Origin of the sequence: Massilia sp. UYP11, from assembly GCF_050434805.1 — a bacterium.
In the GTDB taxonomy this organism is placed as follows: Bacteria; Pseudomonadota; Gammaproteobacteria; order Burkholderiales; family Burkholderiaceae_D; genus Telluria.
This window is the reverse complement of the sequence record NZ_JBNDJE010000003.1, coordinates 113727-470480: the sequence shown is the minus strand read 5'-3', so window position 1 is coordinate 470480 and position 356754 is coordinate 113727. Positions and strand designations below refer to the sequence as shown.

The 356754-nt window shown below is 66.2% G+C and carries 319 protein-coding genes, 5 tRNA genes and 1 riboswitch (1 of these 325 cut by a window edge); of the genes, 214 read left to right on the top strand and 110 right to left on the bottom strand.

The annotated features are described in order from the left end of the window. The coding region (locus ABIB38_RS08790) for a transposase (protein WP_429203375.1) at window positions 1-237 on the top strand (237 nt) is incomplete at its 5' end. A 219-nt stretch (window positions 238-456) separates the two neighbouring features. On the opposite strand, the gene ABIB38_RS08785 is transcribed toward ABIB38_RS08790, so the two are convergent. Beyond that, on the bottom strand, window positions 457-924 hold the full coding sequence (locus tag ABIB38_RS08785; RefSeq protein ID WP_429203374.1) for a universal stress protein: 468 nt from the start codon (window positions 922-924) through the stop codon (window positions 457-459). A gap of 86 nt (window positions 925-1010) precedes the next feature. Here ABIB38_RS08785 and ABIB38_RS08780 point away from each other — a divergent pair, with 86 nt between their 5' ends. The 21 genes from ABIB38_RS08780 (at window position 1011) to ABIB38_RS08680 (ending at window position 24175) form a co-directional block, all read left to right on the top strand. After that, entirely contained in the window at window positions 1011-1265 is a 255-nt protein-coding gene (locus tag ABIB38_RS08780) for a hypothetical protein (RefSeq protein ID WP_429203373.1), read from the top strand. A gap of 35 nt (window positions 1266-1300) precedes the next feature. Continuing rightward, a complete protein-coding gene (locus ABIB38_RS08775; RefSeq protein ID WP_429203372.1) occupies window positions 1301-2176 on the top strand; it encodes a protein phosphatase CheZ in 876 nt (291 codons plus the stop codon). Continuing rightward, entirely contained in the window at window positions 2176-4092 is a 1917-nt protein-coding gene (locus ABIB38_RS08770) for a chemotaxis protein CheA (RefSeq protein ID WP_429203371.1), read from the top strand. The genes ABIB38_RS08775 and ABIB38_RS08770 overlap by 1 nt, the downstream gene beginning before the upstream one ends. A gap of 263 nt (window positions 4093-4355) precedes the next feature. Further along, a complete protein-coding gene (leuC, locus tag ABIB38_RS08765; RefSeq protein WP_429203370.1) occupies window positions 4356-5756 on the top strand; it encodes a 3-isopropylmalate dehydratase large subunit in 1401 nt (466 codons plus the stop codon). A gap of 43 nt (window positions 5757-5799) precedes the next feature. Continuing rightward, entirely contained in the window at window positions 5800-5922 is a 123-nt protein-coding gene (locus tag ABIB38_RS08760; RefSeq protein ID WP_147937122.1) for an entericidin A/B family lipoprotein, read from the top strand. A gap of 131 nt (window positions 5923-6053) precedes the next feature. Then, window positions 6054-6701, top strand: a complete 648-nt coding sequence (gene leuD, locus ABIB38_RS08755) for a 3-isopropylmalate dehydratase small subunit (RefSeq protein WP_429203369.1) — start codon at window positions 6054-6056, stop codon at window positions 6699-6701. A gap of 14 nt (window positions 6702-6715) precedes the next feature. Beyond that, window positions 6716-7786 carry a 3-isopropylmalate dehydrogenase gene (gene leuB, locus ABIB38_RS08750; RefSeq protein WP_429203368.1) on the top strand — a complete coding sequence of 357 codons (1071 nt, stop codon included), beginning with the start codon at window positions 6716-6718 and terminating at the stop codon, window positions 7784-7786. A gap of 27 nt (window positions 7787-7813) precedes the next feature. Further along, window positions 7814-8941 carry an aspartate-semialdehyde dehydrogenase gene (asd, locus tag ABIB38_RS08745; RefSeq protein ID WP_429203367.1) on the top strand — a complete coding sequence of 376 codons (1128 nt, stop codon included), beginning with the start codon at window positions 7814-7816 and terminating at the stop codon, window positions 8939-8941. A 233-nt stretch (window positions 8942-9174) separates the two neighbouring features. Further along, window positions 9175-12237 (top strand): FimV/HubP family polar landmark protein, encoded by a 3063-nt coding sequence (locus tag ABIB38_RS08740; RefSeq protein WP_429203366.1) that lies wholly within the window; start codon window positions 9175-9177, stop codon window positions 12235-12237. Then, window positions 12234-13034 (top strand): tRNA pseudouridine(38-40) synthase TruA, encoded by an 801-nt coding sequence (truA, locus tag ABIB38_RS08735; RefSeq protein ID WP_429203365.1) that lies wholly within the window; start codon window positions 12234-12236, stop codon window positions 13032-13034. Before ABIB38_RS08740 ends, truA begins: the two co-directional genes overlap by 4 nt. Before the next feature lie 20 nt (window positions 13035-13054). Next, complete coding sequence (locus ABIB38_RS08730; protein WP_429203364.1) at window positions 13055-13765, top strand: phosphoribosylanthranilate isomerase; 711 nt, start codon at window positions 13055-13057, stop codon at window positions 13763-13765. Then, window positions 13731-14987 carry a tryptophan synthase subunit beta gene (trpB, locus tag ABIB38_RS08725; protein WP_429203363.1) on the top strand — a complete coding sequence of 419 codons (1257 nt, stop codon included), beginning with the start codon at window positions 13731-13733 and terminating at the stop codon, window positions 14985-14987. Before ABIB38_RS08730 ends, trpB begins: the two co-directional genes overlap by 35 nt. Before the next feature lie 82 nt (window positions 14988-15069). Continuing rightward, a complete protein-coding gene (gene trpA / locus ABIB38_RS08720) occupies window positions 15070-15870 on the top strand; it encodes a tryptophan synthase subunit alpha (protein ID WP_429203362.1) in 801 nt (266 codons plus the stop codon). Window positions 15871-16148: 278 nt separating this feature from the next. Beyond that, window positions 16149-16421 (top strand): hypothetical protein, encoded by a 273-nt coding sequence (locus ABIB38_RS08715; protein WP_429203361.1) that lies wholly within the window; start codon window positions 16149-16151, stop codon window positions 16419-16421. Between the two features lie 326 nt (window positions 16422-16747). After that, entirely contained in the window at window positions 16748-17620 is an 873-nt protein-coding gene (gene accD / locus ABIB38_RS08710; RefSeq protein WP_429203360.1) for an acetyl-CoA carboxylase, carboxyltransferase subunit beta, read from the top strand. 78 nt (window positions 17621-17698) lie between these two features. Then, window positions 17699-18997, top strand: a complete 1299-nt coding sequence (folC, locus tag ABIB38_RS08705) for a bifunctional tetrahydrofolate synthase/dihydrofolate synthase (RefSeq protein WP_429203359.1) — start codon at window positions 17699-17701, stop codon at window positions 18995-18997. 27 nt (window positions 18998-19024) lie between these two features. After that, window positions 19025-19990, top strand: coding sequence for an SPOR domain-containing protein (locus tag ABIB38_RS08700; protein WP_429203358.1), 966 nt, complete (start codon window positions 19025-19027; stop codon window positions 19988-19990). A 15-nt stretch (window positions 19991-20005) separates the two neighbouring features. Further along, complete coding sequence (locus tag ABIB38_RS08695) at window positions 20006-20494, top strand: CvpA family protein (protein WP_429203357.1); 489 nt, start codon at window positions 20006-20008, stop codon at window positions 20492-20494. A 63-nt stretch (window positions 20495-20557) separates the two neighbouring features. Further along, on the top strand, window positions 20558-22081 hold the full coding sequence (gene purF, locus ABIB38_RS08690) for an amidophosphoribosyltransferase (protein WP_429203356.1): 1524 nt from the start codon (window positions 20558-20560) through the stop codon (window positions 22079-22081). 14 nt (window positions 22082-22095) lie between these two features. After that, window positions 22096-23337: a cystathionine gamma-synthase family protein gene (locus ABIB38_RS08685; protein ID WP_429203355.1), complete on the top strand. Its 1242-nt coding sequence runs from the start codon at window positions 22096-22098 to the stop codon at window positions 23335-23337. A gap of 121 nt (window positions 23338-23458) precedes the next feature. Beyond that, window positions 23459-24175, top strand: a complete 717-nt coding sequence (locus ABIB38_RS08680) for a tetratricopeptide repeat protein (protein WP_429203354.1) — start codon at window positions 23459-23461, stop codon at window positions 24173-24175. Between the two features lie 147 nt (window positions 24176-24322). Here the strand turns inward: ABIB38_RS08680 and lexA are convergent, their stop codons facing one another. Then, entirely contained in the window at window positions 24323-24952 is a 630-nt protein-coding gene (gene lexA, locus ABIB38_RS08675; RefSeq protein ID WP_429203353.1) for a transcriptional repressor LexA, read from the bottom strand. A gap of 323 nt (window positions 24953-25275) precedes the next feature. Between lexA and rpsF the strand changes: the two genes are divergently transcribed. From rpsF to ABIB38_RS08640, 7 genes are all read left to right on the top strand, one after another. Next, on the top strand, window positions 25276-25674 hold the full coding sequence (gene rpsF, locus ABIB38_RS08670; protein ID WP_123070735.1) for a 30S ribosomal protein S6: 399 nt from the start codon (window positions 25276-25278) through the stop codon (window positions 25672-25674). A gap of 41 nt (window positions 25675-25715) precedes the next feature. Continuing rightward, complete coding sequence (gene priB / locus ABIB38_RS08665) at window positions 25716-26006, top strand: primosomal replication protein N (RefSeq protein WP_292031355.1); 291 nt, start codon at window positions 25716-25718, stop codon at window positions 26004-26006. Window positions 26007-26036: 30 nt separating this feature from the next. Continuing rightward, window positions 26037-26327: a 30S ribosomal protein S18 gene (gene rpsR, locus ABIB38_RS08660; protein WP_005666071.1), complete on the top strand. Its 291-nt coding sequence runs from the start codon at window positions 26037-26039 to the stop codon at window positions 26325-26327. Window positions 26328-26365: 38 nt separating this feature from the next. Next, window positions 26366-26818 carry a 50S ribosomal protein L9 gene (rplI, locus tag ABIB38_RS08655; RefSeq protein WP_429203352.1) on the top strand — a complete coding sequence of 151 codons (453 nt, stop codon included), beginning with the start codon at window positions 26366-26368 and terminating at the stop codon, window positions 26816-26818. 109 nt (window positions 26819-26927) lie between these two features. After that, window positions 26928-28325, top strand: a complete 1398-nt coding sequence (locus ABIB38_RS08650) for a replicative DNA helicase (protein ID WP_429203351.1) — start codon at window positions 26928-26930, stop codon at window positions 28323-28325. Window positions 28326-28424: 99 nt separating this feature from the next. Next, on the top strand, window positions 28425-29051 hold the full coding sequence (locus tag ABIB38_RS08645; protein WP_005666076.1) for a DUF47 domain-containing protein: 627 nt from the start codon (window positions 28425-28427) through the stop codon (window positions 29049-29051). A 22-nt stretch (window positions 29052-29073) separates the two neighbouring features. Then, window positions 29074-30084 carry an inorganic phosphate transporter gene (locus ABIB38_RS08640; protein WP_429203350.1) on the top strand — a complete coding sequence of 337 codons (1011 nt, stop codon included), beginning with the start codon at window positions 29074-29076 and terminating at the stop codon, window positions 30082-30084. 232 nt (window positions 30085-30316) lie between these two features. Here the strand turns inward: ABIB38_RS08640 and ABIB38_RS08635 are convergent, their stop codons facing one another. The 7 genes from ABIB38_RS08635 to ABIB38_RS08605 form a co-directional block, all read right to left on the bottom strand. Then, entirely contained in the window at window positions 30317-31201 is an 885-nt protein-coding gene (locus tag ABIB38_RS08635; protein WP_429203349.1) for an MBL fold metallo-hydrolase, read from the bottom strand. Between the two features lie 108 nt (window positions 31202-31309). Further along, entirely contained in the window at window positions 31310-32605 is a 1296-nt protein-coding gene (locus ABIB38_RS08630; protein ID WP_429203348.1) for an RNA polymerase sigma factor, read from the bottom strand. A gap of 21 nt (window positions 32606-32626) precedes the next feature. Continuing rightward, window positions 32627-33031, bottom strand: coding sequence for a YciI family protein (locus ABIB38_RS08625; protein WP_429203347.1), 405 nt, complete (start codon window positions 33029-33031; stop codon window positions 32627-32629). A gap of 111 nt (window positions 33032-33142) precedes the next feature. Then, window positions 33143-33499, bottom strand: coding sequence for a YciI family protein (locus tag ABIB38_RS08620; protein ID WP_429203346.1), 357 nt, complete (start codon window positions 33497-33499; stop codon window positions 33143-33145). Between the two features lie 151 nt (window positions 33500-33650). Next, window positions 33651-35483, bottom strand: coding sequence for a PhoH family protein (locus ABIB38_RS08615; RefSeq protein ID WP_429203345.1), 1833 nt, complete (start codon window positions 35481-35483; stop codon window positions 33651-33653). A 263-nt stretch (window positions 35484-35746) separates the two neighbouring features. After that, on the bottom strand, window positions 35747-36211 hold the full coding sequence (locus tag ABIB38_RS08610; protein WP_429203344.1) for a peroxiredoxin: 465 nt from the start codon (window positions 36209-36211) through the stop codon (window positions 35747-35749). A 190-nt stretch (window positions 36212-36401) separates the two neighbouring features. Further along, window positions 36402-36782, bottom strand: a complete 381-nt coding sequence (locus ABIB38_RS08605; RefSeq protein WP_429203343.1) for an Mth938-like domain-containing protein — start codon at window positions 36780-36782, stop codon at window positions 36402-36404. A 133-nt stretch (window positions 36783-36915) separates the two neighbouring features. Between ABIB38_RS08605 and ABIB38_RS08600 the strand changes: the two genes are divergently transcribed. Together ABIB38_RS08600 and ABIB38_RS08595 are read left to right on the top strand one after the other, a co-directional pair. Continuing rightward, a complete protein-coding gene (locus ABIB38_RS08600; RefSeq protein WP_429203342.1) occupies window positions 36916-38139 on the top strand; it encodes a pyridoxal phosphate-dependent aminotransferase in 1224 nt (407 codons plus the stop codon). A gap of 39 nt (window positions 38140-38178) precedes the next feature. Further along, window positions 38179-39498 (top strand): homoserine dehydrogenase, encoded by a 1320-nt coding sequence (locus ABIB38_RS08595; protein WP_429203341.1) that lies wholly within the window; start codon window positions 38179-38181, stop codon window positions 39496-39498. A gap of 52 nt (window positions 39499-39550) precedes the next feature. On the opposite strand, the gene ABIB38_RS08590 is transcribed toward ABIB38_RS08595, so the two are convergent. Next, window positions 39551-39730 carry a hypothetical protein gene (locus tag ABIB38_RS08590; RefSeq protein ID WP_429203340.1) on the bottom strand — a complete coding sequence of 60 codons (180 nt, stop codon included), beginning with the start codon at window positions 39728-39730 and terminating at the stop codon, window positions 39551-39553. A 266-nt stretch (window positions 39731-39996) separates the two neighbouring features. On the opposite strand from ABIB38_RS08590, the gene ABIB38_RS08585 reads away from it, so the two are divergent. After that, on the top strand, window positions 39997-41886 hold the full coding sequence (locus ABIB38_RS08585) for an MFS transporter (RefSeq protein WP_429203339.1): 1890 nt from the start codon (window positions 39997-39999) through the stop codon (window positions 41884-41886). A 90-nt stretch (window positions 41887-41976) separates the two neighbouring features. Next, window positions 41977-42053 (top strand) — tRNA-Pro (locus ABIB38_RS08580). Window positions 42054-42099: 46 nt separating this feature from the next. On the opposite strand, the gene ABIB38_RS08575 is transcribed toward ABIB38_RS08580, so the two are convergent. Together ABIB38_RS08575 and cadR are read right to left on the bottom strand one after the other, a co-directional pair. Then, a complete protein-coding gene (locus ABIB38_RS08575; RefSeq protein WP_429203338.1) occupies window positions 42100-44934 on the bottom strand; it encodes a hybrid sensor histidine kinase/response regulator in 2835 nt (944 codons plus the stop codon). 455 nt (window positions 44935-45389) lie between these two features. Continuing rightward, on the bottom strand, window positions 45390-45791 hold the full coding sequence (gene cadR / locus ABIB38_RS08570) for a Cd(II)/Pb(II)-responsive transcriptional regulator (protein ID WP_429203337.1): 402 nt from the start codon (window positions 45789-45791) through the stop codon (window positions 45390-45392). Between the two features lie 66 nt (window positions 45792-45857). Between cadR and ABIB38_RS08565 the strand changes: the two genes are divergently transcribed. After that, window positions 45858-46550 (top strand): cation transporter, encoded by a 693-nt coding sequence (locus ABIB38_RS08565; protein WP_429203336.1) that lies wholly within the window; start codon window positions 45858-45860, stop codon window positions 46548-46550. A gap of 40 nt (window positions 46551-46590) precedes the next feature. On the opposite strand, the gene ABIB38_RS08560 is transcribed toward ABIB38_RS08565, so the two are convergent. The 3 genes from ABIB38_RS08560 to ABIB38_RS08550 form a co-directional block, all read right to left on the bottom strand. Continuing rightward, a complete protein-coding gene (locus ABIB38_RS08560) occupies window positions 46591-47190 on the bottom strand; it encodes a D-glycero-alpha-D-manno-heptose-1,7-bisphosphate 7-phosphatase (RefSeq protein ID WP_429203335.1) in 600 nt (199 codons plus the stop codon). A 6-nt stretch (window positions 47191-47196) separates the two neighbouring features. Continuing rightward, window positions 47197-48228 (bottom strand): glycosyltransferase family 2 protein, encoded by a 1032-nt coding sequence (locus ABIB38_RS08555; RefSeq protein ID WP_429203334.1) that lies wholly within the window; start codon window positions 48226-48228, stop codon window positions 47197-47199. Between the two features lie 252 nt (window positions 48229-48480). Further along, the gene (locus ABIB38_RS08550; protein ID WP_429203333.1) at window positions 48481-49383 is read right to left on the bottom strand and encodes a hypothetical protein; all 903 of its coding nucleotides are present in this window, start codon (window positions 49381-49383) and stop codon (window positions 48481-48483) included. A gap of 336 nt (window positions 49384-49719) precedes the next feature. On the opposite strand from ABIB38_RS08550, the gene ABIB38_RS08545 reads away from it, so the two are divergent. From ABIB38_RS08545 to glf, 6 genes are all read left to right on the top strand, one after another. Then, window positions 49720-50037 carry a KGG domain-containing protein gene (locus ABIB38_RS08545; protein ID WP_429203332.1) on the top strand — a complete coding sequence of 106 codons (318 nt, stop codon included), beginning with the start codon at window positions 49720-49722 and terminating at the stop codon, window positions 50035-50037. A 169-nt stretch (window positions 50038-50206) separates the two neighbouring features. Next, window positions 50207-50611 carry a hypothetical protein gene (locus ABIB38_RS08540; protein ID WP_429203331.1) on the top strand — a complete coding sequence of 135 codons (405 nt, stop codon included), beginning with the start codon at window positions 50207-50209 and terminating at the stop codon, window positions 50609-50611. 141 nt (window positions 50612-50752) lie between these two features. Beyond that, a complete protein-coding gene (locus ABIB38_RS08535) occupies window positions 50753-51874 on the top strand; it encodes a M14 family metallopeptidase (RefSeq protein ID WP_429203330.1) in 1122 nt (373 codons plus the stop codon). A 3-nt stretch (window positions 51875-51877) separates the two neighbouring features. After that, entirely contained in the window at window positions 51878-52357 is a 480-nt protein-coding gene (locus tag ABIB38_RS08530) for a CYTH domain-containing protein (protein WP_429203329.1), read from the top strand. After that, complete coding sequence (locus ABIB38_RS08525) at window positions 52354-53556, top strand: serine hydrolase domain-containing protein (protein ID WP_429203328.1); 1203 nt, start codon at window positions 52354-52356, stop codon at window positions 53554-53556. The genes ABIB38_RS08530 and ABIB38_RS08525 overlap by 4 nt, the downstream gene beginning before the upstream one ends. A 205-nt stretch (window positions 53557-53761) precedes the next feature. Continuing rightward, entirely contained in the window at window positions 53762-54916 is a 1155-nt protein-coding gene (gene glf / locus ABIB38_RS08520; RefSeq protein ID WP_429203327.1) for a UDP-galactopyranose mutase, read from the top strand. 4 nt (window positions 54917-54920) lie between these two features. Here glf and ABIB38_RS08515 read toward each other — a convergent pair whose 3' ends face one another. Both ABIB38_RS08515 and ABIB38_RS08510 read right to left on the bottom strand, forming a co-directional pair. Further along, complete coding sequence (locus ABIB38_RS08515) at window positions 54921-55223, bottom strand: SDR family NAD(P)-dependent oxidoreductase (protein ID WP_429203384.1); 303 nt, start codon at window positions 55221-55223, stop codon at window positions 54921-54923. A gap of 222 nt (window positions 55224-55445) precedes the next feature. After that, window positions 55446-56699: a DUF2863 family protein gene (locus ABIB38_RS08510; protein ID WP_429203326.1), complete on the bottom strand. Its 1254-nt coding sequence runs from the start codon at window positions 56697-56699 to the stop codon at window positions 55446-55448. A 415-nt stretch (window positions 56700-57114) separates the two neighbouring features. Here ABIB38_RS08510 and ABIB38_RS08505 point away from each other — a divergent pair, with 415 nt between their 5' ends. From ABIB38_RS08505 to ABIB38_RS08480, 6 genes are all read left to right on the top strand, one after another. Continuing rightward, window positions 57115-57798, top strand: a complete 684-nt coding sequence (locus ABIB38_RS08505) for a Fe2+-dependent dioxygenase (protein WP_429203325.1) — start codon at window positions 57115-57117, stop codon at window positions 57796-57798. Window positions 57799-57956: 158 nt separating this feature from the next. Next, window positions 57957-60614: a type VI secretion system Vgr family protein gene (locus ABIB38_RS08500; protein ID WP_429203324.1), complete on the top strand. Its 2658-nt coding sequence runs from the start codon at window positions 57957-57959 to the stop codon at window positions 60612-60614. Further along, window positions 60611-61429 (top strand): DUF4123 domain-containing protein, encoded by an 819-nt coding sequence (locus ABIB38_RS08495; protein WP_429203323.1) that lies wholly within the window; start codon window positions 60611-60613, stop codon window positions 61427-61429. The genes ABIB38_RS08500 and ABIB38_RS08495 overlap by 4 nt, the downstream gene beginning before the upstream one ends. A 347-nt stretch (window positions 61430-61776) precedes the next feature. Beyond that, window positions 61777-62397, top strand: coding sequence for a DUF3304 domain-containing protein (locus ABIB38_RS08490; protein WP_429203322.1), 621 nt, complete (start codon window positions 61777-61779; stop codon window positions 62395-62397). Next, window positions 62394-63857 carry a T6SS phospholipase effector Tle1-like catalytic domain-containing protein gene (locus ABIB38_RS08485; RefSeq protein ID WP_429203321.1) on the top strand — a complete coding sequence of 488 codons (1464 nt, stop codon included), beginning with the start codon at window positions 62394-62396 and terminating at the stop codon, window positions 63855-63857. The genes ABIB38_RS08490 and ABIB38_RS08485 overlap by 4 nt, the downstream gene beginning before the upstream one ends. Window positions 63858-64102: 245 nt before the next feature. Beyond that, entirely contained in the window at window positions 64103-64360 is a 258-nt protein-coding gene (locus tag ABIB38_RS08480; RefSeq protein WP_429203383.1) for a PAAR domain-containing protein, read from the top strand. 136 nt (window positions 64361-64496) lie between these two features. On the opposite strand, the gene acnA is transcribed toward ABIB38_RS08480, so the two are convergent. The 4 genes from acnA to ABIB38_RS08460 form a co-directional block, all read right to left on the bottom strand. Continuing rightward, window positions 64497-67205: an aconitate hydratase AcnA gene (gene acnA / locus ABIB38_RS08475; RefSeq protein ID WP_429203320.1), complete on the bottom strand. Its 2709-nt coding sequence runs from the start codon at window positions 67203-67205 to the stop codon at window positions 64497-64499. A 240-nt stretch (window positions 67206-67445) separates the two neighbouring features. Beyond that, window positions 67446-67997: a hypothetical protein gene (locus ABIB38_RS08470; protein WP_429203319.1), complete on the bottom strand. Its 552-nt coding sequence runs from the start codon at window positions 67995-67997 to the stop codon at window positions 67446-67448. Between the two features lie 7 nt (window positions 67998-68004). Continuing rightward, window positions 68005-69009 carry an HpcH/HpaI aldolase/citrate lyase family protein gene (locus ABIB38_RS08465; protein WP_429203318.1) on the bottom strand — a complete coding sequence of 335 codons (1005 nt, stop codon included), beginning with the start codon at window positions 69007-69009 and terminating at the stop codon, window positions 68005-68007. Window positions 69010-69094: 85 nt separating this feature from the next. Then, window positions 69095-70084 (bottom strand): malate dehydrogenase, encoded by a 990-nt coding sequence (locus tag ABIB38_RS08460; protein WP_429203317.1) that lies wholly within the window; start codon window positions 70082-70084, stop codon window positions 69095-69097. 319 nt (window positions 70085-70403) lie between these two features. Here ABIB38_RS08460 and ABIB38_RS08455 point away from each other — a divergent pair, with 319 nt between their 5' ends. The 10 genes from ABIB38_RS08455 to gluQRS all read left to right on the top strand — a co-directional run bounded on the left by ABIB38_RS08455 (window position 70404) and on the right by gluQRS (window position 79385). After that, window positions 70404-71168 (top strand): GntR family transcriptional regulator, encoded by a 765-nt coding sequence (locus ABIB38_RS08455; protein WP_429203316.1) that lies wholly within the window; start codon window positions 70404-70406, stop codon window positions 71166-71168. Window positions 71169-71436: 268 nt separating this feature from the next. Further along, complete coding sequence (gene sdhC, locus ABIB38_RS08450) at window positions 71437-71862, top strand: succinate dehydrogenase, cytochrome b556 subunit (RefSeq protein WP_429203315.1); 426 nt, start codon at window positions 71437-71439, stop codon at window positions 71860-71862. A gap of 3 nt (window positions 71863-71865) precedes the next feature. Further along, a complete protein-coding gene (sdhD, locus tag ABIB38_RS08445; RefSeq protein ID WP_429203314.1) occupies window positions 71866-72234 on the top strand; it encodes a succinate dehydrogenase, hydrophobic membrane anchor protein in 369 nt (122 codons plus the stop codon). Between the two features lie 2 nt (window positions 72235-72236). Continuing rightward, window positions 72237-74015, top strand: coding sequence for a succinate dehydrogenase flavoprotein subunit (gene sdhA, locus ABIB38_RS08440; RefSeq protein WP_429203313.1), 1779 nt, complete (start codon window positions 72237-72239; stop codon window positions 74013-74015). Between the two features lie 48 nt (window positions 74016-74063). Then, on the top strand, window positions 74064-74774 hold the full coding sequence (locus ABIB38_RS08435; protein WP_429203312.1) for a succinate dehydrogenase iron-sulfur subunit: 711 nt from the start codon (window positions 74064-74066) through the stop codon (window positions 74772-74774). A gap of 283 nt (window positions 74775-75057) precedes the next feature. Further along, the gene (locus tag ABIB38_RS08430) at window positions 75058-75336 is read left to right on the top strand and encodes a succinate dehydrogenase assembly factor 2 (RefSeq protein WP_429203311.1); all 279 of its coding nucleotides are present in this window, start codon (window positions 75058-75060) and stop codon (window positions 75334-75336) included. A gap of 95 nt (window positions 75337-75431) precedes the next feature. Next, window positions 75432-76733, top strand: coding sequence for a citrate synthase (gene gltA / locus ABIB38_RS08425; RefSeq protein ID WP_429203310.1), 1302 nt, complete (start codon window positions 75432-75434; stop codon window positions 76731-76733). A 656-nt stretch (window positions 76734-77389) separates the two neighbouring features. After that, complete coding sequence (gene rnk, locus ABIB38_RS08420; RefSeq protein ID WP_429203309.1) at window positions 77390-77797, top strand: nucleoside diphosphate kinase regulator; 408 nt, start codon at window positions 77390-77392, stop codon at window positions 77795-77797. A 77-nt stretch (window positions 77798-77874) separates the two neighbouring features. Continuing rightward, the gene (locus ABIB38_RS08415; protein ID WP_429203308.1) at window positions 77875-78369 is read left to right on the top strand and encodes a nuclear transport factor 2 family protein; all 495 of its coding nucleotides are present in this window, start codon (window positions 77875-77877) and stop codon (window positions 78367-78369) included. Between the two features lie 104 nt (window positions 78370-78473). Beyond that, window positions 78474-79385, top strand: a complete 912-nt coding sequence (gluQRS, locus tag ABIB38_RS08410; RefSeq protein WP_429203307.1) for a tRNA glutamyl-Q(34) synthetase GluQRS — start codon at window positions 78474-78476, stop codon at window positions 79383-79385. A gap of 154 nt (window positions 79386-79539) precedes the next feature. Here the strand turns inward: gluQRS and ABIB38_RS08405 are convergent, their stop codons facing one another. Next, window positions 79540-80142 (bottom strand): CHRD domain-containing protein, encoded by a 603-nt coding sequence (locus ABIB38_RS08405; RefSeq protein ID WP_429203306.1) that lies wholly within the window; start codon window positions 80140-80142, stop codon window positions 79540-79542. 166 nt (window positions 80143-80308) lie between these two features. Further along, complete coding sequence (locus ABIB38_RS08400) at window positions 80309-80773, bottom strand: DUF421 domain-containing protein (protein ID WP_429203305.1); 465 nt, start codon at window positions 80771-80773, stop codon at window positions 80309-80311. Between the two features lie 147 nt (window positions 80774-80920). Here ABIB38_RS08400 and ABIB38_RS08395 point away from each other — a divergent pair, with 147 nt between their 5' ends. Next, window positions 80921-81856 (top strand): LysR family transcriptional regulator, encoded by a 936-nt coding sequence (locus ABIB38_RS08395; RefSeq protein WP_429203304.1) that lies wholly within the window; start codon window positions 80921-80923, stop codon window positions 81854-81856. 29 nt (window positions 81857-81885) lie between these two features. On the opposite strand, the gene ABIB38_RS08390 is transcribed toward ABIB38_RS08395, so the two are convergent. The 12 genes from ABIB38_RS08390 to ABIB38_RS08335 form a co-directional block, all read right to left on the bottom strand. After that, a complete protein-coding gene (locus ABIB38_RS08390) occupies window positions 81886-82974 on the bottom strand; it encodes a porin (RefSeq protein WP_429203303.1) in 1089 nt (362 codons plus the stop codon). A 36-nt stretch (window positions 82975-83010) separates the two neighbouring features. Beyond that, window positions 83011-84462: an aldehyde dehydrogenase family protein gene (locus ABIB38_RS08385; RefSeq protein WP_429203302.1), complete on the bottom strand. Its 1452-nt coding sequence runs from the start codon at window positions 84460-84462 to the stop codon at window positions 83011-83013. 17 nt (window positions 84463-84479) lie between these two features. Continuing rightward, window positions 84480-85286: an enoyl-CoA hydratase/isomerase family protein gene (locus tag ABIB38_RS08380; protein ID WP_429203301.1), complete on the bottom strand. Its 807-nt coding sequence runs from the start codon at window positions 85284-85286 to the stop codon at window positions 84480-84482. A gap of 30 nt (window positions 85287-85316) precedes the next feature. Continuing rightward, window positions 85317-85931, bottom strand: a complete 615-nt coding sequence (locus tag ABIB38_RS08375; RefSeq protein WP_429203300.1) for a UbiX family flavin prenyltransferase — start codon at window positions 85929-85931, stop codon at window positions 85317-85319. Further along, window positions 85928-87397, bottom strand: a complete 1470-nt coding sequence (locus ABIB38_RS08370; RefSeq protein ID WP_429203299.1) for a UbiD family decarboxylase — start codon at window positions 87395-87397, stop codon at window positions 85928-85930. The genes ABIB38_RS08375 and ABIB38_RS08370 overlap by 4 nt, the downstream gene beginning before the upstream one ends. After that, window positions 87394-88953 (bottom strand): AMP-binding protein, encoded by a 1560-nt coding sequence (locus ABIB38_RS08365; protein ID WP_429203298.1) that lies wholly within the window; start codon window positions 88951-88953, stop codon window positions 87394-87396. Before ABIB38_RS08365 ends, ABIB38_RS08370 begins: the two co-directional genes overlap by 4 nt. A gap of 38 nt (window positions 88954-88991) precedes the next feature. Next, entirely contained in the window at window positions 88992-89585 is a 594-nt protein-coding gene (locus tag ABIB38_RS08360; protein ID WP_429203297.1) for a (2Fe-2S)-binding protein, read from the bottom strand. After that, window positions 89582-90400 carry an FAD binding domain-containing protein gene (locus ABIB38_RS08355; protein WP_429203296.1) on the bottom strand — a complete coding sequence of 273 codons (819 nt, stop codon included), beginning with the start codon at window positions 90398-90400 and terminating at the stop codon, window positions 89582-89584. The genes ABIB38_RS08360 and ABIB38_RS08355 overlap by 4 nt, the downstream gene beginning before the upstream one ends. Further along, complete coding sequence (locus tag ABIB38_RS08350) at window positions 90397-93420, bottom strand: xanthine dehydrogenase family protein molybdopterin-binding subunit (protein WP_429203295.1); 3024 nt, start codon at window positions 93418-93420, stop codon at window positions 90397-90399. Before ABIB38_RS08350 ends, ABIB38_RS08355 begins: the two co-directional genes overlap by 4 nt. Window positions 93421-93424: 4 nt before the next feature. Then, complete coding sequence (locus tag ABIB38_RS08345) at window positions 93425-94780, bottom strand: MFS transporter (RefSeq protein WP_429203294.1); 1356 nt, start codon at window positions 94778-94780, stop codon at window positions 93425-93427. A gap of 88 nt (window positions 94781-94868) precedes the next feature. Then, the gene (locus ABIB38_RS08340; protein WP_429203293.1) at window positions 94869-96635 is read right to left on the bottom strand and encodes a GMC family oxidoreductase; all 1767 of its coding nucleotides are present in this window, start codon (window positions 96633-96635) and stop codon (window positions 94869-94871) included. A 112-nt stretch (window positions 96636-96747) separates the two neighbouring features. Further along, window positions 96748-97563 (bottom strand): alpha/beta fold hydrolase, encoded by an 816-nt coding sequence (locus ABIB38_RS08335; protein ID WP_429203292.1) that lies wholly within the window; start codon window positions 97561-97563, stop codon window positions 96748-96750. Window positions 97564-98036: 473 nt separating this feature from the next. Here ABIB38_RS08335 and ABIB38_RS08330 point away from each other — a divergent pair, with 473 nt between their 5' ends. Beyond that, window positions 98037-98372 carry a KGG domain-containing protein gene (locus ABIB38_RS08330; RefSeq protein ID WP_429203291.1) on the top strand — a complete coding sequence of 112 codons (336 nt, stop codon included), beginning with the start codon at window positions 98037-98039 and terminating at the stop codon, window positions 98370-98372. A gap of 61 nt (window positions 98373-98433) precedes the next feature. Here the strand turns inward: ABIB38_RS08330 and ABIB38_RS08325 are convergent, their stop codons facing one another. The 5 genes from ABIB38_RS08325 to ABIB38_RS08305 are packed head-to-tail and all read right to left on the bottom strand — an operon-like array spanning window position 98434 to window position 102925. Then, window positions 98434-99777, bottom strand: a complete 1344-nt coding sequence (locus ABIB38_RS08325; RefSeq protein ID WP_429203290.1) for a sulfite reductase subunit alpha — start codon at window positions 99775-99777, stop codon at window positions 98434-98436. Next, the gene (locus tag ABIB38_RS08320) at window positions 99774-100784 is read right to left on the bottom strand and encodes an FAD:protein FMN transferase (protein ID WP_429203289.1); all 1011 of its coding nucleotides are present in this window, start codon (window positions 100782-100784) and stop codon (window positions 99774-99776) included. The genes ABIB38_RS08325 and ABIB38_RS08320 overlap by 4 nt, the downstream gene beginning before the upstream one ends. Before the next feature lie 5 nt (window positions 100785-100789). Continuing rightward, the gene (locus ABIB38_RS08315; RefSeq protein WP_429203288.1) at window positions 100790-101605 is read right to left on the bottom strand and encodes a DUF4198 domain-containing protein; all 816 of its coding nucleotides are present in this window, start codon (window positions 101603-101605) and stop codon (window positions 100790-100792) included. A 29-nt stretch (window positions 101606-101634) separates the two neighbouring features. Next, window positions 101635-102147 (bottom strand): DUF2271 domain-containing protein, encoded by a 513-nt coding sequence (locus ABIB38_RS08310; protein ID WP_429203287.1) that lies wholly within the window; start codon window positions 102145-102147, stop codon window positions 101635-101637. A gap of 40 nt (window positions 102148-102187) precedes the next feature. Next, on the bottom strand, window positions 102188-102925 hold the full coding sequence (locus ABIB38_RS08305) for a PepSY-associated TM helix domain-containing protein (protein WP_429203286.1): 738 nt from the start codon (window positions 102923-102925) through the stop codon (window positions 102188-102190). Window positions 102926-103234: 309 nt separating this feature from the next. Between ABIB38_RS08305 and ABIB38_RS08300 the strand changes: the two genes are divergently transcribed. The 6 genes from ABIB38_RS08300 (at window position 103235) to ABIB38_RS08275 (ending at window position 111321) form a co-directional block, all read left to right on the top strand. Next, the gene (locus tag ABIB38_RS08300) at window positions 103235-106090 is read left to right on the top strand and encodes a 2-oxoglutarate dehydrogenase E1 component (RefSeq protein ID WP_429203285.1); all 2856 of its coding nucleotides are present in this window, start codon (window positions 103235-103237) and stop codon (window positions 106088-106090) included. 83 nt (window positions 106091-106173) lie between these two features. After that, window positions 106174-107442, top strand: coding sequence for a 2-oxoglutarate dehydrogenase complex dihydrolipoyllysine-residue succinyltransferase (odhB, locus tag ABIB38_RS08295; RefSeq protein WP_429203284.1), 1269 nt, complete (start codon window positions 106174-106176; stop codon window positions 107440-107442). A gap of 69 nt (window positions 107443-107511) precedes the next feature. Further along, window positions 107512-107880 carry a PspC domain-containing protein gene (locus ABIB38_RS08290; RefSeq protein WP_429203283.1) on the top strand — a complete coding sequence of 123 codons (369 nt, stop codon included), beginning with the start codon at window positions 107512-107514 and terminating at the stop codon, window positions 107878-107880. Window positions 107881-107895: 15 nt separating this feature from the next. Beyond that, entirely contained in the window at window positions 107896-109332 is a 1437-nt protein-coding gene (gene lpdA / locus ABIB38_RS08285) for a dihydrolipoyl dehydrogenase (protein ID WP_429203282.1), read from the top strand. A gap of 163 nt (window positions 109333-109495) precedes the next feature. After that, window positions 109496-110593, top strand: coding sequence for a cell division protein ZapE (gene zapE / locus ABIB38_RS08280; RefSeq protein WP_429203281.1), 1098 nt, complete (start codon window positions 109496-109498; stop codon window positions 110591-110593). A 14-nt stretch (window positions 110594-110607) separates the two neighbouring features. After that, a complete protein-coding gene (locus tag ABIB38_RS08275; RefSeq protein WP_429203280.1) occupies window positions 110608-111321 on the top strand; it encodes a hypothetical protein in 714 nt (237 codons plus the stop codon). A gap of 171 nt (window positions 111322-111492) precedes the next feature. Here ABIB38_RS08275 and ABIB38_RS08270 read toward each other — a convergent pair whose 3' ends face one another. Next, window positions 111493-112290 (bottom strand): PP2C family protein-serine/threonine phosphatase, encoded by a 798-nt coding sequence (locus ABIB38_RS08270; protein WP_429203279.1) that lies wholly within the window; start codon window positions 112288-112290, stop codon window positions 111493-111495. Between the two features lie 206 nt (window positions 112291-112496). Here ABIB38_RS08270 and ABIB38_RS08265 point away from each other — a divergent pair, with 206 nt between their 5' ends. After that, entirely contained in the window at window positions 112497-112697 is a 201-nt protein-coding gene (locus ABIB38_RS08265) for a YdcH family protein (protein WP_005666222.1), read from the top strand. Window positions 112698-112731: 34 nt separating this feature from the next. Further along, the gene (locus tag ABIB38_RS08260) at window positions 112732-114810 is read left to right on the top strand and encodes an ATP-dependent DNA helicase (protein WP_429203278.1); all 2079 of its coding nucleotides are present in this window, start codon (window positions 112732-112734) and stop codon (window positions 114808-114810) included. 8 nt (window positions 114811-114818) lie between these two features. Here the strand turns inward: ABIB38_RS08260 and ABIB38_RS08255 are convergent, their stop codons facing one another. Next, the gene (locus ABIB38_RS08255; protein ID WP_429203277.1) at window positions 114819-115793 is read right to left on the bottom strand and encodes an NADPH:quinone oxidoreductase family protein; all 975 of its coding nucleotides are present in this window, start codon (window positions 115791-115793) and stop codon (window positions 114819-114821) included. Between the two features lie 176 nt (window positions 115794-115969). Between ABIB38_RS08255 and ABIB38_RS08250 the strand changes: the two genes are divergently transcribed. From ABIB38_RS08250 to ABIB38_RS08210, 9 genes are all read left to right on the top strand, one after another. Next, a complete protein-coding gene (locus tag ABIB38_RS08250) occupies window positions 115970-116578 on the top strand; it encodes a toll/interleukin-1 receptor domain-containing protein (RefSeq protein ID WP_429203276.1) in 609 nt (202 codons plus the stop codon). Window positions 116579-116586: 8 nt separating this feature from the next. Further along, the gene (locus ABIB38_RS08245) at window positions 116587-119073 is read left to right on the top strand and encodes a tetratricopeptide repeat protein (protein ID WP_429203275.1); all 2487 of its coding nucleotides are present in this window, start codon (window positions 116587-116589) and stop codon (window positions 119071-119073) included. A 589-nt stretch (window positions 119074-119662) separates the two neighbouring features. Beyond that, complete coding sequence (gene surE / locus ABIB38_RS08240; protein ID WP_429203274.1) at window positions 119663-120412, top strand: 5'/3'-nucleotidase SurE; 750 nt, start codon at window positions 119663-119665, stop codon at window positions 120410-120412. Continuing rightward, on the top strand, window positions 120409-121275 hold the full coding sequence (locus tag ABIB38_RS08235; protein ID WP_429203273.1) for a protein-L-isoaspartate(D-aspartate) O-methyltransferase: 867 nt from the start codon (window positions 120409-120411) through the stop codon (window positions 121273-121275). Before surE ends, ABIB38_RS08235 begins: the two co-directional genes overlap by 4 nt. Before the next feature lie 36 nt (window positions 121276-121311). Further along, window positions 121312-122187 (top strand): peptidoglycan DD-metalloendopeptidase family protein, encoded by an 876-nt coding sequence (locus ABIB38_RS08230; RefSeq protein WP_429203272.1) that lies wholly within the window; start codon window positions 121312-121314, stop codon window positions 122185-122187. A gap of 7 nt (window positions 122188-122194) precedes the next feature. Further along, window positions 122195-123235 (top strand): RNA polymerase sigma factor RpoS, encoded by a 1041-nt coding sequence (gene rpoS, locus ABIB38_RS08225; protein WP_429203271.1) that lies wholly within the window; start codon window positions 122195-122197, stop codon window positions 123233-123235. A gap of 145 nt (window positions 123236-123380) precedes the next feature. Continuing rightward, entirely contained in the window at window positions 123381-124793 is a 1413-nt protein-coding gene (rlmD, locus tag ABIB38_RS08220; protein ID WP_429203270.1) for a 23S rRNA (uracil(1939)-C(5))-methyltransferase RlmD, read from the top strand. Window positions 124794-124938: 145 nt separating this feature from the next. Beyond that, complete coding sequence (locus ABIB38_RS08215; protein WP_429203269.1) at window positions 124939-126858, top strand: PAS domain-containing protein; 1920 nt, start codon at window positions 124939-124941, stop codon at window positions 126856-126858. Window positions 126859-126892: 34 nt separating this feature from the next. Beyond that, window positions 126893-128485: a PQQ-dependent sugar dehydrogenase gene (locus tag ABIB38_RS08210; RefSeq protein ID WP_429203268.1), complete on the top strand. Its 1593-nt coding sequence runs from the start codon at window positions 126893-126895 to the stop codon at window positions 128483-128485. A gap of 46 nt (window positions 128486-128531) precedes the next feature. Here the strand turns inward: ABIB38_RS08210 and ABIB38_RS08205 are convergent, their stop codons facing one another. Beyond that, a complete protein-coding gene (locus tag ABIB38_RS08205; RefSeq protein WP_429203267.1) occupies window positions 128532-129218 on the bottom strand; it encodes a Bax inhibitor-1/YccA family protein in 687 nt (228 codons plus the stop codon). A gap of 257 nt (window positions 129219-129475) precedes the next feature. On the opposite strand from ABIB38_RS08205, the gene ndk reads away from it, so the two are divergent. From ndk to ABIB38_RS08110, 19 genes are all read left to right on the top strand, one after another. Then, window positions 129476-129901 carry a nucleoside-diphosphate kinase gene (gene ndk, locus ABIB38_RS08200; protein WP_005666240.1) on the top strand — a complete coding sequence of 142 codons (426 nt, stop codon included), beginning with the start codon at window positions 129476-129478 and terminating at the stop codon, window positions 129899-129901. A 124-nt stretch (window positions 129902-130025) separates the two neighbouring features. Then, a complete protein-coding gene (gene rlmN, locus ABIB38_RS08195; RefSeq protein WP_429203266.1) occupies window positions 130026-131195 on the top strand; it encodes a 23S rRNA (adenine(2503)-C(2))-methyltransferase RlmN in 1170 nt (389 codons plus the stop codon). After that, entirely contained in the window at window positions 131195-132016 is an 822-nt protein-coding gene (gene pilW, locus ABIB38_RS08190; protein WP_429203265.1) for a type IV pilus biogenesis/stability protein PilW, read from the top strand. Before rlmN ends, pilW begins: the two co-directional genes overlap by 1 nt. 49 nt (window positions 132017-132065) lie before the next feature. After that, window positions 132066-133154: a helix-turn-helix domain-containing protein gene (locus tag ABIB38_RS08185; protein WP_429203264.1), complete on the top strand. Its 1089-nt coding sequence runs from the start codon at window positions 132066-132068 to the stop codon at window positions 133152-133154. A gap of 21 nt (window positions 133155-133175) precedes the next feature. Further along, the gene (gene ispG / locus ABIB38_RS08180) at window positions 133176-134477 is read left to right on the top strand and encodes a flavodoxin-dependent (E)-4-hydroxy-3-methylbut-2-enyl-diphosphate synthase (RefSeq protein WP_429203263.1); all 1302 of its coding nucleotides are present in this window, start codon (window positions 133176-133178) and stop codon (window positions 134475-134477) included. Window positions 134478-134605: 128 nt separating this feature from the next. Beyond that, on the top strand, window positions 134606-135949 hold the full coding sequence (hisS, locus tag ABIB38_RS08175; RefSeq protein ID WP_429203262.1) for a histidine--tRNA ligase: 1344 nt from the start codon (window positions 134606-134608) through the stop codon (window positions 135947-135949). Between the two features lie 47 nt (window positions 135950-135996). After that, window positions 135997-136677 (top strand): YfgM family protein, encoded by a 681-nt coding sequence (locus ABIB38_RS08170; protein ID WP_429203261.1) that lies wholly within the window; start codon window positions 135997-135999, stop codon window positions 136675-136677. Between the two features lie 84 nt (window positions 136678-136761). Further along, window positions 136762-137916: an outer membrane protein assembly factor BamB gene (gene bamB, locus ABIB38_RS08165; protein ID WP_429203260.1), complete on the top strand. Its 1155-nt coding sequence runs from the start codon at window positions 136762-136764 to the stop codon at window positions 137914-137916. An 8-nt stretch (window positions 137917-137924) separates the two neighbouring features. Further along, window positions 137925-139262, top strand: a complete 1338-nt coding sequence (der, locus tag ABIB38_RS08160) for a ribosome biogenesis GTPase Der (protein WP_429203259.1) — start codon at window positions 137925-137927, stop codon at window positions 139260-139262. Between the two features lie 156 nt (window positions 139263-139418). After that, on the top strand, window positions 139419-139658 hold the full coding sequence (gene hfq / locus ABIB38_RS08155; RefSeq protein WP_005666255.1) for an RNA chaperone Hfq: 240 nt from the start codon (window positions 139419-139421) through the stop codon (window positions 139656-139658). A gap of 32 nt (window positions 139659-139690) precedes the next feature. Next, window positions 139691-140902, top strand: a complete 1212-nt coding sequence (gene hflX, locus ABIB38_RS08150) for a GTPase HflX (RefSeq protein WP_429203382.1) — start codon at window positions 139691-139693, stop codon at window positions 140900-140902. 3 nt (window positions 140903-140905) lie between these two features. Further along, a complete protein-coding gene (hflK, locus tag ABIB38_RS08145; protein ID WP_429203258.1) occupies window positions 140906-142192 on the top strand; it encodes an FtsH protease activity modulator HflK in 1287 nt (428 codons plus the stop codon). Then, complete coding sequence (hflC, locus tag ABIB38_RS08140; RefSeq protein WP_429203257.1) at window positions 142192-143070, top strand: protease modulator HflC; 879 nt, start codon at window positions 142192-142194, stop codon at window positions 143068-143070. Before hflK ends, hflC begins: the two co-directional genes overlap by 1 nt. 253 nt (window positions 143071-143323) lie before the next feature. Next, window positions 143324-144478 (top strand): ATP phosphoribosyltransferase regulatory subunit, encoded by a 1155-nt coding sequence (locus ABIB38_RS08135; protein ID WP_429203256.1) that lies wholly within the window; start codon window positions 143324-143326, stop codon window positions 144476-144478. Between the two features lie 3 nt (window positions 144479-144481). Beyond that, complete coding sequence (locus ABIB38_RS08130) at window positions 144482-145798, top strand: adenylosuccinate synthase (RefSeq protein ID WP_429203255.1); 1317 nt, start codon at window positions 144482-144484, stop codon at window positions 145796-145798. Between the two features lie 23 nt (window positions 145799-145821). Beyond that, window positions 145822-146361, top strand: a complete 540-nt coding sequence (locus tag ABIB38_RS08125; protein ID WP_429203254.1) for a phosphoribosyltransferase — start codon at window positions 145822-145824, stop codon at window positions 146359-146361. Between the two features lie 125 nt (window positions 146362-146486). Then, window positions 146487-147083, top strand: coding sequence for a MarC family protein (locus tag ABIB38_RS08120; protein ID WP_429203253.1), 597 nt, complete (start codon window positions 146487-146489; stop codon window positions 147081-147083). A 106-nt stretch (window positions 147084-147189) separates the two neighbouring features. Further along, entirely contained in the window at window positions 147190-147822 is a 633-nt protein-coding gene (locus ABIB38_RS08115; protein WP_429203252.1) for a PEP-CTERM sorting domain-containing protein, read from the top strand. Window positions 147823-147920: 98 nt separating this feature from the next. Beyond that, entirely contained in the window at window positions 147921-149939 is a 2019-nt protein-coding gene (locus ABIB38_RS08110; RefSeq protein ID WP_429203251.1) for a hybrid sensor histidine kinase/response regulator, read from the top strand. 169 nt (window positions 149940-150108) lie between these two features. On the opposite strand, the gene uvrB is transcribed toward ABIB38_RS08110, so the two are convergent. After that, window positions 150109-152217 (bottom strand): excinuclease ABC subunit UvrB, encoded by a 2109-nt coding sequence (uvrB, locus tag ABIB38_RS08105; protein ID WP_429203250.1) that lies wholly within the window; start codon window positions 152215-152217, stop codon window positions 150109-150111. Window positions 152218-152337: 120 nt separating this feature from the next. Between uvrB and ABIB38_RS08100 the strand changes: the two genes are divergently transcribed. From ABIB38_RS08100 to ABIB38_RS08085, 4 genes are all read left to right on the top strand, one after another. Then, window positions 152338-153549 carry an amino acid aminotransferase gene (locus ABIB38_RS08100; protein ID WP_429203249.1) on the top strand — a complete coding sequence of 404 codons (1212 nt, stop codon included), beginning with the start codon at window positions 152338-152340 and terminating at the stop codon, window positions 153547-153549. Window positions 153550-153662: 113 nt separating this feature from the next. Next, window positions 153663-153738 (top strand) — tRNA-Asn (locus ABIB38_RS08095). An 89-nt stretch (window positions 153739-153827) separates the two neighbouring features. Next, window positions 153828-154586, top strand: coding sequence for an alpha/beta fold hydrolase (locus ABIB38_RS08090; protein WP_429203248.1), 759 nt, complete (start codon window positions 153828-153830; stop codon window positions 154584-154586). Window positions 154587-154652: 66 nt separating this feature from the next. Then, a tRNA-Asn gene (locus ABIB38_RS08085) sits at window positions 154653-154728 on the top strand. Between the two features lie 156 nt (window positions 154729-154884). On the opposite strand, the gene purT is transcribed toward ABIB38_RS08085, so the two are convergent. Continuing rightward, window positions 154885-156099, bottom strand: coding sequence for a formate-dependent phosphoribosylglycinamide formyltransferase (purT, locus tag ABIB38_RS08080; RefSeq protein ID WP_429203247.1), 1215 nt, complete (start codon window positions 156097-156099; stop codon window positions 154885-154887). Window positions 156100-156239: 140 nt separating this feature from the next. Here purT and ABIB38_RS08075 point away from each other — a divergent pair. Further along, window positions 156240-156315, top strand: a tRNA-Asn gene (locus ABIB38_RS08075). A gap of 54 nt (window positions 156316-156369) precedes the next feature. On the opposite strand, the gene ABIB38_RS08070 is transcribed toward ABIB38_RS08075, so the two are convergent. Genes ABIB38_RS08070 through ABIB38_RS08060 form a run of 3 tightly spaced genes read right to left on the bottom strand, consistent with a single transcriptional unit; the run spans window position 156370 to window position 157643 of the window. Next, window positions 156370-156825, bottom strand: a complete 456-nt coding sequence (locus ABIB38_RS08070) for a DUF6691 family protein (protein WP_429203246.1) — start codon at window positions 156823-156825, stop codon at window positions 156370-156372. Next, entirely contained in the window at window positions 156822-157262 is a 441-nt protein-coding gene (locus ABIB38_RS08065) for a YeeE/YedE family protein (protein WP_429203245.1), read from the bottom strand. The genes ABIB38_RS08070 and ABIB38_RS08065 overlap by 4 nt, the downstream gene beginning before the upstream one ends. A 60-nt stretch (window positions 157263-157322) precedes the next feature. Next, window positions 157323-157643 (bottom strand): hypothetical protein, encoded by a 321-nt coding sequence (locus ABIB38_RS08060; RefSeq protein ID WP_429203244.1) that lies wholly within the window; start codon window positions 157641-157643, stop codon window positions 157323-157325. Window positions 157644-157802: 159 nt separating this feature from the next. Between ABIB38_RS08060 and ABIB38_RS08055 the strand changes: the two genes are divergently transcribed. Beyond that, window positions 157803-159452 (top strand): response regulator, encoded by a 1650-nt coding sequence (locus tag ABIB38_RS08055; RefSeq protein WP_429203243.1) that lies wholly within the window; start codon window positions 157803-157805, stop codon window positions 159450-159452. On the opposite strand, the gene ABIB38_RS08050 is transcribed toward ABIB38_RS08055, so the two are convergent. Both ABIB38_RS08050 and ABIB38_RS08045 read right to left on the bottom strand, forming a co-directional pair. After that, window positions 159434-159889, bottom strand: a complete 456-nt coding sequence (locus ABIB38_RS08050) for a response regulator (protein ID WP_429203242.1) — start codon at window positions 159887-159889, stop codon at window positions 159434-159436. The two genes, ABIB38_RS08055 and ABIB38_RS08050, sit on opposite strands and share 19 nt — an antisense overlap. Window positions 159890-159899: 10 nt before the next feature. Continuing rightward, entirely contained in the window at window positions 159900-162143 is a 2244-nt protein-coding gene (locus ABIB38_RS08045; protein WP_429203241.1) for an ATP-binding protein, read from the bottom strand. A 232-nt stretch (window positions 162144-162375) separates the two neighbouring features. Between ABIB38_RS08045 and ABIB38_RS08040 the strand changes: the two genes are divergently transcribed. Beyond that, the gene (locus tag ABIB38_RS08040; RefSeq protein WP_429203240.1) at window positions 162376-164283 is read left to right on the top strand and encodes a PAS domain S-box protein; all 1908 of its coding nucleotides are present in this window, start codon (window positions 162376-162378) and stop codon (window positions 164281-164283) included. Between the two features lie 164 nt (window positions 164284-164447). On the opposite strand, the gene ABIB38_RS08035 is transcribed toward ABIB38_RS08040, so the two are convergent. After that, window positions 164448-165641 (bottom strand): esterase/lipase family protein, encoded by a 1194-nt coding sequence (locus tag ABIB38_RS08035; RefSeq protein ID WP_429203239.1) that lies wholly within the window; start codon window positions 165639-165641, stop codon window positions 164448-164450. A gap of 176 nt (window positions 165642-165817) precedes the next feature. Continuing rightward, entirely contained in the window at window positions 165818-167098 is a 1281-nt protein-coding gene (locus ABIB38_RS08030) for a dienelactone hydrolase family protein (RefSeq protein WP_429203238.1), read from the bottom strand. Window positions 167099-167295: 197 nt separating this feature from the next. Between ABIB38_RS08030 and ABIB38_RS08025 the strand changes: the two genes are divergently transcribed. The 7 genes from ABIB38_RS08025 (at window position 167296) to ABIB38_RS07995 (ending at window position 175369) form a co-directional block, all read left to right on the top strand. Then, entirely contained in the window at window positions 167296-168969 is a 1674-nt protein-coding gene (locus tag ABIB38_RS08025) for an MFS transporter (RefSeq protein ID WP_429203237.1), read from the top strand. A 19-nt stretch (window positions 168970-168988) separates the two neighbouring features. Next, window positions 168989-170059 carry an HlyD family secretion protein gene (locus ABIB38_RS08020; protein ID WP_429203236.1) on the top strand — a complete coding sequence of 357 codons (1071 nt, stop codon included), beginning with the start codon at window positions 168989-168991 and terminating at the stop codon, window positions 170057-170059. Further along, complete coding sequence (locus ABIB38_RS08015) at window positions 170056-171450, top strand: efflux transporter outer membrane subunit (protein WP_429203235.1); 1395 nt, start codon at window positions 170056-170058, stop codon at window positions 171448-171450. The genes ABIB38_RS08020 and ABIB38_RS08015 overlap by 4 nt, the downstream gene beginning before the upstream one ends. Next, window positions 171447-172052: a tRNA-uridine aminocarboxypropyltransferase gene (locus tag ABIB38_RS08010; protein ID WP_429203234.1), complete on the top strand. Its 606-nt coding sequence runs from the start codon at window positions 171447-171449 to the stop codon at window positions 172050-172052. The genes ABIB38_RS08015 and ABIB38_RS08010 overlap by 4 nt, the downstream gene beginning before the upstream one ends. Window positions 172053-172110: 58 nt before the next feature. Then, window positions 172111-173289, top strand: a complete 1179-nt coding sequence (locus ABIB38_RS08005) for a PA0069 family radical SAM protein (protein WP_429203233.1) — start codon at window positions 172111-172113, stop codon at window positions 173287-173289. An 81-nt stretch (window positions 173290-173370) separates the two neighbouring features. After that, window positions 173371-174741: an MFS transporter gene (locus ABIB38_RS08000; RefSeq protein WP_429203232.1), complete on the top strand. Its 1371-nt coding sequence runs from the start codon at window positions 173371-173373 to the stop codon at window positions 174739-174741. A 37-nt stretch (window positions 174742-174778) separates the two neighbouring features. Further along, window positions 174779-175369, top strand: coding sequence for an AAA family ATPase (locus ABIB38_RS07995; protein ID WP_429203231.1), 591 nt, complete (start codon window positions 174779-174781; stop codon window positions 175367-175369). A 1-nt stretch (window position 175370) separates the two neighbouring features. On the opposite strand, the gene ABIB38_RS07990 is transcribed toward ABIB38_RS07995, so the two are convergent. Both ABIB38_RS07990 and ABIB38_RS07985 read right to left on the bottom strand, forming a co-directional pair. Then, window positions 175371-175961: a gamma-glutamylcyclotransferase gene (locus tag ABIB38_RS07990; RefSeq protein WP_429203230.1), complete on the bottom strand. Its 591-nt coding sequence runs from the start codon at window positions 175959-175961 to the stop codon at window positions 175371-175373. A 52-nt stretch (window positions 175962-176013) separates the two neighbouring features. Then, a complete protein-coding gene (locus tag ABIB38_RS07985) occupies window positions 176014-176928 on the bottom strand; it encodes a LysR family transcriptional regulator (protein WP_429203229.1) in 915 nt (304 codons plus the stop codon). A gap of 95 nt (window positions 176929-177023) precedes the next feature. Between ABIB38_RS07985 and ABIB38_RS07980 the strand changes: the two genes are divergently transcribed. The 14 genes from ABIB38_RS07980 to ABIB38_RS07915 all read left to right on the top strand — a co-directional run bounded on the left by ABIB38_RS07980 (window position 177024) and on the right by ABIB38_RS07915 (window position 188563). Then, entirely contained in the window at window positions 177024-178100 is a 1077-nt protein-coding gene (locus ABIB38_RS07980; RefSeq protein ID WP_429203228.1) for a fumarylacetoacetate hydrolase family protein, read from the top strand. After that, entirely contained in the window at window positions 178097-178741 is a 645-nt protein-coding gene (gene maiA / locus ABIB38_RS07975) for a maleylacetoacetate isomerase (RefSeq protein ID WP_429203227.1), read from the top strand. Before ABIB38_RS07980 ends, maiA begins: the two co-directional genes overlap by 4 nt. Before the next feature lie 187 nt (window positions 178742-178928). Further along, entirely contained in the window at window positions 178929-179699 is a 771-nt protein-coding gene (locus ABIB38_RS07970) for a uracil-DNA glycosylase (RefSeq protein WP_429203226.1), read from the top strand. 199 nt (window positions 179700-179898) lie between these two features. After that, window positions 179899-180375, top strand: coding sequence for a Fe-S cluster assembly transcriptional regulator IscR (iscR, locus tag ABIB38_RS07965; RefSeq protein ID WP_109347015.1), 477 nt, complete (start codon window positions 179899-179901; stop codon window positions 180373-180375). Between the two features lie 19 nt (window positions 180376-180394). Beyond that, entirely contained in the window at window positions 180395-181651 is a 1257-nt protein-coding gene (locus tag ABIB38_RS07960) for an IscS subfamily cysteine desulfurase (RefSeq protein WP_429203225.1), read from the top strand. Window positions 181652-181673: 22 nt separating this feature from the next. Beyond that, window positions 181674-182066, top strand: a complete 393-nt coding sequence (gene iscU, locus ABIB38_RS07955) for a Fe-S cluster assembly scaffold IscU (RefSeq protein WP_005666324.1) — start codon at window positions 181674-181676, stop codon at window positions 182064-182066. An 85-nt stretch (window positions 182067-182151) separates the two neighbouring features. Further along, window positions 182152-182475 (top strand): iron-sulfur cluster assembly protein IscA, encoded by a 324-nt coding sequence (gene iscA, locus ABIB38_RS07950; RefSeq protein ID WP_005666326.1) that lies wholly within the window; start codon window positions 182152-182154, stop codon window positions 182473-182475. A 4-nt stretch (window positions 182476-182479) separates the two neighbouring features. Beyond that, window positions 182480-182995 carry a Fe-S protein assembly co-chaperone HscB gene (gene hscB, locus ABIB38_RS07945; protein ID WP_429203224.1) on the top strand — a complete coding sequence of 172 codons (516 nt, stop codon included), beginning with the start codon at window positions 182480-182482 and terminating at the stop codon, window positions 182993-182995. Window positions 182996-183073: 78 nt separating this feature from the next. Beyond that, window positions 183074-184963 carry a Fe-S protein assembly chaperone HscA gene (gene hscA / locus ABIB38_RS07940; RefSeq protein ID WP_429203223.1) on the top strand — a complete coding sequence of 630 codons (1890 nt, stop codon included), beginning with the start codon at window positions 183074-183076 and terminating at the stop codon, window positions 184961-184963. 108 nt (window positions 184964-185071) lie between these two features. After that, complete coding sequence (gene fdx, locus ABIB38_RS07935; RefSeq protein WP_429203222.1) at window positions 185072-185413, top strand: ISC system 2Fe-2S type ferredoxin; 342 nt, start codon at window positions 185072-185074, stop codon at window positions 185411-185413. Between the two features lie 7 nt (window positions 185414-185420). Continuing rightward, on the top strand, window positions 185421-186305 hold the full coding sequence (locus tag ABIB38_RS07930) for a class I SAM-dependent methyltransferase (RefSeq protein ID WP_429203221.1): 885 nt from the start codon (window positions 185421-185423) through the stop codon (window positions 186303-186305). Between the two features lie 7 nt (window positions 186306-186312). Then, window positions 186313-187347 (top strand): low-specificity L-threonine aldolase, encoded by a 1035-nt coding sequence (gene ltaE, locus ABIB38_RS07925; RefSeq protein ID WP_429203220.1) that lies wholly within the window; start codon window positions 186313-186315, stop codon window positions 187345-187347. Continuing rightward, entirely contained in the window at window positions 187344-188045 is a 702-nt protein-coding gene (locus ABIB38_RS07920) for an RNA pseudouridine synthase (protein WP_429203219.1), read from the top strand. The genes ltaE and ABIB38_RS07920 overlap by 4 nt, the downstream gene beginning before the upstream one ends. An 11-nt stretch (window positions 188046-188056) precedes the next feature. Continuing rightward, window positions 188057-188563, top strand: a complete 507-nt coding sequence (locus ABIB38_RS07915; RefSeq protein ID WP_429203218.1) for a hypothetical protein — start codon at window positions 188057-188059, stop codon at window positions 188561-188563. 64 nt (window positions 188564-188627) lie between these two features. Here the strand turns inward: ABIB38_RS07915 and ABIB38_RS07910 are convergent, their stop codons facing one another. The 4 genes from ABIB38_RS07910 to ABIB38_RS07895 are packed head-to-tail and all read right to left on the bottom strand — an operon-like array spanning window position 188628 to window position 191023. Then, window positions 188628-189194 (bottom strand): RDD family protein, encoded by a 567-nt coding sequence (locus tag ABIB38_RS07910; protein ID WP_429203217.1) that lies wholly within the window; start codon window positions 189192-189194, stop codon window positions 188628-188630. After that, on the bottom strand, window positions 189181-190041 hold the full coding sequence (locus tag ABIB38_RS07905) for a DUF3106 domain-containing protein (protein ID WP_429203216.1): 861 nt from the start codon (window positions 190039-190041) through the stop codon (window positions 189181-189183). Before ABIB38_RS07905 ends, ABIB38_RS07910 begins: the two co-directional genes overlap by 14 nt. Continuing rightward, window positions 190038-190454 (bottom strand): DUF3619 family protein, encoded by a 417-nt coding sequence (locus ABIB38_RS07900; protein WP_429203215.1) that lies wholly within the window; start codon window positions 190452-190454, stop codon window positions 190038-190040. The genes ABIB38_RS07905 and ABIB38_RS07900 overlap by 4 nt, the downstream gene beginning before the upstream one ends. Continuing rightward, a complete protein-coding gene (locus tag ABIB38_RS07895) occupies window positions 190451-191023 on the bottom strand; it encodes an RNA polymerase sigma factor (RefSeq protein WP_429203214.1) in 573 nt (190 codons plus the stop codon). Before ABIB38_RS07895 ends, ABIB38_RS07900 begins: the two co-directional genes overlap by 4 nt. Before the next feature lie 655 nt (window positions 191024-191678). Here ABIB38_RS07895 and ABIB38_RS07890 point away from each other — a divergent pair. The 6 genes from ABIB38_RS07890 to ABIB38_RS07865 all read left to right on the top strand — a co-directional run bounded on the left by ABIB38_RS07890 (window position 191679) and on the right by ABIB38_RS07865 (window position 198044). Continuing rightward, window positions 191679-193406: an acetolactate synthase 3 catalytic subunit gene (locus tag ABIB38_RS07890; RefSeq protein WP_429203213.1), complete on the top strand. Its 1728-nt coding sequence runs from the start codon at window positions 191679-191681 to the stop codon at window positions 193404-193406. Beyond that, window positions 193406-193897 (top strand): acetolactate synthase small subunit, encoded by a 492-nt coding sequence (ilvN, locus tag ABIB38_RS07885; RefSeq protein ID WP_005666354.1) that lies wholly within the window; start codon window positions 193406-193408, stop codon window positions 193895-193897. The genes ABIB38_RS07890 and ilvN overlap by 1 nt, the downstream gene beginning before the upstream one ends. Window positions 193898-193997: 100 nt before the next feature. Further along, complete coding sequence (gene ilvC / locus ABIB38_RS07880; RefSeq protein ID WP_429203212.1) at window positions 193998-195014, top strand: ketol-acid reductoisomerase; 1017 nt, start codon at window positions 193998-194000, stop codon at window positions 195012-195014. A gap of 323 nt (window positions 195015-195337) precedes the next feature. Continuing rightward, window positions 195338-196108 carry an SIMPL domain-containing protein gene (locus ABIB38_RS07875; protein WP_429203211.1) on the top strand — a complete coding sequence of 257 codons (771 nt, stop codon included), beginning with the start codon at window positions 195338-195340 and terminating at the stop codon, window positions 196106-196108. A gap of 152 nt (window positions 196109-196260) precedes the next feature. Continuing rightward, window positions 196261-197127, top strand: coding sequence for a CDP-diacylglycerol--serine O-phosphatidyltransferase (gene pssA, locus ABIB38_RS07870; RefSeq protein ID WP_429203210.1), 867 nt, complete (start codon window positions 196261-196263; stop codon window positions 197125-197127). Continuing rightward, window positions 197127-198044 (top strand): alpha/beta hydrolase, encoded by a 918-nt coding sequence (locus ABIB38_RS07865; RefSeq protein WP_429203209.1) that lies wholly within the window; start codon window positions 197127-197129, stop codon window positions 198042-198044. Before pssA ends, ABIB38_RS07865 begins: the two co-directional genes overlap by 1 nt. Before the next feature lie 3 nt (window positions 198045-198047). Here ABIB38_RS07865 and ABIB38_RS07860 read toward each other — a convergent pair whose 3' ends face one another. After that, a complete protein-coding gene (locus tag ABIB38_RS07860) occupies window positions 198048-198533 on the bottom strand; it encodes a hypothetical protein (RefSeq protein ID WP_429203381.1) in 486 nt (161 codons plus the stop codon). Window positions 198534-198624: 91 nt separating this feature from the next. Continuing rightward, window positions 198625-199119, bottom strand: a complete 495-nt coding sequence (locus ABIB38_RS07855) for a hypothetical protein (RefSeq protein WP_429203208.1) — start codon at window positions 199117-199119, stop codon at window positions 198625-198627. Between the two features lie 187 nt (window positions 199120-199306). On the opposite strand from ABIB38_RS07855, the gene rpsO reads away from it, so the two are divergent. The 13 genes from rpsO to ABIB38_RS07790 all read left to right on the top strand — a co-directional run bounded on the left by rpsO (window position 199307) and on the right by ABIB38_RS07790 (window position 216619). Further along, the gene (rpsO, locus tag ABIB38_RS07850) at window positions 199307-199576 is read left to right on the top strand and encodes a 30S ribosomal protein S15 (protein WP_429203207.1); all 270 of its coding nucleotides are present in this window, start codon (window positions 199307-199309) and stop codon (window positions 199574-199576) included. 176 nt (window positions 199577-199752) lie between these two features. Further along, a complete protein-coding gene (pnp, locus tag ABIB38_RS07845) occupies window positions 199753-201855 on the top strand; it encodes a polyribonucleotide nucleotidyltransferase (protein WP_429203206.1) in 2103 nt (700 codons plus the stop codon). Window positions 201856-202271: 416 nt separating this feature from the next. Continuing rightward, on the top strand, window positions 202272-204044 hold the full coding sequence (locus tag ABIB38_RS07840) for an ABC transporter ATP-binding protein/permease (RefSeq protein WP_429203205.1): 1773 nt from the start codon (window positions 202272-202274) through the stop codon (window positions 204042-204044). 315 nt (window positions 204045-204359) lie between these two features. Beyond that, window positions 204360-204701, top strand: coding sequence for a DUF2946 family protein (locus ABIB38_RS07835; RefSeq protein ID WP_429203204.1), 342 nt, complete (start codon window positions 204360-204362; stop codon window positions 204699-204701). Between the two features lie 79 nt (window positions 204702-204780). After that, window positions 204781-206046 carry a TolC family protein gene (locus ABIB38_RS07830; protein WP_429203203.1) on the top strand — a complete coding sequence of 422 codons (1266 nt, stop codon included), beginning with the start codon at window positions 204781-204783 and terminating at the stop codon, window positions 206044-206046. Then, window positions 206043-207242 carry an efflux RND transporter periplasmic adaptor subunit gene (locus ABIB38_RS07825; RefSeq protein WP_429203202.1) on the top strand — a complete coding sequence of 400 codons (1200 nt, stop codon included), beginning with the start codon at window positions 206043-206045 and terminating at the stop codon, window positions 207240-207242. The genes ABIB38_RS07830 and ABIB38_RS07825 overlap by 4 nt, the downstream gene beginning before the upstream one ends. Before the next feature lie 46 nt (window positions 207243-207288). After that, entirely contained in the window at window positions 207289-210474 is a 3186-nt protein-coding gene (locus ABIB38_RS07820; protein WP_429203380.1) for an efflux RND transporter permease subunit, read from the top strand. A 139-nt stretch (window positions 210475-210613) separates the two neighbouring features. Beyond that, on the top strand, window positions 210614-211477 hold the full coding sequence (locus ABIB38_RS07815) for an STAS domain-containing protein (RefSeq protein ID WP_429203201.1): 864 nt from the start codon (window positions 210614-210616) through the stop codon (window positions 211475-211477). Window positions 211478-211487: 10 nt separating this feature from the next. Next, the gene (locus ABIB38_RS07810) at window positions 211488-211844 is read left to right on the top strand and encodes an STAS domain-containing protein (protein ID WP_005666383.1); all 357 of its coding nucleotides are present in this window, start codon (window positions 211488-211490) and stop codon (window positions 211842-211844) included. Next, window positions 211844-212311 (top strand): anti-sigma regulatory factor, encoded by a 468-nt coding sequence (locus ABIB38_RS07805; protein ID WP_429203200.1) that lies wholly within the window; start codon window positions 211844-211846, stop codon window positions 212309-212311. Before ABIB38_RS07810 ends, ABIB38_RS07805 begins: the two co-directional genes overlap by 1 nt. Beyond that, window positions 212299-213327, top strand: a complete 1029-nt coding sequence (locus ABIB38_RS07800; protein WP_429203199.1) for an ATP-binding SpoIIE family protein phosphatase — start codon at window positions 212299-212301, stop codon at window positions 213325-213327. The genes ABIB38_RS07805 and ABIB38_RS07800 overlap by 13 nt, the downstream gene beginning before the upstream one ends. Next, on the top strand, window positions 213324-214703 hold the full coding sequence (locus tag ABIB38_RS07795; protein ID WP_429203198.1) for an ATP-binding protein: 1380 nt from the start codon (window positions 213324-213326) through the stop codon (window positions 214701-214703). The genes ABIB38_RS07800 and ABIB38_RS07795 overlap by 4 nt, the downstream gene beginning before the upstream one ends. Further along, on the top strand, window positions 214700-216619 hold the full coding sequence (locus ABIB38_RS07790; RefSeq protein WP_429203197.1) for a hybrid sensor histidine kinase/response regulator: 1920 nt from the start codon (window positions 214700-214702) through the stop codon (window positions 216617-216619). Before ABIB38_RS07795 ends, ABIB38_RS07790 begins: the two co-directional genes overlap by 4 nt. Before the next feature lie 10 nt (window positions 216620-216629). On the opposite strand, the gene modC is transcribed toward ABIB38_RS07790, so the two are convergent. Genes modC through modA form a run of 3 tightly spaced genes read right to left on the bottom strand, consistent with a single transcriptional unit; the run spans window position 216630 to window position 219129 of the window. Next, window positions 216630-217703 (bottom strand): molybdenum ABC transporter ATP-binding protein, encoded by a 1074-nt coding sequence (gene modC / locus ABIB38_RS07785; RefSeq protein WP_429203196.1) that lies wholly within the window; start codon window positions 217701-217703, stop codon window positions 216630-216632. Then, window positions 217700-218383, bottom strand: coding sequence for a molybdate ABC transporter permease subunit (gene modB / locus ABIB38_RS07780; protein WP_429203195.1), 684 nt, complete (start codon window positions 218381-218383; stop codon window positions 217700-217702). The genes modC and modB overlap by 4 nt, the downstream gene beginning before the upstream one ends. 2 nt (window positions 218384-218385) lie before the next feature. Beyond that, on the bottom strand, window positions 218386-219129 hold the full coding sequence (gene modA / locus ABIB38_RS07775) for a molybdate ABC transporter substrate-binding protein (protein WP_429203194.1): 744 nt from the start codon (window positions 219127-219129) through the stop codon (window positions 218386-218388). Between the two features lie 143 nt (window positions 219130-219272). On the opposite strand from modA, the gene ABIB38_RS07770 reads away from it, so the two are divergent. Continuing rightward, window positions 219273-220085 carry a TOBE domain-containing protein gene (locus ABIB38_RS07770; RefSeq protein ID WP_429203193.1) on the top strand — a complete coding sequence of 271 codons (813 nt, stop codon included), beginning with the start codon at window positions 219273-219275 and terminating at the stop codon, window positions 220083-220085. 5 nt (window positions 220086-220090) lie between these two features. Here ABIB38_RS07770 and ABIB38_RS07765 read toward each other — a convergent pair whose 3' ends face one another. The 3 genes from ABIB38_RS07765 to ABIB38_RS07755 form a co-directional block, all read right to left on the bottom strand. Next, entirely contained in the window at window positions 220091-220381 is a 291-nt protein-coding gene (locus tag ABIB38_RS07765) for a PAAR domain-containing protein (protein ID WP_429203192.1), read from the bottom strand. Between the two features lie 144 nt (window positions 220382-220525). Continuing rightward, entirely contained in the window at window positions 220526-221935 is a 1410-nt protein-coding gene (locus ABIB38_RS07760) for a M16 family metallopeptidase (RefSeq protein ID WP_429203191.1), read from the bottom strand. A 10-nt stretch (window positions 221936-221945) separates the two neighbouring features. Next, window positions 221946-223337, bottom strand: coding sequence for a M16 family metallopeptidase (locus tag ABIB38_RS07755; RefSeq protein WP_429203190.1), 1392 nt, complete (start codon window positions 223335-223337; stop codon window positions 221946-221948). A 314-nt stretch (window positions 223338-223651) separates the two neighbouring features. Here ABIB38_RS07755 and ABIB38_RS07750 point away from each other — a divergent pair, with 314 nt between their 5' ends. Together ABIB38_RS07750 and ABIB38_RS07745 are read left to right on the top strand one after the other, a co-directional pair. After that, window positions 223652-224440 (top strand): GIN domain-containing protein, encoded by a 789-nt coding sequence (locus ABIB38_RS07750; RefSeq protein WP_429203189.1) that lies wholly within the window; start codon window positions 223652-223654, stop codon window positions 224438-224440. 106 nt (window positions 224441-224546) lie between these two features. Next, window positions 224547-225170, top strand: coding sequence for a tetratricopeptide repeat protein (locus tag ABIB38_RS07745; RefSeq protein ID WP_429203188.1), 624 nt, complete (start codon window positions 224547-224549; stop codon window positions 225168-225170). A gap of 47 nt (window positions 225171-225217) precedes the next feature. On the opposite strand, the gene ABIB38_RS07740 is transcribed toward ABIB38_RS07745, so the two are convergent. Beyond that, window positions 225218-226534 (bottom strand): SGNH/GDSL hydrolase family protein, encoded by a 1317-nt coding sequence (locus ABIB38_RS07740; protein ID WP_429203187.1) that lies wholly within the window; start codon window positions 226532-226534, stop codon window positions 225218-225220. A gap of 261 nt (window positions 226535-226795) precedes the next feature. Between ABIB38_RS07740 and ABIB38_RS07735 the strand changes: the two genes are divergently transcribed. The 27 genes from ABIB38_RS07735 to ABIB38_RS07605 all read left to right on the top strand — a co-directional run bounded on the left by ABIB38_RS07735 (window position 226796) and on the right by ABIB38_RS07605 (window position 251034). Then, window positions 226796-227293, top strand: a complete 498-nt coding sequence (locus ABIB38_RS07735; protein WP_429203186.1) for a hypothetical protein — start codon at window positions 226796-226798, stop codon at window positions 227291-227293. Window positions 227294-227365: 72 nt separating this feature from the next. Then, window positions 227366-228325 carry an MYG1 family protein gene (locus ABIB38_RS07730; RefSeq protein ID WP_429203185.1) on the top strand — a complete coding sequence of 320 codons (960 nt, stop codon included), beginning with the start codon at window positions 227366-227368 and terminating at the stop codon, window positions 228323-228325. A 91-nt stretch (window positions 228326-228416) separates the two neighbouring features. Beyond that, window positions 228417-229403, top strand: coding sequence for an NAD(P)H-quinone oxidoreductase (locus ABIB38_RS07725; RefSeq protein WP_429203184.1), 987 nt, complete (start codon window positions 228417-228419; stop codon window positions 229401-229403). 159 nt (window positions 229404-229562) lie between these two features. Continuing rightward, entirely contained in the window at window positions 229563-230321 is a 759-nt protein-coding gene (gene tpiA / locus ABIB38_RS07720) for a triose-phosphate isomerase (RefSeq protein WP_429203183.1), read from the top strand. 89 nt (window positions 230322-230410) lie between these two features. Next, window positions 230411-230875: a preprotein translocase subunit SecG gene (secG, locus tag ABIB38_RS07715; protein WP_429203182.1), complete on the top strand. Its 465-nt coding sequence runs from the start codon at window positions 230411-230413 to the stop codon at window positions 230873-230875. Window positions 230876-231177: 302 nt separating this feature from the next. Further along, window positions 231178-231262, top strand: a tRNA-Leu gene (locus ABIB38_RS07710). Window positions 231263-231431: 169 nt separating this feature from the next. Beyond that, window positions 231432-231791 (top strand): NADH-quinone oxidoreductase subunit A, encoded by a 360-nt coding sequence (locus tag ABIB38_RS07705; protein WP_429203181.1) that lies wholly within the window; start codon window positions 231432-231434, stop codon window positions 231789-231791. Window positions 231792-231794: 3 nt separating this feature from the next. After that, on the top strand, window positions 231795-232271 hold the full coding sequence (locus ABIB38_RS07700) for a NuoB/complex I 20 kDa subunit family protein (protein WP_005666428.1): 477 nt from the start codon (window positions 231795-231797) through the stop codon (window positions 232269-232271). Window positions 232272-232288: 17 nt separating this feature from the next. Continuing rightward, window positions 232289-232882: an NADH-quinone oxidoreductase subunit C gene (locus ABIB38_RS07695; RefSeq protein WP_429203180.1), complete on the top strand. Its 594-nt coding sequence runs from the start codon at window positions 232289-232291 to the stop codon at window positions 232880-232882. After that, a complete protein-coding gene (locus ABIB38_RS07690) occupies window positions 232882-234135 on the top strand; it encodes an NADH-quinone oxidoreductase subunit D (protein ID WP_429203179.1) in 1254 nt (417 codons plus the stop codon). Before ABIB38_RS07695 ends, ABIB38_RS07690 begins: the two co-directional genes overlap by 1 nt. A 37-nt stretch (window positions 234136-234172) precedes the next feature. Further along, window positions 234173-234649, top strand: coding sequence for an NADH-quinone oxidoreductase subunit NuoE (gene nuoE / locus ABIB38_RS07685; RefSeq protein WP_429203177.1), 477 nt, complete (start codon window positions 234173-234175; stop codon window positions 234647-234649). After that, window positions 234646-235941 carry an NADH-quinone oxidoreductase subunit NuoF gene (gene nuoF / locus ABIB38_RS07680; protein WP_429203175.1) on the top strand — a complete coding sequence of 432 codons (1296 nt, stop codon included), beginning with the start codon at window positions 234646-234648 and terminating at the stop codon, window positions 235939-235941. Before nuoE ends, nuoF begins: the two co-directional genes overlap by 4 nt. A gap of 21 nt (window positions 235942-235962) precedes the next feature. Continuing rightward, entirely contained in the window at window positions 235963-238305 is a 2343-nt protein-coding gene (gene nuoG / locus ABIB38_RS07675) for an NADH-quinone oxidoreductase subunit NuoG (protein ID WP_429203173.1), read from the top strand. Next, the gene (gene nuoH, locus ABIB38_RS07670) at window positions 238305-239396 is read left to right on the top strand and encodes an NADH-quinone oxidoreductase subunit NuoH (protein WP_429203171.1); all 1092 of its coding nucleotides are present in this window, start codon (window positions 238305-238307) and stop codon (window positions 239394-239396) included. Before nuoG ends, nuoH begins: the two co-directional genes overlap by 1 nt. 10 nt (window positions 239397-239406) lie before the next feature. Beyond that, entirely contained in the window at window positions 239407-239895 is a 489-nt protein-coding gene (gene nuoI / locus ABIB38_RS07665; RefSeq protein WP_429203169.1) for an NADH-quinone oxidoreductase subunit NuoI, read from the top strand. Window positions 239896-239918: 23 nt separating this feature from the next. Then, window positions 239919-240608 (top strand): NADH-quinone oxidoreductase subunit J, encoded by a 690-nt coding sequence (locus tag ABIB38_RS07660; protein ID WP_429203167.1) that lies wholly within the window; start codon window positions 239919-239921, stop codon window positions 240606-240608. Beyond that, entirely contained in the window at window positions 240605-240913 is a 309-nt protein-coding gene (gene nuoK / locus ABIB38_RS07655) for an NADH-quinone oxidoreductase subunit NuoK (protein WP_306397331.1), read from the top strand. Before ABIB38_RS07660 ends, nuoK begins: the two co-directional genes overlap by 4 nt. 39 nt (window positions 240914-240952) lie before the next feature. After that, a complete protein-coding gene (gene nuoL, locus ABIB38_RS07650; protein WP_429203165.1) occupies window positions 240953-243073 on the top strand; it encodes an NADH-quinone oxidoreductase subunit L in 2121 nt (706 codons plus the stop codon). A gap of 22 nt (window positions 243074-243095) precedes the next feature. Further along, complete coding sequence (locus tag ABIB38_RS07645) at window positions 243096-244598, top strand: NADH-quinone oxidoreductase subunit M (protein ID WP_429203163.1); 1503 nt, start codon at window positions 243096-243098, stop codon at window positions 244596-244598. A 6-nt stretch (window positions 244599-244604) separates the two neighbouring features. Then, window positions 244605-246119: an NADH-quinone oxidoreductase subunit NuoN gene (gene nuoN, locus ABIB38_RS07640; protein WP_429203161.1), complete on the top strand. Its 1515-nt coding sequence runs from the start codon at window positions 244605-244607 to the stop codon at window positions 246117-246119. A gap of 3 nt (window positions 246120-246122) precedes the next feature. Next, window positions 246123-246446: a DUF2818 family protein gene (locus ABIB38_RS07635; protein ID WP_429203159.1), complete on the top strand. Its 324-nt coding sequence runs from the start codon at window positions 246123-246125 to the stop codon at window positions 246444-246446. A 191-nt stretch (window positions 246447-246637) separates the two neighbouring features. Continuing rightward, a complete protein-coding gene (locus ABIB38_RS07630) occupies window positions 246638-247204 on the top strand; it encodes an NUDIX domain-containing protein (RefSeq protein ID WP_429203158.1) in 567 nt (188 codons plus the stop codon). A gap of 5 nt (window positions 247205-247209) precedes the next feature. Next, entirely contained in the window at window positions 247210-247935 is a 726-nt protein-coding gene (locus tag ABIB38_RS07625; RefSeq protein WP_429203156.1) for a hypothetical protein, read from the top strand. Beyond that, on the top strand, window positions 247932-248678 hold the full coding sequence (gene ispD / locus ABIB38_RS07620) for a 2-C-methyl-D-erythritol 4-phosphate cytidylyltransferase (protein ID WP_429203154.1): 747 nt from the start codon (window positions 247932-247934) through the stop codon (window positions 248676-248678). The genes ABIB38_RS07625 and ispD overlap by 4 nt, the downstream gene beginning before the upstream one ends. Before the next feature lie 19 nt (window positions 248679-248697). Further along, a complete protein-coding gene (ispF, locus tag ABIB38_RS07615) occupies window positions 248698-249213 on the top strand; it encodes a 2-C-methyl-D-erythritol 2,4-cyclodiphosphate synthase (protein WP_429203152.1) in 516 nt (171 codons plus the stop codon). A 208-nt stretch (window positions 249214-249421) separates the two neighbouring features. Continuing rightward, window positions 249422-250723 (top strand): MFS transporter, encoded by a 1302-nt coding sequence (locus ABIB38_RS07610; protein WP_429203150.1) that lies wholly within the window; start codon window positions 249422-249424, stop codon window positions 250721-250723. A gap of 2 nt (window positions 250724-250725) precedes the next feature. After that, entirely contained in the window at window positions 250726-251034 is a 309-nt protein-coding gene (locus ABIB38_RS07605; protein WP_429203148.1) for a hypothetical protein, read from the top strand. A gap of 40 nt (window positions 251035-251074) precedes the next feature. Here ABIB38_RS07605 and ABIB38_RS07600 read toward each other — a convergent pair whose 3' ends face one another. Further along, window positions 251075-251260 carry a hypothetical protein gene (locus ABIB38_RS07600; RefSeq protein ID WP_429203146.1) on the bottom strand — a complete coding sequence of 62 codons (186 nt, stop codon included), beginning with the start codon at window positions 251258-251260 and terminating at the stop codon, window positions 251075-251077. 6 nt (window positions 251261-251266) lie between these two features. Beyond that, window positions 251267-251626: an NADH-quinone oxidoreductase subunit A gene (locus ABIB38_RS07595; protein ID WP_208277760.1), complete on the bottom strand. Its 360-nt coding sequence runs from the start codon at window positions 251624-251626 to the stop codon at window positions 251267-251269. A gap of 300 nt (window positions 251627-251926) precedes the next feature. On the opposite strand from ABIB38_RS07595, the gene ABIB38_RS07590 reads away from it, so the two are divergent. Next, window positions 251927-252481 carry an NADPH-dependent FMN reductase gene (locus tag ABIB38_RS07590; RefSeq protein ID WP_429203144.1) on the top strand — a complete coding sequence of 185 codons (555 nt, stop codon included), beginning with the start codon at window positions 251927-251929 and terminating at the stop codon, window positions 252479-252481. Window positions 252482-252520: 39 nt separating this feature from the next. Continuing rightward, window positions 252521-253420, top strand: a complete 900-nt coding sequence (locus ABIB38_RS07585; protein WP_429203142.1) for an ion transporter — start codon at window positions 252521-252523, stop codon at window positions 253418-253420. A 50-nt stretch (window positions 253421-253470) separates the two neighbouring features. Here ABIB38_RS07585 and ABIB38_RS07580 read toward each other — a convergent pair whose 3' ends face one another. Continuing rightward, on the bottom strand, window positions 253471-254325 hold the full coding sequence (locus tag ABIB38_RS07580; RefSeq protein ID WP_429203140.1) for a hypothetical protein: 855 nt from the start codon (window positions 254323-254325) through the stop codon (window positions 253471-253473). Window positions 254326-254526: 201 nt separating this feature from the next. Between ABIB38_RS07580 and ABIB38_RS07575 the strand changes: the two genes are divergently transcribed. Continuing rightward, window positions 254527-255126 carry a phasin family protein gene (locus ABIB38_RS07575; protein ID WP_429203138.1) on the top strand — a complete coding sequence of 200 codons (600 nt, stop codon included), beginning with the start codon at window positions 254527-254529 and terminating at the stop codon, window positions 255124-255126. Window positions 255127-255136: 10 nt separating this feature from the next. On the opposite strand, the gene ABIB38_RS07570 is transcribed toward ABIB38_RS07575, so the two are convergent. The 3 genes from ABIB38_RS07570 to ABIB38_RS07560 form a co-directional block, all read right to left on the bottom strand. Continuing rightward, complete coding sequence (locus ABIB38_RS07570; RefSeq protein WP_429203137.1) at window positions 255137-256357, bottom strand: acyltransferase family protein; 1221 nt, start codon at window positions 256355-256357, stop codon at window positions 255137-255139. A 79-nt stretch (window positions 256358-256436) separates the two neighbouring features. Continuing rightward, window positions 256437-256904, bottom strand: a complete 468-nt coding sequence (locus ABIB38_RS07565; protein ID WP_429203135.1) for a LytR/AlgR family response regulator transcription factor — start codon at window positions 256902-256904, stop codon at window positions 256437-256439. 43 nt (window positions 256905-256947) lie between these two features. Continuing rightward, on the bottom strand, window positions 256948-257223 hold the full coding sequence (locus tag ABIB38_RS07560; protein ID WP_429203133.1) for a hypothetical protein: 276 nt from the start codon (window positions 257221-257223) through the stop codon (window positions 256948-256950). Between the two features lie 129 nt (window positions 257224-257352). Between ABIB38_RS07560 and ABIB38_RS07555 the strand changes: the two genes are divergently transcribed. Then, the gene (locus ABIB38_RS07555) at window positions 257353-259803 is read left to right on the top strand and encodes an ATP-binding protein (protein ID WP_429203131.1); all 2451 of its coding nucleotides are present in this window, start codon (window positions 257353-257355) and stop codon (window positions 259801-259803) included. Between the two features lie 48 nt (window positions 259804-259851). Here ABIB38_RS07555 and ABIB38_RS07550 read toward each other — a convergent pair whose 3' ends face one another. The 3 genes from ABIB38_RS07550 to ribA all read right to left on the bottom strand — a co-directional run bounded on the left by ABIB38_RS07550 (window position 259852) and on the right by ribA (window position 263122). Next, window positions 259852-260874: an FHA domain-containing protein gene (locus ABIB38_RS07550; RefSeq protein ID WP_429203129.1), complete on the bottom strand. Its 1023-nt coding sequence runs from the start codon at window positions 260872-260874 to the stop codon at window positions 259852-259854. After that, entirely contained in the window at window positions 260871-262334 is a 1464-nt protein-coding gene (locus tag ABIB38_RS07545; protein ID WP_429203128.1) for a trypsin-like peptidase domain-containing protein, read from the bottom strand. The genes ABIB38_RS07550 and ABIB38_RS07545 overlap by 4 nt, the downstream gene beginning before the upstream one ends. Before the next feature lie 62 nt (window positions 262335-262396). Next, on the bottom strand, window positions 262397-263122 hold the full coding sequence (gene ribA, locus ABIB38_RS07540; RefSeq protein ID WP_429203126.1) for a GTP cyclohydrolase II: 726 nt from the start codon (window positions 263120-263122) through the stop codon (window positions 262397-262399). Between the two features lie 239 nt (window positions 263123-263361). Here ribA and ABIB38_RS07535 point away from each other — a divergent pair, with 239 nt between their 5' ends. After that, the gene (locus ABIB38_RS07535; protein WP_429203124.1) at window positions 263362-265644 is read left to right on the top strand and encodes an ATP-binding protein; all 2283 of its coding nucleotides are present in this window, start codon (window positions 263362-263364) and stop codon (window positions 265642-265644) included. A gap of 17 nt (window positions 265645-265661) precedes the next feature. Here the strand turns inward: ABIB38_RS07535 and ABIB38_RS07530 are convergent, their stop codons facing one another. The 3 genes from ABIB38_RS07530 to ABIB38_RS07520 form a co-directional block, all read right to left on the bottom strand. Continuing rightward, a complete protein-coding gene (locus tag ABIB38_RS07530) occupies window positions 265662-266969 on the bottom strand; it encodes a hypothetical protein (protein WP_429203122.1) in 1308 nt (435 codons plus the stop codon). 41 nt (window positions 266970-267010) lie between these two features. Next, window positions 267011-267409 carry a response regulator transcription factor gene (locus ABIB38_RS07525; RefSeq protein ID WP_429203121.1) on the bottom strand — a complete coding sequence of 133 codons (399 nt, stop codon included), beginning with the start codon at window positions 267407-267409 and terminating at the stop codon, window positions 267011-267013. Window positions 267410-267638: 229 nt separating this feature from the next. Further along, window positions 267639-267860 (bottom strand): DUF3820 family protein, encoded by a 222-nt coding sequence (locus ABIB38_RS07520; RefSeq protein ID WP_429203119.1) that lies wholly within the window; start codon window positions 267858-267860, stop codon window positions 267639-267641. A 61-nt stretch (window positions 267861-267921) separates the two neighbouring features. Here ABIB38_RS07520 and ABIB38_RS07515 point away from each other — a divergent pair, with 61 nt between their 5' ends. Further along, a complete protein-coding gene (locus ABIB38_RS07515; RefSeq protein ID WP_429203117.1) occupies window positions 267922-268341 on the top strand; it encodes a DUF1810 domain-containing protein in 420 nt (139 codons plus the stop codon). 19 nt (window positions 268342-268360) lie between these two features. Here the strand turns inward: ABIB38_RS07515 and ABIB38_RS07510 are convergent, their stop codons facing one another. Together ABIB38_RS07510 and ABIB38_RS07505 are read right to left on the bottom strand one after the other, a co-directional pair. Further along, window positions 268361-268786 (bottom strand): DUF7684 family protein, encoded by a 426-nt coding sequence (locus ABIB38_RS07510; protein WP_429203115.1) that lies wholly within the window; start codon window positions 268784-268786, stop codon window positions 268361-268363. A gap of 150 nt (window positions 268787-268936) precedes the next feature. Continuing rightward, window positions 268937-270865 carry a hybrid sensor histidine kinase/response regulator gene (locus ABIB38_RS07505; protein ID WP_429203114.1) on the bottom strand — a complete coding sequence of 643 codons (1929 nt, stop codon included), beginning with the start codon at window positions 270863-270865 and terminating at the stop codon, window positions 268937-268939. 390 nt (window positions 270866-271255) lie between these two features. Here ABIB38_RS07505 and ABIB38_RS07500 point away from each other — a divergent pair, with 390 nt between their 5' ends. From ABIB38_RS07500 to ABIB38_RS07455, 10 genes are all read left to right on the top strand, one after another. Then, a complete protein-coding gene (locus tag ABIB38_RS07500; RefSeq protein WP_429203112.1) occupies window positions 271256-272737 on the top strand; it encodes an NYN domain-containing protein in 1482 nt (493 codons plus the stop codon). A gap of 114 nt (window positions 272738-272851) precedes the next feature. Beyond that, on the top strand, window positions 272852-273283 hold the full coding sequence (locus ABIB38_RS07495) for a hypothetical protein (RefSeq protein ID WP_429203110.1): 432 nt from the start codon (window positions 272852-272854) through the stop codon (window positions 273281-273283). Between the two features lie 103 nt (window positions 273284-273386). After that, window positions 273387-274859 carry a sodium:solute symporter gene (locus tag ABIB38_RS07490; protein ID WP_429203108.1) on the top strand — a complete coding sequence of 491 codons (1473 nt, stop codon included), beginning with the start codon at window positions 273387-273389 and terminating at the stop codon, window positions 274857-274859. Between the two features lie 34 nt (window positions 274860-274893). After that, window positions 274894-276750, top strand: a complete 1857-nt coding sequence (gene sppA, locus ABIB38_RS07485) for a signal peptide peptidase SppA (RefSeq protein WP_429203106.1) — start codon at window positions 274894-274896, stop codon at window positions 276748-276750. A gap of 373 nt (window positions 276751-277123) precedes the next feature. Then, the gene (locus tag ABIB38_RS07480) at window positions 277124-278437 is read left to right on the top strand and encodes an efflux RND transporter periplasmic adaptor subunit (RefSeq protein WP_429203104.1); all 1314 of its coding nucleotides are present in this window, start codon (window positions 277124-277126) and stop codon (window positions 278435-278437) included. Between the two features lie 148 nt (window positions 278438-278585). Further along, window positions 278586-281681 carry an efflux RND transporter permease subunit gene (locus ABIB38_RS07475; RefSeq protein WP_429203102.1) on the top strand — a complete coding sequence of 1032 codons (3096 nt, stop codon included), beginning with the start codon at window positions 278586-278588 and terminating at the stop codon, window positions 281679-281681. Next, a complete protein-coding gene (locus tag ABIB38_RS07470) occupies window positions 281678-284947 on the top strand; it encodes an efflux RND transporter permease subunit (RefSeq protein WP_429203100.1) in 3270 nt (1089 codons plus the stop codon). Before ABIB38_RS07475 ends, ABIB38_RS07470 begins: the two co-directional genes overlap by 4 nt. Continuing rightward, window positions 284944-286395 (top strand): efflux transporter outer membrane subunit, encoded by a 1452-nt coding sequence (locus tag ABIB38_RS07465; protein ID WP_429203099.1) that lies wholly within the window; start codon window positions 284944-284946, stop codon window positions 286393-286395. Before ABIB38_RS07470 ends, ABIB38_RS07465 begins: the two co-directional genes overlap by 4 nt. Window positions 286396-286456: 61 nt before the next feature. Further along, window positions 286457-287422 carry an HDOD domain-containing protein gene (locus ABIB38_RS07460; protein WP_429203097.1) on the top strand — a complete coding sequence of 322 codons (966 nt, stop codon included), beginning with the start codon at window positions 286457-286459 and terminating at the stop codon, window positions 287420-287422. A gap of 40 nt (window positions 287423-287462) precedes the next feature. Further along, window positions 287463-288260, top strand: a complete 798-nt coding sequence (locus tag ABIB38_RS07455; protein ID WP_429203096.1) for an EcsC family protein — start codon at window positions 287463-287465, stop codon at window positions 288258-288260. A 104-nt stretch (window positions 288261-288364) separates the two neighbouring features. Here ABIB38_RS07455 and ABIB38_RS07450 read toward each other — a convergent pair whose 3' ends face one another. Beyond that, on the bottom strand, window positions 288365-289663 hold the full coding sequence (locus ABIB38_RS07450; RefSeq protein ID WP_429203094.1) for a diguanylate cyclase: 1299 nt from the start codon (window positions 289661-289663) through the stop codon (window positions 288365-288367). A gap of 158 nt (window positions 289664-289821) precedes the next feature. Between ABIB38_RS07450 and ABIB38_RS07445 the strand changes: the two genes are divergently transcribed. The 5 genes from ABIB38_RS07445 (at window position 289822) to ABIB38_RS07425 (ending at window position 295405) form a co-directional block, all read left to right on the top strand. Further along, window positions 289822-291960, top strand: a complete 2139-nt coding sequence (locus ABIB38_RS07445) for a S46 family peptidase (RefSeq protein ID WP_429203092.1) — start codon at window positions 289822-289824, stop codon at window positions 291958-291960. A 127-nt stretch (window positions 291961-292087) separates the two neighbouring features. Further along, a complete protein-coding gene (gene pnuC / locus ABIB38_RS07440) occupies window positions 292088-292690 on the top strand; it encodes a nicotinamide riboside transporter PnuC (RefSeq protein WP_429203090.1) in 603 nt (200 codons plus the stop codon). Beyond that, complete coding sequence (locus ABIB38_RS07435) at window positions 292687-293205, top strand: AAA family ATPase (protein WP_429203088.1); 519 nt, start codon at window positions 292687-292689, stop codon at window positions 293203-293205. The genes pnuC and ABIB38_RS07435 overlap by 4 nt, the downstream gene beginning before the upstream one ends. Window positions 293206-293458: 253 nt before the next feature. Continuing rightward, window positions 293459-294403: an HDOD domain-containing protein gene (locus ABIB38_RS07430; protein ID WP_429203086.1), complete on the top strand. Its 945-nt coding sequence runs from the start codon at window positions 293459-293461 to the stop codon at window positions 294401-294403. A 309-nt stretch (window positions 294404-294712) separates the two neighbouring features. Beyond that, window positions 294713-295405 (top strand): hypothetical protein, encoded by a 693-nt coding sequence (locus tag ABIB38_RS07425; protein WP_429203084.1) that lies wholly within the window; start codon window positions 294713-294715, stop codon window positions 295403-295405. A gap of 56 nt (window positions 295406-295461) precedes the next feature. Here the strand turns inward: ABIB38_RS07425 and ABIB38_RS07420 are convergent, their stop codons facing one another. Next, entirely contained in the window at window positions 295462-297603 is a 2142-nt protein-coding gene (locus ABIB38_RS07420) for a TonB-dependent siderophore receptor (protein WP_429203082.1), read from the bottom strand. A gap of 80 nt (window positions 297604-297683) precedes the next feature. Beyond that, window positions 297684-297781: riboswitch (TPP riboswitch) on the bottom strand. Window positions 297782-297838: 57 nt separating this feature from the next. After that, the gene (locus ABIB38_RS07415) at window positions 297839-298744 is read right to left on the bottom strand and encodes a DUF535 family protein (protein ID WP_429203080.1); all 906 of its coding nucleotides are present in this window, start codon (window positions 298742-298744) and stop codon (window positions 297839-297841) included. Window positions 298745-299051: 307 nt separating this feature from the next. Between ABIB38_RS07415 and ABIB38_RS07410 the strand changes: the two genes are divergently transcribed. Then, window positions 299052-299759, top strand: a complete 708-nt coding sequence (locus ABIB38_RS07410) for a glutathione S-transferase (protein WP_429203079.1) — start codon at window positions 299052-299054, stop codon at window positions 299757-299759. A gap of 60 nt (window positions 299760-299819) precedes the next feature. Here the strand turns inward: ABIB38_RS07410 and ABIB38_RS07405 are convergent, their stop codons facing one another. Next, window positions 299820-301025, bottom strand: a complete 1206-nt coding sequence (locus ABIB38_RS07405; protein ID WP_429203077.1) for an MFS transporter — start codon at window positions 301023-301025, stop codon at window positions 299820-299822. A gap of 112 nt (window positions 301026-301137) precedes the next feature. Here ABIB38_RS07405 and ABIB38_RS07400 point away from each other — a divergent pair, with 112 nt between their 5' ends. Further along, complete coding sequence (locus ABIB38_RS07400) at window positions 301138-302034, top strand: LysR family transcriptional regulator (protein WP_429203076.1); 897 nt, start codon at window positions 301138-301140, stop codon at window positions 302032-302034. 56 nt (window positions 302035-302090) lie between these two features. On the opposite strand, the gene ABIB38_RS07395 is transcribed toward ABIB38_RS07400, so the two are convergent. After that, window positions 302091-302738 (bottom strand): hypothetical protein, encoded by a 648-nt coding sequence (locus tag ABIB38_RS07395; protein WP_429203074.1) that lies wholly within the window; start codon window positions 302736-302738, stop codon window positions 302091-302093. Between the two features lie 112 nt (window positions 302739-302850). After that, window positions 302851-305358, bottom strand: a complete 2508-nt coding sequence (locus ABIB38_RS07390) for a TonB-dependent receptor plug domain-containing protein (protein WP_429203072.1) — start codon at window positions 305356-305358, stop codon at window positions 302851-302853. A 256-nt stretch (window positions 305359-305614) separates the two neighbouring features. Between ABIB38_RS07390 and ABIB38_RS07385 the strand changes: the two genes are divergently transcribed. Further along, entirely contained in the window at window positions 305615-306505 is an 891-nt protein-coding gene (locus tag ABIB38_RS07385) for an alpha/beta fold hydrolase (RefSeq protein ID WP_429203070.1), read from the top strand. A 165-nt stretch (window positions 306506-306670) separates the two neighbouring features. Here ABIB38_RS07385 and ABIB38_RS07380 read toward each other — a convergent pair whose 3' ends face one another. Beyond that, a complete protein-coding gene (locus ABIB38_RS07380) occupies window positions 306671-308053 on the bottom strand; it encodes an ATP-binding protein (protein WP_429203069.1) in 1383 nt (460 codons plus the stop codon). Beyond that, entirely contained in the window at window positions 308046-308696 is a 651-nt protein-coding gene (locus ABIB38_RS07375; protein ID WP_429203067.1) for a response regulator transcription factor, read from the bottom strand. The genes ABIB38_RS07380 and ABIB38_RS07375 overlap by 8 nt, the downstream gene beginning before the upstream one ends. A 161-nt stretch (window positions 308697-308857) precedes the next feature. Between ABIB38_RS07375 and ABIB38_RS07370 the strand changes: the two genes are divergently transcribed. The 6 genes from ABIB38_RS07370 to ABIB38_RS07345 all read left to right on the top strand — a co-directional run bounded on the left by ABIB38_RS07370 (window position 308858) and on the right by ABIB38_RS07345 (window position 319344). Continuing rightward, window positions 308858-311740 (top strand): TonB-dependent receptor, encoded by a 2883-nt coding sequence (locus ABIB38_RS07370; RefSeq protein ID WP_429203066.1) that lies wholly within the window; start codon window positions 308858-308860, stop codon window positions 311738-311740. A gap of 17 nt (window positions 311741-311757) precedes the next feature. After that, window positions 311758-313137, top strand: a complete 1380-nt coding sequence (locus ABIB38_RS07365; RefSeq protein WP_429203065.1) for an alpha-amylase family glycosyl hydrolase — start codon at window positions 311758-311760, stop codon at window positions 313135-313137. A gap of 12 nt (window positions 313138-313149) precedes the next feature. Continuing rightward, window positions 313150-315207, top strand: coding sequence for a glycoside hydrolase family 97 protein (locus ABIB38_RS07360; RefSeq protein ID WP_429203063.1), 2058 nt, complete (start codon window positions 313150-313152; stop codon window positions 315205-315207). Between the two features lie 322 nt (window positions 315208-315529). Beyond that, entirely contained in the window at window positions 315530-316684 is a 1155-nt protein-coding gene (locus tag ABIB38_RS07355; RefSeq protein WP_429203379.1) for an MFS transporter, read from the top strand. Window positions 316685-317122: 438 nt separating this feature from the next. Continuing rightward, window positions 317123-317905 carry an N-acyl amino acid synthase FeeM domain-containing protein gene (locus tag ABIB38_RS07350; protein ID WP_429203061.1) on the top strand — a complete coding sequence of 261 codons (783 nt, stop codon included), beginning with the start codon at window positions 317123-317125 and terminating at the stop codon, window positions 317903-317905. Window positions 317906-318477: 572 nt separating this feature from the next. Then, window positions 318478-319344: a MipA/OmpV family protein gene (locus ABIB38_RS07345; RefSeq protein ID WP_429203059.1), complete on the top strand. Its 867-nt coding sequence runs from the start codon at window positions 318478-318480 to the stop codon at window positions 319342-319344. 276 nt (window positions 319345-319620) lie between these two features. On the opposite strand, the gene ABIB38_RS07340 is transcribed toward ABIB38_RS07345, so the two are convergent. From ABIB38_RS07340 to ABIB38_RS07325, 4 genes are read right to left on the bottom strand one after another with little or no spacing between them, the layout of a single operon-like run. After that, entirely contained in the window at window positions 319621-320727 is a 1107-nt protein-coding gene (locus tag ABIB38_RS07340) for a hypothetical protein (protein WP_429203057.1), read from the bottom strand. A gap of 4 nt (window positions 320728-320731) precedes the next feature. Further along, window positions 320732-321541, bottom strand: coding sequence for a transporter (locus tag ABIB38_RS07335; protein ID WP_429203055.1), 810 nt, complete (start codon window positions 321539-321541; stop codon window positions 320732-320734). A 4-nt stretch (window positions 321542-321545) separates the two neighbouring features. Next, on the bottom strand, window positions 321546-322025 hold the full coding sequence (locus ABIB38_RS07330; protein WP_429203053.1) for a hypothetical protein: 480 nt from the start codon (window positions 322023-322025) through the stop codon (window positions 321546-321548). Between the two features lie 14 nt (window positions 322026-322039). Beyond that, window positions 322040-322891, bottom strand: coding sequence for a DUF2092 domain-containing protein (locus tag ABIB38_RS07325; RefSeq protein WP_429203052.1), 852 nt, complete (start codon window positions 322889-322891; stop codon window positions 322040-322042). 256 nt (window positions 322892-323147) lie between these two features. On the opposite strand from ABIB38_RS07325, the gene ABIB38_RS07320 reads away from it, so the two are divergent. Continuing rightward, on the top strand, window positions 323148-326087 hold the full coding sequence (locus ABIB38_RS07320; RefSeq protein WP_429203050.1) for a putative bifunctional diguanylate cyclase/phosphodiesterase: 2940 nt from the start codon (window positions 323148-323150) through the stop codon (window positions 326085-326087). Window positions 326088-326113: 26 nt separating this feature from the next. Here ABIB38_RS07320 and ABIB38_RS07315 read toward each other — a convergent pair whose 3' ends face one another. Beyond that, a complete protein-coding gene (locus tag ABIB38_RS07315) occupies window positions 326114-326509 on the bottom strand; it encodes a DUF4124 domain-containing protein (RefSeq protein WP_429203048.1) in 396 nt (131 codons plus the stop codon). Window positions 326510-326643: 134 nt separating this feature from the next. Here ABIB38_RS07315 and ABIB38_RS07310 point away from each other — a divergent pair, with 134 nt between their 5' ends. From ABIB38_RS07310 to ABIB38_RS07295, 4 genes are all read left to right on the top strand, one after another. After that, complete coding sequence (locus ABIB38_RS07310; RefSeq protein ID WP_429203046.1) at window positions 326644-327285, top strand: helix-turn-helix transcriptional regulator; 642 nt, start codon at window positions 326644-326646, stop codon at window positions 327283-327285. A gap of 34 nt (window positions 327286-327319) precedes the next feature. After that, the gene (locus ABIB38_RS07305) at window positions 327320-328312 is read left to right on the top strand and encodes a 2-hydroxyacid dehydrogenase (protein ID WP_429203044.1); all 993 of its coding nucleotides are present in this window, start codon (window positions 327320-327322) and stop codon (window positions 328310-328312) included. Between the two features lie 65 nt (window positions 328313-328377). Then, complete coding sequence (locus ABIB38_RS07300) at window positions 328378-328926, top strand: hypothetical protein (RefSeq protein ID WP_429203043.1); 549 nt, start codon at window positions 328378-328380, stop codon at window positions 328924-328926. A gap of 74 nt (window positions 328927-329000) precedes the next feature. Next, window positions 329001-329969: a threo-3-hydroxy-L-aspartate ammonia-lyase gene (locus ABIB38_RS07295; RefSeq protein ID WP_429203041.1), complete on the top strand. Its 969-nt coding sequence runs from the start codon at window positions 329001-329003 to the stop codon at window positions 329967-329969. 143 nt (window positions 329970-330112) lie between these two features. Here the strand turns inward: ABIB38_RS07295 and ABIB38_RS07290 are convergent, their stop codons facing one another. Together ABIB38_RS07290 and ompR are read right to left on the bottom strand one after the other, a co-directional pair. Beyond that, window positions 330113-331486 (bottom strand): ATP-binding protein, encoded by a 1374-nt coding sequence (locus ABIB38_RS07290; RefSeq protein WP_429203039.1) that lies wholly within the window; start codon window positions 331484-331486, stop codon window positions 330113-330115. Continuing rightward, complete coding sequence (gene ompR / locus ABIB38_RS07285) at window positions 331486-332253, bottom strand: two-component system response regulator OmpR (protein ID WP_429203037.1); 768 nt, start codon at window positions 332251-332253, stop codon at window positions 331486-331488. Before ompR ends, ABIB38_RS07290 begins: the two co-directional genes overlap by 1 nt. Window positions 332254-332453: 200 nt before the next feature. Between ompR and ABIB38_RS07280 the strand changes: the two genes are divergently transcribed. The 3 genes from ABIB38_RS07280 (at window position 332454) to ABIB38_RS07270 (ending at window position 335653) form a co-directional block, all read left to right on the top strand. Then, window positions 332454-332831 carry a hypothetical protein gene (locus tag ABIB38_RS07280; protein ID WP_429203036.1) on the top strand — a complete coding sequence of 126 codons (378 nt, stop codon included), beginning with the start codon at window positions 332454-332456 and terminating at the stop codon, window positions 332829-332831. Between the two features lie 206 nt (window positions 332832-333037). After that, window positions 333038-335020 carry a flagellar assembly protein A gene (locus ABIB38_RS07275; protein WP_429203034.1) on the top strand — a complete coding sequence of 661 codons (1983 nt, stop codon included), beginning with the start codon at window positions 333038-333040 and terminating at the stop codon, window positions 335018-335020. Window positions 335021-335143: 123 nt separating this feature from the next. Continuing rightward, window positions 335144-335653, top strand: coding sequence for a chemotaxis protein CheW (locus ABIB38_RS07270; protein WP_429203032.1), 510 nt, complete (start codon window positions 335144-335146; stop codon window positions 335651-335653). A gap of 2 nt (window positions 335654-335655) precedes the next feature. Here the strand turns inward: ABIB38_RS07270 and ABIB38_RS07265 are convergent, their stop codons facing one another. The 7 genes from ABIB38_RS07265 to dapC form a co-directional block, all read right to left on the bottom strand. After that, window positions 335656-337659, bottom strand: coding sequence for an ATP-binding cassette domain-containing protein (locus ABIB38_RS07265; RefSeq protein ID WP_429203030.1), 2004 nt, complete (start codon window positions 337657-337659; stop codon window positions 335656-335658). Between the two features lie 209 nt (window positions 337660-337868). Then, a complete protein-coding gene (prmB, locus tag ABIB38_RS07260; protein ID WP_429203029.1) occupies window positions 337869-338762 on the bottom strand; it encodes a 50S ribosomal protein L3 N(5)-glutamine methyltransferase in 894 nt (297 codons plus the stop codon). Between the two features lie 31 nt (window positions 338763-338793). Then, the gene (dapE, locus tag ABIB38_RS07255; RefSeq protein ID WP_429203028.1) at window positions 338794-339930 is read right to left on the bottom strand and encodes a succinyl-diaminopimelate desuccinylase; all 1137 of its coding nucleotides are present in this window, start codon (window positions 339928-339930) and stop codon (window positions 338794-338796) included. Next, window positions 339927-340286, bottom strand: a complete 360-nt coding sequence (locus tag ABIB38_RS07250; RefSeq protein WP_429203026.1) for an ArsC family reductase — start codon at window positions 340284-340286, stop codon at window positions 339927-339929. The genes dapE and ABIB38_RS07250 overlap by 4 nt, the downstream gene beginning before the upstream one ends. A gap of 140 nt (window positions 340287-340426) precedes the next feature. Beyond that, the gene (locus tag ABIB38_RS07245; protein ID WP_429203025.1) at window positions 340427-341566 is read right to left on the bottom strand and encodes a PilT/PilU family type 4a pilus ATPase; all 1140 of its coding nucleotides are present in this window, start codon (window positions 341564-341566) and stop codon (window positions 340427-340429) included. Between the two features lie 139 nt (window positions 341567-341705). Next, window positions 341706-342530, bottom strand: a complete 825-nt coding sequence (gene dapD, locus ABIB38_RS07240; RefSeq protein ID WP_429203023.1) for a 2,3,4,5-tetrahydropyridine-2,6-dicarboxylate N-succinyltransferase — start codon at window positions 342528-342530, stop codon at window positions 341706-341708. Window positions 342531-342574: 44 nt separating this feature from the next. Beyond that, window positions 342575-343789, bottom strand: coding sequence for a succinyldiaminopimelate transaminase (dapC, locus tag ABIB38_RS07235; protein ID WP_429203021.1), 1215 nt, complete (start codon window positions 343787-343789; stop codon window positions 342575-342577). A gap of 182 nt (window positions 343790-343971) precedes the next feature. Between dapC and ABIB38_RS07230 the strand changes: the two genes are divergently transcribed. Further along, window positions 343972-344721, top strand: a complete 750-nt coding sequence (locus ABIB38_RS07230; RefSeq protein ID WP_429203019.1) for a YoaK family protein — start codon at window positions 343972-343974, stop codon at window positions 344719-344721. Between the two features lie 137 nt (window positions 344722-344858). On the opposite strand, the gene ABIB38_RS07225 is transcribed toward ABIB38_RS07230, so the two are convergent. Further along, entirely contained in the window at window positions 344859-345896 is a 1038-nt protein-coding gene (locus ABIB38_RS07225) for an AraC family transcriptional regulator ligand-binding domain-containing protein (RefSeq protein WP_429203018.1), read from the bottom strand. Between the two features lie 124 nt (window positions 345897-346020). Between ABIB38_RS07225 and ABIB38_RS07220 the strand changes: the two genes are divergently transcribed. Together ABIB38_RS07220 and ABIB38_RS07215 are read left to right on the top strand one after the other, a co-directional pair. Further along, a complete protein-coding gene (locus ABIB38_RS07220; RefSeq protein WP_429203016.1) occupies window positions 346021-346185 on the top strand; it encodes a hypothetical protein in 165 nt (54 codons plus the stop codon). Continuing rightward, complete coding sequence (locus ABIB38_RS07215; protein ID WP_429203015.1) at window positions 346182-347771, top strand: glycerol-3-phosphate dehydrogenase/oxidase; 1590 nt, start codon at window positions 346182-346184, stop codon at window positions 347769-347771. Before ABIB38_RS07220 ends, ABIB38_RS07215 begins: the two co-directional genes overlap by 4 nt. Window positions 347772-347828: 57 nt before the next feature. On the opposite strand, the gene ABIB38_RS07210 is transcribed toward ABIB38_RS07215, so the two are convergent. The 4 genes from ABIB38_RS07210 to ABIB38_RS07195 all read right to left on the bottom strand — a co-directional run bounded on the left by ABIB38_RS07210 (window position 347829) and on the right by ABIB38_RS07195 (window position 352207). Further along, window positions 347829-349187 carry a diguanylate cyclase gene (locus ABIB38_RS07210; RefSeq protein WP_429203013.1) on the bottom strand — a complete coding sequence of 453 codons (1359 nt, stop codon included), beginning with the start codon at window positions 349185-349187 and terminating at the stop codon, window positions 347829-347831. A 203-nt stretch (window positions 349188-349390) separates the two neighbouring features. Next, entirely contained in the window at window positions 349391-350584 is a 1194-nt protein-coding gene (locus ABIB38_RS07205; protein ID WP_429203011.1) for a PLP-dependent aminotransferase family protein, read from the bottom strand. 164 nt (window positions 350585-350748) lie between these two features. After that, a complete protein-coding gene (locus tag ABIB38_RS07200) occupies window positions 350749-351210 on the bottom strand; it encodes a RidA family protein (RefSeq protein WP_429203009.1) in 462 nt (153 codons plus the stop codon). 76 nt (window positions 351211-351286) lie between these two features. Beyond that, a complete protein-coding gene (locus tag ABIB38_RS07195) occupies window positions 351287-352207 on the bottom strand; it encodes a DMT family transporter (RefSeq protein WP_429203008.1) in 921 nt (306 codons plus the stop codon). Window positions 352208-352319: 112 nt separating this feature from the next. On the opposite strand from ABIB38_RS07195, the gene ABIB38_RS07190 reads away from it, so the two are divergent. Beyond that, entirely contained in the window at window positions 352320-353741 is a 1422-nt protein-coding gene (locus ABIB38_RS07190) for a PLP-dependent aminotransferase family protein (protein WP_429203007.1), read from the top strand. A gap of 12 nt (window positions 353742-353753) precedes the next feature. On the opposite strand, the gene ABIB38_RS07185 is transcribed toward ABIB38_RS07190, so the two are convergent. Further along, window positions 353754-354245 (bottom strand): VOC family protein, encoded by a 492-nt coding sequence (locus tag ABIB38_RS07185; RefSeq protein WP_429203005.1) that lies wholly within the window; start codon window positions 354243-354245, stop codon window positions 353754-353756. A 204-nt stretch (window positions 354246-354449) separates the two neighbouring features. Between ABIB38_RS07185 and htpG the strand changes: the two genes are divergently transcribed. Continuing rightward, on the top strand, window positions 354450-356369 hold the full coding sequence (gene htpG, locus ABIB38_RS07180; protein WP_429203003.1) for a molecular chaperone HtpG: 1920 nt from the start codon (window positions 354450-354452) through the stop codon (window positions 356367-356369). A 242-nt stretch (window positions 356370-356611) separates the two neighbouring features. Here htpG and yddG read toward each other — a convergent pair whose 3' ends face one another. After that, a protein-coding gene (gene yddG, locus ABIB38_RS07175; protein WP_429203001.1) for an aromatic amino acid DMT transporter YddG crosses the window boundary here: on the bottom strand, window positions 356612-356754 show its 3' end. The gene runs 757 nt beyond the window's last position; only the last 143 of its 900 coding nucleotides appear in the window; its start codon lies off the right edge, out of view; the stop codon is at window positions 356612-356614.

Genomic DNA, 356754 nt, shown 5'->3' with positions numbered 1-356754 from the left:
CAGCGGCGCGGGCATGCGACCAAAGGCATTTCCGAGACGCAGAAGCGGCGCAACCGCGCGATCGCCACGCCGCGCGCCCGCGTCGAGCATGTGTTCGGGGCCTTGGCCCAGATGGGCGGCAAACTGGTGCGCTGTCTGGGGATCGTGCGCACCACGTTCGTCTTGCAGCTGAAGGCGGCCAGTTACAACCTCAAGCGTCTCGTCTTTTTGAAGGAACGCGGCCTGGCGCCGTTTTAAACAGCAGTTCGGCAGCCTGCGGCTGCCAAACCTGCCAGGCCCAACGTGCCTGGCGCTTTGAAAATCACGCTACTGAGCGATGCTGGAGCGCGGACTCACGTTTCGCCTGGCTCTGCTCACGCCGAGAGCGGGTTATTCGAGGTGGCCTTAAGCGGTTTCTTACCCTGGATCAGAAAAAAACTATCGCGATTGTCAATACGAGCAGGCGGGGCGCCAGCATCAGGACGCCGCCGGCTCGGCGATCAGGCGGTGCACCAGCACCGGCTTGGTCGTGTGCGACAACACCTTGTTGGTGACGCTGCCCAGCAGCAGCTGGTTCCAGCCGCTACGACCGTGGGAGCCCATGAAGATCAGGTCGCAGCCTTCCTGCTCGGCGACGTCGACAATCTTGAGCGCCGCCGAATCGGAAAACGCCGTCATGCACTGGCATCGGAGGTTTGCGCTGGCACAGGAGCGCGTGATCTTGCTCATGTATTCCTCGCCCATGCGCCGCATCTGGGCGATGTATTCCTCTTCGCTGGGGTACGAGGGCGGGATGATCTCGACGTACACGGGATACTGGTACTCGGGGGCGACGAACAGGGCCAGCACCTCGGCGCCCATCTGTTGCGCGAATTTCACGCCGGCGCAGGCGGTGTGCTGTGATACGGCCGACCCGTCGGTGGTGATCAGGATCTTGCGGTACATGATGTTTCCTCCTCCTTGGCCACGCACATTCTGACAACTCAGTGCAGGATGGCGATTTCTGAGACGCAACAGTTGAGGTCTATCAAATGAACCAACACTGCTGCGCTGCGACGGGAAAACCGACCTACGATTACAAAATACAACACCCTGCATGTGAAAAGCATCTGGAACGCGACATTTTCATTGTCGCGGAATTAAGTTTCTCTGTCCATTTTGTTGCATTACCTTCTCTGAGATTTACCTACGGCAACCACACTGCTACACTCGCTTCCATTACTCCACCGGACTTTTTACGGCTTTACCGGCCGGTGGATGCAGCAGAACCCGAATTGCAGAGCTGATTGCACATTTAATACATTATGGAGAAGCAGGGATTATGACCGACGCCGCTGACGATTTCGACGCACTTTTCGAGGAAGTGGCGGCGCAGCGCACCAGCGCACCGCCTGCTCCCTCCGCCGCGGCCGAGCCGGCCCCGGCCGCGGCCGGCCACGACGAGGACGACCTGGAGTCCTTGTTCGACCAGGTGTCCGCCAACGCCGCCCCGGCGGTGGCTGCCGTGGCCGTCACTGCCGCCGTCGCGACCGTGGCGCCTGCCGCTGGCGCGCCGGCCACCGGCACGCATGCCGAGGATGGCCAGGAAAGCGGCATGTTCGAACGCCTGGGCGGCATCGTCCGCCTGCTGCACGATTCGCTGCGCGAGCTGGGCTACGACAAGGCGCTGACCGAGGCCTCGTCGCAGATCGTCGACGCCCAGGACCGCCTGGAATACGTGGCCTCCCTGACGGAGCAGGCCGCCAACAAGGTGCTCAACACCCTGGACGAAGGCATGCCGGCGCAGGACCAGCTGCAAAAGCAAGCCAAGGACATGGAAACCCGCTGGGCCGACCTGTTCGAAGGCAAGCTGAGCCTGGACGAATTCAAGGCCCTGGCGGGCGACTCGCGCCAGTTCGCGGCGCTCGTCAACGAAGCGACCGAAGCCGAGCGCGCGCGTCTGCTCGAGATCATGATGGCCCAGGATTTCCAGGACATCACCGGCCAGCTGATCAAGCGGGTGGTCAAGATCACGCAGACCGTCGAGAGCGAACTGGCACAGTTGCTGCGCGATAACGCGCCTCCGGACATCAAGGAAAAGCTGGCCAAGAAGGAGCAGCCTGCGGTTCCCGCGTCGCTGATGCAAGGCCCGTCGGTGCCCGACGCGGCGCTGAACCAGGATAGTGTTGACGATCTTCTTGCCGATCTGGGATTCTAATGGACGATATGCTGAAGGATTTCGTCGTCGAGGCGATGGATCTGGCGGTAAATGTAGAAGAGCACCTGCTGCGCCTCGAACGCGACCCCGACAACAAGGAAACGCTGAACGCGGTGTTCCGGTCGTTCCACACGATCAAGGGCGGCGCCGGTTTCATGGGCCTGCCCGCGCTGGTGGCGGCCTGCCACCTGACCGAGAACCTGTTCGATGCGCTGCGCACCGGCGCCGCGCCGGTGACGCCGCTCGCGATCGAGGCCGCGCTGCAGGCGTCGGGCTTCGTGGCCGACCAGCTGGGTGACCTGAACAACGGCACGCCGCCCGAAGGCCTGGCGCAGATGCCGGGCGACCTCGAGCGCATCCTGATGGACGCGATCGAAGGCAAGGACAGCGCCCCGGCGGCTGCCGCGCCCGCAGCCGCACCTGCACCTGCGCCGGCGGCTGCATCGGCGCCGGTCGCCGCTGTGGCGCCTGCGGTCGCCCCTGCGGTTGGCGCGGGAGCCGCGCCTGCCGCCGGCGAGGACGGCCTGGACTGGAGCGGCATGTACAACGCCGTGGTTCCGACCGCGCACGCGATCGCCGCAACGGCTGCCGCTCCTGCCGCTCATGAGGCAGCGACGGCGGCCGCGGCCGCGGTCGTTGCCGCCGCGCCGGTTGCCGCCGCTGCCCCTGCCGGAAAGAACTGGGACGGCGTCGAGCGCCGCACCGACGGCAAGGCCGCCGCCCCCGCGCCGGCCAAGGACGAAAGCATCCGTATCGATGCGGTCAAGCTCGACGCGCTGCTCGAAGTGGCGGGCGAGTCGGTGCAGGCCGCCAACCAGGCCGCGGTGCTGCTCGAACGGCTGCAGCAGTTCAAGTTCGAGGGCCAGGCCGCGGTGCTGATCGCGACCCTCACCGAGACCCTGGAGCGCGCCTCGCGCTACTCGGCCGAACTGCAGCGCGCGACGCTCGCGACCCGCATGCAGCCGGTGGGACGCCTGTTCCAGAAATTCCCGCGCCTGGTGCGCGAGCTGGCGAAAGACCTCGGCAAGGACGTCGAGCTGACCATCGAAGGCGCCGAGACCGAAGTCGACCGCGTGGTGGTGGACAGCCTGTACGATCCGCTGGTGCACATGCTGCGTAACGCACTGGACCACGGTGTCGAGTCGCCCGACGAACGCGTCGCCAACGGCAAGCCGGCCAAGGCCTTCATCCTGCTCAAAGCCTGGCAGGAAGCCAACAGCGTCATGATCGTGCTGCAGGACGACGGCAAGGGCATGGACCCGATCAAGCTGCGCAAGAAGGCGGTCGACAAGGGCCTGATCGGCGAAAACGGCGCCCAGAGCGACGAAGACGCTTACCAGCTCGTGTTCCTGCCGGGCTTCTCGACCAAGGAAGTGGCTTCCTCGGTGTCGGGCCGCGGCGTGGGCATGGACGTGGTCAAGACCGCGGTCGAGAAGAACCGCGGCGCCATCCGGATTGAAAGCCAATTGGGCAAGGGCACGCGCTTCGCGATCCGCCTGCCGATCGAGCTGTCGATCGTGCCGACCATGCTGGTGTCGACCTCGGGCGCGCAGCTGGCGCTGCCGATGGCCGTCGTCGAGCGCGTGGTCGAGCTGCCGGACGATTTCGCCTGCGTCGGCGGCGCCCCGGTGCTGAAGGACCAGGGCCGCCCGCTGCCGGTGCGTTCGCTGGCGCTGGCGCTGGGCTACGAGGCCGCTTCCGAAAAGGTCGGCATCGTCATCAACGCGCCGCAGCCGTACATCCTGGCGATGGAAGCGGTGGACGGCACGGCCGACCTGGTGATCAAGCCGATGACCGCGCTGTCGGTCGAGGGCATCACCGGCACCGCGCGCTCGGCCGAGGGCGAACTGGTGCTGGTGGTCGGCCTGTCGTTCCTGATGGATGGCTGCCGCAGCAGCGTCAGGCTGGCAGCCTGACGTATAGGGTAGGCCGCCAACCCACTGTCCGCCGCATGCGCCAAAAGCGCAGAGAAAAGCCTGTGTCACCGACGCAGGCTTTTTTTATTTGCATATAGCAAAATCCTTGCAAATATTATTTGCCACGTGATATGGTCGTTGGCATAAACGTGCGCTGCGCCGGCTTGGTGCGGCACTGCACAACTATGGCATAATCGAAAGCCGTCCCGCCTGTCGCACGATGGCGGGGGCGCGCCTCACTTCACCGCAACACTGGATCGACCATGCAAAAAACGCTCTACGACAAACTCTGGGATTCCCATGTCGTGCGTGCCGACGCCGATGGCACCACCGTCCTTTACATCGACCGCCACCTGGTGCACGAAGTCACCAGCCCGCAAGCCTTCGACGGCCTGCGCGAGGCGGGCCGTGGACTATGGCGCGTGTCCGCGAACCTGGCCGTGGCCGACCACAACGTGCCGACCACCGACCGCGCGCAAGGCATCGCCGACCCGACCTCGCGCCTGCAGGTCGAGACGCTCGACGCCAACACCAAGGCCTTTGGCCTGACCTATTTCAACATGAACGACAAGCGCCAGGGCATCGTGCACGTGATCGGGCCGGAGCAGGGCGCGACCCTGCCGGGCATGACCGTCGTCTGCGGCGATTCGCACACCTCGACCCACGGCGCCTTCGGCTGCCTGGCGCACGGCATCGGCACGTCGGAAGTCGAGCACGTGCTGGCCACGCAAACCCTGCTGGCCAAGAAATCGAAATCGATGCTGGTCAAGGTCGAGGGTGAACTCAATCCCGGCGTGACCGCCAAGGACATCGTGCTGGCGGTGATCGGCAAGATCGGCACCGCCGGCGGCACCGGCTACGCCATCGAATTCGGCGGCAGCGCCATTCGCGCGCTGTCGATGGAAGGCCGCATGACGGTCTGCAACATGGCGATCGAGGCGGGCGCGCGCGCCGGCATGGTGGCGGTCGACGACACCACGATCGCCTATGTCAAGGATCGTCCGTTCTCGCCCAAGGGCGAGCAGTGGGAGCAGGCCGTCGCCTACTGGCGCACGCTGCACACGGACGACGGCGCGGTGTTCGACACCGTGGTCGAACTCGACGCGAAAGACATCCAGCCGCAAGTGACCTGGGGCACCTCGCCCGAGATGGTCACCGAGATCGGCGGGCGCGTGCCCGATCCCCGCAACGAGCCCGATCCGGTGCGCCGCGGCGCCATCGAAAAGGCGCTGGCCTACATGGACCTGGCGCCCAATACCCCGATCGGCGAGATCGCGATCGACAAGGTGTTCATCGGCTCGTGCACCAATTCGCGCATCGAAGACCTGCGCGCCGCCGCCGAGGTCGTGCGCGGCCGGCATCGCGCGGCGAACGTGAAGCTGGCCATGGTGGTGCCGGGTTCGGGCCTGGTCAAGGAACAGGCCGAGCGCGAAGGGCTGGACCGCATCTTCGTCGACGCCGGCTTCGAATGGCGCGAACCGGGCTGCTCGATGTGCCTGGCGATGAACGCCGATCGCCTGGAGCCGGGCGAGCGCTGCGCCTCGACCTCGAACCGCAACTTCGAAGGCCGCCAGGGCCAGGGCGGACGCACCCACCTGGTGTCGCCGGCGATGGCGGCGGCGGCGGGCATCGCCGGCCGCTTTGTCGACGTCCGCGCGCTCTGATGCGTGACAGCTGTTGAACTCGTTTTACCGTCACAGGAAGATCATGAAAAAAGCACTCGCTCTGTCCCTCATCACTGTCTTGCTGGCCGGCTGCAACACCATCTCGGGCATCGGCCGCGATGTCTCGAAGGTGGGTCAGGTCGTTACCAGCGCCGGCGGTAGGTAAGAAAACTTGGATCCCCGCCTGCGCGGGGACGACGGGATCCCCGCCTGCGCGGGGATGACGATACTTGGGTCCCCGCCTGCGCGGGGATGACGTTGATTGTGCCCCGCGTGTGCGGGGACGAAGGAAGTTTGATGGATAAATTCACCGTACACCAGGGCCTGGTGGCGCCGCTCGACCGCGCCAATGTCGATACCGACGCCATCATCCCCAAGCAGTTCCTGAAATCGATCCGCCGCACCGGCTTCGGTCAGAACCTGTTCGACGAGTGGCGCTACCTGGACCACGGCGAGCCGGGCCAGGATTGCAGCATCCGTCCGCTCAATCCGGACTTCGTGCTGAACCAGCCGCGCTACGCCGGCGCTTCGATCCTGATGGCGCGCAAGAACTTCGGCTGCGGCTCCTCGCGCGAGCACGCGCCATGGGCGCTGCAGCAGTATGGTTTCCGCGCCGTGGTCGCGCCGAGCTTCGCCGACATCTTCTTCAACAACTGCTTCAAGATCGGCCTGCTGCCGATCACGCTCTCCGAAGAAGAAGTCGACACGCTGTTCCAGGCGGTCGAGGCCAACCCCGGCTACCAGCTCGTGATCGATCTGGAGCGGCAGCGCGTCGGCACCGCGGATGGCAGTCTGTCGTTCGCGTTTCCGATCGACGACTTCCGCAAGTACTGCCTGCTCAACGGCCTGGACGACATCGGGCTGACCCTGCGCCATGCGGACGACATCCGCGCCTTCGAGCAACGCCACGTCGCGGCCCAGCCGTGGCTGACCAACACCATCTGATAGAAAGCAGCTGAATGAAGATCGCGATCCTGCCGGGTGACGGCATCGGCCCGGAGATCACCGCGCAAGCAGTGAAGGTATTGAACGCCCTCGGCGAATCGTTCGAGATGGAAAGTGCGGAAGTCGGCGGCGCCGGCTATGCGGCCCATGGCCATCCGCTGCCGGAATCCACCCTGGCGCTGGCGAAGCAGGCCGACGCGGTGCTGTTCGGCGCCGTCGGCGACTACCAATACGACACGCTCGAGCGCGCGCTGCGTCCGGAGCAGGCCATCCTTGGCCTGCGCCGCGAGTTGAACCTGTTCGCCAACCTGCGTCCGGCGATCCTGTATCCGGAACTGGCCGGCGCCTCGACCCTGAAGCCCGAGGTCGTCTCGGGCCTGGACATCCTGATCATCCGCGAACTGACGGGCGACATCTATTTCGGCAAGCCGCGCGGCGTGCGCGAATGCCCGGACGGCCCGTTCAAGGGCCAGCGCGAAGGCTTCGACACCATGCGCTACGCCGAAGGCGAGATCCGCCGCATCGCCCACGTCGCCTTCCAGGCGGCGAGGAAGCGTGACAAGCGCGTGACCAGCGTCGACAAGGCCAACGTGCTGGAAACCTTCCAGTTCTGGCGCGACATCGTCACCGACGTGCACAAGGAATACCAGGACGTCGCGCTCGAGCACATGTATGTCGATAACGCGGCGATGCAGCTCGTTCGCGCGCCGAAGAAGTTCGACGTGATCGTTACTGGTAATATGTTCGGCGATATCCTGTCGGACGCCGCCGCGATGCTCACCGGTTCGATCGGCATGTTGCCGTCGGCCTCGCTCGACGCCAATAACAAGGGCCTGTACGAACCGTCGCACGGTTCGGCCCCCGACATCGCGGGGCAGGGCGTGGCCAATCCATTGGCGACGATCCTGTCCGCCGCGATGATGCTGCGCTTCTCGCTCGGCCTGATCGAGCAGGCGGACCGCATCGAGACGGCCGTCAAGCGCGTGCTGGCCCAGGGGCTGCGCACGCCGGATATTTTCGAAGCAGGGACCACGAAAGTGGGCACCGAAGAAATGGGCAACGCGGTGGTCGCGGCGCTCGCATAAGGTTTTTTAAAACTCCAAGGGAAGATGATGAAATTAGTAGGTCTGGTAGGTTGGCGCGGCATGGTCGGCTCGGTCCTCATGCAGCGCATGCAGGAAGAAGGCGATTTCGACCACATCGAGCCGGTGTTCTTCACCACCTCGAATCCGGGCGGCGCCGCGCCGAAGATGGCGAAGAACGAAACCACGCTCAAGAGCGCTACCGACATTAACGAACTGTCGAAATGCGAGATCATCATCTCCTGCCAGGGCGGCGACTACACGAGCGAAGTGTTCCCGCAACTGCGCGCGGCCGGCTGGAACGGCTACTGGATCGACGCCGCGTCGACCCTGCGCATGAACGATGACGCAGTCATCGTGCTCGACCCGGTCAACCGCTCGGTGATCGACGCCGCGCTGGCGAAAGGCGTGAAAAACTACATCGGCGGCAACTGCACCGTGTCGTGCATGCTGATCGGCCTGGGCGGCCTGTTCGAGCAGGGCCTGGTCGAGTGGATGACCTCCATGACCTACCAGGCGGCGTCGGGCGGCGGCGCCCAGCACATGCGCGAACTGCTGACCCAGTTCGGCACGATCAACAATTCGGTGAAGTCGCTGCTCGACGATCCGGCGTCGGCCATCCTCGAGATCGACCGCACCGTGCTCGCGACCCAGCATGGCTTGTCAAGCGACGAGACGAAGCAGTTCGGCGTACCGCTGGCCGGCAACCTGATTCCGTGGATCGACAAGGACCTGGGCAACGGCCAGTCGAAAGAGGAGTGGAAGGCCGGCGCCGAGACCAACAAGATCCTGGGTCGCGGCGCGGGCTTCGACAGCAAGGCGATTCCGGTCGACGGCCTGTGCGTGCGCATCGGCGCCATGCGCTGCCACTCGCAGGCGCTGACCATCAAGCTGACCAAGGACGTGCCGCTGGACGAGGTCAACGACATCATCGCCAGGCATAACCAGTGGGTGAAGGTGGTGCCGAACACCCGCGAAGCATCGATGCGCGACCTGTCGCCGGCAGCGGTGACGGGCGGCCTGGGCATCCCGGTCGGCCGCCTGCGCAAGATGTCGATGGGCGGCGATTACCTGTCGGCCTTCACGGTCGGCGACCAGCTGCTGTGGGGCGCCGCCGAACCGCTGCGCGGCATGCTGCGCATCGTGCTCGAGCGCTGATCCCCCTCTGCCTCCACTCGTTGCCTTGAAGGCAACTTGCATGCAACCCGCATATCGAATGCCCCGTCTACGGGGCATTCTGTTTGAAGAAGGCGCATACTCCGGCCATCCGCGTGCGTCGAGACCTTGCGTGCTCCAGAGCATGATGTTATGTTGAGACTCCGGGAAACCGCCTTTCCCTCGGCCAACTCATTTCGCTGCTAACTATGCACTCTTCGCACCAATCTCCGCTCGTGGCAACCGCGCTGAAATCGATCACCGTGGCCGTGGCCAGTGCAGTGTTCCTGACTTCCGCCGCCACTGCGGCCGGGCTGGGGAAATTGACGGTGCTGTCGGCGCTTGGCCAGCCGCTGCGCGCCGAGATCGAGCTGACGGCCGGCGCCGGCGAAGACCCGGCGAGCATGGCGGTCAAGCTGGCCTCGCCAGACGCCTTCCGCGCCGCGAACATCGAATTCAACCCGGCCCTGCTGTCGCTGCGCTTCGCGGTCGAAGAGCGGGGTGGACGCCAGGTGATCCGGGTCAGCTCGACCCAGCCGCTCAACGAGCCGTTCGTCGACATGCTGCTGGAGCTGACCTGGAATAACGGCCGCCTGGTGCGCGAATACACCTTCCTGCTCGACCCGGTCGAGCTGCGCGCGACCCAGCCGGCCCAGGTGGCGGCGGCGCCGCAAAGGCAATCGGCCGCGGCATCCCCGCCGGCCGCCGCTCCGGTCGCCATGCCCGCTCCGGAAAAGGCCGAGCAGGCGCGCCTTGCCGCCGCCCGTCGCGGCGCCGAACGCCAGGCGCGCGAAGCGCAGGCGCGCGCGGTGCAGGACAACTATCGCGTGCGCCGCGGCGATACGCTCGGCGGCATCGCGCTCGACCTCAAGCCGGCCGACGTCTCGCTCGACATGATGCTGGTCGCGCTGTACCGCGCCAATCCCGACGCCTTCATCGGCAACAATATGAACCGCCTGAAGTCGGGCCAGATCCTGAGCATTCCGGATGCCGATTCGGTGCGCGGCGGCTCCGGTCCGGGCGAGGCGCGCGGCGTGGTCGTGGCCCATGCGGCCGATTTCGACGCCTACCGCAACAAGCTGGCCGGCCAGGTGGCCGGCAGCGCGCCGAGCGCCACGCCGCAGGGCGGCCAGAGCGCCAGCGGCCGCGTCACCGCCCGCGTCGAGCAGCAGCCGACCGCCGTCAGCGAAGCGCAGGACAAACTGCAGCTGTCCAAGGCCACGCCCGGCGCGGCCGGCGCGCCGGCCGACGGCACCGCCAGCGTCGAGGATACGGTGGCCAAGGAGCGTGAACTGGCGCAGGCCGAGGCGCGCGTGAAGGAACTCGAACGCAACGTCAACGAACTCGAAAACCTGATGACGGTGCCGAGCCGCGCCGGCGCCGAGGCCGAGCAGGCAGCCGCCGCCGGCGCGGCCGCCGCCACGGCCGCGGCCGCGCAGCCGGCGGCCAAGCCCGCGCCGCGCCCGCGTCCGGCCAAGCCGGCCGCGCCGCCGGAAAAAAGCTTCGTCGACACCATCCTGGACAATATGCTCTATATCGGCGCCGGCGCGCTGGTGCTGCTGCTCGCGGCGCTCGGCCTCGCCCAGCGCCGCAAGCGCAACGCGCAAGCGGTCAAGCCCCTGCCTGCCGAACCGTCGGTGCTGGGCGTGCCCGGCGCCAGCGCCCAGTCGCTGTTCGCCGAAAGCGGCGGCCAGAGCGTGGACACCAACAACAGCGTGTTCAACTCCAGCTTCGCGCCGTCGGCCAGCCAGCTCGACACCAACGAGGTCGATCCGGTCGCCGAGGCCGACGTCTATATCGCCTACGGCCGCGACGCCCAGGCCGAGGAAATCCTGAAGGAAGCGCTGCGCGTCCATCCGGAACGCCATCCGGTGCGCCTCAAGCTGCTCGAGATCTACGCCACGCGCAAGGACCTGCGCGCCTTCGAAGCCCAGGCCCGCGAGCTGCATGCCTTCACCGGCGGCCAGGGCGACGAATGGGCCCAGGCCGCGGTGCTGGGCCTGGCGCTTGACCCGACCAATCCGTTGTATGCGAATGCAGCGCCGGCGTCGACCCCGGCGCCGTCGCCGCAGGAACGCGACCAGCAGGCGATCCTGTCGCAGCAGTTCGAGGACGCCTTCCGCGGCGGCCCGTCGATGGGCGCGGGCGCTGCTGCCGGCCTTGCCGCCGGCGCTGCCGCCGGTGCTGCCACAGTCGCCCTGGCCAAGGACGACGAGGACCGCACGGCCGCGCCGCAGACCGCGCAGCAGGCCGAATCTGCGGCCGACCAGCGCAGCGAAACCCGCAACGACGACAACGCGCTCGACTTCGACCTCGGCGGCCTGACGTTCGAGCCGGTGACGAATGCCGACGCGGCGCCGCCAACGGCCGGCCGTCCGGACCCGGATGCGACCGCCGTACCGGACCTGGAATTCGACATGGCGCCGTTCGCGCCACCGGCCGGCGCGCCGGCTGCAGAGCAGGCCAGGGTTGCATCAAACGCCACCGATCTCGATTTCGACATGGACTTCGACGCCCCGGCGACCGCCCGGCCGGCGGCTGCCACGGCCACGGTCGACGATGACGACGATTTCACGCTCGACCTGTCGCCGCAGCCGCAAGTGCAGGCGACCCCGGTCGACATGGCGGGCCTGGCCAGGGACTTCGAGGGCTTGCCGTCGCTGCCGGGCAGCACAGCGCAGCCGAGCGTGGCGCAGGCCGATCCGCTGCACGACCTCGACGCCATGGATTTTTCCGCGCCCACCATACCGGTGACGCCGGCCGCGCCAGGCCTGGATGAGGCGCCCGCGCGGGGAGCGCCGGCCAGCGTATCGGACGATCCGCTGTTCGACCTCGACACGATGGACTTCGGCGCGCCGGGCGACGCGCCCCCTGCGGGCGGCGCCGAACCGAAGGACTTCGGTGCGCGCGTGGACGATCCGTTCGACGCCTTCGACTTGCCCGAGATCCCGGCCCCGGTGCCGGCGCCGCAGGAAGTGTCGGCGCGCGACGCCTTCGAGCCGGCTTCGGCGCCGGTCGACGACAGGGCCGCGCCGTCGTTCGACCTGGCCGACTTCGACCTCGACCTGCCATCCGAGCCGGCCACGGCACAGCCGCTGGATGTGGCCGGTGCGGGCGCCGAGGCGCCGGGCCAGATGTCGGCCGAGCACATGGAGATGGAAACCAAGCTCGACCTCGCCACCGCCTACCAGGAGATCGGCGACAAGGAAGGCGCACGCGAGTTGCTGGACGAAGTCATCAAGGGCGGCAATCCCGAGCAGGTCGGCAAGGCCAGCGCGATGAGGGAAATGCTGGCGTGACCCGTATCGCTTTGGGTGTCCAGTACATCGGCACCGGTTGGAACGGCTACCAGAAACAGCCGGAACGAAACACCGTCCAGGACCGTCTCGAGATCGCGCTGGAGAAGTTCGCCTGCGTCGCGCTTTCCACGACCTGCGCCGGCCGCACCGACGCCGGCGTGCACGCCATCGAGCAGGTCGTTCATTTCGATACCGACCTGGATCGCCCGGTCCAGTCCTGGGTGCGCGGCGTGAATGCCTTCCTGCCCGAGTCGATCGTGGTGCGCTGGGCCGCCGTCGTGGAGCCCGACGACGAGGGACAGGATTTCCACGCCCGCTTCTCGGCCCGCTCGCGCACCTATCACTACGTGCTCTACAACCATCCGAATCCGTCGGCGCTGCTGGCCAAGCGGGCAGGGTGGGTGTTCCGTCCGATCGACGTCGAGCGCATGCGCGAAGGCGCGCGGCACCTGATCGGCACCCATGATTTCTCGAGCTTTCGCGCCAGCGGCTGCCAGGCGAATACGCCGGTGAAGGACATGCACGAGGTGAGCATCGCGCGCCATGGCGACATCATCGTGTTCACCCTGCGCGCCAGCGCCTTCCTGCACCATATGGTGCGCAACATCGTCGGCTCGCTGATCTATGTCGGCACCGGGCGCCAGGAGCCGGCGTGGATCGGCGAGGTGCTGGCCGCCCGTTCGCGCGACGTCGCCGCGCCGACTTTCATGCCGGACGGTCTGTATTTCGCCAGGATCGAGTACGATCCGAAGTGGAAGCTGCCGCAGGAGGTCAGCGCGCCCCTGCCGTGGCTGTGATCGATTTTCCAGGAACATCCATGCGACGCACCCGTATCAAGATCTGTGGCATCACCCGCGAGCAAGACCTGCGCGCGGCGGTCGCGCACGGCGCCGACGCGCTCGGTTTCGTCTTCTATCCGAAGAGTCCGCGCTACGTCACGCCGGCGCGCGCGGCCGAGCTGTGCGCGATCCTGCCGCCGTTCGTGAGCGCCGTGGCGCTGTTCGTCAATCCAACCCTGGACGAGGTGCGCGCGGTGGCAAGCACGATGCCGCTGGGCCTGATCCAGTTCCATGGCGACGAAACGCCAGAGGAATGCGCCGCGATCGCGGCGGTGGTAGAGCGGCCGTTCGTGCGCGCCTATCGCATCAAGCCTGACACGCCGCCCGCGGCTTTGCTAGAATGTGAATCTGCATACCGCGCCGCCAGTCCGTGGTTCTCGGGCCTCCTGCTCGACACCTGGGTGGACGCCTACGGCGGCGCAGGAAAGGTCTTCGATTGGTCTCTAATTCCAAAAGAGCTCGCGCCTCGGGTCGTTTTGAGTGGTGGGTTGAGCGTACACAACGTCCTTGAGGCGACCGAACGTGTTCGTCCCTTCGCCGTCGACATCAGCAGTGGTGTCGAGGAAGCGAAGGGGATCAAGGATGCCTGCAAGATCGCCGCCTTTGTCGCGGCGGTGCGGGCGGCCGATACCACCATCGAAAGCGAGTCGCACCATGACCACGAAAGACACCATCAACGCCCAGCTTAAAGCTGCGCCCCTGTTCAAGACCCCGGATTACGCCCTGCCCGACGCGGTCGGGCACTTCGGCCCGTATGGCGGCAGCTTCGTCGCCGAAACCCTGTCGCACGCGCTGGCAGAGCTGAACGGGGCCTATGCGAAGTACGCACAGGATCCCGAATTTCTGGAGGAATTCCGCTACGAGCTGGCCCACTTCGTCGGCCGTCCGTCGCCGGTGTACCATGCGCGGCGCTGGTCCGAGATGGCCGGCGGCGCCCAGGTCTATTTCAAGCGCGAAGACTTGAACCACACCGGCGCGCACAAGATCAACAACGTGATCGGCCAGGCCCTGCTGGCGCGGCGCATGGGCAAGCAGCGCATCATCGCCGAGACCGGCGCCGGCCAGCACGGCGTGGCCACCGCCACCATCTGCGCCCGCTTCGGGCTGGAGTGCGTGGTGTACATGGGCCTCGAAGACGTCAAGCGCCAGGCGCAGAACGTGTACCGCATGAAGCTCCTGGGCGCGACCGTGGTGCCGGTGGAATCGGGCTCGAAGACCCTGAAGGACGCGCTCAACGAGGCGATGCGCGATTGGGTCACGAATATCGAAAACACCTTCTACATCATCGGCACGGTGGCGGGCCCGCACCCGTATCCGATGATGGTGCGCGACTTCCAGTCGGTGATCGGCGAGGAGTGCCGCCTGCAGATGCCGGCGATGGCGGGGCGCCAGCCGGACTACGTGGTCGCCTGCATCGGCGGCGGCTCGAACGCGATGGGCATTTTTTACCCGTACATCGGCGAGCCGGGCGTGCAGCTGGTCGGCGTCGAGGCGGCGGGCGAGGGACTCGGTTCGGGCAAGCATGCCGCGTCGCTGACGGCCGGCCTGCCGGGTGTGTTGCACGGCAACCGCACGTATCTGCTGCAGGACGAGAACGGGCAGATCATCGAGACGCATTCGGTGTCGGCGGGCCTGGATTATCCGGGCGTCGGCCCGGAGCACGCCTGGCTGAAGGACTCGGCGCGCGCGCAATATGTGTCGATCACCGATGAAGAGGCGCTGCAGACTTTCCATGACTGCTGCCGCATCGAGGGGATCATTCCGGCGCTGGAGTCGTCGCATGCGATCGCCCATGGCCTGAAGCTGGCGGCGACCCTGCCGAAGGACAAGATCATCCTGGTCAACCTGTCGGGTCGCGGCGACAAGGACATGCACACGGTGGCGCAGCGGATGGGGCTGGATTTCGGCTGAAATCCGGGCGTAGTCCAACCCTGTCCGGCTCCGGTCGCCCTGGCGGCCGGGGCGTCGCACCAATCATTTCAAGGAAAACAGCATGTCCCGCATCGAACCCACTTTCACCGCGCTCAAGGCGCAGAACAAGACCGGCCTGGTGACCTTCATCACCGCCGGCGACCCCGGCCCCGACCTGACCGTCCCGCTGATGCACGCCCTGGTGGCGGGCGGCGCCGACGTGCTGGAACTGGGCGTGCCGTTCTCGGACCCGATGGCCGAAGGCCCGGTGATCCAGCGCGCCTGCGAGCGCGCGCTCAAGTTCAATATCGGCCTGAAGGACGTGTTCGCGTTCGTGCGTGAATTCCGCCAGACCAATGACAGCACGCCGGTTGTCCTGATGGGCTACGCCAACCCGATCGAGCGCATCGGCCAGTCCGAATTCATCCGCTGCGCCAGGGAGGCGGGCGCCGACGGCGCCATCGTCGTTGACTACCCGCCGGAAGAATGCGCCGATTTCGCCGCCGCCATGCGCGACAACGGCCTCGACCTGATCTTCCTGCTCGCGCCGACCTCGACCACCGAGCGCGTGAAGCAGGTGGCCCAACACGGCGGCGGCTTCAGCTATTACGTCTCGCTCAAGGGCGTGACGGGTTCCGGCGCGATCGACACCGACGACGTGGCGCGCCGCGTGGGCGCCATCCGCGAACACGTGAAACTGCCGATCGGCGTCGGCTTCGGCATCCGCGACGGCGCGACCGCCAGGGCAGTGGCGCAGGTAGCCGACGCGGTCGTGATCGGCAGCCGCATCATCCAGGAAATCGAAGCGCACCCGGCAAGCGAAGCCGTCGAAGCCGTCCGCAGCTTCACGTCAGGCATCCGCACCGCCCTCGACGCGCGCTAAGCCGTCAATTAGGGTCAGAGTAGAATTATTGAGCAATTTCTTAGCGAGATATTGTCATTTAATTCGACACTGACCCTTATTGAGCTTACCCGGCAGACATTACCCAACAATGAGGGTCAGAGTCGAATTGTTTGACAACTTTTCGCTCGCCTTCGCATCCACCTTCCCCTGACCTCATATTCATTGTCATCGCGCAAAGGCAGGTTTGCTTCTGCGCTAGTCTCCAGAAAATTGCCTCAAGTAAATTGTGAGTTCAATTTCAAATTCGGGAGGACTCAATGAAGGTTCGCATCAAACACGTCGGCGTCGCCCAGTGCGCCAAGATGATTGCCGGTATTTATTTCGTGATTTCGCTGCCTATCGTTGCGTTGATCCTTCTGGTGGCGATGAGCACGGGAAAGGCCAGCATCGGCATCGGCGGCTTGATCCTGCTTCCTTTCGTATACGCGCTCTTCAGTTACCTCGGCGGACTGTTAGCCGCGTGGATCTATAACCTCGTGGCCGACCGGATTGGCGGTTTCGAATACACGACCGCGGAAATCACGTCCTGAGCCGGCGGCGAATACCTTGCTCTAGAAATATTGGCCAATAATTCGACTCTGACCCTCATTGTTGGGCTATTGCTTGCCATATCAATGTGCGTGACTCTGTCCCTAATATGAACGAAAAGAGTTTGTATTAGAAAAAGAAGGGCGGGGCTCGGTGTCGAGTTATTGGCCAACTCAAAAAGTTGTCAAACAATTCGACTCCGACCCTACTTTGCGGGCGGCGAAGTGGTGATGTCAAACAGGCAATTGGCAGCCAGCTACGATTCGACAAGCCGGGCTTGAGCGGCTACACTACCGCCACTTGAAAGATTTGCCGCAAAGGAGAGAACATGAGTTGGTTGGAAAAGCTGCTGCCCCCTCGGATCCAGCGCTCCGATGCCGCTAACCGCAAGACGATGCCGGAAGGCCTCTGGGTCAAGTGTCCGTCGTGCGAGTCGGTGCTGTACCGTTCGGACATCGAGTCCAATCTGCACGTGTGCCCGAAGTGCGACCATCATATGCGCATCCGCGCCCGCGACCGCCTCGACGCCTTGCTCGATGAGGGCGGCCGCTACGATATCGGCCAGGAGACTCTGCCGGTCGATACGCTGAAGTTCAAGGACAGCAAGAAGTATCCGGATCGCCTGAAGTCGGCCATGGACGCCACCGGCGAAACCGATGCGCTGATCGTGCAGGGCGGTTCCATCATGAGCCTGCCGGTCGTCGTCGCCGCGTTCGAATTCGAATTCATGGGCGGCTCGATGGGTTCGGTCGTCGGCGAGCGTTTCGTGCGTGGCGCGCAAGTGGCGCTCGAGCAGAAAGTACCGTTCATCTGCATCACCGCCACCGGCGGCGCCCGCATGCAGGAAGGCCTGCTGTCGCTGATGCAGATGGCCAAGACCACCGCCATGCTGACCAAGCTGTCCGAAAAGAAGCTGCCGTTCATTAGCGTACTGACCGACCCGACCATGGGCGGCGTCTCGGCCTCGTTCGCCTTCATGGGCGACGTCGTGATCGCCGAACCGAAAGCCCTGATCGGCTTCGCCGGCCCGCGCGTGATCGAGAACACCGTGCGCGAGAAATTGCCAGAAGGCTTCCAGCGCGCCGAGTTCCTGGTCACCAAGGGCGCCGTCGACATGATCGTCGACCGCCGCAAGATGCGCGAAGAAATCGCGCGTCTGCTGGCCCTGCTGCAAAACCAGGCGACCGAAGTCCTGGCCTGATAGACACAAGGGCGACTTCGGTCGCCCTTTCAGCTTGCGCGCCCACGCCGGGCAGCCGAGCAGATCGATTGTATTCACATGTCCCCACTTCCCACCACCTTGCCCGCCTGGCTGGCGCTGCTCGAGTCGCGCCATGCCGAAACCCATATCGACATGGGCCTGGACCGCGTGCGCGCCGTCAAGGAGCGCTTGCAACTGGCCTTCGATTGCCCGGTGATCATGGTCGCCGGCACCAATGGCAAGGGCTCTACCTGCGCGATGCTCGAATCGGTGCTGCTGCAGTCCGGCTACCGCGTCGGCCTCTACATCAAGCCGCACTTTCTCGACTTCAACGAGCGCGCCCGCATCAATGGCGAGATGGCGTCCGATGAAGCGCTCGTCGATGCCTTCAACGCGGTCGAGGCCGCCCGCGCCGGCACCGACCTGACGTATTTCGAATTCACCACCCTGGCTATCGCCCACCTGATCTCCCGGAGCGGCGTCGACGTCGCCATCCTCGAAGTCGGCCTGGGCGGACGCCTGGACGCGGTCAACGTCATCGACGCCGACGTGTCGATCGTCACCAGCATCGACATCGACCATACGTCCTACCTGGGCGATACGCGCGAAAAAATCGGCTTCGAGAAGGCCGGCATTTTCCGCCCGGGCAAGCCGGCGATCTGCAGCGACCCGGTGCCGCCGCAATCGCTGATCGAGCATGCCGAGAACATCGGCGCCGACCTGTGGCTGCTCGGCCGCGACTTCAACTACCAGGGCGACCAGCTGCAGTGGAGCTATGGCGGGCGCAGCCAGCGCCGCAACTCGCTGGCCTATCCGGCCCTGCGTGGCGCCAACCAGCTGCTCAACGCCTCGGCCGCGCTGGCCGCGCTCGAGGCGTTGCGCATGCAACTGCCGTGCGGCGCCCAGGAAACCCGCGCGGGCCTGGCCCTGGTCGAACTGCCGGGCCGGTTCCAGGTGCTGCCCGGCCGTCCGACCCAGGTGCTGGACGTCGCCCACAATCCCCATGCCGCCGCCACCCTGGCCCAGAACCTGGGCAATATGGGCTTCCACCGCTTCACGTATGCCGTGTTCGGCATCATGGAAGACAAGGACATCGACGCCGTCATCGCGCCGATGGCCGGCGTGGTCGATCACTGGTGCGTGACCGGACTCGATTCGCCGCGCTCGGCGCAGCCCGAAGCGCTGGCCGCGAAGCTGGGCGCGCTGCGGCCGGCCGGCGCCAGGGACGACGATTTTTCTGTGAGTAATTTCGCAACGCCGGCCGAGGCCTATGCGAATGCGCTGAGCCGGGCAGGGGAGAATGATAGAATTGTGGTCTTTGGCTCTTTCTACACCGTTGCAGGCGTCATGGCGGCCCGTAAATCGAGTCTTCACTGACCTTCTTCACCCTATTACCTGAACCACATGGGCTTGTTCTCGTTCGGCAATAAAAACAAGCAAGAAACTGTCCGGGACAGTGGGCACTTCGTCAAGGACGACGACGCCGCTTATAGCGAGCGCGCCCGTTCCAAGCGCGCCAGCTCGGCGGGCGAGCCGGGCCGCCGCACCAGCCGCGGCGATCCGATCCTGCCCGAGAAGAAGCGCGCCCGGCGCCGCCTCGTCGGCGCCATCGCCCTGGTACTGGCGGCCGTCGTCGCGCTGCCGATGCTGCTCGATTCCGAACCCAAGCCGCTCGCCACCGACATCGCCATCCACATTCCGGACAAGGACAAGGCGGCCCCGCTGCCGGTGCCGTCCGAGCAGGTGGCGCCGTCGGCCAGCGTCGACAGCGACGAAGAGATCATCGAGCCAGGCGCGGCGGCGCCGGCCAGCGGCCCTGCGGCCGACGCTTCCGCAACCGCCGCACCGGTAACGGCCCCGGCGGCCCCGGCGGCCAGCGAACCGCCGCCGATGCGCATGCTGGAGCCGGCCGCGCCGCCGACACCGGCGCCGATGCCCGAGCCGGTGAGGCCAAAGGCCGAATCGAAGCCCGAACCGAAGCCCGAACCCAGGTCGGCGCCGACACCCGAGAAGAAACCCGAGCCAGTGAAAAAACCGGCCGAGACGCATCCGAAGGCCGAGCAGGTCGCCAAGCCCGCGCCGAAGGACGACGCCGCGCGCGCCATGGCCATCCTCGAAGGCAAGGCGGCCGAGCCGCAGAAGGCGCAAGGCCCGGCGCCGCGCTTCGTGGTGCAGGTCGCGGCCCTGGCCAGCCAGGAAAAGGTCACCGAATTGCAGGAGCGCCTGCGCGGCGCCGGCATCGCATCGTTCACCCAGAAGTCGGGCGAGCTGATCCGGGTGCGGATCGGTCCGTTCAGCAAGGAAGAAGCCGAGAAAGTGCGCGCCAGGCTGGGCGGCATTGGCCTGTCCGGCACCATGGTACCGCTCTGACCCTGACCGAACAGCGTGACGATTTTTGATTATCTGGTGCTGTTCGTGCTGATCGCCTCGGTGGTCATCAGCACCCTGCGCGGCCTGGTCAAGGAAATCCTGTCGCTGCTGGGCTGGATCGTCGCCTTCGTGGTGGCCAATGCCTACGGCGCGCAGCTCGCGCCCTTGCTGCCGGAAGTGATTCCCGGCGCCACGGCGCGCCTGATCGTGGCCTTCATCGCGCTGTTCCTGGGCGTGCGTATCCTGATGGGCCTGCTGTCGCTGGCGATCGGGGCTCTGGTGGAAGCCACCGGCCTCTCGCTGGCGGACCGCGGCCTTGGCGGCTTGTTCGGATTGGCGCGCGGCATTGTAATCGTGCTGGCCGGCGTCATATTGTGTGGGATGACGGACATTCCAAAGCAGGCGTTCTGGCAACAGGCGCTGTTGTCGCCGATCGCCGAGACCGGCGCCCGTACCGTCGAGCCCTTCCTGCCCGCTGCCATGGCGCAGCACGTGAATTTTTGACCAGCATTCCTCAGTCGTAGAAATTTTTCTGTAATCAAGCACTCAAGCTTTTAGGAGCACACCATGTGTGGCATCGTCGGCGTCGTCTCTCACTCTCCCGTCAACCAGTTGCTGTATGACGCACTGCTGCTGCTGCAGCACCGCGGCCAGGATGCGGCGGGCATTGCGACCAATCACAGCAGCATGTTCTCGATGTTCAAGGCCAATGGCCTGGTCCGGGACGTGTTCCGCACCCGCAATATGCGTTCGCTGCAGGGCAACACGGGCATCGGCCACTGCCGCTACCCGACCGCCGGCTCGTCGAGCGAGGAAGAAGCGCAGCCGTTCTACGTCAATGCGCCGTTCGGCATCACGCTGGCCCACAACGGCAACCTGACCAACCAGGTCCAGCTCAAGGACGAGCTGTACCGCAACGACCGCCGCCACATCAACACCGATTCCGACTCCGAGGTGCTGCTCAATGTGCTGGCCCACGAAATCCAGGAAGCGGCCGACGGCTTCTCGCTCGACGCCGACGCCGTGTTCAAGGCGGTCGCCGCCGTGCACCGCCGCGTGCGCGGCGCCTACGCCGTGGTGTCGCAGATCGCCGGCCACGGCATGCTCGCTTTCCGCGATCCGTTCGGCATCCGCCCGTTGTGCCTGGGCGTGAACGAGACCGAGCAGGGCGTCGAGTACCTGGTGGCCAGCGAATCGGTCGCGCTGGAAGGCCTGGGCTTTCGCTTCGTGCGCGACATCGCGCCGGGCGAAGCGATCTTCATCGATGAAAACAACCAGCTGCACGAGCGCCAGTGCGCCGAGAATCCGTCGCTCAACCCGTGCGCCTTCGAATTCGTCTACCTGGCCCGTCCGGATTCCGTGATCGACGGCGCCTCGGTGTACGCCACCCGCCTGCGCATGGGCGAGTACCTGGCCGACAAGGTCGGGCGCGAGATCCCGGTCGACGAGATCGACGTCGTGATGCCGATTCCCGATTCCTCGCGCCCGGCCGCGATCCAGCTGGCGTTGAAACTCGGCGTGGAATACCGCGAAGGCTTCATCAAGAACCGCTACATCGGCCGCACCTTCATCATGCCGGGGCAAGGGATGCGCAAGAAGTCGGTGCGCCAGAAACTGAACGCCATCAGCTCCGAGTTCAAGGACAAGAACGTGCTGCTGGTCGACGACTCGATCGTGCGCGGCACCACCAGCCGCGAAATCGTGCAGATGGCGCGCGAAGCGGGCGCGCGCAAGGTGTTCTTCGCCTCGGCCGCGCCGCCGGTGCTGTACCCGAACGTGTACGGCATCGACATGCCGACCCGCGACGAGCTGATCGCCCACGGCCGCACGGTCGAGGAAGTGTGCCGCGAGATCACGGCCGACCGCTTGGTGTACCAGGACGTCGATGCGCTCAAGCGCGCGATCTCGGATGTCAATCCCGAGCTGAAGAATTTCGAGGCATCGTGCTTCGATGGCGTCTATGTCACCGGTGACGTGACCCCCGAGTACCTGGACCGCCAGGAATCGGCGCGCCACAATCCGACGTCGAAGGATGCCGAGGACAAGGTGCGCACCCTGCTCAACCTGAACCCGCCGGTGGCGGCCGAATAAGGCCAGGAAAAACCATGTCGGACAAGCCAAGCTACGGTTTCACCACCACTATATTGCACAACGATCGCCGCAAGACGATCGAGCAGGGTTCGCTGCACAAGCCGGTGCACACCTCGGTCGCCTTCGGCTATGCCGACGCACGCCAGCTGGCATCGGTGTTCCAGGGCAAGGAGCCGGGCTTTCGCTACGGCCGCCAGGGCAACCCGACGGTGTCGGCGCTGGAAGACAAGATCAGCAAGATGGAAGACGGCGTCGCCACACTGTGCTTCGGCACCGGGATGGCGGCGATCGGCGCGCTGTTCCAGGCGCTGCTCAAGGCCGGCGACCACATCGTGTCGTCGAGTTTTCTGTTCGGTAATACCAACAGCCTGTGGCAGACGGTGGCGGGCCAGGGCGTCGACGTTGCCTTCGTCGACGCCACCGACGTGGCCCAGGTGGAAGCGGCGCTGACGCCGGATACCCGCATGGTGTTCGTCGAGACCATCGCCAATCCGCGCACGCAAGTGGCGGACCTGGCCCGCATCGGCGAACTGTGCCGCGCGCGCGGCATCCTGTACGTGGTCGACAACACGATGACCACGCCCTGGCTGTTCCGTCCCAAGGACGTGCATGCGGGCCTGGTGGTCAATTCGTTGACCAAGTCGATCGGCGGCCATGGCATCGCACTGGGCGGCGCGCTGACCGACACGGGCCTGTTCGACTGGGCCGCGTACCCGAACATCGCCCCGAACTTCAGGAAGCAGACGGCAAGTGCGCAGGGTATGGCCCAGCTGCGCGCCAAGGCGCTGCGCGACTTCGGCGCCGCGCTGGGGCCGGAAGCGGCGCACCACATCGCGGTCGGCGCCGAAACGCTGGCCCTGCGCATGGAGCGTACCTGTGCCAACGCGCTGGCCCTGGCGACGATGCTGGAAGCCGACGAGCGCGTCGCCGCCGTCTATTATCCGGGCCTGGCCTCGCATCCGCAGCACGCGATCGTCGCGTCGCTGTTCCGCTCGGGCGGCTCGTTGCTGAGCTTCGAGCTGAAACCAGACATCGACCCGTTCGATGTCCTGAACCGCCTCGAATTGGCGATCCCGGCCTCGAACCTGGGCGACAACCGCACCCTGGTGATTCCGGTCGCGCACACGATCTTCTTTGAAATGGGCCCCGAGCGGCGCGCCAGCATGGGCATCGCCGAAGGCTTGATCCGGGTGTCGGTGGGCATCGAAGACACCGCCGACCTGGTCGGCGACTTCCGCCAGGCGCTGGACGCGTAAAGCCGGGTAAAACTGTCTTGATGCGGCCGGCAACTTGCCGGCCTTGTCACATTCGCGATTGAGCCCAGCCGTAAAACACGGCTATCATGGACCTTTACCAGCCCAGCCTGACGGTATGCCCATGAAACGATTCCTGTCCTGCCTGTCCCTCGCGGTGTTGTGCGCAACCGGCGGCGGCGCCTACGCCGGCGAGCTCGAGGACGCCAACGCCCTGTTCGAGAAAAAAGACTATGCGGGCGCGCTCAAGCTGTACACCAGGCTGGCCAATGCCGGCAATTCACAGGCCCAGCAGCAGCTGGGCCAGATGTACTGGTATGGCGAAGCCGGCGCGGTCGACGAAGCCAGGGCGAAGGAGTGGTTCGAGAAGTCGGCCGCCAAGGGCAACAAGATCGCCGCCGACTCGCTCGTGATCATGCAGCAGCGCGCCCTTCGTCGCGCCGAGATCGATTACTGGATCAAGGGTTACGATGGCGCCGACCTGCAGTCGGGCGAGTACCGCTGCCCGGCGCCGCGCATTCCGGCGGTGTCGAAGATCAACGAAGAGATCGAGCGCGTGAACAAGGCCGTGACCGGCTGGCAGGATTGCTACAACAAGATGGTGACCAACCTGAACGCGCAGTCGCCGCTGACCCGCCGCATCCCGCCCGACGTCGCCAAACTGATGAACAAGCAGGAAACCGAGGCCGCGACCGCCTACCTGGAGGGGGTGCGCCAGAACATCGCCGAGGGAGCGAAAGTCAATTCGAAGATGGTACTGGCCGATTTCGCCGCATGGCGCCGCGCGACCGAAGCGTTCGTGGACCAGCACAATGCGGTGATCAACAAGGCCAAGCAGTAGAGACCGCCCATAAACGTCGTTCCCGCGAAGGCGGGAACCCAAGTCCTCAGCGCCGCCACGATGGATGGACGTGGCCGGCAGCGCATGCGAACCGAGGTTCCCACCTGCGCGGGAACGACGCGCTCACGGAGATGATGTGTATCGAGATCAGTTCCAGCTGCGCATCAACCCCACCGCCAGCCCCTCGAGCGCGAACTCTTCGTCGGGCCTGACTTGGATCACCTTGAAGTCGGGGTTCTCGGGCAACAGTTCGACCAGGTCGCCCGTCTTGCGGTAGCGTTTGACGGTGACTTCCTCGCCCAGGCGGGCGACGACGATCTGGCCGTTCTTGGCGCTGTCGATTTTCTTGACCGCCAGGAAGTCGCCATCCATGATGCCGGCGTCGCGCATCGACCAGCCTTTCACCTTGAGCAGAAAGTCGGGCCGCGCCGCGAACATCGCGGTGTCGACGTTATAGGTCGCTTCGACGTGTTCTTGCGCCAGGATCGGATTGCCGGCGGCGACGCGGCCGACCAGCGGCAGCGACATCAGCGACGGCGGCGGCATGGGAATCTGCTGGGCGCTGGCGCCGACGAGGCGGATGCCGCGCGAGGTGCCCGGCGAAATCTCGATCGCGCCCTTGCGCGCCAGCGCTTGCAGGTGTTCTTCGGCCGCATTGGCCGAGCGAAAGCCCAGTTCGGCCGCGATTTCGGCGCGGGTCGGAGGGAAGCCCGTGTTCTCGATCGCTTCCTTGATCAGGTTCAGGATCTGTTCTTGCCTTGCAGTGAGCTTGAGCATAACTGTGTAATGGTTGCCGTGTGTAAATGCCGTGGTTGGATGCGATGTTGCAGCAACGGGTTGTAGCAGTAGACTGTATTTTTGTACAGTATTCCGTCATACGCAAGGGATATACACGAAAAAGCGCAAAAAAAGCGCGCTCATCGTAAAAAGTACGGATTTTGCAAGCGTAAATGTCGAGTGAGCCTGGCGCCGGCTTAAAGCGCTTGACGGCCATGTTCCCAATTTGCCCATTTCACGCTATACTAGCTGGCTGTTCCCTTCCCACACTCGTCTTGACGCCGAGGTGGGCATTTATGTAAAACGTCCTCAAGGAGTAATGCATGCGTCATTATGAAATCGTTTTTATCGTCCATCCGGACCAGAGCGAGCAAGTCCCGGCGATGATCGAGCGTTACAAGACCACGGTGACCAGCCGCGGCGGTAACATCCATCGCGTGGAAGACTGGGGCCGCCGTCAGATGGCTTACCAGATCCAGAAGCTGCCAAAAGCCCACTACATCTGCCTGAACATCGAGTGCGACAACGAGACCCTGGTCGAGCTGGAAACCGCATTCAAGTTCAATGATGCCGTTCTGCGTCATCTGACCGTCAAGATGAAGAAAGCAGAAACCGCACCGTCGCCGATGATGAAATCGGTGCAGCGCGAAGACGCAGCCAAGAGCCACCGTGCAGAAGCCGCTGCTCCTGCAGCTGCTGCTCCAGCCGCTGCCGCTGCTTAAGATTTTTTCCAGGAATTCGTAACAAGCAGTAGTAGAACCGGGTGAATCAGCTCCAGCTCGTGGCGACCATCGCCGAGCGTGATGTCCTGCGCTACACCCCGGCCGGTGTGCCGATCGTTTCAGCCGTCCTGATGCACAGTTCGCATCAACGAGAGGCAGGGATCGATCGCCTGGTCGAGTTCGAAGTCCCCGCGTTTGCCGCGGGCGAGATTTCGGGCAGGTTTGGCAGCGCCGAGCTCGGCGCCAGCTACCGCTTCGATGGCTTCCTCGCACGGAAAAATCGCAACAGCAAAGCCCTGGTGTTTCACATCATTGATTTCAGTGCCGCCTAGTTCGGCAATTTAGATATACAGGAGCCTCAAATGGCATTCGGTAAAAAGTTCGACAAAAACAAAGCTAAAGAAAAACTCAAGCGCAAGCAGCAGAACCCGCTGTTCAAGCGCAAGAAGTTCTGCCGCTTCACCGCCGCTGGCGTTGAGCAGGTTGACTACAAAGACGTCGACACCCTGAAGGACTTCGTCCAGGAAAACGGCAAGATCATGCCAGCACGTCTGACCGGCACCAAGGCGCACTACCAGCGTCAGGTCGACACCGCCATCAAGCGCGCCCGTTACCTGGCGCTGCTGCCGTACACCGACCTGCACCACGGTTAATCGTCGGTCACGACAGTCAGATATCCTGGAGATAAAACATGCAAGTTATTCTGTTGGAAAAAGTTATCAACGTCGGCAACCTGGGCGACGTCGTCAAAGTCAAGGATGGTTACGCACGTAACTTCCTGATCCCGCAAAAGATGGCCCGCCGCGCTACCGCTGGCGCCGTCGCCGAGTTCGAAGCCAAGCGCGCCGAACTGGAAAAAGCAGCCGCCGAGAAACTGGCAGCCGCCCAAACCCAGGGCGACAAGCTGAGCGGCCTGACCGTCACCATCGGCCAGAAGGCCGGCGTCGACGGCCGTCTGTTCGGTTCGGTCACCAACGCGGACATCGCCGAGGCGCTGACCAAGCAGGGCTTCCCGGTCGAAAAAGCTGCCGTTCGCATGCCGACCGGCCCGCTGAAGACCACCGGCGAATTCCCGGTTGCAGTCGCCCTGCACACCGACGTCGTGTCGGAAATCATCATCGCTGTCGTAGGCGAAGCTGCCTGAGCGAATGCTGGATTGACGTAAAAGCAGTGCACGAAAAAGCCGGGATCTCCCGGCTTTTTTGCTTCTGAAACTCACCAATTATGACAGCCGTGTGACAGGAGAAGGTATAATGCCGCCCATGAACGCAGCACCCTCAGACCCGCAGATCGAAGCCCTGCGCATCCCCCCGCATTCCATCGAAGCAGAGCAATCCGTCATCGGCGGGCTGCTGCGCGATAACGCCGCCTGGGACCGCATCGCCGACTTCATGCATGCGGAAGACTTCTACCGTTACGATCACCGCATCATTTTCGAACAGATGGTCCGCCTGATCAACGCCGGCAAGCCGGCCGACGTGATCACGGTCTATGAAGCCTGCAACCAGCTCGGCAAGGCCGAGGAAGTGGGGGGCTTGCAATACCTGAACGCGATGGCGCAGAACACGCCGTCGGCCGCCAATATCCGCCGCTACGCCGAGATCGTGCGCGACCGCGGCATCCTGCGCCAGCTGATCACCGTCGCCGACGAGATTTCCGGCAATGCCTTCAATCCGCAGGGCAAGGAAGTCAAGCAGATGCTGGACGAGGCGGAGTCAAAAATCTTCGCCATCGCCGAACAGGGCGCCAGGGGCGCCCAGGGCTGGCTCGCGGTGCAGCCGCTGCTGACCCAGGTGGTCGAGCGCATCGACGAACTGTACTCGCGCGAGAACCAGGGCGAGATCACGGGCGTGCCGACCGGATTCATCGACCTCGACCGGATGACCTCCGGCCTGCAGCCGGGCGACCTGGTCATCGTCGCCGGCCGTCCGTCGATGGGCAAGACCGCATTCTCGGTGAACATCGGCGAGAACGTCGCGATCGAGGCCGGCCTGCCGGTCGCCGTGTTCTCGATGGAGATGGGCGGCACCCAGCTGGCCATGCGTATGCTCGGCTCGGTCGGGCAGCTCGACCAGCACCGCCTGCGTACCGGCCGCCTGCACGACGAGGACTGGCCGCGCCTGACGCACGCCATCCAGAAGATGAACGACGCCCAGCTGTACATCGACGAAACGCCCGCGTTGAACCCGATCGAGATGCGCGCGCGGGCCCGCCGCCTGGCGCGCCAGTGCGGCAAGCTCGGCCTGATTATCGTCGACTACCTGCAGTTGATGCAGGGTTCGAAGGCGGGCGACAACCGCGCCTCCGAGATCTCGGAGATCTCGCGCTCGCTCAAGGGCCTGGCCAAAGAGCTGCAGTGCCCCGTGATCGCGCTGTCGCAGCTGAACCGCTCGCTGGAACAACGTCCCAACAAGCGTCCCGTGATGTCCGACCTGCGCGAATCCGGCGCTATCGAGCAGGATGCGGACGTGATCATCTTCCTGTACCGCGACGAAGTCTACAACCCGGATTCGCCGGACAAGGGCACCGCCGAGATCATCATCGGCAAGCAGCGTAATGGCCCGATCGGAGCGATTCGCCTGACCTGGATTGGCCAATACACCAAGTTTGGCAATTACAGCGGCAACCTGTCGGTCTACCAGGGCGACTAAGATTCTACGCCGCATACCGCGGCCGGCGTCACGCCGCATACCAAGCCGTCGCTTTTCCCGGAGCGTCGGCAAATACCGAGAGAAAAACGGAGAAAAATAATGTTTGGACGCTTTTTGCCTAAAGAAGGCAATTTCTTTGAACTGTTCAACCAGCACGCGGCCTTGTGCGTGAAGGGTGCCCATGAAATGGTCGGCCTGATGACCAATTTCGACGATCTGGAAACCCGCACCCATGCGGTCGAAACGATCGAAAAGCAGGCCGACAAGATCACCTACGCCACGGTCGACCTGCTGCACAAGACCTTCATTACTCCCCTTGATCGCGACGACATCCACAAGCTGATCACGCGCATGGACGACATCCTGGACATGATGGAAGACGCGGCCCAGACCGTGTCGCTGTACGACCTGCACGCGGTCACGCCGGAAGCGAAACGCCTGGCCGAGCTGTGCCTGTCGTGCTGCCTGAAGGTGCAGGAAGCGGTGTCGATGCTGCACGATATGGACAACGCGCCGAAGATCGTCGCCATCTGCGAAGAGATCGACCGCTTCGAGTCGGACGCCGACCACGTGATGCGCGCCGCCATGTCCAAGCTGTTCCGCGACGAGCCGGACGTGCGCAACCTGATCAAGATGAAGGCGATCTACGAGATCCTGGAAACCGTGACCGACCGCTGCGAAGACGTGGCCAACATCATCGAAGGCATCATCGTCGAGAACGCGTAAGCGTCGTTCGAGCGGAACAACCATGGATACTCTCAACATCAGCATTTACGTGCTGGGCGGGCTGGTGGTGCTGGCACTCGTCTTCGACTTCATGAACGGCTTCCACGATTCGGCGAACTCGATCGCCACCGTCGTGTCGACCGGCGTCCTGAAGCCGCAGCATGCCGTCGCGATGGCCGCCTTCTTCAACTTCATCGCGATCTTCGTGGTCAACATGAAGGTGGCGCAGACCATCGGCAAGGGCACCATCGACCCGCACATCGTCGATCACTACGTGATCTTCGGCGCCCTGGTCGGCGCCATCACCTGGAACCTGATCACCTGGTACTACGGCATCCCGTCCTCGTCCTCGCACGCCCTGATCGGCGGCCTGGTCGGCGCCGCGGTGGCCAAGGCCGGCACCGGCTCGCTCATTTCCGGCGGCCTGCTCAAGACCGTCGCCTTCATCGTGGTCGCGCCGCTGCTGGGCTTTGCGCTCGGATCGATCATCATGCTGATCGTGGCCTGGGTGTTCGTCAAGGCGACGCCGCGCAAGGTCGACGGCCTGTTCCGGAAGCTCCAGCTGGTCTCGGCCGCGGCCTATTCGCTGGGCCACGGCGGCAACGATGCGCAGAAAACCATGGGCATCATCTGGATGCTGCTGATCGCCGCCGGCTACGTCAGCGCCAGCGACGCCCATCCGCCGGCCTGGGTCATCATCTCGTGCTACGCCGCGATCGCCTTCGGCACGCTGTTCGGCGGCTGGCGCATCGTCAAGACCATGGGCCAGAAGATCACCAAGCTCAAACCGGTGGGCGGCTTCTGCGCCGAGACCGGCGGCGCGATGACGCTCCTGATGTCGAGCGCCTTCGGCATCCCGGTGTCGACCACCCACACCATCACCGGCGCAATCGTCGGCGTGGGCGCCGCGCAGAAGGCCTCGGCCGTGCGCTGGGGCGTGGCCGGCAACATCGTGTGGGCGTGGGTCTTCACCATTCCGGCGTCGGCGTTCATCGCCGCGGTGGCGTGGTGGATCGGCACCCACATCATGTGATGGACGCGTTGAGCGCATGATGCGAAGCGGAGCCGGTGGCGCTAATACCGTCAAGTTAAGCTGCTGAGCTAGCCGTCAAATACGTCGTCCCCGCGCAGGCGGGGACCCAAGTTCTGCAAACGTCGTCGAAACGCTTGCAAGATTGGGTCCCCACCTTCGTGGGGAGTCGTTACTGCCAGTGGCAGTAACGACGTTTTTACGCTAACTCAAGAAGACTTTCGCCTTGCGCGGTCTACCCGAGATCGACTTCCAGCCCCTCGTAGGCCAGGAACACCTGCAAGCCATCGAGCCGCCCCGCGTAGCGCGCCATCACCTCGGCAAACACCGCTTCGAGTTCGTCGTCCCCGCGCGTCGGCTCGTGGTGCGTGCAGTACAGCGCGCGCGCGCCCACCCGCAGCGCCATCTCGAGCGCGCCGTCGAAGGTGCCGTGGCCCCAGCCCCGCCGGGACGGGTATTCCTCGCGCGTATAGGAGCAGTCGACGATCAGGGCGTCCACGCCACGCATGACGGCGTCCATGCTGCGTTCGCGCTCGCGCAGGTGTTCCTCGCAGGCGGCGTGTGCGCCGCTGCCGTCCGGGTGCGGGCAGGGCTCATGGTCGCCGGTGAAGAACAGCGACTTGCCGTTGCAGTCGATGCGGTAGCCTAGGTTGAGCACCGGATGGTTCATCGCCACGTTCGACACCACGGCGTCTTCCAGCGCGATCGGGGTCCCGATCCCGAGCGTGCGGTAGTCGAGGGTGGCGCCCATCTGCGCTTCGCCCACCGGAAAATAGCTGTTCTGCAGCTGGACGTTCATCACGTGCTCGATGCCGTGGCCCGTGGTTTCGTCGTGGGCGCCGTGCAGGCGCACCCGGTTGCCCTTGACGAACAGGGGCGTGAAGAAGGGCAGGCCGTGGATGTGGTCCCAGTGGCTGTGGGTGATGAAGATATTGGCGGCCACCGGCCCTTGCTGGGCCAGGTGCTGGGCCAGCGGAAACAGCCCGGTGCCGCCATCCAGGATCAGTAGGGCGCCGGCGTCGGTGCGCACTTCGATGCAGGTGGTATTGCCGCCGTAGCGCGCGGTGCGCGGGCCCGGCGACGGGATCGATCCACGCACTCCCCAGAACCGGAACTTCATTGCAAGCCTCCCGTCACGATCGCTCAGTTTTATTCTATACAGCCGAGATCATAACGGTATGTATCCTTCCGGCATAGGCGTGAATGAACGCACAGTCTTTGCGCCGGCTCAGGCATCGGCTGCGTCGCGCATGCGCCGCAGCAGCAGTTCGCGCTCGCTGGCGTTGGCGGTGAGCGCGGCCGCGCGCGCGAATTCGGCGCGCGCCTCCGGCCGGCGGCCGAGCTTGAACAGCAGGTCGCCGCGCACGCTCGGCAGCCAGTGATAGCCGTCCAGCCGGCCGTCCGCCAGCAGCCGGTCGGCCAGCGCCAGGCCGGCCGCGAGGCCGTCGGCCATGCCCACCGCCACCGCGCGGTTCAGTTCGACGACGGGCGAGGGCTGGACCACGGCCAGTTCGTCGTACAGATCGGCGATGCGGCGCCAGTCGGTCAGGTCAACGCGGTGGGCGCGCGCGTGGCAGGCGGCGATCTCGGCCTGCAGCACGTAGGGGCCGCGTGGCACCGCGATGCGCGCGGCGCGCGCGAGGGCGGCCAGGCCGCGCCGGACCAGCACGCCATCCCAGCGTGCGCGGTCCTGGTCGAGCAGCAGCACCGGGCGCCTGGCCGAATCAAGGCGCGCCGCCATGCGCGACGCCTGCAGCTCCATCAGCGCCACCAGGCCGTGCACCTCGGGTTCGTTCGGCGCCAGCTCGGCCAGGATGCGGCCCAGGCGCAGCGCCTCGTCGACCAGGGCCGGGCGCATCCAGTCGGCGCCGGCGGTGGCGGCATAGCCTTCGTTGAAGATCAGGTAGACCGCCTCCAGCACGGCGCCGAGGCGCTCGCCCAGTTCGGCGGGCGGCGGCAGCGCGAACGCCACCTTCGCTTCGCCCAGGGTGCGCTTGGCGCGCACGATGCGCTGGGCGATGGTGCTCTCGGGAACCAGGAAGGCGCGCGCGATCTCGGCGGTGGCCAGGCCGCCCAGCAGCTTGAGCGTCAGCGCCAGGCGCGCGTCGAGCGACAGCACCGGGTGGCAGGCGGCGAACATCAGGCGCAGCAGGTCGTCCTTGACCACGCTGCTGCGCCTGGCGTCGAGGTCGTCCACGAAATCCGGCACCGTCAGCTCCTCCCGGGCTCCGAGGTCGAGGCCGATCCGTTCCAGCTTCTGGCGCAGGCTGCGGTCGCGTCGCAGCAGGTCGACGGCGCCGTTGCGCGCCGTCGTGAGCAGCCAGGCGCCGGGACGGTCGGGGATGCCGTCGCGTGGCCAGCGTTCCAGCGCCGCCACCAGGGCGTCCTGGGCCAGCTCCTCGGCCAGCCCGACGTCGCGCACGATGCGCGCGACGCTGGCGACGATGCGGCCGGATTCGATCCGCCACACCGCCGCGATGGTGTCCTCGACCTTGCCTGTCATTCGCGCGTCATTGCCCTTCATCGGTCCTGAGCGGCTTTCCTCTCACGCTTGTTGTGCACGCATGCGTTCGATGGTCTCGCTCGGCGCGAAGTCGTCCAGTTCGAACAGCTGGCGCACCTCGATCTCGGCTTCCAGGCCCGGGCCGCGTGGGTTGGGGAAGCGGCGCGTCCATTCGAGCGCCTCCTCGCGCGAACGGACCTGGATCAGGGTATAGCCGGCGATCAGCTCGCGGGTTTCGGTAAACGGGCCGTCGACGACGCGCCGCTCGCCGCCTTCGTAGCGGATGCGCCAGCCCTGGCTGCTCGGCTTGAGCCCATTGCCGTCGAGGAGGACGCCGGCGCGCGCCAGCTCCTGGTGGTAGTCGTTCATTTCGGCAAGCAGCGGCTCTTGCGGCATCTCTCCGGCTTCGGACGCGGCGCTGGCCTTGACGATGATCATGAATCGCATGGTGTTCTCCTGTGGTGGTGAGCGGCCCGCGGCAGCGGGCCTTGCATGGTCCACGACGAACGGCGCTTACCGTTTTCGACACCCCCGGCAAAAAAATATCGACGCCGTCGTCTAGCGCATGAAGCAGGGCGCCAGCGCGCGTACCTCGACCATGGCCCATTCGGCGGCCGGGCACTCGGCGGCCAGCCGCACCGCCTCGTCGCGCGAGTCGACGTCGACCATGAAGAAGCCGCCCACCATTTCCTTGGCCTCGGCGAACGGGCCGTCGACGATGCGCGCCTTGCCGGCCGGGCCGCTCACCCGCACCGCGCTGTCGAGCGACGCCAGTGACTCGGCCGCCAGCAGCAGGCCGCGCGCCTTCAGGTCGTCGCCCCAGCGCAGCATGCGCTCGTAGGCGGCGCGTCCTTCGGCTTCGCTGCGGGTCGCGCGCTGGCCGATGGGCTCGTGGATGAGCAGCATGTGGGGCATGGGGTCTCCTGTGGGCGAGGTGGGTCCGGACGCGTGGACGGCGCAGCCGTTCCTCCTATGGTAGCGCTGTTTGCGATTCAGGCAAAAAAAACGCCCGCCGGTGAGGGCGGGCGTTGGGGGCACTGCCGCCTCGTGCAGGCGGCGCGCGCCGTTACAGCACGTCGCTGGCGTGGTCGGCCAGGCGCGAGCGTTCGCCGCGCGCCAGGGTCACGTGGCCGCCGTGGTTCCAGCCCTTGAAGCGGTCGACCACATAGGTCAGGCCGCTCGAACCCTCGGTGAGGTATGGCGTGTCGATCTGCGCGATATTGCCCAGGCACAGGATCTTGGTGCCGGGACCGGCGCGCGTGACCAGGGTCTTCATCTGCTTCGGCGTCAGGTTCTGCGCCTCGTCGATGATGAGGAACTTGTTCACGAAGGTGCGACCGCGCATGAAGTTGAGCGACTTGATCTTGATGCGCGAGCGGATCAGGTCTTGCGTGGCGGCGCGGCCCCAGTCGCCGGCGTCGCCGTCCGACTTCATCAGCACCTCCAGGTTGTCGTCGAAGGCGCCCATCCATGGCGACATCTTTTCTTCCTCGGTGCCCGGCAGGAAGCCGATGTCCTCGCCCACCGGCACCGTGACGCGGGTGACGATGATCTCGTTGTAGAGCTTGGTCTCCAGCACCTGCGCCAGGCCGGCCGCCAGCGCCAGCAGGGTTTTACCCGTACCGGCCTGGCCCAGCAGGGTGACGAAGTCGACCTCGGGGTTCATCAACAGATTGAGGGCGAAGTTCTGCTCGCGGTTGCGCGCCGTGATGCCCCACACGTTGTTCTTGTTGTGGCTGTAATCGCGCAGGGTCTGCAGCACGGCGGTCTTGCCGTTGATCGACTTGACCTGCGCGTACAGTGGCGACTGGCCATCCTTCGGCTCGAGGAACACGAACTGGTTTACCAGCAGGGTCGGGATCACGGGGCCGGTGACGCGGTAATAGGTCGCCGAGCTGCCGTTCTTGTTCTCTTGCCAGGATTCGACGTCCTTGCCGTGCTTGTCCCAGAAATCGTCCGGCAGCTGGACGATGCCCGAGTACAGCAAATCCGTGTCTTCCAGCACGTGGTCGTTGAAGTAATCCTCGGCCGGCAGGCCGATGGCGCGCGCCTTGATGCGCATGTTGATGTCTTTCGACACCAGCACGATGGCGCGGCCCGCCATCTGCTCTTCGAGCGCGCGCACGACGCCCAGGATCTGGTTGTCGGCCTTGCCAGCCGGCAGACCCTCGGGCAGGGCGGCGCTGTTCAGCCGGGTCTGGAACAGGAGGCGCCCCTTGGCATCCTTGTTGCCCAGCTTGGACAGCGCAATGCCGGACTCGATGGCGTCATCGTCGACGTTGGCGATCAGGGCGTCGAGCGTGCGTGAAACCTGGCGCGCGTTGCGCGCGACCTCGGACATGCCCTTCTTGTGGTTGTCCAGTTCCTCGAGCGTCATCATCGGCAGATAGACGTCGTGCTCTTCGAAGCGGAACAGTGAGGACGGATCGTGCATCAGCACATTGGTGTCGAGCACGAACACCTTGGTGGCGCCGGAGCGGTCGGCCTTGCGGCTGGTGGACGACTTGATGGTGACTTCGACCGGCTTGTGCTTGGCCGGATGCGGTTGATCGGCGTCGGTCTCGCGCAGCTTGGCTTGCACAGGAGCGGCTTCAGGCCAGTTCTGCTTGCCTTGCTTGCCGCTCTTGCGGGCCGGTTGCCCCGCCTCGGCGGCCACGGCTGGCACGGCTGCGACGGGTTTGGCCGCCGCGGGCGCTTGCGCCGCGGCGAGGGTGTCTTGTGCCTTGCGGCGTGCGCGCGATTTCGGCGTCGGCACGGCCTGGCCGCTGATCAGGTCCTCGACGTCGTCATTGGCCTGGGCCGAGACGGGACGTACCGGCGATTTGCCGGGTTCGGCCTTGGGGTAATCTTTTGCCAGCAGCATGGTCGCTGGCTGGGTAGGCATCTTTGGCAGTGGCATCAGGTTCTCAATCTAAAAAAAGTCTGGATGGCCGTGCGCGCGCGGGCCACGTGGCGCGCTGCCGCACGGAGTCGATGCTACTAACGGGAGTGGCGGGTGCGCCGCCGGATAGACTGCGAAGGAAAATGTCTGCAGTAAGGCCGAGCCTGGAAATGCTCCGGCCCGGCGGGAAACCAGATTGGAAGGATGTGGATGAATTACGGGTTGACTCAAAATAAAGGATAGCGATCCAGCAGGTTGAACGAACTGGAGCCATCCGTAATTCAGGGCTGGCTCTTCAAAAATTCCAGCACTTCGGTGACGTGATCATTGACTTTCACGCCACGCCATTCTTTCACCAATCGGCCTTGAGCGTCAATGACAAACGTACTGCGCTCGATTCCACGCACTTGTTTGCCATACATGTTTTTCATCTTCATGACATTGAATTGCGTGCAGACGGTTTCGTCCGGATCGGAGATCAGTTCGAAGGGCAGGCCCAGCTTGGCCTTGAAATTCTCGTGCGAGCGCAGCGAATCGCGGCTCAGGCCATAGATCTCGGCGCCCAGCGCCTGGTACTCGGGCCAGGCTTCGCGAAAGGCGATGCTCTCGGTCGTGCAGCCCGGCGTATTGTCTTTGGGGTAGAAGTACAGCACGGTGTACCTGGCGGGACGGCCAAGCAGCTCGAAGGTCTGGCCACCGGTCATCGGGGCGGAAAATGGTGCGATGGTTGCTTGGCTCTCGGCCACGGGCTTCTCCTGGGCAGTGACAGCGCACTGCGCTGCAAATATTTACCTCCCGGCGCATGGTGGCGGGGAGCGGCACTGCATGATAATCCGGCCATGCCACCTGCCGCTAGTGTCCGGCTGGACAGAATCGCACTATTTATGTGCTTGATGAAACGTTTCTGCCGACGATCCCGTCGATTCGGGCCGTGGTTCAGGCGCCGGCGTCGATGATCAGGGCCAGCGTGACCTTGCGGCCTTCGCCCATCAGCACGTTATAGGTGCGGCAGGCGGCCTGGCTGTCCATGCTTTCGACGCCGACGTGCATGGCCGACAGGCTGGCCACCAGGCGCGGGTGCACGAAGCGCTGGCGCTCGCCGGTGCCGAGGATGACGACGTCCGGCGCGTCCTTCGCGATCTCCTCGAAGTGGGCGGCGGTCAGGTCGTCGAAGCGGGTCACGTTCCACGGCCGCGGCGGGATCTCCGGGAGCACCGTCAGGCTGTAATTGAAACGCTCGGCATTGATTTCCACGCCCGAGGCGTCATAGCCGGTCACGGTCTGGTATTGTTGAGTGTTGTCGGAATGAAGCTTCATGGCGTTTGCTGGATCGGGTGTGCTAACAAGGGCCCATTGTAACCGGATCGGCAAGGTTGCTTAAACGGGGCGCTTTCGGCAGAATGGTATTTTTTCGCACTGCAACAGAGCACGCTTACACCCAGAGGAAATTTTGAGACCGATCGCCAAATCGAACAAGCTCGACGACGTCTGCTACGAAATCCGCGGACCGGCCCTGGAGAAGGCGCGCCAGATGGAAGAAGACGGCCAGAAGATCATCAAGCTCAACATCGGCAACCTCGCCGTGTTCGGCTTCGATGCGCCGGACGAGATCGTCAGCGACATGATCCGCAATATGCACGGCGCCGCCGGCTATACCGACTCCAAGGGCATGTTCGCGCCGCGCAAGGCCGTCATGCATTACACGCAAGAGAAAAACATCGTCGGCGTGGGCATAGACGACATCTACCTGGGCAATGGCGCCTCGGAGCTGATCGTGATGTCGATGCAGGGCCTCCTGAACAACGGCGACGAAGTGCTGGTGCCGGCGCCCGACTACCCGCTGTGGACCGCGGCCGTGAGCCTGGCCGGCGGCGCGCCGGTGCACTACGTGTGCGACGAACAGTCCGACTGGCTGCCCGACATCGAGGACATGCGGCGGAAAATCACGCCGAACACGCGCGCGATCGTCGTCATCAACCCGAACAACCCGACCGGCGCCCTGTATCCACGCGAAGTGCTGCTCGACATCATCGAGCTGGCGCGCCAGCACCAGTTGATCGTCTACGCCGACGAGATCTACGACAAGACCCTGTACGATGGCGCGGAGCACGTCTCGATCGCCTCGCTGGCCGACGACGTGCTGTTCGTGACCCTCAACGGCCTGTCGAAGAACTACCGTTCCTGCGGCTACCGCGCCGGCTGGATGGTGGTCTCGGGCGAGAAGCGCCATGCGAAGGGCTATATCGAAGGCCTGAACATCCTGGCCTCGATGCGCCTGTGCGCCAATGCGCCGGGCCAGTTCGCCATCCAGACCGCGCTCGGCGGGCACCAGAGCATCAAAGACCTGGTGGGGCCGGGCGGGCGCCTCCTGAAACAGCGCGACCTCGCGCATAAATTGCTTACCGAAATACCGGGTGTGTCCTGCGTCAAGCCAAAAGCCGCGCTCTACATGTTCCCGCGCCTCGATCCGAAGATGTATCCGATCACGGACGACCAGCAGTTCATCTGCGAACTGCTGTCCGAGGAAAAAGTGCTGCTGGTGCAAGGCACCGGCTTCAACTGGATTGCCCCGGACCATTTCCGGCTGGTGTTCCTGCCCAATTCCGACGACCTGACCGACGCTTGCGGACGCATTGCGCGCTTCCTCGACGGTTACCGACGACGCCACGCCTGAACCGGACCGGCGTCCTGACCATCAAGAGAAACAGATTTTATGAAACCGATTCAAGTTGGCCTCCTGGGCATCGGCACCGTGGGTGCCGGTACCTTCAACGTCCTTCAACGCAACCAGGAAGACATCCGCCGCCGCGCCGGACGCGGCATCGAGATTGCGATGATTGCGGCGCGCAACATCGAACGCGCGCGCGAAGTGACCGGCGGTGCGGTCGAGATCGTGGCCGACCCGTTTGCGGTGGTCAACCATCCGGACATCGACATCGTCGTCGAGCTGATCGGCGGCTACGAGTTGCCACGCGAACTGGTACTGCAAGCAATCGCCAACGGCAAGCACGTCGTCACTGCCAACAAGGCGCTGCTGGCGCTGCACGGCAACGAGATCTTCGCCGCGGCCCAGGAGAAGGGCGTGATGGTGGCCTTCGAGGCCGCCGTGGCCGGCGGCGTGCCGATCATCAAGGCCCTGCGCGAAGGCCTGACCGCCAACCGCATCGAATCGGTGGCCGGCATCATCAACGGCACCACCAACTTCATCCTGAGCGAGATGCGCGAGAAGGGCCTGGATTTTGCGACCGTGCTCAAGCAGGCGCAGGAACTGGGCTATGCCGAGGCCGACCCGACCTTCGACATCGAGGGCGTGGACGCGGCCCATAAATTGACCATCATGTCGGCGATCGCTTTCGGCATTCCGGTGCAGTTCGACAAGGCCTATGTGGAAGGCATCAGCCAGCTGCAGGCGGCCGACATCCGCTACGCCGAACAGCTCGGCTACCGCATCAAGCTGCTGGGCATCACGCGCCGCACCCACACCGAGTCGGGCGAGGGCGTCGAGCTGCGTGTGCACCCGACCCTGATCCCGGCCGCGCGCCTGATCGCCAACGTCGAAGGCGCGATGAACGCGGTGCTGGTGCAGGCCGATGCGGTCGGCGCCACGCTGTACTACGGCAAGGGCGCCGGTTCGGAACCGACGGCGTCGGCCGTGATCGCCGACCTGGTCGACGTGACCCGCCTGCTGACCGCCGATCCGTACAGCCGCGTTCCGCACCTGGCGTTCCAGCCGAACCAGATGACCGACGTCGCCATCATGCCGATGTCCGAGATCACCAGCAGCTATTACCTGCGCGTGCACGTGCAGGACAAGCTGGGCGTGATGGCCGACCTGACCCGCATCCTGGCCGACGCCGGCATCTCGATCGACGCCGTGCTGCAGAAGGAGCCGGGCGACCAGACCGACATCGACATCATCATGCTCACGCACCAGACGCGCGAAAAGAGCATCGACGCGGCGATCGCCAAGATCGAAGGCTTGCCGGCAGTGATCGGCAAGGTGACGCGGATTCGCCTGGAAGCGCTGGCCTGAGGGAGACGCCGCCGAAACCGCCGTTGCCCATGCCAGGGCAACGGCGGTTTTTTCATGGCGGCGGCATGCTCTCGTGCGCCAGCAAGGACGCTGGATACGGCTCGAAACGGCGCGGTAATTCCTCGTCATCGTCGAGGAGGGCGGTGGTGAGGAGCAGCAGGTCCTGCTCGATATGCTCGAACAGCGCATTGGCGACGCTGGCGTAGCTGATGTGGAAGTTGGCGGAAGTCATCCGCGGATTCTACCCTCGCTGCAGTGCACCAATGTGCCAGATCAAGCCTGATTTGACCGGCTTCAAGCATCCGCCGCACGCCCGGACGGTGACGGCCAGCACGCTTGCCGTGCCGGGAAGTCCATGCGCGCGCAAGCACGTCGTACTGTAGAGCAATACTTACGGGTTTGGATGCGAATACGCAATCATGAATGTGAGAAACAGCGTTTGTCCGGTTGTGCCTTGCGTTGTACATTACGCACTCCATCACAGCCGAGCGTTCCAGCATGAGCCAACCGAATCAGTTTTCCCTGCTGACCCAGCGCCGTTTCGGCCCGTTCTTCTGGACCCAGTTCCTGGGCGCCTTCAACGACAATCTGTTCAAGACGGCGCTGCTGGTCGTCATGACCTATGACGCGATCAACTGGACCACGCTCGATCCCTCGCTGCTCAACAACCTGATCCCGGGGCTGTTCATCCTGCCCTACGTGGTGTTCTCGGCCACCGCGGGCCAGATCGCCGACAAGTTCGACAAGGCCAGGCTGGCGCGCATCGTCAAGGTCGCCGAGATCGCGATCATGCTGGTGGCCGGCATCGGCTGGATGACGCACACGCTGTGGCTCCTGATCGCGGCGGTGGTCGGCATGGGCATGCATTCGACGCTGTTCGGGCCGGTCAAGTACGCGTATCTGCCGCAGAACCTGAAGCCCGACGAGCTGGTCGGCGGCAACGGCGTGGTCGAGATGGGGACCTTCGTCGGCATCCTGCTGGGCGAAGTGGCGGGCGCGATCCTGGTCGGCTACAAGCCGAACGGCATCATGCTGGTGGCCGGTGCAACCTTGCTCTTTGCCGTGCTGGGCCTGGCCGCCGCCTGGCGCATCCCGCCGTCGCCGCCGCCGGTGCCCGAGCTGCGCATCAGCCGTAACTTCATTGCCGAATCGTGGCGGAACCTGGCGTACTCGCGCCAGAACCGCACGGTGTTCCTGTCGATGCTCGGCAATTCCTGGTTCTGGTTCTATGGCGCCTTGCTGCTGGCACAGTTCCCGGTGTTTTCGAAAGACTATCTGATGGGCGACCACAGCGTGTTCGTGCTGTTGTTGACCGTGTTCTCGCTCGGCATCGGTCTCGGCTCGCTGCTGTGCGAGCGCCTGTCGGGCCACAAGGTCGAGATCGGCCTGGTGCCGTTCGGGTCGATCGGCCTGTCGGTATTCGGCATCGACCTGTATTTCGCCAGCGAAGCCTTTGTCGCCAGCACGACGCTGGTGGACTGGACCGGCCTGCTGAACCAGCCCGGCGCCTGGCGCATCCTGGCCGACCTGGTGATGATCGGCGTGTTCGGCGGCTTCTTCATCGTGCCGCTGTTCGCCCTGATCCAGACCCGCTGCGACCAGAAGCACGTGTCGCGCACGATTGCCGGCATGAATATCCTGAACGCGATCTTCATGGTGGCGTCCGCCGGCGTGGCCATCCTGCTGCTGGGGCAGGGCTTCAGCATCCCGGAACTGTTCCTGACCACGGCGCTGCTCAATGCGGTGGTGGCGGTGTACATCTTCTCGCTGGTGCCGGAATTCCTGATGCGCTTTCTGGCCTGGCTGCTGATCCACACCGTGTACCGGGTGCGCACCATCGACACGGCGCGCATCCCGACCGAAGGCCCGGCGGTGCTGGTGTGCAACCACGTCAGCTATGTGGACGCGATCGTGATCAATGCCGCCAGCCCGCGTCCGATACGTTTCGTGATGGACCATCGCATCTTCAAGACGCCGTTCTTGCGCTGGATCTTCCGCGCCGTGAATGCGATCCCGATCGCGCCGGCCAAGGAAGATCCGTGGACGATGGAAAAGGCCTTCGTCGACATCGCCCATGCGTTGCATCACGGCGAACTGGTGTGCATCTTCCCGGAAGGACGCCTGACCTCGACCGGCGAGATGAACGAGTTCCGCAGCGGCATCGCGAGAGTCGTGGAGCACAGCAAGGTGCCGGTGATCCCGATGGCGCTGCGCGGCCTGTGGGGCAGCTGGTTTACGCGCGACAGGAGCAATCTGTTCGAGCGCAGGATTGCGCGCGGCATGCGCTCGCAGCTGGCGCTGGCCGTCGGCCAGCCGGTGGCGCCGGAGCAGGCGACGCCGGAGTACCTGCAGCAGCAGGTGATGGCGCTGCGCGGGGACTGGAAATAGGGCCTGCCGCCCCGGAGTTGGCGACGATCTCGCACTGTATGGCAAAAACGCAAGATTTTTTCGCTGGCTCTGATATAATTATCGACTAGTCGGGGCGTAGCGCAGCCTGGTAGCGTACGTGCATGGGGTGCACGGGGTCGGAGGTTCGAATCCTCTCGCCCCGACCAACAGAACCAGTGAAAAAAGCCAGCTCTCGAGCTGGCTTTTTTCACATCAAGGCGGCGATCCCTGCGATGCCGGACCCTGCTCGTCCAGCATATCGAGCAACTGGCCGACGTCCACCGGCTTGACCAGGTGCCTGGTGAACCCGGCCCGTTTCGACGCCGCCATGTCTTGCGGCTGGCCGTAGCCGCTCAGGGCGATCATGGCCGCGCCGGCCACCAGCGGCGCCGCGCGCAATGCCCCTACCAGCTGGTAGCCATCCATATCCGGCAAGCCGATATCCAGCAGGCAGACGTCGAAGCCGTCCTGCTGCACCCGTCGCAGCGCCGCCATCGACGAATCCTCGACCTGCACCGTGTGCCCCACCGCCGACAGCACGATGCCCAGCGATTCGGCGGCGTCGCGGTTGTCGTCGACGATCATGATGCGCAGCGTCGAATGCGCAGCCAGCGTTGCGTCGTCCTCGCGCCGCCGTGCGTCGTCATCAGCGCCATCGGCGCCGAGCGGCAGGACCACACTGAAACAGCTGCCGCGCCCCGGCCCGTCGCTGTGCGCCTGTACCTGCCCGCCATGCAGGTCGACCATGCTGCGCACCAGCGCCAGGCCAAGCCCGAGCCCGCCCTGGGCGCGGTCGGGCGTGCGCTTGGCCTGCGTGAACAACTCGAATACGTCGGGCAGGAGCGTCGCATCGATGCCGATGCCATTGTCCTTCACGCTCAGCTTGACCTGTCCCGCGTCCGGCACGGCGTCGGCGGACACCGTGATTTCGCCGGCTTCCGGCGTGTACTTGGCCGCATTGTTGATCAGGTTCGCCATCACCTGCACCAGCCGCTTGCGATCGCCAATGACGGTGACGTTGGCCGCGCCGAGGCGGGTCGACAGGGTGTGGCCCTTCTTTTCGATCAGTGGGCGCGCCTGTTCGATGGCGCTCTGGATCACCGACTTGAGGTCGACCTGTTCGCGCTCCAGCTCGACCAGCCCGCGCGTCACGCGCGAGACGTCGAGCAGGTCGTCCACCAGCTCGACCATGTGCCGCACCTGGCGGTTGATGACGTCGCTGGCGTGGGCGATGCGCTTCGGGTCGACGCCGGACAGCCTGAGCATCTGGGCCGCGGTGCTGATCGGCGCCAGCGGGTTGCGCAGTTCGTGCGCCAGCATGGCCAGGAACTCGTCCTTGCGCGCGTTTGCCGCCTTCAGTTCTTCGGCGGCCAGCTTCTGGTCGTGGATGTCGGTGACCGTGCCCATCCAGCGGGTGATGCGGCCGGCCTCGTCGCGCACCGGCAGCGCGCGGTTCAGCACCCAGCGGTACTCGCCGCTGTGGTGGCGCAGCCGGTGTTCGAGCTCGAACAGGGCCCCGCTCGCCCGGCTCCCGGCCCACAGCGCCTGCAGCGTCGGCAGGTCGTCGGGGTGGATGACGGTGACCCAGTGGGTGCCGAGCAGCTCGGTGCTGGACAGGCCCGTGAAGTCGGCCCAGCCCCGGTTCGAATAATCGTTCTCGCCGTCGGCCCGGCACGACCACACCATCTGCGGCATCGCGTCGGTAATGGTGCGGAATTTTTCTTCGCTTTCGCGCAGCGCGCGCTGCGTGTCGACCTGGGCCGTGAGGTCCATCGAGGCCGCCACCGCGCCGGCGATGGCGCCATCTTCCGCGCGGATCGCGGTGGCGCGGGTGAGCAGCGTGCGGCGCTCGTCCGGGCGGCCGAAGGGGGCGATCTCGACGACGTCGGCCTCGACCTGCTCGCCTCGCAGCGCGCGCGCCAGCGCCCATTCGTCCGACCGTATCGGCCTGCCGTGGCGCTCCGAGTCGTCAGCCCACCAGCCGCGCCACACGGCGTATTGATCCTGGCTGGTGGGCATCGGATGTTCTCCCCACAGCTGGCGGTTCATGTGGTTGACGGACGACAGCGCGCCGTTCGCATCGGCGTAGACGATGCCGACCGGCGCCGAGCTGAGCAGCGCATCGAGGCGACGACGGTCGGCCTCGGCCTGGCTGGCCGCGGCGCGCGCCGCCGTTTCGCTGGCCTGCAGCGCGCGCTCGGCGTTCTTCTGGTCGGTAATGTCGGTAAACAGCAGGGCCACGCGGCGCTCGACCGGATGGGCGATCGGGCTGGCGTAGACGGTGAACCAGCGGCCCATCGCCTGCGAGAATTCCTCGAAACGCCGCGCCACGCCGGTGCGCGCGATCTCGTCGTAGGTGGCGATCCAGCGCTGTTCCAGGTCCGGCACCAGCTGGCGCGCGGTCTTGCCCACGCTGTCGGCGAGGCCGGTATGGCGGGCGAAGGCGCGGTTGGCTTCCAGGATGACGTAATCGACCGCACAACCCTGTTCATCGTAGACCAGGTCGATCAGGCAGAACGCATCGTCCATGGTCTCGATCAGCGCGTGGTTCGTCTGCTCCAGGCGCTGCCGCAGCAGGTGGTCTTCGGTTACGTCGTTGCAGATCACCAGCACCCCGTGGATGCCGGCCTCGTCCTCGATCGGGCTGTAGCCGTAGGTCCACCACACGTCTTCGCGACGGCCGTTGCGGGTCAGCGGGACCAGGCGGTCCTCGTACCAGGCGCTGGTGCCGTCGCGCATGACGCGCTCGATGTCCGGTCCGATCAGGTCCCAGGCTTCTTCCCAGCACGGGCGGCCGGGCTGGCCGAGAGCGGCCGGATGGCGCTCCGGGCCCATGGTCTGGCGGTAGCCGTCATTGTAGAACTGGATCAGGTCGTCGCCCCACCAGATGAACATCGGGTGATTGCTCGACAGCAGTACCCGCAGCACCGTCTTCAGGGTCGAAGGCCAGCCGTCGGGCGGGCCGAGCGGGTTGTCGTCCCAATCGTAGGCGCGCATGAGGGCGCCCATCTCGCCGCCGCCGGCCAGGAAGCTGAAACTGGAGTTCAAGGTGTTTGAAGTAAAAGGTGGAGAGCCGTAAACGCTACGGGCGATTGTTCTGTCGGCAATTGTAACGTGTGCAGCGCGGGTTCTTGATCACGACGCCGTCGGGCATGCCGACCAGCGGCCAGTCGTGCTCCTGGCGCCAGTGCTCGCGCACCAGCTGGGCGGTCTCCGGTTCGGCACTGGCGCAGGCGCAGTCGAACCCGGCGCAGCCGCGACAGCGGCGGGATCCCGGCGTCGCGTTGTCATCAAGTTGACACCATCGGTTGCTAAGATTGCTCCCGTGTCTCTCCGCGTGATCCCTCAACGGATACTGCGTTGTTCCGTCGGCCTTGCGGTCGGCGGATTTTTTTTTGCGCCTCCCGGCGGGCATGGCGCCGTGATCCACGGCGTGCTGATCGGAGAGCGGGTATGCGGCGACGGCCAGGCGACGCCCGACGATCCGGGAATGCAGGCGACGTTCAGGCGTGGACGGTCAGCTCGCGCAGGATGGCGCACTGGCCGGCGGGCCGGGTCGAATCGCAGCGCTCGCGCAGGCTCGACAGTTCGGCGCGCAGCTTGCTCAGCTCCAGGATCTGGCGGTCGATCTCGGACAGCTGGTGGTCGACCAGCGCGTTGACGCCGCTGCAGGAGCGGTGCGGCTGGTCCTGGTAGCCGAGCAGGGTTTCCACCTCGCCCAGCGACATGTCCAGCGATCGGCAGCGGCGGATGAAATGCAGCCGCTCGGCGTGGCTGGCGTCGTACATCCGGTAATTCGCCTGCGACCTGACCGGCGGCGGCAGCAATCCCTTTTGCTCGTAGAAACGGATTGTCTCGGACTGGCAGCCCGTCAGTTTCGCCAACTCACCAATGCGCATCAGCATGATCTTCCCTTGACCTTGTAGTTACTACAGGGATTCTAATGGTTTATCGTCATTGGAGGTGCGCTCATGTCCGCTTGCTGTTCCGGTTCCTGCAGTCCGTCCACGCCGCCGCCCGACGGGCGTTACCGCAGGGTGCTGTGGGCGGCGCTGTTCATCAACTTCGTCATGTTCGGCGTGGAGCTGGTCAGCAGCCTGGCTGCCGGATCGGTGTCGCTGCTGGCCGACTCGGTCGACTTTCTTGGCGACGCCGCCAATTATGGGGTGTCGCTGTTCGTGCTGGGCATGGCCGTGGTGTGGCGTTCGCGCGCGGCCTATGCCAAGGGCGTCGTGATGGGCGTCTTCGGCGTGCTGGTGCTGGCGCGGTCGCTGTGGCTCGGCCTCGACGGCCACCTGCCGCATGCCCCCACCATGGGGGCGGTCGGCCTGCTGGCGCTGGCCGCCAATGGCGCGGTAGCGGCCATGCTGTACGCGTTTCGCAACGGCGACGCCAATATGCGCTCGGTGTGGCTGTGCACGCGCAACGACATGATCGGCAACCTGGCCGTGATGCTGGCCGCGCTGGGCGTGTTCGGCGCCCGCGCCGCATGGCCGGACATCGTGGTGGCGAGCATCTTGGCGTGCCTTGGTTTGTCGGCGGCGCGCCAAGTGATACGGCAGGCGCGCGCCGAGTTGCGGACGCAGGCGCCGGCAAGCTTGCCCTCGGCCACGCCCACGCCCACGGCCACTCCTGCGCCGGTCGTCGAGATCCGGCGGCGCTGAGCGGCGGGTATCCCGCCGTTTCGCACATACTTCAAGAACGTCATCCCTGCGGTTGCGAGCCCGCCTGCGGCCGCAGGTCTTCGCGCTCGCCATGCCGGGCGATCAGCCTGGCCGCGCTGACCAGGTCTGGCGCGATGCGCGTGGGCAGGCGGCGTGGTCCCAGGCGCCATTCTGTCTCGTTGCCGTTGTCGATCAACAGGGTGCGGCAGCCGGCGCGGTTGCCGGCCTCGACGTCATGCAGGATGTCGCCGATCATCCAGGAGGCGCGCAGGTCGATGGCGTGTTCGTGCGCCGCGCGCAGCAGCATGCCGGGCGAGGGCTTGCGGCAGGCGCAGGCGAAGGCATAGTCGCTGACGGTGCCGAGTGGGTGGTGCGGGCAATAGTAAAAGCCTGCGAGGGTGAGCTGTTCGCGAAACAGCAGGTCGCCCAGGCGGTCGGAGACCGGGCCCATTGCCTCTTCGGTGAAACAGCCGTGCGCGATGCCCGGCTGGTTGCAGACCACGAACAGGCGATAGTCGAGCTCGGCCAGCATGCGCAGCGCCGCGCCGGCCCCGCTCACCAGGCGGATGCGGCGCGGCTCGGCATTGAATGGGATGTCGTCGACCAGCGTGCCGTCCTGGTCAAGAAAGATGGCTTTCATGCGCGCTCAGGCGAAGCGCACGCGGTAGCGCACCGCGCCGGCCAGGCGCCAGAACACGGACAGTGGCGGCAGCAGGATCGAGGTGATCGCCATCTCGGCCACGTGCGAGGCGCTGTGGGCGGTGCCCTTCAGGCGGCGCAGGAACAGGCGCACCGTGAGCGCCAGCCAGGCCAGGGTGGCGGCCAGGGCCAGCCAGCGCACGCCCAGCGCCCAGCAGGGCAGGGCCAGCAGCAAGGCGGCGACGATCGCGTAGTGGTCCCAGCACGGATGCGCTTCGATGCGTTCGCGGTAGAGCGTCGGATGCTTCTTGTACAGCAGCGCGTCGAACACGGCATGGCGGATCTGCAGCAGGCTCGCACCCCAGGGCGCCGGACGTACCGGGTGCACGGCCAGCGCCTGCGGCGCGCGCACGATGCGGATGCCCTGTTCGAGCAGGCGGAAGTGCAGGTCGGCGTCGCTGCCGCGCTGGACGCTGAAGCGCTCGTCGAAGCCGTCGAGCCGTTCGAGCACCGGCTTGCGGACGAAGCAGTTGGCGCTGGTGAAATCGGCAAGCTCGTGCGCATGCGCGCTGCGCTGGCGGTCGGTGGGGCGGGCCGGCACCGGGGTCTCGATGCGGCCGCAGACGACGTCGGCGCCGCCGTCGAAGGCGGCGAGCCCCTGGGCCAGCCAGTCGGGGCTGGGCACGGCGTCGTCGCTGGTGAAGGCGATGACGTCGGCGCGCGCCGCGCGCCAGCCGCGGTTGCGCGCGGCGCCGGGCCCGCGCGGCCCGGTATTGGCGACATACGCCAGCCGCGGCCCGCGCTCGAGCGTGCGGGTGCGCCAGCCGGCCACCAGGTGCAGCGTATTGTGGTTGGGTTCGTCGTCCACGACGATGACCTCGACGCTGCGCGGATCGACGCTCTGGCGCATCAGGGCGTCCAGGCTGCGGTCGAGCAGGTCCATGCGGCCGCAGGCCGGCAGCACGACGGAAACCGTGGGGATGGCGGCGGGCGTGGCGTTGGGCGTGGCGGGATTGTGGGCATCGTCCGTAGCAGGCATGGGATGTCTCCGCTGGTCTCGCGCCACGGCATGATCGTGGCGATGTCGAGCGGTTCGATTGCCATGCGTATGAAGCGGTTCCTGCGGTCCGGTACGGCTTGGAGATGGATCAAGCACGAAGGCGGAAATACACCTTCGGGCGCCCATGCGTCCAGATCACACCGGATCCGTGGCAATCCGGACGCTGGTTGAACGCGTGGACGGCCAGGCCGTCCACACAACGCCAGGGCTGTGGTGCGGGATGACGCTTCGTCAGCCGCGCGAGAAACCGGTGTCGTCGTCCATCTTGCGGTCGCCCGCCAGCTTGTTGGCTCCGCCCGGGCTGCGCGGGTAGCCGCCGGCAGCGTCGTTCGACTCGTGCACCGGGTTCGGATCGGCATGCATGCTGCCGCCCACCTGGTAGCCTTCGCCCTCGGTGCGCAGGCCGGAGTTGCCCGGGCTGCGCGGCAGGCCGCCGGCCACATCGTTCGACTGGTGGACGTCGTGGCTGCCCGTGTCGCGGCCCGCGCTGCTGCCGGGGTTGCTGCCCGCGTCGCGCGCCGCAGCGGCGTCGACTTCTCGCTGGATCCGGCTGGCGCTGGCGTCCTGGGTGTCGGCGCGATTATCAGAGGCGCCCTGGCGGTTGCCGTAGATGTCGCCGTGCTGCACGCCCGGCACGCCGGCCTCGGTGCCGATCGGCTCCGGCGCCGCGGTGCCCGGCACGCGGCCGTCGCGACCCGGTTCGGCGCCGTGCAGCTGCGGGTGCGCCGGATCCTGCGGATTGAGCGTGTCTCCGGTCTGGGTCTTGCCCTGGCGGTTCAGAGCGTCGCCGGTCACCGAGACGCCGGTATCGCGCTGGCGGTTGCCGACCGGCTGCTCGAGCTTGCCCCAGGCGTCGGAGTGCATGCCCATCTGGCGCTCGTGGCTGTCGGTCACGCCCTGGGTGGTGCCGCTGCCGCCTGACTGCTGGCCCTGCATCGAGCCGCCCTGCGCCCGGCTGCCGCCCGACTCGTCGATCGCGGAATTGCCTTGCTGACGGCTGGCCGCGTTGGGGTAGGTATGGTCCAGCGGACCATCGCGGGTGATGCCCTTGGCGCCGGGGACGCCTTTTTCATTGGCGCCATAGTCGGCCTGGTTGCCGGGGAGCGTGTGCTTGTCTTGCTTGTCGGTAGTCATGACGGTCTCCTGTACTGATAGACAGGCAGGTCGGATTCCTGCCGCAGACCGCCATGATGCGCGCCGCGCGCGCCGTACAGAATAGGAAGAGGTAGGGGGACGGTGTAGGACTGATCCTGACGAGTTTGTTGATTACTGGAAGTTATTTTTCGCACATGCATTATTTGTCGCGCGATGTCCTACAAAGTCATCTGAAATCCTCCTATAGCCGCATCGGAGATGCCTGCCTAAGATGGGCTTCGACTCATCGTTCGCCGGCGCCGGTCCGGCGGCGACGGGTCTCAAGCCTGCCGCAGGACGCGGCGGTTTCCATAGTGTATAAGGGAGAGCGTGATCATGGCCTCAAGTAATCAAGGTAACAAGCAATCTGGCAATCAGGGCAGCAGCCAGAGCAGCGGCACCCGCAATCGCGGCTTCGCCTCGATGGATCCGGCGCGTCAGCGCGAAATCGCCAGCCAGGGCGGCAAGGCCGCCCATGCCAAGGGCACCGCCCACGAATTCACGTCGGAAGAGGCACGCCGCGCCGGCAGCCTGAGCCACGGTAATCGCCAGTCGGCCAGCGCCGGCGCCGGCACGGCATCGCGCACCTCGACCAAGAGCGGCAACCGCCAGAGCACCCAGGGCGGCAACCGCAGCGGCGGCTCGAAAGAATAAGCTGGCAACCGAATATGCCTGCCGCCGGTCGGAGGCCGGCGCGGGAAATGCGACGGGAAGCTGGGGGCTTCCCGTTTTGCTTTTGTTTTGCCTGTAATACACACAAAACGCGAATGGGATAAGGTAGAATCGCTGCGCCTTTTTCAACCTTCCCCCAAGGATCAACGTCGTGAAACCAGCGGTCATCCGTCAAGTCAAGAGCCTGTCCATGTCCTGCGACCGGGTCGGCAACCTGTTGCTCACCAAGTTCTCCACCCAGGGCGCGAGCGACGTGGGCGTCCACGTCCCGGCTTCGATCGTGTTCTGGCTGCTCAGGCACTTGCCGGTCAACCGCGATCCGCAGCTGAAACCGCCGCCTGCCGGTCCCGGCATCACCCAGGCCGACTGGGACAGTCCCCACGTGCCGCGCGCGCAATACGTGAACTGCAAGGAACTGCCGGGCGCGATCCGCATGACCTTCGTGCTCGACCGCAAGCCCGACCTGACCGTCGTCCTCGACCGCGGCAACGTCGAACTGATGCGCCAGATCATGGACATGTACGCGAAGGACCTGATCGACCTCGACGCGCAGTAAAACACGCGCTCGCGGCCCGGCCCGGCATCAGCGGTCGGCATGGCCGATCCGGTATCATGGCCGGGCCAACGTCGGGCTGGCGCCCGATGCTTCCGATATTCGCACACCGTCCACCGCGACGGGCCATGAAAGGATCCCACGATGCCCATCAAGATCAGCACGATGTTCGACTCCGGCGCGATCGACGTCGTCCGCGCCGACAACGCCGGACAGATCGACCTGAACCTGCGCAAGGATTCGCACGCCGATATCCACCAGTGGTTCCACTTCCGCCTGCAGGGCGCGCGCGGCCAGGCGGTCACGATGCGCTTCCTGAACGCCGGCCAGGCCACCTATCCGAAGGGCTTCGAGGGCTACCAGGCAGTCGCGAGCTACGATACCGAGAACTGGTTCCGCGTCCCCACCAGCTTCGACGGCCAGGTGATGACCATCAACCACACCCCGGAACTGGACAGCGTCTACTACGCCTATTTCGAGCCCTACACCTGGGAACGCCACCTGCGCTTGCTGGGCGAAGTGGCCGAGAGCCCGATCGCGCGCGTGATCGATATCGGCAGCACGGTCGACGGCCGCGACATGAACCTGGTGGTGATCGGCAATCCGCAGGCAGAGAAAAAGATCTGGGTCATCGCCCGCCAGCACCCGGGTGAATCGATGGCCGAATGGTTCGTCGAAGGCATGATGGATGCGCTGCTCGACAACGCCAATCCGGTGGCGAGGAAGCTCTTGCAGCGCGCCGTGTTCTACATCGTGCCGAACATGAACCCGGACGGCTCGGTGCGCGGCAACTTGCGCACCAATGCCGCCGGCGCCAACCTGAACCGCGAGTGGATGAACCCGTCGCTCGAGCGCAGCCCGGAAGTAGTTTGCGTCAAGCAGAAGATCGAGGAAGTCGGCGTCGACATGTTCTTCGACATCCATGGCGACGAAGCGCTGCCCTATAACTTCGTGGCCGGCTGCGAGATGCTCGACAACTTCACCGCCGAGCGCGCGCTGGAGCAGAGCGCCTTCATCGACCGCTACATCGCCTGCAGCCCGGACTTCCAGAAGGAATACGGCTACGCCGCCAGCAAGTACAACGACGAGCTGCTGACGCTGGCCTCCAAATACGTCGGCCACCACTACAAATGCCTGTCGTTGACGCTCGAGATGCCGTTCAAGGACAACGCCAACCTGCCCGACCCGCACGTCGGCTGGAACGGCGCGCGCAGCGCCGGCCTGGGCGCGGCGATGCTGCAGCCGATCCTGCAGGCGCTGGGCTGATCCATGGGCCTCGAGATCGAGCGCAAGTTCCTGGTCGCGGGCGACGCCTGGCGCCAGCTCGGCACGCCCGTCCTGGTGCGCCAGGGTTACCTGAATTCGGACCCGGCGCGCACCGTGCGGGCGCGCATCTACGGCGACCAGGGCTTCCTCACGATCAAGAGCAAGAGCGAAGGCGCCGCGCGCGGCGAGTGGGAATACCCGATCCCGCTGGGCGAAGCCGCCGAACTGCTCGACCGCCTGTGCGAGCGGCCGCTGGTGGAAAAATACCGGCGCCGCATCGCGCACGCGGGCTTTACCTGGGAGGTCGATGAATTCCTGGGTGATAACGCGGGCTTGATCGTGGCCGAGATCGAGTTGCCGGCCGAAGACGCCGTTTTTGACAAGCCGGACTGGGTCGGCCAGGAAGTCACCGGCGACAAGCGCTATTACAACTCCAACCTGATCCGTTCCCCGTATTCCACCTGGACCGATACCGACCGATGACCATCGTTACCCACCGCCGCCGCAGCCTGCTCGCACTTTCCTTCACCACCGCGCTGGGCCTGGCGCTGCCGGCCGCCGGCGCGCCCGGCGCCGGCGATGCGGCGTCGCATGCGGCCTCGCCTGTGGCCTCGCCTTTGGCCTATTTCCCACCGGCCGGCGAATGGGCCCGCAAGGACCCGGCCCAGCTGGGCATGGACCCGGCGGCCCTGGCCGCGGCCGTCCGGTTCGCGCAATCGCGCGAGACCGAGCGTCCGCTCGACCTGTCCGACCAGGAAGCCATCTTCGGCACCCGCCTGGGCTCGATGCCGACCCGGCGCGCCCAGACCAACGGCGTCGTGATCTACAAGGGCTATGTGGTGGCCGAGTTCGGCGACACGCGCTTCGTCGATCCGACCTATTCGGTGGCCAAGAGCATGCTGGCGACCGTCGCCGGCGTCGCGGTGCGCGACGGCCGCATCCAGGTCGAGGACCCGGTGGCGAAGACGGTGAACGACGGCGGCTACGCCGCGCCGCACAACGCGCAAGTGACCTGGAAGCAGCACCTGCAGCAGGAATCCGAGTGGGAAGGCGAGCTGTGGGGCAAGCACAGCGATTTCATCGGCAAGCAAGCCTTCGGCAAGGGCGAGAAGAAGCCGCGCGCGATCAAGGCGCCGGGCAGCTTCTATGAGTACAACGACACGCGCGTGAACCGCTTCGCCCTGTCGCTGCTGCGCGTGTTCGGCCAATCGGTGCCGGACGTGTTCCAGCAGCAAGTCATGGATCCGATCGGCGCGTCGCCGACCTGGAAATGGGTTCCCTACCATAACAGTTATGTGGAAGTGAACGGCAAGCAATTGCCGTCGGTAAGCGGCGGCACGCGCTGGGGCGGCGGCATGTGGATCGACAGCTGGGACATGGCGCGCTTCGGCTACCTGTGGCTCCACCAGGGCAACTGGGGCGGCAGGCAGATCCTCCCCACTTCTTACGTGAAGCAAGCGCTCACGCCGAGCGCCCATGGTCCGGACTATGGCTACCTGTGGTGGCTCAATACCAAGGGCAAGAACCTGCCAGGCATGCCGGCCACCGCCTTCGCGGCGCTGGGAGCGGGCAGCAATGACATCGTCGTGTCGCCCGAGCATGATCTGGTGATCGTATGGCGCTGGCATGCCGGCAACGCGGCCGAGTTCGCCACCCGTGTCATCGCCGCTATCCGTCAATAAAACGTCCACTATCCGCAACGCGGGCCGCGCCAATTGTGCGGGGCAAAACGGGGTTTGAGTGATATATTTTTATCATTAATCCCACCCGCGATGCGGTGTTGTGTGTCCTCTGGTTAAATCCGACAATCTGTTCTTGCAGTCAACCCGGTCGGGTCGAGGTCAGGCATACGCTCCGGCATTGCCAACACCACCAGGACACACAAGAATGAACAAGAATATCGCCATCGTCGGCGCTGGATTCTCCGGGGCCGTGATCGCAAACCAGCTGGCGCAGGCCGGCTATACCGTCGACGTGTTCGAATCGCGTCCCCACATCGCCGGCAACTGCTATTCCGAACGCGACGCCGAGACCGGCGTCATGGTCCACGTCTACGGCCCTCACATCTTCCACACCGATAACGAGCGCGCCTGGGAATTCGTCAACCGCTACGCCGAGTTCAAGCCTTACGTCAACCGCGTCAAGGCCATCACCGGCGGCAAGGTGTTCACCCTGCCGATCAACCTGTTGACCATCAACCAGTTCTTCAACAAGACCATGGGGCCGGCCGAGGCGCAGGAATTCCTGCAGAGCCTGGGCGACAAGTCGATCGAGAACCCGACCACCTTCGAAGAGCAGGCGCTGCGCTTCGTTGGCCGCGAGCTGTACGAAGCCTTCTTCAAGACCTATACGATCAAGCAGTGGGGCCTGCACCCGAGCGAGCTGCCGGCCAGCATCCTCAAGCGCCTGCCGGTGCGTTTCAATTACGACGACAATTACTTCAACCACAAATACCAGGGCATGCCGGCCGACGGCTACACGGCGCTGGTGCAGAACATCATCGACGTGCCGGGCGTGACCGTGCACCTGAGCACGGCCTTCGATCCGGCGGACAAAGGCAATTACGCCCACGTGTTCTACAGCGGCCCGATCGACGCCTGGTTCAAGCACGAGGAGGGCCGCCTGCCTTACCGCACGCTCGACTTCGACACCTTCCGCGCCGACGGCGACTACCAGGGCAATGCCGTCATCAATTACTGCGACGACGACAAGAAATACACCCGTATCACCGAGCACAAGCACTTCTCGCCGTGGGAAAAGCACGAAAAGACCATTTGCTACGCCGAGTACAGTCGCCAGTGCGAAGAGAAGGACGTGCCGTACTACCCGATCCGCCAGACGCGCGAGAAGGCGCAGCTGGAGCTGTACGTGAACAAGGCGAAAAACGAAGAGAACGTCACCTTCGTCGGCCGCCTGGGCACGTACCGCTACCTGGACATGGACGTCACCATCCACGAAGCGCTGCTCACTGCCGACAAGTTCCTCGACAGCGCCAGGAACGGCGAACGCATGCCGGCCTTCACCATCGATCCGATGGCATAACGGCTCAGGCCGCGCTCATGCGGCAGCCGCCGTCGATCCACAGGTCGGCGCCGAACCCGGTCTTTTCCGGGTTCATGTCCGTGTTGGCCGGCCCCGGCAGCACATCATTGATCATGTTCCCGCGCGGCCCCGGTTCGCGCGCCAGTCCCCGGGTCAGGCCGCCCGGCGCCGGCTTGCTCATCGCATACACCGACCCGTCCACCATCGGCATGTGCAGCGCATTGGTGCTGCTGATGTCGACGTTGCGTCCGTCTTCCTTCATGTGCGTCAGCACCGCCTTCGCCGTCGGCGGCGTGCCGCCGACCAGGAGTGGAAACTAACCTGTCCGAAGTCGTTTGATTGTCAACCAACGGCATACAATCGCTGGATCGCCACCGTCAAGACAGCGCCATCATCGCGGCGCGCTGGTGAAAGTCTTGCCGGGCTGGTGCGTGAAGGGGCTGGCGCGGCGTTTCATCACGCCGGCGCTTGTTGCAAGAGGGGCAGGGAGAGAGGTGACGCTCCCGCCGCGGCGGGAGCGTGAGCGAGGTCAGTGGAAGTGCTCGGTGCCGGCTGGCGCGTCTTCCGGCATTTCCGCATGCACCAGTTCGCCGGTCGGGTCGGCGAACAGCGGCGCGCCGCAGTCGTCGCAGTACTCGGCCACGTAGCGTTCGTTGATGCGCTTGATGTGGGCGATGCCGGCGTCGTTGAGGTGGGCCGCGATCTCGTTGATCGGAGACAGCGCCGTGGCGGTGACCGCCAGCGGGCCTTCCATCGGCGTGCCGTTCTCGTCTTCCTGGCCGTACAGCGGCCAGACGATGCCATACACCACGTCGGCGCTCTGGCGCATGGTGAACGAGACGCGGTACTCGTCGATCTGGATGTCCGGCGACTCTTCGCCGAAGCCGGCGATCACGGCGCGCAGGTCGGACGCTTCCACGCCCAGAATATTGGTCAGGTAGTGCACGGCGGCGCGGATCGAGATCGGGCGGATCAGCTTGTCGGCCTCGCGGCAGGCGACGTAATAGGCTTCCGGCAGCAGCAGTTCGATGCCGCAGCCCGGCAGCAGGCGTGCGATATTTGCGGTGGCCTGGGCGCGCCACTGCTCCAGGCTGCGATTGCGCTCTTCGGCGAAGCGCAGGTGGTGCTGGGGCTCTTGCCAGCGGAACAGAGGCTCGCCGGCCGGGGCGACGATCGCGATCAAGAGGTAGCGGGTGTCGGCCAGGAAGGGCGCGGTGTCGTCCAGGTGCTGGGCCGGCTTGATGGTGCTGCCCTTGTGGGCGGCGGTGGCCAGCTTTTGCGTCAGCGCCGCGGTTTCGGCGTGGGTGCGCGGCAGCTGGTCGAGCGAGTACAGGGTGGGCGCGATCGCCATCCTGGTGCCTTCGGCCAGCAGATGGGCCGAGAAGTGGGCGCCCAGGGTCGACAGCATGTCGTTCGGGATGGCGCCGGTGGCGATCGAGAAGCGGGTCCAGGCCAGGATCGGCGCCGCGACCAGCAGCGCCTGCCAGGTGACGTCGCCGCCATCGGCCTGCTCGACCATGGTGGCCGATTCGCTGACCGCCTCGACGGTATCCATCAGCACGTCGTAGGAAGCCAGGTCGTCCTTGAACAGGGCGTTCAGGGCAGCGTCGATGCTGTCCTGATGATTGGTCTTGAGCAGCTTTTGCAGGCAGGTGTCGAGTTGGCGTTCCCACGCCCGCTCTTCGGCACGGCTGGCGGCTTGCATGAGGGCTTGCGAGAGGCTGACGAGGCGCTGGCTTTCTGCGGAAAGTTTTGGAGTTGAATCTTTGGAAGGACGACGCATGGCGCTGGTGGGTCTCTTGTCAGTGAATGTTTCGAAAGTCCTGGGGGTGATGATAAACCCATATCCCCGGTATTGTAGTTGATTCGGCCACAGGTCATGAACAATGGGTGTGCCGGGGCGCGATGGCCTGCAGATGAAAAAAGGGCATGCGATCGCTTGCACATTGCACCAACACGATAGATAATGAGAATAATTCTCATTCAATAATGTTTGGGAAGAGCGATTGGTGTGTTCGAGCTGTATCTGGTTTGTGTATATACCTTGTGTATTTAGCTTGTGTTGCAGTAGCCGCCGGCGACCGGGAAAGCGCTGGCGGATGTGTCACGGAGTACCACCCCCGCCGGGCAACCGGATTCAGCCCTCCTGACGCCGTCAGGAGGGATTTTTTTGTTGGCTCGCTAAGAAGACGAACGACATGATGCTGCATATTCCCGGCGTGCTGACGCCGGACCAGGTGGCCGATATCCGCGCCCGCATGGCGGGCGCGCCGGAATGGCTAGATGGCCGCGAGAGCGTCGGCCCGCAAGGCGCGAAGGTCAAGCGCAACCGCCAACTGGGCGAGGGCACGCCGCTGGCCGCCGAGCTGGGCCAGATCGTGAGCGCGGCCCTGATGGCGAACCCGCTGTTCTTTTCCAGCGTACTGCCGCTGCGGGTGCTGGCGCCGTACTTCAACGCCTACGGCGGCGGCGAGCATTACGGGCTTCACGTGGACGGCGCCATCCGCGCCCAGCGCGGCGGCGGGGCGCCGGTGCGGGCCGACGTCTCGACCACCGTGTTCCTGAGCGAGCCGGACGAATACGAAGGCGGCGAGCTCGAAGTGGTCGACCTGTACGGCGCGCACGAGGTCAAGCTGGCGGCGGGCGACGCGATCGTGTATTCGTCGGGCAGCGTGCACCAGGTGCGGCCGGTGACGCGCGGCGAACGGGTGGCTTCTTTTCTTTGGACCCAGAGCATGGTGCGCGACGACGGCAAGCGCGGCATGCTGTTCGATCTCGACACCCAGATCCAGAAGCTGCGCGCGCAGCATGGGGAGTCGGAGATCACGGTGGGGTTGACGGCGCATTATCACAATCTGCTGAGGATGTGGGCCGAGGTGTGATGCCTGCAGGGAGGACCTTCGCCGCGCGTTAACGAGACATCGGTAAGCTCTTCCATGCAGCAGCGTCGAGAAATTTGCCCATTCTCAAGGATGCGCACTCAGGAGTTGCCAGAATCCATGCTTGTTCCGGTGAGAAATAACTGGAGGATAGCGTGGGCATGGCTCCTGACCTCAGCAGTCCCCTGCAGTCTGGAAGCGACCTGACTGCTGATAATCGTCCAATCAGGCTGAGGATATCCGGCCAGGACAAACCGGGCAGCGACATGCTGCTCCCCCAATCGATTCATGGTACTGAAACCGTATGCGGTGGCTTCAAGTACCAGATCGATTGTGTGGCGACCTCGTGCCGTCTTCCACTGAAGGATTTTATCGGCCGGCCGGCAACCCTGGAGTTCGTCACTGACCGGGGACGGCTGAGGCAAGTCAGTGGTGTCATCGCCCAAGCCAACTCGGGTGAATCCGATGGGGCGATCTCCAGCTATCGCATCATCCTTTGCGATGTGATGACGATCATGGAGCAGCGTATCAATACGCGTGTCTTCCGGTGCTTGAGCTGGCCCGAAATCGTGGTCGTCGTGCTGAAGGAATGGCTTCAGATATACGGTGCGCAGGCTGGAGCCTTCGACTACGAGTTTGCAGATGGATTTCGTCTTGAAAACTATCCCGGACGTGAGCAGACAATCCAGTTCAACGAATCCGATGCTGTATTCGTGCGGCGGCTTCTCGGCCGTTCCGGCATTGCATGGTTCTTCCGACCCGGCAGCAGTCGCGTCTTGCAACAGAACGGTCAGGCGAGCGAGTGGGCGGCAGCGCACACGCTGGTGCTGTTCGACGCCCATAGCAGTCTTGCCCGGAATGATGCCGGCGTAGTCCGTTATCACCGCGATGATGCCACCGAAGAGCGCGATTCCGTCACGCGTTGGGGAGCCGTGCGCAAGTTCCAGGCGGGTAGTGCGAGTGTATTCAGCTGGGACTACAAACAACCGGGAAACGCTCCGGCGATGGTAACCGAGGTGCCCGGCAAGATCGATCAAGGCGCTTCAGGCAACCGGTTGGCCGGCGCGGTGCAGGAATACATCGTCGAATCTCCGCATGCCGCAACGGACGGCGACCAGCTGTACCGTCTGGGACTATTGCGCATGCAGCGTAAAGAACTCGATTCGAAGTGCTTTATCGGAGAGGGAACCGTGCGCGATTTTCGCGTAGGGGAATACTTCACGATCATGAATCATCCCGAGATCGATGGCCATCCCGTGGCCGAACGCGATTTCGTCATCACGGCGCTCGACGTCAGGGCGCGAAACAACCTGCCGAGAAGCCTGGAAGAACGGGTGCAGCGGCTGTTCGCGTGCAATGGCTGGGATAGTCGACAAGGCGGGCCTGCCGCGGGCGAGAACGCCAATCCTTTCCAGATGCGATTCGAAGCCGTGCGGCGTGCCATTCCGATTGTCCCGGCATTCGATCCACGGACCGATCTGCGCGACCCCGGTCTTCAGATCGCGCTCGTGGTCGGAGCGCAGAACGAGGTCGTTCATTGCGACGAGTATGGTCGCGTCAAGATCCGGTTTCCGGCAACGCGTCCGGCCGATCATCAGCACGCCGGGGGCGCCGGCGCGTCGGCGACCGACACGGATTCAGCCTGGGTGAGGGTGGCAAACCACTGGGCTGGTACAGGAGATTCACATTGCGGCAATCTGACTCTGCCGAGAGTCGGGACCGAGGTGCTGGTCGCGTTCATCGGCGGCGACCCGGACAAGCCGATCATCATCTCTCAACTTTACAACGCACATGCCTTGCCACCGCCGTTGAGCAAGAACGCGAACCTGCCTGCCACGCGGTATTTGTCCGGCATACGCAGTCAGGAAATTCAGGGATGGCGCGCCAATCAACTCCGATTCGACGACACGCCTCATGAAATCAGCGCGCAGCTGGCCAGCGACGATGGCGCTTCACAGCTCAATCTGGGTTGGCTGACGCATCCAAGGGGCGAGCGCCGTCAGCCCCGTGGCGAAGGCGCGGAGCTGCGCAGCGACCATGCCGTGGCGATCCGCGGCGGTAAGGGTGTGCTGATCACTGCGGATGGCAAGACCAGGGCCGAAGGCAATCAACTGGATCGGGCCGAACTGACCGGACTTGCCGACGGACTGCGCGACATCGCGGACCAACTGGCAAAGCTTGCCGAAACCCATGCCAAGGATCCGGACAACGGACCTCTGCTGACCCAGCTGGTGGACAAGCTCAGGCATCTGGATCATGGGACCAATGCCGTCGAGGGCAGTGCTGGCGGCGCACCCATCGTCGCCGTCAGCGGACCGGCCGGGATCGTCATGGCGAGCGCGGAAAGCCTGGCGCTGGGCGCCGAAAAGAATATCGACCTGATCACGGCTGCGGATACGCATCTGGCGGCCGGCGGGCGGACGTCGGTACGCGCGACCAATGGACTCAGCGCTTTCACGAACGACGGTGGCATCAAGCATGTTGCGGCGCGGGGCGATATCCGCACCGAGGCGCACGACGGCGCCATTCATCAGATTGCCAAGAAAGTCATGGAGCTGATCAGCACCACGGATTGGATCGAAATCAAGGCGAGAAAGGGCGTTCGCATCTATGGCGGTGGCAGTGAATTGAAGATCAGTGCCGAAGGCATTGTCGGCAACACGACTGGGAACAGCCACATGTATGCCGCCGACCATCAGACCTTTGCGAAGAAGGCGTCTGAGGTGCAATTTCCTGACGAGCTGCCGCATCACGACATTTGCATTCCCTGCATGCTGGCGGCGGCGCGTGCGCATAGTCCATTGGTGGAGGCGGAATGAGCGGCGGCAACGGAGAACTGTCTGTGTATCTCTTGATCGATAACGGCCTGTTGCACGACCTTTCGGCTGGTTATGCGCATGCCGATGCAAAGAGTCGCCCGATCTGGCTGGCACCGGTTTACGCGCAACGCGCATTGGAGGTTAGTCCGCTCCTGATCGACGTCGAGGCGGCTTATGAAGCCGGTGACATCGAGAAAGTCATGGGCTATGTGAGCGCGTGTAAGCCGGCATTACACACGTCGATTATCGAAAGCGAATTGAAACTTGGAGAGCTCGTCCACCATTTGCGCCACTTTATTTTCATTGTCGATCCGAACGGTAAACAGTTCACGCTCAGATATGCTGATTGTGCGGTCCTAGCAACGCTCTCATCTGTACTGACGCCGGCTCAATGGGGGGCAATGAGAGGGCCTATAGCGCGTTGGGCAGTACACGATAGATCAGGATCGATCATCCATTTGCCGTTGATCGAATCAGATGCTCGTGCACCGACGCCCTTTTGCCTGGATTGGGAACAGTTGGCAATGCTCGACGAGGCCAGCGAACCCGACCACCTTATTGCAAAAGCGAAAATGATGCGTCACGGGGCCAATTTTCCTGGCAATACCGTGGAACAGCATGCTTGGGCACGAGGCGCTCTTGAGGTATGGCGAGCCGCTGGCAACTCTAATCCACTGTTCCTGACATTTTTGACTGAGGCAGTGTTAACAACACAGGGGGGTATTCTAAATAGGAGTGAGGTTCGCGAGTGTCTTGCATTAAGTAATATTGATATATTTTCTGCTCGATTGAAGGAACTCGTGGCGCGAATGTAGGGACAGTTGAACTGCTCTTGGTTACTCCAAGTTCGATTTCTCATTCCTTATTGCTCTTAGGGTGAGGTGTCTGACAGACGAAGAGCTCGCTGAGCATCAGCGTGAAATCGACCGTGATAGAAAGAAATACGGAGATTGGCGATGATGCGTGACGATTTTCGCATTTTTCCGAATAAAATTTCTCCGGTATCAGAATGCCAATCAACTTAAACATCTTTGGGAATAGTTAAGCTAAATATTTCCACGAACGGCTTAGTAAAATCGTGTGCGAAAGACAAGTTTGTCTCGAGGAATAAATCTTAGTGGTAGACGCATTCCCTGCTCTCATGTAAAGGCTCCAGGAATCTATGAAACTAATCAAAAAATTCTATTCATGGCGGAGGCTGGGAATTTCACTGGTGGCGGCGGGAATATTCGTCTCGCTCGGCTTAAGGATGTTAGAGCAAGACGTGAAAGAAGAACGCTTTCCTGCTGACGTCGTAGGCGTTCATCATCTTGGCGCAGATCATGTCGTCAATAATTTCTATATCAACAAAAGTATCAGTGATAACGTTGGAGAAGGCGGTGGGGGCGGTAGTAGAAGATGTTGTGTGAATTTACCAAGGCAACCGAGTTCAAATCTATCAGCAGACGTGCGTTGGGAGGTGAGTCGAATTATTAGGCACGCTGATCCAACTGCCCCGGAAACTGTAGAGCTTGAGGGAATATATCAAGCACAGGTGCCGGTTGAGTCATACGTAGAGCCGGGAGATTTTTATGTTCATTTTTTTTCTAATGGGCGCGTGCGAATTGTGGTGAGCAGATATACATCCAGTGGCGAACTCCATCCAATTCAGGCTGATGATGCCTTGGCGGAAAATGTGGCGACACCAGGACGTCCTATTAAGGCTATTTTTAGCAAAGGGGAATTGGATGAATTAGAGCGGAAAATTTACAATGATAGAAAGTTACATGGGGACTGGAGATGAAAAATACAAAAGAATCGAAATTTACAGTTCTTCCAGTTAAAGCCTCGCCAGCTTCGCAAATTAAGAGGGTCCTTCCGGAGAGCGAGTGTAACGTAAAAAAATGCGAAAATAGAATAAATGTGGGAATATTTTTTGATGGAACTAACAACAACCTCGATGAAGACTCTCCTTCGCGCTCCCATACAAATATTGCAAGATTATATGGCGCCTATTATTCAAATGAAAAACTCGGTTCTCATCGAATCTATGTTCCGGGGGTCGGTACGAAGTTTTCTGATATTGGAGAGAATGAGAGAAGCTCTTTGGGCGCTGGTTGTGCATTTGGCTGTGAAGGGCGGGTGATCTTCGGTTTATTAGAGATATTGAACTTTCTTCACCGGCAGTGCTATTCTGAAAACCTTTTTGATAAAAGTGCTGTTCTTGCCCTGTGTCGTAATGGTTCATATGTGAATCTTAAAATTGATAAGGAGAATTTGGCGAAGCTCGGTGAAGACAGTGGCTTGTTGGAGCCGGAGATGGGAGATGGGAATAGGCGGGATTTTTTGACGCGACAATGTAAGCTCTTGAAGGAAAAACTCAAGACTGGAAAGCCTCGTATTGTAGAATGCTTCATCGATGTTTTTGGATTCTCCAGAGGTGCAGCGGAAGCACGAGTGTTCTGTAGCTGGTTGAATGAATTGCTTGTTGGCGAATGCCTCGCTGGGGTGCCGTTGCGTTTCCGGTTTGTTGGAATTGTCGATACTGTTGCATCGGCGGGATTTTGGTCTGGCGTAATTGCGTTTGCAACCAAATCAACTGGGGGGCACGGCGCTTGGGCTAGTGCTGAAGCTCTGCGCTTACCATCTTCCGTTAAAAACTGTGTGCACATGGTGGCAATGCACGAGCTTCGACGAAACTTCCCTCTCGATCTCATTGGCATTGATGGAAAAGTGCAGCAGGGCTGGCTCCAATTTGCTTATCCGGGTTCGCATAGTGACGTCGGTGGCGGATATCGGCCAGGGGAACTCGGTATTGCGGTAGGGGACGATTCACAAAAACTGTCACAGATACCTTTGAATCATATGCTGGAATGTGCTGTGGCAGCTGGCGCTCCGATCACTAAATCACGTCCTGCCGACGGAGAATATGATCCATTTGCTATTCACCCCGATCTTGCCAAGGCTTACGAAGAGTTTATTGACCAAGCTACGTTGAACCCGCGGCCAGTTTACGAATGGCTTCAACCTTATCTAAATTGGCGTTGGCAAATTCGTGACCGCTTTCACACAACTAGCCAAGTCGTTCGCGCAGGCGAGATGGATAGGAGGGTGTTGCTCAGCCATAATAAGACATTGGTCGATGATGCTAATATAATGGGGCGAATGAATAAACATAGGAGTTTCGGTCAGATGGCACAGGCGGCGATGAAAACCATCATCATGTCTCGAAAAATACGATTTGTCGAGATTGAGATCGCTTGAGCCGGAGGCTCGATCTATACTTGAGATTGCTCAGAAGTCCAAGCCGACGCCTACTTCTTTCGCCAGATTATTTGAACACTACGTGCATGATTCGCTCGCTGGATTTAATTCGCCTATACTGGAAAGCCCTGGTTATTGGCGCTACCGAAGAGTCTACCTCGGTACCGATGATCACGCTGTTGCGGCGGTCCATCATGTGGATACTGGGACCAGCGCCGTCTGACGATCTAAGGGAAAAAGATACCATGAAGGATCAAAACGGACGCGGCGTTATCCGCCTCGGAGATAAAACCAGCCATGGCGGAGAGGTTATATCGGCAGCCGGAGATTTCACAGTGCTCAGCAAGCGAATCGCCGTCGAAGGGGATACTACTTATTGCCCCAAATGCGAAGGCCAATTCCCGATCCAGCCCAGCGGAAGCACCCGCAAGCATCACGGCAAACAGGTCGCATATGACCAGGATCTCACCGCGTGTGGCGCCAAGCTCATCTCTTCAATATGACTCCCACTGCCATCTGGTGACACTCTCGAAAATGTCTGGCAGGACAGGATCATGCAAACACAAAAGGGCTGGAACCCTCCCGGATTCCAGCCCTTTTCGCTTGAAGCGGCAGCCCGCCTGAGCGGGCTTACCCGATTTAGGCAGCCAGCAACTGACGCAGCACGAACGGCAGAATACCGCCATGCTTGTAGTAGTCGACTTCGATCGGGGTGTCGATACGCAGCAGCACTTTGACTTCCTGCGATTCGCCGTTTTCGCGGTGGATCACCAGGGTTGCCAGTTGTTGCGGCTTGATCTCGCCTTCCAGGCCCTTCAGGTCGTAGGTTTCCTTGCCGGTGATGCCCAGCGATTCGACGCTGTCGTTGCCGATGAACTGCAGCGGCAGCACGCCCATGCCGACCAGGTTCGAGCGGTGGATGCGCTCGTACGAACGCACGACCACGGCCTTCACGCCCAGCAGCTGGGTGCCCTTGGCGGCCCAGTCGCGCGACGAGCCGGTGCCGTACTCTTCGCCGCCGAAGATCATGGTCGGGGTGCCCGCGGACACGTACTGCATTGCCGCGTCGTAGATCGACATCTGTTCGCCCGACGGCTGATGGATGGTGATGCCGCCTTCGACTGCGCTGCCATCGGCCTTCGGCGGGATCATCTTGTTCTTGATGCGCACGTTGGCGAAGGTGCCGCGCATCATGATCTCGTGGTTGCCGCGGCGCGAGCCGTAGGAGTTGAAGTCCGCCTTCAACACGTTGTGTTCCTTCAGCCACTTGCCTGCAGGGCCGTCTTCCTTGATCGAACCGGCCGGCGAGATGTGGTCGGTGGTGATCGAGTCGCCGAACACGCCCAGCGCGCGTGCGCCGGTGATGCCGGTGGCGGCCGCTTTCGGGGTCATCTCGAAGTCGGCGAAGAATGGCGGTTCGGCGATGTAGGTCGATTCAGGCCAGTTGTACACCTGGCCTTCGGTCGACGACACGCGTTCCCACAGCGCGCCAGGGTTGCCCTTGACGTCGGCGTAGTTCTTCTTGAAGACTTCCGAGTTCATCGCGAAGCGCATCAGTTCGCCGATCTCTTGCGAGGTCGGCCAGATGTCGCCCAGGTAGACGTCGACGCCGTTGGTGTCCTTGCCCACCGGCTCGGTCATCAGGTCCTTCGTCATGTTGCCGGCGATCGCGTAGGCGACGACCAGCGGTGGCGAGGCCAGGAAGTTCGAACGGATGTTCGGGTGAATACGTGCTTCGAAGTTGCGGTTGCCCGACAGGACGGCGGCGGCGATGATGTCGTTCTGGGTGATCGCGGCGTTCAGTTCCGGGGTCAGGTCACCGGCATTGCCGATGCAGGTCGTGCAGCCGTAGGCGGTCACGCCGAAGCCCAGCTTGTCCAGGTAAGGCAACAGGCCAGCGGCGGTCAGGTACTCGGTGACCACGCGCGATCCCGGCGCCAGCGACGACTTGATGTGCGGCGCCACGGTCAGGCCGCGCTCGACGGCTTTCTTGGCCAGGAGGCCCGCGGCCAGCAGCACGCTCGGGTTCGAGGTGTTGGTGCACGAGGTGATGGCGGCGATCAGGATGTCGCCGTTCTTCACGCGCACGCCGTTGGTGGTCTCGTAAACCTTGTGCAGGTCGTCCGGGTTCTTGTTGAAGCCGTTCTGGGTGGTCGGCTTGCTGAACAGGTCGGTGAACGTATTCTTGACGTGGCCCAGTTCGATACGGTCTTGCGGACGCTTCGGACCAGCCAGCGACGGGGTCACGGTCGACAGATCCAGTTCCACCACGCGGGTGTAGTCGATCTCGCCTTCCTGTGGAATGCCGAACATGCCCTGGGCCTTGTAGTAGCCTTCGAAGGCCGCCAGTTCTTCTTCGGTGCGGCCGGTGCCGCGGAAGTAGTCGACGGTGGCTTCGTCCACCGGGAAGAAGCCCATGGTCGCGCCGTATTCGGGCGCCATGTTGCCGATGGTGGCGCGGTCGGTGGTCGACAGCGAACGGGTGCCTTCGCCGAAGAACTCGACGAACTTGCCCACGACCTTTTCCTTGCGCAGCAGTTCGGTGATGGTCAGCACCAGGTCGGTCGCGGTGCAGCCTTCGCGCAGCTTGCCCTTCAGGTTGACGCCGATGACGTCCGGGGTCAGGAAGTAGACCGGCTGGCCCAGCATGCCGGCTTCGGCTTCGATGCCGCCCACGCCCCAGCCGACCACGCCGACGCCGTTGATCATGGTGGTGTGCGAGTCGGTGCCGACCAGGGTGTCGGGATAGTACATGTCACCCTGCTTCATGACGCCGCGCGCCAGGTATTCCAGGTTGACCTGGTGGACGATGCCGAAGCCCGGTGGCACCACGCCGAAGGTGTCGAACGCTTGCATGCCCCACTTCATGAACTGGTAGCGCTCGTTGTTGCGCTGGAATTCCAGTTTCATGTTCAGGTCGAGCGCGTTCGGCTCGCGGAAGTGGTCGATGGTGACCGAGTGGTCGACCACCAGGTCGACCGGCACCAGCGGCTCGATCTTCTTCGCGTCAAGGCCCATCTTGGCGGCGACGTTGCGCATCGCGGCCAGGTCGGCCAGCAGCGGCACGCCGGTGAAATCCTGCAACACGACGCGGGCCACGACGAATGGGATCTCGTCGGTACGCTCTGCGGTCGCGCCCCAGTTGGCGACTTGCTTGACGTGCTCTTCGGTGACCTTCTTGCCGTCGCAGTTGCGCAGGACGGACTCGAGGACGATACGGATCGACACCGGCAGGCGCGACAGGTTCACACCGAGGTTTTCCGCCAGCGCCGGCAGCGAATGGAGCTGGCCGCTCTGGCCTGCGCCGATCGGGAATTCCTTCAGTGTGTTCAGAGTGTTGCGAGACATAATCTCTCCTTCAGTGGGAATATTGTTATTTCAACAGCAGCGTTCACGGAAATAACGGACAGATAACTTCGGGCGACAGAACAGCGCGGCGTTCCGGGAAAATCCGCGCCGCATCTTCAGGGCACCTCGAAAAACCTGCTGCGCGTTGCATTTTCGGTCTGCGATGCTCACCGTACGCCCGTACGGTTGCGCTTCTCGACCGAAACTGCTGCCGCTCGCGACAGTTTTTCGAGGCGCCCTTCAAGTCTTGCTCGCTTCCGGTTCCGCGGTCGCCACGATCGCGGACTGTTCGGCGTTCTTGCATTCATTGGCCAACTGGCGGTTGAGCTTCGAGTCGAGCAGCATGCCCTTGGACGGGATGCCGATCCAGATCAGGCCATAGTGCGGATTCTCGAAGCGCAGCGCGCCGGTGGTGGTGCCGATGCGGGCCAGGCGGTGCAGGCGCTGCTTCCAGCGCAGCGCGATATGGCTGTCGTCGGCTTCGTTGGTATAGATCGTGATCTTGTTGCCGAGTTCGCAAGCGTATTCGGTCACCTTGGTATCGGTGATGTCCGGCTCGTCGACCTCGAGCGGGTTGGCAGCTGCGGCAGCCGCTGCCGCAGCCGCCGCGGCCGCTGCTGCGGCCTGCGCTTTCTTCGATGGTTTCTTCTTGGCTTGCGCCTTCAGGACTTTTTCCGCTTTCGGATGCGGTTCCTTGGCGGCGGCGCCTGCGGCAGTGGCCGGCGCGCACATGCCGGCGGCCGCGAGCGCGACAGCGCAGGCGGCGGCGAATTTGGGGAAGAGGGTGGCCATGGTCGGGTTATTCGCTGTCGGGGAGGTGGACGATTGCCGCAGCGGCTTCCGGCAGCGCGAGGCCCGCCAGTTTGGCACGCTGCAACACCGACCAATAATATCGGTAGCTCGCACGGTCGTGCAAGCGGCCATGCTGGGCAATCGGTCCCCAATCCGCCGCCATGGCTTCGCTCAAGACATTCGTCGCTTCATTGACCTCGGACAGGCGCGGGGTGAACGCCTTCAGGATCGGCTTGATCTGGTCCGGATGGATGCTCCACATCCGGGTAAAGCCGAATTCGGCGCCGGCGCGCTGGGCGTCGTTGGCGACCGTCGGGCTGTCCTTGATGTCGGTCGTGACGTTGTGCGACGCCACCTTGCCGTGGGCGTGGCAGGCCGCCACCATCTCGAGCTTGGCGCGCACCACCAGCGGGTGGGTGAACTGGCCCGGGGTGCGCATCGCGCTGGCCGGGATCGCGCCGTAGTGGCTTGAGACGAAATCCATGATGCCGAACGACAGGCACTCGACCTGAGGCAGGGCGGCGATGTCGTAGGCCTCGCGCAGCGCGCCGTGGGTCTCGATCAATACGTGCACCGGCAGGTTGGTCGGTCCGGCGCTCCGGCGGCCGGCGGCCTGGGCGTGCTGGTTGATCAGGTCGATCGCGCGGGCGACTTCGATCGCGCTTTCCACCTTGGGCAGCACCACATACGCCAGGCGTTGCGCCGCGCCGCCGACGATGAACTCGACGTCCTTCGCAAAATGGGGGCTGGCCGGGTCGTGCAGGCGCGCGCCGATGCGGTCGAAACGGTTGTCGTCGCTGTTGACCATCTGCGCCACCAGGATGGCGTGCTCCAGTTCGCTGCCGGCAGCGGCGCCGTCCTCGCAGTCGAAGGTGATGTCGAACAGGGGGCCAAGCTCTTGTTGCAGGGCCATCGATTTACGCATCAGCTTCTCGGAGCCGGCGTAGTGGTCGCAGGCGGGGAGAAGGAGCGGCTGGCGTTTGCCCTGGAATAAAACCTCGGAAGGGTGCATATCTCTCACAACATAAAAACGGCCGTGCCGCTTGAACGGCACGGCGCGGTTGGCGCACGGCGACTGCCGCGCGCCAGGTTCAGGCTCAGCCCAGCAGGTGAGCGACGCCGGCTTTTTCTTCTTCCAGCTCTTTCAGGGTCAGGTTGATGCGCTCTTGCGAGAAGGCATCGATATCCAGGCCCTGGACGATGGTGTACTCGCCGTTCTCGGTCGTGACCGGGAAGCCGAACATGGTGCCTTCCGGGATGCCGTAGGAACCATCCGAAGGAATACCCATGGTGGTCCACTTGCCGTTAGTGCCCAGCACCCAGTCACGCACGTGGTCGATGGCGGCGTTGGCGGCCGACGCTGCCGACGACAGGCCGCGCGCTTCGATGATGGCGGCGCCGCGCTTGCCGACGGTCGGCAGGAAGGTGTTGGCGTTCCATTCCTGGTCGTTGATCAGGTCCTTGATCGACTCGCCGCCGGCGGTGGCGAAGCGGTAGTCGGCGTACATGGTCGGCGAGTGGTTGCCCCACACGATCATCTTCTCGATGTCCTTGACGGCCTTGCCGGTCTTGGCCGCCACTTGCGACAGGGCGCGGTTGTGGTCCAGGCGCAGCATGGCGGTGAAGTTCTTGGCCGGCAGGTTCGGGGCCGATTTCATCGCGATGTAGGCGTTGGTGTTGGCCGGGTTGCCGACCACCAGCACTTTCACGTTGCGCGAAGCGACGGCGTCCAGGGCCTTGCCCTGCACGGTGAAGATCTGGGCGTTGGCTTCGAGCAGGTCCTTGCGCTCCATGCCCGGGCCGCGCGGGCGGGCGCCGACCAGCAGGGCGACGTCGGCGTCCTTGAACGCGGTCATCGGGTCGGCGTGGGCGGTCATGCCTTCGAGCAGCGGGAACGCGCAGTCGTCGATTTCCATCATCACGCCCTTGAGCGCCTTCTGTGCCTTCTCGTTGTCGATCTCGAGCAGCTGAAGGATGACCGGCTGGTCCTTGCCCAGCATGTCGCCGCTGGCGATGCGGAACAGCAGGGAATAGCCGATCTGGCCGGCCGCGCCGGTGACGGCGACGCGCATTGGGGTTTTAGCCATGATGAATCTCCAAAGTGGGAATGAATACGGTTTGCGCCGAGGTCGACGCCGAGCATACGCCTGTTTGGCTACAAGTTGCTTCACCGCGGTTTGATGAAGCTGCAATGATACCAAAAGCGCACTTCAAGCCTTCAAGGTCGAAAGTCGGGTGTCGCGCGCGTACAATGATGTCAAGAGTGGCGCCGACTCCCGGTCGGCCATGAGTGTATTCCTCTGCCGTTTGGTCTGTCAATTCAATATCATATGTCTTATATAAGACACATATCTAAAGACCTCTAATACTGGACGGTCATGCACTTTTGTGGTGAAATCGCGGTCTATGAATTCCGCCCCGTCCAATCCGGCCGTTGATCCTGTCAGCAGTGGCTCGCCGTCGTTCCGGCCCCTCTATCAGCAGATCAAGGCGCTGATCACCCAGAGCCTGCAGGCCGGTGAATGGAAGCCTGGCGAACTCATGCCGAGCGAAGTCGAGCTGGCGGCCCGTTTCAAGGTCAGCCAGGGCACCGTGCGCAAGGCAATCGACGAACTGGCTGCCGAGAACCTCGTGCTGCGGCGCCAGGGCAAGGGCACGTTCGTTGCCAGCCACGCCGAAGAGCGCGCCCATTTCCGCTTCCTGCGACTGATGCCGGACGAAGGCGTCCCCCATCATCCCGAGAACCGTTTCCTTGAAGTCAAGCGTACTCGTGCGCCGGCCGAGGTCGCGCGCCTGCTCGAGCTCAAGTCGGGCGACGCCGTGGTCTACATCAAGCGCGTGCAATCGTTCGACGGCCAGCCGACCATCCTGGAAGAGCTGTGGCTGCCGGGTCAGCTGTTCAAGGGCCTGAGCGCGGAGCGGCTGCAGGAATACAAGGGGCCGATGTACGGCCTGTTCGAGACGGAATTCGGCACGCGCATGATCCGCGCGACCGAGAAGATCCGGGCGGTGTCGGCCGACGCGGCCACGGCCGAGCACCTGAAGGTGGCGCCCGGCACGCCGCTGCTGTGCGGCGAGCGGGTGTCGTTCACCTACGGTGACAAGGCCGTCGAGCTGCGCCGCGAACTGTACTCGACCGCAAGCCACCATTATTTGAACGAATTGTCGTGAGGAGAATAAAGCAGAAAACGGTCAGGTAGAAATTCTCTGTTTTCTGTCTTTTCGAATAATTCGGAAAATAGCCGGATGGGATAGGCCCCCTCTGCGGCGATTGCGCGAATGCGATTAAAATATATTGGTTTTGGGTACGCGACGGACATGACCCGGTTCGCCGCCCGCTGTCCCGCTGGCCTGGTCCCAGTTTCCCGGACCAGGCCGTGAAATCGGCAAGAATGCAGGGTTCATACAAAAATTTGTCTTAAATGGGAGGTGTACCATCATGTCGGAAGCCGTGAGAGAAGCAAGCAAGAAAGGGCGGCCGGTGTATCGCAACGTCGGAATCGGCGATATCACGACGAAATATCGCATGCCGCCATCGGCGATCGTGTCGATCCTGCACCGCGTCAGCGGCGCCGGGTTGTTCCTGATGCTGCCATTCCTGCTGTATTTGTTCCAGCAGAGCCTGCTGTCGGAATCGTCGTTCGGCTATTTCGCCGGCATCGTGTCGCTGCCGCTCGTCAAGATCATCCTGCTCGGCCTGTCGTGGGCTTACCTGCACCATTTCGTCGCCGGCATCCGCCACCTGTTCATGGACAATCACTTTGCCCTGGACAAGGACGCTGCCCAATCGACCGCGCGCTGGGTGCTGATCATCAGCCTGCTGCTGACCGCGCTGGTCGGCATGAAACTGTTCGGAGTGTTTTAAATCATGGCAACCAAGAATAATATCGGCCCACGCCGCATGGTCGTCGGCGCCCACTACGGCTTCCGCGACTGGCTGGCGCAGCGCGTCACCGCCATCGTCATGGCGATCTACACGGTCGTCCTGCTGGTCTCCTTCCTGACCGGCCAGAATTTTACTTATGAAGGCTGGGCCGGCCTGTTCTCGAAACAGTGGTTCAAGCTGTTCTCGCTGGTGACCTTCCTGGCGCTGTACTACCACGCCTGGGTCGGCATCCGTGACATCTGGATGGACTACGTCAAGAACGCAGGCCTGCGCCTGCTGCTCCAGCTCGCGACGATCTTCTGGCTGATCGCCTGCGCCGCCTGGACCGTGCAAATTCTGTGGAGTGTGTAATCGTGGCAGCAATCAAAACCGCAATTCCTACCCGTCGCTTTGACGCGGTCATCGTTGGCGCCGGCGGTTCCGGCATGCGCGCATCGCTGCAACTGGCCGAAGCCGGCCTGAACGTCGCGGTCCTGTCGAAGGTCTTCCCGACCCGTTCGCACACCGTTGCGGCGCAGGGCGGCATCGGCGCCTCGCTGGGCAATATGAGCGAGGACGACTGGTACTGGCACATGTTCGACACCGTGAAAGGTGGCGACTACCTGGGCGACCAGGATGCGATCGAATTCATGTGCCGCGAAGCCCCAAAGGTCGTCTACGAGCTCGAGCATTTCGGCATGCCGTTCGACCGCAACCCGGACGGCACCATCTACCAGCGCCCGTTCGGCGGCCACACCGCGAACTTCGGCGAGAAGCCGGTCCAGCGCGCCTGCGCCGCGGCCGACCGCACCGGCCACGCGCTGCTGCACACGCTGTACCAGCGTAATGTCCGCGCCCGCACCCACTTCTTCGTCGAGTGGATGGCCCTGGACCTGATCCGCGACGCCGACGGCGACGTGGTCGGCGTGATGGCCCTGGAAATGGAAACCGGCGACGTGATGATCCTGGAAGCGAAGACCACCATCTTCGCCACCGGCGGCGCAGGCCGCATCTTCGCCGCATCGACCAACGCGTTCATCAACACCGGCGACGGCATGGGCATGGCGGCGCGCGCCGGCCTGCCGCTGCAAGACATGGAGTTCTGGCAGTTCCACCCGACCGGCGTCTCGGGCGCCGGCGTCCTGATCACCGAGGGCGTGCGCGGCGAGGGCGGTATCCTGATCAACTCGAACGGCGAACGCTTCATGGAGCGCTATGCGCCGACCCTGAAGGACCTGGCGCCGCGCGACTTCGTGTCGCGTTCGATGGACCAGGAGATCAAGGAAGGCCGCGGCTGCGGTCCCAATAAAGACCACGTGCTGCTCGACCTGCGCCACATCGGCAAGGACACCATCGAGAAGCGCCTGCCTTCGATCCTGGAAATCGGCCACAAGTTCGCCAACGTCGACGCGACCAAGGAACCGATTCCGGTCGTCCCGACCATCCACTACCAGATGGGCGGCATCCCGACCAATATCCACGGCCAGGTGGTCGCGCCCGACGGCACCGGCGGACAGAAGATCGTCAACGGCCTGTACGCGATCGGCGAATGCGCCTGCGTGTCGGTGCACGGCGCGAACCGCCTGGGCACCAACTCGCTGCTCGACCTGGTGGTGTTCGGCCGCGCGGCCGGCAACCACGTGGTGGCCTCGAACCTGAAGCAGAAGTCGAACAAGCCGATGCCAGCGGACGCGGCCGACTTCGCCCTGGCGCGCCTGAACAAGCTTGAATCCTCGGTCGGTGGCGAAAAAGTGCAGCACGTCGCCAACGACATCCGCGCCACCATGCAGAAATACTGCGGCGTGTTCCGTACCCAGGAACTGCTGGAGACGGGCGTCAAGGAAATCATGAAGCTCGACGAGCGCCGCAAGCACGTGTCGTTCCAGGACAAGTCGAAGGTGTTCAACACCGCCCGCGTGGAAGCGCTGGAACTCGACAACCTGATCGAGACCGCCAAGGCGACCATCGTGTCGGCGGCGGCGCGTCCGGAATCGCGCGGCGCCCACGCCCACAGCGACTACCCGAACCGCGACGACGAGAACTGGATGAAGCACACGCTGTTCTTCTCGGAAGGCAATCGCCTCGAGTACAAGCCCGTGGTGCAAAAACCGCTGACCGTCGACACCTTCAAGCCGAAGGCCCGTACTTTCTAATATTTTCCATGGCCGGAACCGACGTTCCGGCCCAGAACAGGTAATGAAATGGCACGCACCGTCCAACTGAAAATCTACCGCTACGATCCGGACAAGGATTCGAAGCCATACATGCAAGACGTGACCGTCGAGCTGAAAGACACCGACAAGATGCTGCTGGATGCCCTGCAGCGCATCAAGTCGGACGTCGACGACTCGCTGGCCCTGCGCCGCTCGTGCCGCGAAGGCGTGTGCGGTTCGGACGCGATGAACATCAACGGCAAGAACGGCCTGGCCTGCACCACCAACCTGAACGAGTTGACCCAGCCGATCGTGCTGCGTCCGCTGCCGGGCTTGCCGGTGGTGCGCGACCTGATCGTCGACATGACCAACTTCTTCAAGCAGTACCACTCGGTCAAGCCGTACCTGATCAACGACTCGATCAAGCCCGAGAAAGAGCGCCTGCAGTCGCCCGAAGAGCGCGAAGAGCTCGACGGCCTGTACGAGTGCATCCTGTGCGCCTGCTGCTCGACCTCGTGCCCGTCGTTCTGGTGGAACCCGGACAAGTTCGTCGGCCCGGCCGGCCTGCTGCAGGCCTACCGCTTCATCGCCGACTCGCGCGACGAAGCGACCAACGAGCGCCTGGACAACCTGGAAGACCCGTACCGCCTGTTCCGCTGCCACTCGATCATGAACTGTACGGATGTGTGCCCGAAAGGCCTGAATCCGAACAAGGCGATCGGCAAGATCAAGGAACTGCTGGTTCGTCGCGCCATTTGATGGTCGCGTAGCGCATGCGGCGGCCGGCATGGCGCCGCATGCGGTGTGCAGACGTGCGTATAACGGCGTGGTGTTTCGAGCGCCGGTTGAACGCGTCGGCGGGGGACCCGCCAACCCTACGATCGGTATATTGCCGTAGGGTTGGCGGCTCTGCCGCCGACGCGTTCAGCGAACGTGTGCATACTCGTGTCGGCCCAACCATGCCGAAGCAATACAGTAAAAGTACCGTACTGCCGAATCGCGGCAGCCGGGGTATGATGTCGAACCAACAACGGACTCTAGTGTGAAACCTAGTGCAAATGCGCATCAAGCCGATCCCGCCAACCGTGCCCGCCTGCGTTGGCGCGCACGCCGGGGATTGCTCGAGAACGATCTGATTCTCACGCGCTTCCTGGACGCGCACGAAGAAGAACTGACCGACGAAGAGGTCGATGCGCTGACCCGTCTGCTCGATCTGGCGGACAACCCGTTGATGGACCTGCTGCTGGGACGCTCCGAGCCTTCCGGCGAGGTCGACCTGCCGCATGTGCGTGCCTTGCTGGCGCGGTTGCGGCAAGCGTAAGCGAAATTGGGCATCCGGTCTGCCTCGCGGGCTGGTCGCGGCGCCCTCCGGTTTCGTTTTATTTTGTAGACCCACTCCCACAAGAAGGAAGTGCCATGAACATCTCTGATACCAAAGCCACCCTGTCGTTCTCGGACGGCAGCCCGTCGGTCGACATGCCGATCTACAAGGGCACCATCGGCCCGGACGTCATCGACATCCGCAAGCTGTACGGCCAGACCGGCAAGTTCACCTACGATCCTGGCTTCATGTCGACCGCCGCTTGCAACTCGAGCATCACCTACATCGACGGTGACAAGGGCGAGCTGCTGTACCGCGGCTACCCGATCGAGCAACTGGCCGTCAACTGCGACTTCCTGGAGACCTGCTACCTGCTGCTGAACGGCGAACTGCCGAACGCCGAGCAGAAAGAGAAGTTCAACGACACCGTGACCAAGCACACGATGATCCACGAGCAGATGCAATTCTTCTTCCGTGGCTTCCGTCGCGACGCGCATCCGATGTCGGTGCTGGTCGGCACCGTCGGCGCGCTGGCGTCGTTCTACCACGACTCGCTGGACATCAACGACGCCAAGCAGCGCGAAATCTCGGCGATCCGCCTGATCGCCAAGCTGCCGACCCTGGTCGCGATGGCCTACAAATACAATGTCGGCCAGCCGTTCATGTATCCGCGCAACGACCTGTCGTACAGCGCCAACTTCATGTACATGATGTTCGGCAATCCGTGCGAAGAGTACAAGGTCAACGACGTGCTGGTGCGCGCGCTGGACCGCATCCTGATCCTGCACGCGGACCACGAGCAGAATGCGTCGACCTCGACCGTCCGCCTGGCCGGTTCGTCGGGCGCCAACCCGTTCGCCTGTATCGCCGCCGGCATCGCCTGCCTGTGGGGCCCGGCGCACGGCGGCGCGAACGAAGCCGCGCTGAACATGCTGAAGGAAATCGGCACCGTCGACAACATCCCTGCCTTCATCGAGAAGGTCAAGGACAAGAACTCGGGCGTGAAGCTGATGGGCTTCGGTCACCGCGTGTACAAGAACTTCGACCCACGCGCCAAGCTGATGCGCGAAACCTGCCACGAAGTGCTCAACGAGCTCGGCCTGCAGGACGACCCGCTGTTCAAGCTGGCAATGGAACTGGAAAAGATCGCCCTGAACGACGAATACTTCGTGTCGCGCAAGCTGTACCCGAACGTCGACTTCTACTCGGGCATCGTGCAGTCGGCCCTGGGTATCCCGGTCTCGCTGTTCACCGGCATCTTCGCCATGGCCCGCACCATCGGCTGGATCGCCCAGTGGAACGAAATGATCGCCGATCCGGAGCAGAAGATCGGCCGTCCACGTCAGCTGTTCATCGGTTCGCCGGTGCGCGACGTGCCGAGCATCGACAAGCGTTAATCACAACGCGGTGTCATCGGAAAGCGGGCCTTGGCCCGCTTTTTTTTTTATGGTGCTGTCCTGTTTAGCTGTGGATGAGCATTGATCTACTGAGCTGATGCGCGGTCCAATTCCGGTCGTCATCGATCGGGAGCGTACGATGAAAGCGCCGCAGTTTGCGCAACTGTTCGCCCAGCTGCCAAAGCTGAACCAGCCACAGCGCTGGCAGGTGCTCGCCGCTCTCGTCAGCAAGGCAGCTGCCAGCAAGTAAGCAAGTAAGCAAGTAAGCAAGTAAGCAAGTAAGTAAGTAAGTAAGTAAGTAAGTAAGTAAGTAAGTAAGTAAGTAAGCGTTGAGGCCAGCCGCCGGTTGACTGGAAAACAAAGCGCGCTATACTGGGCTAATCGTCTCAGCCGACCGCCATGAATCCATTCCGCCTGCCACCGTTTGACGCCGCATCGCCCCTGGGCGATGGTGGCGTTCGCGTGCGCGTGGCAGCGCGCCGAGCGGCGCATCTTTCCAGCCTCGACCTCGCCCGGCTTTCCCTGGCTCGGTGAGGAACCACGGCAGGCCAGCGCCTGTCCATCCTCCCGGGCCGCCTCCATCTACTGCATCGCCGCATCGATCATGCGGCGCCGTCATCAATCTTGACCTTATCCGGTCATTTTGTGGAGAACACATGAAACCATCCATCGTCGTATCCTGGCTCGACCTCGAGCGTCTCGAACGCATCCTCGACCGTCTCCCCGCCGCGCAAGCCACTGCGCGCGACGCCCTGCTGGACGAACTCGGGCGTGCTGAAATGGTCGAGCCGTGGGAGATGCCGCCCGACGTCGTCACCATGAATTCGCGCGTGCGTTTTCGCTTCGCCGGCTCGGACGAAGACGTGACCATGACCCTGAGCTATCCGAAGGACATGAAGGACAGCGGCGAGCAGCTGTCCGTGCTGACCCCGGTCGGCACGGCCCTGCTGGGCCTGCGCATCGGCGCCAGCATCACCTGGCAGCGCCCGGGCGGCGGCACCTTCGAAGCCACCGTGCTCGACATCGACTACCAGCCGGAGCGGGCGGGCGAGCTGCACCGGTAGCAGGCGTGGGCGTGGTGTTGCTTACACATTTGCATGTGTACAATAACCGCGCTCACACTCCATCGAAGGGATCTTTCGTGAAACGCTTCCTGACCGCCTGCTTCCTGTGCCTGGGTTTGATCGGCGCCGCCAATGCTGCCAATGCCGCCACCGATGCCGAGCTGACGAAGCAGGTCAATGCCTTCGTCGACGAGTGGCATGACGACGCCGCCAACACGCGGATGGCCTATTTCGACAAGATCGCCAAGGACGGCGTCTACATCGGCACCGACCGCAGCGAGCTGTGGACCCGCGACGAATTCAAGGCCTGGTCGAAGAAGTATTTCGACGCCAGGTCGGCCTGGACGTTCAAGGCCACCCGTCGCCACGTCTATGCGTCCGCCGACAAGTCGCTGATCTGGTTCGACGAATTGCTCGACACCAGGAACATGGGCCATGCGATGGCAAGCGGCGTGATCCGCAAGACGGCGAAGGGTTTCGAGATCGTTCACTATCAACTCTCGCTGGCGGTGCCGAACGAGGTGATCGACCAGGTCACCGGCATCATCGCCGGGCACGAAAAGAAGAAGTAGGGTGGACGCGTCTACCGTCCGCACGTCCAGGTGCACGCAGGATTTGAACGCGTGGACGGTGAGCCGTCCACCCGACGCAATTTACCTAGATTGAGCGACGCCACTTGAAACTTCCGTATATCGGCCGCTTCGCCCCATCGCCCTCCGGTCCGCTGCACGCCGGCTCGCTGGTGGCGGCGCTGGCCAGCTACCTCGACGCGCGCTGGCACGGGGGCGCCTGGCTGGTGCGCATCGAAGACATCGACGAGGGCCGCAGCGTGCCTGGCGCGGCCGAGGGCATGCTGGCGCTGCTCGATGCGCTCGGCATGCATGCCGACGGCGAAGTCGTCTGGCAGAGCCGGCGCAAGCGCCTGTACCAGGCCGCCGCGGAGCGCATCGCGCAAGACACCTATCCCTGCGGCTGCAACCGGCGCGAGATTGCCGATTCGCGCCTGGGCTTCGCGCCCGACGGCGCGGCGATCTATGCCGGCACCTGCCGCCACGGGCTGGGCCCGGGCCGCGCCATGCGCAGCCTGCGCGTGCGCGTGCCCGAGGCCGGCCATGATGAAATCACCTTCATCGACCGGTTCGCGGGCAAGGTCACGCAGCACCTGGCGCTCGACTCGGGCGACTTTCTGCTCAAGCGCGCCGACGGGTTCTGGGCCTATCAGCTGGCGGTGGTGGTGGACGATGCGGAGCAGGGCGTCACCGACGTCGTGCGCGGCGCCGACCTGCTCGACTCGACGCCGCGCCAGATCTACCTGCAGCGCCTGCTTGGCGTGCCGACGCCGCGCTACCTGCACGTGCCGGTGGTGCGCAATGAAAACGGTGAAAAGTTGTCGAAACAGACCGGTGCGCTGGCGGTGACGGCGGGGGACGAGCCCGCGGCCGTCGCCGCACTGCTGGATGCGGCGCGCTTTCTCGATCTGGATCTTGCGTTCGGGTTGGCGCCGCCGCGCTCGCGCGACGAGTTCTGGCAGGCCGCGATCCCGGCCTGGGGCCGCCTGCTGGCGCGCCGCGCAGGCGCCGGGCCCTAAGTACTCACCCATAAATAAATCTGTTTTTGGCTGCCAGAACCGGCGCGTTGCTGCGTTGGCTCGTGCTTGCAGTGCTCGCACTGCGGCGCAGTCGCCGCCTTGCACCGCATCCGGTTCTGTTTGCCAAAATTCACATTTATTTCCGGCTGAGTACTTAGATCGCCCGCCGTGGCTGCGGCATGACGCGGCGCCGCGCCAGCAGCGTCAGCACGCCCAGTCCCATCCCCATCATCGCCCAGGTGCCCGGTTCCGGAATCGGCGCCGCGACCGCGAAGCCGCGGATTTCGCCGTCCGGATAAGCGGTGCTGTGGATGTTGAGGTAAGCCTGGTCGCCGTTGAACGCATTGATGAGCGCCCCGCTTGCCAGCTGCGGCGTGCCGCCGTTGGCCGCGAGGAAGTCCGGATCGTAGACGGCCGGGTTGCCCAGGTCGAAGGCGGCGGAATAGGAACCGGCCGTCACGTCCAGCGGGAAGTCCGTGAGGGGGATGGCGACCGGCGCCACGCCGCGGAAGGCATCCACCGTGCAGCAATGGATGTGGGCGCTGATGGTCGGCGCGGACAGGTCGCGGAACGGCACCTCGGCGCGCAGGATGAGGTCGTCGATCTCGAAGCTTGATACGCTCGACCCGGGCGAGCCGTTGGGTATCTCTTCGGCGGGGCCGCTGGCAACCGCGCGGTAATAAACCGGCGCGGCCTGGCTGGTGGCGGCGACCAAGGTCGACGCGGCCAGCGCTAACACGGTGAGGACTCGTTTCATGGTAGACCTCCTGATCAGGAAAGAAACCAATCGCGCCGCCGAATTGGCAGCGGTGCCCAAAAAATTAGCACAGGAGGCGTGGCCCGCCCACACCGTACGGGTAGTAAAAGGCTGTTGAGAAATCTCGGCCGTTCAGGCAAGCGCGCTGCGGCAAGTTACGGCCAGGCTATTCTGGATTGCGCAGAACGCTGATCCGCCCGTCCGCTTCGAGAAAGGCGCATTTCATCCTGGGCCGGGGGCAGTCGGCTTCGCGCAGCGCTTCCTCGACATCGCTCTCGGAAAGACGGCAGCGCTTCATGACTTTTTCGAAGAACACGCCGTCGCGGCCAATCAGCACCGGGCTTCCTTCGATGAGTTCCTCGAGTTTCTTGTTGCGCGACGTGAGGAAGGCGAACAGCACGGTCAGCGCGACGAGGGTCGCGGCGATGATGAGGCCGCCGAGCAGCGATTCGTCGCCGCCGGTCATCGAGTTCGACACCGCTTCCGACAGCAGCATCACCACCAGCAGGTCGAACGGCGTGAACTGGCCGACGGTGCGGCGGCCCGACAGGCGCATCATGACCAGCAATGCGCAATACACGATGGCGCCGCGCGCAATGAATTCCCACCAAGGAAGATCGAGATCGAGCATGAGCCCTCCGCAGGCATGAGTCTGTTCAGTCAATTCTAATCACTTTGTTAACAATTCACCGTTCAAGCGTGCGTGTGCTTCCAGTCAGCAGTTCTCCCTCAGGTATGATGTTCCTTTCAGTCAGCTCCAGCGCGCACTGTTTCGTCCATGGACTTCCGTCAGATTCATTATTTCATTTCCCTGTACGAAGAAGGCACGGTCACCCGCGCGGCGCACCGTCTTCATATCGTGCAGCCGGCGTTGAGCATGCAGATCGGCCGGCTCGAAGAGCATCTCGGCCAGAAGCTGTTCGAGCGCACCAAGAACGGCATGGTGCCGACCGACGCGGCGCGCCAGATGTACCGGCTGTTTTTGCCGATCATGCGCGACTTCTCGAACGCCGAGGCGCAGATGCTGAGCAGCGAAGGAGACATCCGCGGGCATGTCAATATCGGCCTGATCGCTTCCATCACGCAGGGCGTGCTGGTCGACACGCTCGGCGCGTTTTCACGCCAGTATCCCGGGGTCGACGTGTCGGTCAGCGACGGCTACACCAGCGTACTGGCGGACCGGGTCGCGGAAGGGCGACTCGACGCGGCCATCGTCAACAAGCCGCGTCGTCTGCTTGCGCTCGACGTCGAACACATCATCGATGAAGAAATGGTGCTGATCGTCGGTCAGCGGTTCGAGGGCAGCCTGTCGCCTTGCCTGACGCTGCGCGAGATGGCGGGGAGCGGGCTCGATCTGGTGCTGCCGACCCGCGGCCACGGCTTGCGCGCCAATATCGACAGCTTTTTCGAGAGCGAGAACATCGAGCTGGCGCCCAAGTTCGAGATCGATTCGCTGGTCGCGACGATCAAGCTGGTGGAACAGACCCGGATGGCGAGCATCGTGCCGCGCGTGGCGGTGCACCGGCAGCTCTACGACGGCAGCCTGCGCGCCCACAGCATCGTCTCGCCGCGCCTGGTGCGGCGCGTGGTGAGCGTGTCCAATCCCCGGCGGCCGCTCAGTCCGGCCACCAGGCTGTTCATTTCGATGCTGGCGGCGAACCTGCGTTTGCGCGCGCCTGGCGCCGGCGCGGACACGCCCGACACCGGGGCCTAGGCCAGCCCCGGCGCCGGGAAGCGCCTGGCTCAGAAGTGGTGGCGCAGGCCCATCATGACGCCGGTCTGCGCCATGCCGACCCCGACCGTGCCGCCGGCATCCAGGGCCACCGCCGACGCGCCGTCGTTGTCCATGTGGCCCAACGAGGCGTAGACGTGGCTGCGCTTGGACAGGGAATACGTCAGCCGCGCCACCAGCATCGACACGTCGGACGGCGAGTCCTTGAGGTCGCGCCTGGCCCACTGGGCGTCGAGCGTGAACGGTCCCATCGGATGGCTCGCACCGACGTACCACAGGTTCGACAGCGACTGGCCGGTGGCGGCGTCGGTGTCACGGTGGATGACGCCGGCGCCGAGGCGGGTGGTTCCCAGCATCAGGTAGCCATTCAGGGTGGTGCGCACATCGCTACGCGCGCTGCTGGTCAGGCCGAAGGCGGCGCCGCTGTTGCCATGCAATTTGTCGTAAGAGCCGATCACGCCCCACTGTTTGGTGTCCCAGCCCAGCAGGGCCGTGTACTGGCGGCAGGCCTTGGCGTCGCCCGCCACTTCTCCGGCGCAGTTGGTGGCGGCCGGCCCGCCGGCGCTGGAGGCGTCGCGGCCGAAACTCCAGGTGGCGCCCGCCACCAGGTTGCCGAAATTGCCCATGTAACCGATCGCGTTGTCGGAGCGCGCGTTCGGCAGGTAGCCGTCGATGCTGCTGATGGCAAACAGGTTCGGCCCCATCACGTCGGTCTTGATGGTCGCGATGTACGTCATATTGACCTGGCGCCCGACCGTCAGCGTGCCCCAGTCGCTTTTCAGGCCGACGTGGGCGGCGCGGCCGAACAGGCGGTTGCCCTGGCCGAGCGCGCCGGTGTCCATGGCCAGGCCGCTTTCCAGCACGAAGAAGGCTTGCAGGCCGCCACCCAAGTCTTCGGTGGCGCGAAAGCCGATGCGCGACGGGAAGGAGCCGGTCAGCGACGGCACCTTGGTGATCGAGTCGCCCTCGGCGTCGGCATTGGTGGTGTGGACGACGCCGCTGTCGACGATGCCGTAGATCTGGACCGCGGATTGCGCGCTGGCGCTGGACGCGGCGATGCTGCAGGCGAGCGCGAGCGCGCCTCTGGTGAGGTGGTGCATGGTGTCTCCAGTTGTTGTAGTTTTATGGTGCGGTGTTCAGAGCAGGCCCGCGTCCCGGAAGATGTGCTTGGTTTCCAGGAAGTCCGCCAGTCCTTCATAGCCATGCAGGCGGCCGATGCCGCTGCGCCGGTATCCTCCGGTTTCGGCTTCCGCGAACAGGCGGTTGTGGTCGTTGATCCAGACCGTGCCGTTGCGCAGGGCGCGCGCCAGGCGCATGCCGCGGTCGCCGTCGCCGGTCCAGACGCTGGCCGACAGGCCGAATACGGTGTCGTTGGCGCGCGCCACCGCCTGCTTTTCGTCCTCGAAGCGTTCCAGCACCACGAACGGTCCGAAGATCTCCTCCTGCGTGAAGAACGCCGAGGCGTCGGCATGCGCCACCAGCGTGGGCGTCATGAAGTGCCCGCCGGCAGGCATGCCGTCGGGCCGGCCGCCGCGCAGCACGACTTCGTCGCACAGGTCCAGCGCGCGCGCCACGTCGGCCGACACGCGCAGGTGGGCGTCGGCGTCGATCAGCGGTCCCATGCCGGCGCCCGGCGTCGTTCCCGGCGCGACCACGATCGCCGCCAGCGCGTCCCTGAGCGCGTCCTTCATGGCGTCGTAGCAGGCGGCGTGCACCAGCACGCGGCGGGCCGCGGTGCACTGCTGGCCCGAGATGATCGTCGCCGCGGTCGCCAGCCGGCGCGCGACCGCCCCGACGTCGGCGTCGGGGAACACCAGGCAGCTCGACTTGCCGCCGAGCTCGAGCGACAGCTTCTTCATGGTCGGCGCGGCCGCGGCCATGATGCGCTGGCCGGTCAGGTTCGAGCCGGTGAAGCTCAGCACGTCCACGTCGGCCGAGGTGGTCAGTTCCTGGGCGGCCTCGCTGCCCTGTTCCAGCACCAGGTTCAGCACGCCGCGCGGCAGCAGCTCGACCGCAGCCAGTTCGTGCAGGACGGCGGCGCTGATCTGCGCGGTCTGGTGCGCGGGCTTGACCACGACCGTGCAGCCCGCCGCCAGCGCCGGCGCCAGCGACCGGATCAGCAGCACGATCGGCGCGTTCCACGGGATGATCAGGGCGGCCACGCCGGCCGCTTCGCGCAGCGTCGCCGAATAGGCGCCCGGCTCGACTTCCATGAAATGGCCGGGAATGTGGCGCGCAAGACCCGCGTAATAACGGATCTCCGAGATGGCCGCCGCCATTTCGCCGCGCGCCTGGGGCAGCACCTTGCCGTTCTCCAGGGTCAGCAGGGACGCAAGTCCAGTGCACCGCTCCAGGCGGTCGGCCCATTGCAGCAGCACCATCTGGCGCTGGCGCGCATCGTGGGCCCAGTGCGATTCGTCGAAGGCCCGGCGCGCGCTGGCGATGGCGCGCCGGGCGTCGTCCTTTGTACTCGCGGCGAAGCGGCCGATGACGGCGCCGCTGGCCGGATCGTGGCTGGCGCCGGTGGCGCCGCCAGCCGCGTCCTGCCACTCGCCGTCGATGTAGTTCCGTGCGTGCAGATCGCTCATGTAGGCGCTCTCCCCGCTCAAGTGCCGTTGAACACCGGAGGACGCTTGGCGTGGAATGCCTCGACGCCCTCGCGGAAGTCGTTCGACGAACGCAGGCGGCTGTAGCAGTGGCCCTCCAGCTCGATGGCGATCGACAGCGGCGAATCCTCGGTATCGTTCAGCAGCTTCTTGGCGGTGCGCTGGGCGATCGGCGAGAACGCGCGCAGTTCGTCGACCAGGCGGTCGGTGGCCGCTTCCAGTTCGGCGTCGGGCACGCATTCGGTGGCCACGCCCCAGTCGTAGGCCTGCTGGCCAGGGATGCGGCGCGAACGCATCACGATGTCCTTGGTGCGGGTGATGCCGACCATCTTCTGCAGGCGCGCCGAACCGCCCGAGCCCGGGATCTGGCCCAGCTTCTGTTCCGGCAGCGCGTAGAAGGTGGTGTCGGTGACCAGGCGGAAGTCGCAGGCCAGCGAGATCTCGAAGCCGACGCCGAAGCAGAAGCCGCGATTGGCGGCGATCACCGGCTTGCTGCAGCGGGTCGGGGCGGCGACGTTCCAGGCCAGCTTCGACACGTGCTCGGGGCTCGCCTCCAGGAAGCCGCGGATGTCGCCGCCGCTCGAGAAATGCTGGCCGTCGGCGCGCAGCACGATCACGCGCACGCGCTCGTCTTCGTCGAGCGACTCGAACACCAGGCGCAACTGCTCGCGCTGGGTCATCGAGATGATGTTGAACGGGCCGTTCGACAGGATGATGTCGGCGCGCTGGCGCCCGGCGTCGATCTCGACCCGGAAGCCTTCGAGATTTGCCAGCAGGCTATGGGCGGGGTGGTTCAGTTGGGTCATGTGGTTCTCCTGGTGTTATCGGTTGTATGGTTAGAATCTGTCCGTGCGCGCAGCGCCGTCGGCGCCGGCCCTGGCCATGCCTTCCCAGCGCTTCACGAGGCCCTGGTGCGGCAGGTCGAACAGGTCGAGCAGGCGCCCGACGGTGTGGTCGACCAGCTCGTCGAGCGAGTCTGGCCGGGTGTAAAAGGCGGGCACCGGCGGGAACACGATCCCGCCCATTTCGGTCACCGCCGTCATGTTGCGCAGGTGCGCGAGATTGAGCGGCGTCTCGCGCGCCACCAGCACCAGCTTGCGGCGCTCCTTGAGCACCACGTCCGCGGCGCGCGTGACGAGGTTGTCGGCCAGCCCGTGGGCGATGCCCGCCAGCGTCTTCATCGAACACGGCGCCACGACCATGCCGGCCGAGCGGAACGAGCCGCTGGCGATGGTGGCGCCGATGTCCTTCACGTTGTGCACCACGTCGGCCAGCGCCTCGATGTCGGCGCGCCGCAGGTCGAGCTCCTGCTGCGCGGTCATCACGCCGGACGCCGACATCACCAGGTGGGTCTCGGCGACGCCGGAGGCGCGCAGGTGCTGCAGCAGGCGCACGCCGTACACCGCGCCGCTGGCGCCGGTGATCGCGACGATCAGGCGCGGTCGGTTCATGCGCGCACCGCCGCGTCGCTCCAGTTGATCGTGGCGCCGCGTACTATTTCCTGGTCGAGATCGATCTCGCGCTCGCCGGGAATGGCGACCTTGGTGAAGACGTGGCCGTGGTAGGCCACCGGCTTGGTCGCGTCCAGCCCCATCTTGGCGCTGATTCCCTGCAGGTGCGGCGGCGCGACCTCGCCGTCGTGCATCTGGCCGATCGTGGTCGAGGGATCGAGCGCCGAACCCTGGGCACCGGCGATGACGATCAGGTCGCGGTCGGCCTGGAAGCGCGTGGCCACCGCCCATTCGACCTGCTGCGGGTCGTGCACGTCGACGTCATCGTCGACGATCGTGACCTGCTTGATGTCGTAGTGGGCGCCGAAGGCGCCGAGGATCACGTTGCGCGGCTCGCCTTCGCGCAGCTTGCGGAACTTGACGAACAGGTGGTAACGGCCGACGCCGCCGACCGACAGGTGCACGTCCAGCACGTTCGGGAAGCTGCGTTGCAGGTGCGCCAGCATGGTCGCCTCGCGCGGGATCGAGCCGAGCAGCAGGTGCTCCATCTCGGCCGGCACGATGGTGTGGAAGATCGGCTGGCGGCGATGGGTCACCGCGGCGACCGCGATCACTTCGCGGTTCTCGCGTGCGCTGTAGTATTTCGGGAATTCGCCGAACGGGCCTTCGGGCTCGCGCACTTTCGGCAGCAGCTTGCCCTCGATGACGATTTCGGCGCTGGCCGGCACGCGGATCTCGCTGGTGCGGCACTTGACCACCGGCAGCGGCGCGCCGTGCAGGGCGCCGGCGATCTCCAGTTCGTCGAAATCGATCGGCGTGATGGCCTGCGAGGCGAGCAGGGTGAGCGGATCGGCGCCGATCACCACCGCCACATCCAGCGCCTGGCCCTGGTCCTCGGCCGCCTTGTAGAACGCCAGCAGATGGCGCGGCAGCATCAGGATCGCCATGCGGTCGGGACCGTGCACCTGGATGCGGTTGATCGATACGTTCTGCACGCCGGTGACGGGATTGCGGGCGATGACCAGGCCGGCGGTGATGTAGGGGCCGTTGTCATGTTCGCTGTGCGTCGGGATCGGCAGCAGCGCATGCAGGTCGCCGGCCGTTGGGCCGCCGAAGTCGTGCACCACCTGCTGGCAAGGCGCGGCGGCGGCATCGACCTCGCGCCACGGCAGCGGATTGTCGACGGCGCGGCGGAATGCGCCGAGCAGGTCCGCCTGCTCGACGCCCATGGCCTCGGCGATCCAGGCGCGGCGCGCCACGAAGCCGGACACGACGGGCAGGTCATGGCCGTCGGGGCGTGGGAAGAAGGCAGCCTGCTTGCCGTCGAGGCGCTTGGCGATCGCCGCCAGCGTGTGCCTGAGCGGCACGCCTTCGCGGATCACGGCCAGGCGGCCGGTCGCTTCGAGGTGGGCCAGCCAGTGGCGCAGGTCGCGCGCCTTGTGGTTCGGGAGCTCGGTGTTGTTCATGGCTTGGTGTCTCCAGGTTCGGTGGCGGCCGGCGCCGCCACGACGTCGTACTCGCCCGCCACCAGCTTGCGGCGCAGGATCTTGCCGACCGGCGACTTCGGAATCTCGCGCACGAACACGTATTCGCGCGGGCGCTTGAAGTTGAGCAGGTCGGAATTGCGGCAGTATTCGTTGAGCGCTTCGGCGCTGACGGCGCCGTGCAGCTTGACGAAGGCCACCACCTTCTGGCCCCAGCGCTCGTCGCGCAGGCCCGCCACGGCGACTTCGTCGACCGACGGATGCAGCGACAGCACCGACTCGATGTCGACCGGCGAGATGTTCTCGCCGCCGCTGATGATCATGTCGTCCATGCGGCCGGTGACGAACAGGTCGCCGTCGGCGTCGATGTAGCCCGTGTCGCCGGTGAAGTACCAGCCGGCGCGGATCGACTTGGCGTCGGCGTCGGGGCGGTTCCAGTAGCCCTCGAAGGATTCGTCGCCCTCGAGGTCGCAGATGATCTGGCCCTCTTCGCCCGGCGCCGCCAGGGTGTCCGGTCCCTCGGCGGTGAGCGGCACCACGCGCAGGCGCGTGTTGATGCCGGCGCGTCCGGCGCTGCCGGCCTTGCGCGTGGCGTCCTGGTCGATCGCGAAGGTGTAGACCTCGGACGAGCCGTAGTGGTTGACGAACAGCTCGGGCTTGAAGGTCTCGGTCAGGCGCTTGAGCAGCCCGTCCGGCATCGGCGCGCCGGCGAAGCCCAGCTTGGTCACCGACGAGATGTCGGCGCCGTTCTTTTCGCGCCAGGCCAGCATGTCGTGGTACAGCGTCGGCACCAGGTACAGGTTGGTGACGCGTTCCTGCTCGATTGACTGGAATGCGGCGGCGCAGTCGAATTTGGGAACGCACACGAAGCGGCCGTCGATCAGCGCCATCGCCAGCAGCGAGCGCACGCCCATCGTGTGATAGAGCGGCATGACGCCGAGCGTGCATTCGCCGCGCCGGTACAGGTTCTGCGCCACGTGGCCGAGCGCGGCGGCGCGTTCGGCGCGGTGACGGCGCGGCACACCCTTGGGCTTGCCGGTCGTGCCCGAGGTGTACAGCATCAGCGAGATGTCGTCGCTGCGGGCCTGCAGGATCGGCGCCGCGGGCGCCTGCGCCAGCAGGTCGTCGTAGGCGAGGGTGCCGCCGTCTACGCCGCCGACGGCGATGCGCGGCAGCGCGCTGGCGGACAGGCTCGCCAACACCGCCGGCGCGCTCACTGCTTCGAACGCGACCGCCTTGGCGCCCGAGTCGACCGCGCAGTACTCGACTTCGTCGGGCTTGGCGCGCCAGTTGAGCGGCGTGGCGATCACGCCCAGGAACTGGCAGGCCCAGTGCAGCGTCGCCATTTCGATGCGGTTCTGCAGCACCAGCAGCAGATGGTCGCCGCGCCGCAGGCCGAGCGCCGACAGGCCGTTGGCGACCCGTTGTATCCGTTCATGCCATTCGGCATAGGTGAGGCGCTGCTCGCCGTCGACGACAGCCAGCGCATGCGGGCTGCGTTCGACGCTTTGCAGGAATGTGCGTCCAAGATCGAGCACGGTGTTCTCCTTGTCGTTGTTGTGATGTGGGGGCGGCGTCAGGCGTCGACCAGGCGCGCCTGCTCGGCTGCGCCGATGCCGGCGTGGCCGGGGCCGTCGGGGTGGGCGCCGGGGGCGCGCGGCTTGCCAAGCCGGTCGGCGGCGGTTTCCAGCACCGCGCGCACGATGTTGGTGTAGCCGGTGCAGCGGCACAGGTGGCCCGACAGCATCGCGCGCACCTCGTCTTCGCTCGGATCGGGATTGCGGCGCAGGTAGTCGCTGCACGACATCATGATGCCGGCGGTGCAGAAGCCGCACTGCAGCGCGTGATTGCGGCGAAACGCTTCCTGGAGGTCGGACAGGCCGTCTTCGCCCGCGGCCTTGCGCGCGCGGTCCAGGCCCTCCACCGTGTCGATGCTGCAGCCTTCGGCCTGCACCGCCAGCGTCATGCACGAACGTCCGGCGACGCCGTCGATGGTGACCGTGCAGGCCCCGCAGACGCCGTGCTCGCAGCCGACGTGGGTGCCGGTGGCGCCCAGTTCCTGGCGCAGGAAGTCCGACAGCAGGGTGCGCGGTTCGCAAATGCCGCTGCGCTGCTGGCCGTTGAGCACCAGCGCGATGCGCACGACGTCGTTCTTGCGGTAGGTCTTCATGTGGAGGCTCTCCGGATCGCGGTGGCGCCGAGGTGGCGCACCAGTTGACGCCTGAACTTGGCCGAGGCGTGATGATCGTCCTTCGCCTCCAGTTCCCAGGCGAAGTCATTGATGGCGTGGTCGAGGTCGGCGCCGGACAGGCGCGGCCAGGTCTTCATGCGCGGGCGGTCCGATACGCCGCCGACCGCCAGCCGGATGCCGTCTTGGCCGACCACGGCCGCCACCGCGCATACGGCGAAGTCGCCGTGGCGGCTGGAAAATTCCTCGAATGCGTAGCGCTCGCCCGCACGCGCGAGCGGGTAGCGCGCTTCCTCGACCAGTTCGTCGGGTTGGCGCGCCGTCATCAGCATGCCCTGGAAGAAATCGGCGGCGGCGACGACGCGCCGCCCGCGCCGGCTGCGCAGCGCGACCTCGCCCTGCAGGGCCAAGAGCGCCAGCGGCAGCTCGGCGCTCGGATCGGCATGGGCGATCGAGCCGCACACGGTGCCGCGGTTGCGGATCTGGAAGTGCGAGATGTGCGGAAACGCCTGCGCCAGCAGCGGCACCTCGGCGGCCAGTTGCGCGCGCCACTCAACGGCGCCCTGGGTCGCGGCGGCGCCGATCGCGAGATGGGTGTCGCCGGCGCGCACGTAGTTCAGGTCGGGGACCCGCGAAATGTCGATCAGCACGCTGGGCTGGGCCAGGCGCAGGTTCAGCACCGCCATCAGCGACTGGCCGCCGGCGAGGATGCGGGCGTCGTCGCCGGCCTCGGCCAGCAGCGTCACCGCCTCGTCGGCGCTGTCGGGGCGCGCGTAGTCGAATGCTTGTGGTTTCATCGTTGTACTCCAATCAGGGCCAGCAGACGGCGCCACAGGCCGCGCTCCTGGCCGGCGCCGGCCTGCGGCAGTGCGCCCTGGCCGCCGGCTTCGCGGCCGAGCTGCTCGAACAGCTGGCCCAGGACGATCTTGGCCGCGCCTTCGAGCATGCGGCTGCCCACCGCCGCGACCTTGCCGGACACTTCGGCCGAATAGTCGTAGCGCAGCAGGGTGCCGCCATCGGCCGGTTCGAGCGTCACCAGGCCGCTGCCGCTGGCGCTGCCGACCGCCGACAGGCCGGAGCCGGCCAGGCGCAGGCTGCGCGGAGGATCGAGTTCGGACAGCGCCACTTCGGCCGCGTAGCGTGCCTTGATCATGCCCACGCCGACGCTGACGTCGGCGCGGTAGCGGTGTTCGCCGGCCGGTTCCAGCGCATTGCAGCCGGGGATGACCTTGGCCAGCGCGACCGGGTCGAGCAGGACCCGGAACACGGCCTCCGGCGGCGCCGCCAGCACGACTTCGCCGCGCGCGGACAGCGCCTTGCCGCCCTTGCCGGCGGTGGCCGGCGCGGGCGCCGGCATCGCCTGGCGCAGGGCCGCGGAGGGCGGCGGTTCGTCGGCGCCGATCAGCGCCATGACTTTCGACGGCGTCAGCGGGAGCACGATGTCGGCCACGCCGAGCGCATCGGCGACCGCGTTGCCGATGCAGGGCGGCGTGCTCATGTTGTTGCCTTCGCCGAGGCCCTTCGCGCCCAGCGGCGTGAACGGCGACGGCGTCTCGATGTGGATGATCTGCGGCTCGGGCACCTCGCAGGTGGTTGGCACCAGGTAGTCGGCGAAGGTGCCGGACTGGAAGCTGCCGTCTTCGCCATAGCGGAATTCTTCCATCAGCGCCGCGCCCAGGCCCTGGGCGAACGCGCCGCGGATCTGGCCGTCGGCCAGCGCCGGATTCAGGATCTTGCCGGCGTCGTGGGTGGTGACGTACTTGTCGATCGTGACGCGGCCGGTGTTACGGTCGATCTCGACCCCACACACGTCGAAGGCGAAACCATAGGCGGCCGAGGTGTTGACGCGGTCGTCGTCGTCGGGCGCGCCCAGTTGCGGCGCGCTCCAGAACGCGGTTTCGCGCAGGCCCAGTCCGACGCCCTCCGGCAGCAGCGCCGGCGCCCAGTGCGGGTTGGCGGCCATGCGCGGGAACGGCAGCGCGCGCGCCGGGTCGTCCTTGGCGTGCACGAGGCCGCCGGCGAACACGACATTGGCGGCGTCGACCCCCAGCTGCGGCGCGGCGATGGCGGCCAGCTTGTCGCGGATCTGCATGGCCGCCAGGTGCACGGTGCCGGCCACCGCGCCGGCGAAGCGGCTCGAATAATTGCCGGCGGCGACCGACCAGGCATCTTTCTGGGTGTCGAATTCGACGTTCACCGCCACCTGGTCGGGATCCACGCCCAGCACGTCGGCCACCACCTGGGCGCAGACCGTGCGGTGGCCCTGGCCGGCGGGCGCCGACGCGATCGTGACATTGATGCCGCCCAGCGGATCGATGGCGACGGTGGCCGAGGCGATCGCGCCGTTCTTCGGTCCTGCCTTGGCGCGCGCTTCCTTGGGCAGCGCGTTGGTGATGTAGCCCATGTTCGAGATCGACGGCTCGATGATGGCAGCGAAGCCGATGCCATACAGCCGGCCCTCGGCGCGCGCGCGGTCGCGCTTCGCGTACAGCTCGGCCAGGCCGCCTTCGCTGGCGACCAGTTCCAGCGCCCGCTGGTAGTTGCCCGAGTCGATCAGGGCGCCGGCCGCGGCCGGATAGGGGAAGGCGTCGGCCGGAATGAAGTTGCGGCGGTACAGGTCGACGGGGTCGATGCCCAGCTCGACCGAGATGCGCTGCATCAGGCGTTCCAGCGCGAAGTACACCTGCGGGCCGCCGAAGCCGCGCACCAGCCCGGCGGGAGTCTTGTTGGTCAGCACCACGCGGTTGCGCACCGCCAGGTTCGGGATCGCATAGGCGCCGGTCAGGCAACCGTGCATGCGGTAGAAGGTGGCAGGTTCCGGCGCCCGCAGGTAGCCGCCGACGTCGTCGAGCTGGTCGTAGTCAAGCGCCGTGATGCGCCCATCCGCCTCGACCGCGGCGCGGATGGTGGACTGGCGGCTGGTGGCCGAGGTCAGGCCGCCGAGGTGCTCGAGGCGGTCTTCGACCCATTTCACCGGCGCCCCGGCCTTGCGCGATGCCAGGCACATCAGCACCGCGTACTGGAACACCGCCTGCTTGACGCCGAAGCTGCCGCCCGAATCGCGGAAGGTGCGGTGGCGCAGCTTGTGGCCCGGCACCCGCAGCGCCAGCGCCATCACCGTGTGCAGCGAGAACGGTCCCATGAAGTTCGAGGCGACGTCGTAGCCTTCCTCGGCCGACAGGTAGTCGGCCACCACCACCGCGCACTCGATCGGGGTGCACGAGTTGCGCGGGTAGCGCACGCTCAGTTCGACCGTGTGCGCGGCCCGGGCGAACGCCCCTTCCGGGTCCCCGTAGCGAAAGCTGCGGTCGCTCGCGATATTGGTGCCGACGCCGTCGTGCAGCACCGGCGCCTCTGGCGCGATGGCGGCATCGATCGAGGTGACCGGCTCGAGCCGGGTGTAGTCGACCACCAGCAGGTCGGCCGCATCCTCGGCCAGGTAGCGTGTGTCGGCCACAATCACCGCCACCGGTTCGCCGGCATAGCGCACCCGTTCGCGTGCCAGCGCCCACATTTCCATCGACGCCTTGACGCCGACGACGAACGGCTTCGACCAGGCGGCCAGGTCATCCCCGGTCAGCACCGCCCGCACGCCGGGGGCTTGAGCCGCCCGCGTGCTGTCGATGCCGTTGATCAGGGCATGGGCATGCGGCGCCCGGACGATCGCCGCGTGCAGCGTGCCGGGCTTGACGCCGACGTCGTCGCCGAACTGGCCGCGGCCGGTCAGCAGCGACGCGTCTTCGATACGTTGCAGGGAACGCCCGATGAAGGGCGCCGGCGGCTGCCGCTCGGCGGATCGAGCGTTTGTGTTTTCCATTCTGTCAGGCTCCAGGCGCGGCAGGTTCGTCGAGCTTGCCGATGGTTTCGGGAATGACCAGGGCGCCGATCAGGAAGATCACGCTGATGCCCGCCAGGAACAGGGCCAGCGACATCGGCACGTCGGACGGCATGGGCGAGGCCAGCGACACGAAGGTCGGCAGCACGCCGCCGATGGCGAAGCCGATGTTCCATGACAGGCCGGTGCCGGTGGCGCGGATCTCGGTCGGGAAGCGTTCGTTCAGGAAGATCAGGAGCGGCGCATAGCCCATGCTGCCGAGCATGCTGAACACGATGACGTAGATGGCCAGCGTGAAGGTATCGGTCACGCCGGGCATCAGGAGCGCGATGGCGGGCAACATGATCAGGCGCGCCACGCCGACCCAGACGAAGGTCTTCTTGCGGCCGATGAACGTACTGAGGTGGCCGGTAGCGATCGACGCGACGATGACGCCGACGCTGGCCAGCATCAGGATGAAACCGGCGGTCTCGGAAGGCGTGCCGTTCACCACTTTCAGGAAGGTCGGCAGGAAGCCCGAGGTCAGGTAGTAACCGGCGCCGCCGCCCAGGGTCAGCAGCAGGTTGACCAGCAGGATGTTACGGTATTTGCCGGTGAACAGGGTGCGGACCGGGTTGGCGGTCGGTGCTGCGGTGGCCTTGCGGAGCGCCTTTTCCGCCTGCAGCTTCTTGAACATCGGCGACTCTTCGAGCTTGCCGAAGATGGTGATGCCGAGCACCGCGCTGATGATGCCGGTGAAGAACATCCAGCGCCAGCCCCATTCGTCGAACTGTTCGCCCGGGAAGATGGCGGACAGCACCCAGAAGGTGAACGACGCGAACAGGGCGCCCAGGCCGGCGCCGCCGCCGCCGATCAGGCCCGAGACCGCGCCGCGCCAGCGCGGCGACACCGATTCGGTGCCGATGGTGTGGGTCGATGCGACCACGCCGCCCACGAACACGCCCTGGATCAGGCGCAGGAGGATGAACAGCACCGGCGCCATGACGCCGATGCTGGCCACCGTCGGCAGCAGGCCGAAGGCGGCGGTGGACACGCCGACGCCGACCATCGAGGCGATCATGGCGGCCTTGCGGCCCTTGCGGTCGGCGTAGGAACCGAACAGCGCCGAGCCGAGCGGGCGCATCAGCAGGGTGACGCCGAACGAGGCGTACACCGCCGCCAGCGACAGCATCGCGTGCTCGGACGGGAAGAACAGGCGGCCGATGATCGGCGCCACGTACAGCAGGATGAACAGGTCGTACAGGTCGAGCGACCAGCCGACGCACGAGGCCACGACGGCCCTGAACGTGTTGCGGTCGTTCTCCTTTGCGGTTGTTACAGTATCGGGTGTTGCCAGCGCCATGGTTGTCTCCTGTGGAATGATTATGGTCCCGGCGCCTCGGGGCGCCGTGGTGGTGGTCTCGACTGCGTGTGTGCCGCCTGGTGCGGCCTCAGGAATCGTCGGCCAGGGCCGGTTCGCGCAGCACGCTGCCGCGGTGGCCCCGTGCGCGAATGGCGTCGGCGATTTTCTCGGCCATCATGATCGTGGGAATATTGGTGTTCGCCGAAGGCAGGCTCGGCATCAGCGAAGCATCGACGACGCGCAGGCCCGCCACGTCGTGCACGCGGCCTTCGGCGTCGGTCACCGCGCCCGGGTCGCCGGCGCTGCCCATGCGGCAGGTGCCGCTGGCATGCCAGACGCCGAAGACGGCCTTGCGGATGAACGCATGCAGCGCCGCGTCGTCGGCCAGGAGCGCGCTCATGCGCTGGCCGCCGGTCACGAAACGTTCGATGATCCAGCGCCGCAGCGGCGCCGGGGTGTCGAGCCCCAGTCCCAGCGCCCGCGTCAACAGCGCGTTGCCCGGCGTCACGCGGCTCAGTGCCTTGACGCGCGGCGAGAAGGAGGCCGGGAAGAAGTCGCCGGCATGGCGGTGCAGGTCGCTGTGCATGACCACCGCGGCCAGCTTGCGCACCCCGATCGCCATGCGCAGCAGATCGCGTTCGTCGTTCAGCAGGTTGAGGTCGACCTCGGGGTGCGCGAGCGGATCGGGCGAGGCGAGCCGCACTTCGCCGCGCGAGTAGGGCCGGTTACACCACAGGAAGAACAGGCCGAGGCGGTTGCCCAGCGCGTGCCAGGCGGCGCGCGTCGAGCTCGACATATACATGTCGGACGCGTCGCAGCCGGCCAGTTGCGACGAGAAGCGCGCCGCCGTCATGCTGGCGCGGCGGCGCGACAGCGGCATCCGGAATTCGGGCGCCAGGAAATGGCAGAAGGTCAGCGAAGGATGGTCTTGCAGGTTGCGGCCGACGCCGGGGCGGTCGGCCACGACCGGGATGCCCAGGCGCCCGAGGGCGGCGGCGTCGCCGATGCCGGCATGCAGCAGCAGGGCCGGCGATTGCAGGGCCCCGGCGCACAGGATCACCTCGCGGGCGTCGAAACGCAGGGAATGGCCGGCGCCGTCGCGCGCCTGCACGCCGGTTGCGGTGCGCCCCGCCATGATGACGCGCTCCACCCTCAGTCCGGCATGGATGCGCAGATTCGGCCGTGCGCGCGTCGCCGCGTCGAGGTAGCCCGCGGCGCTCGATACGCGGCGGTCGTCGATGTTCGAGAAGGCCGCCGGAAACAGGCCGTCGCCAAAGTCGGCGTTCTGGTCGTCCATGTAGGCCAGGCCGTTGGCTTCCATGCCGCCGGCGAACGCGTGGCAGAAGCGCGGCCAGTCGGCGCGGGCGATGCGGCGGATCGGGATCGGACCGCGGTCGCCGTGCAGCGGCGCGCCGCCGAAATCGAGATCGCGTTCGAGCTTGCGGAAATACGGCAGCACTTCGTTCCAGCCCCAGCCCGCGGCGCCCTGGCCGACCCAGCCGTCGTAGTCGCGCGGCAGGCCGCGGTTGGCCGCCTGCACGTTGATGCTGGAACCGCCGCCCATCACGCGGCCCTGTTCATAGGTCTTCAGCGGAGAGGTCGGGGTGGCGCGCGCCTTGAGTTCCGGCCAGATGAAGCGGTCGCCGCAGAACAGCGGCATCGGATAGCTGTCGAGGATTTCGGCCGGCTCGCGGCCTGGCGGGGTGTCGGATCCGGCCTCGATCAGGGCGACCCGCACGGCGGGGTTGTCGGACAGGCGGTTGGCCAGAACGCAGCCGGCGGAGCCGCCGCCGACGATCAGGTAATCATAGTGTTCCTGCACATTGCTCACACATGTCTCCTTGCTGTGCAGCATCGCCGGTTTCCGTCGTGCCGCTACTTGTATGCAATGAGATTAACGTGGTTTCTTCATCTGCTCTAATAATGTTTAATGATCCGTGTTATCACTCCTTATGATATTTCGCTGTTCAGATTTTCCCATCCCGCCCCATGGCGGAAATGAACTGGCCGCCAGCGGCGATGACCTCGGCGCTGCACTCGCGCTGCGGCGAATGCCCGCAGCCGGGCAAGACCAGCAGTCGGGCATGCGGGACCAGGCGCGCGATCGCGTGCAGCTGGTCGAGCGTGCCGTAGGGGTCGTCCTCGCCCTGGATCGCCAGCAGCGGGGCCGTGATCGCCGCCACGTCGGCGCGGATGTCCCAGTCGCGGAAGGCAGGATCGAGCCAGATGTCGTTCCACCCGCGAAACGCCGCGTCGACGTCGTCATGGTAGGGCGCCAGCCGCGCCCGCAGCGCACCGTCGCGGTAGGCCTCGCGCGCCGCCGCGATCGCCGCCAGTGCGCATTCCTCGACGTACAGATGGGGCGCGGCGACGATCAGCCCGCTCAGCTCGGCACTGTGGCGTGACGCGTACAGCAGGGCGATCGAGGCGCCGTCGCTGTGGCCGAAGAGCCAGGGTTGCACGATGCCCAGCCGCGCGAGCAGCGCGGGCAGGACTTCATGCGCCTGCTGGTGCATGTAGTCGGGCGTCAGTGCGGCAGTGCGCGCACTCGAGCGGCCGTAGCCGAAGCGCGAGAACACGAGTCCGCGCAGCCCCTGTGCGCGGCAGAATTCATCGGGAAAGTCTCTCCAGTGCGAAACGGATCCGAGCCCTTCGTGCAGGAACACGACGGTCGGGCCCGCCGACGCCGGGGCGCCGACCCACTGCGCCTCGAGCTGGATGCCCTGGCCGCGCCAGGGGAGGTCGATGAAGAAGGGTTGAGTGTATGGGACGGGCTTTGTCATGGTGCGCATGCTACCGCAAGCACGAGGCCGCCTGCCACTGCTGCGCCAGGCGCCGGTCAGTCGTCGAGGCGGTAGCTGCGCAACTGAAACACCATCCTGCCGTCTTCCCGTTCGCACGCTGAAGCGACGCGCCTGCGGCAGCCTACCGAGTTGGCGCCTGGCTGAATGCCACCGTCACGGCGACGAAAAGACGGTGGCCGATGTCGCTGTTCATATTGCGCCAAAGATATATAGATGTCTCAAGCTAGCTTGTTTCTTCCCAATAACTGCCATATTGATAATTATCATTCTAAAAACTGGCAAATACATATCGAATTTTTCTTCCGGAATGCCAGTCCACACGTATCCACCAATGCGGCGAATTCCTACAGGATGACTGCCGGTTTTTGGTGTTCAGCGCGCTTTCAGGTGGCTACGATGGAGTCCTTCGCGTCAGCACCGCTGACATTGTTCACGATGAAAAGGAGTCAATCATGGCAAACAATTCGCGTAACAACAACCCGCAGGGCAATAACCAACACTCGCAGCAAGGCAATAGCCAGAGCGGCAACCAAGGCAACCAGAGCAACCAAGGCAACCAGGGAAGCGGCAAGCAAGGTTTCGCCTCGATGGATCCAGAGCGCCAGCGTGAAATCGCCAGCGAAGGCGGCCGCGCTTCGCATGGTTCGGGCAACCAGCAGAGCAATCTGAACCAGGGCAGCCAGCAAAGCGGGCGCAACCAGGGCAGCCAGCAGAAGGGCGTCCAGGGCGGCACGCCGGAACAGCACGCCGAAGCGGGGCGTCAAAGCCACAAGAACGACAAACGCTGACGCTGCTCAGCACAGCAAGGTCGATCGATTCCGCCGGCAGCGCCGGCGGTTCTCTTTTTTCCTAGTACACGTCGCGCCGGTAGCGTCCGTCGGCGATCAAGGCCTCGACCCGTTCGGGGCCGAGCGCCGACACCAGCGCATCGTGCACGCCGCCGGCCATGCCTTGCAGGCTGCCGCACACATAGATGGCTGCGCCATCCACGACCCAGCGGCGGAGTTCTTCCTGGTGCCCATCCAGCAGGTGCTGCACGTAGCGCGCCTTGTTCTCGTCACGCGAAAACGCCAGGTCGAGCCGCGTCAGCATCCCATCGGCGCGCCAGGCTTCCAGCTCCTCGCGGCACAGGAAATCGTGGGCCGCATTGCGCTCGCCGAACAGGAGCCAGTTGCGATCGATTCCGGCGTCGATGCGCGCCTTGAGCAGCGAACGCAATCCTGCCAGGCCGCTGCCGTTGCCGATCGCAATCAGGGGCCGCCCGGCATTGCTTCCCAGCCGGAAGCGCGCGTGGGCGCGCACGCGCAGGCGGATCGTGTCGCCCGGGGTCGCGCCCACGCACAGCCAGCCGGAGGCCGCGCCCGGTGCGCCGTCCGCGCGCGTCTGCAAACGCACCAGCAGGTCGAGCCGGCCTTCGCAGGGCGCCGAAGCGATCGAATACTCGCGCGGATGGCCCGGGTCGAGCGGCGCGCTGACCTGGGCCAGGTCGCCCGCTTCCCAGGCGGGTAGCAGGCCGGCGCGCGGCGCGAGGGCGATGCGGTACAGCGGCGCGCCGGCGCTGCCCGGGTTCAGGTGGATGCGGCTGGCGATGCGCCACTCGCCATAGGCGGGCGCATCCCAGTCCGGCACATCGCTGGTGCCGGCCAGGCGGCTCAGCTGATGCTGCCAGGCCGCCAGCGCCTCGGGCGCGCCGCGGTCGACGTCGATCCGGTCGAACAGCGGCGTGGCGCCGCGCCCGCGCAGCCAGGCGTCCAGTGCGCGGCCGAAGCCGCAGTAATTGGCATACGTCGCGTCGCCCAGCGCCAGCACGCCATAGTGCAGCCGCGAGAGGTCGGGCGCCTGGCCCATCGTGTGGCCGGCGAAGCGCGCGGCGGTATCCGGCGCATCGCCTTCGCCATAGGTGCTGCAGACGAACAGCACGCGCGAGGCGGCGGCCAGCTGCGCGCCGTCCACGCGCGACATGCAGGCGGCGCGCGCGTCAAGGCCGCCCAGCGCCAGGGTGGCGGCGGTGCGTTCGGCCAGGAATTCGGCGCTGCCGGTCTGGCTGGCGTGGACCACGAGCCAGTCGGGCGCGCCGCCGCCGGACCGGGTGCGCGCCAGGCGGCTGCGCCAGATGCCGAGGCACATGGCAAGATAGACCGCGGACAGCGCGAGCGCGCCGCCCCAGCGCAGCGGGTCGATCGTCAACATCATTGCAATAGAGCGCGCCAGGCGCTGGACGCGGTGTCGACCAGGCCGCCAGGCGCGCGCGCCAGGAAGCGCGCCGCGATGGCGCGCGCCTCGGCGAAGGCCAGGCCTTCGTCGGGACCCAGCACGGTCAGCGCAGTGGACAGCGCATCGGCCGCCATGCAGGTCGGCGCCAGCACCGTCACCGAGGCCAGGCCGTTATCCACGGGATAGCCGCTGCGCGGATCGAGGGTGTGCGCGGCGCGCCGGGCGCCATGTCGATAGTAGCGGCGGTAGTCGCCCGAGGTGGCGATCGCCAGGCCATGCAGCGCCACCACGGCCTGGGTGGCGGATCCCCCGGCATCCGGCACCGCCTCGATTTCCACCCACCACGGTTCGCCATTGGCCTTGACGCCGGCGCCGCGCAGCTCGCCGCCGGCCTCGACCACGTAGTGGCGCACGCTGCGCTGCTCGAGGCAGCGCGCCATGCAGTCGACCGCATAGCCCTTGGCGACGGAAGAAAAATCGAGGAGGGCGCCGCCCGGCTGCAGCAGGCGGCGCGTGGCGCGGTCGAGCAGCGGTTGACGGGCGCCGCGCTGCGCCAGCACGGCGCCGATCGCGGCCGCGTCCGGCGCATGAAAGCCGGCCTGGTCGTACCGCCGGGTGGCGCCGAACCCCCACAGGTTCACCAGTTGCCCGCCGGCCGGATCGTAGGCGCCGCCGCTGTCGTCGTGAACCCGCAGCGCGTAGTCGGCGACGTCGAAGCATTGCGGCGGCAGCGCATGCCAGCTGCCGGCCGGGGCATGGTTGTAGCGCGACAGGAGGGAGTCGGGCTCCCAGTGGCTCATCTGCGCGACGATCTCGTCCAGTTCGCGCCGCAGGGCAAGCGTCAGGGCGGCGCCGTCGGCGCCGGGCGGCAGCATCAGCCGCGCCGACCAGCCGGTGCCCATCGCCGTGCCCGAAGTCGTGTACAAGGTGCTGCCGCCGGGCGGCAGCGCCATGTCGACCTGCAGCGGAACGAGAACGTCGCGCATCGGGCTTATTGCGGCAGGACTTCGAGGGTGGCCGCGTAGCTGTAGCGCCTGGCGCCCGGCTGCGGCTTGCTGTCGCCGAACGGGAAGCCGGCGCTGAGCCAGTACATGTTCGCCGCCGGCACCGTGAACGACGCTTCGCCGTTGGCGTCGGTGTTCAAGCGCTGCTCGCCCGAGGCGCCACGGTACTTGACGGTGCCCTGCACGATGCTGAACGGCAGGTTGGCGACCGGCTTGCCGTCGAGGTGAAAGCGCACGCGGATCGGCTCGCCGACGCGCAGGTCGGACGGATTGGTCAGCGGGATCATTTCCAGGCCTTCGCCGACCGGCTTCAGGGCAGTCTCGCTGAGCTTGTTGGCCGAGACGAAGGTCTCGTTGCGCGAGTGGACGGCGGTGGTCTGCACGTCGGTGGCGCCGGCGGGGATCGCGACCGCCGGGCTGCCGGCGACGCCGCGGAAGCGCTTGGTCTCGCCGTTCAGCTTGTAGCTGCCCGTCAGGTTGTTGTTGACGATGGCCAGGCGATAGGTGCCGTCCTTCGGCAGGCGCAGGTCGAGCGTGCTGCGGTATTTGCCAACCACGGCGCCTTCGGCCCTGGCCTGCACGCCGTCCGGATCGGTGACCATCAGGTTGTCCAGGCGCAGCGGGTGGTGGTTGAACTCGAACACCTCGTTCGAGATCGCGGCATCGATCGTGACCCAGGCTTCCTTCGAATCGACCATGGCGGTATTCGGCAGGATCCAGGCGCGGTGGGCCTGGGCCGTCATCGAGGCGCCGGCGAGCATCAGGCCGACGATGGCGGCTCGGTAAAGTTTGTTCTGCAGCATGTGGTTCTCCTGATTGTGTGTATTGGTCGTTACTGGATCTGGAGCGAGACGGCGCCCAGTTCTTCCTTGCCGGCCGCGTTCGCCGCCAGCTTGCCCTTGCCGGCCCAGGTGAACGGCACCTTGACCACTTCGCGTCCGCCCGCCTCGCGCGCCGCTTCGACCACCAGCTTGTAGTCGCCGGCCGGCAGCTTGTCGATGCCGTGCCTGGCGCCGTTGAACTTCATGGTGTGGGCGCCGGGCGCGCGGGTGGCGCCGCTGACGCCGTCGATCGGCAGGGTGGCGTCGCGGCCCGCCTTGCGCCACCAGGTGCGCAAGTCCTTGACCCATTTCTCGCCGCCCTTGTCCTTCATCTTGACGTCGTACAGCACGGCCAGGTTGGAAGCGATGCTCTGGTCGGCATGCTCGATCCAGATCGCGACGTAGGGCTTGTGGTACTCGGCCACGTTCAGCTGCGGCAGTTCGAACTTGACCGACAGGTCGGCGCCCATGGCCGAGCCCGACGCGAGCGGGAGGGCAAGGGCGAGCGAATAAGACAGTTTCATTCTTGGTCTTCTCTCAGGTTGATGGGGCGGTGGGCAAAACTCAGTGAACGAACAGGAGGGCCAGCACGATCGGCAGCACGACGCCGAAACCGACCACCGGCCAGGTCGACGGCCGCTTGGCCGCGTGGTACTTCAGGATCAGGAAACCGGTGATGCAGAACACCACGCAGGCCACGGCGAAGAGGTCGATGAACCAGCTCCAGGCCGCGCCCGTGTTGCGCCCCTTGTGCATGTCGTTGAGCCAGGAGATCCAGCCGCGGTCGGTCCGCTCGAATTCGGCGCTGCCGTCGACGGCGATGCGCAGCCAGGCGTCGCCGCCGGGGCGGGGCAGGGCGACGTAGGCGTCTTCCTCGCTCCATTCGGCGCGCTTGCCGCGCACGTCGACCGGGAAGGCGCCATTGGTCCAGTCCGCGATCTCGCTCGGCAGCGGCACTTCGGCGTCGACGTGGTCTTCCGCATAGGCCTGCAACTGGGCCCGCAGCGGCTCGGGGAGGGTCGCCTTCAGGCGCGTGACCACGGGCCTGGCCTCGACCAGGGTGGCGTTGTTCAGGGTCAGGCCGGTAAAGCTGAACAGCAGCATGGCCATCAGGCAGATGGCCGAACTGATCCAGTGCCACTGATGCAGCTGCTTGAGCCACATGGCGCGGCCGGCGCCGGGCAAGCCGCTGCCGGCCGCGGGGCTGGCAGGCGTCACGAATGCGGCGGTGGCGGCAGGCGCGGGCGCGGCCTCGGGGGCAGGCCCGGGTTGATGGTCGAGGGGAGGCGCGGATGAAGACATCAGCAAATGATAACGATTATCATTTACACGGTCAACCCGGCAGTGAAATAGTTGCTGAAATCACCACGCCGGAACATACATTTTGAAATAAATAATTTCTTGGGCCAGAATCTGCCTCGGCCGAGATCATGCGTTACAATAATATGCGCAAATTGGCAGGATTTTGCACAAGTATTTTGGTACCGAACAGTCCTTCCCCCACAACTTGATGTCTTGAAGTGCAATCCGCTAACCGGTCAGGCCGTGTCGCGGAAGGTTTTAAACAACCCGCCCAAACCTCGCGAAGCGCGAAAAGAAAGGTGAGCAAGAATGATGCAACAATCTAACGCCAACTCCTACCTGTTCGGCGGCAATGCCCCGTACGTGGAAGAGTTGTACGAGGCCTATCTGGACAACCCGACCTCGGTGCCCGAAAACTGGCGCGCCTATTTCGACCAGATGCAGCACGTGCCGGCAGTCGACGGCTCGAACCGCCCCGATGTGGTGCACTCCTCGGTGGTGGCCTCGTTCGCGGAACGCGCCAAGCAGGGCCCGATCCGTACCGTCGTCGCTTCGGCCGACTCAGAACTGGGCCGCAAGCGCGTCGCCGTCACCCAGATCACCGCCGCCTACCGCTACCTCGGCTCGCGCTGGGCCAACCTGGATCCGCTGCAGCGCCAGGAACGTCCACCCCTGCCGGAACTCGACCCCGCCTTCTACGGCTTCACCGAAGCCGACCTCGACACCGTCTTCAATATCAGCAACACGTATTTTGGCCAGGAAACCGCGCCGCTGCGCGATATCCTGAACATGCTGCGCGATACGTACACCCGTTCGATCGGCGCCGAGTTCATGTACATCAGCGACCCGACCGAAAAGCGCTGGCTGCAAGAGCGCCTGGAATCGATCCGCTCGACCCCGACCTTCAGCGCCGAGAAGAAGAAGCACATCCTCGAGCGCCTGACCGCGGCCGAAGGCCTGGAACGCTACCTGCACACCAAGTACGTCGGCGCCAAGCGCTTCTCGCTGGAAGGCGGCGAGTCGTTCATAGCCTCGATCGACGAAGTGATCCAGCGCGCCGGTGAAAAAGGCATCCAGGAAATCGTGATCGGCATGGCCCACCGCGGCCGCCTGAACGTCCTGGTCAATACCTTGGGCAAGAGCCCGGCCGACCTGTTCGAAGAATTCGAAGGCAAGCACGCCGACGACCTGCCGGCCGGCGACGTGAAGTACCACCAGGGCTTCTCGAGCGACATCTCGACCCCGGGCGGTCCGGTCCACCTGTCACTTGCTTTTAACCCATCTCACCTCGAGATCGTCAACCCGGTCGTCGAAGGCTCGGTCAAGGCGCGCATGATGCGTCGCGGCGACAAGAAGGGCAAGGAAGTGCTGCCGATCCTGGTGCACGGCGACGCCGCGTTCGCCGGCCAGGGCGTGGTCATGGAAACCCTGAACCTGGCGCAGACCCGCGGCTACGGCACCGGCGGCACCGTCCACATCGTCATCAACAACCAGATCGGCTTCACCACCTCGGATCCGCGCGACGCGCGTTCGACCCTGTACTGCTCGGACGTCGTCAAGATGATCGAGGCGCCGGTGCTGCACGTGAACGCGGACGATCCTGAAGCCGTGGTGCTGGCCAGTCAGATCGCCCTCGACTACCGCGCCGAGTTCGGCAAGGACGTCGTGGTCGACATCATCTGCTACCGCAAGCTGGGCCACAACGAGCAGGACACGCCGGCGCTGACCCAGCCGCTGATGTACAAGAAGATCGCCAAGCACCCGGGCACCCGCAAGCTGTACGCCGAGAAGCTGGCCGCGCAGGGCACGATCGAAGCCGATGGCGGCGACAAGCTGGTCGCGGCCTACCGCGACGCCATGGACGCCGGCAAGCACACGGTCGATCCGGTGCTGACCAACTTCAAGGGCAAGTACGCCGTCGACTGGGCGCCGTTCCTGAACAAGAAGTGGACCGACGCCGCCGACACCGCCGTGCCGGTCACCGAACTGAAGCGCCTGGCCGAACGCATCACCAAGGTGCCTGAAGGGTTCAAGCCACATTCGCTGGTCGAAAAAGTGCTGGCCGACCGTGCCGCCATGGGCCGCGGCGAGGTCAACCTCGACTGGGGCATGGGCGAGCACCTGGCCTTCGCCTCGCTGCTGGCCTCGGGCTACGCGATCCGCCTGTCGGGCCAGGACGCCGGCCGCGGCACCTTCGTGCACCGCCACGCCGTGCTGCACGACCAGAACCGCGAGCGCTGGGACCAGGGCATCTACCTGCCGCTGGCCAATGTCTCCGACAACCAGGCCGACTTCACCGTGATCGACTCGGTGCTGTCCGAAGAAGCGGTGCTGGGCTTCGAATACGGCTTCTCGACCGCCGAACCGAACACCCTGACCATCTGGGAAGCCCAGTTCGGCGACTTCGTCAACGGCGCGCAAGTCGTCATCGACCAGTTCATCGCCTCGGGCGAAGTGAAGTGGGGCCGCGCCTCGGGTCTGGTCATGATGCTGCCGCACGGCTACGAAGGCCAGGGTCCGGAGCACTCGTCGGCCCGTATCGAGCGCTTCCTGCAGCTGTGCGCCGACAACAATATGCAAGTGGTGCAGCCGACCACGGCGGCCCAGATCTTCCACCTGCTGCGCCGCCAGATGGTGCGCCAGTTCAGGAAGCCGTTGGTGATCTTCACGCCGAAGTCGCTGCTGCGTAACAAGGATGCCGGTTCGCCGCTGACCGACCTGACCAAGGGCGGTTTCCAGACCGTCATCGGCGAATGCGACGACAAGGTCGATGCAGGCAAGGTCAAGCGCGTGGTCGTGTGCTCGGGCAAGGTCTATTTCGACCTGGTCAATGCACGCAAGACGCGCAACAGCGCCGACACCGCGATCATCCGTATCGAGCAGATGTACCCGTTCCCGCACAAGTCGTTCGCCGCCGAACTGAAGAAGTTCCCGAACGCGACCGAAGTGGTCTGGGCGCAGGACGAGCCGCAGAACCAGGGGCCATGGTTCCAGATCCAGCACAACATCTTCGAAGGCATGGAAGATGGCCAGCGCCTGGCCTACGCCGGTCGCGCCGCGTCGGCTTCGCCGGCGGTGGGGTATGCGGACAAGCACATCGCCCAGCAAAAGGAACTGCTCGAAACCGCGTTCTCGAAGCTCAAGGGTTTCATTCTGACGAAGTAATCTCGTCAGATAGGGTAAAACCACGACCCCCACGTTCCGTGCGTGGGGGTACTTGCAAAGAATAATTACTGGAGTTTTAGAAAATGGCACAAATCGAAGTCAAGGTACCTGTTCTGTCGGAATCCGTTGCTGAAGCAACCCTGCTGTCGTGGCACAAGAAAGTCGGCGAATCCGTCTCGCGCGACGAAAACATGATCGACATCGAGACCGACAAGGTGGTCCTGGAACTGCCGGCGCCGAGCGCCGGCGTGATCGTGCAGCTGCTCAAAGCCGACGGCGATACCGTCGTCGCTGGCGAAGTCATCGCGGTCATCGATACCGAAGCATCGGCCCAGACCAGCCCGATCTCGGTCAAGGCCATTCCATCGGCGGCGCCGAACGCATCGATCTCGGCCGCACCAGCGGCGAGCGCGCCGGCGGCTGACCAGTCGAAAGCGGGTGTGGCCATGCCGGCCGCCGCCAAGATCCTGGCCGACAACAACATGAGCGCGTCGAACGTCGAAGGCTCGGGCCGCGATGGCCGCGTGACCAAGGGCGACGCCCTGGCTGCTGTCGCCGGCAAGCCGGCCGCCGCACCTGCCGCCGCACCTGCCGCCGCGCCAAAAGCAGCCCTGCAGCAAGTCGCCGCTCCGGCGCCAGCCAGCCTGGGCGACCGTCCGGAAGAGCGCGTGCCGATGAGCCGCCTGCGCGCCCGTATCGCCGAGCGCCTGCTGCAGTCGCAATCGACCAACGCCATCCTGACCACCTTCAACGAAGTGAACATGGCGCCGGTCATGGACCTGCGTAACAAGTACAAGGACAAGTTCGAGAAAGAGCACGGCGTCAAGCTGGGCTTCATGTCCTTCTTCGTCAAGGCCGCCGTTGCCGCGCTGAAGAAGTACCCGATCCTGAACGCCTCGGTCGACGGCAACGACATCATCTACCACGGCTACTTCGACATCGGCATCGCCGTCGGTTCGCCACGCGGCCTGGTGGTGCCGATCCTGCGCAACGCCGACCAGATGTCGATCGCCGAGATCGAGAAGAAGATCGGTGAGTTCGGCCAGAAAGCCAAGGACGGCAAGCTGACCCTGGACGACCTGTCGGGCGGTACCTTCTCGATCTCGAACGGCGGCGTGTTCGGCTCGATGCTGTCGACCCCGATCATCAACCCGCCGCAGTCGGCGATCCTGGGCGTGCACGCGACCAAGGACCGCGCCGTCGTCGAGAACGGCCAGATCGTCATCCGTCCGATGAACTACCTGGCAATGTCGTACGACCACCGCATCATCGACGGCCGCGAAGCCGTGCTGGGCCTGGTCGCGATGAAGGACGCGCTGGAAGATCCGGCCCGCCTGCTGCTGGACCTGTAATCCACCCCGTGCCGGCGCCGCGTCGGTGATCGAACCGCGGCGCCGGCTTGCTGTTTGCCGGAGAACGCCATGCTGTCAGACGAAATCAAGCGGCTGCACGAGCTGCACCAGGCCGGCGCGCTGTCGGATGCCGAATTCGAGCAGGCCAAGGCGCGCATCCTGTCGGGTGCGTCGACCGTGAGTCTCACTAAAGAGCCGACCTTCAGGGAGCCGCCGGCCAGCGAGCGGATTTCGTTCGACCGGCACCGCGACGACCTGCTGAGCGGCCTGCGCCGCTCGCGGATCGACCGCTGGCTGGGCGGCGTGTGCGGCGGCCTGGCGCGCACCTACGGTCTCGAATCGTGGGTCTGGCGCCTGATCTTCGTGCTGTTCGTCCTGACGTTCGGCTTCGGCATCCTGATCTACCTGCTGTTGTGGGTATTCGTTCCGGAAGAATAAAGAGGAATCAAAGTAATGAGCGATAAACAATTTGACGTCGTCGTGATCGGCGGCGGTCCTGGCGGCTACATCGCCGCCATCCGCGCGGCCCAGCTGGGCTTCAAGACCGCCTGCATCGACGAGTGGAGCACCGCCGCCGGCAAGCCTGCCCCGGGCGGCACCTGCACCAACGTCGGCTGCATCCCGTCCAAGGCGCTGCTGCAATCGTCGGAACACTTCGAGCACGCCGGCCACGCCTTCGCCGACCACGGCATCAAGGTCTCGGGCCTGGAGCTCGACCTGGGCACCATGCTCAAGCGCAAGGACACCATCGTCAAGCAGAACAACGACGGCATCCTGTTCCTGTTCAAGAAGAACAAGGTCACCTTCTTCCACGGCCGCGGCGCGTTCGCCGGCAAGGCGGAGGGCGATGCGGGCTACACCATCAACGTCAGCGGCCCGACCACCGACACCATCACGGCGAAAAACGTGGTCGTCGCGACCGGTTCGAACGCACGCCAGCTGCCGGGCGCGGAATTCGACGAGAAACTGATCCTGTCGAACACCGGCGCCCTGGCGATCGACGCCGTGCCGGGCAAGCTCGGCGTGATCGGCGCCGGCGTCATCGGCCTGGAAATGGGCAGCGTGTGGCGCCGTGTCGGCGCCGACGTCACGGTGCTGGAAGGCCTGCCGACTTTCCTGGGCGCGGTCGACGAGCAGATCGCCAAGGAAGCGCACAAGCTGTTTACCAAGCAGGGCCTGAAGATCAACCTGGGCTGCAAGATCGGTGCGATCACCAAGGGCGCCAACGACGTCACCGTGGAATACGCGGATGCGACCGGCGCTTCCTCGACGGCCACTTTCGACCGCCTGATCATCTCGATCGGCCGCGTGCCGAACACCAATGGTCTCGGCATCGAGACCGTGGGCCTGCAGTTGGATGAGCGCGGCTTCGTGGTGGTCGACGACGAATGCCGCACCAGCCTGCCGGGCGTGTGGGCGGTGGGCGATGTCGTGCGCGGCCCGATGCTGGCGCACAAGGCCGAAGAAGAAGGCGTGGCGGTTGCCGAGCGCATCGCTGGCCAGCACGGCCACGTCAATTTCAACACGATTCCCTGGGTGATCTACACCTCGCCGGAAATCGCATGGGTCGGCAAGACCGAGCAGCAGCTGAAGGCCGAAGGCGTGCAGTACAAGGCCGGCACCTTCCCGTTCATGGCCAACGGCCGTGCGCGCGCGCTGGGCGACACCTCGGGCATGGTCAAGTTCCTGGCCGACGCCACGACCGATGAAATCCTGGGCGTGCACATCGTCGGCCCGATGGCCTCCGAGCTGATTTCGGAAGCCGTGGTCGCGATGGAGTTCAAGGCGTCGTCGGAAGACATCGCCCGCATCTGCCACGCGCACCCGTCGCTGTCGGAAGCGACCAAGGAAGCCGCGCTGGCGGTGGACAAGCGTTCGCTGAACTTCTAATAAAGCGAAATCGGCTGGCGCTCCGGCGCCGGCAAATCGTAGGGTGGACGGCTCCGCCGTCCACGCGTTCAACCCGCGCGGGCATGGTCACCATCGTGGCGCCACGCCGTTCGTTGAACGCGTGGACGGGGGACCCGTCCACCCTACTTTTGGCAACTCCCATATGAACGTCCAAGAGTATTACCAGCACGCGCTGAACGAGCGCGGCTTCAAGTCCGACCCGGCGCAGCAGATGGCGGTCGACCGCCTGCAACAGGCGTACGACGACTGGGTCCATTACAAGGCCCAGCGGTCGTCCGCTTTCAAGCGCCTGATCAACCGTCCCGACGTGCCCAGGGGCGTGTACATGTGGGGCGGGGTAGGGCGCGGCAAATCCTTCCTGATGGATTCGTTCTACCTGGTGGTGCCGGTGGTGCGCAAGACGCGCCTGCACTTCCACGAGTTCATGCGCGCCGTGCATGGCCAGCTCGATGAGCTCAAGGGCGTGGCCGATCCGCTCGACGAAGTGGCCAAGCGCATCGCCAGGAAATACCGCCTGATCTGCTTCGACGAGTTCCACGTGTCGGACATCGCCGACGCGATGATCCTGTACAACCTGCTCAAGGCCCTGTTCGACAACGGCGTGAGCTTCGTGATGACTTCGAACTACGAACCGTCGACCCTGTATCCGGACGGACTGCACCGCGACCGCATGCTGCCTACCATCGCGCTATTGCAGGAGAAACTGGATGTGCTGAACGTCGATGCCGGCAATGACTACCGCAAGCGCGCTTTGGCCCAGGTGGAGGCCTATTACATGCCGCTCGATGCGGCGTCCGACAAGGCGCTGCGCGACGCCTACGCCAGGGTGGCCGATACCGCCGACGAGTCGCCGGTGGTCTATATCGAAAAGCGCGAGATCCGCGCGCTGCGCCGCGCCGGCGGCGTGATCTGGTTCGACTTCGCCACCCTGTGCGGCGGCCCGCGCTCGCAGAACGACTACCTGGAACTGGCCAGCCAGTTCCATACCGTGATCCTGTCCGGCATCCCGGCGATGTCGGCCGCCCAGTCGTCCGAGGCGCGCCGTTTCACCTGGCTGATCGACGTGTTCTACGACCACAAGGTCAAGCTGATCATGTCGGCCGCGGTCGAACCGGAAGAGCTCTACACCAAGGGCCAGCTGGCGAACGAATTCCACCGCACCGTATCGCGTATCATCGAGATGCAGTCGCGCGAGTACCTGCTCGCCGAACGGCGCGGCGCGGCCGACGCCATTGCATGATCGAAAGGAACACCATGAGAAGACAACCGATGCTGCGCGCCGCCGCAGTGGCTGCATTGACCCTGTTGCTGGCGGCTTGCGCGGGCCCCGAGCTGGCGCTGCAGGAGGCGCCGCCGGCGCCCACGACGTCGCCCGAACAGGCCGAACAGCGCCTGGCCACGGTCGCCTCGGAACGCGCCGCGATCGAGGCCCGCTTTGCCGAGCGCGAGGTGGTTTGCTACGAGAAATTCTTCGTCAATCGCTGCCTGGACGAAGCGCGCGAAGTGCGGCGCGCGGCCCTGGCGACGCAGCGTGCGATCGAGATCGAGGCCTCGCACTACCTGCGCCGCCTGAAGGTCGAGGAGCGCGACAGGGCGATCGCCGAAGCCGATGCCGCCTATGCGCAAGAAGAAGCCAGGCTGGCCGCCGAGCCGCCGCCGGTGAAGAAACCGGCCGCCGCCGCGCCGCCGGCGAAAAAACCGGCCGCCGCCGCGCCGCCGCGCGCCAGGTCGGGCGACTCGCGCGTGGTGCGCGGCCAGCAGCGGGCCCAGGAAAGCACGGCGAACGCCGAGCAGGAAGCCGCCGAGCGCGCGGCCAATGTCGCGGCCTATGAAGAGCGTCGCCGCAAATCGCAAGAACGCCAGAAGGAAGTGGCGCGCCGCGTGGCCGAACGCGAAGCCAAGGCGGCCGAGCGCGCGGCCGACGAAGCCAGGCGCGCCAACGGCAACCAGCCGGCGCCGACGAACTAGCCCTTAGCTTAAGTACGTCGTTCCCGCGCAGGCGGGAACCTCATTCGCATGCGCGGCCACAAGGTCGAACGTAGCCGTCGTGCGAGCAGGCTTGGATTCCCGCCTGCGCGGGAATGACGTGCCTGGGCAGCAGGGAGGGGGAACTCGCGCCTGTTCAGGTCGGTTCGTTGTTCACGCCGACGGCGATCTTGGCCCTGCGAACGACCCGTCCTGCGCCGGCTTGACCAGTTTCACGATGGCCATGGTGCAATTGCCGCCCTTGCCTTGCGAGCGCTCGGTGGCCTTGTTGATGAGCATTTCGGAGGCCTGGCGCGGCGTCGTCCTGGCGGTCACGGCCGCCAGCTCGGCGTCGGTGAAGAAATGCCACAGGCCGTCCGAGCACAGCAAGAAGCTGTCGCCCGCCGCCAGCCCGCTATGGCTGCCGGTCGTGACGAAGGGCTCCTTGCGGCTGTTACCCAATACGTTGAGCAGGAGCTTGGAACGGCGGTGGTTGCGCGCCGCTTCCGGCGGCAGGCGGTCGCTGGCGACCAGGTGCTCGACGTAGGCGGTGTCGCCCGTGCGCACCACGCACTTGCCGTGCTCGAAGCGGTACAGGCGCGAATCGCCCACATGGGCCCAGACCGCCTCGCCGTGCGGGCTGATCACCAGGCCGACGAAGCTGGCGTGGATCTCGGTCTGCGTGGCCACGGCGTTCATCTTGATCACCGTGTGGGTCTCGCTGATCATCTCGTGCAGCAGTCGGGCCAGGCGCTCGATGCCGGGACCGTCGCCGGGTTTGAATTCGTCGAAGACCTGGCGCGCCGTGTGCAGCACCTGGTCGGCCCCGGCCGGGCTGGCGACCCCGTCCGACAGCACCGCGAGCACGTAGCCGGGCGCGCGGGCGCCGGTGAACAGGGCGGCGCGGTCGCTCTGCTGGGGGCGGTTCCCGATATGTTGCGCGGTGCCCGCTTCGATCTTGTAAGAAGTCATAAATCCGTGTTTTCCAGGACGCTAACGCCAATCTTTGTTGGCGGCAACCTCCGCCTCGATTAAACTATGCACTGAGAAGCCATCTGCTTGCAAGTTTATCTCGTAGCAACAACATGGCAAGCCCCGGCGCGCCGCGCCCGGCCGGCGCTGCCCGCCATTTTTTTCCCGCAACCGCATTTTTCACTGAACTGTTTGGAACAGTAAACATGACCGACGTCCAGGACATCCAGCGCCGTATTATCGAACTCGATGTGGAACACCGCGACCTCGACGCCGTGATCTCCCTGTTGACGGCGGACGGTCATGCCGACCAGTTACAACTGCGCCGCCTCAAGAAGCGTAAACTGCAGCTCAAAGATCATATTACGCTGCTGAAGATGCAGCTGGTACCCGATATCCCCGCCTGATGCATTGCCTTCAGGCACAACAGACCCACGTATTTTGACCGACCACCTACCCGAATCTCCCGTTGGCTCCGGCCTCGCCGCCGCGCCGACCGGGGCCGACGCTGCCGACGTCGTCGCAGCGTCGGCAACCCAGGCGCCCGCAGGCAAGTATGACGCCGACGTCGATCGCCTGTTCGGTGCGGGCGGCCCGCTCGCGCCCGCCGTCGGCACCTTCAAGCCGCGCCAGTCGCAGACCGAAATGGCCAAGGCCGTGGCCCAGGCCATCGCCGACCAGCAAGTGCTCATGGCCGAGGCCGGCACAGGCACGGGCAAGACCTTCGCCTACCTGGTGCCGGCGCTGCTGTGGGGCGGCAAGACCATCGTCTCGACCGGCACCAAGAACTTGCAAGATCAATTGTTCCTGCGCGATATCCCGACCGTGCGCGCCGCCCTGCGCGCGCCGGTCTCGGTCGCCCTGCTCAAGGGCCGCTCGAACTACGTCTGCCATTTCCACCTCGAGCGCACCCTGCAGAACGGGCGCCTGACCTCGCGCGACGACGTCGGTCACCTGCGCGAGATCTCGCGCTTCATCAAGATGACGAGCTCGGGCGACAAGGCCGAGCTGGCCAAGGTGCCCGAGACCGCCACCGTGTGGAACCTGGTCACGTCGACCCGCGACACCTGCATGGGCGCCGAGTGCCAGTACTACCAGGATTGCTTCGTGATGAAGGCGCGCCGGGAAGCGCAGCAGGCCGACGTGGTGGTGGTCAACCACCACCTGTTCTTCGCCGACGTGGCGCTGAAGGATACCGGCGTGGCCGAGCTGCTGCCGTCGGCCAATACCATCATCTTCGACGAGGCGCACCAGTTGCCCGACGTCGCGACCCTGTTCTTCGGCCAGTCGATCTCGACCTCGCAAGTGCTGGAACTGTGCCGCGACGTGCTGGCCGAGGGCCTGGCCCATGCGCGCGGCGGCCCGGACTGGGCCAAGGTGGTGACCGTGGTCGAGAAGGCGGCGCGCGACCTGCGCCTGTCGTTTGGCGACGGCAACCTGCGCCTGTCGCTGCCGCAGATCATGCCAAGTTCGCAGTTCTTCCCGGCGCTGGAAAAACTGAAGGAAGAAATCGCCGGCATGATCACGGTGCTGGAAGAAAACGCCGCGCGCGCCGAGACGATCGAAGCCTGCCGCCTGCGCGCGCACGAGCTGGCCGCCGCCTTCGAGGCGTGGAAGCCCGACCACAAGGCGCCGGCCAACGAGCAGGCGGTGCTGTGGGCCGAGGCTTTCTCGTCCTCGCTGCAACTGCACAAGACGCCGCTGTCGATCGCGCCGATCTTCGCCAGCCAGCGCGAGGGCACGCCGCGCAGCTGGATCTTCACCTCGGCCACGCTGGCGGTGAAGAACGACTTCAAGCACTTTTCCGACCAGCTGGGACTGACGGGCGAGCCGGCCAAGACCTGGCCCAGCCCGTTCGATTACCAGAACCAGGGCATCCTGTACGTGCCGACCGGCTTGCCGGAGCCGCAAGCGGCCGTGTACACCGACGCCGTGGTCGATGCCGCCTTGCCGGTGATCGAGGCGGCCGGCGGCCGCACCTTCTTCCTGTGCACGACGATTCGCGCCGTCAACAAGGTGGCCGAGCGCCTGCGCGTTGAATTCGCCGAGCGCGGCTGGGATTTCCCGTTGCTCGTGCAGGGCGAGCGTGGCCGTACCGAGCTGCTCGATTCCTTCCGCAATGCCGGCAACGCGGTGCTGGTCGGCAGCCAGAGTTTCTGGGAAGGCGTCGACGTGCGCGGCGAGGCGCTGTCGCTGGTGATCATCGACAAGCTGCCGTTCGCGCCGCCCGACGATCCGGTGCTGGCCGCGCGCATCGAGGTGATGGAAAAGCAGGGCATGAATGGCTTCATGCACCACCAGCTGCCCGAGGCGATCATCACCCTCAAGCAGGGCGCCGGGCGCCTGATCCGCGACGTCGACGACCGCGGCGTGCTGATGATCTGCGATCCGCGCATCATCACCAAGCCCTATGGCCGCCGCATCTGGCAGAGCCTGCCGTCGTTCAAGCGCACCCGGGTGCAGGAAGAAGTCATCCAGTTCTTCCGCCCGCTCGAACAGGCGGACGAGAGCGCGGCCTGAGCGGCGCGTCAGGGCACGATCACGACCTTGCCGATGACCTTGCGCGCCGCCATGTCGTTCAATGCCTGCGCGGTGTCGGCCAGCCGATAGCGCCGCGAGACCAGTGGTTTCAGGGTTCCTGCGGCGATCCAGCCGGTGATGCGCCGCATCGCCGCCAGGTGCGCGTCCCGTTCCTTGCGCGTGAAGTCGCCCCAGAACACGCCCACCACCGACGCCCCCTTCAACAGCATCAGGTTCCACGGCAGGCGCGGGATCTCGCCGGCCGCGAAGCCCACCACCAGGTGGCGCCCGCGCCAGGCGATCGAGCGCAGCGCCGGTTCGCTGTACTTGCCGCCCACCGGGTCGAAGACGACGTCCGGGCCGTGGCCATCGGTGGCGGCGCGGATCGCTTCGCGCAAGTCCCCTGCCTCGTAATCGATCAGCACGTCGGCCCCGTGCGCCTTGCACGCCGCCAGTTTCTCGTCGCTGGACGCGGCCGCGATCACGCGCGCGCCGAGGGCCTTGCCGATCTCGATCGCGGCCAGGCCGACGCCGCCGGCAGCGCCCAGCACCAGCATGGTCTCGCCGGCCTGCAAGGCGCCGCGGTCGGCGACCGCATGGTACGCGGTGCCGTAGGTGAGCGTGATCGCGGCCGCGACCTCGAAGTCCATATCGTCCGGCATGGGGAGGAAGGCGCTGCCTGGCGCCACGGCCTGCTCGGCGAACGCGCCGGTGCGGGTGAAGCCGATCACGCGCTGGCCGGGAACGAGGTCGCGCACGCCGGCGCCGACGGCGCGCACCACGCCCGCGAACTCGTTGCCCGGCGTGAAGGGAAGGGGAGGACGCACCTGGTACTTGCCCTGGACCGTCAGCACGTCGGGGAAGTTGACGCCGGCCGCCTTCACGTCCACCACGACGTCGTCGGGACCGGCGACCGGCGCCGGCAGGTCCTCGAGCACCAGGCTGTCTGGCGGTCCCCAAGCGGTGCAGCGTACGGCTTTCATTGCTTCCTCACAGTCTATTAGCGGAGTTATTGGCGGGGCGAATTATGCCCTAAGAAAGAGAGCGAATCTTCGTCCGCAAGGCCTGTGTCCGCTTGTCCGTCCGCAAAGCCGGCAGGGGACCGCGCGCTAGAGTCTTGAGATGCGGGCGCCGCGCGCGCCAGGACCAGAGGACAAGCATGGCAATCCGTTACGGTTGTTTCTTCAGTTACGCCCACGGCCGACACGCGCTGATGCAGCGCTTCAAGTCGGCCCTGGCCGACGCCCTGCGCTGCTATCTCGAACCTTACTTCGACAACGAAAACGAACTGTTTATCGATACCGAGCAGCTGGGCGGCGGCGACGACCTCGACCGCAAGATCGCACGCGCGATGTGCGAAAGCGTCTGCATGATCCTCATCTACACGCCCAAGTACGAGGCCCACGCCTACACGCGGCGCGAGTACGAGGCCATGCGCCTGATCGAGGCCGAGCGCGCCAGGTGGTATGCGCTGCCGAGCCGCCTGATCATCCCGGTCGTCATGACGCGCCACCCCGAATCGCTGCCGCCCCAGATCAGCGACGCGCGCTTCTACGTCGATTTCTCGCACTACACGATGGCCACGCCCGACCTGATGTCGAATCCAGACTTCTTGCCAGACATTGACAAGATGGTCAAGCGGATCGCAGCCCACTACGCATGTCAAAAAAAGCATGTGCCGCTCGACCACGACTGCAACCAATTCGTGCTTCCCGCTGTCCCACCCGAATGGCGCGATGTTCCAGAACTTACGTTTCCAAAAGAATGAGGAGCCATATGGACCAACAAGGTATCTCGCTCCAGCCGCTGGCCATGCCGGGCGCGGTGACGAGCTTCTATGCCTACGAGGGCGGCGCGGCGCGCAATGCCGTGCTGGCGGCGCTGGCGCTGCAGCTGGCGGGTGGGGACGCCGAGGCGCCGGTGCTGGTGATCGACTGGGATCTCGAGGCGCCGGCGCTGCACCGCCACTTCGCGGCGCCGGCCGATGAACCGTTTGCCGGCCCGCCTGTCGCCCTGCATGGCGCCGGGCCGGCGCCCGCCCACCCGGCGGCGCCTCCGGTCGCGCATGCCGCCGGCGACGACGCGGACGACCCGGCCCGGCCCGGGCTGCTCGAGTTCTTCGAGGCCTGCCGCGCGCGGCTGCGCAACACCGCCGGCCGCGGCGAGGAGCTGGCCGACCGCGTGATCGACGGCGTCGGCTGGCAGGCCTATCTCGAACGCGCCGACGGGCGCCGCCCGCTGTACCTGCTGCGCGCCGGACGCTTCGACGACAGCTATGCCGAACGCGCGGGCCGGCTCGATTACGCAGCCCTGTTCGACGCCTGTCCCGCGCTGTTCCGCCGCTTCGCGGCGCGCCTGGCGCAGCATTTCGGCCACGTGCTGGTCGCCACCGCGGCCGGGCGCTCGGCCGCCGTCAGCGTGTGCTCGACCCTGGTGCCCGACCGCCTGGTGGGCCTGTTCACGCCGGCGCCGGGCAGCATCGAAGGCATCGAAGGCGTGCTGCGGCGTGCAATCGATTACCGCTGCACCCATGAAGAAGAACAGCGTCCGCTGCTGCTCTATCCGCTGGCCTGCTCGGCCGACGGCGCGCGCAGCGATCCGCACGCACGCTGGCGACGCGGCGATGCGCGCCAGGGCCCGGGTTACCAGCCGCGCTTCGAGGCGTTGCTGCGCGCCAGCTATGGCTGGTCGCGCGTCAATCTCGACAGCTGGTTCGACGAGACCCAGCTGGCGCTGGCCGACGCCTTGTCCACCGCCGGCCCGGCCGGCGACCGCCGGGCGCTGGCGCGCCATGCCGCGCTGCTCGCCGAGTGGCTGGCGCCGGGGCGCTTCCCCTGGCAGTCGCTGGCCGAAGTGCGCCTGCGCGCCGCGGTCGCACAGGCGCGCCGTCAGGCCAGTGGCGACGAGATCGGCTCGCCGTCGCTGGCCGAACACCTCGGCCGCCTGGGCGAGCTGTGCCGCCGCGAGCGGCGCCGCGACGAGGCCCGCGCCTGTCTCGAAGAAAGCCTGGCCCTGCGCGAGCGCCTGCTCGGCGACGACCATGCGGCCACGCGCCAGGGCCGCGCCGCGCTGGCCGCGCTCCTGCTCGACGGCGGCGCGTTGCCAGAGGCGCGCCGCCACTACGACCTGCTGGTCCAGTCCTGCGCGCGCAAGGCCGGCCTTGAAGCGCCCGAGACGCTGGCGGCGCGCTCGCAGCTGGCGCGGGTGCTGGCCGCGCTGGGCGAGGGCGAGCGGGCGCTGGCGCTGCACGAGCAGGTGGTCTCCACCAGCGAACGCGCGCTCGGCGCCGAACACCCGTGCACGCTCGACTGCCTCGAAGACCTGGCGCACAGTCTGGTGCAGCAGCGCGAATTCGGACGCGCCCGGATCGTGGTCGAGCGGGTGCTCGACGCGCGTCGCCGGCGCCAGGGCAGCGAGCATGCCGACACCCTGCGCTGCGGCCAGCGGCTGGCGCTGCTGCTGGGCGAGACGGGCGAACTGGGCAACGCGCGCCGCATGCTCGAATCGGTGTTGCGGGCCTACGAGCGGCACGATGGCCTGGACGCCGCCGGCACGCTGTCGGCGCGCGAGGCGCTGGCCGAGATCCTGGCTGCCCAGGGCGACCTGGCGGCGGTACGCAGCATCCAGGAATCGCTGGCGCGCACCCGCGAGCGGCACCTGGGGGCTGGCCATCCTGAAACGCTCAATATGCAGCTGCGGCTGGCCTCGACCCTGGGCCAGCAGGGCGAGGCCGAAGCCGCGCGCCGCCTGCGCGAACAGGTGGCCGAGCTGCGCCAGCACCTGCGTGAAGTCGAAGGCGCGCCGCCCGATGCCGCGCCGGCGCAGGCAGGGCAAATGCGGGCACAGGCCGGGGCATCCGGCGCCAGCCTGTCGCCGGACTACGTGGCGCACGGCATGCCATCGTCGTCGACTGCGGCGAACGGCATTGCGGCGCACGGCCATCATGAATTGCCGGCATCGCGCGAGCACGCCGAAACCAGTCAGGCGGCCGACAACCTGGGCCACAAGCTCACCGAGCTGCAGAACCTGATCGACAGCCGCAGTCCCGAAGAAGCCAGGGCGCTGGCCGACAGCCTGCGCACCTCGGTGCTCAAGCCCAGCGCCTCCCATCCGCTGCGTCGGCGCGGCGCCGCCATGATCAAGCAGGTCTATCTGCAAGAGGGCGACAAGGACGCGCTGCTGTCCTTCACCCAGGACGAAGTGTCGCTGCTCGAAGGCGCCTTGATCGAGGCGGCGCGCGACAATCCGATGACGATGCGCTGAAAGCGCGGCGCGCTCTGCGCCGGCATTGACGCCCGGCGCCGCTCCGGGCGAGTGCTTGCACCGGCGCCCGTTCGCACGCGCCGGCTCGTCGGCCGCCGGATCGCCGGCACGCCGGCCCGCTCAACCGCAGACCGCCAGCCCACCGGGCCGCCGGCCCGCTCACCCGCAGACCGCCAGCCCACCGGGCCGCCGGCCCGCTCACCCGCAGACCGCCAGCCCACCGGGCCGCCGGGCCGCGCCTCGCCGCCTTGCCGGCCTGCGCGCCCGAGGCCGTCGCCCCCGGCCTGCCGGCAGGCAACCGCCATCGACTCCCGACGCCAGCTCGTCGCCGCCCGTCGACTGCACATCGACCTGCGCCGACATGTCATTGCCAGCGCGCGTCACGCCCCCCAATTAACGGCGCGACAAGCCACTTGCCAGGATGGCATCGCAGGAATGTCGCCGAGCTTGCCAGCCTTTCCAGTAAACTGTCGCATGGCTGCTGCACTGTTATAAGATGGTCCATTGACCGTCCCGGATCGTGAAATCCTGGCGTGAAATTCTCATGTCGGGTATCGATACGGGCGTTGCTTCAGGTAAAATCTCCGCCATGCGAATCTTGATCAGCAACGATGACGGTTATCTGGCGCCCGGGCTGGCCGCGCTGGCGGACGCGCTCGCGCCGATCGCCGACATCGTCGTCGTCGCCCCCGACAGCAATCGCTCCGGCGCGTCGAATTCGCTGACCCTGGACCGGCCGTTGTCGGTCTACAAATCGGCCAACGGCTACTATTTCACCAATGGCACGCCGACCGACTGCGTGCACATCGCCCTGACCGGCATGTCCGATGCGCCGCCCGATCTGGTGGTTTCTGGTATCAATAATGGCCAGAATATGGGCGACGACACCCTGTATTCCGGCACTGTCGCCGCCGCCACTGAAGCCTTCCTGTTCGGTCTGCCGGCAATCGCCTTCTCGCAGGTGCACGGCGGCTGGGCCCATGTCGATTCGGCCGCCCGGGTGGCGCGCGACATCGTCGAGCGTTTCGCCGCCGGTGGCTTCGACATGCTGCCCAAGCCCTTCCTGCTGAACGTGAACATCCCGAACCTGCCGTACGAGGACATCGGCCCGCTGACGCCGACCCGCCTCGGACGCCGCCACCAGGCCGAACCCGTGATCCGTGCGCAGGATCCGCGCGGCCGCGAGATCTTCTGGATCGGCGCGCCCGGCGCCTGCCGCGACGCGGGCGAGGGCACCGACTTCCACGCGACCGCGCAGGGCCGCGTGTCGATCACGCCGCTGCAGATCGACCTGACCCACAAGACCCAGTTGGCCCTGCTGGCGGGAGGGCTGGCATGAAGGATGCGCGACCGAACTTTCCGCTGCCGCTGTCCTCGGTGACGAGCGGCGCGCGCAAGCCCGGCACGCCGGCGCCGGTGCAGACGCCGCAGACCGCCACCCGCAACGCCACCACCTATACCGGCGCCAGGACGCCGCCGTCCCCAGGCCCGGCGCCGCGCACGCCCGGCTATGTGCAGGTGGCCGGCAGCGCGCCGGCTGCCCGGCGTTCCGACCTGGAGGCCACCGAAGCGGTGCGGCGCGCGATGGTGGGCCGAATCGCGCGCCAGGGCGTGGCCGATCCGCAGGTCCTGAGGGCGATGGAAACCGTGCCGCGCCACCTGTTCATCGAACCGGCCATGTCGGGCCAGGCCTACGTCGACGCCTCGCTGCCGATCGGCCACAACCAGACGATTTCCCAGCCCTATATCGTGGCCCGCATGATAGAAGCAATGCGCGAAGCGATGCCTCCCGGCGCCATGCTGGGAAAAGTGCTGGAGATCGGCACCGGCTGCGGCTACCAGGCCGCGGTCCTGTCGTTCGTCGCAAAAGATGTGTATTCGATCGAGCGCATCAGGCCCTTGCACGAGCTCGCGAAGACCAACCTGCGGCCGCTGCGGATATCGAACCTGCGTTTGCAGTATGGGGATGGTATGCTAGGCTTGCCACAGGTCGCGCCTTTCGATGGCATTATCCTCGCCGCCGCCGGCCTCGAGGTGCCGCGGGCCTTGCTCGAGCAGCTGGCCATCGGCGCGCATCTCGTGGCGCCGGTCGGCGCCCAGGTCCAGCACCTGCACCGTATCACCCGCACCGGCAAATCCGAGTGGACCAGCGAAATGCTGGAAGCGTGCCACTTCGTGCCGCTGCGCCCAGGCACCATCTGAAACCCCGTTGTACGCCGTAAATACAAAAGAATGCCAATGACACAAGCACCGCGTTTAGCCCTCCTGACGATCTTCATCGGCCTCATGGCCGGTTGTTCCACCACTACCCGCCAGGCGCCGGTCGTCGAGCGCCCCGTCAGCGCCGCGCCAAGCCGGCCAGCTCCCGCACGCGTGGAAGAAGCGCCGAAACAGGACGAGCGCGGCATGTACACCGTGCGCAAGGGCGACACCCTGCTGCGCATTGCGCTCGACTTCGGCCAGAATTACCGCGACCTGGTGACCTGGAACCACCTGGCCAATCCGGACGACATCAAGGTTGGCCAGGTATTGCGCGTGACCCAGCCGGAAGGCGAGCGCACCGCGAATGTGCAGACCCAGCCGGTGCCGATGCCGCCGTCGGCCAGCGTGCCGCGCAAGACCGAGCCGCGCGCCGACAAGACCCCCTACAGCGAAGGCAAGGTGGCTGCCGCCACGCCGCCGGCCACCACCGCTCCGGCCGCGCCGCCGGCGCCTGCGAGCTCGGCCCCGGCCACCAGCGACGAAGCGCGCCTGAGCTGGATGTGGCCCTCGGAAGGCCGCGTCATCGCCACCTTCGACGATGGCCGCAACAAGGGAATCGACATCGCCGGCAAGCTGGGCCAACCAGTGGTCGCCGCCGGTTCGGGCAAGGTAATGTATGCTGGCAGTGGCATCCGCGGTTATGGTAATCTCGTCATCGTCAAGCACAGCAACAGCCTGTTGTCCGCGTATGCCCACAACCGCAAGATCGTGGTCAAGGAGGGTGACAACGTGAGCCGTGGCCAGATGATCGCCGAGATGGGCGACTCCGATGCCGATGCGGTCAAGTTGCATTTCGAGATTCGCCAGCAGGGCAAGCCGGTCGACCCGACGAGGTTCTTGCCCGTTCGTTAGGAACGGTATGACGCACCCGCCGCACTCGCTGGACCAGGAGGATACGGACGAGTTTCCGGATGAGCCGGAAAGCGAGCGCGCGCATGCTGACGACGAGACCGACCGGGTCGGGCGCATCGACGGCGCGGCCGGCGTGGCGGGCGAGGAAGCGCTCGCGTGCCACGCCAGCACCGAGACGGTCGACGAGTTGCGCAAGGTCTTGCAGGCCGAGCTCGCGACCGACACTACCCAGCACTACCTGAACCAGATCGGCGCCAGGCCGCTCCTCACGCCCGGCGAGGAAGTCCACTTCGCCACCCTGGCGAAGTCCGGCGACTTCGGCGCGCGCCAGAAGATGATCGAGCATAACCTGCGCCTGGTCGTCTCGATCGCCAAGCACTACATCAACCGCGGCGTGGTCCTGCTCGACCTGATCGAGGAGGGCAATATCGGCCTGATGCGCGCCATCGACAAGTTCGAGCCCGAGCGCGGCTTTCGTTTCTCGACCTATGCCACCTGGTGGATCCGCCAGAGCATCGAGCGCGCCATCATGAACCAGGCCCGCACCGTGCGCCTGCCGGTGCACATGGTGCGCGAGCTCAACGGCGTGCTGCGCGCCAAATACCACCTCGAGGCCCAGAAGCACGACGGCAAGGAAGCCTCGAGCGAGGACATCGCCAGCCTGGTCGGCCGCCCGGTCGAGGAAGTGCAAGACATCCTGACCCTGTCCGAGCACGCGACCTCGCTCGATGCGCCGCTCGACAACGATCCGCAATCGAGCCTGATGGACATGCTGCCCGACGACGGCGAAGGCAGTCCCGACGCCCACGCTGAGCAGCAGGAGGTGGCGCTGCTGGTGCGCGACTGGCTGACCCGGCTGCCGGACAAGCAGCGCCTGGTCGTCACCCGCCGTTTCGGCCTCGACAACGACGATCCGGCGACGCTGGAAACCCTGGCCGAAGAGATGGGCGTGACGCGCGAGCGGGTGCGCCAGATCCAGCAGGAAGCGCTGGTCAAGCTCAAGCGCGCGATGGCGGCGCGCGGCGTGGTGCGCGATTCCCTGCTGTGACGGCAAAGCCGTCCGGTAGCGCCCACCCCGATTCCTTGTTATCATGCCCGCCGGGCCGTTTCGGCCATTTTCTTTTTGCGCGGCCGGCCATGCGCGCCCCGCCGGCCGGGGCCTGAGCCAGCCTTCACTCCACTTTCTCATCACCATGCAAGAAATCTTCATCGACATCAAATCCCTCGACATGGACGGGCGCGGCGTTGGCCACCTCGAGAACGAGGACGGCTCGCCAGGCAAGGTGGTCTTCGTCGAAGGCGCGCTGCCGGGCGAACGCGTCAGCTTCGAGACGCTGCGCAAGAAGAAGAACTGGGAATCGGGCCGCATGGTCACCCTGCAGCGCGCCTCGTCGATGCGGGTCGAGCCGAAGTGCCGGCATTTCGGCTACTGCGGCGGCTGCTCGATGCAGCACCTGGAGCCGGCTGCGCAGGTGGCGATGAAGGGGCGCGTGCTGGAAGACAACCTGTGGCACCTCGGCAGGGTAAAGGCCGAGATGATCATGCGCCCGATGTACGGCCCGACCTGGGACTACCGCTACCGCGCGCGCCTGTCGGTGCGCCACGTGCCGAAGAAGGGCGGCATCCTGGTCGGCTTCCATGAGCGCGCCTCGTCCTATGTCGCCGACATCACCACCTGCGAGATCCTGCCGGACCACGTCGCACGCCTGCTGGTGCCGCTGCGCGAGCTGATCGGCGCCCTGTCGATCTACAGCCAGGTGCCGCAGATCGAGGTGGCGATCGGAGAAGAGACGACGGTGCTGGTGCTGCGCATCATGGCGCCGCTCAGCGCCGCCGACGAGACCCTGCTGAAAGCCTTCGCCGACGGGTGGGAAATCCAGTGGTGGCTGCAGCCGAAGGGCCCGGACACGGCCTATCCGTTCTACCCGTTGGGCAAGGAACTGGTTTACACGCTGCCCGAGTTCGGCATCCGCATGCCGTTCAAGCCGACCGACTTCACCCAGGTGAACCACCACATCAACCGCGTGCTGGTGTCGAAGGCGCTGCGCCTGCTGGACGTGCAGAAGGACGACCGCGTGGCCGACCTGTTCTGCGGCCTGGGCAACTTCACGCTGCCGCTGGCAACCCAGGCGCGCGAGGTGGTCGGCATCGAGGGCAGCACGGCGCTCACCACGCGCGCGCTGGAGAACGCCAGGGCAAACGGCCTGGCCGGGAAGACCGCGTTCTCCACCCGTAACCTGTTCGAAGTCACCAAAGCCGACCTGGTGGCGCTGGGCCGTTTCGAGCGCATGCTGATCGATCCGCCGCGCGACGGCGCCATGGCCCTGGCGCAGGCGCTGGCCGAACTGCGCGAGACCCACGAACACCTGATGCCGCAGCGCATCGTCTACGTCTCGTGCAGCCCGTCGACCCTGGCGCGCGACGCCGGCATCCTGGTGCACAAGGCGGGCTATGTGATGACGAAGGCGGGGGTGGTGAACATGTTCCCCCACACCTCGCACGTCGAATCGATCGGCGTGTTCGAGCTGGGCGACAAGCCGGCGCGCCCCGCCGATGGCGCGGCCTATGTGCCGGCCGACGTGCCCGCGACGCCGGACCTCGCCTGAGGGCCGCGAGCGGCGGGATCATGCCGCCGGCCCGGTTCTGCCGGGCCGGCGGTTTGACGTTTTGGCCAGCAGCTGCTACGGATGAGCGACACCGTACAGACCAGCCTATCCATCTCGGTTTTACTGTAGGGAAACAGAGGTGCGTATGGACATGACCAAACACGGCGATCACGACGGGCGTCAAGGCGCGCGTTTCTGGCGGTTTTCCCAGGAGTTGCTGGTCGTCGTCGCGCGCGATGGGACGATCGAAGCGGTCAATCCGGCATGGCTCCGGCTGCTGGGCTATGCCGACGACGAGATCGTCGGCCGCAAGTTCATCGAGTTCACTCATCCGGCCGACCTGGACGCGACGCTGGCCGTGTTCGCGGGCGTGCTTGAGCGCCCCCTGGTGACGCCCCATGAATACCGCTTGCGCCACAAGGACGGCTCATGGCGCTGGTTCGGCTGGACCGGCGCCTTCCAGGAGGGCAGGGTGGTTGCCGCCGGGCGCGACCAGACGCACGGGCGCCGGCGCGAGACAGCCTTGCAGGACGCCGAGGACTTTACCCGCCTTGCCCTGCGCTCGGTAGGCGGCGTCGGCATCTGGACCGCCGACCTGCAGGCGCGCACCTGCACCTGCGATGCCGCGATCGCCGACCTGTATGGCGTGGAGCCGGTGCGCGCCGCCGGCGGCGTGCCGGTCGAGGAACTCATGGCCAACGTCCATCCGGACGATCGTCCGGGACTGATGGCCGAGATCGCGGGCAGCCTCACCTCGGGCAAGGACGCGAACTTCGAATACCGCCTGCTGCATCCCGACGGCGCCGTGCGCTGGGTGCATTCGCGCTGGCGCACCTATCTCGACGAGCACGGGCAGCCGCTGCGCCGCACCGGCATCGGGATCGAGACGACGGCCCAGCGCAACCTGGAAGAGCAGCTGCGCCAGGCTCAAAAAATGGAGGCCGTGGGGCAGCTCACCGGCGGCCTGGCCCACGACTTCAACAACCTGCTGGCGGGGATCACCGGCGCGCTCGACCTGATGCAGATCCGGATGCGCCAGGGGCGTTTCAGCGATTTCGAGCGCTACGTCGCGGTGGCGCAGGGCGCCGCTCGCCGCGCCGCCGCGCTCACGCACCGCCTGCTGGCCTTCTCGCGGCGCCAGACGCTGGCGCCGACGCCGATTGACGTTAATGCGCTGGTGTCCGGCATGGAAGAACTCATCCGGCGCACCATCGGGCCCCAGATCACGCTCGAGGTGGTCGGCGCGGTCGGACTGTGGCCGACCCTGGTCGATGCCGGCCAGCTCGAGAACGCCTTGCTGAACCTGTGCATCAACGCGCGCGACGCCATGCCCGACGGCGGCCGCATCACGATCGAGACCGCCAACAAATGGCTCGATTACTCGGCTTCCAGGACGCATGACATCCCGGAAGGCCAGTACCTGTCGCTGTGCGTGACCGATATCGGCACCGGCATGACGCCGGAGATCGTGGCCAAGGTGTTCGAACCGTTCTTCACCACCAAGCCGATGGGCGAGGGCACCGGTCTGGGCCTGTCGATGATCCATGGTTTCGCGCGCCAGTCGGGCGGCCAGGTGCGCATTTATTCCGAGCTGGGGAAGGGCACCACGGTGTGCATCTACCTGCCGCGCTATTATGGCGAACTCAAGCCGGAAGACATCGGCCTGCCGCCGGCGCCGCAAGCGCCGGCCGGCCAGGGCGAGACGGTGCTGGTGGTCGACGACGAGCCGTCGGTGCGCATGCTCGTGACCGAGGTGCTGGAAGACCTGGGCTACGTGGCGCTGGAGGCGGCCGACAGCGTGGCCGGACTCAAGCTGCTGCAGTCGGATGCGCGCATCGACCTGCTGGTGACCGACGTCGGCCTGCCCGGCGGCATGAACGGGCGCCAGATGGCCGAAGCCGGCATCGAGCGCAGGCCAGGGCTGAAGGTATTGTTCATCACCGGCTACGCCGAGAACAGCCTGATCGGCAACGGCCACCTGATGCCGGGGATGCAGGTGCTGACCAAGCCGTTCGCGCTGGACGCGCTGGCGGTGCGGATCAAGGAACTGGTCGCGGTGCGATGACGCGTCCGGCCCGCGCAACATCGGAAGGAATCGAATGAAACACCTCACCCGGCACCTCGCCGCCTGGCTTGCCGCCGCGGTGGCCACGGCGGCCGTCGCCAGCGTCGTGCAGACGCAGATCAATCTCGGCGAACTCACCGCGCTCGGTGCGCCGGTCGGCCTGGCGGAGCGGCTGCGGGCCACCCTGGGCGACCTGGCCGGCTTTGGCGCGGTCATGACCGGCATCGCGCTGGTCGCGCTGTTGCCGGCGTTCGGCGCCGGGCACCTGCTGGCGCAACGCGCGCCGTCACCCTGGCGCAGCGCCATCTTCGCGCTGGCGGCGGTCGTGGCCCTGTGGGTGGCGTTCTGGCTGATGCTGCACGTGATTCCCATGCCGGCCATCGCCGCGACCCGCGGCGCCGCCGACCATGCGCTGATGGCCGCGACGGGGTTCGTCGGCGGCCTGCTGTATGCCCGCATGAGCGCGCCGGCGCGCGGCCCCGGCAAGCGGCGGCGCCACGCGGCGCTGGCGGCCATGCTGGCGCTGGTGCCGGCCTTGCTGTTCCTCGTGACGTCGCCCGGCGCGGCCGGGCGGCTCGATGCGGTCGATCCGGCCAGCTACCGCGTCGCGACGGTCGCGCGGGGACTCGAGCGGCCATGGTCGCTGGCCTTCCTGCCGGACGGTCGCCTGCTGGTCACCGAGATGGGCGGGCGCCTGCTTGCCATCGGCGCCGATGGCGGTTCGACGCCGATCGCGACGGACGGCCTGCCGCCGGTGTTCCAGCGTGGCCGCACCATCGGCCTGATGGACGTCGCCATCGATCCCGACTTCGAACGCAACGGCTTGCTGTACCTGACGATGGGCCACGGCGGGGAGGGCGCCAACGGCACGCGCCTGGTGCGCGCCAGGCTGGCGGGCGAGCGGCTCGCGGACGTCCGGGTGCTGTTCAGCTCCACGCCGAAGCCGCGCGCCGGCAACAACGGCGGCCGCATCGCCTTCCTGCCGGACGGCACGCTGGCGCTGACGGTCGGCGACGGCAACTGGCGCCGCGAAGAGGCGCAAAACCCGGCCAATCACCTGGGCACGGTCGTCAGGCTCGACCGCGAAGGCAGGGCGCCGGCCGACAATCCTTTCGTCAACCGCCCCGGCGCCGCGCCCGAGATCTACAGCCTCGGTCATCGCAATGCGCAGGGCATCGCCGTCGATCCGGCCAATGGCGACCTGCTGCTCACCGAACACGGCGCCCGTGGCGGCGACGAGATCAACCGGATCGCGGCAGGCAAGAACTACGGCTGGCCGCTGGTCACGGCCGGCATCGACTATCCGTTCGGGCGCGTCACGCCGTTTCGCCGCCTGGCGGGCTTCGAAGCGCCGCTGCTGGAATGGACGCCGTCGATCGCGCCGGCGGGCCTGGCGGTCTACCGGGGCGACCAGTTCCCCGGGTGGCGCGGCGACCTCCTGGTGCCGGCGCTGAAGGCGCGCGCGGTTTACCGTGTCGTGCGCGATGGGGGCAGGATCGTCGGCCAGCAGACGCTGTTGGCGGAACTGAACCAGCGCATGCGCGACGTCAAGGTCGGCCCTGACGGCGCGATCTACGTCCTGACCGATGGTCTGGATGCCAGCCTGCTGCGTGTGACGCGCCCATGAAAAAACCGGCCCGCGGGCCGGTTTCTTGTCGAGAGACAGCGATCGGTCAGTCGTCGCCGCCCACGATGCCCAGCAGGCGCAGCAGGCTGGTGAAGATGTTGAATACGCTCAGGTAGATCGACAGGGTGGCGGTGACGTAGTTGGTCTCGCCGCCGTTGACGATGCGCTGCACGTCATACAGGATGAAGGCCGAGAAGATGCCGATCGCCAGGACCGAGATCACGATCGACATCACCGACATCTGCAGGAAGATGTTGGCGACGACGGCCAGCAGCAGGACGACGACGCCGGCCATCAGCCAGCTGCCCATGCCCGAGAAATCGCGCTTGGTGGTGGTGGCGATGCTGGCCATCACGGCGAACACGGCGGCGGTGCCGCCGAAGGCGGTCATGATCAGGCTGGCGCCGTTCGAGTAATTGAGCGTGTGGGTCAGCAGCGGCGCCAGCATCAGGCCCATGAAGAAGGTGAAGCCGAGCAGCAGGGCGACGCCCAGGCTGGAATCCTTGTTCTTCTGGATGGCCCACATGAAGCCGAAAGCGATCGCGAGGAAGATCACGAAGCCCATGATGCCGGTGAAGGCGATGCCCAGGGACATGCCGGCAACCGCGCCGAGCACGGTAGGAATCATCGACAGCGCCAGCAGCCAATACGTGTTGCGTAACACTTTGTTACGCGTGGCCTGACCACCCTTGCTCAGGTCGATGGTACTTTGCTGTTGGGTACTAGGGTACATATAGTGCCTCCGGTTTAGATAAATGGTACGTGCGAGTGCTACGCAAGGTACGTCACGTTGATCCTAACTCATTTTTCTTAACTGAAGATGAAGAACAGATCACATTGGACGGACTTTTGCCGCCACTGTAACACCATGCTTGCCACTACCGCAATATCGGAGATCCGGGGCAGGTATGGTAAAATTGAAGGTTGATTGAGTCTCAAAGTTCACGCGAATTTCTCAGTTCATAACCTTTCACTTATTGGAGTTTTCTCATGGCAATCGAACGCACCCTGTCCATCATCAAGCCGGACGCAGTTGCAAAAAACGTGATCGGCAAGATCTATAGCCGTTTCGAAGAAGCCGGCCTGAAGATCGTGGCTGCCCGCATGGTGCAACTGTCGCGCGCTGAAGCCGAAGGCTTCTACGCAGTGCACGCCGCGCGTCCGTTCTTCAAGGACCTGGTCGACTTCATGATCTCGGGGCCGGTGATGATCCAGGTGCTGGAAGGCGAAGGCGCGATCCTGAAAAACCGCGACCTGATGGGCGCTACCGATCCGAAGAAAGCCGACGCCGGCACCATCCGCGCCGACTTCGCCGACTCGATCGACGCCAATGCCGTCCACGGTTCGGACGCTGCCGAAACCGCGGCTGTGGAAATCGCTTACTACTTCCCGGCGCTGAACGTCTACTCGCGTTAATTAGTAAGGGGGAGCGCAGTCCGGGCGTTCCCCGGTGTACTTCCCCGGACTAATTTAAATGAGTAACCCGCTTGCCCGCAGCCCAGGGCTGGCGCAAGCGGGTTCAGGAATATAGGATTACATCATGACTACTCTCACCAATTTGCTGGACTTTGATCCCGCGCAACTCGTCGCCTACTGCGCCGACTTGGGTGAGAAACCGTTCCGCGCCAAGCAGTTGCAACGCTGGATCCACCAGTTCGGAGCAAGCGACTTCGACAGCATGACCGACCTGGCCAAGTCGCTGCGCGAAAAGCTCAGGTCGCGCGCCGAAGTGCGTGCGCCGGCCATCGTGAGCGACAAGACGGCCAGCGACGGCACCCGCAAATGGCTGGTCGACGTCGGCAACGGCAACGCGGTCGAGACCGTGTTCATTCCGGAAGAAAACCGCGGCACGCTGTGCATCTCCACGCAAGCCGGCTGCGCCGTCAACTGCCGTTTCTGCTCGACCGGCAAGCAGGGCTTCAACCGCAACCTGACGGTCGCCGAGATCATCGGCCAGCTGTGGATGGCCGAGTTCGAGCTGCGCCGCACCAAGGGCATCGAGCCGGGTCCGAAAGGCGAGCGCCAGATCACCAACGTGGTGATGATGGGCATGGGCGAGCCGCTGCTGAACTACGAGCCGACCGTCACCGCGCTCAAGATGATGCTCGACGATAACGCCTACGGCCTGTCGCGCCGCCGCGTGACCCTGTCGACCTCGGGCGTGGTGCCGAATATCGACAAGCTGTCGCAGGACGTGCCGGTCGCCATGGCCGTGTCGCTGCACGCCTCGAACGATGCGCTGCGCGACATCCTGGTGCCCCTCAATAAAAAATACCCGCTGCGCGAGCTGATGGCCGCCTGCAAGCGTTATCTCGAATTCGCGCCGCGCGACTTCATCACCTTCGAGTACTGCATGCTCGACGGCTTCAACGACAGCGACGAGCATGCGCGCGAATTGATCGCGCTGGTGAACGATCCGGTGGTCGGCGTGAACTGCAAGTTCAACCTGATCCCGTTCAATCCCTTCCCCGAGTCGGGCCTGACCCGCTCCAAGAACCCGCGCATCAAGGCCTTCGCCGAAGTCCTGATGAACGCCGGCATCGTGACCACCGTGCGCAAGACGCGCGGCGACGACATCGACGCCGCCTGCGGCCAGCTGGCGGGCGAGGTCAAGGACCGCACCCGGGTGGCCGAGCGCATGGAAAAGATGGCCGAGTACCAGAAGAAATTCGGCGCCGACTTCGGCCGCATCGTGGAGATCCCGACCTGATGAAATTCGCCGCCGCCTGGCTCGCATCCGCATCGATCCTGTCCCTCGTTGTGCTGGCCGGCTGCGCCGGCACGGGGCCGGGCGGCGCGGCGACGACGCGCGGCGGCGAACTCAGGACCGCCTCGGACCAGACCGCGCTGGAAAAGCGCGCCTCGATCCGGGTGCAGCTGGCGGTCGGCTACTACCAGGAGGGCAAGCACGAGATCGCCCTCGACGAAGTCAAGCAGGCGCTGGCGGCCGATCCGAACTACGCCGACGCCTATGGCCTGCGGGCCCTGATCTATACGTCGATGGGGCAGTTCCCGCTGGCCGACGAGAACCATCGCCACGCGCTGCGCCTCGAACCGGGCAATCCCGAGTTCGCGAACAACTACGGCACCTTCCTGTGCCAGTCGGTGAACCGGCCGCTCGAGGCGCTGCGGTATTTCGATGCCGCCCTCAAGAATCCCGCCTACCAGACGCCGCTCTCCGCGCTGATCAATGCGGGCGCGTGCAGCATCAAGAACCGGAATCTCGACGCGGCCGAGCGCTACCTGCTCGAGGCCCTGCGCTTGAGCCCGGCGCTGCCGGCCGTGAATGCCGGCCTGGCGCGGGTGTACTACGAGCGGCGCGACATGCAGCGCGCCGGTTTTTTCGTGAATCGCCTGATCGAGACGGCCAGCATCGAGGCACTGCCGGCCGACGCGCTCTGGCTCGCGCTGCGCGTACAGCGCCATCTGGGCGACCGGACCCATGAAGCGACGCTCGCGGCCCAGCTGCGCCGGCGCTTCCCCGGTTCGCCCGAATACGCGGCATTCGAGCGCGGCGCTTTCGACGAGTAGGCACGAAGACAAGCTCAACTAGAAGCTCACACGGACAAGGACGAGGACAATGAACGAGCAAGCAGATCAGCCGGCTACGCCGGGCAACCAGCCCGGCATCCCTGGCAAGACCCTGCAATCCCAGCGCGAAGCGATGGGCTGGAGTGTGGAACAGGTGGCGGACCAGCTGAAGCTGGCGCCGCGCCAGGTAGTGGCGCTGGAAGCGGGCGATTACGCCGCGCTGCCGAGCCCGGCCGTGACACGCGGCTTCGTGCGGGTCTATGCCAAGCTGCTCAAGATCGACGCCGCGCCGCTGGTATCGATGATCGAGTTGAACATGCCGCCGGAAGCCCAGGCAGGCGCTCCCGTCAACACCAGCGCCGTGCGCCGCGAACAGCGGCCGGCCACGTTTTCCCAGACCCGTTTCCCGATCGCCGGCCGCCGCAACCGCCTGCCGCTGGGCTGGATCGTGGCCGCCGTGGTGGCGGCCGGCGCCGCCGTCGCGGCCTGGCAGTTCGACCTGATTCCAAGCCTGCAGCGCGATGGCGCGACGGGTGACCCCATGGTGCTGGACAACCCGGCCGCCGGCGTCGTTGCCCCGGGCGCGACCGCGCCGGGCGCGGCGCCCGCGCCTGACGCCCACCCGGGCCTGCTCAATCCATCGGTGCCGTTGATCTCGGTGCCGGCGCCGGCCGGCGAAGGTGCGCCGCCGGCGGCAGCGCCCGGTTCCACGCCGGCCACTCCAGGGGGCGCCCCGGCGGGCACCCCGGCGGCCGCCCCGACCGCCCCGGCGCCGGCCGTGCAGCCGCCGGCCAGCGCGCCGGTGGGAACGCCGAGCGCCGCGGCGCCGGGCGCGACGCTGGCCCCGGGCGTCTCGACCGCCGCCGCAGCGGTCACCGCCGTGGCGCCCGCCGCCGGCGCCAACACCCTGGTGCTGAACGTGCGCGAGGATTCCTGGATCGAAGTGCGCCCGAGCGCCGGCGGCCGTCCCCTGATCTCGCGCCTGGTCAAGGGCGGCAGCACCGAGTCGGTCGAGCTGACCGGTCCGGCGACCCTGGTGGTCGGCGCCCCCGGCGGCGTCAGCGCGACCCTGCGCGGCGCCGAGGTCGCGCTGCCGCAGCAGTCGGGTCGGACCATTGCGCGCGTGGCGCTGAAATAAGTTGAAGCTGGAATACATCACATGAACTCGTTGAACGAAGACCGCACCTCTCAGCCTGCGCCGGCCGCAGCAATACCATCCGGCCCGCTTGCGCGCCGCGCCAGCCGCAAGGTCCTGGTGGCCAATGGCGAGCGCAAGGTCTGGGTGGGCGGCGACGCCCCGGTGGTGGTGCAGTCGATGACCAACACCGACACCGCCGACGCGATCGGCACCGCGATCCAGGTCAAGGAACTGGCGCGCGCCGGTTCCGAGATCGTGCGCATCACGGTCGATACGCCGGCTGCGGCGGCGGCCGTGCCGGCGATCCGCGAACAGCTCGACCGCATGGAAGTCGACGTGCCGCTGGTGGGCGACTTCCACTACAACGGCCACCTGCTGCTGCGCGACTATCCGGAATGCGCGCGGGCGCTGTCGAAATACCGGATCAATCCGGGCAATGTGGGGCAGGGCGCCAAGCGCGACACCCAGTTCGCCCAGATGATCGAGATCGCCGCCAAATATGACAAGCCGGTCCGCATCGGCGTCAACTGGGGTAGTCTCGACCAGTCGCTGCTGGCGCGCATCATGGACGAGAACGCCACGCGCGCCAATCCATGGAGCGCCCAGGCGGTGATGTACGAAGCCCTGATCACGTCGGCGATCGAGAACGCCGTGCGCGCCGAGGAAGTCGGCCTGGCGCGCGACAAGATCATCCTGTCCTGTAAAGTCTCGGGCGTGCAGGACCTGATCGCGGTTTACCGCGAACTGGCGCGCCGCTGCGACTATCCGCTGCACCTGGGCCTGACCGAGGCCGGGATGGGCAGCAAGGGCATCGTCGCCTCGACCGCGGCGCTGTCGGTGCTGCTGCAGGAAGGCATCGGCGACACCATCCGCATTTCGCTGACGCCGGAGCCGGGCGGCGACCGCACGCGGGAAGTCGTGGTCGGCCAGGAGATCCTGCAGACGATGGGCCTGCGCAAGTTCACCCCGATGGTGATCGCCTGCCCGGGTTGCGGCCGTACGACCTCGACCGTGTTCCAGGAGCTGGCCGACAACATCCAGAGCTTCTTGCGCGAGCAGATGCCGGAATGGAAGCAAACCTATCCGGGCGTGGAGGCGATGAACGTGGCCGTGATGGGCTGCATCGTCAACGGTCCGGGCGAATCGAAGCACGCGAACATCGGCATCAGCCTGCCGGGCACCGGCGAATCGCCGGCCGCGCCGGTATTCGTCGATGGCCAGAAATTCGCGACCCTGCGCGGCGAGCGCATCGTCGATGAGTTCAAGACCATCGTGCTCGATTATGTGAAGAAGAACTACAGCCGCGACGCGGTAACGCAATAAAATACGGCCACCGGCCCCGCTCGTCGTTCCCGCGAAGGCGGGAACCCAGTTTGCTTGCTGTACCACTGCACTGAGCAACTTGGGTTCCCGCCGTCGCGGGAACGACGGTGATTTGAGAGCTAACACTTATGTCCAAACCAGAAAAAATCGTCGCCATCAAAGGCATGAACGACATCCTGCCGCAAGATGCGCCGCTGTGGGAGCTGTTCGAGAACACCACCGAAACGATCCTGAAGAGCTACGGCTACCAGAAGATCGTGACGCCGATCGTCGAGCAGACCGGCCTGTTCGCGCGCGCCATCGGCGCCGTCACCGACATCGTCGAAAAGGAGATGTACTCCTTCGAGGATGCGATGAACGGCGACCAGTTGACCCTGCGTCCGGAAGGCACGGCCAGCGTCGTGCGCGCCGTGCTCGAGCACAACCTGGTCTACGACGGCCCGCGCCGCCTGTGGTACAAGGGCCCGATGTTCCGCCACGAGCGTCCGCAGCGCGGCCGCTATCGCCAGTTCTTCCAGTTTGGCGCCGAGGCGATCGGCTTCTCGGGCCCGGACATCGACGCCGAGATGATCATGATGTCGCGCCGCCTGTGGGATGACCTGGGCCTGCAGAACGTGCGTCTCGAGCTGAACTCGATCGGCAATGCCGAGGAGCGCAACCGCCACCGCGCCGACCTGATCGCCTACCTGGAACAGCATCAGGACCTCCTCGACGCCGAGGCCAAGCGCCGCCTGCACAGCAATCCGCTGCGCATCCTGGACACCAAGAACCCGGCGATGCAAGAGATGGTCAACGCCGCGCCGCGCCTGCTGGACTACCTGGGCGAAGAGTCGCTGGCCCACTTCAACGGCGTCAAGGCGCTCCTGGACAAGAACGCGGTGCAGTACACCGTCAACCCGCGCCTGGTGCGCGGCCTGGATTACTACAACCGCACCGTGTTCGAGTGGGTCACCGACGAGCTGGGCGCCCAGGGCACGATCTGCGCGGGCGGGCGCTACGATCCGCTGATCGAGACCTTCGGCGGCAAGCCGACCCCGGCGGTCGGGTTCGCGATGGGCATGGAACGCATCATCGAGCTGATGAAAGGGCTGGGCGAGCCGCATGAGCCGAACGTGTGCGACGTCTACATGGTCCACCAGGGAGAAGAGGCGCAGCTGCAGTCCTTCATCCTGGCCGAGCGGATTCGGGATGCCGGCCTGGATGTTGTGTTACATTGCGCAACGCCAACGGGTGCGGGCAGTTTCAAGAGCCAGATGAAGAAGGCCGACGGCAGCGGCGCCGCCTTTGCCGTCATCATCGGCCAGGACGAGATTGCGAACAATGCCGCGCAAGTGAAGACCATGCGCGGCGAAGTGGGCGAGCAGCAGCAGGCCGCCGTGCCGTTCGAGGAAGTGGTCGACTACCTGGTCGACCAGATCACCGGTGGCCACGACCACGATCACGACCACGATCACGTGCATTACCATCCGTAACCGGCGTCCGGCGCCGCCAATAAACCACTCACCACAAGAACACGCACATGGCATACGATCACCAGGAACAGGAACAGCTTGATTCCTTCAAGGCGTTCTGGTCGCAGTACGGCAACATCATCATCTGGGTCCTGATTCTCGCGCTCGGCTCCTTCGCCGCCTGGAATTACTGGCAGACGCACCAACGCAACAAGTCGGTCGAGGCGTCGGCGCTGTACGACGAGCTGCAGACGTCGCTGCTGGCGAACGACAATGCCAAGGTGCAGCGCGTGGCGAACGACATCCGCGCCAGGTACGAAGCGTCGGCCTACGCCCCGATGGCGGCCCTGGCCGCGGCCAAGACCGCCTTCGAGGCGAACGACCTCAAGACCGCCAAGGCGCAGCTGCAGTGGGCGGCCGAGCACGGCAACGACGAATACAAATCGATCGCCAACCTGCGCCTGGCCGGCGTGCTGCTGGACGAAAAGGCATTCGACGAAGCGCTGAAGGTATTGAACGGCACCTTCCTGCCGCAGTTCACCGCGGCAGTGAACGACCGCAAGGGCGACGTGCTGGTCGCGCAGAACAAGCTGAACGAGGCGCGCGCGGCCTATGTCGCGGCGATCGCCGCCATGGATCCGAATGCGCCGGGGCGTCAGCTGGTGCAGATCAAGCTGGAAGCGATCGGCGGCACCGTACCAGGCGACAAGAAAACGGAAGCAGCTGCCGAGCAAAAGGCAGCCGCGTAAACCTCCCCCATGAGAGGGCCCGCGCATGCCTGACGGCGGCGCGGGCCTTGCGTCCTCTATAGTCCAGGAACAAGGTAGAACAAAATGCGTATTTGCAGCAAGCTTGTTGGTGTCGGCGTACTGGCCCTGATGACGGGTTGCTCGACCCTCAATTCGCTCAATCCATTCGCGTCGGAAAAGAAGGGCGACCAGCCGGCCAAGCTGGTCGAACTCAAAGGCAGCATGGCCGTGCGTACCGCATGGAAACTTGATATCGGCAAGGCGCGCGGCTACACCTTCTCGCCTGCGCTGACCGGCAACACGGTGGTCGTGGCCGGCGCCGACGGCGCGATCGCGCGCGTCGAAGCCGAGAGCGGCAAGCAACTGTGGCGCATCAAGGCCGATACCGAACTCTCGGCCGGGGTCGGCACGGACGGCAACCTGATCGTGGTCGGCGCCGACAAGGGCCAGCTGCTGGCCTTCGACATGGATGGCAAGGCGCTGTGGAAGACCCAGCTGTCGAGCGAGATCCTGTCGGCGCCGGTGGTGTCGCAGGGCATCGTGGTAGCGCGCTCGATCGACAACCGCATCGTCGGCATCGACGCTGCCAACGGCAACAAGAAGTGGACCGTGCAAAAGGTCGCGCCGCCGCTCACCCTGCGCACTGCGCCGGGCCTGATCGTGGCCGGCAGCGACGTCATCGTGGCCCAGCCGGGCGGCAAGCTGTCGTCGTTGATCCTGGCCACCGGCGCGCCGCGCTGGGACGTCGAGGTGGGCGTCGCACGCGGCGCCACCGAACTGGAGCGCGTGACCGACATCGGCGGCGCCCCGGTGCTGTTCGAGAACGATGTGTGCGCTGTGTCCTACCAGGGCCGCGTCGGCTGCTTCGACCTGGTCACCGGTTCGGCCAAGTGGACCCGCGACCTGTCCTCCAGCGTCGGCGTCGCCGTCGATCAGCTGTACGTGTTCGCGCCGGACGACAAGGGCGCCGTGCATGCCTTCACCCGCGACACCGGTTCTTCGAGCTGGAAGAACGACAAGCTGGCCTTCCGCAACCTGTCGACCCCGCTGTCGTATGGCCGCGCCGTCGCGGTCGGCGACTTCGAGGGCTTCGTGCACTTCCTGTCGCGCGAGGACGGCTCTTTCCTGGCGCGCGCAGCGACCGACGGCAGCCCGATCATGGGCACGCCGCTGGTGGCCGGCACGAACCTGATTTTTCAAACACAAAATGGAACTGTGACCGCCATCGCGGTCGAATAGACTACAACATGAAGCCGGTAATCGCACTCGTAGGTCGTCCCAACGTCGGGAAATCGACCTTATTTAACCGCCTGACCCGTTCGCGTGACGCGCTGGTGGCCGACCTCCCTGGCCTGACACGCGACCGCCACTATGGCGAAGGCCGGATTGGCGAACGGCCTTTCCTGGTCATCGACACGGGCGGTTTCGAGCCGGTCGCCAAAGAAGGCATCATGCATGAAATGGCGCTGCAGACGCGCCAGGCCGTGGCCGAGGCCGACGTGGTCGTGTTCATCGTGGACGGCCGCCAGGGCCTGACCCCGCACGACAAGACCATCACCGACTTCCTGCGCAAGAGCAACCGCAAGGTCATGCTCGTGGTGAACAAGTCGGAAGGCATGAAGTACACCTCGGTCACCGCCGACTTCTATGAACTCGGCATGGGCGACCCCTACGTCATCTCCGCCGCCCATGGCGACGGCGTGCACGACCTGGTCAACGAAGCGCTCGACATGGCCTTCGAAGGCCGTCCGGAAGAGCCTGAAGAGCTCGAGCCGGCCGACCACGGCTTCAAGATCGCCATCGTCGGCCGTCCCAACGTCGGTAAGTCCACGTTGATCAACACCCTGGTCGGCGAGCAGCGCGTGATCGCCTTCGACATGCCGGGCACCACCCGCGACTCGATCGAAGTGCCGTTCGAACGCGACGGCAAGCGCTTCACGCTGATCGATACCGCCGGTATCCGCCGCCGCGGCAAGATCTTCGAAGCGATCGAGAAGTTCTCGGTGGTCAAGACCATGCAGTCGATCTCGGACGCCAATGTCGTGATCCTGCTGCTCGACGCCCAGCAGGATATTTCGGAGCAGGATGCGCACATCGCCGGCTTCATCCTGGAGTCGGGCAGGGCGCTGGTCGTGGCCGTGAATAAATGGGATGGCCTGCAGACGCAAGAGCGCGAAGAGGTCAAGATCGACCTCGACCGCAAGCTGGACTTCCTCAGTTTCGCCAAGACCCACTTCGTGTCGGCGCTGCGCGGCACCGGTGTGTCGCAGCTGATGAAGTCGGTCGAAGCGGCGTATGCCGCCGCCACCGCCAACCTGTCGACGCCGCGCCTGACGCGCGCGCTGCAAGAGGCGGTCGAGAAGCAAGAGCCGAAGCGTAAGGGTACGTCGCGTCCGAAAATGCGCTATGCCCACCAGGGCGGCCAGAACCCACCGATCATCGTCATCCACGGCAATGCCCTCGACGGCATTACCGAGCCGTACAAGCGTTATCTGGAGAAGCATTTCCGTGAGACGTTCAGCCTGGTCGGCACCCCGCTGCGGATCGAGCTGCGCAGCGGGAAAAACCCGTTTGCCAAGGATTGAATTGTCAGATTCGAGACAGTAGCAGTACGACAAAAACCCGCAAAACAGGTTACAGTAGGCTTAGGCTGCATTCGCTCAGGCGGAATATGGCTCTAGCTACTTGAAATCCGGCACATCGCCTCAAACTTTTAACTACAACAACATTACGGAGCTGTTATGAGCAACAAAGGGCAACTGTTACAAGACCCATTCCTCAACGCCTTGCGCAAGGAACACGTCCCTGTCTCGATCTACCTCGTCAACGGTATCAAACTCCAGGGCCACATCGAATCCTTCGACCAATACGTCGTTTTGCTTCGTAATACCGTGACCCAGATGGTCTATAAGCATGCCATTTCCACCGTCGTGCCGGCACGTGCCGTCAACCTTAACCTCGACTCCAACGAAGCCGAGTGAGGCCGATGGCTGACGCCCCCGGCACTCCCACCTTGCGCGCAGCGCTGGTCGGCATCGACTTCGGGACTGGCGACTTCAATGCCAGTCTCGAAGAACTGTCGCTGCTTGCGCGCTCCGCCGGCGCCGAACCGATCACCACGATCACGGCGAAGCGCAGCAGCCCGGACCCCGCGCATTTCGTCGGCAGCGGCAAGGCCGACGAAATCGCCCTCGACGCCAAGGCCCTTGGCGCCGAGATCGTCATCTTCAACCACGCTCTCTCTCCTGCCCAGCAGCGTAACCTGGAACGCCGTCTCCAGCTGCGCGTGATCGACCGCACCAGCCTGATCCTCGACATCTTCGCCCAGCGCGCCAAGAGCCACGAGGGTAAACTCCAGGTCGAGCTGGCCCAGCTGCAGCACCTGGCCACGCGCCTGATCCGCGGCTGGACCCACCTGGAACGTCAAAAGGGCGGTATCGGCCTGCGCGGTCCGGGTGAGACCCAGCTCGAGACCGACCGCCGGCTGATCGGCGAGCGCGTCAAGATGCTGCGCGCGCGGCTGGCCAAGCTGCGCAAGCAGCACGAGACCCAGCGCCGCCAGCGCGGCCGCAACAAGACGTTTTCTGTGTCGCTCGTCGGTTATACCAATGCCGGCAAGTCGACCCTGTTCAATACGCTGACCAAGGCCGGCGTGTACGTCGCGAACCAGCTGTTCGCGACCCTCGACACCACCAGCCGTCGCATGTACCTGAACGACGAGGTCGGCAGCGTCGTGATCTCGGACACCGTCGGTTTCGTGCGCGAACTGCCGCACCAGCTGGTGGCCGCGTTCCGCGCCACGCTCGAAGAAACCATCCATGCCGACCTCTTGCTGCACGTGGTCGACAGCGCGTCCCCGACGCGGATGGAGCAGGTCGAACAGGTCAATGAAGTCTTGCGCGAGATTGGCGCAGATCATGTTCCGCAAATTTTGGTGTGGAACAAGATCGATGCCGCCGGGCTGGAACCTGGGGTCGAGCGTGATGAGTATGATAAGATCAACCGGGTTTTCATCAGCGCCCACAGCGGCGCCGGCCTGGATCTGCTGCGTTCGGCAATTGCCGAGGCGGCCGCATCCGCGCCGGGTCGGGGCGGGTATGACAACCCAGAAAACGAAGAGCACGACGAAGCCTCCGGGCTCGCCGAGGATGACGCGTCGGTGGACGCGCACCCCGGCGGTCTTGCCGATAATATGCCAACTTCCACCCATGTCAGGCCCAACTAGCCTATGCTTGTTTCTCTACTAAAAAGATTCGGCGTCAAATTGTCGCTGAACGACCCACGCTGGGGACGCAACCCCGAAGACGACCGCAAGGCCCAGGATGGTCGCCGTCCCGGTGACGGTCCTCCCGACCTCGACCAGATGTGGCGCGACTTCAATGCGCGCCTGAACCGCATGTTCGGCGGCCGCGGCAACAACAACGGCGGCGGCGACAATGGCGGCCCGCGCGGCGAAATGCGCGGCGCCGGCATCGGCGCCGGCGTGATCGCCGTCATCGTCGGCTTCATCTGGCTCGCCAGCGGCGCCTTCATCGTGCAAGAGGGCCAGGTCGGCGTTGTGACCACCTTCGGCAAATACAGCCACTCGACCACGCCGGGCTTCAACTGGCGCTGGCCGTATCCGTTCCAGGCCCACGAGACCGTCAACACCTCGCAGATCCGCACTGCCGAGATCGGGTACCGGGCGAACGTGCGCAACAAGCAGCCGCAAGAATCGCTGATGCTGACCGATGACGAAAACATCATCGACATCCAGTTCGCGGTGCAGTACACGCTGAAGGATCCGGTCGCCTGGCTGTTCAACAACCGCGACCAGGACGACAGCGTGCGCCAGATCGCCGAGACGGCGATCCGCGAAGTGGTCGGCCGCAACAAGATGGACTTCGTCCTGTACGAAGGCCGCGAGAAGGTCGCCGCCGACGTGCATTCGATGATGCAGTCGATCGCCGACCGCTATGCGCTGGGCGCCCTGATCACCAACGTCACGATGCAGGGCGTGCAGCCGCCGGAACAGGTGCAGAGCGCCTTCGACGACGCCGTGCGCGCCGGCCAGGACCGCGCCCGCGCCCGCAATGAAGGTGAAGCGTACGCCAACCAGATCATTCCGCAGGCGCGCGGCCAGGCCTTCCGCCTGCAGCAGGACGCCGAAGCCTACCGCTCGATGGTGGTCGAGAATGCGACCGGTAACGCGTCGCGCTTCGACCAGGTGGTGGCCGCCTATGCGCGCGCTCCGGCCGTGACCCGCGACCGCATGTACATCGACACCATGCAGCAGATCTTCACCAGCACCACCAAGGTGTTGGTCGACTCGCGCGCCAACAACAACATGCTGTACCTGCCGCTCGACAAGCTGATGCAGCAGCAGGCGGCCAACGATGCCCAGGTCGGCAGCAAATCCGGTCCGGTGCAGTTGCAGCCGAACGGCCAGCCGGCCGAAGTGACCCAGGCCATGGAAGCGGTGCGCCAGCGAGACGAGCGCACCCGTGATACCTCACGCGACAGGGAGACCCGCTGATGAACCGCCTCGTAACTATTTTCGTCGCGGGCTTCATCGCACTGATGCTGCTGTCGTCCACGATCTTCGTCGTCGACCAGCGCCGCTTCGCGATCGTGTTCGCGCTCGGCCAGGTCAAGGAAGTGATCTCCCAGCCGGGCCTGCACTTCAAGCTGCCGCCGCCGTTCCAGAACGTGATCTACCTGGACAAGCGCATCCTCACGCTGGACACGCCCGACGCCGACCGTTTCATCACGGCCGAGAAGAAGAACATCCTGGTCGATGCCTTCATGAAATGGCGCATCGAGGATCCGCGCCTGTACTACGTCAGCTTCGGTGGTGACGAAAGCCGTGCGCGCGACCGCATGTCGCAGATCATCAAGGCGGCGCTGAACGACGAGATCACCAAGCGCACCGTGCGCGAAGTGATTTCCGGCGAGCGCGCCGCGGTGATGGCGGCGGTGCAGGCCAAGGTCGTGGCCGAGGCAAAAGAGATCGGCGTCGGCATCGTCGACGTGCGCCTCAAGCGCGTGGATTACATCGAGCAGATCAACAACTCGGTGTACGAACGCATGCGCGCCGAGCGCGTTCGCGTCGCCAACGAGCTGCGCTCGACCGGCGCCGCCGAGTCCGAGCAGATCCGCGCAGACGCCGACCGCCAGCGCACCGTGATCATCGCCGAAGCCTTCCGCGACGCAGAGAAGGTCAAGGGCGACGGCGACGCGAAAGCCTCGGCCATCTACGCCGAAGCGTTCGGCAAGAACCCGGAATTCGCCCGCTACTACCGTTCGCTCGAAGCCTACCGCGCCAGCTTCAAGGACCGCAGCGATGTGCTGGTGGTGGACCCGAGCTCGGAGTTCTTCAAGTACTTCAAGCAGCCGGCGGCGACGGGTCGTTAAACCGCGTAGCCAGCCACTGCCCAGGACGGGCTCCCGCCACACGGGAGCCCGTTTTTCATGGGATGCGCCAACATGTATAGGCATCCCGGGCGTGGCAGATTGTCAACCCGAGAAGCTGTCGAACCAGCATTGCCTGCCTCACCTGCGCTGTTTTCGGGTAAAATCACCGATTCGGCGTTCGCGCCATGCGCTGGCACGCCCGTCGTTGCCCTTGCCGGTCGCAGCTAATTATCCCAACTCCCATCTGTTGCCCATGCCGAACTGGCTATTGCCTGAGAATATTGCCGATGTCTTGCCGTCCGAAGCGCGCAAGATCGAAGAGCTGCGCCGCCTGATGCTCGATAACTTCCGGCTCTACGGCTACGAACTGGTCATGCCGCCGCTGCTCGAATACACCGAGTCGCTGCTGGCAGGCGCCGGTGAAGATACCGACCTCAAGACCTTCAAGGTGGTCGACCCGCTGTCGGGCCGTCTGCTCGGCCTGCGCGCCGACATGACCACGCAGGTGGCGCGCATCGACGCGCACCTGCTGAACCGCGAATCGATCACCCGCCTGTGCTACGCCGGCAGCGTCCTGCATACCCGTCCGTCCGGCCTGCACGCGACCCGCGAGCCGGTGCAGATCGGCGCCGAGATCTATGGCCATGCCGGCCTGGAAGCCGACGCCGAGATCCAGGAACTGGCCCTCGGCTCGCTGGCCCTGGCGGGCTTCACCAACGTGCGCCTGGACCTGGCCCACGTCGGCGTGCTGCGCGCCCTGCTGGCCGAAGACCCGCTCGCCAAACGCGACGAGGCCCAGATCCATTGCCTGCTGCGCGCCAAGGATGCGCCGGGCCTGGACGAGATCTCGCTGAACTATTCCCCGCAGACCCGCCAGGCGCTGCTGGCGCTGCCGCACCTGTACGGCGACGTCGAGGTGCTGGCCAGGGCGCGCGAACAGCTGCCGGCGCTGCCCGGCATCGCGCGCGCGCTGGCCGAACTGGCGGCGCTGGCGGCCGGCGGCATCGGGCGCGCCGACGTGGCGATCGACCTGGCCGACCTGCGCGGCTACCAGTACGAAAGCGGCGCCATGTTCGCGCTGTACGTGCTGGGCCTGCCCAACGCGGTCGCCAGGGGTGGGCGCTACGATCACGTGGGCGAGGCCTTCGGACGCGCGCGTCCGGCGACCGGCTTCTCGCTCGACCTGCGCGAACTGGCCCGGCTGCTGCCGCTGGCCGAGCGCAAGCATTCCATCCGCGCGCCATGGGGCAATGCACCCGAGCTGAAGGAAAAAATCGCTGACCTGCGCAAGGCAGGCGAAGTCGTGATCCAGAGCATGCCTGGTCACGACAATATTCAGGACGAGTTCGAGTGCGACCGCGTGCTCGTCCTCGAAAACGGAAATTGGATTCTCAAAAACTTAGGTTAAGTGATGTCAAATACTAACGTGGCAAAGAACGTCGTTGTCATCGGCACCCAGTGGGGCGATGAAGGCAAAGGGAAGATCGTCGATTGGCTCACCGACCACGCCGCTGGCGTGGTGCGTTTCCAGGGCGGCCATAATGCTGGTCACACCCTGGTGATCAAGGGCCAGAAGACCGCGCTGCAGCTGATCCCGTCGGGCATCATGCGCGAAGGCGTGGCCTGCTACATCGGCAACGGCGTCGTGGTCTCGGTGCCGGACGTGATGCGCGAGATCGACAAGCTGCAGGCCGCCGGCATCGAAGTGGTATCGCGCCTGAAGATCTCCGAGGCGTGCCCGATCATCCTGCCTTACCACGTCGCCATCGACAAGGCGCGCGAAGCCAAGCGCGGCGACAACAAGATCGGCACCACCTGCAAGGGTATCGGCCCGGCGTACGAAGATAAAGTGGCGCGCCGCGCGATCCGTATCGCCGACCTGCTCAACGCCGAGCGCTTCGCCGAGAAGCTCAAGGAAAACCTGGACTACCACAACCATGTGCTGGTCAACTACCTGGGCGGCGAGGCGATCGACTTCCAGACCACCTACGACGATGCGATGGCCCTCGTGCCGCGCCTGCGTCCGATGGTGGCCGACGTGTCGTCGCTGCTGTACGCGGCCCACAAGCAGGGCGGCAAGCTGCTGTTCGAAGGCGCGCAGGGTTCGCTGCTCGACGTCGACCACGGCACCTATCCGTTCGTCACCTCGTCGAACTGCGTGGCCGGCAATGCCGCCGCCGGCGCCGGCGTCGGCCCGAACATGCTGCACTACATCCTGGGCATCACCAAGGCCTACACCACCCGCGTGGGTTCGGGCCCGTTCCCGGCCGAACTGCCGACCGACGCCGGCGTGGGCGAGCACCTGTCGCGCATCGGCCATGAATTCGGCACCGTGACCGGCCGCGCCCGCCGCTGCGGCTGGTTCGACGCCGCGCTGCTGCGCCGCTCGGTCCAGATCAACGGCGTGTCGGGCATGTGCCTGACCAAGCTCGACGTGCTGGACGGCATCGAGTCGCTGAAGCTGTGCACCGGCTACAAGCTCGACGGCCGCGACATCGACATCTTCCCGGTCGGCGCCGAAGATGCCGCCCGCTGCGAGCCGGTGTACGAAGAGATGCCGGGCTGGCGCGACTCCACCGTCGGCGCCAAGTCGATGGACGAGCTGCCGGCCAATGCCCGCGCCTACATCAAGCGCATCGAAGAACTGGTGGGCGTGCCGATCGACATGGTGTCGACCGGCCCGGACCGCGAAGAAACGATCGTCCTGCGTCACCCGTTTGCCGCATAACTAAAAACAATCTGGAGTAGAAGATGAATACCCCCGTATCGACCGACAAGGACCTGTGGGTCTCCTGGGATGAATACCACCGCCTGATCGAGCGCCTGGCGCTGCAGGTCTATGAATCGGGCTGGAAGTTCGACCAGGTGCTGTGCCTGGCGCGCGGCGGCGTGCGTCCTGGCGACGTGTTCTCGCGTATCTTCGACGTGCCGCTGGCGATCCTGTCGACCAGCTCGTACCGCGAAGAAGCCGGCACCAAGCAGGGCGACCTGGACATCTCGAAGTACATGACCATGACCAAGGGCCCGCTGTCCGGCCGCGTGCTGCTGGTCGACGACCTGGCCGATTCGGGCGTCACCCTGCGCAAAGTCAGCCAGCACCTGACCGAGAACTACAAGGACGTCACCGAAGTGAAGTCGGCGGTCATCTGGGTCAAGGGCACCTCGTCGATCCGTCCCGATTACTACCTGGACGACCTGCCGCACAATCCGTGGATCCACCAGCCGTTCGAAGAGTACGACGGCCTGCGCCCGCACCAGCTGGCGGCCTGGCTGAAGAAGTTCGAGAAGTAATTCGACCGGCACCATCGGCGCGAGACAGGGGAGGGCGAAAGCCTTTCCCTGTTTTTTTTATGGGCGTTGCCTGAACTGATAATATTGCGTCACTCCAACTTTTGGCATCCCAACAATAACAAGCCATGACCCAGAGCTTCTTCCAGACCTTCATCCTGCTCATCCTCGTGACCGATCCCTTCGGTAACGTTCCGCTATTCGCCGCCGCCCTGAAAGACACGCCGATCGAGCGCCGCAACAAGATCGTGATCCGCGAATGCGGCATCGCCTTCCTGCTGCTGCTGGTGTTCATGTTCTTCGGCAAGCACTTCCTCGAAGCGCTGCACCTGTCCCCCGTCGCGCTGCGCATCGGCGGCGCCGTCATCCTGCTGATGATCGCAATCCGCATGATCTTCCCGCACCCCGACGGCGTGCTGGGCAAGAGCGAAGGCGGCGAGCCCTTCATCGTGCCGCTGGCGATTCCCGCGCTGGCCGGCCCGTCGGCGCTGGCCACCGTGCTGTTGTTCTCGTCCACCGGCTTCACCGACACGATGGTGCATGTCGCCGCGCTGGCGGCCGTGGGCGTGGTCTGGCTGATGGTGTTCCTGAGCGCCGAGAAGCTGCAGCAGAAACTCGGTCCGCAGGTCATGACCGCCTTCGAGCGCCTGATGGGCCTGATCCTGACGGCGATGTCGATCGAAATGCTGCTGGGTGGTATCCGGGAGTTCGTGCAGACCCTGTGAGCGGGCGGCGGGCGGCAGGAGATACGCCGTCGCATTGACTCCCGTCAGATCGTCTTCGCGGCAATCAATCATCGTTTACTTCCGGATGTGCTCAGAGGGGGTCTCGATGAAATCCGTAATGCGTCTTGTTGCAGCAGTCCTGCTTGCAGCGGCAGTCGCCCTGCCGGCCAGCGCCAATATTGTCCGCGACGGCAGTTTTGAACTCGGCGATGGCGCGTGGGAACTGACCGAAGGCTGGTTTCTGGGAGACGCCGGCCGCGGCGCGCACAGTGGCGTGAACTCGCTCAGCACCGGCTGCCTGGGCCCCGGGTTCTCCTGCTTCGCCACCCAGGTCCTGCCGACGACGACCGGCCAGCGCTACGATCTGAGCTTCTGGCTGTATGCGGACGGCGTGATCGGCCCGGATGGCTTTCCGATATTTCAGTTCGATAATGGAGTCAGGGTAATGTTCGGGGACGCGCTGGCGACCGCCATCTACAACTTCCCGACCACGAACACGTCCACCGATATCCTGACGGGCGGCCCGTCCACGCAGGTCATCGTCCGCAACCTGCTGGCGACATCGACATCGACCATCCTGCAATTATCCGGCTACCACGATCCTTCGGGGATCTTCTTCGACGACGTCTCGGTCGAGCTGGCGGTCAGCCAGATCCCGGAGCCCGGAACCTTGTCGCTGGTCGGCATGGCGCTCGGCTGCCTTGGCCTGTGCAGGTGGCGGCGCGCACGCGCGACCTAGGCGGCAGGAAGTCGCGTTCCGGGCATCCGTGCGGGAGTCGTCGCCCAAATCTGGCACACTGTCGTGTACGCAGATTGTGCGCGACTCCCGGACCTTGAATGAAACAGGAACCAGCGACACCCTCCGAATGGCTGCCTTTCCTCAGCGGCGGCGGCATGATGGGCGCGATGATGCGCGCCCACGACTGGAGCGCGTCGTCCCTCGGGGCGCCACGCGAATGGCCGCAGGCGCTGCGCACGACGGTCGGCCTGATGCTCAACTCGAAGTTCCCCATGTTCGTCGCCTGGGGCGGCGAGCTCGGCTTCCTGTACAACGACTCCTACATGTCGATCTTGGGCGACAAGCACCCGGCCGCGCTCGGCGCGCGCTTCCATGATATCTGGGCCGAGATCTGGCATGACATCCATCCGCTGATCGTGCGCGCGCTCAAGGGCGAGGCCAGTTACATGGACCGCCTGCCGCTGCGCATGCGCCGCCATGGCTACGACGAAGATACCTGGTTCCGCTTTTCCTACTCTCCGGTGCGCGACGAGGACGGCACCGTCGCCGGCATGTTCTGCGCCTGCGTCGAGATGACCGGCGAGGTGCTGGCGCAGCGCTACCGCGAGGAAGAGAACCAGCGCCTGGTGACCCTGTTCGAGCAGGCGCCCGGCATCATCGCCGTGCTGCGCGGCCCGGACCACGTGTTCGAACTCACCAATCGTTCCTACCTGCAACTGGTCGGCCACCGCGCGCTGGTCGGCAAGGCCGCGCGCGACGCGCTGCCCGAGGTGCAGGGGCAGGGCTTCTTCGAGCTGCTCGACCACGTGTACCAGACCGGCCAGCCGTTCGTGGGCCACGCGGTGCCGCTGCGCGTGCAGCGTGACCCCAATGCGCCGCTGGAGGAGCGCTTCATCGACTTCGTCTACCAGCCGATCCGCGACCAGCACGGCAAAGTCTCGGGCATTTTCGTGGAAGGCAGCGACGTCACGGCGCGCAAGCGCATCGAGGACGAGCTGCGCGCCGCCAACCGCCAGAAGGACCAGTTCCTGGCGATGCTGGCGCACGAGCTGCGCAACCCGCTGGCGCCGATCGCGACGGCCGCCCAGCTGCTGCAGCGCGGCCAGCTGGACGCGCCCGGCATCCAGCGCGCCAGCGACATCATCGCGCGCCAGGCCCAGCACATGACGTCGCTGGTCAACGACCTGCTCGACGTCTCGCGCGTCACGCGCGGCCTGGTTACGATCACCAGGGAAGCGCTGGAGATGCGCGACATCGTGCTCGAGGCGGTGGAGCAGGTGCGTCCGCTGATCGATGCGCGGCGCCACGAACTGCGGTGCGAGATCGCAACGACCCCCTTGCGCGTGGAGGGCGACCGCACCCGCCTGATCCAGGTGGTGTCGAACATCCTGAACAATGCCGCCAAGTACACGGCGCCGGGCGGATGCCTGGTGCTCAGCGCGCGCGCCGAGTCGGACTCTGTGCGGGTAGCGGTGCGCGACAACGGACAGGGCATCGATCCGCCGATCCTGCCCTACATTTTCGATCTGTTCATCCAGGCCGAACGCACGCCCGACCGCTCGCAGGGCGGCCTCGGGCTCGGCCTGGCGCTGGTCAAGAGCCTGGCCATGCTGCATGGCGGACGGGTGGAGGCGCACAGCGCAGGCCTGGGCAAGGGCAGCGAGTTTGCGGTCTATCTGCCGTGCCTGGCCGAGGCGCCGGACGCGGGCCCACCGCCCCTCGACGTGCAGTCGCGCGGCGCGCGCGGGCTGAGGGTGCTGGTGGTCGACGATAACGTCGACGCGGCCCAGATGCTGGCGACGCTGCTCGAAATGAATGGATATGAGGTCGACATCGCCTACGATGGCCGGGACGCGCTGGCGAGCGCGGTGCAGGCGCCGCCGGACGTGGCCCTGCTCGACATCGGGCTGCCCGACATCGACGGCCATGAGCTGGCGCGCCGGTTGCGCGCGATGCCCGAGACCACCCAGGCGATGCTGGTGGCGCTGACGGGCTATGGGCAGGCGGAAGACCGGCAACTGGCGCACAACGCCGGATTCGATCATCACATGGTCAAGCCGGCGGACCTGGCGAAATTGCTGGAGTTGCTGGCGGGAGTGGCGACGCACAACGCCTGAGCCGAGCCGGGCGTTGCCTTGGTTGATAGCGCCAGCACGTCGTTCCCGCGAAGGCGGGAACCCAAGTGTGCGTGCGTCAACACAGCGTTCAAATATATCGGCAACAGGACGAACTTGGGTTCCCGCCTGCGCGGGAACGACGCGCGCATGCTGCGCACTGGTGGGCGAGTTATTTGCCCAGCATCGACACCACGTTATCCGCCCCCGGCGCCCCGAACGCCTGCTGCTTGAGCACGTGCAGTTGGTCGCGCACCTGCGCCGCCTTCTCGAACTCGAGGTTCTTGGCATGGTCGACCATGAGCTTTTCGAGGCGCTTGATCTCCTTGCTGATCTGCTTCTCGCTCATCGACTCGACCTTGGCCGTCGCCGCATCCTCGTGCGCGCCCTCGACCATGGCCTTCTGCGCGGCGCTGCTGTACACGCCGTCGATCATTTCCTTGATCTTCTTCTGCACACCCTTCGGCGTGATGCCGTTGGCCTCGTTGAAGGCGATCTGCTTGGCGCGGCGGCGCTCGGTCTCGTCGATCGCGCGCCGCATCGAATCGGTGATCTGGTCGCAGTACAGGATCGCCACGCCGTTGAGGTTACGCGCGGCGCGGCCGATGGTCTGGATCAGCGAACGTTCGGAACGCAGGAAGCCCTCCTTGTCGGCGTCGAGCACCGCCACCAGCGACACCTCGGGCAAGTCCAGGCCCTCGCGCAGCAGGTTGATCCCGACCAGCACGTCGAAGGTGCCCAGGCGCAGGTCGCGCAGGATTTCGACCCGCTCGACCGTGTCGATGTCGCTGTGCAGGTAGCGCACCTTGATGCCGTGGTCGCCCAGGTACTCGGTGAGCTGCTCGGCCATGCGCTTGGTCAGCGTGGTCACCAGCACGCGCTCGTTCTTGGCGATGCGGTCGCTGATCTCGCTCATCAGGTCGTCGACCTGCGACAGGGCGGGGCGCACGATGATCTGCGGGTCGACCAGGCCGGTGGGGCGCACTACCTGCTCGACCACGTTGTCGGCCTTGCCCTGCTCGTAGTCGGCCGGTGTGGCCGACACAAAAATCGTCTGGCGCGCCTTGCTCTCGAATTCCTGGAATTTCAGCGGCCGGTTGTCCAGCGCCGACGGCAGGCGGAAGCCATAGTCGACCAGGTTCGTCTTGCGCGAACGGTCGCCGCTGTACATCGCGTTGAGCTGGCCGACCATCACGTGCGACTCGTCCATGAACATCAGCGCGTCTTTCGGCAGGTAGTCGATCAGGGTCGGCGGCGGTTCGCCCGGCATCGCGCCGGACAAGTGGCGCGAGTAGTTCTCGATGCCCTTGGTAAAGCCGATCTCGGCCATCATCTCGAGGTCGAAACGAGTGCGCTGTTCGAGGCGCTGTTCCTCGATCAGCTTGTTCTCCTTGCGGAAGTAGTCGAGGCGGTCGCGCAGTTCCGCCTTGATCGACTCGACCGCGCGCAGCACGGTGGAACGCGGGGTAACGTAGTGCGAGCCCGGATACACGGTAAAGCGCGGGATCTTCTGGCGCACTCGGCCCGTCAGCGGGTCGAACAGCTGGAGCGACTCGATCTCATCGTCGAACATCTCGACGCGGATCGCCAGTTCGGCATGCTCGGCCGGGAAGATGTCGATGGTGTCGCCGCGCACGCGGAACGAGCCGCGCGGGAAATCCATCTCGTTGCGGGTGTACTGCATCTGGATCAGGCGCGCGATGATGTCGCGCTGCGCCACCTTGTCCTTGTGGCGCAGGGTCAGGATCATCTTGTGGTATTCGTTCGGATTACCGATACCGTAGATCGCCGACACGGTGGCCACGATGACCACGTCGCGCCGTTCCATCAGCGACTTGGTGCACGACAGGCGCATCTGCTCGATGTGCTCGTTGATCGACGAGTCCTTTTCGATGAACAGGTCGCGCTGCGGCACATAGGCTTCGGGCTGGTAGTAATCGTAGTACGAGACGAAATACTCGACCGCGTTCTGCGGGAAGAATTCGCGAAACTCCGAATACAGCTGCGCCGCCAGCGTCTTGTTCGGTGCGAACACGATCGCCGGCCGGCCGGCGCGCGCGATCACGTTGGCCATCGTGTAGGTCTTGCCGGAGCCGGTCACGCCAAGCAGCGTCTGGTACGACAGCCCGTCGTTGATGCCTTCGATCAGGCCCTCGATCGCGGTCGGCTGGTCGCCGGCCGGCGGGAAGGGCTGGTGCAGCTTGAACGGCGAATCCGGAAAAGTGAGCACGGTGGAGTCGGTCGTCGATTCCGGAGAAGTTGCGATGGATAAATCAGCCATACTTACAGACCTTTGTTAGAATGAGAATCCGCTCGCGGCCTTGCAACACAAGGGGCCGCTGTCTATACAATTGCTAACCCCGCCGCTGTCAACCCAGCCGACACAAACGAGTTTATCACGATGACTTCCACTGCTTCTGCCAGCCTTTTTGGCGCCATTGAGATGGCCCCGCGCGACCCTATCCTGGGCATCACCGAAGCCTTCAATGCCGACACCAATCCCGCCAAGATCAATCTTGGCGTCGGTGTCTATTATGACGATAACGGCAAGGTGCCACTGTTGGAGTGCGTACAGAAAGCGGAAGCGAAACTGATGGCGCAGCCTGCGCCGCGCACCTACCTGCCGATCGAGGGCCTGGCGGCGTACGACAAGGCCGTGCAAGAACTGGTATTTGGTGCCGACAGCGCGGTTATTCAAGAGAAGCGTGCGATCACCGTGCAGGCCCTGGGCGGCACCGGCGCGCTCAAGATCGGCGCCGACTTCCTCAAGCGCTTCCTGCCGCACGCCGACGTCTACATCAGCGACCCGAGCTGGGAGAACCACCGCGCGCTGTTCGAAAGCGCGGGCTTCACCGTGCACAACTACGCCTACTACGACCCGAGCACCCGCGGCGTGAACTTCGACGGCATGCTGGCCGCGCTCAAGGCCATGCCTGCCGGCTCGATCGTGGTGCTGCACGCCTGCTGCCACAACCCGACCGGCGCCGACCTGTCGCAAGCGCAGTGGGACGAAGTGATCGCCGCCGTGCAGGCTGGCGGCCTGGTGCCGTTCCTGGACATGGCTTACCAGGGCTTCGCCAACGGCATCGACGAAGATGGCGCCGTCGTGCGCCGCTTCGCCGACACCGGCATGCCGCTCCTGGTGTCGAACTCGTTCTCGAAGTCGTTCTCGCTGTATGGCGAGCGCGTCGGCGCGCTGTCGATCGTCGCCACCAGCGGTGAAGAAGCAGCGCGCGTGCTGTCGCAACTGAAGCGCGTGGTGCGCACCAACTACTCGAACCCGCCGACCCATGGCGGCAAGGTCGTCGCGACCGTCCTGTCGACCCCCGAGTTGCGCAAGCTGTGGGAAGAAGAACTGGCCGGCATGCGCGTGCGCATCCGCGAAATGCGCGGCGCCATGGTCGAGAAGCTCAAGGCCAAGGCGCCGGAGCACGACTTCGAATTCGTGCGCCGGCAGGTCGGCATGTTCTCGTATTCGGGCCTGACCAAGGAGCAAGTGGGCAAGCTGCGCGAGCAATCGATCTACGCCGTGGACACCGGCCGCATCTGCGTCGCCGCGCTGAACTCGACCAATATCGATCGCGTCGTTGACGCGGTTGCCAAAGTTCTCTAAAATCCCGGCTCTCCGCAACTGCCACGGCAGGTGGGGAGAGCAGCAGGAGTGGCGGTTGCGGTCTGGGCAAATTTGACAGAAACGTTTCAGCAGCCATATAATGCAGCATCAATTCCCTGATAGCTCAGTTGGTAGAGCGACGGACTGTTAATCCGCAGGTCCCTGGTTCGAGTCCAGGTCGGGGAGCCAGAATACTGAAAAGGCCGCGTCGTGAGATGCGGCCTTTTTGCTTTGCGGCGCGCGGGGTGAGCGCCATTCGATCGTCACAGGAGATTCGCGTGAAGCAACTGCCGAAAAGCCATGCCACCCTGATCGAGGGGCAGATGTTCCGCTTGATGAAGTCGGGGCGCGGCAAGCCGTCGATCGTGCTGATCAATGGCGCGGGCGGCCCGCTCGACGGCTGGTACAAGCTGTATCCCGAGATCGAGCAATTGGGCACGGTGTTCGCCTACGATCGGCCCGGCGTGGGCGGCAGTCCCAAGCCGCGCGAGGCGCAGTATGGCGAGACCGTGGTGGCCCAGCTGCGCCTGCTGCTGCAGGCGGCCGGCGTCGAGCCGCCGTTCGTGCTGGTCGGCCACTCCTTCGGCGGCTTGCATGCGAACCTGTTCGCGCGCGCCTTCGCCGACGAAGTGGTCGGCGTGTTGTTCCTGGAAGCCACCGCGCCGGACGATGTCACGACGCTCAAGGGATTCCAGTCGCCGCTGCAGCGCGGCTTCATCAAGCTGCTCGACCGGATGTCGCCGCGCGATCAATTCGACGAGATCAGGCACGAATTCGAGACCGTGAAGGACATCCAGGAAGCGCCGGCGTTTCCGCCGGTGCCGGTGACGGTGTTGTCGGGCACCAAGCGCCTGCCGCGCTGGATGGTGCCGGCCGCCCTGGTGCGCGCGCGTGAGCGCTCCCAGCTGGCGCTGGCTGCCTTGTCGCCGCTGGGCGAGCGCATCGAGGCGCGGCGCAGCGCCCACTTCCCGCAGCTGACCGAGCCGGAGCTGGTGCTGGACGCCTTGAAGCGGCTGGTCGCGCGCGCGACCGCCTAGTTTCACGTGTTTTCGTCGTGTGGGCACTTGCGAAATCGAAAACAGCAGGTATAATGCGGCCTCCTTTCCCTGATAGCTCAGTTGGTAGAGCGACGGACTGTTAATCCGCAGGTCCCTGGTTCGAGTCCAGGTCGGGGAGCCAGAACACGAGAAGGGCCGCATGCGAATGCGGCCCTTTTTGCATGGAGCTTGCGCGGCAGGCGCGAAGCGCCATCTCGCCCTCTTCCCGTCAGCGCCTCCACGAACAGGCTGAAATTCGAGATCAACCTGTTCGGCGCGATGAGTTCGGTGCTGTCGTTCAGCGCTTGCCGGACACCGGCTTGACCTTCGATGCCGCGTCCAGCGCACGCCGGCGCGCGGTGTCGACGTCGTCGGCGGTGGCCAGCGCCACGCCCATGCGGCGGCGCGCGAACGATTCCGGCTTGCCGAACAGGCGCAGGTCGGCGCCCGGCACGCGCAGCGCCTCGGCCACGCCCTCGAAGGCGATGCCGGCTTCGTCCAGCTGGCCATAGATCACGCTCGATGCGCCTGGCGCGCGCAATGCCGTGTTCACCGGCAGGCCGAGGATGGCCTTGGCGTGCAGCTCGAATTCGCTCTGCACCTGGCTCGCCATCGTCACCATGCCGGTGTCGTGCGGGCGCGGGCTCACTTCCGAGAACCACACCATGTCGCCCTTGACGAACAGCTCGACGCCAAACACGCCCAGGCCGCCCAGGTTGGCGGTGACCTTGGCCGCGATGTCGCGCGCGCGCTCGAGCGCCAGCGGCTGCATCGGATGCGGTTGCCACGATTCGACGTAGTCTCCCTGCACCTGCTTGTGCCCGATCGCCTCGCAGAAGTTCGTTTCGATCTTGCCGTCGGCGCCCAGCGAACGCACGGTCAGCAGGGTGATCTCGTAGTCGAAATCGATGAACCCTTCGGCGATCACGCGGCCGGCGTCGACCCGGCCGCCCGCGGCGGCGTAGTCCCACGCATCCTGCACGTCGGCGGCCGAATCGAGCTTCGACTGGCCCTTGCCGGACGACGACATCACCGGCTTGACCACGCAGGGAAAGCCGACCGCTTCGCACGCTTCCTGGAGCTGCGCCAGGCTGCTGGCGAAACGGTAGGGCGAGGTCGCCAGGCCCAGCTCCTCTGCTGCCAGGCGGCGGATGCCTTCGCGGTTCATGGTCAGCTGGGCCGCGCGCGCGGTCGGGATGCAGGTGATGCGGCCCGCGGCCTCGAGTTCGGCCAGCTTGTCGGTGGCGATCGCCTCGATCTCGGGCACCACCAGGTCGGGCCGTTCGCGCTCGATCAGCGCCTGCAGCGCGGCGCCGTCGGTCATGTCGATCACGTGCGCGCGGTGCGCCACCTGGTGGCCGGGCGCGTTCGGGTAGCGGTCGACGGCGATCACTTCGACGCCCAGGCGTTGCAGGGCGATGATCACTTCCTTGCCGAGCTCGCCGGAGCCGAGCAGCATGACTTTGGTTGCGGACGGGGAGAGCGGGGTGCCGAGGGGGCGGGGAGTGGTCATGGTTGGTCCAGGTAAAGTAGCAGGCCGCGCGCGGCAAAGCCGAAACTATAGCAAAGCACGCGGCGCCGGATCGGGCGGCGGCCCGATTCGCAAGTTGCACTGGTCAAACTGCAAACGCCCGGCTATAATATTGCCTCAATTCCCTGATAGCTCAGTTGGTAGAGCGACGGACTGTTAATCCGCAGGTCCCTGGTTCGAGTCCAGGTCGGGGAGCCAGAACAAGAGAAGGGCCGCATGCGAGTGCGGCCCTTTTTGCTTTTGGCAGCGCCCTCACGCCGCCGCGCGCGGCGTCTCCTGCCGTTTTGCGCGCCGTTGCAGTCGCCGTTGCAATAACTCGTGGATCGCCATCCCCGCCACCATCGCCAGGAAGAACAGCAGCGGCTTGACGCCGCCCACCAGGACCGACGCCACCGCCGGCCCGGGACAATACCCCGCCAGTCCCCAGCCGGCGCCGAACGCCAGGCTGCCCATCAGCAGCCGGCGGTCGATACGGGTCGCTGCCGGCAACTGCAGCGGCTCGCCGAGCAGGGAGCGGCGCCGGCGCCGCGCGAGCGCGTAGGCCGGCATGGCGGCCAGCAGCGCGCCGCCCATCACGATGCCGAGCGACGGATCCCAGGCGCCGGCCAGGTCGAGAAAGGCCAGCACCTTGGCCGGATCGGTCATTCCAGACAGGATCAGCCCGGTCCCGAACAGCAGGCCGGCCCACAGGGCGAACAGGATCTTCATGGGGCGCTCCCGAACACATGGCGCAGCAGGTAGACGACGGCGAAGCCGGCGCCCATGAAGGCAACGGTCGCCGCCAGCGAGCGCGTTGATCCGCGCGCGATGCCGCACACGCCGTGTCCGCTGGTGCAGCCGCCGCCGTAGCGGGTGCCGATGCCGACCAGCAGGCCGGACGCGATCAGGGCCGGCCAGCCCGCATCGACCTCCACCGGCGGCAACGTCGCCGCCAGCGTGTAGAGCAGGGGAGCGCAGGCCAGTCCGGCGAGAAACGCCAGGCGCCAGCCGGTCTCGCCGGGCGCCGGCCGCAGCAAGCCGCCCAGGATGCCGCTGACGCCGGCGATGCGCCCGTTGAACAGCAGCAGGCCGCCTGCCGCCAGACCGACCAGCAGCCCGCCGGCCAGCGCCGACCACGGCGTAAAAGCGACCCAGTCGATGTCCATCGCATCCCCCGATCCACATTGGACCGCGGATGCGCGCAGAAGTTATCGTTGGCCTATCGCTCAGCGGCTCTTTTTCTTGTTGGACGGGTAAGTGCGGGTGTAGAACTCCGGCGGCTTTTTCGCCACCCAGGCGATAAAACTTGCGATATCTTCATGTCGGCGCAGCGCTTCCCAGGTATGGTAAGTTTGCAGTAGCTCGCGTTCGGTAAATGCCGAGTGAATCTTGCGATGGCAAATCTTGTGGATCGCAAACTGTTCCTTGCCCTTGAATGTCTTCGGGATCAAGTGGTGGCGGTCGATATTGACGGTTCCCAGGATGCGTTCGCACAGCGGACAGAGGTTGGCAACCACGGTTTGCTCCGGTTGTTTTTGCTTGCTCAATCGGATATGGTGCGTAATCATGGGGTGCACAAGACTTGTCCCGCTGTTTTCAATTCGGAACTGGCGTCAATTTCCACTTGTTAAATGATATTGAGGTAAAATTAACCTTACACGTTTGCAATAACGTTTTACCATCATTCCTGAAAGCGACGCCGTTGCATGATCGAAGACGACTCCACCCGCTGCTCCGTGCTGTTGATCGATGATGAATCGTTTGCGCAGGACATCATCGCCCATGGCCTGAAGGGTTGTGCCGGTCACCAGTTGATGTACGAATCCAGCCCCGAGCGCGCCGTGGAGGTGGCCCGGCAGATCGACGCGACCGTGGTGCTGGTCGACCTGCGCATGCCCGGCGGCCTCGACGGCTTCTCGGTGATCGCCCGGCTGCGCGCCCATCCCGACACCGAAGACCTCCCGGTCATCCTGCTCTCGTCCGAGGACGATCCCGACATCAAGGCCAAGGCCTTCGCCATCGGCGCCAGCGACTACATGGTCAAGTGGCCTGATCCGCGCGAGCTGGTGGCGCGCGTGCGCCACCACAGCAGCGCCTGCATCGCGCGGCGCGAGCGCGACCAGGCGTTCGCCTCGCTGCGCCGCAGCCAGGAAGAGCTGGCCGCCAGCCAGTCGGCGCTGCAGCAGGCGCAGAAGATGGAAGCGATCGGCCAGCTCACCGGCGGCGTCGCCCACGATTTCAATAACGTGCTGCAGATCATCGGCGGCAACCTGCAACTGCTCAAGCTGGTCGGCAACCTGAACGAAGCGGCGCAGGCGCGGGTCGAGATGGCGTTGTCGGGCGTGGAGCGCGGCGCCAAGCTGGCCGCGCACCTGCTCGCCTTCGCGCGCCGCCAGCCGCTGCAATCGGTGGTGATCGATCCCGGCCACCTGCTGCGCGAGATGGACGATATGGCGCGCCGCGTGCTCGGCGCCAGCACCCTGGTGCGCACCGAGATCGCGCCTGGCCTCGGCAGCACCATGATCGACCCGAACCAGCTCAATAATGTGCTGCTGAACCTGGTCATCAATGCGCGCGACGCCATGCCCGATGGCGGCACGCTCACCATCCGCGGGGCCAACATCGGCGGCGACGACGAATTGCCGCCCGAAGTGCCGCACAACGATTACGTGATGCTCGAGATCGCCGATACCGGCAAGGGCATGCCGCCCGATGTGCTGCGGCGCGCCTTCGAGCCGTTCTTCACCACCAAGCCGACCGGTCAGGGAACCGGGCTGGGTCTGTCGATGGCGTATGGTTTCGTGAAACAGTCGGGCGGCGAGATCGTGCTGCACAGCGAACCGGGCAAGGGCAGCAGCGTGCGCATCTACCTGCCGCGCAGCCGTTCGGCGCCGGCGGCGAGCGAGGAGCCGTCGCCGCACCTGCCGCTGGCCGGCGGCCTGGAGACCATTCTCGTGGTCGAGGACGAACCGAACGTGCGCTCGTCGACCTGCGGCATCCTGTCCGCGCTGGGCTACGAGGTGCTGGAAGCGGCCAATGCGGCCGAGGCGGCCCGGATCATCGAGACCGGCCGCCATATCGACCTGGTGTTTACCGACGTGATCATGCCGGGACCGGTCAGCAGCCTGCAGCTGGGCGAGATCGTGCACCGCCATCTGCCGGAGTGCCAGGTGCTGTACACCTCGGGCTATGCCGAGGGCGTGCTGGCGCATGAGGGCAAGCTGGACTCGTCGGTCCACCTGCTGCAAAAACCCTACCACCCGGACGCGCTCAGCGCGCGCATCCGTCACCTGCTGCGGCGCGCCAGGCGCGCCGTGAACCGGCCGTCAGCGCCGACTCACTTCGGCTTGATGTAGCGGCGCGAGCCTGGCGGCGGTTCGTTGAGCACCGCCCAGAAGATGCCGAGGTCGCCGATCGCGCGCACGAACTCGTTGAATTCCACCGGCTTGACGACGTAGGCGTTCACGCCCAGCTGGTAGCTGCGCACCACGTCCTGTTCTTCCTTGGACGAGGTCAGCATCACCACCGGCACCGCCTTCAGTGCCTCGGTCTGCCGGATTTCCTTGAGTACTTCGAGTCCGTCGACCTTGGGCAGCTTGAGGTCGAGCAGGATCACGGCCGGGCTGCCGAGCTGGCGCTGGGCGAACTCGCCGCGGCGCTTCAGGTAGTCGAGCGCTTCCGCGCCGTCGCGCACGACCACGACTTCGTTGGCGAGCTGGCTCTTCGACAGTGCGATGAGCGTCAGCTCCAGATCATGGGGATTGTCTTCCACCAGGAGGATAGGCTTGAGCATGAATATCGCCTTAGTTGGATGCGTATTTTTTTGGAAGGCTGAAGGAGAACGTTGCCCCTTCGCCGGGTGTTGAATTGGCCCAGGCATGGCCATTGTGGCGCTCGACGATGCGCCTGACATTGGCCAGGCCGATGCCGGTGCCCTGGAAGTCTTCCATGCGGTGCAGGCGCTGGAATACGCCGAACAGCTTGTGCACGTAGTCCATATTGAAGCCGGCGCCGTTGTCGGCCACGTGGAATACGTGGTCGTCGCCGGCGTCCTCGCACCAGACCCGGATCACGGCCTGTTCGCGCTCGCCGGTGAACTTGACCGCGTTCGACAGCAGGTTGAACATCGCCAGGTGCAGGAAGCCGGGATCGGCGAACACCACCGGCAGGCGATCGATGTGCCAGTCGACCTTGCGCTGCCCGATGTCGATGTCCAGCTTGTCGATGCAGCCCGAGACCAGTTCGGTCATGTCGACGTGGGTCGGGCGCAGGGCCGCGCGGCCCATCTGCGAGAACGACAGCAAGTCATCGACGAGCTTGCCAGCCAGGCGGGCCGACTGTTTGATATTCGTCAAAAAACGCTCGCGCATGGCGGCGTCCTCGCTGCCGGCCGATTCGATCAACAGGTCGGAGAAACCGACGATATGGCGCAGCGGCGCACGCAGGTCGTGCGAGACCGAATACGAAAACGCCTCGAGTTCCTTGTTGGCGCGGCCCAGTTCCTCGGCCAGTTCGGCCATCTGCTCGGCGCGCTCGAGCGCGATGCCCAGCAGCGCGCTGCGAAATTCGATCGCCAGCTCGATCTCGGCCGCGTGCCAGGGCAGGCTGTAGCCGTGGATGGTCTCGCGCCAGGCTGCGAAGCTCTGGCGCGGCGAGAGCCGGGGGAGGGCGGGCGTCGACGCCTGCTTTTCATAGGGGTTGCCGGCCCATTCGACGGTCTGCACCAGCTCCGGGCGGAACCACAGCAGATAGTGCTGGTGGATGCGCGAGATCGGCAGCGCCAGCAGGCCGCTGGCAACGCGCGTCAGTTCGCTGGCCGGCGCATACGCTTCGGCCAGATGGTTGGTATGGAACAGCTCGGTGTGGCCGTGCACGGCGAGCCAGGTGGACAGCGCGCGGATCGCCTGCTCGTCCGGCGTCTCGCCATACGTCAGGATGCGGTCGTCCACCACGATCGCCACGCCGCCGGCGCGTGCGAAGCGCAGCAATTCGGGGAACACGCCGCTCAGGTTGTCGATGAAGTCGGCGCCCTTGGTGAGGTGGCCCAGCACCTCGACCATGATGCGGCGCACGTCGAGGCGGAACTGCAGTTCGGCGCCGTCTTCGCGCGTTTCGATGCACAGTGCGAGCAGTTGGCCCAATTGCTCGCAGGCGGTGCGCTTTTCGACCGGCACCGGGCAGGGGGTGGCGTTATGGCAGGAGATCAGGCCCCACAGCTTGCCCTTGACGATCAGCGACACCGACATCGACGCCAGCGTGCCCATGTTGCGCATGTATTGCAGGTGCACCGGCGAGACGCTGCGCAATGCGGCGAACGACAAGTCGTTGCGGGCGCCGGTGACTGGGTTGTCGCCCGGAACCAGTGGCGCCGGGTCGTAGTCCGCATTCTGGATCAGGCGGATCGGCGACAGGGCATACAGCTCGCGCGCCTGGGCCGGGATGTCGCTGGCCGGGAACGACTGATTCATGTACGAATCGTAGTCGGCCGCCTTCGACTCGGCCACCACGCGGCCATGACCGCTGGCATCGAACTGGTAGACCATCACGCGGCCATAGCCGGTCATCAGGCGTACGTGGCGTGCGGCCAGGTCGGACAGGGCGGGAATCGAGGCGTGATCGTTGACCTTGGCGAGGAAGTCGCTGATCAGGGGATACAGGTGGCGGAAGTCGGCCGGATGGGCGCGCTCGACGGCTTCGAATTCGGCGATCACCACGCCGTCCCACAGGTGGCCCAGCACATCGAAATGATTACCGTTCGGAAGGGTCACCGTGCCGAGATAGGTCGGGCGCTGACCGAGGGTGTCGCTGCCCAGCTCGAGCGCCACGCGTGCGCTGGCGTCCGGTCCGATCACGTCGGCCAGCGGTTTGCCGATCGCGTGCTGGACGTCGACGCCCGTGAAGCTGGCAAGGTTGGCGCTGGCCTGATGCACGTCGAGCGCTGGCGACAGGGTCAGCATGAAGCCATGCGGCTGGATACTGCCGGGCGTGCGAATTGCTTCCTTGTCGCAGCCGATCAGGTCGAGTTGGTCAGGGAGGGCTTGGGTCATGAGGCTGTAAAGGAACAAGCGAAAGACATACCCTATTGTATCGCGAAAGTCATAGCGGTTTTGATACTGAGCCGTTATTTCCCATAGGCAAAAGGATGGGTTGTCATCGCAGGTGCGGCCCATGGAACCCCGGTATCCCTGCGCCCGCACATGGTCGAATCGTGTATTGCCGTAGATCAGATGTATCATAGGCTACTTTTTCGGCTCAGCAGACAGGAAGCCGCACGGCCCCATGGACACTTCACGACCCGTCAAGCAACCGCTGACCGACGAGCAGCGCTTTCAATACCTGATTACCGGCATCAGCGATTACGCGATCTACATGCTCGATCCGCAGGGATACGTCAACAGCTGGAATGCCGGCGCCCAGCGCTTCAAGGGCTATCTCGAGCACGAGATCCTGCAGCAGCATTTCTCCCGTTTCTACACTCCCGAGGACCGCACCGCCGACCTGCCGGCGCAGGCGCTGGCCCACGCCCTGGCCCACGGCCGCTACGGATCCGAAGGCTGGCGTGTGCGCAAGGACGGCGGCCGCTTCTGGGCCCACGTGGTGATCGATCCGATCCGCGACAACCAGGGCGCACTGATCGGCTATGCCAAGATCACGCGCGACGTCACCGAGAAGAAGCAGGCCGAAGACCTGCTGCGCGAGAGCGAGCAGCGCTTCCGCCTGCTGGTGCAGGGCGTGACCGACTATGCGATCTACATGCTCACGCCGGAGGGCGTGGTGTCGAACTGGAACCTGGGCGCCGAGCGCATCAAGGGCTACAGCCACGACGACATCGTCGGCCACCACTTCTCGCTGTTCTACACCGACGAAGACCGCCTGCGCGGCCTGCCGGCGCGCGCGCTGGCGACAGCCGGCGACGTCGGCCGCTACGAGGCCGAAGGCTGGCGCGTGCGCAAGGACGGCACCCGGTTCTGGGCCAACGTCGTGATCGACGCCATCCGTGGCGACGACGCGCGCCTGCTGGGCTATGCCAAGATCACGCGCGACCTGACCGAGAAGAAGGCGGCGGCCGAGGCGCTCGACAAGGCCCAGGCGGCGCTGTTCCAGGCCCAGAAGATGGAGTCGATCGGCCAGCTCACCGGCGGCATCGCGCACGACTTCAACAACCTGCTGTCGGTGATCTCGAGCGGCCTCGAGCTGCTGGGCATGCAGCGCAGCCCGGGCGACGACGCCAAGACCCTCGACAGCATGCGGCGCGCGATCGACCGCGGCGCCACGCTCACCCAGCAATTGCTGGCCTTCGCGCGCCAGCAGCCGCTGGAACCCGAGACGCGCAACGTCAACCGCATCCTCAGCGGCTTCGAATCGGTGCTGCGCCGCGCCGCCAATTCGTCGATCGACTTCGTGCTCGAGCTCGATCCCGGGGCGCCGAACGTCGTGATCGACGCCGCGCGGCTGGAGTCGGCGGTGCTGAACCTGGTGGTCAATGCGCGCGACGCGATGCCGGGCGGCGGGCGCATCGTGGTCGAAACGGCGGGCCTGGCGCTGGCCGAGGGCGAACACGCGGTGCTGGCGGCCGGCCCCTGGCTGCGCCTGAGCGTGACCGATAACGGCACCGGCATGGCGCCGGAGACCATCGCGCGCGCGTTCGAACCCTTCTTCACCACCAAGGAGCTCGGCAAGGGCACGGGCCTGGGCCTGTCGCAGGTGTACGGCTTCATCAAGCAGTCGGGCGGCGAGGTGACCATCGAGAGCACGCTGGGCAAGGGCACCAGCATCATCATCTGGCTGCCGGCCGTGACCGCGAACGCGCACGACCTGGCCGAGATCGAGACCGAGACCGTGCTGATCGTCGAGGACGAGCCCGATCTGCTGGACGTCGCGTCCTCGCTGTTCCAGAGCATGGGCTACGACGTGATGACCGCCGCCAGCGGCAACGACGCCCTGACCCTGCTGGCCAGCCGCGACGTCGACATCCTGTTTACCGACGTGGTGATGCCGAACGGTATGAACGGCATCGAGCTGGCCGCCTACACGCGCAGCCACTACCCGAACGTGAAGGTGATGCTGGCCTCGGGCTATCCGCAGCCGGCATTGAAGCTCGACCGCTCGCGGCTGGGGGAGTTCGCCTTCGTCAGCAAGCCGTACCGGCTGTCGGATCTGGCCAGGAGCCTGCGCCGCACGCATTGAGACCCTGACGAAGGGGCCTCGTCGCCGTGCGGTGCGAATGGACGCGCGCTCGGCGCAAGCCTGGCGGCGAGGCCGACAGCACGCCTGTAAGTACGGCCTGTAAGCGTGCCTTTCAGCACGCCTGAAAGCGGCCGCTCCGCCGGCGAGGCGCCTCGCCGGCGGCGTCACAGCGCAAAGATGATGTCGCTGATCTGCTCATAGAGCTTGTCGGCCGACGGTCCCTGGTTGGGCCAGTTCAGGATGTCGAAGTGGTCGTAGCCCTTGTAGTTGCCCAGGAAATTCCATGTTCCGCGCACGGCCGTGCCGTCGTAGTCGCGCGCCGGGTGGCCATTGGGTGCGCGCATGCTGATCGTGTTGACCACGCCGTCGTTCGAGAACCAGTCGCTGTCGATGCGCACCCGGTTGGGCAGGTCGACGGTGTAGCTGCCCATGCCGCGCTGCGCCACCGACGGCACGATCCATTCGCCGGCGAAGGATTTGAAATAGGGGATCATGTCGGCGCGCGCATACTGGAACAGCGTGGTCTGGACCGGGGCGACGATGCGATCGGTGCCGTTGCAGCACCAGGCGCCGCCCTCGGTGGCCACCGTGCCGACCGAAAAATAATAGATGTGCGGGGAGGTGCGCGCCCACAGGTTGAATTCGCGCGCGCCGTCCGGCGCCAGTTCCCAGCCCGCCACCCGGTGCCCGAGCACGTCGCGCAGCGGCAGGCGCAGGCCCGGCAGGATGTTGAAGACGGCATCGGTCAGGGTGGTGCCGTTGTGCGGCGCCGAGATCGTGGCCGCGCTGCGGATCCAGCCGACCTTGCCGCCCTTGAACAGTTCGCCGTCGCCTTCGTCCTGGGGCGAGCCGTGTTCCAGCAGTTCGATCAGCGCCCGGATCGTGGTGCCGCCCTGGCTGTGCCCGATCAGGTGGATCGGGTGGTCCTGGTCCCAGGCCGGATACAGGGCCAGCGGATAGTCTTGCGGGTTATTGCGCGGATCGGCGGCCCAACATTTGCCGGGCGGCTTTTGTACCTGGCCCGGCAAGCCGTGGTCGCGCACATGGGCCTTGCCATAATCGACGCAGCCACCCTTGATCTGGGCATACAGGTCGGCCGCGCGGTCCCAGTTGGACGAGATCGGGCCGACCGCGGCGGCGAACACGGCGTGCGGACCGCGGTAGATCTGCATCTGCGAGGCGATGTCGCCGTAGCCGCCCCAGTAGTTGAACCCGCTGTGCTGGAATTCCTCGGGCCCGAAGCCGAGGAAACCGTGGACGAGGATGACGGGATAGTTGTTCGCGGCGCTACAGGCGGGAGCGGCGAACATGCCCAGTGCGGCCAGCAGGGCGGCGCAGGCGCGAGCGAATCGAACCATCTGGCTTCTCCGATAAAAAGCGTCAAGCACATTGTCGGAGGTAGGACGACGGTCGGGTTTGCGCTGTGTCGACCGGTGGCAAGGGAATTAAACTTCACGCATGGAAACATGCGCATGCCGCTTGACAACGCCGTGTCAGATTCCTGCATGCATCATCTCATGGATGACGCACCCGATCAGCGCGCCGTGGTGCTGCCGACCGACGTGGTCGGGTCCGATCCGGCCGTCGCCGCCGGGGTGGCGCCCGGCAGCGGCGTGGCCGATGCGGTGGCCGCCGCCTTCTCGACCTGTTCCAGACGCCCGTCGGTCCACACCACGTAGTCGTCGACCGAGTACAGGCGGCACGGATGCTTGCTCTTGGCCGAGCAGGTGGCCAGCGCGCGGCCTTCCGGGTCTTCTCCTTCCTCGGCCCAGGTCCAGCCGCCGCTTGGCGACACGGCGAAGGCGCGCGGCGTCATCTTGGTCAGGTATTCGCGGTAGGCGCGGCGCCCGTGCTCGGACAGGAAGGGCACGGCGTCGACGTCGTCGACCCCGGCGTAATCGGTGCGCGGCTGGCTCGGCAGAGGCGCAACGTCGACCACGACCGCGGTCGGCATGCCGATCTCCTGCAGGAAGCGTTCGGTGTCGGCCAGCCATACTTTCTCGCCGTCGCGGCTGGCCAGCATGCCGTGGGCATCGCGCTTGAACGCCGGGAATTCCACCAGGCGGCCGCGGCCGCCTGCCTGGACGTAGGAGGCGTGCATGCGTCCGGCCAGTTCCGGCCCGAACAGCGAGTCGTTCTGGCCATACATCCACAGGCTCGGCAACCTGGATTTGGCGCCGTATTCGGCGAACGCCGACACCAGCTGCGAGCGCCAGGCGCAGCGGTCGCTGTCGTCGCGCAGGCCGCCGGCGAAGTTGATCAGGCCACGCACGCCCGGCACCGCTTCGGTGCCGAGGGCGATCGTGGCCAGGCCGCCATACGACTGGCCGGCCACCACCATGCGCTCGCCATCGACCCAGGGCTGGCGGCGCGCGTAATCGAGGGTCGCGCGGATGTCTTCGGCTTGCGTATAGCCGTTGGCCGTCATGTTGCAGCCATGGTCGCGGTAGCGGCCGCCCGACTTCGAGAAGCCCTGGCGCATCGGCACCATCACCGCATAGCCGCGCTTGACGAAGGCGCTGGCCATGTAATAGAAGCGGTCACGCGGCTGCAGGCTGGGGCGGCCGGAATCCTTGCCATGGTTGATGACGATCAGCGGAAAGGGACCGGGGCCGCTCGGCTGGAACACGGTGGTCTCGAGCGTGACCCCGCCGTCGCCGGCGGGCACCTGGACGACGTGCTCGTTCATGCGGTGATCGAGCTGGTTGGTGGCAGCCGCGGCGGGCAGTTCCTGCAGGTGGGCCAGCGCCGGCAGCATGGCCAGCGCGGCAATCGACGCGGAGATCAGGGTACGGACAGACGGTGTTCTCGACATGGATGACTCTGGCAATGCTGCCATACGGAACAATTTCCGTACGGAATAAACCCGAGTCTAGGACGAGTAAATCTTGAGAGCAATATCCGGTTGACCAGTTCTGCAGCTAAATTTTTGCGTGTGGTGAAACTGACATCCGACGTGCTTTTTTCCAAAGGAGTATCATCGCGCCCTGTGAGTAGCTTGGGAAATTACGCATGAGCAAGTATGCGCCGCGCGAGTGGGCGCCGGACGAACGGCCGATGATGCCCGGCTCGCCGTCCACGCCGGCCCATCCGACCCCGCTGCGCCTGGCCTACCTGTTCGTTGGCGTCCTGATCACCATTACCGGCGGCCTCGGCAACGCGCTGGTCACCGTCAACCTGGTTCACCTGCAGGGCGTGCTGGGCGCCTATTCCACCGAAACCACCTGGTTGCCGGCCGCCTACGTGATGGCCAATGCCTCGATGAACCTGCTGCTGGTGAAATTCCGGCAACAGTTCGGCCTGCGCCTGTTCACCGAGATCTTTTTGGTGCTGTATGCGCTGGTGACCTTCGCCCACCTGTTCGTGGGCGACCTGACCTCGGCGATCGCGGTGCGCGCCGCCCACGGCATGCTGGCGGCGGCGGTGTCGCCGCTCGGCCTGTATTACATCCTGCAAGGTTTCAAGAAGGAATGGCGCCTGCGCGGGGTGGCGCTGGCAATGGGCGCGGCCCAGCTGGCGCTGCCGCTGGCCTACATCTTTTCCAACGACCTGCTGCAGATCGCCGAATGGCGCGGCCTCTACCTGTTCGAGCTGGGCCTGGCCCTGGTGTCGCTCGGCGCCGTGCTGCTGCTCAAGCTGCCGCCGGGCGACTACATCAAGGCCTTCCGGCCGGCCGACTTCGTCACCTTCGCCCTGTTCGCGCCGGGCATGGCGCTGCTGTGCGCGGCGATCAGCTTCGGCCGGGTGGAGTGGTGGTTCGAGCGCGCCTGGATCGGCATGGCGCTGGCCGGCGCGATCGTGCTGCTGGCGGGGGCGCTATGCCTTGAGCACAACCGCGCCAATCCGCTGTTGAACCTGCGCTGGCTGGCCAGCGGCAATATCGTGCGCCTGGCGCTGTCGATGCTGCTGGTGCGCATCGTGCTGTCGGAGCAGAGCGTGGGCGCGGTCGGCTTCCTGCGCGCGGTGGGCCTGGACAACGACCAGATGCAGACCCTGTACGCGATCGTGCTGGCCGCCACGGTGGCCGGGATCGTGGTGTCGGCGCTGACGATCGACGTCAAGCACCTGGTGGCGCCGCAGGTGATCGCCCTGTTGTGCATGGCGCTGGGCGCCTGGATCGACGCCCATGCCAGCAACCAGACCCGGCCCGAACAGATGTACCTGAGCCAGAGCCTGCTCGCCTTTGGCGGCGTGCTGTTCCTCGGCCCCCTGGTGGTGTCGCTGCTCGGGGCGGTGATTCCCAATCCGCAGAACCTGATCAGCTTCTCGGTGCTGTTCGGCCTCACGCAGAACCTGGGCAGCCTGCTCGGTTCGAGCCTGGTGGGCACGTTCCAGGTGATCCGCGAAAAATACCATTCCTCGCTGATCGTCGAAGGCCTGTCCAGCCTGGATCCGCTGGTGGCGGGTCGCATCGGGTCGGGCGCCGCCGCGGCCGGGCGCCTGCTGGCCGATCCGCTTGCCGCGACGCGCCAGAGCCTGCAATCGCTGTCGGCGACCGCCACGCGCGAAGCCAATATCCTTGCCTACAACGACGTGTTCCTGGTGCTGGCCGCCCTGGCCGCCGCGAGCGCGGCCTGGATCTTCCTGCATGCCGTGTGGCTGCATTGCTTCCGGGCCCCGAACGCCGTGCCGGCCCCCGCGCCCAAGCCGGGCGCCCCACCATCACCCGACCCCGTGACCGACTGACATGCCAGAACCATCGACCATGCCGCATCCCCCCGTTTCCCGACCACGCCGCATCCTGCTGAGCGCACTCGCGTTCGGCGCCATCGCCATCGCCGGCGTGCTGATCGTGCTGTACGCGTGGAACCTGCCGCCGTTTCGCAGCACCCTGCAGAGCACCGAGAACGCGCTGGTGCGCGGCCAGGTGACGATCATCAGTCCGCAGCTGAGCGGCTACGTGGTCGAGGTGCGGGTGCAGGATTTCCAGCATGTGAAGAAGGGTGAACTGCTGATGCGCATCGACGAACGCATACCGACTCAGCGCCTGGCGCAGGCGCGCGCCGAGCTGGCCAACCGCCAGGCGGCGCTCGCCAATTTCGCCCAGAGCCAGTCGAGCGCGCGCGCCACGATCGCGCAGAACCAGGCGCTGCTGGCGTCGAACGAGGCCCAGGCGCGGCGCGCCCGGGCCGACCTGCGCCGCGTCGAGGAGCTGGCGGCCGACGGTTCGCTGTCGGCGCGCGAACTCGACGCCGCGCGCGCGACGCAGGCGCAGGCCAGCGCCAGCCGCGACCAGTCGCGCGCCGCGATCGAGATCGCGCGCCAGAACCTGCGCTCGGTCGACGTCAACCGCGCCGCGCTTGAGGCGGCGGTCGCCGGCGCCGAAGCGGCGGTGAAGCTGGCCGAGATCGACCTGGCCAATACGCACATCACGGCGCCGCGCGACGGCCAGCTGGGCCAGGTGACGGTGCGCCAGGGCGCTTATGTCAACGCCGGCGCGCAGCTGACGGCGCTGGTGCCCGACACGATGTGGATCATCGCCAACATGAAGGAAACGCAGATGGCCAACGTGGCCGTCGGCCAGACGGTGACCTTCAGCGTCGACGCCCTGGGCAACGCGCGGCTGCGCGGTCACGTCGAACGCATCTCGCCGGCGACCGGCTCGGAGTTCTCGGTGATTGCGCCGGACAACGCCACCGGCAACTTCGTCAAGATCGCGCAGCGGATTCCGGTGCGGATCAGCATCGATCCGAACCAGCCGCTGGCCGCGCGCCTGCGGCCGGGCATGTCGGTGGTGACCACGATCGATACGGCGCCAAGCGGGGCCGCGCGGTGAGGCGGCGCGCATTCGTCCTGGCGGCGCTGCCGCTGCTGCTGTCGGCCTGCGCGATGGCGCCGCAGCCGGCCCCGGAACCTTCGCTGACGGTTCCGCCGGGCTGGCGCACGGCCAGCGCGGGAGAGGGTGCGGGAGAGGGCGCCGCGATCGACCGTGACTGGTGGCGCGCGTTCGGCGACCCTGTGCTGGATGAGCTGGTGCGGCGTGCACTCGCCCATAACGACGACCTCAAGATCGCCCGGTCGCGTTTGCAGGAATACCGGGCGCGCATCCGCGTGGCCGACAGCGCGCGGCTGCCGGCATTGAACCTGGCGCTGGGGCCGACGCGTGCGCGCACCATTGGACCGTTCGGCGAACCGGTCGAGACCACCTCGGTCGTGGGCGCCGTGCAGGCCAGCTACGAGCCGGACCTGTTCGGCCGCATCGCAGGCAGCGTCACGGCGGCGCGCTTCGAGTCGCTGGCGCAGGAAGCGGCTGGGCAAGCCGCGGCGCTGGCGGTGGTGGCCAATACCGCGTCCGGCTACCTGAACCTGCTGGGCCTGGACGCCCAGCTGGCGCTGGCGCGCGCAACGCTCGAATCCCGCAAGCGCTCGTTCGAGCTGGCGCGCCATCAGTTCGAGGTCGGCTACAGCTCGCGCCTGGAGATGTCGCAGGCCGAGGCCGAGCTGCACGCGACCGCCGCCACCGTGCCCGCGCTGGAGCGCCAGATCGCGCTGCAGGAGCAGGCGTTGAACCTGCTGCTCGGCGCCAGTCCCGGCCCGCTCGCGCGCGGCGCCGACCTCATGGCGTTGCGCGAGCCGCGCCCGGCGCCGGGGCTGCCGTCGGCGCTGCTGCGTCGGCGTCCCGATATCGCCCAGGCCGAGCGCCTGCTGGCGGCGAGCGACGCAGGCCTGGCGGTGGCGCGCGACGCGCTGCTGCCGTCGATCCGCCTGACGGCGTCGCTGGGTGCGCAGGGACACAGCCTGTCGCAGCTGCTGCGCTCGCCGACCGCGTTGTGGAGCATCGGCGGCAGCGTGCTGGCGCCGCTGTTCGACGCGGGCCGGCTGCGCGCGCAGGCCGAAATCGCGGGCACGGTGCGCGACCGCGCCGTCTACGCGTATGAATCGGTGGTGCGCACGGCGTTCGCCGAGACCGACAATGCGCTGGCCTCGATCGACGGCCTGCAACGCCAACTGGCCGAGGCCGAGGCGAGGAGGGTGGCGGCCAACGAGGTGCTGCGGGTGGCGCGCAACCGCTATCGCAACGGTTACGCTTCGTATCTCGAAGAACTCGACGCCCAGCGCACGACCTTCGATGCCGACCTGAACGCGCTGCAGCTGCGCACCGGCCTGCTGGCGGCGCACGTCGACCTGTACCGCGCGCTGGGCGGTGGATGGACGCCGGCGCCATGAGTGCGCCGCTCGTCAAGCGTCCGGTCTGCGCCACCTGCCTGCGCGCGCAGCCGGCCTGCATCTGCCGCTGGATCGCGCCGGTCGCGCCCCAGGCCGCGCTGCTGGTGCTGCTGCATCCGCTCGAAGCGGGCAACGCCAAGAACAGCGGGCGGCTGCTGCACCTGAGCGTGGCCGCCAGCAAGCTGGTAGTGGGCGAAACGTTCGATGCGGACCTGCTGGACGGCCTGCTGCACGCCGGCGGCCGCACGCCGGTGCTGCTGTATCCGCAGACGCCGGACGACCCGACCCTGCCGTCGCCGCCGCCGCTGCCTTCGCTGCCGGCATCGATGCTGCGCCTGGTCGTGCTCGACGCCACCTGGCGCAAGAGCCGCAAGATGCTGTACCTGAACCCGGCGCTCCAGGCGTTGCCGCGGCTGGCGCTGAGCGAGGTGGCGCCGTCGAACTACCGCATCCGCAAGGCGCATGCCCCGCACCAGCTGTCGAGCCTGGAAGCAGCGGCGCAGGCGCTGGGCCAGCTCGAAGGCGACGGCGGGCGCTACCGGGCGCTGCTGGACGCCTTCGACGGGTTTGTTTCACAACAGGCATCGTACGTGCGCGCTTGAATTCGGCACGCGGCAGGCGTAATATACTGTACAAACATACAGTATCGGAGCGCCAGCCATGGGCACCATCGATTTTCCTCTCCAGCGCGAACCTGTCGACGACGGGCACCTCTCCCTTGCGCCATCGCCGCCGCTGGCGCGCAAGGGGCGCGGTGCAGTATCGAACCTGGAAGGCCGCTACGAGGTCAACGGCCGCGAGCGTTTCGACGACGGCTGGGCAGTCGACGATGACGCCGCGCCGGCGTTCAAGACCGTGGTGACCGACGAGATCGCCAAGAGCATCCTGTCGCGCAATACTTCACCGGACATCCCGTTCAGCGTCTCCCTGAATCCCTATCGCGGCTGCGAGCACGGTTGCATCTATTGCTTCGCGCGGCCGACGCACAGCTACCTTGGTTTGTCGCCGGGACTCGATTTTGAAAGCCGCCTGTTCGCCAAGGTCAACGCGGCCGAACTGCTGCGGCGCGAGCTGGCGAAACCCGGCTACGTGCCCGAACACATCGCGATCGGGGTCAACACCGACGCCTATCAACCGTGCGAACGCGAGCGCAAGCTGACACGCGCGGTGCTTGAAGTGCTGGCCGAATGCCGCCATCCGGCCGGTCTCATCACCAAGTCGTCGCTGATCGAGCGCGACATCGACATCCTGGCGCCGATGGCCGCGCAAGGCCTGGCGTGCGCGGCCGTCACGCTGACCACGCTCGACGCCGGGATCTCGCGCACGCTGGAGCCGCGCGCGGCGGCGCCGATGCGGCGGCTACGCACCATTCGTACGCTGACCGAGGCCGGGATTCCGGTGAGCGTCAGCGTGGCGCCGATCATTCCCTTCGTGACCGAGCCCGAGATCGAACGCATCCTGGAGGCGGCGCGCGACGCCGGCGCGATCGGCGCGCACTACACGGTGCTGCGCCTGCCGCACGAGGTCAATCCCTTGTTCCACGAGTGGTTGCAGGCGCACTTCCCGGACCGGGCGCAGCGGGTGATGAACCGCATCCGCGAGATGCGCGGCGGAAAGGACTATGACAGCGATTTCGCGACCCGCATGAAGGGCGCGGGCGTGTGGGCCGACCTGATCCGGCAGCGCTTCGAGAAGGCATCCGGGCGTCTGGGTTTTTCGGATCTGCGTGGGCGCTTCGGACGGCTCGACCGGTCGCAGTTCAGGCGGCCACTGGTGGTGCCGGCGCCACCGAAACAGAAGCGGGATGCGAAAGGAGCGGGGCAGCTGGATTTGTTTTAGGCTCCGAGATGGGCGGTGGTCTGGAGCGCGCAGTTGCGGTCTCCGGCGTACAATGCCGTCTGTTGCTTATTTCTACATCCTATGGCCACCTCAGTTCCCGCAGCGCAGGGCGGACATCCCGCGAATCCCACCGGGCAGGGCGCCGCCGCAGCGTCGGTAGAGCAGGGCCTGCAGGCCGCCGGCGTCGGCCGCTTCCAGTACCGCATCTTCACGATCTTCGGCCTGGTCTGGCTGGCCGACGCCATGCAGGTGCTGTCGATCGGCTTTTCCGCGCCCTCGATCGCCCGGACCTTCGGCTTGAGCATGCCGCAGGCGCTGCAGACGGGGACGCTGTTCTTCGTCGGCATGCTGATCGGCGCTTTCGTCTTCGGCCGGCTGGCGGACCGGATCGGCCGCCGCCCGGTCCTCCTGATCGCGGTGCTGATCGACGCCTGCTTCGGCGTCGCGTCCGCCTTCGCGCCCGACTTCACCTGGCTCCTGGTCCTGCGCTTCCTGACCGGCATCGGGGTCGGCGCGACCCTGCCGGTCGACTACACGATGATGGCCGAGTTCCTGCCCAGCGACCGCCGTGGCCGCTGGCTGGTGCTGCTGGAGTCGTTCTGGGCGCTGGGGACGATTTGCCTCGCGGTGCTGGCGTTGTGGGCGGTGCAGTGGGGCGACGACGCCTGGCGCGTCATCTTCTTCGTCACCGGCTTGCCGGCCCTGGTCGGGGTGGTCCTGCGCTTTTATATCCCCGAGTCGCCCATGTACCTGCACCGCAGCGGCAAGTTCGAGGAGGCGCGCGCGGTGCTGGCGCGGGTGGCCAGGACCAATGGCCGCGCGGTCGAGATCCCGCCGCTGCAGCCCGAGCCCAGGCAGAAGACCACCTTGCTCTCGCTGTTCAAGGACGGCCTGCGCCGCCGCAGTGTCGCGCTGCTGCTCGCGTGGGCGCTGGTCTCGATCGCCTATTACGGCGTATTCGTCTACCTGCCGATCAAGCTGAGCGCCGAAGGCTTCGGCTTCATGCGTGGGCAGGAATTTTTGATCGTGCTGGCGCTGGTCCAGCTGCCGGGTTTCGCGCTGGCCGCCTACGGCGTCGAGCGCTGGGGCCGCAAGCCGACGCTGGTCGGCTTCCTGCTGCTGAGCAGTATCGGCTGCCTGGGCTACAGTCTTGGCAGCGCGACCGCACTGGTGGTCGGATCGACGCTCCTGATGAGCTTTGCGCTGCTGGGCACCTGGGGCGCCCTGTATGCGTTCACGCCCGAGGTCTACCCGACCCGTCTGCGCGCCAGCGGCATGGGCATGGCCGGCGCCGTCGCCCGCTTCGGCGGCCTGTTCGCGCCGGCGATCGTGGCGCCGGTGATGGCCACGCACTTCACGCTGGCGCTGGTGATGCTGTCGAGCTTTCTGCTGGTAGGAGCATTCGCCATCCTGTGCGTCGATACCGAATCGCGCCGGCAGGCGCTGGATTGAACGAAGGACTCAAGATGAGGAAACGGAAGTGACACGGATGGGCGCATGGCAGCAGCAGGTCGACATGGTCGTGTTCGTCGGGGCGGAATCGACCGGGAAGTCGACCCTGGCCCAGCACCTGGCGCAGCGGCAGGGCGCCGGCTTCGTGCCCGAGATCGGCCGCTTCATCTGGGAAGAGAAGCAGGGCGACTTGAGCGCCGGCGACTACGTCGAGATCGCCGAGCGCCACCGCGATGCCGAGGATGCCGCCATCAGGCAGGAAGCCGGTCCCTGCGTGTTCGTCGATACCAACGCCTTGACCACGCTGCTGCTGGGCCTGTGCTTCGGCCAGGTCACCGAGCCGGTTCCGCCCGCGCTGCTGCGCTACGCCGACGATTGCCGCACCCGCTACCTGCACCATTTCGTCTGCGCCGACGACATCCCGTACGAAGAAGAACCCGGCGTGCGCGAAAATGCCGCCTGGCGCACCCATGTCCAGCGCCTGGTGCTGGAAGACCTGAACCGGCGCGGCATCGATTACACGGTATTGACGGGCACGCTGGAAGCGCGCGCCGCGAAGGTGATGGACGTCCTGTCCCGGATCGAACAGGACCGGGACAGGACACGCGCCGCTGCCGCAGCTGCATAAGCTACGCGCGCCGCTGCTGTGGTTGCATCACCCCGAGATCGGCCAGGTGCCGTTCGAGCGCGAACACGTGCGGGTCGGGCTTGCCGAGTTCGCGCAAGGCTTGCGCCAGTCCCAGCAGGTATTCGCTGTTCGGCCCACTCGGGCCGCGCGCCGTGGCGATCTGGCGCGCGATGTCCAGTTCATCGGCCGGCCCGAGATAAGCGTGGTTCTCGTGCGTGGCGATGTACACAATCCCCTCGTCGCTGCTGCCGTCGTCGAAATGCATCTCGGTCGCCAGCCTCAGGTAGCCGTTCTTTTCGCGGTGATCCAGGTGCGCGAATTCTTCCGGCGTCACCAGGTAGGCCATGCCATGGCACAGCGCGCCGGCATCCGGCACCAGGGTAACGACGCGCCCCGGCGCCGTTGCGGTGCCGCGGTGGTCGTGCGAGCCTTGCCAGAAACGCCGCGACCAGCCGCCGATATGGGCCGGGCGCCGGTCGAGGTACGGAAAATCGGCCTTGAAGATCAGTGAACCGTAACCGAACAGCCACACGCTCTGGTGGCCGTCGAACTTGTTCATTCGCTGGTTGATCGCGATCGTATCGTGGGACATCGTGAGGTCGGGGCAAAGACAGATGCCTTTCATTGTAGCGCGGCGTGCAGCGTCAGCGTTGCGACCCTCGTACATATCCGAACAGGAAATCGATATAACTCTCGGCCGCCGGCGACAGCGAGCGGCCGGGGCGGGTGTAGACAAGGAAACGCCGCGTCAGCACCGGTTCGTCCAGCAGCCGCAGCACCAGGCCGTGCAGCTTCACCAGCGGTTCGGCATACGGCAGGCAGACCGTGATACCGAGCCCGGCGCTGACCATCGCCAGCGCCGTGGTCATGAAAGTCACCTCGTAGGCCGGCCTGATGGGCGTCTCGCGCAGCGAGGCATGCCGCAGCGCCGCGCCGATATCGTCCAGCAGCCGCTCCGTAAACTGGCCCTGCAGCGAAATGAAGGGGTGGTGCGCCACGTCGTGCCAGGTCAGGCGCGGCAGCGAGGCCAGCGGATGATTCTCCGGAAACACCAGCGCGAACGGCATCTCGAACAGCTCGCGCGCTTCCAGCGGCGGCGCCGGCACGCGCTCGGGGCCGATGCCGACGTCCGCCTCGCCCGACAGGACACGCGCGATCACGCCCTCCACCTCGGTGTCGGCCAGGCGCACCTCGATCGCCGGATGTTGCGCCCGATAGGCCGCAATCACCTGCGGCAGCAGGGTGCATGACAGCAGTTGCGGCGCCGCGACACGCACCAGCCCCTTCTTGAGCTGCGTGTGATCGGCGACGTTAGCCAGCGCACTGTCCAGGTCATCGATCATCTGGCTAAATAAGGGGAACAGCTCGCGCCCGATGTCGGTCAACCCGATGCGGCGCGTGCTGCGGTCGACCACGCGCGCGCCCAGGGTCTGTTCGAGCTCCTTGATCAGCCCGGACAGCGCCGACTGCGTCACGTGGAGCGCCTGCGCCGCCAGCGTGAAATTGCCGGTCTTGGCCAGGGCGACGAAGGCGCGCATCTGGCGCAGGGTTGGATTCATAAGATAACCTGATAAATCGGGTTGAAAATACTGTTTGTATGATAGTGGGTTTTTGATTTGTAATGGTGGCGACTCAAATATCGAAGGAAACGTCCATGAAGCTCGCCACCCTCAAATCCGGCGGCCGCGACGGCGCCCTGGTCGTCGTCAGCCGCGACCTGGTCACCTGCCAGGCCGTGCCCGACATCGCGCGCACCATGCAGGCCGCGCTGGACGACTGGGACGCCGTCGCGCCGCGCCTGCAGCAGGTCTACCAGCAGCTCAACGACGGCAACGCCGACGACGCCGAATCGTTCATCGAGCAGGAATGCCATTCACCGCTGCCGCGCGCCTACCAGTGGGCCGACGGCTCGGCCTACCTCAACCACGTCGAACTGGTGCGCAAGGCGCGCAACGCCGACGTGCCGGCCTCGTTCTATACCGATCCGCTGATGTACCAGGGCGGCGGCGATTCCTTCGTCGGGCCCTGCGATCCGATCGCGGCCCTGCAAGAAGACTGGGGCATCGACTTCGAGGCCGAGGTGGCGGTGGTCACGGGCGACGTGCCGATGGGCGCCAGCGTGGAGCGCGCCGCGAGCGCGATCCGCCTGGTCATGCTGGTCAACGACGTCTCGCTGCGCAATCTGATTCCGAACGAACTGGCCAAGGGCTTCGGCTTCTACCAGTCCAAGCCGGCCAGCGCCTTCTCGCCGGTCGCCGTCACGCCGGACGAGCTGGGCGACGCCTGGCGGGACAGCAAGCTGCACCTGCCGCTGCTGGTGACGCTCAACGGCGCCGCCTTCGGCCGTCCAAACGCCGGCGAAGACATGACCTTCAGCTTCGCCCAGCTGATCGCGCACGCGGCCGCCACCCGCGAGCTGTGCGCCGGCAGCATCATCGGCTCGGGCACGGTGTCGAACAAGCAGGGCAGCCTGCACGGTTCGAGCGTCGAGAACGGCGGCGTCGGCTACTGCTGCCTGGCCGAGGTGCGCATGTACGAGACCATCGAAGAGGGCAAGCCGAAGACGCCGTTCATGCGCTTCGGCGACACGGTGCGCATCGACATGCTCGACGCCGATGGCGCCAGCATCTTCGGCGCCATCGACCAGGAAGTGCTGCGCTACCAGGAAAAGCGCCAAGAGACACAGCGGCAACAAAGACAACAACAGAGACAGCAAATGAGGCAGCCATGAAGCTCTACACCTATTTTCGCAGCTCGGCCGCGTACCGGGTGCGCATTGCGCTCAACCTGAAGGGCTTGCCCTACGATGCGGTGCCGGTGCACCTGCTGAAGGACGGCGGCGAGCAGATGCAGGAAGCGTACCGCCAGATCAACCCGAGCGCGCTGGTGCCATCGTTCCAGGACGACCGCATCACGCTCAGCCAGTCGATGGCGATCATCGAATACCTGGAGGAGATCCATCCCGAGCCGCCGCTGCTGCCGAAGGACGCGCCGGGCCGCGGACGCGTGCGCGAGCTGGCCCAGATCATCGGCTGCGACATCCATCCCCTCAACAACCTGCGCGTACTGAAATACCTGGTCAGGCACCTGGGCCTGTCGAGCGAGGCCAAGACCGAGTGGTACCGCCACTGGATCATCGAAGGCTTCCAGTCGCTCGAGGCGCACCTGGCGCGCGATCCCGGCGCCGGACCGTTCTGCCATGGCGACCATCCAACGATCGCCGACTGCTACCTGGTGCCGCAGGTATTCAATGCGCAGCGCTTCGACATCGACGTGTCGGCCTATCCGAACATCGACCGCATCAATTCGCTGTGCATCGAGCTGCCGGCGTTCCGGGCCGCGCATCCGTCGCACCAGCCCGATACCGAGTAAGTCCCGAGGACGACCGCCTGCACGCGGTCCGCTCTCCGCTCCCGCATCATCCCCGCGCACCGCGCCGTGGCTCGCCCACGGCGCCGCCCGCCATGCGGCGCGCCCGTCGGCCGCGCTGCTGCGAAGGCAGCGCATGCGGCCAGCCGGGCGGGCTACAATCGCGCCTCTTTGCCTTGTCCATTCAGCCATGACCACGACCGCGATTCCCGCCCCGATCCTGCAAGCACTCGACCTGGCCGACGCCTCCTGGCGCCCCGTTCTCGAAGCCGGCCTCGCGGCCGTCGCCCGCGCCAATCCCGGCTACCTGCCGGCGCTCGCCATCGACGACTACCTGCCCACCGGACAGCGCCTGTTCGCCGCCTTCGCCCAGCCGCTGGACAAGGTCCGCTACGTGCTGGTCGGCGAAGGCCCTTACCCGCGCGCCGCGAGCGCGACCGGCGTCTGTTTCATGGACGGGGCGGTCGGGGACCTGTGGTGCGAGACCGGCCTGTCGAAACCGGTCAACCGCGCGACGTCGCTGCGCAACTTCATGAAGATGCTGCTGGTGGCGAGCGGCCGCTTGCAGCTCGACGCGACCGGCGGCGCGGCGCTGGCGCCGATCGCGCTGGCGGCCAGGGGCGACGGCTCGATCCAGACCCTGGCCGAGTTGCAGGACAACCTCACCTCTCACGGCTTCCTGCTGCTCAATGCGGCGCTGGTGTTTCGCAAGCACGTCGCGCCGGCGGTCGATGCGCGCGCCTGGCTGCCGTTCCTGCAAACGGTGCTGGCGGCGCTGGCCGAGCGGGCTGAACCGCCCACCCTGGTTCTATGGGGCAAGATTGCCGAACAACTGAAAAAGCTGCCGGAGACCGCCGCCTTCCCGCAGGAGGTGGCCGAGCACCCGTACAACCTGAGCTTCATCGGGCATGCGGGGATGCAGCGTTTGTTCGGCCCGATGGAACTGTTGCGCAAGCGCTGAGGACTGCCGCGCCGGCATTTGGCCGCAAGGCGTAGGAGGAGGGGCGTTTTTGGGGGCCGCCAAGACAAGACGTTCGCGATTTGCTATACTTGACTAAATCGTTCAACTAATCTGTTGTTGACCCGGGTCACCTAGGGAAATCGTGGTGCAGGGCGAGATAGTTGAACAAGAGGAATATCTTAACATTAACGGGGTTGTAATGCGTCTGACCACCAAAGGCCGTTTTGCTGTCACCGCGATGATCGATCTTGCCATGCGTCAAGGCAATGGTCCGGTCACGCTGTCAGGCATCAGCCAGCGCCAGGCCATTTCGCTGTCTTACCTGGAGCAGCTGTTCGGCAAGCTGCGCCGCCACGAGATCGTCGAATCGATCCGCGGCCCGGGTGGCGGCTACAGCCTGGCCCGTCCGGCGGGCAAGGTGACGGTGGCTGACATCATCATCGCCGTCGACGAACCGCTGGATGCGACCCAGTGCGGTGGCAAAGAAAATTGCCATGGCGCCCATACCGATGGTGCGCGCTGCATGACCCACGAACTGTGGACCACGCTGAACGAAAAAATGGTCGACTACCTCGATTCGGTGTCGCTGCAAGACCTGGTCGACCAGCAGCGCCAAAAAGAACAGAACGTCGTGCACGTGCACCGCGGCGCCCCGGCCGCCGTCGGAACAAACTGAAGCTTACTGGAGTGAATTGATGAACGCGCCTTTGGACAAGAAAACCGAGCAGAGCTTCGCGACTGCGCCCCATTTCCCGATCTACCTGGACTACTCGGCCACCACGCCGGTCGATCCACGCGTCGCGGATGCCATGATCCCGTTCCTGCGCGAGCAGTTCGGCAATCCGGCCTCGCGCAGCCACGCCTATGGCTGGAGCGCAGAAGCCGCGGTCGAGGAAGCGCGCCAGAACGTCGCGTCGATGGTCGGCGCCGATCCGCGCGAGATCATCTGGACCTCGGGAGCGACCGAGAGCAACAACCTGGCGCTCAAGGGCGCGGCCCAGTTCTACAAGACGAAGGGCAAGCACATCATCACGGTCAAGACCGAGCACAAATCGGTGCTCGACACCGTGCGCGAACTCGAGCGCGTGGGCTTCGAAGCCACCTACCTCGAGCCGCAGGACAACGGCCTGATCACCGTCGAACAACTGCAGGCGGCCCTGCGTCCCGACACCATCCTGGTCTCGGTCATGCTGGTCAATAACGAGATCGGCGTGGTCCAGCCGATCGAAGAGCTGGCCACGCTGTGCCGCTCGAAAGGCATCATCTTCCACTGCGACGCCGCGCAAGCCGTCGGCAAGGTCCATATCGACCTCGAAAAGTCGAAGGTCGACCTGATGACCTTCACCGCGCACAAGGTGTATGGCCCGAAAGGCGTCGGCGCCCTGTACGTGCGCCGCAAGCCGCGCGTGCGCCTCGAGGCGCAGATGCACGGCGGCGGCCACGAGCGCGGCCTGCGTTCGGGCACCCTGCCGACCCACCAGCTGGTGGGCATGGGCGAAGCCTTCCGCATCGCGAAAGAAGAGATGGAGAGCGAACTGGTGAAGGTGCGCGCACTGCGCGACCGCCTGGCCAAGGGCCTGATGGAGATCGAAGAGGTCTACATCAACGGCGACATGGACCACCGCGTGCCGCACAACCTGAACGTCTCGTTCAACTATGTCGAAGGCGAGTCGCTGATCATGGCGGTCAAGGACATCGCCGTGTCGTCCGGTTCGGCCTGCACCTCGGCCAGCCTGGAACCGTCGTACGTGCTGCGCGCCCTGGGCCGCAGCGACGAACTGGCGCACAGCTCGATCCGCTTCACCATCGGCCGCTTCACGACCGAGGAAGAGATCGACTTCGCCGTCAACCTGCTCAAGGCAAAGGTTGGCAAACTGCGCGAACTGTCGCCGCTGTGGGACATGTTCAAAGAGGGGATCGATTTGAATTCGATCCAATGGGCAGCCCACTAAATCAAGATTAAGGAGCACTACCATGGCATATTCGGACAAAGTACTGGACCACTACGAAAACCCGCGCAACGTCGGCGCCTTCGACAAGGGCGACGATGCAGTCGGCACCGGCATGGTCGGCGCGCCGGCCTGCGGCGACGTCATGAAACTGCAGATCAAGGTCAACGACCAGGGCCTGATCGAAGACGCGAAGTTCAAGACCTATGGCTGCGGTTCGGCCATCGCATCGAGCTCGCTGATCACCGAATGGGTGAAGGGCAAGAGCCTCGACGAGGCGCTGGCGATCAAGAACACCCAGATCGCCGAAGAACTGGCCCTGCCGCCGGTCAAGATTCACTGCTCGATCCTGGCCGAAGACGCGATCAAGGCCGCCGTCGCCGACTACAAGGCGAAGCACGAGAAGGCAGCAGCGTAATGAATGTCGGGTGGACGGCTTTGCCGTCCGCCCTACGCATTACAGCAGCGCAAGCATTTTTAGTAGAACAGAGCTGGAGAAGCACATGGCAATCACCCTGACCGAAAAAGCCGCGAAGCACGTCAACCGTTACCTCGAACGCCGGGGCAAGGGCATCGGCTTGCGCTTCGGTGTGCGCACCACCGGCTGCTCCGGCCTGGCCTACAAGCTCGAGTACGTCGACGAGAGCGCCGCCGAAGACGCGGTGTTCGAGTCGCACGGCGTGAAGGTCTTCGTCGACCCGAAAAGCCTGGCGTACATCGACGGCACCGAACTCGATTTCGCCCGCGAAGGGCTCAACGAAGGCTTCCGCTTCAACAACCCGAACGTCAAGGACAACTGCGGCTGCGGCGAAAGCTTCCGTATCTAAGCCGATGCAGAACCACTTCGACCTGTTCCAGCTGCCGGCCCGTTTCGAGGTCGACCAGGCCGCCCTGGACGCCGCCTACCGCGAAGTCCAGGGCCGCGTGCACCCGGACCGCTTCGTCAACGCCACCGACGCCGAAAAGCGCGTGGCGATGCAGTGGGCGACCCGCGCCAACGAAGCCTATCAAACGCTGCGCAACCCGCAAAAGCGCGCGCAGTACTTGTGCGAGCTGAACGGCGTCGACCTGCAGACCGAGTCGAATACGGCCATGCCCCCGGCCTTCCTGATGCAGCAGATGGAGTGGCGCGAGGAGCTCGAGGACGCGCGCGCGGCCAAGGACGCCATCGCGCTCGACCGGCTGGAGGCGCAACTGCGCGCCGAGCGCAAGAACATGCTCGCCGCCGTTGCAGACCAGCTGGCCACGGGCGACTTCACTGGCGCCGCGCAAGGCGTGCGCGGCCTGATGTTCCTCGATAAATTCGGCGACGAAGTGCAGTACGCCTTCGAGGCGATCGACGCCTGATCCGCTGCGGATCGATTGTCGAACGGTCCGCCGGGCCGTTCGACCCCCGCGCAGAAAAACAATATTGGTATCACGACTATGGCACTCCTCCAAATCGCCGAACCCGGCATGTCCACCGCCCCGCACCAGCACCGCCTGGCGGTGGGCATCGACCTGGGCACCACCAACTCGCTCGTCGCCACCGTCCGTAGCGGCAGCCCCGAAGTGCTGAGCGACGAGGAGGGCCGTTCGCTGCTGCCGTCGATCGTGCGCTACCTGGCGAACGGTCACGCCAACATCGGCCACAAGGCGCGCGTGCACCAGACGACGGACCCGAAGAACACCATCGTCTCGGTCAAGCGCTTCATGGGCCGCAGCCTCAAGGACATCGCCCACGCCGAGAACCTGCCCTACGACTTCGTCGACGGCGAGGGCATGGTCCAGCTGAACACGGTCGCTGGCGTGAAAAGCCCGGTCGAGGTGTCGGCCCAGATCCTGGCCACCCTGCGCCAGCGCGCCGAGGATTCGCTGGGCGACGACCTGGTCGGCGCCGTGATCACCGTGCCGGCGTATTTCGACGACGCCCAGCGCCAGGCCACCAAGGACGCGGCCCAGCTGGCCGGCCTGAACGTGCTGCGCCTGCTGTCGGAACCGACCGCCGCCGCCATCGCCTATGGTCTCGACCATGGCAAGGAAGGCGTCTATGCGGTCTACGACCTGGGCGGCGGCACCTTCGACATCTCGATCCTCAAGCTGTCGAAGGGCGTGTTCGAGGTGCTGTCGACCGGGGGCGATTCGGCCCTGGGCGGCGACGATTTCGACCACCGGCTGTTTTGCTGGATCACCGAGCAGGCCAAGCTGGCGCCGCTGTCCGACGTCGACACCGCGACCCTGATGGTCAAGGCGCGCCAGGCCAAGGAACTGCTGTCGACCAACGAGGAAACGACGGTCGAGGCGATCCTGAAGTCGGGCGAGATCGTGCAGGTCACGATCACCGCCGCGGTGTTCTCCGAGATCACCAGCCACCTGGTCGGCAAGACCATGAACGCGATCCGCAAGGCGATGCGCGACGCCAAGGTGAGCGTCGAGGACGTCGACGGCGTCGTGATGGTCGGCGGCGCGACGCGCATGCCGCACGTGCGCCGCGCGGTGTCGGAATTCTTCCAGACCATCCCGCACGCCAACATCGACCCGGACCGCGTGGTGGCGCTGGGCGCCGCGATCCAGGCCGACCAACTGGCCGGCAACCGCGCCGAGGGTGACGACTGGCTGCTGCTGGACGTGACCCCGCTGTCGCTGGGCATCGAGACGATGGGCGGCCTGGTCGAGAAGATCATCCCGCGCAATTCGACGATCCCCGTCGCGCGCGCCCAGGAATTCACGACCTTCAAGGACGGCCAGACCGCGCTGGCGGTGCACGTGGTGCAGGGCGAGCGCGAGCTGGTGTCGGACTGCCGTTCGCTGGCGCGCTTCGAGCTGCGCGGCATTCCGCCGATGGCGGCCGGCGCTGCGCGCATCCGCGTCACCTATCAGGTCGACGCCGACGGCCTGCTGTCGGTGGCGGCGCGCGAAATGCGTTCGGGCGTGGAAGCGTCGATCACGGTCAAGCCATCCTATGGCCTGGCTGATGACGACGTGGCGCGCATGCTGCAGGAATCGTACAGCTCGGCCTCCAGCGACATGCAGATGCGCGCGCTGCGCGAAGAACAGGTCGAGGCCGAACGCATCCTGCTGGCGACGCAGTCGGCGCTGGACCAGGATGCCGAACTGCTGGCGCCGCAAGAGCAGGCCGTGGTCAATCAGCAGCTGCAGGCGGTGCGCGACGCGCTCGCGGCGTCGAACGACGCGTCAAGCGCGGCGGGCCCGCGCCAGGACGCGCTGCACGCCGCAGTGCAGGCGCTGGCCAGGGACACCGAGGAATTCGCCGCGCGCCGCATGGACAAGAGCGTGCGCAAGGCGCTGGCGGGCAAGTCGCTGGACGAGGTCTGAACCACCGCGCCGCCATGGTGACCCGTGCCCAATGAACGACAGGGCGGCTGGCGCGGAATAGAATAAACAGCAACGCACCACACACAACATACAAACCGAGGTAACCAAGTGCCACAAATCGTCATCCTTCCCCACCCGGTGTTCTGCCCCGACGGCGCCGTGCTCGAAGCGCCAAGCGGCAAGTCGGTCTGCGACGTCCTGCTCGAGAACGACATCGAGATCGAGCACGCCTGCGACCGCGTCTGCGCCTGCACCACCTGCCACGTGATCGTGCGCGAAGGCTTCGAATCGCTGAACGAGCAGGAAGAGAAGGAAGAAGACATGCTCGACAAGGCCTGGGGCCTGGAGCCGAATTCGCGCCTGTCGTGCCAGGCAATCGTCGCCGACGAAGACCTGGTGGTCGAGATCCCGAAGTACACGATCAACCACGCCGCCGAAAAGAACCACTGAGCCGTCCATGAAGCGTCTTGAGCCAGCCAGGAAAGTCCCGGCACCACAGGAACTGCCGCCGGAGGTGCGTCCCGGCCAGTCGATCGAGCTGCTCAAGGAGCTGCACATCCTGACCCGCGACGGCAAGTTGAACCAGGACAGCCGCCGCAAGCTCAAGCAGGTCTACCATCTATATAACTTCATCGAGCCGCTGCTGCGCGAGGTGAAGGAAGAAAAAGGCAGCGTCTCGCTGGTCGACCACGGCGCCGGCAAGTCCTACCTCGGCTTCATCCTGTACGACCTGTTCGTCAAGGGGCAGGAGCAGGGCTCGCATATCTATGGCATCGAGACCCGCGCCGAGCTGGTCGGAAAATCCACCGAACTGGCCGCGCGCCTGGGCTTTGCCGGCATGTCGTTCCTGCCGCTGTCGGTCGCCGAGTCGACCACCTCGGGCGAGCTGCCCGAAACGATCGACGTCGTCACCGCGCTGCACGCCTGCAACACCGCCACCGACGACGCCATCGACTTCGCCCTCAAGAAGAAGGCCAGGCACATGGTGCTGGTGCCGTGTTGCCAGGCCGAAGTCGCGTCCGTGCTGCGCAAGAACAAGGGCAAGGATCTGGGGCGCAGCGCGCTCACCGAGATCTGGCGCCATCCGATCCATACCCGCGAGTTCGGCAGCCAGGTGACCAACGTCCTGCGCTGCCTGCAGCTCGAGGCCCACGGCTACCAGGTCACGGTCACCGAACTGGTGGGTTGGGAACACTCGATGAAGAACGAGCTGATCGTCGCCACCTATAAAAACCTGCCGCGCCGCCGGCCGGCCGAGCGCCTGGACGAGGTGCTGGGCGAGCTCGGGCTGAGCGAAATGAGAGAGCGTTTCTACGCGCCGCAACCCGCCACGACGGAGTGAGCAGAACATGAGCATGAGCATCGAGCGCTGGATCGACCTGCGCAGCGACACCGTGACCCAGCCGAGCGCCGCGATGCGCGCCACCATGGTGGCGGCCCCGGTCGGCGACGACGTCTACGGCGACGACCCCACCGTCAAGCGCCTGCAGGACTATGCGGCCGAGCTGTTCGGCTTCGAGGCCGGCATGTTCGCCCCCAGCGGCACCCAGACCAACCTGATCGCCTTGATGACCCACTGCGGCCGCGGCGACGAATACCTGGTCGGCCAGGAAGCGCACACCTACAAGTACGAAGGCGGGGGCGCCGCGGTGCTGGGCAGCATCCAGCCGCAACCGATCGCGAACCAGCCGGACGGCAGTATCGCGTTGGCCGACATCGCGGCCTACATCAAGCCGCACGACATGCACTTCGCGCGCACCCGGCTGCTGACGCTGGAGAACACCATCGGCGGCCGCGTGCTGAGCCAGGAATACGTCGCGGCCGCGACCGCGCTCGCGCGCGACAAAGGCCTGGCGACCCACCTCGACGGCGCGCGCATCTGCAACGCCGCCGTCAAGCAGGCCATCAGCCTGGCCGACGCGGTAAAAGGGTTCGATACCGTCTCGGTGTGCCTGTCCAAGGGCCTCGGCGCGCCGGTCGGCTCGGTGCTGCTGGGACCGAAGTCCTTCATCGAGCAGGGCCAGCGCTGGCGCAAGATGCTGGGCGGCGGCATGCGCCAGGCCGGCGTGATCGCCGCCGCGGCCCACTATGCGCTGGAGAACAACGTCGCGCTGCTCGCCAACGACCACGACAACGCGGCCGAGCTGGCGCAAGGCCTGGCGCGGATCGAACAGCTCAGCGTCGGCACGCCGCAGACGAATATCTTCTGGATGGAGGTGCCGGCCGGCGCCTGCGCGCCGCTGCGCCAGGCCTTGACGCGCGCCGGCATCCGCGCCACGGTCGGCCCGACCATGCGCCTGGTGACCCATCTCGACATCTCGCACGCCGACGTCAAGCGCACGATCGACGTGTTCACCGCGTTTTTCTCTGATTGGCACGCATGATCGCACCACCGAACACCGACGACGGCATCCGCCTCGCGAAACGCGTCGCTGAAGTGGCGGGGTGCTCGCGCGCCGACGCCGAACGCTATATTGCCGGCGGCTGGGTCAGCGTCGATGGCGTGGTGGCCGAAGATCCCGCCACCCGCGTCACGGCCGCGCAACAGGTCGTGATGCTGCCCGGCGCCACCCCGGTCGAGCCGGAACCGGTCACCATCCTGTTGCACAAGCCGGCCGGCGTCGAGCTCGAGGCGGCGCTGGCCGCCATCGGGCCCGATACGCAAGTGCTGGACCATGGCTTCGGCAAGCCTTTCCTGCGCCGCCACCTGGCCAAGCTGGCGCCGGCGACGCCGCTCGAGACGATGGCTTCGGGCCTGGTCGTGTTCAGCCAGGACTGGCGCGTGATGCGCAAACTGGTCGACGACGCGCCGCGCAACGAGGCCGAATACGTGGCCGAGGTGGACGGGCAGATCGCCGAGGGCGGCCTGGACAAGCTGGGCCGCATGTTCCGCGCCAGCTGGCAAAGCGAGGCGCGCCTGCGCATCGCCGGCAAGAACATCCAGCGCGGCCAGATAGCGCGCCTGTGCGCCGACGTCGGCCTGGAGGTCACCGCGCTGCGCCGGCTGCGCATCGGCCGCATTTCCATGGGCAGCCTGCCGCCGGGCGGCTGGCGCTACCTGCGCGACGTCGAGCGCTTCTGATCTTTACCGCCATGCCAAGTTCGTTCCGCCTGGTCTCGGCCAGCGTCCTGTTCTTCCTGTTGCTGGGGCCCGTGATCCCGGTGATCGAATTTACCCTGGCCACCCTGTTCACCAAGGGCCGCATCGAGGTCATGCCGTCGTTCTACCTGGCGGCGCTGCTGTTCGGCGCCCTGATCGCGGGCGCGCTTGGCCTGGCGCATGGCATGCTGGTGGCGCTGGCCGTCAAGCTGGAACCGCTGCGCCGGCGCCTGCACACCACGCCGCGCCGCGTGCTGCTGGGCTCGGGCGCGGCGCTGCTGTGCGCTCTGGCGATGTCCGCGCTCACGCTCTACATCGCGCGCCATTCCTACGGCGACCTGCTGGGCGGCATGGATCCGAACAACCCCGATCCATGGAAGATCATCCGCGCCTATATGGTGATCGAGCTGTTCATCCTGCCGGCGCTGGCCTGCGGCATCCTGTTCCAGCTGCTGCCCTGGTCGGGCAAGCTGATGCAGCGCGCCGTCGAGCGGGCCTGACGGTCGCGGTGCCGCTGCTGCTGCGCCGCTGCGGCCGAGCGCCGCGCAGCCAGCTCGCGCTATCCTAGCGCTTCGTCTTGGTCTTCGCCTTCGGCATCTGGGCCAGGCGGGTGCCGGCCAGGCGGTCGTGCAGGAACTGGCGGTCCTTGTCGAGGAAGGCGGTGAGCGCCCACAGCACGATGCCGACCGCCAGCGCGATGGCGATCTCGCCCTTGGCGTGCAGCCCGAACGTGGCGCACACCAGTAGCGCCGGCGCGAACCAGCCCCAGGCCGCAAGATAGCGCACGATGGCCGTGCGCCATGGCAAGCGTGGGTGTCCGGCCCGGAACACCTTGATGCGCCAGGTCTTCATGGCCAGCGTGTGGCCGCTGTCGCGCCAGCACCAGGTGAAGTACAGGCCCGTCACCAGGAACAGCCAGAGCTTGAGCCCATGCTGGAACAGCGCTTCCTGGCGGTTGCCGGTGAGGAGAATGTAGACCAGCACCGCCAGCATCTCGACGGCGAACAGCAAAAAGAATTCATAGATCATCACCGTCACGCGGCGCTTGACGGTCGGCGTCGGGAAGGACTGCGCGCGCGCCGGATCGGCCGCGCCCGCGCCCGGATCGGCGGTCGGCTCAGTTGCCTGCATTGGCGGCCTGCGCGGGTGCCTGCTGGCCGCCCGGAGTGGCGATCGCGCCGGCGTCGGCGCCAGGGGCGCTGGCCGCCGGACCCGGCGTCACGGGGGAGGCAGGGGTGGAAGCGGGGGCGGAAGCAGGGGGGGAGGCAGGGCCGGGGCCGGCGCTGCCGGGCGGCGCCGGCTGCACGCTGGCGGTCGCGGACGGCACCACGGTATCCGTGCCGATCAGGATGCATTCGGCGCCGCGGCGGGTGGTGTTCGGCGGGCAGGGCGTCGGGGTGACCAGCATCGGCGCTTCGGGCAGCGCCACCGGGATGCTCTTGTGGCGCGCCGCCGCCGGGCTGTTCGCCAGCTTGCGTTTCTGGTCTGGCGACAGCTGCTTGTAGTTTTCCCAGTTGGCCACCTTGTCGCCCTGGGCCAGGCGGCTGGCCCTGCTGTAGTTCTCGCGCGCCAGTTCGCGCTGCGCGGGGGTGAGCTTCATCCACTGGCGCATGCGTTCGTGCACGCGCTGCTGTTCGGACGCGGACATCGACGCGAAGCGGGCCGACATCTGGATCCACTTGCGCTTGCGCGGTCCTTCCATCTGGTTCCATTCGGGTTCCAGCGGCGCCAGCGCCACTTGCTGGGCGCTGCTCAGATCGCTCCACAGGGGCTTGTCGAAGGCTTTGGGCAAGACACGTTTGCCGTCGACCGCATCGGCCACCGAGGGCAGGACGGATGGGGCGTCGAAACGGTCGACGATGACCCAGGCGATGACACCCGCCACCAGGACCCCGGCCACCGTTTTCAGGACGGGGAACCGTGATTTCGCGGCGCCCGGCTTCGATGCGCGAGGCTGTGAAGCGTCGTTCTTCGTCATTGCCGGCGCTGCTGCGACTCCAGATAGGCGCTGAAGCCCGGGTCGAGGTACGCGTTGAGCGGCAGTTCATCGGACAACACGGCCGCGTCGATGTCGGCCAGCTCGGCGATCTGCTGCTGCCGTTCGTGCTGGTAGACGCCGCCCATGCCGATCACCAGCGCCAGGATCGGCACGGCCACCGCCAGGCGCGACATGGCCTGGCCCGTCACCACATTGCCGAAACCGGCCAGCATCTGGCGCCAGCCGGAAGGGGCGGGCTTGAAATACTCGACCGGCGCGTCCGCCTTCTTGCGCGCGAGCGCGGCAGCCCGCGCCGCAGCCAGCCGGTCCGTGGTCGATGCCGGCAAGGTGTCGAGCTGTTCGTTCAGTGCATGGCGAATTTTGTACGCCAGGTTGATGTCGTCGGTATTCATAATGTGATTCCCTTGGCCTTGAGCGCTGCGGCGAGGGCGTGGGTGGCGCGGGAACAATGCGTCTTGACGCTGCCTTCGGAGCATCCCATTGCTTCGGCCGTTTCGGCCACGTCCATATCCTGCCAGTAACGCATGAGGAAGGCTTCCCGTTGACGCGTTGGGAGCTTTTGTACTTCTTCTTCGATCAAACGCAAGGTTTGCTCACGCTCAAGCTGGTCCGCACTCGACTCCGCGGCGGCCGATCCTGCTTCGGCCTCGTACGAGGCAAGTATATCAAAGTCGTCATCGTCATCTCCCTCGCGGCGGCTGAAGCCCGAAAACAGGCTGACCCAGGTGTTGCGCACTTTTTCGCGGCGGAAGTAATCGAGGATGGTGGTCTGCAGGATGCGCTGGAACAGCATCGGCAATTCGGCGGCCGGCTTGTCGCCATACTTTTCGGCCAGCTTGATCATGGCGTCCTGGACGATGTCGAGCGCCGACTCGTCCTTGCGCACCGCATACACCGCCTGCTTGAATGCACGCCGTTCGACATTCGCAAGGAAGTCGTTGAGTTCTTTATCTGTGGCCATGCGGGTTCAAGGAAGCGCTCGTCTTGCTCGTGCTTTAGGGAAAACTTTCGCATCCTAGCAAAAAACGCCCTGGCCTGCACCGACATCGCACAGCGGGAAGAAGCGGCAATGTCATTTGCATCATGTTCAACATTTGCATGACGTTGTGGACCGGGGCGCTGGAACGCGTCACCGCGCGGTGCCGGTGCCTGCAGCGCTGAATGCGCGGGCGGGATACCCGGCCGTGTTACGCAAAATCCACGCACAATTTGCCTTTCCGGCCAAATTAGTCGCACCATTTTCGTCCACGAGGCGATTTTTATCTTTCCTCCTTGACCAAAATGGTGCGGCGCGGTAAGGTGTGCCTCACGCTTTGCATCCCCAAGGCATGACGTCATCCGGAATCGGCACACAAGGCCCAGTCCGGTTATGACACGCTTTCATTTGTAGGCAGTTTGCTCCGACCCGCGCCACAAGCGCGAGAGATGCGTAAGACCGCTACAGACACTCACGCTCAACGAGTTGCGCCCAGCGCCGGTGCGTAAGGACCCTACGGTGTCCGAAACATCGACGTGCACGCAGAAAGTAGTCAAGCTTGAGGGTTGTCGCGCAGAGACGCATATCGACAGGAACGGGCATCCGATCAATCTCCCATTGGGTTTTGAAAGGAATGTACATGAGTAACGATTCAGCAGTCCCGATCACGGGCGCTGAGATAGTGGTCCGTTGTCTGGCAGAAGAGGGCGTCAAGCACGTCTTCGGTTACCCGGGCGGCGCGGTCCTCTATATCTACGACGCCATCTTCAACCAGGATAAATTCCAGCACGTCCTCGTTCGCCACGAACAGGCCGCGGTGCACGCCGCCGACGCCTATTCGCGCAGCTCGAACACCGTGGGCGTGGCCCTGGTCACTTCCGGCCCCGGCGTCACCAATGCCGTCACCGGGCTGTCCACCGCCTATATGGATTCGATCCCGATGGTCGTGATCTCGGGCCAGGTGCCCAGCCACGCGATCGGCCAGGACGCCTTCCAGGAATGCGACACCGTCGGCATCACGCGTCCGGTGGTCAAGCACAACTTCCTGGTCAAGGACGTGCGCGAGCTGGCCTCGACCATCAAGAAAGCCTTCTTCATCGCCCGCACCGGCCGTCCCGGCCCCGTGCTGGTCGATATCCCGAAGGACATCACGATCAACAAATGCGTGTACGAGTACCCGCGCGAGATCGAGATGCGCTCGTACCGTCCGGTCGACAAGGGCCATGCCGGCCAGATCCGCAAGGCGGTCCAGCTGCTGCAGAACGCCGAGCGCCCGATGATCTATGCCGGCGGCGGCGTGATCCTGGCCAATGCCTCGAACGAGCTGAACCGCATGGTCGAGAAGCTCGGTTTCCCGGTCACCAATACGCTGATGGGCCTGGGCGCTTCGCGCTCGACCGATCCGCACTTCGTCGGCATGCCGGGCATGCACGGCACCTATGAAGCGAACATGGCGATGCAGCACTGCGACGTCCTGATCGCCATCGGCGCCCGCTTCGACGACCGCGTGATCGGCAATCCCAAGCACTTCGCTTCCAGCCCGCGCAAGATCATCCACATCGACATCGACCCGTCGTCGATCTCGAAACGGGTGCGGGTCGACATTCCGATCGTCGGCAACGTCAAGGACGTGCTGGTCGAACTGCTGTCGCAACTCGATGCCGGCAACGTCCAGCCGAACGGCAATGCGCTGCAGGGCTGGTGGAAGCAGATCGCCGAATGGCGCGGCCGCGACTGCCTCAAGTATCCGACGTCCGACGTCGTGATCAAGCCGCAAGCCGTCATCGAGCAGCTGTACAAGGTGACCGATGGCGACGCCTTCATCACCTCCGACGTGGGCCAGCACCAGATGTGGGCCGCGCAATACTATCCGTTCGACAAGCCGCGGCGCTGGATCAATTCCGGCGGCCTGGGCACGATGGGCGTCGGCCTGCCGTTCGCGATGGGCGTGCAGATGGCCAATCCGGATGCGACGGTGGCCTGCGTCACCGGCGAAGGCTCGATCCAGATGTGCATCCAGGAGCTTGCCACCTGCAAGCAATACCACCTGACGCCGAAGATCATCCTGCTCAACAACCGCTTCCTGGGCATGGTGCGCCAGTGGCAGCAGATCGACTACGGTTCGCGCTATTCCGAGTCGTACATGGATTCGCTGCCCGATTTCGAGAAGCTGGCCGAGGCCTATGGCCACGTGGGCATGCGCATCGAAAAACCGGGCGACGTCGAGGGTTCGCTGCGCGAAGCGTTCGCCATGAAGGACCGCCTGGTCTTCATGAACTTCATCACCGACCAGAACGAGAACGTCTGGCCGATGGTCAAGGCGGGCAAGGGCCTGAACGAAATGCTGCTCGGCTCGGAGGACCTGTGATGCGACACATTATCTCTGTCCTCCTGGAGAACGAAGCCGGCGCGCTGTCGCGCGTGGTCGGCCTGTTCTCGGCGCGTGGCTACAACATCGAGACCCTGACCGTGGCCCCGACCGAAGACGCGACGCTGTCGCGCATGACGATCGTCACCTCGGGTTCGGACGACATCATCGAGCAGATCACCAAGCACCTGAACCGCCTGATCGAGGTGGTGAAGGTGGTCGACCTGACCGAGGGCCAGCACATCGAGCGCGAGCTCATGCTGATCAAGGTGCGCGCGGTCGGCAAGGAGCGCGAAGAGATGAAGCGCACCGCCGACATCTTCCGCGGCCGCATCATCGATGTCACCGAAAAGACCTACACGATCGAGCTCACCGGCGCCAAGTCGAAGCTGGACGCCTTCATCGACTCGATCGACCGGGCATCCATCCTCGAGACGGTGCGCACCGGAGGCTCGGGCATCGGGCGCGGCGAACGCATCCTGAAAGTCTGAAGAAACGCGCTGAACGAATCACGGACGTAGCGTCGGCGGCTTTGCCGCCGGCGCGTAACGCCCGCATACCCCACATCATTACGAATACAGGACACCCAAAATGAAAGTTTTCTACGATAAAGACTGCGACCTCTCCCTCATCAAAGGCAAGAACGTCGCCATCATCGGCTACGGCTCGCAAGGCCATGCCCACGCCCAGAATCTGTCTGAATCGGGCGTCAACGTCACCGTCGGCCTGCGCCGCGGCGGCGCGTCGTGGGGCAAGGTCGAGCAGGCCGGCCTGAAGGTCGCCGAAGTCGACGAGGCGGTCAAAGCCGCCGACGTCATCATGATCCTGCTGCCGGACGAAAACATCGCCGAGGTCTACAACAACAACGTCGCACCGAACGCCAAGCAGGGCGCCGTGCTGGCCTTCGCCCACGGTTTCAACGTGCACTACGGCCAGGTCGTGCCGCGCGCCGACCTCGACGTGATCATGATCGCGCCGAAGGCCCCGGGCCACACCGTGCGCGGCACCTACGCGCAAGGTGGCGGCGTGCCGCACCTGATCGCCGTCTACCAGGACAAATCGGGCGCGGCGCGCGACATCGCGCTGTCGTATGCCATGGCCAATGGCGGCGGCCGCGCCGGCATCATCGAGACCAACTTCCGTGAAGAAACCGAGACCGACCTGTTCGGCGAGCAGGCCGTGCTGTGCGGCGGCGCCGTCGAGCTGATCAAGGCGGGCTTCGAAACCCTGACCGAAGCCGGCTACGCGCCCGAAATGGCCTATTTCGAGTGCCTGCACGAGCTCAAGCTGATCGTCGACCTGATCTACGAAGGCGGCATCGCCAACATGAACTACTCGATCTCGAACAACGCGGAATACGGCGAGTACGTGACCGGCCCGCGCATCGTGACCGAAGACACCAAGAACGCCATGCGTCAGTGCCTGAAGGACATCCAGACCGGCGAATACGCCAAGAGCTTCATCCTGGAAAACAAGGCCGGCGCCCCGACCCTGATCTCGCGCCGCCGCCTGACGGCCGAGCACCAGATCGAAGAAGTCGGCGCCAAGCTGCGCGGCATGATGCCGTGGATCGCCAAGAACAAGCTGGTGGATCAGTCGAAGAACTAAGGTTTGTGGAACGGCGGCGCAGCGATTGCGCCACCGCTCCAGCCGACCGTCGCACGTCGTCCCCGCGCAGGCGGGGACCCAAGTTTGCTCGCGCAGCCACATCCATCGAACGATGTGGCCTGCGTGTGACTTGGGTCCCCGCCTGTGCGGGGACGACGTCGTTTGAGGGGGAGGGCGCGGGATTGCCGGACGGCGGCCGTGACGAGTCGACCTCCAAAGCTACTCATTTGCAACTGTCCATTACAAAAGCACGATGGAATCCCGCCGATTGGTATCGTATAAGTGCTGTCAGACATCTGTCGCAACTTATAGGAGAACAATAAATGGCCGTTTCTAAATCCCTCGTCGTCGCCGCCCTGGTCCTGGCTTTCAGCGCCGCCCAGGCGCAAAACCTGCCGGCGCCGGCCACCAGCGGCACCATGGTCGTGGTTCCCGCCTTCGGCGAAGTCAAGCACGCCAACGACCAGGCCACCGTCGTGTTCGCCGTCGAAGAGCACGACAAGGACAAGAACGCCGCCGCCGACCGTGTCAACCGCAAGATGAAAGAGGGCACCGAGATCGTGCGCCGCGCCGATCCGCATGCCGAACTCAAGACCCAGGGCTATTACACCTACCCGGTCTATCCGGAAGTGCCGCCGCAGCCGGTCGGCCGCGCCACGCAGCAGCCGGTCAAGCCGGTGCCGATCGCCTGGCGCGTCGGCCAGTACCTGGAAGTCAAGACCACCAACCTGGCGGCGCTGCCGAAAACCGCCGCCGCCGCCCAGAAGGTTCTGCAGATCAATGGCGTCAATTTCGGCCTGAGCCCTGAACTCGAGAAACGCCTGGACGACCAGCGCATCGCCGCGACCTACCGGAACCTGAACGAGCGCATCGTCTCGATCGCCAGGGCCATGGGCCGCCAGCCGACCGACGCCGTGCTCGATACGGTCGACTTCGAGGGCTCGGGCAATTACGCGGGCGATGCCGCGGCGCCGCGGGCCATGATGATGCGCAGCGCCAAGCGCGAGATGGCCGACGCGATGGCGGAACCGAGCTTCGAACCGGGCGAAACCACGCTGCAGATGCGCGTCGTGGGCAAGGTCAAGTTCAAGTAAGTGCTGCCTGCATAGGGTCCGAAAAACGGCCGTGTTCAAGTAAGCGCCAGGCAATCGCCAGTCGGGTTAGCGTAGGGTTTCGCTAACACGTGTCCCCACCTCTATAATGTGGGGGAACTGTCGCTCGGCGACTACCTTGAATACGATTCCTTATGCCAACCTTTCCACGAAGAAGAACACCAGGGACAACGCCAAAAGGGCCACGATTCTCCCGCCTGAAAAAGCGTTTCGGCCGCCGCGCCGAAGACCGCCAGGTCGGCGAACGCGGGCGCGGCATCTACCTGCTGCCCAACGCCTTCACCACCGCGGCCCTGTTCTGTGGCTTCTACGCCATCGTCATGGCGATGAACCAGCGTTTCGAGCATGCCTGCTGGGCCGTGTTCATCGCCATGATCCTCGACGGCCTGGACGGCCGGATCGCCCGTCTGACCAATACCCAGTCCGAGTTCGGCGCGCAGTACGACAGCCTGGCCGACATGGTCTCGTTCGGCGCCGCGCCGGCGCTGGTGATCTATGAATGGTCGCTGCGCGGGCTGGGCAAGCTGGGCTGGATCGCGGCCTTCATCTATTGCGCCTGCGCGGCGCTGCGCCTGGCGCGCTTCAATACCAATAGCGAGGTGGTGGACAAACGCTTCTTCCAGGGCTTGCCGAGCCCGGCCGCCGCGGCGCTGGTGATCGGCTTCATCATGATGATGACCGACCCCGACATCAGCGTCAGCGCGCGCAAGGTGGATTGGGTGTCGTGGGGCATCGCCGTGTTCGCCGGCCTGACCATGGTGTCGAACGTGCCGTTCTACAGCTTCAAGGACATCAACTTCAAGAAGTCGGTGCCGTTCATCGCGGTGTTCCTGATCGCGCTGGTGCTGGCGCTGCTGGCGATCGATCCGCCCAAGGTGCTGTGGCCGATCTTCGTGCTGTATGGGCTGTCGGGCTATGCCGTGTATGTCTGGCGCAAGGCGAAGGGCAAGCCGGTCAGCATCATTCCGCTCGACGACGAGCCGGACGACGTGCGTCGCTGATGCCGGTGCGTAGCCGTTTGCGGTCGACAAAGACACCCGGCGTCGCCGCGGTGGCGCTGGCCGTCCTGGTCGTGGGCGGCGCCCTGAGCGCCTGTTCGCCGCTCACCCTGGTCAACGCGGTGTCACCGGGTGGAACGGCGCGTTCGGTCGCGACGGCCGCGTTCGGTCCCGACCCGCGCCACGTGCTGTCCATCTACCGGCCCGCGTCGGGCGCACGCAACGCGCCGGTGATCGTCTTCTTCTACGGCGGCAATTGGGTCAGTGGGGAGCGCGATGATTATGCGTTCGTCGGCCGTTCGCTGGCCAAGCGCGGCTTCGTGGTGGTGATTCCCGACTATCGCCTGTATCCGCAGGCAAGCTATCCGGGCTTCCTGCATGATGGCGCGCGCGCCGTCGTCTGGACCGAACGCCGGATCGCGGCCTATGGCGGCGATCCGAAACGCCTGTTCGTCATGGGGCATAGCGCGGGCGCCTACAACGCGGCGATGCTGGCGCTCGATCCACGCTGGCTGCGCGAACAGGGTAGTACCCCCGGCATCCTGCGCGGCTGGATCGGCATGGCGGGCCCGTATAATTTCTTGCCCGTCGAGAATGAGACCACCCGTCCGGTGTTCCACTATCCCGATACGCCGCGCGACTCGCAGCCGGTCGAGCACGTCAGGGTCGCGGCGCCCCCGGCGCTGCTGATCGCCGCTCGCAACGACACGACGGTGAACCCGGAGCGCAATACCGGCGTGCTTGCGACCGGCATGCGCAGCGCCGGCGTTCCCGTGCGCGAGGAATACTACGATAACGTCAACCACGCCACCCTGGTCGCCACGCTCTCGTCCACGCTGCGCCGCCTGGCGCCGAGCCTGGACGCGATCGAGGATTTCGTGCGCAGCGACGGCGGTCGCCGCACCGCTCCGGCAAGGTAACGCTTAGAAACCGAAGCGGTCGCGCGGTTCGTACATCGGGTCGGGCGCATTCATCATCTGGCGCACGATGCCTTGCCGGTCGAAGTGGACGTGCATGAGCGAATTCCAGACGCCGGCTTCCTTGTAGCGATAAGACCAGACTTCATAATCCTTCATGGCGACCTGCGATCGCTCGGCGGGACGGCCGATGGTGCGTAGCACCTGGTCCTTGGTCGCGCCATCAATTTTAATCGTGGCAAATTTCTCGCCCGTAAGCACCTGCTCGTATGAGTGCAGGCGGCCATCCGGGCCGAGGCGCGCCATCCAGGTAAATTGCCCCATCGGGCCGGTGGCATACTCGAGAATGCGAGACGCGCCGTCGGCATACACCGCGGTTGGCGTCCCCAGCTTGGCCTGGACCACATCCTGCGTGTCGCCGGGGTTCGGCGGCGTGCGCATGGCGCAGGCCGTCAGCAGCATGGCGGCAATGGGTAGCGTTAATTTGATCATCGTGTTCATCTCGTCGCGGCGTTCACGGCAAGGCGCTGCACCCGTCCGGTCGGCCGCACTGGGTCTGGCGCCGGGGGCGGGCGCCTTATTGTTACCAGATGCCGCGATCCTGCGGGTTATACATGGGATCCGACGCATTCATCATCTGGCGCACCACGCCTTGCCCGTCGAAGTGGACGTGCATCAATGAGTTCCACACGCCGCCTTCCTTGTAGCGATACGACCATACCTCATAGTCGCGCATGGCGACGCGCGAGACCTCAGCCGGATGGCCGAAGGTGCGCAGCACGTCGTCCTTGGTCGCCTGGTCAATCTTAACGGTGGCAAACTTCTCGCTTGTCAGTACCTGCTCGTACGAGGTCAGGCGGCCATCCGGGCCCAGGTGCGCCATCCAGGTATACTGGCCCATCGGGCCGGTGGCGTATTCGAGGGTGCGCGCCGCGCCGTCGGTGTACACCGCGGTGGGCGTGCCCATCTTGGCCTCTACCACGTCCAGCGGGTCGCCGGGATCCGGCGCCGTGCGCAGCGCGCAACCGGCCACCAGCAGGGCGGTGGCCAGTGTTGTAAGTTTGTTCATCTTGTTCATGGTTGATCACCTGGGTCGAGCGCGCCAGCGGGGTGGCGGCCTGTCCAATCGCGCAAGAAGGATAGCAAACACTGGTTCGAGCCGGCGTTTTGCACTATACTGGCGGGTCTGTCCAATCCGGACAGCTATTTGATAAATCACGGTGCCTGGGGTTCCGACTCTTGCACCGCATGTGAAAGGTAACATCATGTCGGTTGAAAACATCAACAAAGCCGCAATCATCGCGGACAACGCACGTGGCCAGAACGATACCGGTTCGCCGGAAGTCCAGGTCGCACTGCTGACCGCACGCATCAACGAACTGAACGGCCACTTCAAGGCGCACCAGAAGGATCACCACTCGCGTCGTGGCCTGATCATGATGGTCAACCGCCGCAAGAGCCTGCTGTCTTACCTGAAGAACAAGGACCTGAATCGTTATCGCGACCTGATCGCCAAGCTGGGCCTGCGTAAGTAATCGCAAGTTCTTGCTTCAGACGGTTTAGTCAAACATGCCTGCGCCAGTTGTCTGACGCGGGCATGTTTCGTTTTGGCCGTCTTGTTGTTTGTTGCAAGGCCACTTCTCGGTGGCCCGTGGTGAGAGGTGAACGACAGCTCCTGAAAATCTGTCGGTAAAATGAAAGGGATTACCCAATGTTTAATAAAGTTACGAAAACCTTCCAGTACGGTCAACACACGGTCACCCTGGAGACGGGTGAAATCGCGCGCCAGGCCAGCGGCGCCGTCGTGGTGTCGGTCGAAGATACCGTCATCCTTGCCACGGTGGTGGCCAAGAAAGACGCCAAGCCGGGCCAGGATTTCTTCCCGCTGACCGTCGACTACATGGAGAAAACGTACGCTGCGGGTAAGATCCCTGGCGGTTTCTTCAAGCGTGAAGGCCGTCCTTCCGAAAAAGAAACGCTGACCTCGCGCCTGATCGACCGTCCGATCCGCCCGCTGTTCCCGGAAGGCTACCTGAACGAAGTCCAGGTGATCATCCACGTGCTGTCGGTCAATCCTGAAATCGATCCGGACATCCCGGCGATGATCGGCGCCTCGGCCGCCCTGTGCATCGCCGGCATCCCGTTCGCCGGTCCGATCGGCGCCGCGCGCGTCGGCTACGCGAACGGCCAGTACATCCTGAACCCGACCACCACCGAGCTGAAGACCTCGCAGATGGACCTGGTCGTGGCCGGCACCGAATCCGCCGTCCTGATGGTGGAATCGGAAGCCAAGCAACTGTCCGAAGAAGTCATGCTCGGCGCGGTCGTGTTCGGCCACGAGCAGATGAAGGCCGTGATCGACGCGATCCACGACCTGGTCGCCGAAGGCGGCAAGCCGGAAGTCGAATGGGCGCCGGCGCCAAAGAATGAAGCGCTGATCGCCCGCGTTGCCGAACTGGCCGGAGCCAAGGTCCGCGACGCCTACCAGACCCGCGAAAAATCGGCCCGCCAGCAGAAGCTCAAGTCGCTGTCGTCGGAAGTGATGGCCGAGCTGTCGGCACAAGGCATCGCGGCTGACGCTGGCGAAGTCGGCAATATCCTGTTCGACATGGAAGCCAAGGTCGTGCGTTCGCAGATCCTGGACGGCGAGCCACGCATCGACGGCCGCGACACCCGCACCGTGCGTCCGATCGCGATCCGCTCGAGCGTCCTGCCGCGCACCCACGGCTCGGCCCTGTTCACCCGCGGCGAAACCCAGGCACTGGTGGTCGCCACCCTCGGCACCGCGCGCGACAGCCAGAAGATCGACGCGCTGATGGGCGAGTACACCGACGACTTCATGATGCACTACAACATGCCTCCGTTCGCCACCGGCGAAACCGGTCGCGTGGGCACCCCGAAGCGCCGCGAAGTCGGCCACGGCCGTCTGGCCAAGCGCGCGCTGGTCGCCGCACTGCCCAACCCGGAAGACTTCAGCTACTCGGTGCGCCTGGTCTCGGAAATCACCGAGTCGAACGGTTCGTCGTCGATGGCCTCGGTCTGCGGCGGCTGCCTGGCGCTGATGGACGCCGGCGTGCCGATGAAGGCGCACGTGGCCGGCATCGCCATGGGCCTGATCAAGGAAGGCGGCAAGTTCGCGGTCCTGACCGACATCCTGGGTGACGAAGACCACCTGGGCGACATGGACTTCAAGGTGGCCGGCACCCCGGCGGGCATCACCGCGCTGCAGATGGACATCAAGATCCAGGGCATCACCAAGGAGATCATGCAGGTGGCGCTGGCGCAAGCCAAGGAAGCCCGCCACCACATCCTGGGCGAGATGCAGAAGGCCATGCCGTCCGTGAAGACCGAACTGTCGGACTTCGCGCCGCGCCTGATCACCATCCGCATCAACCCGGAAAAGATCCGTGACGTGATCGGCAAGGGCGGCGCCGTCATCCGCGCGCTGACCGAAGAAACCGGCACCCAGATCGACATCACCGACGAAGGCATCGTGACCATCGCCTCGGTCGACGCCGCCGCCGGCCAGGAAGCCAAGCGCCGCATCGAAGAGCTGACCGCATCGGTCGAAGTGGGCAAGACCTACGACGGCACCGTGCTGAAACTCCTGGACTTCGGCGCGATCGTGCAAGTCATGCCGGGCAAGGATGGCCTGCTGCACATCTCGCAGATCGCCAACGAGCGCGTCAACGCCGTCGCCGACTACCTGAAGGAAGGCCAGCAAGTGCGCGTCAAGGTTCTCGAGACCGACGAGCGCGGTCGCCTGAAGCTGTCGATGAAGGCGGCCGATCCGGTCGAAGTCGCGGCGCAGTAAACGCGGCGCAGCAATAGCGCTGCAAGCAAGTGAGCGGTTCGCCGCTCGATGAAAAAACCGCCAGAGCGTGAGCCTGGCGGTTTTTTCCGTTCGGCGCTCCCGGATTTCGCTCGCTGATCGTTTGCGGCAGATTCCTGCAATGTATGTTTTCGCACGGAACGGTTCGATTCGCGGTTTTATGCTGGGTCCGTGGTTTGGATACATACAAGCCACGGGACCGCAGACAGCGGCGTCGCGGCAGTAAAGGCGCCGCTGTCAGAAGGATGATAGCAAGACCAGTCACGTCCTGCGGCCGGATGCGACCGGGCATGGGTACCACACGAATCATGACGACCCCTACGCAGACGTCGAACGATGGAATCACTGGCGACATTCCAGGGTCGATAAAAAAGCGACGCAGCGGCGCGACCTTGTCGATGGCTGCATGGAAGCAGTTTGTCAGCGTTGCCAAACCTTACTGGCTGGGCGCCGAGAAGGGCCGGGCGTGGCTGCTGCTCACGCTCCTGATCGTGCTGATGCTGGTCGAGACCAAGCTCGCGGTCATGCTCAATGACCAGGCCGGGGAAATGACCTCGGCGCTGGCCGGCCAGGACAGCGCGCGGTTCTGGACCTCGGTGCAGGCCTGCCTGGTCATCCTGGCGTTCGCCGTGCCGATCTATGCCTTCTACTACTACATGCGCGACCTGTTCGCGAACCAGTGGCGGCGCTGGCTCACCCGGCGCTTCCTCGACGGCTACCTGAACGGCCGCAAATACTACGAGCTCGGATCGAATCGCGAGATCGACAACCCGGACCAGCGCATCAGCGAGGATGTGAACACGTTTACCGGACGCTCCATCCACTTCATGCTGGTGTTCCTGGGCTCGCTGATGCAGCTGGTCGCCTTCAGCGCCGTGCTGTGGTCGATTTCGCAGGTGCTGGTGGGCGTGCTGGTCGCCTACGCATTGGTGGGTACGGTGGTGGCGCTGTACGTGTTCGGCAACCCGCTGATCCACCTGAATTTCTGGCAGCTGCGGCGCGAAGCCGATTTCCGGTTCAGCCTGATACGCGTGCGCGAAAACGCCGAATCGATCGCCTTCTATGGCGGCGAGGCGCAGGAGCGCGCACGCATCGACAACAAGTTCAACAAGGTCATCCATAACTTCTCGCGCCTGATCAAGAAGCAGCGTGCGCTCAACCTGTTCCAGCGCACCTTCAGCCAGCTGACCCTGGTGCTGCCGTTCGCCATCCTTGCCGACGCGGTGCTGTCGGGCCAGCTGGAGGTGGGACGCGCGGTCCAGGCCGCCGGCGCCTTCACCGCGGTTCTGGCGGCGGTCGGCGTCATCGTCGACAACTTCGAGAGCCTGAGCCGCTTCGTCGCCGGCATCGGGCGCCTGCAGACACTGTCGAACCAGGTGCTGGCCGACCCGTCGTCCGCGGGCGAGCCCGCATGTGATCCAGCGTCGCGCGTGCAACGCAGGCCGTGCTCGCATCTCAGGATCGAGTCGCTGACGCTGTGCCCGCCGCAGTCGGAACGAGTCTTGATCAAGGACCTGACGCTGGCCCTGCAACCGGGCGACGCCCTGCTGATCACGGGCGACAGCGGCTGCGGGAAAAGTTCTCTGCTGCGCGCGATCGCCGGCCTGTGGCACAAGGGCAGCGGCGTGATACACCATCCTCCGCGCGGGGAATGCTTCTTTTTGCCGCAGCAGCCCTATATGCAGCCGGGCAGCCTGCGCAGCCAGCTCATCTATCCCAGCGACCGTACCGATCTGAGCGACGAGCAGCTGCTCGCCATCCTCGACCAGGTGCATCTGCCTTACCTGGCCGGCCGCGTCGGCGGGCTCGACGCCGTGCTGGATTGGGAAAAACTGCTGTCGATCGGCGAGCAGCAGCGGCTGGCGTTCGGGCGCGTGCTGGTGCATGCGCCGCGCATCGTCATCCTCGACGAAGCCACCAGCGCCCTCGACAGCGCCAATGAGTCGTCGTTGTACAAGCGCCTGCGCGACAAGGGCGTGACGCTGGTGAGCATCGCCCACCGCGCCGGCGTGCTGCGCCACCATACCCATGTGTTGTGGTTGACGGGCGACGGCGGGTGGGAACTGCATGACGCCAGCGATTACCGGTTCGATGCGATGGCGCCGCGGCCCGGCGGCGGCGTGGACCTGCAGGCAGGATCGCGGCCGCGCGAGGCGGCGTTGGCAGGCTAGCGTCGGCCGCGCGCCTCGTTCCGGTGTCGCAGGTTGTCAAATCCGCACCGCAGGCAATCTGCTTTTGCGCAAGCCGCCCTTGCTGGAGGACTGGTGCCAGCCATCGCCTCGTGCCGGCGGCGCCGCGCGCCTTCATCAAGGTGCTGCAAAAGGTGTACGCTGCGGCGCGAGTTCCGGATCGAATTCCTTACGCGTCGTACGGGAATCGCAGCGAACGCCACGAATGTGCTTGACCCTGTAGCGGCTACAGAGTATTTAATAGCTGTAGCAAAAAATTGGCCGACCGGCCCTGCGCTACCCGACCACCCTGACGCGATGCGACGCCTGATCCTGATCTTCCTGCTGCTCATGATGCCGCTCCAGGCCGCCTGGGCCGCCGGCGCGCCGTATTGCAGTCATGACGAACAGACCATGCATCCGGGTCACCACGTCCACAAGCATCCGCCTTCAAGCAGCCAGGACCAGGACGATGGCGCTCCCGACGCGCATTGCGACGACTGCGACGCCTGCCACCACCTGTCGGCCAGCGCCGTCCTGTCCGCGCAACCGAATCTCCCATTGCCCAAGGGCGCCCCGCATCTGCGCGGCGAATTGCGGCGCTATGCCTCCCACGTCGCCGACCTGATCCCGCCGCCAGACCGGCTGCTGCGCAGCTAAGGCGGCGGGGACCCGCATCACGCCGCAAGCGCGGCGCATCGCATGCCCCGCCGGACATCCACCCGTTCGGAGCATCTTCATGAAACATCGTTTGACACCGCCGCTGGCGGCGTTCGCGCTCGCCTGCGCGTGCGGGTTTGCCAGCGCCTCGGCCGCGGCATGGGCGCAACCGTCGGCGCCATTGACCCTGGAAGCGGCCATCGACCTGGCGCTGCGCGCCAATCCCACCCTGCGCGCGGCCGGCAGCGAAGTGGCGGCGCAACAGGGGGCGCTGACCCAGGCCGGGGCGCGGCCCAATCCCGAGCTCGAGCTGCTGCGCGAAGGCGCGGGCGGCGAGGGGGGCCGCGACGGCACCACCACCGCCACCCTGAACATTCCCATCGAACTGGGCGGCAAGCGCGCCGCACGGGTCGAGGCGGCGCGCCAGGAAGGCAGGCTCGCCGCCATCGCGCTGGATGCGGAACGCGCCAGGGTGCGCGCCGATGCCGCCGCCGCCTTCCACGACGTCGTCGCGGCGCAGGTGCGTGAACGCATGGCCCGCGAACTGGTGGCGCTCGCCGGCCGCGCGCTGGCCGCCGCCGACAAGCGGGTCGAGGCCGGGTCCCTGCCTCCGGTCGAAGCGACCCGCGCCCGCGTGGCCCAGGGCGGCGCCCGGATCGAGGCGCTGCAGGCGGGGCGCGAGCTGGAAGGCGCGCGCATCCGCCTGGCCGCCCTGTGGGCCGGCGACGCGCGCCGGCTGAGCATCAATGCGGCGCAGGCCGCGGCGCTGCCCCCGGCGCCGCCGCTGGACCAGCTCCTGGCGCAACTCGACGAAGCGCCGGCGATGCGCCATGCGCGCACCCAGGTGGACCAGCGCGAGGCGCTGGCCCGGCTCGAGCGCGCGCGCCGTACGCCCGACGTCAACCTGATCGTCGGCGCCCAGCGCGAAGGGCCGGACGCCCGCAACCGTGCGGTGGTGGGCCTGTCGGTGCCGCTGCCGCTGTTTAACCGCAACGACGGCGCCGTGCTCGATGCGCTGCGCCGGGTCGACAAGGCGCGCGACCAGCAGGACGCCGAACGCGCCCGCCTGCGCGCCGAACTGGCCCAGGCGCACGCGCGGCTCACGGCGGCGCTGGCGGAATGCGCGCTGATCTCGACCGAGATATTGCCCGGCGCCGAAGACGCGCAGCGGGCGGCCAGCCGCGGCTTCGAGCTGGGCAAGTTCGCACTGATCGACGTGCTCGACGCCCAGCGCATGCTGGCCCAGTCGAGGAACCAATACCTGAACGCCGTGCTCGACGCTCATCGCGCGGCGGCCGATATCGTACGGCTGCTGGGACACGCAGCCGTCCAGGAGAATCCATGAACAAGCAGCAAAGCAAGGTCATCGCCATCATGCTGGCGGTCGCCGTCTTCCTCGCCGCCATCGTGCTGGTGCGCGACCGCGCCCCGGGCGGTGCGGAAGGACACGCTCATCGCGCGCAAGGGGAGCAACGGGAGCATGCGGACGAGCACGGCGAAAAGGAGCACGCGCAGGACGGCGTGATCCGCTTCACCGACCGCCAGGTCGGCGTGGCCGGCATCACGGTCGCCACCGCCGGCCCGGTCCACCTGGACACCTTCATCCGCATGCCGGGCCAGATCGCGCTCAATGAAGACCGCACCGCCCACGTGACGCCGCGCGCCGCCGGGGCGGTCAGTGAAGTCAATGCCACCCTTGGCGAAAAGGTGCGCAAGGACCAGGTCCTGGCCAGCGTCGCGAGCGCCGAAGTCGCGGCCCAGCGCGGCGCGCTGGCGGCGGCCGAACGCCGGCTGGACTACGCGCGCACGGTGCATGCGGCCGAGAAGACGCTGTGGGAAGAGCAGATCTCGGCGCGCCAGGACTTGCTGCGCGCCGAACACGGGTTGAACGAGGCGCAGATCGCCGTCCAGAGCGCACGCCAGCAGTTGCAGGCGCTCGGCGCACGCGATGCCGGTTCGTCCAATCTGCTGCGCATCCGGGCGCCGTTCGACGGCGTCATCGTCGAAAAGCACATCACGATGGGCGAAGTCGTCGGCGCCGGGACCCGCGTGTTCACCCTGACCGACCTGTCGACCGTGTGGGCCGACGTGGTGGTGCCGGCGCGCGACCTGGACATCGTCCGGGTCGGCACCGATGCCGTCATTCGCTCGATCGCCTCGAACACGACGGCGCCGGGCAAGGTGTCCTACGTCAGCTCGCTGGTGGGCGAGGAATCGCGCTCGGCCAAGGCGAGGGTGGTGCTCGACAATCCGGGCGCGGCCTGGCGCCCGGGGCTGGCGGTGAACATCGACATCGTCACCGGTTCGAGCGACGTGCCGGTGGCGGTGGCGGTCGAGGCGATCCAGACGGCCCACGGGCGGCAAGTCGTCTACAAGCGGGTCAAGGAAGGTTTTGTCGCGCAGCCGGTCGCCACCGGCCGCTCCGACGGGCGCTTCGTCGAGATCACGGCTGGCCTGCGCGCGGGCGAAGCCTATGCCGGCGCCGGCAGCTTCGCGGTCAAGGCGGAGCAGGGCAAGGGGCAGGGCAGCCATGAACATTGAGACCTCGACCAAACCGTTGACCACATCGTCGTCCAAACCGTCGACCCTGTTCGACCGCCTGATCGCCACCGCCATCGCGCGCCGCTGGCTGGTGATGCTGGCCGTGCTGGCGATGGCCGCCGTCGGCGTCTACAACTATGGCCGCCTGCCGATCGACGCGGTGCCGGACGTGACCAACGTCCAGGTGCAGATCAACACCGCGGCGCCGGGCTATTCTCCGCTTGAAATCGAGCAGCGCATCACCTATCCGGTCGAGGCGGTGCTGTCGGGCCTGCCGCACCTGGAGCAGTTCCGCTCTCTGTCGCGCTACGGCCTGTCGCAGGTGACGGTGGTGTTCGAGGAAGGCACCGACATCCACTTCGCGCGCCAGCTGGTCAGCCAGCGCCTGCAGGACGCGCGCGCGGCGCTGCCCGCCGGCGTGATCCCGACCCTGGGCCCGATCGCCACCGGCCTGTCCGAGGTCTACCAGTGGACGGTGGAGACGGAACCGGGCGCGAAGAAGCTTGACGGCACGCCCTACACGCCGACCGACCTGCGCGAAATCCAGGACTGGATCATCAAGCCGCAGCTGCGCACCGTGCCGGGCGTCACCGAGATCAACTCGATCGGCGGCTTCGACAAGGAATATCTGGTGGCCCCGAACACGGCCACGCTGTCGTCGTATGGCCTGCAATTGCTCGATGTCGTCCTTGCGCTGGAGCGCAACAACAGCAACGTCGGCGCCGGCTACATCGAACGCGCAGGCGAGCAGTACCTGGTGCGCGCGCCGGGCCAGGCCGCGTCGATCGACGACATCGGCAATATCGTCGTCTCCAGCATTCGCGGCATCCCGGTGCGCGTGCGCGACGTGGCCGAGGTGACGATCGGGCAGGAGTTGCGCACCGGCGCCGCCACCGAGAACGGGGTCGAGGTGGTGCTCGGCACCGTGGTGATGCTGATTGGCGAGAACAGCCGCGCGGTGTCGAAAGCGGTCGACGCGCGCATGCTGGAGATCAACCGCAGCCTGCCACGGGGCGTCAAGGCCGTCACGGTCTACGACCGCACCGTGCTGGTCGAGCGAGCCATCGCCACGGTGCGCAAGAACCTGATCGAAGGCGCGATCCTGGTGGTGGCGGTGCTGTTCTTCTTCCTCGGGAATTTGCGCGCGGCGCTGCTCACCGCCATGGTGATCCCCTTGTCGATGCTGTTCACCTTCAGCGGCATGGTGGCAAACCATGTCAGCGCCAACCTGCTCAGCCTGGGAGCGCTGGACTTCGGCATCATCGTCGACGGCGCCGTGGTGATCGTCGAGAATTGCGTGCGGCGCCTGGCCGCCGCCCAGCATCGGCTGGGGCGGATCCTCACGCGCGAGGAGCGCTTTGCAGAGGTGTTCGAGGCCGCGCGCGAGGCGCGCCGGCCGCTCGTCTACGGCCAGCTGATCATCATGATCGTCTACCTGCCGATCTTCGCCCTGACCGGCATCGAGGGCAAGATGTTCCACCCGATGGCCTTCACCGTCGTGTTCGCGCTGCTGGGCGCGATGATCCTGTCGGTGACCTTCGTGCCGGCCGCTGTGGCGCTGTTCATCGGCCGCTCGGTCGAGGAAAAGGAAAGCCGGGTGATGGGCGCGGCGCGGCGCTGGTACGCGCCGGCGCTCGACTACGCGCTGGCCAACCGCGCCGTGATGCTGGTGCTCGCGGCGCTGGTGATCGCGCTCGCCGCCCTGATGGCCACGCGCCTGGGCGTCGAGTTCGCGCCGAATCTCGACGAGGGCGACATGGCGGTGCTGACGATGCGCGTGCCCGGCACGAGCCTGTCGCAGTCGGTCAAGATGCAGCAGCAGATCGAGACCACCTTGATGCGCGAGTTCCCCGAGATCGCGCGCGTGTTCGCCCGCATCGGCACGGCCGAGATCGCGTCCGACCCGATGCCGCCCAGCGTGGCCGACAGCTACATCATCTTCAAGCCCCAGAAGGAGTGGCCGCGCAGTGATTCCGGCCGCCGCCGTTCGCGCGCCGAGGTGGAAAGCGCGATTCGCGCCACGCTCGAGGGCCTGCCCGGCAACCAGTATGAATTCAGCCAGCCGATCCAGCTGCGCGTGAACGAACTGATCTCGGGCGTGCGCAGCGACGTCGCCGTGAAGCTGTTCGGCGACGACCTGGACGTGCTTGGCGCCACCGCCAGCGAGATCGCCGCCGTCGTGCGGCGGGTGCCGGGCGCCAGCGAAGTGCAGGTGGAGCAGACCAGCGGCCTGCCCATGCTGCAGATCCGGGTCGACCGCGAGCGTGCCGCGCGCATGGGGCTGAACATCGGCGACGTGCAGGAAATGATCGCCACCGCCACCGCCGGCCGCGCCGCCGGCACCCTGTTCGAGGGCGACCGCCGCTTCGATATCGTGGTGCGCCTGCCGGACCCGGTGCGCGGCGACATCGACGCGCTGCGCCGGCTGCCGGTGGCGCTGCCGGGCGGCGGGGAGGGCACGCGCAGCTTCATCGCCCTGGGCGAGATCGCCAGCTTCGAGGTGGCGCCCGGCCCCAACCAGCTCAGTCGCGAGCAGGGCAAGCGCCGGGTGGTGGTCAGCGCCAACGTGCGCGGGCGCGACATCGGTTCCTTCGTCGCCGAGGCGCGCGCGCGCATCGACGAGGAGGTGCGCATCGCGCCCGGCTACTGGATCGCCTGGGGCGGCCAGTTCGAGCACCTGGCCAGGGCGGCCGAGCGCCTGCGCCTGATCGTGCCGGCCTCGCTGCTGCTGGTCTTCGTCCTGCTCTACCTGGTCTTCGACAACGTGCGCGACGGCTTGCTGGTGTTCACCGGGATCCCGTTCGCCCTGGCCGGCGGCGTGGCCGCCCTGTGGCTGCGCGGCATTCCGCTGTCGATGTCGGCGGCGGTCGGCTTCATCGCCCTGTCCGGTGTGGCGGTGCTCAATGGCCTGGTCCTGATTTCGTTCATCCGCAGCCTGCGCCAGGATGGCATGGCGCTGTCGGACGCGGTGCGCCAGGGCGCGCTGGCGCGCCTGCGGCCGGTCTTGATGACGGCGCTGGTCGCCTCGCTCGGCTTCGTGCCGATGGCGCTGGCGGTCGGCACCGGGGCCGAAGTCCAGCGGCCGCTGGCCACGGTGGTGATCGGCGGGGTGTTGTCGTCGACCTTCCTGACGCTGCTTTTGTTGCCGGTTTTGTATGAATGGACGCATCGGGATCGACCCGCGCGCGCCTCCCGGCCGTCTTTACGTGCGCTTTTTTCGATGAGACAGTGAAAATATCCAACAGACAACCGTGCGCCACATATTGCCCTATATGAAAATGGTATAGTTGGATGTTTAACAGAAATCTGACCGCGCCGGCGACAGCTTGCCGCCCGGCGCGGCGCCAATAACCATTCAAGGGATAAGCCAGATGAGCATGAAGGATTACGCGGATCGTATCAGCCAGACAATCCTGGACCAGGAGGCCGCCATCGCCGCCGAATGGCTCGCCCAGCTCGAGGCGCTGAACCTGCGCAGCAACGCCGCGGCGCGTGAACAACTGCGCTCGCACTGCAACCAGTTCCTGAAAGCCTTCGGCGCCGCCACCCGGGCCGGTGAACTCGACAACGTCGAGCACCGTTCGTGGGATGAAGTGCGCGACCTGCTGGGTGAAATCTCGTCGAGCCGCGCCAGGTCGGGCTCGACCCCGAGCGAGACCGCCACCTTCGTGTTCTCGCTCAAGCAGCCGCTGTTCGCGCGGCTGCGCGACAGCTTTGCCGGCGACGCCGAAGGCCTCGCCGTGGCGTCGTGGACCATCACGACCCTGCTCGACAAGATGGGCCTGTACACCATCGAGGTGTTCCAGAAGACCAAGGACCAGATCATCGTGCGCCAGCAGCAGGAACTGCTCGAGCTGTCCACGCCGGTGGTCAAGCTGTGGAACGGCATCCTGGCGCTGCCGCTGATCGGCACCCTGGACTCGGCGCGCACCCAGGTGGTGATGGAGAACATCCTGCAGAAGATCGTCGACACCGGCGCCATGATCGCCATCATCGACATCACCGGCGTGCCGACCGTCGACACCCTGGTGGCGCAGCACCTGATGAAGACCATCGCGGCCGCGCGCCTGATGGGCGCCGACTGCATCATCAGCGGCATCCGGCCACAGATCGCGCAGACCATCGTGCACCTGGGGGTGAACCTGGAAGACGTGATCACCAAGGCCACCCTGGCCGACGCCTTCCTGGTCGCGCTCGAGCGCACCGGCGCCTCGATCACCATCAAGCAGGCCTGAGGCGAGGCATATGGAACGCATCCCGATCCTGCGCATGGGCGACCTGCTCCTGGTGACGATCCAGGTCGACATGCATGACCGTCTCGCCATGCAGCTGCAGGACGACCTGACCGAGCGCATCGTGAGCGACGGCGCCAAGGGCGTCCTGATCGACATCTCGGCGCTCGACCTGGTGGACTCCTTCATCGGCCGCATGATCAGCAATACCGCCGCCATGGCGCGCGTGCTCGACGCCCGCACCGTGGTGGTGGGCATGCAGCCGGCGGTGGCGATCACCCTGGTCGAGCTGGGCCTGACCCTGCATGGCGTGAAGACCGCGCTGAACGTCGAGAAGGGCATGGCCCTGCTCGGAAAGAGTTACAGATAATGGTCGACGCGCTTACCGATGCCGTCCTGTTCGAGACGCATCTGCTCGACCATCACCGCCAGCACCGCAGCGGCCGGGTGACGCTGCCGCTACGTTCGGACGAGGACGTCGTGGGCCTGCGCAAGCAGGTGCGCGAGCGCGCCGTGGCGCTCGCGCTGTCGCTGGTCGACCAGACCAAGCTGGTGACGGCCGCCAGCGAACTGGCGCGCAACACGATCAAGTACGGCGGCGGCGGCGAAGTCCATCTCGACGCGCTCGACGACGGCCTGCGCAAGGGCATTGGCCTGCTGTTCGTCGATGCCGGGCAAGGCATTCCCGATATCGACAGCGCCCTGCGCGATGGTTTCACCACCGGCGGCGGGCTGGGCCTGGGCCTGGGCGGCTCCAAGCGCCTGGTCGACGAGTTCGACATCGACAGCCGTGCAAAGGAGGGCACCGCGGTGCTGATCATCAAATGGAAGCGCTGATCAGTTCACAGTCTGCGCAGTACGTGTTCGCCGTTTCCCATGCCAGCGACGTCGCCGCCGTGCGCCGCGCCGGCCAGAAACTGGCCGAGTCGCTGGGCTTTACCGAGACCCGCGCCGGCCAGCTGGCCCTGATCATCACCGAGGCGGCCACCAATATCCTCAAGCACGCCGGCGAAGGCCAGATCCACATCGTCCCGGCGCAGTCCCCTGGCGGCATCGGCGTCGACGTGCTGGCGCTCGACCGGGGCCCGGGCATCGCCGACCTGGCCGGCAGCCTGGTCGACGGCGTGTCGACCGCCGGCACCGCCGGCACCGGACTGGGCGCGCTGCGCCGCCTGTCGGACGAGTTCGACGTGTATTCGACCGCAGGCGACGGGGCCGCCTTCTTCATGCGCCTGTGGCGCGACGTGCCGGGGCCCGGTCCGTGCGGGGTCGAGGTGGGCGCCCTGTGGAGTCCGATCAATGGCGAGGAAGTCTGCGGCGACGGCTGGGCGGTCGCCTGCGCCGGCGGCGGCGCGACCGTGCTCGCGGCCGACGGCCTGGGCCACGGCCCGGAGGCGGCGCGCGCGGCGAACGCGGCGATCCGGGCGCTGGAGGAGCGCGGTCCGGTCGCGGCGGGCGAGATGGTGCATGCGGCGCACGAGGCCTTGCGCCCCACGCGCGGAGCGGCGCTGGCGGTCGCGCGCATCGATTTCGCGGTCGACGAGCTGCGCTTCGCCGGCGTCGGCAATATCGGCGCGGTCGCGATCGACGGGACGCGCCGCGCGCTGGTGTCGCACAACGGCATCGTGGGCCACAACATGCGCAAGGTGCAGGAGTTCACGGTGCCGTTCGGCCCCGGCGCGCTGTGCATCCTGCATTCGGACGGCATCGAGACCCGCTGGGACCTGGACAAGTACCCGGGCCTGCAGGGCCGCAGCCCGGCCCTGGTCGCGGCGGTCCTGATGCGCGACCACATCCGTGGCCGCGACGACGCCATGGTGCTGGTGGTGCGCCGCCTGGCGGGGGCGGCATGAGCACCGCCCGGCGCATCCTGAGCATCGGCCTGGACAGCGACCAGGACGTGGTGCTGGTGCGCCAGCGCGCGCGCCAGATCTCGGCGCTGCTGGGCTTTTCGCAGCAGGACCAGGTGCGCATCGGCACCGCCGTGTCGGAAGTGGCGCGCGGCGCATGCCACCAGGGCCCGGGCGGACGCGCGCTGTTCCAGCTGCGCGAGAACGAGGGCCGCCAGCACTTCGAGGTGCTGGTCAGCGGCGCCGGCGCGCGCGCCGGCGACCCCGAGACCGAATCGCTGCGCGAGCTGGCGATCGTCACCGCGCACCGCCTGGTGGACGCCTGCGAGGTCGATCCGGGCGAGGCCGGCGCCTCCACCGTCACGGTGCGCAAGGCGCTGCCGCGCCATGAGCACGTCACTTCCGCCAGGCTGGCCGAGATCGGCGCGCGCCTGGCCGACAGCCCGGTGTCGAACCCGGCGCACGAGCTGCAGCTGCAGAACCAGGAATTGCTGGCCACCCTGGCCGAGCTGCGCGAACGCCAGGACGACCTGCTGTCGCTGACGCGCGAGCTCGAAGACACCAACCGCGGCATCGTGGCGCTGTACGCCGAGATCGAGGACAAGGCCGAGCGCCTGCGCCTCGCCGACGAGATGAAGTCGCGCTTCCTGTCCAACACCAGCCACGAATTGAGGACGCCCCTGTCGTCGATCCGCGCGCTGGCCCAGCTGCTGCTGGACCGCATGGACGGCGACCTGACCGACGAGCAGGAACGGCAGGTGACGTTCATCGCCAAGGCCGCCAGCGACCTGTCGGAACTGGTCAACGACCTGCTCGACCTGGCCAAGATCGAGGCCGGGCGGGTCGAGACCCACGTCGAGCCGGTGGTGGTCGAGAACCTGTTCCGCGCGCTCAAGGGCATGCTGCGCCCGCTGGTGGACGAGGCGCGGGTGGAACTGATCTTCGAGCCGTCCGGCATCGGGAAGCCCTTTTGTTCGGACGAAGGAAAGATCTCGCAGATCCTGCGCAACTTCATCTCCAACGCCCTGAAATTCACCGAGCAGGGCTCGGTGCTGGTGTTCGCCGCGCACGACACGGAAGCCGATACCATCGCCTTCGCGGTGGCCGACACCGGGATCGGCATCAGTTCCGACAACCTGCAGCTGATCTTCGAGGAGTTCAGCCAGATCGAGCACCCCTTGCAGCGCCGCAGCAAGGGCACCGGACTCGGCCTGCCGCTGTGCCGCAAGCTGGCCGAACTGCTCGGCGGCCGGGTCGACGTATCGAGCACGGTGGGCGTGGGCTCGACGTTTACACTGACGCTGCCGCGCACGCCGACAAACACTTCGCCAAACACATGGCCGCATGCGACCATTGATCCTGCTGGAACCGCATCATGAATAGTCATCCGACCCAGATTCTCAACGTCGACGACAACGACGGTGCCCGCTACGCCAAGACCCGCATCCTGCAGAGCGCCGGCTTCGACGTCATCGAGGCCGCCAACGGCACCGATGCGCTCGAGATGGTCAGGCGCCACCTGCCGGCGCTGGTGCTGCTCGACGTCAAGCTTCCAGACATCAACGGCATCGAGGTCTGCCGCCGCATCAAGGCCGAATCGGACAGCAGCAGCGTGCTCGTGTTGCAGACCTCGGCCGCGCTGACCGGCCGCGCCGACAAGATCCGCGGCCTGGAGGGCGGCGCCGACAACTACCTGGCGGCCCCGATCGAGGCCGACGAACTGATCGCCAACGTCAATGCGCTGCTGCGCATGCGCCGCATCCAGGTCGACCTGCGCGACAGCGAAGAACGCTTTCGCCAGCTGACCGACAATATCGACGACGTGTTCTGGATGTTCTCGGTGCCGGGCCGCCGGCTGGTCTACGTCAGCCCGGCCTACACCACGGTCTGGGGCCGCGACGCCGAATCGCTCGGCCAGGAACCGGCCGGCTGGCTCGACGCCGTGCACCTCGACGACCGCGCGCGCGTGGCGCAGCGCTGGGAACGCGTGCCCCAGGAGCCGCATTACGACGAAGAGTTCCGCATCCACGGCGCCGACGGCCAGGTGCGCTGGGTGCGCGACCGCCTGTTCCCGGTGCGTGGCGCGCGTGGAGAGGTGTACCGGGTGGCGCGCGTGACCAGCGACATCACGGCGCGCAGGGAGATGGAGGCGCTGCTGCGCACCGCCGACAGCAACAAGAACCAGTTCCTGGCCACGCTGGCGCACGAGTTGCGCAATCCCCTGAGCCCGATCCGCAACGCGGCGGCCCTGCTGGGCGCCAGCGGGGAGGGCGCGGCCGAGCGCCAGGCGCGCGCGCGCGAGGTGATCACGCGCCAGGTCGACCACCTGGCCCACCTGGTGGACGACTTGCTGGACGTGGCGCGCATCTCCGAAGGCAAGATCGTGCTGCGCAACGAAGAAGTCGACCTGAAGGGCGTGATCGCGCAGGCGATCGAGACCGCGGCGCCGCTGATCGCCGCCTGCGCGCACCGCCTGGACGTGCGCCAGCCGCTGGAAGACCTGTGGGTGACGGGCGACCCGGTGCGCCTGGCCCAGTCGGTCGGCAACCTGCTGCACAACGCGGCCAAGTTCACGCCGGCCGGCGGCGCGATCACGCTGGGAGTGGAAGTGAGCGGCGAGCTTGCGCATGACGGCGGCCAGCGGCGCGTGCGCATCTCGGTGCGCGACAACGGGATCGGCATCGATGCCGACAATCTGCCGCACATCTTCGGCATGTTCGCCCAGGCCGCGGTGCCGCCGGACCGCGCGCCGGAAGGGCTGGGCATCGGCCTGTCGCTGGTGTCGCACCTGGCCGAGCTGCATGGCGGCCGGCTGGAAGCGGCCAGCTCCGGCATCGGCCAGGGCAGCATCTTCACGATCGAACTGCCGCTGCTGCGCGCGGGGTCCGGCGCGCCCGCGGCCGCGCAGCAGGAAGCCGCGGACGCCAACGAATCCGGCGGCATGCGCGTGCTGCTGGTGGACGACAACGTCGACGCCATGGAGATGATGGGCTTTTTGCTGGCCGAGATGGGCTACCAGCCGGTGACCACGGCCGACGCCAGCGAGATCGAGGCGCTGGCGCTGCGCCACAAGCCGCAGGTGATCGTGCTCGACATCGGCCTGCCGGGCGTGGACGGCTACCAGGTCGCGCGCCGCATCAAGGGTAATCCAGACCTGGCGCACGTGCGCCTGGTGGCGCACACCGGCTACGGCTCGCCCGAGGACCGGCGCCGCGCGCAAGAGGCGGGTTTCGACGCGCACCTGGTCAAGCCGGCCGAGTTGTCGGACCTGGAGGCGGCGCTGCGGGGCGGATGATCCGCCACGCTCACGCCAGCAGCGCCACCGCCTTCACCTGCGCCCAGAGCGCGCACCCCGGTTCGATCGCCAACTCGCGCCGCGAGCGCTCGGTGATGCGCGCCAGCAGCGCGGTCTCCCCGATCTTCAAACGCACCAGCACCTGGCCCGGCGCCGCCGCCGGACCCACCGCATCGACGACGGCCGGCAGGATGTTGGCGATGCTGCTGCCGCGCGCTCGCTCGAGCGCCAGGCTGACGTCGCGCGCATGGATGCGGCAGCGCACGCGGCTCTTGACGCCGTCGCGCAGACCGACCAGCAGCACGCCGCCGGGAAAGGCCAGGTGCGACAGGCCGTCGGCGTCGCGCCCGGCGAGCACGGTCTCGATCATCACGCCGGCGTCGTCCTCGAAGTTCGCCGCCAGGTCGAGCCGCGCCAGCGTGTCGGCCAGCGGACCGCCGGCCAGCACGCGTCCCTGTTCCAGCACCACCAGGTAGTCGGCCAGGCGCGCCACCTCGTCGGCCGCGTGGCTGACGTAGACCACCGGCAGCGCCAGCTCGTCGTGCAGGCGCTCGAGATAGGGGAGGATTTCCTGCTTGCGCTTCATGTCGAGCGCCGCCAGCGGCTCGTCCATCAGCAGCAGGCGCGGCGCCGCGAGCAGCGTGCGCGCGATCGCGACGCGCTGGCGTTCGCCGCCCGACAGGGTGCCTGGGCGCTGCGCCAGCAGGTGCGCGATGCCGAGCAGTTCGGTCACGGGCCCGATCTCGAAGCGGCGCGCGCCCGGCGGCAGGCGCTTGAGGCCGAACTCCAGGTTGGCGCGCACGTCGAGATGGTCGAACAGGCTCGCCTCCTGGAACACGTAGCCGATGCCGCGCCGGTAGGTCGGCACGTACACGCCGCGCGCATCGTCCTGCCAGGTTTCGCCGCCCACGGCGACGACGGCGCCCGGTGCGCGCTCCAGCCCGGCGAGGATGCGCAGCAGCGTGGTCTTGCCCGACCCGGAATGGCCGAACAGGGCGCTCACGCCGTGGCCGGGCAGGTCGAGGTCGGCGTCGAGGGCGAATGCGCCGCGGTCGAGTCGTACCTTGATGCGTATGCCGCTCATCGCCGCGTCCCCCTGGCCGATTGCGGATACAGCGTGTACAGCACCAGCAGCACCACGAACGAGAACACCAGCATGCCGCCGGCCAGCCAGTGGGCCTGCGCGTATTCCATCGCTTCCACGTGGTCGTAGATCTGGGTCGAGACCACGCGCGTCTTGTCGGGGATGTTCCCGCCGATCATGAGCACCACGCCGAACTCGCCGATGGTGTGGGCGAAGCCGAGGATGGCGCCGGTCACGAAGCCGGGCCGGGCCAGCGGCACCACCACCGACCAGAACGTGTCCCATGGACTGGCGCGCAGGGTGGCCGCCACTTCCAGCGGCCGCGTGCCGACCGCCTCGAAGGCGTTCTGCAGCGGCTGCACCACGAAGGGCAGCGAATAGAAGACCGAGCCGATCACCAGGCCGCTGAAGGTGAAGGACAGCGTGCCCAGGCCCAGCGCCGTGGTCAGGCGGCCGAGCGGGCCGTCGGGGCCCATCGCCAGCAGCAGGTAAAAGCCGATCACGGTCGGCGGCAGCACCAGCGGCAGGGCCACCACCGCCCCGACCGCGTGGCGCAGCCTCGAATGCGTGCGCGCCAGCCACCAGGCCAGCGGCGTGCCCAATACCAGCAGCAGCAGGGTGACGACGGTGGCCAGCCTGAGGGTCAGCCAGATCGCGGAAAAGTCGGACGAATCGAGCATCGTCAGGCTTCGTAGCCGAAGCTGCGGATCAGCGCTTTGGCCTTGTCGGTGCGCAGGTAGTGCAGCAGCGCCCGGGCCGCCGGGTTGCGCTCGCCCTTGGCCAGCAGCGCCGCGTCCTGGCGGATCGGGGCGTGCATATTGGCCGGGACGATCCAGCCCGAACCCGCCGTGAACTTGCCGTCGCGCCAGACCTGAGCCTGGGCCACGAAGCCCAGTTCGGCGTTGCCGGTGCTGGTGAACTGCCAGGCCTGGGCGATGTTCTCGCCCTGGACGATGCGCGGCCGCACGGCCTCGACCAGGCCGAGCTTTTGCAGGGTGGCGATGGCGGCGGCGCCATACGGCGCGGTTTTCGGGTTGGCGATCGCCAGGTGGCGGTAGCTGGCGGTGTTCAGGACCTTGCCCCCGGCGTCGACGACGCCGTCCCTGGCCGACCACAGCACCAGGCGGCCGACCGCATAGGTGAAGCGGCTGCCGGCCACGACGTGACCTTCGGTTTCCAGTCTGGCCGGGGTGGCGTCGTCGGCCGCCAGCAGCACCTCGAACGGCGCCCCGTTGCGGATCTGGGCGTAGAACTTGCCGGTGGCGCCGCTGGCGAGCACGGCCTTGTGGCCGGTGTCGCGCTGGAATTGCTCGGCCAGCTTTTCCATCGGGCCGGCGAAGTTGGCGGCGACCGCGACCTGGACCTCGCCGGCATGCGCCGTCCCCATGGTGGTCAATATGGCGAGCAGGCTGGCCAGGCGTATCATCGGTTTTTCTCCGGATCGGGATGGGAACATCGTGGTAGCCTGCCGGTCGGATGGATGAGCAAGCGCTGTATACTCAAGTATATAGCGAAAAGCAGCCGGCGAGAATCGCAGGTGGGCATGGATCAGCATGGGATGAGCACGGGATGAGCACAGAAGACAAGCGCATCGCCCTCGATGGCAGGGTCTGGATGACGGTCGGCGGCGAGAACCTCGGCGGCGGCAACCGGATCGAACTGCTGGCGGCGATCGGGCGGCTCGGTTCCATCACCGGCGCCGCCAAGGCGGTCGGCCTGAGCTACAAGGCCGCCTGGGATGCGATCGACACGATGAACAATCTCGCGGGCGAGGCGCTGGTCGAGCGCGTCGCCGGCGGCAAGGGCGGCGGCGGCACGCGGCTCACGGCGCGCGGCCAGCAGCTGGTGGACAACTTCAGGACGATCGAACGGGTGCACGATGATTTTCTCGAACGACTCAACCGCCAGGCCGGCGACGTGGCCGACGATCTGGCGCTTTTCGCGAGGTTCAGGATGAGGACCAGCGCGCGCAACCAGTTCTTCGGCACCGTGACCCGGGTGACGCCGGGCGCGGTGAACGACGAAGTCGAGCTCGCGATCGCCGGCGGGCAGGCGATCGTCGCCATCGTCACGCGCGAGAGTTCGGAAAGCCTCGGACTTGCGCCGGGGCGGCAGGCCTTTGCGCTGATCAAATCGTCGTCGGTGATCGTGATGACGGATGACGATGGCGCGCGGCTGTCGGCCCGCAATCGGCTGACGGGCCAGGTCTCGCGCCTGATGCGCGGCGCGGTCAATGCCGAGGTGGTGATCGCGCTGGCGGGCGGGGGCAGCGTGGCCGCCACGATCACCAACGACAGCGTGGACGCGCTGGGACTGGCCGAAGGCGCGGCGGCGACCGCGCTGTTCAAGGCCTCGAGCGTGATCCTGGGCGTGCCGGCCTAGCCGGCCTAACCGATCGTCTGCCCGGACAGATGCTGGACCGCGACGAGCCGCGGCGGCGGATCGCAGCGGCACAGGCACAGGTCGCCATCGAGCGCATACTGGCGGCCGTCGTGGCGCGCCGGCAGCCGCGGACCGTCCAGGCCGATGGTGCCGGTCGACCCGCAGGCGGGGCAGGACACCTGGTCGCCTTCGAGCGCGACCTTCACGCCGTCGAGCGCGAGCAGCGAACTGGCTGTGGTCACCGTGCCGCCGGCGGTCGTCGATGCGCCCAGCGTGATGTAGTAGCGCGTTGCCATGGCGGCCTCCCATCGATCGCAAAACCACAGGATAGGCAGGCCGCCGCCGCCGGGCCTTGAGCGGCCATAAGCCGATTCGTCCCCTAGTCATGAAAAAGCCCCGCCAATCCGGGCGGGGCTGGGTGACGGCAAGGCGGCGCCGGCTTACTTGTCGGTCACGGTAAACGCGCCATACGGCTTGAGCTGTTCCTCGAGCTTCGATGGATCGCCGACCACCACGATCGACTGGTTCGCGGGCGCGAAATACTTGCGCGCCACGGTGCGCACCTGCTCCGGCGTGACCTTCTGGATCTTCGGCACGTATTCGCCCAAGAATTCCGGCGGCAGGCCGACCAGCCAGTTGGCGGCCAGGGTATTGGCGACCGAACGCTGCAGTTGGTTGCTGAGCAGGTAGCCGCCCGCGACGTAGCGCTTGTTCATGTCCATTTCGCTGGCCGGCACCAGCTCCGCGCCCAGGCGCTTGTATTCCTTGAAGTATTCTTCGAGCGAAGCGCCGGTGACTTCGTTGCGCACGTCGGCGCCGCCCACCATCATGCCGCCCGCGCGGCTCATGCGCGCGCCGGCCGAGGCGCCATAGGTATAGCCTTTTTCCTCGCGCAGATTGGTGTTGATGCGGCTCGAAAAACCGCCGCCCAGGATGGTGCTGGTCAGGCGCAGCGGGATCTGGTCCGCCGCGCTGGCCGCGATGCCGGGGCTGCCCAGGCGCAAGGTCGACTGCACGCTGCCGTCGCGCTTGAGCAGGATGCGCGCCGGCTTCACGCCGGTGGCGGCGGGCGGGGTGTCGGGCAGGGCCGCGCCGCTCGCCTTCCAGTCGCCGAAGGCGGCCCTGGCAAGCTTCATGGCCTCAGCCTCGGTGATGCGGCCGGTGACCACCAGCAAGGCGCGGTCGGGACGGAAGCGTTTCGCGTGCTCGGCGCGCAGCATCGCGGCGCTGACGGCGTCGATCGACTCGACCGTCGGGTCGGTGCGGCCATACGGGTGCTCGCCATACACGGCCTTCTTGATCGCGCGCTCGGCGCGAAACGCCGGCTGGGTCTCGGACACGCGCAGCGACTGCAGCGCATTGGCCTTGGCCAGCGCCACTTCGTTCTCGGGGAAGGAAGGCTGGCGCACGATCTCGGCCATCAGGTTCAGCATGCCGCTCGCCTGCGAGGCCAGGGCGTTGCCCGAGACGATGATGCCGTCGGCGGCCGGGCTGGCCGCCACTTCGCCGCCCATGCCCTGGGCCGCTTCGGCGATCGCGCGCGAATCGCGCTTGGCTGTTCCTTCATTGAGCATGCCGGCCAGCATGGCGGCAAAGCCGCTCTGGTTCGGCGCGTCGGCCGCGAAGCCGGCGCCGCGCAGCGCCAGCACGTAGTCCACGCGCGGCAGGCCCTGGCGCGGCACGACCCACACGGTCAGGCCGTTGGGCAGGGTCTGCCTGGCGATCTTCGGCGCCGGGATCGATTTCTCCTGGCCATAGGCGGGCATGCCGGACGGCGCCTTGGCCTCGGCGGCGTAAGCGCCTGGTCCGAATGCGAACGAGATGGCAAGTGCGAGCATCAGTTTTTTCATGACGCGCTCCTTATTGGGTGTTGGCGGGGGCCGACGCAGTCTTGGCCGCTTCGATCATGGCGGCCGGCTTGCGGTCGATGACGGTGCGGTTGGTCGGCACCAGATAGGTCCTGGCCGCGCGCTGGATGTCGCCCGAGGTCACGCCCTCGATCCAGCCCGGGATCTTGTTGACCACGTTGGCGTCGCCCCACAGGGTCTGCAGCTTGGCCAGGGTGTCGGCGCGGTTCACGAAGCTCTCCAGCTTGTTGTTCCAGTCGGCCAGCATGCGCGTCTTGACGCGCTTCAAGGTCGCGTCGTCGACGCCGTCCTTCGCGATCTTCGCGATCTCTTCGTCCATCGCCTTGAGCACGGCGTCGGCGCTGCTGTCCGGCTTGTACAGTGCGAACACGGTCATCAGGGTCGGGCCGTTGTATTCCCACGGGCTGGTCAGGCCGAACATGGTGTCGACGTTGAGGGCGATCTCGCGGCCCTTCACCAGGCCCTGGTAGAACAGCGAGGCGTCGCCGCCGCCCAGCAGCTCGGCCAGCACCGCGATCGGCGCCTGGTCGCGGCTGCCGCGTTCCGGCGCCTTCCAGGCCGCCGCGATGGCCGGCACCTGGGCCAGCGCGTCACTTTGCTCCAGCCGTTTTTCGGCGGTGTTGAGAGGCTCCGAGAAGTCGGTGCCCTTCGGTACCGGGCGCGCCGCAATTGCGCCGAAGTATTTCTCGGCCAGCGCGAAGCCCTGCTGCGGCGTGATGTCGCCGGCGATCGCCAGCACCGCGTTGTTCGGGCCGTAGTAGTCGCGGTGGAAGGCGCGCACGTCGTCCAGGCTGGCGTTTTCCAGGTCTTCGAAGCTGCCGTAGCCGTCGTGGTTGTTCTCCCATTTCTGGAACGCGTGCTGGCTGATGTCGATCCACATGAAACCGCCGTAGGGCTGGTTCTTGACGTTGACGCGGATCTCTTCCTTGACGACGTCCTGCTGGTTCTTCAGGGTGGCCGGATTGAAGTCCAGGGTCTTCATGCGGTCCGCTTCCAGCCACAGGATCGGCTCCAGGCTCGATGCCGGCGCGGTCTCGATGTAGTTGGTGAAGTCGGGACGGGTCGAGCCGTTGTTCCAGCCGCCGCCGGCGGTGATGGTGGTGTCGAACACGCCCTTCGGCGCGTTCGGCGTGCCCTGGAACATCAGGTGTTCGAACAGGTGGGCGAAGCCGGTGCGGTTCCGGGGCTCGAGGCGCATGCCGACGTGGTAGACGACCGAGACGCCGACGGTCGGCGAGCTGCGGTCTTCCGACACGATGACGGTCAGTCCGTTGTCGAGTTTCTTGGTGTTGACCGGCAGGCTCCACTGGTCGCTCGGGGCGGCGAACGCCGATATCGACAGGGTGAGCCCGGCCAGCAGGACAGGTAATTGGCGCATGCGCATGGGAACCTCATGAAGAATGGTGGGGCGATTTGCCAGCGCCATCCCCCGGCGGGAGCGACTCCCGCCGGCCGGGAAGGGGCGGCCATCGGCGGCCTATCTTAGCGCAATGGCATGTTGATAAGTATTCTTTTTATTGTTCCAGCGCATGCCATGCCGATGTCATGCAGACGGCATCCATCGCCGGCGTGTGCATTTCGGGTGGCGATTCATGCAGTTCGTCGCATGGGGCCGCGACCGGCCCGGCTTTCGGGATATAGTTGCAACATGACAAGTACCGGCGCGATGCCGGCGCAAGAATTTATTGGAGAGAATGGATGAACCACCTGACCAAGCTGGGCGCCGCCATCGCCGTGCCGTTCGCCTTGTTCTGGGCGGCGCCCGGCGTCGCCGGGGGCGCGCCGGAGACGAGCACCGAGACCCGCCAGATCGATGCGCGCGTGGTGCGTGTCAAGCTTGAAGGAGTGGGTGACCTCAAGATCCGCCAGGGGGCGACGCCGGCCCTGGTGCTCACCGGCGACGCGCGCCTGCTGTCGCGGACCACGACGTCGCAGAATGGGGACACCCTGAACATCGAGACCGAAGGCCGCAATGCGGGCTTGCGCTTCGGCCGTTCGTCCGGCCTGCAGGCCGAACTGGTGCTGCCGAACCTGCAGGCGGTGTCGTCCGAAAGCATCGGTTCCACCACCGTGAGCGGGTTCGCCGGGGAAACGCTGGACATCAACCTCGATGGCGCCGGCTCGATGTATGTATCATCGTCGGACTACCGCACCATCACGGCCAGCCTGGGCGGGGTCGGCAATCTCAAGATCCAGGGCGTGAACAGCGAGCACGTCGACCTGAGCCTGGGCGGGGCCGGCTACGTGACCCTGAGCGGACGCAGCAAGCACATCAGTGCCGAGCTCGGCGGACTGGGCGGACTCGACGCCCGGGACTGCACGGCCGACTCGGTCACGCTGGACTTGTCGGGCCTGGGCAACGCCACCGTCAACGTGCAAAAGAGCGCCAATCTCGCGCTGTCGGGCATGGGATCGGTGACGGTGTTCGGCAAGCCGGCCAATCGCAAGGTCGCCCTCGACGGCCTGGGCAAGGTCAACTGGAAATGACAGGCGCGCCTTCCATGGTCCTGGCAGCGCCACACACATGGCCACCTCGGTGGGATTCGCGGCAATTGCTCAAATTCCGGAACGATCCAGATTCTGTGCACGAGACATGAAAAAAATACTCCTTGTGACGCTGCTTGCCATCGGGCTGCAATTCGGTCCGCAGACGAGCGCCCGGGCCGGCTTTGCCGAGGGCGCGAGCGCCTACAACGCCCGCAACTATGCGCTGGCATTGAAAGAAATCAGTCCGCTGGCCCGGGCCGGCAATCCCGACGCCCAGCACCTGCTGGGCCTGATGTACTACATGGGCCGCGGCGTCACGCGCGACTACAAGCAGGCCTTCGCCTGGCACCTGAAGGCGGCCGAGCAGGGCAAGGCCGATGCCCAGTACGTGGTCGGCGCCATGTATTACACCGGCAATGCGGTGCCGCAGGACCAGAAACATGCCGTCGGCTGGTTCCGCAGGGCGGCCGAGCAGGGCAACCCCGACGCCCAGCACGCGCTCGGGCTGATGTACCGCTATAGCGTGGCGGGCGTGCCGCAGGATGCGGTGCTGGCCTATATGCTGTACAACCTGGCCGCGGCCGGCGGCCACCGCAACGCCATCGAACAGCGCGCCGCGATCGCCAAGAAAATGACGCAGGAACAGGTTGAAGAAGCGCAGGCCCTGTCGCGCACCTGGAAGGTGGGCAAGGCCCTGCCGGCGGCGTCGAAGACCGGCGCCAATCCGTAGCAGTCCACGGAATTTCAGCGGATATTCAGCGGATATTCAGCGGATATTCAGCGGATCGCCGGCAGCGCCAGCGGCATCGCCTCGCCCAGCGCCGCGTAGCCGCGGTCGTTCGGATGCAGGTGGTCGCCGCTGTCATACGCCGGCAACAGCCGGCTCGGGCGCACCGGATCGCGCAGCACGCGGTCGGCGTCGAACACCGCATCGAACTCGCCGCTGGTGCGGATCCAGGCGTTTACCGCCTGGCGCAGCGTTTCCTTCTCGGTCGCGTACAGCGCCGCGCCTTCGAACGGCGCCAGCGTGGCGCCGATCACCGCGATGCGCGCGGCGCGGGCGCGGGCGATCAGCTGGCGATAGCCGGCCACCATGTCGTCCAGCGTGACCGGATTGGCCGCCGAACTGTTGCCGATATCCTCGATTCCAATCATTAACACCAACTGGCGCACGCCGCTCGTGGCCAGCACGTCGCGCTCGAAGCGCGCCAGGGCGCTCTGTCCAGCCAGCGGGTTGGCCGGGTCGTTGCCGAGCAGGCGGTTGCCGCCGATGCCGCGGTTGATCACGCCGGGACGCGCACCGGCGTCGCGCCCGGCCTGCAGGCGCCGCGCCAGCACGTCGGTCCAGCGCCGGTTGGCGTCACCCGTGCTGCGCGCGCCGTCGACGAGGGCGTCGCCCAGCACGACGACGGCGCCTTTCATGCCGTCCACTTCCAGCGCCGTCAGGAACGGCCAGGCCGCGATCGTGCGCTGGACCGGCAGGCTGGCGCTGGCGGCATGGTCGCCGGCGGGCGAGACATAGCCGGTCTGGCGCGCCTGGGCGTGCAGGGTGGCCGCCTGCACGGCGCCCGGCAGGTACAGGCTGACCGCCACCTGCGCCAGCGGCGGCAGGTTCAGTTCGACCGGGTCGGACAGCGCCGGCGCGCCGGCCGGGATCGTCACGCCGGCGCGCCCGCCGAAGGTCAGGGCGCGGTCGGTGCCCGGCGCCACGTCCGACCCCTGCGCGCGCAGGCCGATGCGCGCCGCGCCGATCCGCAGCGGCGTCGCGCCCAGCTCGTTCGACAGGCGGATGCGCACGCGGTTGCCGCCCACGCTCGACTGGACGATCAGGCGCAGGGTCTGGTTGTTGAAGGCATACGGGCTGGCGTCCGGGGGCGGCGCGGCCGGCGCCGCGCCCCAGCTCGCGGTCCAGTGACTGGCGGTGTCCCATGACTGGGCCACGGCCGGCGGGCCGGCCAGCGTGATGGCGGCGGCCAGCATGGCGCTGGCCAGCAGCAGGCGGCGCCGGGCCGGCGTCAGAGTGCGTGGTGAAAAATAAAACTGCGGCAACAACCGGCGCGCGGCCGCGATCAGGAAGGACAGGAAACGGTTCATGTGCTGCTCCATCGGACGCCCATGCAATAAGCATGAGTTCGTAATGACAATCTAGCAGCGATATGGATGTGAAAAAGATGGCAAGCCGCGGGATCGTTGCGCGATATCGAAGGGCATTTTGATTGCGATTCCAACAAGAAAATTATAGTCCTCTAAAGTTGGCGCTAAGCGATCTGGCGAACTGAGCAGAACGCCGATGCGGTCCAGCATGATGCTCGAACCACCGACGAGGAGATGACGATGGCGGATGTTGAATTGACGATGACGACCCAGGTGCCGGTCTCGACGCAGGAGGCCTGGGCCTGGTCGACCTCGCTCGAGAGCGTGCGCGCCGAGATGCGGCCCTTGCTGAAGCTCGTTTTTCCGAAAGGGATGACGGATATCGGCGCCAACACGATGCTCGGCACGTCGCTGGGCCGGTGTCAGTTCTTGCTGTTCGGCTTGTTTCCGGTCGATATGTCGAAGTTGACGTTTACCGAGATCGTGCCGGGCCACCGCTTCGTCGAGCAGTCGCAACTGCTCTCGATGCACGCCTGGCGGCATGAGCGCGTGATCACGCCGGCCGCCGACGGCCGCGGCGCCCTGATTACCGATCGCCTGGCGTTCGCGCCCCGTTTCGCCACGCCGGTGGTGCGCGCCATGGTCAAGCTGCTGTTCGCGCACCGTCACAAGATGCTGGCGCGCGCGCTCGGCGCATCCAGCCAGGAAATTGCCCAAAACAGAGATGGCAGAGCGCGCCGGGACAGGTCCGCGTGGTAGGCTTCGGCTTCGACTCACGCGCGCGCGCCTGTCAATACCATGACAATGGCGCGGCGACCATTTGGAGCATGTATGTTGATTGCCACTCACGGCGGCAAATTCCACGCGGATGATGCGTGGGCGGTCGCCGTCCTGAAGGTGCTGTTCCCCGCGGCGGACATCATTCGAACGCGCGAACAGGCCAGGATCGATGCCGCCGACTTCGCGATCGACGTCGGCGGGGTCTGGGACCCGGCCACCGGCCGCTTCGACCACCACCAGAAGGAATTCGACGCCACCCGCGTGTCCGGCGTGCCGTATGCCAGCGCCGGCCTGGTCTGGCGCGAGTATGGCGCGCGCTGCGTCGTTGCCCTGGCAGAGCGCCAGACCGGCGAGCGGCTGGCGGACGACACGGCCCAGCAGATCGCCTACGCCATCGACGCCGACATCGTGCAATATCTCGACCTGTCGGACGTCGGCGTGGCCAAGAGTGCGCCGGGCAGCTATGGCTTGTCGGCAGTGGTGTCCGGCTTCAATCCAGGCTGGCTCGACGAGCAGCGCCTGGGCTATGGCGAGGCGGTGGACGCCTACCGCATGGGCCAGTTCATGCGCGTCGTCGAGTTCCTGACCGACATCATGGGCAATGCCGTGCGCTACCGCGTCGGCGCGATGCTGGCCGTGACCCAGGTGCGCCAGGCCGACGTGCTCGAAGACGGCAAGCTGTTGTTCCTGAAGAACGCCGCGCTGCCCTGGAGCAGTGTGGTGCGCAAGGAAATGCCGAAGGTCCTGTTCGTCATCAGCCACAGCCTGACCGAGGGGCGCTACATGCTGCACACGGTGTCGGTCGACACCGAGAGCTTCGACGCCAGAGCCGACCTGCCGGAAGCCTGGGCCGGGCTGCGCGAAGCCGAGCTGGCGGCCGTTACCGGGGTCGAGGACGCCGTGTTCTGCCACACCGGCCGCTTCATCGCCGCCGCCCGGAGCTATGCCGGCGTGCTCAGCATGGCGCGCCAGGCGCTGGCGGCGGTAGGGTCGGCGCAGGTCGGCGGCTGAGCCGCCGACCCCAGGGAGCGCGCACAGCGGCGCGCAAGCTGACGCCGAGTCCCGTACAATTACGGTTTTGCTAACACGGGAGCAATCAACCATGCGCGCCATCGAGATCACCCAGCCCGGCAAGCCGGAAGTCCTGCAACTGTGCGAGCGTCCGACGCCGGCCTTGATGCCCGGCGAAGTGCTCATCAAGGTCCACGCCGCCGGCATCAACCGGCCCGACGTGCTGCAGCGCCTGGGTAAATACCCGGTGCCGCCCGGCGCCTCCGATCTGCCGGGCCTGGAAGTGGCGGGCGAGATCGTCGACGGCGACCTGGACGGCAGCGATTTCCGGAAAGGCGACCTGGTGTGCGCACTGGTGCAGGGCGGCGGCTATGCCGAATACTGCGCCGCGCCGCTGGCGCAGTGCCTGCCGGTGCCGCAAGGCCTGAGCGCGCTCGAAGCGGCCACCTTGCCCGAAACGTATTTCACGGTGTGGAGCAATGTGTTCGACCGCGCCCGCTTGGCCGAGGGCGAGAGCCTGCTGGTGCAGGGTGGCAGCTCGGGCATCGGCGTCACCGCGATCCAGCTGGCCAGGGCGCTGGGCCACCGCGTGTTCGCCACCGCCGGCAGCGCGGAAAAATGCCGCGCCGTCGAGGCGCTCGGCGCCGAACGCGGCATCAATTACCGCGACGAGGATTTCGTCGCCGTGGTCAAGGAACTCACGAACGGTAAAGGTGTCGACGTTATCCTGGACATGGTCGCGGGCAGCTACGTGGCGCGCGAGATCGATTGCCTGGCCGACGACGGCCGCCTGGTGGTGATCGCGCTGCTGGGCGGCGCGCGTGCCGACCTCGACATGGGGCAGGTGCTGCGGCGCCGCCTGACCGTCACCGGCTCTACCCTGCGTCCGCGGCCGGTGGCGTTCAAGGCCGCGATCGCGCGCCAGCTGCGCGAGCATGCCTGGCCGCTGTTCGCCCAGGGCAAGATCAAGCCCGTGATCCACCAGGTCTTCCCCCTGGAGCAGGCGGCGCAGGCGCATGCCCTGATGGAGTCGAGCACGCACGTCGGCAAGATCGTGCTGCAGGTGCAGCCGGGCTGAGACAGCGGGATAAAGGGTGCGCCGGCGGGGCCAGGACGGCCTTGCGGCGCGTAGTAGCGGCGGTTTCCAGGCAAAAATCAGCGAGCCGGGCAGCTGAGCCTTTGTTTGACCGCCATATGATCGACCGCTAGAATAGCGGGTTATTTGACATGGGGTAGTATGCGTCCCAAACTCGTCGTAGGTAACTGGAAGATGAACGGCAGCCGTGCAGCCAATGCAGAGCTGCTGCAAGGCATTCTCGCTGGATTGGACGATGCAGGCGCCGCGAGCGCCGTGTGCGTTCCCGCTCCCTATCTGTTCCAGTGTGAACAACTTCTCGCAGGCAGTGCGATGGCCTGGGGCGCGCAAGACGTCGCGACCGAGCCGTGCGGCGCCTTCACCGGCGAAGTCTGTTCGTCGATGCTGCAGGATTTCGGCTGCCGCTACGTGATCGTCGGCCACTCCGAGCGCCGCGCCTACCATGGCGAATCGAATGCGCTGGTGGCGCGCAAGGCCAAGGCGGCGCTGGATGCCGGCCTGACCCCGATCGTGTGCGTCGGCGAAACGCTGGCCGAGCGCGAGGCGCTCGCCACGCAGGAAGTGGTCGGCGCCCAGCTCGATGCGGTGCTGGAACTGGTGGGTGCCGATGCCGTGCCGAAGCTGGTGCTGGCCTACGAGCCGGTGTGGGCGATCGGCACCGGCAAGACGGCGACGCCGGCGATGGCCCAGGAGGTGCACGCCTTCTTGCGCGACAAGCTGCGCAACTGCAACGCCGAGGCCGCTGAAAGCGTACAAATCCTTTACGGCGGCAGCATGAAGCCGGAAAATGCTGGCGATCTGATGGCGCAGCCGGATATCGATGGCGGGTTGATCGGTGGAGCGGCGTTGAAGTCGAGTGATTTTCTCGGGATTATCGGGGCGGCCAAGCGGTCTGTATAAGATTCGGTCTTGAAGCGTTACGAATTTTCGAATCTTTTGAAAATATAAGAAATTTAAAAACGTTGTTTTAAACTTGGAATGGAATTGCAATGATCTGGTTCAACTTGATTATCGTCGTGCAGGTTATTTCGGCCCTGGCCATTATTGGCCTGGTGCTGATGCAGCACGGTAAGGGCGCCGACATGGGCGCCGCCTTTGGTTCGGGCTCGTCGGGCAGCCTGTTCGGCGCCTCGGGGTCGTCGAACTTCCTGTCGAAGTCCACCGCCGTGGCGGCCGCCATCTTCTTCGGCTCGACCCTGGCCCTGGCCTATATCGGCAACAGCGGCGGCGGCGAGAGCGGCGGCGGCGTCATGGGCCGTGTGACCGTGCCGTCGAGCCAGGCGCCAGCGTCCGGCATCCCGGGCGGCGCGCCAGCCCAGACCGCACCGGCCGACGTGCCGACACTGCCGGGCAGCAATGCCGCGCCGGCCACGACCGTTCCGGCCACCCCGGCCCCGGCTGCTGCCCCGACCGAGGTCCCGGCAGCCCCGGCGCCGGCAGCCCCGGCGCAGTAAGCGTCACCCGGCGCGGCTAACGCGCCACAATAACAACATGCAAGCGCGCCGTTTTATCGGCGCGTTTGTGTTTTTAGGCGTAGAATATTGCGGCGCGTGAATGAACTTGCGAGATCTGCTGGTTAGTGTGGCTAGGACATTGATCGCGCACCTGCAGGAAGAATGTCGTCAGGCTTGGGTAAGTAATTGCCGGGGCATCGAATAAACGGCGACGTGATTCAAAAAAATTGCAAATATCCTTGTGATTGCGCAATTTGAGCATTGATAAGTAATGCTAAGGCAGGGTAAAATACTGGTCTCCAGCCGACGTGGTGAAATTGGTAGACACGCTATCTTGAGGGGGTAGTGGCGCAAGCTGTGCGAGTTCGAGTCTCGCCGTCGGCACCAAAATTTAGAAAGAGAGCCAGCAAGGGCGCACGAGTTTCCTCATGCCTGAGCTGGCTTTTTTACGAGGATCGTCGTCCGGTCCTGGTGGCAGGCTTTAAGCCAGGTTCGCACGATTCGGTGCTGCATCCCCGCAGCATGTCTTTAACCGATCGTTCAGGAAGCTTCAGCTGTGAACCTCGAAAGTTATCTCCCCGTTCTTCTCTTTATCCTGGTTGGCATCGGCGTCGGTGTCGCCCCTCAGGTGCTCGGCCGCCTGCTGGGGCCCCACAAGCCGGACGATGCCAAGCTGTCCCCGTATGAGTGCGGCTTCGAAGCCTTCGAAGACGCGCGCATGAAGTTCGACGTCCGGTACTACCTGGTCGCGATCTTGTTCATTTTGTTTGATCTGGAAACGGCATTCTTCTTCCCATGGGGCGTCTCGATGCGCGAGCTGGGTTGGACCGGTTTCATCACGATGATGGTGTTCATCGCCGAGTTCGTGGTCGGTTTCTGGTACATCTGGAAGAAAGGTGCCCTTGATTGGGAATAAGCCATGGCAATTGAAGGCGTATTAAACGAAGGTTTCATCACCACCACAGCCGACAAGCTGATCAACTGGGCGCGCACCGGGTCGATGTTCCCGATGACGTTCGGTCTGGCCTGCTGCGCGGTCGAGATGATGCATGTGGGCGCGGCCCGTTACGACATGGACCGCTTCGGTATCGTGTTTCGTCCATCGCCGCGTCAGTCCGACGTGATGATCGTCGCCGGCACCCTGTGCAACAAGATGGCGCCGGCGCTGCGCAAGGTCTACGACCAGATGGCCGAGCCGCGCTGGGTGATCTCGATGGGGTCCTGTGCCAACGGCGGCGGCTACTACCACTACTCGTACTCGGTGGTGCGCGGCTGCGATCGCATCGTTCCGGTCGATGTGTACGTGCCGGGCTGCCCGCCGACTGCCGAAGCGCTGCTCTACGGCATCATGCAGCTCCAGAACAAGATCAAGCGCACCAATACCATCGCGCGCTAAAAACGGACGGCGTACCCATGACGACAAAACTCGAGACCCTTGAACTCGCCCTGAAAAATGCATTGGGGGAGGGCGCCGCCATTTCCGCGGCGCTGGGCGAAGTGACGGTGGTGGTCAAGGCATCTGATTACATCAGGACCATGACCACCCTGCGCGACGACCCCACCCTGGCATTCGAACAGATGATCGACCTGTGCGGCGTCGACTATTCGACCTATGGCGAAGGCAGCTACGAAGGTCCACGCTTCGCGGTGGTCGTGCACCTGCTTTCCCTGGCGAAGAACTGGCGCGTCCGCGTGCGCGTGTTCTGCCCGGACGACGACATGCCGCTGGTCGAATCGATCACCCCGATCTGGCGCGCCGCCAACTGGTTCGAGCGCGAAGCGTTCGACATGTTCGGCATCCTGTTCGACGGCCACGGCGACCTGCGCCGCATCCTGACCGACTACGGCTTCATCGGCCACCCGTTCCGCAAGGACTTCCCGATCTCGGGCTACGTCGAAATGCGCTACGACCCGGAACAGAAACGCGTGATCTACCAACCCGTCACGATCGAGCCGCGCGAGAACATCCCGCGCGTGATTCGCGAAGAGACCTACGGGACGAAATAATGGCTGAGCTTAAGAACTACACCCTGAACTTTGGTCCGCAACACCCGGCAGCGCACGGCGTGCTGCGCCTGGTGCTGGAGCTGGACGGCGAAGTGATCCAGCGCGCCGACCCGCACATCGGCCTGCTGCACCGTGGAACCGAGAAGCTGGCGGAAACCCGCACCTATCTCCAGTCGGTTCCCTATATGGACCGTCTCGACTACGTGTCGATGATGTGCAACGAACACGGCTACGTGCTGGCGATCGAAAAGCTGCTCGGCATCGAAGCGCCGATCCGCGCCCAGTACATCCGCACCATGTTCGACGAGATCACCCGCATCCTGAACCACCTGATGTGGCTGGGCGCGCACGCACTGGACATCGGCGCCATGGGCCCGTTCCTGTACTGCTTCCGCGACCGCGAAGACCTGTTCGACGTCTACGAGGCGGTGTCGGGCGCGCGCATGCACGCGGCCTACTACCGTCCGGGCGGCGTGTACCGCGACCTGCCGGACACCATGCCGCAGCACAAGCAGTCGCCGATCCGCAGCGCCAAGGCGATCGCCGAACTCAACGAGCACCGCCAGGGCTCGGTCATCGACTTCCTCGACGCCTTCACCAAGCGCTTCGACGGCTATGTCGACGAGTACGAGACCCTGCTGACCGATAACCGCATCTGGAAGCAGCGTACCGTCGGCATCGGCGTGGTCAGCCCGGAAGACGCGAAGGCGATGGGCTTCACCGGCGCCATGCTGCGCGGCTCGGGCATCGCCTGGGACCTGCGCAAGCACCAGCCGTATGCCGCCTACGACAAGGTCGAGTTCGACATCCCGGTCGGCACCAACGGCGATTCCTACGACCGCTACCTGGTGCGGGTGGAAGAGCTGCGCCAGTCGAACCGCATCATCAAGCAGTGCCTGGCCTGGCTGCGCGCCAACCCGGGTCCGGTGATGATCGACAACAACAAGATCGCGCCGCCGAGCCGGATGGACATGAAGTCCAATATGGAATCGCTGATCCACCATTTCAAGCTGTTCACCGAAGGCTTCCACGTCCCCGCGGGCGAGGCCTATGCCGCGATCGAGCACCCGAAGGGCGAGTTCGGCATCTATATCGTCTCCGACGGCGCCAACAAGCCATACCGCCTGAAAATCCGCACGCCGGACTATGTCCACCTGCAGAGCCTCGACGAGATGGCACGCGGCCACATGATCGCTGACGCGGTGGCCATCATCGGTACCCAGGACATCGTGTTCGGCAGTATCGACAGGTAAGGCTCACGTTCGATAAGAAAAGGGCAGAGAGAAGACTATGTTATCCGCGCAGTGCTATCAAAAAATCGATCGCGAGCTGGCCAAGTACCCAGCCGATCAACGCCAGTCGGCCGTGATGGCTTCGCTGGCCCACGCCCAGGTCGAACTGGGCTGGCTGTCGCCTGAAACCATGCAAGAGATTGCCGACTACATCGGCATGCCGGCCATCGCCGTGCAGGAAGTGGCGACTTTCTACAATATGTTCAACATCAAGCCGGTCGGCAAGCACAAGATCACCGTGTGCACCAACCTGCCATGCGCGCTGTCGGGCGGCGAACGTGCCGGCCAGCGCATCAAGGACGCGCTCGGCATCGACTACCGCGACACCACCGCCGACGGCAAATTCACGCTGCTGGAAGGCGAGTGCATGGGCGCCTGCGGCGACGCACCGGTCATGCTGGTGAACAACCACCGCATGTGTTCGTTCATGAGCGACGCCAAGATCGACGCCCTGCTTGAGGAACTGAACAAATGACCAGCCTGCACGACCGTCACATCAAACCGCTGATCCTCGCCAACCTGAACGGTGAGAACTGGCACCTGGCCGACTACGTCAATCGTGGCGGCTATTCGGCGCTGCGCCGCATCATCGAAGAAAAGATCACGCCGGAACAGATCATCGCCGACATGAAGGCCTCGGGCCTGCGCGGCCGCGGCGGCGCCGGTTTCCCGACCGGCCTCAAGTGGAGCTTCATGCCGCGCCAGTTCCCGGGCCAGAAATACCTCGTCTGCAATACCGACGAAGGCGAGCCGGGCACGTTCAAGGACCGCGACATCATCCGCTACAACCCGCATGCGCTGATCGAAGGCATGGCCATCGGCGCCTACGCGATGGGCATCACGGTGGGCTACAACTACATCCACGGCGAGATCTTCCAGGACTACCTGCGCTTCGAGGAAGCGCTGGAAGAAGCGCGCGCGGCGGGCTTCCTGGGCAATAACATCATGGGCAGCGAGTTCAGCTTCCAGCTGCACGCGCACCACGGCTACGGCGCCTACATCTGCGGCGAAGAAACGGCGCTGCTCGAGTCGCTCGAAGGCAAGAAGGGCCAGCCGCGCTTCAAGCCGCCATTCCCGGCCTCGTTCGGCCTGTATGGCAAGCCGACCACCATCAACAATACCGAAACGTTCGCGGCCGTCCCGTTCATCCTGAACATCGGCGCCGAGAACTACATGGCGCTGGGCAAACCGAACAACGGCGGCACCAAGATCTTCTCGATCTCGGGCGACGTCGAGCGTCCGGGCAACTACGAAGTCCCGCTGGGCACGCCGTTCGCGACCCTGATGGAACTGGCCGGCGGCATGCGCGGCGGCAAGAAGATCAAGGCCGTCATTCCCGGCGGATCGTCGGCCCCGGTGGTCCCGGGCGACATCATGATGCAGACCGACCTCGACTACGATTCGATCGCCAAGGCCGGTTCGATGCTAGGTTCGGGCGCCGTCATCGTCATGGACGAGACCCGCTGCATGGTCAAGTCGCTGCTGCGCCTGTCGTACTTCTACTATGAGGAATCGTGCGGCCAGTGCACCCCGTGCCGCGAAGGCACCGGCTGGATGTACCGCATGGTCCACCGCATCGAGCACGGCCAGGGCCGTCCGGACGACATGGACCTGCTGAACAATATCGCCGACAACATCAAGGGCCGCACCATCTGCGCGCTCGGCGATGCGGCAGCGATGCCGGTCCAGGCGATGATCAAGCACTTCCGCCAGGAATTTGAATATCACATCGAGCACAAGCATTGCCTCGTGCCCGCATACCTTTAAACCAGGTCAGGTAACGATCAAATGGTTGAAATCGAATTAGACGGCAAGAAAGTCGAAGTCCCGCCAGGTTCCATGGTGATGGACGCCGCAAACAAACTCGGCACCTATATCCCGCACTTCTGCTATCACAAGAAATTGTCGATCGCCGCGAACTGCCGCATGTGCCTGGTCGAAGTGGAAAAGGCGCCCAAGCCCTTGCCCGCCTGCGCCACGCCGGTCTCGCCGGGCATGGTCGTGCGCAGCCACAGCGACAAGGCGGTGCAGGCGCAGAAGTCGGTGATGGAATTCCTGCTCATTAACCACCCGCTGGATTGCCCGATCTGCGACCAGGGCGGCGAATGCCAGCTGCAGGATCTGGCCGTCGGCTACGGCAAGAGCGGCTCGCGCTACCAGGAAGAAAAGCGCGTGGTGGCCCCGAAAGAGGCCGGCCCCCTGATCTCGATGGAAGAGATGTCGCGCTGCATCCAGTGCACCCGTTGCGTGCGCTTCGGCCAGGAAGTGGCCGGCGTCATGGAATTCGGCATGCTGGGCAGGGGCGAGCACTCCGAGATCACGACGTTTGTCGGCAAGACCGTCGACTCGGAAGTCTCGGGCAACATGATCGACCTGTGCCCGGTCGGCGCGCTGACCAGCAAGCCGTTCCGCTACTCGGCACGCCCATGGGAACTGCAGCGCCGCAAGTCGGTGTCGCCGCACGATTCGCTGGGCGCCAACCTGATCGTCCAGGTCAAGGGCGGCAAGGTCATGCGCGTGCTGCCGCTCGAGAACGAAGCGGTCAACGAGTGCTGGCTGTCCGACAAGGAGCGCTTCTCGTACGAGGCGCTGGACAATGCCGACCGCCTGACGAAGCCGATGATCAAGCAGGACAACCAGTGGATCGAGACCGAATGGTCGACCGCCCTGGAATACATCGCCCACGGCCTGCGCAATATCCGCCACGAGCACGGCGCCGACAGCCTCGCGGCCGTCGCCACCGCCCACTCGACCGTGGAAGAACTGTACCTGCTGAACAAGGCGTTCCGCGGCTTCGGTTCGGAGAACGTCGACTTCCGCCTGCGCCAGAGCGACTTCGCGCTCGACGGCCAGGTGGCCCCGTGGCTCGGCATGCCGATCGCCGACATCAGCAAGCTCAAGCGTGCATTGGTCATCGGCTCGTTCCTGCGCAAGGATCACCCGCTGGTGGCGACCCGCCTGCGCGCCGCCACCAAGTCGGGCCTGCGCCTGTCGCTGGTGGCCGGCAGCGACGACGAGCTCCTGATGAAGACCGCCCACAAGCTGATCGCCGCGCCGAGCGACTGGCTGGTCGCGCTGTCGGAAATCATGGTCGCCATCGCCGCCGACAAGAACATCGCCGTCCCGGCCGGCTTCGAGCACGTCGAAGCGTCGAGCATCGCGAAAGCCATCGCCGCCTCGCTGGTCGTCGTCGGCGACGTCGAGGTGCCGGGCGCCATCCTGCTCGGCAACGCCGCCGCGCAACACCCGCAAGCATCGAAAATCCACGCGTGCGCCCAGTGGATCGCCGAGCAGACCGGCTGCAGCTTCGGCTACCTGGTCGACGCCGCCAACGCGGTCGGCGGCCACCTGGTCGGCGCGGTCTCGGGCAAGCGGGAGTCGCTGTTCGCCACGCCGAAAAAAGCCTACGTGCTGCTCAACGCCGAACCGGAACTGGATGCGGCCAACCCGCAGCAAGCCGTCGCCGCGCTCAAGCAGGCCGAGATGGTGGTGGCGATGTCGGCCTTCAAGCACGGCATGGATTATGCCGACGTGCTGCTGCCGATCGCGCCGTTCTCGGAAACCTCGGGCACGTTCGTCAATTGCGAAGGTCGTGCACAGAGCTTCAACGGCACCGTGCGCCCGCTGGGCGACGCGCGTCCGGCCTGGAAAGTGCTGCGCGTGCTGGGCAACCTGCTGGGCCTGCAAGGTTTCGACTACGAGACCTCGGAAGCAATCCGCGACGAAGCGCTCGGCAAGGGCAACGTCGACCTGTCGAGCAAGCTCAACAACGTGGCGAGCCTGGCCCCGAGCGCCGGTGCGTACGCGCCGGCCGGCCAGCTCGAGCGCCTGACCGACGTGCCGGTGTACTTCACCGACGCGCTGGCGCGCCGTTCCGAGCCGCTGCAGCGCACCGCCGACGCCAACGCGCCGCTGGTGACCCTGTCGAAAGCGGTCGCCGAATCGATCGGCGTCAAGGCCGGCGACCAGGTCAAGGTCACGCAAGGAGCAGGCTCGGCCGTACTGGTCGCCAACGTCGACAAGAGCCTGCCGTCGAACGCGGTGCGCGTCGCCGCCGGCCACCCGGCGGTCGCCGGCCTGGGCGCCATGTTCGGTTCCATCCACGTTGAAAAAGCAGGGGAGGGCAAGTAATGGCAACGCCCGGTTACATCGATTCATTCAACGCCGGCGGCGCCGACCTGCTCGGCCCGGTCTGGCCGCTGGTCTGGACCATCATCAAGATCATGGCCGTCGTCGCGCCGCTGATGATCGCGATCGCCTACGCCACCCTGTGGGAACGTAAATTCATCGGCTGGATCCAGATCCGCATCGGCCCGAACCGCGTCGGTCCCGGCGGCCTGCTGCAGCCGATGGCCGACGGCCTGAAGCTCCTGATCAAGGAGATCGTGATTCCGGCCAAGGCGAACCGCAACCTGTTCGTCATCGGCCCGATCATGACCATCATGCCGGCGCTGGCCGCCTGGTCGGTGGTGCCGTTCGGCCCGCAGTTCGCGCTGGCCGACGTCAACGCCGGCGTGCTGCTGCTGCTGGCGATCACCTCGGTCGAAGTCTACGGCATCATCATCGCCGGCTGGGCCTCGAACTCGAAGTACTCGTTCATGGGCGCGATGCGCGCCTCGGCCCAGATGATCTCGTACGAAATCCCGATGGGCTTCGTGCTGGTGGTCGTGCTGATGGTGTCGGGCACCCTGAACCTGTCGGGCATCGTCGCCGGCCAGCAGGTGGGCATGTTCGCCGACATGGGGCTGAACTTCCTGTCGTGGAACTGGCTGCCGCTGTTCCCGCTGTTCATCATCTACCTGGTGTCGGGCCTGGCCGAGTGCGGTCGTCACCCGTTCGACGTGATCGAAGGCGAATCCGAGATCGTGGCCGGCCACATGGTCGAGTACTCGGGCATGTCGTACGCCATGTTCATGCTGGCCGAGTACGGCAACATGATCCTGATCGGCACTCTGGCTTCGCTGTTCTTCATGGGCGGCTGGTCGGCGCCGTTCGCCTTCCTCGAAGTGGGCGGCACCCTGGGCGGCTTCATCGGCTTCTTCTGGCTGTTCCTGAAGGCTTTCCTGTTCGTGACCTTCTTCATCTGGGTCCGCGGCACCTTCCCGCGCTACCGCTATGACCAGATCATGCGCCTGGGCTGGAAAGTGTTCATCCCGCTGACCCTGATCTGGCTGGTCGTCGTCGCCGTCTGGATGCAGACGCCGTGGAATATTTGGAAGTAAGGAACACACAATGTCCAGAATGAAAGAAATCCTCGGCAGCCTCATGCTGACCGAGTTGATCAAGGGCCTTGCCCTGACCGGGAAATATGCGCTGTCGCGCAAGATCACGGTCCAGTACCCGGAAGAAAAGACCCCCATGTCGAACCGCTTCCGCGGCCTGCACGCGTTGCGTCGCTACCCCAACGGGGAAGAGCGCTGCATCGCCTGCAAGCTGTGCGAAGCGGTGTGCCCGGCCATGGCCATCACGATCGAGTCGGCGCAGCGCGATGACGGCACCCGCCGCACCACGCGCTACGACATCGACCTGACCAAGTGCATCTTCTGCGGCTTCTGCGAAGAATCGTGCCCGGTCGACTCGATCGTGGAAACCAGCATCTTCGAGTATCACGGCGAAAAACGCGGCGATCTCTACTACACCAAAGAGATGCTGCTCGCCGTGGGCGACCGCTACGAGGCCGACATTGCCGCCGCCCGCGAGGCGGACGCGAAGTACCGCTAATCACAAAGGGTCCTGGGTAAGTCATGACATTTACAACTGTTCTGTTCTACGTGTTCGCGGCCATCATGGTGCTGGCCAGCCTGCGCGTCATCACCGCCAAGAATCCGGTCCACGCCGCGCTGTTCCTGGTGCTGGCCTTCTTCAACGCGGCCGGCATCTGGCTGCTGCTGAAAGCCGAATTCCTCGCCATCGTGCTGGTGCTGGTCTATGTGGGCGCCGTCATGGTGCTGTTCCTCTTCGTCGTCATGATGCTCGACATTAATATCGACCGCATGCGCGAAGGCTTCTGGGGCTACCTGCCGGTGGCGGCCGGCGTCGGCGGCCTGATCGTGCTCGAGATGGGCGTCGTCCTGTGGCACGGCTACGGCAACTTCCAGCAAAGCCCCGAAGCCGCCGCATTGAACATCGGCGGCACCAAGGAACTCGGCCTGCAGATCTATACCCGCTACATCTACGGCTTCGAGATCGCCGCCGTGGTGCTGCTGGTGGCGATCATCGCCGCCGTCGCCCTGACCCTGCGCCGCCGCAAGGACACCAAAGCCATCGACCCGGGCCTCGCGGTTCGCGTCAAGCGTAACGACCGCCTCAAGATCGTCAAGGTCGAGACGGTCAACCAGCGCGCCATCGACGCAGCGAACGTCGAAAAGGCCGCTGCTGCGGCGGCGGCAGCCGCGCCAGCAGCGACGCCTACCGATTCCAAGGAGCCAAAATGACGTTGACGCTCGCACACTACCTGATCCTGGGCGCGATCCTGTTCGCGATCTCGGTGGTCGGCATCTTCCTGAACCGGAAGAACATCATCATCCTGCTGATGGCCATCGAACTGATGCTGCTGGCGGTGAACCTGAACTTCATCGCGTTTTCCCATTACCTGGGCGACGCGGCGGGGCAGATCTTCGTGTTCTTCATCCTGACCGTCGCTGCCGCCGAATCCGCAATCGGCCTGGCAATCCTGGTGGTCCTGTTCCGTAACCTGGACACGATCAACGTGGAAGACCTCGATCGCCTCAAGGGCTGACGGTCTCGGCTAGATAAACAAAAACGAAAAGGTTCAACAATGGCGGGGCAAATTTCAACCTCACTCTTACTGGCGGTGCCTCTGGCGCCGTTGGCGGGCTCGGCGATCGCCGGTCTGCTCGGTACCAAGTTCCTGGGCAATGTGGTCGGTCGCAAGGTGTCGCATACGGCGACCATCCTGGGCGTGCTGATCGCGCTGGTCATCTCGGTGCAAACCCTGATGGCCACGCTCGACGGCTTCAAGCTGAATGAAGATATCTACACCTGGATGACGGTCGGCACGCTCAAGCTGGCGGTCGGCTTCCAGATCGACACCCTGACCGCGATGATGATGTGCGTCGTGACCTCGGTGTCGCTGATGGTCCACATCTACACGATCGGCTACATGGCGGAAGACGACGGCTACAACCGCTTCTTCTCGTACATCTCGCTGTTCACGTTCGCGATGCTGATGCTGGTCATGTCCAACAACTTCCTGCAGCTGTTCTTCGGCTGGGAAGCGGTGGGCCTGGTGTCGTACCTCCTGATCGGCTTCTGGTACACCCGCCCGACCGCGATCTTCGCCAACATGAAGGCCTTCCTGGTCAACCGCGTGGGCGACTTCGGCTTCATCCTCGGCATCGGCCTGCTGCTGGCCGCGTCGGGTTCGATGAACTACGCCGAAGTGTTCGCCAAGGCCGACGAGCTGGCCCTGATGACCGTGCCAGGCACCGACTGGCCACTGCTGACCGCGGCCTGCATCTGCCTGTTCATCGGCGCGATGGGCAAGTCGGCGCAGTTCCCGCTGCACGTGTGGCTGCCCGATTCGATGGAAGGCCCGACCCCGATCTCGGCGCTGATCCACGCCGCGACGATGGTTACCGCCGGCATCTTCATGGTGTCGCGCATGTCGCCGCTGTTCGAACTGTCGGATGGCGCGCTGTCGTTCATCATCGTCATCGGTTCGATCACCGCGCTGTTCATGGGCTTTTTGGGCATCATCCAGAACGACATCAAGCGCGTGGTCGCTTACTCGACCCTGTCGCAGCTCGGTTACATGACCGTCGCACTGGGCGTGTCGGCCTACTCGGTCGCCGCCTTCCACCTGATGACCCACGCGTTCTTCAAGGCGCTGCTGTTCCTGGGCGCCGGTTCGGTCATCATCGGCATGCACCACGACCAGGACATGCGCAACATGGGCGGCCTGCGCAAGTACATGCCGATCACCTGGATCACGTCGCTGATCGGTTCGCTGGCCCTGATCGGTACCCCATTGTTCTCGGGCTTCTACTCGAAGGATTCGATCATCGAGGCGGTGCACGCAAGTAACCTGCCGGGTTCGGGCTTCGCCAACTTCGCGGTGCTGGCCGGCGTGTTCGTCACGGCGTTCTACTCGTTCCGTATGTATTTCCTGGTGTTCCATGGCGAAGAGCGTTTCGGCAAGGCACATGCGCATGATCATCATGACGATCACGCGCACCACAAGACCGCGGCCGCCGGCCACGGTCACGACGATCCCCTCGCACTGCACGAATCGGACGCGCACCACGAAGAGGAAGCGCATGACGACCACGGCCACCATGGCCTGGCCCCGGGCCAGAAGCCGCACGAGTCGCCCTGGGTGGTAACCCTGCCGCTGATCCTGCTGGCGATCCCGTCGGTGATCGTCGGCTACCTGGCCATCGGTCCTATGTTGCACGGTGATTTCTTCGACGGCGTGATCACGGTCAATCCTGCGCACCCTGCGATGGCGGAACTGAACGCGATGTTCCATGGCGCCGGCGCGATGGCCCTGCACGGCCTGCAGACCGCACCGTTCTGGCTGGCGCTGGCAGGCGTCGTTGCCGCCTACTACTGCTATATGGTCAATCCGCGCGTGCCGGCCTGGTTCTACGCCAAGTTCAAGCCGCTGCACACCCTGCTGGACAACAAGTACTACATGGATGCGTTCAACCAGAAGTTCTTCGCTGGCGGCGCACTCGGCGTGGGCAAGGGCCTGTGGAATATCGGCGACCGCGGCCTGATCGACGGCCTGGTCGTCAATGGCAGCGCCAAGGTGGTGGGTTGGTTCTCGACCGTCACCAAGCGCGCGCAGACCGGTTACATCTATCACTATGCGTTCGTGATGATCGTCGGCGTGCTGGCGGCGATGCTGTACTTCTTCCCGTTCTGGCGCGGTTAATCACAGGCAGAGATAAAGAAAAATGATGCAGTCAACAATTTCTACGTTTCCACCGTATCTGAGCCTGGCGATCTGGCTCCCGATCCTGTTCGGCGTGCTGGTGCTGGCCGTGGGCCGCGACAAGAACGCCGGCATGGTGCGCTTGCTGTCGCTGGCCGGCGCCGTCGTCAGCCTGCTGCCGACGATCCCGCTGATCGCCAACTTCGACAACACCACGGTCGGCATGCAGTTCTATGAACAGGCGGCCTGGATCGAGCGCTTCAGCATCTTCTACCGCCTCGGCGTGGACGGCCTGTCGCTGTGGTTCGTGCCGCTGACCGCCTTCATCACCATCATCGTGGTGCTGGCGGCGTGGCAGGTGATCGAGGAGCGCGTCGCCCAGTACATGGGCTCGTTCCTGATCCTGTCGGGCCTGATGATCGGCGTGTTCGTCGCGCTGGACGGCCTGCTGTTCTACTTCTTCTTCGAAGCCACCCTGATCCCGATGTTCATCATCATCGGCGTGTTCGGCGGCCCGAACCGGGTGTACGCGGCCTTTAAATTCTTCCTGTACACCTTCTTGGGTTCGCTGCTGACCCTGGTCGCGATCGTCTACCTGTACAACAAGTCGGGTTCGTTCGACATCCTGGTCTGGCACGACCTGCCGCTGACGATGAAGGAACAGATCCTGATCTTCATCGCCTTCTTCATGGCCTTCGCCGTGAAAGTGCCGATGTGGCCGGTGCACACCTGGCTGCCGGACGCCCACGTCGAAGCGCCGACCGGCGGCTCGGTCGTGCTGGCCGCGATCATGCTCAAGCTGGGCGCCTACGGTTTCCTGCGCTTCTCGCTGCCGATCACCCCGGACGCGAGCCAGTACCTGGCCCCGGTCGTGATCGGACTGTCGCTGGTCGCCGTGATCTACATCGGCCTGGTGGCCCTGGTCCAGAAGGACATGAAGAAACTGGTCGCCTATTCGTCGATCGCGCACATGGGCTTCGTGACCCTGGGCTTCTTCATGTTCAACGACCTGGGCGTGCAGGGCGGCCTGATGCAGGCGATCTCGCACGGCTTCGTGTCGGGCGCGATGTTCCTGTGCATCGGCGTGCTGTACGACCGCATGCACTCGCGTGAAATCGCCGACTACGGCGGCGTGGTCAACACCATGCCGAAGTTCGCCGCCTTCGTCGTGCTGTTCTCGATGGCCAATGCCGGCCTGCCGGCGACCTCGGGCTTCATCGGCGAGTTCATGGTGATCCTGGGCGCGGTCGAATTCAACTTCTGGACCGGTGTCGCATCGGGTACCGCCCTGATCCTGGGCGCGGCCTACTCGCTGTGGATGGTCAAGCGCGTCGTGTTCGGGCCAGTGGCCAACAAGAACGTTGCCGCGCTGACCGACCTGAACGGCCGCGAGTTCGCCATCCTGTCGGTGCTGGCGATCGCCACCCTGGCGATGGGCCTGTACCCGGCGCCGATCGCCGAGACCCTGCAAGTGTCGGTCACCGACCTGCTTCAGCACGTCGCAGTCAGCAAAGTGCCTCAATAAAACGCCATGAATGAAATGAACTCGACCCTGTTATCGGCCGCCGACACCAATCTGGCGCCGGTGTATGCCGAAATCTTCCTCTTGATCGCGACCTCGGCGATCCTGCTGATCGATCTGTTCCTGAAGGAAGGCAAGCGCAACCTGACCTATGGCCTGTCGCTGCTGGCGATCGGCGGCTGCGCGATCTTTTCCTTCATCGACTTCAACACCGGCACGACCGTGTACACGTTCAGCGGCATGTACGTGTCGGATCCGATGTCGAACCTGCTCAAGCTGTTCACCTACCTGGCCACGGCCATGACCATCGTCTACTCGCGCCAGTACGCGGGCGACCGCGGCATGATGTCGGGCAACCTGGGCGGCGAGTTCTACACGCTCGCGCTGTTCTCGATGATGGGCCAGATGATCATGATCTCGGGTAACAGCATGCTGTCGATCTACCTGGGTCTCGAGCTGATGTCGCTGTCGCTGTACGCCCTCGTTGCGCTGCGCCGCGACCACGCGATCTCGACCGAGGCAGCGATGAAGTACTTCATCCTGGGCGCCCTGGCGTCGGGCTTCCTGCTGTACGGCATCTCGATGATCTATGGCGCGACCGGTTCGCTCGACATCACCACCATCGCCCAGGTGACCGCCGCCGAGGGTGCGAACCGCACCATCCTGGTGTTCGGCCTGGTGTTCGTGGTGGCGGGCCTCGCGTTCAAGCTGGGCGTGGTGCCGTTCCACATGTGGGTGCCGGACGTGGTGCAGGGCGCGCCGACCGCCGTGACCCTGTTGCTGGGCGGCGCGCCGAAGATCGCCACCTTCGCCATCGTGATCCGCCTGCTGGCCGAGGCGCTGCCGTCGATGGCCTTCGACTGGCAGCAGATGCTGCTGGTGGTCGCCGTGCTGTCGCTGGCCTTCGGCAACGTCACCGCGATCGCGCAGACCAATATCAAACGCATGCTGGCGTATTCCACAATCGCGCAGATGGGCTTCGTGGTGCTGGCCCTGGTGGTCGGCAACGTCGACGGCGACACCACCAATGCCGCCTCCGCCTACAGCGCCGCGATGTACTACACCATCATCTACGTGCTGACCACGGTGGGCACGTTCGGCCTGATCATGATGCTGGCGCGCGTCGGCCATGAGGCCGAACTGATCAGCGACTTCAAGGGACTCGGCAAGCGCAGCCCATGGTTCGCGGTCGTCGCCACGATCCTGATGTTCTCGCTGGCCGGCGTGCCGCCGATGGTGGGCTTCATTGCCAAGTATGCCGTGATCCAGGCCGTCGCCCAGGCCGGCATGGTGTGGCTGGCCGTCGTGGCCGTGATGTTCTCGCTGATCGGCGCGTTCTACTACCTGCGCATCGTCAAGACCATCTGGTTCGACGAGGCGGAGGACACGAACGTCATCGCGACCCCGACGGACATGCGCGTCATCATGTCGCTCAACGGCGTCGCCATCTTCGTGCTGGGCATGCTCCCGAGCGGCCTGCTGGCGGTCTGCTACAGCGCCATGCAGGCGACCCTGGCCAATTAAGCCATGGACAGCTCGCTGGCCGCATCGCTGGTGATTGCCCTCGCGCTGGCGGGGGCCAATCTGCCGTTCGTCAACGAGCGCCTGTTCGCTCTGGTGCCGGTCCCCGGCAAGGCGGTGGTGGGGGAGCCGCGCAACAAGGCCCTCGCGCTGCGCCTGCTCGAACTGGTGGTGCTGTACTTCGTGGTCGGGCTGGTCGCGCGGCTGCTCGAATCGCGCATCGGTTCGGTCTTCGCGCAGACCTGGGAGTTCTACGCGGTCACCGGCTGCATGTTCCTGGTGCTGGCGTTTCCGGGCTTCGTGATGCGGTACCTGCGCAAGCGGCGTTAAGCCAATAAAGTTAGAGCAAGCACGTCGTTCCCGCGCAGGCGGGAACCAAAGTTTCTCAGCGTATCGATGACGCATGCGAACTTGGGTTCCCGCCTCCGCGGGAACGACGTTTTTGGAGCCAACGAAAATGCCATGCGCCGGCTCCGCCGCCGACGCGTTTGGCTTATGATATTTCTACCTGCGTAACGAGAATGGAGCCCACAGTGTCGGAACTCAAAGAAACCCGCATCGACGGCGGCGTCGTCTACGATGGCCATTTCCTGAAGGTCGAGAAAGACCGCATCCGCCTGCCAGATGGTACGGAAAGCCAGCGCGAATTCTTCCGCCATCCGGGCGCGGTCGTGATCCTGCCGCTGCTGCCCGACGGCCGCGTGCTGCTCGAGCGCCAGTTCCGCTATCCGAACGCGCAAGTGTTCATCGAGTTCCCTGCCGGGAAGATCGACCCGGGCGAAGACCACCTGGAATGCGCCAGGCGCGAACTCAGGGAAGAGACCGGATACACGGCCGAGCGCTGGCGCTTCGTCTGCACCATCCATAACGCGATCGCCTATTCCGACGAGCACCTCGAGATCTTCCTGGCCGAAGGCCTGAGCGCCGGCGAGCAGCAGCTCGACGCCGGCGAGTTCCTGGAACTCTTCAGCGTCACCGTGCCCGAGCTGCTCGACATGGTGCGCAAGGGCGAGATCACCGACGTCAAGACCATCATCGGCGCCTTCTGGCTCGAGAAGATCCTGGCCGGCGACTGGACGCCTGCCTGACCATCATGCGGCCGCGTCGGAGCCTGGTTGCGCCGGCGACCGCGCTGGCGGCGGCCCTTGCAATCGTCGTGGCCGCCCCGGCCGCGGCCCAGGCCCGCACCCCGTTCCAGGCGTCGTGCGAGGACACCATCGGCGAGACGATTTCGGTGCTGTCCAGCCGCAGCGACGGCTACCGCATCGACAACACGCGCTCGTACTTCGACCTGACGCGCCTGAAGGGCAGCGTGCGCCGCGGTTCCTGGGTGCTGGGACTGACGCATACCGAGGCGCGGGTCAGCATCAAGGTCGGCGGGCGCATGCTGACGGACCGGGCCAGCGGCTATGAATGCGTGGCGCCGCGCATTGACGTCAACCTGTATTACGCGCCGATCGTGATCTATGTCAGCCGCGAATTCCCGCCGGGATCGTGTTCTTACCGGGAAGTGCTGGCCCATGAGATGCGCCACCTGCAGACCTACCAGGCGTTCCTGCCGCAGGCCGAAGCCATCGTGCGCGCGCGCCTGGCGGCGCGCTTCGCCGGCACGCCGTTGTATGCGCCCATCGGCCAGGCAAGATCCCTGCTCCAGCGCGAAGTGGACCGCAGCTGGATGCCCTACATTAAACGTGAGATGGAAAAGGTCGAAGTCTTGCAGGCAGCCATTGATACGCCGCAGGAATACGCCCGCCTGGGCAAGGTTTGCGCAGGTGAGGTACAGTCTTTGCTTAGACAGGCACCACGAAGCAGTTCATGACCACCGAACAAGCAAACGAGACGAATACGGCAGCGCCGCAGCATGTCGCCCTCATTCCGGCGGCCGGCGTCGGCGCCCGCATGGCGGCCGGCAGCCCCAAGCAATACCTGGCCATCGGCGCCAAGCCCATGCTGCGCCACACGGTCGACGCGTTTCTATCCAGCCCGCTGATCGCCCACACCTACGTAGTGGTCAGCGCCGACGACCCCTTCATCGACGGCGTGCTGCCCGACGCGGGGGAGCCGGCGGGCCGCGTCACCGTGCTGCGCTGCGGCGGCGCCACGCGCATGGAATCGATCCGCAACGGCCTCTATGCGCTGTCCGGCGCGCTCGGCGCGCAAGACCGCGTGCTGGTCCACGACGCCGCGCGGCCCGGACTGAACGCCGCGCTGATCGAGCGCCTGATCGTCGAAACCGGCGACCACGCGGCCGGCGGCCTGCTGGCGCTACCGGTGGTCGATACCGTCAAGCGCGGGGACGCGGCGAGCGGGGGCAGCGTCGCCACCGTTGCGCGCGACGGGCTGTGGCTGGCCCAGACCCCGCAGATGTTTTCCTACGCGCTGCTATGCCGCGCACTCGATGCGGCACTCGATCCGGCCGCGATCACCGACGACGCCAGCGCGGTCGAGGCGCTGGGCCTGGCCCCGAGACTGGTCGAAGGCCATCCGCGCAACCTGAAAGTCACGCTGCCATCCGACATCCGCATCGCCGAGATGTACCTGGCGCTCGATTCCACCATTTGAACGACACGAATTCCACATCATGGCACTCGCATCCTATAATCCCCATCCTCCGTTTCGCATCGGCACCGGCTACGACAACCACGCGCTGGTCGAAGGTCGCAAGCTGATCGTCGGCGGCGTCACCATTCCGCACCGCCTGGGTCTCCAGGGCCATTCCGACGCCGACGTGCTGCTGCATGCGATCATCGATTCGCTGCTCGGCGCGGCCGCGCTGGGCGACATCGGCAAGCATTTCCCGGACACCGACCCCATGTTCGCCGGCGCCGATTCGCGCACCCTGCTGCGCGAAGTCGCGCACCGGGTGCTGAACTCGGGCTACACCATCGGCAATATCGACGCCACCATCATCGCCCAGCAGCCGAAGATGGCGCCGCATATCCCGCTGATGGTCTCGCGCATCGCCGAGGACCTTGGGGTGTCGCCGCAGCAGGTGAACATCAAGGCCAAGACCAACGAGAAGCTCGGCTACCTGGGCCGCGAGGAAGGCATGGCGGCGCAATCGACCGCGCTGCTGATCCGCGCCGCAACGGACTGACGGGCACATCGAAAAACCTGCTGCGCGTTGCATTTTCGGTCGGCGATGCTCGCTGTACTCTAGTACAGCTGCGCTTCTCGACCTGCGCGGCCCAACCTGCGCGGCCCGACCTGCGCGGCCCGACCGAAACTGCTGCCGCTCGCGACGGTTTTTCGAGGTGCCCTGACGGGCTTCGGCAAAGGTCGAAAAGGCAATCTATAATTGCCGGATGACCGACGCCACCCCGACACTATCCGCGCGCGCGGCCTGGACCCTGATCCTGGTCGCCAGCGCCGTCATGATGATCACGATGGGCGCGCGGCTGACCAGCGGCCTGTTCCTGTCGCCGCTGAACACGGCGACCGGGCTCGGCGTGGCCAGCATCAGCTTCGTGATGGCGGTGGCCCAGCTGATGTGGGGCGCGGCCCAGCCGGTCTTCGGCGCCGTCGCCGACAAATACGGGCCGGGCAGGGTGATCGCCCTCGGCGGCCTGATGCTGGCGGTGGGCACCGCCGCCACGCCCTTCGTCGATTCGCAGTGGGCGCTGCTGCTCACGATGGGCTTTCTGTCGGCGGCCGGCGCCGGCGCCGGCAGTTTCTCGATCCTGATCGGCGCCACCGCCCAGCGCCTGCCCGTCGAGCGGCGCGCCTTTGCCTCGGGGTTCATTAACGCCGGCGGCTCGTTCGGCCAGTTCGTGTTCGCGCCGCTGATGGGCGCCATCATCGCCGGCGCCGGCTGGATCTGGGCCATGCTCACCATGGCCGCCGCCACCTTGCTGACCATTCCGCTGGCCTGGCCGCTGCGCGGCAGGAAAGCCGCCGCCGCTTCTGCCACCGTGCCTGCCGCCGCTTCTGCCACCGCTCCGGCTGCCGCTCCTGCCACCGCCCCAAGCGCCGCCGCGCCCGCTCCAGCCGCGATCTCGCTCGGCCAGCAGCTGGGCCAGGCCATGCGCGACCGCAGCTATATCTGCCTGCACCTGGGATTTTTCACCTGCGGCTTCCACATCGCCTTCCTGGTCACCCACCTGCCGGGCGAGGTCGCGCTGTGCGGCCTGCCGACCAGCGTCTCGGCCACCGCGCTGGCGCTGATCGGCCTGTTCAACATCGCCGGCAGCCTGGGCGCCGGGATGCTGGCCTCGCGCTACCGCATGAAGTCGCTGCTGTTCTGGATCTATGCCAGCCGCGCCGTGCTGGTCGGCGTGTACCTGCTGGCGCCGAAGACCGAATGGACTTTCTACCTGTTCGCGGCCGCGCTCGGCGCCACCTGGCTGGCCACCGTGCCGCCGACCGCCGGCCTGGTCGGCAAGCTGTTCGGCGTGCGCTACCTGGCCACGCTGTTCGGCATGACCCTGCTGTCGCACCAGATCGGCGGCTTCCTCGGCGCCTGGCTGGGCGGCCTGGCCGTGGTGCACACGGGCGACTACAGCTGGATGTGGTATGCCGACATGGTGCTGGCGCTGGCGGCGGCCCTGGTGAACCTGCCGATCCGCGAAGCGGCCGTGGTGCGTGCGCCAGGTCTGGCGGGAGCCTAGGGGTGGCGCGCGACGCCTGGGCTTACCGCGAGGTGGCGGTCGAATCGGCGTTCGATGCGCGCACCGGCAAGCCGCGCATCCGGCCGGTGTCGGGACAAGCCTTTGCGAGCGATATGCGGGTGCAGTGTTCGCGCAGCCTGCTCGATACGGCGCGCTATCCGGTGGGCACGCGCTTCCTGCTGTCGGTGCGGATCACCGACCGCCAGGGCGGCGCGCCGTTTCTGTATGCGTGGCATGGCGACCCGGTGGTCGTCATGAGCAAGGCGAAGGTAACGCGCTTCTTGCAGATGTACCGGCGCTTGCGCCTGTAGGGTGGACGAAAAAAAGGCCGCTGGTCGCGGCCCTGGATAGTCAGTCGACGCCGGGAGGAGGGACGCCGGCCCCGGCGGCCAGCACGAACAGGCTCAGGGAGATCCCGGCGCCGGCGATGGTCGCCAGCAGCGCCGCCGTGCGCGGCTTGGCGTTCTTGTGCGAGCGCCAGGCGGCATCGAGCAGGCCGATGCCGATCACCAGGTTCACGAACAGCATGGCGTCCATTGCGAATCAGTCCCAGTCCAGCGCGCCCTTTTTCCACTCGTAGGCCAGGCCGATCGTCAACAGGCCCAGGAACACCATCATGGCCCAGAATCCGGTCGAGCCGATGTCGGTGACGACCACTGCCCACGGCACCAGGAAGGCCACTTCGAGATCGAACAGGATGAACAGGATCGCGACCAGGTAGAACCGCACGTCGAACTGCATGCGCGCGTCGCCGAAGGCCTCGAAACCGCACTCGTAGGGGGACAGCTTCTGTTCATCGGGGCGATGCGGGCCCAGGACACGGCCCAGCACCTGGGGCGCGACACCGACCAGGATGCCGATGATGATGAACATGAGGACGGGGAAGTATTCTTCGAGGTTCATGGTTCTGCTGCGCGGTCAGGCGCGTGGGTTGATAAAGTCGGTGGTGCGGTGGTCCTGGAACGTCGCGCCGCGCTGGTCCGGCATCGGATGCGGCGCAGACGGGCGAAGTTGGGCCCGATTCTAACTGGATATGAACCTGTTGCCAACCGTGCATTTGCGCGCCGTTGCAATGCAGTTGCGGCGCTGACGCGGGTCGCTTACGAGGGTATTGACAGGTATTTTCCTTCCCCGACGCACCCGGCGGGCGAAAGCCGCTATCATCGGGGGTTGGCAAAACGACCTCACCCACCAAGGAATACCATGGCCTCGAAAAAGATCGCCGTCCTCGTCGGCAGCCTGCGCAAGGACTCGTACACCCGCCGCGTCGCCCATAGCCTGATCGCGCTGGCGCCGGAAGGACTGGAGCTCGCGATCGTCGAACTGCGCGACCTGCCGCTGTATAACGAGGACGACGAGACCGATCCGCCCCCAGGCGCGTTCGCGGCCTTTCGCGCCGCCATCCGCGAGGCCGACGGTATCCTGTTCTGCACCCCGGAATACAACCGCTCGGTGCCGGGTGCGCTGAAGAACGCGATCGACGTCGGCTCGCGCCCCTACGGCAAGGCGGCGTTCGCCGACAAGCCGTGCGCCATCGTCAGCGTCTCGCCGGGCGCGCTGGGCGGCTTCGGCGCCAACCACCACCTGCGCCAGATGCTGCCGTTCCTGAACATGCCGGCCATGCCGGCGCCGGAAGCCTATGTCGGCGGCGTCGCCGCCAAGTACGAAGAGGACCGGCTGGTCGACGAATCGTCGCGCGCGTTCTTCGGGAAATTCATGGCCGCCTTCGGCGCCTGGGTGGAGCAGCATGCCAGATAAGGGCCTGCGTTCGCGGGCGCCGGCGGAGCCACGCTGCCGATGATCCGCGCGACCGACAGCAGGATCCTGCCGACGCCGCCGCGCGACCTGCCCACGCTGCTGGGCCGCCCGCCGGACGGCTGGCGCGCGCGCATGTTCGACGTCATCTTCGGCACCGACACGCCGGCCGGCCGCCGCTTCGACATCGTGCTGGTGATCCTGATCCTGCTCAGCATCCTGGTCGTGATCCTCGACAGCGTGCCGTCCATCTACAGCCAGTACTCCGGCATCACCTCGGTGCTCGAATGGGGCTTCACCCTGCTGTTTACGATCGAATACATCGCGCGCCTGGTGTGCGTGCAGCGCCCGGTGCGCTATGCGCGCAGCTTCTACGGGATCATCGACCTGGTGTCGGTGCTGCCGACCTACCTGTCGCTGCTGCTGCCCGGCAGCCAGGTGTTCCTGGACGTGCGCATCCTGCGCCTGCTGCGCGTGTTCCGCATCTTCAAGCTGACCTTGTACATCGAGGAATACACCCGCCTGGGCGAAGCCCTGGTCTCCAGCCGGCGCAAGATCATGGTGTTCCTGTCGGTGGTGCTGATGCTGATCCTGATCCTCGGCACCGTGATGTACGTGGTCGAGGGACCGGAAAACGGCTTCACCAGCATCCCGATGTCGATGTACTGGGCCACGGTGACCATCACCACCGTCGGCTACGGCGACATCGTGCCGCACACGCCGGTGGGCAAGGCGATCGCCTCGTTCATGGTGCTGCTGGGCTGGGGCATCCTGGCGGTGCCCACGGGAATCGTCTCGGCCGAGATGACGTCGCAAAAGATGTCGCGCCACGCCCCGCGCGGCGCGCCGCGCGAATGCGGCGCCTGCGGCAGTGGCGACCATGACCCGCGCGCCCACTTCTGCAAGGACTGCGGCGCGCCGCTGGCGCCGGCCAGGGAATAGGGCGCGGCGCACGCCGCGCACCACGATGGCAGGCAGCGCACCGCGACCGGTCAGGCCATGGCCGCGTGCCGCGTGAACCGCGAAGGTGCATGCACTGGCCTATTCACTGGCCCACTCACTTGGCCATCCACTTGCCCATCCACTTGCCCACTGAGCGGCGCACGCGGCGGCGCCGGGCGCGCCAGCGTGACCGGCGGCGGCATGGCGGCATCGCGCTCGAGCCAGTAATTGAACTGGCCGAAGCTGGGCAGCGCGCCGGCGTCGACGTCCTGGAAGAAGTCCTCCAGCATCTGGCGGTAGGCGGCGCGGCGCGAAAAGCCGTCGTGGCTGGCCGCATAGCGCGCGGCGGCGGCGTGGAAGATCGCGCGCATCCGCTCGTCGGCATTGGTGCCAGTGCCCGCGCCCTTGCGCGGACGTCCGCGCTTGATGCCGGCGGTGACGGCGCGGGTGCGCCCCGGCGCGCCCGAATTGCCGTAGTCCGGCAGCAGGGCGTCGGGCGTCTGGCCGCGCTCCCAGTAACGGCGCAGGTAGCGCAGGATGCTCGATTTCGACATGCCGTGGGCGGCGGCGTAGCCGGCCATCAGCGTGGTGCGCTGGCGCGGATCGACCAGCGCCTGGCGGTCGGCATGCAGGGCGCGCACGGCCGACCAGGCCTTGGCCTGCAGGTTCAGGTAGCCCTGCGGCACCGGTTCGCGCGGCGGCGGCGCGGCGAACGGATCGACCAGCAGGCGCCGCGCCTGGCCGGACGTCAGCGCTTCTTCCAGCGCCGCCACCCGCACCGGCTCGGGCATGACCGCATGGCCGCCCAGTTGATAAGTCCAGGCCAGCGCCTGGTCGATCCACAGCACGCGGACGGTGCGCCCGGGCGTGCCTGCGAATTCGACTACATCGTTCGGTCCAATCATCTCTCTACCTCCCATAAAGCCTCGGAATCCAGGGTGCTTTCTGACATGCAAGGATCGGGCCAGCCCGGATGCGCGTGAGCCTGCACGTTTGGTGCACCTCAACCGTGCGGGTGTGGGAGCGCTTTAGTCTTCGTTGTTCGTGCCCAGGCACGCCACGTATTCATTTCACGTTCGATTCCATTTATTCAAAGAGAGGCCTGCATGTATCCGTTTCCCCAATCCGTGACTCCGGCCGTGCGCACCCATATGGACGCCCAGACCGCCTTCGTCAACGACATGTCCAAATCCCTGTTCCGTTCTTTCCAGCAGATGTGTGAGCTCAACATCCAGCTGGCCCAGAGCATGCTCGAGGAAACCACGCTGGCCAGCCGGCACGTGTTGAGCGTCGACCGCCAATCCGAACTGCTGGATGCGGCGTCGGCGCGGGCCCAGCCGGCGACCGAGAAGCTGCGCGCCTACCAGCAGCACGTCTCGCGCCTGGCCACCGACGCCCAGGTCGAGCTGGCGCGCGTGACCGAGCAGCACGTGCAGAACACCACCCGCACCGCACGCGCCGTGGTCGACGAAGTGGCGCGCACCTCGGCCGAGGAAGCCGAGCGCGGCATCCGTGGCCAGCAGGAGGCGCTGCGCACCATGGCCGACCCGTTCACGCGCGCCGATGGTGCGATGCACGCGCGCGGCGATGGCGCGGCGCAGCCGGCCCAGTCGCTGCAGCAGGCCGGCGAGCAGGTGGCCCAGCAGGTGGGCCAGCAGGTGGCCCAGGCCAGCCAGCAGGTGCGTCAAGCTGGCGCGACGCACTAGGCCGGCAGGTTCAGTGCGGCCACGGCGCCGCGCGTGGCGCCGTGGCCGCGGTGCTCACCGCGCCCGCCTGCGGCGCCAGGCCGAACAGCGGGCGCATCGGGCGCAGCCGGCGCACGGCTTCGTACAGCGCGAAGCTGCCGGTCGCGGTCAAGACCATCAGCAGCAGGGCTTCGATGCCGGGCGCCAGGTTCAACGGCTTGAAGGCATGCGCCATCATGACAATCAAGGTCTGGTGAGCAATATAGACCGGGAACACCGCATCGGTGAGGTAGCGGCGCGCCGGTCCGTCGCGGTCCAGGTGGCGGCGCGCGAAACCGCAGGCCGCGACGATGGCGCTCCAGGCGCACAGCGCGTACACGCAGCGCATGATCGGCGCCCAGGTCGCCATCATCTGCGCGCTGTGCGCATGGTGGGGCGCGGCGTACCATGCCACGAGCGCGGCCCAGCCGGCCAGCGCGCTGCCAAGCGCGATCCAGCGCACGCTCTCCATGCGGTCCCACACCGGACGGCTGCGCGCCACCACGGCGCCCAGCAGGAACAGCGGCAGGTAGGTGGCGTGGTTGAACCAGTCGTCGACCAGGGCGTGGGTGGTCGGGAAGCGGTCGGCCAGCAGGATGCGCACCGCGGCCAAGAACAGCGCCGGCAGCGCCAGCAGCTTCCAGCCGCCCAGGGCGGCGGCGCCGCGCGCGGCCAGCGCCTCGATGCGGGCATGGCCGAGCAAGGCCGCGCAGGCGGCCAGCACCAGCGTGTAGACCCACAGGTAGGCAACGAACCACAGGTGGTTCCAGGTCGGCAGGATCAGGCAGCCGTCCTGGCAGAAGCCGCCATAGCCGGACACATACAGCCGCATGAAGGCCATGAAGCCGTCGGCATAGCCGAGTTTCTCGACCACTTCCAGCCACGGCTGCGGCGGCACGACGACCAGCATGCCGAACAGCAGCGGCAGCAGCAGGCGCAGGCTGCGGCGGCGCACGAAGGCGCCAGGCGCCATCTTGCGCAGCAAGAAATGCGAGGCCGCGCCGGCCACGAAGAACAGCAGGCTCAGGCGCCACGGCGAGGACAGCAGCATGAACGGTTCCGGGCCGCTGCCGGCGTGCGGACTCTTCACGTGCCAGCCCCAGCTCACGTAAACCATCCCCACGTGATAGGCGATCAGCACGAAGAAGGCCAGGATGCGGACCCAGTCGAGGAAATACAGGCGTTGATTGCCGGTGGAAGTGTGTGGCTGCATGGCGCGCTCTGGTGATGACGGAGACGCCAGCATCGCGCGCACCAGGGCAGGCGGCCAGCGCCAGGGGGCGAACCGGGGCTTACGTGGGGCGAGCCGGCGCCAGGCGTGCGAGCAGGGAGGGACGGTACTGGCGGCTGCACGGCACCCGCGCGCCGCTGCGCAGCACCAGTTCGCAATCACCCTTGTCGAGCGGCTCGATGCGCACGATGGCCGACAGGCGCACCGCCGCGCGCCGGTGGCAGCGCGCGAAGGCGGTTTCCAGCTGGCCGAGCAGGGCGCCCAGGCTCTGGCGCAGCAGCGGGGCGCCGGCGGACGTGTGCAGCGCCACGTAGTTGTCGGCCGTCTCGAGCCACTCGATGTCGGCCACCTGCACCACGCGCGTCGCGCCGCGTTCGCTTACCAGGAGCTGGCGCGGCGGACCGGGCGCCGCCGCCGCCCCCTGCACGGGCGCGGCCAGGCGCGCGCGCAGCCGTTCGAGCGCCCGGTGCAGGCGGGCTTGGTCGGTCGGTCCAGGGTGGGTGCTCGTAGCGGGCGCCGGCCAGCGCATAGACGCCGTGGCGGAGCGCGAACACCATGGGCGTGAAGCCCAATCAGTACAGCGGCAGCCAGCGCAGCTGCCGGCCGAACCAGCGCCGGGGCGTGGCGACCAGCGCATCGTCGCCGCTGCTCAAGCGCCGCTGGAACAGGAACAGGAGCGTGGCCACCAGCGCGGACGAGGTCTCCCACAGCACCGGTTGCCAAGGGGCCGCGCCGCCGTCGCGCCGGTAGTCTTCGAGCGCGACCAAGACCATCAAGGTCCAGAACAGGATCCAGGCGATGCCGGCGACGGCGAGGCTGCGGTCTGCGCGCGCTGAAGAGAAGGGCACGGAAGTCGTTCCATCTGAGAAAGACCCGATCATCGTGCATCGGCCTGCGATTGTCAAAATGGCGCCATGGCGGAGGTGACAATTGGTGAGCATTGCCGTCCCTGCAAGCTCATCGTGCGACAATGCGGCATGAACACTCCTGGTCACCACAGCGACGATTCCGATCACCGGCAGCCGATGCGGAGCCTGCTTGCCGCCCACGACTGGTCGTCCTCCCCCATGGGAGCGCCGGACGGCTGGCCGGTGGAATTGCGGGTGGCGCTCGACCTGATGCTCGATGCGCCCCATCCGACCATGGTGTGCTGGAGCGGGCGCTACCTGATGCTGTACAACGACGCCTTCGCGACGCTGCTCGGCCCGGCCCATCCTGGCGCGCTCGGCAGGCCACTGAACGAGGTCATGCCCGCCATGTGGCCCGAGGTAAAACCGCTGGCCGACGCCGCGATGGCGGGGCGGCCCGGCCACGTCGAGCACCTGTGCGTGACGCTGCCGCCGGGAGACGAGCCATGCCAGCGCTGGTTCAGCGCGTCCTATGTGCCCTTGCGCGGCCTGCATGGCGCGGTCGGGGGCTTCGTCCATACCGCGTTCGAGACCACCGACCGCGTGCTCGAGGCGCGCCGCGCCGACCTGGCGCGGCGGGCGAGCGATGCGCGCCTGTCGGCCCTGTTCGACAGCCTGCCGGTCGGGGTTGGCGTCACCGACATCAACGGCATGATCGTGCTCGCGAACGACGCCATGGCGCGCTACCTGCCGACGGGCCTCATGCCGTCCCGCGATGAACAGGGCTCCGCGCGCTGGACGATATTCGGTGACGATGGCGTGCCGGTGGCGCGCGACGATTTCCCCGGCGCCCGCGCCCTGCGCGGCGAGCGTGTCGTGCCGGGCATGGAGGCGCTGTACCGCGAGGGCGAGGACCGGCGCGAGGTCTGGACCCACGTCAGTTCGGTGCCGATCCGCGATGCCGACGGACAGGTCACCGGCCAGGTCTCGGTGGTGACCGACATCGACCGCGTCAAGCGCACCGAGGCGGCCTTGCGCGAGTCCGAAGAAAAATACCGCAAGCTGTTCGAAGAGGTCGACGAGGCCTTCTGCATCCTGGAAGTGAAGTTCGACGCCGGCGGCGCGCCGTGCGACCTGGTGTTCCTCGAAGTGAACCCGATGTTCACGATCCAGAGCGGGATTGCCGATGCCAGGGGGCGCTCGGTGCACGAGCTGGCGCCGGGCCTCGAATCGGTCTGGCTGGAGCGCTACGGCGCGGTGGCGCGCACCGGCGAATCGATCATGTTCGAGGAATATTCGCCCAAGCTCGAACGCTGGTTCGAGGTCAATGCCTCGCGTATCGGCGCGCCCGAGGCGTGCCAGGTGGCGCTGGTGTTTCGCGATACGAGCGAACGCAAGCGCATCGAGGAAGACATGCGACGCCTGGCGCGCGAGGCCTCGGAGGCGAGCCGGCGCAAGAGCGAGTTCCTGGCGGTGCTGGCGCACGAGTTGCGCAACCCGATGGCGACCATCCGCACCGGCCTCGAGATCATGCGCCTGCGCGCCGACAGCCCGGACACCATGGCGCGCGTGCGCGAGATGCTCGAACGCCAGACCCACCAGCTGTCGCACCTGGTCGACGACCTGCTCGACGTCGCCCGCGTCAGCAGCGGCAAGATCGAGATCCGCAAGCAGCTGGTCGACCTCAACCTGGTGGTGACGAGCGCGGTGGAGACCAGCACGGCGGTCATCCAGGGCGCGCGCCACCGGCTCGACGTCAGGCTCTGGCATGAGCCGCTGTTGCTGGACATCGACCCGACCCGCGTCGCCCAGGTGGTGAGCAATCTCCTGACCAATGCCGCCAAGTACACCCCGCCCGGCGGCGACATCCGCCTCGACGTGAGCCGGGCAGCGCGCCAGGGCGCGGGCACGGGGGCGGGTGAGGCGGTGATTGCGGTGAGCGACAGCGGCGTCGGCATCCTGCCGGAACACCAGGAAGCGATCTTCGAGATGTTCAGCCAGGTCGGCAACCATGGCGGCCTGGCCCAGGGCGGGCTGGGCATCGGCCTGTCGCTGGTGCGCCAGCTGGTGGCGCTGCACGGCGGCGGCGTCGAGGTGCACAGCGCCGGCGCCGGCCAGGGCAGCGTCTTCACCGTGCGCCTGCCGCTCGCGCGGCCCGACGCCGGGCAGGGCGACGCGGCGCAGGCGCCGCGGCAGGAGCAGCGCGCGCTCCCGCGCCGGAGCTTGCGCATCCTGGTGGTGGACGACAATACCGATGCCGCCGAAAGCCTGTCGCTGCTGCTGCAGATAAACGCCCACGAGATCCGCGTCGCGACCAACGGCCGCGACGCACTGGCGCTGGTCTCCGACTTCACGCCCGACATCGCTTTCCTCGACATCGGCATGCCGGGCATGACCGGCTACGAGCTCGCGGCGCGGCTGCGCGCCATGCCGGCGCTGGCGCGTACGGTCATCGTCGCCGTGACCGGCTGGGGCGCGGAAGAAGACCAGCGGCGCGCGCGCGAGGCCGGTTTCGACCACCACTTCACCAAACCGATCGCGGCCGAGACGGTGAGCCGCCTGCTGGGCGGGCTCGGCTAGCGCGCCCGGTTGCGCCCGGTTGCAGCGCAGTCGCGGCGCAGTTGCCCCTCAGTTGCCCCCACCGCGCTCGGCGTCGATCTCCTTCTTCATCGCCCCGACCTGGTCGATGTAATCGGCCACCGGCACGTCCGGGCTGGCGCGCAGCTCGGGCGGCAGCAGCACCGGCATGTACAGCTCGTCGGCGGTGCGGCCGTGGCGCTGCATGTTCCCGGCCAGGATCAGGCTCGACGCCAGCACCGCCAGCGCGGCGCAGACCGGGCGCAGGCGGCGCCGGTACTGCGGCGTCACGGTGGCGAGGTGGAAGTAGACCGCCACCGCCGCCGTCGCCACCGCCGCGTGCGAGGCATAGGCGGTCAGCCATTCGAGCGACCAGGCATAGGCCACGACGCTGGCCAGCAGGCGCACGCCCACCAGCGCCGCCAGCGCGCAGCCATAGATGAACAGGTGGCGCCCGAGGCGCGCGCGGCGGCCGAACAGGCGGTTGCCGAAGGCCCACAGGCCGGCCCACGCCAGGCCGGCGCCGCCGGCCGCGGCCGGGAACAGGGCATAGCGCTCCAGGTCGTTGCTGGCGTCGGTCAGCCAGGCCACCAGCAGCGCCGCCAGCACGGCCAGCACGATGCCGGCGCCGCCCGGCAGCATGCCTTCCCAGCCGTGCATGGTGCGGTCGACCAGCTCCGGCGCGACCCGGTGCGCGGCGCCGCGGATGCGCAGCGACGTATGGCCCATGCGCACCACGGTGTCGCCGTCGATCGCCAGTTCGTCCTTGATGCGCCGGCTCTTGTGCACGATGCCGTTGCGGCTGCCGAGGTCGCGCAGCCGCAGGCGCCCGTCCGGCCCGGCCTCGACCACGGCGTGGTGGGCGGCCGCATAATCGTCGTCGACGATGAAGTCGTTGTCATAGGCGCGGCCCATGCGGATCGGCAGCGCCGCCACGCGATGGCGGTGCAGCACCTCGCCGTTGCGGGCCAGCGTCTCGATGCTCCATGGGCCGCGCAGCGGATCAAAGCCCGCCGGCGCGCTCGCCGGCGTGCTCGCCGCCGTGTCCAATGGCTGGCTGGCGTGCTCGCTCATCGCCGTCCACTGCGCCCGAAGGCGCCCAGGTAGGCGCGCGTGACGCGCAGGCCGTTTTCGTAGGAGACGCCGGACACGTCCAGGCGGCTTTGCAGGCTCGATTGCGAGGCGTCCGTGCTGGCGGTGAGCAGGGTGAAGTTGTACAGGCCCTCGAACTTGCGGTAGGCGCGCACGCAGGTCACGGCGCGCATCGGCAGGCTGCGGGTATGCACGAAGCGCTCGGTGCAGAACGGCTTGGTCAGGCGCGGGTCGCCCGTGCTGCCCAGGTTGTTGACCTGGAAGGTGTCGCTGGCCAGCGCCGCGAAGCGCATCGGATCCATGGTGCCGCTGCGGATGTACTGGTGGGTCATGGCCACGTTGCCGGTCTGCTGCACGTCCGACACGAACACCGCCGACTGCATCACGCAGCTCATCGAGTCGGTGCTGTAGACCGCGCCGCGGGCATTCGAACGTCCCCAGCAGCGCACCTCGCCCGATTCGCGCACCGGCACCAGGTACTGGCCCATGCCCTTGAGCGTGAGGGGTTCCTCGAGCAGCTTGTCGACCATATTGCCCTGGTGCGCCAGCAGCTGTTTGCCGATCAGCGGATTGAAGTCGGCCGGCGGAGCGGCCTGCTCGGCCACCTTGCGCAGCAGCTCCTGCGCATGCCTGACCGGCACCAGGAAACTGACCGATTCGCCGTCGCGCCGGCGCGAGACGTTGATGCCGGCTACCGTGCCGCTGGCGGTCACGCTCGGCCCGCCGCTCATGCCCGAGTTGATCGGGCCGGAAAAGATCAGGCGGTCGTAGAAGCTGCGCGTGAGCACGCCGTTATAGGCCCCTTCCGAGATCGCAAAGCCCAGGTCGAGCGGATTGCCGAGCGAGTACAGGCGCTGGCCCTGGCGCAGCCGCACCGGCTGTTCGGGCACCTTGAAGAAGCCGCTGCCGTTGCGGTTGATGCGCACCACGGCCAGGTCGTGCAGCACGTCGACCGCCATTAGCTCGACCGGGCCGGTATTGCCGTCGGTATCGATGTATTCGGCCGTATAGATGGCGGGGTCGAGCGCCATCTGCGACACCACGTGGTAATTGGTCAGCGCCAGGTTGCTGGTGCCCACCAGGAAGCCCGAGCCGACCGTCGACTGGGTGCGGCCGTTCTTGAGCAGCATGCGGATCTGCAGCAGGTCGCCGCGCGCCGAGTCGTACAGGTCCTGGGCCGCCAGCGAAGGTTCGGGCAGGGCGTCCTGGGCCTCGGTCTCGCCGGGCAACGGCGCGTTCGGGGTGGCTGCGGGCGCGGTGTCGACCGGCATCTGGGGCACGCCGGCGGCTGCCCCGGCCCCGGCCGTGTTCTGGGTCGCGCGCGGCGCGGGTTGCGCCAGATTCTGCGGCGAGGGCTGGGCAGCGGCCGGCGGCGACGTCGCCTCGAGGGCGGCGCCGATGGCGATGCAGGTCAGCAGAGATGCGAGGACAGCTCGTTTCATGCAATAGTTTGATGGCAGTATGAGTTGCTATCTTGCCACCGGATCAACGAGCGTTGCGCGCGTTAGCGCACGTTCGGGGGCAATGAGGAGGGCGAAGCCGACGCCGACGGCGCTGCGTCGGCCGGTTCGACCAGGGCCTGTTCTCCCTGCTCGACGGCGGTCAGCGGCGCCATCATGTGGCCCAGCTTGGCCTGCTTGGTGTTCAGGTAGCTGTTGTTGTAGACATTGCGGTTCACCAGCAGCGGCACGCGCTCGGCGACCGCGACGCCGATGCGGTTCAGGGCGTCGATCTTGCGCGGGTTGTTGGTCATCAGGCGCACCGACTTGATGCCGAACTGCGCGAGCATCGGACGGCACAGCTCGTAGTTGCGGGCATCGGCATGAAAGCCCAGCTGCAGGTTGGCCTCGACCGTGTCGGCGCCGGCTTCCTGCAGGCGGTAGGCGCGGATCTTGTTGACCAGGCCGATCCCGCGGCCCTCTTGACGCAGGTACAGCAGGATGCCGCGTCCTTCCTCGGCGATGCGCTGCAGCGCGCCCTCCAGCTGGGCGCCGCAGTCGCACCGCTGCGAGAACATCACGTCGCCGGTGAGGCATTCGGAGTGCACCCGCGCCAGCACTGGCTCGCCGGTCGACAGGTCGCCCAGGGCCATCGCCAGGTGTTCCTTGCCGGTGGCCGGCTCGACCCAGGCGTGCAGCGTGAACTGGGCCCACGGCGTCGGCAGCGCGCACGAAGTGGCATAGTCCAGCAGGGAAGGCGGCGCGGAAAGGGCAGGGGCGGTGGCTTGCATGACGGTGTTTCCAATCGATATCGATGTTCTTACAGCGGTGAAGTTTACCGGAAATCGGGCATGGCCGTGCGGAATCACCCGCATTTCGCCGGTCCCGCGCGGCGGCTGTGCCAGGCGGCGCGAGCGCCCGGCGAACGGTCGGGTTCGGCAAATGACCAGGTTGCGTATTGCCGTGTGTATTGCCGAGTATTAATGTCACCGTGGTACGCTCCGTCTCCACGACCGTTCTAGAGGCCTCCATGCCGCATTCCCGCCCTTTCCTGCATCGCTTGAGCCCGCGCGGTCTCGGGGCCTGGCTCGCGCTCGCATTCTCGGTGCTGACCGTGGTCCTGACCCTGCTGCTGGTCGAAGTGGTCGAGCGCGCCGCCACCGACCAGGTCAAGAGCAGCATCGGCAACGGGCTGGGCGAGATGGCGATGCAGACCGCCGACAAGCTCGATCGCGGCATGTACGAGCGCTATCGCGAGGTGCGGCTGATGGCGCGCCGCGGCGAGCTGGTGGGGCCGTCGGCGACGCGCGCCGAGCGCCGCCGCATCCTGAGCGACATGCAGTCGACCTACGGTTATTACGAATGGATCGGCATGGCTGGCCTGGACGGCACGGTGCTGGCCGAGGCGCGCGGCCTGCTGGAAGGGAACAACGTGGCCGAGCGGCCGTGGTTCATCAATGCCCTCAAGGGCACCTACGTCGGCGACGTGCACGAGGCGGTGCTGCTGGCCAAGCTGCTGCCGGTGCAAAAGGGCGAGCCGCGCCGCTTCGTGGACGTGGCCTTTCCCTGGATGGACGCGAACGGCAAGCCGGCCGGGGTGCTGGGCACCCACCTGTCGTGGGAATGGGCGCGCGACGTCGAGCGCTCGATCATCGCGCCGGTGGAGACGCGCCACCAGGTACAGGCCCTGATCGTCAGCGCCGAAGGCGTGGTGCTGCTGGGTCCCGACGGTTTGCAGGACACCACGGTCAACCTGTCCAGCCTGGACCACGCGCGCAAGAAGCGCACCGGCTACGTGGCCGAGCGCTGGCCCGACGGACGCGACTACCTGGTCGGCTACGCCGCCACGCACCCGGTGGGCGATTATCCGGGCCTCGGCTGGCACGTGCTGGTGCGCCAGGAACTCGAGGACGCCTACCGCCCGGTGCGCGAGCTGCGCGCGCGCACGCTGTGGAGCGGCGCCGTGCTGGCGCTGCTGTTCTCGCTGGCCGGCCTGCTGCTGGCGCGCCGCATCACGCGGCCCCTGCAGGCCCTGGCGGCGTCGGCCGACCGCCTGCGCCGCGGCGACAGCCAGGAGCTGGTGCCGGCGCAGCGCGGCTATACCGAGGTGCGCCAGCTGTCGGGCGCGCTCAATGCGCTGGTGACGGCGCTGGTGCACCGGCGCGCCGAGCTGCAGGTGCTGAACGACACCCTCGAGCTAAGGGTCGAGCAGCGCACCCTGGAACTGGAACGCGCGCTGGCCTCGGTGCGCGCCAGCGAGCAGCGCATCGCCGCCATCGTCGGGGCGGCGCAGGACGCCTTCATGGCGGTCGACCAGCGCGGCATGATCCTCGACTGGAATCCGGCCGCCGAACGCATGTTCGGCTGGAGCCGCCACGAGGCGGTAGGCTGGCCGCTGGCCGAGATGATCCTGCCCGAGCGCTACCGCGCCAGCATCGCCAAGGCGCTGCGCGGCTTTCATCAGGGTGGTGAGTTTTCGTATGGCCGGCGCCTGGAGCGGATCGTGGTCAACCGCCAGGGCACGGAATTCATGGTCGAGACCACGGTGGCGCTCGCGGGCGAGGGCGAGGACGCCTTCTTCAGTATCTTCCTGCACGACATTTCCGAGCGCAAGAAGATCGACCGCATGAAGAGCGAATTCGTGTCCACCGTCTCGCACGAACTGCGCACGCCGCTCACGTCGATCCACGCCTCGCTCTCGCTGCTCGACACCGGCATGGCCGGCGCATTGCCGCCGGACGTGGCCGAGCTGATCCACATCGCCAACCAGAGTTGCGATCGCCTGATGCGGATGGTAAACGACGTGCTCGACATCCAGAAGATCGAGGCGGGCCAGATGGAATACCGGCGCAGCGTGCAGCCGCTGGCGCCGGTAGTGCGGCACGCGACCGAGGCGATGCAGGGCCAGGCGCGCCAGGCCGGCGTCGCGCTGCGTCTCGACCTGGCGCCGGGCGCCGAAGCGGTGCGGGCCGCGATCGACCACGACCGCGTGGTGCAGGTGCTGAGCAACCTGCTGTCGAACGCGATCAAGTTCACGCCGTCCGGCAAGGCGGTGACGGTGGGCCTGGCGCAGCGGCCGGGTTGGGCGCGCCTGAGCGTGACCGACGAGGGCCCGGGCATCCCGCCCGCATTCGAGGGCCGCATGTTCGAGCGCTTCGCCCAGGCCGATGCCCACGACACGCGCCAGCGCGGCGGCACCGGGCTGGGGCTGAGCATCAGCAAGGCGATCGTCGAGGAGCACGGCGGCACGATCGGTTTCGAGACCCGGGCCGGGATGGGAACGCGGTTTACGGTGGAGCTGCCGCTGGGGTAACCGGCTCCACGGTAGTTCTAGCGCAGCGCGTGCACCGCCATTCCGCCAAAGCTCTTCCACGCGCCGAAGCCGCTTTCCAGCTGCGGCAGCAGGCGCATCAGCGCGGGCTTGTCGAAGTGGAAGGTGGTGTCCGAGCCGGCGATGCCGCGCCGGTCGGCCAGCGCATACGCCTGCGCCTCATCCTGCGCCGCGGGCACCTTCAGCAGCATCAGCACCTTCTGCCCGTCCAGGTCGAACATCAGGAGGTCGCCCTTGGCGTCCGGCCCCAGGCGCCGGTAGTGGCGTTCCACGCCGGCGCCGGCCGGTCCGGCCTCGAGCGCGATGCGCACCCGCTTGCCGTGCCTGACGCCCCAGTCCAGGAAGGGCGCCGCATGGCGCCGTATCTCATCGGGGTCGGTGCGGTAGTTGCGCACCGTCAGCACGTCGACATGGCGCGCCAGGCCGCGCAGCAGCGCGTCCTCCTGGCTCCAGGCGGCCGGCGCCACGACCTCGAGCCGCATCTTGCCGGCGGCCTCGCGCAGCGCGGCGAGCAGGTCGAGGTAATGGCCGTCGCGCGCCGCCTTCGGCAGCTTGTCGGGATCGAGCAGCTGGGGCTGGACGTCGAACTGGACCCCCTTCAGGCTTTCCCCGGCGCCCGCCCGCGCGTTGTAGGCGGCATAGGCGCGCATGCGGCCGACGGCGTCGGCGCGCGCGGTCGGCAGGATCAGGTCGGGCCCGTCCTCGAAGGCGGTCAGCGCGATGCCGCGGCCGTGCGCCTGGCGCACGAAGGCCGCCAGCGCCTGCGGCTCGGCGACCTCGCCGGCGCGCACCGGCACATTGATGAACAACTCTCCCATGCCTTGGCCGGCGGCCCAGTCGAGCATGGCGTCGGCGCGTTCGCGCCAGGCGTTCGGGCTCCAGGCCCAGGCGGCGCGCGGCGCGCGCCGGCGCACCTCGGCGGCGTCGAGCGGTTGTCGGGTGGACAGGCCCGGCTGCGGCGCGGGCGGCGGCGGCTGTGCGCCCAGCGTGTGGCCGGTGACGGTGAATTCCTTGCCCCGTTGTTCGCCGTGCAGCAGGATCGTGTCGCCCGGCGCCGCGTCCGGCGGCAGGAAGTGCAGGGCCTGGACGCCGCTGGCGGCCACCTTGAGCGGCACGGCGCGGCAGCCGGGATCGGGCTTGCCCGGCGCCTCGGTGACGATGGCGCGCATGCGCGCGCCCCTGGCGGTGGTGTAGTCCTCGGTCACGGCGCCGGGCGAGGCGAGCGGGGTGCCGGGGCACAGCAGCAAGGTGGCGGCCTGGGCCGGCAAGGACAGCAGGAGCGGGAGCAGGAAAATGGAGCGCGACATGCCCCGAGTGTAAGCGAGCCGGGCGATTCGTAGCGCCCGGTTCAGGCGGCCGGCAGCAGCAGGCGCCGCACGCGCGCCAGCAGTTCGTTGGGCTGGAACGGCTTGCCGACGAAGTCGTTGGCGCCGGCGTCGAGCGCGCGCACGGTGTCGCGCTCGGTGTTCTTGGCGGTCAGCATGAGGATCGGCACCGCCGCCCAATCGGCGCGCGCACGGGCCAGGACGACGATCTCGTAGCCGTCGAGATGGGGCAGCATCACGTCCATCAGCACCAGGTCGGGGATCTCGGGACTGGCGGCGACGTACTCGCTCGCGGCGCGGCCGTCTGCCAGGTGCAGGACGCGGTAGCCCTGGCGTTCGAGCATGAAGCGCAATACCTGGGCGATGTGGTCGTCATCCTCGACCACCAGCACCAGGGGTGCGGGAACGTGTTCGTTGAGCATGGTGAATTCTTCGTTGAATATTCGATTATACCGATGCCTGCGCGGATATTGGCGTGGTTGTTGCTAAGAACCTATCCCGGTAGGTGAGGGTCGTTCCTGCCGCGCCTGGCAAGCGTGCGCTGCGTTGCTCGTCGTTGCATGGCTCGCCATGCGGCCTCCTCGCGCCTTGCTCACACTCGCCATGCATCGACATGAACTTCCCCTCACCTACCGGGATAGGTTCTAAGTATCACCTGGCCGATGGCCGACGCAGCGGATCGAGCAGGCCGCGCAAATCATTGTGGTCGAGTTCATACATCAGGGCCAGCAACTGGCCCAGCTCGCCGCGTGGGAAGCCTTCGCGCGCGAACCAGCCCAGGTAGTGGCCGGGCAGGTCGGCCAGCTTGCGGCCTTTATATTTCCCGTACGGCATTTCGCGGACGAGGAGGAGGGAGAGGTGTTCAGCGTTCATCGTGCGGCACTTTAGCAAACAACGATGGCGTTGTAGCATTTCGGTGACAAGGGGAGGAAACATGATGGATGACTTCAACCTGGCGCGCTTCGTCGAGGCGCAGGAGCCAATCTACGCCGGCGTGCTGGCTGAATTGCGGGCCGGGCACAAGCGCAGCCACTGGATGTGGTTTGTCTTTCCGCAGTTCAAGGGGTTGGGCAGCAGCGAAATGGCGCGGCGGTATGCCATCGGCTCCGAGGACGAGGCGGCCGCCTACCTGGCCCATCCGGTCCTGGGGCAGCGCCTGCGCGAATGCGCGGGCATCGTCGCCGCGCTCGACGGGCCGTCGGCGCACGAGATCTTCGGCCACCCGGACGAGCTGAAATTCCGCTCGTCGATGACCCTGTTCGCCGAGGTGGCGCCGGACGAGGCCGTGTTCCAGGCCTGTATCGACAAGTATTTCGACGGCGAGGCCGACCCGGAAACGCTCGCGCGACTGTAAGGTGCTGAAAAACGCCGGTTCAGGCGTCGGCGAACTGCGCCAGCAATTCGTCCGGCCGGCCGCGCATGGCCACGTGCAGGATCACCGCGGTGGAAAAGCGCAGCGCCGGATGGCTGGCGCGGTGGCGGGCGAACCAGAACGCTTCGTCCAGGTCGTCATCCTCGTGCGCCGTCGTCAGCACTGCCTGTTCCGGCGCGACGTCTTCGTAGTCGAACGCTTCCAAGGCGGCATCCTCGACTGCCTCGTTCCAGCTCGCGCACTCCTTGCCCCAGGCCAGCATGTAGCGGCAGCCGGAATCGACCAGCCAGCGCGCGACGTCCCAGCGCCACATTTCGTCGCTGTCGTCGTCGATCACGACCACGGCCATGAACGGGGCCAGGTGCTTCAGGTCGGGCAGGGCGTCGTGGGGACGCAGTTGCAGGTAATGGGCTTTGTGTGCTTGCATGATGTCGATGCCGGAAAAAGGTTGGCGGCATTATCGCCGCCCGGCGCCGATCGTGCCAGCCGTCCGCGGTGCCAGCGTTTCGCGCGGGATCTGGCGCGCTTCGTGCAGGGCGCCGCGTTGCGCGGGGTTGCGCCGGGTTGCGCCGCGCCGCTAGGCCGCCGTGTCGCAGCGCTCGTCGAGCACCGCATACAGACGCCCGGTGTCGATCGGCTTGACCAGGTGGTGGTCGAAGCCGGCGCCGAGAATCTGGTCGCGGTCGCGCGCCTGGCCGTAGCCGGTGACCGCGACCAGCATCGCGCCCCTCGTTTCCGGCAGCCCGCGCAGGCGGCGCGCGAGTTCCAGCCCGTCGATCCCGGGCAGGCCGATGTCGAGCAGGCAGGCGTGGGGCCTGAAACCGCGCGCGCACTCCAGCGCCCGCAAGGCGTCGTGCTCCACCGCGACCCGATGGCCGCCCGACTCCAGCAGCATCGACAGGGTGACGGCCGCATCGACGTTGTCGTCCACGATCATCACGCGCAGCGATCCAGACTGTGCGGCGCCGCGCAATTCTTCTCGTGGCGGGGCGGCGTCGACCCGGCGTTCCAGCAGCGGCAGGCACACCGTGAACCGGCTGCCGAGGCCCGGGCCGGCGCTGTCGCAGGCGACCTCGCCGCCATGCAGTTCGACCAGGTTCTTCACCAGCGCCAGGCCCAGCCCCAGGCCGCCCGAGGCGCGGTCGGATGAGCGTTCGGCCTGGGCGAACAGCTCGAAGGCGCGCGCCGCCAGCTCGGGCGCCATGCCGATGCCGTTGTCGCGCACGTCGATGCACAGGCGCCGTTCGGCATCGATGTTCGATGCGACCTCGAGACGCCCGGCTTCCGGCGTGTACTTGGCGGCGTTGTCCAGCAGGTTGGCGACCACCTGCACCAGGCGCTTGCGGTCGCCGGCAATCTGCGTGTCCGGCGGCGGCAGGTTCAGCGTCAGGTCGTGGCGGCGGGCCTGGATCAGCGGCATGACCTGTTCCACCGCCTCGTGCAGCATGGCGCCGACGTCGAGCGGCGCGGTGTCCAGCTCGACGAGGCCGCGCGTGACGCGCGAAACGTCCAGCAAGTCTTCGATCAGCGCCGTCATGTGACCGACCTGGCGCCCGATGATCTGGCTGGTGCGCTTGACGATCGCCTCGTCCAGCTTCATGCGCTGCAGCAGCTCGGCCGCGGCGCCGATCGGCGCCAGGGGATTGCGCAACTCGTGCGCCAGCATGGCCAGGAATTCATCCTTGCGGCGGTCGGCCTCGCGCAGCTTTTCTTCCGCCGCCTTGCGCTCGGTGATGTCGCTGGCGGTCCCGATCCATTCGTAGACCGCGCCGGCGGCGTCGAACATCGGCACCGCGCGCGACAGGGTCCAGCCGCTGCTGCCGTCGGCGCGCCGCACCCGGTGCTCGAGCTCGAAGACCGAGCCGTCGCGGATGGCGCGCGCGACCGCCTGGTGCACGCGCTCCTGGTCCTCGGGCGGGATGTATTCCTCCAGCCAGAAGCGGTTTGGGTCGTCCGTGTCCTTCAGGAAGCCGCGGCCTTCGAGATGGCGCAGCTGGGTCCAGTCCGGGTTCATGCGATAGATGACTTCGGCCGTCGCATTGGTCAGCGCGCGGAAGCGCTTCTCGCTTTCGCGCACGGCGGCCTCCGAGCGCAACTGGGCGGTGACGTCGTTGTTGCTGTGCGAGATGCAGACCAGCTCCCCGCCGGGACCGAAGATCGGCGTGCTGGTCGCGGTCCAGAAGCGTTCCTCGAACATCGTCTGGCCATTGGGCAGCACCACGGGAATCGGATAGCGCACCGCCGGCAGGGTGTCGGGCAGGCCGGTCGCGCGCACCTTGGCGAGCGAGGCGCGCAGGTCCGCTTCGCCGGTGTCTTCGGGATCGTCGGGGTTGCCGGGGAAGGCCTTGAACAGGCTGGTCCCGACCAGTTCCTCGCGGGTGCGCGACGATGCCTTCAGGAACGCATCGTTGACCGCAAGGATGATCGCATCAGGCGTGGGCGACAGCAGGTAGTGCCCGAAGGGCGAGCTGTTGAAGGCTGACTCGAACAAGGTGGCAGGAAGCATCGTCGAAGACCGGTCGCAGGAGACGAAATTATAGGGCAGAAGTGGGCATGTTGAACGGACGATTGAACCGGTCGCAATCCTCGTATGCATGGTCGTGTTTACGTCGGCACGGCATTGTTGCGGATAGCCGCAGATGGTTTCCCCACGCTGGTGGGGATCTTCTTTTATGGGGTTGAGTTTCACAGACATCGAGGAGCTCGCGTATCGGTGCGACTTGCTGTCCCTGGCGTCGAGCACAGCCGGCCGCAGCGATCAGCCTCATTCCTCCATATGCTGGTGCGGCCGGAGCCCGGAACCCGGGACACCGCGGCAAACAAGACAACGGCAAAACGCTCGCGTTGCGTATAATCGCCGGTAGCCTGTCCACTCATTACCAGAAAACAACAACTCATGGCCTCATCTTCCGACAACATCAGCATGGCGGTGTTCTGCGACTTCGAAAACGTCGCATTGGGCGTGCGCGACGCCAACTACGAAAAATTCGACATCAAGCCGGTGCTGGAGCGCCTGCTGCTCAAGGGCAGCATCGTGGTCAAGAAGTCGTACTGCGACTGGGATCGCTACAAAGCCTTCAAGGCGGGCATGCACGAGGCGAACTTCGAGCTGATCGAGATCCCGCACGTGCGCCAGTCGGGCAAGAATTCGGCCGACATCCGCCTGGTCGTCGACGCCCTCGACCTGTGCTACACCAAGTCGCACGTCAATACCTTCGTCATCATCAGCGGCGACTCCGACTTTTCGCCGCTGGTCTCCAAGCTGCGCGAGAACGCCAAGCAGGTGATCGGCGTCGGCGTCAAGCAGTCGACCTCCGACCTCCTGGTGGCCAACTGCGACGAATTCATCTTCTACGACGACCTGGTGCGCGAAAAGAACCGCGCCACCGCCAAGCGCAAGGAAGAGCAGGAGGCGCGCAAGGGGCAGCCGGGACGGCGCTCGGGCGCCGCGGCGGGCGCCGGCGACGACAAGCGCAAGGAAGAACTCGAGGCGCGCAAGGTGCAGGCGCTGGACATGGTGGTCGAGACCTTCGACGCCCTGGTGCTCGAGCGCGGCGACACCGGCAAGATCTGGGCTTCGCTGCTGAAAGACACCCTCAAGCGCCGCCGTCCGGACTTCTCCGAGACCTATTACGGCTTCCGTACCTTCGGCAACCTGCTCGAAGAAGCGCAGACCCGCGGGCTGTTCGAGTTCGGCCGCGACGAAAAGTCGGGCACCTACGTCTATCGCAGCGCGAATGCGCCGGTGCTCGTGCCGGTTGCCGAGTTCGCGGTGCAGGATGACGTCGAGGTCCCGGACGCCGCAGGCCAGGACGGGATCGAGGCAGCCGCCCCGGTCGAGACCGCGCCGGAAGAAGGCGTCAAGCCGGACACCCGCCGCGGCCGCGGTCGTGGCGGACGCAAGGCGGGCGCGCGCGGCGAATCGGCCTCCACCTCGGCGCCGATCCCGGCCTGGCTGGAACCGGTCCCGATGGAGAGCGACGCCACGGCCGCGGCCGATCTCGAGGCCATCGAGCAGCCGGCATCGCAGCCGACGCTGGTCGTGACCGAGGCCCCGGCGCTTGAAGCAGGCGAGGAAGCGCCGGCCCCGGCCAAGGAACGCCGCCGTGCGCCGCGCAAGCCGTCGGCCAAGAAGCTGGCCGAACAGGCCGCGCTGGAAGCCGCCCGGGCCGAGTCCGAGACGCCGGCCGAACCGGAGTTCGATGCCGTCGCGGCCATGGCCGACGATGCCAGCGAGGCCGGGGCCGAGGCCAAGCCGGAGCGCAAGAAGGGCGCGCGCCCGGCCCACAAGGCTCCGGCCCCCAAGGCGCCGGCCCGCAAGGCGGCGCCGCGCAGCCGTCGCCCGGCCAAGCCGAAAGCCGGCACTGACAACGGCTGACCGTTGGCGACGCGCGGCGCGGCGCGTGCGCCACGCCGCCATCGGCGATGCCATAATGGCATGGCCTGCCCGAGCCCGGGCAGGCCTCATCCGCCCGGGTCGAAGGAGCTCGCCATGCGCATAGTTGCCAGCCTGTTGCTGTTGTCCCTGTCGGTCGCCTGCGCGCCAGCGCTGGCGCAGAAGGGGCCGGCCGCCGACCATCCGATCCTCGGCATCTGGCGCCTCGCGGTGCCCGACACCAACTGCCTCGAGACCTACCGCTTCCGCGCCGACGGCACCACGCTGGTCACCAGCGCCGCCGAGATTTCCGAGAGCGTCTACACGATCCCGAACCAGCCCGATCGCGACGGCTTCTATCGCCTGACCGACCGCGTCACCAAGGACAACGGCAAGCCCGATTGCTCCGGCAACGTCATGAAGCCGGGCGCCAGCGTCACCCATTTCGTGCGCTTCCATCCGTCCGGCAAGCTGTTCCTGCTGTGCGCCGACGCCTCGGGCGAGGCCTGCATCGGCCCCTTCACGCGGGTGCGCGGCGAAGAAATCTGAGCGCTTTTTCGCGCAGGCGCCAGGGGCAGGGCGCGGCGCCGGCCCTTGGGCCGGGCTGGAACACGGTGTATATTGCTGAGCGAAACGTCAACCTCGGCACGCCATGTCCCCGCTACTCCTCTTCTGCATCCTCATCGCTTATTTCGCACTGCTGCTCGGCGTCGCCTGGGCCACCTCGAGAGGCGCCAACAACGACAGCTTCTTCATCGGCAACAAGAGCAGCAACTGGATGCTGGTTGCCTTCGGCATGGTCGGCACCACCCTGTCCGGCGTGACCTTTGTCAGCGTGCCGGGCGCGGTCGGTGTCGACGGCTTCGGCTATGCCCAGATCGTGATCGGCTACGTGATCGGCTACCTCGCCGTGACCTATGTGCTGCTGCCGCTGTACTACCGCCTGCAGCTGACCTCGATCTACCACTACCTCGACGTGCGTCTGGGCCGGCGCGCCTACCAGAGTGGCGCCGGCTTCTTCATCATCTCGCGCCTGCTGGGCGCCACCGCGCGTCTTTACCTGGTGGTAAACATCCTGCAAGCCATCATCCTCGACAGCCTGGGCGTGCCGTTCTGGCTCAGCACCCTGGTCGTGCTGGGCATGATCCTGCTGTACACCTACCAGGGCGGCGTGAAGACCATCGTCTGGACCGACACCCTGCAGACCAGCTGCATGCTGTTCGGCCTGTTCGCCTGCGTCTGGATCCTGCTGGGCGAATTGAACATGTCGATTCCCGAAAGCCTGAACCAGATGCAGGCGCAGGGTCTGGCCACCATCTTCACGCATGACATCGACAGCCCCAATTTCTGGCTCAAGCAGATCGTCGCCGGCGCCCTGATCACGATCACCATGACCGGCATGGACCAGGAAATGATGCAGAAGACCATCTCGGTCAAGACCCTGAAGGATTCGCAAAAGAACATGCTGGCCCTGACCGCGGTGCTGGTCGTGGTGCTGCTGTCCTTCGTGTTCCTGGGCGGCCTGCTGTACCTGTATGCGCCCATCGCCGGCGTGACGGCCGTCGGGGACAAGATCTTCCCGGCGGTGGTGATGGGCCATCTGCCGGCGGCCCTGCAGATCATCTTCCTGATCGCGCTGATCTCGGCCCTGTTCCCCAGCGCCGACGGGGCGATCACGGCGCTGACCTCGTCGACCTGCATCGACCTGCTCGGCATCAAGCGCCGCACCGACCTGACCCAGGCCCAGGCCGAAAGCCTGCGCCGCCGCGTGCACCTGGGCTTCGCCTTCCTGTTCCTGCTGCTGGTGCTGGGCTTCAAGGCGGCCGACAACCCGAACATGATCGGCGTGATCCTCAAGCTGGCGGCGTATACCTACGGTCCCTTGCTCGGCCTGTTTGCCTTCGGCATGCTGACCGCGCGCATGCCGAACGACCGCCTTGTACCGCTCGTGACGATCGGCGCGCCGGTCCTGTGCGCGATCCTTGAGTACAATCAGGCCTATCTGCTCGGCGCCTACCGCCTCGGGCTGGAATTACTCTTGATTAACGGCATACTGGTGTTTGCCGGCTTGTATGCGATTTCGCGCCGCCAACCCGGCCTTGCCGGGGCCGGGCAGGTCGCCTGATCGCTTCGTTTCATTGACTTTGACTGGAGTTCCGATGGCCTTCAAGCCCCTGAGCGCCTTGCGGCGCGGGTTCGTGTTTCTGTGGACCGCGCTCGACGTGACCCGCCGCACTTTCTTCAACCTGTTGTTCTTGCTGATCCTCATCCTGGTCATCGCGACGTTCTTCGGCGGCGGCGTCAAGCCGCTGTCGAGCAAGACCGCGCTGGTAGTCGAGGTCAAGGGCGACCTGGTGGAACAGTACGAAACCACCTTGCGCGACACGTTGCTCGACAACGTGGGCGGCGACAGCAAGCGCACCGTGCGCCTGCGCGACGTGACCCAGGTGCTGGACAATGCCGCGCGCGACCCCGACATCACGAGCGTGGTGCTGCTGCTGGACGAAATGAACGGCGGCGGCATGGCCATGCTGCGCGAGTTCGGCGCCGCGGTCGAGCGCGTCAAGAAGGCCGGCAAGACGGTCGTGGCCTGGAGCGGCCAGTACGACCAGAAGCGCTACCTGGTCGCCTCGCACGCCAGCGAGGTCTACGTGCACCCGATGGGCATGGTGCTGATCGAGGGCTTCGGCGGGCGCCGCAACTACTATCGCGACGCGCTCGACAAGGTCGGCGTGACGGTCAACCTGGTCAAGGTCGGCACCTACAAGAGCGCGGCCGAGCCCTATATCGCCAACGGCCCGTCGGACGCCGCGCGCGAGGCCGACGCCTTCCTGTACAACGCGATGTGGTCGGGCTACACGGGCCTCGTCGAAAAGAACCGCAAGCTGCCCGACGGATCGCTGGCCAGCATGATCGACACGCTGCCCGAGCGCATGGAAGCGGCCGGCGGCAGCGCCGCCAGGGTCGCCCTGCAGGCCAGGCTGGTCGACGGCCTCAAGACGCGCGACGAGTTGCGCGCGCTGATGATCAAGCGCGGCGTCTACGAAAAAGACATCAAGTCGTTCCGCCAGATCGGCATGCACGAATACCTGGCGCGCCATCCGCAAAAAGCCTTCGGCGACGCGGTCGGCGTGATCGTTGCCTCCGGCACCATCACCGACGGCGCGGGCGGCCCCGGCGTGGTGGGCGGGCGCGCCACGGCCAACCTGATCCGCCAGGCGCGCGAGGACGATTCGATCAAGGCCCTGGTGCTGCGCGTCGATTCGCCCGGCGGCAGCGCCTATGGCTCCGAACTCATCCGGCGCGAGCTTGAACTGACGCGCGCCGCCGGCAAGCCGGTGGTGGTGTCGATGGGCAGCGTGGCGGCGTCGGGCGGCTACTGGATCTCGATGGCGTCCGACGAGGTCATCGCCGACCCGGCCACCATCACCGGCTCGATCGGCGTGTTCGCGCTGCTGCCGACCGCCCACAAGGTGGCCGACAAGCTGGGCGTGCGCACCGACGGCGTGACCACCACCTGGCTGGCGGACGCCTACAATCCGCTGCGCCCGCTCGATCCGCGCTTCGAGAAGCTGGTCCAGCAAAGCATCAACCACGTGTATGCCGACTTCACCAGCAAGGCGGCGGCGGCGCGCAAGACCACCCAGGCGAAAATCGACGAGGTGGGGCAGGGCCGCGTCTGGACCGGCGCCCAGGCCAAGGAGCGCGGCCTGGTCGACCGCCTGGGCAGCTACAACGACGCCCTGGCCTCGGCCGCCGGCCGCGCCAAGCTGGACCCGGACTACCGCGTGGTCTATGTGGAGCGTCCGGTCACGCGGGTGGAGCGCTTCCTGCAAATGGCCGGCGCCTCGGCGGCGCAGGCGCTGACGATCCAGGTCAAGCTGGGCCTGGTCGAACAGGCGATTCCGGCCGGGCCGGTCGGCCAGGTGGCGCAAGACATGGCCTTTTTGTCCGAACTGACGCAGGAACGCAAGCCGTTCGCGGCGGTGGCCCACTGCTTCTGCGGCGGTTGGTGACCACTGACGGCGTTTCATGCCGGCAGTTTGTAACTGATTAATACAATGTTTCAACGGGCGCGAGCGACGGTTCGCGCCCGTTTTTCGTTTACTTCGGCTAAATAGCGCCGAACTGTGTAAATCGGCGTTAAGGCGACTTTGACAACGTTGATTCCACGGCATCTCAATGTACGTTACGAAACATTGTGAGTGAAACGGCCATGCTAAAGTCAGCGTGACACGTATTGTGCAGTAAGAACCTATCCCGGTAGGTGAAGGTCGGGCCGAGAGCGCGTTGATCACGCTCTCCATGCATCGGCATGAACTTCCTTCCACCTGCCGGGATAGGTTCTTGGCACGGCTTTGCGCACATCCATATCGAACAAGGACAAGCATGGACCAGCATCTCCCGCCCCATTCAATCACCGACCGTCCCGCCCGCACCCGGCGTTCCCGCCTCATCGGCGGCGTGATCGCCGTGCTGTCGATGGTGGCGCTGGGTGGCCTGGCCTGGTGGCTCACCCACCAGCCGGCGGGCGGGCCGGGTGGCCCGGGGATGGCGGCCGGCGGTCCTGGCGGCGGGCCCGGCGGGGGACGGGGCCGTCCGGCCACCACGGTCGGCGTCGCCACCGCCCAGCAGGCCGATCTGCCGGTAACCCTGGACGCGCTCGGCACCGTGGTCGCGGCCGCGACCGCCACCGTGCGTCCGCAGGTGTCGGGCGTGGTCCAGAAAATCCATTTCGCCGAAGGCCAGCTGGTCAAGCAGGGCCAGGTGCTGGCGACGATCGATCCGCGCCCGTTCCAGATGGCCCTGCTGCAGGCGCGCGGCCAGCGCCAGCGCGACGAAGCCCAGCTGGAAAGCGCGCGCCTGATGCTGTCGCGGTACCGCACGCTGCTCGAGCAGGATTCGATCGCGCGCCAGGAGGTCGATACCCAGGCCGCGCTGGTCAAGCAACTCGAAGGCACGGTGATGACCGACAAGGCGGCCGAAGGCACGGCCCAGCTGAACCTGGATTATGCGACGGTGCGCGCGCCGATCAGCGGCCGGGTCGGCCTGCGCACGGTGGACGTGGGCAACCTGGTCGGCAGCGGCGATGCGAACGGCATCGCCGTCATTACCCAGCTGTCGCCGATCGACGTTGAATTCGCCGTACCGCAAGACCAGCTGCCGATGCTGCAGGGCCGCATCGCGCAGGACGCCAGGCTGCCGGCCACCGCGCTGGACCGCACCCGCACCGAGGCGCTGGCCAGCGGCAGCTTCATCGCGCTCGACAACCAGGTCGACACCCAGACCGGCACCGTGCGCGCCAAGGCCCGCTTCGCCAACGGCGACAACAAGCTGTTCCCCAGCCAGTTCGTCAACCTGCGCCTGACCGTCGATACCCTGCGCGACGCGGTGGTGGTGCCGGTGACGGCGCTGCGCCACGGCGCCAACGGCGACTTCGTCTACGTGCTCGACCCGCAAGCGCGCACCGTGGCGCTGCGCACCGTCACGCGCGGCCAGGCGAGCGTGGACAAGGTGCAGATCGCCAGCGGCCTGAAGGTGGGCGAGCAGGTGATCACCGAAGGCGCCGACCGCCTGCGCGATGGCGCCAGCGTGGTGTTGCCGGGCGATCGTCCGGCCGGCGCGCGTGGCCAGGGGCAGGGGCAGGGGCGTGGCCAAGGGCGCCCGGCTGAGGGCCGCCCGGCACAAGGGGCGCAGCAATGATGGTGGCTCCGGCGACCCGCGCCCCCAGCCCGTCGTTCCCGCGCAGGCGGGAACCTGAGTTTGCCGGCGTCGACGCTGCGCACGCGGTACTTGGGTTCCCGCCTGCGCGGGAACGACGTGGCGGCGGTGCTGGCATTCCGGGGCAGGCATGAGCCCCTCCACTCCCTTCATCCACCGCCCGGTCGCCACCGCCTTGCTGATGCTGGCGATCGTGCTCTCGGGCCTGGTCGGCTACCGCTTCCTGCCGCTGTCGGCGCTGCCGCAGGTGGATTTTCCGACCATCCAGGTGCAGACCCTGTACCCGGGCGCCAGTCCCGAGGTCATGGCGCGCACCGTCACCGCGCCGCTGGAGCGCCAGTTCGGCCAGATGGCCGGCCTGACCCGCATGAGTTCCACCAGCGCCGCCGGGGTCTCGATCGTCACCCTGCAGTTCGCGCTGGGCGAGACGCTCGACGTGGCCGAGCAGGAAGTGCAGGCCGCGATCAACGCCGGCGGCTCGCTGCTGCCGACCGACCTGCCGGCGCCGCCGGTCTACGCCAAGGTCAACCCGGCCGACGCGCCGGTGCTGACCCTGGCCATCACCTCCGACACCCTGCCGCTGACCGAGGTGCAGAACCTGGTGAACACGCGCCTGGCGCTCAAGATCAGCCAGGTCTCAGGCGTGGGCCAGGTCTCGCTGTCGGGCGGCCAGCGGCCGGCGGTGCGGATCCAGGCCGACACCGAGGCGCTCGCGTCCTACGGCCTGGGGCTGGACACGCTGCGCACCGCGATCAGCGCCGCCAACGCCAACAGCGCCAAGGGCAGCTTCGACGGCCCGACACGCTCGTATGCGATCAACGCCAACGACCAGCTGGTCACCGTCCCCGACTATGAAAACCTGATCGTCGCCTACCGCAACGGCGCCCCCGTGAAACTGACGGAGGTGGCCAACGTGGTCGACAGCGCCGAGAACGTGCGCCTGGGCGCCTGGGCCAACATGAAGCCGGCGATCATCCTCAACGTGCAGCGCCAGCCCGGCGCCAACGTGATCGCCACCGTGGACGCGATCAAGGCGCGCCTGCCCGAGCTGCAGGCCGGCCTGCCGACGGCGCTGCGCATGGACGTGCTGAGCGACCGCACCACCGGCATCCGCGCCTCGGTCAAGCACGTGCAGATCGAGCTGCTGCTGGCCGTGGCGCTGGTGGTGCTGGTGATCTTCGCTTTTCTCCACAGCCTGCGCGCGACCATCATCGCCAGTCTCGCCGTGCCGATCTCGCTGATCGGCAGCTTCGGCGTGATGTACCTGCTCGGCTACAGCCTCAACAACCTGTCGCTGATGGCGCTGACGATCGCCACCGGCTTCGTGGTCGACGATGCGATCGTCATGATCGAGAACATCGCGCGCTACATCGAAAAAGGCGAAAAGCCGATGGCCGCCGCGATCAAGGGCGCCACCCAGATCGGCTTCACCATCATCTCGCTGACCGTGTCCCTGATCGCGGTGCTGATCCCGCTGCTGTTCATGGGCGACGTGGTCGGCCGCCTGTTCCGCGAATTCGCCGTGACGCTGGCGATCACGATCCTGATCTCGGGCGTGGTTTCCTTGACCCTGGTGCCGATGATGTCGGCGCGCTGGCTGCGCAGCCATGAAGAAGAAAAGCCGGGCCGGTTCGCCGTCAGGTTCCAGGCGTTCTTTGATCGCGTCATCGCCCGCTACGACGTGATGCTGGGCTGGGTGCTCGCGCGCCAGGGACTGACCCTGCTGGTGGCCGTGGGCACCCTGGTCCTGACCGCCCTGATGTGGACGGTCATCCCGAAAGGCCTGTTCCCGACCCAGGACACCGGCCAGCTGCAGGCCCGGGTGCAGGCGCGCCAGTCGATCTCGTACACCGAGATGGCCAGGCTCCAGCAGGAAGCGGTGCGCCAGATCATGCTCGATGCCGAGGTCGCCTCGGTGGCGTCCTACGTGGGCGTCGACGCCGCCAACAACACCATGCTGCACACCGGGACCATGCTGATCAACCTGAAGGCCGACCGCGGCGACCCGCTCGAGACCATGCAGCGCCTGCGCCAGCGCGTGGCCAATGTGGCGGGCCTGCAGCTGTTCCTGCAGCCGACCCAGGACCTGACCATCGACGCCGAGAGCGGCCCGACCCAGTACCGGCTGTCGATCGAGGGCGCCGACGAGGCCACCGTCAACGAGTGGGCGCGCCGGCTGACGCAACGAATCGGCAGCCTGCCCGAGCTGCGCACGGCGATCACCGACGCCGGCGCGGCAGGCGCCGCCGCCTTCATCGACATCGACCGCGACACCGCCGCGCGCCTGTCGATCACGGCCGCCTCGATCGACGACGCGCTGTACAGCGCCTTCGGCCAGCGCATCGTCTCCACCATCTTCACCGAGACCAACCAGTACCGTGTGATCCTGGAAGCGCAGCAGGACGAGGCGATGTCGATCGCCGCGCTCGGCCGCCTGCAGCTGCGCACCGGTTCCGGCCAGCCGACGCCGCTGTCGGCGATCGCCACCATCAGCGAGCGCCAGGCGCCGCTGCAGGTGATCCACGTGGCCCAGTATCCGGCGGCGACGGTCGGCTTCGACACCGCGTCCGGCACCTCGCTGGGCCAGGCCGTGAGCGCGATCCGCGCCGCCGCCGAGGAGATCGGCATGCCGGCCTCGGTCAGCATGACCTTCCTCGGCGCCTCCGGCGCCTACGAGGCTTCGCTGTCGAACCAGCTGTGGCTGATCCTGGCCGCCGTCGTCTGCGTCTACATCGTGCTGGGCGTGCTCTACGAGAGCTACATCCACCCGCTGACGATCCTGTCGACCCTGCCGTCGGCCGGCGTCGGCGCGCTGCTGGCGCTGTGGGTCAGCGGCCAGGGCCTGGGCGTGATCGGCATCATCGGCATCATCCTCCTGATCGGCATCGTCAAGAAGAATGCGATCATGATGATCGACTTCGCGATCGAGGCCGAGCGCGAGGAGGGCAAGTCGCCGCTCGTGGCCATCAGGCAGGCCGCGCTGTTGCGCTTCCGCCCGATCCTGATGACGACCCTGGCGGCGCTGTTCGCGGCCATCCCGCTGATGCTGGGCACCGGCGAAGGCGCCGAGCTGCGCCGGCCGCTGGGCCTGGCCATCTTCGGCGGCCTGATCCTCAGCCAGCTGCTGACGCTGTTTACCACGCCGGTGATCTACCTGGCCTTCGACCGCACGGCGCGGCGCTGGACCGGCAGGGCGCCCCACAAGACTGAAGGGGCGGGCGCATGAATCTGTCGCGCCCTTTCGTGGAGCGCCCGATCGCCACGGTCCTCTTGACCCTGGGCCTGGCGCTGGCCGGCATCGCCGCCTATTTCGTGCTGCCGGTGGCGCCGCTGCCCCAGGTGGACTATCCGACCGTGTCGGTCTCGGCCTCGCTGCCGGGCGCCAGTCCGGAAACCATGGCCTCGAGCGTGGCCACGCCGCTGGAGCGGCGCCTGGGCGTGATCGCCGGCGTCAACGAGATGACCTCGAGCAGCAGCACCGGTTCGACCCGCATCAGCCTGCAGTTCGAACTGAACCGCCAGATCGACGCCGCCGCGCGCGAGGTGCAGGCGGCGATCAGCGCCTCGCGCGCCGACCTGCCGGCGACCCTGCGCAGCAACCCGACCTACCGGAAAGCCAATCCTTCGGACGCGCCGGTGATCATCCTGGCCCTGACCTCGAAGACCAAATCCCCGGCCCAGATCTATGAATCGGTGTCGAACCTGGTCCAGCAGCGCCTGGCGCAGGTGAAAGGCGTGGGCGAAGTGGAAATCGGCGGCGGCTCGCTGCCGGCGGTGCGGGTCGAGCTGGTGCCGTATGCGATGAACCGCTATGGCGTCTCGAGCGAGGACGTGCGCGCCGCGATCCAGGCCAGCAATCCGAACCGTCCCAAGGGCGAAATCGAGGGCAACGGCAACCGCCTGCAGATCTACTCGCAGCCGGCCGGCGGCGACGGCCGCAGCGCCAGCGACTACCAGGACCTGGTGGTGGCCTGGCGCGACGGCGCCGCGGTGCGCCTGTCGGACGTGGCCACTGTGTTCGACGGCCCCGAGAACGTGTACACGCTGGGCCTGTTCAACGGCCAGCCGGCGGTGATCGTGCTGGTCACGCGTCAGCCCGAAGCCAACGTGATCGAGACCGTGGACGGCATCCGCGACCTGCTGCCTTCGCTGCAGGCCCAGCTGCCGGGCGACATCAGCCTGGCGGTGGCCTCGGACCGCACCAACTCGATCCGCGCCTCGCTGCACGAGATCGAGTTCACGCTGGTGCTGTCGATCGTGCTGGTGGTGGCGGTGGTCAGCGTGTTCCTGCGCTCCTTGCGCGCCACCGTGGTGCCGGCGGTGGCCACCGTGGTGTCCCTGCTGGGCACCTTCGGCGTGATGTACGCGCTCGGCTTCTCGCTCAACAACCTGTCGCTGATGGCCCTGACGGTGGCCGCCGGCTTCGTGGTCGACGACGCCATCGTGGTGCTGGAAAATACCGCGCGCCATATCGAGAACGGCATGGACCGCATGCAGGCCGCGCTGCTGGGCGCGCGCGAGGTCGGCTTCACCGTGCTGTCGATCTCGCTGTCGCTGGTGGCGGTGTTCATTCCGCTGCTGTTCATGGGCGGGCAGGTGGGACGGCTGTTCCGCGAATTCGCGGTGACGCTCTCGGCGGCGGTGCTGATCTCGCTGGTGATCTCGCTGACCACGACGCCGATGATGTGCGCCTGGCTGCTGCGCAAGGAGGATCCGGACAAGCGGCCGGGCCGGCTGGCGCGCTGGTCTGAACGTGGCTTCGCGCGCGTCCTGCGCGTCTACGAGCATGCGCTCGACTGGGCGCTGGACAGTAAACTCCTGGTGATGATCATCCTGCTGTTTACGGTGGCGCTGAACGTCTACCTGTTCTCCAGCGCCCCGAAGGGTTTCTTCCCGCAGCAGGACTCGGGCCAGATGAATGGCGGCATCCGCGCCGACCAGAGCATCTCGTCGCAGGCCATGCAGAAGAAGATCTACCAGCTGGTGGAGATCATCCGCAAGGATCCGGCGGTCGAGACGGTGGTCGCCTTCACCGGCGGCGGACGCGCCGGCGGCGGTTTCATGTTCGTCAACCTGAAACCGGTGCGCGAGCGCGACGTCGCGGCCCAGGCCGTGATCGCGCGCCTGCGCCCGCAGATGGCCAAGGTCACCGGCATCACGATCTTCCTCAATCCCGTGCAGGACCTGCGCATGGGCGGGCGCTCCAGCAACTCGACTTACCAGTACACGCTCAAGAGCGACAATGCCGAAGACCTCAAGGCATGGGCGACGCGCCTGGCCGAGTCCATGAAGGCGCAGCCGGCGCTGGTCGACGTCGACACCGACCAGGCCGAGAACGGCGTCGAGACCTACGTCACCATCGATAAGGAATCGGCGGCGCGCCTGGGCATCACCACGCGCGACGTCACCAATGCCCTGTACAACGCCTTCGGGCAGCGCCAGGTGGCGAACATCTACGATGAGCTGAACCAGTACCACGTGGTGATGGGCGTGGCCCAGAAATACGCGCAGTCGCCCGAGGCGCTGAAGGACGTCTACGTGCCGGCGCGGCCGACCGGCGGGGCCGCGAGCGCGGTGGCCACCGGTACCGGCACGCCCGCCGCCGCGGGCGCCGCCGGCGCGGCGGCCTCGGCGACCGGCTACCTGACCGCGGCGCGCGACCCGTCCGGCGGGCAGGCCCTGGCCAGCGCCGCCGCCACCATGGTGCCGCTGTCGGCGATCGCGCGCTTTGCCGAAAGCGCCACGCCGACCTCCGTCAGCCACCAGGACGGCGAACTGGCGACCACGGTCTCGTACAACCTGAACCCGGGATTCACCCTGGCCGACGGCGAGGCCGCGGTGCGCCAGGCGGAAGCCGACATCGGCATGCCGAGCAATGTGCGCGGCAGCTTCCAGGGCACGGCCGCCGCCGCCCAGGCATCGAGCCAGGAACAGCCGCTCCTGATCCTGGCCGCGATCGTCGTCATCTATATCGTGCTGGGCATCCTCTACGAAAGCCTGGTGCACCCGGTGACGGTGCTCTCGACCCTGCCGTCGGCCGGCGTCGGCGCGGTGCTGGCGCTGCTGCTGTTCAAGATGGAGTTCTCGATCATCGCCCTGATCGGGGTATTCCTGCTGATCGGCATCGTCAAGAAGAACGCGATCCTGATCATCGATTTCGCGCTCGAAGCGGAGCGCGCGCGCGGCCTTTCCGCCACCGAGGCGGTGCGCGAGGCCTGCATGCTGCGCTTCCGCCCGATCCTGATGACGACCCTGGCCGCGGCCCTGGGCGCGCTGCCGCTGGCGATCGGCTTCGGCGAAGGCTCGGAGCTGCGCCGCCCGCTGGGCATCGCCATCATCGGCGGCCTGGTCGCGAGCCAGCTCCTGACCCTGCTCACCACGCCGGTGGTCTACGTCCTGCTCGACAAGCTGCGCACGCGCAAACCCGATGAACACAACCTGACCCGTCACCCCCATGAAGCCGAGGGCGGCCCGTCCCTGGCCAAACCATGACCACTATGCGACAACAGCTTCCATTCCGTTTTTCCCTGCTCGCCCTCGCCCTTGCTGCGGCCTTGGCCGGCTGCGCCGTCGGCCCCGCCCATGAACGGCCCAGCCCGCTTGTCGCCGACGCGGCGCTGCCGGGCGCCTACAAGGAGGCCGAAGGCTGGGTTCCGGCGGCGCCTGCCGATGCGCTCGAGCGCGGCCCCTGGTGGACCCTGTTCGAGGACCCCGAGCTCGATCGCCTGGCGCAGCAGGTGCAGGCCGCGAACCAGAACGTGGCGGTGGCGCTCGCCAATTACGACCAGGCGCGCGCGCTGGTGGCGCAGCAGCGCGCCTCGCTGTTCCCGGTGGTGTCGCTGGGAGCCGGCGCCGACCGCATCGGCGGGGGCGACGACAGCGTCAACCGCGGCGCGAACAGTTCCTATCGCCTGCAGATCGGCGCCAGCTGGGAGCCGGACGTGTTCGGCCGCCTGAGGAGCGCCGTGACCGGCGCCGAGGCCAGTGCCCAAGCCACCGCCGCCGACCTGGCCAGCGCCGTCCTCGCGGCCCAGGGCGAGCTGGCGATCAACTATTTTTCGCTGCGCCAGACCGACGCCCAGCGCGAAATGCTGGCCTCGACCATCGAAGGGTACGAGCGCGTGTTGCAAATCACCTCGAACCGGTTCGAGGCGGGCATCGCGGCGCGCTCCGACGTGCTGCAGGCCCAGACCCAGCTCGCCAATGCGCGCAGCGAGGCGCTCGGGCTGCAGAACCAGCGCGCCCAGCTCGAGCACGCGATCGCGGTGCTGGTCGGCCGGACCCCGTCGAGCTTTTCCTTGCCGCCGGCGCCCTGGCATGTGTCGGTGCCGGACGTGCCGGTCGGCGTGCCCTCGACCCTGCTGCAGCGCCGTCCCGACATCGCCGCCGCCGAACGCGACGTGGCGGCGGCCAATGCCGACATCGGCGTCGCGCGCTCGGCCTACTTCCCGAACTTTGGCCTGTCCGCTTCCTATGGCAACACCAGCAACCGCGTGGGCGACCTGTTCTCGGCGTCCGCCGCGGCCTGGTCGTTCGGCCTGTCGGCGGCCCAGACCATCTTCAATGCCGGCGCCACCCGCGCCAGCGTCGCAGGCGCCGAGGCGCGCCACCGGGCGACCGTGGCGCGCTACCGCCAGGTGGTCCTGGACGCCTTCGGCGCCGTCGAGAACGGCCTGGCCGCCACCCGCGTGCTGGAACAGCAGCAGCAGCTGCGGGCCGAGGCGGCCGAGGCGGCCGGGCTGGTCGAAGAGCAGATCCTGAACCGCTACAAGGCGGGGCAGGTGGGCTATACCGAGGTGGTGCAGGCCCAGGTGACGGCGCTGTCCGCGCGCCGCTCGCTGGTGCAGGTGCAGGCCGACCGTCAGACGGCGGCGGTGTCGCTGATCCAGGCGCTGGGCGGCGGCTGGCAGGAACAAACGCTGGCCGACGCCGCGCGGTAAGAGGTGCAAGGGATGCGTGAGGCATTACAATGCTGCGATTATCGATAGTCAGGCACTCGCCATGAAAAACTGGATCAATCGCATGTTGAGCGGCGCCGACAGGGCGCCCGACCCCGCCGACGCCGCCGTGCGGGCGGACGAGATGGAGGATGACTATGGCGTCCAGGTCGACGCCGCCTATTACCGCTGGCTGACCGTGTCCGGCGGATTCCAGGCGGGAGCGGAGGTCGAGGAGCACATCCTCGACCTGGTGCGCACCCTGGCGGCCGACCCGCTGGCCGCCAGCGGCCTGGTGCCGCGCGTGCCCGAGCTGATCCCGAAGCTGCTGCGCGACCTGGCCGGCGACGAGGTCTCGACCGGAGACCTGGCGCGCCAGGTCGAGCAGGACCTGGTGCTGGTGGCCGAGGTGATCCGCGAGGCCAACAGCGCCTACTATCGGCCGCTGCAGGCGGTGAAGTCGCTCGACGCCGCCCTGATGATGATCGGCCAGAACGGCCTGCGCATGCTGCTGGCCCGGATCGCCTTCCGGCCCCTGATCAGGATGGCCGACCAGGGCTTCGCACGCCATGCGGCGCCGCAGGTATGGAACCAGTCGGAGAAATGCGCGCTGGCCGCGAGCCTGATGGCGCCGGGCCTGGGCGCCGGCGTGTTCGAAGCCTACCTGGCCGGGCTGATGCAGAACCTGGGGCTGGTGGTGGCCTTCCGCCTGGCCGAGCGGGCGGTCGAGAGCGGCAAGATCCCCGGCTCCAGCGACTTCGGCCGGCGCCTGTTCGACGTCAGCCGCGGCCTGTCGTCGACCATCGCCGCCCACTGGGAGTTCCCGTCCGAGGTGGTGGAAGGGATCGCCGGCGTCGGCCGCCCGGACGCCTCGCCGCTGGCGCGCACGCTCGAGCGCGGCGACCGGATCGCCAAGCTGCGGATACTGCTCGACGCCCATGTGGTGCCTGACGACGACGTGCTCGTCACCGAAGGACTCGATAGTTTCGAGCGCCGTTGCCTGGGCAAGCTGACCGATTTGCCGGGCTGAGACGCTGCATCGCATCGCCTTTTTTCGAGAGGAGACTGCCATGAACATGAACGCCGAACACCTGGCCGAGCTGCACGAGGCCAAGCGCCTGCTGGAGAACCCCGGCTTGGCCGCGCGCATCAGCAACCTGGTCGGCTCGCCGATCGAATCAGCCATCGGGCGCCTGCCGGCGGCGTGGCAAAAGCGGGTGGGCGGGGCCACCGAGCATGCGCTGCAGTACGCGATGACGGGCGCGCTGTCGACGCTGCCCGAAGACGGCACGCGTATCGCGTATCCGCGCCTGCACAAGCTCGCGGCCGGCGTGTCGGGTGGCGTGGGCGGTGTCTTCGGCCTGCCGGGACTCCTGGTCGACCTGCCGCTGTCCACCGTCATCATGCTGCGCTCGATCGCCGAGATCGCGCGCGCCAATGGCGAACGCCCGCAGGACGTCGAGACCCGGCTGGAATGCCTGCGCGTGCTGGCCATGGGCGGACCGGGCGGCGCTGACGACGCCGCCGAGTCGGGCTACTTCACGGTGCGCATCGCGCTGGCGCGGGCGGTGAGCGAAGCCGCCCAGGCGCTGGCGACCAGGTCGGTCAATGCCGCCACCACGCCGGCCCTGCTGCGCCTGATCGCCGCGGTGGCGGCGCGCTTCCAGGTGCAGGTGACGCAAAAGGCGGCCGCGATGCTGGTGCCGGCCCTGGGCGCCGTGGGCGGCGCGACCATCAACCTGCTGTTCGTCGACCATTTCCAGAACATGAGCCGCGGGCATTTCGTGGTGCGGCGGCTGGAGCGCCTGTATGGCGAGGAGGATGTGCGCCGGCAGTACGAGGCGATCGAGCTCGCGGTTCTTGCGTAGGGTCGGCGGCTATGCCGCCGACGCGGCGATTGTTTGCGGCGCCGATTTCGCGCCGAATGATCTGGCGGCCAACCATCACCGCGTCGGCGGCGAAGCCGCCGACCCTACGGACAAATCCTGTTACGGCCGGCCTCCTTGGCGGTGTATAACATCGCATCGGCCCGCAGGAACAGCGCGTTTTCGCTGCGGTATTCGGGAAACGCGGCCAGGCCGCCGCTGAACGAGAAGCGCCGCGCCTCGCCCGGCGCGACCTCGAAATCGATCGCGCAAAAGGCCTGGCGCTGCGCGTCGAGCCGGCGCCGGGCCGCGTCGAGCGTGCAGTTCCAGAAGACGACCACGAATTCCTCGCCGCCGAAGCGCGCCAGCAGGTCGCGCTCGCCCATGTGCGGCGCCAGGCACAGGCACAGGCGCTTGATGACGATATCGCCGAAGTGGTGGCCCCAGGTGTCGTTGACGGTCTTGAACTTGTCGATGTCGATCACGCCGAACGCGAGCGGCTTGTCCTCGAGCGTGGCCTGCCGGATCAGCTCTTGCGTCTTGCGCTGCAGGCCCACCTTGTTCAGGAGGCCCGTGGCGCGGTCATTGCCGATCAGGTCCTTGCTGACGCGGATCCGGGCGGCGCGGTTGGCCAGCTGGGCCTCGACCAGGCCGGCGGTGGCCTGCAGGACGGTGTCGAAGCCGTCGCCGAGCGCGCGGCGCGCCAGAACGTCGTCGGGGCGGCGCTGGAGCAGCACGATCTCGCGCACCGGATCGGCCGCGATGTTCTTCTTCATGACCCGCGCCAGCGCGTCCAGGCGCCGGTATTCGTCATCGGGAATCACGACCAGGTCGGGCTGCAGCGCATTGACGCGCAGGTGCAGCGTGGTCGCGTCCGGGTGGTGGACCACGTCGACCCGCTGCGCGAGCAGCGCCGCCGCGTCCAGGCCGCCGGGCGCGCCGAGGTAAACCAGCGACACCGGGTCGCCGCGCTTGGCGCGGACGAACAGGTTGAACAGCCGGTCGACCAGGACGTCGTTGGCGATCGGCTTTTCGGCATACGCCAGGCAGTTGCTGTCCACCAGGCGCTGCTGGAGCAGGAAGCGGCTGCCCTGGCGGCCCGATTGCAGATAGACGTACGCGTGCTGGCGCGGCAGCCGTTCGAGCAGCTCGCCCAGCATCAGGGTCTTGCGGCCGTCGTGCAGGTCGGCCTGCATATTGTGCAGGGCGTCCAGGTCGATCACGAACAGGCTGGCGCCGTGGTCGGCCGCGACGGCGGCGGTGAATTCGGCCACTTCGCTGAAAAAACGGATGTCAAAATCATATTTATGCGCGTGCAGCAGCAGTTCGGCGCGGTTGTCCTTGATGAAGAAGCTATGGGAGAGGAAGAGGACCTGGTGCCGGTACAACGGAGCCTCGGTGCGCATGTCTGCCTGCCTTGTTTCTGCGTGATGGGACATCTTGCCACGCCAATTTGACGCGATATTGACGCCGCAGGAACGGCCGTCAATACCCGAGAAAATCACACGGCCATGACCCACGGGGCTATACTCGCGCATTGCTTTTTTCATGTCGAGGACTTGTCTTGTTCAAATCGATCGTCCTGCCCGTCGCCCTCCTGGGCGCGGCGAGCGCCGCCTTCGCCGACGAAGGCCAGTGGCAACCGCACCAGCTGCCGCAGCTGAAATCCGAACTGAAACGCATCGGCATCGCCATGCCGGCCGAGAAGCTGGCCGACCTGGGCAAGCATCCGATGAGCGCGATCGTCTCGCTGGGCGGGTGCTCGGCGTCCTTCGTGTCGCCCGAGGGCCTGGTGGTGACCAACCATCACTGCGCCTATGGCGCCATCCAGCGCAACGCCACGCCCGAGAAGAACTACATCGTCGACGGCTTCCTGGCCAGGACCCGCGCCGACGAACTGCCGGGAGGCCCGAACACGCTGGTGTACGTCACCGAGAAGGTCGAGAACGTGACCGGGCGCGTGCTCCAGGGCCTCACGCCGGCCATGTCGGGCCGCGAGCGCCACGCGCTGGTCCAGTCGCGCATCAAGGCCCTGGTGGCCGAATGCGAACTTGACAAGTCGACGCGCTGTTCGGTGCCGGCCTTTCACCGCGGCCTGGAGTACTACCGCATCAAGCAGCTGATGATCCGCGACGTGCGCCTGGTGTACGCGCCGTCCGACCGCATCGGCAATTATGGTGGCGACATCGACAACTACGAGTGGCCGCGCCACGTCGGCGACTACGCCTTCTACCGCGCCTACGTCGGCAAGGACGGCCGTCCGGCCGATCCGTCGCCCGACAACGTGCCCTACAAGTCGAAGGACTTCCTGGTGGTGTCCGCCGAAGGGCTGGAGAACGGCGATCCGATCCTGCTGGCCGGATATCCCGGCCGCACCAGCCGCTACAAGCTGCCGAGCGAGATCCGTTTCGCGCGCGACGTCGACCTGCCGGCCAAGGCCGCGAGCATCAGCGCCGACCTGGCGGTGATCGCCGCCGCGACCCAGGGCAATCCGGCCTGGGGCGTGGCGTATGCGAGCGTCGACAAGGGCCTGAACAACGTGCTCAAGAAGACCAGGGGCCTGCTCGACGGTTTTGCGCGCAAGGACATCGCCGCCATCAAGGACGTGCAGGACGCCGGGTTCCGCGCCTGGCAGAAGGCGCATGCGGACGGCAACGCCGGCCTGCTGTCCGAACTGGACGCGGTGATCGCCCAGGACATGGCGCTGCAGCGCCAGGAAGCCGCCTGGCTCGAAGCGACCCACAGCGACCTGCTCAAGAGCGCGCGCACCCTGTACCGCCTGGCGCTGGAACGCGGCAAGCCCGACGCCGAGCGCGAAAGCGGCTACCAGGAACGCGACCTCGGTTTCATCAAGGCGCGCCTGACCCGCCTGGAGCAGTCGTTCGTGCCGGGCGTGGACCAGGCGCGCTACGCCGCCGCCCTGGCGCGCTATGCCCGCATCGACGCCGAGGTACGCCCGCAAGGCCTGGACGCGCTGCTGCCGGCGCCGGATGCGCTGCCTGGTATGTATAAGGCCAGCGCGCTGTCGGATACCGCCACGCGCCTGGCCTGGATCGGCAAGGACGTCGACGCCTTCCGCCAGTCGAGCGATCCGTTCATCGCGCTCGCGGTGCGCCTGCACGACGCCGGCATGGCGCTGGAAGAGCGCCGCAACGAGATCGACGGCAACCTCGAACGCGTGATCCCGCGCTACATGGCGGCCGTGATCGCATGGAAGAAATCGCAGGGCAAACCGGTCTACCCGGACGCCAACTCGACCCTGCGCGTGACCTACGGCACGGTGTCGCCTTTCTCGCCGCGCGACGGCCTGGTCAAGGGACCGTTCACCACGCTCGAAGGCATCCTGGAGAAGGAGACCGGCAAGGATCCGTTCATCGTGCCGGCCGCGCTCAAGGAAGCGGTTCAGGCCAGGCGCTACGGCGTGTTCAAGGACCCGGCGCTGGGCACGGTGCCGGTCAACTTCCTGTCGAGCGCCGACACCACCGGTGGCAACTCGGGGTCGGCCGTGATGAACGGGAAGGGCGAACTGGTTGGTCTGAACTTCGATTCGACCTATGAATCGATCACCAAGGACTGGTACTTCGACACCGCCATCACGCGCGCGATCCACGTCGACATCCGCTACATGCTGTGGGTGATGAAGGAAGTCGACCATGCCGACAACCTGCTCAAGGAAATGACGATCAAGTATCCGAAGAAGTGATTTCGGCCACAATCATCTGCACGTCGTCCCCGCGGAGGCGGGGACCCAATTTTGCAAGCGTTGCGACTGCGCCTGGAGCACTTGGGTCCCCGCCTGCGCGGGGACGACGGTTGTTCTGTCGACAAGAATGAACGAACCCCTTATCCTCGCCGGCCTCACGACTTCGCCCCTGGAGCTGATCTCGTTCCTGCTGGCCGCCACCACCGTGGTGCTCAACATCTTCCAGAAGCACTGGGCCTGGCTGTTCTCGATCGCCTCCTCCGCGACCTATGCGGTGGTGTTCTACGAGGCCCGCCTGTACGGCGACATGGGGTTGCAGTTCGTGTTCATCGCGGCCTCGGTCTGGGGCTGGTACCAGTGGCTGCATGGCGCCGCAGGGGCGGTTGCGGCGCCGCTGCGCCCGGCCTTCCTGAGACCGAACGGGCGCGCCTGGTCGCTGGCCGCCTGGCTGGCCGGCTTCGTGCTGCTGTCGACCTTCCTCGACAACTTCACCGACACCGACGTGCCGCACGCCGACGGCTTCCTGACCGCCGGCAGCCTGGTCGGCCAGCTGCTGCTGGCGAAGAAGAAGGTCGAGAACTGGCATGTGTGGATCGCGGTCGATATCCTGTACGTGGGCCTCTACCTGTATAAGGGCCTGGTGCTGACCGCCGTGCTGTATGGCGTGTTCGTGCTGCTGGCGATCGCCGGCCTGCGCACCTGGCAGGCAGCGGCGCGCGAACAATCATGAACGCGGTGCAGCGGGTCGCCATCCTCGGCGCCGAGTCGTCCGGCAAGTCGACCTTGTCCGAAGCCCTGGCGCGCCATTACGGCACGCTGTGGGTGCCCGAATACCTGCGCGAGTTCGTCGACACCCTGGGAAGGGTGCCGTACGAAGAAGACCAGTACCGCATCGCGCTGACCCAGCGCGCGCACGAGGACGCGGCGGCGGCGGCGGCAAGCCGCCTGCTGTTTTGCGACACCACGCCCCTGATGACGGCGCTGTACAGCCGTGTGTACTGGGGCAGGGTGGATGCGCAGCTGGCGCGGCTCGATGCGCGCCACGACTACGCCTGGACCTTCGTCACCGCGCCCGACACCCCGTGGGAGCCGGACGGCCTGCAGCGCGAATCGGAAGCCGTGCGCCAGATGGTGCACCGGATGCTGGTCGAGACGCTGGCCGCACGCGGCATCGCCTACACCTTGCTGGCGGGCGCTCTGCCGCACCGGATGCGGCAGGTCCAAGGGCTGCTCGGCCGGCCTTGACGGCCAGCCCTGGAACGCAGACGCTTGTCGGCATCGGTTTTTGAACGATAAAAGTTATCATTTTTATGACGTTGTTTAACTGTTTGACAGCGATTGCTTGATCTGGCGCACAGGAGTTGTCGCGAACGGGTTTCCGATGTCACAACAGACAATAATTCTTTGCCGCATGATGATTATTTATTTCTAGAAGGCATTACAATCATCGGATTCGAATGTACGGCGGGGCGCTATGAAAAACTGGATAGGACGCTTGTTGGGCGGTTCAGAAAAAGAGACACCAGCCGCGCCGAGCGTCGGCGCGACGGCGACGATCGAACACGACGAGGACATGGCGAACGACGTCGACGGCACTTATTATCGCTGGCTCAGCGCTTCGAGCGGCTTTAACGCCAGGCCCGACCAGGAAGCGCAGATCCTGGAAGAAGTGCGTTTGCTGGCGAACGATCCGGTCTGCGCGTCCGGCCTGGTGCCGCGCATCCCCGAGCTGGTGTCGCAGCTGCTCACCGCGCTGTCCGACGAAAACATCTCGACCACCGCGCTGTCGGCCCAGGTCGGGCGCGACCTGGTGCTGGTGGCCGAAGTGATCCGCGAAGCCAACAGCGCCTACTATCGGCCGATGACGCCGATCGAGACCCTGGAAGGCGCGGTGACGATGCTCGGCCTGAACGGCTTGCGCATGCTGCTGGCGCGCATCGCGTTCCGTCCGCTGGTGCGGGTCAAGGTGCAGGGCGTGGCGCGCCAGGTGGCGCCGAATGTGTGGAAGCATTCCGAACGCTGCGCATTCGCCGCCAGCGTGATGGCGCCGGGCCTGGCGGCCGGCGTGTTCGAATCCTACCTGGCCGGCCTGATGCAGAACCTGGGCCTGCAGGTCGCGTTCCAGGTGGCCGACCGCATCTGCGAAGGCAGGGTGCCCGGCTCCAGCGAATTCGGCGTCGAACTGTTCGCGGTCAGCCGCCGGCTGTCGTCGGTGATCGCCAACCACTGGGACTTCCCGTCCGAGGTGGTGGAAGCGATCGAGCAGGCCGGTGAGCCGGATGGTTCGCACCTGGCGCAGGCGCTGGCCCAGGGCGACCGCATCGCCAAGCTGCGGCTGCTGCTCGACGCCGAGGTGATCGAGGAGGATGACGTTCTCATTACCCGCGGCTTGAATGGATTCCAGCGGCGGTGCCTGGGCAAGCTGGTGGATTTGTCGGACTGAGTGAAGCGCCGGCATCTGCAGTGCCGCCGTGCTTGAAGTTCAGCCTCCGGTCAGTCGGCTCGGCTTGGCCCTGTCTGGCAAACACGACAGGGCGTTCGCGTCTCGATGCGAGGACCGATCTTTTTTTGTGCGCATTTCGTCCTGCATCAAACTTTCTCCATGTCGGATTCAGCCTGCATCGACAATGGTGAGGGTCATCTATACCATTCCTGTCGACATATCCATCAAGTAACGTTCGCTTGGGCACAGCTATGGCGGATGCATCAGCGCGACTTCTGTTTCGTCCGCTTGCACAATCATGGAGGGGGAATGGTCAAGAAACTCTTCGCGGCAGCTGGCTCGGCGGTGGCATTCGGTAACGCGGCGGATTCGGTCGGCCTCCATGGCCCGTATGCGGAGCCGCACGTCAACTTCATGTACAACCTGCTGTTTTGTGACGATCTGGCGCTGTTCAAGAATGAGGATGGATCGGGGGATGGTGGGGCGCTGGCGTTATCTGTTGCTGAGACTATGGACGAGGCAACCCTTTTGGACATTGCCCGCGACGACGGGAACGAGGGCAGGATACGAGCGATCGCTTACCACCGCTTGCGCATGATGGGCGCAGTAATTCCTCAAAAAGAGCTGCTGGGAGTCATCGTCGAGGTTCCTCTCGCCGAGGGACTGGATGTGCTGGCAGCGTTCAGCGAAGGAGGTGTGCGTTACCTGAATCAATCGGGGAAGGTGCTTGTCATCGAAGGTGGGGGCACGCCCATTGCACTGCGGGCCAGGGAATTGATTTCTGTTGCACGTCCCGTCATCGACAAAATTGGCCCATGGGAAGAGCAGCGTCTGCCCCCACCGACATCAGGAAACATCCGTATTACCTTCCTGGTCTCGGACGGGCTTTACTTCGGTGAAGGCCCCGCGTCGTCCTTGCAGAACGATGACATGGCCGGCCCTGTGCTGTCGAAGGCCGTGCAGCTACTTCAGGAAGCCATCGCGCTGGGTTCCGGCAATTAGCGAGCATGTCCTCGCGCCTATCGTTTGGGCGCGAGGACATCGCAGTCATCCCAGGATCAGAAATCGATCTGCGCCGACAACCTGAACGTGCGCGGCGCCCCCGCCAGCAGGTAGCCGCCCAGCGATTGCGTTACATCACGCCAATAGAACTTGTCGAAGGCATTGTCCACCCGCGCGCGGATGACCGTGTTCAGTCCACCCGCGCGCAGCAGGTAGGACGCCCCGAAGCCCGCCACGTGGTATCCCGGCACCTTTACCCGATTGGCCGGATCGAACACCTTGTTGCCCGAATACTGCCACTGCGCGTCGAGCTTCAGCCCGGCCACCTGCGGCACCGCGTATTCGATCCAGGCGGTGGTGCGCAGTTCCGGCACGTTGGTCACGCGCTTGCCTTCGGTGGCGGCGTCGCCCGTGTCCTTCTGGTCGGTGTCGAGCGCCATCAGCGACAGGCTGTAGTTCAGGTCCTGGGTGGCGCGGCCCATCGCCGACAGTTCGACGCCGCGGTGGGTCTGCTCGCCGGCGCGCACGAAGGTGTTGGCGGCGTTCGTGTATTCCAGCCCCTGGCGAATCTCGAACAGGGCCCCCGACAGCGCCAGCTGCTCGTTGACGTTGCGCTTGACGCCGAACTCCAGCTGCTTCGAGCGGCTCGGCGGCAGGGCGGTGTTCTGGTTGGTGGTTTCCATCGGCGCGATGCCGCCATACTGCAGGCCATGGCTGATCGAGCCGTAGACGCGCCAGTCGCGCGCCGGCGCATACACCAGCGCCACGTTCGGCAGCGCGAACGAATCCTTCGCGCGCACCCAGCCGGCCTCGATTTCTTCCAGTGCGTCGAGCTTGAGCTTCACGTAGCGCACGCCGGCGTGCAAGGTGAGCTGGGGCGACAAGGTCATCACGTCCTGCACGAACAGCGAGCGCTCTTCGGTGCTGCGGCGTTCCATGACCGGGCCGGTCACGCGGTCGCCGGCGACCGGCGGCACCGTGGTCGGGTTCCAGATGTTGCTGGAGCCGACGTAGTCGTAGACGTATTCGCCGAAGCTGTCGCGGCGTTCGGCATACGAGCCGCCCACGGTCAGGGCGTGGCGCACCGCGCCGGTGTCGAAGCGGCCCTGCAGCATCGCCTGCAGGCCCCACGGCGTCTTGCGCTCGCCCGTGCTCTGGTAGTCGTACACGTCGTAGTCGCCGTTCGAGCAGTAACCCGGATAGTAGCCGTCGCCCTCGTTGCTGCAGCCGTAGGGGAAGGCCGTGAAGTCGTCGCGCTTGAACCAGTGCTTGTTGGCGCTGACGGTGGCGCGCCAATCGTCGCTGAGGCGGTACTCGAAGCGCAGGCCGAGATTGCTGCTGTCGGTGTCGACCGGCCTGGTCCACGGCTGGTCGTTGAGCAGGATCTTGGGCGACACGCCGGTCGGCAGGACTTCGCCGCGGATCAGCTGGTAGCCGGGCGCCGTGATCTGCGCCTTGTGCTGGTGGTCGAGGTCGATCTGGAGCAGCGCGTCCGGCGTGACCTGCCAGTCGAACGCCGCGGACGCGAACTGGCGCTCGCCGTCGGCGCCGCGCACGTACGATTTCAGGTCTTCGGCAGCGGCGTTGATGCGGTAGCCGAAGCGGCGGTCCGCGAAGCGGCCGCCCAGGTCGACCGCGCCATACACGGTGCCGCGCTCGCGCACCTCCACCGTGGCCTGGCGCAGCGGCGCGTTGGTCGGGCGCTTGGTGACGAAGTTGATCATCCCGCCCGGCGCCGCGACGCCGGCCTGCAGGCCGGCCAGGCCGCGCAGGACCTCGATCCGTTCCTTGTTCTCGAGGGGGATCTGGGTGTCGCCAGAGATCGCGATCATGTCCTTGCGGTAGCTGGTGGCGTTGTCGAGCGTGAAGCCGCGGATCGAGAACTGCTCGGCATAGCCGACCGCATTGTAGGCGTCGCCGATCGAGGCGTCGTAGCGCGCGGCGTCGGTGGCGCTGCGGATCGACAGGTCCTGCATCTGGGCCTGGCTGATCGAGGTGATCGAGGCCGGGGAGTCGAGCAGCGGCGCGTCGGTGAAGCCGCCGACGCTGGCGCGGTCGAAGGCGATCCACTTGCTGCCGGTGACGACGACGGACGATACGGCTGGCTGGGCGGTCTCTTGCGCGAAGGCCTGGGACGACAGGGAAAACGCCTGCACGATGGCGCAGGCGAGAATGGTGTGCTTCGAGGTGAATGTCATGGTGTGCTCGTTTTCGCGCGCCACGCGGCGCGCCGCTTTGTTCAAAGCCGGAGCCAACGTGGGGGAAGGGCAAACGAGGGGAGTGCTGCTTTGCGCTTTCCTTCGCTGGCATTATCCAGATCAGGTACGAAGGGTGTGTCTCACCCGGAACAGCGTTCCAGGACCCCTAGCGAGTCGCGAGTGTATCACGGCGCCGGGCCGCCGTGGCGAATCTGTCAAGACGGAATGGCGCCGCTCAGGCTTTCGCGGTCGACGGCGCCTCGGCCGCCGCGGGCCGGGTGGCGGCCGGCGTCACCATATGGCGCAGCAGCGCGACGCGGGCCGCGTCGCCGATGGCGCGCCAGTGTTCGCGCCGTTGCGCCGCGCGCTTGCGGTGCTTCGATGGCATGTCCTGCAGCGGCTTGAGGTAGAACGGCAGCGGCACCACGAAGCTGCGTGCGTCCAGCTCGGCGCCGCCCAGGATGCGCCAGAAGCCGTCGTAGGCGTTCTCGAAGGCCTTGTCCTGCGCCGCCTCATAGGCCACGTGCGCGCTGGCGCGCACCGCGACCACCCGGTCGAAGCCGAGGGCCTGCGCCGCGCCCTGCAGGGCGGCAAAGCAGAAGAAGCTCGGAGAATTGTTCGGGAATACGCGCTCGAAGGCGTCGAATGCGCCCCCGGCATCGCGCCACAGGCCGGCGTTGCGGGTGACGAAGGGAACGATCGGCAGGTCGACGCCCACCACCGCGCCCTCGACCCAGGTCCAGGACAGGCGGTGCAGCACCGTGCCGTCGACGACCAGGGACAGCGTCAGCTCGCCTTGCGGATCGATGCGCGGCGCATGTTCGAGCCGCATGATGAAGTTGCCTTCGCTACCCTCTTGCCCGCCCCGGTGCTGCCACAGGACCAGGCCGCCATGGGTTGCAGCTTGCCGGTAGGCGCTGTCGAAGGTCGCTTCTTCGAAGCGGTAGTGGGCCAGCACGCAGCGCATGCGCTCGCGCACTTTCATGCCGCGGGCCAGGTAGTCGCGGCCGCTCACCTTGCGGAACAGGTCGTTGTCGGGCGCGGTACCGAGGGGGCGCACCAGCTTGAGACGGGACAGGGACTGGTGCTCGCGCCAGTAGCGCAGGGCATGCCAGCGTTGGGTAAGTCGAGCGAAGATCATCGAGCGCTCCATTCGGCGTAAAGGGGCTTGGTCGTGCCGGGCCGCGCGCGCTGCGGGCAATGCTCGGCAAGAACAACAAATAATTCTGTTTTGTAATTATGTGCCGAATTGCCAACTCGTGCCCGGACGAAGTGCAAACAGCGCTTGGGAACCAAGGCGGGCGTGATCAGTCATGGGGGCTCTCTCTGGACGGTTTGACTATTGGTTATTTTTAGGCGTGCACGACAAGACTACCATGTTTGCTGCGCGCCGCACTTCGTCATTCATCATCGATAATGCCGGAACCAACCAGCAAGGGAGGAAGCAGATGGCGTATGAACTGTTTTATTGGCCGAACATCCAGGGACGCGGAGAATTCGTCCGCCTGGCGCTGGAAGAGGCGGGTGCCGACTACGTCGACGTGGCGCGCCGCGAGGGCGGCGTCGACCTGTTGATGGCGGCGCTCGACGTCGAGGAGTATCCGGCCTTCGCGCCGCCCTTCCTGAAGGCGGGCGAGCTGGTCATCGGCCAGGTGGCCAACATCCTGCTCTACCTGGGCGAGCAGCACGGCCTGGCGCCGCGCACCGATCCGGGCCGCCTGTGGGTGCACCAGCTGCAGCTGACCATCGCCGACCTGGTGACCGAGGTGCACGACACCCATCACCCGATCGCGTCGGCGCTGTACTACGAAGACCAGAAACCCGAGGCGCTGCGCCGTTCGGCCGACTTCGTCGAGTCGCGCATTCCCAAGTTCATGGCCTATTTCGCGCGCCTCTTGTCCAACCCCGAGCCGCGCGACTACCTCACGGGCGAGAAGGCGACGTATGCCGACCTGTCGCTGTTCCAGGTGATCGAAGGCCTGCGCTATGCCTTCCCGAACGCGATGAAGAAGATCGAGCAGGAGCATCCGGTGCTCACTGGCCTACGCAACCGGGTGGCCGCGCGGCCGAACATCGCCGCCTACCTCGCGTCCGAACGGCGCATCCCGTTCAACCAGGAAGGCATCTTCCGCCGCTATCCCGAACTGGACCGGTAAGCCGGACCGGTAAGCCGCCACGGGCCGGCGCGAAATCCGGGCTGACCCGGCTCGCCATCGTCAATGGGTGGTGGCGGCGCCGCGCACGGCCGCCCCGGCCGGCATGCCGTCGCGCCGGTCGAGCCAGCCGGCCAGGGTGGTGAGCAGCAGCGCGCCGACGACGACCAGGGCGCCGATCCACGGCGTGGCCATCAGGCCGAGGTGGGCGACGATCAGGCCGCCGCCCCAGGCGCCCAGGGCGATGCCGACGTTGAAGGCGGCGATGTTCAGCCCCGAGGCGACGTCCACCGCCTGCGGCGCGTCACGCTCGGCGCGCTGCACCACATACACCTGCAGGCCGGGCACGTTGCCGAAGGCCACCGCGCCCCAGGCCAGCACCGTGATCAGCACGAGCGGTTTGCTCGGCGCGGTGAAGGCGAGCGCCAGCAGCACCACGGCCAGCAGGGCGAACACGATCTGCAGCGCCGGCACCGGCCCGTGGCGGTCGGCCAGCCTGCCGCCCCAGATGTTCCCGGCCGCGACCGAGACGCCATATACCAGCATCACCAGGCTGACGGTCGACGCCGCGAAGCCCGAGACTTCCTGCAGCACCGGTGCCAGGTAGGTGAAGGCGATGAAGCTGCCGCCGTAGCCGAGCGTGGTCATGGCGTAGACCAGCAGCAGGCGTGGTTTCCTGAGCACCGCGAGCTGGGTCAGGAGGCTCGCCGGTTTGCTGCCGGCGATATCCGACGGCACCAGGATGGCGCTGCCGACCACGGCGATCACGCCCAGCAGCGACACGGCGAGGAAGGTGGCCTGCCAGCCGAAGTGCTGCCCGATGAACGTCCCGAGCGGCACGCCGGTGACCAGGGCCACGGTCAGGCCGGTGAACATCAGCGCGATGGCGCTGGCGGCCTTTTCCTTCGGCACCAGGCTGGTGGCGATGGTCGAGCCGATCGAGAAGAACACGCCGTGCGCCAGACCCGTGAGCACGCGCGCGGCCATCAGCGCTTCGTAGTTCGGCGCCATCCAGGCCACCAGGTTACCGAGCGTGAACAGGACCATGAGGCCGAGCAGCAGGTGCTTGCGCGGCACCCTCCCGGTGAGGGCGGTGAGCACCGGCGCGCCGATGGCGACGCCCAGCGCGTACAGGCTGACCAGGAGGCCGGCCGAGGGCACCGATACGCCCAGGCTGGCGGCGATGGTGGGAATCAGGCCGACGATCACGAATTCGGTCGTCCCGATGGCGAAGGCGCTCAAGGTAAGCGCCCAGAGTGCGAGTGGCATGCGATTCTCCTTGTTGTTGCATGGCGGGGTTGTTCAGGGCATGCAGTGTGCCGTGCGCGCAGGCAAGAAAAAATAGCCCGCTGTACAATGGAATTTTGACCTGGAGTCAATAATGATCGATGTGGATGCATTGATTGTATTTGTCGCAGTCATAGATTCGGGCTCGTTCTCGGCTGCCGCCGGGCGCCTGGGGCAGACTCCGTCCGGGGTCTCGCGCACCATATCGCGGCTCGAGGATGGCCTGGGCATGACGCTGATGCGCCGTACGACGCGGCGCCTGCAATTGACCGACGAAGGCGCCTGGCTGCTCGAACGGGCGCGCGCCATCCTGCACGACCTGGCCAATACCGAGGCCGAGGCGCAGGCGCGCCGCTCGCAGCCAGCGGGGCTGGTGCGGGTCAATGCCTCGACGCCGGCCCTCGACCATCTGCTGGCGCCCCTGCTGCCCGACTTCCTGGAGGCGTATCCGCTGGTCCAGCTGGAACTGACCAGCGGCGAAACCTACGTCGACCTGATCGAAGAGCGGGCCGACCTGGCGATCCGCATCGGCGCGCTGCCCGATTCGACGCTCAATGCGCGGCGCCTGGGCACCGGCAGGCTGCGCGTGGTGGCGGCGCCGCGCTATATCGATAAATACGGCGTGCCGCGCGCACCAGGCGAGCTGGCGTTGCACCGCACCGTGGGCTTCACGGCGCCGGCCTCGCTCAATACCTGGCCGCTGCTGCATGCCGGCGGCGAGGGCTGGACCGTCACGCCGCAGGTGCTGGCGTCAAACGGCGAGACGGTGCGCCACCTGGTCCTGAACGGGGCGGGCATCGGTTCGATGGGAGAATTCCTGGTGCGCGCCGACATCGCGGCGGGCCGGCTGGTGCCGGTGCTGGAAGAGCACACCCTGCCGTGGACCCAGCCCGTGTGGGCCGTGTTCTACAAGCATGGCGCGCTGGCGCCGCGGGTGGCGGCGCTGGTGGATTTCCTCGCCCGCAGGCTGGGCGAGGTGCTGGAGCGTTAGAAGTCGAACTGTGCCGAAAACAGTGCCTGTGAACGGCGGAATTTGACTGGTTCGGATCAGCAGATGAGCGTTACTGATTTCTGTGCGCTATCGGTTGTAATAAATTTTTGTATCAACAGTCGCAACAGTGCCTGATCGAACTCCGTCTGCGACAGTGCCGGAGTCGCGCGCGCTGAGCGAGCGTTGTTGACTTCATGGAGCAGGGTCGTTTCGGCGACGGTCTTGCTATCGCTGTGCGACGTGATGTGTTTGTGAATCAGTACGATTTCGGCATCTACGCCCGTCACCTTATGCTTCCATTGTCCCTCCAGGGCGGCTATGCCCAGAAGGAGCGATGCCACCGCGACCGCCAGCGTCGCTGGATCGTCGCTTAGCTTGATTTCTGCTATCGGCAGTATCGCCTGCATGAGCGCTACTGGACTGAAGTTCACCGCCCATGGATCGAAAGTGCCGCCGCCGTTGCCGGTAACAAGCATTTCCGAATATTGTCCGCTCGACAGCGTGGCGATCATGGATTCGGAGAGACCGGCGTGGACACTCGTGATCACGGGGTTTATGAGTGAGCCGATCATGGCCTGCTGTACCAGCGACCTGGCCTGCTCGTCTTCGAGTCCCAGATTGGTCGCCACTACCATCGCTGCGAGCCTGACTACCTCGCCATTCTTCTGGCGCGCCGCTTGTGTGATTTCTGTTTTGGACGGCATGGGTCTCTGTCTCCTGTTGATCTGGATGTCATTCGATAGGTTGCCCGAGCAGTTCCCGACTACCCGGGCAACCCTTGCCTCAACGCCGGAAGCCTTTCGGCACGCGTTGGATTCAGAACGCGTAGGTCGCGCGCCCGTAGATATACCGTCCCGAGCGGCCGAACGGCGCGTAGGTCGAGAACGGCGTATTGCCCGTGGTGTTGAGCGTCGGCGGCAGCGTTTCCGGGTACTGGTCGAAGACGTTGTCCGCGCCCAGGGCCAGGGTCAGCTTCGGCGTGACGGCGAAGCGTCCCTCCAGGTCGACCACGGTCTTGGCGCCAAGCTCGAAGTCGAAGGCCGGCGTGGTGCCCGGCGACAGCACTTCGCCATAGCGCGTGGCGCGCAGCGTCGCGCCCCACGGGCCGAGCTTCCAGTTGACGTTGGCGCTGATCTTGTTCTTCGGCTGGCCCTTTTCGAGCGAGAGCACGTTGACGCGGTCGAACAGCACCGGGGCAGGGCTCAGGCTCGAGAGCTGTTCGGTCACCGGCACCCTGGTCACCTCGGTGTCGGTGTAGTTGCCGGCCAGGGTGAAGTCGAAGCGGCCCGCCGCGCCGGCGTTGTGCGCCCAGTTGATCACCACGTCCACGCCCTTGGTCGTGGTGTCGACGCCATTGATGAAGAAGCGCCCGCCGCCCACGCCGATGAAGCCCTGGCTGGCGATGTAGTTGCGCACATTGGCCTGCGTGAGATTCTCGGACAGGATGATGCGGTCGTCGATGTCGATGCGGTAGGCGTCGACCGTCACGCTCACGGCGCCCAGGCGCAGCACCGCGCCGAGCGAGGCGTTCACCGATTCCTCGGCGTCGAGCGGCTTGGCGCCGAGGGCCACGGCCACCGGATCGGACGGCTTGAAGGTCGTGATCTCGTAAGGGATGCCGTTGATGAAGTTGGTCGAGGTGGCGGTGAAGTGCTGCTGCTGCGGCGACGGCGCGCGGAAGCCGTTCTGGATCGCGCCGCGCAGCGCGAACGATTTGGTGAAGTCGTAGCGCAGCGCCAGCTTGCCGGCCACGCTGTTGCCGAAGTCGGAATATTTTTCGGCGCGCACCGCGGCCGAGGCAAGGAGTTCAGGCGTAATGTTCGCTTCGAGATCGATGAAGGCGCCGACCGCGTTGCGATGGGCGTCGACCTCGTTGGCCGGACGGAAGCCCGGGAACACCTGGGCGCCCGGCGCGGCCGGCGTCCCGTTGGGCAGCACTTCGCCGCCATAGCTCCACGACTGCTCTTCGCCGGCGAACAGCTCATAGCCTTCGCGGCGCGCCTCGACGCCCACCGCCACGTTCAGCGGCGACGACAGCGAGGCCAGTTCGATGCTGCGCACGCCGGTCAGGTTGAACACGGCCTGGTCGTACGCATAACCGCCGGCGTAGAACTCGGTCTTGCTGGTGGGTCCCAGCGAGCGGTTCAGGGTGTTCTCGATCGTGTACTCCATCTTGTTCTTGCCGTAGCCGAGCGAGGCGTCCATGTCCCACTGGCCCGCTTGCCAGGTCACGCCGCCGGTCATCGAGAAGTCCTTGACGGTGGGCGAGATCAGCGGCAGGAAGCCGTCCGGATAGATCGACAGGATGTTGCGGGCGTCCTGCGGCGGGCGGAAGTAGCCGGACGAGGTGGCGTCGCGGTCCTGGTAGCTGGCCCAGCCATAGACCTTGACGCCGCCGCCCAGGTTGTTGCCGGCGTTGGCGAACAGCGTGGTCTGCTCGAGGTCCGGTTCGCCGGTCCAGGCGTTGAAGCGGTTGATCGTGTTTTCGCGCGGATCGAAGGCGCCGCTCGTACCACCCAAGCGCGGGTATTGCTGGCGCATGTCGTAGCCGCCACGCTCGGTGCGGCTCTGGTCGCGGTACTCGGCGGCCACGGTCAGGAAGCCGGATTCGCCCAGGGCCAGGCCCTTCCACAGGCTGACGGTGGCGGTCTGGCCGTCGGTGCGCTTGCGCGAATCCGGGCCGCTCCAGGTGCCCCCAACGGGCGCGACATCGTTCCACAGGTCGTATTCGGACTTGCGCGCGCCATAGGTGACGCTCGCTTCGCCGCCATCGCGGTCGGTGCGCAGGCGCATGTTGACCACGCCCGAGATCGCGTCCGAGCCATATTGCGCCGCGGCGCCGTCGCGCAGCACCTCGACCGATTTCACGATCGCGGTCGGGATCGTGTTGAGGTCGACCGCCGCCGAACCACGGCCGATCGAACCGTTCACGTTGACCAGCGACGAGGCGTGGCGGCGCTTGGAATTGATCAGCACCAGGGTCTGGTCGGGCGCCATGCCGCGCAGGGTGGCGGGACGGATGGTGTCGGTGCCGTCGGTCAGCGATGGCCGCGGAAAGTTCAGCGAGGGCAGGGCCATCGACAGCGCCTGGTTCATCTCGGTGCTGCCTGCGTTCTTGAGCGTCTCGGACGAGATGATGTCGACCGGCGCGGCGGTGTCGAGCGCGGTGCGGTTGGCAACCCGGGTGCCGGTGACCACCACCGTGGCGGCATTGCTGGCCGTGGTGTCGACCTGCGGCGCGGCTTCCTGCGCGTGTGCGAAGCCTGCGCACAGCGTGGCGATGGCAAGGGCTAGTGCTGTCTTTTCCGTCTTGGCTCTCTGCATGGTGCTGAATCCTTTTCTTGTCGTACGGCGGCGTTTCTTCGAATTGAAGGGACAATGAGGTCTTGCCTCCAGTTCATACTGCGCAGCACCATTCACGATGTCAATTCGTTAAATGATATCAATGCGTCTTTACAACAGTTATCGAACTGTCAGGTGTGTGTCAGAAAACCCTGCTTGCATGAGGCGGCGTCGTCGGCCGCGGGGCCGATCGCGGCCGTGATAAAGTGAAGCTTCACGAGCACGCGAAAGACACGCCTTGACATCGCTATTCCCGGATTTCCGTTCCCTGCAAGTCGCCGTGGCGCCGTCGGTCGCCATCAACGCCATCACCGGCGGCTCCGGCCCGCCGCTGCTGCTGCTGCACGGCCACCCGCAAACCCACGCCATCTGGCACAAGGTCGCGCCGGCCCTCGCCGAGCGCTTCACGGTGGTGGCCTGCGACCTGCGCGGCTATGGCGACTCGGGCAAGCCGCAGGGCGACGCCGACCACGCCAACTACAGCAAGCGCACGATGGCGCTCGATGCGCTGGCCGTCATGCGCGTCCTCGGCTTCGACACCTTCAAGGTGCTGGCCCACGACCGCGGCGCGCGCGTGGCGCATCGGCTGGCGCTGGACCATCCACAGGCAGTCGAGCGGATGGCGTTGCTCGACATCGCGCCGACCCTGGCGATGTACGAGCAGACCTCGGAAGCGTTCGCGCGCGCCTACTGGCACTGGTTCTTCCTGATCCAGCCGGCGCCCATGCCCGAGCGCCTGATCGAGGCCGACCCGGGGGCTTATGTGCGTGACGTGATGGGCAAGCGCAGCGCGGGCCTGGCGCCGTTCGATCCGCGCGCGCTGAGCGAATACCAGCGCTGCCTGGCGCTGCCGGGCGCGGCGCACGGGATCTGCGAGGATTACCGGGCCGCCGCCACGATCGACCTGGAACACGACCGGTTTGATCGCAAGGAAGGGCGAAAGCTCCGGATGCCGCTGCTGGCGCTGTGGGGCGAGCAGGGCGTGGTGGGGCGCTGCTTCGATCCGTTGAGCGAATGGAAGCTGGCGGCCGACGACGTGCAGGGCGGGGCGCTGCCCTGCGGGCACTACATCGCCGAGGAAGCGCCCGAGCTGCTGCTGGCGCGCGTGCTGCCGTTTCTGGCGGCCTGACGACTGGCATCCGCAGCCCGCACGGTTGAAACGTCGTTCCCGCGCAGGCGGGAACCCAAGGCCGCCAGCGCAGTCGATATATCAGATGTTGGTGGCAACGCATGAAACTGGGGTTCCCGCCTGCGCGGGAACGACGTGCGACAGGCGCGCGCCGGATCAGGTGATTCAGACCGCGGCGCCCGCGAACTCGATGGTCGCCGTCAACCCACGGCCGCCTTCGCCGTCCGACAGCACGATGATGCCGCCATTGCGCGCGGCGCCGCGTTCGGCGATCGCCAGTCCCAGGCCGCTGCCCGACTGTTCCTGTCCCGGCACCCGGTAGAAGCGTTCGAACACCTTGTCGCGCAGCTCCGGCGCGACGCCCGGTCCCTGGTCGCCGATCGCCAGGCGGTAGATGTGGCCGATGCGCACGAGCCGCACCGCGATGCGGCTGTCCTGCGGCGAATACTTGATCGCGTTGCTGATCAGGTTATCGACGGCGGAGGCCATGCTTTCCAGGTGCAGCGGCACGCTGCCGTCGGCATCGGCGTGGAACTCGATCTCGATGTTGCGCTGCACCGCCAGGTGCGCCGCCGCCGCCACCCGGTCGCGCACGAACTCGGCGACGTCCGTTTGCGGGCAGGGGTGGTCGACCTGCGGCTCGGCGCGCGCCCGTTCGAGGGCCAGCAGCTGGTGCACGGTGTGGGTGGCGCGCGCCACGCCGCTTCGCAGCCCGGCCGCCGGTTCGGCGCAGCGCTCGGCCATCTCGCTGCCGGCGCGGCTGAGCAGCACGTGGGCGTTGATCTGGATCGCCGCCAGCGGCGTCTTGAGCTCGTGCGCCGCATCGGTCAGGAACTCGTGCTCGTGCTCGATGCGCTGGGACAGGCGCGCCATCAGCCCGTTGATCGCGTCGACCAGCGGCGACAGTTCGCGGTAGGTGGAATCCGGCACGGGCGTCAGGTCGCCGTCCGAACGCTGGGCGATGCTGGAGGCGATCGAGCGCAGCGGACGCAGGCCGATGCCGACGATCAGCCAGGCGGGAATCAGGAGCAGCGGCAGGCTGAAGATGGTCGAGGACAGCAGGAATCCCACGCCGCCGATCGAAAACATCCACTCGTCGTCGACTTCGTGGCTGCGCTCGACCACGATGTCCTGGAGCGTGTCGCGGGCCTCCCAGCGTACCCAGGAATAGGCGTCGCGGGTGGCGACTTCGGGCAGCCGGTCGGGCCACTGCGGCGCCGAGTTGTAGATCAGGCGGCCCTGCAGCCAGACGCGCACCCGCACGTGCGAGTGGTAATCAAGTTCCTGGAACATGCGCACGCGGTTCGCTTCGATCTCCGCCAGCACCGGCAGCATGCGCGCCACGTCCGGGCCGATGTCAGACAGGTGGGCCTGGATATTGGCGGTATGCGCCTTGTTCTCGCTGAAGGTGCGGCTGCGCTGGGTGGCCTTGGCCTCGAGGAACACCCACACCAGTCCGATGATGGCCACGACGATGATCACGCCCGTGAAGCTGAACATCAGGCGCTGGAACAGCGACGACGGCCGGTTCGCCAGCCTGCTAAGCATCCTGCTGCACCATGTAGCCGACGCCGCGCACGGTGCGGATCACGCCTTCGCCGATCTTCTTGCGCAGGTTGAAGATGTGCACGTCCAGGGTCTGGCTTTGTCCATCGCCGGCGGGCAGCGCGCGCCGTTCCAGCTCCACCCGCGTCAAGACCCGGTTGGCCTGCTTCATGAGCGTCAAGAGCAGCGCGAACTCGGTCTTCGACAGCGTCACCGGCTGGCCGCCGCGCGTGACCGCCATGCGGTTCTCGTCCAGCACGATGTCGCCCGCCGTCCACAGGTTTTCTTCGAGCGTGCCGTGGCTGCGGCGCACCAGCGCGCGCAGGCGCACCAGGAGCTCGGGAATCTCGAACGGCTTGATCAGGTAGTCGTCCGCGCCCAGGTCGAAGCCCTTCAGGCGGTCTTGCAGGCTGTCGCGCGCGCTGATGATCAAGACCGGCAGGCGCACGCCGTCGGCGCGCAGCTGGCGCAGCAGGTCGTTGCCGTCGCCGTCGGGCAGGCCGAGGTCGAGAACCACCGCGTCGAAGGCTTCGCCCCGGATGCGCGCCCCGGCGTCGGCCGCGAGGCGCAGCCAGACCGCCGTGTGGCCCTCGTCCTGGAACACCGACAACAGCGCCTGGCCGATGGCCAGATCGTCTTCGATCATGAGAATTTTCATGGCCCGAGTTTACCAGCGCGGCGAACCGGCGGGGCGCCGCCGAATCTTCAGATTCGCTTCAGCGCATGCGTTGACCCCGCCCGCGCGATGTCGGACCATCGCATCCAACCAGCAACAAGCTGGAAATAACGACAAAACAGGAGACAAGCATGACGACACGTCGGAATGGCGCGCGGCGCCAGGGCTTACAGTTGCAACTGCGGTTGCATCCGCAATTGCACCCCATTGCAGGCGCCTGCGCGCTCTTGTTGATGGCGGCCCCGCTGCAGGCGCAGGAAGCCGGCGCCCAGGACCCTGTTGACGCCAATCGTCCCGCGGCCACGGTCACGGGGGAAGCCCCGATCGCCACCGTCAACGTGTCCGGCATCCGGCGCGGCATCGAGGCGGCCATCGAGATCAAGCGCAACGCGACGTCCATCGTCGAAGCCGTCTCCGCCGAAGACATCGGCAAGCTCCCCGACACCACCGTCGCCCAGTCGATCTCGCGCCTGTCGGGCGTGACCACCCAGCGCAGCAAGATCAACGGCAAGGCGACCGAAGTCAGCGTGCGCGGCATGTCGCCGACCTTCAACGGCTCCCTGCTCAACGGCCGCGAGCAGGCCTCCACCAGCGATGCGCGCAGCCCCGAATTCGACCTGTTCCCGTCCGAGCTGACCGGCAGCGTGCTGGTCTATAAAACGCCGGACGCGAGCCTGATCGGCCAGGGCCTGGCCTCGACCATCGACCTGCGCACCCTGCGCCCGCTCGATTTCGGCAAGCGCATGTTCGCCGCCAATGCGCGCAAGGAGCGCATCGGCTTCGGTTCCGGTTCCGACCTCGGCTCGGGCCACCGCAAGACGCTGACCTACGTCGACCAGTACTTCGGCCGCAAGCTGGGCCTGTCGGTCGGCCTGACCTCGTTCAAGCAGGACAACGGCGGCGAACTCAAATTCGACAGCTGGGGCGCCAACACCGCCGACATCGACTATAACGGCCAGACCGTCAGGGCGATCAACGGCTTCATGGCCGAGACCTCGCGCCGCAAGGCCGAGCGCGACGGCGCCTCGGTCACCCTGCAGTTCAGGCCCAACGACAAGTTCCGCTCCACCTTCGACGCGTTCTACTCGCGCGGCGAAGAGGCGACCAAGAAGACCGGCCTCGAAGGCGCGATCGTCGGCGGCACCGGCATCTACGATCCGGACGCGGTGCTGACCAACGCCACCATCGAGAACGGCATCGTCAGCGCCGGCACGTTCAGTAATTACAAGGGCGACGTGCGCAACCACCTGTTCTCGAACAAGGACCGCCTGCTGTCGCTCGGCGTGAATAACGAGCTCAAGGTGGGCGAATGGCGCATCGTGAACGACCTGTCGTACTCGAAGGGCACCAAGCGCATCAGCAATTTCGAGACCCTGGCCGGCCAGCCGGGCAACACGCCCGAGAGCCAGCTCGGTTCGATCAGCTACAGCGGCTTCAACGGCAACAACTTCGCCGACGTGCGTTACAGCCCGAGCCTGAACTACGCCGACCGCAGCGTGGCCCTGCTGACCGACGTCGCCGGCTGGGGCGGCGGCCCGCTGTCGCCGCAGGCCGGCTACCTGGCGCTGCCGACCATCGACGACAAGGTGCAGGCGGTGCGCTTGTCGGCCGAACGCGACACCGACTGGGGCCCGCTGGCCGCGCTGCGCGTCGGCGTCAATTACACCAAGCGCGACAAGTCGCGCCTGGGCGAGGAGGGGCGGCTGTCGGTGCGCGGCGGCGACGGCTACGCCGCTATCCAGATGCCGGGCAGCGGCCTTGATGTCGCCGGCCCGACCGGCATCCCGGTCGCGGCGTTCGACCCGACCGGCAGCCTGGGCACGCTGTATGAACTGAACCGCTGGGTCGACGCCACCGTGCTGGCGCGCGACTGGACGGTGGGCGAGAAGGTCACCACCGCCTACCTGATGGGCGAACTCGACGGCACCCTGATGTCGCTGCCGTACAGCGGCAATATCGGCGTGCAGGTGGTCGATACCCGCCAGCGCGCCAGCGGCAACCAGGTTGACCTCGCCAACTGCACCGGCATCACCACGGACACCTGCCCGGCGGTCGTCAAGACCGGCGGCGTCGACTACACGAAGGTCTTGCCCAGCCTGAACCTGACCTTCGACCTGGGCAACGACCAACTGCTGCGCCTGGGCGCCGGCAAGCAGGTCTCGCGCGCCAACCTGGACAACCTCAAGGCCAGCATGAACTTCGGCCTGCAGAGCGCCACCGCCGATGACCCGGCGCTGACCGGCTTCGCCGGCAACCCGGAACTCAAACCCTATGAGGCGCGTGCGCTCGACCTGTCGTACGAAAAATACTTCGGCAAGAAGGGTTACGTCAGCGCCGCGCTGTTCTACAAGAAGCTCGACAACTACGTGATCAATGCGCCGCAGATGTTCGACTTCGCCCAGTACACCAGTCCGACCACGCCGCTGCCGGCCACCGGCCAGTACGCCGGCTCGACGGTCGGCTTCCTGACCATGCCGCAGAACGGGGAGGGCGGCATCATGCGCGGCATCGAGCTGTCGGCCAACCTGCCGTTCGGCCTGGTCGTGAACGCGCTGGATGGCTTCGGCGTGCAGGTGAACCATTCGCACACCGATTCCTCGGTGCGCCTGCCGACCAGCGCTTTCGTCACCGGCAGCAATGCGCCGGTGTTCAACGGCGCGGTGTCCGAGATCGGGCTGCCGGGCCTGTCGCGCAACGTGACCAGCCTGCGCCTGTACTACGAGAAGCACGGCCTGCAGGTGTCGCTGGCGGCTTACCGTCGCTCGAGCTTCATCGGCCAGATCCTCGACTACCGCAGCGAATCGCAGTTCACCTTCATCAAGGGCGAGACGATCGCCGACGCCCAGGTGTCCTACGATTTCCAGGGCGGGATGCTCCAGGGCTGGTCGGTGTTCCTGCAAGGGCATAACCTGACCAACGAACCGTTCCGCGAGTACACCAGCGATCCGACGGTGTACACCAACACCGTCACCTTCGGCCGCACCTACTCGGCGGGTCTCAACTACAAGTTCTGACCATGACCGGACTGCCCATGAAGCCAATCCTCGCCCATGCCATTGCGGCGCTGTCGCTGCTGGCCGCCGCGCCGGCGGCGCTGGCGGCGCCCGCTACCGATCCTTACCGGCCGCGCGAGTACGTGCAGTTCCAGCACGCCGACTGGACCAGGAATGCCACCATCTACCAGATCAACACGCGCCAGTTCACGCCGGAAGGCACGCTCAAGGCCGCGACGGACCAGTTGCCGCGCCTGAAGGAGCTGGGCGTCGGCATCCTGTGGCTGATGCCAATCCACCCGATCGGCGAAGTCAAGCGCAAGGGTTCGCTGGGCAGCCCCTACGCGGTGCGCGATTTTCGCGCCGTCAATCCCGAGCTGGGCACCATGGCCGACCTGCGCGCTTTCGTGGCGCGCGCCCACGCGCTGGGCCTGCGCGTGATCATCGACTGGGTCGGCAACCACACCTCGTGGGACAACGTGCTGATGGCGCAGCACCCCGACTGGTACGCCAAGGGGCCGGATGGCAAGCCGCAGCCGACGCCCTGGTTCAACTGGGACGACATCATCGACCTCGACTACGGCAAGCCCGGGCTGCGCCGCTACATGCTCGAGGCCATGAAGTTCTGGCTGACCGAGGCCGGCATCGACGGCTATCGCGTGGACGCCGCCGGCCTGGTGCCGCAGGACTTCTGGGACCACGCCAGCCGCGAGCTGCGCGCCATCAAACCGGTGTTCATGCTGGCCGAGTGGGAGAGCCGCGACATGCACCGCGACGCCTTCGACGCCAGCTATGCCTGGACCTGGTGGGAGGCGCTGCACGACATCGCGCGCGGCCGCTCGGACGCCACCCGCCTGCACGTCTATTACGCCTGGAACGCCAAGTTCTATCCGCGCCAGGCCTACCGCATGCTGTACACGACGAACCACGACAAGAACGCCTGGGACGGCACCGAGTTCGAGGCCTTCGGCCCGGCGGTCGACGCGGCGATCGTGTTCAGTTTTGTCAGCGAAGGCATCCCGCTGGTCTACAACGGCCAGGAGGCGGGCAACACCAGGCGCCTGGCCTTCTTCGAGCGCGACCCGATCGCGTGGAACGCCTCGCCCTACACGGCGTTCTACAAGAAGCTGATCGCGCTCAAGAAACAGAACACGGCGCTGTGGAACGGCGAATACGGCGCGCGGATGGTGCAGGTGCCGAACGGCGCGCCGGCGCAGGTGTTGAGCTTCGTGCGCGCCAACGACAAGGACAAGGTGTTCGTCGCCCTGAACCTGTCGGACAAGCCGGTCAGGGCGAGCTTCGACAAGACGCTGCATCACGGTTCGTACCGCGACTTCGCCACCGGCGCCAGGGTCGAGGTGGGCGGATCGACCAATTTTGAGATGGCACCGTGGAGCTACCGGGTGCTGGTGAAGTAAACAAGGAGAGATATGGTTTCCAGATTCATGAACGTCGGCCTGGCCGCGCATTGCTGCGTGGTGCTGGGCATGGTGGTGAGTAGCAGCGCCTTCGCGGCCGAAGCCATGAGCGCGAGCGTCGAGTCGCCGGGCAAGGTGCTGAACGTGTCGGTGCAGGTCGCGCCGGACGGGCGCCTGTCGTACCAGGTCGAACGCCGTGGCCAGCCGGTGATCGCGCCGTCGCGCCTGGGCTTCGTGCTGGGCAGCGACAAGCCGCTGGACGCGGGCTTCAAGATCGAGCGCCAGGTGGTCACCGACCATGACGGCACCTGGGAGCAGCCCTGGGGCGAGCGCCGCACGGTGCGCAACCACTACCGCCAGATGCGGGTCGACGTCAAGAAGAACGACGGGCGCCGCCTGGCGATCGTGTTCCGCGTGTACGACGACGGCCTGGGCTTTCGCTACGAGTTCCCCAAGCTGCCGAACAACCGCGCCACGCACATCGCCGACGAGCTGACCGAATTCGTGGTCGCGCAGCCGGCCACCGCCTGGTGGCAGCAGGCGGGTGAAGTCTGGGCGCTGGAATACCCGATCCAGAAGTCGCGGCTGGCAGAGGTGGGCATGGCCAACACCCCGATGACGGTGCGCATGGAGAACGGCACCCACATCGCCTTCCACGAGGCGGCCCTGGTCGACTATGCCTCGATGTGGCTGCGCCGGGTCGAGGGCCAGCGCCTGCGCGCGCACCTGACCCCGTCCGCCACCGGCAACCCGGTGGTGCGCACCGGCGCCTTCACCACGCCATGGCGCACGATGCAGATCGCCGACGACGCGGCGGGCCTGTACATGTCCGACCTGGTGCTGAACCTGAACGAACCGAACAAGCTGGGCGACGTCTCGTGGGTCAAGCCGTCGAAGTACGTCGGCGTGTGGTGGGACATGCACCTGGAAACCAAATCGTGGGCATCGGGTCCGAAACACGGCGCCACCACCGAATACACCAAGCGCTACATCGACTTCGCGGCCAAGCACGGTTTTCGCGGCGTGCTGGTCGAGGGCTGGAACCCGGGCTGGGACAGCGACTGGGCCGGCAACGGCCTGGACATGGACTTCACGAAGGCGCATCCGAGCTTCGACATCGCCGCCGTGACCGACTACGGCCGCAAGAAGGGCGTGCACCTGATCGGCCACCACGAAACCGGCGGCAATATCGCGCACTACGAGAAGCAGATGGACGCGGCCTTCAAGCTGTATGCGAAACACGGCGTGGACAGCATCAAGACCGGCTACGTGACCGATGGCGGCGCTGCCCAGTTCATGGGCAGGAACGGCAAGGTTCATTTCGGCTACACGGATTCGCAGGAGGGCGTGCGCCACTACCAGAAGGTGGTCGAGGAGGCGGCGCGCTACAAGATCGCGATCAATACCCATGAACCGGTGAAGGACACCGGCCTGCGCCGCACATATCCGAACTGGATCTCGCGCGAAGGCGCGCGCGGCGTCGAGTACAACGCCTGGGGCAATCCGGTCAACAGTGTCGAGCACGAGGCCAACCTGGTGTTCACCCGCATGCTGAGCGGCCCGCTCGACTACACGCCGGGCATCCTGAGCCTGGAAGGCAAGGACAAGCGGCCGTTCAACTCGACCCAGGCCAAGCAGCTCGCCAACTTCGTGGTGATCTATTCGCCGGTGGTGATGGCGGCCGACCTGATCGAGCACTACGAGCGCTATCCGGGCCCGTTCCAGTTCATCAAGGACGTCCCGGCCGACTGGGAAGACACCCGCGTGCCGCATGGCGCGGTGGGCGAATACGTGACCATCGTGCGCAAGGACCGCGCGTCGAGTGACTGGTACGTCGGCTCGGTGACCGATGGCAGCCGCCGCACGCTCGACCTGAAGCTGGACTTCCTGGACGCGGGCAAGACCTACGTGGCCGAGATCTACCGCGACGGCGACAACGCCGACTATCGCGACGACCAGCGCCGCTTCGACATCGCGATCGAGAAGCGCAACGTGACCAGCCTTGATACCATCCGGATGGTGCTGGCGCCGGGCGGCGGACAGGCGATCCGCCTTGTGCCGGTGAAGTAAGAAAGCGTTGTTCTTTCGTTAGCTCAAACCCGTCGTTCCCGCGGAGGCGGGAACCCAAGGCATTCGCATTGCCACAATCGCGTGAAGTATGCGATACGCACGCACACTTGGGTTCCCGCCTTCGCGGGAACGACGTGCAAACGATAGCGGGGAAGGCGACGATACGGGTGTTCCAGGAAGGCACCACGTCGCACGCAAATGCCGAATTTGGCATATGCTGTTGGATTGTCCATACCGCGTTGGCGCAATCCGAGTCCGTCGTCCCATGTCCATTCCACAGTCTTCGTCTTCCCCGGTCACGCCCGCCGCCTCCGGCGCCGTGATGCAAATCCTGTTCTCGGTTGCCTTCGTCCACCTGCTCAACGACTGCGTGCAGGCCGTGCTGCCCTCGATCTACCCGCTGCTCAAGCAGGAATTCGACCTGACCTTCACCCAGGTCGGCCTGATCACATTGACGTTCCAGTGCACCGCCTCGCTGCTGCAGCCCTGGATCGGCCTGTACACCGACCGGCGCCCGATTCCCTTCCTGCTGCCGGCCGGGATGTGCGTGACCTTGCTCGGCGTCGGCCTGCTGGCGTGGGCCGACAGCTATCCCATGCTGCTGCTGGCGGCGGCGCTGATCGGCGTCGGCTCCTCGACCTTCCACCCCGAGGCTTCGCGCGTGGCGCGCCTGGCCTCGGGCGGGCGCTTCGGCTTCGCCCAGTCGCTGTTCCAGGTCGGCGGCAACGCCGGCTCGGCGCTCGGCCCGCTGCTGGCGGCGGCCGTCGTGGTCGGGCGCGGCCAGGCCGAGATCGCCTGGTTCATGCTGCTGGTGCTGGTCGCGGTGGCGGTGCTGGTCGGCGTGAGCCGCTGGTACAGCAACCACCTGATGAACATGATCAGGAAGGCCGCGCAGCACGCCGGACCAAAGCTGCCGCGCAAGAAGGTGATCCAGGCCCTGGTGGTGCTGGCGCTGCTGGTGTTCTCCAAGTACATCTACATGGCCAGCCTGCAGACCTACTACACCTTCTTCCTGATCGAGAAATTCCAGCTGCCGGTCGGCACCGCCCAGCTGTACCTGTTCCTGTTCCTGGCCTCGGTGGCCGCAGGCACCTTCGCCGGCGGCCCGGTCGGCGACAAGATCGGGCGCAAGCGCGTGATCTGGTTCTCGATCCTGGGCGCGGCGCCGTTCACCATCGCGCTGCCGTACGCAGACCTGTTCTGGACCGGCGTGCTGTCGGTCGTGATCGGGCTGGTGATGTCGTCGGCCTTCTCGGCCATCGTGGTCTACGCCCAGGAACTGGTGCCGGGCAAGGTCGGCCTGATCTCGGGCATCTTCTTCGGCCTGATGTTCGGCATCAGCGGCGTGGGCGCGGCGGCCATGGGCCACATCGCCGACATCCACGGCATCGATCAGGTGTACCGGATCGCATCTTTCCTGCCACTCCTGGGCATCATGGCGGCGCTGCTGCCGAAGATCGACGGAGCGCGCCGCTAGCGCCGCGCGCATTCGCCACTGGGTCTTCCATGGACCCGAACCGCGTCGGGCGCATTGCCGCCATTCGATGACGACCGCCAGGGCGGCAATCCGGCCGGCGCCTGGATCGGCGCGGCCGTGCCGGATGCCGCCGACATCGCCACGCGCGCGCTAGCGAAGACGCGGGCGCGCGTTCGCGTCTCACCGCCAGGATCGGCGTCGAAAAGGGCGGCCCGGCCCGTATCGCAGGCATGGCGAGATTGATGTAAAGCAATAAGTTCCGGCTTTTCCTGGTTTTGTTTGGCCAAAACCAATAACTTTGACACAAAACCATGGCTGTACTTCCCTTTAAATAGAGGGCAAAAAGCACGCCTGCTCGATGGTTCGATACTTTGTGATCTGATTGATAATTTGATTAAGGACAAACCGATTTCAAACTATTAACTCAGGAGTACCGCCATGGAGCTGTTCCCAGCAGCCGTGTTCAACCCCCCGAAGGCGCCAGGCGTGCGTACTGCGCGCGCACCCATCGCTGGAGGCGCAACCGAGCGCTTGCCGTTCACTGTCCGCCGGGTGGAAACCGAAGCGGATCTCCTCAAGGCCGTGCGCATCCGCCACGCCGCCTATGCCCGCCATGTCCCGGATTTCGCCCGCAGCCTGGCGCAGCCCGAGGCGGCCGACTACGAAGCCGACACCATCGTCCTGCTGGCCGAATCGAAACTGGACGGCACGCCCATCGGCAGCACCCGCATCCGTACCAATCTCTACCGCCCGCTGGGCGTGGAAGAGTCGATCGTCCTGCCCGACTGGCTGCAGGGCAAGCGCCTGGTCGAGGCGACCCGCCTTGGCATCGACGAAGGCCGGGTCGGCCGCATGGTCAAGATTGCACTGATCAAGGCCTGCTTCATGTATTGCGAAGACAACGGTATTGATTATTCGGTGGCGACAGGCCGTCCACCCGTGGACAAGCAGTACGATCAGCTGATGTTCGTCGATGTGTTTCCTGAATTGGGTCTGGTGCCGCTGCGTCACGTGGGCAATATCCCGCACCGCATCATGGCGTTCGAGATCGCGACCTTCCAGCAGCGCTGGGCCGAGGCGCGCCATCCGATGCTGAACTTTTTCTTCAACACGCACCATCCGGACATCGACATCGGTCCGGCCGTGCCGTCATCGCCGGCGTTGCCGCAACGTCCCCTGCCGCCGGCCACCCGGCCGCGCGTCGAACTGGCGTTCGCCTGAAGTTCGCCTGATGGTCGTCTGATCGCCAGCCGGCCGGCGCGCATGCCTGGACCCCGGGTCCGGGCCTGGGCCCGAACGTGGACCATGACAAACGTAATGGGCGCAGCGCTGGTCGCGGTTTGGGTGTTTGATGATACGTAAGCTGGTAACCCGCTCGCTCCCAACGTGCGATCCATGTTGCGAAAACGTGGCGCAGCCGATGAAGACGTGAACGTGGGACGACAATCTTGCCTGCTGCACGATGGCTGGAGACACTGCTCGCTCGCGCCTCCAGGGCGCCGGCGGCGATGGTCGGTTTCGCGCGCGTCGGGCGCAGGCGCCGGCGCGTCCAATCCCTTCATGCCAGGCTGGTCACGGTCATCGGCACGTTCCAGCCGCGGGCGGTAGTGGACCTTGGTCGTAGTGCCGCCGCCGCCGACGCGCGGGCCGGGCCCGATGCACGACGTTCTTGACGAGGTATGGCACAAAACGCGGCGCGCACTGTCTACACACCTAGCAGCAGTGCGAAGCGCACCGGCCAATGGCGCCGGAGCGGCCCCGATGTTCCAACCCCTAGCTCCGAGAGGTCAGTCATGAAGACGTTCACGCACAGCCCCCGCAGCCAATGCAGCCCCCGCAGCCTTGCCCTTGCGGCGGCGTTGCTCTGTTCACCGCTCGCCGCCGCCCAGGACGTGCTCCCGGTCGAGTTGCTCGAAGAACGCAACGTGGTGGGCCTCGGGGTGTTCGCGGTGCCCGACTATTACGGCTCGTCCGATTACCAGGGCGCCGTTGCGCCGGTATTGCACTACAACTTCGGTGCCGACCGCTACGTGCGGGTGATCGGGCCCGAGATCCAGGCCAACCTGCTGCCGCGCAAGGACTGGCGCGCCGGTCCGGTGCTGCGCTGGCGCATGCGGCGCGACGACGATGCCGACGACGAGATCGTCTCGCGCATGCTCCCGGTCGCCACGGCCACCGAAGTGGGCGCCTTCGTCGCCTACCACATGCCGCTGACGCAAGGCCAGCCGATGCACAAGCTGGTGTTCAGCGCCGACGTGGTCGGCAACACCAATAATGTGTACGACGGCGCCAGCGGCAACCTGCGCGTCAACTACGTCCATCCCTTCCCGCAGCCTGTCGGCGGCATGCAGCTGGTCGGAAGCATCGGCTTCGGCCTGTTCTTTGCCAGTAGTGACTTCAACCGCAAGTATTTCGGCATCCAGGGCGACGATCTGCGCCTGTTTCCGGAGCGTGGCGGCGTGCCCTACGATCCCGACCCGTCGGTCACCTCGATCAAGATTCCCTTCAGCATCACGACCCAGCTGAATCCGGAATGGCTGATGACGGTCGGCGGGCGTTATGAGCGGCTGCTGGACGACGCCAAGGACAGTCCGCTGGTGGAGGACCGCGGGGATGCGGACCAGTGGACGATCGGGGTCGCGTTCTCCTACCTGTTCTGAGAACGGCGCGCCGGCCGACGCTACTGGCGCTCCCCGATCTCTTGCCGCATCTGGTTCCAGCCGGCGTCGAACCGGCCCCGGTAGCGGTCGGCCCGTTCGGGCGCGACGTGGTGCGGGGCAGGGCAGGCCGCTCGGCGGCGGCCCGCGTCGTGGATGGTTCGCTCATGGTGTCGCTGTTGTGGTCGCGGTCGGCATGGACGGGAAAGCGGCGCCGCGGGCCTGTTCCAGGGGCAATGTAGCAAGCGCGGGCGCACAGTGGGACCATGGACCATGGTCTCAGGGGCTGGCCGCCAGCGGCAAGACCAGGTTCAGCGTCGCATAGCCTGGCAGCAGGACGGCGAGCGAGAGGCGGTCGAAGCGGTGCGCCAGCCGCTCGCGCCCCAGCGTGTCGACCAGCCACAGCGCGATCACCGACTGCGCCAGCACGAGGAAGATGGTCGCCATGCCGGCCAGGTTGATCATGTCCGACAGCGCGATGCGGTTGGTGGGCGGCAGCAGCGGCATGATGGCGGCGACGTTGCTGACGCTGGCGAAGAAGGCGCCGACCGGCAAGCCGAAGCGGGCATCGACCTCGGAAGGCCTGATGTAAAGGGCGAGCAGGGCGATGGCGACCGAGGCGAACAGGGCCTGGAACAGCTTCAGGTAGACGCCGTAGCCGTTCGGCGCCGCCAGCATCGCATAGACGAAGCGCGAGCGCGCCACGCGTTCGCCGTCGGAGCGGTGGATCTGCTGGCGCACCATGGGCATGGCAGTAACCAGCCTCACGTTGGGCGGCATCGCGTCCGGCGCGACGTGGCTGTCGCGCGCATCGGCCACGTAGCGCAGCGTAGCGGACGCATGGGCGACGTCCTCGATCTCGACCAGCAGCGCCTCGTCGCCCAGCGGAAAGCGGGCGCCGTCGAACATCTTGGACATGCGCGCCGCCACCCGGTATTCCTGGTAGCGCCGGCCGGCGCGGATGTCGTCGGCGGTCTGCTCGCGCGCCAGCACGTCGCCGTTGACGATCCTGAAGCCTTTTCCCGGGTCGATGGCCGCGCCGGCCGGCGTGCGGAACCAGAGCGTGAATTCACCGGTCCAGCCGGCTTCGTGCGGCGTGACGGCGCCGACCCGGCGCACGCCGATTCCAACCTCCACCTCCACCGCTGCCGCGCCCCTGTCCGGGGGCGCGGCGGCACCGCGCGCGGCCTCGGCGTGCGCCGGCGGCGCATGGAGGTCGGCCAGTCCCGCCTGCCTGGCCTGCTCGGTGTCGGCGCGGTAGCCGCGCAGCAGGCTGGCCCCGCCCAGCGTGCCGGCCGCGTACAGCAGCAGGATGAACACCGCCCAGGCGGCCAGCCAGCGGGTAGCGCGCGCGTCCTGCCCGGGAGCTTCCTGGTTCGCGCTCATCGCCCTACCTGGCGAACAGGAAGGTCACGCTCAGGCGCACGCCCCAGTCGCGCGGCCCGCCGCTCGGGCTGTCGGCCCAGTAGCGCAGGCCGCCGCCGATCGACACCGGCTGGCGGCCGAACCTGAGCAGCTTGCTGACGGTCAGGTTGACCGGCGCCGACCACTGCTCCAGTTTCCAGTCGTAGCTGGATTCGGTGTTGACGCCGAAGGTCCAGGCATTCCTGGTGGTATAGCTGAGGAAGGGCTGGAGAAAGGTGGCGCTGACGTTCGGCCGGTCGTCATGTCCGGCGAACGACCAGATGTGGTTCGCCAGCGCGCCATAGGTCCACGGCCCGTGCTGCCGCAGCACGACCCCGGTCGGACCGACACCCCACTGGCGTGCGCTGAGCGCGCTCTCGCTACCGGTGGGCAGCAGGAACGCCGGCCCGGCGCCCCAGATGATGCCGTTGGCGCCGGGGCGCGAAGGCGAGATGAAAAAACTCTGGGTGACGTCGCCGATGCCGTGCTGGTTGCCGGCGCCGGGCGCCAGATCGTGCTGGCTGACCAGCGGCACGATGGTGCGGCTGATCAGGGTCCAGTCGGGGTCGAGCGTGACCGGCACCACGGGTTGCAGGTTCATGGTGAACCGGCGGCCGTCGCGCGTGGGGCCGTAGCGGCGGTCGTCGTTGGCCTGCAGCGGCACGCTGATCATCGCGGCCACCGGGTTGGCCAGCTTCTTGGCCAGGTCCTCGGCCTCTTGCGCCTGGGCGGGCGGGCCGGCGCACCAGGCCAGTCCGAGCGCCGCCGCGCAGGCGTTACGGCGGCCGGGCTGCATGGCGTCAGCCCGGCGGCTCGACCACGACATAGGTCATGCTGGTGCCCGCGTACTGCGGCTGGTACCAGGTGCTGCCGCATTGCTGGTAGGTGGCGCCGGCGCGCACCACGGTCACGCAAGAGGGCGGGATCGAATACGCCACCGAGCCGATCGCCGCCGCCGTCACCGCCGCCGCCCCGGCCACCGCGAGCGCCGCGCCGGGGCGGTAGTAATCATGGTCGACATCCACGTTGATATTGCGGTTGACGTTGACGTTGCGGTTGACGCCGGCGTAGCCGTTGACCGAGGTGCGGCTGACCCGGCTGGAGGCGTGGTAACTCCCGCTGTAGGCGCCGCGATGCGCGTGGACGCTCCCGCTGCGGCTGACCGCGGCCCCGCCGACGCGTCCCGCGCCGCGCTGGGCGGCGGCCTCGTAGGCGACGACGACGACGGCCAGCGCGAGCAGCACACCGATGACGCGCCGATGTCCTGGAGTGAGCGGCATGGGTTCTCCCCCGTTCATTTGATGGACGCGACCTTGCCGTCGGCCGTCTGCAAAGCGATCTTCAGCGCGCCCGGCGGCGGTCGGAAGACGAAGGTGGCGTCGGTGAAGCGTGGCGCGATGTTCCAGCGCAGCCACGACGTGTGGGTCGGCGCGCCCGGCTGCCCGCTGGCCGTGATCGCCAGCTTCAGGGGCAGCGGCGTCTTGCCGGTCTGGATCCAGACCTGCCAGTCCACGCCTTCCTGGCGAAAGGCGTAGTGGTCGGCCTTCAGGCTGCCGACCGTTGCCGGACCGATGTAGTGCGCCGCCCGGATGTCCGACACCGGCGCCTGTTCCGTCCCCCAATAGAACAGGTCGGCCAGCGGCAGTTCGATGCCGTATTTCTTGCCGAGCGTGTCGACGGTCTCGCGCAGGGTCGGCGGGGCGGGGACGGTCGCGTAGTAGTTGATGCGCTGGCCGTAGATGGTCAGCGTCTTGCCGTCATAGAAGAGCTGGCGCTGCTTGCGGTCGCTGGCCATGTCCACCCGCAGGCGGTCGGGGCGGCGCACCTTGAGGTTCGCGGTGCTGTCGAACTGCAGCTTCATGCCGTCGTCCATCACGGTCTCGGTCGTGGCGCGCCCGACGACTTCGAACGCGGACAGGGTGCGCAGATAGGCGCCCATGGCGCCGAGGGCGGACATCGCATCGGGGTCGATCGCCGGCTGCGCCGCCTGATCGGCCTGGTCGGCCTGGTCGGACTTGGCCGGCGCGGGGGACTGCGCGGCAGGTTGCGCGGGAGGCTGCGCCGGGGAGGCGCCTTGCGGCGCCGCCAGGCAGGCCAGCGGCATCCAGGCCGCGGCGCACAGGAGTCGGATCGGAACGGCCCGCATCTGCTTTCCTTTCGTCGGCGAACGCGATTTTGCCGGGAAGCCCGCAGCGCCGTGCCGGCGGCCACCCTGCGCCCAGTGGGCCACCGGCAGGCCGAACGCGCAATCGGACCTAAGCCGTATTTCGGTGACAAACCGTTGTGAAATCGCCCTGGCAGAAGTAACAATTGCATGACGGCACTAGCGTTAAGCGGTATCCTTGCGCTTTCATGCCCCGCCGCTCGTCGCTTCGGGTCACCAGTGACACACAAGATCGTCCATGCCCAACGACCAACGTCAGCCCCGTGCAACGTGGCCGGCCGCGCTCCACGCCGCTGTCGAGCTGATACTGAAGATATTTGCCTACTATCTGATTCCGGTCGGGATCGGCATCGTCTCGCTGATCGCCCTCGTCTTCTGGCATGACGAATACCGCACCAGCGGCGACGTGCCGCTGGCGATGCACGTCACGGTCGACCGGGCCGCGGCCCTGGCGCCAGGCGATGCGCTGGCCCTGGCGCGCGCCACGTCGCTGGTCAATGGCCACGATACCCACCTGTCCGAAGCGCCGGTCTGGTTCGCCTTCGAGCCGATGCCGCGCGCCGGCGAGCAGGTGATCGAATTCCCGTCGCGCCACGCGCTCGACATCGCCTGCTGGGATGCGGCCACCCTGAACCCGCTCGGCGCCGCCACCCGCAGCACCGCCCACGGCGTGCTGCAGGCCGACAAGGCCGGTTTCACGATGCGCCTGGAGCCGCTGCCGCGCCAGCTGCTGTGCCGCGCCGGTTTCTCGGGCCCGGCACGGCTGTCGGTGCTGCAATGGCCGACCGAGCAGTTCGACTTGTCGGTCAAGCAATATCATCGCAAATCGGGCCTGCTCGACGGCGGCATGATCGTGCTGGCCCTGTTCATCCTCATCACGGCCCTGATCAACCGCCAGCCGGTCTACGTGCTGTTCGCCGGCTGGCTGATCCTGAACCTGCGCGTGGGCGCGCTGTCGGCCGGCTGGGACATCCAGTGGCTGGGCCAGACCGTGCCTTCCGAATGGCTGCTGCGTAGCCGCGCGGTGACGATCACCCTGTACGGCATCGCCACGCTGACCCTGTACCAGGCGCTGCTCAAGGAGCACCTGGCCGAGATGCGCTACCTGTTGCCGATGCGCGTCATGCAATGGTTGTGCATGCCGATGCTGGCCGCGGCCATGCTGCTGCCGTATGGCATGTATTTGCCGCTGCTGTGGGGCATCCTGGTGTGCTGCTTCTCCTTGATGACGATCGGCCTGTTCAAGATCATCGTGGAGTCGCGCACGCGGGTCGCGGCCTGGTTCGCGGCTTCGTTCGCGGTCACTTTCCTGGCCTCGCTGGCCGAGGTCTTGTCGGCCGCGCTCGGCATGCGCGAGCTGCTGGGCGTCATCAACAGCGTCACCGCCGCGCTCGCATCGAGCCTGCTGGCGGCGCTGGCCGTGGCCGAGCAGATGCGCATGGAGACCGAGAAACGCCAGGAAGCGCAGGAAGAGCTCGAGCACGCCTACCAGGCGATGCCGGTCGGCCTGTTCACGCTCGACATGCACGGCCGCTTTTTGAGCGTCAATCCGGCCCTGCAGAAGATGCTGGGCATGACCGGCTTCACGCCCGGCCGCACCGCCTGGCGCCAGTTCTTCACCGAAGCCAGCTGGGCCAGTCTGCACGAGCAGGTGCATGCCAGGTCCGAGGCCGAGATGGAATTGGCCAGCCGCGACGGCCACCAGCGTTTCCTGGTCAGCGCCACCCTGGCGCGCTCGCGCATCGAGGGCGTGCTGCAGGACACGACCGAAAAACACAAGGCTACCGAGCAGCTGCGCTTCATGGCCAATAACGATCCGCTGACCAAGGTCTATAACCGGCGCGGGATCGAGCGCGAATTTTCAGGCGCCGCCGCCAGCCTGGCGCTCGGCCGGCCGATGGCGCTGGCCTATGTCGACCTCGACCGCTTCAAGCTGATCAACGACCTGTTCGGCCATGCGGCGGGCGACGAAGTGCTCAAGCAGGTATGCGAGCGGATGGGCACGATGCTGGCCGGCGGCCAGCAGATCGGCCGCGTGGGCGGCGACGAATTCGTGATCGTCATGCCCGAGACGGCGATCCCGCTGGCCTCGATCATCTGCCGCGGCATCGTCGACCGCCTCGGCAATACCCCGTACCGGGTGGGCGACAAGGCCTTCCACGTGCGCGCCTCGGTCGGCCTGATCGAGGTGGTGCCGGGCATGCCGATGAAGGATGCGGTATCGACCTCCGACCGCGCCTGCCGCGAAGCCAAGACCGGCCTGGGCGACGGCCTGGTGGTCTATGAACGCGGCGCCGACGCCTTCCGCCAGCGCGCGGCCGAACTGGACCTGGTCGAGCGCCTGTCCCGCCCGGACGCGACCGACAGCCTGCTGCTCGAGATGCAGCCGATCATGTCGCTGCGCGCGCCGCATGAATCGATGAACTTCGAGGTCTTGCTGCGCATGCGCGAGCCGGATGGGCGCGTGGTGCCGGCCGGCCCCGTGATCGCCGCCGCCGAGAAGAGCGGCCGCGCCAGCATGATCGACCGCTGGGTGCTGAACACCACCCTGGCCTGGATCGCCGAGCACACCGACGACCTGGTCAATACCCGTTTCGTGTGCATGAACCTGTCGGGGGCGTCGCTCAACGACGAGCGCTTCGTGCAGGACACCTTCGACATCCTGGGCCGCTACGTGCACGTGGCCAGTCGCCTGTGCCTGGAAATCACCGAGAGCGTGGCGCTGCACGACCTGGACAACACGCGCCGCTTCATCGACCAGGTGCGCAGCTTCGGCGTGAAGGTGGCGCTGGACGACTTCGGCGCCGGCTACACCTCGTTCTCGTACCTCAAGGAACTGCCGGCCGACGTGTTGAAAATCGACGGCAATTTCATCGTCAACATCAACGCCCACCCGGCCAACGTGGCGATCGTCGAGGCCATCGTCAGCCTTGCCGTGAACCTGGGCATGAAGACGATCGCGGAATGGGCCGAAGACGCGGCCACCGTGCAGACGCTGCACGAGATCGGCGTCGACTACGTGCAGGGCTATGTGGTGGCGCGCTCGATGCCGCCCGAGCGCTTGCTGGAGGGACGCTCGAGCGCCGGCTTCATCAAGGATGAGGAATTGCTGGCGCTGCTGCGCGAGCTGGAGAATCCCCCGTCGCCGCACCTGGCCAGCGTGAGCCGGCTGCACTGAGCCGGCTGCACCGAGCGGCTGCTGACTCAATCGAGGCCGGCCAGGGTTTCCCTGCTGCCCACGTCGCTCATCAGGAACTGCGCGCGCGCCGCTTTCAGCGTGGCGACGTCGCTGGCCAGCGGCGCGGCCTTGACCCGCGCCATCGGAACGGCGCGGCGCTGCAGTTCGCGTGCCGGCGGCAGCACGTCTTCGCGCGCGGCCAGCGGATAGGGTTCAATGCGCGCTGGCATGCGGGTCATGCCCTCGTTGGACGGCATGCTGGCCATGCGCACGGTGGCCGAGCCCGCTTCGCAGGGACGGTCGGTAAAGGTCACGCGGCCGGCGTCGTCGATGCACTTGACGATGACGGACTCGGAAAAGGCGCTCGGCGCCGCCATCGTGGCGGCTGCCAGCAGGCAGAATTGGGTCAACTGACGCTTCATGGTCGGCTCCTGGACGGCTCCGTATTAGGGATTTCATTGTCTTCCTTGCATCATTACGCTTCTGTTCGCCAGTTCACGTGGGCGTGTAGGCCTGCGCGCCGTCCGTTTTTACAGAACCACCAGTCTTGGATAAAATGTCCAGCATGACGAAGACATTGCCAAGCCGGGACGCGTCGGCGTTGATCGAGCAGGTCCGGCATATCGCCGAGGGCCTGGCCCAGACCTTCGCGCCATTCTGCGAGGTGGTGGTGCACGATCTGCGCGACCCTGGCCATGCGGTGCTGGCGATCCACAACAACCTGTCGGCGCGCGCCGCCGGCGACCCGGCCACCGAGCTGGGCCTGGCGCGCATCGCCGACAGTGCCTACCCGCAAGTCGTCGCCAATTACCCGAACCAGTTCCCGGATGGCCGCCCGGCCAAGAGCACCTCGATCGGCATCAAGGATGCCGACGGCAACTACGTCGCGGCGCTGTGCCTGAACGTCGACCTGACCCTGTTCCGTTCGATGCAGGGCATCCTCGAACGCTTCAACGCGGTGGGCGAGGCGCCGCTGGGCGAGTCGCTCGATCCGGCCAACGCCGACGCCATCCGGCGCCGCATCGACGCCTACGCGGCGCGGCTGGCGTCCTCGCCGCAGCTGCTCAAGACGCGCGAACGACGCGCGCTGATGCGCGAACTGAAGGAGGGCGGCTTTCTCGAAGTGCGGCGCGCGATGGAAGTGGCGGCGTCCCACCTTGGCATTTCGCGGGCGACGGCGTACAACGACATCAAATAGAATGGTGCGGTACCGTTGATCAGGGGAGCACGTCTTGAAAACAGCCGTGTACAGCGCCCGCCGCTACGACAAGACCATGCTGGCCCAGGCCAACGCCGTTGCCGGCCATGAACTGCGCTTCCTCGAAGACCGCCTGACCCGTGAGACGGCGGTCCTGGCCAAGGGTTGCCCGGCGGTCTGCGTCTTCGTCAACGATACGGTCGACGCCGAGGTGCTGGGCATCCTGGCGCGGCAGGGCACGCGCCTGGTGGCGACGCGCTCGACCGGCTACAACCACGTCGACGCGCACGCCGCGCGCGCACTGGGCATTGCCGTGGTACGGGTCACCGATTATTCTCCCCACTCGGTCGCCGAATTCGCGGTCGGGCTGTTGCTGGCCGTCAACCGCAAGATCGCGCGCGCCAGCGTGCGCACGCGCGAAGGCAACTTCGATCTCGACGGCCTGATGGGGGTCGATTTGCACGGCAAGACGGTCGGTGTGATCGGCACCGGCAAGATCGGCTCCATCTTCGCCCGCATCATGGCCGGCTTCGGCTGCACCCTGGTGGCTTACGACCCCTGTCCCAATCCGGCCTTCGAGGCGCTGGGCGGGCGCTATATCGGCGTCGACGAGCTGCTGGCCTGCAGCGACGTGGTGTCGCTGCACTGTCCGCTGCTGGAAGCAACCCATCACATCGTGGATGCGGCGGCGCTGGCGCGGGTCAAGCGCGGCTGCCTACTGGTCAATACCGGCCGCGGCGGCCTGGTCGACACCGAGGCGGCGGTGCAGGCGCTCAAGACCGGCCAGCTGGGCGGCCTGGCGATCGACGTCTACGAACAGGAAGCAAGCCTGTTCTTCCAGGACCTGTCGTCGACCATCATCACCGACGACGTGATCCAGCGCCTGGTGTCGTTTCCGAACGTGATCGTGACCGGCCACCAGGCCTTTTTCACGGTGGAGGCGATCGGGCAGATCATGCGCACGACCATCGACAGCATCAGCGCCTGCGAAGCGGGCGAGGAACTGGTCAACCGGATTCCGGATTGATGCGCGGTGCATGACTTCGCCGCGATGGTGGACAGGCGGCGGGGCGTTGCGCTAGGGTGCAAGGCATGCAGAGCCTCGACACGACCAACACCAGATACATCACCGCGTTCCATCTCGAACAGGTCTGCTTCGAACGCATCTTCGATGCGCCGGGCCGCACCGGCTATTTCAGTTTCGAGGCGGCGGGCAAGCGCCAGTACGGCGTCATGCTGCCCGACGGCGAGGTGCCGCGCGAAGGGGCGCACTATGCGGTCGTGCTCGCCGAGAAGGACAACTGGCAGGCCATCATGGCCTGGCGCGACCTGTCCACGCCGCATGTGTACATCCGGGAAACCGCCTGGCAGGTCGTGAGGAATTATGCGTGGCTCGGTTATGTCGGGATGCCGGCGGTGCTCGGCGTTACGTTGGTCGCCTTCGGTGGATGGGCGGCGCTGGCGGTGCTGGCGCTGATGCTGTGGGGCGGGGCGGCCTACCTGCGTCACGTCATCCGGCGCAATCGCCGGATCGAACAGGCCTTGCTCGACGTGCCCCCGCAAGCGCCGCCGGGCATGCGCTGCGACCACACGGTCTCCTGGCGCACGCGCGTCATCAAAGCCCTGGCTACAGTCTTCTGAGGTGCATCGACAGTTTGACGACTATTCCAGGATTGGATAATATTTCCAATTCAATTGTCACCGAGGACATCGTCATGCTCCCGCTCCAGCTCCCCACCTACGAAGACGTCGCCCAGGCCGCCGAGCGCATCCTGGGCGTCGCCCACCGCACGCCGGTGCTGACTTCGCGCACCGTCAACGAGGAATTCGGCGCCGAGGTGTTCTTCAAGTGCGAGAACATGCAGCGCATGGGCGCCTTCAAGTTCCGCGGCGGCTATAACGCGCTGGCGAAGTTCAGCCCTGAACAGCGCCGCGCCGGCGTCGTCGCTTTCTCGTCCGGAAACCATGCGCAGGCGATCGCGCTGTCGGCGCAGATCCTGGGCATGCCGGCCACGATCGTGATGCCGCAGGACGCGCCGGCCGCCAAGGTGGCCGCCACGCGCGGCTACGGTGCCACCGTGGTGACCTATGACCGCTATACCGAAGACCGCGAACAGATCGGCCGCGCGCTGGCCGACAAGTACGGGCTGACCCTGATTCCGCCCTACGACCACGCCGACGTGATCGCGGGCCAGGGCACGGCGGCCAAGGAGCTGTTCGAGGAAGTGGGGCCCCTGGATGCGTTCTTCGTGTGCCTGGGCGGCGGCGGCCTGCTGTCCGGTTCGGCGCTGGCCACGCGCGCGCTGTCGCCGGGCTGCATGCTGTACGGCGTCGAGCCGGAAGCCGGCAACGACGGCCAGCAATCGCTGCGCACGGGCGAGATCGTCCACATCGACACGCCGCGCACGATCGCCGACGGCGCCCAGACCCAGCACCTGGGCCAGCTGACCTTCCCGATCATCCGGCGCGACGTGAACGACATCCTCACCGTGAGCGACGAGAAACTGGTGGCCTGCATGCGCTTCTTCGCCGAACGCATGAAGATCGTGGTGGAGCCGACCGGCTGCCTCGGATTCGCGGCGGCGCGCGCGATGAAAGAGCAGCTGAAAGGGAAGAAGGTCGGCGTGTTGATCGGTGGCGGGAATATCGATCTGGGGCGGTTTGCGAGCCTGATCGGAGAGTGACTGCTGACCGGATACATAGGGTGCACGGCTCTGCCGTCCACGCGTTCAGTCGGCGGTAGCGCAGCTGGCAAAGCGGCGCTGCATCTGCTGGTTGGGCGCGTGGACGGCGTGGCCGTCCACCCTACGATAGGGTAGCCGGTCGATCACGCCGCCAGCGGCAACGCCACCTGCAGCAGGAAACCGCCGCCTTCGCGGTTGCGCACTTCCAGCCCCGCGTTGTGCCGGGTCAGCACCCGTTCCACGATCGCCAAGCCGAGCCCGGCGCCATTGGCCTGGCCGCGCGCGCTGTCCAGGCGCGTGAAGGGTTTCATCAGCTGCGCGATCTGGTCGGCCGGCACGCCCACGCCATGGTCGCCGATCTCGATCACTGCGCGCCGGCCTTGGCCCGTGGCCTTCACGCGCAGCACGATGTCGATGTCGGTGCACGAGGTGCCCGGCGTGTTGCCGTAGCGGCGCGCGTTCTCGATGATGTTGTTGATCACGCGCCGCAGGTCGGTCGCGTTGCCCATCACGTGCACGCCCGGCATCAGGTCGGTCTTCACGCGCAGGTCGGCGATGCGGGCCGCTTCGCGGCCGACGTCGGACAGCATCTCGGACAGGTTCACCGGCACAAAGGTGGCCGCCTCGGTCGGCTTGGCGTAGTCCAGGAACTGGCCGATGATCGCGTCCATCTGGGCGATGTCCGACTGCATGCCTTCGCGCGCCTCAAGCGACAGGTTGGCCATCTCGACTTCGAGCCCCATGCGCGCCAGCGGCGTGCGCAGGTCGTGCGAGATGCCGGCCAGGATCACGGCGCGGTCCTTCTCCACCTGCGCCAGGTCTTCCACCATCTGGTTGAAGCTGCGGTTGGCCTCGATGATCTCTTGCGAACCCTTCTCGGGCAGGCGCGCGGGGCGCTCGCCCTTGGCGATGGCGCGCGCGGCGGCCGTCAGGCGCGCCAGCGGGCGGTTCACCAGGCTCGAGATCAGCGCCGCGCCGACCACCGACAGCAGGCCCACCACCACCGCCCAGCCGAGCCACTGTTCGCGCGTCAGGCCGGTCAGGCGCTCGCGCTCGAGCATCAGCCAGTATTTGTCGTCCTCGATGTTGAAGCTGATGTAAAAGCCCGGCACGCCGTTCACGCCGCTCGAGAAGCGCGTGTCGGCCCCCAGGCGCTCGCGCACCATGGCCGCGATCTGGGGCATCAGGGGATTGTGCGGCGGCGGGTCGACCACGTCCGTGTCTTCGAGCGTGAAGATGCGGATGCCTTCGTTCGACACCAGTTCGAGCAGCAGCTCGCGCCGCAGGTCGGGCGCCGAGTGGGTCAGCGCGGCCTTGGTGATGGTCACTACCGACACCACCAGCTCGGCTGTCTGCTGCACCTGCTTGTCGCGCTGGAATACGCTGATCATGCCGATCCAGGCCAGCATCGAGGCCGCGGTGAGCACCGACATCAGGAAGAAGGTGCGCCAGAACAGGCCGCTCTTGAACCAGGCGAAGCGCAGGGCGCGCCGCGCCCGGGCGATCGGGGTGAACACTAGCGCGGCTGGCCTTCAGGGATGAACACGTAGCCCAGGCCCCACACGGTCTGGATGTACAGCGGGCTCGATGGATCGGGCTCGATCAGCTTGCGCAGGCGCGAGATCTGGACGTCGAGCGAGCGGTCGAACACTTCGTATTCGCGGCCGCGCGCGAGCTCCATCAGCTTCTCGCGCGACAGCGGCTGGCGCGCATGGCGCGCGAACACTTTCAGCACCGAGAATTCGCCGGTGGTCAGCGGCACCGTCTCGCCATTCTTCTTGAGCGTGCGCGTGCCCAGGTCGAGCACGAAGTCGCCGAACTCGAAAGTCTGCGGGGTTTCGGACGGCGCGCCCGGGATCTCGTCCGGGCCCTTGCGGCGCAGCACGGCGCCGATGCGCGCCACCAGTTCGCGCGGGTTGAACGGCTTGGGCAGGTAGTCGTCGGCGCCCATTTCGAGGCCGACGATGCGGTCGACGTCCTCGCCCTTGGCGGTCAGCATGATGATCGGGGTCTGGTCGCCGGCGCCGCGCAGGCGGCGGCAGATCGACAGGCCATCTTCGCCGGGCAGCATCAGGTCGAGCACCAGCAGGTCGTAACGCTCGCGCAGCCACAATTTGTTCATCGCCGGCGCGCTTTCGGCAGTCACGACCTGAAAGCCCTGTTCGGTCAGGTAGCGGCGCAGCAGGTCGCGCAGGCGGACGTCGTCGTCCACGACCATGATCTTGGCGGAGTGGCCCGACGGCGCGCCTGTGCCCGCATGATTATTCGAAGTCGTTGAAGTCATAAAACTGTCCAGAATTGTCAGATGAATGTCGCTATGGTAACTTCTTATGGCTGAGGCGGAAGCACGCCTTAGCACAGCCATTACAATGTGTTACAAACTTTACCCAATAAGTCTTACTCCGCTTTCGGTATGCACCTACACTGGCCCCAAGTGATCAACACAGCTTATCCGTTTATCAGGCATCGCGGAAGAGGAACACCATGAACAACGCGCACAACTACAAACCAGCAGGATTCGGCGCCAACGGCGGCCGGCTCGCCCGGCTTGCGCGGCTCGGTGTGATCGCCTGCGTGCTGGCAGGCGCCGGGACCGGCGCCCTGGCGCAGAACCAGGAGCGCGATCCGCGCCGCGACGAAGCGGCGATGCGCGAACGGTATCAAATGCAGGCGCAGCAGGAGCAACGCTTCGACCCGCGCGCCTACGAGATGCGCGACCAGGATCGCCGCGCCATGGAGGTGCAGTCCGACGCGGCCCGCGAAGAACGTCGCCGCGGGCGGATGTCGGCGGACGAGCGGCGCGACCTGCGTCGCCAGATCAGGGAAGGGGCGGAGCTGTATCCCAACGCCCGCCGCCGCTAAGCGGCCTGCAATATCACACGACGGCGCCAGCGGCGCCGTTGTCGTTTCTGGAATTTGACTTTTCATGACCTCTTGCCGGCGTAGCGGCTGCGACTTTGCGGGATTTTTCCGTCAGCGCCTTCTGCCGCGACCGTGGCGGCATCGTCACGATGATTCTTTCCTAGAAATGTAGTTGCCATCCGTTTATTTAGATTGCGCAACATGCTATGTTTACGACCACTTTACTGTTGGCAGGCTACCTGTCGCCAACATTCTTCGCCAAGTGGAGCGTGAACGTGTCCGATCTTGCCGCACTACCCGATGCCGTGTCCGTCGCGCCCACCGCCGTCCGCTTCGCTTCCACCGGGCTGGAACATTGCATCGTCAGGCGCGACGATGGCGTCTATGCCGACCCTGAAGTGCTCGGCACCACGCTGGTGGCGGCGGTCGACGGCATCCTGCGCTCCAACCATTATCTGGCCGGCCTCGATTACCCGGTGCTGATCAAGGCCTTGTATGGCCATGGGCCGGACCTGCCGCGCGATGCGGCGGGACGGGCCGTGGTGCGCATCGCCGCCGACATCCTGCCGTTCACGCCGCAGCGCCAGGCCCTGTACCGCTCGGTCAAGATCGCCGACGGCCAGGCCGAATACTATTTCGAGCCCGTGTTCGAGCGCGACGGGGACGGAGAAGAGCGCCAGACCCGGCTCGACGTCGACGAGTTCGTCGCCGACATGTGGGTGAAGGGCATCTGCTTCGGCGCCGAGGTCGAGGCCATCCGCGGCCACATCGAGAACGGCGTGGCCGGCCGCTACGTGGTGGCGCGCCGCCTCGAGCCGCTGCCTGGCATCGATGCCCGCGTGGAGGAAGTCACGAACGACCTGCATCGCAGCAACGCCCCGCGCCAGCTCGCCAACGGCAAGCTCGACCTGATGAGCTTCCAGAACCGTTTCCCGCAGGTGGCGGCCGGCACCCGGCTGCTGCGCAAGGTGCCGCCTGCCAGCGGCAGAGCGGGCTTCGACCTGAACGGCATCCCGATCGCGCCGGAGGCGCCCAGGGACCTCGACCTGGCCGCCTACGCGGGCGACGGCACGGCGGTCGAGCTGGCGCCGGAAGGCGAGTTCCTGGTCGCGCGCCAGGACGGCTTCCTGAGCGTCGACCCCAAGAGCAGCCGCATCGCCATCGCCGACAAGATCGTCAGTCGCGACGGCGTCAGCGCCCGGACCACGGGCAACCTGCAGTTGGCGGGCGACTACGAGGAATTCGGTGAAGTGCAGGAGCAGCGCATCATCGAGGCCGAGAGCATCACCGTGCACGCCGACGTATATGGCCATCTGGTCGCGCGCGGCGGCGCCATCGTCCTGCGCCGCAACCTGGTGGGCGGCAGCGCGCGCAACCTCGATGGCGGCGTGCGGGTGCTGGGCGTCGCGTCCCAGGCGACGATCCAGGCGACCAAGGGCGAGGTGTGGCTCGAGCGCGCCGAGAACTGCGTGATCTCGGGAGCGCGCATCCGGATCGAGACCGCGATCAACTGCGAGATCATCGGCGACGAGGTCGACGTGGCGCACGCCGAGGGCAGCGCCATCGCCGGGCGGCGCGTGACGATCGGCCGCGCGGCGCCGTGGAAGCAGGAAGAGATGCTGGCCTGGCTGCTGCGCCCGGACTGCGCGCACATCGAGGCGGCGCTGGCGCAGGTGCGTGAACGGATGGACCAGTTCGACCAGCTGGCCGCGCAGCGCCGCGGCGCGATGGAAACCCTCACCGGCGAACCCGGGATGCGCAAATACCTGATGATCGCGCCGCGCCTGCGCAAGGGCGAACTGGTGCTCACGCCGGAACAGGAACCGCAGTTCCGGCGCCTGGCGGCCAGCGTGGCGCCGGCGCTCAAGGAACTGGGCCGGCTGGCGCAAGAAGCGAAGACGCTCGACGGCGAGCGCCAGGCGGGCATGGCGCTCATGAGCCGGATCGAGGCCCAGCGTGTCGAGCGGGTCGGGGCGGCCGGGGTGGCGATCGGGATGCTGGCGGGCGAGGTGCAGGTGCTGGCGCTGCCCTATGAACCGGATTTCGGCTGCGTCTGGGACATGACGGCGCGCGACGTCAAGCTGCGCCTGCGCGACACCAAGGGCGCGCAAGTGCTGTACGCGGGCAGCGAGGGCGCCTGGTCGTGGGACACGTCCATGGCCGCGACAGAGGCACAGGCGCCGTCCTGAGTTTGTCCCGCGGCGCGGGGGCGGCCGGGGCTGGCGTTGACTACAGTCAACATAGGCGCCTGGAGCGCGGCATACGATGGTGATCGCACCCATAAAGGAACCGCCATGGTCACCTCGTCCAGCATGCTTCGCGTTTCAATCCCGCGCGCTTCCGACTCCCGTCAGCCGGCGCCGCGCAGCAGCGCCTCACGGGAATTCCTGAGCTTCATGCTCGACGGGCAGGAATACGGGCTCGATTGCGCGCACGTGCAGGAGCTCAAGCTGCTGGGGTCCCTCGAGCGCTTTGCCACCGACGGCGAAATCATCGGCGGCGTGGCGCTCTCGCATGGGGTGATCATGCCGGTGGTCGACATGCGCGCAGGCGGCGCGCAGGCCGCGGCGATGGGGCCAGGCCGGCCGGCGTCGGATACCGACGTGATCATCCTGCGCCTGTCGAGCGGGATCGTCGGCATGGTGGTGGAGAGCGTGACCGGCATCGTGCACGTGCGCCCGGAGGCGGTGCAACCCCTGCCGGGCGGGCCGGGCGCGGGCTACCTGATCGGCATGGCCCGCATCGATGGGCGCAAGGTGGTGTTGATCGACATCGACCGGCTGATGTCGCTGTCGCCGAGGCGGCCGCTGAGGGCCGCCTGACATCACACCGTCAATGCTTCCAGCTGCTCCTGGATTTCCAGCCACTCCGCTTCGAGCGCTTCCAGGTCGCGCGCGGCGAAGGCCTGGTCGGCCACCAGCGTCTTGAGGCGATCCTTGTTCGCTGCTTCGTAGATCGCCGGGTCGAGCAACTCGGCGTCGATCGCCGCCTTCTTCGCACTGAGCTTGGTCATCTGCTCGTCGATGCGCTTGACCCGGTTTTCCAGGGGTTTGCGCTGGGCCGCCATGCGCTGGCGATCTTCGGCTTCGAGGCGTTTCTGTTCCTTGCGCTCGGCCGGTGAGACGGTTGGGCTTGGCGCCGGCGCGCTGGCCTTCGCGGCCGGCTGGGCCGCCTTGGCCGCGGCCTGGCCGGGCAGGGCGTCGCCACCCTTGCCGAGCTTGGTCTTGAACAGCCAGTCCTTGTAGTCGTCCAGGTCGCCGTCGAAAGGCTGCAGGCGGCCGTCGGCCACGATGATGAACTGGTCGGTGGTGGCGCGCAGCAGGTGGCGGTCGTGCGAGACCACGACCAGCGTGCCCTCGAACTGGGCCAGCGCCATCGTCAGCGCCTCGCGCGTTTCCAGGTCCAGGTGGTTGGTCGGTTCATCGAGCAGCAGCAGGTTCGGGCGCTGCCACACGATCAGCGCGAGCGCCAGGCGCGCCTTCTCGCCGCCCGAGAACGGCTTGATCGGGCTGGTCACCATCTCGCCGGGGAAGTTGAAGCTGCCGAGGAAGTTGCGCAGCTCCTGCTCGCGCACGGTCGGGGCGATCTTCGCCAGGTGCCACAGGGGCGACTCATCGTGGCGCAGCATCTCGACCTGGTGCTGGGCGAAGTAGCCGATCGACAGGCCCTTGCCGATCGTCGCTTCCCCGGCCAGCGGCGCGAGTTCTCCCGCCACGGTCTTGATCAGGGTCGACTTGCCGGCGCCGTTCACGCCCAGGAGGCCAATGCGCTGGCCGATCGTGAGCGAGAAATCGATGTGGTTGACGATGGTCTTCGCGCCGATCTTGTCGCCATGCTCGTCGAGCAGCGGATAGCCGGCGTCCACGCCGTCGAGTACCAGCAGCGGATTCGGCGCGGCCAGCGGCTCGCGGAATTCGAACGAGAATTCGGCGGCGGCGCGCAGCGGCGCCAGTTCTTCCATCCGCGACAGCGCCTTGATCCGGCTCTGCGCCTGGCGCGCCTTGGTGGCCTGCGCCTTGAAGCGGTTGATGAAGGATTCGAGGTGGGCGCGCTGGCGATTCTGCTTTTCGATGGCCGACGCCTGCAGCACCATCTGGGCGGCGCGCTGGCGTTCGAAGCTCGAGTAGTTGCCGCCGTAGCGTTTCAGCTTGCGCTCGTCGATGTGCACGATCACGTTCACGATCTCGTCGAGGAAGTCGCGGTCGTGCGAGATGATGATCAGGGTGCCGGGATAACGCTTGAGCCAGTCCTCGAGCCAGATGATCGCGTCCAGGTCCAGGTGGTTGGTCGGTTCATCGAGCAGCAGCAGGTCGGAAGGGCACATCAGCGCCTGCGCCAGGTTCAGGCGCATGCGCCAGCCGCCCGAGAAGCTGGCCACCGGCTGGTTCATCTGCGCCAGCGAGAAGCCCAGGCCCAGCAGCAGCTGTTCGCCGCGCGACTGCACGGTGTAGGCGTCGGCGTCGGCCAGCATCCCGTGCAGCTCGCCCAGGCGCATGCCGTGGGCGTCGGCATCGGGATGCGCTTCCAGTTCTTCGAGTTCGGCCTGGAGTTTGCGCAGGCCGACGTCGCCGTCGATCGCGTAGTCGAGCGCGGCGCGCTCGAGCGGCGGGGTCTCTTGCGCCACATAGGCCATGCGCCACCTGGCGGGGAAGTCGATCTGACCCTGGTCCGGATGCAGTTCGTTGCGCAGCAGGCCGAACAGGCTCGATTTGCCGGCGCCGTTGGCGCCGATCAGGCCGATCTTGTCGCCCGGGTTGAGGGTCAGGTCGGCGCCCTCGAGCAGCGGCTTGGTGCCGCGCATCAGGCTGACGTTCTGGATACGGATCATGGGAGTCTGTCTACTTAGTCGAACGGTTCGAACGGGTGTTGCTTCGTTGTTGGCTCATGCACGTCGTCCCCGCGCAGGCGGGGACCCAAGTTTTCGTGAACTGCCATTACATCAAACGTAGCGGCAACGCATGCTTACTTGGGTCCCCGCCTCCGCGGGGACGACGTTTCGGCGCCGGCGCGATCATCAGCGCTGGCGAATCACGTATTTTACTGCGCGGTCTGCAGCTGCTCGGCGGTCAGCAGGAACACCGCATCGTCGCCGATGCTGGTGGTCAGCCAGGTCAGGCCCAGGTGGCCGAAGGCGGATTCGGCATATTCGCGCTCGTTGCCGATCTCGATCACCAGGATGCCGTCCGGGGTCAGGCGCTCGGCGGCGCCGGCGATGATCTTGCGTACCAGGTCCATGCCGTCTTCGCCGCCGGCCAGCGCGATCTGCGGCTCGTTCAGGTATTCCGGCGGCAGGGTGCGCATCGATTCCGCATTCACGTACGGCGGATTGGTGATGATCAGGTCGTACTTCTTGAACGGCACGTTCTCGTACAGGTCGGACTCGATCGGGTTCACGCGGCCTTCCAGCTTGTATTCGCGGATGTTGTGCTCGGCCACGGCCAGCGCATCCTTCGAGATGTCGACCGCATCGACGACGGCGTTCTCGAAGACGTCGGCCGCCATGATCGCCAGGCAGCCGCTGCCGGTGCACAGTTCGAGCACGTTCTCGACGCCATCCGGGTCGGTCAGCCATGGGCTGAACCGCTGCGGGATCAGCTCGGCGATGAAGGAGCGCGGCACCAGCACGCGCTCGTCGACGTAGAAGCGGTATTCGCCCAGCCAGGCCTCCTTGGTGATGTAGGCGGCCGGGACGCGCTCGGTGACGCGGCGCTCGATCACGGCCAGCACCTGCAGCACCTCGTCGGGCAGCAGCTTCGCGTCGAGGAAGGGCTCGAGGCGGTCCAGCGGCAGTTTCAGGGTGTGCAGGACCAGGTAGGCGGCTTCGTCGAAAGCCTCGGCGCTGCCGTGGCCGAAGAACAGCTTCGCGCCGTTGAAGCGGGTGACGGCGTAGCGCAGCAGGTCGCGTGGCGTACTGAAGGTGGTGTTGGTCATGGCCTTGTTCTCGTTTGGTTCAGTGCCCCGATCAGGCAGCCAGCAGGCGTTGCAGCGTGCGGCGGTAGATATTCTTCAGGGGATCGATGTAGCGCAGCTCGACGTGTTCATCGATCTTGTGGATGCTGGCGTTCGGTGGCCCGAATTCTATCACCTGGGGGCAGATGCGGGCGATGAAGCGGCCGTCCGAGGTCCCGCCGGTGGTCGATAGTTCGGCCCGCACGCCCAGCTCGTCCTGGATGGCGTCGCAGACCGCGTCCGACAGCGTGCCTTTCTCGGTCAGGAAGGGCTGGCCCGACAGCGTCCAGTCCAGATCGTAATCCAGGCCATGGCGGTCGAGGATGGCGTGCAGGCGCACTTGCAGTCCCTCGGCGGTGCTGGCGGTCGAGAAGCGGAAATTGAAGTCGATGCTCAAGCTGCCCGGGATCACGTTGGTGGCGCCGGTGCCGGCCGCGATGTTCGAAATCTGCCAGCTGGTCGGCGCATAGTACGCGTTGCCTTCGTCCCAGACTTCGGCCGTCAATTCGGCCAGCGCCGGCGCGGCCTGGTGGATCGGGTTGCGCGCCAGCTGCGGATAGGCGATGTGGCCCTGCACCCCCTTGACGACCAGGTGGCCCGACAGCGAACCGCGGCGGCCGTTCTTGATCGTGTCGCCCAGCACGTGGTTCGAGGTCGGCTCGCCGACCAGGCAGTAGTCGAGCGTCTCGCCGCGCTCTTCCAGCAGGTCGACCACGAGCGCGGTGCCGTCGATGGCCGGGCCTTCCTCGTCGCTGGTGATCAGGAAGGCGATCGAGCCCCGGTGGTCGGGGTGATCCGCGATGAACTCCTCGCAGGCGACCACCATGGCCGCGATCGAGGTTTTCATGTCGGAGGCGCCGCGCCCATACAGCTTGCCGTCGCGCTGGGTCGGCACGAAGGGTTCCGACTCCCAGTGGTGCAGCGGGCCGGCCGGGACCACGTCGGTATGACCGGCGAACACGAACAGGGGCGCTTCACGGCCTTTGCGGGCCCACAGGTTGGTCACGCCGTTCGACTCGATGGTCTCGCAGCGAAAGCCCAGCGGCGCCAGCAGCGCGGTCAAGCGTTGCTGGCAACCCTTGTCGTGCGGCGTGATCGAGTCGAGCGCGATCAGCTCTTCGGCCAGCAGCAGGGTGCGCGAAGGCTTCACCTGGCGCCCTCGAACTTGCTGGCGTACTGGTCGGCGGAAAAGCCAACCGAGGCCGGGCCGACGCCCTGGAGCACCGGGCGCTTGATGACGGATGGATTTTCCAGCATCAGCGCGATGGCGCTGTCGGCGTCATTGATTTGCGCCTTGCGCTCATCAGGCAGGTTGCGCCAGGTCATGCCCTTGCGGTTGACCAGCGTCTCCCAGTCGAGGTCCTTCAGCCAGCCCTGCACCAGCTCGCGGCTCAGGCCCTGTTTCTTGAAGTCATGGAAGGTGAAGTCATGGCCGTTCTCGAGCAGCCAGGTGCGGGCCTTCTTGACGGTGTCGCAGTTGGGAATTCCGTAGAGAGTCGTAGTCATGGGCAATCTTGGCCGCCGGGCGGCGTGGTCGTTCGAAAGGCGTGAGGATAGTGTATGCGCGCGGCGGCGCACAAGGTGCTGCGGCCGATTGTACACAGATGAGGCGCATGGGCGCGCCGTGCGGTGCGCCGGGCGCCGGATCAGGAATCGAGCGTGAACTCGGTGAACGAGGCGCCCTGCGGAGCCGCCGGCTTCTCCTGCTCCTGCTGGACCTGGCTGTCCGGCCCATTGTTGAGCAGCCAGAGCAGGTTGGTGGCCGAATCGGCATTGGCCAGCGCCTCCTCCTGGGTCACCAGGCCGTCCTTGACCAGCTTGAACAGCGCCCCCTCGAACGATTGCGAGCCGGGCGACAGGCTCTTGTCCATCGCTTCCTTGATCTGGCCGATCTCGCCTTTTTCGATCAGGTCGGCGATGTAGCGGGTATTGAGCATCACTTCGACCGCCGCCTGGCGCGCGCCGCCGGCGGCCGATTTCACCAGCCGCTGCGAGACGATGGCCCTGACGCTCGAGGCCAGGTCTTGCAGCAGGGCGCCGCGGTTTTCCATCGGGTAGAAGCTGATGATGCGGTTCAGCGCGTTGTAGCTGTTGTTGGCGTGCAGGGTGGCCAGCACCAGGTGGCCGGACTGGGCGTACGCCAGCGCCGCGGCCATCGTCTCGCGGTCGCGGATCTCGCCGATCAGGATGCAGTCGGGCGCCTGGCGCATCGAGTTCTTCAGGGCGATGCCGAAGCTGCTCGCGTCGCTGCCGATCTCGCGCTGGTTGACGATCGATTTCTTGTTCTTGAACAGGTATTCGATCGGGTCCTCGAGCGTGAGGATATGGCCGGTGCGCTGTTCGTTGCGGTGGTCGAGCATGGCGGCGATGGTGGTCGACTTGCCGGAGCCGGTGGCGCCGACCACCAGCAGCAGGCCGCGCTTTTCCATGATCAGCTCGGACAGCACCGGCGGCAGGCCGAGCCCGCCAAGCGGCGGGATGTCGGCCGGCACGAAGCGCAGCACGGCCGAGATCGAGCCGCGCTGGCGGAAGGCCGACAGGCGAAAGCGCCCCAGGTTGGGGACCGATACGCCCATGTTCAGTTCGTTGTCGCGTTCGAGCTCCTGCAGCTGTTCCGGCGTGGCGATTTCGGACAGCAGCGACAGGATGTTCTCGGGTTCGAGGCGATGCTGGTTGATGGGGATGAGGGCGCCGTTGATCTTGATGTGCACCGGGGAGTTCACGGCGAAGAACATGTCGGAGGCGCTCTTCTCTTTCATCAGCTGGAACAGGCGGTCCATGGCCATCGCATCGTCTCCGTACGTCAGGGTGTTTCAGGGCCGGTTGGACGCGTCGGCGGGGAACTCGCCAACCCTACGGTGATCGATGCAGGGTTGGCGGCTCCGCCGCCGACGCGTCCAGCCAGGTCACGCGCAACCGTGCAGCTTACACGCCTCGCAGCAGCTCGTTGATGCCGGTCTTCGAACGCGTCTGCGCATCCACGCGCTTGACGATCACCGCGCAGTACAGGCTGTACTTGCCGTCGGCGGACGGCAGGCTGCCCGACACCACGACCGAACCCGACGGCACGCGGCCGTAGGTCACTTCGCCGGTTTCGCGGTTGTAGATCTTGGTCGACTGGCCGATGTACACGCCCATCGAGATCACCGAGTTCCCTTCGACGATCACGCCTTCGACGATTTCCGAACGGGCGCCGATGAAGCAGTTGTCTTCGATGATGGTCGGGTTGGCCTGCATCGGTTCCAGCACGCCGCCGATGCCGACGCCGCCCGACAGGTGGACGTTCTTGCCGATCTGGGCGCACGAGCCGACGGTGGCCCAGGTGTCGACCATCGTGCCTTCGTCGACGTAGGCGCCGATGTTGACGTAGGACGGCATCAGGACCACGTTCTTGCCGATGAAGCTGCCGCGGCGGGCGACGGCCGGCGGCACCACCCGGAAGCCCCCGCGCGCGAAGTCTTCCGGCGTGTAGTCGGCGAACTTGGTCGGCACCTTGTCGTAGAACTGGATGTCGCCGCTCGTAACCGGCACGTTGTTCTCGAGACGGAACGACAGGAGCACGGCCTTCTTGATCCACTGGTTCACGACCCACGTGCCGGTGTCTTTTTGCGCCACGCGCAGGCTGCCGTCATCGAGGCCGGCAAGGACGTGGGCGACGGCGTCGCGCACCTCAGGGCTGGCGCTGTTCGGGCTGATGTCTGCGCGCTGTTCCCAGGCGGCGTCGATGATGGTTTGCAGTTGTTGGGTCATGATGCTGGTCTTGGTTGAAATGAAAACAAAAATTCGTGGGGCCGTTATTTCAGGCCCTGGCAGAACTGAACGATGCGGTTGGCCGCCTCCAGTACCTCGTCGACGCCGGCCACCAGGGCCATGCGGATACGGCCCTCGCCCGGATTCTCGCCGTGCGCTTCGCGCGCCAGGTAGCTGCCCGGGAGGACCGTCACATTATAGTCGGCGTACAGGCGGCGTGCGAACTCGACGTCCGACAGGCCCGTCCGGCGCACATCGGCCCACAGGTAGAAGCCGGCGTCGGGCATCTCGACGTCCATCACGTCCTTGAGCAGCGGGGTGATGAGGGCGAACTTTTCCTTGTACAGCGCGCGGTTCTCAATCACGTGCTGCTCGTCGTTCCAGGCCGCGATCGAGGCCGCCTGCACCGGCGGCGACATCGCGCCGCCGCAATAGGTACGGTAGAGCAGGAATTTCTTCATCGCGGCCGGATCGCCGGCGACGAAGCCGGAGCGCATGCCGGGCACGTTCGAGCGCTTCGACAGGCTCGAGAACACGATCAGGTTGCGGTACGGACGCTCGCCCCCACTGCGACCCAGCTGGTGCGCCGCTTCCAGCGCGCCCAGCGGCGGCGCCGAGCCGGTATAGATCTCGGAATAGCACTCGTCGGCCGCGATCAGGAAGCCCCAGCGGTCGGACAGCGCGAACAGCTGGCGCCAGTCGTCCAGCGACAGGGTGGCGCCGGTCGGGTTGCCGGGCGAGCAGACGTAGAGCAGCTGCACGCGCGGCCACACGTCCTGCGGCACGCTGCCGTAATCCGGCGCGAAGTTGCGCGCGGGGTCCGAATTGACGAAGTACGGCGTGGCGCCGGCCAGGTAGGCCGCGCCTTCGTAGATCTGGTAGAACGGGTTCGGGCACATCGCCAGCGCATCCGGCTTCGAGGCGTCGATGATGCACTGGGCGATCGCGAACAGCGCTTCGCGCGAGCCGTTCACCGGCAGCACCATGGTGGCCGGGTCCAGCGCCGGGATGCCGTAACGGCGTTCCAGCCAGCCGGCGATGGCCGCGCGCAGGGGCTCGCCGCCCACCGTGCTGGGATAGTTGGCCAGGCCCGCCACCGAATGCGTCAGCGCTCGTTCGATGAAGGCCGGCGTCGGATGCTTCGGTTCGCCGATGCCCAGGCTGATCGCGGAACAGGCCGGGTTCGGGCTGACGCCGGCAAACAGCTGGCGCAGTTTTTCGAACGGGTAGGGGTGGAGCTTGTCGAGATGGGGATTCACGGCAGTCTTGGGCGATGCGCTTTTCGATAATTTTTCATTATAGCCCCATGAGTCGACCTGCGTCCCAGTGCGCGGCAAGTGATTTGCGGTAACATTAGCTGTACAGCGACATTGGCCGCAGATATTCGCTGCAGACATTGGCCGCAGACCGACCAGCGATCTCACTTGGAAAGCCACCCGCCGTGCCGATCAGTTACGCGCGCAGCCTGACAGGACATGAACGCACCCCCGGCGCCAACCGGCACCTGGGCGTGGCGCTGGCGTTCGTCGCCGGCGCCATCAACGCCGGCGGCTTCCTGGCGGTGCGCGAATACACGTCGCACATGACCGGCATCGTCTCCAGCGCGGCCGACCACCTGGTGCTGGGCGACACCCGCCTGGTGCTGGCCGCGCTCGGCGCGCTGCTCAGCTTCCTGCTCGGCGCGGCCTGCACCGCGATCCTCGTCAACTATATCCGGCGCCGCGGCCTGCACAGCGGCTTCGCGCTGCCCCTGCTGCTCGAGGCCGTGCTTCTGCTGGTATTCGGCATCCTGGGCGCCCGCCTGGCCGCGATCGACGCCTTCTTCGTGCCGCTGACCGTGATGCTGCTGTGCTTCATGATGGGACTGCAGAACGCGGTCATCACCAAGGTCTCGCATGCCGAGATCCGCACCACCCACATGACCGGCATCGTGACCGACATCGGCATCGAGCTGGGCAAGATGGCCTACTGGAACGCCGACGGCCCGCTGCGCCAGCCGAAAGTCACGGCCAACCTCGCGCGCCTGTTGCTGATGCTGTCGCTGCTGGGCGCGTTCTGCCTGGGCGGGGTGGCGGGGGCGCTGGGCTTCCAGCACCTGGGCTACCTGTCCACGGTGCCACTGGCCGCGTTTCTATGCCTGCTGGCGATCGTGCCGGTGGTCGACGACGCGGTGCGCATCCTGGGACGATAGGACGAAGCGTAACGTCCGACCCGGCCGACGACGTCATATTGCGCTTGTTCGAAAGCGCACTGTCCCGTCATGGCCCTGTTCCGGTCCGGTGCGCACGCCGCGATTTCCCTCGGCGCGCCAGCGGCGTCGCCCGGGACTCAGGCAGCCTGTTCGCGCCATGCTCCCGGATTCACGCCGCTCCATTCGCGAAACGCGTGCGTGAACGCGCTCTGCTCGCGAAAGCCGAGCAGGAAGGCGATGTCGACCAGGCCCAGTTCGCGCCGGCGCAGGTAATCCCGGGCCAGGCCGTAGCGCACCGCGTCGAGCACCTGCTGGAAGCTCGATCCGGCGCCGGCCAGCTTGCGCTGCAGGGTGCGCGGCGAGAGCCCCAGTTCGGCCGCCACCGGCGCCAGCCGCGCCTCGCCGCCGGCCAGGCGCGGCAGCAGCGCGGCCCGGACCCGGACCACGATGGGTTCTTCCCGGGTGGCGCGCTGTTCGAGCAGCCGTTCGGCGTGCTGCTGCAGGAGCGGGTACAGGCTGGTGTCGGCGTTCGGCACCGGCATCGCCAGCAGGGCGGCATCAACGGCGGCGCAGTTCAGCGGCGCGGCGAACTCGGGAGCGATGCCCAGCACGCGCAGGTATTCGGCGTCGCCGTGGCCCGGGTCGGCATGCCTGAGGCGCAGCGCCAGCGGCATCAGGGGACGTCCCGCCAGCCAGCTGCCGAACACGCGGATGCCCGCGTACACGCTTTCCACCAGGTGCCGGGTGGCGTCGGGATAGTGGCTGACCCATTCGTAGTGCGCGTGCGCGCCGCCCTGCGTCACGCGGCTGCGGCCCAGGTCGTGGGCCAGGGATTCGTAGCGCTGGCTCAGCTCCAGAGCATGACCGAAGCTGCTGGAGGCCAGCAGCAGCAGGCCGTAGGCCCGGTAGGTGGCCGGACGCGCCTTTTCGCCCACGTGCAGGCCGAAGAACGGATCGTTCGCCAGGCGCGCGCCGGCTTCGAGCAAGCCGATGTAGCGTCGTGCGGGCAGGCTCTCGGGCAGCGGCTCCAGCGCGCCAGGCGCCAGGCCGGCGGCCTCGGCCAACGCAGGCAGGGTCAGCCCGCGCTCGAGCGCGGTTTCCAGCAGGGGCTGCAGGTAGGAACCGGTCACGCGCGCGCCGTCCGTCAATGGCGTGATAGAACAAGTCTGTGTCATGAAAGCGCAATACGGTTGGCGGGTGCAACTTTAATGTGCTACCCGAGGCGATGCCAGAACTGAAACGCGAAGCGAGCCCTTGGCTGGTAAAAATTGCAACTCGCAGTATAACGGAAAGTCATTCATGCGGCGTTGGAACGGTTGGGGCATCGAGTCGATCACGGTACGGCTGCCAGGGCAGGCCCGCGCCTTGTCCGGCGCACCGCTGTGCCGGGGGACGGCGCCGCAGGATGCGGCCTGCGGACACGCGTGGGTCGGCCTGCAGCCGGGCCAGCTGGTGACGCCATGAATCGGGCCGACACCTTTCCGCCGGGGCGCGACTGGGACCTCCTGGTGATCGGCGGCGGCATCACCGGCGCCGGCATCCTGCTCGAAGCCGCGCGGCGCGGCCTCAAGACCCTGCTGGTCGAGCAGAAGGACTTCGCCTGGGGCACCTCGAGCCGCTCGTCGAAGCTGGTGCACGGCGGCCTGCGCTACCTCGCTTCCGGCAACCTGCGCCTGACGCGCGACGCCGCGCGCGAGCGCGAGTCGCTGCTGCGTGCGGCGCCCGGCCTGGTCGAGCCGCAGGGCTTCGCCTTCGCCGACCATGGCGCCGACGTCAAGCGGCGGCTCGGCTTTCTCGCCATGCTGCGCTGGTACGACATGCTGGCCGGGCGGCGCGAGCCGCACCGCGAACGCCCGGAATCGCCCAGCGTGCCGGCGCCGACCACGGGCGCGGCGATCGGCGCCGCCCCGCTGGCCGGCGCCATCCGCTACACCGACGCCAAGACCGACGACGCGCGCCTGGTGCTGCGCGTGATCGACGAGGCGCGCGCCCACGGCGCGGTTGCCTGCAACTACGTGACCGTGCAGGCGCTGGTGCGCGACGGCGGCAAGGTGCACGGGGCCATGCTGCGCGACGAACGCAGCAAGGCCGAGACGGCGGTGCGCGCCCGGGTGGTCATCAACGCCACCGGGGCCTGGTCCGACCTGTTCGGCGGCGGGAGCGGCGGCGGCAAGCCCGAGCGCGCGCCGCGCCTGCGGCCGCTGCGCGGCAGCCACCTGGTGCTGCCGGCCTGGCGCCTGCCGCTGGCGCAGGCGGTCAGCCTGCTGCACCCGGCCGACAGCCGCCCGGTGTTCGCCTTCCCATGGGAGGGCGTGACCCTGGTCGGCACCACCGACGTCGACCACGAGGAAGGCCTCAACACCGAGGCGCGCATCACGCGCCATGAATTCGACTACCTGATGGCCGCCCTGCATGCCCAGTTCCCGCAGATGGGCTTGAGCGACCAGGACGTCGTGGCCACCTTCGCCGACGTGCGGCCGGTGATCGACGGCGGCCAGCATGGCGCGCAGTCGTCCGAGAAGCGCGACCACTTCGTCTGGTCGGAGCCGGGGCTGGTGTCGGTGGCGGGCGGCAAGCTGACCACCTTCCGCGCGATCGCGCTCGACGTGCTGCGTCACGTGTCGCAGCAGCTGCCCGGCTGGCAGCTGCGCGCCGAGCGCGGTCCGGTGTTCGCGCGGGTGTCGGTGCCGACGCGCTACGACCTGCCGCCCGGCGTGCTGCGCCGGCTGGCCGGACGCTACGGCGCCCACGCCAGGCCGCTGCTGCTCGCGGCGCGCCAGGGCGAGCTGGAGTGCATCCCGGGCACGCAGACCCTGTGGGCCGAGCTGCGCTGGGCCGCGCGCGCCGAGGAGGTCTACCAGCTCGACGACCTGCTGCTGCGCCGCACCCGGCTCGGCATCCAGCTCCCAAACGGCGGTCTCGACCAGATGACCCGCATCCGCCCCATCTGCCAGCCGGAACTCGGCTGGACCGACGCCCATTGGGAAGCGCAGGAGCGGCGCTACCTGGCCGAGTGTCGCAAGCAGTACGGGGTTCCGCCCGCCGCTTGAAGCGGGGCGCCTGGTCGCGCGCGAAGGTCGCTTAGCGAAGCGGATCGCGGCGACGTGTCAGTGCGCCATCCCGCCGCGCGCCTGCTCCCACGCCGCGCCGTCCTGCGCCGCCACTACCTGGTTGCGCCCGCGCGCCTTGGCCTCGTACATCGCGCGGTCGGCCGAGATGAAGAACGTGCGGATGTCGTCGAACAGGGTCGGCACGATGCAGGCCACGCCGATGCTGACCGTCACCACGCCCGGGCCTTCGGCGCGCGGATTCGGAATGGCCAGGCGCTCGACGTGGGCGCGGATCGTCTCGCCCAGCCGCGCCGCCGCGCCGGACGCGGTATCTGCCAGCAGCACCACGAATTCCTCGCCGCCGTAGCGCGCGGCAAGGTCGGTCGGACGCATCGCGTGCGATTGCAGCGCTTCGGCGATGGCCTGCAGGCAGGCGTCGCCGGCGGCGTGGCCCAGGCTGTCGTTGTAGCCCTTGAAGTGGTCGACGTCGAGCACGATCAGCGACAGCGGCTGGCCGCTGCGGATGGCGCGCTGCCATTCCTTGTCCAGGAAGGCGTCGAAGTGGCGGCGGTTGGCGATGCGCGTGAGCGGGTCGATCAGGGCGGCGCGCTGCAGCGCCGTCTCGGACTGCTTGTGGTGGGTGATGTCGTGCAGCAGGGCGACGAACAGCGCCTCGCCGCCCGCCACCGGCGACAGGCTCAGGTCCATCGCGTGCAGGGTGCCGTCCGATTGGCGCACCAGCACTTCGCGCGTGCCGCGGCAGCGCGCGCTTGCCTCGGCGTCGAGGGGGCGGGCGAAATAGCCGGCGTAGTCGCCGGCGGCGGGCGGCTCGATCAGGTCGGCCAGCAGCTCGCCTTCCAGCACTTCCTTGGGCTGGGACAGGAAGCGTTCGCAGGCCGGATTGGCGTACACCACGCGGCCTTCGCAGTCGACCAGCATCAGGCCCTCGTCCATCCCGTCCACGATCAGCTGCAGGCGCTCGGCCTGCTGCTTCTGGCTTTCGCTGCTGCTGCGCAGGCGCAGCTGGGCGCGCACGCGCGCGCATACCTCGGCCATGCGCACCGGCTTGGCGATGTAGTCGGCGGCGCCGGTGTCGAAGCCGGCCACGATGTCTTCGGTCTCGCCGCGGGCGCTGACGAAAATGACGGGGATGTGGGCGGTGTCGGGCTGGCGCTTCAGGCGCCGGCAGATCTCCAGGCCGTCGAGGTCGGGCAGGATCACGTCGAGCAGGATCAGGTCGGGCTGGACTCGGGTGGCGATGTCGAGCGCGCGCTTGCCGGAACTGGCGACGAAGGTCTGGTAGCCCTGCTGGCGCATCATGTCCTGCAGCAGCCCGAGACTGTCGGGAGCGTCGTCGACGATCAAAATCGCGGATTGGCGCGCCGGTGTGGCGAACGCTAGGGCAGGATACATCATCGGTGGCGGGCAGACCTCATCAGTGTCGAGAAATCATACTCTTTATATGGAGATTCTGGACACGAATCTTGCCTAAAATCCACCACCTGATGTAATTGTTGCACTGTTGCAACTGACCCGCCATTGGCCCGGCGTTGCCCCGGAATGATACCGCTATCTACTGACAGTCAAGAACAGGGCCGCAACCGCGGCCCCGCTCGACGTTACAGCATGTCGGCGATCAGCTTGCCGAGGACCGCGATGCCTTCGCGGATGCGTTCCGGCGGCACCGTCACGAAGGACAGGCGCAGCGTGTTGGTGGCCGGATCGTTGGCGTAGAACGGCGCGCCCGGCACGAAGGCGACGCGCGCGGCCAGCGACTGTTCCAGCAGCTTCATGGCGTCGATCTGCTGCGGCAGGGTAACCCAGATGAACATGCCGCCTTCCGGCTTGGTCCAGCTCACGCCGGCCGGGAAATGCTGCTGCATCGCGTCCAGCATCACCTGGCACTGGTCGCCGTACAGCTGGCGGATGGTCGGGATGTGCTGGTCCAGGAAGCCGTCCTTGACGACTTCGTGCACCACCATCTGGGTCAGCTGGGCGGTGTGCAGGTCGGCCGCCTGCTTGGCCAGCTCGAGGCGGCGCACCAGCGGCAGCGGGGCGCACACGTAGCCGAGGCGGATGCCCGGGGTCAGCACCTTCGAGAACGAGCCCATGTAGATGACGCCGTCCGGGTTCATCGCGACCATCTTGGGGCTCGGCGCGCCCTTGTAGCTCAGCGAACCGTAGGGATCGTCCTCGATCAGCGGCACGCCGAGGCGGGCGCAGGTTTCCACCAGTTCCTGGCGGCGCTCGACCGACAGCGAACGGCCGGTCGGGTTCTGGAAGTTCGGCAGCGCGTACAGCATGCGCGCGCCTTGCGCGATGCCTTCGAGCGACGACGGCACCAGGCCTGCTTCATCCGTGTCGACCGACTTGAATTCGGGGCGGTAGACCGAGAACGCCTGCAGCGCGCCCAGGTAGCTCGGGGTCTCGACCAGCACGCGGCTGCCTTCGTCGATCAGCACCTTGCCCAGCAGGTCGAGCGCCTGCTGCGAGCCGGAGGTCATGAGGATCTGTTCCGGCAGGATCGTCGAACCTTCCGTCGACAGCGAACCGGCAATCCATTCCCGCAGCGGCGCGTAGCCGTCGGTCGGGCCATACTGCAGCGCGACCTTGCCGTTCTCGGTCAGGACCTTGTCGTAAGCGGCTTTCATGCGCTCGACCGGGAAGGTGGCTGGCGATGGCAGGCCCCCGGCGAACGAGATGATCTCCGGACGCTGGGTGATCTTGAGGATCTCGCGGATGAACGAGCTTTGCAACTGCTGGGCGCGTTCCGAGAACTGCCACTGGATGGGATTGGGGTTTTCGATTTTCATACTTGTCTCACAGGAAGGGGCGCGGTGGTGCCGGGCCATTATATAAAACACGCCGGTAGGCGGCTTCTTTTCGGCGAATGGAGCCGGGTAAGCCCCACCCGAGGCACAACATTAATGGAATTACAGACGAATTAACGCCGGTAGTTGCCGGCTGAATGGCTGTTTTATGCCACTTCGACGATCATTTCGATCTCGACGCAGGTGCCGCGCGGCAGCGACGCCACGCCGAAGGCCGAGCGGGCGTGCTTGCCGGCGTCGCCGAACACCTCGCCGATCAGTTCCGAGGCGCCATTGGTGACCAGGTGCTGTTCGTTGTATTCCGGGGTCGAAGCGACCAGGCTCATCAGTTTGACGATGCGCTTGACGCGGTTCAGGTCGCCGCCCACGGCTTCCTGCAGGGTGCCGATCAGGTCGATCGCGACCGAGCGCGCGGCAGCCTGGGCCTCGGACGTGGTCTTGTCGCGGCCAACGATGCCGGCATTGATGCTGCCGTCCTTGTTCTTGGCGATATGGCCCGAGATGAACACGAGGTTGCCGGTCTGGACGTACATGACGTATGCCGCGGCCGGGGTGGCCGGCGCTTCCAGGGTGATGTTCAGTTCTTTGAGTTTGTCGTAGACGGACATATTGTTTTCCCCAATGGTGCGTGAATGAAGCCGGTATTGTACGTCGAGCCGAGGGCATGCACATCCAACGGCTCGGTCAGCTAGGCCGGCGCCGCACGTGTAGTCGCCGTCCGGCAAGCACGACCCCGATCACGGCCAGTGCGAACAGGCTGTCGTGCAGGGTCAGCGGTTCGCCCAGCAGCAGGGCGGCGCCGGCCAGGCTCATGAAGGGTTGCAACAGCTGCACCTGGCCGACCCGCGCGATCCCGCCCAGGGCCAGGCCGCGGTACCAGAAAAAGAAGCCGACGAACATCGAGAACACGGTCATGTAGGCCAGCCCCGCCCAGGCCGCGGCGCCGACGCCGGTCAACGCGCGCGCTTGCGGCCAGCAATGCCAGGCCAGCAGCGGCGCCACCAACGGTAGCGCCACCAGTAGCGCCCACGAAATCGTCTCCGGGCCGCCCAGGGTGCGCGCCAGCTTGCCGCCCTCGGCATAGCCGACGGCGCCGGCCGCCACGGCCAGGAACATCAGCAGGTCGGCCAGTTGCAGGGCGCCGCCGCCCTGGGACAAGGCGAACGCGATCACCAGCGCCGCGCCGAGCACGGCCATCAGCCAGAAGGCGGCGGACGGCCGCTCGTCGCCGCGCAGGGCGCCGTACAGGGCCGTCATCAGCGGCAGCAGGCCGGCCAGCACCGCGCCGTGCGTGGCCGGCACCGAGCGCAGGGCCAGCGCGCAGAGGAGCGGAAAGCCGATCACCACGCCCAGCGCCACCAGGGCCAGCGGCGCCAGTGCGGCGCGCGGCGGCAACGGGGCGCGCCGCCATCCGAGCCACAGGCCGGCCAGCAGCGCCGCGCCCAGCGCGCGCCCGAGTGTGATGAACAAGGGGTCGAGTTCGGCCACCGCCATGCGGGTAAACGGCAAGGTCAAGCTGAACATCGCCACGCCCACCAGGCCAAGGAGCATGCCGCGTGCTTCGTCGCTGCGAGCGGTCGGGGTGGGGCGGGCGAGGGTGTTCATCGGCGATCCTTGGTCGGGCTTGCGGCAACGGGGCAGTGGGTCTATCCTAGCCGTACGGACCAGTACAGTCCCAGTACACTTCGACCGATAATTTGCCGACTGTGGTGGTGAAATGACCGATACACTCGTCTTCGCACTGGCGCGCGAGGCCGGCGCACCGCTGGCCGACCAGATCGTGCGCGCGGTGGCGGCGCGCGTCGACGAGCGCCTGCTGCGCCCCGGCGCGCGCATGCCCTCGATCCGGCGCTTCGCCGCCAGCCACGGGGTGTCGCCGTTCACCGTCGTGGCCAGCTACGACCGGCTGGTGGCGCTGGGTTACCTGGAATCGCGCCGCGGCGCCGGCTTCTTCGTGCGCGAGCGCCAGGCGCCGGCGCATACGCCCACGCATACGTCCACGTCGGCACGGCCGGCGCCGGTCCCGGCCGACCTCGACATCGCCTGGCTGGTGCGCAGCATGTTTCGCCAGGCCCCGCTCGGGCTGGCGCCGGGTTCCGGCGTGCTGCCGGCCGACTGGCTCGACGGGGCGGCGGTGGCCAACGCGCTGCGCGCGCTCAGCCGTCAGAACTGCGCCGGCTTGCTCAATTACGGTTCGCCGCACGGCTTCCTGCCGCTGCGTCAGCAGCTCCAGCTCCAGCTGGCCGAGCTCGAGATCGATGCCGCGCCCGAGCAGCTGGTGACCACGCTCGGCGTAACCCAGGCGCTGGATCTGGTGGCGCGCGCGTTCTGCCTGCCGGGCGACACGGTGCTGGTCGACGATCCGGCCTGGTTCCTGATGTTCGGGTCGTTCGCGGCGCTGGGCCTGAAGGTGGTCGGCGTGCCGCGCCTGGCCGACGGTCCCGACCTGGCGCGGCTCGGGGAGCTGGCGGCGCTGCATCGCCCGCGCCTGTTCGTCATCAACTCGGTGCTGCACAACCCCAGCTCGACCTCGGTATCGGCGGCCAAGGCCTTCCAGGTGCTGCGCCTGGCCGAGCAGCACGACTTCCTGGTGGTCGAGGACGACATCTACTGCGGCCTGCACCCGGGCGGCGCCACGCGCCTGGCCGCGCTGGACGGCCTGCGGCGGGTGATCTACCTGGGCGGATTTTCGAAGTCGATGGCGGCCAACCTGCGGGTCGGCTTCGTCGCCGCCTCGCGCGAGCGGGCCGCGCTGCTGGCCGACCGCAAGATGCTGGCCACGCTCAGCACCAGCGACATCGGCGAGCGCGTGGTCTACAAGATCCTGGCCGAAGGCCAGCACCGCAAGCACCTCGATCGCGTGCGCGGCCGCCTGGATGCGGTGCGGCCGGGCGCGCTGCGCCGGCTCGAGGCGCTCGGGATGCGGGTCGACCCGGCGCCGGCGGCCGGCATGTTCCTGTGGGTCGACGCCGGCATGGACACCAATGCACTTACGGCGCGCGCCATGGGGCAGGACGTGCTGCTGGCGCCGGGCAGCCTGTTCTCGCCCAGCCAGCAGCCGTCGACCCGGATGCGGCTGAACCTGGCGGCGCTGCAGGATCCGGGCGTGTGGCGCTTCCTGGAGGGGCGCGCCGGCTGAGCGTCGGCTGACTTAGCCGGCCTGCTGCCCCGGGCAGCCGGCCGCCATCATCTTGTTCATGCCGTCCATGATCTGTTCCTGCGTCAGGTCCTGCTTGTGGGTGGCGATCGACCAGCGGTGGCCGAACGGGTCGACCACCTGGCCGTAGCGGTCGCCCCAGAACATGTCGGACAGCGGCATCACCGGCCTGGCGCCGGCCTCCAGCGCCTGGGCCCATACGGCATCGGCATCCTCGACGTACAGGTGGATGACCACGGGCGTGCCTTTCAGGGCCAGCGGCCCCAGGCTGCCGAACTCGGGAAAGTCTTGCGCCAGCATGATGGGCGAATCGCCGATGCGCAGCTCCGCATGCATGATCTTGCCGTCCGGCCCGGGCAGGCGCGCGATCTCGACGGCGCCGAAGGCCTTCCTGTAGAACGCGATCGCGTCAAGCGCCTGTTCGCACACCAGGTGCGGGGTGACGGTACGGTAGCCTTCGGGGATGGGACGTACTGCCTGGTTCATGGTGTTCTCCTGTGTGGTAGTGGATGGGTGCCGCACCGGCTACGACGAACGGGACGGGCAGGATTCGACACGATCGATCGATAAAAGTGCAAATTTCTTTGAAGCAATTTTCTTCTTATCAAAACGACCTCTTGAAATCGCCGTCGTCATCCATATATGCGTCCGAGTCTGACCAACCCCCCATGTTTTTTAACGAGGAACAAGATGGCGAACGCCGAAAAAGAAACCCTTGGCTTCCAGGCAGAAGTAAAACAGCTGCTGCAACTGATGATTCACTCCTTGTATTCGAACAAGGAGATTTTCCTGCGCGAACTGATCTCGAACGCGTCCGACGCGGCCGACAAGCTGCGCTTCGAGGCGATCAACAACGACGCCCTGTACGGCGACGACCATGAATTGAGAATCAAGGTCTCGTTCGACAAGGATGCGAAAACCATCACGATCTCGGACAACGGCATCGGCATGAGCCGCGACGAGGTGATCTCGCATCTGGGCACCATCGCCAAGTCGGGCACCAAGGAATTCTTCAGCAAGCTGTCGGGCGACCAGCAGCAGGATGCGGCCCTGATCGGCCAGTTCGGCGTGGGCTTCTATTCGGGCTTCATCGTGGCCGAGAGGATCGTCGTCAATACCCGCCGCGCCGGCGCCTTTGCCGAGCAGGGCGTGCGCTGGGATTCGCGCGGCGAGGGCGAGTACTCGATCGAGCAGATCGAAAAGCCTGGGCGCGGCACCGACGTGATCCTGCACCTGCGCGAAGGCGAGGAAGAATTGCTGTCTTCGTGGAAGCTCAAATCGATCATCCGCAAGTATTCCGACCACATCTCGCTGCCGATCGTGATGCAGAAGGAAGAGTGGGACGAAGAGAAGAAAGAGACCGTCCTCAAGGACGAACTCGAGACCGTGAACCAGGCCAGCGCGCTGTGGGCACGCTCGAAGAGCGACATCACCGAAGAACAGTACAACGAGTTCTACAAGCACGTCTCGCACGACTTCCAGGAACCGCTGACCTATACCCACAACCGGGTGGAAGGCCGCAGCGAATACACCCAGCTGCTGTACGTGCCGGCCCATGCCCCGTTCGACCTGTGGGACCGCAACAAGCGCGGCGGCATCAAGCTGTACGTCAAGCGGGTGTTCATCATGGACGACGCCGAGCAGCTGATGCCGACCTACCTGCGCTTCATCAAGGGCGTGATCGACTCCGCCGACCTGCCGCTGAACGTCTCGCGCGAGATCCTGCAGGAGTCGCGCGACGTGCGCGTGATCCGCGAAGGCTCGACCAAGCGCGTGCTGGGCATGCTCGAGGAAATGGCGAATTCCGACGAGCAGGCCGGCAAGGACAAGTATGCGACCTTCTGGAAGGAATTCGGCCAGGTGCTCAAGGAAGGCATCGGCGAGGACGCCACCAACAAGGACCGCATCGCCAAGCTGCTGCGCTTCGCCTCGACCTTTGATGACTCGGGCGAGCAGACCGTGTCGTTCGCCGACTACGTCGGCCGCATGAAGGAAGGCCAGGACAAGATCTATTACGTCACCGCCGACAACTACCAGGCGGCGAAGAACAGCCCGCACCTCGAGATCTTCCGCAAGAAGGGCGTCGAGGTGATCCTGATGACCGACCGCGTCGACGAATGGATGCTGTCGTTCTTCACCGAGTTCGAAGGCAAGGAACTGGTGTCGGTCGCCAAGGGCGGCCTGGACCTGGGCGCGCTGGAAGACGAGGCGGAAAAGAAGGAGCACGCCGAGACCGAGGCCGGCTACAAGGAACTGGTCGAGAGCATGAAGGGCGCCCTGGGCGAGAAGGCCAAGGACGTACGCGTGACCTTCCGCCTGACCGACTCGCCGGCCTGCCTGGTGGCGGACGAAAACGAGTTGTCGGGCAACCTGCTGCGCATGCTGAAGGCGGCCGGCCAGAACGCGCCGGAATCGAAGCCCATTCTCGAGATCAACCCGAACCACCCACTGGTGCAGCGCCTAAAGTACGAGGACGCGAGCGGCGGACGCTTCGCCGACTGGTCGCATATCCTGTTCGACCAGGCGATGCTGGCCGAGGGCGGGAGCCTGCACGACCCGGCCTCGTTCGTGAAGCGCCTGAACGAGATGCTGCTGGCGCCGGCCAGGTAAGCGTCGCAGCAGGCTTTCTCGCGACGGCAAAAAAAACCGGGGCAACGCGGTAATGCCGTCAAGTTAAGCTGCTGAGCTAGCCGTCAACTACGTCGTCCCCGCGCAGGCGGGGACCCAAGTTCTGCAAACGTCGTCGAAACGCTTGCAAGATTGGGTCCCCACCTTCGTGGGGAGTCGTTACTGCCAGTGGCAGTAACGACGTTTTTACGTTAACTCAAGAAAACTTTCGACTCAACCCAACGTCACGCCGTTCGTCGGCGCGTCGCGAGCCAGCACAGGACGGATCCCGCGCACACCATCGCCGCGCCTTGCCAGAACGAGAACGACAGCGACGTGTCGAGCACCAGCGCCGCCAGCGCGGCCGACAACACGGGAATGAAGTAGG

What these genes read in the sequence shown, in the direction of transcription:
- ABIB38_RS08785 (WP_429203374.1), bottom strand. Translation starts at nt 924, where the DNA reads ATGTACCGCAAGATCCTGATCACCACCGACGGGTCGGCCGTATCACAG.
- ABIB38_RS08780 (WP_429203373.1), top strand. Translation starts at nt 1,011, where the DNA reads ATGAACCAACACTGCTGCGCTGCGACGGGAAAACCGACCTACGATTAC.
- ABIB38_RS08775 (WP_429203372.1), top strand. Translation starts at nt 1,301, where the DNA reads ATGACCGACGCCGCTGACGATTTCGACGCACTTTTCGAGGAAGTGGCG.
- ABIB38_RS08770 (WP_429203371.1), top strand. Translation starts at nt 2,176, where the DNA reads ATGGACGATATGCTGAAGGATTTCGTCGTCGAGGCGATGGATCTGGCG.
- leuC (WP_429203370.1), top strand. Translation starts at nt 4,356, where the DNA reads ATGCAAAAAACGCTCTACGACAAACTCTGGGATTCCCATGTCGTGCGT.
- ABIB38_RS08760 (WP_147937122.1), top strand. Translation starts at nt 5,800, where the DNA reads ATGAAAAAAGCACTCGCTCTGTCCCTCATCACTGTCTTGCTGGCCGGC.
- leuD (WP_429203369.1), top strand. Translation starts at nt 6,054, where the DNA reads ATGGATAAATTCACCGTACACCAGGGCCTGGTGGCGCCGCTCGACCGC.
- leuB (WP_429203368.1), top strand. Translation starts at nt 6,716, where the DNA reads ATGAAGATCGCGATCCTGCCGGGTGACGGCATCGGCCCGGAGATCACC.
- asd (WP_429203367.1), top strand. Translation starts at nt 7,814, where the DNA reads ATGAAATTAGTAGGTCTGGTAGGTTGGCGCGGCATGGTCGGCTCGGTC.
- ABIB38_RS08730 (WP_429203364.1), top strand. Translation starts at nt 13,055, where the DNA reads ATGCGACGCACCCGTATCAAGATCTGTGGCATCACCCGCGAGCAAGAC.
- trpB (WP_429203363.1), top strand. Translation starts at nt 13,731, where the DNA reads ATGACCACGAAAGACACCATCAACGCCCAGCTTAAAGCTGCGCCCCTG.
- trpA (WP_429203362.1), top strand. Translation starts at nt 15,070, where the DNA reads ATGTCCCGCATCGAACCCACTTTCACCGCGCTCAAGGCGCAGAACAAG.
- ABIB38_RS08715 (WP_429203361.1), top strand. Translation starts at nt 16,149, where the DNA reads ATGAAGGTTCGCATCAAACACGTCGGCGTCGCCCAGTGCGCCAAGATG.
- accD (WP_429203360.1), top strand. Translation starts at nt 16,748, where the DNA reads ATGAGTTGGTTGGAAAAGCTGCTGCCCCCTCGGATCCAGCGCTCCGAT.
- folC (WP_429203359.1), top strand. Translation starts at nt 17,699, where the DNA reads ATGTCCCCACTTCCCACCACCTTGCCCGCCTGGCTGGCGCTGCTCGAG.
- ABIB38_RS08700 (WP_429203358.1), top strand. Translation starts at nt 19,025, where the DNA reads ATGGGCTTGTTCTCGTTCGGCAATAAAAACAAGCAAGAAACTGTCCGG.
- purF (WP_429203356.1), top strand. Translation starts at nt 20,558, where the DNA reads ATGTGTGGCATCGTCGGCGTCGTCTCTCACTCTCCCGTCAACCAGTTG.
- ABIB38_RS08685 (WP_429203355.1), top strand. Translation starts at nt 22,096, where the DNA reads ATGTCGGACAAGCCAAGCTACGGTTTCACCACCACTATATTGCACAAC.
- ABIB38_RS08680 (WP_429203354.1), top strand. Translation starts at nt 23,459, where the DNA reads ATGAAACGATTCCTGTCCTGCCTGTCCCTCGCGGTGTTGTGCGCAACC.
- lexA (WP_429203353.1), bottom strand. Translation starts at nt 24,952, where the DNA reads ATGCTCAAGCTCACTGCAAGGCAAGAACAGATCCTGAACCTGATCAAG.
- rpsF (WP_123070735.1), top strand. Translation starts at nt 25,276, where the DNA reads ATGCGTCATTATGAAATCGTTTTTATCGTCCATCCGGACCAGAGCGAG.
- rpsR (WP_005666071.1), top strand. Translation starts at nt 26,037, where the DNA reads ATGGCATTCGGTAAAAAGTTCGACAAAAACAAAGCTAAAGAAAAACTC.
- rplI (WP_429203352.1), top strand. Translation starts at nt 26,366, where the DNA reads ATGCAAGTTATTCTGTTGGAAAAAGTTATCAACGTCGGCAACCTGGGC.
- ABIB38_RS08650 (WP_429203351.1), top strand. Translation starts at nt 26,928, where the DNA reads ATGCCGCCCATGAACGCAGCACCCTCAGACCCGCAGATCGAAGCCCTG.
- ABIB38_RS08645 (WP_005666076.1), top strand. Translation starts at nt 28,425, where the DNA reads ATGTTTGGACGCTTTTTGCCTAAAGAAGGCAATTTCTTTGAACTGTTC.
- ABIB38_RS08640 (WP_429203350.1), top strand. Translation starts at nt 29,074, where the DNA reads ATGGATACTCTCAACATCAGCATTTACGTGCTGGGCGGGCTGGTGGTG.
- ABIB38_RS08635 (WP_429203349.1), bottom strand. Translation starts at nt 31,201, where the DNA reads ATGAAGTTCCGGTTCTGGGGAGTGCGTGGATCGATCCCGTCGCCGGGC.
- ABIB38_RS08630 (WP_429203348.1), bottom strand. Translation starts at nt 32,605, where the DNA reads ATGAAGGGCAATGACGCGCGAATGACAGGCAAGGTCGAGGACACCATC.
- ABIB38_RS08625 (WP_429203347.1), bottom strand. Translation starts at nt 33,031, where the DNA reads ATGCGATTCATGATCATCGTCAAGGCCAGCGCCGCGTCCGAAGCCGGA.
- ABIB38_RS08620 (WP_429203346.1), bottom strand. Translation starts at nt 33,499, where the DNA reads ATGCCCCACATGCTGCTCATCCACGAGCCCATCGGCCAGCGCGCGACC.
- ABIB38_RS08615 (WP_429203345.1), bottom strand. Translation starts at nt 35,483, where the DNA reads ATGCCACTGCCAAAGATGCCTACCCAGCCAGCGACCATGCTGCTGGCA.
- ABIB38_RS08605 (WP_429203343.1), bottom strand. Translation starts at nt 36,782, where the DNA reads ATGAAGCTTCATTCCGACAACACTCAACAATACCAGACCGTGACCGGC.
- ABIB38_RS08595 (WP_429203341.1), top strand. Translation starts at nt 38,179, where the DNA reads ATGAAACCGATTCAAGTTGGCCTCCTGGGCATCGGCACCGTGGGTGCC.
- ABIB38_RS08590 (WP_429203340.1), bottom strand. Translation starts at nt 39,730, where the DNA reads ATGACTTCCGCCAACTTCCACATCAGCTACGCCAGCGTCGCCAATGCG.
- ABIB38_RS08585 (WP_429203339.1), top strand. Translation starts at nt 39,997, where the DNA reads ATGAGCCAACCGAATCAGTTTTCCCTGCTGACCCAGCGCCGTTTCGGC.
- cadR (WP_429203337.1), bottom strand. Translation starts at nt 45,791, where the DNA reads ATGCTGATGCGCATTGGTGAGTTGGCGAAACTGACGGGCTGCCAGTCC.
- ABIB38_RS08565 (WP_429203336.1), top strand. Translation starts at nt 45,858, where the DNA reads ATGTCCGCTTGCTGTTCCGGTTCCTGCAGTCCGTCCACGCCGCCGCCC.
- ABIB38_RS08560 (WP_429203335.1), bottom strand. Translation starts at nt 47,190, where the DNA reads ATGAAAGCCATCTTTCTTGACCAGGACGGCACGCTGGTCGACGACATC.
- ABIB38_RS08555 (WP_429203334.1), bottom strand. Translation starts at nt 48,228, where the DNA reads ATGCCTGCTACGGACGATGCCCACAATCCCGCCACGCCCAACGCCACG.
- ABIB38_RS08550 (WP_429203333.1), bottom strand. Translation starts at nt 49,383, where the DNA reads ATGACTACCGACAAGCAAGACAAGCACACGCTCCCCGGCAACCAGGCC.
- ABIB38_RS08545 (WP_429203332.1), top strand. Translation starts at nt 49,720, where the DNA reads ATGGCCTCAAGTAATCAAGGTAACAAGCAATCTGGCAATCAGGGCAGC.
- ABIB38_RS08535 (WP_429203330.1), top strand. Translation starts at nt 50,753, where the DNA reads ATGCCCATCAAGATCAGCACGATGTTCGACTCCGGCGCGATCGACGTC.
- ABIB38_RS08530 (WP_429203329.1), top strand. Translation starts at nt 51,878, where the DNA reads ATGGGCCTCGAGATCGAGCGCAAGTTCCTGGTCGCGGGCGACGCCTGG.
- ABIB38_RS08525 (WP_429203328.1), top strand. Translation starts at nt 52,354, where the DNA reads ATGACCATCGTTACCCACCGCCGCCGCAGCCTGCTCGCACTTTCCTTC.
- glf (WP_429203327.1), top strand. Translation starts at nt 53,762, where the DNA reads ATGAACAAGAATATCGCCATCGTCGGCGCTGGATTCTCCGGGGCCGTG.
- ABIB38_RS08510 (WP_429203326.1), bottom strand. Translation starts at nt 56,699, where the DNA reads ATGCGTCGTCCTTCCAAAGATTCAACTCCAAAACTTTCCGCAGAAAGC.
- ABIB38_RS08505 (WP_429203325.1), top strand. Translation starts at nt 57,115, where the DNA reads ATGATGCTGCATATTCCCGGCGTGCTGACGCCGGACCAGGTGGCCGAT.
- ABIB38_RS08500 (WP_429203324.1), top strand. Translation starts at nt 57,957, where the DNA reads ATGGCTCCTGACCTCAGCAGTCCCCTGCAGTCTGGAAGCGACCTGACT.
- ABIB38_RS08495 (WP_429203323.1), top strand. Translation starts at nt 60,611, where the DNA reads ATGAGCGGCGGCAACGGAGAACTGTCTGTGTATCTCTTGATCGATAAC.
- ABIB38_RS08490 (WP_429203322.1), top strand. Translation starts at nt 61,777, where the DNA reads ATGAAACTAATCAAAAAATTCTATTCATGGCGGAGGCTGGGAATTTCA.
- ABIB38_RS08485 (WP_429203321.1), top strand. Translation starts at nt 62,394, where the DNA reads ATGAAAAATACAAAAGAATCGAAATTTACAGTTCTTCCAGTTAAAGCC.
- ABIB38_RS08480 (WP_429203383.1), top strand. Translation starts at nt 64,103, where the DNA reads ATGAAGGATCAAAACGGACGCGGCGTTATCCGCCTCGGAGATAAAACC.
- acnA (WP_429203320.1), bottom strand. Translation starts at nt 67,205, where the DNA reads ATGTCTCGCAACACTCTGAACACACTGAAGGAATTCCCGATCGGCGCA.
- ABIB38_RS08470 (WP_429203319.1), bottom strand. Translation starts at nt 67,997, where the DNA reads ATGGCCACCCTCTTCCCCAAATTCGCCGCCGCCTGCGCTGTCGCGCTC.
- ABIB38_RS08465 (WP_429203318.1), bottom strand. Translation starts at nt 69,009, where the DNA reads ATGCACCCTTCCGAGGTTTTATTCCAGGGCAAACGCCAGCCGCTCCTT.
- ABIB38_RS08460 (WP_429203317.1), bottom strand. Translation starts at nt 70,084, where the DNA reads ATGGCTAAAACCCCAATGCGCGTCGCCGTCACCGGCGCGGCCGGCCAG.
- ABIB38_RS08455 (WP_429203316.1), top strand. Translation starts at nt 70,404, where the DNA reads ATGAATTCCGCCCCGTCCAATCCGGCCGTTGATCCTGTCAGCAGTGGC.
- sdhC (WP_429203315.1), top strand. Translation starts at nt 71,437, where the DNA reads ATGTCGGAAGCCGTGAGAGAAGCAAGCAAGAAAGGGCGGCCGGTGTAT.
- sdhD (WP_429203314.1), top strand. Translation starts at nt 71,866, where the DNA reads ATGGCAACCAAGAATAATATCGGCCCACGCCGCATGGTCGTCGGCGCC.
- ABIB38_RS08435 (WP_429203312.1), top strand. Translation starts at nt 74,064, where the DNA reads ATGGCACGCACCGTCCAACTGAAAATCTACCGCTACGATCCGGACAAG.
- gltA (WP_429203310.1), top strand. Translation starts at nt 75,432, where the DNA reads ATGAACATCTCTGATACCAAAGCCACCCTGTCGTTCTCGGACGGCAGC.
- rnk (WP_429203309.1), top strand. Translation starts at nt 77,390, where the DNA reads ATGAAACCATCCATCGTCGTATCCTGGCTCGACCTCGAGCGTCTCGAA.
- ABIB38_RS08405 (WP_429203306.1), bottom strand. Translation starts at nt 80,142, where the DNA reads ATGAAACGAGTCCTCACCGTGTTAGCGCTGGCCGCGTCGACCTTGGTC.
- ABIB38_RS08400 (WP_429203305.1), bottom strand. Translation starts at nt 80,773, where the DNA reads ATGCTCGATCTCGATCTTCCTTGGTGGGAATTCATTGCGCGCGGCGCC.
- ABIB38_RS08395 (WP_429203304.1), top strand. Translation starts at nt 80,921, where the DNA reads ATGGACTTCCGTCAGATTCATTATTTCATTTCCCTGTACGAAGAAGGC.
- ABIB38_RS08390 (WP_429203303.1), bottom strand. Translation starts at nt 82,974, where the DNA reads ATGCACCACCTCACCAGAGGCGCGCTCGCGCTCGCCTGCAGCATCGCC.
- ABIB38_RS08385 (WP_429203302.1), bottom strand. Translation starts at nt 84,462, where the DNA reads ATGAGCGATCTGCACGCACGGAACTACATCGACGGCGAGTGGCAGGAC.
- ABIB38_RS08380 (WP_429203301.1), bottom strand. Translation starts at nt 85,286, where the DNA reads ATGACCCAACTGAACCACCCCGCCCATAGCCTGCTGGCAAATCTCGAA.
- ABIB38_RS08375 (WP_429203300.1), bottom strand. Translation starts at nt 85,931, where the DNA reads ATGAACCGACCGCGCCTGATCGTCGCGATCACCGGCGCCAGCGGCGCG.
- ABIB38_RS08370 (WP_429203299.1), bottom strand. Translation starts at nt 87,397, where the DNA reads ATGAACAACACCGAGCTCCCGAACCACAAGGCGCGCGACCTGCGCCAC.
- ABIB38_RS08360 (WP_429203297.1), bottom strand. Translation starts at nt 89,585, where the DNA reads ATGAAGACCTACCGCAAGAACGACGTCGTGCGCATCGCGCTGGTGCTC.
- ABIB38_RS08355 (WP_429203296.1), bottom strand. Translation starts at nt 90,400, where the DNA reads ATGAAACCACAAGCATTCGACTACGCGCGCCCCGACAGCGCCGACGAG.
- ABIB38_RS08350 (WP_429203295.1), bottom strand. Translation starts at nt 93,420, where the DNA reads ATGGAAAACACAAACGCTCGATCCGCCGAGCGGCAGCCGCCGGCGCCC.
- ABIB38_RS08345 (WP_429203294.1), bottom strand. Translation starts at nt 94,780, where the DNA reads ATGGCGCTGGCAACACCCGATACTGTAACAACCGCAAAGGAGAACGAC.
- ABIB38_RS08340 (WP_429203293.1), bottom strand. Translation starts at nt 96,635, where the DNA reads ATGCTGCACAGCAAGGAGACATGTGTGAGCAATGTGCAGGAACACTAT.
- ABIB38_RS08335 (WP_429203292.1), bottom strand. Translation starts at nt 97,563, where the DNA reads ATGACAAAGCCCGTCCCATACACTCAACCCTTCTTCATCGACCTCCCC.
- ABIB38_RS08330 (WP_429203291.1), top strand. Translation starts at nt 98,037, where the DNA reads ATGGCAAACAATTCGCGTAACAACAACCCGCAGGGCAATAACCAACAC.
- ABIB38_RS08325 (WP_429203290.1), bottom strand. Translation starts at nt 99,777, where the DNA reads ATGATGTTGACGATCGACCCGCTGCGCTGGGGCGGCGCGCTCGCGCTG.
- ABIB38_RS08320 (WP_429203289.1), bottom strand. Translation starts at nt 100,784, where the DNA reads ATGCGCGACGTTCTCGTTCCGCTGCAGGTCGACATGGCGCTGCCGCCC.
- ABIB38_RS08315 (WP_429203288.1), bottom strand. Translation starts at nt 101,605, where the DNA reads ATGCTGCAGAACAAACTTTACCGAGCCGCCATCGTCGGCCTGATGCTC.
- ABIB38_RS08310 (WP_429203287.1), bottom strand. Translation starts at nt 102,147, where the DNA reads ATGAAACTGTCTTATTCGCTCGCCCTTGCCCTCCCGCTCGCGTCGGGC.
- ABIB38_RS08305 (WP_429203286.1), bottom strand. Translation starts at nt 102,925, where the DNA reads ATGTCTTCATCCGCGCCTCCCCTCGACCATCAACCCGGGCCTGCCCCC.
- ABIB38_RS08300 (WP_429203285.1), top strand. Translation starts at nt 103,235, where the DNA reads ATGATGCAACAATCTAACGCCAACTCCTACCTGTTCGGCGGCAATGCC.
- odhB (WP_429203284.1), top strand. Translation starts at nt 106,174, where the DNA reads ATGGCACAAATCGAAGTCAAGGTACCTGTTCTGTCGGAATCCGTTGCT.
- ABIB38_RS08290 (WP_429203283.1), top strand. Translation starts at nt 107,512, where the DNA reads ATGCTGTCAGACGAAATCAAGCGGCTGCACGAGCTGCACCAGGCCGGC.
- lpdA (WP_429203282.1), top strand. Translation starts at nt 107,896, where the DNA reads ATGAGCGATAAACAATTTGACGTCGTCGTGATCGGCGGCGGTCCTGGC.
- zapE (WP_429203281.1), top strand. Translation starts at nt 109,496, where the DNA reads ATGAACGTCCAAGAGTATTACCAGCACGCGCTGAACGAGCGCGGCTTC.
- ABIB38_RS08275 (WP_429203280.1), top strand. Translation starts at nt 110,608, where the DNA reads ATGAGAAGACAACCGATGCTGCGCGCCGCCGCAGTGGCTGCATTGACC.
- ABIB38_RS08270 (WP_429203279.1), bottom strand. Translation starts at nt 112,290, where the DNA reads ATGACTTCTTACAAGATCGAAGCGGGCACCGCGCAACATATCGGGAAC.
- ABIB38_RS08265 (WP_005666222.1), top strand. Translation starts at nt 112,497, where the DNA reads ATGACCGACGTCCAGGACATCCAGCGCCGTATTATCGAACTCGATGTG.
- ABIB38_RS08255 (WP_429203277.1), bottom strand. Translation starts at nt 115,793, where the DNA reads ATGAAAGCCGTACGCTGCACCGCTTGGGGACCGCCAGACAGCCTGGTG.
- ABIB38_RS08250 (WP_429203276.1), top strand. Translation starts at nt 115,970, where the DNA reads ATGGCAATCCGTTACGGTTGTTTCTTCAGTTACGCCCACGGCCGACAC.
- ABIB38_RS08245 (WP_429203275.1), top strand. Translation starts at nt 116,587, where the DNA reads ATGGACCAACAAGGTATCTCGCTCCAGCCGCTGGCCATGCCGGGCGCG.
- surE (WP_429203274.1), top strand. Translation starts at nt 119,663, where the DNA reads ATGCGAATCTTGATCAGCAACGATGACGGTTATCTGGCGCCCGGGCTG.
- ABIB38_RS08235 (WP_429203273.1), top strand. Translation starts at nt 120,409, where the DNA reads ATGAAGGATGCGCGACCGAACTTTCCGCTGCCGCTGTCCTCGGTGACG.
- ABIB38_RS08230 (WP_429203272.1), top strand. Translation starts at nt 121,312, where the DNA reads ATGACACAAGCACCGCGTTTAGCCCTCCTGACGATCTTCATCGGCCTC.
- rpoS (WP_429203271.1), top strand. Translation starts at nt 122,195, where the DNA reads ATGACGCACCCGCCGCACTCGCTGGACCAGGAGGATACGGACGAGTTT.
- rlmD (WP_429203270.1), top strand. Translation starts at nt 123,381, where the DNA reads ATGCAAGAAATCTTCATCGACATCAAATCCCTCGACATGGACGGGCGC.
- ABIB38_RS08215 (WP_429203269.1), top strand. Translation starts at nt 124,939, where the DNA reads ATGGACATGACCAAACACGGCGATCACGACGGGCGTCAAGGCGCGCGT.
- ABIB38_RS08210 (WP_429203268.1), top strand. Translation starts at nt 126,893, where the DNA reads ATGAAACACCTCACCCGGCACCTCGCCGCCTGGCTTGCCGCCGCGGTG.
- ABIB38_RS08205 (WP_429203267.1), bottom strand. Translation starts at nt 129,218, where the DNA reads ATGTACCCTAGTACCCAACAGCAAAGTACCATCGACCTGAGCAAGGGT.
- ndk (WP_005666240.1), top strand. Translation starts at nt 129,476, where the DNA reads ATGGCAATCGAACGCACCCTGTCCATCATCAAGCCGGACGCAGTTGCA.
- rlmN (WP_429203266.1), top strand. Translation starts at nt 130,026, where the DNA reads ATGACTACTCTCACCAATTTGCTGGACTTTGATCCCGCGCAACTCGTC.
- pilW (WP_429203265.1), top strand. Translation starts at nt 131,195, where the DNA reads ATGAAATTCGCCGCCGCCTGGCTCGCATCCGCATCGATCCTGTCCCTC.
- ABIB38_RS08185 (WP_429203264.1), top strand. Translation starts at nt 132,066, where the DNA reads ATGAACGAGCAAGCAGATCAGCCGGCTACGCCGGGCAACCAGCCCGGC.
- ispG (WP_429203263.1), top strand. Translation starts at nt 133,176, where the DNA reads ATGAACTCGTTGAACGAAGACCGCACCTCTCAGCCTGCGCCGGCCGCA.
- hisS (WP_429203262.1), top strand. Translation starts at nt 134,606, where the DNA reads ATGTCCAAACCAGAAAAAATCGTCGCCATCAAAGGCATGAACGACATC.
- ABIB38_RS08170 (WP_429203261.1), top strand. Translation starts at nt 135,997, where the DNA reads ATGGCATACGATCACCAGGAACAGGAACAGCTTGATTCCTTCAAGGCG.
- bamB (WP_429203260.1), top strand. Translation starts at nt 136,762, where the DNA reads ATGCGTATTTGCAGCAAGCTTGTTGGTGTCGGCGTACTGGCCCTGATG.
- der (WP_429203259.1), top strand. Translation starts at nt 137,925, where the DNA reads ATGAAGCCGGTAATCGCACTCGTAGGTCGTCCCAACGTCGGGAAATCG.
- hfq (WP_005666255.1), top strand. Translation starts at nt 139,419, where the DNA reads ATGAGCAACAAAGGGCAACTGTTACAAGACCCATTCCTCAACGCCTTG.
- hflK (WP_429203258.1), top strand. Translation starts at nt 140,906, where the DNA reads ATGCTTGTTTCTCTACTAAAAAGATTCGGCGTCAAATTGTCGCTGAAC.
- hflC (WP_429203257.1), top strand. Translation starts at nt 142,192, where the DNA reads ATGAACCGCCTCGTAACTATTTTCGTCGCGGGCTTCATCGCACTGATG.
- ABIB38_RS08135 (WP_429203256.1), top strand. Translation starts at nt 143,324, where the DNA reads ATGCCGAACTGGCTATTGCCTGAGAATATTGCCGATGTCTTGCCGTCC.
- ABIB38_RS08130 (WP_429203255.1), top strand. Translation starts at nt 144,482, where the DNA reads ATGTCAAATACTAACGTGGCAAAGAACGTCGTTGTCATCGGCACCCAG.
- ABIB38_RS08125 (WP_429203254.1), top strand. Translation starts at nt 145,822, where the DNA reads ATGAATACCCCCGTATCGACCGACAAGGACCTGTGGGTCTCCTGGGAT.
- ABIB38_RS08120 (WP_429203253.1), top strand. Translation starts at nt 146,487, where the DNA reads ATGACCCAGAGCTTCTTCCAGACCTTCATCCTGCTCATCCTCGTGACC.
- ABIB38_RS08115 (WP_429203252.1), top strand. Translation starts at nt 147,190, where the DNA reads ATGAAATCCGTAATGCGTCTTGTTGCAGCAGTCCTGCTTGCAGCGGCA.
- ABIB38_RS08110 (WP_429203251.1), top strand. Translation starts at nt 147,921, where the DNA reads ATGAAACAGGAACCAGCGACACCCTCCGAATGGCTGCCTTTCCTCAGC.
- uvrB (WP_429203250.1), bottom strand. Translation starts at nt 152,217, where the DNA reads ATGGCTGATTTATCCATCGCAACTTCTCCGGAATCGACGACCGACTCC.
- ABIB38_RS08100 (WP_429203249.1), top strand. Translation starts at nt 152,338, where the DNA reads ATGACTTCCACTGCTTCTGCCAGCCTTTTTGGCGCCATTGAGATGGCC.
- purT (WP_429203247.1), bottom strand. Translation starts at nt 156,099, where the DNA reads ATGACCACTCCCCGCCCCCTCGGCACCCCGCTCTCCCCGTCCGCAACC.
- ABIB38_RS08070 (WP_429203246.1), bottom strand. Translation starts at nt 156,825, where the DNA reads ATGAAGATCCTGTTCGCCCTGTGGGCCGGCCTGCTGTTCGGGACCGGG.
- ABIB38_RS08065 (WP_429203245.1), bottom strand. Translation starts at nt 157,262, where the DNA reads ATGGACATCGACTGGGTCGCTTTTACGCCGTGGTCGGCGCTGGCCGGC.
- ABIB38_RS08055 (WP_429203243.1), top strand. Translation starts at nt 157,803, where the DNA reads ATGATCGAAGACGACTCCACCCGCTGCTCCGTGCTGTTGATCGATGAT.
- ABIB38_RS08050 (WP_429203242.1), bottom strand. Translation starts at nt 159,889, where the DNA reads ATGCTCAAGCCTATCCTCCTGGTGGAAGACAATCCCCATGATCTGGAG.
- ABIB38_RS08045 (WP_429203241.1), bottom strand. Translation starts at nt 162,143, where the DNA reads ATGACCCAAGCCCTCCCTGACCAACTCGACCTGATCGGCTGCGACAAG.
- ABIB38_RS08040 (WP_429203240.1), top strand. Translation starts at nt 162,376, where the DNA reads ATGGACACTTCACGACCCGTCAAGCAACCGCTGACCGACGAGCAGCGC.
- ABIB38_RS08035 (WP_429203239.1), bottom strand. Translation starts at nt 165,641, where the DNA reads ATGGTTCGATTCGCTCGCGCCTGCGCCGCCCTGCTGGCCGCACTGGGC.
- ABIB38_RS08030 (WP_429203238.1), bottom strand. Translation starts at nt 167,098, where the DNA reads ATGTCGAGAACACCGTCTGTCCGTACCCTGATCTCCGCGTCGATTGCC.
- ABIB38_RS08025 (WP_429203237.1), top strand. Translation starts at nt 167,296, where the DNA reads ATGAGCAAGTATGCGCCGCGCGAGTGGGCGCCGGACGAACGGCCGATG.
- ABIB38_RS08020 (WP_429203236.1), top strand. Translation starts at nt 168,989, where the DNA reads ATGCCGCATCCCCCCGTTTCCCGACCACGCCGCATCCTGCTGAGCGCA.
- ABIB38_RS08010 (WP_429203234.1), top strand. Translation starts at nt 171,447, where the DNA reads ATGAGTGCGCCGCTCGTCAAGCGTCCGGTCTGCGCCACCTGCCTGCGC.
- ABIB38_RS08005 (WP_429203233.1), top strand. Translation starts at nt 172,111, where the DNA reads ATGGGCACCATCGATTTTCCTCTCCAGCGCGAACCTGTCGACGACGGG.
- ABIB38_RS08000 (WP_429203232.1), top strand. Translation starts at nt 173,371, where the DNA reads ATGGCCACCTCAGTTCCCGCAGCGCAGGGCGGACATCCCGCGAATCCC.
- ABIB38_RS07995 (WP_429203231.1), top strand. Translation starts at nt 174,779, where the DNA reads ATGGGCGCATGGCAGCAGCAGGTCGACATGGTCGTGTTCGTCGGGGCG.
- ABIB38_RS07990 (WP_429203230.1), bottom strand. Translation starts at nt 175,961, where the DNA reads ATGTCCCACGATACGATCGCGATCAACCAGCGAATGAACAAGTTCGAC.
- ABIB38_RS07985 (WP_429203229.1), bottom strand. Translation starts at nt 176,928, where the DNA reads ATGAATCCAACCCTGCGCCAGATGCGCGCCTTCGTCGCCCTGGCCAAG.
- ABIB38_RS07980 (WP_429203228.1), top strand. Translation starts at nt 177,024, where the DNA reads ATGAAGCTCGCCACCCTCAAATCCGGCGGCCGCGACGGCGCCCTGGTC.
- maiA (WP_429203227.1), top strand. Translation starts at nt 178,097, where the DNA reads ATGAAGCTCTACACCTATTTTCGCAGCTCGGCCGCGTACCGGGTGCGC.
- ABIB38_RS07970 (WP_429203226.1), top strand. Translation starts at nt 178,929, where the DNA reads ATGACCACGACCGCGATTCCCGCCCCGATCCTGCAAGCACTCGACCTG.
- iscR (WP_109347015.1), top strand. Translation starts at nt 179,899, where the DNA reads ATGCGTCTGACCACCAAAGGCCGTTTTGCTGTCACCGCGATGATCGAT.
- ABIB38_RS07960 (WP_429203225.1), top strand. Translation starts at nt 180,395, where the DNA reads ATGAACGCGCCTTTGGACAAGAAAACCGAGCAGAGCTTCGCGACTGCG.
- iscU (WP_005666324.1), top strand. Translation starts at nt 181,674, where the DNA reads ATGGCATATTCGGACAAAGTACTGGACCACTACGAAAACCCGCGCAAC.
- iscA (WP_005666326.1), top strand. Translation starts at nt 182,152, where the DNA reads ATGGCAATCACCCTGACCGAAAAAGCCGCGAAGCACGTCAACCGTTAC.
- hscB (WP_429203224.1), top strand. Translation starts at nt 182,480, where the DNA reads ATGCAGAACCACTTCGACCTGTTCCAGCTGCCGGCCCGTTTCGAGGTC.
- hscA (WP_429203223.1), top strand. Translation starts at nt 183,074, where the DNA reads ATGGCACTCCTCCAAATCGCCGAACCCGGCATGTCCACCGCCCCGCAC.
- ABIB38_RS07930 (WP_429203221.1), top strand. Translation starts at nt 185,421, where the DNA reads ATGAAGCGTCTTGAGCCAGCCAGGAAAGTCCCGGCACCACAGGAACTG.
- ltaE (WP_429203220.1), top strand. Translation starts at nt 186,313, where the DNA reads ATGAGCATGAGCATCGAGCGCTGGATCGACCTGCGCAGCGACACCGTG.
- ABIB38_RS07920 (WP_429203219.1), top strand. Translation starts at nt 187,344, where the DNA reads ATGATCGCACCACCGAACACCGACGACGGCATCCGCCTCGCGAAACGC.
- ABIB38_RS07915 (WP_429203218.1), top strand. Translation starts at nt 188,057, where the DNA reads ATGCCAAGTTCGTTCCGCCTGGTCTCGGCCAGCGTCCTGTTCTTCCTG.
- ABIB38_RS07910 (WP_429203217.1), bottom strand. Translation starts at nt 189,194, where the DNA reads ATGCAGGCAACTGAGCCGACCGCCGATCCGGGCGCGGGCGCGGCCGAT.
- ABIB38_RS07905 (WP_429203216.1), bottom strand. Translation starts at nt 190,041, where the DNA reads ATGACGAAGAACGACGCTTCACAGCCTCGCGCATCGAAGCCGGGCGCC.
- ABIB38_RS07900 (WP_429203215.1), bottom strand. Translation starts at nt 190,454, where the DNA reads ATGAATACCGACGACATCAACCTGGCGTACAAAATTCGCCATGCACTG.
- ABIB38_RS07895 (WP_429203214.1), bottom strand. Translation starts at nt 191,023, where the DNA reads ATGGCCACAGATAAAGAACTCAACGACTTCCTTGCGAATGTCGAACGG.
- ABIB38_RS07890 (WP_429203213.1), top strand. Translation starts at nt 191,679, where the DNA reads ATGAGTAACGATTCAGCAGTCCCGATCACGGGCGCTGAGATAGTGGTC.
- ilvN (WP_005666354.1), top strand. Translation starts at nt 193,406, where the DNA reads ATGCGACACATTATCTCTGTCCTCCTGGAGAACGAAGCCGGCGCGCTG.
- ilvC (WP_429203212.1), top strand. Translation starts at nt 193,998, where the DNA reads ATGAAAGTTTTCTACGATAAAGACTGCGACCTCTCCCTCATCAAAGGC.
- ABIB38_RS07875 (WP_429203211.1), top strand. Translation starts at nt 195,338, where the DNA reads ATGGCCGTTTCTAAATCCCTCGTCGTCGCCGCCCTGGTCCTGGCTTTC.
- pssA (WP_429203210.1), top strand. Translation starts at nt 196,261, where the DNA reads ATGCCAACCTTTCCACGAAGAAGAACACCAGGGACAACGCCAAAAGGG.
- ABIB38_RS07865 (WP_429203209.1), top strand. Translation starts at nt 197,127, where the DNA reads ATGCCGGTGCGTAGCCGTTTGCGGTCGACAAAGACACCCGGCGTCGCC.
- ABIB38_RS07860 (WP_429203381.1), bottom strand. Translation starts at nt 198,533, where the DNA reads ATGATCAAATTAACGCTACCCATTGCCGCCATGCTGCTGACGGCCTGC.
- ABIB38_RS07855 (WP_429203208.1), bottom strand. Translation starts at nt 199,119, where the DNA reads ATGAACAAGATGAACAAACTTACAACACTGGCCACCGCCCTGCTGGTG.
- rpsO (WP_429203207.1), top strand. Translation starts at nt 199,307, where the DNA reads ATGTCGGTTGAAAACATCAACAAAGCCGCAATCATCGCGGACAACGCA.
- pnp (WP_429203206.1), top strand. Translation starts at nt 199,753, where the DNA reads ATGTTTAATAAAGTTACGAAAACCTTCCAGTACGGTCAACACACGGTC.
- ABIB38_RS07840 (WP_429203205.1), top strand. Translation starts at nt 202,272, where the DNA reads ATGGCTGCATGGAAGCAGTTTGTCAGCGTTGCCAAACCTTACTGGCTG.
- ABIB38_RS07835 (WP_429203204.1), top strand. Translation starts at nt 204,360, where the DNA reads ATGCGACGCCTGATCCTGATCTTCCTGCTGCTCATGATGCCGCTCCAG.
- ABIB38_RS07830 (WP_429203203.1), top strand. Translation starts at nt 204,781, where the DNA reads ATGAAACATCGTTTGACACCGCCGCTGGCGGCGTTCGCGCTCGCCTGC.
- ABIB38_RS07825 (WP_429203202.1), top strand. Translation starts at nt 206,043, where the DNA reads ATGAACAAGCAGCAAAGCAAGGTCATCGCCATCATGCTGGCGGTCGCC.
- ABIB38_RS07815 (WP_429203201.1), top strand. Translation starts at nt 210,614, where the DNA reads ATGAGCATGAAGGATTACGCGGATCGTATCAGCCAGACAATCCTGGAC.
- ABIB38_RS07810 (WP_005666383.1), top strand. Translation starts at nt 211,488, where the DNA reads ATGGAACGCATCCCGATCCTGCGCATGGGCGACCTGCTCCTGGTGACG.
- ABIB38_RS07805 (WP_429203200.1), top strand. Translation starts at nt 211,844, where the DNA reads ATGGTCGACGCGCTTACCGATGCCGTCCTGTTCGAGACGCATCTGCTC.
- ABIB38_RS07800 (WP_429203199.1), top strand. Translation starts at nt 212,299, where the DNA reads ATGGAAGCGCTGATCAGTTCACAGTCTGCGCAGTACGTGTTCGCCGTT.
- ABIB38_RS07795 (WP_429203198.1), top strand. Translation starts at nt 213,324, where the DNA reads ATGAGCACCGCCCGGCGCATCCTGAGCATCGGCCTGGACAGCGACCAG.
- ABIB38_RS07790 (WP_429203197.1), top strand. Translation starts at nt 214,700, where the DNA reads ATGAATAGTCATCCGACCCAGATTCTCAACGTCGACGACAACGACGGT.
- modC (WP_429203196.1), bottom strand. Translation starts at nt 217,703, where the DNA reads ATGAGCGGCATACGCATCAAGGTACGACTCGACCGCGGCGCATTCGCC.
- modB (WP_429203195.1), bottom strand. Translation starts at nt 218,383, where the DNA reads ATGCTCGATTCGTCCGACTTTTCCGCGATCTGGCTGACCCTCAGGCTG.
- modA (WP_429203194.1), bottom strand. Translation starts at nt 219,129, where the DNA reads ATGATACGCCTGGCCAGCCTGCTCGCCATATTGACCACCATGGGGACG.
- ABIB38_RS07770 (WP_429203193.1), top strand. Translation starts at nt 219,273, where the DNA reads ATGAGCACAGAAGACAAGCGCATCGCCCTCGATGGCAGGGTCTGGATG.
- ABIB38_RS07765 (WP_429203192.1), bottom strand. Translation starts at nt 220,381, where the DNA reads ATGGCAACGCGCTACTACATCACGCTGGGCGCATCGACGACCGCCGGC.
- ABIB38_RS07760 (WP_429203191.1), bottom strand. Translation starts at nt 221,935, where the DNA reads ATGAAAAAACTGATGCTCGCACTTGCCATCTCGTTCGCATTCGGACCA.
- ABIB38_RS07755 (WP_429203190.1), bottom strand. Translation starts at nt 223,337, where the DNA reads ATGCGCATGCGCCAATTACCTGTCCTGCTGGCCGGGCTCACCCTGTCG.
- ABIB38_RS07750 (WP_429203189.1), top strand. Translation starts at nt 223,652, where the DNA reads ATGAACCACCTGACCAAGCTGGGCGCCGCCATCGCCGTGCCGTTCGCC.
- ABIB38_RS07745 (WP_429203188.1), top strand. Translation starts at nt 224,547, where the DNA reads ATGAAAAAAATACTCCTTGTGACGCTGCTTGCCATCGGGCTGCAATTC.
- ABIB38_RS07740 (WP_429203187.1), bottom strand. Translation starts at nt 226,534, where the DNA reads ATGAACCGTTTCCTGTCCTTCCTGATCGCGGCCGCGCGCCGGTTGTTG.
- ABIB38_RS07735 (WP_429203186.1), top strand. Translation starts at nt 226,796, where the DNA reads ATGACGACCCAGGTGCCGGTCTCGACGCAGGAGGCCTGGGCCTGGTCG.
- ABIB38_RS07730 (WP_429203185.1), top strand. Translation starts at nt 227,366, where the DNA reads ATGTTGATTGCCACTCACGGCGGCAAATTCCACGCGGATGATGCGTGG.
- ABIB38_RS07725 (WP_429203184.1), top strand. Translation starts at nt 228,417, where the DNA reads ATGCGCGCCATCGAGATCACCCAGCCCGGCAAGCCGGAAGTCCTGCAA.
- tpiA (WP_429203183.1), top strand. Translation starts at nt 229,563, where the DNA reads ATGCGTCCCAAACTCGTCGTAGGTAACTGGAAGATGAACGGCAGCCGT.
- secG (WP_429203182.1), top strand. Translation starts at nt 230,411, where the DNA reads ATGATCTGGTTCAACTTGATTATCGTCGTGCAGGTTATTTCGGCCCTG.
- ABIB38_RS07700 (WP_005666428.1), top strand. Translation starts at nt 231,795, where the DNA reads ATGGCAATTGAAGGCGTATTAAACGAAGGTTTCATCACCACCACAGCC.
- ABIB38_RS07695 (WP_429203180.1), top strand. Translation starts at nt 232,289, where the DNA reads ATGACGACAAAACTCGAGACCCTTGAACTCGCCCTGAAAAATGCATTG.
- ABIB38_RS07690 (WP_429203179.1), top strand. Translation starts at nt 232,882, where the DNA reads ATGGCTGAGCTTAAGAACTACACCCTGAACTTTGGTCCGCAACACCCG.
- nuoE (WP_429203177.1), top strand. Translation starts at nt 234,173, where the DNA reads ATGTTATCCGCGCAGTGCTATCAAAAAATCGATCGCGAGCTGGCCAAG.
- nuoF (WP_429203175.1), top strand. Translation starts at nt 234,646, where the DNA reads ATGACCAGCCTGCACGACCGTCACATCAAACCGCTGATCCTCGCCAAC.
- nuoG (WP_429203173.1), top strand. Translation starts at nt 235,963, where the DNA reads ATGGTTGAAATCGAATTAGACGGCAAGAAAGTCGAAGTCCCGCCAGGT.
- nuoH (WP_429203171.1), top strand. Translation starts at nt 238,305, where the DNA reads ATGGCAACGCCCGGTTACATCGATTCATTCAACGCCGGCGGCGCCGAC.
- nuoI (WP_429203169.1), top strand. Translation starts at nt 239,407, where the DNA reads ATGTCCAGAATGAAAGAAATCCTCGGCAGCCTCATGCTGACCGAGTTG.
- ABIB38_RS07660 (WP_429203167.1), top strand. Translation starts at nt 239,919, where the DNA reads ATGACATTTACAACTGTTCTGTTCTACGTGTTCGCGGCCATCATGGTG.
- nuoK (WP_306397331.1), top strand. Translation starts at nt 240,605, where the DNA reads ATGACGTTGACGCTCGCACACTACCTGATCCTGGGCGCGATCCTGTTC.
- nuoL (WP_429203165.1), top strand. Translation starts at nt 240,953, where the DNA reads ATGGCGGGGCAAATTTCAACCTCACTCTTACTGGCGGTGCCTCTGGCG.
- ABIB38_RS07645 (WP_429203163.1), top strand. Translation starts at nt 243,096, where the DNA reads ATGATGCAGTCAACAATTTCTACGTTTCCACCGTATCTGAGCCTGGCG.
- nuoN (WP_429203161.1), top strand. Translation starts at nt 244,605, where the DNA reads ATGAATGAAATGAACTCGACCCTGTTATCGGCCGCCGACACCAATCTG.
- ABIB38_RS07635 (WP_429203159.1), top strand. Translation starts at nt 246,123, where the DNA reads ATGGACAGCTCGCTGGCCGCATCGCTGGTGATTGCCCTCGCGCTGGCG.
- ABIB38_RS07630 (WP_429203158.1), top strand. Translation starts at nt 246,638, where the DNA reads ATGGAGCCCACAGTGTCGGAACTCAAAGAAACCCGCATCGACGGCGGC.
- ABIB38_RS07625 (WP_429203156.1), top strand. Translation starts at nt 247,210, where the DNA reads ATGCGGCCGCGTCGGAGCCTGGTTGCGCCGGCGACCGCGCTGGCGGCG.
- ispD (WP_429203154.1), top strand. Translation starts at nt 247,932, where the DNA reads ATGACCACCGAACAAGCAAACGAGACGAATACGGCAGCGCCGCAGCAT.
- ispF (WP_429203152.1), top strand. Translation starts at nt 248,698, where the DNA reads ATGGCACTCGCATCCTATAATCCCCATCCTCCGTTTCGCATCGGCACC.
- ABIB38_RS07610 (WP_429203150.1), top strand. Translation starts at nt 249,422, where the DNA reads ATGACCGACGCCACCCCGACACTATCCGCGCGCGCGGCCTGGACCCTG.
- ABIB38_RS07600 (WP_429203146.1), bottom strand. Translation starts at nt 251,260, where the DNA reads ATGGACGCCATGCTGTTCGTGAACCTGGTGATCGGCATCGGCCTGCTC.
- ABIB38_RS07595 (WP_208277760.1), bottom strand. Translation starts at nt 251,626, where the DNA reads ATGAACCTCGAAGAATACTTCCCCGTCCTCATGTTCATCATCATCGGC.
- ABIB38_RS07590 (WP_429203144.1), top strand. Translation starts at nt 251,927, where the DNA reads ATGGCCTCGAAAAAGATCGCCGTCCTCGTCGGCAGCCTGCGCAAGGAC.
- ABIB38_RS07585 (WP_429203142.1), top strand. Translation starts at nt 252,521, where the DNA reads ATGATCCGCGCGACCGACAGCAGGATCCTGCCGACGCCGCCGCGCGAC.
- ABIB38_RS07580 (WP_429203140.1), bottom strand. Translation starts at nt 254,325, where the DNA reads ATGATTGGACCGAACGATGTAGTCGAATTCGCAGGCACGCCCGGGCGC.
- ABIB38_RS07575 (WP_429203138.1), top strand. Translation starts at nt 254,527, where the DNA reads ATGTATCCGTTTCCCCAATCCGTGACTCCGGCCGTGCGCACCCATATG.
- ABIB38_RS07570 (WP_429203137.1), bottom strand. Translation starts at nt 256,357, where the DNA reads ATGCAGCCACACACTTCCACCGGCAATCAACGCCTGTATTTCCTCGAC.
- ABIB38_RS07565 (WP_429203135.1), bottom strand. Translation starts at nt 256,904, where the DNA reads ATGCGCTGGCCGGCGCCCGCTACGAGCACCCACCCTGGACCGACCGAC.
- ABIB38_RS07555 (WP_429203131.1), top strand. Translation starts at nt 257,353, where the DNA reads ATGAACACTCCTGGTCACCACAGCGACGATTCCGATCACCGGCAGCCG.
- ABIB38_RS07550 (WP_429203129.1), bottom strand. Translation starts at nt 260,874, where the DNA reads ATGAGCGAGCACGCCAGCCAGCCATTGGACACGGCGGCGAGCACGCCG.
- ABIB38_RS07545 (WP_429203128.1), bottom strand. Translation starts at nt 262,334, where the DNA reads ATGAAACGAGCTGTCCTCGCATCTCTGCTGACCTGCATCGCCATCGGC.
- ribA (WP_429203126.1), bottom strand. Translation starts at nt 263,122, where the DNA reads ATGCAAGCCACCGCCCCTGCCCTTTCCGCGCCGCCTTCCCTGCTGGAC.
- ABIB38_RS07535 (WP_429203124.1), top strand. Translation starts at nt 263,362, where the DNA reads ATGCCGCATTCCCGCCCTTTCCTGCATCGCTTGAGCCCGCGCGGTCTC.
- ABIB38_RS07530 (WP_429203122.1), bottom strand. Translation starts at nt 266,969, where the DNA reads ATGTCGCGCTCCATTTTCCTGCTCCCGCTCCTGCTGTCCTTGCCGGCC.
- ABIB38_RS07525 (WP_429203121.1), bottom strand. Translation starts at nt 267,409, where the DNA reads ATGCTCAACGAACACGTTCCCGCACCCCTGGTGCTGGTGGTCGAGGAT.
- ABIB38_RS07520 (WP_429203119.1), bottom strand. Translation starts at nt 267,860, where the DNA reads ATGAACGCTGAACACCTCTCCCTCCTCCTCGTCCGCGAAATGCCGTAC.
- ABIB38_RS07515 (WP_429203117.1), top strand. Translation starts at nt 267,922, where the DNA reads ATGATGGATGACTTCAACCTGGCGCGCTTCGTCGAGGCGCAGGAGCCA.
- ABIB38_RS07510 (WP_429203115.1), bottom strand. Translation starts at nt 268,786, where the DNA reads ATGCAAGCACACAAAGCCCATTACCTGCAACTGCGTCCCCACGACGCC.
- ABIB38_RS07505 (WP_429203114.1), bottom strand. Translation starts at nt 270,865, where the DNA reads ATGCTTCCTGCCACCTTGTTCGAGTCAGCCTTCAACAGCTCGCCCTTC.
- ABIB38_RS07500 (WP_429203112.1), top strand. Translation starts at nt 271,256, where the DNA reads ATGGCCTCATCTTCCGACAACATCAGCATGGCGGTGTTCTGCGACTTC.
- ABIB38_RS07495 (WP_429203110.1), top strand. Translation starts at nt 272,852, where the DNA reads ATGCGCATAGTTGCCAGCCTGTTGCTGTTGTCCCTGTCGGTCGCCTGC.
- ABIB38_RS07490 (WP_429203108.1), top strand. Translation starts at nt 273,387, where the DNA reads ATGTCCCCGCTACTCCTCTTCTGCATCCTCATCGCTTATTTCGCACTG.
- sppA (WP_429203106.1), top strand. Translation starts at nt 274,894, where the DNA reads ATGGCCTTCAAGCCCCTGAGCGCCTTGCGGCGCGGGTTCGTGTTTCTG.
- ABIB38_RS07480 (WP_429203104.1), top strand. Translation starts at nt 277,124, where the DNA reads ATGGACCAGCATCTCCCGCCCCATTCAATCACCGACCGTCCCGCCCGC.
- ABIB38_RS07475 (WP_429203102.1), top strand. Translation starts at nt 278,586, where the DNA reads ATGAGCCCCTCCACTCCCTTCATCCACCGCCCGGTCGCCACCGCCTTG.
- ABIB38_RS07470 (WP_429203100.1), top strand. Translation starts at nt 281,678, where the DNA reads ATGAATCTGTCGCGCCCTTTCGTGGAGCGCCCGATCGCCACGGTCCTC.
- ABIB38_RS07465 (WP_429203099.1), top strand. Translation starts at nt 284,944, where the DNA reads ATGACCACTATGCGACAACAGCTTCCATTCCGTTTTTCCCTGCTCGCC.
- ABIB38_RS07460 (WP_429203097.1), top strand. Translation starts at nt 286,457, where the DNA reads ATGAAAAACTGGATCAATCGCATGTTGAGCGGCGCCGACAGGGCGCCC.
- ABIB38_RS07455 (WP_429203096.1), top strand. Translation starts at nt 287,463, where the DNA reads ATGAACATGAACGCCGAACACCTGGCCGAGCTGCACGAGGCCAAGCGC.
- ABIB38_RS07450 (WP_429203094.1), bottom strand. Translation starts at nt 289,663, where the DNA reads ATGCGCACCGAGGCTCCGTTGTACCGGCACCAGGTCCTCTTCCTCTCC.
- pnuC (WP_429203090.1), top strand. Translation starts at nt 292,088, where the DNA reads ATGAACGAACCCCTTATCCTCGCCGGCCTCACGACTTCGCCCCTGGAG.
- ABIB38_RS07435 (WP_429203088.1), top strand. Translation starts at nt 292,687, where the DNA reads ATGAACGCGGTGCAGCGGGTCGCCATCCTCGGCGCCGAGTCGTCCGGC.
- ABIB38_RS07425 (WP_429203084.1), top strand. Translation starts at nt 294,713, where the DNA reads ATGGTCAAGAAACTCTTCGCGGCAGCTGGCTCGGCGGTGGCATTCGGT.
- ABIB38_RS07420 (WP_429203082.1), bottom strand. Translation starts at nt 297,603, where the DNA reads ATGACATTCACCTCGAAGCACACCATTCTCGCCTGCGCCATCGTGCAG.
- ABIB38_RS07415 (WP_429203080.1), bottom strand. Translation starts at nt 298,744, where the DNA reads ATGATCTTCGCTCGACTTACCCAACGCTGGCATGCCCTGCGCTACTGG.
- ABIB38_RS07410 (WP_429203079.1), top strand. Translation starts at nt 299,052, where the DNA reads ATGGCGTATGAACTGTTTTATTGGCCGAACATCCAGGGACGCGGAGAA.
- ABIB38_RS07405 (WP_429203077.1), bottom strand. Translation starts at nt 301,025, where the DNA reads ATGCCACTCGCACTCTGGGCGCTTACCTTGAGCGCCTTCGCCATCGGG.
- ABIB38_RS07400 (WP_429203076.1), top strand. Translation starts at nt 301,138, where the DNA reads ATGATCGATGTGGATGCATTGATTGTATTTGTCGCAGTCATAGATTCG.
- ABIB38_RS07395 (WP_429203074.1), bottom strand. Translation starts at nt 302,738, where the DNA reads ATGCCGTCCAAAACAGAAATCACACAAGCGGCGCGCCAGAAGAATGGC.
- ABIB38_RS07390 (WP_429203072.1), bottom strand. Translation starts at nt 305,358, where the DNA reads ATGCAGAGAGCCAAGACGGAAAAGACAGCACTAGCCCTTGCCATCGCC.
- ABIB38_RS07380 (WP_429203069.1), bottom strand. Translation starts at nt 308,053, where the DNA reads ATGCTTAGCAGGCTGGCGAACCGGCCGTCGTCGCTGTTCCAGCGCCTG.
- ABIB38_RS07375 (WP_429203067.1), bottom strand. Translation starts at nt 308,696, where the DNA reads ATGATCGAAGACGATCTGGCCATCGGCCAGGCGCTGTTGTCGGTGTTC.
- ABIB38_RS07370 (WP_429203066.1), top strand. Translation starts at nt 308,858, where the DNA reads ATGACGACACGTCGGAATGGCGCGCGGCGCCAGGGCTTACAGTTGCAA.
- ABIB38_RS07365 (WP_429203065.1), top strand. Translation starts at nt 311,758, where the DNA reads ATGAAGCCAATCCTCGCCCATGCCATTGCGGCGCTGTCGCTGCTGGCC.
- ABIB38_RS07360 (WP_429203063.1), top strand. Translation starts at nt 313,150, where the DNA reads ATGGTTTCCAGATTCATGAACGTCGGCCTGGCCGCGCATTGCTGCGTG.
- ABIB38_RS07355 (WP_429203379.1), top strand. Translation starts at nt 315,530, where the DNA reads ATGCAAATCCTGTTCTCGGTTGCCTTCGTCCACCTGCTCAACGACTGC.
- ABIB38_RS07350 (WP_429203061.1), top strand. Translation starts at nt 317,123, where the DNA reads ATGGAGCTGTTCCCAGCAGCCGTGTTCAACCCCCCGAAGGCGCCAGGC.
- ABIB38_RS07345 (WP_429203059.1), top strand. Translation starts at nt 318,478, where the DNA reads ATGAAGACGTTCACGCACAGCCCCCGCAGCCAATGCAGCCCCCGCAGC.
- ABIB38_RS07340 (WP_429203057.1), bottom strand. Translation starts at nt 320,727, where the DNA reads ATGAGCGCGAACCAGGAAGCTCCCGGGCAGGACGCGCGCGCTACCCGC.
- ABIB38_RS07335 (WP_429203055.1), bottom strand. Translation starts at nt 321,541, where the DNA reads ATGCAGCCCGGCCGCCGTAACGCCTGCGCGGCGGCGCTCGGACTGGCC.
- ABIB38_RS07330 (WP_429203053.1), bottom strand. Translation starts at nt 322,025, where the DNA reads ATGCCGCTCACTCCAGGACATCGGCGCGTCATCGGTGTGCTGCTCGCG.
- ABIB38_RS07325 (WP_429203052.1), bottom strand. Translation starts at nt 322,891, where the DNA reads ATGCGGGCCGTTCCGATCCGACTCCTGTGCGCCGCGGCCTGGATGCCG.
- ABIB38_RS07320 (WP_429203050.1), top strand. Translation starts at nt 323,148, where the DNA reads ATGCCCAACGACCAACGTCAGCCCCGTGCAACGTGGCCGGCCGCGCTC.
- ABIB38_RS07315 (WP_429203048.1), bottom strand. Translation starts at nt 326,509, where the DNA reads ATGAAGCGTCAGTTGACCCAATTCTGCCTGCTGGCAGCCGCCACGATG.
- ABIB38_RS07310 (WP_429203046.1), top strand. Translation starts at nt 326,644, where the DNA reads ATGTCCAGCATGACGAAGACATTGCCAAGCCGGGACGCGTCGGCGTTG.
- ABIB38_RS07300 (WP_429203043.1), top strand. Translation starts at nt 328,378, where the DNA reads ATGCAGAGCCTCGACACGACCAACACCAGATACATCACCGCGTTCCAT.
- ABIB38_RS07295 (WP_429203041.1), top strand. Translation starts at nt 329,001, where the DNA reads ATGCTCCCGCTCCAGCTCCCCACCTACGAAGACGTCGCCCAGGCCGCC.
- ompR (WP_429203037.1), bottom strand. Translation starts at nt 332,253, where the DNA reads ATGACTTCAACGACTTCGAATAATCATGCGGGCACAGGCGCGCCGTCG.
- ABIB38_RS07280 (WP_429203036.1), top strand. Translation starts at nt 332,454, where the DNA reads ATGAACAACGCGCACAACTACAAACCAGCAGGATTCGGCGCCAACGGC.
- ABIB38_RS07275 (WP_429203034.1), top strand. Translation starts at nt 333,038, where the DNA reads ATGTTTACGACCACTTTACTGTTGGCAGGCTACCTGTCGCCAACATTC.
- ABIB38_RS07270 (WP_429203032.1), top strand. Translation starts at nt 335,144, where the DNA reads ATGCTTCGCGTTTCAATCCCGCGCGCTTCCGACTCCCGTCAGCCGGCG.
- ABIB38_RS07265 (WP_429203030.1), bottom strand. Translation starts at nt 337,659, where the DNA reads ATGATCCGTATCCAGAACGTCAGCCTGATGCGCGGCACCAAGCCGCTG.
- prmB (WP_429203029.1), bottom strand. Translation starts at nt 338,762, where the DNA reads ATGACCAACACCACCTTCAGTACGCCACGCGACCTGCTGCGCTACGCC.
- ABIB38_RS07250 (WP_429203026.1), bottom strand. Translation starts at nt 340,286, where the DNA reads ATGACTACGACTCTCTACGGAATTCCCAACTGCGACACCGTCAAGAAG.
- ABIB38_RS07245 (WP_429203025.1), bottom strand. Translation starts at nt 341,566, where the DNA reads ATGGCCATGGACCGCCTGTTCCAGCTGATGAAAGAGAAGAGCGCCTCC.
- dapD (WP_429203023.1), bottom strand. Translation starts at nt 342,530, where the DNA reads ATGACCCAACAACTGCAAACCATCATCGACGCCGCCTGGGAACAGCGC.
- ABIB38_RS07225 (WP_429203018.1), bottom strand. Translation starts at nt 345,896, where the DNA reads ATGACACAGACTTGTTCTATCACGCCATTGACGGACGGCGCGCGCGTG.
- ABIB38_RS07220 (WP_429203016.1), top strand. Translation starts at nt 346,021, where the DNA reads ATGCGGCGTTGGAACGGTTGGGGCATCGAGTCGATCACGGTACGGCTG.
- ABIB38_RS07215 (WP_429203015.1), top strand. Translation starts at nt 346,182, where the DNA reads ATGAATCGGGCCGACACCTTTCCGCCGGGGCGCGACTGGGACCTCCTG.
- ABIB38_RS07210 (WP_429203013.1), bottom strand. Translation starts at nt 349,187, where the DNA reads ATGATGTATCCTGCCCTAGCGTTCGCCACACCGGCGCGCCAATCCGCG.
- ABIB38_RS07205 (WP_429203011.1), bottom strand. Translation starts at nt 350,584, where the DNA reads ATGAAAATCGAAAACCCCAATCCCATCCAGTGGCAGTTCTCGGAACGC.
- ABIB38_RS07200 (WP_429203009.1), bottom strand. Translation starts at nt 351,210, where the DNA reads ATGTCCGTCTACGACAAACTCAAAGAACTGAACATCACCCTGGAAGCG.
- ABIB38_RS07195 (WP_429203008.1), bottom strand. Translation starts at nt 352,207, where the DNA reads ATGAACACCCTCGCCCGCCCCACCCCGACCGCTCGCAGCGACGAAGCA.
- ABIB38_RS07190 (WP_429203007.1), top strand. Translation starts at nt 352,320, where the DNA reads ATGACCGATACACTCGTCTTCGCACTGGCGCGCGAGGCCGGCGCACCG.
- ABIB38_RS07185 (WP_429203005.1), bottom strand. Translation starts at nt 354,245, where the DNA reads ATGAACCAGGCAGTACGTCCCATCCCCGAAGGCTACCGTACCGTCACC.
- htpG (WP_429203003.1), top strand. Translation starts at nt 354,450, where the DNA reads ATGGCGAACGCCGAAAAAGAAACCCTTGGCTTCCAGGCAGAAGTAAAA.